The organism is Actinoplanes sp. L3-i22 (assembly GCF_019704555.1).
In the GTDB taxonomy this organism is placed as follows: domain Bacteria; phylum Actinomycetota; class Actinomycetes; order Mycobacteriales; family Micromonosporaceae; genus Actinoplanes.
Map to the genome: position 1 here is coordinate 4,464,503 of NZ_AP024745.1, position 457,411 is coordinate 4,921,913.

At 70.3% G+C, this 457,411-nt stretch carries 416 protein-coding genes and 2 pseudogenes (2 of these 418 cut by a window edge); 234 read left to right on the forward strand and 184 right to left on the reverse strand.

Annotated elements, in window-relative coordinates; translation table 11 throughout:
* A protein-coding gene (locus L3i22_RS19770; RefSeq protein ID WP_255658692.1) for an HEXXH motif domain-containing protein crosses the window boundary here: on the reverse strand, positions 1-887 show its start. Its footprint begins 901 nt before the window's first position; the window shows 887 of its 1,788 coding nt (coding positions 1-887); its start codon is at positions 885-887; its stop codon lies off the left edge, out of view.
* A gap of 212 nt (positions 888-1,099) precedes the next feature.
* Between L3i22_RS19770 and fxsT the strand changes: the two genes are divergently transcribed.
* Positions 1,100-5,434: an FxSxx-COOH system tetratricopeptide repeat protein gene (gene fxsT, locus L3i22_RS19775; protein ID WP_221328435.1), complete on the forward strand. Its 4,335-nt coding sequence runs from the start codon at positions 1,100-1,102 to the stop codon at positions 5,432-5,434.
* Between the two features lie 71 nt (positions 5,435-5,505).
* Here fxsT and L3i22_RS19780 read toward each other — a convergent pair whose 3' ends face one another.
* Together L3i22_RS19780 and L3i22_RS19785 are read right to left on the reverse strand one after the other, a co-directional pair.
* Positions 5,506-5,682 (reverse strand): hypothetical protein, encoded by a 177-nt coding sequence (locus L3i22_RS19780; protein WP_221328436.1) that lies wholly within the window; start codon positions 5,680-5,682, stop codon positions 5,506-5,508.
* A gap of 193 nt (positions 5,683-5,875) precedes the next feature.
* The gene (locus L3i22_RS19785; protein WP_221328437.1) at positions 5,876-6,190 is read right to left on the reverse strand and encodes a hypothetical protein; all 315 of its coding nucleotides are present in this window, start codon (positions 6,188-6,190) and stop codon (positions 5,876-5,878) included.
* Positions 6,191-6,272: 82 nt separating this feature from the next.
* Between L3i22_RS19785 and L3i22_RS19790 the strand changes: the two genes are divergently transcribed.
* The 5 genes from L3i22_RS19790 (at position 6,273) to L3i22_RS19810 (ending at position 11,874) form a co-directional block, all read left to right on the forward strand.
* A complete protein-coding gene (locus tag L3i22_RS19790; protein WP_221328438.1) occupies positions 6,273-8,093 on the forward strand; it encodes an Hsp70 family protein in 1,821 nt (606 codons plus the stop codon).
* On the forward strand, positions 8,090-9,733 hold the full coding sequence (locus tag L3i22_RS19795; protein ID WP_221328439.1) for a hypothetical protein: 1,644 nt from the start codon (positions 8,090-8,092) through the stop codon (positions 9,731-9,733). The genes L3i22_RS19790 and L3i22_RS19795 overlap by 4 nt, the downstream gene beginning before the upstream one ends.
* A gap of 80 nt (positions 9,734-9,813) precedes the next feature.
* On the forward strand, positions 9,814-10,680 hold the full coding sequence (locus tag L3i22_RS19800) for a hypothetical protein (protein WP_221328440.1): 867 nt from the start codon (positions 9,814-9,816) through the stop codon (positions 10,678-10,680).
* Positions 10,677-11,231, forward strand: coding sequence for a zinc ribbon domain-containing protein (locus L3i22_RS19805; RefSeq protein ID WP_221328441.1), 555 nt, complete (start codon positions 10,677-10,679; stop codon positions 11,229-11,231). Before L3i22_RS19800 ends, L3i22_RS19805 begins: the two co-directional genes overlap by 4 nt.
* Before the next feature lie 31 nt (positions 11,232-11,262).
* Positions 11,263-11,874 carry a YdeI family protein gene (locus tag L3i22_RS19810; protein ID WP_221328442.1) on the forward strand — a complete coding sequence of 204 codons (612 nt, stop codon included), beginning with the start codon at positions 11,263-11,265 and terminating at the stop codon, positions 11,872-11,874.
* A 26-nt stretch (positions 11,875-11,900) separates the two neighbouring features.
* Here the strand turns inward: L3i22_RS19810 and L3i22_RS19815 are convergent, their stop codons facing one another.
* Positions 11,901-12,608, reverse strand: a complete 708-nt coding sequence (locus L3i22_RS19815; RefSeq protein WP_221328443.1) for a TraB/GumN family protein — start codon at positions 12,606-12,608, stop codon at positions 11,901-11,903.
* Positions 12,609-12,652: 44 nt separating this feature from the next.
* Complete coding sequence (locus tag L3i22_RS19820; RefSeq protein WP_221328444.1) at positions 12,653-14,065, reverse strand: serine/threonine-protein kinase; 1,413 nt, start codon at positions 14,063-14,065, stop codon at positions 12,653-12,655.
* Positions 14,066-14,288: 223 nt separating this feature from the next.
* Here L3i22_RS19820 and L3i22_RS19825 point away from each other — a divergent pair, with 223 nt between their 5' ends.
* Genes L3i22_RS19825 through L3i22_RS19835 form a run of 3 tightly spaced genes read left to right on the forward strand, consistent with a single transcriptional unit; the run spans position 14,289 to position 18,959 of the window.
* Entirely contained in the window at positions 14,289-15,446 is a 1,158-nt protein-coding gene (locus tag L3i22_RS19825) for a lipopolysaccharide assembly protein LapB (protein ID WP_221328445.1), read from the forward strand.
* Between the two features lie 6 nt (positions 15,447-15,452).
* Positions 15,453-18,470 carry a CHAT domain-containing tetratricopeptide repeat protein gene (locus tag L3i22_RS19830; RefSeq protein WP_221328446.1) on the forward strand — a complete coding sequence of 1,006 codons (3,018 nt, stop codon included), beginning with the start codon at positions 15,453-15,455 and terminating at the stop codon, positions 18,468-18,470.
* 3 nt (positions 18,471-18,473) lie between these two features.
* Positions 18,474-18,959, forward strand: a complete 486-nt coding sequence (locus tag L3i22_RS19835) for a hypothetical protein (protein ID WP_221328447.1) — start codon at positions 18,474-18,476, stop codon at positions 18,957-18,959.
* A 28-nt stretch (positions 18,960-18,987) separates the two neighbouring features.
* Here the strand turns inward: L3i22_RS19835 and L3i22_RS19840 are convergent, their stop codons facing one another.
* From L3i22_RS19840 to L3i22_RS19860, 5 genes are all read right to left on the reverse strand, one after another.
* Positions 18,988-19,479, reverse strand: a complete 492-nt coding sequence (locus L3i22_RS19840; protein ID WP_221328448.1) for an NUDIX hydrolase — start codon at positions 19,477-19,479, stop codon at positions 18,988-18,990.
* A 353-nt stretch (positions 19,480-19,832) separates the two neighbouring features.
* Positions 19,833-20,345, reverse strand: a complete 513-nt coding sequence (locus L3i22_RS19845; protein WP_221330055.1) for a DinB family protein — start codon at positions 20,343-20,345, stop codon at positions 19,833-19,835.
* Positions 20,346-20,426: 81 nt separating this feature from the next.
* Complete coding sequence (locus tag L3i22_RS19850; protein WP_255658412.1) at positions 20,427-21,047, reverse strand: hypothetical protein; 621 nt, start codon at positions 21,045-21,047, stop codon at positions 20,427-20,429.
* 5 nt (positions 21,048-21,052) lie between these two features.
* Positions 21,053-21,391 carry a hypothetical protein gene (locus L3i22_RS19855; RefSeq protein ID WP_221328449.1) on the reverse strand — a complete coding sequence of 113 codons (339 nt, stop codon included), beginning with the start codon at positions 21,389-21,391 and terminating at the stop codon, positions 21,053-21,055.
* Positions 21,388-21,894 carry a hypothetical protein gene (locus L3i22_RS19860; RefSeq protein WP_221328450.1) on the reverse strand — a complete coding sequence of 169 codons (507 nt, stop codon included), beginning with the start codon at positions 21,892-21,894 and terminating at the stop codon, positions 21,388-21,390. Before L3i22_RS19860 ends, L3i22_RS19855 begins: the two co-directional genes overlap by 4 nt.
* A 127-nt stretch (positions 21,895-22,021) precedes the next feature.
* Between L3i22_RS19860 and L3i22_RS19865 the strand changes: the two genes are divergently transcribed.
* Positions 22,022-22,531: a hypothetical protein gene (locus tag L3i22_RS19865; protein ID WP_221328451.1), complete on the forward strand. Its 510-nt coding sequence runs from the start codon at positions 22,022-22,024 to the stop codon at positions 22,529-22,531.
* Between the two features lie 113 nt (positions 22,532-22,644).
* Here L3i22_RS19865 and L3i22_RS19870 read toward each other — a convergent pair whose 3' ends face one another.
* Positions 22,645-24,042 (reverse strand): serine hydrolase, encoded by a 1,398-nt coding sequence (locus tag L3i22_RS19870; protein ID WP_255658413.1) that lies wholly within the window; start codon positions 24,040-24,042, stop codon positions 22,645-22,647.
* Between the two features lie 158 nt (positions 24,043-24,200).
* On the opposite strand from L3i22_RS19870, the gene mraY reads away from it, so the two are divergent.
* From mraY to L3i22_RS19895, 5 genes are all read left to right on the forward strand, one after another.
* The gene (mraY, locus tag L3i22_RS19875; protein WP_221328452.1) at positions 24,201-25,304 is read left to right on the forward strand and encodes a phospho-N-acetylmuramoyl-pentapeptide-transferase; all 1,104 of its coding nucleotides are present in this window, start codon (positions 24,201-24,203) and stop codon (positions 25,302-25,304) included.
* A gap of 211 nt (positions 25,305-25,515) precedes the next feature.
* Positions 25,516-26,304: a class I SAM-dependent methyltransferase gene (locus L3i22_RS19880; protein ID WP_370644483.1), complete on the forward strand. Its 789-nt coding sequence runs from the start codon at positions 25,516-25,518 to the stop codon at positions 26,302-26,304.
* Between the two features lie 617 nt (positions 26,305-26,921).
* Positions 26,922-27,479, forward strand: a complete 558-nt coding sequence (locus L3i22_RS19885) for a hypothetical protein (protein ID WP_221328454.1) — start codon at positions 26,922-26,924, stop codon at positions 27,477-27,479.
* Entirely contained in the window at positions 27,431-28,273 is an 843-nt protein-coding gene (locus L3i22_RS19890; RefSeq protein ID WP_221328455.1) for a hypothetical protein, read from the forward strand. The genes L3i22_RS19885 and L3i22_RS19890 overlap by 49 nt, the downstream gene beginning before the upstream one ends.
* Positions 28,274-28,373: 100 nt before the next feature.
* Complete coding sequence (locus tag L3i22_RS19895) at positions 28,374-29,168, forward strand: hypothetical protein (RefSeq protein ID WP_221328456.1); 795 nt, start codon at positions 28,374-28,376, stop codon at positions 29,166-29,168.
* Between the two features lie 255 nt (positions 29,169-29,423).
* Here the strand turns inward: L3i22_RS19895 and L3i22_RS19900 are convergent, their stop codons facing one another.
* From L3i22_RS19900 to L3i22_RS19910, 3 genes are all read right to left on the reverse strand, one after another.
* Positions 29,424-30,206: a hypothetical protein gene (locus L3i22_RS19900; RefSeq protein WP_221328457.1), complete on the reverse strand. Its 783-nt coding sequence runs from the start codon at positions 30,204-30,206 to the stop codon at positions 29,424-29,426.
* Positions 30,207-30,330: 124 nt separating this feature from the next.
* A complete protein-coding gene (locus tag L3i22_RS19905; protein ID WP_221328458.1) occupies positions 30,331-30,546 on the reverse strand; it encodes a DUF397 domain-containing protein in 216 nt (71 codons plus the stop codon).
* The gene (locus L3i22_RS19910) at positions 30,536-31,426 is read right to left on the reverse strand and encodes a helix-turn-helix transcriptional regulator (protein ID WP_255658415.1); all 891 of its coding nucleotides are present in this window, start codon (positions 31,424-31,426) and stop codon (positions 30,536-30,538) included. The genes L3i22_RS19905 and L3i22_RS19910 overlap by 11 nt, the downstream gene beginning before the upstream one ends.
* A gap of 340 nt (positions 31,427-31,766) precedes the next feature.
* On the opposite strand from L3i22_RS19910, the gene L3i22_RS19915 reads away from it, so the two are divergent.
* Positions 31,767-32,087, forward strand: coding sequence for a hypothetical protein (locus L3i22_RS19915; RefSeq protein WP_221328459.1), 321 nt, complete (start codon positions 31,767-31,769; stop codon positions 32,085-32,087).
* A 32-nt stretch (positions 32,088-32,119) separates the two neighbouring features.
* Positions 32,120-32,524: an AlpA family transcriptional regulator gene (locus L3i22_RS53580; RefSeq protein WP_255658416.1), complete on the forward strand. Its 405-nt coding sequence runs from the start codon at positions 32,120-32,122 to the stop codon at positions 32,522-32,524.
* 136 nt (positions 32,525-32,660) lie between these two features.
* Here L3i22_RS53580 and L3i22_RS19925 read toward each other — a convergent pair whose 3' ends face one another.
* The gene (locus L3i22_RS19925) at positions 32,661-33,200 is read right to left on the reverse strand and encodes a carbonic anhydrase (protein WP_221328460.1); all 540 of its coding nucleotides are present in this window, start codon (positions 33,198-33,200) and stop codon (positions 32,661-32,663) included.
* A 2-nt stretch (positions 33,201-33,202) separates the two neighbouring features.
* A complete protein-coding gene (locus L3i22_RS19930) occupies positions 33,203-33,979 on the reverse strand; it encodes an alpha/beta fold hydrolase (protein ID WP_221328461.1) in 777 nt (258 codons plus the stop codon).
* 72 nt (positions 33,980-34,051) lie between these two features.
* On the opposite strand from L3i22_RS19930, the gene L3i22_RS19935 reads away from it, so the two are divergent.
* The 10 genes from L3i22_RS19935 to L3i22_RS19980 all read left to right on the forward strand — a co-directional run bounded on the left by L3i22_RS19935 (position 34,052) and on the right by L3i22_RS19980 (position 41,940).
* Entirely contained in the window at positions 34,052-34,864 is an 813-nt protein-coding gene (locus L3i22_RS19935; protein WP_221328462.1) for an AraC family transcriptional regulator, read from the forward strand.
* A 311-nt stretch (positions 34,865-35,175) separates the two neighbouring features.
* Entirely contained in the window at positions 35,176-35,850 is a 675-nt protein-coding gene (locus tag L3i22_RS19940) for a hypothetical protein (RefSeq protein ID WP_221328463.1), read from the forward strand.
* Positions 35,847-36,470: a GGDEF domain-containing protein gene (locus tag L3i22_RS19945; RefSeq protein WP_221328464.1), complete on the forward strand. Its 624-nt coding sequence runs from the start codon at positions 35,847-35,849 to the stop codon at positions 36,468-36,470. Before L3i22_RS19940 ends, L3i22_RS19945 begins: the two co-directional genes overlap by 4 nt.
* Before the next feature lie 111 nt (positions 36,471-36,581).
* Entirely contained in the window at positions 36,582-37,499 is a 918-nt protein-coding gene (locus L3i22_RS19950) for an amidoligase family protein (RefSeq protein ID WP_221328465.1), read from the forward strand.
* The gene (locus tag L3i22_RS19955; protein ID WP_221328466.1) at positions 37,487-38,149 is read left to right on the forward strand and encodes a hypothetical protein; all 663 of its coding nucleotides are present in this window, start codon (positions 37,487-37,489) and stop codon (positions 38,147-38,149) included. The genes L3i22_RS19950 and L3i22_RS19955 overlap by 13 nt, the downstream gene beginning before the upstream one ends.
* Before the next feature lie 113 nt (positions 38,150-38,262).
* A complete protein-coding gene (locus tag L3i22_RS19960; protein WP_221328467.1) occupies positions 38,263-39,210 on the forward strand; it encodes a DUF4192 domain-containing protein in 948 nt (315 codons plus the stop codon).
* 43 nt (positions 39,211-39,253) lie between these two features.
* Positions 39,254-39,775: a hypothetical protein gene (locus L3i22_RS19965; RefSeq protein WP_221328468.1), complete on the forward strand. Its 522-nt coding sequence runs from the start codon at positions 39,254-39,256 to the stop codon at positions 39,773-39,775.
* A 2-nt stretch (positions 39,776-39,777) separates the two neighbouring features.
* Positions 39,778-40,245, forward strand: a complete 468-nt coding sequence (locus L3i22_RS19970) for a hypothetical protein (RefSeq protein ID WP_221328469.1) — start codon at positions 39,778-39,780, stop codon at positions 40,243-40,245.
* Between the two features lie 66 nt (positions 40,246-40,311).
* Entirely contained in the window at positions 40,312-41,169 is an 858-nt protein-coding gene (locus tag L3i22_RS19975) for a DNA-processing protein DprA (RefSeq protein ID WP_221328470.1), read from the forward strand.
* A gap of 237 nt (positions 41,170-41,406) precedes the next feature.
* Positions 41,407-41,940: a hypothetical protein gene (locus tag L3i22_RS19980; RefSeq protein WP_221328471.1), complete on the forward strand. Its 534-nt coding sequence runs from the start codon at positions 41,407-41,409 to the stop codon at positions 41,938-41,940.
* A gap of 35 nt (positions 41,941-41,975) precedes the next feature.
* On the opposite strand, the gene L3i22_RS19985 is transcribed toward L3i22_RS19980, so the two are convergent.
* Positions 41,976-42,248 (reverse strand): hypothetical protein, encoded by a 273-nt coding sequence (locus L3i22_RS19985; protein WP_221328472.1) that lies wholly within the window; start codon positions 42,246-42,248, stop codon positions 41,976-41,978.
* Positions 42,249-42,392: 144 nt separating this feature from the next.
* Between L3i22_RS19985 and L3i22_RS19990 the strand changes: the two genes are divergently transcribed.
* Positions 42,393-43,244 carry a hypothetical protein gene (locus tag L3i22_RS19990; protein ID WP_221328473.1) on the forward strand — a complete coding sequence of 284 codons (852 nt, stop codon included), beginning with the start codon at positions 42,393-42,395 and terminating at the stop codon, positions 43,242-43,244.
* 134 nt (positions 43,245-43,378) lie between these two features.
* Positions 43,379-43,867, forward strand: a complete 489-nt coding sequence (locus L3i22_RS19995; RefSeq protein WP_221328474.1) for a methylated-DNA--[protein]-cysteine S-methyltransferase — start codon at positions 43,379-43,381, stop codon at positions 43,865-43,867.
* Positions 43,868-43,874: 7 nt separating this feature from the next.
* On the opposite strand, the gene L3i22_RS20000 is transcribed toward L3i22_RS19995, so the two are convergent.
* Positions 43,875-45,713: a hypothetical protein gene (locus tag L3i22_RS20000; protein ID WP_221328475.1), complete on the reverse strand. Its 1,839-nt coding sequence runs from the start codon at positions 45,711-45,713 to the stop codon at positions 43,875-43,877.
* Positions 45,714-45,779: 66 nt separating this feature from the next.
* Positions 45,780-46,391, reverse strand: coding sequence for a TetR/AcrR family transcriptional regulator (locus L3i22_RS20005; protein WP_221328476.1), 612 nt, complete (start codon positions 46,389-46,391; stop codon positions 45,780-45,782).
* 154 nt (positions 46,392-46,545) lie between these two features.
* On the opposite strand from L3i22_RS20005, the gene L3i22_RS20010 reads away from it, so the two are divergent.
* The 6 genes from L3i22_RS20010 to L3i22_RS20035 all read left to right on the forward strand — a co-directional run bounded on the left by L3i22_RS20010 (position 46,546) and on the right by L3i22_RS20035 (position 52,062).
* Positions 46,546-47,109, forward strand: a complete 564-nt coding sequence (locus L3i22_RS20010) for a hypothetical protein (RefSeq protein WP_221328477.1) — start codon at positions 46,546-46,548, stop codon at positions 47,107-47,109.
* Positions 47,106-48,533 carry an NAD(P)/FAD-dependent oxidoreductase gene (locus L3i22_RS20015; RefSeq protein WP_255658417.1) on the forward strand — a complete coding sequence of 476 codons (1,428 nt, stop codon included), beginning with the start codon at positions 47,106-47,108 and terminating at the stop codon, positions 48,531-48,533. The genes L3i22_RS20010 and L3i22_RS20015 overlap by 4 nt, the downstream gene beginning before the upstream one ends.
* Before the next feature lie 52 nt (positions 48,534-48,585).
* Positions 48,586-48,888 carry an EthD family reductase gene (locus L3i22_RS20020; RefSeq protein WP_221328478.1) on the forward strand — a complete coding sequence of 101 codons (303 nt, stop codon included), beginning with the start codon at positions 48,586-48,588 and terminating at the stop codon, positions 48,886-48,888.
* Between the two features lie 97 nt (positions 48,889-48,985).
* Positions 48,986-50,674, forward strand: a complete 1,689-nt coding sequence (locus L3i22_RS20025; protein ID WP_221328479.1) for a cytochrome c biogenesis protein CcdA — start codon at positions 48,986-48,988, stop codon at positions 50,672-50,674.
* 141 nt (positions 50,675-50,815) lie between these two features.
* Positions 50,816-51,337, forward strand: a complete 522-nt coding sequence (locus tag L3i22_RS20030) for a SigE family RNA polymerase sigma factor (RefSeq protein WP_221328480.1) — start codon at positions 50,816-50,818, stop codon at positions 51,335-51,337.
* The gene (locus tag L3i22_RS20035; RefSeq protein ID WP_221328481.1) at positions 51,334-52,062 is read left to right on the forward strand and encodes a hypothetical protein; all 729 of its coding nucleotides are present in this window, start codon (positions 51,334-51,336) and stop codon (positions 52,060-52,062) included. The genes L3i22_RS20030 and L3i22_RS20035 overlap by 4 nt, the downstream gene beginning before the upstream one ends.
* Positions 52,063-52,277: 215 nt before the next feature.
* Here the strand turns inward: L3i22_RS20035 and L3i22_RS20040 are convergent, their stop codons facing one another.
* Positions 52,278-52,829, reverse strand: a complete 552-nt coding sequence (locus L3i22_RS20040; RefSeq protein WP_221328482.1) for a CGNR zinc finger domain-containing protein — start codon at positions 52,827-52,829, stop codon at positions 52,278-52,280.
* Between the two features lie 82 nt (positions 52,830-52,911).
* On the opposite strand from L3i22_RS20040, the gene L3i22_RS20045 reads away from it, so the two are divergent.
* Positions 52,912-53,814 carry a DMT family transporter gene (locus L3i22_RS20045; RefSeq protein ID WP_221330060.1) on the forward strand — a complete coding sequence of 301 codons (903 nt, stop codon included), beginning with the start codon at positions 52,912-52,914 and terminating at the stop codon, positions 53,812-53,814.
* On the forward strand, positions 53,786-54,628 hold the full coding sequence (locus tag L3i22_RS20050) for a GNAT family N-acetyltransferase (protein WP_221328483.1): 843 nt from the start codon (positions 53,786-53,788) through the stop codon (positions 54,626-54,628). The genes L3i22_RS20045 and L3i22_RS20050 overlap by 29 nt, the downstream gene beginning before the upstream one ends.
* On the opposite strand, the gene L3i22_RS20055 is transcribed toward L3i22_RS20050, so the two are convergent.
* On the reverse strand, positions 54,612-55,454 hold the full coding sequence (locus L3i22_RS20055) for a helix-turn-helix transcriptional regulator (RefSeq protein WP_221328484.1): 843 nt from the start codon (positions 55,452-55,454) through the stop codon (positions 54,612-54,614). The genes L3i22_RS20050 and L3i22_RS20055 overlap by 17 nt on opposite strands.
* Positions 55,455-55,609: 155 nt before the next feature.
* Between L3i22_RS20055 and L3i22_RS20060 the strand changes: the two genes are divergently transcribed.
* Positions 55,610-56,329: an SDR family oxidoreductase gene (locus L3i22_RS20060; RefSeq protein WP_255658418.1), complete on the forward strand. Its 720-nt coding sequence runs from the start codon at positions 55,610-55,612 to the stop codon at positions 56,327-56,329.
* Positions 56,330-56,429: 100 nt separating this feature from the next.
* Here the strand turns inward: L3i22_RS20060 and L3i22_RS20065 are convergent, their stop codons facing one another.
* Positions 56,430-57,308, reverse strand: coding sequence for an oxidoreductase (locus tag L3i22_RS20065; protein WP_221328486.1), 879 nt, complete (start codon positions 57,306-57,308; stop codon positions 56,430-56,432).
* A 58-nt stretch (positions 57,309-57,366) separates the two neighbouring features.
* Between L3i22_RS20065 and L3i22_RS20070 the strand changes: the two genes are divergently transcribed.
* Positions 57,367-57,963: a TetR family transcriptional regulator gene (locus tag L3i22_RS20070; RefSeq protein WP_255658419.1), complete on the forward strand. Its 597-nt coding sequence runs from the start codon at positions 57,367-57,369 to the stop codon at positions 57,961-57,963.
* A gap of 498 nt (positions 57,964-58,461) precedes the next feature.
* On the opposite strand, the gene L3i22_RS20075 is transcribed toward L3i22_RS20070, so the two are convergent.
* Positions 58,462-58,827, reverse strand: coding sequence for a hypothetical protein (locus L3i22_RS20075; RefSeq protein ID WP_221328487.1), 366 nt, complete (start codon positions 58,825-58,827; stop codon positions 58,462-58,464).
* A 354-nt stretch (positions 58,828-59,181) separates the two neighbouring features.
* On the opposite strand from L3i22_RS20075, the gene L3i22_RS20080 reads away from it, so the two are divergent.
* Entirely contained in the window at positions 59,182-60,168 is a 987-nt protein-coding gene (locus L3i22_RS20080) for a peptidoglycan DD-metalloendopeptidase family protein (RefSeq protein ID WP_221328488.1), read from the forward strand.
* Positions 60,169-60,239: 71 nt separating this feature from the next.
* On the opposite strand, the gene L3i22_RS20085 is transcribed toward L3i22_RS20080, so the two are convergent.
* Positions 60,240-60,839: a hypothetical protein gene (locus L3i22_RS20085; protein WP_221328489.1), complete on the reverse strand. Its 600-nt coding sequence runs from the start codon at positions 60,837-60,839 to the stop codon at positions 60,240-60,242.
* A gap of 222 nt (positions 60,840-61,061) precedes the next feature.
* Between L3i22_RS20085 and L3i22_RS20090 the strand changes: the two genes are divergently transcribed.
* A complete protein-coding gene (locus L3i22_RS20090) occupies positions 61,062-61,304 on the forward strand; it encodes a helix-turn-helix domain-containing protein (protein WP_221328490.1) in 243 nt (80 codons plus the stop codon).
* Positions 61,305-61,690: 386 nt separating this feature from the next.
* On the opposite strand, the gene L3i22_RS20095 is transcribed toward L3i22_RS20090, so the two are convergent.
* Both L3i22_RS20095 and L3i22_RS20100 read right to left on the reverse strand, forming a co-directional pair.
* Complete coding sequence (locus tag L3i22_RS20095; RefSeq protein ID WP_221328491.1) at positions 61,691-63,151, reverse strand: RICIN domain-containing protein; 1,461 nt, start codon at positions 63,149-63,151, stop codon at positions 61,691-61,693.
* The gene (locus L3i22_RS20100) at positions 63,148-64,584 is read right to left on the reverse strand and encodes a pectinesterase family protein (RefSeq protein ID WP_255658420.1); all 1,437 of its coding nucleotides are present in this window, start codon (positions 64,582-64,584) and stop codon (positions 63,148-63,150) included. The genes L3i22_RS20095 and L3i22_RS20100 overlap by 4 nt, the downstream gene beginning before the upstream one ends.
* 324 nt (positions 64,585-64,908) lie before the next feature.
* On the opposite strand from L3i22_RS20100, the gene L3i22_RS20105 reads away from it, so the two are divergent.
* From L3i22_RS20105 to L3i22_RS20140, 8 genes are all read left to right on the forward strand, one after another.
* Positions 64,909-66,471, forward strand: a complete 1,563-nt coding sequence (locus L3i22_RS20105) for an arabinofuranosidase catalytic domain-containing protein (RefSeq protein ID WP_221328492.1) — start codon at positions 64,909-64,911, stop codon at positions 66,469-66,471.
* A 99-nt stretch (positions 66,472-66,570) separates the two neighbouring features.
* Entirely contained in the window at positions 66,571-66,816 is a 246-nt protein-coding gene (locus tag L3i22_RS20110) for a cold shock domain-containing protein (RefSeq protein WP_221328493.1), read from the forward strand.
* A gap of 199 nt (positions 66,817-67,015) precedes the next feature.
* The gene (locus L3i22_RS20115) at positions 67,016-67,801 is read left to right on the forward strand and encodes a DUF4184 family protein (protein WP_221328494.1); all 786 of its coding nucleotides are present in this window, start codon (positions 67,016-67,018) and stop codon (positions 67,799-67,801) included.
* Positions 67,802-67,941: 140 nt separating this feature from the next.
* Positions 67,942-68,340: a hypothetical protein gene (locus L3i22_RS20120; protein WP_221328495.1), complete on the forward strand. Its 399-nt coding sequence runs from the start codon at positions 67,942-67,944 to the stop codon at positions 68,338-68,340.
* Positions 68,341-68,558: 218 nt separating this feature from the next.
* Positions 68,559-69,020, forward strand: a complete 462-nt coding sequence (locus L3i22_RS20125; protein ID WP_221328496.1) for a hypothetical protein — start codon at positions 68,559-68,561, stop codon at positions 69,018-69,020.
* Between the two features lie 514 nt (positions 69,021-69,534).
* The gene (locus L3i22_RS20130) at positions 69,535-70,002 is read left to right on the forward strand and encodes a hypothetical protein (RefSeq protein ID WP_221328497.1); all 468 of its coding nucleotides are present in this window, start codon (positions 69,535-69,537) and stop codon (positions 70,000-70,002) included.
* A gap of 20 nt (positions 70,003-70,022) precedes the next feature.
* Positions 70,023-70,520: a hypothetical protein gene (locus L3i22_RS20135; RefSeq protein WP_221328498.1), complete on the forward strand. Its 498-nt coding sequence runs from the start codon at positions 70,023-70,025 to the stop codon at positions 70,518-70,520.
* Between the two features lie 88 nt (positions 70,521-70,608).
* Complete coding sequence (locus tag L3i22_RS20140; RefSeq protein ID WP_221328499.1) at positions 70,609-72,342, forward strand: SMI1/KNR4 family protein; 1,734 nt, start codon at positions 70,609-70,611, stop codon at positions 72,340-72,342.
* Between the two features lie 314 nt (positions 72,343-72,656).
* Here the strand turns inward: L3i22_RS20140 and L3i22_RS20145 are convergent, their stop codons facing one another.
* From L3i22_RS20145 to L3i22_RS20165, 5 genes are read right to left on the reverse strand one after another with little or no spacing between them, the layout of a single operon-like run.
* The gene (locus tag L3i22_RS20145; protein ID WP_221328500.1) at positions 72,657-73,907 is read right to left on the reverse strand and encodes an ROK family transcriptional regulator; all 1,251 of its coding nucleotides are present in this window, start codon (positions 73,905-73,907) and stop codon (positions 72,657-72,659) included.
* Between the two features lie 55 nt (positions 73,908-73,962).
* Positions 73,963-74,805 (reverse strand): PmoA family protein, encoded by an 843-nt coding sequence (locus L3i22_RS20150; protein WP_221328501.1) that lies wholly within the window; start codon positions 74,803-74,805, stop codon positions 73,963-73,965.
* A gap of 52 nt (positions 74,806-74,857) precedes the next feature.
* Complete coding sequence (locus L3i22_RS20155) at positions 74,858-76,642, reverse strand: pectinesterase family protein (protein WP_221328502.1); 1,785 nt, start codon at positions 76,640-76,642, stop codon at positions 74,858-74,860.
* A complete protein-coding gene (locus tag L3i22_RS20160; RefSeq protein WP_221328503.1) occupies positions 76,639-78,144 on the reverse strand; it encodes a glycoside hydrolase 43 family protein in 1,506 nt (501 codons plus the stop codon). Before L3i22_RS20160 ends, L3i22_RS20155 begins: the two co-directional genes overlap by 4 nt.
* Entirely contained in the window at positions 78,141-78,998 is an 858-nt protein-coding gene (locus L3i22_RS20165) for a PmoA family protein (RefSeq protein ID WP_221328504.1), read from the reverse strand. The genes L3i22_RS20160 and L3i22_RS20165 overlap by 4 nt, the downstream gene beginning before the upstream one ends.
* Before the next feature lie 154 nt (positions 78,999-79,152).
* Between L3i22_RS20165 and L3i22_RS20170 the strand changes: the two genes are divergently transcribed.
* From L3i22_RS20170 to L3i22_RS20185, 4 genes are read left to right on the forward strand one after another with little or no spacing between them, the layout of a single operon-like run.
* Entirely contained in the window at positions 79,153-80,475 is a 1,323-nt protein-coding gene (locus L3i22_RS20170) for an ABC transporter substrate-binding protein (protein WP_221328505.1), read from the forward strand.
* Positions 80,472-81,368 carry a carbohydrate ABC transporter permease gene (locus L3i22_RS20175; RefSeq protein WP_255658425.1) on the forward strand — a complete coding sequence of 299 codons (897 nt, stop codon included), beginning with the start codon at positions 80,472-80,474 and terminating at the stop codon, positions 81,366-81,368. The genes L3i22_RS20170 and L3i22_RS20175 overlap by 4 nt, the downstream gene beginning before the upstream one ends.
* Before the next feature lie 9 nt (positions 81,369-81,377).
* Entirely contained in the window at positions 81,378-82,265 is an 888-nt protein-coding gene (locus tag L3i22_RS20180; protein ID WP_221328506.1) for a carbohydrate ABC transporter permease, read from the forward strand.
* A 4-nt stretch (positions 82,266-82,269) separates the two neighbouring features.
* The gene (locus tag L3i22_RS20185) at positions 82,270-84,939 is read left to right on the forward strand and encodes a glycoside hydrolase family 3 C-terminal domain-containing protein (protein WP_255658427.1); all 2,670 of its coding nucleotides are present in this window, start codon (positions 82,270-82,272) and stop codon (positions 84,937-84,939) included.
* Positions 84,940-85,636: 697 nt separating this feature from the next.
* On the opposite strand, the gene L3i22_RS20190 is transcribed toward L3i22_RS20185, so the two are convergent.
* On the reverse strand, positions 85,637-86,671 hold the full coding sequence (locus L3i22_RS20190) for an acyl-CoA dehydrogenase family protein (RefSeq protein ID WP_221328507.1): 1,035 nt from the start codon (positions 86,669-86,671) through the stop codon (positions 85,637-85,639).
* 79 nt (positions 86,672-86,750) lie between these two features.
* Between L3i22_RS20190 and L3i22_RS20195 the strand changes: the two genes are divergently transcribed.
* The 6 genes from L3i22_RS20195 (at position 86,751) to L3i22_RS20220 (ending at position 96,868) form a co-directional block, all read left to right on the forward strand.
* A complete protein-coding gene (locus L3i22_RS20195) occupies positions 86,751-87,650 on the forward strand; it encodes an AraC family transcriptional regulator (RefSeq protein WP_221328508.1) in 900 nt (299 codons plus the stop codon).
* 212 nt (positions 87,651-87,862) lie between these two features.
* The gene (locus L3i22_RS20200) at positions 87,863-88,678 is read left to right on the forward strand and encodes an SAM-dependent methyltransferase (protein WP_255658430.1); all 816 of its coding nucleotides are present in this window, start codon (positions 87,863-87,865) and stop codon (positions 88,676-88,678) included.
* A gap of 184 nt (positions 88,679-88,862) precedes the next feature.
* The gene (locus L3i22_RS20205) at positions 88,863-89,939 is read left to right on the forward strand and encodes a M35 family metallo-endopeptidase (RefSeq protein WP_221328510.1); all 1,077 of its coding nucleotides are present in this window, start codon (positions 88,863-88,865) and stop codon (positions 89,937-89,939) included.
* A 586-nt stretch (positions 89,940-90,525) separates the two neighbouring features.
* Positions 90,526-91,272 (forward strand): sensor histidine kinase KdpD, encoded by a 747-nt coding sequence (locus tag L3i22_RS20210; protein ID WP_221328511.1) that lies wholly within the window; start codon positions 90,526-90,528, stop codon positions 91,270-91,272.
* A 23-nt stretch (positions 91,273-91,295) separates the two neighbouring features.
* Positions 91,296-93,338 carry a response regulator gene (locus L3i22_RS20215; RefSeq protein ID WP_221328512.1) on the forward strand — a complete coding sequence of 681 codons (2,043 nt, stop codon included), beginning with the start codon at positions 91,296-91,298 and terminating at the stop codon, positions 93,336-93,338.
* On the forward strand, positions 93,335-96,868 hold the full coding sequence (locus L3i22_RS20220; RefSeq protein ID WP_221328513.1) for a PAS domain S-box protein: 3,534 nt from the start codon (positions 93,335-93,337) through the stop codon (positions 96,866-96,868). The genes L3i22_RS20215 and L3i22_RS20220 overlap by 4 nt, the downstream gene beginning before the upstream one ends.
* 71 nt (positions 96,869-96,939) lie before the next feature.
* Here L3i22_RS20220 and L3i22_RS20225 read toward each other — a convergent pair whose 3' ends face one another.
* On the reverse strand, positions 96,940-98,364 hold the full coding sequence (locus L3i22_RS20225; protein ID WP_221328514.1) for a DUF2252 domain-containing protein: 1,425 nt from the start codon (positions 98,362-98,364) through the stop codon (positions 96,940-96,942).
* A 34-nt stretch (positions 98,365-98,398) separates the two neighbouring features.
* Positions 98,399-99,484: a CinY protein gene (locus tag L3i22_RS20230; protein ID WP_255658431.1), complete on the reverse strand. Its 1,086-nt coding sequence runs from the start codon at positions 99,482-99,484 to the stop codon at positions 98,399-98,401.
* A gap of 569 nt (positions 99,485-100,053) precedes the next feature.
* On the opposite strand from L3i22_RS20230, the gene ppk2 reads away from it, so the two are divergent.
* The gene (ppk2, locus tag L3i22_RS20235; RefSeq protein ID WP_221328515.1) at positions 100,054-100,992 is read left to right on the forward strand and encodes a polyphosphate kinase 2; all 939 of its coding nucleotides are present in this window, start codon (positions 100,054-100,056) and stop codon (positions 100,990-100,992) included.
* Positions 100,993-101,022: 30 nt separating this feature from the next.
* Here the strand turns inward: ppk2 and L3i22_RS20240 are convergent, their stop codons facing one another.
* Positions 101,023-102,312, reverse strand: a complete 1,290-nt coding sequence (locus tag L3i22_RS20240; protein ID WP_221328516.1) for a sodium:proton antiporter — start codon at positions 102,310-102,312, stop codon at positions 101,023-101,025.
* Between the two features lie 424 nt (positions 102,313-102,736).
* Here L3i22_RS20240 and L3i22_RS20245 point away from each other — a divergent pair, with 424 nt between their 5' ends.
* Complete coding sequence (locus L3i22_RS20245) at positions 102,737-104,044, forward strand: cellulose-binding domain-containing protein (RefSeq protein WP_255658432.1); 1,308 nt, start codon at positions 102,737-102,739, stop codon at positions 104,042-104,044.
* 192 nt (positions 104,045-104,236) lie between these two features.
* Positions 104,237-104,455 (forward strand): hypothetical protein, encoded by a 219-nt coding sequence (locus tag L3i22_RS20250; protein ID WP_221328517.1) that lies wholly within the window; start codon positions 104,237-104,239, stop codon positions 104,453-104,455.
* A 56-nt stretch (positions 104,456-104,511) separates the two neighbouring features.
* Here L3i22_RS20250 and L3i22_RS20255 read toward each other — a convergent pair whose 3' ends face one another.
* On the reverse strand, positions 104,512-105,009 hold the full coding sequence (locus L3i22_RS20255; protein WP_221328518.1) for an RICIN domain-containing protein: 498 nt from the start codon (positions 105,007-105,009) through the stop codon (positions 104,512-104,514).
* Between the two features lie 225 nt (positions 105,010-105,234).
* Between L3i22_RS20255 and L3i22_RS20260 the strand changes: the two genes are divergently transcribed.
* The 4 genes from L3i22_RS20260 to L3i22_RS20275 are packed head-to-tail and all read left to right on the forward strand — an operon-like array spanning position 105,235 to position 111,860.
* A complete protein-coding gene (locus L3i22_RS20260) occupies positions 105,235-106,734 on the forward strand; it encodes a DUF3375 domain-containing protein (protein WP_255658433.1) in 1,500 nt (499 codons plus the stop codon).
* A complete protein-coding gene (locus L3i22_RS20265; RefSeq protein ID WP_221328520.1) occupies positions 106,727-107,374 on the forward strand; it encodes a DUF4194 domain-containing protein in 648 nt (215 codons plus the stop codon). The genes L3i22_RS20260 and L3i22_RS20265 overlap by 8 nt, the downstream gene beginning before the upstream one ends.
* Before the next feature lie 2 nt (positions 107,375-107,376).
* On the forward strand, positions 107,377-110,691 hold the full coding sequence (locus L3i22_RS20270) for an ATP-binding protein (RefSeq protein WP_255658693.1): 3,315 nt from the start codon (positions 107,377-107,379) through the stop codon (positions 110,689-110,691).
* A complete protein-coding gene (locus L3i22_RS20275) occupies positions 110,688-111,860 on the forward strand; it encodes a Wadjet anti-phage system protein JetD domain-containing protein (protein ID WP_221328522.1) in 1,173 nt (390 codons plus the stop codon). The genes L3i22_RS20270 and L3i22_RS20275 overlap by 4 nt, the downstream gene beginning before the upstream one ends.
* Before the next feature lie 8 nt (positions 111,861-111,868).
* Here L3i22_RS20275 and L3i22_RS20280 read toward each other — a convergent pair whose 3' ends face one another.
* A complete protein-coding gene (locus L3i22_RS20280) occupies positions 111,869-112,645 on the reverse strand; it encodes a trans-aconitate 2-methyltransferase (RefSeq protein WP_255658434.1) in 777 nt (258 codons plus the stop codon).
* A 39-nt stretch (positions 112,646-112,684) separates the two neighbouring features.
* Complete coding sequence (locus L3i22_RS20285) at positions 112,685-113,866, reverse strand: ROK family transcriptional regulator (protein WP_221328524.1); 1,182 nt, start codon at positions 113,864-113,866, stop codon at positions 112,685-112,687.
* A gap of 91 nt (positions 113,867-113,957) precedes the next feature.
* Between L3i22_RS20285 and L3i22_RS20290 the strand changes: the two genes are divergently transcribed.
* Genes L3i22_RS20290 through L3i22_RS20305 form a run of 4 tightly spaced genes read left to right on the forward strand, consistent with a single transcriptional unit; the run spans position 113,958 to position 119,111 of the window.
* Complete coding sequence (locus L3i22_RS20290; RefSeq protein WP_221328525.1) at positions 113,958-115,217, forward strand: ABC transporter substrate-binding protein; 1,260 nt, start codon at positions 113,958-113,960, stop codon at positions 115,215-115,217.
* Positions 115,214-116,143 carry a carbohydrate ABC transporter permease gene (locus L3i22_RS20295; protein WP_221328526.1) on the forward strand — a complete coding sequence of 310 codons (930 nt, stop codon included), beginning with the start codon at positions 115,214-115,216 and terminating at the stop codon, positions 116,141-116,143. Before L3i22_RS20290 ends, L3i22_RS20295 begins: the two co-directional genes overlap by 4 nt.
* On the forward strand, positions 116,143-117,030 hold the full coding sequence (locus L3i22_RS20300) for a carbohydrate ABC transporter permease (RefSeq protein ID WP_221328527.1): 888 nt from the start codon (positions 116,143-116,145) through the stop codon (positions 117,028-117,030). Before L3i22_RS20295 ends, L3i22_RS20300 begins: the two co-directional genes overlap by 1 nt.
* The gene (locus L3i22_RS20305; protein WP_221328528.1) at positions 117,027-119,111 is read left to right on the forward strand and encodes an alpha-galactosidase; all 2,085 of its coding nucleotides are present in this window, start codon (positions 117,027-117,029) and stop codon (positions 119,109-119,111) included. The genes L3i22_RS20300 and L3i22_RS20305 overlap by 4 nt, the downstream gene beginning before the upstream one ends.
* Before the next feature lie 159 nt (positions 119,112-119,270).
* Here the strand turns inward: L3i22_RS20305 and L3i22_RS20310 are convergent, their stop codons facing one another.
* The 4 genes from L3i22_RS20310 to L3i22_RS20325 are packed head-to-tail and all read right to left on the reverse strand — an operon-like array spanning position 119,271 to position 121,690.
* Positions 119,271-119,849, reverse strand: a complete 579-nt coding sequence (locus L3i22_RS20310; RefSeq protein WP_221328529.1) for a hypothetical protein — start codon at positions 119,847-119,849, stop codon at positions 119,271-119,273.
* A 14-nt stretch (positions 119,850-119,863) separates the two neighbouring features.
* Positions 119,864-120,865: a hypothetical protein gene (locus L3i22_RS20315; RefSeq protein ID WP_221328530.1), complete on the reverse strand. Its 1,002-nt coding sequence runs from the start codon at positions 120,863-120,865 to the stop codon at positions 119,864-119,866.
* Positions 120,866-120,890: 25 nt separating this feature from the next.
* Positions 120,891-121,145 carry a hypothetical protein gene (locus tag L3i22_RS20320; protein WP_221328531.1) on the reverse strand — a complete coding sequence of 85 codons (255 nt, stop codon included), beginning with the start codon at positions 121,143-121,145 and terminating at the stop codon, positions 120,891-120,893.
* Between the two features lie 56 nt (positions 121,146-121,201).
* Positions 121,202-121,690 carry a MarR family winged helix-turn-helix transcriptional regulator gene (locus L3i22_RS20325; RefSeq protein WP_221328532.1) on the reverse strand — a complete coding sequence of 163 codons (489 nt, stop codon included), beginning with the start codon at positions 121,688-121,690 and terminating at the stop codon, positions 121,202-121,204.
* 105 nt (positions 121,691-121,795) lie between these two features.
* Here L3i22_RS20325 and L3i22_RS20330 point away from each other — a divergent pair, with 105 nt between their 5' ends.
* From L3i22_RS20330 to L3i22_RS20345, 4 genes are all read left to right on the forward strand, one after another.
* On the forward strand, positions 121,796-121,957 hold the full coding sequence (locus tag L3i22_RS20330) for a hypothetical protein (RefSeq protein ID WP_221328533.1): 162 nt from the start codon (positions 121,796-121,798) through the stop codon (positions 121,955-121,957).
* Positions 121,958-121,971: 14 nt separating this feature from the next.
* Positions 121,972-122,460 (forward strand): FAD-dependent monooxygenase, encoded by a 489-nt coding sequence (locus L3i22_RS20335; RefSeq protein WP_221328534.1) that lies wholly within the window; start codon positions 121,972-121,974, stop codon positions 122,458-122,460.
* On the forward strand, positions 122,372-123,166 hold the full coding sequence (locus L3i22_RS20340) for an FAD-dependent monooxygenase (protein WP_221328535.1): 795 nt from the start codon (positions 122,372-122,374) through the stop codon (positions 123,164-123,166). The genes L3i22_RS20335 and L3i22_RS20340 overlap by 89 nt, the downstream gene beginning before the upstream one ends.
* A 136-nt stretch (positions 123,167-123,302) precedes the next feature.
* The gene (locus L3i22_RS20345; protein ID WP_221328536.1) at positions 123,303-125,315 is read left to right on the forward strand and encodes a M3 family metallopeptidase; all 2,013 of its coding nucleotides are present in this window, start codon (positions 123,303-123,305) and stop codon (positions 125,313-125,315) included.
* Positions 125,316-125,585: 270 nt separating this feature from the next.
* Here the strand turns inward: L3i22_RS20345 and L3i22_RS20350 are convergent, their stop codons facing one another.
* Both L3i22_RS20350 and L3i22_RS20355 read right to left on the reverse strand, forming a co-directional pair.
* A complete protein-coding gene (locus tag L3i22_RS20350) occupies positions 125,586-126,170 on the reverse strand; it encodes an RICIN domain-containing protein (protein ID WP_221328537.1) in 585 nt (194 codons plus the stop codon).
* 45 nt (positions 126,171-126,215) lie between these two features.
* A complete protein-coding gene (locus tag L3i22_RS20355) occupies positions 126,216-129,203 on the reverse strand; it encodes a BTAD domain-containing putative transcriptional regulator (RefSeq protein ID WP_221328538.1) in 2,988 nt (995 codons plus the stop codon).
* Between the two features lie 468 nt (positions 129,204-129,671).
* On the opposite strand from L3i22_RS20355, the gene L3i22_RS20360 reads away from it, so the two are divergent.
* The 7 genes from L3i22_RS20360 (at position 129,672) to L3i22_RS20390 (ending at position 152,561) form a co-directional block, all read left to right on the forward strand.
* Positions 129,672-130,283 carry a TetR/AcrR family transcriptional regulator gene (locus L3i22_RS20360; protein ID WP_221328539.1) on the forward strand — a complete coding sequence of 204 codons (612 nt, stop codon included), beginning with the start codon at positions 129,672-129,674 and terminating at the stop codon, positions 130,281-130,283.
* A gap of 523 nt (positions 130,284-130,806) precedes the next feature.
* Positions 130,807-143,823 carry a hemopexin repeat-containing protein gene (locus tag L3i22_RS20365; RefSeq protein WP_221328540.1) on the forward strand — a complete coding sequence of 4,339 codons (13,017 nt, stop codon included), beginning with the start codon at positions 130,807-130,809 and terminating at the stop codon, positions 143,821-143,823.
* A 107-nt stretch (positions 143,824-143,930) separates the two neighbouring features.
* Positions 143,931-145,421 (forward strand): hypothetical protein, encoded by a 1,491-nt coding sequence (locus L3i22_RS20370; protein WP_221328541.1) that lies wholly within the window; start codon positions 143,931-143,933, stop codon positions 145,419-145,421.
* Between the two features lie 10 nt (positions 145,422-145,431).
* The gene (locus L3i22_RS20375) at positions 145,432-145,773 is read left to right on the forward strand and encodes a hypothetical protein (RefSeq protein WP_221328542.1); all 342 of its coding nucleotides are present in this window, start codon (positions 145,432-145,434) and stop codon (positions 145,771-145,773) included.
* 211 nt (positions 145,774-145,984) lie between these two features.
* On the forward strand, positions 145,985-146,479 hold the full coding sequence (locus L3i22_RS20380) for a chromosome partitioning protein (protein ID WP_221328543.1): 495 nt from the start codon (positions 145,985-145,987) through the stop codon (positions 146,477-146,479).
* 116 nt (positions 146,480-146,595) lie between these two features.
* Positions 146,596-151,038, forward strand: a complete 4,443-nt coding sequence (locus L3i22_RS20385; RefSeq protein WP_221328544.1) for a hypothetical protein — start codon at positions 146,596-146,598, stop codon at positions 151,036-151,038.
* A gap of 386 nt (positions 151,039-151,424) precedes the next feature.
* Complete coding sequence (locus tag L3i22_RS20390) at positions 151,425-152,561, forward strand: cutinase family protein (protein ID WP_221328545.1); 1,137 nt, start codon at positions 151,425-151,427, stop codon at positions 152,559-152,561.
* A 302-nt stretch (positions 152,562-152,863) separates the two neighbouring features.
* On the opposite strand, the gene L3i22_RS20395 is transcribed toward L3i22_RS20390, so the two are convergent.
* Positions 152,864-153,784 carry an alpha/beta fold hydrolase gene (locus L3i22_RS20395; RefSeq protein ID WP_221328546.1) on the reverse strand — a complete coding sequence of 307 codons (921 nt, stop codon included), beginning with the start codon at positions 153,782-153,784 and terminating at the stop codon, positions 152,864-152,866.
* Positions 153,785-153,863: 79 nt separating this feature from the next.
* Between L3i22_RS20395 and L3i22_RS20400 the strand changes: the two genes are divergently transcribed.
* Positions 153,864-154,469 (forward strand): TetR/AcrR family transcriptional regulator, encoded by a 606-nt coding sequence (locus L3i22_RS20400; protein WP_221328547.1) that lies wholly within the window; start codon positions 153,864-153,866, stop codon positions 154,467-154,469.
* A 119-nt stretch (positions 154,470-154,588) separates the two neighbouring features.
* Positions 154,589-155,062: a hypothetical protein gene (locus L3i22_RS20405; RefSeq protein WP_221328548.1), complete on the forward strand. Its 474-nt coding sequence runs from the start codon at positions 154,589-154,591 to the stop codon at positions 155,060-155,062.
* Positions 155,063-155,084: 22 nt separating this feature from the next.
* Here the strand turns inward: L3i22_RS20405 and L3i22_RS20410 are convergent, their stop codons facing one another.
* A complete protein-coding gene (locus tag L3i22_RS20410) occupies positions 155,085-155,303 on the reverse strand; it encodes a hypothetical protein (protein WP_255658435.1) in 219 nt (72 codons plus the stop codon).
* Positions 155,304-155,492: 189 nt separating this feature from the next.
* Between L3i22_RS20410 and L3i22_RS20415 the strand changes: the two genes are divergently transcribed.
* On the forward strand, positions 155,493-155,966 hold the full coding sequence (locus L3i22_RS20415; protein WP_221328550.1) for a hypothetical protein: 474 nt from the start codon (positions 155,493-155,495) through the stop codon (positions 155,964-155,966).
* Positions 155,967-156,296: 330 nt separating this feature from the next.
* Here the strand turns inward: L3i22_RS20415 and L3i22_RS20420 are convergent, their stop codons facing one another.
* The 4 genes from L3i22_RS20420 to L3i22_RS20435 form a co-directional block, all read right to left on the reverse strand.
* Positions 156,297-156,500, reverse strand: a complete 204-nt coding sequence (locus L3i22_RS20420) for a hypothetical protein (protein WP_221328551.1) — start codon at positions 156,498-156,500, stop codon at positions 156,297-156,299.
* Positions 156,457-156,771: a hypothetical protein gene (locus tag L3i22_RS20425; RefSeq protein WP_370644485.1), complete on the reverse strand. Its 315-nt coding sequence runs from the start codon at positions 156,769-156,771 to the stop codon at positions 156,457-156,459. The genes L3i22_RS20420 and L3i22_RS20425 overlap by 44 nt, the downstream gene beginning before the upstream one ends.
* Positions 156,772-157,019: 248 nt before the next feature.
* The gene (locus tag L3i22_RS20430) at positions 157,020-158,546 is read right to left on the reverse strand and encodes a helix-turn-helix domain-containing protein (protein WP_221328552.1); all 1,527 of its coding nucleotides are present in this window, start codon (positions 158,544-158,546) and stop codon (positions 157,020-157,022) included.
* Positions 158,547-158,596: 50 nt separating this feature from the next.
* Positions 158,597-158,785 (reverse strand): hypothetical protein, encoded by a 189-nt coding sequence (locus tag L3i22_RS20435; RefSeq protein ID WP_221328553.1) that lies wholly within the window; start codon positions 158,783-158,785, stop codon positions 158,597-158,599.
* Positions 158,786-159,303: 518 nt separating this feature from the next.
* On the opposite strand from L3i22_RS20435, the gene L3i22_RS20440 reads away from it, so the two are divergent.
* The gene (locus L3i22_RS20440; protein WP_221328554.1) at positions 159,304-159,984 is read left to right on the forward strand and encodes a hypothetical protein; all 681 of its coding nucleotides are present in this window, start codon (positions 159,304-159,306) and stop codon (positions 159,982-159,984) included.
* A gap of 297 nt (positions 159,985-160,281) precedes the next feature.
* Here L3i22_RS20440 and L3i22_RS20445 read toward each other — a convergent pair whose 3' ends face one another.
* Both L3i22_RS20445 and L3i22_RS20450 read right to left on the reverse strand, forming a co-directional pair.
* Entirely contained in the window at positions 160,282-161,181 is a 900-nt protein-coding gene (locus tag L3i22_RS20445; RefSeq protein ID WP_221328555.1) for an NADP-dependent oxidoreductase, read from the reverse strand.
* A 43-nt stretch (positions 161,182-161,224) separates the two neighbouring features.
* Complete coding sequence (locus L3i22_RS20450; RefSeq protein WP_255658696.1) at positions 161,225-161,827, reverse strand: TetR/AcrR family transcriptional regulator; 603 nt, start codon at positions 161,825-161,827, stop codon at positions 161,225-161,227.
* Positions 161,828-161,926: 99 nt separating this feature from the next.
* On the opposite strand from L3i22_RS20450, the gene L3i22_RS20455 reads away from it, so the two are divergent.
* The gene (locus L3i22_RS20455) at positions 161,927-162,142 is read left to right on the forward strand and encodes a hypothetical protein (protein ID WP_221328557.1); all 216 of its coding nucleotides are present in this window, start codon (positions 161,927-161,929) and stop codon (positions 162,140-162,142) included.
* Between the two features lie 19 nt (positions 162,143-162,161).
* On the opposite strand, the gene L3i22_RS20460 is transcribed toward L3i22_RS20455, so the two are convergent.
* From L3i22_RS20460 to L3i22_RS20470, 3 genes are all read right to left on the reverse strand, one after another.
* On the reverse strand, positions 162,162-162,968 hold the full coding sequence (locus L3i22_RS20460; protein ID WP_221328558.1) for a sulfite exporter TauE/SafE family protein: 807 nt from the start codon (positions 162,966-162,968) through the stop codon (positions 162,162-162,164).
* A gap of 100 nt (positions 162,969-163,068) precedes the next feature.
* Entirely contained in the window at positions 163,069-163,407 is a 339-nt protein-coding gene (locus L3i22_RS20465; protein ID WP_221328559.1) for a superoxide dismutase, read from the reverse strand.
* Positions 163,404-163,613, reverse strand: coding sequence for a Fe-Mn family superoxide dismutase (locus tag L3i22_RS20470; protein WP_370644543.1), 210 nt, complete (start codon positions 163,611-163,613; stop codon positions 163,404-163,406). The genes L3i22_RS20465 and L3i22_RS20470 overlap by 4 nt, the downstream gene beginning before the upstream one ends.
* An 841-nt stretch (positions 163,614-164,454) precedes the next feature.
* Here L3i22_RS20470 and L3i22_RS20475 point away from each other — a divergent pair.
* From L3i22_RS20475 to L3i22_RS20490, 4 genes are read left to right on the forward strand one after another with little or no spacing between them, the layout of a single operon-like run.
* The gene (locus L3i22_RS20475) at positions 164,455-164,700 is read left to right on the forward strand and encodes a hypothetical protein (RefSeq protein ID WP_221328560.1); all 246 of its coding nucleotides are present in this window, start codon (positions 164,455-164,457) and stop codon (positions 164,698-164,700) included.
* The gene (locus L3i22_RS20480) at positions 164,700-165,035 is read left to right on the forward strand and encodes a hypothetical protein (protein ID WP_221328561.1); all 336 of its coding nucleotides are present in this window, start codon (positions 164,700-164,702) and stop codon (positions 165,033-165,035) included. The genes L3i22_RS20475 and L3i22_RS20480 overlap by 1 nt, the downstream gene beginning before the upstream one ends.
* A 13-nt stretch (positions 165,036-165,048) precedes the next feature.
* Positions 165,049-165,792: a hypothetical protein gene (locus L3i22_RS20485; protein ID WP_221328562.1), complete on the forward strand. Its 744-nt coding sequence runs from the start codon at positions 165,049-165,051 to the stop codon at positions 165,790-165,792.
* Between the two features lies 1 nt (position 165,793).
* Positions 165,794-166,105, forward strand: coding sequence for a hypothetical protein (locus tag L3i22_RS20490; RefSeq protein WP_221328563.1), 312 nt, complete (start codon positions 165,794-165,796; stop codon positions 166,103-166,105).
* 48 nt (positions 166,106-166,153) lie between these two features.
* On the opposite strand, the gene L3i22_RS20495 is transcribed toward L3i22_RS20490, so the two are convergent.
* Together L3i22_RS20495 and L3i22_RS20500 are read right to left on the reverse strand one after the other, a co-directional pair.
* Positions 166,154-167,047, reverse strand: a complete 894-nt coding sequence (locus L3i22_RS20495) for a tyrosine-type recombinase/integrase (RefSeq protein ID WP_221328564.1) — start codon at positions 167,045-167,047, stop codon at positions 166,154-166,156.
* 97 nt (positions 167,048-167,144) lie between these two features.
* Positions 167,145-167,765, reverse strand: a complete 621-nt coding sequence (locus L3i22_RS20500; RefSeq protein WP_221328565.1) for a superoxide dismutase — start codon at positions 167,763-167,765, stop codon at positions 167,145-167,147.
* Positions 167,766-168,129: 364 nt separating this feature from the next.
* Between L3i22_RS20500 and gntF the strand changes: the two genes are divergently transcribed.
* Positions 168,130-169,374, forward strand: coding sequence for a guanitoxin biosynthesis pre-guanitoxin forming N-methyltransferase GntF (gntF, locus tag L3i22_RS20505; protein WP_221328566.1), 1,245 nt, complete (start codon positions 168,130-168,132; stop codon positions 169,372-169,374).
* 10 nt (positions 169,375-169,384) lie between these two features.
* On the opposite strand, the gene L3i22_RS20510 is transcribed toward gntF, so the two are convergent.
* The 5 genes from L3i22_RS20510 to L3i22_RS20530 form a co-directional block, all read right to left on the reverse strand.
* Complete coding sequence (locus tag L3i22_RS20510; RefSeq protein WP_221328567.1) at positions 169,385-170,371, reverse strand: phosphotransferase; 987 nt, start codon at positions 170,369-170,371, stop codon at positions 169,385-169,387.
* Between the two features lie 82 nt (positions 170,372-170,453).
* Positions 170,454-171,899, reverse strand: coding sequence for an RICIN domain-containing protein (locus tag L3i22_RS20515; RefSeq protein ID WP_221328568.1), 1,446 nt, complete (start codon positions 171,897-171,899; stop codon positions 170,454-170,456).
* Between the two features lie 2 nt (positions 171,900-171,901).
* Positions 171,902-173,359 (reverse strand): pectinesterase family protein, encoded by a 1,458-nt coding sequence (locus L3i22_RS20520; RefSeq protein ID WP_221328569.1) that lies wholly within the window; start codon positions 173,357-173,359, stop codon positions 171,902-171,904.
* A gap of 266 nt (positions 173,360-173,625) precedes the next feature.
* Positions 173,626-174,294, reverse strand: coding sequence for a hypothetical protein (locus tag L3i22_RS20525; RefSeq protein ID WP_221328570.1), 669 nt, complete (start codon positions 174,292-174,294; stop codon positions 173,626-173,628).
* Between the two features lie 137 nt (positions 174,295-174,431).
* On the reverse strand, positions 174,432-175,139 hold the full coding sequence (locus L3i22_RS20530) for a hypothetical protein (RefSeq protein WP_221330619.1): 708 nt from the start codon (positions 175,137-175,139) through the stop codon (positions 174,432-174,434).
* Between L3i22_RS20530 and L3i22_RS20535 the strand changes: the two genes are divergently transcribed.
* From L3i22_RS20535 to L3i22_RS20550, 4 genes are all read left to right on the forward strand, one after another.
* Positions 175,129-176,109 (forward strand): helix-turn-helix domain-containing protein, encoded by a 981-nt coding sequence (locus L3i22_RS20535; RefSeq protein ID WP_255658436.1) that lies wholly within the window; start codon positions 175,129-175,131, stop codon positions 176,107-176,109. The two genes, L3i22_RS20530 and L3i22_RS20535, sit on opposite strands and share 11 nt — an antisense overlap.
* An 18-nt stretch (positions 176,110-176,127) precedes the next feature.
* A complete protein-coding gene (locus tag L3i22_RS20540; protein ID WP_221328571.1) occupies positions 176,128-176,589 on the forward strand; it encodes a cupin domain-containing protein in 462 nt (153 codons plus the stop codon).
* On the forward strand, positions 176,586-177,086 hold the full coding sequence (locus L3i22_RS20545) for an alcohol dehydrogenase catalytic domain-containing protein (protein WP_221328572.1): 501 nt from the start codon (positions 176,586-176,588) through the stop codon (positions 177,084-177,086). Before L3i22_RS20540 ends, L3i22_RS20545 begins: the two co-directional genes overlap by 4 nt.
* Positions 177,087-177,160: 74 nt before the next feature.
* A complete protein-coding gene (locus L3i22_RS20550; protein ID WP_221328573.1) occupies positions 177,161-177,952 on the forward strand; it encodes a hypothetical protein in 792 nt (263 codons plus the stop codon).
* Between the two features lie 110 nt (positions 177,953-178,062).
* On the opposite strand, the gene L3i22_RS20555 is transcribed toward L3i22_RS20550, so the two are convergent.
* Positions 178,063-178,866 (reverse strand): class I SAM-dependent methyltransferase, encoded by an 804-nt coding sequence (locus L3i22_RS20555; RefSeq protein ID WP_221328574.1) that lies wholly within the window; start codon positions 178,864-178,866, stop codon positions 178,063-178,065.
* 101 nt (positions 178,867-178,967) lie between these two features.
* Here L3i22_RS20555 and L3i22_RS20560 point away from each other — a divergent pair, with 101 nt between their 5' ends.
* Positions 178,968-180,137, forward strand: a complete 1,170-nt coding sequence (locus L3i22_RS20560; RefSeq protein WP_221328575.1) for a cytochrome P450 — start codon at positions 178,968-178,970, stop codon at positions 180,135-180,137.
* A gap of 9 nt (positions 180,138-180,146) precedes the next feature.
* Here L3i22_RS20560 and L3i22_RS20565 read toward each other — a convergent pair whose 3' ends face one another.
* Positions 180,147-180,341: an MbtH family protein gene (locus L3i22_RS20565; RefSeq protein ID WP_221328576.1), complete on the reverse strand. Its 195-nt coding sequence runs from the start codon at positions 180,339-180,341 to the stop codon at positions 180,147-180,149.
* A 45-nt stretch (positions 180,342-180,386) separates the two neighbouring features.
* Here L3i22_RS20565 and L3i22_RS20570 point away from each other — a divergent pair, with 45 nt between their 5' ends.
* Positions 180,387-181,157 (forward strand): thioesterase II family protein, encoded by a 771-nt coding sequence (locus L3i22_RS20570; RefSeq protein ID WP_221328577.1) that lies wholly within the window; start codon positions 180,387-180,389, stop codon positions 181,155-181,157.
* On the opposite strand, the gene L3i22_RS20575 is transcribed toward L3i22_RS20570, so the two are convergent.
* The 10 genes from L3i22_RS20575 to L3i22_RS20620 form a co-directional block, all read right to left on the reverse strand.
* Positions 181,150-182,313 carry a cytochrome P450 gene (locus L3i22_RS20575; RefSeq protein WP_221328578.1) on the reverse strand — a complete coding sequence of 388 codons (1,164 nt, stop codon included), beginning with the start codon at positions 182,311-182,313 and terminating at the stop codon, positions 181,150-181,152. The two genes, L3i22_RS20570 and L3i22_RS20575, sit on opposite strands and share 8 nt — an antisense overlap.
* Positions 182,310-185,237 (reverse strand): AMP-binding protein, encoded by a 2,928-nt coding sequence (locus L3i22_RS20580; RefSeq protein WP_221328579.1) that lies wholly within the window; start codon positions 185,235-185,237, stop codon positions 182,310-182,312. Before L3i22_RS20580 ends, L3i22_RS20575 begins: the two co-directional genes overlap by 4 nt.
* Entirely contained in the window at positions 185,234-186,892 is a 1,659-nt protein-coding gene (locus tag L3i22_RS20585) for a carbamoyltransferase N-terminal domain-containing protein (RefSeq protein ID WP_221328580.1), read from the reverse strand. The genes L3i22_RS20580 and L3i22_RS20585 overlap by 4 nt, the downstream gene beginning before the upstream one ends.
* On the reverse strand, positions 186,889-189,969 hold the full coding sequence (locus tag L3i22_RS20590) for a non-ribosomal peptide synthetase (protein ID WP_221328581.1): 3,081 nt from the start codon (positions 189,967-189,969) through the stop codon (positions 186,889-186,891). Before L3i22_RS20590 ends, L3i22_RS20585 begins: the two co-directional genes overlap by 4 nt.
* Positions 189,966-190,994 carry a methyltransferase domain-containing protein gene (locus L3i22_RS20595; RefSeq protein WP_221328582.1) on the reverse strand — a complete coding sequence of 343 codons (1,029 nt, stop codon included), beginning with the start codon at positions 190,992-190,994 and terminating at the stop codon, positions 189,966-189,968. Before L3i22_RS20595 ends, L3i22_RS20590 begins: the two co-directional genes overlap by 4 nt.
* The gene (locus L3i22_RS20600) at positions 190,991-192,685 is read right to left on the reverse strand and encodes a non-ribosomal peptide synthetase (RefSeq protein ID WP_221328583.1); all 1,695 of its coding nucleotides are present in this window, start codon (positions 192,683-192,685) and stop codon (positions 190,991-190,993) included. The genes L3i22_RS20595 and L3i22_RS20600 overlap by 4 nt, the downstream gene beginning before the upstream one ends.
* Positions 192,682-193,884 carry an aminotransferase class V-fold PLP-dependent enzyme gene (locus tag L3i22_RS20605; RefSeq protein WP_221328584.1) on the reverse strand — a complete coding sequence of 401 codons (1,203 nt, stop codon included), beginning with the start codon at positions 193,882-193,884 and terminating at the stop codon, positions 192,682-192,684. The genes L3i22_RS20600 and L3i22_RS20605 overlap by 4 nt, the downstream gene beginning before the upstream one ends.
* Positions 193,881-195,215, reverse strand: a complete 1,335-nt coding sequence (locus L3i22_RS20610; protein ID WP_221328585.1) for a hypothetical protein — start codon at positions 195,213-195,215, stop codon at positions 193,881-193,883. The genes L3i22_RS20605 and L3i22_RS20610 overlap by 4 nt, the downstream gene beginning before the upstream one ends.
* 146 nt (positions 195,216-195,361) lie before the next feature.
* Positions 195,362-196,201 (reverse strand): hypothetical protein, encoded by an 840-nt coding sequence (locus L3i22_RS20615; protein ID WP_221328586.1) that lies wholly within the window; start codon positions 196,199-196,201, stop codon positions 195,362-195,364.
* Positions 196,202-196,246: 45 nt separating this feature from the next.
* Complete coding sequence (locus L3i22_RS20620) at positions 196,247-197,296, reverse strand: GNAT family N-acetyltransferase (RefSeq protein WP_221328587.1); 1,050 nt, start codon at positions 197,294-197,296, stop codon at positions 196,247-196,249.
* 132 nt (positions 197,297-197,428) lie between these two features.
* Between L3i22_RS20620 and valS the strand changes: the two genes are divergently transcribed.
* The 4 genes from valS to L3i22_RS20640 all read left to right on the forward strand — a co-directional run bounded on the left by valS (position 197,429) and on the right by L3i22_RS20640 (position 202,664).
* Positions 197,429-199,978 (forward strand): valine--tRNA ligase, encoded by a 2,550-nt coding sequence (gene valS, locus L3i22_RS20625; RefSeq protein ID WP_255658437.1) that lies wholly within the window; start codon positions 197,429-197,431, stop codon positions 199,976-199,978.
* A gap of 138 nt (positions 199,979-200,116) precedes the next feature.
* Positions 200,117-200,293, forward strand: coding sequence for a hypothetical protein (locus L3i22_RS20630; RefSeq protein ID WP_221328589.1), 177 nt, complete (start codon positions 200,117-200,119; stop codon positions 200,291-200,293).
* Complete coding sequence (locus tag L3i22_RS20635; protein ID WP_221328590.1) at positions 200,290-201,513, forward strand: MFS transporter; 1,224 nt, start codon at positions 200,290-200,292, stop codon at positions 201,511-201,513. Before L3i22_RS20630 ends, L3i22_RS20635 begins: the two co-directional genes overlap by 4 nt.
* Positions 201,510-202,664 (forward strand): GNAT family N-acetyltransferase, encoded by a 1,155-nt coding sequence (locus L3i22_RS20640; RefSeq protein WP_221328591.1) that lies wholly within the window; start codon positions 201,510-201,512, stop codon positions 202,662-202,664. Before L3i22_RS20635 ends, L3i22_RS20640 begins: the two co-directional genes overlap by 4 nt.
* Positions 202,665-202,688: 24 nt before the next feature.
* Here the strand turns inward: L3i22_RS20640 and L3i22_RS20645 are convergent, their stop codons facing one another.
* The 3 genes from L3i22_RS20645 to L3i22_RS20655 are packed head-to-tail and all read right to left on the reverse strand — an operon-like array spanning position 202,689 to position 205,056.
* Entirely contained in the window at positions 202,689-203,588 is a 900-nt protein-coding gene (locus tag L3i22_RS20645) for a class I SAM-dependent methyltransferase (RefSeq protein WP_221328592.1), read from the reverse strand.
* Positions 203,585-204,268 carry a hypothetical protein gene (locus tag L3i22_RS20650; protein WP_221328593.1) on the reverse strand — a complete coding sequence of 228 codons (684 nt, stop codon included), beginning with the start codon at positions 204,266-204,268 and terminating at the stop codon, positions 203,585-203,587. The genes L3i22_RS20645 and L3i22_RS20650 overlap by 4 nt, the downstream gene beginning before the upstream one ends.
* Entirely contained in the window at positions 204,259-205,056 is a 798-nt protein-coding gene (locus tag L3i22_RS20655) for a phytanoyl-CoA dioxygenase family protein (RefSeq protein ID WP_221328594.1), read from the reverse strand. Before L3i22_RS20655 ends, L3i22_RS20650 begins: the two co-directional genes overlap by 10 nt.
* Positions 205,057-205,243: 187 nt before the next feature.
* Here L3i22_RS20655 and L3i22_RS20660 point away from each other — a divergent pair, with 187 nt between their 5' ends.
* From L3i22_RS20660 to L3i22_RS20680, 5 genes are read left to right on the forward strand one after another with little or no spacing between them, the layout of a single operon-like run.
* The gene (locus L3i22_RS20660; RefSeq protein WP_221328595.1) at positions 205,244-205,417 is read left to right on the forward strand and encodes a hypothetical protein; all 174 of its coding nucleotides are present in this window, start codon (positions 205,244-205,246) and stop codon (positions 205,415-205,417) included.
* 43 nt (positions 205,418-205,460) lie between these two features.
* Positions 205,461-206,123 (forward strand): hypothetical protein, encoded by a 663-nt coding sequence (locus L3i22_RS20665; protein ID WP_221328596.1) that lies wholly within the window; start codon positions 205,461-205,463, stop codon positions 206,121-206,123.
* 39 nt (positions 206,124-206,162) lie between these two features.
* On the forward strand, positions 206,163-208,358 hold the full coding sequence (locus tag L3i22_RS20670; protein WP_221328597.1) for a radical SAM protein: 2,196 nt from the start codon (positions 206,163-206,165) through the stop codon (positions 208,356-208,358).
* A gap of 16 nt (positions 208,359-208,374) precedes the next feature.
* A complete protein-coding gene (locus L3i22_RS20675) occupies positions 208,375-210,009 on the forward strand; it encodes a B12-binding domain-containing radical SAM protein (RefSeq protein ID WP_221328598.1) in 1,635 nt (544 codons plus the stop codon).
* Positions 209,996-210,931: an aldo/keto reductase gene (locus L3i22_RS20680; RefSeq protein WP_221328599.1), complete on the forward strand. Its 936-nt coding sequence runs from the start codon at positions 209,996-209,998 to the stop codon at positions 210,929-210,931. Before L3i22_RS20675 ends, L3i22_RS20680 begins: the two co-directional genes overlap by 14 nt.
* 213 nt (positions 210,932-211,144) lie before the next feature.
* Here the strand turns inward: L3i22_RS20680 and L3i22_RS20685 are convergent, their stop codons facing one another.
* Positions 211,145-212,026: a helix-turn-helix transcriptional regulator gene (locus tag L3i22_RS20685; RefSeq protein ID WP_221328600.1), complete on the reverse strand. Its 882-nt coding sequence runs from the start codon at positions 212,024-212,026 to the stop codon at positions 211,145-211,147.
* A 142-nt stretch (positions 212,027-212,168) separates the two neighbouring features.
* On the opposite strand from L3i22_RS20685, the pseudogene L3i22_RS54375 reads away from it, so the two are divergent.
* The 4 genes and pseudogenes from L3i22_RS54375 to L3i22_RS20705 all read left to right on the forward strand — a co-directional run.
* A pseudogene (locus tag L3i22_RS54375) lies at positions 212,169-212,300 on the forward strand (carboxymuconolactone decarboxylase family protein); the annotation flags it as partial.
* 10 nt (positions 212,301-212,310) lie between these two features.
* Positions 212,311-212,733, forward strand: coding sequence for a cupin domain-containing protein (locus L3i22_RS20695; protein WP_221328601.1), 423 nt, complete (start codon positions 212,311-212,313; stop codon positions 212,731-212,733).
* Positions 212,734-212,824: 91 nt separating this feature from the next.
* Positions 212,825-214,657: a WD40 repeat domain-containing protein gene (locus L3i22_RS20700; RefSeq protein WP_221328602.1), complete on the forward strand. Its 1,833-nt coding sequence runs from the start codon at positions 212,825-212,827 to the stop codon at positions 214,655-214,657.
* 95 nt (positions 214,658-214,752) lie between these two features.
* Positions 214,753-216,768, forward strand: coding sequence for a WD40 repeat domain-containing protein (locus tag L3i22_RS20705; protein ID WP_221328603.1), 2,016 nt, complete (start codon positions 214,753-214,755; stop codon positions 216,766-216,768).
* Here the strand turns inward: L3i22_RS20705 and L3i22_RS20710 are convergent.
* Both L3i22_RS20710 and L3i22_RS20715 read right to left on the reverse strand, forming a co-directional pair.
* Positions 216,762-217,670 (reverse strand): hypothetical protein, encoded by a 909-nt coding sequence (locus L3i22_RS20710; RefSeq protein WP_221328604.1) that lies wholly within the window; start codon positions 217,668-217,670, stop codon positions 216,762-216,764. The two genes, L3i22_RS20705 and L3i22_RS20710, sit on opposite strands and share 7 nt — an antisense overlap.
* A gap of 306 nt (positions 217,671-217,976) precedes the next feature.
* Positions 217,977-219,227: a S8 family serine peptidase gene (locus L3i22_RS20715; RefSeq protein ID WP_255658440.1), complete on the reverse strand. Its 1,251-nt coding sequence runs from the start codon at positions 219,225-219,227 to the stop codon at positions 217,977-217,979.
* 350 nt (positions 219,228-219,577) lie between these two features.
* Here L3i22_RS20715 and L3i22_RS20720 point away from each other — a divergent pair, with 350 nt between their 5' ends.
* The 7 genes from L3i22_RS20720 to L3i22_RS20750 all read left to right on the forward strand — a co-directional run bounded on the left by L3i22_RS20720 (position 219,578) and on the right by L3i22_RS20750 (position 226,868).
* The gene (locus L3i22_RS20720; RefSeq protein ID WP_221328605.1) at positions 219,578-220,102 is read left to right on the forward strand and encodes a PadR family transcriptional regulator; all 525 of its coding nucleotides are present in this window, start codon (positions 219,578-219,580) and stop codon (positions 220,100-220,102) included.
* A complete protein-coding gene (locus L3i22_RS20725; protein WP_221328606.1) occupies positions 220,099-220,827 on the forward strand; it encodes an ABC transporter ATP-binding protein in 729 nt (242 codons plus the stop codon). Before L3i22_RS20720 ends, L3i22_RS20725 begins: the two co-directional genes overlap by 4 nt.
* Positions 220,824-223,019, forward strand: a complete 2,196-nt coding sequence (locus tag L3i22_RS20730; protein ID WP_221328607.1) for an FtsX-like permease family protein — start codon at positions 220,824-220,826, stop codon at positions 223,017-223,019. The genes L3i22_RS20725 and L3i22_RS20730 overlap by 4 nt, the downstream gene beginning before the upstream one ends.
* Positions 223,020-223,435: 416 nt before the next feature.
* The gene (locus L3i22_RS20735) at positions 223,436-223,819 is read left to right on the forward strand and encodes a lactococcin 972 family bacteriocin (RefSeq protein WP_221328608.1); all 384 of its coding nucleotides are present in this window, start codon (positions 223,436-223,438) and stop codon (positions 223,817-223,819) included.
* Between the two features lie 69 nt (positions 223,820-223,888).
* Positions 223,889-224,902: a hypothetical protein gene (locus tag L3i22_RS20740; RefSeq protein WP_221328609.1), complete on the forward strand. Its 1,014-nt coding sequence runs from the start codon at positions 223,889-223,891 to the stop codon at positions 224,900-224,902.
* Positions 224,899-226,221 carry a hypothetical protein gene (locus tag L3i22_RS20745; protein WP_221328610.1) on the forward strand — a complete coding sequence of 441 codons (1,323 nt, stop codon included), beginning with the start codon at positions 224,899-224,901 and terminating at the stop codon, positions 226,219-226,221. Before L3i22_RS20740 ends, L3i22_RS20745 begins: the two co-directional genes overlap by 4 nt.
* Positions 226,222-226,223: 2 nt before the next feature.
* The gene (locus L3i22_RS20750) at positions 226,224-226,868 is read left to right on the forward strand and encodes an ATP-binding cassette domain-containing protein (RefSeq protein ID WP_221328611.1); all 645 of its coding nucleotides are present in this window, start codon (positions 226,224-226,226) and stop codon (positions 226,866-226,868) included.
* A gap of 101 nt (positions 226,869-226,969) precedes the next feature.
* Here the strand turns inward: L3i22_RS20750 and L3i22_RS20755 are convergent, their stop codons facing one another.
* A complete protein-coding gene (locus L3i22_RS20755) occupies positions 226,970-230,161 on the reverse strand; it encodes an AAA family ATPase (RefSeq protein ID WP_255658441.1) in 3,192 nt (1,063 codons plus the stop codon).
* Between the two features lie 254 nt (positions 230,162-230,415).
* Positions 230,416-231,579 carry an MFS transporter gene (locus L3i22_RS20760; protein WP_221328613.1) on the reverse strand — a complete coding sequence of 388 codons (1,164 nt, stop codon included), beginning with the start codon at positions 231,577-231,579 and terminating at the stop codon, positions 230,416-230,418.
* A 142-nt stretch (positions 231,580-231,721) separates the two neighbouring features.
* Here L3i22_RS20760 and L3i22_RS20765 point away from each other — a divergent pair, with 142 nt between their 5' ends.
* The gene (locus L3i22_RS20765; RefSeq protein WP_221328614.1) at positions 231,722-232,690 is read left to right on the forward strand and encodes a phosphatidylinositol mannoside acyltransferase; all 969 of its coding nucleotides are present in this window, start codon (positions 231,722-231,724) and stop codon (positions 232,688-232,690) included.
* Between the two features lie 66 nt (positions 232,691-232,756).
* On the opposite strand, the gene L3i22_RS20770 is transcribed toward L3i22_RS20765, so the two are convergent.
* Together L3i22_RS20770 and L3i22_RS20775 are read right to left on the reverse strand one after the other, a co-directional pair.
* Positions 232,757-233,398 (reverse strand): hypothetical protein, encoded by a 642-nt coding sequence (locus tag L3i22_RS20770; RefSeq protein ID WP_221328615.1) that lies wholly within the window; start codon positions 233,396-233,398, stop codon positions 232,757-232,759.
* Positions 233,399-233,457: 59 nt separating this feature from the next.
* Positions 233,458-234,027 (reverse strand): RICIN domain-containing protein, encoded by a 570-nt coding sequence (locus tag L3i22_RS20775; protein WP_221328616.1) that lies wholly within the window; start codon positions 234,025-234,027, stop codon positions 233,458-233,460.
* Between the two features lie 154 nt (positions 234,028-234,181).
* Here L3i22_RS20775 and L3i22_RS54380 point away from each other — a divergent pair, with 154 nt between their 5' ends.
* From L3i22_RS54380 to L3i22_RS20790, 3 genes are all read left to right on the forward strand, one after another.
* On the forward strand, positions 234,182-235,852 hold the full coding sequence (locus L3i22_RS54380; RefSeq protein WP_221328617.1) for a tetratricopeptide repeat protein: 1,671 nt from the start codon (positions 234,182-234,184) through the stop codon (positions 235,850-235,852).
* 314 nt (positions 235,853-236,166) lie between these two features.
* A complete protein-coding gene (locus L3i22_RS20785) occupies positions 236,167-236,928 on the forward strand; it encodes a hypothetical protein (protein ID WP_221328618.1) in 762 nt (253 codons plus the stop codon).
* Positions 236,929-237,232: 304 nt separating this feature from the next.
* Positions 237,233-240,067: a LuxR family transcriptional regulator gene (locus L3i22_RS20790; RefSeq protein ID WP_221328619.1), complete on the forward strand. Its 2,835-nt coding sequence runs from the start codon at positions 237,233-237,235 to the stop codon at positions 240,065-240,067.
* Here L3i22_RS20790 and L3i22_RS20795 read toward each other — a convergent pair.
* Positions 240,027-240,353: a hypothetical protein gene (locus tag L3i22_RS20795; protein ID WP_221328620.1), complete on the reverse strand. Its 327-nt coding sequence runs from the start codon at positions 240,351-240,353 to the stop codon at positions 240,027-240,029. The two genes, L3i22_RS20790 and L3i22_RS20795, sit on opposite strands and share 41 nt — an antisense overlap.
* A 207-nt stretch (positions 240,354-240,560) precedes the next feature.
* Between L3i22_RS20795 and L3i22_RS20800 the strand changes: the two genes are divergently transcribed.
* The 5 genes from L3i22_RS20800 to L3i22_RS20820 all read left to right on the forward strand — a co-directional run bounded on the left by L3i22_RS20800 (position 240,561) and on the right by L3i22_RS20820 (position 247,609).
* Complete coding sequence (locus L3i22_RS20800; RefSeq protein WP_221328621.1) at positions 240,561-240,983, forward strand: hypothetical protein; 423 nt, start codon at positions 240,561-240,563, stop codon at positions 240,981-240,983.
* Positions 240,984-240,988: 5 nt separating this feature from the next.
* The gene (locus tag L3i22_RS20805) at positions 240,989-241,630 is read left to right on the forward strand and encodes a hypothetical protein (RefSeq protein ID WP_221328622.1); all 642 of its coding nucleotides are present in this window, start codon (positions 240,989-240,991) and stop codon (positions 241,628-241,630) included.
* A gap of 1 nt (position 241,631) precedes the next feature.
* A complete protein-coding gene (locus L3i22_RS20810) occupies positions 241,632-243,146 on the forward strand; it encodes a hypothetical protein (RefSeq protein ID WP_221328623.1) in 1,515 nt (504 codons plus the stop codon).
* A 235-nt stretch (positions 243,147-243,381) separates the two neighbouring features.
* Positions 243,382-245,355: a hypothetical protein gene (locus L3i22_RS20815; protein WP_221328624.1), complete on the forward strand. Its 1,974-nt coding sequence runs from the start codon at positions 243,382-243,384 to the stop codon at positions 245,353-245,355.
* 13 nt (positions 245,356-245,368) lie between these two features.
* Positions 245,369-247,609 carry a nucleic acid/nucleotide deaminase domain-containing protein gene (locus tag L3i22_RS20820; protein ID WP_221328625.1) on the forward strand — a complete coding sequence of 747 codons (2,241 nt, stop codon included), beginning with the start codon at positions 245,369-245,371 and terminating at the stop codon, positions 247,607-247,609.
* 33 nt (positions 247,610-247,642) lie between these two features.
* Here L3i22_RS20820 and L3i22_RS20825 read toward each other — a convergent pair whose 3' ends face one another.
* Entirely contained in the window at positions 247,643-248,509 is an 867-nt protein-coding gene (locus tag L3i22_RS20825; protein ID WP_221328626.1) for a helix-turn-helix transcriptional regulator, read from the reverse strand.
* A gap of 292 nt (positions 248,510-248,801) precedes the next feature.
* Between L3i22_RS20825 and L3i22_RS20830 the strand changes: the two genes are divergently transcribed.
* On the forward strand, positions 248,802-249,194 hold the full coding sequence (locus L3i22_RS20830; RefSeq protein WP_221328627.1) for a DUF2255 family protein: 393 nt from the start codon (positions 248,802-248,804) through the stop codon (positions 249,192-249,194).
* 74 nt (positions 249,195-249,268) lie between these two features.
* Here L3i22_RS20830 and L3i22_RS20835 read toward each other — a convergent pair whose 3' ends face one another.
* Positions 249,269-250,534: a YncE family protein gene (locus L3i22_RS20835; protein WP_221328628.1), complete on the reverse strand. Its 1,266-nt coding sequence runs from the start codon at positions 250,532-250,534 to the stop codon at positions 249,269-249,271.
* 181 nt (positions 250,535-250,715) lie between these two features.
* Positions 250,716-251,201, reverse strand: a complete 486-nt coding sequence (locus L3i22_RS20840; protein WP_221328629.1) for a MarR family winged helix-turn-helix transcriptional regulator — start codon at positions 251,199-251,201, stop codon at positions 250,716-250,718.
* 116 nt (positions 251,202-251,317) lie between these two features.
* On the opposite strand from L3i22_RS20840, the gene L3i22_RS20845 reads away from it, so the two are divergent.
* Complete coding sequence (locus tag L3i22_RS20845) at positions 251,318-252,070, forward strand: SDR family NAD(P)-dependent oxidoreductase (protein ID WP_221328630.1); 753 nt, start codon at positions 251,318-251,320, stop codon at positions 252,068-252,070.
* Positions 252,071-252,142: 72 nt separating this feature from the next.
* Here the strand turns inward: L3i22_RS20845 and L3i22_RS20850 are convergent, their stop codons facing one another.
* Positions 252,143-252,799, reverse strand: a complete 657-nt coding sequence (locus tag L3i22_RS20850; protein ID WP_221328631.1) for a response regulator transcription factor — start codon at positions 252,797-252,799, stop codon at positions 252,143-252,145.
* Positions 252,787-254,070, reverse strand: coding sequence for a sensor histidine kinase (locus tag L3i22_RS20855; RefSeq protein ID WP_255658442.1), 1,284 nt, complete (start codon positions 254,068-254,070; stop codon positions 252,787-252,789). Before L3i22_RS20855 ends, L3i22_RS20850 begins: the two co-directional genes overlap by 13 nt.
* Positions 254,071-254,250: 180 nt before the next feature.
* Here L3i22_RS20855 and L3i22_RS20860 point away from each other — a divergent pair, with 180 nt between their 5' ends.
* From L3i22_RS20860 to L3i22_RS20885, 6 genes are all read left to right on the forward strand, one after another.
* Positions 254,251-254,676 (forward strand): hypothetical protein, encoded by a 426-nt coding sequence (locus L3i22_RS20860; protein ID WP_221328632.1) that lies wholly within the window; start codon positions 254,251-254,253, stop codon positions 254,674-254,676.
* 174 nt (positions 254,677-254,850) lie between these two features.
* Positions 254,851-255,693 (forward strand): MBL fold metallo-hydrolase, encoded by an 843-nt coding sequence (locus L3i22_RS20865; protein WP_221328633.1) that lies wholly within the window; start codon positions 254,851-254,853, stop codon positions 255,691-255,693.
* A 209-nt stretch (positions 255,694-255,902) separates the two neighbouring features.
* Positions 255,903-256,232: a helix-turn-helix transcriptional regulator gene (locus L3i22_RS20870; protein WP_221328634.1), complete on the forward strand. Its 330-nt coding sequence runs from the start codon at positions 255,903-255,905 to the stop codon at positions 256,230-256,232.
* Positions 256,232-256,948: a cation transporter gene (locus L3i22_RS20875; protein ID WP_221328635.1), complete on the forward strand. Its 717-nt coding sequence runs from the start codon at positions 256,232-256,234 to the stop codon at positions 256,946-256,948. The genes L3i22_RS20870 and L3i22_RS20875 overlap by 1 nt, the downstream gene beginning before the upstream one ends.
* 151 nt (positions 256,949-257,099) lie before the next feature.
* Positions 257,100-258,179, forward strand: a complete 1,080-nt coding sequence (locus L3i22_RS20880) for a cation diffusion facilitator family transporter (RefSeq protein WP_221328636.1) — start codon at positions 257,100-257,102, stop codon at positions 258,177-258,179.
* A gap of 75 nt (positions 258,180-258,254) precedes the next feature.
* Complete coding sequence (locus L3i22_RS20885) at positions 258,255-259,463, forward strand: hypothetical protein (protein ID WP_221328637.1); 1,209 nt, start codon at positions 258,255-258,257, stop codon at positions 259,461-259,463.
* Positions 259,464-259,555: 92 nt separating this feature from the next.
* On the opposite strand, the gene L3i22_RS20890 is transcribed toward L3i22_RS20885, so the two are convergent.
* Positions 259,556-260,323, reverse strand: coding sequence for an SDR family NAD(P)-dependent oxidoreductase (locus L3i22_RS20890; RefSeq protein WP_221328638.1), 768 nt, complete (start codon positions 260,321-260,323; stop codon positions 259,556-259,558).
* Between the two features lie 187 nt (positions 260,324-260,510).
* Between L3i22_RS20890 and L3i22_RS20895 the strand changes: the two genes are divergently transcribed.
* Positions 260,511-261,482, forward strand: a complete 972-nt coding sequence (locus L3i22_RS20895) for a GNAT family N-acetyltransferase (RefSeq protein ID WP_221328639.1) — start codon at positions 260,511-260,513, stop codon at positions 261,480-261,482.
* A gap of 15 nt (positions 261,483-261,497) precedes the next feature.
* On the opposite strand, the gene L3i22_RS20900 is transcribed toward L3i22_RS20895, so the two are convergent.
* The 3 genes from L3i22_RS20900 to soxR form a co-directional block, all read right to left on the reverse strand.
* Positions 261,498-263,240 carry a glycosyltransferase family 39 protein gene (locus tag L3i22_RS20900; RefSeq protein ID WP_221328640.1) on the reverse strand — a complete coding sequence of 581 codons (1,743 nt, stop codon included), beginning with the start codon at positions 263,238-263,240 and terminating at the stop codon, positions 261,498-261,500.
* 169 nt (positions 263,241-263,409) lie between these two features.
* Positions 263,410-263,838, reverse strand: coding sequence for an NUDIX domain-containing protein (locus L3i22_RS20905; RefSeq protein WP_221328641.1), 429 nt, complete (start codon positions 263,836-263,838; stop codon positions 263,410-263,412).
* A 25-nt stretch (positions 263,839-263,863) separates the two neighbouring features.
* Positions 263,864-264,319 (reverse strand): redox-sensitive transcriptional activator SoxR, encoded by a 456-nt coding sequence (gene soxR / locus L3i22_RS20910; protein ID WP_221328642.1) that lies wholly within the window; start codon positions 264,317-264,319, stop codon positions 263,864-263,866.
* Between the two features lie 81 nt (positions 264,320-264,400).
* Here soxR and L3i22_RS20915 point away from each other — a divergent pair, with 81 nt between their 5' ends.
* Positions 264,401-265,288: an NmrA family NAD(P)-binding protein gene (locus L3i22_RS20915; RefSeq protein ID WP_221328643.1), complete on the forward strand. Its 888-nt coding sequence runs from the start codon at positions 264,401-264,403 to the stop codon at positions 265,286-265,288.
* 14 nt (positions 265,289-265,302) lie between these two features.
* Here L3i22_RS20915 and L3i22_RS20920 read toward each other — a convergent pair whose 3' ends face one another.
* Positions 265,303-265,875, reverse strand: a complete 573-nt coding sequence (locus L3i22_RS20920; protein ID WP_221328644.1) for a TetR/AcrR family transcriptional regulator — start codon at positions 265,873-265,875, stop codon at positions 265,303-265,305.
* A gap of 81 nt (positions 265,876-265,956) precedes the next feature.
* On the opposite strand from L3i22_RS20920, the gene L3i22_RS20925 reads away from it, so the two are divergent.
* Positions 265,957-266,811, forward strand: a complete 855-nt coding sequence (locus L3i22_RS20925) for an aldo/keto reductase (RefSeq protein WP_221328645.1) — start codon at positions 265,957-265,959, stop codon at positions 266,809-266,811.
* A gap of 29 nt (positions 266,812-266,840) precedes the next feature.
* Entirely contained in the window at positions 266,841-267,860 is a 1,020-nt protein-coding gene (locus L3i22_RS20930) for a hypothetical protein (RefSeq protein WP_221328646.1), read from the forward strand.
* A gap of 117 nt (positions 267,861-267,977) precedes the next feature.
* On the opposite strand, the gene L3i22_RS54625 is transcribed toward L3i22_RS20930, so the two are convergent.
* Entirely contained in the window at positions 267,978-268,262 is a 285-nt protein-coding gene (locus tag L3i22_RS54625) for a TetR family transcriptional regulator (RefSeq protein WP_370644486.1), read from the reverse strand.
* Between the two features lie 92 nt (positions 268,263-268,354).
* The gene (locus L3i22_RS20940) at positions 268,355-268,522 is read right to left on the reverse strand and encodes a hypothetical protein (RefSeq protein WP_221328648.1); all 168 of its coding nucleotides are present in this window, start codon (positions 268,520-268,522) and stop codon (positions 268,355-268,357) included.
* A 342-nt stretch (positions 268,523-268,864) separates the two neighbouring features.
* Between L3i22_RS20940 and L3i22_RS20945 the strand changes: the two genes are divergently transcribed.
* The 3 genes from L3i22_RS20945 (at position 268,865) to L3i22_RS20955 (ending at position 270,726) form a co-directional block, all read left to right on the forward strand.
* Positions 268,865-269,329, forward strand: coding sequence for a nitroreductase family deazaflavin-dependent oxidoreductase (locus L3i22_RS20945; RefSeq protein ID WP_221328649.1), 465 nt, complete (start codon positions 268,865-268,867; stop codon positions 269,327-269,329).
* A gap of 72 nt (positions 269,330-269,401) precedes the next feature.
* A complete protein-coding gene (locus tag L3i22_RS20950; RefSeq protein WP_255658444.1) occupies positions 269,402-270,127 on the forward strand; it encodes an SDR family NAD(P)-dependent oxidoreductase in 726 nt (241 codons plus the stop codon).
* Positions 270,128-270,150: 23 nt separating this feature from the next.
* Entirely contained in the window at positions 270,151-270,726 is a 576-nt protein-coding gene (locus L3i22_RS20955; protein WP_221328651.1) for a TetR/AcrR family transcriptional regulator, read from the forward strand.
* Positions 270,727-270,781: 55 nt separating this feature from the next.
* Here L3i22_RS20955 and L3i22_RS20960 read toward each other — a convergent pair whose 3' ends face one another.
* Positions 270,782-273,466, reverse strand: a complete 2,685-nt coding sequence (locus L3i22_RS20960; RefSeq protein WP_221328652.1) for a LuxR family transcriptional regulator — start codon at positions 273,464-273,466, stop codon at positions 270,782-270,784.
* A gap of 174 nt (positions 273,467-273,640) precedes the next feature.
* Between L3i22_RS20960 and L3i22_RS20965 the strand changes: the two genes are divergently transcribed.
* From L3i22_RS20965 to L3i22_RS20975, 3 genes are read left to right on the forward strand one after another with little or no spacing between them, the layout of a single operon-like run.
* Complete coding sequence (locus L3i22_RS20965; RefSeq protein WP_221328653.1) at positions 273,641-274,483, forward strand: alpha/beta fold hydrolase; 843 nt, start codon at positions 273,641-273,643, stop codon at positions 274,481-274,483.
* Between the two features lie 4 nt (positions 274,484-274,487).
* A complete protein-coding gene (locus tag L3i22_RS20970; RefSeq protein WP_221328654.1) occupies positions 274,488-275,666 on the forward strand; it encodes an MFS transporter in 1,179 nt (392 codons plus the stop codon).
* Between the two features lie 18 nt (positions 275,667-275,684).
* Positions 275,685-276,020 (forward strand): VOC family protein, encoded by a 336-nt coding sequence (locus tag L3i22_RS20975; protein ID WP_221328655.1) that lies wholly within the window; start codon positions 275,685-275,687, stop codon positions 276,018-276,020.
* 227 nt (positions 276,021-276,247) lie between these two features.
* Here the strand turns inward: L3i22_RS20975 and L3i22_RS20980 are convergent, their stop codons facing one another.
* The 3 genes from L3i22_RS20980 to L3i22_RS20990 form a co-directional block, all read right to left on the reverse strand.
* Positions 276,248-276,877, reverse strand: a complete 630-nt coding sequence (locus tag L3i22_RS20980) for a CDP-alcohol phosphatidyltransferase family protein (RefSeq protein WP_221328656.1) — start codon at positions 276,875-276,877, stop codon at positions 276,248-276,250.
* On the reverse strand, positions 276,874-278,580 hold the full coding sequence (locus L3i22_RS20985) for a histidinol-phosphate aminotransferase family protein (protein ID WP_221328657.1): 1,707 nt from the start codon (positions 278,578-278,580) through the stop codon (positions 276,874-276,876). Before L3i22_RS20985 ends, L3i22_RS20980 begins: the two co-directional genes overlap by 4 nt.
* A gap of 164 nt (positions 278,581-278,744) precedes the next feature.
* Positions 278,745-279,362: a TetR/AcrR family transcriptional regulator gene (locus L3i22_RS20990; RefSeq protein WP_221328658.1), complete on the reverse strand. Its 618-nt coding sequence runs from the start codon at positions 279,360-279,362 to the stop codon at positions 278,745-278,747.
* Between the two features lie 128 nt (positions 279,363-279,490).
* Between L3i22_RS20990 and L3i22_RS20995 the strand changes: the two genes are divergently transcribed.
* Positions 279,491-280,243, forward strand: a complete 753-nt coding sequence (locus L3i22_RS20995; protein WP_221328659.1) for an SDR family NAD(P)-dependent oxidoreductase — start codon at positions 279,491-279,493, stop codon at positions 280,241-280,243.
* A 167-nt stretch (positions 280,244-280,410) separates the two neighbouring features.
* Here the strand turns inward: L3i22_RS20995 and L3i22_RS21000 are convergent, their stop codons facing one another.
* Complete coding sequence (locus L3i22_RS21000; RefSeq protein WP_221328660.1) at positions 280,411-280,767, reverse strand: hypothetical protein; 357 nt, start codon at positions 280,765-280,767, stop codon at positions 280,411-280,413.
* On the opposite strand from L3i22_RS21000, the gene L3i22_RS21005 reads away from it, so the two are divergent.
* Complete coding sequence (locus tag L3i22_RS21005; protein WP_221328661.1) at positions 280,756-283,146, forward strand: NACHT domain-containing NTPase; 2,391 nt, start codon at positions 280,756-280,758, stop codon at positions 283,144-283,146. The two genes, L3i22_RS21000 and L3i22_RS21005, sit on opposite strands and share 12 nt — an antisense overlap.
* A gap of 113 nt (positions 283,147-283,259) precedes the next feature.
* On the opposite strand, the gene L3i22_RS21010 is transcribed toward L3i22_RS21005, so the two are convergent.
* From L3i22_RS21010 to L3i22_RS21020, 3 genes are all read right to left on the reverse strand, one after another.
* Positions 283,260-284,843: a cellulase family glycosylhydrolase gene (locus L3i22_RS21010; protein WP_221328662.1), complete on the reverse strand. Its 1,584-nt coding sequence runs from the start codon at positions 284,841-284,843 to the stop codon at positions 283,260-283,262.
* Between the two features lie 177 nt (positions 284,844-285,020).
* Positions 285,021-286,283, reverse strand: coding sequence for an EAL domain-containing protein (locus tag L3i22_RS21015; protein WP_221328663.1), 1,263 nt, complete (start codon positions 286,281-286,283; stop codon positions 285,021-285,023).
* 54 nt (positions 286,284-286,337) lie between these two features.
* The gene (locus L3i22_RS21020) at positions 286,338-287,147 is read right to left on the reverse strand and encodes an alpha/beta fold hydrolase (RefSeq protein ID WP_221328664.1); all 810 of its coding nucleotides are present in this window, start codon (positions 287,145-287,147) and stop codon (positions 286,338-286,340) included.
* Positions 287,148-287,239: 92 nt separating this feature from the next.
* Between L3i22_RS21020 and L3i22_RS21025 the strand changes: the two genes are divergently transcribed.
* Entirely contained in the window at positions 287,240-287,653 is a 414-nt protein-coding gene (locus L3i22_RS21025; protein WP_221328665.1) for a MarR family winged helix-turn-helix transcriptional regulator, read from the forward strand.
* Between the two features lie 327 nt (positions 287,654-287,980).
* Positions 287,981-288,649: a TetR/AcrR family transcriptional regulator gene (locus L3i22_RS21030; RefSeq protein ID WP_221328666.1), complete on the forward strand. Its 669-nt coding sequence runs from the start codon at positions 287,981-287,983 to the stop codon at positions 288,647-288,649.
* 31 nt (positions 288,650-288,680) lie between these two features.
* Here the strand turns inward: L3i22_RS21030 and L3i22_RS21035 are convergent, their stop codons facing one another.
* Positions 288,681-290,357 (reverse strand): CocE/NonD family hydrolase, encoded by a 1,677-nt coding sequence (locus L3i22_RS21035; RefSeq protein ID WP_221328667.1) that lies wholly within the window; start codon positions 290,355-290,357, stop codon positions 288,681-288,683.
* 214 nt (positions 290,358-290,571) lie between these two features.
* Between L3i22_RS21035 and L3i22_RS21040 the strand changes: the two genes are divergently transcribed.
* The 3 genes from L3i22_RS21040 to L3i22_RS21050 all read left to right on the forward strand — a co-directional run bounded on the left by L3i22_RS21040 (position 290,572) and on the right by L3i22_RS21050 (position 295,130).
* The gene (locus L3i22_RS21040) at positions 290,572-293,277 is read left to right on the forward strand and encodes an alpha-L-rhamnosidase (RefSeq protein ID WP_221328668.1); all 2,706 of its coding nucleotides are present in this window, start codon (positions 290,572-290,574) and stop codon (positions 293,275-293,277) included.
* Entirely contained in the window at positions 293,274-294,581 is a 1,308-nt protein-coding gene (locus L3i22_RS21045; protein WP_221328669.1) for an MFS transporter, read from the forward strand. The genes L3i22_RS21040 and L3i22_RS21045 overlap by 4 nt, the downstream gene beginning before the upstream one ends.
* 87 nt (positions 294,582-294,668) lie before the next feature.
* Positions 294,669-295,130, forward strand: a complete 462-nt coding sequence (locus tag L3i22_RS21050) for a DUF3237 domain-containing protein (protein WP_221328670.1) — start codon at positions 294,669-294,671, stop codon at positions 295,128-295,130.
* 85 nt (positions 295,131-295,215) lie between these two features.
* Here the strand turns inward: L3i22_RS21050 and L3i22_RS21055 are convergent, their stop codons facing one another.
* Together L3i22_RS21055 and L3i22_RS21060 are read right to left on the reverse strand one after the other, a co-directional pair.
* Positions 295,216-295,416 carry a DUF397 domain-containing protein gene (locus L3i22_RS21055; RefSeq protein ID WP_255658447.1) on the reverse strand — a complete coding sequence of 67 codons (201 nt, stop codon included), beginning with the start codon at positions 295,414-295,416 and terminating at the stop codon, positions 295,216-295,218.
* A 17-nt stretch (positions 295,417-295,433) separates the two neighbouring features.
* Positions 295,434-296,309: a helix-turn-helix transcriptional regulator gene (locus tag L3i22_RS21060; RefSeq protein WP_221328672.1), complete on the reverse strand. Its 876-nt coding sequence runs from the start codon at positions 296,307-296,309 to the stop codon at positions 295,434-295,436.
* A 193-nt stretch (positions 296,310-296,502) separates the two neighbouring features.
* Here L3i22_RS21060 and L3i22_RS21065 point away from each other — a divergent pair, with 193 nt between their 5' ends.
* From L3i22_RS21065 to L3i22_RS53590, 3 genes are read left to right on the forward strand one after another with little or no spacing between them, the layout of a single operon-like run.
* Positions 296,503-296,841: a hypothetical protein gene (locus L3i22_RS21065; RefSeq protein ID WP_221328673.1), complete on the forward strand. Its 339-nt coding sequence runs from the start codon at positions 296,503-296,505 to the stop codon at positions 296,839-296,841.
* Positions 296,842-296,851: 10 nt separating this feature from the next.
* Positions 296,852-297,232 (forward strand): hypothetical protein, encoded by a 381-nt coding sequence (locus L3i22_RS21070; RefSeq protein ID WP_221328674.1) that lies wholly within the window; start codon positions 296,852-296,854, stop codon positions 297,230-297,232.
* On the forward strand, positions 297,229-297,621 hold the full coding sequence (locus tag L3i22_RS53590; RefSeq protein ID WP_255658449.1) for an AlpA family transcriptional regulator: 393 nt from the start codon (positions 297,229-297,231) through the stop codon (positions 297,619-297,621). The genes L3i22_RS21070 and L3i22_RS53590 overlap by 4 nt, the downstream gene beginning before the upstream one ends.
* Before the next feature lie 7 nt (positions 297,622-297,628).
* On the opposite strand, the gene L3i22_RS21080 is transcribed toward L3i22_RS53590, so the two are convergent.
* The gene (locus tag L3i22_RS21080) at positions 297,629-298,204 is read right to left on the reverse strand and encodes a TetR/AcrR family transcriptional regulator (protein ID WP_221328675.1); all 576 of its coding nucleotides are present in this window, start codon (positions 298,202-298,204) and stop codon (positions 297,629-297,631) included.
* A gap of 66 nt (positions 298,205-298,270) precedes the next feature.
* Between L3i22_RS21080 and L3i22_RS53595 the strand changes: the two genes are divergently transcribed.
* Positions 298,271-299,452: a methyltransferase domain-containing protein gene (locus tag L3i22_RS53595; protein WP_255658452.1), complete on the forward strand. Its 1,182-nt coding sequence runs from the start codon at positions 298,271-298,273 to the stop codon at positions 299,450-299,452.
* A 102-nt stretch (positions 299,453-299,554) separates the two neighbouring features.
* Here L3i22_RS53595 and L3i22_RS21095 read toward each other — a convergent pair whose 3' ends face one another.
* Positions 299,555-300,049, reverse strand: a complete 495-nt coding sequence (locus L3i22_RS21095) for a MarR family winged helix-turn-helix transcriptional regulator (protein ID WP_255658453.1) — start codon at positions 300,047-300,049, stop codon at positions 299,555-299,557.
* Between the two features lie 99 nt (positions 300,050-300,148).
* Between L3i22_RS21095 and L3i22_RS21100 the strand changes: the two genes are divergently transcribed.
* Both L3i22_RS21100 and L3i22_RS21105 read left to right on the forward strand, forming a co-directional pair.
* Positions 300,149-301,009 carry an alpha/beta fold hydrolase gene (locus L3i22_RS21100; RefSeq protein WP_221328676.1) on the forward strand — a complete coding sequence of 287 codons (861 nt, stop codon included), beginning with the start codon at positions 300,149-300,151 and terminating at the stop codon, positions 301,007-301,009.
* Between the two features lie 82 nt (positions 301,010-301,091).
* On the forward strand, positions 301,092-301,517 hold the full coding sequence (locus L3i22_RS21105) for a VOC family protein (RefSeq protein ID WP_221328677.1): 426 nt from the start codon (positions 301,092-301,094) through the stop codon (positions 301,515-301,517).
* Positions 301,518-301,543: 26 nt separating this feature from the next.
* On the opposite strand, the gene L3i22_RS21110 is transcribed toward L3i22_RS21105, so the two are convergent.
* Positions 301,544-302,638: an NAD(P)/FAD-dependent oxidoreductase gene (locus L3i22_RS21110; protein ID WP_221328678.1), complete on the reverse strand. Its 1,095-nt coding sequence runs from the start codon at positions 302,636-302,638 to the stop codon at positions 301,544-301,546.
* A gap of 113 nt (positions 302,639-302,751) precedes the next feature.
* On the opposite strand from L3i22_RS21110, the gene L3i22_RS21115 reads away from it, so the two are divergent.
* From L3i22_RS21115 to L3i22_RS21140, 6 genes are all read left to right on the forward strand, one after another.
* The gene (locus L3i22_RS21115) at positions 302,752-303,240 is read left to right on the forward strand and encodes a MarR family winged helix-turn-helix transcriptional regulator (RefSeq protein ID WP_221328679.1); all 489 of its coding nucleotides are present in this window, start codon (positions 302,752-302,754) and stop codon (positions 303,238-303,240) included.
* A gap of 213 nt (positions 303,241-303,453) precedes the next feature.
* Positions 303,454-304,827: an ABC transporter substrate-binding protein gene (locus L3i22_RS21120; protein ID WP_255658455.1), complete on the forward strand. Its 1,374-nt coding sequence runs from the start codon at positions 303,454-303,456 to the stop codon at positions 304,825-304,827.
* Positions 304,824-305,753, forward strand: coding sequence for a carbohydrate ABC transporter permease (locus tag L3i22_RS21125; protein ID WP_255658456.1), 930 nt, complete (start codon positions 304,824-304,826; stop codon positions 305,751-305,753). Before L3i22_RS21120 ends, L3i22_RS21125 begins: the two co-directional genes overlap by 4 nt.
* A 3-nt stretch (positions 305,754-305,756) precedes the next feature.
* Positions 305,757-306,653, forward strand: a complete 897-nt coding sequence (locus tag L3i22_RS21130) for a carbohydrate ABC transporter permease (protein WP_221328680.1) — start codon at positions 305,757-305,759, stop codon at positions 306,651-306,653.
* Between the two features lie 28 nt (positions 306,654-306,681).
* A complete protein-coding gene (locus L3i22_RS21135) occupies positions 306,682-307,833 on the forward strand; it encodes a mandelate racemase/muconate lactonizing enzyme family protein (protein ID WP_221328681.1) in 1,152 nt (383 codons plus the stop codon).
* A 26-nt stretch (positions 307,834-307,859) separates the two neighbouring features.
* A complete protein-coding gene (locus L3i22_RS21140) occupies positions 307,860-308,654 on the forward strand; it encodes an amidohydrolase (RefSeq protein ID WP_255658457.1) in 795 nt (264 codons plus the stop codon).
* A 16-nt stretch (positions 308,655-308,670) separates the two neighbouring features.
* On the opposite strand, the gene L3i22_RS21145 is transcribed toward L3i22_RS21140, so the two are convergent.
* Positions 308,671-309,423: a FadR/GntR family transcriptional regulator gene (locus L3i22_RS21145; RefSeq protein ID WP_221328683.1), complete on the reverse strand. Its 753-nt coding sequence runs from the start codon at positions 309,421-309,423 to the stop codon at positions 308,671-308,673.
* Positions 309,424-309,626: 203 nt separating this feature from the next.
* On the opposite strand from L3i22_RS21145, the gene L3i22_RS21150 reads away from it, so the two are divergent.
* The 9 genes from L3i22_RS21150 (at position 309,627) to L3i22_RS21190 (ending at position 321,058) form a co-directional block, all read left to right on the forward strand.
* Complete coding sequence (locus L3i22_RS21150; protein ID WP_255658458.1) at positions 309,627-312,020, forward strand: ricin-type beta-trefoil lectin domain protein; 2,394 nt, start codon at positions 309,627-309,629, stop codon at positions 312,018-312,020.
* Positions 312,021-312,449: 429 nt separating this feature from the next.
* Positions 312,450-313,577 carry a sugar ABC transporter substrate-binding protein gene (locus tag L3i22_RS21155; protein WP_221328684.1) on the forward strand — a complete coding sequence of 376 codons (1,128 nt, stop codon included), beginning with the start codon at positions 312,450-312,452 and terminating at the stop codon, positions 313,575-313,577.
* Between the two features lie 11 nt (positions 313,578-313,588).
* On the forward strand, positions 313,589-314,596 hold the full coding sequence (locus L3i22_RS21160) for an ABC transporter permease (RefSeq protein ID WP_221328685.1): 1,008 nt from the start codon (positions 313,589-313,591) through the stop codon (positions 314,594-314,596).
* Positions 314,596-315,360 carry an ATP-binding cassette domain-containing protein gene (locus L3i22_RS21165; protein ID WP_221328686.1) on the forward strand — a complete coding sequence of 255 codons (765 nt, stop codon included), beginning with the start codon at positions 314,596-314,598 and terminating at the stop codon, positions 315,358-315,360. Before L3i22_RS21160 ends, L3i22_RS21165 begins: the two co-directional genes overlap by 1 nt.
* A complete protein-coding gene (locus L3i22_RS21170; RefSeq protein ID WP_221328687.1) occupies positions 315,360-316,409 on the forward strand; it encodes a sugar ABC transporter substrate-binding protein in 1,050 nt (349 codons plus the stop codon). The genes L3i22_RS21165 and L3i22_RS21170 overlap by 1 nt, the downstream gene beginning before the upstream one ends.
* Positions 316,409-317,935 carry a sugar ABC transporter ATP-binding protein gene (locus tag L3i22_RS21175; protein ID WP_221328688.1) on the forward strand — a complete coding sequence of 509 codons (1,527 nt, stop codon included), beginning with the start codon at positions 316,409-316,411 and terminating at the stop codon, positions 317,933-317,935. The genes L3i22_RS21170 and L3i22_RS21175 overlap by 1 nt, the downstream gene beginning before the upstream one ends.
* Entirely contained in the window at positions 317,928-318,959 is a 1,032-nt protein-coding gene (locus L3i22_RS21180; RefSeq protein ID WP_221328689.1) for an ABC transporter permease, read from the forward strand. The genes L3i22_RS21175 and L3i22_RS21180 overlap by 8 nt, the downstream gene beginning before the upstream one ends.
* Before the next feature lie 22 nt (positions 318,960-318,981).
* Positions 318,982-320,295 carry an enolase C-terminal domain-like protein gene (locus L3i22_RS21185; RefSeq protein WP_221328690.1) on the forward strand — a complete coding sequence of 438 codons (1,314 nt, stop codon included), beginning with the start codon at positions 318,982-318,984 and terminating at the stop codon, positions 320,293-320,295.
* A 76-nt stretch (positions 320,296-320,371) separates the two neighbouring features.
* Positions 320,372-321,058 carry a FadR/GntR family transcriptional regulator gene (locus L3i22_RS21190; protein ID WP_221328691.1) on the forward strand — a complete coding sequence of 229 codons (687 nt, stop codon included), beginning with the start codon at positions 320,372-320,374 and terminating at the stop codon, positions 321,056-321,058.
* Positions 321,059-321,104: 46 nt separating this feature from the next.
* Here L3i22_RS21190 and L3i22_RS21195 read toward each other — a convergent pair whose 3' ends face one another.
* Both L3i22_RS21195 and L3i22_RS21200 read right to left on the reverse strand, forming a co-directional pair.
* Complete coding sequence (locus tag L3i22_RS21195) at positions 321,105-321,506, reverse strand: hypothetical protein (RefSeq protein WP_221328692.1); 402 nt, start codon at positions 321,504-321,506, stop codon at positions 321,105-321,107.
* Between the two features lie 80 nt (positions 321,507-321,586).
* Entirely contained in the window at positions 321,587-322,186 is a 600-nt protein-coding gene (locus tag L3i22_RS21200; protein ID WP_221328693.1) for a TetR/AcrR family transcriptional regulator, read from the reverse strand.
* A gap of 80 nt (positions 322,187-322,266) precedes the next feature.
* Here L3i22_RS21200 and L3i22_RS21205 point away from each other — a divergent pair, with 80 nt between their 5' ends.
* From L3i22_RS21205 to L3i22_RS21215, 3 genes are all read left to right on the forward strand, one after another.
* Positions 322,267-323,148, forward strand: coding sequence for an oxidoreductase (locus L3i22_RS21205; protein ID WP_255658460.1), 882 nt, complete (start codon positions 322,267-322,269; stop codon positions 323,146-323,148).
* Complete coding sequence (locus L3i22_RS21210) at positions 323,148-323,792, forward strand: NAD(P)-dependent oxidoreductase (protein ID WP_221328694.1); 645 nt, start codon at positions 323,148-323,150, stop codon at positions 323,790-323,792. The genes L3i22_RS21205 and L3i22_RS21210 overlap by 1 nt, the downstream gene beginning before the upstream one ends.
* Before the next feature lie 92 nt (positions 323,793-323,884).
* Positions 323,885-325,492, forward strand: a complete 1,608-nt coding sequence (locus L3i22_RS21215; protein WP_221328695.1) for a PAS domain-containing protein — start codon at positions 323,885-323,887, stop codon at positions 325,490-325,492.
* A gap of 184 nt (positions 325,493-325,676) precedes the next feature.
* Here the strand turns inward: L3i22_RS21215 and L3i22_RS21220 are convergent, their stop codons facing one another.
* The 3 genes from L3i22_RS21220 to L3i22_RS21230 form a co-directional block, all read right to left on the reverse strand.
* Positions 325,677-326,444, reverse strand: coding sequence for an SDR family NAD(P)-dependent oxidoreductase (locus L3i22_RS21220; protein ID WP_221328696.1), 768 nt, complete (start codon positions 326,442-326,444; stop codon positions 325,677-325,679).
* Between the two features lie 81 nt (positions 326,445-326,525).
* Positions 326,526-327,338: an SDR family NAD(P)-dependent oxidoreductase gene (locus L3i22_RS21225; protein ID WP_255658461.1), complete on the reverse strand. Its 813-nt coding sequence runs from the start codon at positions 327,336-327,338 to the stop codon at positions 326,526-326,528.
* Entirely contained in the window at positions 327,335-328,345 is a 1,011-nt protein-coding gene (locus L3i22_RS21230) for a ketopantoate reductase family protein (RefSeq protein ID WP_370644488.1), read from the reverse strand. The genes L3i22_RS21225 and L3i22_RS21230 overlap by 4 nt, the downstream gene beginning before the upstream one ends.
* 12 nt (positions 328,346-328,357) lie before the next feature.
* Between L3i22_RS21230 and L3i22_RS21235 the strand changes: the two genes are divergently transcribed.
* Positions 328,358-329,374 carry a zinc-binding dehydrogenase gene (locus L3i22_RS21235; RefSeq protein ID WP_221328698.1) on the forward strand — a complete coding sequence of 339 codons (1,017 nt, stop codon included), beginning with the start codon at positions 328,358-328,360 and terminating at the stop codon, positions 329,372-329,374.
* Between the two features lie 70 nt (positions 329,375-329,444).
* Here L3i22_RS21235 and L3i22_RS21240 read toward each other — a convergent pair whose 3' ends face one another.
* Together L3i22_RS21240 and L3i22_RS21245 are read right to left on the reverse strand one after the other, a co-directional pair.
* Positions 329,445-330,536, reverse strand: a complete 1,092-nt coding sequence (locus L3i22_RS21240; RefSeq protein ID WP_221328699.1) for a phosphotriesterase — start codon at positions 330,534-330,536, stop codon at positions 329,445-329,447.
* Entirely contained in the window at positions 330,533-331,507 is a 975-nt protein-coding gene (locus tag L3i22_RS21245; RefSeq protein ID WP_221328700.1) for an alpha/beta hydrolase, read from the reverse strand. The genes L3i22_RS21240 and L3i22_RS21245 overlap by 4 nt, the downstream gene beginning before the upstream one ends.
* Before the next feature lie 234 nt (positions 331,508-331,741).
* Here L3i22_RS21245 and L3i22_RS21250 point away from each other — a divergent pair, with 234 nt between their 5' ends.
* Positions 331,742-332,311, forward strand: a complete 570-nt coding sequence (locus L3i22_RS21250) for a TetR/AcrR family transcriptional regulator (protein ID WP_221328701.1) — start codon at positions 331,742-331,744, stop codon at positions 332,309-332,311.
* Between the two features lie 43 nt (positions 332,312-332,354).
* On the forward strand, positions 332,355-332,735 hold the full coding sequence (locus L3i22_RS21255; RefSeq protein ID WP_221328702.1) for a hypothetical protein: 381 nt from the start codon (positions 332,355-332,357) through the stop codon (positions 332,733-332,735).
* Between the two features lie 153 nt (positions 332,736-332,888).
* Here L3i22_RS21255 and L3i22_RS21260 read toward each other — a convergent pair whose 3' ends face one another.
* The 5 genes from L3i22_RS21260 to L3i22_RS21280 all read right to left on the reverse strand — a co-directional run bounded on the left by L3i22_RS21260 (position 332,889) and on the right by L3i22_RS21280 (position 336,659).
* Positions 332,889-334,451, reverse strand: a complete 1,563-nt coding sequence (locus L3i22_RS21260; protein WP_255658462.1) for an alkaline phosphatase — start codon at positions 334,449-334,451, stop codon at positions 332,889-332,891.
* A gap of 416 nt (positions 334,452-334,867) precedes the next feature.
* Positions 334,868-335,182 carry a hypothetical protein gene (locus L3i22_RS21265; protein WP_221328703.1) on the reverse strand — a complete coding sequence of 105 codons (315 nt, stop codon included), beginning with the start codon at positions 335,180-335,182 and terminating at the stop codon, positions 334,868-334,870.
* 4 nt (positions 335,183-335,186) lie between these two features.
* Positions 335,187-335,954 carry a hypothetical protein gene (locus L3i22_RS21270; protein ID WP_221328704.1) on the reverse strand — a complete coding sequence of 256 codons (768 nt, stop codon included), beginning with the start codon at positions 335,952-335,954 and terminating at the stop codon, positions 335,187-335,189.
* Between the two features lie 22 nt (positions 335,955-335,976).
* Positions 335,977-336,336: a type VII secretion target gene (locus L3i22_RS21275; RefSeq protein WP_221328705.1), complete on the reverse strand. Its 360-nt coding sequence runs from the start codon at positions 336,334-336,336 to the stop codon at positions 335,977-335,979.
* Positions 336,333-336,659 (reverse strand): hypothetical protein, encoded by a 327-nt coding sequence (locus L3i22_RS21280; RefSeq protein ID WP_221328706.1) that lies wholly within the window; start codon positions 336,657-336,659, stop codon positions 336,333-336,335. Before L3i22_RS21280 ends, L3i22_RS21275 begins: the two co-directional genes overlap by 4 nt.
* 174 nt (positions 336,660-336,833) lie before the next feature.
* On the opposite strand from L3i22_RS21280, the gene L3i22_RS21285 reads away from it, so the two are divergent.
* Positions 336,834-337,097 carry a hypothetical protein gene (locus L3i22_RS21285; protein ID WP_221328707.1) on the forward strand — a complete coding sequence of 88 codons (264 nt, stop codon included), beginning with the start codon at positions 336,834-336,836 and terminating at the stop codon, positions 337,095-337,097.
* Positions 337,098-337,251: 154 nt separating this feature from the next.
* On the opposite strand, the gene L3i22_RS21290 is transcribed toward L3i22_RS21285, so the two are convergent.
* Complete coding sequence (locus L3i22_RS21290; RefSeq protein WP_255658464.1) at positions 337,252-337,449, reverse strand: hypothetical protein; 198 nt, start codon at positions 337,447-337,449, stop codon at positions 337,252-337,254.
* Between the two features lie 185 nt (positions 337,450-337,634).
* Complete coding sequence (locus L3i22_RS21295) at positions 337,635-338,345, reverse strand: SDR family oxidoreductase (RefSeq protein WP_221328708.1); 711 nt, start codon at positions 338,343-338,345, stop codon at positions 337,635-337,637.
* Positions 338,346-338,500: 155 nt separating this feature from the next.
* Here L3i22_RS21295 and L3i22_RS21300 point away from each other — a divergent pair, with 155 nt between their 5' ends.
* Complete coding sequence (locus L3i22_RS21300) at positions 338,501-338,968, forward strand: helix-turn-helix domain-containing protein (RefSeq protein WP_221328709.1); 468 nt, start codon at positions 338,501-338,503, stop codon at positions 338,966-338,968.
* 10 nt (positions 338,969-338,978) lie between these two features.
* On the opposite strand, the gene L3i22_RS21305 is transcribed toward L3i22_RS21300, so the two are convergent.
* Positions 338,979-340,619, reverse strand: coding sequence for a cyclic nucleotide-binding domain-containing thioredoxin-disulfide reductase (locus L3i22_RS21305; protein ID WP_221328710.1), 1,641 nt, complete (start codon positions 340,617-340,619; stop codon positions 338,979-338,981).
* Positions 340,620-340,745: 126 nt separating this feature from the next.
* On the opposite strand from L3i22_RS21305, the gene L3i22_RS21310 reads away from it, so the two are divergent.
* Genes L3i22_RS21310 through L3i22_RS21320 form a run of 3 tightly spaced genes read left to right on the forward strand, consistent with a single transcriptional unit; the run spans position 340,746 to position 343,150 of the window.
* On the forward strand, positions 340,746-341,570 hold the full coding sequence (locus tag L3i22_RS21310) for a carboxylesterase (protein WP_221328711.1): 825 nt from the start codon (positions 340,746-340,748) through the stop codon (positions 341,568-341,570).
* Positions 341,567-342,415: an enoyl-CoA hydratase/isomerase family protein gene (locus tag L3i22_RS21315; protein WP_221328712.1), complete on the forward strand. Its 849-nt coding sequence runs from the start codon at positions 341,567-341,569 to the stop codon at positions 342,413-342,415. The genes L3i22_RS21310 and L3i22_RS21315 overlap by 4 nt, the downstream gene beginning before the upstream one ends.
* A gap of 24 nt (positions 342,416-342,439) precedes the next feature.
* The gene (locus tag L3i22_RS21320; RefSeq protein ID WP_221328713.1) at positions 342,440-343,150 is read left to right on the forward strand and encodes an alpha/beta fold hydrolase; all 711 of its coding nucleotides are present in this window, start codon (positions 342,440-342,442) and stop codon (positions 343,148-343,150) included.
* Between the two features lie 202 nt (positions 343,151-343,352).
* Here L3i22_RS21320 and L3i22_RS21325 read toward each other — a convergent pair whose 3' ends face one another.
* The 5 genes from L3i22_RS21325 to L3i22_RS21345 all read right to left on the reverse strand — a co-directional run bounded on the left by L3i22_RS21325 (position 343,353) and on the right by L3i22_RS21345 (position 346,987).
* Positions 343,353-343,703: a siderophore-interacting protein gene (locus tag L3i22_RS21325; protein ID WP_221328714.1), complete on the reverse strand. Its 351-nt coding sequence runs from the start codon at positions 343,701-343,703 to the stop codon at positions 343,353-343,355.
* A 78-nt stretch (positions 343,704-343,781) separates the two neighbouring features.
* The gene (locus tag L3i22_RS21330; RefSeq protein WP_221328715.1) at positions 343,782-344,657 is read right to left on the reverse strand and encodes an RNA polymerase sigma-70 factor; all 876 of its coding nucleotides are present in this window, start codon (positions 344,655-344,657) and stop codon (positions 343,782-343,784) included.
* Positions 344,658-344,820: 163 nt separating this feature from the next.
* A complete protein-coding gene (locus L3i22_RS21335; protein WP_221328716.1) occupies positions 344,821-345,378 on the reverse strand; it encodes a TetR/AcrR family transcriptional regulator in 558 nt (185 codons plus the stop codon).
* Between the two features lie 8 nt (positions 345,379-345,386).
* Complete coding sequence (locus tag L3i22_RS21340; RefSeq protein ID WP_221328717.1) at positions 345,387-346,277, reverse strand: SDR family NAD(P)-dependent oxidoreductase; 891 nt, start codon at positions 346,275-346,277, stop codon at positions 345,387-345,389.
* A gap of 104 nt (positions 346,278-346,381) precedes the next feature.
* On the reverse strand, positions 346,382-346,987 hold the full coding sequence (locus L3i22_RS21345) for a TetR/AcrR family transcriptional regulator (protein ID WP_255658465.1): 606 nt from the start codon (positions 346,985-346,987) through the stop codon (positions 346,382-346,384).
* 97 nt (positions 346,988-347,084) lie between these two features.
* Between L3i22_RS21345 and L3i22_RS21350 the strand changes: the two genes are divergently transcribed.
* Positions 347,085-347,852, forward strand: coding sequence for an oxidoreductase (locus L3i22_RS21350; protein ID WP_221328719.1), 768 nt, complete (start codon positions 347,085-347,087; stop codon positions 347,850-347,852).
* 45 nt (positions 347,853-347,897) lie between these two features.
* Here L3i22_RS21350 and L3i22_RS21355 read toward each other — a convergent pair whose 3' ends face one another.
* From L3i22_RS21355 to L3i22_RS21365, 3 genes are all read right to left on the reverse strand, one after another.
* Positions 347,898-348,731: an SDR family NAD(P)-dependent oxidoreductase gene (locus tag L3i22_RS21355; RefSeq protein ID WP_221328720.1), complete on the reverse strand. Its 834-nt coding sequence runs from the start codon at positions 348,729-348,731 to the stop codon at positions 347,898-347,900.
* A gap of 41 nt (positions 348,732-348,772) precedes the next feature.
* A complete protein-coding gene (locus tag L3i22_RS21360; RefSeq protein ID WP_221328721.1) occupies positions 348,773-349,651 on the reverse strand; it encodes a helix-turn-helix domain-containing protein in 879 nt (292 codons plus the stop codon).
* Between the two features lie 111 nt (positions 349,652-349,762).
* On the reverse strand, positions 349,763-350,734 hold the full coding sequence (locus L3i22_RS21365) for a threonine/serine dehydratase (RefSeq protein WP_221328722.1): 972 nt from the start codon (positions 350,732-350,734) through the stop codon (positions 349,763-349,765).
* A gap of 69 nt (positions 350,735-350,803) precedes the next feature.
* Between L3i22_RS21365 and L3i22_RS21370 the strand changes: the two genes are divergently transcribed.
* Positions 350,804-351,727 (forward strand): LysR substrate-binding domain-containing protein, encoded by a 924-nt coding sequence (locus L3i22_RS21370; protein WP_221328723.1) that lies wholly within the window; start codon positions 350,804-350,806, stop codon positions 351,725-351,727.
* 43 nt (positions 351,728-351,770) lie between these two features.
* The gene (lspA, locus tag L3i22_RS21375) at positions 351,771-352,427 is read left to right on the forward strand and encodes a signal peptidase II (protein ID WP_221330079.1); all 657 of its coding nucleotides are present in this window, start codon (positions 351,771-351,773) and stop codon (positions 352,425-352,427) included.
* Between the two features lie 131 nt (positions 352,428-352,558).
* On the opposite strand, the gene L3i22_RS21380 is transcribed toward lspA, so the two are convergent.
* From L3i22_RS21380 to L3i22_RS21390, 3 genes are all read right to left on the reverse strand, one after another.
* Positions 352,559-352,960 (reverse strand): hypothetical protein, encoded by a 402-nt coding sequence (locus L3i22_RS21380; protein ID WP_221328724.1) that lies wholly within the window; start codon positions 352,958-352,960, stop codon positions 352,559-352,561.
* Positions 352,957-353,142 carry a hypothetical protein gene (locus L3i22_RS21385; RefSeq protein WP_221328725.1) on the reverse strand — a complete coding sequence of 62 codons (186 nt, stop codon included), beginning with the start codon at positions 353,140-353,142 and terminating at the stop codon, positions 352,957-352,959. The genes L3i22_RS21380 and L3i22_RS21385 overlap by 4 nt, the downstream gene beginning before the upstream one ends.
* Before the next feature lie 135 nt (positions 353,143-353,277).
* Positions 353,278-353,445, reverse strand: a complete 168-nt coding sequence (locus L3i22_RS21390) for a hypothetical protein (RefSeq protein WP_221328726.1) — start codon at positions 353,443-353,445, stop codon at positions 353,278-353,280.
* Positions 353,446-353,644: 199 nt separating this feature from the next.
* Between L3i22_RS21390 and L3i22_RS21395 the strand changes: the two genes are divergently transcribed.
* From L3i22_RS21395 to L3i22_RS21410, 4 genes are all read left to right on the forward strand, one after another.
* The gene (locus L3i22_RS21395; RefSeq protein ID WP_221328727.1) at positions 353,645-354,610 is read left to right on the forward strand and encodes a DNA-processing protein DprA; all 966 of its coding nucleotides are present in this window, start codon (positions 353,645-353,647) and stop codon (positions 354,608-354,610) included.
* Positions 354,611-354,729: 119 nt separating this feature from the next.
* The gene (locus tag L3i22_RS21400; RefSeq protein WP_221328728.1) at positions 354,730-355,290 is read left to right on the forward strand and encodes a DUF4240 domain-containing protein; all 561 of its coding nucleotides are present in this window, start codon (positions 354,730-354,732) and stop codon (positions 355,288-355,290) included.
* A 237-nt stretch (positions 355,291-355,527) separates the two neighbouring features.
* Positions 355,528-357,090 carry a diguanylate cyclase gene (locus L3i22_RS21405; protein WP_221328729.1) on the forward strand — a complete coding sequence of 521 codons (1,563 nt, stop codon included), beginning with the start codon at positions 355,528-355,530 and terminating at the stop codon, positions 357,088-357,090.
* 128 nt (positions 357,091-357,218) lie between these two features.
* Positions 357,219-358,166 carry an NmrA/HSCARG family protein gene (locus L3i22_RS21410; protein WP_221328730.1) on the forward strand — a complete coding sequence of 316 codons (948 nt, stop codon included), beginning with the start codon at positions 357,219-357,221 and terminating at the stop codon, positions 358,164-358,166.
* Positions 358,167-358,242: 76 nt separating this feature from the next.
* On the opposite strand, the gene L3i22_RS21415 is transcribed toward L3i22_RS21410, so the two are convergent.
* The 8 genes from L3i22_RS21415 to L3i22_RS21450 all read right to left on the reverse strand — a co-directional run bounded on the left by L3i22_RS21415 (position 358,243) and on the right by L3i22_RS21450 (position 367,106).
* Entirely contained in the window at positions 358,243-360,015 is a 1,773-nt protein-coding gene (locus tag L3i22_RS21415; RefSeq protein WP_221328731.1) for a VWA domain-containing protein, read from the reverse strand.
* 468 nt (positions 360,016-360,483) lie between these two features.
* Positions 360,484-361,338 (reverse strand): SDR family NAD(P)-dependent oxidoreductase, encoded by an 855-nt coding sequence (locus L3i22_RS21420; RefSeq protein ID WP_221328732.1) that lies wholly within the window; start codon positions 361,336-361,338, stop codon positions 360,484-360,486.
* A gap of 186 nt (positions 361,339-361,524) precedes the next feature.
* Positions 361,525-362,028 (reverse strand): DUF6301 family protein, encoded by a 504-nt coding sequence (locus L3i22_RS21425; RefSeq protein WP_221328733.1) that lies wholly within the window; start codon positions 362,026-362,028, stop codon positions 361,525-361,527.
* 12 nt (positions 362,029-362,040) lie between these two features.
* Positions 362,041-362,220 (reverse strand): hypothetical protein, encoded by a 180-nt coding sequence (locus tag L3i22_RS21430; RefSeq protein ID WP_221328734.1) that lies wholly within the window; start codon positions 362,218-362,220, stop codon positions 362,041-362,043.
* Positions 362,221-362,587: 367 nt separating this feature from the next.
* Positions 362,588-363,391: an alpha/beta hydrolase gene (locus L3i22_RS21435; protein WP_221328735.1), complete on the reverse strand. Its 804-nt coding sequence runs from the start codon at positions 363,389-363,391 to the stop codon at positions 362,588-362,590.
* A gap of 210 nt (positions 363,392-363,601) precedes the next feature.
* Complete coding sequence (locus L3i22_RS21440; protein WP_221328736.1) at positions 363,602-364,678, reverse strand: GGDEF domain-containing protein; 1,077 nt, start codon at positions 364,676-364,678, stop codon at positions 363,602-363,604.
* Between the two features lie 97 nt (positions 364,679-364,775).
* Entirely contained in the window at positions 364,776-365,675 is a 900-nt protein-coding gene (locus L3i22_RS21445; RefSeq protein ID WP_221328737.1) for an SDR family oxidoreductase, read from the reverse strand.
* Positions 365,676-365,957: 282 nt separating this feature from the next.
* Positions 365,958-367,106, reverse strand: coding sequence for a thioester domain-containing protein (locus tag L3i22_RS21450; protein WP_221328738.1), 1,149 nt, complete (start codon positions 367,104-367,106; stop codon positions 365,958-365,960).
* Between the two features lie 149 nt (positions 367,107-367,255).
* On the opposite strand from L3i22_RS21450, the gene L3i22_RS21455 reads away from it, so the two are divergent.
* A complete protein-coding gene (locus tag L3i22_RS21455; protein ID WP_221328739.1) occupies positions 367,256-367,450 on the forward strand; it encodes a hypothetical protein in 195 nt (64 codons plus the stop codon).
* A complete protein-coding gene (locus L3i22_RS21460; protein ID WP_255658468.1) occupies positions 367,443-367,877 on the forward strand; it encodes a DUF1707 domain-containing protein in 435 nt (144 codons plus the stop codon). The genes L3i22_RS21455 and L3i22_RS21460 overlap by 8 nt, the downstream gene beginning before the upstream one ends.
* Before the next feature lie 63 nt (positions 367,878-367,940).
* Here L3i22_RS21460 and L3i22_RS21465 read toward each other — a convergent pair whose 3' ends face one another.
* Entirely contained in the window at positions 367,941-369,299 is a 1,359-nt protein-coding gene (locus L3i22_RS21465) for a glycoside hydrolase family 5 protein (RefSeq protein ID WP_255658470.1), read from the reverse strand.
* Between the two features lie 356 nt (positions 369,300-369,655).
* Between L3i22_RS21465 and L3i22_RS21470 the strand changes: the two genes are divergently transcribed.
* The 3 genes from L3i22_RS21470 to L3i22_RS21480 are packed head-to-tail and all read left to right on the forward strand — an operon-like array spanning position 369,656 to position 373,759.
* Positions 369,656-372,082 carry a phosphoketolase gene (locus tag L3i22_RS21470; RefSeq protein WP_221328740.1) on the forward strand — a complete coding sequence of 809 codons (2,427 nt, stop codon included), beginning with the start codon at positions 369,656-369,658 and terminating at the stop codon, positions 372,080-372,082.
* A gap of 2 nt (positions 372,083-372,084) precedes the next feature.
* Positions 372,085-372,927 (forward strand): Cof-type HAD-IIB family hydrolase, encoded by an 843-nt coding sequence (locus L3i22_RS21475; protein WP_221328741.1) that lies wholly within the window; start codon positions 372,085-372,087, stop codon positions 372,925-372,927.
* Between the two features lie 25 nt (positions 372,928-372,952).
* A complete protein-coding gene (locus L3i22_RS21480) occupies positions 372,953-373,759 on the forward strand; it encodes a transglutaminase-like domain-containing protein (RefSeq protein ID WP_221328742.1) in 807 nt (268 codons plus the stop codon).
* 12 nt (positions 373,760-373,771) lie between these two features.
* On the opposite strand, the gene L3i22_RS21485 is transcribed toward L3i22_RS21480, so the two are convergent.
* Positions 373,772-374,533 (reverse strand): SDR family oxidoreductase, encoded by a 762-nt coding sequence (locus tag L3i22_RS21485; protein WP_221328743.1) that lies wholly within the window; start codon positions 374,531-374,533, stop codon positions 373,772-373,774.
* Between the two features lie 102 nt (positions 374,534-374,635).
* Here L3i22_RS21485 and L3i22_RS21490 point away from each other — a divergent pair, with 102 nt between their 5' ends.
* A complete protein-coding gene (locus tag L3i22_RS21490) occupies positions 374,636-375,535 on the forward strand; it encodes a helix-turn-helix transcriptional regulator (protein WP_221328744.1) in 900 nt (299 codons plus the stop codon).
* A 79-nt stretch (positions 375,536-375,614) separates the two neighbouring features.
* On the opposite strand, the gene L3i22_RS21495 is transcribed toward L3i22_RS21490, so the two are convergent.
* A complete protein-coding gene (locus L3i22_RS21495; protein ID WP_221328745.1) occupies positions 375,615-375,986 on the reverse strand; it encodes a hypothetical protein in 372 nt (123 codons plus the stop codon).
* A gap of 22 nt (positions 375,987-376,008) precedes the next feature.
* Complete coding sequence (locus L3i22_RS21500; RefSeq protein ID WP_221328746.1) at positions 376,009-376,278, reverse strand: DUF4235 domain-containing protein; 270 nt, start codon at positions 376,276-376,278, stop codon at positions 376,009-376,011.
* A gap of 352 nt (positions 376,279-376,630) precedes the next feature.
* Between L3i22_RS21500 and L3i22_RS21505 the strand changes: the two genes are divergently transcribed.
* Together L3i22_RS21505 and L3i22_RS21510 are read left to right on the forward strand one after the other, a co-directional pair.
* Entirely contained in the window at positions 376,631-378,220 is a 1,590-nt protein-coding gene (locus L3i22_RS21505) for a methyl-accepting chemotaxis protein (protein ID WP_221328747.1), read from the forward strand.
* A 217-nt stretch (positions 378,221-378,437) separates the two neighbouring features.
* Complete coding sequence (locus L3i22_RS21510; protein ID WP_221328748.1) at positions 378,438-378,686, forward strand: hypothetical protein; 249 nt, start codon at positions 378,438-378,440, stop codon at positions 378,684-378,686.
* Between the two features lie 168 nt (positions 378,687-378,854).
* On the opposite strand, the gene L3i22_RS21515 is transcribed toward L3i22_RS21510, so the two are convergent.
* The gene (locus tag L3i22_RS21515; RefSeq protein WP_221328749.1) at positions 378,855-379,730 is read right to left on the reverse strand and encodes a helix-turn-helix domain-containing protein; all 876 of its coding nucleotides are present in this window, start codon (positions 379,728-379,730) and stop codon (positions 378,855-378,857) included.
* A 175-nt stretch (positions 379,731-379,905) separates the two neighbouring features.
* Between L3i22_RS21515 and L3i22_RS21520 the strand changes: the two genes are divergently transcribed.
* Positions 379,906-380,748, forward strand: a complete 843-nt coding sequence (locus L3i22_RS21520) for an SDR family oxidoreductase (protein ID WP_221328750.1) — start codon at positions 379,906-379,908, stop codon at positions 380,746-380,748.
* Positions 380,749-380,822: 74 nt separating this feature from the next.
* Here L3i22_RS21520 and L3i22_RS21525 read toward each other — a convergent pair whose 3' ends face one another.
* Positions 380,823-382,445: a PAS domain-containing sensor histidine kinase gene (locus L3i22_RS21525; RefSeq protein WP_221328751.1), complete on the reverse strand. Its 1,623-nt coding sequence runs from the start codon at positions 382,443-382,445 to the stop codon at positions 380,823-380,825.
* 227 nt (positions 382,446-382,672) lie between these two features.
* On the opposite strand from L3i22_RS21525, the gene L3i22_RS21530 reads away from it, so the two are divergent.
* Entirely contained in the window at positions 382,673-385,783 is a 3,111-nt protein-coding gene (locus tag L3i22_RS21530) for a PAS domain-containing hybrid sensor histidine kinase/response regulator (protein ID WP_255658471.1), read from the forward strand.
* Between the two features lie 24 nt (positions 385,784-385,807).
* Here L3i22_RS21530 and L3i22_RS21535 read toward each other — a convergent pair whose 3' ends face one another.
* Positions 385,808-386,488: a zinc-binding dehydrogenase gene (locus tag L3i22_RS21535; protein WP_255658472.1), complete on the reverse strand. Its 681-nt coding sequence runs from the start codon at positions 386,486-386,488 to the stop codon at positions 385,808-385,810.
* On the opposite strand from L3i22_RS21535, the gene L3i22_RS53600 reads away from it, so the two are divergent.
* Both L3i22_RS53600 and L3i22_RS21545 read left to right on the forward strand, forming a co-directional pair.
* Complete coding sequence (locus L3i22_RS53600) at positions 386,487-386,870, forward strand: hypothetical protein (RefSeq protein WP_255658473.1); 384 nt, start codon at positions 386,487-386,489, stop codon at positions 386,868-386,870. The genes L3i22_RS21535 and L3i22_RS53600 overlap by 2 nt on opposite strands.
* A 108-nt stretch (positions 386,871-386,978) precedes the next feature.
* A complete protein-coding gene (locus L3i22_RS21545) occupies positions 386,979-387,404 on the forward strand; it encodes a response regulator (RefSeq protein ID WP_221328752.1) in 426 nt (141 codons plus the stop codon).
* A gap of 140 nt (positions 387,405-387,544) precedes the next feature.
* Here the strand turns inward: L3i22_RS21545 and L3i22_RS21550 are convergent, their stop codons facing one another.
* Positions 387,545-387,772 (reverse strand): CDGSH iron-sulfur domain-containing protein, encoded by a 228-nt coding sequence (locus tag L3i22_RS21550; RefSeq protein WP_221328753.1) that lies wholly within the window; start codon positions 387,770-387,772, stop codon positions 387,545-387,547.
* A 51-nt stretch (positions 387,773-387,823) separates the two neighbouring features.
* Here L3i22_RS21550 and L3i22_RS21555 point away from each other — a divergent pair, with 51 nt between their 5' ends.
* The gene (locus tag L3i22_RS21555; protein ID WP_221328754.1) at positions 387,824-388,771 is read left to right on the forward strand and encodes an iron-containing redox enzyme family protein; all 948 of its coding nucleotides are present in this window, start codon (positions 387,824-387,826) and stop codon (positions 388,769-388,771) included.
* Between the two features lie 4 nt (positions 388,772-388,775).
* On the opposite strand, the gene L3i22_RS54385 is transcribed toward L3i22_RS21555, so the two are convergent.
* Positions 388,776-390,248 (reverse strand): serine/threonine-protein kinase, encoded by a 1,473-nt coding sequence (locus L3i22_RS54385; RefSeq protein ID WP_221328755.1) that lies wholly within the window; start codon positions 390,246-390,248, stop codon positions 388,776-388,778.
* A 233-nt stretch (positions 390,249-390,481) separates the two neighbouring features.
* On the reverse strand, positions 390,482-390,988 hold the full coding sequence (locus L3i22_RS21565) for a hypothetical protein (RefSeq protein ID WP_221328756.1): 507 nt from the start codon (positions 390,986-390,988) through the stop codon (positions 390,482-390,484).
* Between the two features lie 312 nt (positions 390,989-391,300).
* Between L3i22_RS21565 and L3i22_RS21570 the strand changes: the two genes are divergently transcribed.
* The 5 genes from L3i22_RS21570 to L3i22_RS21590 all read left to right on the forward strand — a co-directional run bounded on the left by L3i22_RS21570 (position 391,301) and on the right by L3i22_RS21590 (position 396,465).
* Positions 391,301-393,193 carry a M3 family metallopeptidase gene (locus tag L3i22_RS21570; RefSeq protein ID WP_221328757.1) on the forward strand — a complete coding sequence of 631 codons (1,893 nt, stop codon included), beginning with the start codon at positions 391,301-391,303 and terminating at the stop codon, positions 393,191-393,193.
* Between the two features lie 363 nt (positions 393,194-393,556).
* Positions 393,557-394,480 (forward strand): helix-turn-helix transcriptional regulator, encoded by a 924-nt coding sequence (locus tag L3i22_RS21575; protein WP_255658698.1) that lies wholly within the window; start codon positions 393,557-393,559, stop codon positions 394,478-394,480.
* Positions 394,477-394,689: a DUF397 domain-containing protein gene (locus L3i22_RS21580; protein WP_221328759.1), complete on the forward strand. Its 213-nt coding sequence runs from the start codon at positions 394,477-394,479 to the stop codon at positions 394,687-394,689. The genes L3i22_RS21575 and L3i22_RS21580 overlap by 4 nt, the downstream gene beginning before the upstream one ends.
* A 671-nt stretch (positions 394,690-395,360) precedes the next feature.
* Complete coding sequence (locus L3i22_RS21585; RefSeq protein WP_221328760.1) at positions 395,361-396,224, forward strand: helix-turn-helix transcriptional regulator; 864 nt, start codon at positions 395,361-395,363, stop codon at positions 396,222-396,224.
* Positions 396,225-396,258: 34 nt separating this feature from the next.
* Positions 396,259-396,465: a DUF397 domain-containing protein gene (locus L3i22_RS21590; protein ID WP_221328761.1), complete on the forward strand. Its 207-nt coding sequence runs from the start codon at positions 396,259-396,261 to the stop codon at positions 396,463-396,465.
* Between the two features lie 87 nt (positions 396,466-396,552).
* Here the strand turns inward: L3i22_RS21590 and L3i22_RS21595 are convergent, their stop codons facing one another.
* Positions 396,553-396,915, reverse strand: coding sequence for a MerR family transcriptional regulator (locus L3i22_RS21595; protein WP_221328762.1), 363 nt, complete (start codon positions 396,913-396,915; stop codon positions 396,553-396,555).
* 58 nt (positions 396,916-396,973) lie between these two features.
* Between L3i22_RS21595 and L3i22_RS21600 the strand changes: the two genes are divergently transcribed.
* Together L3i22_RS21600 and L3i22_RS21605 are read left to right on the forward strand one after the other, a co-directional pair.
* Positions 396,974-397,684: an SDR family oxidoreductase gene (locus tag L3i22_RS21600; RefSeq protein ID WP_221328763.1), complete on the forward strand. Its 711-nt coding sequence runs from the start codon at positions 396,974-396,976 to the stop codon at positions 397,682-397,684.
* 66 nt (positions 397,685-397,750) lie between these two features.
* Positions 397,751-398,485 (forward strand): ABC transporter ATP-binding protein, encoded by a 735-nt coding sequence (locus L3i22_RS21605; RefSeq protein ID WP_221328764.1) that lies wholly within the window; start codon positions 397,751-397,753, stop codon positions 398,483-398,485.
* 218 nt (positions 398,486-398,703) lie between these two features.
* On the opposite strand, the gene L3i22_RS21610 is transcribed toward L3i22_RS21605, so the two are convergent.
* The gene (locus L3i22_RS21610) at positions 398,704-400,101 is read right to left on the reverse strand and encodes a glutamate decarboxylase (protein ID WP_221328765.1); all 1,398 of its coding nucleotides are present in this window, start codon (positions 400,099-400,101) and stop codon (positions 398,704-398,706) included.
* A 260-nt stretch (positions 400,102-400,361) separates the two neighbouring features.
* The gene (locus L3i22_RS21615) at positions 400,362-402,512 is read right to left on the reverse strand and encodes a transglycosylase domain-containing protein (RefSeq protein ID WP_255658474.1); all 2,151 of its coding nucleotides are present in this window, start codon (positions 402,510-402,512) and stop codon (positions 400,362-400,364) included.
* Positions 402,513-402,665: 153 nt separating this feature from the next.
* Between L3i22_RS21615 and L3i22_RS21620 the strand changes: the two genes are divergently transcribed.
* Positions 402,666-403,517, forward strand: a complete 852-nt coding sequence (locus tag L3i22_RS21620) for an oxidoreductase (RefSeq protein ID WP_221328766.1) — start codon at positions 402,666-402,668, stop codon at positions 403,515-403,517.
* 119 nt (positions 403,518-403,636) lie between these two features.
* Here the strand turns inward: L3i22_RS21620 and L3i22_RS21625 are convergent, their stop codons facing one another.
* From L3i22_RS21625 to L3i22_RS21645, 5 genes are all read right to left on the reverse strand, one after another.
* Entirely contained in the window at positions 403,637-403,840 is a 204-nt protein-coding gene (locus L3i22_RS21625) for a cold-shock protein (protein ID WP_221328767.1), read from the reverse strand.
* Between the two features lie 256 nt (positions 403,841-404,096).
* Positions 404,097-405,428, reverse strand: a complete 1,332-nt coding sequence (locus L3i22_RS21630; RefSeq protein WP_221328768.1) for a hypothetical protein — start codon at positions 405,426-405,428, stop codon at positions 404,097-404,099.
* 11 nt (positions 405,429-405,439) lie between these two features.
* Positions 405,440-406,765, reverse strand: coding sequence for a hypothetical protein (locus tag L3i22_RS21635; RefSeq protein ID WP_221328769.1), 1,326 nt, complete (start codon positions 406,763-406,765; stop codon positions 405,440-405,442).
* Between the two features lie 341 nt (positions 406,766-407,106).
* On the reverse strand, positions 407,107-408,507 hold the full coding sequence (locus L3i22_RS21640) for a HAMP domain-containing sensor histidine kinase (protein ID WP_221328770.1): 1,401 nt from the start codon (positions 408,505-408,507) through the stop codon (positions 407,107-407,109).
* Positions 408,504-409,181, reverse strand: a complete 678-nt coding sequence (locus L3i22_RS21645) for a response regulator transcription factor (RefSeq protein WP_221328771.1) — start codon at positions 409,179-409,181, stop codon at positions 408,504-408,506. The genes L3i22_RS21640 and L3i22_RS21645 overlap by 4 nt, the downstream gene beginning before the upstream one ends.
* A 172-nt stretch (positions 409,182-409,353) precedes the next feature.
* On the opposite strand from L3i22_RS21645, the gene L3i22_RS21650 reads away from it, so the two are divergent.
* The 6 genes from L3i22_RS21650 to L3i22_RS21675 all read left to right on the forward strand — a co-directional run bounded on the left by L3i22_RS21650 (position 409,354) and on the right by L3i22_RS21675 (position 417,511).
* A complete protein-coding gene (locus L3i22_RS21650; protein ID WP_221328772.1) occupies positions 409,354-410,415 on the forward strand; it encodes a LacI family DNA-binding transcriptional regulator in 1,062 nt (353 codons plus the stop codon).
* A 144-nt stretch (positions 410,416-410,559) separates the two neighbouring features.
* Positions 410,560-411,933 carry an extracellular solute-binding protein gene (locus L3i22_RS21655; RefSeq protein WP_221328773.1) on the forward strand — a complete coding sequence of 458 codons (1,374 nt, stop codon included), beginning with the start codon at positions 410,560-410,562 and terminating at the stop codon, positions 411,931-411,933.
* A 14-nt stretch (positions 411,934-411,947) separates the two neighbouring features.
* Positions 411,948-412,823 carry a carbohydrate ABC transporter permease gene (locus tag L3i22_RS21660; protein WP_255658475.1) on the forward strand — a complete coding sequence of 292 codons (876 nt, stop codon included), beginning with the start codon at positions 411,948-411,950 and terminating at the stop codon, positions 412,821-412,823.
* The gene (locus L3i22_RS21665) at positions 412,820-413,674 is read left to right on the forward strand and encodes a carbohydrate ABC transporter permease (protein WP_255658476.1); all 855 of its coding nucleotides are present in this window, start codon (positions 412,820-412,822) and stop codon (positions 413,672-413,674) included. Before L3i22_RS21660 ends, L3i22_RS21665 begins: the two co-directional genes overlap by 4 nt.
* Before the next feature lie 16 nt (positions 413,675-413,690).
* Complete coding sequence (locus tag L3i22_RS21670; RefSeq protein ID WP_221328774.1) at positions 413,691-415,787, forward strand: beta-galactosidase; 2,097 nt, start codon at positions 413,691-413,693, stop codon at positions 415,785-415,787.
* A complete protein-coding gene (locus tag L3i22_RS21675) occupies positions 415,775-417,511 on the forward strand; it encodes an RICIN domain-containing protein (protein ID WP_221328775.1) in 1,737 nt (578 codons plus the stop codon). The genes L3i22_RS21670 and L3i22_RS21675 overlap by 13 nt, the downstream gene beginning before the upstream one ends.
* A 94-nt stretch (positions 417,512-417,605) precedes the next feature.
* Here L3i22_RS21675 and L3i22_RS21680 read toward each other — a convergent pair whose 3' ends face one another.
* Complete coding sequence (locus L3i22_RS21680) at positions 417,606-418,235, reverse strand: lamin tail domain-containing protein (protein ID WP_221328776.1); 630 nt, start codon at positions 418,233-418,235, stop codon at positions 417,606-417,608.
* A 108-nt stretch (positions 418,236-418,343) separates the two neighbouring features.
* On the opposite strand from L3i22_RS21680, the gene L3i22_RS21685 reads away from it, so the two are divergent.
* Positions 418,344-418,988 (forward strand): hypothetical protein, encoded by a 645-nt coding sequence (locus tag L3i22_RS21685; protein ID WP_221328777.1) that lies wholly within the window; start codon positions 418,344-418,346, stop codon positions 418,986-418,988.
* Positions 418,989-419,129: 141 nt separating this feature from the next.
* Here L3i22_RS21685 and L3i22_RS21690 read toward each other — a convergent pair whose 3' ends face one another.
* Positions 419,130-420,698 (reverse strand): diguanylate cyclase, encoded by a 1,569-nt coding sequence (locus L3i22_RS21690; protein ID WP_221328778.1) that lies wholly within the window; start codon positions 420,696-420,698, stop codon positions 419,130-419,132.
* A gap of 54 nt (positions 420,699-420,752) precedes the next feature.
* The gene (locus tag L3i22_RS21695; RefSeq protein ID WP_221328779.1) at positions 420,753-422,732 is read right to left on the reverse strand and encodes a bifunctional diguanylate cyclase/phosphodiesterase; all 1,980 of its coding nucleotides are present in this window, start codon (positions 422,730-422,732) and stop codon (positions 420,753-420,755) included.
* Positions 422,733-422,935: 203 nt separating this feature from the next.
* Between L3i22_RS21695 and L3i22_RS53610 the strand changes: the two genes are divergently transcribed.
* Positions 422,936-423,652 (forward strand): dienelactone hydrolase family protein, encoded by a 717-nt coding sequence (locus L3i22_RS53610; protein ID WP_255658477.1) that lies wholly within the window; start codon positions 422,936-422,938, stop codon positions 423,650-423,652.
* Between the two features lie 122 nt (positions 423,653-423,774).
* Here the strand turns inward: L3i22_RS53610 and L3i22_RS21700 are convergent.
* The 4 genes and pseudogenes from L3i22_RS21700 to L3i22_RS21715 all read right to left on the reverse strand — a co-directional run.
* A pseudogene (locus tag L3i22_RS21700) lies at positions 423,775-424,518 on the reverse strand (sulfite exporter TauE/SafE family protein); the annotation flags it as partial.
* The gene (locus L3i22_RS21705) at positions 424,515-425,876 is read right to left on the reverse strand and encodes a rhodanese-like domain-containing protein (protein ID WP_370644544.1); all 1,362 of its coding nucleotides are present in this window, start codon (positions 425,874-425,876) and stop codon (positions 424,515-424,517) included. The gene L3i22_RS21705 and the pseudogene L3i22_RS21700, both read right to left, overlap by 4 nt.
* Before the next feature lie 297 nt (positions 425,877-426,173).
* On the reverse strand, positions 426,174-426,836 hold the full coding sequence (locus L3i22_RS21710; RefSeq protein WP_221328782.1) for a DUF2202 domain-containing protein: 663 nt from the start codon (positions 426,834-426,836) through the stop codon (positions 426,174-426,176).
* 97 nt (positions 426,837-426,933) lie between these two features.
* Positions 426,934-427,815 carry a universal stress protein gene (locus L3i22_RS21715; protein ID WP_221328783.1) on the reverse strand — a complete coding sequence of 294 codons (882 nt, stop codon included), beginning with the start codon at positions 427,813-427,815 and terminating at the stop codon, positions 426,934-426,936.
* Between the two features lie 227 nt (positions 427,816-428,042).
* Here L3i22_RS21715 and L3i22_RS21720 point away from each other — a divergent pair, with 227 nt between their 5' ends.
* The 3 genes from L3i22_RS21720 to L3i22_RS21730 are packed head-to-tail and all read left to right on the forward strand — an operon-like array spanning position 428,043 to position 431,036.
* Positions 428,043-428,564, forward strand: a complete 522-nt coding sequence (locus L3i22_RS21720) for a cation:proton antiporter regulatory subunit (RefSeq protein ID WP_221328784.1) — start codon at positions 428,043-428,045, stop codon at positions 428,562-428,564.
* A 6-nt stretch (positions 428,565-428,570) separates the two neighbouring features.
* Entirely contained in the window at positions 428,571-429,764 is a 1,194-nt protein-coding gene (locus L3i22_RS21725) for a cation:proton antiporter (protein WP_221328785.1), read from the forward strand.
* A gap of 60 nt (positions 429,765-429,824) precedes the next feature.
* Positions 429,825-431,036: a serine hydrolase gene (locus L3i22_RS21730; RefSeq protein WP_221328786.1), complete on the forward strand. Its 1,212-nt coding sequence runs from the start codon at positions 429,825-429,827 to the stop codon at positions 431,034-431,036.
* Between the two features lie 523 nt (positions 431,037-431,559).
* Here the strand turns inward: L3i22_RS21730 and L3i22_RS21735 are convergent.
* Positions 431,560-431,808, reverse strand: a complete 249-nt coding sequence (locus tag L3i22_RS21735; RefSeq protein WP_221328787.1) for a hypothetical protein — start codon at positions 431,806-431,808, stop codon at positions 431,560-431,562.
* Positions 431,809-432,276: 468 nt separating this feature from the next.
* Here L3i22_RS21735 and L3i22_RS21740 point away from each other — a divergent pair, with 468 nt between their 5' ends.
* Positions 432,277-434,889 (forward strand): cation-translocating P-type ATPase, encoded by a 2,613-nt coding sequence (locus tag L3i22_RS21740; protein ID WP_221328788.1) that lies wholly within the window; start codon positions 432,277-432,279, stop codon positions 434,887-434,889.
* Here the strand turns inward: L3i22_RS21740 and L3i22_RS21745 are convergent.
* Both L3i22_RS21745 and L3i22_RS21750 read right to left on the reverse strand, forming a co-directional pair.
* Positions 434,873-436,498 carry an ABC transporter permease gene (locus L3i22_RS21745; RefSeq protein ID WP_221328789.1) on the reverse strand — a complete coding sequence of 542 codons (1,626 nt, stop codon included), beginning with the start codon at positions 436,496-436,498 and terminating at the stop codon, positions 434,873-434,875. The two genes, L3i22_RS21740 and L3i22_RS21745, sit on opposite strands and share 17 nt — an antisense overlap.
* On the reverse strand, positions 436,495-437,406 hold the full coding sequence (locus L3i22_RS21750; protein WP_304523469.1) for an ABC transporter ATP-binding protein: 912 nt from the start codon (positions 437,404-437,406) through the stop codon (positions 436,495-436,497). Before L3i22_RS21750 ends, L3i22_RS21745 begins: the two co-directional genes overlap by 4 nt.
* Positions 437,407-437,633: 227 nt before the next feature.
* On the opposite strand from L3i22_RS21750, the gene L3i22_RS21755 reads away from it, so the two are divergent.
* A complete protein-coding gene (locus tag L3i22_RS21755) occupies positions 437,634-438,347 on the forward strand; it encodes a dienelactone hydrolase family protein (RefSeq protein ID WP_221328791.1) in 714 nt (237 codons plus the stop codon).
* A 27-nt stretch (positions 438,348-438,374) separates the two neighbouring features.
* Positions 438,375-439,436, forward strand: a complete 1,062-nt coding sequence (locus L3i22_RS21760; RefSeq protein ID WP_221328792.1) for a phosphotransferase — start codon at positions 438,375-438,377, stop codon at positions 439,434-439,436.
* A 160-nt stretch (positions 439,437-439,596) separates the two neighbouring features.
* Here the strand turns inward: L3i22_RS21760 and L3i22_RS21765 are convergent, their stop codons facing one another.
* On the reverse strand, positions 439,597-440,829 hold the full coding sequence (locus L3i22_RS21765; protein ID WP_221328793.1) for an ISL3 family transposase: 1,233 nt from the start codon (positions 440,827-440,829) through the stop codon (positions 439,597-439,599).
* 139 nt (positions 440,830-440,968) lie between these two features.
* Here L3i22_RS21765 and L3i22_RS21770 point away from each other — a divergent pair, with 139 nt between their 5' ends.
* Both L3i22_RS21770 and L3i22_RS21775 read left to right on the forward strand, forming a co-directional pair.
* Positions 440,969-442,639 carry a hypothetical protein gene (locus tag L3i22_RS21770; RefSeq protein ID WP_221328794.1) on the forward strand — a complete coding sequence of 557 codons (1,671 nt, stop codon included), beginning with the start codon at positions 440,969-440,971 and terminating at the stop codon, positions 442,637-442,639.
* 54 nt (positions 442,640-442,693) lie between these two features.
* The gene (locus L3i22_RS21775; RefSeq protein WP_221328795.1) at positions 442,694-443,059 is read left to right on the forward strand and encodes a hypothetical protein; all 366 of its coding nucleotides are present in this window, start codon (positions 442,694-442,696) and stop codon (positions 443,057-443,059) included.
* 254 nt (positions 443,060-443,313) lie between these two features.
* On the opposite strand, the gene L3i22_RS21780 is transcribed toward L3i22_RS21775, so the two are convergent.
* The 4 genes from L3i22_RS21780 to L3i22_RS21795 form a co-directional block, all read right to left on the reverse strand.
* On the reverse strand, positions 443,314-444,219 hold the full coding sequence (locus L3i22_RS21780) for a hypothetical protein (RefSeq protein ID WP_221328796.1): 906 nt from the start codon (positions 444,217-444,219) through the stop codon (positions 443,314-443,316).
* 246 nt (positions 444,220-444,465) lie between these two features.
* Positions 444,466-445,344, reverse strand: coding sequence for an NUDIX domain-containing protein (locus tag L3i22_RS21785; protein ID WP_221328797.1), 879 nt, complete (start codon positions 445,342-445,344; stop codon positions 444,466-444,468).
* A gap of 34 nt (positions 445,345-445,378) precedes the next feature.
* Positions 445,379-446,614 carry an MFS transporter gene (locus L3i22_RS21790; protein WP_255658479.1) on the reverse strand — a complete coding sequence of 412 codons (1,236 nt, stop codon included), beginning with the start codon at positions 446,612-446,614 and terminating at the stop codon, positions 445,379-445,381.
* The gene (locus L3i22_RS21795; protein ID WP_221328798.1) at positions 446,611-448,116 is read right to left on the reverse strand and encodes an FAD-dependent oxidoreductase; all 1,506 of its coding nucleotides are present in this window, start codon (positions 448,114-448,116) and stop codon (positions 446,611-446,613) included. Before L3i22_RS21795 ends, L3i22_RS21790 begins: the two co-directional genes overlap by 4 nt.
* Positions 448,117-448,260: 144 nt before the next feature.
* On the opposite strand from L3i22_RS21795, the gene L3i22_RS21800 reads away from it, so the two are divergent.
* From L3i22_RS21800 to L3i22_RS21815, 4 genes are all read left to right on the forward strand, one after another.
* Entirely contained in the window at positions 448,261-448,629 is a 369-nt protein-coding gene (locus L3i22_RS21800; RefSeq protein ID WP_221328799.1) for a metalloregulator ArsR/SmtB family transcription factor, read from the forward strand.
* A 66-nt stretch (positions 448,630-448,695) separates the two neighbouring features.
* Entirely contained in the window at positions 448,696-449,385 is a 690-nt protein-coding gene (locus L3i22_RS21805; protein WP_221328800.1) for a MarR family transcriptional regulator, read from the forward strand.
* Entirely contained in the window at positions 449,378-450,145 is a 768-nt protein-coding gene (locus L3i22_RS21810; RefSeq protein ID WP_255658480.1) for an MIP/aquaporin family protein, read from the forward strand. The genes L3i22_RS21805 and L3i22_RS21810 overlap by 8 nt, the downstream gene beginning before the upstream one ends.
* Before the next feature lie 14 nt (positions 450,146-450,159).
* On the forward strand, positions 450,160-450,579 hold the full coding sequence (locus tag L3i22_RS21815) for an arsenate reductase ArsC (protein WP_221328801.1): 420 nt from the start codon (positions 450,160-450,162) through the stop codon (positions 450,577-450,579).
* 14 nt (positions 450,580-450,593) lie between these two features.
* On the opposite strand, the gene L3i22_RS21820 is transcribed toward L3i22_RS21815, so the two are convergent.
* Positions 450,594-450,860: a hypothetical protein gene (locus L3i22_RS21820; protein WP_221328802.1), complete on the reverse strand. Its 267-nt coding sequence runs from the start codon at positions 450,858-450,860 to the stop codon at positions 450,594-450,596.
* Between the two features lie 10 nt (positions 450,861-450,870).
* Entirely contained in the window at positions 450,871-451,815 is a 945-nt protein-coding gene (locus L3i22_RS21825) for a CdaR family transcriptional regulator (protein ID WP_221328803.1), read from the reverse strand.
* Between the two features lie 428 nt (positions 451,816-452,243).
* Here L3i22_RS21825 and L3i22_RS21830 point away from each other — a divergent pair, with 428 nt between their 5' ends.
* Positions 452,244-454,169: a BTAD domain-containing putative transcriptional regulator gene (locus L3i22_RS21830; protein WP_221328804.1), complete on the forward strand. Its 1,926-nt coding sequence runs from the start codon at positions 452,244-452,246 to the stop codon at positions 454,167-454,169.
* Here L3i22_RS21830 and L3i22_RS21835 read toward each other — a convergent pair.
* From L3i22_RS21835 to L3i22_RS21845, 3 genes are all read right to left on the reverse strand, one after another.
* Positions 454,100-455,071: a D-alanine--D-alanine ligase family protein gene (locus L3i22_RS21835; protein ID WP_221328805.1), complete on the reverse strand. Its 972-nt coding sequence runs from the start codon at positions 455,069-455,071 to the stop codon at positions 454,100-454,102. The genes L3i22_RS21830 and L3i22_RS21835 overlap by 70 nt on opposite strands.
* Complete coding sequence (alr, locus tag L3i22_RS21840) at positions 455,068-456,216, reverse strand: alanine racemase (protein ID WP_221328806.1); 1,149 nt, start codon at positions 456,214-456,216, stop codon at positions 455,068-455,070. The genes L3i22_RS21835 and alr overlap by 4 nt, the downstream gene beginning before the upstream one ends.
* Positions 456,217-456,306: 90 nt before the next feature.
* Positions 456,307-456,603, reverse strand: a complete 297-nt coding sequence (locus tag L3i22_RS21845; protein WP_221328807.1) for a putative quinol monooxygenase — start codon at positions 456,601-456,603, stop codon at positions 456,307-456,309.
* A gap of 229 nt (positions 456,604-456,832) precedes the next feature.
* Here L3i22_RS21845 and L3i22_RS21850 point away from each other — a divergent pair, with 229 nt between their 5' ends.
* Both L3i22_RS21850 and L3i22_RS21855 read left to right on the forward strand, forming a co-directional pair.
* On the forward strand, positions 456,833-457,345 hold the full coding sequence (locus tag L3i22_RS21850) for a sigma-70 family RNA polymerase sigma factor (protein ID WP_221328808.1): 513 nt from the start codon (positions 456,833-456,835) through the stop codon (positions 457,343-457,345).
* A gap of 21 nt (positions 457,346-457,366) precedes the next feature.
* On the forward strand, positions 457,367-457,411 hold the start of the coding sequence (locus L3i22_RS21855; RefSeq protein ID WP_221328809.1) for an FAD-binding oxidoreductase. The gene runs 1,332 nt beyond the window's last position; 45 of the gene's 1,377 nt are visible here — the first part of the coding sequence; the start codon lies at positions 457,367-457,369; the stop codon falls past the right edge of the window.

The window sequence follows — 457,411 nt, forward strand, 5'->3', positions numbered from 1 at the left end:
AGCACCACCGCGCCGAAGGCCTCCGCCGTGGAGGCACTACGGATCTCCTCGTCGTCGTCCTGATCGGCTCGGGCCAGCGGCGCGAAGGAGCGGACCCCGCACACGATGGCCTGGGCGGTCGGTGGATCGGTTTCGGACAGCAGGGTCCAGGCCTGGTCGAGCATCGTCTGCCAATGCGCGACCTCGTTCGCGGTCAGCCGTTCGGGTTCGACCGGATCGGCGAGATTGCGGAACGGGTCAAGATCATCCAGGACCAGCTCCAGGGTGGGCTTCGCGCCGGTGGTCAATCTGCGCAGCCCGTGCCAGCCGTCGTCGTCGCGTCGCGGATCGTCCGGTACCGCGACGGTCCTGGCGTCGTGGGTCAGCCGGATGCGTCCGCCGGAGGTCATCGCGGTGACCGAGTCCCAGGGTCGGTGCGTTTCGAAAGCGGCTTGCCCCAGACCGGGCAACGTCGCCCGGCCGCGGCGCAGTGGTATCCGGGTCCGCCAGCTCTGCCCGCAGCGGGCCGCCACGACCAGGGCGACGGCGTGGATCTGCCCGAAGTCCACCCAGGCCGGTGCCGGATCGGTTCCGGATCGTGCGTGCTGCTGGCGGATCGCATAGGCGGCCCAGTTGCCGATCTGGGGATGCATGAGAGCGGACCGGAAATTTTCCGGGTCGTCGGCCTTGGCCCGGTCCATGACCGCCCAGGCCTCGTCGATCGGGGGAAGCGGCCCGAGCAGCGCGGTCCCCATGTCGCGTACGGCCAGCAGCAGGAGCAGCCGGCGACTGTACTGGGTGTCGGCCAGGAACTGAACGGTCTGTGGGCTGCCGCCGCCAGTTGCAAGATCAGCCAGCAGTGCACGAGAGAGTCGATGGTTGGCCGGGGCAGCCCAATCATTGATCATCGTCACAGGTCCAATCTGCTGTTCAGCCGTTATTCGGTCATGTTTTCCGGCGCCTGATCACCGATCGTGATCGTACGGCTGGGCGAACTTTCTTCGACGATCATCCACGTCCGCCGGTACCGAATTGCGGAGGCGAAACGGGCGGCTGTCTTCGCTAGTCTGGGGCGATGGAGAAGTGAGCGGCATGTGATCTTGTTTTCGATGGAGTCGTGATGGTGCAGGTGACAAGATCCACCGATGGTGGCTTTGCCACGCCGCCATATTCCGAGGTCACGATCGGCATCGTCGCCGCGTTGTGGATCGAGGGGCTGGCGATGCGAGCGCTCATTCCGGACGTCATCCCGCTGCCTCCGATTGCCAGTGACCCGAATCATTATCACGTCGGCCGGCTGCCGAGCAGTCAGGGAAATCGTCAGCACACCGTTGTCCTGACCACGATGCCGCGCGACAGCACGCGCAATGCCGCGGCGATCTGTACGAACCTGATTCGCAGCTTTCCGCAGGTCCAGTGCGTGATAATGGTGGGTATCGCGGGTGGCATACCGGTGCCCGGCCGGCCGCACCGGCATGTGCGGCTGGGCGACATCGTGGTGGCCACCGACGGGGTGGTCGACTGCAGTCACGTCCGGCAGGTCGACGGCGTCGCCACGCCGCGTCGGCACCTGGAAGGCATGTCGGAGGCGATGGCGCGGGCCGTGATGGAGTTGCGCGGCGACGAGTTCCGCGGCGAACCGCGCTGGCGCACGTGGCTGGAGGTCGGGCACCGCCGCGACCTGATGAACTTCGCGCGGCCCAAACCCGGTACCGACGTGCTCAATGTGCGCGGGGAACGCGCGCGTCATCCCAGCCGGGCGGCTTCCGGCCATGAGCCCGGCTGGCCGAAGGTGCACTACGGCTCGATCGCCAGCGGCGACATCCTGCTGCGCGACGAGGTCAAACGTGACCAGCTGGCCGCCGAGCACGGTGTGCTGGCCGTCGAGATGGAAGCCTCGGGAATCGCGGCCGGCGCGGCCACCCTCGGCAAGCACTGGTTCATGATCAGAGGCGTCGTCGACTACTGCGACAACGCCGGCAAGAGCGATCTGTGGCATCCGTACGCGTCGCTGGCCGCCGCCGCCTATCTACGCGCGATGCTTGCTGCTTGCCACCCGTTCGAGTCGGGCGCGCCAACCGGGGCCGGCAACGGCGCCGAGATCGATGTGCTCGGTGAGCGACGCGTGGTGCGTACCGGCCTGCGTTGCCAGGACGCCGCCCAAGACCTGGTGAAGAGTGACTTCTGGGAGAGTCTGTCCAACCGGCGTAGCTTCATCAACGTCTTGCGCACCAAGGTCCCGCTCGACCTGCCCACGCTCGCGGAGTCCGACCCGGCCACCCACCTGAATACGGCGTTCACCCAGGCGCTGGACCGGCCCGAAGGGGTGGTGGCGGTCCTCGACTCGCTGGAGGCCATGCCGGCGCAGGCGCAGGTCGAGACGGCCGTGCACATCCTGGAGCAGTTGACTGTTCGGGATCTGCTACCCGGGCAGGCCGGGCCCGAGCTGATGCGTATCCTGTCCGAGGCTCCGCCGGTGGATATGACCGATGTTGCGGCGTCCCACAACGACGTCCAGGTGCATGCCGGTGCTGTGCCGGCGTCGCCACAAGCGGCGTTTGACCAGGTGCTGGACTCTTTCGCGCATCGAAGGAACGCCAGGACCCTGCTAGCGATGGCCGATCAGCTCGGCCAGGCGGTCAGCGATGAGGCGTTGCGCGCCAGGCTCGTTCGGTGGCGCAAACAGATCGCGACACACCTGGGTGTCGAGGGCGCCGTTGTCTGGAATCCGATCCACAGGGGCCGCCTGGTTTCCGCGTTGAGCGATCCCGGTACCCCTGCCGTAGATACGAGGGCCGTGGGAGTTGTCCAAGAGGTGACGGATATTATGGCAAAATCGGACGTTGTGCGCGAAACACAAGTCTCGACCCTCACGGCGGCGCCCGTCGACCTCCTCGGCCCCAACCCGGCCGAGGCAGCGATTCCGGCCGGAAGCCAGCCGCCTGGAATCGCACCGCGGGCGTTGCCGCCGGTTTGGGGAAATGTGCCCCCGAGAAATCCTCATTTCACCGGGCGGAGAGCCCTGCTCGATGATCTAGCCGACCGCTTGCGTAGAACCGAGATGACAGCGGTTCTCCCGCAAGCAATTCATGGCATGGGTGGCGTCGGTAAGTCGCAACTCGCCATTGAATACGTTTATCGCTACCAAAGCCAGTACGACGTCATCTGGTGGATTTCGGCCGAACAGCCGCAACAGATTCTTGCCGCGCTGACGGACCTGGCGCGATATCTCGACCTTCCGGTCGGGCCTGAGGCGAATGCGGCAGTTCCCGCTGTCCGGGAAGCGCTTCGTCTCGGCCGGCCGTACAGCAATTGGCTACTTGTCTTCGACAACGCCGAGGACCTGGACGCCGTCCAGAATGTTGTTCCCACCGGCGGCCGCGGGAAGGTGCTGGTCACCTCACGCAACGCCGACTGGTCACTGCAGGCCAACACCCTTGAGGTTGACGTCTTCGACCGCGACGAAAGCGTCAACCTGCTGCGCCGCCGCGATCCCGACATCACCGACAACGACGCCGTGCAGCTGGCTGAGGCGCTCGGCGACCTGCCGCTGGCCATCGAGCAGGCGGCCGCGTGGCGGGTCGCGACCGGAATGACCGCCGCCGAGTATCTGAGCCTGCTCAAGAGCCGGGTCGAGCTGCTCGGCGCCACCGCGTCACCCGGATACGAGCCGTCGGTCGCGGCAGCGTGGAAGATGTCGCTGGACCGGCTGCGCAACACCAGCCCGGCGGCCATGCGACTGCTGGAGATCTGCGCCTTCCTGGCTCCGGAGCCGATCATCCGGGCCCTGTTCTCCAACGCTGGAGCATCCGGGCGCGCCGATGACGCCGACGAGTTCGAGCTGGCGCTGCGGGACCCGATCAAACTCAACAAAGCCATCCGTGACATCCAGCGATATGCGCTGGCCCGGATCAATCACCGCGCGGGAACCATCGAGATCCACCGATTGGTGCAGGCCGTGGTTCGCGATGGCGTCGAGGCCGATCGCCTCGATGAGGTGCGCCACCGGGGACACCAGCTGCTCGCCGCCGCAGATCCGCGCGAGCCCGACACGGTCGCCCACTGGGACCGGTACCAGGCGCTGATCTCGCACGTGCTGGCCTCGAACGCGGTTCAGTGCGACGACCCGTGGGTTCGCGACCTCGTCTTCGACATCGTGAAATTCCTCTACCGGTGGGGAGATCACGAGGGCTGCGAACGACTGGCCCGAGACGTCTACGAGGCCTGGCGGATCAGTCTCGGCGCCGATTCGCCGGAAACGCTGAAGGTCGCGAAATACTACGGCTACATCCTGTGGGCGAACGGAAAATTCCGTGCGGCGCGAAAGATCGGAGAAGAGACGCTACGCCTGTATGAGGAGGGCGGTTTCGATCCCGGTGACGAGGACCTGATCGACGCAAAACTGCAGTTCGCCCGCGACCTGCACACTGCCGGCCGATTCGCCGAGGCGACCGCGGCGGTCCGCGAGGCGTTCGCCGCGGCCCGGCGCGCGTTGACCCCGGAGGACCCGAAGACCCTCTACGCCGCACACCAGCTGGGCCTCAGTCTCCGGCTCGAGGGCAGGTTCGAGGACGCGCGCGTGATCGATGAGGAGACCCTGCGCCTGCGTATCGAGGTGCTCGGCGCCGACGATTTCGAAACGCTGAATACGCACAATGGGCTGACCATCGACCAGCGCGAGTGCGGCGACTACACCGGTGCCCGGCAGAACCAGGAGAACGTGTTCGCCCAGCATCGCCTCAAATGGGGAGAATACAACCCCGCAACGACAAGAGCCGGCCGAAATCTGGCCGTTGCCCGGCGTAAGGCCGGCGAACACGCCAGTGCTCTTGAACTCAGCCGGGAAATCGAGAAACGCTTCCGCGACCGATATGGCGAGCGTTACCCCGACACCGTCGCCTCCGCCATGAATCTTGCCGTGGATCTACGGCAGAACGGCGACCTGATCGGAGCGAAAGCCCTCGGTGAAAAGACCCTGGGGATCTACGAGTCGCTGTTCAGCCGGGATCACCCGTTCGCGTTGTCGGCGCGTACCAACCTTGCCATCACCTTGCGGCTGCTCGGTGAGACCGCCAAAGCGAAGAGCTTTGACCACGAGGCGCTCGAAGGTCTGCAGGCCGCGATCGGCGCCGACCATCCGCTGGCCATCACCGCCGCCACCAACCTGGCCAGTGACCACTACGCGTTGGGTGAGTATCAGATCGCCTTCGAACTCGACACCGACACTCTTGATCATTCTCGCCGGGTTTCCGGCGACGAACATCCCTCGACCTTGGCGGTCATGGCCAACCTGGCCCTCGATCTGCGGGCGCTGGGTCGAGTCGGGGAAGCCGACGCGCAGCACCAGGATGTCGTCGACAAATACCGGCGCAAACTCGGTGTGGGGCACCCTGCCACGGTGGCGGTGAGCCGGCACCTGCGGGCGGACTGCGACATCGACCCGATGCCGATCTGACGGTATCGGTGGCGTGGTGCTGTCCCGGGCCGGTTCACACCAGTGTGAGCAGGCCCGGGCCCCACGCCGGATCAGTCCACCCGGCCCGGCGGGCCCGTGCTGAGGTTGTACCGCGGGCGGGTGACTTGCCGTAGAAGTTCTTCGAGGTACGGCTCGAACTGCGTGCGATCACGCTTGCTCAGCTCCCCGAGCGGGACATCTCGGATGTCAACCACCTGGGTCTCGATATCGGCTTGCGGCTCATCCACGCAGCTGCACCCTTCTACGTGACTGTCGTACTGCCCGCCTTCCCTAGCATCATGCCCACAACCACCGCGGTTGCGGTAGGTGCGGCTGCGCCGGCGACCGGCGGATCGATCCGGGCACCGGGCCTGACCTGGCATTCACGCTGGTGAACCTGGCTGCGTGGGGGCGCCCGACGATCGCGCCCGATCGCGATCGTCAGCTGTCGGGGTCCTTGCGGCGGCGAAGCCACCACGAACGGGAGCCGGCGACGACAGCAGCGGCCGGCGGCACCGGAACACCCGGTGCAACGTCGGCCGAGCGGACGATCTCGTAGGCCAGACCGAGAACGAACATCAACTCGGCGACCGAAATGCGCATCCTGCGCCCACGAATGCAGAACCCGGTGTCTACTCGATCGGTATTGCCGCGCGCAATGAACCGCCGGGTGGGCGCTCGGCCGGCGCGGGCCGCGATCCGCTGCTGTTGGTGCCTTGACCTGCGCAGAACTGGCTCTGCGACATTGCCGTGCACGGTTTGAGGAGATCACCAAGAGGAAGGCGGCGGTCGATCTCGGGACTGACGCCGGTGGCGTTCATCTGTTTGACTGTGATCTATGCAGTTCGGAGCGCCGCGTTTGGCGATCGACTACGGCACCGCCTGCACCCGTGCGGTTGTCGCCGGCCCGGACCGGTCCTGGCAGGCCCTCACGATCGACGGTGCGCCGGAACCGGCCAACGTCGCACACATCGATGCCGGCGGGCAGATCACCGTCGGCAACCCGGCCTGGCGGCTGGCGCTCAGCGACCCGGACGGTTTCGTCGGCGCCCCGCTGAGCGAGGGCAGCGCCACCATCACCCGCAACGGCCGCGAGGTCGAGGTGTGCGAGCTGGTCGCGGCGATGCTGCGGCTGGTCGCCGACGAGGCGACCCGGGTGCTGGGTGAGCTGCCCGCCGACATCCGGCTGACCGTGCCCGCCGGGTGGGGGCCGCGCCGGCGCACCTGGCTGCGCAAGGCCGCGTATCAGGCCGGACTCGGGCAGCCGAGCATGATCGAGGCGCCGGTCGCGGCCGCCAACCATCAGCTGCTGGCCGGCAACCAGCTGCCGGTCGGCGCGTTCGTGCTGGTCTGTGACCTGGGCGCGACGGCCGAGGCGAGCGTGTTGCGGCGCGGGCCGCTGGGCTTCGAGGTGCTCTCCACCCTGGCCGACGCGCACGCCGGCGGGCAGGCCATCGACGAACTGCTGGCCGGCGCGCTGCTCGTGCCGGCGGGCACGGCCAACGGCCGACCGTCGTGGCCGGTGCTGGCCAGTGTCCGTACGGGAAAGGAAGCTGTTTCTTTTGAAGCGGCCGTCAGCGTGCCGTTGCCGCCGCCGGATCCCGCCGTCGTGATCAACGCCGCGCAGGTCGAGCAGGTCGCCGAGCCGGTGCTGCGCCGCGCCGCCGACCTGGCCGCGGCCGCCGTGCAGGCCGCCGAGCTCACCACCGCCGACCTGGCCGCGGTCTACGCCGTCGGCGGCACCGCCACCATGCCGGCCACACAGCGGATCCTGCAAGAACGGCTCGCCGTCGCGGTGCAGACGGTGGCAATGCCGGGCGCGGCGGCCGTGCTCGGCGCCGCCGACGCGGCCGGCACCACCGCCGCGGCCGGCGACGTGGCGCCACCGCCGGCCCCGACGCTGCGCGGCCTGCTCGCCCTGCTGGTGCCCGGGGTGCTGTCGCTGACCCTGTTCACCCACTTCGTGTTCTCCGCCGAGTTCAGCGGCTCCCGGGTGCTGCACCTGCGGCCCTGGTGGGTGTGGGCCAACTACGGCGAACTGGCCATCGCCGGGCTGCTGGCGCTGATCGTGTGCCTGGGCTTCGGTCCGCTGGCCGGCACGATCCTGGCTCGCGACCAGCGGCTGCGGGGCCGCTTCGACGGCGCCGGGCAACTGTCGGCCGGCATGTTCACCGCGGTCGCCGTCACCGCGGCGATCTGCGCGGTGTACGCGGTGCTGGCCAGCCTGTACTTCGTCCTGCCGTTCGGCCTGCAACTGCGCTGGGCGCTGCTGCCGATCCTGCCGGCCGCGCTGCTCGCGCTCGCCGTCACCGTGCTGGTGCGCCGGCGCCCCGCCGTGCTCGCCGAGAGCTTCCCGATGCTGCCGGTCCTGCTGATCGGCGGCGGCGACCTGCTGTTCGCCTACACCATCAGCTCCCGGCATCTGCCCTGGCTGCACGTGCTGTACCTGGTCGGCGAACGCGCCGGCGTCGCCCTGGTCGGGGTCGGCATCGCGATCCTGCTGTTGCGGATCGTGCTGCTGCGCGCGATCGCGGCGGTGATCCTCGGCGGTCTGGGCTTCTTCATCGCCGACTACCGGATGAGCAACGTCCTGGGTGTCGCGGTCGCGCTCGCCGTCGCCGGCTGGTGGGCGCAGCGCCTGTGGAGCATGCTGCGGTGATCCGCGCCGTCCGCGGCATCGGCATCCTGCTGACCGCCCTCGCCGTCGTCGCCGGACCACCCGCGCTCGCCGCGCTCTGGTTGCTGCATCACCGGCCGCACTGGCCAGGCGCCGACGACCTGGCCACCGGCGGGCCGCTGAGCGCGAACACCATGCTGGCGCTGGGCGCCCTGCTGGCCACCCTGATCTGGGTGCTGATCAGCGCGGCCGTGCTGCGCCGCGGCATCCGGCAGGCCCGCGCCCACCTGCGCATGCCGACGCCTTCGCAGGTGACCGCCGGGTCGATGGCCGGCGCGATCGTGCTCGGCGGCCCGGCCGTCGTCGCGATCACCGCCCCGGCCACTCCGGCGGTCGCCGCGACCGAAGCCCAGGACACGCTCAGCGCACCCGGGGTGAACCTGCCCGACGGCGCCGGCTGGGTGCCGGTCGCGGTCGGGCAGGCGGTGGCCACCACCGCCGCCGCGCTCTGGCTGCGCCGGCGCCGCGACTACCGGCCCTCGACGCCCGAGAGCGGCGACCTGCAACCCCTGCCGGTCACCGTCAACGCGCTGACCACGCTCGTCGACCCCGCCGCGCCGGCCGGCGCGCTGGTCGAGCACCTGCCGGCCGGCGGTCTGGCCCTGACCGGTCCCGGCGCCCGCGACGCGCTGCGCGGACTGCTGATCAGCCAGCTGCTCGGCGGCCGCCCACTGGTCATGACCTGGGCCGATCTGGGCGAGCTGCTCGGTGACGCGTACCTGAGCGGGCCGCTGCCGGCCGGGCTGCGCGCCGTCGACGAACTCACCGGGATCGCCGCGGACGAGGTGGCGCTGGCGCTGCAGCCGCCGGCCGCGGCCGGGACCTGGGTGTGCGCGGGACCCGCGAGCGCCGCGACCAGCTGGCAGGTCGGCGCGGACGGTGTCGTCTGCGGCGCCCGGCGGCTGTGCATGCTCAACGTGCGGGCCGCGGCCGACCTGTTCGCCCTGCTCACCCTCGCCCGGCCGGAACCGGAACCGCCGATGGTCGCGGCAAGCCCGGCGGTGGCCCGGCTGCGGCTGCTCGGCGGCTGCGAACTGAGCATCGACGAGGTGCCGGTGACCGTGCGGCGCAGCGCCGGCCTGCAGGTGCTGGCCTATCTCGGCCTGCATCCGGGCGGGGCCGGCGGGCACGAGCTCACCGCCGCGATCTGGCCGGGTCTGCCGCCGGCCCGCATCGCCAACCGCCTGCACGTGACGGTCAGTGAACTTCGCAAAGACCTTATTTCCCGTACGGCGATCGAGCTGTTGCGTCACGAGCCGGGCCGATACGTGCTCACCGGCGCGGTCGAGGTCGACCTGAGCCGGGTGCGAGACGCCCTCGCCGCGCTGGAGCAGGCGGTCACGGCGGGACAGCGGCGGCAGGCGCAGCAGGCGATCGTGGACTCCTACACCGGGGAACTGGCCGCCGGCGGCGACTGGCCGTGGATCGTGCCGGCGCGCGAGAAGCTGCGCCGGCAGGTGCTGGCGGCCTGCGTGGAACTGGCCGACGGCGCCGCGCCGGCCGAGCAGGCGGTGCTGCTGCGCTCGGCGATGGCCGTCGACCCGTACAACGAGCAGGTCAGGTCCCGGGTCGCTGCCGTGCAGCAGCGGCGCCGGCCGCGCCCGCACGCCGCTCCCGAGTGAAACCAGGGCCCGGCTAGTGCGGTGTCCACCAACGTTCGCCGGGTTCGTTCTTGTCATACCCGCGTGCTGGAATACCGGGTATGCCCCGACGCCGGGATCCCGCGAGCCCACCCGTGGTGGTGCGCACCGCCCGGGTCGGGTTGCGCCTGACGCGTGGCCGGCGGGAACGCTGTTTCGGGTTGCTGCGCTCGGCCGGTGACGTGTGGGCCTGCGTCCTGGAACTCAACGGATGGCGGCGCCGTCGGCAGGACGCCCCGGTCGTGGGCTATCAGCAGTTGTGCCGGCTGTTGGCCGCGTCCGGGCCGGGCACCTTCGGTGAACTCGACTCCGCCGGTGCCCGGTCGGTGTTACGCCGGTATTCCGATGCGTGGTTCTCGGCGGCGGCCCGGCGTAAGGCCGGGCAGTCGGAGGTGCGGTTTCCGCGGCGGCGGCGCGGGCTGATGCCGGTCCGCTGGTATCACGGCACGTTCGGTCTCGATGGGCGCCGGTTGCGGCTGCCGACCGCTGCCGGGAGTCCGCCGTTGCTGCTGCGCCTGGACGGGATCGTCCCGTATCCGGGCGAGACGATCCGGTCGGTGACGCTGTTGTGGGATGCGGGCCGGTTGTGGATCGACGTCAGCGCCGAACTGCCCGTCGCCGCCTATCCGGTCGGGCAGGAACCGGATCCGGCCCGGGTCGCCGGTGTCGATCCCGGCATCATCCACCCGTATGCCGTCGCCACGCTGGACGGTCCGGCGCTGCTGGTGTCGGGGCGGGCGATCCGGGCCGAGCATCGCATGCACCTGGCCGACACGAAAGCCCGTCGCAAGGCCACCGCCGGCCGTGCCCCGAAACCCGGCCAGCGTGGGTCCCGGCGCTGGCGCAAGACCCGGCGCCGGGCCCGGCAGGTCGAGGCCGGCACCAGCGCCGGATCCGGCAGGCCCAGCACGAAGCCGCCAAGACGGTGATCGACTGGGCTGTCGACCAGCGGGTCGGGACGTTGACCGTCGGTGATCCGCGCGGGGTCCTCGATCTGCAGGCGGGGCGGCGGCACAACCTGCGGTTGCGGCAGTGGCAGATCGGCCGGTCCCTGCAGATCTTGCAGGACAAGGCCGCGTTGGCGGGGATCCGGGTGCATCTGGTCGACGAGCGGGGTTCGTCGTCGACCTGCCCGGCCTGCCGGCAGCGTATTGCGAAGCCGTCAGGCCGCAAGCTGGTCTGTAAGCATTGCCGGTTCGCCGGGCATCGTGATCTTGCCGCGGCGTTCACCATCGCCACCCGCACCCCGGGCGGCGCCTCCACCACCCCGCCAACAATGGTGGCCGGGGTGGTCACGCACCGTCGAGCCGGACGGCACCTACCCGGTGCCGGCCAGTCCCGGCGTGATCCACGCCGCCCCCGGACGGCACCAGGATCAGTTGGCCGGCTGAGGCCCGCCCCACCATTTGGTGGGGAGTCGCTCGCCCACATCCACCGGATGTGGGCGAGGATCCACAACGCGACCCGGGACAACCGGTGAACGTCGGTGGACACAGCACTAACCTGCTGGAGTGGCAGCCGAACTTCAAGAGTTGATCGTCGCGGACGCCGCGGAACTGCGGGCGTGGCTGCTGGGCAACCACGGCGCCTCGACCGGAGTGTGGCTGGCGCTGGGCCGCAAGGGCGGCACGGTCACGACGCTGACCTGGCAGCAGGCGGTCGACGAGGCGTTGTGCGTCGGCTGGATCGACGGGCAGGCCCGCAAGGGCGACCAGGACATCTCGTGGATCCGGTTCACCCCGCGTACGGCCCGCAGCTCCTGGTCGCAGCGCAACGTCGGGCACGTCGCCCGGCTGCAGGAGCAGGGCCGGATGCTGCCGGCCGGCCACGCCGCGGTGGAGGCCGCGAAAGCCGACGGGCGGTGGGCGGCCGCCTATGCGCCGCCGTCGGAAGCCGAAGTACCGGACGACCTGGCCGGCGCGATCGCCGCCGAACCGGCCGCCCAGGCCATGTTCGACGTGCTCACCAAGACCAACCGCTTCGCGTTCATCTACCGGATCAACGCGGTCAAACGGGCCGAGACCCGCGAGCGCAAGATCGGCGAGTTCGTCGCGATGCTGGCCCGGCACGAGACGTTCCACCCGCAGAAGGCCAGGCCGGCCGGCCCGCCTCAGCCAAGCTGACGATTCTGCCGGTTGGCGATGCCACGTCAAAGGTCGGCGACGGTCAGCCAGTCGGCCGACGCCGGGCGGTAGCCGTGGCGCGCGGCCAGGCCGTGCACCACGGCCGGCACGTGCCCCGCGCCGTACACAATCGCGATCTCGATCTTGTCGTTCTGTCGCTCGTCGTGCAGCCGGGTCAGCGCGTCGAGCAGGCGCTGGTCGCGGTCACCGAGCATCGCGTCGCCGAAGCCCGGATAGCGGTCGGCCAGCGCCTCGTCCTGCGCGCTGGGCAGGTCGCTGACCTCGACGGCCCGGGTCCAGATCACCCGGGTGCCGCCGAACAGCCGGACCACCAGCACGCCCGGCAGCACCAGCCAGAACAGCATCCGGTGCACGACCGGCATCCGCCGCCATCCATGGGTGAACTCGTCCTCGGTGACGTCCGGCTCGATCACCGGCACGCCCAGCGCGCCGTAGTCGATGTTCTGCTCGACCAGTCCGGCTCGCCGGTTGAACCGCAGGATCGAGTAGCTCATGGTGAGCGCGCCGGACAGCACCGAGGGACGGCTGCCGGCCCCGACGCCTTCGACCACGATCACGTCAGCCCGCTTGAGCCGCCGGGCGACCGCGGTGTAGAACGCCGGCTGCGCCATGTGGATCATCGGATAGAGCACGAACTGCATCGGCGAGTCGCGGCGGCGCAGCCGGATGACCGCCGAACGTACGCCAAGGTCAGTGAACTCGATGATCTGCATGCCTGCCTCCCCGCGCTCAGGGTGACAACCATCGACAACCGAGATCAGCAGGTCTTCATCGCCGCAGGGTTGTCGCGCACCTGCGGCAGGTAGACCTCCGGCACCCAGCCCCAGGTGCGAGGTTTGGTGTCACTTCTGGTGTAGGCCCACCAGGTGCTGGTCGTGCCGTCGCGTTGATACGGCGGGCCTTGTCGGTGGCATCGGAACCACTGGTCACCGGTGGATATCTGGAGCGATGCGAACGGCGCCGGCGAGGAGTCGGGGGAGCGAAAAACGGGAACCGTGTCGTTCACCCAGGTGACCTCGCACTGGAACGGCAACGACTGGTGCTGCTTGCCGCCCGGGTGAGCACAGGTCGAGGTGGGTGCAGGCGTGGCCGGCACAGTCAGCGATCGGCTTGGCGCTGCTTGAGGCGGGGCCGACTCGGGATCCGCATGGTCGCGGGTGGTCGACCAGACCCAGCCCAGTGCGACTGCGGTCACCAGGCACAGCACGGCTGCGAGCAGGAACCGGCGACGTCGTCGCGGTCCGGCGGCCGCACGGGCGGGCTGGTGGTAGCGCGTGGGCGGTACCGGCCGTGCCCGGTTCTGGTGTGCGCGGAAGATCTGGTCGCACCTCCGGCGCTCCTGCTGGATCCGCTCGATAACCTGCGGTGGGAGCCAGCCGGCGTAGAAGAGCTCTTCGACTTTGCGGTCGCCCGGGAACAGCTGCTGGCGTAACTGCAGTGCGGTGGGCCGGCGACCGGGCCGGCGGGCGAGGCAGTCGGCGAGCACGCGCAACTGCGCAGGAAAGCGGGCTTTGGCGGGCGGGTGACGTGGGTCGACGGTCTGGCCGGTCATCGCATACCAGACGACCGCGGCGATACCCCAGATGTCGCTCTTGTCAGTTTCACTGCTATTGCGGCGATATCTTTCCGGCGGGATGAAGCCGGGCGTGCCCCATCCGTCGCCCTCCGCGGTGACGGGCTTGGCCTTGAGCGGTCGTGAGATGCCGAAGTCGATGACGCGCGGGCCGGTCAGATCGAGCAGAACGTTGCCGGGTTTCAGGTCGCGGTGCACCAGGCCTTGGGCGTGGATGTCGATGAAGGCCTCGGCGAGACCGGCCGCCAGAGCTCGAAGGCCCTTGTCGTCGAAGCGGACCCTCCTGTGGACTACCTCCGCCAGCGACGGTCCCGCGACGTACTGCATGACGAAGTAGGGCGGCTCGCCGGTCGGGTCCGACTTGATGATCCTGGCCGTGAAGTGACTCGTGACGCGCTCAGCTGCCGCGATCTCAGCAGCGAACCGCTGGCGGGCGTCTGGCTGGTCCAGCAAGCCCGGGCTGATGACCTTCACGGCCACGACTTGCCCGTCCGGCGTCTGGGCCAGGAATACTTCGCCCATCCCGCCGCCGCCGAGCGGGGGACCGAGGCGAAGGTCGTCTCGGTTGAATCCGCCGGCGCGTCGATCCGACACCATGTCGCCCCTCCGGTTCTGACGAACGCGGTTGCAGCGTGGCAGGAAGCTATCGACACGAGTATTGGTCAGGACAGCGATCGTCCGCCAGCACGCAAGCTGAGTCCCGCCCCGAACGGTGAGCACAGTGTCATATGGCTGACCTGCTGCCTCCCGGGGCCGGTCGCTGGCGCACATTGGAGGAACTGATCTCGTTCTCGGTGTGCTTCCCGGGAGGCGGTTCGCCATGGAAGGACAAGCTCACCTTCGACTCACCATTCCGCTGGCGCCGTATGCGAGCAGCGGCGAGGCCTTCTTCAGCGGCGCCCGCGCCGGGTCGCCGGCAGGCGACGACGAGATCCTGACGGAGCTGCAGCGCCGGGCCGAGGCTGCGGGGGACTCGGCGGCGGCCGCGCACTACGCGGCTTTGGCCCTGCTGCGTTCCGGGCGTACGCCGCAGGCGGTGTCGATTCTTCAACAGCTGATCGCGGCATTTCCGGACGTCGACGGGTACCGGGTGAGCCTGTCGGTCGCGTACGTGCTGCTCGGCGAGCTGGATCTGGGTGAGTCGCAACTGAACGAGGTCGCCCGCACCAGCGCGGACCCCGGCGTGCTGGCCGACGTCCGGGCCAGGTTGGCCGACCTGTCGGCGGACCGCCGCCGCATGCAGGTCGAGGCGAAGCAGGCCTACCTGCAGGTGGCCGTACTGCGAAAGCGGGTGCGCGAGGGCACCGCGAGCCAGGAGCAGTTCCTGCTGCTGGCCCGCCACCTGGTCGCCGTCGCGGCGGGCGGCAGCGGGGAGAGCGGCTGGGACGAGGCCACTGGCTTGCTGACGAGTGCGGCCGAGCGCTTCCCGGACGACGTGCGGTTCCTCGAACTGCTGGCGACGTGCTATTTGTCCCAGTCGGATGACGAGCGGCTGGATCCGCTCATCTCGCAGATCGAGAGACTCTCGCCGGAGTCGCCCATGCTGCCCCGGCTGAAAGCCCTTTTCCAAGGGCGCAAGATGGAGGACGGGCCGATTCTGGGACCCAGCGAGCCGGAGGCCGAGGCGTGGCTGCAGCAGGCTGTCGAGGGCCGGCCGTCGGCGGAGTCGGCCGTGCAGGAACTGGGCCGGCTCGCGAACCGCTTTCCCGGCAATCTGCAGTATCGGGTGTTCTACGCCCTGGCCCTGTTCGTCAGGGGGCACGGTGACGAGGCCGTGCGCCAGGCGGATGCGCTGGCGCCGCTGGTGGGCAGGGACTACATCGGCAACTACAACGTGGGGCAGATCTACACCTTCTGCGGTCAGCCGGTGAAGGGTCGGCGCCACCTGGAGATCGCGTTGGCCGTGGCGCAGACGGACGGGGACCGTGCTGACGCCAGCGAGATGCTCGCCACGTCCCAGAAACTGTTCCCGGAGTGAACGGCGATGTCGTTTCCGGATGAGAAGCTCCTCGATCGGCTGATCTTCGCCGTCTCGGCGGCCGACCTGCAGGCCATCGTCGGGCAACTGGACCCGGATGCTCGTGCGAAGCTGCTGGCCGCAATACGTGACCGCGTCGCCGCCTACGAGCGCGACGATGCGGCTGAGGAACGCGACCTGGCCCGGTTCGTGCTCGAAGTCGCGCAGGGCGCGGACGGCGCGATCACGCCCGCGCCGGCGCCGATTGCCACCCGCGACGAGCTCGAGTCCGCCGGGGCGAGGTGCCCGACCCCTGACGCGGCGATCGAGCTCTTCCGGCAGAACGACGGCCTGCTCACACAGGACGAGCGGGCGAAGCTGGACGAGATCGCCGAGTCCCGGGCCGAGGCGCAACGACACCAGGATTCGGGAAGCCGGGCCGCGGCCGCCGTGGCCTTGCGCCGGGCCGCGGTGTTGTGTCTGGAACTGGGGTTGGGGCTCCCGGCTGCCGCCTTCGGGCTGACCGTGGCGCAGATCCGTAGTCGCTTGGGGTTGCTCCGCTCCGCCCTGGCCGACGCCCGCACGTGTGCCGCGATCGCGCAGGACGCCGGGCTCGATGAGCTGGCGTTGCGGGCGCGGCTGTTCGCCGCGGACATGCTGGAGGCGCTCGACCAAGGGGACGCGGCCGTGGCCGAGTACGACGAGGTCGCGGCCACGGCGTCGGCGAGGTTGTCGCGAGCCATCGAGCTGCGGGCGCGGTTCGGCTCGGCCAAGTCGTTCCACAATCGTGGTCTGCACCTGCAGGCGGCGTCGGTGCTGCGAAAGGCCCTGGAATCGGCCGGCTCGTGGGCGGTGCCGGACCAGCTTGCCGCGATTCGCAACAACCTGGGCCAGGAACTGCTGGCTCTGGGCCGTGCCGAGCAGGCCGCCGAACAGTTCCAGGCCGCCCTTGCCCTGCGGTCGAACGCGGATCTGCGCGACTACGGCCCGGTGCACAGCCTGTTCGGACTCGGTGACGTGCAGATGCTGCTCGGGGACCAGGACGCCGCGTACGAATATTGGCGCCAGGCCTATCAGCGGGGGTTCTTCTCGGGTGAGCTCGGGCGCCTGCTCACCGCAATCGCCGGCCGCATCGTCGCGCACCGCGTCGACCCGTCGGGCCGGGGCTTCGCCGTGATGGGCGAGATCCCGGACACCACCATCGGAATTCTCGGGATCGGTGTCTACCGGGCGGTCACCGACGACGATTCGGCCAATGCCTTGCTGTTCGCCTCGTGGTTGTCCCAGGAGCTCGCGGCGGCCGGCGACCTGCAGAAGGCTCTCGCACTGTGCCGCGACATCCTCACCCGGTACCAGGACGTCGATGCGCGTTCGACGATGTTGAAGTCGCTTCGGCTGAACTACGCCACCCTGCTGCTGCGCCAGGACGCCCCCGGCGACCGGCAGGAGGCTTTCGACCTGCTGTGGCACAGCTATACGAGCATCGACGCTCAGATGGAGCAGGCGCTGCTCGGCGAGCGGCGGGGCGAGTTCGTAGCCAAGTGGATCCAGATCGTCGAGATGCAGCTGTCCCTGCTTCTCGAGCACGGTGACACGCTCACGACTGCTCGCGCGGTCGACCCGCGATTGCTTGCGTTCGACCTTCATGAGGCGGCCAAGGCCAGGGGATTCCTTGCCGCCTTGGCCGACGTGGCAGTTGCGACACCGTCCGAGGTCGACCCGGACCTGGGCCGTCGTGAGGCCGAGCTCATCGGTCGCCGACGGGAGTTGCGGACCACGGTGGCCCTGGATGGATCGGGCGAGCCGCTCGCAAGGCTGCAGGACGTGCGGCGCCGCCTCGAGGACTGCTGGCAGGAGATGCAGAAAACCGCGCCGGCTTTCGTACGGCTGCGGCGCGGCATTCCGGCCGGCCTCGATGAGGCGCGACGGGCGCTGGCGCAGCAGGCCACCCGGCCGACGGCCATCGTGTCGTTCTTCTGCGCCGCGCAGCACACGTGGATCTTCGTGCTCCGCTCGGACGACGCGGCGATCGAGGTGGTCCGCGCCGAGGTGGGCCGGGCCGTGCTCGAGCCGGCGGTGCGGCGGCTGCGGCGCACGTTCAACACCGGGGAGTTCCCCGACCTCGGCCCGATCCGCCGCACGCACCCGTGGCGGCGCAGCCTGCGCTTCTTCGAGGACCTCGCGCCGGAGCTGCTCAAATTCCTGCCCCTGGTGTCCGGCGCCGAGCTGATCTGCATCGTCCCGCACGGCCCACTGCACGGACTGCCCGTGCATGCCCTGCCCGACGGCGACGGCCGCTACCTGATCGAGCGGGCCGGCACGGTGTACGCCCCGAGCATCAGTTCACTCTCCTACGTGCTGGGCACGACGTCGCCGTCGAACCAGCGGGCACCGACCGTGTACGCGGCGGGCGTGGCGGCCCGCGAGGATGCCCACCGCGACTTCCTGGAGCACGACGACGAACTGTTCGCCGACGGCCGATGGGAGGTGCTGGCCGAGCGCGGGCCGGCGGTCACCAAACAGCGGGTGCTGAGCTCGAGTCGCGGGCGTCGCATCCTGCATCTGACCTGCCACGGCTACTTCAACGAACGCTCGCCGCTGGACTCCGGGCTGCTGCTGGCCGACGGCTGGGAGCGGCCCTCCCGGATGATGGATCGGGTCTCGGCGCTCCAGCAGGCCCGAACCGTGCTGACGGCGCGCGAGGTGATGGCCACGCCGATGGACGCCGAGGTCGTGGTCCTGCGGGCCTGCTCGGGCTCCGTACATGCCGAGCGCAACGCCGGGGACGAGCTCGACGGGCTGAGCCGGGCCTTTCTGTACGCCGGTAACTCGGCGGTGATGGCCAGTCTGTGGAACGTCGATCAGCAGTCCTCCCAGGAGCTGCTGCGCGCCTTCTACCGGCACTGGTCCGATCCGGTCGAGCGGCCGCAGAAGTGGCAGGCGCTGCAGCGGGCCCAGCTGGAGTTTTTGCGCTCGGCCGAGGAACAGTACCTGCGTCATCCGTACCATTGGGCGCCTTTTGTTCTGCATGGAGATTGGAGATAGCACGTGGGAGAGCTTGATGAGCGGTCCATCCTGCTGGTGCTGCAGGAGATGGGCGCCCAGATGCGCGAGGATCTGCCGGTGGGGGAGGAGACGGTCCGGACCGAGGACGAGGCGCGGCTGCTGCTGGCGCAACTGGTCCGGGAGCATGGCGGCCGCGACATCGATCCCGCGGCGATCGCGGGCAATGAGCCGGATGCCGAGGTCCTGGCCCAGCGGTCGCTCGGCCTTTTTGCCGCTGACCCCGCCACCGCGCCGCTGGCTCAGGCTTTGGTCCAGGACCCGCCGCAGGACGAGCAGCTGGTCGTCGAGACGGCGATTCTTGCGGCCGTGGTGCTGGGGAGCCTGGTCACCTGGCTGCAGACCAAGGTGCACATCAAGGTCAAGCGGGCGGGCGGGAAGACCTCGTTCGAGTTCTCGCTTGACAAGGACGCCGCCGACGCCGAGACCGTCAAGGCCGTGGCGCAGCAGGTGGCGAAGCTTCTGCCCTGAGCGCGAAACTCGTTGAGCAGTTTCGTCATCAGGGACGTCTCCCGCGACGACCGCCTTCACCGGAGGATGACGTGTCGCTGTGCGAGTAGGTGTCCAGTAGTCGCCGGGTCTGCTCGTTGGCGAGCGAGACGGTGTACTGGTTGGCGTCGTACTCCTCGCGGGTGACCCAGCGGTGCCCGGCGTGCTCGGCCGAGAGCTGCACGGAGCTCGACGCCGCCGAAGCCACGTAGAACGCCACCAGGATGGGCTGGCCGCTGTCGTGCACATCGTATTTCAGATGGCACAGCGGGGAGACGTTGCTGATCTCGATGCCGGTCTCCTCTCGCACCTCGCGCCGCAGTCCCGCGATCGGGTCCTCGAACGGCTGAAGCGTTCCGCCCGGCAGGTCGAACATGTACTTGCGCCGGTCCGTCTGCTCCTGCAGCAGTAGGAAGCGGTCGGAGCCGTCGAACAGGAACGCGAAGGCTCCAGCGAGGTACTGGCCGCGTTCGTCGGGCGCGACGGACTCGGGTTCCGGCAAGGCGAACTCCTCTGTGAGAGGGCCTGGGAATCGGGATCTACTCGGCCCAGCGGACGGTCGTCAACGCCCCGAACGGTGGCCGGATTGCCATGAGCTTGCGGTGCTCGACGCGGGGCCCAGCGCCGTCCGGTACACGGGAAACTTGCCTGTGTCGTACTGAATCAGACGCCTTACCTCGCTGCGATCGCTCGACCAGAGGGTCGCATATCCGGGACAACGCGTCAGCAACGACAAGGTGTGTGGGCTTGACCTGAGCCGTCTGGCCGCCGATAAGGCGTTGACTGTAGCCGGGCCGGAATAGGGGACCTCGATGGCGAGTCTGGACCGCTGTCGCGAGGCTGTGAGAACGGCAGTCAGGCATCGAATCCGGTAGTCCCGTCGGTTTGTTCGCGCAGGATGTCCGCGTGGCCGGCGTGCCGGGCGGTCTCCTCGATCATGTGCACGTAGATCCATCGCAGGGAAACCTGTCCGAGCCGGGGCATCGCGACGGTGTCGTCGAGCGTGAACCGACTGGCCACCTGGCGGGAATCGGCGCAGGCATGTTGATATTCGGCAACGAGGTTGTCGATGGTGTCCGACGGGGCGACGTGCCAGCCGTCGGTTGTGACGTCTACGCCTGCCTCGGAAGCCGGCCGCCCGGTCAGAACACTGCCGAACCACTCCCTTTCGACAGAGGTCAGGTGTTTGACGATTCCGGCGAGCGTCGTCGACGAGCTGACCCGCCGGCGGCGGGCGTCAGCGTCCGATATGCCGTTGACCTTGCCGACGATGATGTCGCGGTACAGATCGAGAAATGCCTCCAGCACCTGGCGTTCGTTGCCCGCGCTGACCAGCTCGTCTCGGGTGCGCTTCGGGTCTGGAGACATCGACACGAAGCGGACCGTAGCAGGGCCCGCCGACACGCCAGCCGGACACCGACGCGAACAGCGTCGGCATCGCTGGTCGGATCACGGATGTCCTGACGGCTGGCGTTTGTCGCGTTGTTGGGCCTGGCCCCGGCGTCGTCGATAGTAGGCATAGGTGACCGCGGCGAGCAGGGGTCCCCACAGCAGCAGCGGGAGATAGCAGGCGTAGAAGACTCCGGCTTCCCAGGCGCTGCCCTGCGTGGGGAAGTCCGGAGCAACCGGCCTGCCCTGCAAGGTGACTCCCGCAAATACGGCGACGAACGCGATGATCCACATGACCGTCAGGACCACCGCGCCGAGCGCCGCGGGTAGGACGGCGGCCGAGGTCGGCACCCGGCGGCCGCGCAGCCGCGGTATCCATCTCGGGAACCGTTCTCCCCACGTGGCGACCAGCCCGACAGCGGTGAAGGCCAACAACTCCGCCACGATCGACAGGCAGACTATGTAGATCCGCTCGCCGGTCCCGGCTTCATCGCGGAAGGCTGCCGGCAGTCGCCAGAGGCCCGACGGCAACACGGTGAAAGGGACGGCGTAGGCGGCGATCCGTGCCCAGCGGGGGACTCCGGCCACCGGGGTATGGGCGGCCCTCCACGCGACACGAAACCGCGATTTGCCAGGTGGAACCGATGGGGTGGCGTCCTGGATCGCATCGATGGATCTCATGTGGCTCACGGTACGAACGAACGCGCCGGGCCACCTCCCTCCAGAGAGGGAAAGCCGCCCGCGGACATTCGGCCGGCGCAGTTGTCTTGAACGCCTTGTCGTCCCGGTTGCTTGATTGGTGGCATTTGTCCGGGGGGTTCATCGCGCTCCCGAGCATGTTCCTGTGGGCAGCAGCGGTGATGCCCTTCAGCGAGAAGCGTGCTCGGATTCGGCGGTTCGTCAGAGCTTGTGTTGAGCCACTTTGTGCATTCGGCGCCGTACTTCGGTTCGCGGTCTGCGTCGTTGTCGATCAGTTGGTCGGCGAGCCAGTGGTGCTCGCCGTCTCCGGACTCGACGTTCTTCATCTCGTACGATTCAAGATTCGATCGGTCTTTGCGTATCGTGAAGTTCTTTCCTCGGTGTGGTGCCAGTAGCTCAGATCGGTGCAGAATGTGACCGTCGTCTGGCTGTAGCCGGTTTGCTCGACTCCCATGACCTTGACCCAGATCGGGCCGATCAGCGGGTCTTCGACCGCCGACGACATCGCGAACGGGGCCAGGAATTTGTCGTAGTACGCCTCGGTGAAGACGAACCGCCCGATCGGGATGACCGGAGTCCGGTCGGTCGACTGCAGCTCCCAGTACGTGAACGCGATACTGCGCCGGGCTGCGATGATCTCGTCGGTGTCCGGGGCTCCAACCAGATCCCAGGTGATCGGCACATCCTTGATCCCGTCCATCGGGATCTTCCGGTACGCCTCCTCGAACGTCATAGAGGGTGCGGCAGCGCTGCTCGGCGTCGTCGGCGAAGCCCCTCCTGCGCCCGGATCGTCGTCGGTACAGGCCGCCGTGGCGAGACCCACGGTCACGGCGCCGCAGCGACCGCCTTCTCGTGCCACCAGTAGACGAGTAGCCGAGAACAGTGCGTCTGGTCAAAGCCGTGGAATGGCGCTTAGGCGGTGCTTGGCCGGGTCGTCGAGCCCTAAGCTGCTCTTCGTGTTTGATCAAAAACTGCCTGCTTCGCTGGCCTCGGCGCTCGCTGCCGTTGACTGTCAATGGCATGACTTCGAGCCGTTCGGCGAGTTCGACTCGGCGGATGAGACCACCGAATGGTGGCGTCGATGGACCGACAACGAGGACGCCGATGTGCCACCGCTTCGGTTCTTCGGCAAGAACGGCTGCGGTGATCACGCCGCGATCTGGTTGCAGGACCCGGATGCGGCGATTGAAGCTCAGCCGGTAGTGCTGCTTGGCTCCGAGGGCCAGCAGGCGGTGATCGCCCGGAACCTTGGCGATTATCTTTGTTTGCTGGTCACCGGGCTTGGACCGCTGGGCCATGCGGAGCCGATGGGCGCGCCGATCCCTGAGATCACTGCTCTCCTTCCCGGCAAGCCGCGTTCCGTTGAGGCCGTCGTCGCCGACGCCGAAATGCTTCGGCCCGACCTGGAGAAGTTTGTCGACGAGGTCTGCTGGGGTCCCTTCGACGATGACGAACCTTCGCGGTGAGTCGCCTGCTGACGAATTGAACTCGATGGTGTCGATGCGGCAGGCCAGGTAGAAGTGGCAGCTCAGCATGCTCGTGCCGAGAGGATTCTTCTCATCGCGTCGGCCGGCCAGGCTCAGCCGCCGGCGCCGTCGCCGGGGGAGGAGCCGGTGATGGCCTGCATTTCCTGCCCGATCATCTCGACCAGCGGCACATTGTCGCCGTTGGCGAGGATCACGCCGATCCAACCGGTGTCCGGATAACTGCTCCAGTTGGCGCAGACCCCGGGGTTGCCGCCGGCGCGCTGGATCGCCCACTGGCCGCCGATGATTTCGGCCGAAGGTCCGTAGGTGCCGAACGACGCCGGGCCCAACGGAACCTTGGCGGCGGTGAGTACCTCGGCCCAGGGCCGGTCCAGCAGGGTGCCGTCGCCCAGTGCACGAACGAAGCGGACCAGGTCCGGTGCGGTGGCGAAGCCGCCGTCGCCGATGGCGTCGATGAAGGCGCGTCCCGGGTTCCGGCCCAGGATGTAGTCGTACGGGCTGCCCTTGTCGAGGTTGCGCACGGCGTCGACCTGGCTTGCGTCGGCCAGTGTCATGTACGGGTGGGCGAGGCGCGGGTCGGTGAGCCACTGAGGCCTGGTGTAGAACGCCGAGCCGGTCATGCCGCAGCGCCGGAAGATGTTCTCCTCGACGTACTCCCAGTAGGTCTTGCCGCTCACGGCCTCCACGATCAGGGCGGGAATGGCGGTTTCGGCGCCGGCGTGGAATGCGTTGGGAAGCCCGGGAGTACCCACCAGTTTTGATCGCCGCGCCCACCGCTGCTGGTATTCGTGGACCTCCTGCCTGGTCTGAAAAACCCGGCGGATGTCCTCCTCCGGCGTGTTCATCCCGGAGGTGCCGGAGAGCATGTGATTGAGGGTCACCCGCTTGGCGATGTCGTCGGCGAATCCCGTCAGGTGCTGGCCTACCGTGTCGGTCAGCTTCAGCCGGCCCTGCTGGGCCAGTTGCAGGATGGCGATCGCGTTGAACGGCTTGCCCGCCGAGCTGAGCGTGAAGGCGATGCCCTCGTGGTTGCGGATCCCGCGGTCCCGGTCGGCCATGCCGTAGCTGCGCGAGAGCACCTTGTTGCCTCGGTGTGACAGCAGCACCACGCCGGAGAACTTGCCCGCGGCGGCCAGTTGGGCCACGTATCGGTCGTAGGCTCCGCCGGGCCGGGCCTCCGGCGGGATCAGGTCGGGTGCGACCGAGTCGGCATTGCCGATCCCGGCGCCCACCAGCGGCACCCCGGCCGCCACCGCACCGGCGGTGGCCAGCCCGCCCCATCTGAACAGTCGCCGCCGGCCGATACCCCGTGCCGCATCCACCATGATCATGATCTCTCTTCCGTCGACACCGCCTGTGTGTCCACAAAAGATGAATGACCGTTGCGGCGACGTATGCGTCTTCTTTACGCCCGCGATACACCTTTCGAACTCAGCATCGTAGTTGCCCACCTGGAGGTTGTGCCCCGCGCAGACCAGAGTCGGTTTCATGTCGGCGAGCCGCGAACCACCCAGATGTGGGGGTCGGGCTGCTCCGGCCGCTGCCGGATGGCAAGATCCTGCCCCATGATCGTTGATGCTGACCTATCCGGCACGCATGTGCGTGGTGGGGGCGCCGTGCGCAATCCGGATCTCGTGGAGGCCGGCCGGTGAGGGCGGTCATCGTCGCGGCGGCAGTCGCGTTCATCGTCTCGCTGTTCGTCACGCCGGTGGCGATCCGGGTCTTCGGCGCGCTCAAGGCCGGGCAGCCGATCCGTTCCCTCGGGCTCGCCTCGAACGAGGGCAAGAAGGGCACCCCGCCGATGGGTGGCGTGGTGTTCATCCTGGCCACCCTGGTCGCCTACGTCGCCGGGCACCTGGCGCTGACCACACTGCCCGAGCGGCAGATCGCGCAGGAGAAGCCGACCATGACGGCTCTCGTCCTGCTCGGCCTGTTCGTCTTCTGCGGCGCGATCGGCTTCGTCGACGACCTGCTCAAGGTCCGCAAGCGCAACTCCGACGGCCTGTCCGCCAAGGGCAAACTGATCGGCCAGGCGATCGTCAGCATCGGGTTCGGCATCGCCGCCCTCTACGCGACGAGCACCAACGGCCAGACCGTGATCAGCGAGCACATCTCGTTCATCCGGGACGTCAGCTGGCTGGATGTCGGCAAGGTCGGCGCGGTGATGGTGTTCGTCTTCGTGATCACGGCGATGTCCAACGGCGTGAACCTCACCGACGGCCTCGACGGCCTGGCCACCGGGGCGTCGATGCTGGTGCTCGGCGCGTACGCGCTGATCGGGTACTGGCAGTACCGGCACTGGTGCGCCGACGCGACGTACGCCAGCGGGAGCCAGTACTGCTACCAGGTCCGCGATCCCCTGGAGATCGCCATGATCGCGGCCGCGGCGGCCTGCGCCTGCCTGGGCTTCCTGTGGTGGAACACGTCCCCGGCGCGGATCTTCATGGGTGACGTGGGCGCGCTCGGACTCGGCGCCCTGATCGGCGGGCTCGCGGTGGCCACCCACACCACGCTGCTGTCGATCCTGATCGGCGGGCTCTTCGTCATCATCACGGTCACCTGGGTGATCCAGATCGTCTCGTACCGGACCACCGGTAAGCGGGTCTTCCGGATGGTGCCGCTGCACCACCACTTCGAGCTGGCCGGGTGGAGCGAGGTCAACATCGTGGTCCGGTTCTGGACCATTGCCGGCGTCTGCGTGGCGGCCGGGCTGGGCGTGTTCTACTCGGATTTCCTGGCGGCCGTCGGATAGCCCGGTGTCCCGCTGGGCCGATTGCCCAGCGGGACACCGGCCTCGCCGTCAGTGCCGGTCGGGGGATCGGCCCGCCCCGACCATAGATCCGCCGCTGACGGCGCGCTGATGTTCAAACGCGGGCTGTGCGCATCGCCTGCACCCTGGGCGGTGGGACCGTCAATAGCTCCCACGGCCGACGCCAAGCGCTGGGGCTTGGAATAATCGCGGCATGACGAAAGCGTCTGCTGCGGAGCCGCGTAGATCATTTGACAATGCCGCGGAGATCTACCACGAAATACGGCCCAATTACCCAGCGCCCATGTTCGCGGACCTGTTTCGACTCCTGCCTGACCAGCCGGCAATCCTGGAGGTCGGGCCGGGTACCGGCCAGGCGACCCGTGACCTTCTCGGCCGCGGGGCAACCGTGCACGCCGTCGAGCTCGGCCCCGCGATGGCCGCCAAGCTTCGCGAGGCACTCCCGTCACCCGCCCTGACCGTCACTGTTGGTGACTTCGAGGAGGTTGACGTGGGGGAGGACCGCTTCGATGCGGTGTTCGCGGCCACCGCTTACCACTGGATCTCCGAGAAAGCCCAGCTTGACAGGCCGGCCAGGATCTTGAAGCCCGGCGGCGTGATCGCGATCGTCGACCTCAACCAGGTCAGCTCGTCCGACGACAACGGGTTCTTCGCTGCGGCACAGCCCATCTTCGAGCGACACGGCGTGGGGCATGTCGGGCCGCAGGCTCCCGAGCGAAACGCGGTGGACCCGCCGATCCGCGGCGCGCTGAGCGACGACCCGCGGTTCGTGAACGTCGAGGTCGGCGCCTATGACTGGAACCAGACCTACACCGCGGCCGGCTACCGCAGGCTGATGCTCTCCAACTCCGGCACGCAGATGATGTCCCCGGTGGCCAGGCAGGGGCTGCTCGACGACATGGAGGACTTCGTCCGCAAACAGTTCGATGATCAGGTCACCAGGCCGCTTGTCGTCACGCTGACCACCGCGACAGCGATGTGACGCACCTGTACACAGCCATTTGACCGATCAATGGCAGGTCACTCGGGCCGGGCTGACCGGGCTGAGTCCCGGCACGCCCATCACGACCGAGATCTACGTCTTGGACCAATCGATGCCGGTCGGCAGCCGTTCGTCGAACGCCAGCTTCTCCTTGAACGTCTCCACGCCGTAATCAAGGCGCCGGGAGCAGGATGCCGGCCTCCGCCAGGTCACCCTTCAAATCGGTCCCGAACGGGCTCGAGTGCCACACCGTGTTCTTCCTCGGCCTCGACCACCAGCAGTGGCGGGCACGCGCCCGAGACTCGATCGAGTCGACCTCGACGTTCCTCGTAGGGTTGCAGAAGGTGACGTTGCTCGTTGCCGACCCGCGCCCCTCTCCTGCCTTTCCAGGACCAGCCCATACGCCCGCAGGGCCGCATCGCGGAGTTCTTCACGATGCTTGACCAGGAGGTGTGATCGAGACCTGCCGAGGCTGACCCCACTCAGGATGCAATGACGCTCGGTCGACGCAGCGTCCAGACCTCGAAGTTGATCACGCATTGAACCGACATGGTGACCGTCGGTGTACTATCCGGCGAGCCTGCCGACCGGCGGTTATCGATCTACGGGGGTCCCGTGTGGGACAACTAGCTGCACAGCTTGGGCGGATCAGTGTCGACGTCGCTTCGCCTGATGGTCGTCTACGCGCCGGCGTACACGGACGCCTGCAGCTGAGGCTCGAGTTCAGGGATCGTTCCTACGGCACCTACGACGACGCCGAGCTGGGCCAGCAACTCGGCCGGCTCGCGACGCTTGCCTGGGCGCGGTATCACCGGGAGTACACGGAGATCGAAGCGGCCTACCTGGACGGCTACGAGCCCGACCGTGATGCGTCGGACCAGGGTTTCGAGCAGGAGGCGCGAGAGTTGACCGTCACCGGCGTCTCGCCCGGCGGCTGGGTAGGTATCACCAGCCGCGCCCTCGCGACGTGGACGGTCACTATCAGGGGCGGCGCTCAGCGGCAGTTGGCTCAGGAGCGGTTCATCAGTGAGGCGATGGCCGCGGCCACCGCGACGATCGGCGCCTACCGGTCGTCGCGGGCCCAGCTCCTCGACCGGTACTACGACCTGTCGGCGAGCCTGCCCCCGTGGCGGCGTGGCGTGACCGCTGGCAATCGACGTTGGGAGCGCCGATGACTTCCCCTTCCTCTACGCCCGGTCGCCGCTGGTGGTGGATCGCTGTTGCCGTCCTCGTGCTGGCCGTTGCCGGTGTGCTGTTCGCCGTGAACAACGGTGACGGGAAGCCATCCGCTGGCGACACGACTCCGCTGTCCACCGCGAGTCCCGGGCCGCGTCCGTCCCGCAGCGGGCCGGCGTGTCTGCCGACGGTCATCGAGACCGGCTTCGCCGTCGTCGGGCAGGCCGTGCGGTACGGCGTCGAAGCCCGCAACGACTGCCCGGAAGCTGTATTCAACGCCGTCGTCAAGGTTCGGGTCGTCGATCCCTCAGGAGATCCGGTGGCCGGCACCGACGAACAGCTGCCGAAGTTGGTGGTCTTGCTGCCCGGGCAGCAAGTCGCGGGCGCGGGCCGCTTCTACCTGGACAAGCCGGGCAAGGTCGGCAAGGTCGAGGCCGCCTTCGTGGCCGCGACACCGGCCCCGACCGAGGCGTTCGACGGGTGGCCGCGTCAGGTCAGCGTCACCGACGTCACGGTCGGCAAACCGGACAGCCACGGCCGGTCGACCGTGACCGGCCGGATCACCACCGATCCGGCCGGAACGACGCTGTGTTCCCCTTCGGCCAGCCTGATCCTGCGCGACCACAGCGGAACGATCATCTACGGGATGACCGGTCCGATCCGTGACGACCAGGTCAGCTTCGAACTTGCCGTGCCCAAGGCCACCGATCGCAATGCGATCACCGTGGCGATCGCCCTGGGCCAGCCGGCGCTCACCCTCGACCCGGTACCCACCGCAGCCTGTACCGCCTGACTCGATACCGCCGACGACACGGGGAGAACCACCATGGCTGACAACCTCACCGCGGATATCACACCTAGCCGACGTCCCCGGCTACTTCACCGCGTTCTCCGTGCCCGACCCGGACAGCGTCAACGCGTCGCTCACCGGCCCGCTCTACCGCACCGCTGGAACCCTGATCCCGAGTCTGATGCTCACCCGCAAAGCGGGCGGGCAACTGTCGACGGACTCGCTGGCTGGTGCCGACTCAGCCGGTGAGACGATCGGTCAGCTCGTCGGACACATCACGAACATCCACATGAAGTACTGGACCGGCGACGCGGCGAACGCGTTCTCCGGCTACTGCGGCGCGCTGACGGACGCCGCCGGGATGCAGCACCAGTTGGCGACCGACCTCGCCGAGGTGATGGACGCCCACCTGGAGATCCGGCGCCGGCAACTCACCGACATCTGGATTATCGGCGAGACCACCATCAAGGTCCTCGACTCACTCGACCACTGGTGCACGAACCGCAAGAAGAGCACTCAGACCGTTCTCACGGTCGTCGGCGCGATCGCCGCGGTCGTGGTCGTCGCCCCGGAAACCCTTCCCGTCGGCTCCGCGGTCGACGCTGAAGCGATCCAGTCACTCGGGGCAATCCTCGGCACGGCCCCGGATAAGAAAGACGAAACTCTGTCGATCAGCGGCGCCACCGTTCAAGCGGTGATCCAGTCGATGACCGACACCCTACACAAGCTGTATGAATACGTCGATCAGCAGGAACAGCTGCTGGCACAGGCCCTCGGCGCCCTACGCAACGCGATCGACACCTATCGCCAGATGTTGCTGGTCCCACCACCCTCGGAGTTCACCGCACTGGCCGAGGCCGACATCGGCACCACGCGACGGGTGTTCTACGACCGCTGACCTTCGCCGACAGCGGCACAGCCACACCCGACATCAGCGAGCTTCATGTTGCGGATTTCGTCCGACCATCGCCGGCCGTTACCCCGTTCTCTGACTGACGGTTCTGGCTGGACCGGTCGGGTCCCTGCCATGCGCTCCAATTGGCCCAGCTTCAACGAAAGATCGAGGTTAGGGCAACTTTGAGCGGTTGCAGAGATCGGCGGCGTGGCTGGCCCAATCGCCTGCGGAGATCTGTTGCCAGCGGGTGGGGGCCAATCACTGGCAGGTCACTCGGGCCGGGCTGACCGGGCTGAGTCCCGGCACGCCCATCACGACCGAGATCTCCGTCTTGGACCAATCGATGCCGGTCGGCAGCCGTTCATCGAAGAACGGCTTCTCCTTGTACGTCTCCACGCCGTAGATCAAGGCGCCCGCGGTGTTGCGCAGCAACAGAAAGTACCGCGGATTGCACAGCTTTGCCGTGTTCGGCTCGGTGACCAGAACGCCGGTGACCTGGGTATGACCGGATGAATCCGGGCCCCGGTGCTTGATGTCGGTGACGTGCACGGCCGGCCACGACGAGAACGCGGACACCGGCATGTTCTGGGTGTCCGAGAAGCTGGCCCGGATGCTCTTGACCGACGCGTCGAAGCCGACGAGCAGCATGCCGCCGAGTCCGACACGCTGACCGGGCAGCACGGCCGGGAGCAGGATGCCGGCCTCCGCCTGGTCACCTTTGAGTACGGTCCCGTCGGCGCCGATCGCGACCACGTTCAGGAGGCCGGCGACCGTGGCCTGCGGGCAGTCGCTGGTGAGCACAATGCCGAAGCTGACCAGACCTTCCCGTTGGCTCTGGCCGGTCTCGGCCACCTCAGGTACGCAGACCGGACTCGCGGGGCTGCTCGCCGTGGGGGCGATGGTGACGCCGGCAGCCCGCACATCGGGGTCCTGGTCGCGGCGCAACACCGTGACCGCGGCGACGCCGACGACCAGCAGCGTGATGAGGCCGATCAGCAACCAGTGCCCTGGTTGCATCCGCTCCGGCTCGGGGTCGGTCACACGCGCTCCTCGGTGTTCCCGGCTGGTGTCCGGCTCGCGAGTTGGTCAGCAGGGTCGTCTGGCTTGGCGTTCGCGGAAGGGTGCTGATAAGAGAACGGTCGATGAGGCCGGTCAGGTTGGTGGCCTACGGCTTGTCGAATTCGCCGTTGCGGGCGCCGGCCAGGAATGCGCTCCACTCGGCGTCGGTGTAGACGATCACTTCGGCGCCCGGGCGCCGGCTGTGGCGGACCGCGACGTGGCCGGGTGCACTGGGCAGCTCCAGCGCAACCTCGACGCATTGCCCGCTGCCACCGGACTTGGACGACTTCCGCCAGATCGCGCCGGAAAGGTCAGGACTCACGATTGTTTAGCTCCTTCAATCTCTGGGACATCAACTCTACTGACGCGGGTTGGTCGAGCGCGGCGGCGTCGAGTGCTGCCCACACTTGCTCGTAGGACTCAATTTCCTGCTTCTTGTCCAGGTAGATCGCTCCGGTGTGACTCTCGCTGTAGACCAGGCTCGGCGGTGTGTTCCCGTTCTCTGTTGGAAACGTCAGCAGCGTGAAAGGGCCTGCGACTGAAGCTCGGTGCAGTCCGCCCGAGAGCGGCAGGATCCTCACCGATACATACGTGAGTTCGGTGGCCTTGAGAAGGTGCCAGAGCTGGGCTCGCATGACGCCGTTGGGCAGTTCAACGAGCAAGACAGGCTCGGCAAGGATCACCTCCAACCATGGAGGTTGCGGAAACGAACGGGTCAGCTGCCTTTGGCGCGAACGTCGCACCTCCGCGCGGGCCGCCACGTCCTCACTGGTGAGATCAGGCTCCACTGCCATGATCGCAGCCTCCATATATCCGGGTTCCTGCAGTAGTCCGGACACGAGCAACGGATCGAACGAGCGGATGCGGTCGGCGGTCTGCTCCAGTGCCACATACAGCTCGAACCAGGCCGGAACCGCATCGCCGTAGGAGTGCCACCAGCCCTTGGCTCTGGTCTCAGTGGCTAATTGCTCCAGGACGGCCCGGGTTGCCGGCGGCAGTCCATAGGTCAAGCAGAGGACGGTCACCTTGCCTTTGGGCGTGGAGACGGTGCCTTGCTCGATGCGTCGGAGACTCTGGACGGACTGACCGATCGCGTCTGCCGCCTCGATCATCGTGATTCCGGCGTCACCACGGGCCTTTTGCAGTGCCAGTCCGAGCGTCCGCCGAGGGATGGTGGAACCCGCGCCGTCGGTGGCTGTCACTTTCCTCCCCCTTCGATGTGGATTTGGCGAGGTCACAGATTGGTAGGTTCCGCCCGGCGTTCTGATACGTCAAGAGGTGATTTCTCTGATTTCTCTAGATCAATTCCAAAAACCCAGTTCGAGGCATTGCTGAGTGATACCTGACAGCGTGAGCATCGGTAGCCACAAGTGACAGCCGACTACGGGAGGGTCTGATGCTTGCCGTCACCGCCGTTGCGGGAGCCGTGATCGGATTGATCGGTGGGCTCCTGGTCGGACGGAATCGGGGCCGTTGGTGTACGCATTGCGGCCGCTCGCTCGACTGCTACGCCTGCCAGAGCCTGAGCATTGGGCCCCGGTCTTGAGTCTGCGGTTGGGGGCGGCCGCCGCCAACGAACTGTTGGCCGCGTTGGCCACCCTTCATCGGGGCGGTCCCGGAGGGTTGCGGGCCTGTCGGCCGCTGTTCGCTGATCTGTTGGGCTGGCCCGCCGGCGCGGTCGGCACCTGTGTCGCGCTTGAGCGGCAGTTTCCCGGCTGGCTGGTCTGGCATTGCCCGGCTTCGATGGCCTGGCCGGACAGTTGGGCTGCGGTTCGCGAGACCGGCGGCCAGGTGCCGGTCAGCGCGATCACGCCGGCCGAACTGCGGGACGCGATCCTGACCGAAGCGGCGGAAAGCCGTTGAACTCCCGCAGGCACCCGCGAGGGGGCGCATGGATGGCCGGCGACGAAGCTCGGCCGGTGGGGAACGCGTCGCTGCAGCCGCGGCTGATGGGTAGCCGTGAGATCGCCGAGCGGCTCGGCCTGTGCCGTCAGCGTGTTCAACAGTTGGCCGAGCGGGCCGACTTCCCGGCGCCCTATCAGGAGCTGCGGATGGGCCGGATCTGGTGGCAGAGCGAGGTCGAGACGTGGATCAGGGGCTGGCGCTCGGGTGTGGTGCTGAGCGTGCCCGGTGATGACGGCGCCGTTCGTGATCTGGCCGAGCGGCTGGCCGACCATCTCGCCGATCGTGGTTGTGCCTTCATCGAGAGCGACCAGATCGATTCGCTGGCGAAGGGTCTGCGGCTGGTGCTCGACGCGGTCGGCGTCACGTGGGTTCCGGGCGTGCCCTGGGACCGTTGAACCACTGGGGAGTGGGGCCGGCGCTATCTCGCGCCGGCCCGTCAGGACGAGCTGACGCACAGCTCAGCCGGCGACGCATGAGGTCGCCGCGCCGGCCCGGCGACGCGCGCGGAAGTCGCCGAGCCGGCCGGGCTCGCTAGGCCGTGGGCGTGGAAAGCACCGCGACCGGGTCGACCAGGCCCGTCTCCAGCCGGAGCACGTGGCCCGACACCGACGCGACGAGGTCGCTGGACAGCACCGGGTTGGCGAGCAGCTTGGCCACGTCCTCGCGCACGGTCTGCGCCGGGTCGGTCACCGCCTTCGCCGCCAAGACGGCGTCGTCGAGGCCGGCTCGATCGGCGAAGGACCGGCGGAACGCGGGGTCGGCCAGCAGCCCGGTTCCGCACTGTGTGTGGTGAATGACGACGACGTCGAGTCGTACGCCCAGCCTCATCCCGAGGAACGCGATGTCGTCCATCACCCGCTCGTCGACCCGGCCACCCGCATTGCGCAGCACCCCGGCGTCCCCGGTGCGCAGGCCGAGGAATCCCGCCGGTTCCACCCGAGGGTCTACACAGGTCAGGATCAGGGGCATCCGCTCGGGCATCGTCGCGGGCTCCGGCATGGCCAGGTACCTCAGATCGACGGTTGCCGCGAAGTCCCGGTTGCGCTCCAGCAGCTGACTGAACTCGGTCATCTCTACTCCTTGTGGGTGTCGGCGAATGCGGTGATCGCCCGGGCGAGCTCGTCGGGCGCTTCCAGCGGCAGCAGATGGCCGGTGTCCGCGATGACGGTGAACTCGGCGCGAGCCAGGTAGGGCAGCAGGTTCGTGCGGAGCACCCCGGCCGGCTCGACCGCGTCGTGCTCGCCGGCGATGACCAGCACGGGCACGTCGATGGCGCGGGCGGCGGCGGTGATGTCCTCGGCGATGCCGCGACGTGGCCACTCGGCGCGCGCCTCGGCCCCGGCGCTCAGGGAGTCGGCGACGATCTGCGCCTTGACTTCGTCGGTCAGGACGGTCGCGGTCAGCACGTGGTCACGGACGCCGGCGATGGACTCCGCCGAGTCGTACGCGTGCGACAGCTGCCGTTGATAGTCGGGTGTGACGACGGCCGCGGGCTTGGCGGGGCCGGATCCCACCAGGACCAGGCCGGTCAGGCCGTCCGGATGCGCGGCGGCGGCCAGCTGGGCCACCTTGCCGCCCATCGAGTGACCGACCAGCACGAATCGGGTCAGGCCGGCCTCGGCCACGACCCGGCCGACGTCGCGGGCCATCTGATCGAGCGAGTACGGGCCGGGCAGGTCGCGCGAGCGGCCCCAGCCACGCGCGTCGATGGTCAGGGTGGCCCGGCCGTCGAGGCGATCGATCACCGGCGTCCAGGTACCCGACGAACCGCCCCAGTAGTGCAGGAACACGAGCGTCGGCCCGGCGCCGGGCCGGTGGTGATAATGAGGCGTGCGGTTGTCTTCGGGCATGCCTCAACTTCACCACCGACCTGGCCCGACGGCATTGCTCGGCCGCGACAGGTCATGGTGAAAAATGGACACGTGACGACCATCCGGCAAGTGACCTATCGGCCCCGGAGCGCTGCGGACGTGGCCGTCGAAGTGCTGTCGTTCAGCACCCTGCGCGCCCGCTACGACGGGCGGCCCCAGCGGGCGGATTTTCACGTGCTGGCCTTCGTCCGGCGCGGGCAGGGCGAGGTGTCGATGGACTTCGCGTCGTACGCCCTCGGCCCGCGCTCGGTGGCGTGGATCCGGCCCGGCGTGGTGCACCGGTGGACCGACATCGAGCGTCTCGCCGGTGAACTGGTGCTGTTCGTGCCCACCGCGCCGGTCACCCCCACCAGCCAGGCGCTGGTCGCCGATCTGGGCGCCGCCGGGTGCTGGCCGGTCGAGGCGCCGGCCTGGCGGCACCTGATGGCGGCGCTGGGGCACCTGCGGCTCGAGTCGGGGCAGGCGGCCGTGCGCGAGTTGCCGGCGCTGCTGCTGTCGGCGTTGGTGCTGCGTCTCGATCCGCCGGCGGCCGGGCCACAGGCCGTCGACGAGACGTTTCGCCGCTTCCGCGCCGCTGTCGAGCAGGACTTCCGGAGCCGTCACGACGTCGGGCACTACGCCCGGACGCTGGGCTGGTCGGCCCGTACGCTCTCGCGCAGTTGCCGTGCGGCAACCGGCCGCACCGCCAAGGAGTTCGTCGCCGAACGACTCGTGCTCGAGGCGAAGCGGCTTCTGGTCCACGATGGGCTCAGCCCGGCCCGCTGCGGCGAACGGCTCGGATTCCCCGACCCCTCCAACTTCTCGGCGTTCTTCCTGCACGGCACCGGCCACCGCCCGGGCGCCTGGCAGACCGCCAACCGCTGACTCGGCAAACGCTCTGCGGATCCGGATCCGGCAGCTCGTGTTGGCCGACATTCGGGGACCTGAACAGGACGAACACCAGGTGTTGGGTGAGCGGGCTACGGTCGGGCCCATCACTTCTGTGATCGCGTAACGCACCACCCTCGCGGGCTTCGCCGCCCACGACCACGGCAGTCCTGCCCACCACCTGTCGAACCAGGTCGGTCGGCTCACGCCGTACGTCGGCAAGGGCGAACCGCAACCACCCCCGGCCTTGCCGGATGGCGCCTGCCGTGCGCACCGAATTCCCCTGTTCCTGATCCTGGAGGATCGCCATGCCCTGGACCACCCTTGTCTGCCTGCCGGCAGACGTCGCTCCGCGCGAGTTCGCCGCCGCGGCCGCCGCTCGCCTGGCCGCCGTCCAGCTCACCCCGACCAGCCTGATCCGGCACTTCCCGGCCGGCACCCGCTGGCGTCGCGGCACACTGCTGCTGCCGTATCAGGGCACCGCCGCCGGTGGCCCGATCGCCCGCCTCGACCTGAACACGATGCGCACCGCCGCGCACCGGCTGCACTGGTACCGCTGGCAGGTGTGGCATCAGGTCGTCACCGGTACGCCCAGTGCCCGCCCGTTCTGGATGTTCGTGGACCGGCACCGGGCCGCGCCCCGCCGCTACGAGCTGGCCAGGGCGCAGGCCGACTATCTGGCTCAGCCGCGGATCAACGCGATGCGGGTGTTCAACGCGTTGCCGCACCGTCCGGTCGATCTGCCGACCGGTCACCTGGAGGGTCTGCAGCTGGGCCGCGACGCCTACACCCACCTCGGCTGGCTGTCGGCGGTGCCGGGGCAGCTGCTGCTCTGCCCGGACGGCAGCACCCTGCTGGCCCAGCACAGCGACCGGCTCGACGTCCGGTTGTCGTATCTGGAGCAGGCCAACCGGTGCCTGAGCACGCTGGGGCGCCGGGACGTGCTGGTGGCCGCGGCGACCGAACCGGGAATCCGGTCGTGACCCGGTCCGCCCGGCGCGCGGTGGTCGCGGTCGTGGCCGCGGATCTGGTGTTGGCCGCCGGTGTCGGGTTCGCCGACCGGGTGTTGGGCGCGGGTGGGCCGGTGTTGGCCGCCTTGCTGCCGGCGCACGCCGCCTTGGTGGGTGCGCTGCTGGCGCAGGCCCGCGGCCGGCTGGCCGACGCCCGCCGCGACCCGGTCACCGGGGTGTGCGTGCGGCGCGTCGCCGAGGAGCACCTCGACCGGGCGACCGGCGAGGTGACGCTCGCGCTGATCGACGGCGACGACCTGCACGGGGTCAACGCGCGCTTCGGGCACGCCGGCGGTGACGCGCTGCTGGCCGCCCTGGCCGAGCGGCTGATGCGGGCGGCCGTGCCCGGCGATGTGGTGGCCCGGCTCGGCGGCGACGAGTTCGTGCTGATCAGCCGGCGTCCGGTCGACACCGTGCGCGAGGCGCTGGCCGTCGCGCTGAGCACGCCGATGGCGCTGTTCGGCACGGTGCTCGACGTCCGGTTCAGCGCCGGGATCGCCCGGGTGCCCGGCGGCCACCATCTGCGGGCTTTCGCCCTGGCAGACCAGCTGATGTACGCCGCGAAGGCTCGAGGCGGCGGCATCAGCTCCTGATCCACCCGTTCGAGGTCTCCTCCTGAGCTACCGCGCCGACGCGGACACCGGGAGTGGAGACCCCGGTGCGTCCTGCGCGCAGGAGAGGACCCCCATCCCTGGAGGACCACCATGCAGGCCTGTGACCACTGCGATCGACCCACGGCACAGACCACCCGGATCAGCAGCCGATCGCTGATCTGCGACGACTGCCGCAACACCTTCTTCGTCACCTGCGAGCACTGCCAGGACTGGCGACACCACGAGGACCGCTGCCCCAACGGCTGCGACGAGCGCGCCGAATCCGACTTCGACGACCTGGTCCACGACTACTTCTATCAGCCGATGCCGATCTTCCACGGCAACGGGCCGCTGTATCTGGGCCCGGAGATCGAGGTCGAGGTCGGCGACGGCGACCCGTACCGGTGCGCCGAGATCGCCCTGGACAGCCTCGGCGAGCTCGGCTATCTGAAACGCGACGGCTCGCTCAACGACGGGTTCGAGATCGTCACCCACCCGATGTCGTACGCGTGGGCGATCGAGCACTTCCCGTGGGACATGTTCGCCCGGCTGCGCGAGCACGGCTGCTTCGCCGGGGCTTCCACCGGCATCCACGTGCACCTGTCCAGGGCCGGGTTCTCCTCGACCGGGCATTCGTACCGCTGGATGAAGTTCATCTACCGCAACGAGCCGCAGGTGCTGCAGGTCGCACGGCGCCGATCGTTTCAGTGGGCGGCGTTTCGCGACGAGGATCGCCGCGCGGTCAAGGCGTACGTCAAAGGCGACTGCTACGGCGATCGCTACCGGGCGATCAACACCAACAACCCGATGACGTACGAGATAAGGGTCTTCGCCGGATCCCTGGACCCGGACACCGTGCGGGCCGCGTTCGCGTTCTCGGTCGCCACGGTCGAGTACACCCGTGAGCTGACCGTCGCGCAGATCGCCGCCGGCGGCTGGGAATGGCGCGCGTTCACCGGCTGGCTGCACGACCGGCCGCAGTACGCCCCGCTGGTACGACAGCTGCAGGCGCTGGCATGTGCCTGCTGAGCTTCCTGCCCGCCGGCGTCCAGCCGAACCTGCCGGCGCTGCGCAACGGCAGCCTGATCAACGACGACGGGCACGGCTTCGCGATCGTCGTGGCCGGCCGGCTGCTGGTACGGCACAGCATGAACGCCGACCAGCTGATCGACGAGTTCGCCGCGGCCCGGCACGCGTTCCCCGACGGCGACGCGCTGTTCCACTCCCGGCTGGCCACCGGCGGAACCAGCGATCTGGCCAACTGCCATCCGTACGCGGTGGGCGGCGACCAGCGCACGGTGCTGGCCCACAACGGGATCCTGCCGGTGCGGTTGCCGCGGCACGAAGCGCGCTCCGACACCCGGGTCGCCGCCGAGGACCTGATCCCGCGGATGGGCTCGCTGCGCTCGCGGCTGGTCCGGCTGCGGCTCGAACGGTGGATGGGCGCCGACAACAAGATCGTCATCCTGACCGTGGACCGCCGGTTCCGCCACACCTCCTACCTGCTCAACGAGCGGGCGGGGGAGTGGGCCGACGGGGTCTGGTACTCCAACAGCGGCTACCTGCCCTGGCCCGATCCCGAGCCCGGGTGGTGCGGCTACGACCTGGCCGGCACGTGTGGTGATTGCGGTCAACTCGATGGCTACTGCCTCTGCCGCCATCCGATGAGCCGCTTCTGAATCGCTTCTGAATCGCTTCTGCTCCACCCCTCGCCGGGGGAACTCGCGCACCCTCCCGGCGGATCAGCTGGGCGGCTGCCGCGTTCCCCCGCTTTCCTCAGGGAGAACCCGACATGGAACTTCGCATCACCAAACCGCAGGACGCGGCCGCGATCATCCCGTACCTGCTGGGCTACCAGCCGGCCGACAGCCTCGCCTTCGTCGCCGTCGAGAACCACCTGGTCGCCTGCACCGGATGCCAGCCGCTGCCCGAGGGCCCCGACTACCGGCCGCTCGCCCACCACCTGGCACAGGTGCTGCAGCTCAACAACCTGACCAGCGTGCTGCTGGTCGGCTACGGCCCGCGCGCCACCATGGTGGACGCCCTCGAACAGAGCATCGAAGTCTTCACCGAGGCGGGCGTGACCGTCCTGGACGCGATGCGCGTCGGCGAAGGCCAGGTCTGGCACATCGGCTGCGGCGAGCCGGACTGCGAGCGTCACGGCGAGCCGTTCGACCCGCTGAGCTCGGTCGCCGCCGCCACGGCCACGTTCGCCGGCCTGCAGGTCGCCCCGGACCGTGAAGCCCTCGCCGCCCGCCTGGCGCCGGTCACCGGCGCCGAACGGCACGCGATGCGCACCGCACTGGCCGCCGCCCGCAAGGCGTTCAAGCGGCCGATGCCGGCCCGGACCGCCGCCAAGATGATCAAAAGGCTGACCGCGCACGCCGTCGTGCTCGCCGACCACGACACCCGGTTGCCGCACGACCAGGCCGCGCACCTGTTGCTCCTGCTGAGCGTCCCGGACGTGATCGAGAGCGTGCTGGGCCTGGTGCACGGCACCGACCAGCAGGTGCGGGTGTGGACCGACCTGACCCGCCGGGCCGGGGCCGGTCGGCTCGCCTGCACCCCGGCGATGCTGCTCGCGGTGGCCGCGCTGCTGACCGGCGACGGGGTCACCGCCACGCTCGCGGCCGAGCGCGCCTGCCAGGCCGACCCGGACGACGAGCTCGCCGAGCTGCTGCACCGGGCCATCCAGAACGGGCTCAGCCCGCAGGCGCTGCACCGGACCCTGCACGGCTGAACGCCGCAGTCTCCCGGCCCTCTTTCTCTCGAAGGAAATCCTGATGGGATACACGCACTACTGGAGCCTGCTGGTCAACGACCCGGGCTACCGGACCCTCTGGCCGCAGATCGTCACCGACACCGCCCGCATCCTCGACGCGGTCCGCCGCGCCGGCATCGGCATCGCCGGACCGTACGGCTGGGGCCTGCCGATCCTCGACCCGGGCTGCGACATCAGCTTCAACGGCGCCGCCGGGCCCGGACTCGCCGCCGACACGTTCGCCCTGGCCCGGCCCGGCCTCGACGACGAGCGACCGGTGTGGGCGGTCAACTTCTGCAAGACCAAACGCCTTCCGTACGACGTGGCCGTCACCGCCACCCTGCTGCGCTGCCACCTGCTGGCCCCGCACGCACTGACCCTGAGCAGCGACGGCACCTGGAACCGGCAGTGGAAGTACGGCCGGAAACTTCCCGGCACCCGCCGCCGCGGCCCCAGCCCACGAGCCCTGATCACCGACCTGTTCGGCCCGATCCCGGCAACGGACCCGCTCACCGCGCTGCCCTCGCACACCTGGCGGCGGTGACCATGGACATCCCGGTTCACCTGCGGCACCGGCCGACCAGCAACGGCCTGGTCGTCCCGATCGCCACGCCACGCACTCCCGAGGGCCGCTTCCGGTTCGGACTGCTCGCCGACGAGCACCAGCGCGCCCTGCTGGTCGAGCACCGCTGCCAGATCTGCGGAAGCCCGCTCGGCAACCGGCTGATCCTGTTCGCCCGCCCGGCCGACCTACGGCTCGCCTGCACCAGCGAGCCCGCGCTGTGCCCGCCGTGCGCGGCCTACAGCACCCGGGCCTGCCCGATGCTCGCCGGCAGGATGGCCCGCTACCGCGACCGCCCCAGCGACGACCTGCGGCAACGACCCGCCGACGACTGGTTCGCGGTCTGGCTCGCCGACTACCGGGTGGTGGTGCACCCGGCCCGGCCGCAGGTGCTCGCCGCCTCCTGGCTCGACCACGAACCACTGACCATCCGCCCGATTCCGCCTCGATAGCCGACCGGGCTGGGTCGACGCCGGACGCCGGCCCAGCCCGTCCATTCCGAAAGGACTCTTCGCCCGATGTCTGTTCACGAGGACTACATCGTGCTCGGCTGGCTCTTCGAGCCGGGCACTGCCGCGATCACCCAACTGGTCGCCGAGCACGACGCCGACCAGGCCGTCAGCATCCTGGCCGAGCACCCGCTCGACCCGGCGCTGCTGCGCCGCGAACTGCGTCTGCTGCCCACCGGCCGGCTCTGGGATCAGGCGCGCCGGATCGCCGCCGACCCCGGCCGGGCCGTCACCCCGGTCAGCGCCGACTGGCCCGACGACCTCGGACCTGACCAGCCGCTGTGCCTGTGGGCCCGGGGACCGGGCCGGATACCACAGCCCGGCGGCTCGATCACCGTCAGCGGATCGCGCGCCTGCACCGCGTACGGCAGCCAGGTCGCCGCTGAGCTGGGACACGACCTGGCCGATCGCGGCCGCGAGGTCGTCGCCGACGGCGGCTTCGGGATCGCCTCCGCCGCCCTGCGGGGCGCGCTCACCACCAGCCGGCCGCCGATCGCGGTCATCCCCGCCGGCCTCGACCGCCTTTATCCGGCCGGCCAGAGTGACCTGCTCACGACCGTCGCCGCCGAGGGGCTGCTGCTCAGCGCGTATCCGGCGGGAGCTACCTGCACCCGCAGCCGATCCACCTACAACCGCAGGCTGCTGGCCGCCCTGACCGGAGCCACGGTCCTGGTCGAGGCCGTCAGGTTCAGCAGCGTGCTCGAAACGGCCCGAAACGCCCTGCACCTGGGCCGGCCCACATTCATCGTCCCCGGCCCGATCACGTCCGACCACTCGCGCGGCTGCCTCGCCCTACTGCGCGACGACCTGCGCACCCGCCCGATCGGCAGCGCCGCCGACATCCTCACCGACCTACAAGCGGATTGAAAACCCGCGGGCGGCCATCTCTGATGGCCGCCCGCTCTTTTTGCATGGAGGAAAACACAATTTGGGTACGGCGATGAGCGCGCGAGCCCTCACCATCGTCGCCATCCGCATCGGCCACGGTCATGGGCCTGTGCCGTCTCCCTCCCGCGAGGGAGTCGGCTCCCGCCCGGGAGGGAGGTGCCACGCCGTCAGGACCGGAATGGTCGGGGTCAATCGACGATTCTTCGGAGGTCCGTCATGACCTGGAAAACCTGGCCCGCGTACGCCTCGGTGGCCTGGCTGGTGGCGTTCGTCGGCTGGCACGCCCCGCTGCTGTTCGGCTGGGAACCGTTCCCGGCGACCGACGAGGTGAACCGGGCCGTCTTCGTCGCCTACGACTCCGCGCTGATCGCCATCGCGGCGATCGGGGCGGTGGTGGTCCTGGCCACGGTGCGCCCGTGGGGACGCCGCTTCCCGTTCCTGCTCCTGTTCGCTCCGCTGGCCTTCGGCAGTTTCCTGCTGTTGCTGCGCGGCGTGCCCGGCTTCGTGGAGTTCCTCGCCCAGGTCACCGGCCTGGCCCCGGCGGGCCTGGCGGGTCTGCTCGACAAGTCGGTCGCGGCGCCGACCGGCGCGCGGCTGTGGGCCTCCTATGCCATCAACGTCTACTTCTTCCTCGGCGCGGTGCTGCTGACCCCGGCCACGGTCCACTTCTGGCGAGGTGCCCGGCCGGGCGCGCCCAGCGGTGGGCCGGGCGACCCGCATCGCGTCGAGGCCCGGCCGGCGATCCGGTAGCCGGATCGCCCTGGTCGTCACTCGGGGGATCTCGGTCAGCTTCTCCGCCACGTCCTGAAGACGATGTCCTTGACGTGGTCCGGCTCGGCGCGGCGAATCTCATCGATGCCGAACGTGCATGCGCGTCGATGGCCGCCCGCGATGAATACGCCGCGGCCGCGGCAGCCGTCCTGCGAGGCGAACTCGCCACCGTCACCGGCGACTTGCGTCGACTTATCGGTGGTCCGAGCACCCCACTCACGACGGTCATCCGTGAAGCGCTCGAGGCGATCGGCGCCGAGGAGCACGCCGCTGCGTGCCGTCGCCATGGCTCGTGAGCGTGCGGACCTGGGTTCGTCAGGGGGACTGGAACAGTGCCGAACCTGCCTGGCGCTCCCGACAGCGGGGACCGCGGCTATCGTGTCGGCGGTGCTCCGGTGCCATCGGGTTCGCGAGTCCAGGGGAGGCGATCGATGACGAGTCCCGGCCCATTACCCGGCGCGGGCCGGGGCCCGGCGGGCGGTCTGTACGCCTGGCTGCTGGACGGCTCCCTGGACACCACCGGCGCGCGGGAGCTGCTCCCGGAGGACTTCACCGTGCTCGACGTCGCCACCGCGGTCATCCGGGTCGCGGTGCGCACCGGTGACGGCGGCAGTGCCGGACCGGACGGCGTACTCACCGTGCTGCGTGGCGTGCGCGACGCCGACCGGGCGGAGCGGGCTGCCCGGGCCCTGGCGAACGACTGGCACCTGGAGGATTACCGGTTCGCCGGGTGGGACCACCTTCCGTGGTCGCGTTCCCGGACCGCCCGCTACCGGCTCACCCAGGTCCGGCACGTCGTCCCGCGGCCGCAGGGACGCCGCTGGGCGCTGATCGCCGGGCCGGTGGTCCCGGACCTGCCGGGGGCGAGCGTGCGGACCCGGGTCCTGCGCGCACGGTGGACCGGGGAGAACGAGGAGATCCAGAAGGCCGGCGCCGTGTTCGACCGGCTCGTCGACCGGTTCGCCGGGCGGGCCCTGGACCCGGTTCTCGACGACCATCGGGCCGTGGTCGCAGGCGCTCGGCACCAGGCTCAAGATTTGGCGCAACTGGGCCGGGACCTGTCCCTGCCCGCTGTCGGGGCCCGCCAGGACGATCTCGTGGAGATCTTCGAGCGGCTCGGCGAGTGCCGCCGGATCGTGGTCACCGCGATCAGGCAGGTTTCTCAGCTATATCTGCAGATGGTCGGAGATCCCGGGCCGGCCGCGCTGGAGGCCGCCGAGCGGTTGCATCAGGTCGGTTCCGCGCTCGCCGAACTCACCGTCCCGCCGCCGGCCGGGACCTGATTTCCGCGCCTGCGCCAGGGGCAACGGCAAGGCCCGTGGTCCGGCCGGGTGCATGGCGATGTCCGATTCCCGCCAGCATCCGTGGCCGCCGGGCGGCACCGTTGAATCCGAACACATGCTGTGGAGGAGACGACATGACCGTCGGCACGACGATCCCCAGCCCGCTCGGAGAGCTGCTCCTGGTGGGTGCGCAGACCGACACCGGGTTCACCCTGACCTCGCTGTCCATGGGCGACCGGAGGGCCGGGCCGGCCGTCCGGGCCGCGGCGCCGTTCACGGACGTCGTCCGGCAGCTGGAGGCGTACTTCGCCGGTGAGCTCGAGCGTTTCGACATCGCGTTCACCGTCGGCGGGACCGAATTCCAGCAGCGCGTCTGGGCGGCGCTGGAGGACATCCCGTACGGCACGACGACCACGTACGGCGCTCTCGCGGCTCGACTCGGACTGCCCCGCGAGCGGGTTCAGGCCCTGGGCGCGGCGATCGGCGCCAACCCGCTGCTGCTGGTGCGCCCGTGTCACCGGGTGATCGGCGCGGACGGCACGATGCGCGGCTACGCCGGGGGTGTCGAGCGCAAGGTGCAGCTGCTCACCCACGAGGGAGCTCTGCAGCCCGCCCTGCTGTGACCGTTCCTCAGCGTATTGGCCATAGTTGGTCAATACGCTGGTCCCGACCGGGGGTCGGGGGCCTCGCGAGCGGTCTTCGAGGCCGGGGAACGCCGGAGTTTCTGGTCGAGGCCGGGCGTGTCTTGTCCACGGGTGTGGTGCGTGCCGTCTCGACCGGGCCTGGCTGTTCCCTGACGCCCGTGGTGTGGGGTGCGGCCTGGCCGGTAGTTTCCCGGGCGCGATCCGCTGGTCGTGTCCGGGTGACACCTGACCGTCGCCGCGCCGTGAAGCCGTGGGCGCGTCGTGCGATCACCACCGCCGCGGCGTGATGCCGGGTCGCGGCGGAAGTCTTCGTTGCTAGGGCGGGTTTCCAGTGCTGCCCGCCCCATTTGGAGGTGTATGCGGGGTCGACGGCGATCACTGCGATCCCGGCGGTGTAGGCCATGCCGGCGAGACGGTCGCGGAACTGTGCGGTGGGGATCCCGGCGACCGTGCGCCGGAACCGCTTGCCGCGCGCGCCGCGGCCGAGGGTCTCCCGGCCGGTAGTACGGGCGTCGGCGAAGCCCAGGTTCTCGACCGCGATCGCCGGGCAGCCGTGCAGGTGCGCGAAGTGCAGGGCGTGGCTGATCGCGGCGCGTAGCCGTCCGTCGCGCTGTGAAGCCGGGCCGGTCAGGTCGAGCCCGATCGTGATCGGGGCGCCGACCGGGTTGCCGTGCGCGTCGATGACATGCGCGGCGAGATGATCGGCGTTCAGGTCGATACCCAGCAGCCTGCCGCCGGCGAGCGCGTCCAGGCCGGGCGTGTAGGCCGGAACTGTCCAGGAGGCGTCCAGGTACCAGCGGCCCCGCACCGCATCGAAGCGGATGTCGTAGCGCACCGACTGGTCGGCGGTGACCCGGTCGGCCCACTGCCCGGCCCGGTGGGTGAACGCGACCGGTTCGGTGAGCCGGTATCGGCCGCGTCCGGCGTTCGCCAGATGCTTGAGCTGGGACGGGAGCGCGATTGACACGACGCCGCCGGGCGTGACGGTGATGGTGTAGTTGCCGTGCGGGGCGCCGGTCTCGCCGTCGGCGGTCAGGAACATGCGGGCCGCGTCCCACCGGGCCCGCCACTGCGCCGCGGTGAGCCCGGCGCTGCCGAGCCGGTGGCGGGTCTTGGCCAGCCGCCGTCCGCCCGCAACGATCGCCGGACGACCATCGGTCAGCCGATCTCGGGCGGCGGTGTGGCGGGCGGCCAAGGCTTGGCGGCGCTGTTGCTTGGCGGCCCGCTCGCGCCGGCTGGCGTAGCCGGATGTCCGGCCGGCCCGGCCGCCGACCGGGGCGCCGATCCGCCCGTCCAAGGTAATCAGGGCCTGACCCAGGCTCGACACGTCGGCTTTGAGAGCCCGCATCCCGAGTTGGTATTGGTCTTCGGCGGTCCGGGTGATCGAGCCGGCCCACCGGGAGGTCGTGACCGCGGTCAACTCCCGCTTACGCCGCGCGCGCTGGGCGTCCTTGCCGGACACATTGCCGAGCCGGACACGCCTGGCCAGATCAGCCCGATACAGCCCACCCAAAAAGGCTCCGACCTGTGCCAGGACAGCAGCCTCGCCGGTACTGGGCCGCAGCCTCGTCCGAATGCGGGTGCCCGCAGGCGCGGCGACAACGAACGACGCCGCGATCGGCCGCAACGCCTTCCTCCGACGCTTCGCCTTCACCCGGCGAATAGTACATCCGTTCGACGACGGCCAACAATGACCAACAACCTGGTCAGCTGTCGTGGACCCGCCGCCGTCGGCCGTCGTGGTGACCTTGTCGCCGGTGATCAGGGTGACTGTGGTGGCGGGACCGCCTTGACCGGTTCCGCCGCGGCCGCGGGTGGGCCGCAAGGACGGCGAGTGGGGCGGCACACCGGGCTATCAGCCCACATCCGCGTAATCGCGAACGGGCCGGAGTCAGCCGACCGGCTGTGCGGACTCGGCCGCGTTGCGCTCGGAGTTGATCCGCAGGAGTCCCTCGATGCCGCGCAGGAAGGTGTCGGCCACCAGTGCGGGGTCGTTGAGGCAGCCGGCCGCCATGGCGCCGTCGCGCAGCATCACGAAATGGCGGGCGGCGGGCTCCGCGGTCGCCGCGTGGACCTGTGCCATCAGCGTGGTGAGCGTGTCCAGGAACCACTGCCGGTGCGCGACGATCTCCCGGTGCACGGGGTGGTCCTTGTCCGGGTACTCCGCCGCGGCGTTGAGGAAGGCGCAGCCGCGGAAACCGGGGGACTGGATGCGGGCGGAGATGGCGGCGGCGATGGCCGTCAGCAGGTCGACCGGCGACCGGCCGCCGGCGGCGATGGCCGCGTCGACCTGGGTGCGATCCATCTGATGGACCTCACGCAGGTAGGCCAGGATCAGATCCTCCTTGCCGGGGAAGTGCCGGTAGAAGGTGGCCCGGGTCACCTTGGCCTCGGCGACGATCCGGTCGACGCCGACAGCGTGGATGCCCTCCGAGTAGAAGATCTTGGAGGCGGTGGTGAGGAGCCGGGTCCGGGCCTCGGAAGGACGGGAGTCGAGCGTCATCGCGCCATCGTAGCGACAGAACGTTCGCTCTCCTAGGCGTGCGGCCACGCCAGATCAGATAGAACGTTCGGTCTTGACATGTCGGCCGGCGGCTCCCATGCTGGGTCGTGACAGAACGTTCGGTCTCCCTAGCGCTTCCATCGAAGGGGTCATCGTGACCACCACCACCGCTGCTTCGCCCGGCATCTCCCAGACGGCGTCCGCGCTGCGCCGGCTGTACTTCATCCGCTTCGCGTTCGCCATCGTGTGGGCCATCGTGGCGACCACGACCGCGAAGGAGATCAACCCGCTCACGGTGACGCTGTTCGTGCTCTACCCGCTGTTCGACGTCGGCGCCGCGATCTACGACCTGCGCTCGTCGCGGACCACCAACTCGCCGGCCCTGCTCTACATCAACATCGCGGTCAGCCTGCTCACCGCGATCGGCCTCGGCGCCGCCGCCGCGTCCGGCATCCCGGCGATGCTGCGGGTCTGGGGCGCCTGGGCGATCGTGGCCGGTCTGGTCCAGCTGGTCGTGGCGATCCCGCGCCGCACGATGGGCGGCCAGTGGCCGATGATCATCAGCGGCGGCATCTCGGTGCTGGCCGGTGGCTCGTTCATCGCCGGCGCCGCCGCCGACAACCCGGCACTGACCAACGCGGCCGGCTACGCCGTCCCCGGCGCCATCTTCTTCCTCATCGCCGCCATCCGTCTCGGCCGCGCCGCGAAGGGCAAATGACCATGACCACCCTTGCGTACGACGTCATCGTGATCGGCGCCGGTCCGGTCGGGGAGAACGTGGCCGACCGGGCGGTGCAGGGCGGGCTGAGCGTCGCGATCGTGGAGCGGGAGCTGGTCGGCGGTGAGTGCTCGTACTGGGCGTGCATGCCGACGAAGGCGCTGCTGCGCAGCTCGGCGGCGTTGCGGGCGGTCCGAAAGTTGCCCGGAGCGCGCGAGGCGGTGACCGGGGACCTCGATGTGGCGGCGGTGCTGGCTCGCCGGGACTCGTTCTCCTCCTACTGGAAGGACGACGGTCAGGTCTCCTGGCTGGAGTCGGCCGGGATCGTCCTGCACCGGGGTCAGGGCCGGATCACCGCGGCCCGGACCGTCGAGGTGACCGGCGCGGACGGCGCCGCTGTCACGCTGAGCGCCCGGCACGCGGTGGTGGTGGCCACCGGCAGCAGCGCGCTGGTGCCGGACATCGCGGGTCTGCGGGAGTCGAACCCGTGGACGAGCCGGGAAGCGGCGTCGGCGAAGCAGGTGCCGGGCCGGCTGGTGGTCATCGGCGCCGGTGTGGTCGGTACGGAGATGGCGACCGCGTTCGCCGCTCTCGGCTCGTCGGTCACCCTGCTCGCCCGCGACGGGGTGCTGCCGCAGGCCGAACCGTTCGCCGGGGACCTGGTCGTCGAGTCGCTGCGCGAGGCCGGGGTGTCGGTCCGCATCGGCGCCGAAGCGCTCGCCGTCAAGCGCGACGAGTCCGGCACCGTGCACGTCGAGACCGCCGACGGCGAGCAGATCGAGGCCGACGAGGTCCTGGTCGCGATCGGCCGCACGCCGAACACCCGGGACCTCGGCCTGGACACCATCGGCCTGCAGCCGGGTGGCTGGCTGGCGGTCGACGAGGCACTGCGGGTGGCCGGTGCCGAGGACTGGCTGTACGCCGCGGGTGACGTCAACCGCCGGGTGCTGCTGACCCACCAGGGCAAATACCAGGCGCGTCAGTTGGGTGACGCGATCGTGGCCCGGGCCAAGGGCGAGCCGGCCGACACCGGCGCGTGGGGCCGGCACGCGGTCACGGCGGACGAACGGGCGGTGCCGCAGGTGGTGTTCACCGAGCCGGAGATCGCGTCGGTGGGCCTGACGGCGGCCGCGGCGCAGGCGGCCGGTCTGCGGACCCGGGTCGTCGACTACGACCTCGGCGCCGTCGCCGGATCGTCCCTGCACGCCGAGGGCTTCAAGGGCCAGGCCCGGATGGTCGTCGACGAGGACCGCAGCGTGATCGTCGGGTTCACCCTCGCCGGTCCGGACGTCGCCGAACTCCTGCACGCCGCCACGATCGCGATCGTCGGTGAGGTGCCGATCGACCGGTTGTGGCACGCGGTTCCGTCGTTCCCGACGGTCAGCGAGGTCTGGCTGCGACTGCTGGAGAGCTACGGGCGCTGACCGCCCGTACCCGCAAATCTTTTGATCCTGTCTTTATCAAGAGGAGAAAATCATGCCTACCAAGATCACTCTGGTCATCGACAACCCGGCCGACGCGGAGCAGTTCGAGAAGGTCTACGCCGAGATCAAGGCCGCCGCGGCGAAGTTCCCGAACCTGCGCCGGCTTGAGTCGGCCAAGGTGTGGCCGAAGGAGGACGGCACCGCGACCCCGGCCTACCGGACCCTCGACCTGTACTTCGACAGCTACGAGGACGCCTCGGCCGCGGTCGCCACCCCGGTCGCCGGCGAGGTGTTCGGCCCGCTGCTGGGCAGCCAGGTGCCGTTCAAGGGCCTGTTCTCCGACATCGAGGCGTGACAACCACGGGGCCCGCGGAAAGTTCCGCGGGCCCCGCAGCCTGTTCGTAAGCAATTCGTAAGCGACCGCACCAGTCAGCATTGGACACAATGCAGTCATGATCACTCTCGCCCTGATCGGATTCGTCGGAGGGCTGATCACCGGGATCTCGCCCTGCGTGCTCCCGGTCCTTCCGGTGATCTTCCTGTCCGCCGGAGCCGGTGGCGGTGCGCGCGACGCCCGCCGGCCGCTGCTGGTGGTGCTCGGGCTGACGCTGAGCTTCAGCGTCTTCACGGTGCTCGGGTCGCTGGTGCTGCGGGCGCTGCCGGTGCCGCAGGACATCATCCGCTGGGCCGGCATCGCGATCCTGGCCCTGCTGGGCGTCGGGATGATCGTGCCGCGGTTCGAGGCGCTGCTGGAGCGCCCGTTCGCCCGCCTCGCCCCGCAGGCCCCGGGCCGCGACCGCGGCGGGTTTCTGCTCGGGCTGGCCCTGGGCGCCGTCTACGTGCCCTGCGCCGGACCGGTGCTGGCCGCGATCACCGTGGCCGGGGCGACCGGCCGGTTCGGCCCGGCCACCCTGGCGTTGACCCTGGCGTTCGCGCTCGGCACGGCCATCCCGTTGCTGATCTTCGCGCTGGCCGGCTGGCGGATCACCGACCGGCTGCGGGCTTTCCGTACGCGCCAGCGCGGCATCCGCGTCGTCGCCGGCAGTGTCGTGGTCGCCCTCGCCGTGGCGCTGACGTTCAACGTGACCGACGCGGTGCAGCGCACGATCCCGGACTACACGAGCGCGCTCAACAGCCGGATCAGCCAGGCCGGCGACGTGGCCAGAGCGCTGGCCGGCGGGGAGCGGACGCCGGCCGCGCTGGCCGCCTGCCAGCAGCTCGCGGGCCAAGAAGCGCCGGAGCTGACCGACTGCGGGCCCGCTCCCCGGCTGACCGGTCTGAACGGCTGGCTCAACACGCCCGGGGGAGCGCCGGCCGACCTGACCGGCAAGGTGGTGCTGGTCGACTTCTGGGCGTACTCCTGCATCAACTGCCAGCGGGCCATTCCGCACGTCAATGCGTGGGCTCAGGCGTACGCGAAAAATGGTTTGGAAGTTGTCGGCGTGCACACGCCGGAGTATGCGTTCGAGCACGATGCCGGCAATGTCGCCGCCGGCGCGAAACGGCTCGACATCCGGTATCCGATCGCGTTGGACAACGATTTCCGGACCTGGGACGCGTTCCACAACCAGTCGTGGCCGGCCGACTATCTCATCGACAGCACCGGAAGGCTGCGGTACGTCGGGATCGGTGAAGGGCAGTATCCGGAGACCGAGCAGTTGATTCGTGAGCTGCTGACCAGCGCGTACCCGGACGTGACACTGCCGGCCGCGACCGATGTGCCCGACCGGACGCCGACGTCGTCATTCCAATCGGGGGAGACCTATCTGGGTGCGGCGCGCGCTCAGTACTACCGGGGCGACACTCCGCTGCGCCCGGGAACGGCCGACTACACGCTGCCGAAGGGGCTGGCCGACGAGCAGTACGAGTACGGACTGGCCGGCACGTGGACGGTCACCGGCGAGTCGATCACCGCGGCGAAGAACGCGGTGATCAGCCTGAACTACGCGGCCGCCGACATCTATCTGGATCTCAGCGGCACCGGGACGCTGACGGTCACGGCCGAGGGCAGGACGCGGACGTACGCGGTGGGCGGCGTCCCAAACCTCTACACCGTCCTGCACCGGCCGGGCCTGGGCGTCGGCACCCTGACCGCGTCGTTGTCGCCGGGCCTGAGCGCATACTCGTTCACCTTCGGGTGAGCGCGGCCCGCCGTTCAGCGGGCGAGCCACGATCACCCATCGACGTGCCGTACCCCATCGGTCTTTGATTGGTGAATCAGCCGTGCAACCAAACACCAGGTTCGCTCGTCTTGGTGCACATGAAACGTGGAGAGGCCTCCGATGGCGCGCGGTGACGACGACTTCATCGCGTTCGCCCAGGCGAGTTCCGCGCGGCTGCAGCGTGCGGCGTACCTGCTCACCGGCGACCAGCACCAGGCCGAGGAGGCGGCTCAGGCCACTTTGGTCCGGGTGTACGCCGCGTGGGGCAGGGTCAGACGCCGGGATCCCTACGCGTACGCCCGCACGGTGCTCACCAATCTGGTCACCGACCAGTGGCGCCGCCCGATGCGGGAGTACGCGACCGAGACCATGCCGGAGCAGCCGGTCCCGGACGACGTCGCCGACGTGGTGTCGAAACGGCGCTGGCTGATCGGTGTCCTGCAGGCGTTGTCACCGCGCGAACGGGCGGTGGTCGTGCTGCGGCACTTCTTCGACGCCAGTGAGGCGGAGGTGGCCCGCGAGCTCGACCTGTCCGCGGGCACGGTCAAGAGTCTGAACTCGCGAGCCCTGGCGAAACTGCGCATCACGGCCGGCCTGGTGCCGCCGCTACGAACCGAGACCGAAGCAGGAGTGGGGCTATGACACAGCTGGAAGATCTGAAGGACGCCATGCACTCGCCGCCCGACTTCCAGCCCGCCCCCGTGGACCTGCAGCAGGTGATGACCGCCGGAGGCCGGCTACGGCGCCGCCGCAGACTCGCCGTCGGCGGCGCGTCCGCGCTGACGGTGGCGGCCCTGCTGATCGGCGGCAGCCAGCTGGCCGGCGCCGGTGGCCCGGTCGGCTCGATCCCGGTGGCCGGCGTCTCGGCGCCGCTGCCGTCGGCCGGCAACTCGTCGGCGCCCGGGGTGCTCGGCACGATCGTCGAGACCGGCCGGCAGGTCGAGGGGCGACGGTGGATCCTCTACGTCGAGACGGTCGATCCGGACCGGCTCGACGAGACGTTCACGCTGGTTCTCGGGCGTACCAGGACCGGCACCGTCGACGACTTCCACCTCGAGATCGCGAGCAGCGACCCGGGCGCCGGGCGGATGACACCCGGCTTCCACGCGGTTCAGGCCGGTCGGGTGCTCGACGGCCGCACCACGCCGACCTTCGGCTACTACATCGGCGACGCCACCAGGATCACCGCCCGCGACGTCACCACCGGCAGGACGGTCGAGGCGACGCGGGCTGCCTGGACCGCCTTCGACGGGCCGGCCCAGGCGCAGATCTTCTGGTTCGATTTCACCGAAGGGCGGCCTGCGGCCACCTTGACCGACATCACCGCGTACGACGTGAACGGCGCCCAGCTGCAGGTCGGCGGCTGAAACCTGATTTCCCGTACGGGTGCGGCCCCGCGGCAGCCGCTGCCAGCTATGCGGTGGCGAGGCTGAGCGCGCCGAAGTCCGGCGAGTTCGACATCTGGGGTCTGGGCCACGACCGGGAGGGCAACACCACGCTCGTCGTCGAGGTCAAGGGCGGCGGCGCCGGGACCGAGGGCCGTGAGCACCTCAGCAGGGCAGTGGCCCGTACCTGGAGCGGGTCATGCAGCACTGCGATGGCGGTCGCGGTAAGCAGCGATCTTGGCGCGATTGCCGCAGTCGGTCATGTCGCACCAGCGTCGCGAGCAGTTGCGCGACCGGTCGAGGAAGACCCACCGGCAGTCGTCTCCGCGGCATGCCTTGAATCGTGACCAGCCGGCTCGGGCGGTGGCTCGCAGCAGAGCTGCGGCACCGGCGGCACAGATGTCGTGCGCGAGGTCGCCGGCCGGATCGGCGAGCAACGTCGGGGTGCCGCGCAGATCGAGGCGCAGTGGCAGCGCCTCGAGGCCGGCGAACTCGGCCGGGGCGGGCTCGACGCCGTTGTTGCGCAGGGCGAGGCCACGGATGAGTCCGCGCATCGTCCGCAGCATCGCGATGCTCCCGTCCGATGCCGGGCTGCCGCGATGGGTGGCCACCGGTGCGTCGAGCCCGGTCCACCAGGCGTTCAGGGTGTCGGTGTCGGCGAATTCGTCCTGGTCGGCGTGGGCCGTGTTGGCCACGGCGATGAGCAGCGCCTCGTCGCCGAGGCCCGGCCAGCCGGGCGCCTGTGTCATGTAACCACCGTAGCGTCTTTATCGGTTGACGGCTCTCGGTAACCGATGTGACCGTTTAGATGGTTACAGAGAGGAGGCGGTGATGGCCGATTCACGGCTACGTCCCGGCGAGCCGGCCCTGCTGCTGTCGGCCGCGGTCTACGGGGTGAGCACAATCGTCTCGGTGGTTGCGCTGCGCACCGTCCGCCCGGTCGATCTGCTGGTGGTGGAGATCTCCGGCGCGGCCGGTCTGCTGTTGATCACCGCGGCGGCGCAGGGACAACTTCGCCGTCGCGGCGCGCTTCGGCAGATGCTGGTCGGTTGCCTGGTGCCGGGTCTGGCGTTTCTGCTCGGCGACCTGGGGCTGGCTCGTACCAGTGCGTCCAGCGGCAGCCTGCTGCTGGCCGCCGATCCGCTGCTGTCGGTACTGCTGGCGATCGTCGTGCTGCGGGAGCGTCTGGCCGTCGGACTGATCGGCGCGGCGCTGGTCACCGTGCGGCCCGACGGTTCGGCCGGATCGGACACGGTGCTCGGCAATGTGCTGGTCCTGCTCGCGGTCGCGGCCTCGGCGGCGTACCTGGTCGCCACTCGCCGCCTCAACGGCGAGGATGACGGGCTCAACGCGAGTGCCTGGCAGGCCGTCGGCGGGGCGCTGGGCGTGGCGCCCTTCGTGGTCGCGTCCTGGTCGGCCGGTGGCAGCAGGCTCGGCGCGGCGGGTTTCGCGGGCTGGCTGGCCTGTCTCGCGGTGCTCGTGTGCGGGGCGCTCGGTAGCGTTCTGTTCAATCGGGGCATCGGCTCGGTGCCTGCGGCGCGGGCCGCGCAATTGGGCAACCTGACTCCGGTGATCGGCACGCTGACCGCGATCGTCTTTCTCGGTGACCGTCCCTCGCCACTTCAGGTCGTCGGGGGTTTCGCCATTCTCGGGGGCATCGCGCTGCTGTTACGCGGCCCGGAACCGCACTCGCGGAGGAGTATCGATGAACAATCGCACGTCACTGTTCTGTGACACCGTCCTGGCCGCCCGCGTCGAACGGGCCGAGGCGCAGCTGATCACCGCGTGGAACGAGTCCGCTCGAGGGCGGCGCGGTCACGCGCTGGGCTTCGCGATTCCCGTTGCCGGCGGGGTGGCCAGTTACGCCGAGCCCGACTCGCCGATCAACAAGATCGCCGGCCTCGGCTTCGCGGACCTGCCCGCGGCGGCCGATCTGGAGAAGATCGAGCAGGCGTACGCCGATCGCGGCGCGCCGATCCAGGCGGAAGTGGCCGGCCTCGCCGACCCCGCCCTGCTGGAGTTGCTGGCCGGGCGCGGCTACCGGCTGGCGTCGTTCGAGAACGTCCTCGGCCGGGCCCTCGGCGGCGCCGTCGAACCGGTCGTGCCGCCGGGCGTCGAGGTTCGCCCGTGCGGCGACGACGAGTTCGATGCCTGGCTGGAGGTCGTGGTCGAGGCGACGCTGCACCCGGACACGCAGGGTGTGCCGTGGGCGGAGCAGTTCCCGCGGGCGATCCTGGAGAACGCCGAGCGGGACACGCTCGGCCTGGTCTCGCGGTATCTGGCCACACTGGACGGGGTCCCGGCCGGCGGCGGCAGCATGCGCATCACCGATGGCGTCGCCCAGCTCACCGGGGCTGCCACGGCGCCCGCGTTCCGCCGCCGCGGGATCCAGAGCGCCCTGCTGGCCGCCCGGCTCGCCGATGCCACGGCAGCCGGCGGCGACGTCGCGGTCATCACCGTCCAGCCCGGATCCCGGTCCCAGCAGAACGCGCAGCGTCGCGGCTTCGACCTGCTCTACAGCCGGGCCGTGCTCACCCGGACGTCATGACCGGCCGGGACGCGAGTCGGCGAAGGCTCGCCTGGGACGGTGATCCCGGTTCGGCGGTGTAGGTGACCAGCGTCTGATCCGGGTCGTCGGGCGCGCGCAGGGCGTTCTGCGTCAGAACCATCGGGCCGGCGACGGGATGCCGGACCTCGTAGGCGGCCTGACTCTTGTCGCCGACCGGGTGTTGCGGCCACAGCTGCCGGAAGAGCGGGCTGTGCAGGGACAGCTCGCCGACCAGTTCGGCGAGCAGCGGGTCACCGGGGTGCCGGCCCGCGTCGAAGCGCAGGAATGCCACGACGTCGCGGGCCTTGCGGCGCCGGTCGGCGAACAGCGCTCCGACGTGCTCGTCGAGGAGGATCAGGCGGGCGAAGTTGCGCTGCGGTGGCGGCAACGCTCGGAAGTCGGCGACCAGGGCGGCGCCGAGCGGGTTCCAGGCCAGCACGTCGGTGCGGCGGCCGACGACGAACGCGGGGACCTCGGTCCAGGCGTCCAGCAGTTGACGCAGCTGGGGCCGCACTCGTTGCGGCCGGACCGGCCCGCGGTGGGACCGATCCGGGCGGGCGAGGTCACGAAGATGTGCGCGTTCGTCGCCGGCGAGCCGCAGCGCGTCGGCGACGGCGTCGAGCACGGAGTCGGAGACGTGGGTGCCGCGGCCCTGTTCGAGGCGGACGTAGTAGTCGACGCTGACGCCGGCCAACTGGGCGAGCTCTTCGCGGCGCAGACCGGGCACCCTGCGCCGCGGAAGCATCGGTTGCAGATCCACGTCCTCGGGACGCAGCCGTGCCCGCCGGGAGCGCAGGAACTCACCCAACGCGGTGTGCCGTTCCATGAGGCCCAGTATGACCCCGTCCGGGCGGGCCAGCCTGGTACCGCCAGACCTAGGTTGGCCCCGCCCAGGGTCGATCGGGGCTCTGGGTAACCCCGGCCGACCAGCGGAATCTGAGGAGAGAAGGACCTTATCGAGTACGGGATGGAGAAACCGTGGTGCGAACGACAGATGTGACAGCGCTGGTCACCGGGGCGAACCGGGGCATCGGGCGGGCGATCGTCGAGGCGCTGCTCGCCCGGGGCGCGCACAAGGTGTACGCGACCGCCCGCCGCCTCGAGACGTTGACCGGCCTTGCCGCCGACCCGCGCGTCGTGCCCTTGCGGCTGGACCTGCTCGACGCCGGCGAGGTTGCCGCGGCGGCCGCGACCGCCGGCGACGTCACGATGCTGGTGAACAACGGGGGCTCCCTGGCGTTCGCCGACCTGCTCGGCGGCGATCTCGCCGCGATCCGCTCGGATCTGGACACCAACTATTTCGGTACGCTCGCGATCACGCGCGCGTTCGTACCGGTGCTGCGGCGCAACGACGGTGGGGCGATCGTCAACCTACTCTCCCTGGTGGCGCTGGGTGCCGTGCGGGGGATGGGCGGTTACAGCGTCTCCAAGGCCGCCGCGGCGTCCATGACCCAGGCCGTCCGGGCGCAGGTGGCCGACCTGGGCATCACCGTGCACGGTGTGTTCCCCGGCGCGGTCGACACCGACATGATCCGGGCGTTCGACATGCCCAAGACCAGCCCGGAGGAGGTCGCCGCGGCGATCCTCGACGGCGTCGAGGCCGGCGAGGAGGACATCTTCCCGGACGCGCTGTCGCGCGCCGGCCGTCAGACGTGGCGCGACGACCCGAAGGCCCTGGAACGGCAGATGGCATCGATCTGACAATGACGCCACCGATCAAGGGTCACCTCGGCTCGTCCGGCGCTCGGCCGGGCCAGACCGAGCAGCAAGACGCGATGCTGCGCCGCGCCTGCATGGTCATCTAACCGCGTTCCGGGCGCTGACCGGGGCCCTCCAGGGTGTAGCGCACACCGGTGAGCTCTTCGGAGACCGTCCAGAGGCGGGTGCCCAGCGCCGTATCGCGGGCGTGGGCCGACGGCTCGACGAGCACCGGGTCGCCGCGCATCTCACCCGCCCCGGACGGACCGTAGAACTCTCCGCCGCGGACCGGCTCGGCGGTCGCGGCGTGCAGGATCGGTAGCGCGCCGCGCTCCGGACTCTGCGCCAGCAGCGGAGTGGTGAGGCGCAGCATCAGCCGGTTGACCCCGACGGTGCCGGCCTGCTGCAGGCCGGTTTTGACGAAGCCCGGGTGGGCGAGCACGCTGCGGATCAGCGACCCGGCCGCGGCCAGCCGGTGGTGCAGCTCCAGGCCGAACACCGCGTTGGCGAGTTTGGACTGGTTGTAGGCGGTCATCGGCTGGTATCCGGCCGCGCCGGTGAGGTCGTCGAACCGCAGCCTGCCCTTGCGGTGCAGATTCGACGAGACGGTCACGACACGGGGTTCGTGACCGGCGGCGAGCAGGTCGAGCAGCAGCCCGGTGAGCGCGAAGTGGCCCAGGTGGTTCACCCCGAATTGCAGCTCGTGGCCCTGGGCGGTCAGGGTGCGTGGCATCCCCATCACCCCGGCGTTGTTGATCAAGAGGTCCAGTCGGTGGTGGTCGGCGTGCAGGTCGGCCGCGAAGGCGCGGACCGAGTCGAGGTCGGCCAGGTCGAGGTGGCGGGCCTCGGCGCCGGGCAGCAGGCGGGTGGCCCGGTCCGGGTCGCGGACCGCCGCGATGACCCGGTGTCCGCGGTCGGCAAGAGCCCGGGCGGTGGCCAGGCCCAGTCCGCTGGTGGTGCCGGTGATCAACGTTACCGTCATGCGCCATAGAATGCCGTTGGTGGCACTAAGTGTCAACGTAGGCGCGTAGTATCGTGGCGTGGTGGATACCATGGCGGAGCGCAAGCGGCAGCTGGTGGCCGCCGAAATCACCGAGGCTGCGTTGCAGCTGTGCGCGGTGAAGGGTTTCGACACCACGACGGTCGACGAGATCGTGGTCGCGGCGGGCGTCTCCCGGCGTACCTTCTTCCGGTACTTCTCCTCGAAGGAGGACGTGGCCATCCAGCTGATGGCCTCGCTCGGCGCCGACATGCGCGACGAACTGCGTGCCCGGCCGGCCGACGAGCCGCCGGCCACGGCGCTACGCCACGCTGTGCGCAGGGCGATCGACCATTGCGTCGACGAGCCGCTCAAATCCTTGCGGGTGGTGCAGCTGATTCTGCGTACGCCGGTATTGCACGCCCGCATGCTGGAGCGCCAGGCCCAATGGCGCGAATTGCTGACCGCCGAGCTGGCCGCACGGCTCGGCCGGGATCCGGCCACCGACCTGTTCCCGGAGATGGCCGCGGGGATGGCGCTCGCCGCGTTCGAGGCGGCGATGCGGCGCTGGAGCGTCAGCGACGGCGTGACCGACCCGCATGACCTGACCGACCGTGCGTTCGCCGTGATCAGCCCAGCGCTCGATCAGGCTGGATAAGGCGCTCGATCAGGCCGGATGAGTGCCGCCCGGGTTCCTGGCCCGACGTCGCCGGACCGCTGCCTCCACCACGATCCAGCCGGCGGTCTGACCGACCGGGATCATGGCGGGAGAGTCCTCGGCGACGCTTCCCGCTCCCTCGCCGGTTGAACGGGATGCGCGCCAGCAGGAGCAGCGACACGAGAACCCGGGGCGGAACAGGCCCGGAAAGACTCGCCGGCGTCGGCTATTCCAGCTTGAGGCCCCAGTCGGCATCGCTGTCGTTGCTGGACAGCCTTCTCGATCACATGCTCGGGACCTGACTGCTGGCCGTCACGGGATCGACATGTGACCGCCGTGCCCGGGTCGGGCCGGCCCTAGCGTCGGGGCATGCGGCGAATTCCAGGTTCGATGGCCGTGATCGGGTGGTCGACCGTCGCGATGACGCTGATCGGTGGCCGCGGCTCCGCCCTGGCCGGAGTCGATGAAGCCGGCGCGTCGTCTCGGATTCCATCGCGGTCAGCGCCCGGCGGCTGATGTCCGCAACACGGCACGCCCGATGAGCAGGATCCACACGAATGCCGGCAGCAGACCGGCCGCGAAACCGGCGGCCAGGTTTGCTGACGTGAGCAACGAGATGGTGAGCGTCAGGACCACGGCGGCAGCGGCGAACAGCAGAACCGCGGTCACTGCGCGGGGTGCTCCACCAACCTGTCTCCAGGTGACGACGGCGCCGGCGCCGGCGATCACCGCGGCCGCGAGCGTCACGGCGATAGTTCCGGCGCGGCCGAACAGCGAAGCCTCTCCGATCTCGTCGACGGCCGTTGTCGCAGCGGCGACGCCGACCAGCTCCACCACGGTTGTCAGCAGCAGAAACAGCAACAAGAACCCGCTCGTGCGGGCAGCACCTACCGATGCCCTTGCCACATCATCACCCCGTTTCGTGAAGAACCAGAGTGTCCTTTCCCATCGACCCATGCGACCCCGATGGCACAGAAGGACTTGATCCGTACGGTCGCGCCGTCCGGCACCGCGGCCGGCGAACGCCATCATCGCCGGCAGATCGGCCTCTACTTCAGCTCTGGCGCCAGGCCAGGCAGGCCGCCGCCGACTCCGGCCAGATCAGCACGCCGGTCAGCCCCGACTGGCCCGACGACCTGTGAATCCCGCGGGCGGCCATCGCTGATGGCCGCCCGTTCTTCTCCCCCTTGGAGGCAAAACCATGATTTGGGTACGGCGATGAGCGCGCGAGCCTTGACCATCGTCGCCATCGGCATCGCCACGGTCATGGCGCTGTGCGTCGCCGGTGTCGGCGCCCTCGGCGGCGCGGCCCTCGGCGTGTGCCCCGGCCCGTCCACGGCCGGCGACCTCGACGCCGAGCAGCGGGCGAACGCGGCCCTGATCGCCCAGGTCGGCGCGGCCCGCGGCATCGCACCACGCGGCCGGGTCATCGCGGTCGCCACCGCGATCCAGGAGTCCGGCCTGCGCAACCTGGGAAATCTGGGCGCCCGCAACGACCACGACTCACTCGGACTGTTCCAGCAGCGCCCGAGCCAGGGCTGGGGTACGCCCGCCCAGCTGCTGAACCCGTCGTATGCGGCCACCGCGTTCTACCAGCGCCTGGTGACCGTCCCGCACTGGCAGACCCGCCCGTTGACCGAGGTCGCCCAGGCCGTCCAACGCAGCGCGTACCCCGACGCGTACGCGAAGTGGGAGCCGGTCGCGACAGCTCTGGTCGCAGCGGAGTGCGCCGAAGGCGCCTGGGTGAAGCCGGTCGACGGCCAGGTCGGCTCCGGATTCCGTACCGCAGAGCGTCCCGCTCACGACGGCGTCGACCTGATCGCTGCCCGGGGCACCCCGATCCACGCGGCTTCGGCAGGCACCGTGATCACCGTGCGCTGCAACGCCCATCGCCGCAACGGCGACGCGTACTCGTGCGACGTGGACGGCGACCCGGTCACGGTCCTGGGCTGCGGCTGGTACGCCGAGATCCTGCACGTCGACGGCACGGTCACCCGCTACTGCCACATGGCCCGGCAGCCGTCCGTGACAGTGGGGGAGCGGGTCACCGCCGGCCAGATCATCGGCACGGTCGGCAGCAGCGGCCATTCCTCCGGCCCGCACCTACACCTGGAAACCCACACCGCCCGCCCCGCCACCCGAGCAAACGCCGTCGAGCCGACGGCCTTTTTCCATGCCCGCGGCCTGGACCTGACCGTGGGGTAGGAGTTCGGTAGGGCATTGGTGCGTGACGGTAGATCGACTTCCGACCACGGACGCCGAGGATCCTGCGGAGGTCAGGCGGAATCGGACAGTGCTCGTACGAATCGGTTGGCCGCACTGACGTCGAGAGCGGCGAGCATCATCGCGAACGTCGAGCCGTCGGTGAAGGTCAGCTCGCACCGGCCCCATTGGAAGAACAGCTTGCTGTGCCGCCGGACGCTGCCGATGACCGATCGCGGCACCGCGTAGTGGACGGCGAACTTGGGCGGCTGCCCGGAGAGCCGGTTCAGGAACACCAGTCTGCGGTCGGTGACCACCCACTCCAGGGCGGCGGTCTCGACATCTCGAGTGCCTCGCCACAGGCGGCCCGCGACCGATTCCGGCGAACCGGAGCCGAGCGACCCCGAGATCAAACGCCGCGTCCGGTTCGGATTGAGCTGCAGGCCGGTCCAGCCGAAACCCTTGATCCAGCGACCCGACTGACCGGGGCGCCCACCGGTCTGGTGCAGCTGTTCGAGCTCGTGAGGGTCGAGCTCGTCGCTGGTGCGTTCCAGTCGGCTGCTGTCCCCGTACACGTCGGGGTTGAAGTAACCCATGGCGATGAGTCGCTCGCCCGGCTCCAGCACCTCAGCGACGAACTCTCCCCAGACCTTGACCAGGTTGAACAGCGGCACGACAGAAACCTATCGATACCTATAGGTCAAATCCAATCGCTTCTGTAGGCACCGCGTGTGCCCTCACGCAAGCAGACCACGAAGGCGGACGGCCTCGGCATGGATGCCCTCCGGGCACTCCTGCGCTGGCGGCGGCTGTCGAAATCTGTGACGTAGTGTCGATGTCGGCGGTCGATGGACGGTCCTGGCCGCCGCACCCTGTCCGCTATCAGGGAGCGCGATATGGCCGGCACGGTTGGCGAGCAGTTGTTCATCGGCGCGCAGGTGGCGTACTGGCGGCAGCGTCGGGGCAAGAGCCAGCGGGTGCTCGCCGGTCTGGCCGGCCTCAGCCAGCCGTATCTGAGCCAGATCGAGAACGGTGTCCGGCCGGTCGAGCGCCGGACGACGCTCGCGGCCCTGGCGAACGCCTTGAACGTGTCGATCGCCGATCTGACGGGCCAGCCCGGTGACCAAGCAGATGCGTAGTGCCGCGGCGGCCGTGAGTCTTCCGGTGAAGGACTGATAGCGGCCAGCAATGCCCCGGTTCGGCCTGCGCGGATAGCGTCCTCCGCCGAGGGTGCCAGGCGTGCATCCGCCAAGCCGCAAGAGCCGGACGCCGGTTCGTAGCACCGGCGTCCGGTATGTCGTTGCCGATGGGCCGGATTGCCGGGTCCTTGGTGAGGAGCCGTCCCGAGCCGGCCGTTCGCGCTGGGCTTGAAGTTGATCTGAATCGCATGTTCCAGCGATCGCGGACGCGGCCCGGCGCATTTGGTGGTGGCCTCCGCGAGATCGGTGCTCGCGGAGGCCTGTGGGCGGGTGAAGGGGTGAGGCCAGCGCGCGGCGCACTGGTGTGGCCGGCGGCCGCGCGACGGTCACATGACGATGTTGGCTTGGGGTCCGGCCTTGGTCTTGACCAGGTTGGGTACGTCGGCGGCCGCGTCGAGCGTGTAGGAGTAGAAGCTGCTCGGGGTGAACGCCGAACCCGAGGTCACCTGGTTGCCCGTGCAGTTGACGACGATGCTTCCGCTCTGCCTGAGCTGGGCGCCGTTGGCGGTGTCGGGGTAGTACGGGTCGTTGACATGATCGAAGTAGCTGTTCTCGAGCACCATCTTGGTCGCGCCGCGTGCGTAGTTGCCGTACGACGCCACGTTGTACAGATAGTTGTTGTACAGGTGGGCGTACGCCAGGTTGTCGGCGCTCGGGTTGCGCTGGTTGGTGTCGTGGATCCAGTTGTGGTGGATGGTCATCCGCGCGGTGACGTTGTCGGTCCAGCCGATGCCGAAGGTCTTGTTGTGGTTGCCCATGACATTCCAGGACACGGTGACGTACGAGGTGTCCTTGCGGGAGTCGATGTAGCCGTCGTTGATGTTGGTGAACGTGTTGTGGTCGATCCAGACGTGATCGGCGGTGTCCATCTGGATGCCGTCGTAGTCGAAGTCCTTGTCGTCCGGGTCGTCGGAGGCCACCGCGGTGTCGCCGATGGTCAGGTTGCGGATGATGATGTTGTGGATGCCGGTGCCGAGGAAGAAGCCGCCGTTCTTGATCCGGCCGGTGGTGCTCAGCCCGACGATCGTCTTGTTCGAGGTCACCGGGATCTCGTAACCGTAGGTCGGCACGGTGATCGTGCCACTTACCCTGATCACGTAGGCGGCGCTCGCCGTGGCGTACTTGAGCAGATCCGCGTACGTGCTGACGGTGACCACCGTCCCGCCGGCGCCACCGCTCGTGCCGCCGCCGGTGGAGGCGAAGCCGTCCGCGGTGTTCGACCACGGGCTGCTGCCGCCGGTTGGTCCGGTCGTCGGGCCGCTGACGTAGTTGAACGACCATTGCATCCGGGCGATGTCGGCGCAGGTCTCCTCGACGATCGGGTTGTTCCCGGCGGTGGAGCCGTCCTTGTCGCTGATGCACAACCCGGACGCGACGCTCTTGACCAGGTATTTCCCGGACGCTGTGGTGGAGGCGGTGAACGTCCACAACTGGTTGGACTTGGTGCCGTCGCCACATCCGTACTGCTGGAGCTGGGTTCCGGAAACGGTCGACGAACTCGGCACATCGATGCACCGGGTGCTGTTCACGCTGACCAGGTTGGCCTGGCCGGCGCCTTGTACCTTCCACTGCTGAGCGGTGGTGCCACTGGCGCAGGCGGTCTGGATCAGTAGAGCGCTGTTGGCGGTGGACGCCGCGGTGACGTCGACGCACTTGCCGCTGGCGCCGGACGCCAGCTGGTAGACGCCGTCGGTCACCGGGACGGTGGCCGCCTGCGACGGCATGATCGTCAGCCCCACCACGACGACGGGTACCGCAAGCGTGAGGGCTGCTGCGAGACGTCTCATGCGATCGGGCTCCATCCATCCGCGCCGGCCAGGTACTTCTGCGGGGTGTAGCTCGCTGCCTGCGCGTCGGTGAGCTGCGGCCGGTTGCTGTTGACGGTCGCGCCGGACCCGGTGTTCTTGTATTCGGAGAACCGGGCGTTCTGCCACGTGTTCGACGACATGTCCGTCCACGGCTGGGAGTACTTGATGCCGGCGGTCATGCTCGATTCGCGGTAGAGCACCTGCGCGTCGGCGCCCCACGGCCGGCCCAGGTTGGTGACGTTGGTGCCGCCGCCGTTGTTGATCGTGCACTTGTAGAACAGGTAGCCGTAGGTCTGCGAGGCAGCGGTGTTCGCCGCGGTGATGACGCCGCCGGTCGAGCTGATCTCGTGAATGGTGCTGTTGTGGAAGACCGCGACGGAGCCGCCGAAGATGAAGTCGGTGGTGCCTTCGACGTACGAGTTCACGACGTAGGCCCGGCCGGTGTTGGTCAGCAGGGTGTCCTGATTGCCGAGGACCCGTACGTTGTTGAGGATCTGCTTGTCGGCGTTGAGGTTCAGGGCGACTGCCTGGCTGCCCACCCCGTAGTCGTTGGCGATCGTCAGGTTCGTCGCGATGAAGTCGTGTCCGTTGGCGAAGAAGGTGGCGCTGCCGGAGGTGCCGTATCCGCCCGCCGAGCTGTGGTTGTTCACGATGACCACGCCGCTGGCCGAGGACCCGGCGCCTTGCAGGGTGATGTACGGCTTGTTCGAGGGGATGGTCACGATCTCCCGGTAGGTGCCGGCCTTGATGGTGATCGTCTGCCGGGTGGTGTTGTTGGCCGGCACCGCGTCGACGGCCGCCTGGACCGTCTTGTAGGTTCCGCTGCCGTCCGCGGCGACCGTGCAGGGGCAGGTGGCGCCGCCGCCGCTGACCGGGACGAACGACCATTGCTTGTTCGTGTTCGCGGTGCACGTCTCCTGGATGATCGCCGCCCCGGAGGCGGTGGAGGCGTCCTTGTCGCTCATGCACAGGCCACTGTTGACGCTGATCACCTGGAAGGTGTTGGTGCCGCTGGCGGTGAGCGTCCACAGCTGGTTGTTCTGGCTGGCGACGCAGGTGTACTGCTGCAGTTGCACACCGGAGGCGGTGGCGAAGTCCGGCACGTCGATGCACTTGCCGCTGTTGACGTTCACCAGCTGGTAGTTGGCGCCGACGGCCTTGAGCGTGAACTGCTGCCACTTGGCGCCGGCGGTGCAGCCCCACTGCTGCAGCAGCGTGCTGTTGCTGGTGGAGGCCGCGGGGACGTCGATGCACATGCCGCTCTTGGTGACGGCGAGCTGGTAGACGGCGCCGGCTGAGGGGAGCGTGGCCGCCACGGACGGCGTCGCCGGCAGCCCGACCACGGCGGCGGGGACCACCAGGGCGAGGGCGGCGAGAAGCAGCCGTGTTCTGCCTTTCAAGAATCTGGACACATGTGGTCCTTTCTCCGTGCTGACGTCGCCGTCACCGTGCTGGGGGAGGGCGGCCGACGCCGGGGGATGGGGTGGAGCGCGGCGGTGCGCGCAGAGTGACCGATACCGATGTTTCGGCGAGATTACGACCGGCCTCGATATTAAGTCAACCCATGAAATAAATATTGCTGAGCTGCGCCGCAAGCATTGACGAGCATCGTCGGACGTCTCTAGCGTGTGGCCCTGAGCCGAGCCTGGGCGCTGACTCACTGTCGCTGCGGCACGAGAGGACGCGCGTCTCGTGGCGGGCAGCGGATCGCCACATCACCGCAGAAGGGATCATCCGTGTCCGAGCTCGTCAGAGGCAGGAAACGGCTGCTGCTCGCAGCCCTCACGCTGGCGGTACCCGTCGTCGTGGTGGGGCTGACGATCATGCCGTCGCAGGCGGCCACCGTCCCGGTGACCGACGGCGTCTACCAGCTGGCGTCCGGCGCCAGCGGCAAGTGCGTCGACGTCACCGCGGCGTCCACCGCCAACAGCGCTCTACTGATCCAGACCGCCTGCGCCAGTGGCACCACCGCTCAGCAGTGGAAGGTACAAGGCGCCGGCCAGGCCAACCTGGTCAGCGTGAACAGCACCCGGTGCATCGATGTGCCGAGTTCGTCGACCGTTTCCGGAACCCAGCTCCAGCAGTACGGATGTGGCGACGGCACCAAGTCCAACCAGTTGTGGACGTTCACCGCCTCCACCACAGCGTCCGGGAAATACCTGGTCAAGAGCGTCGCGTCCGGGTTGTGCATCAGCGACAAGGACGGCTCCACCGCCGGGAACAACCCGATCGTCGAGGAGACCTGCGCCGACATCGCCCGGATGCAATGGTCGTTCAACTACGTCAGCGGCCCGACCAGCTCGCCGAGTTCCGGCACGGCCGCACGGCTGCCCTGCGACGCGTACGCCGCAGGCGGGACGCCCTGCGTGGCCGCGCACAGCACCACCCGAGCCCTGTACGCCGCCTATAGCGGAAGTCTTTACCAGGTCAAACGTGCCTCGGACGGCACGACGAAGAACATCACTCCGCTGGCCGCGGGCGGCGTGGCCAACGCTGCCCTGCAGGACTCGTTCTGCTCCGGCACCACCTGCCTGATCAGCATCATCTACGACCAGTCGGGTAAGGGGAACCACCTCTACCAGGCACCCCCGGGGCACTTCTCCGGCCCGGCCGCGGGCGGCTACGACAATCTCGCCGACGCCACCAAGGCGCCGACCACGCTCGGCGGGCACAAGGCGTACGGCGTCTACGTCGAACCCGGCGTCGGCTACCGCAACAACAACACCATCGGGATCGCCACCGGCGACAACCCGGAGGGCATGTACGACATCATCGACGGCACCCACTACAACGGCGGCTGCTGCTTCGACTACGGCAACGCGGAGACCAACGGCGAGGACAACGGCAACGGCACCATGGAGGCCATCTACTTCGGCAACACCACCAAGTGGGGGTCCGGCGCCGGTGACGGCCCGTGGGTCCTGGTCGACATGGAGAACGGCGTCTACGGCGGGTCGAAAGCCCAGGACAACACCAACGACCCGACCCTGACTCATCGCTACCTGACGGCCCTGGTCAAGGGCAAACCGCACAACTTCGCGATCCGCGCCGCCAACGCCCAGAGCGGCGCGGTGTCCACCTACTACAACGGTGTGCGCCCCACCGAGTCCGTCCTGGACCCCAGCGTCAGCGGCTACGACCCGATGCGCAAGGAAGGCGCGATCATCCTCGGCACCGGCGGTGACAACAGCATCAAGGGCGCCGGCACCTTCTACGAGGGCGCGATGACCAGCGGCTATCCCACCGACGCGGCCGAGAACGAGGTGCAGGCCAACATCGTCGCCGCGGGCTACAAGTAGGCGGACGAACACTCCGGAGCCGCCGCGGGCCGGCTCCGTCGGCACCGCCCTGACCTGGGTGTGCATCAGCGAGACGACTCGATCGTGCACAGTGCCGACGTGGCCGGCAGCGGTGTTGTGCGTGAGTTCCACGTGGACGAGGGCTGGGGTGTTGTCGACGGACCAGCCATCCCGGGCGGTTGCTGGGTGCATTTCTCGGCGATCGCGGTGGGCGGTTTTCGGCAACTTACAGAAGGCCAGCACGTGTGGTTCCGCGCCGAGGCCGCCGAGCAGGACGGGTTCAACTTCCGAGCGGTGAAAGTCTGGACGGAGAACGTCAAGCCGGCCGATCCGTCGAGGCCGTAACGCTCGTCCGAAGGCGCCTACCACAGCCACTTGGCTCTCACGTTCGACGAGCCGCAAGGGGCCAATGAGCCCGGCAATGAGTAACGCGTCGGGGACGTACATGAGCAGTCGGCGGCAGATCAGTGCATACGAGCTTGGGCGGGAGTGGTGGCTGACACCACCTGAACCGCCGCTATCCTGCTGCGAATGGAGCGCCGCCATGCCGTTCACGGGTAGCCACCCGGCGGCGATCTTGCCCTTTGTGCGCCGAGAAGGCACGGTGCCGTCCGCGCTGGTCATCGGCAGCGTTGTGCCGGACCTGCCGTACTACCTGCCCATCCCGGTCAGCGCTGGTGCGACGCACTCGCTCATCGGTACGCTGACCGTTGACGTCATGCTCGGTGGCGTGCTGTTCCTGCTATGGCACCTGCTGCTGGCGCCGTTCTCGGTTGCGGTGGCACCGGCGCCGGTGCGCGCACGGATCGACCTGGCTCACACGTCGCGGACCGGTCCGGTGACCGCTCGCGGCGTCACGCAGGTAGGTCTGTCGCTCGCCGTCGGTGCAGCGACGCACGCAATTTGGGACGCATTCACCCATGCCGACGGCTGGGGAACCAAGCACATCGATTGGCTCGGCGTACAGCCGACTGGCGGCTTACCCGGATACCGGTGGGCGCAATACGTAAGCGGCGTGATCGGTGCGGTCGTTATCGGTGTCTGGTTGTTGCGGTGGTGGCGTGTGACGCCTCGGGTCGCTCGACCGGGCGCCGGCCGGGTGGTGGCCGGTACGACATGGGCGCTCATGGCGGCTACCTCCGTGTGCGGTGCCCTGGCCCGGGCGTTGCCGGGCGCGGAGCCGCAGGTATCGACACGGACCGTCTTCCTGGCCGGAACCGGTGCGGCGGGTGCCGGGCTTGCTGCTGCCGTGTTGTGTGCCGGCTGGTTCGTCGTGCGCCGGCGCCGAGCTCAGTGTCTGCGTCCGCTCGACGGGAGTGCACGCCCATAGGCGCCCCTCATGCTCGGAATTGTTCGGAGAGCATTCCAGCTGTGACATCCCCTCTTCGGTAGATCCGCGCATGCACCCTCGGAGTGGCTTCATGATGCGGGCTGACCAGCGAGCGAGCAGGTCGGCACTACGCTTTCTCGATGCGCTATCTCACCCGGCAGTTCGCGATCGGTGCCCTGCGTCGGGGCCACGGCATTGAACAGTTTCTCGGCGGCGTCGAGATCGGCGGCGGAGGAGCCATCCGCTGGGTGGAGATCAGCCCCATGAACAGGCAATACCGGATCTCACTTCACACCGTGCAAGACCCCGATGACGACCGGGTAGGCGACCTACCCAACCTCATCTCGCTCGACCCAGTCGACGAGGCGTACGTCGGCGAAGGCCGCGAGTTGGCCCGCAGCGAAGACGCGGAAGAGGCGATGGCGCTCGCCGAGCGCCTCGCCGACGCGGACGCCCAGCGCTGGGTCAACCACGCGGTGGCCGGCGAGGAATACATGGACTACGTCAGAAGCCGACGAAGCCCTGATCAACGGCCATAGCCAGCAAGATCAATCACAGAGCTCGTGCCAGAGTCTGGAACTCGCGAACATCGAAACCACCCGATCGAGGACATGGTCGCGGGTGGCGCTCGAAAAGATGAACAAAAATCGGGCCGGAGCCCGTCGGATCGGCTATTGGCAAACCACTCAGCAGACATCAGGCCGATACACATCCGTGCTGATGCGGCACCGGAACGCACGTCCCGAGGGAGATGCCGATGATCACTGATCGAACGCTCATCCGGATCGGGGAGGCAGCACAACTGCACCACCATCAAGGTCAACGTGACACCGCTCGCCACCTGCTCAGCCAGATCTGGGACGAGATCGGAGGCGAGCAAGGAAATCCGCTGCACGTCTGCGTGCTCGCGCACACGATGGCCGACGTCCAAGACGACGCGCACCAGGAACTGCTGTGGGACCAGCTGGCCCTCGCCGCGGCCTACCTTCTCAATGACGAACGGACAGCCCAGGCCGGCGTAGCCCTCCCTGTCGCCGGCCTGTACCCGTCCCTGCACCTCAACCTCGCTGACTGCTACCGCAAACTTGGCGACCTCGACCGCGCCCGCGAACATCTGCACCACGCCCAAGCCGGCATCGACGCACTCGGCGACGACGAGTACGGACAGCTCATCAGGAACGGCCTGAATACCCTGACGCAGCAGTTGACCACCCAGTAAGCGCGTGCCGCCGCGACCGCAACCAGGTGGCCGAAAACTCGCGAACACAGAAACACCGATCAGCCGTGGATCCACGGTCACGAATACTCGGCGCCCGAACCGGGCTCTGCGCAAGTTCCGTGATGGTGGCCAAGCGGTCGCGCGCCGGCTCCTAGCTGTCGCCGGGATGACCTGCGCGAGCTTCGCAGTCCTGCCCGCAGAGATCATTCACGCAATACGCGCCAGACCTTTACCTGGCCACGGTCGCCATTGCATCGATCATGGTCTGACTCCGCGCGAAACGTGACCGAGACCGGCCATGATCCCTCAGATGCGCTTTAGCTGAAGTCTTGCCCCGTGCGGGTTGCCCGGGGATCGGGTCACGCGGTGGCGTGGTCTGGTGGAGCTTGGCGTCGCCGGAGCTGGCGGAGTGCGAGACAGCATGGGCGCTCGAGTGGTTCGCTGGGCTAGGGGGTCTTGGATTTGGTGATGCGGGATTCAACTCGGTTCAGCGAGGTCTTGATGGACGTTCGCCGTGCCCACGCCTGAGCAACTCGCAGCTCAGCAGCGGATGAATGACGAGCGCCGTGCCGTTCGAGAGCTGGGGTTTGCGCGGCTCGCCCGGCCGCGTCGGCCGGCCGGAACGCTCGCCGGCCCGGTGATGCCGCTGTCGGCTGTTCCGATCCTGCAGTGCTGTGACCTGGACCGGACCATCGCGTTCTACGAGTTCCTGGGATTCGCGTCCGATCAGCTGCCCGGCTATGTGATCGCCGTCGCCGGCGATGCCGAGATCCATGTTTCGGAAACCGGGACCGTGCTCGACCCAGGGGCGTGCTTTCTCCACGTCAGCGACGTCTCGACCCCTCACACCGCGCTGGCGGACCGCAACACAAAGCAGTTGAGCGCCATCGAGCAGTCCGGCCGGCCAGGTCGCGGGATTCAAAGCTTCACCGTCAAAGACCCGGACGGCAACGAGATCCGGTTGGCCGGCCCGTGGCGTTAGCGGATTGCCGCGCTCCCGGTATGCGCGCCCGCCGCCTCCATCGCGCGACCCTCGCCGGGCTGCTTGTATTGCCGCTTCTCGGTGTCGCCGGATGCGGGACCGATCACCCGGCACTGACCCGTGACGAGGCGACACAGCAATCGCAAAGGCTGGTGCAAGACATCGCACAGGTCTTCGGGCAGGCTGAAGTGATCAACCCGAAGACGCTGTCGGTTTCCTGCGACAGTCTCTTCGGGAATTCAGGAGAGGTTCGCTATATATCCGGAGCGTTCAACATCCAGCTCTCCCTCGAAGCTGACGCCGCAACCTTCCGAACCGTCCGGGACCACTGGACCGGACTCGGCTGGAAGGTCGTCGAGGACCAGTACAAACAAGAAACACGGTCAGGCGCCGTATCGCTGAAAGATCCCGACGACGGAACCAACTTCACACTGGTCAGTACGAATTCGCCGCACCTTCTCGCCGTCCTTTCCTCATCCGCCTGCTACCGGGAGACGGACCGCGGGGACAGGAATTAGCGCCCCCAGTGCGGCCGTCGCCATTGCCCCTTCCAGGCAACTTGGCGTTCTCCGCTCGCTCTCGGTGCTCCGGCGGCATGATCGGGTGATGGCTGATCAGGTACCCGCGCTCTGGGGAGAGATCATTACCTGGCTGCGGCGACATGCGCCGGCCGACGCCGGGCGGCTTCGTCCGCCGGCCTCGGGCTCATTGATCGACGAGGTGCAGGCTGCTGTCGGTTGCCCGCTCCCGGAGGACGTGCGGCAGTGGTGGCAGCAGGCCGACGGCGCCGTCCGCGTTGCCGGCGTCTACCTGATGCCTTCGGGATTTGCCCCGATGTCCTGCCGAGACGCGCTGGAGGACCGCGCGACGCGGTTGCAGATGACCGCGGAGCTGGCGCTTGACGATGAGAACGATCCCGACGACGAAGAGTGGGATGACGAGGACCCTGACGACGAGGACGCCGATGAGCTCGAGTTCGTCGGGTTCCATCCGCATTTCCTGCCGATCGGTGATGACCACTGCGGCAACTGTCTGTACGTAGACCTGCGCGACGGCCCGGAGCGCGGCTATGTCAAGTACTTCGATCACGAGGACCTCTACAACCCGTCCGGCTTCCTCTGGAGCAGCGTCACCGAGATGCTTATCGAGATACGGGACGCCTTGATCGACCACGAGACGGGCGTGATCGACGAGGCGCCGCGGCGACCGATGGGCACACGAGATCGTCAGGCCTACCGGGCAACGGTCACCGCGGAGGGAGGACTGTGCTGGGTACCCGCGGAATCACGTCCGCCGCACCTGCCCCTGCCAGCTGCGAGGCGTCACCCTGGTCGCGGGTACGACGATGTGCTCCGCCACTACCGCGACCTGCTTGCGGCACCGTATCCGCAGATCACCGCAGCGATGTCGTGGAGCGTGATTACCGGGCAGACCGACCTGGCGGCAGTCATCCGGCGCCTCGGCGGCGACCCGGACAAGGTCCGGGAGCAACGGCCGATCGACGACGACCCCAAGCAGCCGTGCTGGTACCTCGACGACGTCTCGGGCACCGTCACGCTGCTCGAGGTCAACGGGATGCAGGCTCGCCGGCCGGAAGTACTGCAACGGCTCAGCGGCAGGTCCAACCAGATGGTCAGCGCGTGGTGGGGCCCCAAGAGCACAGCGTTCTGGAACGTCAGGGGTAGAAGCACATTCAGCTACGCGGCTGCCGGCGAGGTCATCACACAATTCGAGGGGCGGAATCCGGTACGGCGGTCAGGATCCGAACCGGACGCGCTGCGAGCCGAGCAGGAGCCGCTCTGGGTGCCAGCCGGCGGATCGTGGCAGGCTGCCATGCTTGCACTGGCGGAGCTCCGGACCGGTATCCGGCTCGACGCCACCTGGTTCGAGCACCCGCACCCGGTCGTGATCACTGCAGAGATCCCCGACGGCGCGTCGGTAACCAGGCTGAACGGTGAAATCGTCGTGCTGCTGCGCCAGAAGGAGAACACCCGGCGTCACACCGCGCTGGCCTGGCTGACGCAGGCACTCGCCGAACGCTTCGACCTCAACGATCCGGCGCTTCAGCGAGCGATCGAGGCACGCCGCGCAAACGTGCCTGTCGACGCCGAGACCGAGAACCAGGTTCGTGCCATGACGCGCGACCTTGCCCGGCAAGCGCTCGCCCGCGACGAGACGGTGCCGCAGCATGCGGACCCGGTCTGGCGTCGAGGCCAGGCAGCCATGGCCGCCGTCGAGGTTCTCGACCTCTTCGACACCTCGATCCTCATCCTGCACGCGGAAAACGCTTTCGCTGACGACTGGCACCTGATCGCGACACAACTGCGTGCGCGCCTCTGAACCGGGTGCCTCTGCTCAGCGTGCCATCGCCGGCTCCCTACGCCTCTGACCGGCGCCAACTTGCTGATGCGTGGCCCCGGTGGGAAGTGGAGGCGGAACCTCTCGGCATCGGCCCCGTTGTGCATGTCGACACCCGTGGTGTGGTTGATCTGGCCGAGGTCGCAGGACAGATTGCGAAGGCCAGGACCCAGGAATGGGGTCGGGTGATCGGGAGACACACTTCAGTGGCACACGGACACACCTCGATGGCAAAGGACAGTGCCGAAAGTCGCGAACATCTGGCGCCCAAACCCGCGAACGAAGCCACTCCGTCGTCAGCCGGCGGCCGCTCGTTGGCGGCGGCGGGCCAGCCAGGGATTGGGGTCGCGGCGCACCCGGTCGACGGCGCTCAGCGCCGCGCCGATCACGGCGGCGTCGGGCCCGAGCGGCGCCGGTCGCACCTCGATCGCCGTCCAGCTCGCGGTCCGGACCCGGTGGTCCAGCTCCCGCTGGATGCCGTCGGCCAGCCAGGACGTCAGCAGCGAGTAGTTGCCGCCGAGCAGGACGGTGCGCACGTTGACCAGGTTGAGCACTGCCGAGATGGCGACGCCGAGCGCGGTCGCGGCCCGGTCCAGCGCGGTCATGATCTGCGGTGAGCCGGCCGAGACAAGGGCGTCGATCGCCACGGCGTACGGCTGGCCGCTCACCTCGTTGCCCGGGACCGCGGCCAGGATCTGCTGCAGGCCGGCGTAGCACTGCAGGCAGCCGGTGGCGCCGCAGACGCAGGCCGGCCCGGCGCTGTCCACCATGACGTGGCCCAGTTCGCCGGCCCAGCCGCGGGCCGCGCCCAGCGGTGTGCCGCCGAGCACCAGGCCCGCGCCGATGTCGAATTCGCCGGTGACGCACACGAAGTCGCGCAGCTCCGGACCGGCGGCGTACAGCTCGCCGAGCGCGGCCAGGCTCGCGTCCTTGTCGACCAGCACCGGCAGATCGTCAGCCGCGATCAGGCGGCTCAGCGCCGCCCCGGCGTCCACGTCGTGCCAACCCAACGCGGGCGCGGAGCGGATCACCCCGGCCTCGACCGCCCCGGGGACGGCCAGGGTGGCGCCGACGACGGTGAGCTGCTCGGCCGCCGCCGCGGTGATGGCGTCCCCGGCCATGGCGGCGAGGTCGCGCAGCGTCTGCTCCGGCTGTGGCCGGTGGTGCGGGCGGGCGGCGAAGTCGAGGTGGCGCACGGTGCCGGTGAGATCGACGACGCAGACCGACAGGGCATCGGCGCGGATGTCGAGACCGAGCCCGGCCGGGCCGGTGCGGGCCAGGCCGAGCCCTACCCGGGGCCGGCCGCTGTTGCCGGAGCGGGCCGGTTCGGTCTCGACGATCAGGCCGGCGGTGAGCAGCTCGTCGACGATGCGGGAGATCGTCGGGCGGGTCAGCCCGGTGGTGGCGGCCAGTTCGCTGCGCGAGACGGGGGTCTGTTGCGCGCCGACGATCTGCTGGAACGTCAGGATCAGGTTGTGGGCTCGCAGGCTGTCCTGGCGGATGGGGGCGTCGGTGGCGGGTGCGACCCGGTGCACCGGCCGGGTCATGCGGCGCCGGCCCGGAGCGCGGGCGGTGTGGCGGGGCGCCGCCGGTTGCGCCGGATCATGCGGTGAGGTCGTCGGCGTAGGCGGCGGCGCGCTCGGGGGTGATCTCGCCGTCGGCGATCACGGTGACGATCCGCCGGCTCACGGTGGCTCCGGAGGCCATCAGTAGCGGCTGGTCCCAGGACAGGGCCGAACCGATGCCCAGGTAGTCGCGGGTTCGCACGAACCAGCGGTCGTCGCGGGTCTCGGCGGTGGCTCCGAGGAACACCAGGGTCCAGCCGTCGCCGTGTACCGAGAGCCAGCGGGCGCGCCGGCCGTGCACGGCCTGGAATCCGGCACCGGCTTCGGAGTCGATGCGGCAGTCGCCGACGGCGGGGGCCCGCCAGAAGAATCCGCCGTACCCGGCGCCGGGCCGGCCATGCACGGCCGGGCTGCGGATCGGCAGCTCCCGGTCGGTCTCGTTGGTCAGGGTGAAGGTGAAGCTCAGGGCCCAGGCGTCGGCGCCGACGCTGCGGCAGGACAGCTCACGGCGTTCGCCGAGCAGCGGGTCGCCGTTGAAGCCGGTCCAGCGCAGGGTGTGGCTGAGCAGCTCGGGGGTTCGCCGCACCCACCGGAGGTGTTCCTGGGTGCCCTGGTTGTCCAGCCAGGCGGGGCCGTGTCCGGGGATGAAGGTGCGGCCACCCCAGAAGTTGGCGTCGCCGACCTCGGCGACCGCGACGCTGACGCCGAGATGGTGCCGGTGCGAGGCGGGCATCAGCTCGGTGACGGTGGTGCCGGCCAACGTCCGCACCGGGTGCAGGTATGGCCGTGGTGCCAGGGCGACCGGCAGGTCGGGGCGCCACGTGTACTCGGCGACGGCCCGGTCACCGAGACGCAGGACGGCGGGGGCGTCACCGGTCACGGGGCCTCCGGGCGGGTCGGGCGACATCTGAGCAGGATAGCCACCACGGTGCTCAGACGTGCGGACGCCACCGGCCCAGATAGGCGGCGGCGGTGTACCGGCGGGCCTGCGCGCGGGACAGCTGCGGACGGCCGGCACCGAACTGGGCGCCGGGGCCGGTGTTGGCGTATTCGGCGAAGCGGGCGAGCGGAGCGGCCCAGCCCTGGGCGGCAAGCCGCGGGCCGAGGGTGGACCCACGGACGACGACCTGGGCGCCGGGTCCGATGGCCCGGCCGAGATGGGCGCCGTCGAGGACGCACCCGGTGAGTAGGAATCCGTAGGGCTGGCGCTGCGGGGTGCTGGCCGCGGTGATCGCCCCGGTGTCGCCCGCGGAGATCGTGCATCCGTCGAGGACCGCGACGCCCGGCCCGCTGATCAGGTCGCCGTCGCCCGCGACGGTGCACCCGCGCAGGTAGCTGCGTCCGGCCGCGGCCAGCAACGACGTGAGGTGAGTGCCGTCGAGGGTGGCCCGGTCACCGGCGGCGCGTACCGCTGCGGCGCTGGTCGCGGTGACGGTCAGGCCGTGGATGCTCGTTCCGGTTCCGCGCAGGGTGAGCGTGGCCGCGTCGTCGCCGAGGACGCCGCCGTAGAACTTCTGCCCCGCTGCCGAGAGGTCGTAGGCGACGATCGCGTCGCTGGGGCCGGTGATGGTCACGTCGGACTGGCTGGGCCAGACGCGGACCTGTTCGCGGTAGAAGCCGGGTCGTACCTGGATGGTGACCGGGCCGCGCGCGTCGCGGGTGGCGCCGAGGGCCGCCAGCAGGCTGGCGTAGTCGCCGGTGCCGTCCAGGGCGACGGTGATCGTCGACGGGGTCCGGTGCGCGACCGGCTGCGGTCCGGCATACCGGGTGACCAGGTCGCGGACCCGGGCGGCCGGGTCGGGGGAGTAGGCGTACGGAACGTCGAACGGCTCGCCGGTGCTGTCGAGCCGGCCCGGGCTGGCGGTGAACAGGTTGCGCCGCTGGGCGAGCTGCGAGCCGGCGTCCTTGGCCACCAGCGGGTCGTTGACGTGGTCGAACGCCGAGTCCTCGACGAGCACCCGGGCGTTGTTGCGGCTCATCGTGCCGTACTGGGTGATGTTCTGCAGGTAGTTGTCGTACAGGTGCGCGGCGGCGGTGTTGTCCAGACTCCAGTTGCGTTGCACGGTGTTGCGGATCCAGTTGTGGTGCGCGGTCAGCCTGGTCACCACGTTGGCGGTCCAGCCGACGCCGAGCGCCTTGTTGATGTCGCTGATCACGTTCCAGGACAGGGTGATGTAGTCGCTGTCCTTGCGGATGTCGATGCCGCCGTCGCCGACGCGTTCGATGCGGGTGTGGTCGATCCAGACGTGGTCGGCGGTGTCGAGCCGGATGCCGTCGTTGTCGTTGTCGGCGCGTTTGCCGTCGAAGTCGCCCGGGATGTACGAGTCACGGATGGTCAGGTTCCGGATGATCACGTTGTGGGTGCCGCTGAGGAACAGTCCACCGCCGACCAGTTCGGCCCCCGGCCCGTACCCGATGATGGTCTTGTCGGAAGCGACCCGGATCATGTCGCCGAACGGGTCCACCCGGATGCTGCCGGCGACCTGGACGACCAGTGGTTCGGTCGCGGCGGCGTAGGTCCGTAGCTGGTCGAGAGTGCCGGCGCGCACGGTCCGCCCGCTCGCGCCGCCGGTGGTGATCCGGCCGTCCGGGCCGGGCACGGCGGCGAAGCCGGTCGGCTGCCCGGCCCGGTCCGCGCGGTCGGGTTCGGCGGCGTGCGCCGGATTGGCCGCTGTGGTGGCCAGCAGTGCGGCCGCCACGATGACTACCTTGATCATTGGTCCTCCGCCGTGATGGACAAGGGGTCGAAGTCGGCGTGGCCGTCGGTTCCGATGGCGAACAGGCCGAGGGCGGCGCCGATCCAGCCGCCGCCGGTGGCGGTGAACGGCGGGCCGCTCTCCCACCGTTCACCGCCGATGTCCGCGGCGAACCGGATCACTGCCGTGCCGGTGACGGTCACGACGAGCCGCACCCCTGCGCCCGCCGGGACCTCGACCGGGTCCGCCACGTCCTGTTCCGCTTCGCCTTCCTCGGCGAACCGGCAGGTCAGAAAGGTGCCGTCGGTCCGTTTTTCCAGACCGATCCAGGCGTACGTACGTCCGCGCACCACCAGCCCGGCCCGCGCACCGGGGCCGGCGTCCAGCCGCACCCCGGTCGCGGCGCGCAACCGTGGCCCGGGCAGCCGCTGGCCGAGCACATGAGGTGCTTGGCGCAGGTCGCCGCCGGGGTGCGCCACGCAGGCCAGCCGCAGGCCGTCGCCCGGGTGCTGGAGCACCCGGCCCGGTTCGGGGTTGGCCGGCCAGCTCCATTGGGGCCCGGGCCGCCCGCCGGGGAACCGGTCGGCCACCGGGGGCGTGCTGGTCCACGCCGGCCCGGTCGCCGGCTTGCGGAAGCCGGGCACGGGGGCGCCGCGGTCGCCGATGACCGGCCAGCCCTGGTCGTCCCAGCGCATCGGTTGCAGGTGCACGACGCGCCCGAACGCGCCGAGGTCCTGGAAGTGCAGGAACCAGTCCTCGCCGGCGCCGGTGTCCACCCAGGCGCCCTGATGCGGTCCGTTGACGCCGGTGCTGCCCTGGGCGAGCACGATTCGCGGCTCGTACGGGCCGAACACGTGCCGCGAGCGCATCGCGTACTGCCAGCCGCCGGCGACACCACCGGCCGGCGCGAAGATCCAGTACCAGTCGTCGTGCCGGTACCACTTCGGTCCCTCCAGGGTGCGGCATCCGTCGATGTCGCCGCCGTCGACGATCACGGTGGCGGGGCCGATCGGGGCTTCCAGGTCGGGTTTCATCGCGTACGCGGTCAGGCGGTTGTTGAATCCGGCGCGGCTCTTGGCCCAGCCGTGCACCAGGTAGGCGCTGCCGTCGGCGTCCCACAGCGGGCACGGGTCGATCAGGCCGCGGCCCGGCAGGACCAGGCGTGGTTCGCTCCACGGGCCGGCCGGGTCGTCCGCGGTGGTGACGTAGATGCCGTGGTCCGGGTCGGGGTAGACGATCCAGAACCGTCCGTCGTGGAGACGAAGTGCGGGCGCCCAGACGCCGCAGCCGGGCCGGACAACGGCGTACTCGTCGGGCAGCCGCCGCAGCGCGTGCCCGATCAGCGCCCAGTTGACCAGGTCGGTGGAGTGCAGCAGGGGCAGGCCGGGCACCCGGTTGAAGCTGGAGGCGGTCAGGTAGAAGTCGTCGCCGGCGCGCACGACGTCCGGATCGGACCAGTCGGCGAACAGCACCGGGTTGCGGTAGTGCCCGTCGCCGGTGTCGGCGGTCCACGGATTGTTCACGAGTTGCCCTCCTGGCCGGCGGCGACGGCGGCCTCCACGGTGGCGCCGGTAGGCGGCCCATCGGCGATCACGACCGACAGCCGGCGGGTGAACACCTGGCCGGGCGCGATCACGAGGCGCCGCTTCCACGCGATGGCCGAGCAGACGCCGGCGTAGTCGCTGGACCGGACGAACCACGGGTCGGTGATCGGTGTCGCGGCCAGAAAGATCAGTGTCCAGGCGGCGGTGTCGTGGTGGCTGCCGGTGAGCACCACGTACGGGTCGCGGCTGCCGTGCACGTCGATGCCGGGCTGCCGGCCGAAGGCGTGCACCCGGTCGAGGCCGGCCGGCGCCCGCCAGAAGAATCCGCCGTAACCGGCGCCGTCGCGTCCGCGGACCGCGGGGCTGTCGATGCGCAGCGGGTCGGTGGTGGCGCTGCTCAGCGCGAAGTCGATACGCAGTATCCAGGCGTCGTCGGTGAGCGTCTCGACGCTCAGCGCGCGTTGTTCATGGGCGAGTGTCCGGCCGTCGCGGCCGGTCCACCGTAGTTGCTGGGTGAGCCGGTCGTCGGATCGATGCAGCCAGCGGTCGTGGCGCTGATGTCCGTGGTTGTCCAGCGAGACCGGCCCGCGCCCGGCGACGTAGGTGCGCCCGCCCCAGAAGTTCGCCTCGTTGACGACCGGGACCGCGATGCTGGCGCCCAGGTGGTGCAGGTGGTCGTCGGGCATGAACCCGGTGACGGCGGTGCCGCCGAGGGTGGTCACCGGATGCAGGTACGGGCGGGGCGAGACGGTCTCGGGTAGTTGCGAGTCCCAGACATAGCGGGCGACGACGCGGCCTGCGCAGCACAGATCATGTGCCTGAACGTTCGGCATGAGCGGCAAGCTACCGACGTCGCAGCAGTTACGTCAACATCTGCAACAAATTAGCGTTTCTTGCGGAAGTCCAGGCGGAGCAGCTGTTGACATGCACCGCACTCGATAGATAAAACACTGAAACAAACCGCCTCGCCGGGTCGGAGGATCCATCGTGAACACAGAGACCACCACCGCCGGACTCGGTCGCCGCCAGGCACTGCGACTGGCCGGGCTCGCCGGGCTCGCCGCCGCCCTGCCCGGCTGCGGCCGCGGCTTCGGCGGCAAGAACGACGACGACGGCAAGATCGAACTCAACATGGTCTGGTGGGGAGACGCGCAACGCGCCCAGTTCACCCAGAAGACCCTGGAGCTGTTCCACGCCGCCAACCCGGACATCCGGGTCCGCACCGAATACCAGGACAGTTCGCCCTACAAGGACAAGCTCGCCGCCCGCTTCGCGGCAAGCGACCCGCCCGACCTGATGGCGATGCGCTTCGACAGCCTGCGCGAATACGCCGACCGCGGCACCCTGCTGGACCTGGCCACCCACACCGACCGGCTGGACCTGAGCGGGCTGACCCCGCAGGCCACCGCCCTCGGCCAGGTCGGCAACCAGAACTTCGGCGTGCCCTCGGGGCTCAACACCATCGGCTTCGTCATCGACAAGAGCCTCACTGACAAGTACGGCGTGCGCATCCCGGACGGCGACACCTGGAGCTGGACCGACCTGGCCACCTTCGCCCAGCAGGTCAGCAAGGCCAGCAAAGGCAAGGTCTACGGCACCAACTTCGAAGCGTTCACCGTCGCCAACCTGCTGGTCTTCGCCCGCCAGCGCGGCGAGGACTTCTTCACCGCCGACGGCCGGCTCGGCGCCACCGCCGCCACCGTCACCGCCTGGTACCAGATGATCGAGAGCCTGCGCGCGGCCGGAGGGTTCCCGCCGGCCGGCTTCATCGACCAGAACAACGGCACCTCACCCGCCCAGTCCTACCTGGCCAAGAAACAGATCGCGTCGCAGATCATCCCCACCAACAACCTGCTCGGCTACAACCAGGCCTGCGGTGGCGCCCTGCAGTTGCTGCGCATCCCCGGCGAGACCCAGGCGACCCGTCGTGGCCAATCCGTCGACACCCCGGCGCTCTGGTCGATCGCCGCGAAGTCGAAGCATCCGCAGGAGACGCTGAAACTGCTCAACTTCCTGGTCAACGACGTGCAGGCCGGCAAGGCCGCGGGCGCGACCCGGGGCGTGCCGCCCAGCACCAAGGTCGCCGAGCAGATCACCGCCACCCTGGAGCCCGACAACCGGCGTTCCAACGAGTTCCTGGCCGCGCTGCAGAAGGAGAAGCTGCCGGCCTCGTACCCCTATCCGGTGGGCGCCAGCAAACTCACCAACATCCTCAAGACGATCAGCACCGAGGTCGAGTTCAAGCGGATGACCCCGGCCGCGGCCGGCGAGAAGTTCATGACCGACGCCCGCAAGGCGATAGCCGGGTGACCACACTCGCCCCGGCCCGCACCCGGCGGCGGCAGGACCGGGCCGGATACCTGTTCCTGCTGCCGTGGTTCGGCGGCCTGCTCTTCATGGTCGTGCCGTTCTTCGCCTCGCTCTACCTGGCCTTCACCCACTACGACCTGCTCACCGCGCCACGCTGGGCCGGGCTGGCCAACTTCCGCCAGATGCTCGGCGACGCCACCCTGCACCAGTCGTTGCGGGTCACCCTCGTCTACACGGTGGTCTCGGTGCCGCTGTCGCTGATCGTCGCGCTGGCCGTGGCCATGATCCTCGACCGCGGCGTACGCGGCCTGGCGATCTACCGCAGCATCTACTACCTGCCCTCGCTGCTGGCCGGCAGCGTCGCCATCGTCATGCTCTGGCGCTACATCTTCTCCTACCACGGCATCGTCAACGACGCCCTGGCCTGGTTCGGCATCCAGGGCCCCGGCTGGGCCACCGATCCCCGCTACGCGCTGGGCACCCTGATCCTGCTGCACGTGTGGACCTTCGGCTCACCCATGGTCATCTTCCTGGCCGGCCTGCGGCAGATCCCCGCGATGTACTACGAGGCCGCGTCCATGGACGGCGCGTCGCCCTGGCGGCAGTTCCGCTCGGTCACCCTGCCGCTGCTGAGCCCGATCATCTTCTTCAACCTGGTGCAGGCGCTGATCGCCTCATTCCAGACCTTCACCCAGGGGTACGTGATCAGCAACGGCACCGGCGGCCCGGGCCAGTCCACCCTGTTCTACAACCTGTACCTGTACCAGAAAGGCTTCGCCGAATTCGACATGGGTTACGCCTCGTCGATGGCCTGGCTGCTGCTGGTGATCATCGCCGGGTTCACCGGCATCAACTTCCTCGCCGCCCGCTTCTGGGTCTTCTACGACAACTGAGGAGGCCCGATGACACTCACCGCACCCCGGACCACGCCTGCCGAGCCGGAGATCCGGCCCGTACCACCGAGGAAGCCACGCCCCCGCTTCCTGCGGCACGTGCTGCTCTGCGCCGTCGGCGCGATCATGCTCTACCCGCTGCTCTGGATGATCTCCAGCTCGCTCAAACCCAGCAACTCGGTCTTCACCGACGAATCGCTGTGGCCGGCCGCCTTCGACTTCGGCAACTACGCCCGGGGCTGGACCTCGCTGAGCGAACCGTTCCAGACCTACCTGGTCAACTCGCTGATCATCGTCATCCTCAGCATCATCGGCAACCTGCTGTCCTGCTCGCTTGCGGCCTACGCGTTCGCCCGGCTGCGCTTCCGCGGCCGCAAACTGTTCTTCGCGCTGATGCTCGGCACCATGATGCTGCCCGGCCACGTCCTGGTCGTCCCGCAGTACGTGCTCTTCGACAAACTCGGCTGGCTCAACACCTACTACCCGCTGCTGGTCCCGCACTTCCTGGCCACCAACGGCTTCTACATCTTCCTGATGGTCCAGTTCATGCGCTCGCTGCCCACCGAGCTCGACGACGCCGCCCGCATCGACGGGTGCGGGCCGTTCCGTACCTTCTGGAAAGTGATCCTGCCGCTGTGCCTGCCGGCCTTCGCCACCACGGCGATCTTCACCTTCATCTCGGTCTGGAACGAGTTCTTCGGCCCCCTGCTGTACCTCACCGACCCGCAGCTCTACACCGTCCCGCTCGCCCTGCGCCAGTTCATGGACTCCGAGGGACAGAGCCAATGGGGCGAGATGTTCGCGATGTCGTTCCTGTCGCTGGCCCCGGTCATCGGCTTCTTCATCGCCGGCCAGAAATACCTCGTCAAAGGCATCGCCACCACCGGATTGAGGTGAGCTCGTGTTCCGCATCGCCGCCTCCCTGGCCGCCACCGTCACCGGCCTGGCCCTGGCCACCGTGCCGGCCGCCGCCGACGAGACCCCGATCTACCTGGACCGCGCCTACTCGCCGGCCGAACGCGCCGCCGACCTGGTCGCCCGGATGACCCTGGCCGAAAAAGCCACCCAGCTCACCAGCAGCCAGGCCGCGGCCATCCCGCGACTGGGCATCGCCGCCTACGGCTGGTGGAACGAGGCCGGGCACGGCGTCGCCCGGGAGGGCACCCGCAACGGCGGCGGCCCACCCACACTGATCAACACCACGTCGTATCCGGTCTCGCTGTCGCTGGGCTCGACCTGGAACCCGGACCTGGTCTACCGGGAGGCCACGATGATCTCCGACGAGACCCGCGACGTCTTCCGGCAGAACAAGCTCGACCTCGGCCTGTACTCACCGACCGTCAACCTGGCCCGGGACCCGCGCTGGGGCCGCAACGACGAGACCTTCAGCGAGGACCCGGTGCTGACCACCGCCCTGGCCGCGCAGTTCGTCAACGGCCTGCAGGGCCAGACCACGACCGGCGAACCGCTGCCGGAGTCCGGCGGATACCTCAAGACCGTCGCCACCCTCAAGCACTTCGCCGCCAACAACAGCGAGTTCAACCGGACCACCGGCAGCTCCGACGTCGACGAACGCACCCTGCGCGAGTACTACACCGCCCAGTTCCGCGACATCGTCGCGCGCAGCCGGCCCGGCTCGATCATGAGCGCCTACAACGAGCTCAACGGAGTGCCCGCACCCGCGAACCTGCATCTGCACGACACGCTCGCCCGGCAGACGTTCGGCTTCGGCGGCTTCTTCACCTCCGACTGCGACGCGGTCTACATCATGCAGTCCGGCCACCACTGGCAACCGTCCAACGCGAGCGCGCCGGTCGACGAGTTCAGCCGCACCGCCTACGCGCAGTCAGCCGGTGAAGACCTCAACTGCAACGCCGGTTACAAGGACGGCAAGAACTACGCCAACACCATCCCGGCCGCCATCGACAAGAAGATCACCACGTTCACCGGTGTCTACAACGAGAACGACGTCGACGTCTCGGCCGTACGGCTGTTCACCGCCCGCATCGCCACCGGCGAGTTCGACGCCGAGGCACAGGTGCCGTGGATCGCCGCCGCGCGCGCCCGGCTGGCCCCCGGCACCTGGACCAACACCGAGGCCAACAACGCCGTGACCGAAACCCCGCAACGGCTGGCGATGGCCCGCCAGGTCGCCGCCGAGAGCCTCGTGCTGCTCAAGAACGACCACGACACACTGCCGCTGCGGGTACCGGCCGGCGGCGGCTACCGGGTCGCGGTGATCGGCGCTTACGCCCAGCCGGTCACCATGTTCCTCGGCGGGTACAGCAGCGTCCAGGGCGCCGCCGGCCAGGCCAACTCGGTCAGCGGATACGCCGGCCTCACAGCAGCGATCCAGGCGATCAACCCGGCCGCCGCCGTCGACCTGCTACCCGCCACCGCCGACGGCATCGCGGCGGCAGCCGGCTACGACACCGCGATCGTGTACGCCGGCACCGACGACACCACCGCCCGGGAGTCGCACGACCGTATCGACCTTGCCCTGCCCGGGGGCCAGGCGCAGCTCATCGACCAGGTCGCCGCGGTCAACCCGCACACCGTCGTCTACCTGGAGACGGTCGGGCAGGTCGACCTCGCACCGTTCGCGGCGAAAGTGCCGGCGATCCTGTGGAGTTCCTACAACGGCCAGCAGAAGGGCGCCGCCCTCGCCGACGTCGTTACCGGCGCCGTCGACCCCAGCGGGCACCTGCCCTTCACCTGGTACGCCGACGCCGCCCAACTGCCGCCGATCGGTGACTACGCGATCCGGCCCACCGCCACCACCCTCGGCCGCACCTACCAGTACTTCACCGGCGACGTCGCCTACCCGTTCGGCCACGGCCTCAGTTACACCCACTTCCGCTATACACACCTGCGCGCCGACGACCGCCATGTGGACGCCGACGGCACGATCCGGGTCACCGCCGAGGTCACCAACACCGGTCGGGTCACCGGCGCCGAGGTCGCCCAGCTCTACGCGGCCACCCCGCAGGCCGCCGACCGGCCGCGCCAGCGCCTCGCCGGCTTCCGGAAGATCACTCTCGAACCCGGTCAAACCCAGAAGATCACCTTTCCCGTACGGGTGAGCGACCTCGCCTACTTCGACGAGTCCAGCGGCCGCGTCCGCGTCGACACCGGCCGTTGCGAGCTGAGGCTCGGCTCGTCCAGCGGCGACATCCGCGCTCGCACCGCGGTCACCGTGACCGGGCGGCTGCACGCGACACCCACCTTCGTCACCGCCCGGCCGGTCGTGGTCGGCGACGCGGCCACCGGCGTCTCGCAGCGGGTGTTCTTCCCGGCGGGCAGCCGTATCGACCCGCAACTGACCGTCGCGTTCAGCGACGACACCCTGGTCGGCTACCGCGGCCTCGGCGCCGGCACGCCGCTGCCCGCGGGCATGCGGATCCGGTACGCGACCAACCGTCCCGCCGTGGTCACCGCCGGCCGAGACGGCCTCACGGCCACCGGACCCGGGGTGGCCACCGTAACCGTCACCATCCGCTACCACGGCGCTACCACCTCCGGAACGTTCGTCGTCCTCGTCCGCGACACCCCCGCCGAGCCGGTTCGGTGATGCCGGCCCCCCGTTCCGTGCTCGCGCGCCGGTCGAGGTATTCCAGCAATTGCCGGGCAGCTGAAGACGTCCGCCTACACTGCCAGGCGTGACGCCGCGACCCGTTCGCCGGCGCCCGGCCGCAGCCTGGCACCTACGCGCCGTGGATGCGCCGGCGGCGCTGTTTGTCGCCGCGACTCAGGTCTTGTGGTGGCCGCTCGGGCCGTCCTGGCTGGGAGCGCCCCTCCCGCAACTTCATCTGTGGCGCGCCCTTCCGCTGCTCTGTCTTGCCGCCGTTGCCGCGGGTCTGCGTCGCTGCGCTCCCGGGCCGGCACTTGCGATGGCACTGGCGTGCGCGATATCGGGGGGCGGGCCTGAACGCCGCCGGGTTGGAGGCAGCCGACCTGGTGTGTGGCCCGGCTGCGGTGTTGCTTTCGGTGTATGCGCTCGCGGCGCACCGAACCGCCCCGGTTTCGGTGTTCGGAGCGGCGGTGGTTCCCGTCGCCGGGGCGGCCGGCGTCCTGGCGACCGGAGCCGGTATCCGAACCGCGGGCCGACTGCATCGCCGGTCGCGGGCCCGCCGCCGCGCTGTCCGCGAGTACCGCGCCGCAGCCCACACACTGCTGCCGGCGCCGCCGTACACCGGTGACCTGGCCCCCACAGGCTGACCGGGTACTTGTCGCGGCCGGCTTGGGCTTTGGCCGGTGGGAAGCGTTGCTCAGCCGTCGAGCAGCGCCGTGGCCAGGTTCTCCATGGCGAGGTAGCGGTTGAACATGGGATGCCGGCTGCCGACGGCCACGTCGCGCCAGAACCGTTGCAGGGGATGGGCCGCCGCGAACCCGGCTGTGCCGTGCAGATCCAGCAGGTAGTCGATGGCGGCCTGGCAGTCGCGGGCGGCGCCGGCCATCGCGAGCAACCCGCCGGCCGGGTCGGAGCCGTCGGCGCGGGCGATGTCGAGCATGGCGCGTTCGGCTCGGTCGACGAGGCGTCCGGCTTCGGCGAGCCAGTGCCGGGCACCCGGGGAGTCGCCCATCCGTGCGTACGCGGTCATGAAGGGTTTGCGGTCGGTGGCGAACATCGCGATGACCACGTCGAGGGCGCCGCGCGCCGCGCCGGCCATCGGGGCCAGCAACGTGAGACCGAAGAAGAGACGAGCGGCGGGGCCCGGCGGCGCGGCCGGCCGCACCATCTCCTCCGGCACGCTCAGGTCGTCGGCGACCAGGGTGTGGCTGCCGGTGCCACGCATGCCGGCCGCGTCCCAGGTGTGCTCGACGCTCAGATCCCGCAGCGGAACGGCCATGATCGCGTACGTGCCGTCGAGCATGACGCCGAGACTGGCCCACGCGGCGTCCGCGCAGCCGGAGACGTACTGCCAGCGGCCGGTCACCCGCAGTCCCGCGCCGGTTCGCACGGCGCGCCCGCCCGGCTGGCCGGAACCACAGGTCAGAGCGTCCGGGTCGGCGAAGACCCGGGCCGCGGCCCGCTCGCCGAGCTGGGCGGCGAGCATGGTTTTCGAGGTGGCGCAGGTGCCGGCCACCCAGGCGGTCGACGGGCAGGCGCGCCCCAGCCGGGCCAGGTGCAGCGCGGTCCGCTCGGCGTCGGCCCACGTTCCGCCGTACGCGATGGGGGTTCGTAGCGCGAAAGCGCCGTCCTTGCGGGCGGCCTCGATGCTCGCGGGCGCCGGGCGCAGCAGTGCCTCGGTCTCGGCGGCGTGAGCGAGCAGGATGTCGTGTGTCGCGGTAGTCACAGTCATCGAGCCAACCAGGGCGAACCGGGGCAAGCCATACGCCAGTGACGCGTTCCGATAATCGCGTGTGCTCTAGCCTTCGCCCGTGGATGTGATCACCGAGGCGCTCCGCTCGGTCAAGTCGGGCTTCTCCGGCGCCCGGCTGATCCGCTGCTCGGGCACCTGGGGCATGCGGTTCCAGGCGTTCGAGGGCATCGGTTTCCACATCGTGCTCGAGGGCGAGGGCTGGCTGATCGAGCCGGATGGCCGGCACACGCCGGTCGGGCCCGGCGACGCGGTGCTGATTCCCGGCGGCGCCGAACACGGGCTGAGCCACACGCGGGCCCCGCTCGCCGGTCTGACGGACCTGCGGATGGGCCCGATTCCCGCCGAACCGGGGCCGGCCGACTTCGCCTTCCTGTGCGGCGCGCACCGTCTCGACCGTGGCCGCGCCCACCCGTACCTGCGGGCCATGCCCGACGTCGTGGTGGTCCGTCCCGACTACGACGCCGATCTGCGGCTGCGGTCGCTGGCCGACCTGCTCGGCGCCGATGTCGCCGAGCGCGGCCCCGGCGCCGAGACCACCCAGAAGGCCCTGATCGACCTGATGATCGTGCACGCGTTGCGGCGGTGGCAGGCGGAGAACGCGCCGAGCTGGCCGGCGGTCAGCGACGACGCGGTGTCGGCGGCGCTGAGCGAGATCCACCGCAATCCGCAGCGGCCGTGGACGGTGCAGGATCTCAGCGCGAAGGCCGGGCTGTCGCGGGCCGCGTTCACCCGCCGGTTCACCGCGCTGGTCGGCCAGCCCCCGATGGCCTACCTCACCCAGTGGCGGCTGGGTCGCGGCGCCCGGCTGCTGCGGGAGACCGGCGAGCCGCTGGCGGCCATCGCCCGGCAGGTGGGGTACGGGTCCGAGTTCGCTTTCGCGGGCGCGTTCCGCCGGGCGTACGGGATCGCGCCCGGCCGGTTCCGGTCGGAGCCGCTGGGGGACCGGCCGGGCGGTTGACCCGGGACGGCCGCCTCTGCTGGCCGCTTACGGAGCCACGGGCGTCCGGCAAACCCTGCCCGCACTGGCTTCGCGCTCGGGTCGGCCATCAAACCGATCACCGCTTTTCTCCCCCAGGATCGTGGGCCACGCCGGCTTTCCCCGTCGAACCCGGCCGTCGATCTTCGATACGATGCGATCGATATCTGCCCGTTGTCCGTGAAGGAGCCGTGGTGAGCAGCGAAGACGCACCGTTCAAAGTGGATGCTACGACGCCCCACCCGGCGCGGCGCTACGACTACTGGCTCGGCGGGAAGGACAATTTCCAGGTCGACCGGGATGCCGCGGACGCGATCGAGAAGCACTTTCCGACGGTACGGCTGCTCGCCCAAGAGAACCGCTGGTTTCTGCACCGCGCCGTGCGTTTCGCCGGCCGGGAGCTCGGCATCCGGCAGTTCCTGGACATCGGCACCGGCATCCCGACCAGTCCCAACACGCACCAGGTCGCGCAGGAGATCGATCCGGCGGCCCGGATCGTGTACGTCGACAACGACCCGCTCGTGCTCACCCACGCCCGCGCCCTGCTGACCGGCACCCCGCAGGGCCGGACCGCCTACATCGATGCCGACCTGCGCGAACCACGCAAGATCCTGGACCACGCGGACACCGTGGCCGCGCTGGACTTCACCCAGCCGGTGGCCCTGATCATGCTCGCGGTGCTGCACTTCATCAAGGACGAGGAGAATCCGCGGGCCATCGTCGACACCCTGGTCGACGCTCTCCCGGACGGCAGCCTGGTCGTCGTCTCGCACGGCACGCCCGAGCACGTGACCGCGGAGCAGGCCGCCAAGATCGGCCGGGCCGACGCCAGTCAGGCGCGGGTGCGTTCCGGGACCGAGCTGGCCGCGCTGTTCACCCGCCCCGACCTGCGGTTTGTCGCGCCGGTCACCTCGATCTCGCAGTGGTGGCCGCAGGACGCACCCCAGCCGCGCCCGTCGGTCGCCGACGTGGCGATGAACGGCCTCGTGGCTCGGGTCGTCCGGCACTGACCGGCACCGCCGGCGCGGTTCGTGACACCGCCCGGCGATATGACCCATCAGGGATGACAGGTTGTATAGACAGGCAGAAGGAATCTTATAGATTTAGATTAATTGATGTACTTGCATCGACTCCCGCCCTATTGATCCCGATGGGGCGTCCCCCTGAGAGTCGATGGCCGAGAAAGGACCTCACGTGCGCATCTCTCGACCCCCGCTCTGGGCGGCATCCCTCGCTGTCGCGCTCGCCATTCCGGTGGCCGCCACCGTCGGCGCGAGCGCGGCCGCGGCCGCCGGCACCGCCGGTCTCACCGCGACCGTCCAGGTCGGCCAGGTGACCGGCAGCGCGTTCACCGTGCGTGTCACGGTGCGGAACACGTCGTCGTCGGCGGTCAACGTGCTCTCCCGGGACCTGCCGCAGGCCCGCGAGTCCAAAGCCGTCCTGGCCGTGACCAGGGACGGTGTGCCGGTTCCCTACCGCGGCAAGGTGGCCAAGCTCGCGGCGCCGACCGCGGCCGACTACACCCGCATCCCCGCCGGTGGCGCCTACAGCGCGACCGTGAACCTGGCGGACGACTACGACCTGTCGAAGCCGGGAACGCTCGCCGTCACGCTGGCGTCGACCCAGGTGCGGGCCTCGACCGGGGCGACGACGCTCCGGGTCACCGATCGGGCCACCGTCCGCACCACGGCGGCTATCCGGGGCGCCGGCACCCGGTCCAGCGTCGCGTCGACCACCACCGAGAAGGTGCAGATCTCCGCCGTCGCGGCGGTCAGCATCACCTACCGCAGTTGCACCACGAGTGAGAAGACCTCGCTGGCGACGGCCGTCACCAACGCCGCGACGATGTCGCAGAAGTCCACCACCTGGCTCACGGCGAACCCGTCCGGCGGCGGCGCCTACGCCACCTGGTTCGGCACCTACAGCTCGTCGCGGTTCTCCCGGGTGAGCTCGGCCTACACCAAGATCACCAGCGAGCTGACCAGCAAGGCCATCACGCTCGACTGCACCAGCAACGAGGACTACTACGCCTACGTCTACCCGGACGAGCCCTACATCATCTACCTCTGCAACGCGTTCTGGACGGCGCCGGCCACCGGTACCGACTCCAAGGCCGGAACCCTGATCCACGAGTCGAGCCACTTCACCGTCAACGGTGGTACCGACGACCACGTGTACGGCCAGACCGCGGCGAAGTCGCTCGCCATCTCGAGCCCGGCCAACGCCGTCGACAACGCCGACAACTACGAGTACTTCGCCGAGAGCCGCTGACCAAGGGTTCAGCTCGCTCCGACTCGCAGCCCGTTCCAGCGTCCTCGGGACGTCGTGGCGCATCGTCCACGGCACCCTGGCTGGGGCGGGCTGCCCCGTGCCCACCCGGAAGACGACCAGCCGTGGGTGAAGGCCTACCGGAGCGGGTTCTACTGCCCACTCGGCGATGGCCTCGACATCGAGGTGAACTACCGAACCGCCTCCGCGCTGCTCGACACCACACAGGCGGGCGTCGCATCTTGGTGAGTACTTTCCGCCGCCGTACGGAAAGGGCAATTGTGATCGGCAAAAGCGATCTCAACGCGGCACTGGGAGCGCCCGGAATGGACCTCGAGGTGCGGATGCTCGGGGTCAGCCGGCAGTGAATCCAGCAGTGGCCGAGCGGGAGGATGCGCGCGATGTGCCGCTGGGGCGGTGACGATCGTGCTGGCCAGGCCCCACCTGAGCCGGGTGTCGGCAGGCCCGGCGGCACCACGGCGCGGTATTCGTCGGAGGTTTGGGAAACCGCGAACAATAGTCACTGCGCGTAGTAATGCGACTACTATTCGGTTCGGTGTCGTGTTGTGATCGGTCCGGGAGGATGTCGGTGAGCGTGACCGAGGCTGCGTCTGATCGGGTTGCCGTTCCGGTACCCGAGCCGGTCGGGGTCCTCGAGGGGATCGGCCTGTCCCGGCTCGGCCACGATGTGCGCAGTCCCTTGGGCAGCATCATCAGTCTCACCGCCCTGATGAGCCGCAAGATTGCCAACGGCACCACGGACCCGGCTCAGCAGCTCCACCAGTTACGTCTGCTGAACCGTAGCGCGACCGGGCTGCTGGGCTTCTTCGAGCGGTTCGTGATGCTGGTGAGGTTGGAAAGCGGCGAGTTCGATTTCCCGAACGTGACCGTCGACTGCGCCCTCATCGCCCATCAGGTGGTGGCCGATCTTTCCCCCGCGGCATCCGGGCCCGGTCGTCACCTCAAGCTCGAAGTGCACGACGGCCCGGCGCTTGCGGCGGGCCCGGCGGGCACTGCCGAGCTGATCATCATGGAACTGGCGGACAACGCCATGAAACACGGCGTGGCTGACGCGGTGGTTCGAGTCGACGCTCCGGCCGGATCCGGTCAGACCGTGATCAGTGTCGCCGATCACGGGCCCGGCCTGTCCGCCGAAGATCTCCCTCGGATCTTCCGGCCGTTCGAACGCGGGGCGGCCGCCAGCGGGCACGACGACAACGGAGCCGGGCTCGGCCTGCCACTGGTACTGCGGGCCGCCTTGCGGCACGGCGGAACGTTGCAGGTGGCCACCGGTCCGTCCGGCAGCGTCTTCACCGTGTCGGTGCCGGCGGCGTGAAAGCCCCGAGGGGAGAAGCCCGGATGGTCACTGTTCTCGTGGTGGACGACCGTGCCACCAACCGGGAAATCGCCCGCATGACCTTGGACGATGCCGGCTACGACGTGATCGAGGCCGCGGAGGGTCAGCCGGCGCTGGAACTGGCTCGCCGATGGCACCCGGACCTCGTGCTCACCGACATGATCATGCCGGGCATGGACGGCTACGAGTTCGTCAGCGAGCTACGCGCCGATACTCGGACCGCGGACATCCCGGTGCTGCTGTACACCGCCAACTACGCCCCGTCAGAGGCGGAGCCGCTGGCTGTCGCGTACGGGGTGACCACGATCGTGCCCAAGTCCGCCGAACCCGATGTGCTGCTGGCCGCCGTGCGTGAGGCGGTGCAGGCGCGGCCGCAACCGGTCGAGAGCCCCCCGGTCACCGCGGAACATTTGCGCACGCTCAACGCCAAGCTGGTCGAGAAGGTGCTGGCGCTGGACGAGAGCCAGGCCCGGTTCCAGGCGCTGGCCGACGTGTCGCCGGTCGGTATCGCGGCCGGCTCGATCGACCTCACCGCCGGCTACACCAATCCACGTCTGTCGGAGATCACCGGCTTGGCCGCGAACCAGTTGCACGGGCACGGGTGGCTGCGGTGCGTGCCGCCCGGCGAACGGGTGTCCCTGCTGCGCCAGGGCTTGCCCGGCAGTCACGCCGGCGACTACTACGGCCGGATCGATCTCGACGGTGACGGCCGGACCCGGTGGCTGCACACCCGGGTCCGCACGACGTTCGAGGACGGTGACGCCACGGGTTTCGTCGCCACCATCGACGACGTCACCGCCGTCGTCGATGCCGAGGAGCAACGGCACGAGCAGCAGCGCCAGTACGAGATCGCCGAGCGGCGCCGGATCGCCGAACGCTTCGAAAGCCTCGCGCGACTCAGCGGCGCGATCGCGCACGACTTCAACAACATGCTCAACGTCATCCTGTCGTTCAGCGAGTTCGCCCAGGAGTCACTGCGCGATGCCGTGGGTAGCGAACTGGGCACCGCCGAGGCCGAACCGATGCTCGCCGACCTGGCCACTATTCACCGGGCCGGGCAGCGCGCCGCGCAGCTGGCCCATCAGCTGCTCACCTTCGGCGGCCGGGAAGTCGTGCAGCCGACCGTGGTCGACCCGAACGCCCTGGTGGCGGAGGTGGGCGAGCTCGCCGAGGCGACCATCGGCACCCAGATCACCATCGTCACCGACCTGGACCCCGGGGTCAGCAACACGCTGATCGACGGCAACCAGCTCAGCCAGGTGTTGCTGAACCTCGCCATCAACGCCCGCGACGCGATGCCAGACGGCGGCACGCTGCGGCTGCGGGCGCACAACGCCGGCCCCGATGTTCCCGTCGCGCTGGCGGCCGGCGACTACATCCGCATCGCGGTCCAGGACAACGGGGTCGGGATGTCGCCCGAGGTCATCGACCGCGCGGTGGAGCCGTTCTTCACCACCAAGCCCAACGGTCAGGGCACCGGACTCGGTCTGGCGACCGCCTTCGGCATCACCCGGCAAGCCGGTGGTGACCTGGTCATCGAATCGTCACCCGGGTGCGGGACGACCGTCAGCCTCTACCTGCCGGCGACCGATCAGCCGCTACCGGTTCCCGCGGCCGAGGTCACCGTCGAGACCCGCGCGACGCATACGATCCTGCTGGCCGAGGACGAGGACGGCGTGCGCGAAGTAGCCGCCCGGATCCTGGCCAAGAACGGATACCGAGTCCTGGCCGCCGCGCACGGCCAGGAGGCGCTCGAGATCGCTCGACACCACGCCGGTCCGATCCATGCTGTCCTGTCCGACGTCGTCATGCCCCACATGAATGGCCCCGAGCTCGCCGAACAGTTGCGCACCGTGCTGCCCGGCGTACCGGTGTTGTTCATGTCCGGCTTCGCGGGACCGTTGATGAGCGAGCAGGGTCTGCTCGATCCGGGGGTCACCGTCGTCGGCAAGCCGTTCACCCAGCCGGAACTGCTCGCGGCCGTCCAGGAGACGATCACCGTGTCCGCCGCTCGCGATCTGTCCACTGCCGGCGGGAGCCGTTGACCGGGCGCGGCCGGCTGCTCGCCCCGGTGTGCGGAGCACGGCTGACCGTGGCGCTGTGTTGTGCCGTCACACTGCTGATCGGCATCACCTGTCTGGCCGGATACGTGCTGGGCATACGAGCGCTGACCGGGCTGGCGCCGGCGCTGCCGGTCACGTCGGTGATCACCTCCGTGCTGCTGTGCCTGTTCGCCGTCGGGCTTGCCAGCCGGATGCTGCCGGGCTCGCCCATTGCCCGGCGGGTCGGCTCGATCTGCATCGGCGCCGCGCTGGCGATCGAAGGCACGGTCATCACCGAGTACCTGACCGGCCGGAGTTTCGGCATCGACCAGATGCTGTTCGCCGACCGGGTCCAGCAGTGGATGCCGGGCCCGCAGCCCGGCCGGCAGTCCCCGCATACCGCGGCCTTCTTCCTCATCCTCGGTGCCGGCCTTCTGCTGATCGACGCCACCATCGCGGGCTTCGAACCGTTCCGGCTGTTCGCGCCGCTGATCGTCGTGCTCGCGCTGGCATCGGCGCTCGGACAGATATATGGCGTCTCCTATCTGTACGGCACCGGCACGGTCAACGGCACCAGCGTGCCCAGCGTTGCCGGGTTCCTGCTGCTGGCGACCGCCTACGTGATGCTGCGTACCGGCCGTTACCCGGTGAGCCTGCTGTTCTCCCTCGGGGTCGGGGGACGCATGACCCGCCGCCTGATCCCGTCAGCGGTGACGGTGATCGCCGTCGTCGGAGCGCTGGTCGCACTCACCGGCCGATGGGGCGGCGCGCTGCGCGGCCTGGACGTCATGGCGGCCATCGCGGTTCTGCTGATCGTCATGTACGTCGCGCTGGTCCGCGCCGCCCGGCTGCTGGAGTCCATCGGAGTGCAGCAAGACGAACTCAACAGCACCCTCACCTGGGAACGGGACCTGAACAACACCATCCTCGGCGCGTTGCACGACGGGGTGGTCACCAGCGACGCCGACGGCGTGATCGTCGCGGCCAACGACCGGTTCTCCGACATGATCGGCCTACCGGCCGACGAAATCCTCGGGCAACGGCCGCCCTACAGCTGGTGGACACCCGAACAGCGAAACCAGGCGATCACCCCACCCCAGAGATCCGCCCTCCGAGCCCGGGTAACGACCGAAACGGAGATCCTGCGGGGCGACGGCAGCCGGCTCGCGGTCGCCCGCGCGACGTCAGCCGCCTACACCGCCGATCACGATGTCGCGGTCTACGTGGTTACCTACACCGACCTCACCGAACGCAACGAAGTCCGGGCCGAGCGCCGCACCCTGCTCGAACGTCTCGACCACTTCTTCGACATCTCCGGCGACCTGATGTGCGTGGCCGGCATGGACGGCTACTTCAAACACCTCAACCCGGCCTGGGAACGCACCCTCGGCTACCCTCTTCAGCAGGTATTCGACATCCCCTATATGCAGTGCGTCCATCCCGACGACCGCCAGGACGCGCAACACAACCTCCAGGCGTTGGTCAACGCCGAAGGGGGATCGTTCTCCTTCGAAACCCGCTTCCGGCACGCCAACGGTCAGTACCGGTGGCTGAGCTGGACCGCCACCCCATCACCGGCCGAGCGGCTGATCTACGCGGTGGCCCGCGACATCACCGACGAGCGCGCCGACCGTGACGCCCGCGCCCAACTGGCCGCCATCGTCGAATCTACCGACGACGCGGTCCTCACCAAGAGCCCGGACGGCATCATCACCGGCTGGAACGCCGGCGCCGAACACATCTACGGCTACACCGCCGACGAAGCGATCGGCCGGCCACTCTCGCTCATCTACCCACCCGAGCAACTCGCCACCGCCCACGCGAGCCTCGCCCAGGCCCTGCGCGGCGAAGCAGTCAAAGACCACGAACACATCGGTCAGACCAAGGACCGCGCACCGGTGCACCTGTCCGTCACCATCTCGGCGCTGCGCGACCTCGAGGGCACCATCACCGGCGTCTCCTGCATCGCCCGTGACATCACCGACCGCATCCGCGAACAAGCGGACCTGGCCACCGCACGCGACCAGGCCCAAGCGGCCGACCGCGCCAAAAGCGAATTCGTCGCCACGGTCAGCCACGAAATCCGCACCCCGCTCAACGGCATCATCGGACTCAACACCCTGATGCTCGGCACCGACCTGCAGCCCAGCCAGCGACGATTCGCCACCGGCATCAACACCTCCGCCGAAACTCTGCTGGCGATCATCAACGACGTCCTCGACTTCTCCAAGATCGAAGCCGGCAAGGTCCTGGCCGACGACGTCGACTTCGACCTCACCAACGTCATCGCCGACGCGCTGCGCATCGCCGCCGAGAGCGCCCGCGGCAAGGACATCGACGTGATCGCCGGCTACCCACCAGACCTGCAACCGGTCCGGTACGGCGACCCCGGCCGCCTCCGGCAGGTATTGATCAACCTGCTCGGCAACGCCGTCAAATTCACCCACCGTGGCCAGGTCCGGCTGAATGTGACGGAGCAGCATCAGGACGGCCGGTGTCAGTTCACGATCAGCGACACCGGCATCGGCATCGCGCCGGACGTCCTGGCGAAGCTGTTCGAGCCGTTCGTCCAGGCCGAGCAGAGCGACAACCGAACCTATGGCGGCACCGGGCTGGGACTGGCCATCAGCTACAAACTGGTCACCGTGCTGGGCGGCCACCTGGACGCTCGCAGCACCCCCGGCGTCGGCAGCACCTTCTCCTTCACCCTGCCACTGCCGACCGGCACCGCACCCAACGCGCCGGCCCGATCTGCCAGCACCCTGCTCGTCGGCCGGCGCCTACTGATTGCCAGCAACAACAGCGCCCAAGCCGAACTGCTCACCGAACACGCCCGCTTCTGGGGCATGGCAGTCACCACCACCAACGCTGACGCATTGCTCACCGACACACCCGCCAGCGGCGCCATCAGCTACGACATCGTCGCCGTCGACGCTGACGCGGCGACGCCCCTGGAACCTATTGCGAGCATCGCGCGGCGGGTTCGGCTGGTCCTGCTGGCCGGTGATCCGGCCGATACCGAACGCCTCGCCGAGCGCGCCGGTGCGGTAGACGTACTGCACAGGCCGGTCGACCCGTCCAGCTTCCTCGACTGCCTCCTTCGGCTCTTCTCCTCCGGAACCGAAACCCTCACCGTGCCCGCCCTTCAGCCGCAACATCACGGGCGTGTGCTGGTCGCCGAGGACAATGAGATCAACCAGCTGGTCGCCGAGGAGTTTCTGACCGAGCTCGGCTACCAGGTCGACATCGCACACAACGGGCAGCAGGCAATCGACATGGCAGATCAGAACGAGTACGTCGCTGTGCTCATGGACTGCCAGATGCCGAAGGTCGACGGCTACCAAGCCACCGTCCAGCTCCGCGCAAGCGAACCGCCGGACCGGCACGTTCCCATCATCGCGATGACCGCCAGCGCGATGGCCGCCGACCGTCAGCGCTGCCTCGACGCCGGCATGGACGACTGCATCACCAAACCCGTCGACCTGCACGGACTCGGCGAAACTCTTGCCGAATGGATTCAGCGCAGCCGATAGGATCGCGATCCGTACGAGACCGCAAAAGGGATTGTCAAGATATTCGTACCGGCCCGAGGGACTGAGCCGGGTCACATTCCTTTCTGTACCTTGATCAGGCCGTCGCGGACGGCTTGTTCGAGCCGGCGGAAGTCCTGGTCGTTGAGGTCGGCGTAGGCTTCGGCGAAGTCGGCGACGGCGTTCTCGAAGCGGTCGCTGGAGCCGAGGTAGGACGCGATGGCGACGCGGTCGCCGGAGCGCGCGTGCGCCCGCGCCAGCGTCCAGCCGCACACCGAGGCGTAGGCCACGAGGCCGCTCGACCGGATGCCCTCGATCTCCACCGAGCCTTTCCAGTCCCGTAGCTGACGTACGTAGAAGTCGCGTTCCTTGCCGTCGATGCCGTTGACCCGCTGGGTGCCCAGGAAGATGTCGCTGCTGGCCTGCATGGTGCGCTGTCCGGCCACGACCCGCTCACCGTGGTGCTCGAACTCGCTGGCGCCGACGTACTCCTCCAGCACCGACGCTCCCGCCTCCTTGGCCTGCAGGAACAGCGGGTCGGAGTCGTCGCGGCCGATCATCAGCAGTACCCAGGACCGGGTTCCGACGCTGCCGACACCGACGACCTTGCGAGCCATGTGCACGAGCCGGTACTGCCCCAGCAGCAGGCGCCGGTCGGGCGACAACGACCGGCCGTACCCCTCGAGCAGGTCCTGCATGGCGTCGAAGAGCTGATCGGCCGACGCGTCCGGCAGTAGATCCTCGACGGGCACCACGACCGGTGGTGTGGCGACGATGCGGCGCTCGCCGGCGACGACGGCGGAGAGCTTGGCCATGGCCTGCGCGCTGTTGCGGGTCCGCGCCTTGTCCATCATCGCTTTCGTGCTCGCCATCTGCTCGGCGGTCAGCGTCGAACTCAAGCGGTCGAGCAGGTGGTCCACGTCGAGCTGGGCGTACCAGACCTGAAAGTTGGTCTGTTTCGCGAAGTCGCGCAGCGCCGTGCGATAGGTGGTGGCGGCCGAGAGCACCGCGCGGCGGCTCTGCTTCGCGTTGTGCCCGTTCGCCCGGCTGGCCACCGCGACACTGGCGGCCAGCCGTTTGACATCCCATTCCCAGGGGCCCGGCAGGGTCTCGTCGAAGTCGTTGATGTCGAACACCAAGGCGCGCTCGGCCGAGGCGAAGAAGCCGAAGTTCGACAGGTGGGCGTCTCCGCAGGTCTGTGCCCGGAAGCCGGACACCGGTGTCGGCGCCAGGTCGGCGGCCATCACCCTCGCCGCGCCGCGATAGAACGTGAACGGCGAGACCAGCATCCGCCCGTAGCGGATCGGGACCAGCTCCGGCACCCGGGCGGCGTCGTCGGCCGTCATGGTGGTGACCGGATCCCGTTTCGCGGCCGGCGAGAGCTCGGCGTGCGAGTCCAGGGGCGCGATCCGGCGAGCCTCCTTACCGAGCCGGGCCCGTTCGGCCGGGCTCAGGTGCGCGGTACGACGGCGCTTGGTGCTCTGTTCCGGGCTGGTCATCCCCTCAGACTGCGCCGGTCGGCGCGGGCCGGCATCACCTGCTACGCATGAGCCGGTCGTGCCGCCGGCCGATCCGGAACACCAGCAGCCCGAGGCCGGCCAGACCGATCAGGCCGGATGAGATCACCAGGACGACGGTCGCCGTACGGTGGCGCCGGCAGTCGTCGAGCGGATCGTCGTGGGTGAGCGCGCAAATCATCAGAGCCGCCCTCGTCCTGCCGTAGCCGGCCTGCAGCGCTGCCCGGAACTCCTGCCACTGATGCCGGGTCTCCACGATGGCCCCGGTGACGGCCCTGGCGAAGTTGTCGGCCAGTCTGCCTCGCGGTGTCGTCGGCGCCGTGACGCCGCCGGTGCCGGGATCGACGGTGCCGTTGTCCTTGTTGAGGCCGGCGTGGGTGACACGACCGGTGCAGGCCTCGACCCCGGGAATCCGGTCGCGCAGGACGAAGCAGCCGGTGGACAGGGCGGCGGGAACGGTCGGTGTGCCGGTGCCGCGCAGCTCCAGGACCGGACTCGGCGCGGGCAGACCCAGGCCCGGCGGGTTGTCGGCGCCGAGCGGCCGGGACGGGTCCGCGACATCGGCCCAGTTGCTGTGCGAATAGAAGTCCTGCGCGCCGTGCAGAGCCCGGCCGAAGGCCTCGATGGTCTGGCACTTGGCACGCTGCTCGGAGCCGGCGTCCAGCACACAGTCGACACCCAGATCCACCTCGGCGCCCACCAGAGCGTCTGCCTCGTCGAGCAGGCCCGCGGCCCGTTCGACCGCCTCGCGGAAGCGTCCGCGCAGATGGTCGACACAGTCGAGGAGCCGTTTGGTGGCCTGCGTGCGCGTGCGTGGGTAGCCGCCGTCGAGATAGTCGGCGTCGTCGCAGTGCGCGCTCGGGTCGGACACCTCGGTCAGGTCGGGCGCCCCTACCGCGCCGAACGACTTGTGATGGCCCGCGAGCTGGTCCGACGACTTCGGTTCGAAGCAGCCGTCGGACGACACGGCACCGGACCGGCAGGCCAGAGCGGCACGGGTAATCCGCTCGTGCTCCCGGTGCTGCCCGCCGCCCTCGATCGTGCCGAACGCCGTGGCCGGAGCCGGCGCCGACAGCAGGCAGCTCACGAGAAGCACCGCCACCAGTTCGGCCCTACGCCACACGCTGTCCCGCCTCGGATGGGGGCGTCTCACCCGGATGCCGCCGGCGGGTGAGCAGCGGCTCGCCGCCGGGGATCGCGAAGGCACGCTTGTCGCGTGTCTCTGCCGGCGTAGGTCCGCATGGTCCTACGTTGCCGGAGGGCCCGTGGTCGAGAATCCTCCACCACGGATGACGGCCTCGCTCGCCGGCCGTGAGTCGTCATGGCCCCTGGTGACCGAGCAGGCCATGGCGGTCCTCGCTCGTGGTCGACCGTCGCCGTGGCGGACTTCGACCTGTCGGCGCTTCGTGCCCGAGCACGGACCACGGCTGCTGCGGGTCGCGCGCGACCATCCCGCGCGGATGACGACGACGGTGGCGCCGGCCCGGCAGGGTTGGCCGCAACGTCACGCGAGACCCCTGATGGGTCCGGCGTGCACGAGAGGGGGTCTGGTTATGACGTGGTCGGATCCCCGGCCCGCGGAACCGCCGGAGCATGCGCCGGCAAACGTCGCGGCGAGGACGCCGGCTGACCGGTGACCACCGTCGCGAGGAACTGATGAAGGAGACGCCGATGCCGCTGACAGGCCTCCCGTCGCCGGCCACCGGCAACGGGCGGACGCCCGAGCCGCGACCGGTGACCGCGTTTACGCCGATCCCGGATCTCGCCGAGGCGTACCAGCAGGCCCAGCGGGAGCTCGAGGCGCTCAAGCGGGATCACCGGCGAGTCGCCCGCAAACTGCGGGCGGAGAAGCAGCTCCGCCCCTGGCAGGTGGAACTGCTCAAGCTGCAAAGGCATCTCGAGGCCCATCGGATGCGGATGATCGTGCTGTTCGAGGGGCGCGACGCGGCCGGCAAGGGCGGCACCATCCGGCGAGCCACCCGCTACATGAACGAAAAGCACTACCGGGTGGTCGCGCTCGGCAAGCCCACCGAGGAGCAGCGATCCGAATGGTACTTCCAGCGCTATGTGGCGCAGCTGCCCGCTGGTGGGGAGATCGTGCTGTTCGACCGCAGCTGGTACAACCGCGCCATGGTCGAGCCGGTGTTCGGCTTCTGCACCGAACAGGAGTACGAGCACTTCATGCTCGGGGTCACCGGGTTCGAGAAGGATCTCGTCCGCCAGGGCACCATCCTGGTCAAGCTCTACTTCAGCGTGACCAGGGAGGAACAGCGCCGGCGGTTCGCGCGCCGTCTCGACGACCCGCTGCGGCAGTGGAAGTTCAGTGAGATCGACATGCAGGCACAGGACCGCTGGGACGACTTCACCACCCGCAAGTACGAGATGCTCAAGCACACCGGCACACCCAGCGCACCATGGGTGATCATCCGGTCCGGTGACAAGCAGCGCGCCCGGATCAACGCGATCAAAGTCGTGCTCAACGCGGTCGACTACGACGACCGTGACCCCGGTCTGGACTTCGAGCCGGACCGCGACGTGGTGCTCTCCGACACCGAGGAGATCATGCTGATGGAGGCCGAACGCACCCGCCGCGGCAGCTTCACCAGTTGACGGTGCCGCCGCCATCGACCGCACCGGCGCTCATCGGCCGGGCTCCGGGCCCGGAGGTCTCGTCCCGGCGCCCGGATGGCGGTGCAGAAGACCACGTACCGGCAGCTCGGTCTCCGGCCCGGAGCCCGGGGCCGGGACGAGCGGATCGGCGTACCGGTTCGCGAGGGGTTTCGCGCTCAGGCCGTGGCCGAACACGCTCAGCAGCACAGTCATGCCGATCACCGCCACCGCGCGCTCGGCGCCGGCGTGCAGGTCCTCCAGAGCGATCAACGCGAAGATGATCGAAGCCAGACCGCGGGGCCCGAACCAGCCGATGAACGCCACCGTCCGCGCCGGCAGCCCGGTTCCGATCAGCACCAGCGCGACCGGCACCATCCGGACCACGGTCAGGCTCAGCACCGCGTAGACGACCACCTGCCAGTCGGCGTGCGCCAGCACCACCGGGACGGCGACCGCACCGAACAGCAGCCACGTCAGCAGCGACACCAGCCCGGCGGTCTGCTCCACGTAGAAGACCTCCCGGGCTCCGCCGCGACCGGCCGTGTTACCGAACGCGAGCCCGGCCACGAAGGCGGCCACGAACCCGTTGCCGTCGAGCCACAGCGTGGCCGTGTACGCCAGCACCGCGAGCGCCAGCACGCCCGGCCCGGCGAAGTCCTCCGACATCCATCCGCGGCGCCGGGCCTGACGCATCGCTACCCCGCCGGCCAGCCCGATCACCATCCCGGCCGCCGCACCGATCGCCAGATCGAGCAGGGCGGCACCCGGGCCGACGCCGCTGTGGCTGCTCTCCGCGGCCGCGGCACCGGCGATCGCCACCGTCACGACCGGGGTGGCGATGCCGTCGTTGAGCCCGCTCTCCACGTTCAGAACGCGCCGGACCCGCTCCGGAACCTTCGGGTCGGACATCACCGCCGCGCCCAGCGCCGCATCGGTCGGCGCCAGCGCGGCACCGATCAGCAGCACCAGCCACACGCCCAGGCCGTCGAACAACCACGACGCCAGCAGCGCCCCCGCCGCGATCGTCAACGGAAGCCCGACCGCGAGCAGCCGCGTGTACAGGCCCAGATCCGCGCGAAACTCCCGCACGCCCACCCGGGAGGCATCGGCGAACAGCACCCACACCAGGGTGAGCTCGGCGAGCACCCGGACCGCCTCCTGCGACGGGGTCAGCTCCAGCACGTGCAGCGCCTCGGCGAACAGCAGCCCGACCGTGACGAACACGATCGGCGCGCTCAGATCGGCCCGGCCGAGCCGGACCGAGAACAGCCCCCAGCCGAAGACGACCAGCGCGACCAGGGCCAGGGCTGCCGCGTCCATGGTCACTCCCGCCCAGCGATAAGGATCAACGCGGCCACCGTCGGAGTTGCCGGCAGCGGGCACCGGCCCGTACGACTTCCACGCTCGACCATCGAGGCCGGTCACGCCTCATCCGTGCGGAGTGAAGCGCACCGCCCGGTCCGTAAAACGTCGAGATCAAGGTGCCGGCCGCAGGGTTCCTGGACGCCCGGCCGACCGTGACGTGACAGGGCACCGAAAACGTTTCGGTGCCGCCTGGGCATTGACAACTGTGGATGAAATGTTACGTTCCTAAAAGGTTTTCGGCCTCGCGCCGACTCCCAACTCCATCCCCCAGCGCCAACCGCCACGGACGTTCCCCGCGTCTGTGGCATCCGGCCCGAAGCCTCGGACCGCACGGTGGCAAATCCCCATCCCCGTGGCGTCCGCTCGATGTCCGCGGCCGGTGGCGCGCCATCCCCGAAAGGACATCTCCGTGACCGCAGAGATGACCGAGCCACCCACGACGGCTCGCCCGCCCCGGCGTATTCGCATTCTGCGCAGCCTTGCCGGGCTGTTCGTACTGCTCGTCGCCGCCGGTTTTGTCACCGTCGCGGCGAACCCCGCCGTCGCGGCGGCCGGTTGCCGGGTCGACTATTCGGTCAACCAGTGGAGTACCGGCTTCACCGGCAACGTCACCATCACCAACCTGGGCGACGCCATCAACGGCTGGACCCTGCAGTTCGACTACCCCGGAAACCAGCAGATCAGCCAGAGCTGGAACAGCACCTTCGTCCAATCCGGGCAGCACGTCACGCTGCGCGATGCCGGCTACAACGCCGCGATCGCGACCAACGCCGGCGTCACGGCGGGCTTCAATGCCACCTTCTCCGGCAGCAACCCCGCTCCCACGGCGTTCACCCTCAACGGCGTGGCCTGCACCGGCGCCACGGCGCCGACAACGCCGGCGACGACCACCCCCACGACGACCACCCCCACCACCGCGCCGCCGGCCGGCGACCCGTGGAACCCGCCGTCGCAGTACGTCGCGCCGCTCGCGTCCACCTGGAAGCATCAGGAGGACACCTACGCCGACCTGTACGGTTTCAAGAATTACCTGTTCGACCAGGTGATGGCGGCCAAGGGCAGCATCAATTACTGCGTCCGCTGGGAATCGACCGCGACGGTCACGGCTGCGCTGCGCGATCAGATCCAGACCGCGCTGCAGGGGCAGTTCCAGAAATGGGTCGATCAGCTCACCGAGAACGGCGCCGGCTGGAACGGATGGCCGTACAAGCAGATTCCGGTCAAGGTCGTCGGCTGGGCCGTGCGCGACCGCAACCAGCTGCAGTGGTCGGACAGCTCGGTGGACATCTACGTCAATGACATCAACGAGGGTGCGCCGCAGTGCAGCCCGCCCTGTGGACGGTTCTTCCACCAGGACGGCAACTATTCCGGTTGCCCCGGCGGAGCGTCACACCACTACGACCTGTCGCTCTGGCTCACCCAGGGAATGGGCCTGGGCGGCGCCGGCGGTGACTGGGGTCAGCGCATCGACAAGGACTACTTCGTCAACGCGCTGGGCTCGGCCGACATCCACATCCTGCTACACGAAATGGGGCACAGCTGGGGCCTCAACGACTTCTACGACTTCGACCCGCTGCCCAGCGAGGGCTTCGTCATGAAGGCCGGAAGCGCCACCCAGATCACCGCATTCGACAAATGGATGCTGCGCGACTTCTGGCGCCATCTCAAGAACCGCTATGGCTTGTAAAAAGGGCCACGCGGCCGCGTTGGCGAGCAGATAGCGACGGTTGCCGGTCGGCCTTGCCGGCCGGCAACCCCAAAACCAAGAAACAATCGATTTGCGTACGCGATGAGCCACCCACTTCAGTGACCGGACGCCGCACCGGGGGCGGTCGACTGTACGCAGGCCGGGTCCGAACACCAGCACCCGCAAGAGGGGATGGCACCCCCGGCCGCGTCAGACCGCGCCGAGCACGTGCCCGAGGGCCCGAGCGGCACCGCCACCGGCTGGAACGTGTTGCGTCAGTCCGACGGCAGCCTGCCCGAGCTGACCGCTCTGCACCTGTCGCCGGGCAGCACCCTGATCGACAAGGGCACGGACGTCGGCCTGGCCTTCAACGGCTCGGCCCCCGACCTGGGCGCTTTCGAGACCGACTGATTGTCTGAGGTGAGGGGCGACGCCGGCCGCTCAGCCGGCGTCGCCCCGGGCCGGACTCACGGCACCTGGAACATCCACAGCTGGGGGTCGTTGCCCTGGCAGGTGTACTGCATCAGCGAGCTCGTCGCCCCGCCGACCGTGTCCAGGCACTGGTTGACCGCGTAGTGCTGCGGATCCCGCCAGAGCCGGCCGTCGTTGCCCAGTACCACCCCGACACTCCACTGCTGCGCGAAAGTGCTGTTGCAGGTGTACTGCTGGACGACAGCGAACGGTGACTGGGAGTTTCCGCGGACGTCGATGCACTTGTTGCTGTGCACGTTCCGGAACCGGGTGGCGCCCAGCCCGATGTCCTCCAGCCACCATTTCTGGGCGTCGGTGCCGTTGCAGGGCCAGATCCGCAGCTGTACGGAGTCGGCGGTGGAGCCGCCTGGCACGTCGACACACTGCCCGTACGCCTTGTTGTAGATCTGGAACGGCCCGGCGGTGGCAGCCTGCGCCGGGGTGGCGATGGTGGCGATTCCGGCCACCAGGGCCAGCACCGCCACGATCCTCATCAGGTTTCGTATCAACGTTCTTCCCCTCGTCAGCGGGGTTGTCCCCGTTAGTTCTGACGGTAGGGAGAGCGCGAGACCCGGGCATCGGCATCGATACCCATCTTTAGTACGCGGTGGCCGGGCGCGCCGATTCGTACGTACCAAATCGTGGTCTTGATTTTCGTCGGTTGCCGGGGCCGGTCCGGTAACGAGTGATGGTCCTACCAGCCCGTACGCTAGGTGCTGATGGCTACGCGAGGTGTTGAAGGTGCTTACCAGGGGGCGCTCCGGGCGTTTCAGAATCCGATGCTCGCCTTGCTGCACCAGACGCACGCGCCGTTCGTGGTGACCGTGTTGGCGATGGTTTTCACCGCCGAGCGTCCGACGGTTGTCGTGGCGGACGCGCACGCGGAGATCAACGACGCTCTCAAGCAGTTGCGGGCGGCCGGGTACGGCGACGAGGACAGTCAGCCGCTGCCCGTGGGGAACGCGCGTGATCTCTGCCGGCAGTGGGTGCAGGCCGGGTGGCTGGTGCGGCAGGTGTCCGACGACGCCGAGGTGTATCGGCTTTCGGCGTACGGCGTCGGCGCGCTGGAGGTCGCCGGCCGGGTCGGCGGCGCGCGCACGCGGGTGTCGGAGTCACGGGTCAGGACGTTGCTGGAGGCGATCGAGCGACTGGCGCAGGACGCCGATCCGGACCTGATGTCGCGCATGGTGCGCCTGCACGAGGAGATCCAGCTGCGGCAGAGGGAGCTGACCCGGCTCGAGAAGGGTGGCGCCGTTGAGACCGCCGACGACGAGCAGCTTCTCGAGGCGGCCGAGAACGTGCTGCACCTGGCCCGGGAGCTGCCGGCGGACTTCGCCCGGGTGGCCGAGTCGATCAAAGCGATTCAGCGTGACGTCGTCGCGGAGTTGCGGCACGACGTCCGGCCGACCGGTGAGGTGCTGCGGGAGTACCTCGCGCGGGGCCAGCGGATCCTGGACGCGACCCCCGAAGGCCGCGCGTTCGCGGGGGCGTTGCGCCTGATCGGGGACCCGGGGCAGATCGACAACCTGTGGGGTCAGCTGCGGATCGTGCTGCGGCACCGGTTCACCGGCCTGCTGCCGGAGCAGCAACGCCGCGAGCTGACCGACATCTCCCGGCGGATCGAGCAGGGCGTCCGGGAGGTGCTGGCCGCCCAGCGGCAGGCGTCGCATGTCATCACCACCCAGGTCCGCAATCACGATCCGATGCGGGACCGCCAGGTCGACGAACTGCTGCGGGACGTGATGTCCGGCCTGCACAAATGGGTGTCCGGTTCGCGCCGCGGCGAGGCCGTCGAGCCGTTGCGCCGCCTGCCGGTCGCCGACGTCGGGCATCTGCGTCAGCGGATGAGTGACCTGCGGCCTCAGCAGCCGCCCGCGCCGCTGCGGGACTGGGACGAGTCCGAGGACATGCCGGCCGCGGACACCCGGGCCTGGGGCGGTCCCCGGTACGCCGAGCTGCGCGCGCACCTGGAAGCGTTCGCGGACGGCGCGGCCAGCGTCGACGTGGTGGCCGCGTTCCGCGCCGGGGGCGCGGAGATCCAGCGGCCGGTTGACCTGCTCGGCCTGCTGGAGGTCGCCGACGGCGCCGGGATGACCGAGACCGACGAGGTCGCGCTGGTCGACACGGTGCGACCGGATCGGACCCGGCGCCGATTCGCCCTCGGCAATGTGGTGGCATCGAACCCCTTGCTCGCGGACGGGAGTGGTAGTGATGAGTGAGCCGGAAGGCTTGGCGGCCGGGTTCATCGATCCCGTTTCCATGGAGGAGGATCCGGCCGAGCTGTTCGCCGGTGACGCCGGCACGCTGGACGTGGAGATACGCCGGGTGCTGGTCCAGTTGCTGCGGCGTAAGTTCCTGCTCGCCGAGAAGAGCCCGGCGCAGTGGCGCACGTTGCTGGAGAACCAGCAGATCATCGAGTCGCGTCTGCACGACCTGTTCGTGCGTCTCGTGGTCGACCACGACCGGGGTGTCGCCTACAAGCAGCAGGTGCGGTCGGTCGAGCTGGACGTGCCGATCCTGCTCAAGGACGACCCCTACAACCGGGCCGAGACGCTGGTCCTGGTGCATCTGCGGACCGTCTTCCAGCGGGAACGCGGCACGGGTGAGACGTCCGCGCGGGTGGACATCGAGGAGTTGGAGCAGACCGTGCTGACCTACTTCGACCCGCACGACCTCAACCTGGCCCGGCGCCAGCAGGAGGTCCGCAACGCGGTGCAGCGACTGGTGACCGAGGGTCTGCTCGCGGAGGAGTCCGCCGGCCGGTACCGGATCACCCCGATGGTGGAGGTCGTCCTGAGCACGGAAAAGCTGGCCGAAATGAACCAGTGGCTGCGGGAACAGAACGAGGCCGCCGCGTGAGCATGATCGACACGCTGTTCGGGCTGATCCCGGTGGCGTCCCGGGGTCAGCAGTGGGTGGCGCGGGACCTGCAACTGGTCAACTGGGGCGGCTACGACGGATACCACCACCTGCGGCTCGCGTCGGGCGCGACGCTGCTCAGCGGAGGTTCCGGATCGGGCAAGTCGACGCTGATGGACTCGTACATCGCGCTGCTCATGCCGCACACCACGCCGTTCAACGGGGCGTCCAACGGCGGCGTCGTCGGCCGGCCGAGAGGCAAAGATCAAAGAAACATTCTTTCGTACGCACGGGGCAAGCTCGACGAGTCGCGAACCGACGGTGAGACGAAGGTGCGGGTGTTGCGCGGCGACGGCCGTGACACCTGGTCGGCGATCGCGTTGACCTGGGTGGACCACACCGGCGCCGAGTTCACCGCGTTGCGGGCCTGGTACGTCCCGTCGTCCGCGCGCACCCTGGACGACGTCGTCGCGGTCCGCGCCACCTGCGACCGCGGCTATCAGCTGCGGGCGCTGGAAGGCCCGGCCGGTGCGAAGTTCGCCCGGGCCGAGGTCGTGGCCACCGGCTTGAACTGGTGTGAGACCGACCGCGATTTCACCGCCCGCCTGCACACGACGCTCGGTATCGGCGCCGCCGGTGACGGGAACAAGGCGGTCGCACTGCTGGGACGGATCCAGGCCGGCCAGCAGATCACCACGGTCGACGCCCTCTACAAGACGATGGTCCTCGAGGAGCCGTCCACGCTGGCCACCTCGGACGCGGTGGTGCAGCAGTTCGACGAGCTGTCCGGCACCCGCGCCCGGATGATCACCGCCCGCCAGCAGGTGAAGGCCCTGACCCCGATCCGCGGGCACCGGCAGACCATCGACGACGCGGTGGACCGGTTGCGCTCGATCGACGAGATCGGATCCTTCAGCGACGCGGCGTCGCCGGCCGCCCTGTGGCGTCATCAACGCCGGCTCGACCTGTTGCGCTCGGCCGAAGAGGACCTGGGTCAGCGGCACCGCCGGGCCCAGGAAGAACTGTCGGAGACGAACACCCTGGTCACAGCGGCCGAGACGCGGCGCGACGGGGTGTCCGACACCATCCGTGCCTCCGGCGGCGACCGCATGGACACCGCGCAGCGGGAGATCCGCGTCGTCGAGCAGCGGCTGGGTCACGTCGAACGCGCCCGGGAACGCCTGGACCGGGGACTGGTCACGCTCGGCGCCCCGGTCACGACCGCCGACGACTTCGCCGCCCTGATCGACGACGCGCACCGGACTCTGGCCGACGTCGACGCGCGGAAGACCGCGCAAACCACGTACGCCGAAGCGGTTTTGATCAGAAAAGAAGCGGAGCGCGAGCTGGAAGCGTTGCGCGCCGAACACAAGGCGGTCAAGGCGCGGCGCGGCAACATCTCCACCGACCTGCACGCGGCCCGCGCGGCGCTGGCCGAGGCGGCCGGGCTCACCCCCGATGACCTGCCGTTCGTCGGCGAGCTGATCGAGGTGCGGACGGAGTTCGAGCCGTGGCGCGACGCGTTCAACCTGGCGCTCGGCGGATTCGCGACCCGGATGCTGATCGACATCGGACGGTTGAACGCGTTCCGCGAGGCGATCAACGCGGTGCCGACCGCCCGGCGGATCCAGTTCGAGGGCGTACGCACCGGACAGCGGGACGAGGTCGGACTGGACGGCAACACGCTCCCGGGCCGCCTCGACTACCGGCCGTCGCCGTTCACCGCCTGGCTCAGGAGCGAACTCGCCCGCCGGTTCGCCTTCGTCTGCGTCGACACGCCCCGGCTGCTGCCGCAGTACTCCAAAGCGTTGACGATCACCGGCCAGACCTCGGAAGGCGGCCGGGGCGCACACGGCGGCCAGGGCCGGGCCAACGTGCTCGGCTTCACCAACAGCCGGACGCTCGCCGACCTGGAGACCCGGATCGGTCTCGCCCGCCAGCGCCATGACGACGCGGTCGCTGAGGTAACGCGAGCGGAGGAGGACCTCAACTCGCTCGAAGCCCGGCGCGCGGTCTACCAGTCCCTGACCGAGCTGACCTGGGACCAGGTGGATGTCGACGCCGTCCGCGCGGAACAGCAGCGCTGGAACGATGTCGTCGACGAGATCCGCGCCGGCAACCCGGAGATCGACCAGCTGCAGGGTCAGCTCGACACCCTGAAACAGCAGGTGCGAGACCTGACCGAGCGGGTCGGCCGGCAGAAGGACGCCGTGGAAGCGCTCGGGAAGTCGTGGGCGTCGATCGTCGACGAGGTGGATCGCGCCCAGACGGCGCTGGACACGGCCGCCGAGTCCGGCGTCGAGGTCAGCGAGGAGCACCGGCACTACCTGGAGACGCTGTTCGACGGTGACACCGACGGGCTCGAACAGTTCGACGCGGCGGCGAAAAACGCCGGCGCGCGGCTCGACACCGACCGGCGAGCCGCGACGGAGTCGATCGGCCGATCACGGAAAGCGCTGGTCGACACGTTCTCCACGTTCCTCGAACGCTGGCCGAACCCGAACCTCGGCGACGACCCGGACGCCTCCTACCGCGACTTCGACCGCCTGCTCACCGACCTGGAGACCAGCGGCCTGCACGAACTCGAAACGGAGTGGCGCGACAGCCTGCTCAACCTGTCCGGCAACGACCTGACCGGACTGGACAGCGAACTCGCGGCCGCCGTCCGGGAGATCCGCGACCGGATCGACCCGGTCAACCGCATCCTGGCCGAACTGCCGTTCGCCGACGACAACCACCGGCTGCGCATCGACCCGCAGGAGAGCCACTCCACGGCCCGCGCCCGCTTCCGCAAGGAACTACGCGACGTACGGGCCGTCATCGACAAGGCGGCGACCGACGACGAGCGGGAACGCGCCTACCACCGGATGGTCAAGGTGATCGACCGGATCCGCCGTACCGCGCCGGACTTCGCCGACCTCGTCGACGTACGCAACCACGTCCGGATCAGCGCCGAGAAGATCGACCTCGACGGCCGGCACGTCGCCGTCTACGACCACATCGGCGAGAAGTCCGGCGGCGAATCGCAGGAACTCGTCGCGTTCATCGTCGGCGCCGCCCTGCGCTACCAGTTGGGTGACGCCGGCGCCGCCCGGCCCCGCTACGCCCCGGTCTTCCTGGACGAGGCGCTGATCAAGGCGGACGCGCACTTCACCGGCCGGGCCATCGGCGCGTGGCGCGGCCTGGGCTTCCAACTGATCATCGGCGCCCCGAACGACAAGCACAGCGCGATCGAACCGCACGTCGACGCCGAGTACGTGATCCTCAAGAACCCGCACGGTCGGTCCCGGGCGAAGCTCCTGGTCGGGGTTGCGTGAGCGGGCTCGTCGACCCGGACGACGCCGTCGCGGCCGTTCGCCGCCAGATCGAGCAGAAGTGGGCGGCGGCGGTCTGTGGGGAGCCGGTCGAATTCTCCGTCCGGCTCCGGCCCGGAGTGCGGACGGGCAAGGCCGTCGAACAGATCGGGCACGCCACCTGGCACGGGTGGAACATGCGGTGGCGCGCCTTCGGTGACCGGCTTCCGGCCGGTGTGGAGGTCGTCCGCGCTTGCGTGACCGTACGGGGAGTCGCCGGTGACTTCCCGGTCGCGCTCACCGCGGATCTGGACGGCGCCGTCGCCCTCGCCGCTGCGGCCGTGGACATCGGCCGGGCCCGTGCGCTGGCCGCGGCCCTGCAGTCCGCCGGGGCGGTCCTCACCCCGGCCACGCTGCGGGCCGTCTACGGTCTGCCCGCCAACGACGTGGACGTGCTGATCAGCGCGGTGACCTGGCTCCGCGAGCATCCCGACGCCGGGGGCTGGACGCTGCGGCAACTTCCCGTGCCCGGGATGCACACCAAATGGCTCGACACCCACGGCGCGCTGCTGCGCGACGTCACCGCACGCGACGTCCGCGACGAGGTCCGGCCCCGGCTGACCGTCATGCACCTGACCTATGTCGATCCGCGCCACGCCGCGTCGGGCCGCCGTCGGCACGATGCCTGGACCAGCGGGGACGTGCACGACATCGCCTACCAGCCGCGCGTCGTCCTGGTCGTCGAGAACCGCGACTCGCGCCTGTGGTTCCCGCCGATCAGCGACACCATCGTGGTCGAAGGAGGAGGGAAGGCCGCGGCGGCGCTCCTCGCGAACGTGCCGTGGATCCGGGCAGCGGAACACGTCGTCTATTGGGGTGACATCGACGCGGACGGGTACGCGATCCTCGACCACTTCCGTGCCGCGCTCGCCAAACCGGTCGCCTCCATCCTCATGGACGCCGCCGACCTGCACCGTTACGCCCGGCACGGCGTCAACCACGACAAGGCCGGTCGAGCCATCAAACCGTCGTCGGCGGTCCTGGCGCACCTGACCGAGGCCGAGAGCATCGCGTACAACACCATCGCCACCGCGGGTCCCACCCCGTTCCGCCGCATCGAGCAGGAAGCCGTCCCGCTGACACACGCCGCGACTCGGCTGCTAGAGATCGTGGACGGTTCGGTACGGCAATGAACACCGCGTCACGGTGTCTTGTGCGCGACGGCCAGCCGAGTCCGGTACTGCTTGGTGATCTGCCCACCGTAGACGTCATCGATCAGGTGGGTGAGGCACGCGAACAGTCCGTTACGGGCCTGCGGTTCCAGGGCTCGATTGCCGGAGTAGGTCATGAGCAGGTTCAGGTATTTGTCGGCCGTGTAGCTCTGCTGCCATTCGTAGCGACGGAACTCCACCGGGCCGAACCGTCCCGAACGCTCGAACTCCGCCGCCTCGTCCGGGGTCTCGTCATCGTCAGTCAGGCGCAGGTCCGGCGGTGTCGTGGGGTCGAAGCGTTCGTAGCATCGTTGCGCGTCGGCGAAGAAGGCGTTCGTCCCGCCGGCGATGTGGTGGGTCGAGACGATGCCGAGGGCTCCGCCGGGCCGCAACAGGTCAGCCACCTTGATCATCCGGACGTCGGGGTCGAGCCAGTGGAACGCCGTCGCGGACAACACCGCGTCGAAAGTTCCGTTTGACGCTTGCCAGTCCTCGAACGCGGATGCGACGACGGTGACGTCCGGGAACTGTGTGAGATTGCGCCGGGCGATGCCGGCCATTTCCGGGCTTAGGTCCATCGCGACGACGGCGCATCCGAGTCGCGCCAGGGGCAGTGTCGCCTGGCCGGTGCCGCACCCGATCTCCAGCACCCGGGCGTGTGGCCCGAGACCGGCGAGTCCGGCGAGGTCGGCGAACATCCGCGGTGGATAACCGGGACGGCATCGGTCGTAGAGTTCGGCGTCCTCGCCGAACGTGGTGCGCAGCATTTCCCGATCGGTGTCGGTCATGATGGCCGGTTATCCCTTTCAGACCGCGCCGAGCACGTGCTGGATGCCGGTCACGGCTGCGCCCTGCGCCCAGTCGTTGAAGGTGTAAGGGGTGACGGTGATGTCGAGGCGGCAGCGCTGTGTCTCGTGCGGCCCGGGCCGAAGCCGGTCGGCGACGGTCTCGGCCATTGCCGGGGACGCGGCGAACGTCGCGACGTCCTCGCCGGCGAGGACGATCCGGGTGGTCTGCAGGGCGCCGGCGAAGGTGGCGGCGAGGTGCCCGAGGGCCCGGGCGGCGCCGTCGATGAGAGTGATCGCGGTGTCGTCGCCGGCTGTCCGGCGCTCGACGAGCTGGGCCAGCGTGACCTGCCGTCCGGCTCGGGCGGACGCATGTCGTTCCAGGTCGTCGCGGTTGAGGTGGGCCGCCACGCAGCCGGAGTGCCCGAGGCCGCAGAGCGGGCCGTGTCCGTCCACGGGCGCGTGGGCGAGCAGGTGGCCGTTGTCGATGAGTTGTTCGACGACCTGACCCTCGCGGACGACGCCGAAGCCCAGACCGGCGCCCACGGTGATGACACCGAAGGTCGCATGGGTACGTCCGGCGCCGAACCACAGCTGTTCGCGCGCCAGGGCCGTCACATCGTTGGTGATGACCACCGGCAGACCGGTTCGTTGCCGTACCGCGGTGGCCAGGTCGACGTCCCGCCAGCCCAGGAAGGTTCCCTCGCGCACGACGGACCGGTTGTCGACCACGCCGCCGAGCGAGACGCCGATGCCGTCCAGGGAGGGGACCCGGCGGCGCAGCCGGGCGACCAGCTGGGCGAGCACCTGCACGGTTGCCGTGACCGGGACCGTGCCGTCGGCCAGCCGCGCGGGCAGGGCGGCCCGCGCGGTGGCCTTGACATCGCCGAGCATGTCGCACACCACGCCGTACGCCGTGGTGTCGGTGATCTTGCAGCCGGCGACGTGCCGGGCGCCCGGCACCACGGACAGGATCTGGCGGGGCCGGCCGACCCCGGGAACCGGCTCGACCTCCTCGGCGACCAGACCTTCCTCGACCAGGACGCGAGCCAGCCGCGACATCGAGGCGGGGGAGACCCGCAGGTAGTCGCCGAGGTCGCCGCGAGTGGCCGGCCCGTGGGTGAGGAGATGGCGGGTCACCGCCAGCGCGCCGGTGGACAGGCGTGCGTCCGCCGCGGACGGCGCGGTGCTGCTCGTGGTCACGACCTCCAGGTTACGGATCGACTCTTGCCAGTGGATGGAGATGTGATTAGTTTCAATCTGATTGAAAATAATTGATGTTGGGGGTGTCGTCATGCCACGTCCACCAAATCGACCCCTGCTGATGGTCCTCGCCCTGCTCGCCGGCACCGTCCTCGCCGGCTGTTCGGGCGACAGCCGCACCACCCTCACGTTCTTCCAGTTCAAGCCCGAGGCCCAGCAGTACTTCCAGGACCTCGCCGCGCAGTTCGAGCGGGCCAATCCGGACATCCGGATCGTGGTCGACAACCCGGCCGACCCCGAGACCGCGCTGCGAACTCGGCTGGTCAAGAACGACGTGCCGGACGTCATGACGTTGAACGCCAACGGCACGTTCGGCGAGTTCGCCAGCGCTCGGATCTTCCGCGACTTCCGCGACGACCCGGTGCTGACGAACGTCACCCCGGCCTACCTGTCGGTGATCGGCAATCTCGGCGCCGGCTCCAAAGGTGAGGTCAACGGCGTTCCGTTCGCCGCCAACGCCAGCGGCCTGCTCTACAACGAGGAGCTGTTCGCCCAGCACGGCGTGGCCGTGCCGACCACCTTCGACGAGCTGATCGCGGCCGCCGAGAAGTTCAAGGCGGCCGGCGTCACACCGTTCTACGGCATGCTGGCCGACGCCTGGACCGCTCAGTCCCCGCTCGCCCCGCTGTCGGCCCAGCTACAACCGGCCGACTTCTTCCAGCAGCGCTTCCAGGATCGGACGACGTTCGCGGCCGGCTGGCGCGAGACCGCCGAGAAGCTCGCCCGGCTCTACCAGTTCACCCAGCCGGACCCGCTGTCCAAGGGCTACGAGGACGGCACCGCCGCGTTCGCCCGCGGTGAGTCGGCGATGCTGCTGCTGGGCAGCTACGCGGTGCCGCAGATCCGCGACTCCAAGCCCGGCTTCACGGTGGGCAGCATGGCCCTGCCGGCCAGCGACGACCCGGCCAGAACCACACTGGTCTCCGGCGTCGACGTCGTGATCACCGCCTCCCGTGCGGGGGCACACCCGGCCGAGTCGAGCAAGTTCATCGACTTCCTCATGGGCCAGAAGGTGATGCAGGACTACTGCAAGGCGCAGGTGGCCATCCCCACCCTGAAAGGGCTCAGCAACAGCGACCCGGCCCTGTCCGGGGTGCAGAACTACATCGACTCCGGCCGCATCGTCGGTTTCACCGACCACCAGTTCATCCAGGCCATCCCGCTCAGCGCGCTACTGCAGGAGTTCCTGATCGGCGGCGGCGAGGACAACTTCCTGCGCAAGCTCGACGACGACTGGAACAAGGTGGCCAAGCGGCGCACCTGGGGCCTGGGAGCGGTGATCGCGTCATGACCATGCAGACACCCACCCGGCCGGACACCCGTGCCGGCCAGGACGAGCCACCCCGCAGGACCGGGGTGCGGCTGGCGAACGCGTACTACCTGATGGTTTTGCCGGCGTTCCTGCTGTTCTTCGTCTTTCACACGATCCCGGTGATCCAGGGCGTCTACTACAGCTTCACCGACTCGCCCGGGTACGGCCCGGCGAACTTCGTCGGCTTTCGCAACTACCTCGCCCTGTTCACCGATCCGCGGGTGCTGCACGCGTACTGGTTCACGTTCCTGATCGCGGCGGTGGCGACCGTCCTGGTCAACATCGTGTCGCTGGGCATCGCGATCGGTCTCAACGGGCGGATCAAGTTCAAGAACGGGCTGCGCGGCATCTACTTCATCCCGAACGTGCTGGCCATCCTGGTCGTCGGGTACATCTTCAACTACCTGTTCTCCAACTCGCTGCCCGCACTGGCCGAGAAGATCGGCATCGACGCGCTGTCGACGTCGCTGCTGACCAAGGCCAGCACCGCCTGGATCGCCATCGTGATCCTCGCGGTCTGGCAGTCGGCCGCCTTCAACATCATCATCTACATCGCCGGGCTGCAGACCGTGCCGACCGAGATGTACGAGGCGGCCAACCTCGACGGGGCGTCCGCATGGCGGCAGTTCCGCAGCATCACGTTCCCGATGATCGCCGGCTTCTTCACCATCAACATGGTGCTCTCGCTCAAGGGCTTCCTGCAGATCTTCGACCACATCGTCGCGCTCACCGGCGGCGGCCCGGGCACCGATACCGAATCGGTCGCCCTGCTCATCTACAAGGGCGGGTTCCAGGGCGGCGAGTACGGCTACCAGAGCGCCAACTCGGTCATCTTCTTCATCGTGATCGTCGGGTTCTCCATCGTTCAGCTCCGCGTGCTGCGACGCCGGGAGGTAGAGGTCTGATGTCCACCACGGCCACGGAAACCAGAGACCTCATCGGGCGCGACCGCCGCCGGCGCCGCCGGGAGGGCGGTGGCACGAGCGTCAACTGGTGGCTCACGGCACTGCTCAGCGTGCTGGCGCTGACCATCGCGATCCCGCTCTACTTCGCTGTCGTCACCGCGCTCAAGACCACCGACCAGCTCGGCGGAACCGGCTTCGGCCTGCCCACCGACATCCGCTGGAGCAACTTCGCCGACGCGTGGCACCTGACCGATTTCCCGACCACCGCTCTCAACAGCGCGATCATCACGGTCGGCGCGGTCGTGCTGACCCTGCTGACCAACTCGATGGTCGCGTACGCCATCGCCCGCAACATGAACCGGCGCCTGTTCAAGGGCCTCTACTTCTATTTCGTCTCGGCGCTGTTCGTGCCGTTCCCGATCATCATGCTGCCGGTCGCCAAGGAGACGGCGATCCTGCACCTGGACAACCGGGTCGGGCTCATCCTGCTGTACGTGGTGTACGGGCTGGCGTTCAACATCTTCATCTTCACCGCCTACATCAACAGCATCCCGGTGGCGCTGGAGGAGGCGGCGTCGATCGACGGCGCGTCCACCTGGGCGGTGTTCTGGAAAGTCATCTTCCCGCTGCTGGCCCCGATGAACGCCACCGTCGGCATCCTGACCTGCCTGTGGGCCTGGAACGACTTCCTGCTGCCGCTGGTCATCCTCTCCGATCCCGGGTCGGCGACGTTGCCGCTGGTGCAGTACGTGTTCCAGTCGCAGTTCCAGACCAACTATCCGGCCGCCTTCGCCAGCTACCTGATGGCGATGGCGCCGCTGCTCATCGTCTACGTGTTCGCCCAGCGCTGGGTCATCTCCGGGGTCACCCGCGGGGCGGTCAAGTGACCTCGCACCTGATCGGGACGCCCGGCGCCACCGGCATGGTCCTGACCGAGCACCACGACCGGCTGCCGACCGTCGCCTGGTGCGGCGTGGCCGACCCGGCGCTCACCGCCGGCGACCTCGCCGCACTGGGCCCGGCCGGGCTGTCGATGCTGCCCGAAGGCTCGCACGTCTGGTACGGGCGGGCCGGACTGTCCGGCCACCGCGGCGCCGGCGAGCCGGGAGCCTGGTCGACCCGGTTCACGCCGGCGTCGCTGCGGGTCACCGCGGACGGCGCGACGTGCGAAGCGAGCGACAAGCAGGCCGGTCTGGCCCTGCTCACCCAGGTGCAGGTGGTGCCCGGCGGTCTGCTGCGGATCCGGCACACGCTGACCAACACCGGCGCCACCGACTACCTGCTCGAGGCACTGGACGTCGTGATCCCGGTCCCGGAACACGCCGCCGAGTCGCTCGACTTCACCGGCCGGTGGGCCCGCGAACGGATCCCGCAACGGCGGCCCATCACCGACGGGCTGTGGCTGCGGGAGAACCGCCGGGGCAAGACCGGCCACGACGCGGCCACGGTGCTCGTCGCCGGCACGCCGGGGTTCGCCTTCGGCGCAGGCCAGGTGTGGGGTGTGCACGTGGCCTGGAGCGGCAATCACCGGCATCGGCTCGAACGTGTCCCGCTCGCCGACGGCAGCGCGAGCGTCACCGCCATCGGCGGGGGCGAGTTGCTCCTGCCGGGCGAGGTGACACTGTCGCCGGGGGCCAGCTACGCGACGCCGTGGGTGTACCTCGGCGCCGCCGACGACGGGCTCGACGGGCTCGCCGCCCGCTTCCACGACTATCTGCGCTCGCTGCCGGCCCACCCGCAGGGCGAACGGCCGGTGACCCTGAACGTGTGGGAGGCCGTCTACTTCGACCATCGGCTGCCCGTGCTGCGCGAGCTGGCCGACCGGGCGGCCGGCATCGGAGTGGAACGCTTCGTGCTCGACGACGGCTGGTTCGGCGGGCGCCGCCACGACCGCGCCGGCCTCGGCGACTGGACCGTCGCGCCGGACGTCTGGCCCGACGGCCTGGCCCCGATCTGCGACCACGTCCACGCTCTCGGCATGCAGTTCGGGCTCTGGTTCGAGCCCGAGATGGTCAACCCCGACTCCGAGCTGTTCCGGGCCCACCCCGACTGGATCCTCGCCACCGCCGGCCGCCGGCCGCCGCAGGAACGGCACCAGCAGATCCTCGACCTGGCCCAGCCGCAGGCGTACGCCCACGTGCTCGAGCAGATGACCGCGGTGCTCAGCGCTCACCGGATCGACTACGTCAAGTGGGACCACAACCGCGACGCCGTCGACGCCGGCTCGGCCGTCGTCGACGGGCGGCCGGGCGTGCACGCGCAGACCGCCGCCTTCTACCGGCTGCTCGACAACCTTCAAGACCGATTCCCGTACGTCGAATGGGAGAGCTGCGCCTCCGGCGGCGGCCGGATCGACCTGGAGGTGCTGCAGCGCGCCCAGCGGGTGTGGACCTCCGACCAGAACGACGCGCTGGCCCGCCAGGCCATCCAGCGGTGGACGACCCAGCTCGTCGCGCCCGAATACCTCGGTGCGCACGTCAGCGCCCCGCGGTCACACCAGAGCGGCCGGACCCTGCCGCTCGACTTCCGGGCCGCCACCGCCCTGTTCGGCCACTTCGGCATCGAGTGGGACCTGACCGCCGCCACCGCCGCCGAGCTGGCCACGCTGGGCCGCTGGATCGAGCTCTACAAGACCCACCGCCGGCTGCTGCACACCGGCAGGACCGTCCGCCTCGACAGCGCCGTCACCGATGCCTGGGTGTACGGCGTGGTCGCGCCGGACCGATCCTCGGCCGTCATGGCCTACGTCCAGCTCGACGAACTGCCCCGGGAACCGCCGAGGTTCCGGATTCCGGGTCTGTCCCGGACGGCCCGCTACCGCGCCGAGCGCATCGACCCGGCCACCCGGCCCGCGTACGAGCTGCCCTCGGTTCTGGTCAGCGGCGCGGCCTTGGGCGACATCGGTCTTGCGGGCCCGCCGCCGGCCCCGCTGTCCTCGGTAGTCGTCCTCCTGACGGCGCAGCACTGACGCGGCGGACGAGGTGCTCGGCGCGGCGAGAACGATCTCGCCCAGATCGTCCACGCCGCGATCCACGACATCCGGCCGGCCCGCACCTGCACGCCGAGGTCACCGGGCCCGGCAGGTACCGGCAGTGGCTACTGCTGCGATGGACGCTGTACGCGCTGGTCAGCGGCGGTAGAAGCGGAACCAACCGCGCAGGGCCCAGGCGGCGCGGGCGGCGGGGAAGGCCAGCAGGACGAGCAGGGTGGGGAGATTGTCGATCGGGTGGGAGCCGGACAGGGCCTGCAGTTCGGCCGGGTCGACGACGCCGGTGGTCAGGGCGGCAATGATGCCCAGGCAGGCGAGCACGTTGAGGAGATACCCTAGCGGGCTCCTGCTGAACGGTGACCCGAGGCGGTCCGGGCCGGCGGTCGTGCCCGATGGGTTGATGGTGGGAAGCCGCAGCCGGGGCCGCGGGATGCTCGTCGGGTCGCGCGGCGCCATCTCTTCCCGCCGGCCGGCCGGGATGCGCTGGTCGAGAGCCGGGATCGCGGTGGCCAGGCGGTGGAACAGGGTCGGTTCGAGGTGGAGCTGGACGCCGTCGGCGCCGATCAGGTGGCGGGCGCCGTCGGGCCAGGCGCGGACGGTGGCGCAGTCATCGAAACGTACGGTGGCGATCGTGTCGCCTTCGATGATGCTGGCGCTGTCGTCTCCGACGACGGCCCGGCTGCCGGCCGGGTTGGCGAGCGAGGGATACATGGTCATACGGCCTCTCCCGTCTAGTACGTGACGTAGCGGCGGACGATGCTGACGGCCGGGCCGGCCGCGCCCAGCAGGGCGTCCGCGATGCCGGGCAGCCCGGCGGACAGGCCGTTGGCCCGCAGCCGCGACCGCCGGAACGAGCCTGAGGCGTCGTCGGACGAGTAGGCCCACGGAAGCTCGGACGCGTACGGGCCGAGCATGGCGAACATCTGTTTCGCGGCGACGCGGTCGCCGGCCAGGCTGAACGCCATCGCGAAGGAGTTGACCACCTGGACCCAGCCGATCGTGCGCTGGAACGCGGGGTGACGTACCGAGCGGTCGGCGGCCTCCTCGATCTCGGTGCGGATCGGCGCGCCGCGCAGACCGTGGCCGTCCAGCACCAGCTCCAGGTAGTAGTCGACGATGAGCACCGCGCTGTGGGCGCCGTCCGGGGCGGCGCCACCGGCGGTCCGGGCGAACTGCTGCGCCGCGGCCCAGCTGCCGCCCCACTTCGGGCACAGCTGCTGCAGCAGCTGGGACTGGCCCGGCAGGTGGTGCGGGTCGAACGCGGCCAGGCAGTCGTACCGGTACCGGGCGTGGTGGATGCCCATCTCCAGGCCGCGGACGGTGAGCAGGCCGGCCGTCCACAGCGCGGGATCGTGAGCGGTCCGGGTGAGCCCGGCGTGCAGAACGCGCTCGGCCTCACCCAGATAGCGGTGGAACACCTTGAACTGCCGCGCGGACACGTGCCGGGCCCGGGCGCCGCTGCGGACCTGCCAGCCCTGGCGGATCAGCTGGAACGCCCGGGTCGCGGCCGCGGTGGCATCGTCCGGGTCGGCGTCCAGGGCCCGCACGGCGAGGTCACCGAGCCGGTCGTCGCCGGCGAGCAGCCGGATCAGGTGGGTGCGCGCCTGCGGTTCGGCGCCGTCGACGGCCCGGCGCACACCGGCCCAGTCGTCGGCAGCCGCGGCCTTCACCAGGGCTTTCGCCTCCGGGTAGGGCGCGGTGGGGGAGAGTCGCACGGCGAACTTGTCGAGCACGAGCGCAGAGCATAGGCGACCAAGATCAAGTCCGGTACCCCCATCCGGCGGCCGCCCGCAGCGCGGCTTGCCGGGCGGGCCGGACAGGCTGCGGGTGCGCGGGCAGGTAGACGCCCGCATTGAAGCCGGCGATGGTGGTGCTGCTCGACCACGGCTGGTTGCCGGGGATCTGGTGCGTCCAGTCGCCGCTCGCGTTGCCCACCACCAGCAGGCGCCCGCCGACCCCGAGAAGATCCATGCTTTGGGTACGGGCGTCGCCGCCGGCCGGGTCGACGATCACGTCGAATTTCTCCCCGTCCTCAGACCTGCCGCCGGTCTGCCCGCGACGACTGGACCTCAGGTCCTGGAACGTTCATTTTCCTGCGCGTATGCAGTCATCGTCGTGCACACGTCGTCGAGGAAGCGGCTGAACTCGGCCAGCAACTCGGGCGGATATCTGCTCATCATCGTGCCCATGCGCTCGGTGAGCGGGTCGAAGAAGCGATCGACCATCGCGTCGACGCCCGCGGTGGGGCGCAGCGTGACCACCCGCCGGTCCGCGCTGTCTCGTGTGCGCGTCACGTGGCCGGCGGCTTCGAGCCGGTTGAGCAGTGCCGAGGTCGCTCCCGGGGTCAGGCCGATGTGCTGACTGAGCTCGACCTGGGTCAGCGGTGCGCCGCGGTCCTGCGCCGCGAGGATCTCCACCAGCGCCGCGGCGTCGGTGGTGTGCAGCCCCGTCCGCGCGCCGAACTGGCGACCGAGCTCCCCGAAGACCGTCCCGTGCTCCCGTAGCCCCAGCAGCAGCCGATCGCGCTGCTCGTCAGTGGGGTTCGAAGCCTCGGGCACTGGCGTCTCCTCTGTTCCCGGCCGGGCAAGTCACGAAATGGTATCACCGCAATATAGTTCTACCGTGTGATAGTTTCACCGTAGAACTAGTGGGGGAGATGGCTCATGGCAGCACAAGCAGCGGCCCGCAAGTGGTGGGGCCTGATCGGGATCGCACCCGGGTCGTACCTCGCCGCCGGGTTGCTTGTTCTCGGCGTCGTGGCGACCCTGCTCATCCCGGCGGCTCACCCCGTCCCGGAGCTGCAGCTGAGTGGGGAGCGGGCATGACACGCCGGCCAACCGTGCTCATCGCCGGCGCGAGTATCGCCGGACCTGCCCTGGCCTACTGGCTCGATCGCTACGGCTGGGCGACCACTGTTGTCGAACGTGCTCCTGAGTTCCGGACCGGCGGCCAGAACATCGATGTCCGCGGTGCCGCCCGTGAGGTGCTGCGCCGGGCCGGGATCGAGGACGCCGTCCGGGCAGCCACCACCGGTGAGCTCGGCACCCGGTTTCTCAGTGAGCACGGCAAACTGATCGCCGAATTCCCCGTCCAGCGTTCGGATACCGCGGGTGCCACCGCGGAGGTCGAGATCCTGCGTGGGGACCTGGCCCGGATTCTGGTCGACGCGACCGCCGGGCGGACCGAATACCGCTACGGGGACGAGGTCACCGCGCGCCGACACCGGATCGGAGGTCGACGTGACGTTCGCGAGTGGGCGGCAGGACCGCTTCGACCTGGTCGTCGCGGCGGACGGCCTGCGGTCATCTACCCGGCGACTCGTCCTTGATCCTGCCGACGTCTCCATCCGGCCGCTCGGGATGGAGGTGGCATACCTGAGCATCGCGCGCCGGCCCGACGACACCGACTGGTGGAACTGGTACAGCGCGCCCGGCGGCCTCGCCATCACCCTGCGCCCCGACCGGCACGGCACGACCCGGGCCGTACTTTCCGCCGTCATTTACGACCGTCCCGACGCCGGCGGCCGTTCCCTCGCGGAACAGAAGGACCGGCTGCGCCGGCAGTTCCGGGGCGTTGCGGGACCGGCACAGCGAGTCCTCGACGCCCTCGATGACTCCGCCGACCTGTACTTCGAGTCCCTCGCCCAGATCAAGGCGACCCGCTGGTCGCGTGGCCGTGTCGCGCTCACCGGCGACGCAGCATGGTGCGCAGCCCCGGTGAGCGGGATGGGTACCACGCTGTCCATCGTCGGCGCCTATGTCCTCGCCGGGGAGATCGCCGGCCACGCCGAGCACCGCGAGGCGTTCACCGCCTACGAACGGGTCATGCGGCCCTTCGTCGACCGGGCTCAGCGGCTTCCGCCCGGTGTGCCGCGGATCGCGAATCCGCGTACCTCGGCCGGGCTCGCGGTCCTCCGCGCGGGACTCCGGCTCGCCGCTACCCCGCTGGCCGCCAAGATCGGCGGTCGCGTTTTCACCCCGCCGGCCGACCGGATTGACCTGCCTGACTACTCACATCTCGATCAGGGCCGATGATGGGGGCCGCGTCGGTGGTCGTTGCCTGGGATCGCGAAGAGTCAGGCTGATCCGACGGTGTCCGCACGACCCGGATCCCGAGGCAGGCATCCCTCCGGGCGATCTCGAACCGCCCGCTGAGGATAGGCTGACCGGGGTGTGGACTGAAGAACATGGCGGTTACCCGGCCTTCGATCACGTTGACCCGACCTCGATCGAGGTAGCCCTCAAGAAGGGCATGGAGCTCAGTAGAGCCGAGATCGCGCAAATCGCGGGCGCGGCCGAGGCGCCGACCTTCGCCAACACGATCGCCGCGCTGGAGGACAGCGGCCGGGACCTCGGCCGCGCTCAGACGTTCTTCTACATCTTCACCTCGGCGATGAACGACCGGGCGATGCAGGTGCTGCAGACCGAGATGTCGCCCGTGCTCTCGGCCTTCGACGACGAGATCATTCAGGACTCCCGGCTCTTCGCCCGGATCAAGGCGGTCCATGACGGCCGGGAGACGGCCGGCCTGTCGCCGGAGCAGACACGCCTGGTCGAGAGCTACTACCGCAAGTTCACCCGGGAGGGCGCGGCGCTCGACGACGTCGACCAGGCCACCCTGAAGGACCTCAATCAGAGGCTCGCCTCGCTCTACACCAGGTTCAGTCAGAACGAGTTGGCCGACGAGGAGAACTACCGGCTCACCATCGAGACCGAGGCGGACCTCGAGGGGCTGCCCGCATCGGTGCGTGCGGCCGCCGCGGTGGCCGCCGAGGCGCACGGGGTCAAGGGCAAGTGGGTCTTCACCAACACGCGTTCCTCGATGGAGCCGTTCCTGTCCTACTCCGCCCGGCGCGACCTGCGGGAGCAGGGCTGGCGCATGTGGATCATGCGCGGGGGCAACGGCACGGCCACCGACAACAAGGCCGTGATCAGCGAGATCCTCCAGCTGCGAAGCCAGCGGGCCCGGCTGCTCGGTTTCCAGACGCACGCCCACTGGGCTGTCGAGAACAGCATGGCCAGGACCCCGCAGGCCGCCATGGATCTGATGCTGAAGCTCTGGGGCCCGGCTCTGCGGCGCGCCCAGGAGGAGATCGCCGACATGCAGGCGATCGCCGACCAGGCCGGCGACGGCATCACGATCGAGGCCTGGGATCACCGGTTCTATTCGGAGAAGGTGCGCAAGGCGAGGTACGACCTCGACCACAACGAGGTGAAGCTCTACCTGCAGCTCGACAACGTCCGTGACGGCATGTTCTGGGCCGCCGAAAAGCTCTACGGCCTGCAGTTCGCCGAGCTCGACGGTCTGCCGGTCTACCACGACGACATGTCGGTGTACGAGGTGACGCGCGACGGCAAGCGGGTGGGCCTGTGGTACTTCGACCCCTATGCCCGCGCCGGCAAGAGCTCCGGTGCGTGGATGAACGAGTACCGCACCCAGGAACGGTTCACGACCGAGATCACCCCGATCGTCTCCAACAACGCGAACTTCGTGAAGTCCGGCCCCGGCCCCGTCCTCATCTCCTGGGACGACGCCGTCACCATGTTCCACGAGTTCGGCCACGCCCTGCACGGCCTCAGCTCGGACGTCACCTATCCGCGCCTGGCCGGCACGTCGGTCAAACGTGACTTCGTCGAGTTCCCCAGTCAGATCAACGAGCACTGGTTCCCGACGCCGCAGGTGCTCAACCGGTTCGCCCTGCACGTCGAGACCGGCCAGCCGATTACCGCCGACCTGCTCGCCAAGATCCAGAACTCGCTGACGTTCAACCAGGGCTTCAGCACGGTCGAATACCTGGCCTCGGCGATCTACGACATGAAGATCCACTTGGCCGCGACGCCGGACGACACGATCGATCCGGACGCCTTCGAGAACAGCTGCATGGCCGAGATCGGGCTGCCGAGGGAAATCGTCATGCGCCACCGCCCGACCCATTTCGGGCACATCTTCGCGGGCGACGGATACGCGGCCGGGTACTACGTCTATCTCTGGGCCGATGCGCTCAGCGCCGACGCGTGGGAGCTGTTCGAACAGCAGGGTGTCTGGGACCCGGCCACCGCCAAGGCGTTTCTCGACGACATCCTGTCCGTCGGCGATGCCGTTGCGCCGGACGAGGCGTTCCGCAGATTCCGCGGCCGCGACGTCGACACCGAGGCCCTGATGCGGTTGCGCGGCTTCGCCTGACCGCTCTGCGGGCTTACCGCTGCCGCGACCGTCGCTCTGGCCTGCACGCCGTTGGATCCGGTCGGCGGTTGGCACATGCATCCAAGACGTGGTTGATGGCCGAGATGCGCAAAATTCGCGCAGCGATGAATCATCGTGGCCGTTCTCGCGACCTCGAAGCCGTCGTGACGGCAATCCGTGGGTGCGGGACCTGGCCGATCGGCGCCGCGGCTTTGCGTCGCGCGCGTGTGCACGCCGCTGCGGGAGCAACGGCGTGCACCGCGTCGGCGGTCAGTAGAACAGCTGGTTGCCCGCGTCCAGGCAGTTCCAGATCTGCAGGGCGCTGCCGTCGGCGGTCCCGTAGTCCTTCACGTCGAGGCAGTAGTAGTCGCTGTAGGTGCGGAAGTTGTAGACCGTCTGGGCACCGTTCGGCGTACTGGCGCTGCCGTACTTCCTGATTCCCCACAACTGGCTTCCGACCGTGGAGTCGGACAGCGACTTGCACGTCCACATCCACACCGGGTCACCGGCGTACTGGTTGTCGTCCTGCACGTCCAGGCACAGGCCGGTTTGGAGATTGCGCACCTGATACGAGTACGAGAGATCGTTGTTCTGATGGGTTCCGAGGCACCACCGCTGGTTGTTCGTCGGGCCGTTGGAGTGCCACATGTGCACGTAGCCGGGTGCGACGGTCTGGTACGGCGAAGCCTGGTCGATCACCACCGCCCGCCCCTGGGCGTTGCTGGCGGACAGGCCCGCGTAGAAGAAGGGACCGCGATTCCAGTACGAGCCGTAGGTGCTGCAAGCGGTGGCCGCCTGCGCCGCCGTCGCCGGGACGATGGCGAGCCCGGCGAGCGCGATGATGATGGCCAGCAACCTGACCGTGCGACTTCGGATGACACCTGACATTTCTTCCCCCGATCAGAGATGGATGGACTGGCGGGAATGCCGGAGTTTGGCGCGTACGACATCCCCTTCGGGATGGCGTAGGTCGGTGAGGATGTCCAGGGCACGCTGCCAGGCGACCCGGGCGTCGGTCAGGCGGCCGCTGTCGCGGTAGGTGTCGCCCAGCGCGGCGAGACACCGGCCCTCGTAGTAGCGCTCGCCGGCGTGATGCAGCAGGTCGGCGGAGCGTTCGTAGTAGGACACGGCGTTCTCGACCTCGTCGAGGTACTGGTGGATGTTGGCGACCATGGCCAGCGTGATGGCCTCCCCGCGCTGGTTGCCCAGCCGCCGGTGCAGCGCCAACCCCCGCAGGGACTTGTCGAGCGCCGCCCGGGGCCGGCCCACCTTGGCCTCGTGATAACCCAGCCGGGCCAGCGCGTCGGCCACGCCGGGCCGGACGCCGGCCTGCTCGTAGCAGTGCAGCGCCTGGCGGATGCGGTCGTACGCCTCCTGGTGCCGGTCCCATCTGTCCAGCAGCCAGGCCAGGTGGCTGTGGACGGTGGCCTGCCCGACCCGGTCGCCGATCTCGGTGAAGCCCGCCAGGGCGCGCTCGAACTCGGCGATGGCGTCGTCGTGGCGGCCGAGCCATCCGTGAGCGCGGCCCAGCCCGGCCGACGCGTGTGCCCGCCCGAGCCGGTCGCCGTGCGCGTCGGCGGCGTCGAGGGCCAGGCGCGCGACAACGGTCCAGTCCTGCCAGTGCCCGCGCCGGTCGAGATAGGTGGCGATGGCCCAGGCGAGCTGCCAGCAGGCGGCGGGCCGGTCGTGGTCGGCCGCGTACCGGATCGCGGCGAGCAGACCGGCGTGCTCCCGCCCGAACCAGACCAGCGCGGCCGCCGGATCGGCGTGCTGCTCGGTCACCACCGCCGGCGGCGGCGCCGGCAGGACGACCGGATCCCGGTACGGGTTGAGCTGCCGGTCCGCGGCGTGCGCGGTGTGCAGGTAATGCGCCAGCAGGCGGCGGACGCTCTGGTCCCGGTCGCCGTCGGCGAGCCGGGCCCGGGCCTGCTCGTGGGCGTACGCCCGCAGCAGGTCGTGGATGACGAACCGGCCGGGAAAGGGCTCGCTGAGCAGGCTGGCGCGGGTCAGCTCGGCCAGCAGCGCGAGGGCCTCGGGCGCTGTCCCGGCGGCCAGGCTGGCCGCGGCGGCGGCCGAGATCTCCGGGCCCGGATGCAGGCCGAGCAGCAGGAACATCCGCGCCGCCGCCGGGCTGAGGGCCGCGTACGAGCAGGAGAACACCGCGCGGATCTGACCCATCCGGTCGCCCGCGTCCAGCACGTCGAGCAGGCGGCTCGAGTCCGCGAGCTCGGCGGCGACCGCGGCCAGGGGAAAGCCGGTGACCTGTACGCGGGCAGCCGCGAGGGTCAGCGCGAGGGGCAGCCGGGCGCAGGCGCCGACGATCCGGGCGACCGCGGCCCGGTCGGTGTCGGCGGCCGCGGCTCCCAGCCGGGCCGCCAGCAGCTCGCGGGCCTCCCCGGCGGACAACACGTCGAGGGTGAGCGGGCGGGCGCCGTCCACGGCGACCAGGCCGGTCAGCTGGCTGCGGCTGGTCACCACCACGATGCCGGCGTCACCCGGCAGCAGCGGGCGTACCTGCTCGGCATCGCGGGCGTTGTCCAGCACGACCAGCATCCGCCGGCCGGCCAGCACGCTGCGGTAGAGGCCGGCCTGGGCCTGCACGCCCTCCGGGATCCGCTCGGCGGCCACGCCCAGCGCGTACAGGAAACCGCGCAGCGCCTCGCCCGGGTCCATCGTCTGTCCGCCGTCGTCGTAGCCGCGCAGGTTCACGTACAGCTGGCCGTCCGGGAAGCGGTGCCGCACGCGATGCGCCCAGTGCACCGCCAGAGCGGTCTTTCCCACCCCGGCCGTACCGGACACCGCGGTGATCACGATGGCCGGAGGGTGCCGGTCGGTGGCGAGCATGTCGTCGAGCCGGGCGATGTCGGCGGGAAGCAGGGCGGGCCGATCATCGGCAGCCCGCGCCGGGGGCGGGGACTCCTGGCGCAGGACCCGGCGATGCGCCTGCACCAGCTCCGGCCCTGGTTCGATCCCCAGCTCCTCGACGAGCCGGCGGCGGATCTCGGCGTACGCCTGGAGCGCGGAGGCCTGAAGACTGCCGGCCGCGAGGGCGGCGATGAGCCGGGCGTGCACCGGCTCGTGCAGCGGGCTCGTGGAGGCGAGCTCGCGCAGGCGGGGCAGGCACCGGCCGGCCTGCCCGGACGCGAGGGCCAGGTCGGCGAAGCGCAGGGTCGCCGCGATCCGCTCCTCGACCACGGCGGTGACGAGCGGATGATCGCGCAACTGCGCGACGTCGGAGAGCGGGCTGCCGCGCCAGAGCGCCAGCGCGTCGTCCAACAGATCGAGGGCCCGGACCGGCTCGGCGGCACGCGCCTGGCCGATCCGCCGGCGGAAGTCGGCCAGGTCGAGCCGGCCGTCGGCGAGGTTGAGCTGGTACCCGCCGGAGGTCCGGCTGATGATGTCGTCCGGCCCGGACCGCAACGCCGTGCGCAGCCGCGACAGGTACGTGTGCAACGCGTGTCTCGGGTCGGGTGGGATCCGGCCACCCCACAGCACGTCGGTCAGGTCCGAGGGGGAGACCGGGGTGTTGGCCGACAGCGCGAGCCGGCCCAGCACGGCCCGGCGCATGCTGCGCCCCACCGCCACGTCGGCCGTGCCGCGGCTCACCCGCAACGGTCCCAGCACGCGTACCCGTACCGGGTGGACAGTGCCGGTCTCCTCGGCGGCCCGGCGCAGTGTCATCTCGGTGTCGCCGGTCAGGCACAGGACGGCGACGATCGCGTCCACCGAATCTCGCTGCGGTCTCCTGGTTCGCCCCTGCTCCAGGTCGCGAATCGCCGCCACGCTGAGGCCGACCCGATCGGCCAGGCATTGCTGGCTCAGCCCGGCCGCCCGGCGCGAGGTACGCAGCAGCGCGCCGAACCCGCCCTGACCCAAGGTCTCGTCCACGCTGTACGTGCCCCCGCTTCGCCAGCCGCCGGGCACCCACCCTAATGGGTCTGGGTCGCAGGCTGTCGCGATGCGAGACTGACTACGCACGAGCTATGCACTCCCATACCTCGGGCTGCCATTCGATCGACGTCGATGCTACGAGGGTCTGCTCGCACTCGTCTGACAGTTCGCTACCCGTACCGTTCCTTGCGGCACCGAGGCTCTGATGTGGTTGCGTGGTGGCGTCGCCCGGCTTTTCTCCAGCGTCATGGCGTAGGCGCAGGAGGTGCGCCCGGCTCTCCTCACGCCCGGATCGGCCCCTGGCCGCGGCCGCCCTCGGGGGACGGCATCGCGGTCAGGGCCGGTGTGGGCGTGCGAACCGCGGACCCATGTTTTGTACCGATCGGTTGGAGGCAGCCTAGCCGGGTTTTGTACCGATCGGTAGAGACCTGGATCGCGTTTTGTACCGAGCGGTAGGATCGACGGGTGAGCGCCGAACAGCAGACCACCGGACGACCGCGGGCCTTCGACGAGCAGGCTGTCCTGCACCGCGCCGCCGAGGTCTTCTGGCGGCACGGCTACGACGGCACGTCGCTGCGCGCGCTGACCGACGCGATGGGCATCAACCGCCCCAGCCTGTATGCCACTTTCGGCAGCAAGGAGCAGCTGTTCAAGCGGGCCTTCGACCGCTATCACGACACCCAGGTGGCCACCGCCCGCGCCGCACTCGACCAGCCCAGCGCGTTCGCGTCCATCGAGGCGTTCCTGCGCTCCAGCGCCGACGGTCTCACCGCCGACGGCAAACCCGCCGGCTGCTTCTCCATCCAGGGCGGCCTGGCCTGCTCCCCGGAGAACGCGCGCATCTCCGAGGCGTTGGCCGCCGGCCGCGCCGCCACCGAGGCCGCGCTGCGGGAGCGCCTGTCCCGCGCGGCCGCTGAGGGCGACCTCCCGGCCGGCGTCGACCCCGCTGCGCTGGCCCGCTTCGTCATGGCGCTCAGCGAAGGCCATGCCGTCCACGCGGGCGCCGGTGCCAGCCGCGCCGACCTGCACGCCTCGGTCGACATCGCCATGCGCGTGCTGGCCCGAAGCGAACAGTGACGTCGATCCACCTCCCGGCGTTGCGCGGGTACTGACGTACGGGATTCGTCAGGATGCGTCGTCGATGGTGTGCCATCCGTTGGTGGCGCACTGCGTCTGCAGCGCCGTCGTAGAGCTGCTGCTGTCCCCGGCGGCTGAACAGGGGGCCGGGGAGCTGACCAGGGGAAAGGTGCGGGGACGCCGGGATCGGGCGCCCCTGCACCGGATCGGTAGAACGCTGGGTGCGCATCGGCCGCGGGCGATCGGCGGTGTCCGATGGGGCGGCTGCTGCGCGTTGCCGTGGCCACCTGCGTACCCGGAAATCGTCGTTTGATTTTGATCGGGTCTTGGTGTGCCTCGCCACGTGCCGCGGTTCCGCTTATGACCTGTTCGACCGATGGCGGCGCAATGCGTGTTCGTCCGCATTGGAGTGAAGGTTCTTGCAGCCGGGCGGTGACATCGGCCGATGGGCTGATGTGGCGCGCCGCCGGGGCGCTCGTAGCGTTGCATGCGGTCATGCTTCCGTCACCCCGGGGGAGGATCCGTGTTGAAGAACGATTCATCACCCAGCTACGAGCAGCTGTTCGGCGAGTTGAACTTCAGGACGGACGACGACGCGCGATCCGTCTGTTCCCCGGCGGCCTACCTGGTCGAGCTGCTCGGGCTGATCGAGGAGTCCTTCGACCGGCCGTCGCTGCTGGAGCGCCGGCCGGACCTGCGCAGTGTGGTGCTCGACGCGGACAACACGTTCGTCGAGACGCCCTATCTGGACATCGTCAACGAGGTCCTGGAGCGGCTGGTCGGCACCGACCCCTACCAGACGCTGCGCACCGGCATTCACCCGTTCGGGCTGCCGTTCTCGTTGCGCAACGAGCGGCTGCGCAGCTGCCTGAGCTATCTGCGGGTGACGCCCGAGGAGCTGTACCGGCTGTTCGCGGCCGAGGCGGACCACGACCTGGTGGCCCGGGAGTACCTGCGCCTGTCCGCCGAGGACGTCGCGGTGGTGACCACGCAGCTGCCGGACGAGGCCGCCGTCCGGACCGCCTACGGGCTGCCCGCCGACGGCGTCCTCGCCGACCTGCAGGACGTCGTGCGGTTCAGCGCGGCTACCGGCCTGCCCGGCGCCCAGGTGCGGGAGCTGGTCGCGATCAGCCCGCAGGCGGTGACGATGGCCGCCGACGGCACGCGGATCGAGCCGGCCGCCGGGGCGGGCGCCGTCGGGGTGGACTGGTTCGAGCCGGCCCACCGGCTGATCCGGCTGGCGCGGATGAGCGGGCTGAGCCTGACCGACCTCGGCCTGGTCGTGACGAACTGCTGCGCCGGGCGCATCGACGCGGCGGCGCTGCGCACCGTCGCCGTCGCGGTGCGGCTGCGGCGCGAGCACGACCTGACCGCTGAGCAGGTCTGCGAGCTGGCCGGTGCGGTGGACCCGGCGGTGATCGAGGGGTGCGCGGGGGACCTGATGGCGCCCCGCAACCGCGACTACCGGGCCCGGCTGGCCGCAGCCGTCGAGGTCGCCGAGCGCGACATCGCCACGATCGTGCGGCGCTACCGCGAGCGGTACAGCGCGCAGCAGCCGAGCCCGTTCGACCGGGGGGAGATCGGGCAGGCGGAGATCACGCTGCTGCGCCGGGTGGCCCGGCTCGCCACGGCACTCGGCATCGCCGTCGACGAGCTGTTCGACGTGCTGGTGGCGCTGGAGAGCGACCCGTCGCTGCCGCGTTACAGCACGTTCGTGGTGCTGGGCGCGGCGCCGGCCGGCACGCGCGACTACTACCGGGTGCTCTCGGGCGGCGATCCGGCGGCCGGGCTGTGGCTTTCCCAGGTGCTGTTCGCCGTGGTGAGCTGGATGCAGGCCACCGGGTTCGCCGCGAGCGAGCTGGCCGAGATCCTCGGCGGGCGCCCGGAGCCGGCCGACGGCGAGCAGGTCGCGGTGCTGGAGACGATCCGGCGCGCCTTCGACCCGGTGGCGTTGAGCGCCGAGGTGTTCGTCTCGGATCGGTTCTCCGAACGCGCCGCGACGGTGATCCACGACGTGCTGACCGCCTACGACACGGCCGTGGTCTCCGGCCGCGACGACCGGCTGCTGCGCCTGGACCCGGCGGGGGTGCCGGCCGCGGCCTACGACGCGGTACGCGACCTGGGCGTGCTGGCCGCGGAGGACTTCACCGGGCTGGGCCTGGACCAGCGGCTCACCGCGAAGATCTACGCCAACCTGGTGCACCTCGGGGTGTTGCGGGCCGACGGCACTCTCGCCGTCGAGTCCACCGCCGGCCTGCGTCTGGCCAGCGACTTCAGCGTGTGCGCCGAGATGCTGTTCAAGACGATCAGCTCGGTGGTCAACGGAACCGCGTCGCTGTTCCCGTCGGACCTGGTGGCGCTGGACAACCTGACGCCGCCACAACAGGCCGAGCTCTACCACAACCTGATCTTCAACGGCTACCTGGACGAGGCCGGCGACCTGCGGCAACCCGACTTCTTCCTGGACGCCGCGAACCTCGCGCAATTCGCCGTCAACGTCGACCTCGACGACGTCGCCGCATCGGTGTGGCAGCTGCTCGACGCCCGGATGGCCGGCTTCCGCGCGCAGCCGCTGCTGATCGACCCGCAGATCTTCGCCGACCTGCGGCTGAGCGGGGCGCAGCTGGCGGCGCTGACCGAGAGCCTGCGGTTCAACGGCTACCTCGACGAGGCCGGCGCCTACCGGGACAAGCCGGCCCTGCAGCGGCTGGCCGTCGCCGACTTCCGGCTCGCCCTGGCGTTCTATCCGCACCGTAGGGCCGTCCTGGACGCGATGCGGGCGCAGATCGCCGCGTTGCGGGCCGAGCTGTACACGTTCACCCCGGACGACTTCGTGCCGCTCGCCGACGCCGCGATGGGCCAGCGGGTGCTCACGGCGCTGCAAGCCACCTGTCTGAGCGACGATCGGGTGCGCGACGAGGCGCTGTTCGCCGACCCGGACGCGGTGCTCGACCTCGGCGCCGGCTTCACCGACGGGGAACAGCGGACCGTCTTCGATCAGATCGCCACGGTGCTCGACGACCAGCGGCCGTACCGGATCAGCGGCGAGGCGCTCGCCGAGCTCGGCCTCACCGGCGACGAGCAGGATCAGCTCGTCGCGCAGCTGACCGGCATGGGCCTGCTCGACGAGGCCCGTGCGGTGGCGCCGGACTGGCTGGCGTACTTCGGCAACGCCGGCAACGCGCTGGACTTCGCGCTGCCCGGGCTGGAGGACTACCGCACCGACATCTTCTTCGTGCTGCACGCCGTGGCGGGCGAACAGCAGGCGGCGATCACCGAGATCGGCGCGCGCCTGACCGACTGCGCGCAGGCGCAGCGCGACGCCTTCGCCGGTGCGCTGGCCGACGCGTTCGGCGTGCCGGCCGGCCCGGCCGCCGCGATCGCCGAGGCGGTGACCGGCGGCCCGGCGCAGGCGCTCGACGTCCTGCTGGCACCGGTGCTGGCGGCCGCCGACGCCGCCGGCGGCCAGGTGCGGGCGGTCCCGGCCGATCCGCACTTCCGGTTCGCTTTCCGGCGGGTGCGCCGGTTCGCGTTGCTGGCCGGCAAGCTCGGCCTGGATCCGGCCGAGATCGCCGCCGTGTTCACCGACCAGGACCTGGTGGGCAAGTTCGGCGAGCATCTGGTGCTGCCGCCCGGGGTGACCCGCTTCGACACGGTGCTGGACAGCTTCGACGGCACGATCTACGCGTTCAGCGCCGGGGCCTACTGGACCTACTCGGCGAGCACCTACGCCCTGGCCGACCCGGCGCCCAAGCCGCTGCCGCAGCTGTCGGCCCGGTTCGAACCGCTGGTGCGGATGGACGCCGCGTTCCGCTACGACGCCGGCACCGAATGGCTGGTCGGCCGGGACGCGCAGGGCGCCTCGCACGCGTTCACCCGCGCGAAGGGCAGCACCCGCTGGGTGCCGCGCGAGCAGCTCTGGGGCCGGATCCGCAACAACTTCGACGACCCGGCGCGCCTCGACGCCGGCTTCGTCGACGCCGACGGCCACACCTACCTGTTCTGCGGCGACCAGTACGTGCGCTACTCGGGCACCGACTTCGACGTGGTCGACGAGGGCTACCCGCGCGACACCGCGCAGTGGTGGGAGCGGGAGGAGCTGGGCGCGCCGTTGCCGGCGGCCTTCCGCGCCGCGATCGACGCCTGTTTCCAGGACCGCGACAACCGGATCCACCTGTTCGCCGGCGACCAGTGGCTGGCCGGCGGGTCCGGCCGGCCGCCGCAGCCGATCGCCGAGTTCTGGGGAAAGGTCCGCAACAACTTCGAGCACGCGAGCCGGATCGACGCCGCCGCGGCCGACGGGCCGGTGGTCCGGTTGTTCGCCGGTGACCAGCAGCTCGCGTACTCCGACTGCGTCGAGAACGACGGCGTCCGGGCCGACGAGGGCTACCCGCGCCGGATCGCCGACGTCCCGCCGGCGTTCGAAAGCCGGGTCGACGCGGCGTTCGTCGACGCCGAGGGCGTGACCCACCTGTTCAAGGACGACCGGACGGTCGCGCTGGGCGGCTCGGACGCCGCGGTGGTGCCCACCGCGCAACGGTGGGGTGTGCTGCGCCCGGCACTGCCCGGCGGCAAGGTGGACGCCGGCTTCGTGGGGCTCGACGGCAAGACGTACGTGTTCAGCGGCGAGACCTATCTGCGCTACTCCAGCGCCGACTACGCCGTGGTCGACTCCGGCTATCCGCGCCTGATCCGCCGGGACTGGGGCGGGCTGGACCGGGTGGACGCGTCGGTGGTGCTCGACGGCCGGGCCTACCTGTTCGGCGTGGGCGGGCTGCTGTTCGACCTGCCGCCGGGGCTGGACCCGAGCACAGTGACCCCGGCGCTGCGCAACCGGCTCGCCGAGTACGGGCTCACCCCCGCCGACGCGCAGGGCGCGGCGCCCGAGTGGCGCATCCGCACCGAGCAGGGCATCACCTTGACCGTGCGGCAGGAAGGCAAACGCACCAAGGTCTTCGGCGACGGCTCCCGGTTCTACGTGCGCTACTCCTCCGCCGACTACACCACCGCCGACGCCGGCTACCCCAAGCCGCAGACCGACAACTGGTGGAACCTGCCCGACGGCATCGAGTTCGGACCGGTCGACGCGGTCTTCACCGGCCGCGACGAGCGCACCTACCTGTTCTCCGAGGGCCGGTTCATCGTCTTCGACGCCCGGCACCGCTGGTGGTCCGAGCCGCAGCGCCTGCTCGCGCATTGGGACAGCCTGCCGTTCACCGCGGTCGACGCCGCGTTCGTGGCTCCGGACGGGCGCACCTACCTGTTCCACGACGACCAGTACGTGCGCTACTCGGGCAGCGACTACACCCAGGTCGACGACGGCTATCCACGTACGACCGGCACGTTCTTCGGCCACGTCGTCAACCACATCGGGCGCACCGGCCGGGTGGACGCCGCGCTGGTCACCGACGTGACCGAGAGCGTCGACGGGGTCGACGTGCCCCGCAGCTACACCTACCTGTTCTCCGGCGACCAGTACGTGCGCTACGGCGGCGGCGACTATGCGGTGGTGCAGGACGGGTACCCGCGCGCGCTCGGGCAGCTCAGCTCCGAACCGGGGCTGGCCGCGCTCGACGTGACGCTGGACGCGGTGGACGCCGCCTTCGCCGACCGGCGCAACACCTACCTGGTACGCGGTGGCACCTGCCACGTGGTGTCGGCCAGCGCCTACCGCCGCTACGACGACATCGCGTGCCTGCCGGGCATGAGCTGCGCCTTCCTCGAGAACGGCTCGGTGCTGGTGCAGAAGCCGGAGGGCTGGATGCGCCGCTCCGCCCTGGAAGGGCGCTCGGTCAGCGCGACACCGTTCAGGCCGCGCACGCTGCGCACCGTGCCGGCGAAGTTCCGCACCGGCCTGGACGCGGTGCTGACCGGCGCGGACGGCAACACCTACCTGTTCCAGGGGCCGTCGTGCTTCAACGTCCGGCTCAACCGGGAGTACCCGATCACCGAGGAGTGGGGCCGGCCCCGCAACACGATCTTCCAGAACAACGTGGTGGACGCGGCGTTCGTGGGGCGTGACGGGAAGACCTACCTGTTCAGCGACGACCAGTTCGTGGTGTATCCGGACGCGGCCGCCACCACGATCGAGGGCGACCCGCGGCCGATCGGTGAATGGGCCGGGCTGACCAGCGTGGGCCTGGCCTACGTACGGGCCGGCGTGACGTACCTGTTCGAGAAGCCCGACGACGCGGGGCGGATGCGGTGCGTGGCCTACTCCGGCTGCGACTATCGCAGGCCCGACGACGGCTACCCGATCAGCGTCGACGCCGGTCACTGGCAGGCGCCCGGGGACTTCGGCATTCCCGACGCGGTGCTGTTCGAGGGCGAGACCATGCTGCTGCTGCGGGACCGGCAGTGCCTGTCCTACAACGAGAAGACCGACGCGTGGTCCTATCCGCGCCCGATCGAGCGGGTGTGGCCCGGCTTCGGCCAGCTGTTGGCCGGCCGGCCCGAGGACCGGTTGCGTACCGCCTTCACGGCGGCCGACGGCGCGACCTACTTCTTCGCCGGCGAGCGCTACGCCCGCTACGCCGACGGGGTTTTCGCGCCGCCGGCGCAGGTGCGCGAGCGCTGGGGGCTCTCGCGTAACCCGTTCATCCCGGCCGGCGGCGGCGCGACGGTGGATGCCGCGTTCGTGTGGCGCGGCGAGCACACCTACCTGTTCTCGCGGGAGAACTATGTCCGCTACACCGGGCCCGACTACCAATACGTCGACCCCGGCTATCCCAAGCGCATCGCCGGCAACCTGCGCACCGAGGAGCCGTTCGCCAACCTGCCCGAGTCGTTCGAGGACGCCCTCGATGGCATCGACGCGGTGGTGGCCAACGACCGCACCGTGTACCTGTTCATCGGCGGGGTCTGCCACGTCGTCTCGCACCGGATGAGCGGCACCGTCGGCATCGCCGCGCTGGGCCGGGTGCGCAACACCATCGCCGAGCGGCAGCGGGTCGACGCCGCGCTGGTCGCCGACGGGCGCACCTACCTGTTCTCGGGCGACCAGTACGTGCGCTACTCCGGCCCCGACCAGACGAGCGTCGACGACGGCTACCCGAAGTCGATCGGCGACGCCCTGCCGCACGAGCTGGGCCTGCCGCCGCTGCCGGACGAGTTCGCCGACGGCCTGGACGCCGCGATCCACCTGCCGGACAACCGGAGCTACCTGTTCAAGGGCCGGGACTTCCTCGACCGGGGCAAGCTGCTGCCGGTCAAGGGCGCCTGGGGCACCGTCGGCAACGCGTTCACCACCGGCGCGCCCGGCATCGACGCCGCCTTCGTGGCACCGGCCGGCGAGCTGTACGCGTTCCGCGCAGGCCAGTACGTGCGGTATCCGGCCGGCGCGCTCACCGCAGCCGAGCAGGACCGGCCGGCCCTGGCCGAGGAGGGCTTCCCGCGCACCGTCGTCGACGACTGGGGTGAGCTGCCGGACGACTTCGAGCAGGGCCCGGACGGCGCCTTCACCTTCGAGGGCCGCACCTACCTGGTCAAGGGCGAGCGTTACGTGCGCTACGCCGAGGGCCGCTACGACCGCATCGAGCGCACCTTCCCGCAACAGTTCGCGCACCGCTGGTCGTCCACGGCCGACTACCGGCTCAGCGACGTGCACACCATCGCCCGGTTCGTGCAACTGGCCCGGGCCCACCCGGACGGGCTCGCCACGGTGCTGAGCGACGGGGCCGAGGACCCGTACGCGTACCTGTCACAGCTGTTCGGCTGGGACGCCGAGCAGCTGCGCTGGGCCCGCCGCAACAGCGCCCTGTTCACCCGGGCCACCGGCGAGGAACCCCGGTTCGAGATCGAGTTCCTGCTCGCGCTGGCCGACGCGTTCGCGCTCACCGACCGGCTGGGCGCGCCGCTGAGCCAGGTGCACGCCGAGGTCTGGTCGAAGCTCTACGGCAGCACCGTGGACGTGGACGCCGCCGCGGACGCACTGCAGCGGATGCTGCAGCGCCGCACCGGCGCCGCCGACTGGGTCACCCTGTCCGCGCAGATGCACAATGAGCTCAACGTGCTCAAGCGTGACGCCCTGGTCCCCGCGGTGATCCAGCAGCACCCGGAATTCAGCTCCTCGCGGGAGCTGTTCGAGCGGCTGCTCATCGACGTCGACATGGGCAGCGCCGGCACCACCTCCCGGGTGCGGGAGGCGATCGCGGCGACCCAGCTGTTCCTGCACCGCTGTCTGCTCGACCTGGAGGCGGTCACGCTGCCCGCCGGCACCGACCCGGACGCGGTGCGGCAGCGGTTGAAGCGCTGGTGGAGCTGGATGCGCAACTACCGGGTCTGGGAGGCCAACCGCAAGGTCTTCCTCTACCCGGAGAACTACCTGCGCCCCGAGCTGCGCGATCACCAGACGCCGGCCTTCCACGCGCTGGCCAACGACCTGCTGCAGGGCGAGATCACCGACGCGGCGGTCCGCACGGCGTACAAACGCTACCTGGACGAATACACCGAGGTCTCCCGGCTGGCGATCGCCGGTGGCTACGTGTACGTCCCCGACGACGTGCCGGCCGGTACCCGGCGGCTGGTGCTGTTCGGCCGCACCCGCACCGAGCCGCGGCGCTACTACTACCGCAGCGCCGAGTTCCGCGACGGGGACAAGATCTCCGCCTCCTGGGATCCGTGGCTCAAGGTCGACGTGCAGATCGACGCGGAGCGGGTCGACCCGGTCCACGCGTTCGGCCGGGTGTTCGTCTTCTGGCCGGTGATCGAGACGGTGCTGCCCGACGACCCGGCCAAGACCGTCATCGTCGCCACCCACGACGGCGACGCGCAGAAGGTGACGGCGCCGCCGCCGAAGTACCGGGTCCGGATCCTCTACTCGTTCGGCAACCTCAACCAGCAGTGGGTGCCGGCCCAGGTGCTCGCGATCGACACGGCCCAGGACGGTCCGATCTCCGAGGTCAACCTCAACGTGCAGGCGTCGCGGTCGGTGCCGGGCGGTCCGCCCGGTGACCACGACGCGATCGTGGTCTCCTGCTCCTACACCGTGGCGGGCGCGAGCGTCGGCTCGTGCTTCACGCTGACCCCCGAGCTGTACGGGCTGCGCTCGGGCGACCCGGTGTTCCCGCCCAAGACCGCCGACCTGAGCCGGATCTTCGCCGAGCCGGACACCAGCCCGATCGATCTTCGGGTGGTGCGGTTCAACGCCCCGGCCGACTCCGAGGACGGGCCGTGGGTCAGCGTCGACCACAAGGGTGGCAGTTTCCTGTGCCGGCCGATCATCTCGCCGGCCGAGCCGGCGACCCTGCAGCAGCTGCGCGGCAACGAGCTGCGGCTGCCGACCACCTGGGAGCGCATCGACGCGGCGTTCGAGCTGGCCGGCACGTATCTGGTGTGCTTCGACAACACCGGCCGGCGCTTCGTCACCGCGCCGCCGGGCAAGGCGAGCACCGGCCGGGCCACCCAGGCGATCGGCGAACGGTGGGGTCTGATCGACACCAACCTGATTCGCACCGGAAAGGTGGACGCCGTACTGGCCCGCCGCGATCACCTGTTCGTGTTCTCCGGCTCGGAGTACTACCGCTACCCGGCCGACGCCCTGGGCCAGCTCGACCCCGGCTATCCCCGACGCATCGCCGCCAACACGGAGAACCTGCCACCCTGGTCGCGGATCGACATCGCCTGCACCGATGCCGACGGCACCGAATACTTCTACTCGCGGACCGCGAACGTGGTGTCCACCTCGGCCGACCTGACGGTCGGGCGCGAACTGAGCCTGGTGTGGCCGATCGCCCCCGAGCTTCGGCCGGACACCGCCGCGTACGCCGGCAATCGGGCCTTTTTGATCTTCGGCGACCAGTACCTGGCGGTGGCACCCGGCGGTGAGGCCACCCTGCTGCCGCTGGCCGGCAACGAGATCGGCCTGCCCCAGACGCCGTCCGGGCCGTCCATGCCCTACGCCAATGGCCTGGTGCAGTTCAGCAGCACCGAGAACCTGCACGTCGTGCTGGCCCCGGGCCAGGACGACCACCAGCGACCGAACTTCAGCCTGGGCATCGTCGCGACCACCATCAACCGCGCCAACCGGGTGGACGCGGCCTACCGCGACGGTGAACACCTCTACCTGACCGCGGGCGACGAGTTCGTCCGGTACACGGTGACCGCGGACGCGGTCCCCGACTTCATCGACGACGGCTACCCGAAGAAGATGGCCCAGCCGATCACCGGGGCGTTTCGCCGCAACGGGCAGCGCTACGTGCTCAGCGGATCCCGGTACGCGCCGCTGCCGGAGGGCGCCGAGCTGGACACGCCGCTGTCGTTCGCGCCGATCCGGGGCAGCTGGCGAGGGCTGCCGGCGGAGATCCCCGCGCTGCTGGCCGGCACCATGGACACCGACGACGTGCTGTACTTCTTCGTCGCCGGCGGCCGGTACGCCGCCTATCCGGCATCGAGCACATCGCCCTACGAGATCGCGGCGCTGCCGCACGAGATCATCCGGCTGACCTCCAGCACCGCGTACGAGTTGAACCGCCGGCTGCTGGTCGGCGGGGTGGACGCGCTGCTCACCCCGCAGACCCAGCAGATCGACGAGCTGCCCGGGTTCAGCGCGACCCACTCCGACGCCACCACGATCCGGGTCACCTCGTCGGCGCTGACCACCGGGGTGCCGGCCAGCTCCCACCTGGACTTCACCAGCGCCAACGGCGGCTACTACTGGGAGATCTTCTTCCACGCGCCGCTGCTGATCGCCCAGGCGCTCAACGGCGCCCAGCGCTTCGCCGAGGCGCGCCGCTGGTACGAGTACGTCTTCGACCCGACCGAGCGCACCGACTACTGGCGGTTCCTGCCGTTCCTGGCCGTCGACGTGGACGCCCTGGTGGCCGGCTGCCGCGGCGACCTGGACGAGCTGGGCGACGACGCGGTGCGCGGCGCGCTGGAACCGGTGCTGCGCACGGTGGCCTCGATGGCCCCGGCCTTCAACCAGGCCCGGGAGCTGACCGCCGCCGAACTGGCCGCCCTCGACGAGCTGGCCGGTGCCGGGCTGGACGCGGTGAGCGCGGCGCTGGCCGTGCCGGCACCCACCGAGGTGGTGCGCAGCCTGGGCGAGCGGGTCGCGCTGATCGCCCGGCTCGGCCGCCAGTACGACCTGATGGGCGACCGGGGGAGCCTGGTCAAGGCCTACCTGGACGACCCGTTCGACCCGCACGCGATCGCCGAGCTGCGCCCGGGCGCCTACCGGCGTTCGGTGGTGATGGCCTACATCGACAACGTGCTCGACTGGGCCGACCTGCTGTTCCGCCAATACACCGCGGAAAGCCTCGACGAGGCGCGGATGCTCTACATCCTCGCCTACGACCTGCTCGGCCCTCGACCCTACGACCTGGGCGCGCGGGCGTTGCCGCCGGCGGCCAGCGTGGCAGTACTCGACCCCGCGCCGGCCGATCAGCCGGCCGCGCTCGACCACCTGACCGGCGGCGGCACGTTGCTGCAGGGCGCCGGATCGGTGCACGCGGGCGTGGCCAACCCCTACTTCTACGTGCCGGACAACAGCACGTTCTTCGAGTACTGGACCCGGGTCGAGGACCGGCTGCGCAAGATCCGGCAGTCGCTGGACATCATGGGCGTCAGCCGTCCCGTACCCCTGTTCGAGCCGCCGGCGGACGTGCTGGCGCTGGTGCGCGGCGCGGCCGCCGGCCTGGCGCCGGACGAGGTGGCGACCGGCCCGGCCGTGCCACTGCCGCACTACCGGTTCGACGTGCTGCTGCGTAAGGCCCAGGACCTGGTCGAGCGGCTGCGCCAGTTCGGTGGCGACCTGCTGGCCACGACGGAGAAGCGCGACGCCGAGGAGCTGGCGTTGCTGCAGCAGCGCCACGAGGCGGCGATCCTGGCCCTCAACCGCGGCACCAAACAGGCCGAGGTGAGCATCGCCGCGCAGCACCTGCTGGAGATGCGGGCCGCGCGCGACGGTGCCGCCGGCCGCGTCCAGCACTACGAACAGTTGCTGGCGGCCGGGCTGTCCGCGGTGCAGCAGGCGCAGATCGAGATGATGTCCGCCGGCGCCAACGCCCACCTCGCCGCCAGCGGGCTCAAGATCGGTGCCGCGATCGCCAAGGGCGTGCCGGAGACGCTGATCGGGCCGTTCATCATGGGCCTCAAGGAGGGCGGCGAGGAGTTCGGCGGCGCGCTGGAGGTCGGGGCGGACGTCGCCTCGACGCTGGGCGAGGGCCTGAGCATGCTCGGCGAGATCCTCGGCATCCAGGCCGACCAGGCCCGCACGGTCGAGGACTGGACCGTGCAGCTGGCCACCGCGCGCACCGACGTGGTCCAGACCGGCTACCAGGTGGCGGTGGCCGAGCAGCAGGTGGCGATCGCGCAGCGCGAGCTCGACATCCTCGACCTGCAGGCGGCCAACAACGAGGCGGTCGCCACGTTCCTGACCGGCAAGTTCGCCGGTGCCCAGCTCTACCAGTGGATGGCCGGCCGGCTCTCCGGCATGTATTTCCAGACCTACCACCTTGCGTACGAGACGGCCCGCGCCGCCGAGCGCGCGTACCAGTTCGAGCAGGGCGCCGACGACGGCGACGGCGGCTTCATCCGGCCCACCTCCTGGGAGAGCCGGCGCCAGGGCCTGCTCGCCGGCGAGAACCTGGCACTGGATCTGGAGCGGCTGGCGAAGGCGTACGCCGACGGCAACCGCCGGGGCCTGGAGATCACCAAGCGGGTCTCGCTGCTCGACCTGGACCCGCTGGCCCTGCTGGCGCTGAAGAACACCGGGCGCTGCGAGTTCGCCCTCACTGAGGCGCTGTTCGACCGGGACTTCCCCGGCCACTACCGGCGTCAGATCCGTACGCTCAGCGTCTCGTTCGACACCGACCAGGGGCCCGTGGGGATCAACGCCACCCTCACCCAACTGGACAACCGGACGGTGACCGGGCCCGACCCGAGGGCGGTCAAATTCCTGCTGGAGCCGCAGGGCTCGCCGCCGGCGACGCTGCGCAGCGACTGGCGGGCCAGCCAGCAGATCGCCCTGTCCGACCTCGAGCCGGGCCGGGACAACAACGGCCTGTTCGAGCTGCGTTTCGACGACGAGCGCTATCTGCCGTTCGAGGGCACCGGGGTGGTCTCCCGGTGGCGGCTGGACACCGGCGGGCACCGGCCACCGGCCGAACTGCTGGACGTGAGCGTCACCGTCAAATACAGCGCCGAAACCGGCGGGGAGAGCTTCGCCACCGCGGTCAAGGGCATGCTCAAGCCGCATCCGGCGGCCCGCTACTTCGACGTGGCCACCGACTTCCCGGACGCCTGGCAGCAGTTCCAGGGCGACGGCACCGACGAGCTGGTGCTGCCGATCACCGCGGACCTGCTGCCGGAGATCAGCGGCCGGCAGATCACCGGCATCTACGCCCGTTACCAGCTGACCCCGGGCGGAGCCGCCCGGTTCCTGCTCGACGGGGACCGGCAGACCGCGCTGCCCGACGGCAAGCTGCTGACGACATCCGGGCTGTCCCTAGGCGTGAACGGGCTGACGCTGCGGCTGGACGGCGACAAGAGCGCGCTCACCGGCGTCGGCCTGGTACTGGCCTACCGGGCCGGCGTCTGAGCAACGGAGGAATCGGCATGTCATACGACTCGCTACGCAAGGCGCTGTCCCGGAAGAAGAAGCGCACCACGCCGGCCAAGAAGCTCGCCGCCGACCCGGTGCCGCCCGTGGCCACGGCCGCATCCACGGTCAGGCAATCGCCGAGCCGGCCGCCGGTGGTGCCGCCGGTGCCGCAGTCGCCGTTGACCCGGACCAGACGTACGCAGGACCCGCCGGTCACCCAGGTCTCCACCGCGGCCCGCACGATCGTCACCAAGACGCAGAACGACATCCGGGCGATCAACGCGACCCGGTCGAATCATGCCGAGGAGATCGCGCGGGTGCTGACCGCCGAGCTCACCGACCTGGCGGGTCGAAGAACCCAGATGAGCCCCGCCGCATGGGAGGAGGCGATCCGGGTGTCCTCGATCAGGGCCAAGGAGATCAACGGACTGCTCCCGGAGGTCCTCGGCTACCTCAAGGACCGTCCGCTGGACCACGACCGGATTCTCGCGGCGCTGATGAAGGTCAAGAACCCGGAGGGGGCCGCTCGCCTGCGCCAGGGTCTCGACCGGCTCCGAGCCGCCGCGGTTCAGGACTGCGCCGCCGCCGTGACCGACATCGAGAGCGACCCTACGGGCGTAAAGCTCGCCAGGATGTCCTTCGAGGAGAAGGCCCAGATGCTCATCGCCCTGCGTTCCGGGGTGCTCTACCGGCCGGCGCAGCGGCGCAAGGCGGCCTTGGACATGCTGTACAAACAGCTCCCACTCGACCCGGTCTTCGCCGCCCGCGACCAGCAGATGCGCAACCAGGTCCTGAACCGGTTGCGAAACACACTGTCGCAGGAAAACCGGGATTGGGAGACAAAGTCGACCGCCGAGCGCGTCGACGCCCTGGAATGGGCCATCGAGCTGCAGTGCAATGTGATGGGTCTGCCGAGGGATGCGCGACCGACCCTTCGCCTCTTCCATGCCGAACCGGTGCGGGGCAGCGACGGCAAGGTGGCGTACCGCACTGGCGGGTTCCTGCCCAGCCAAGGCGTCATCGAGGTCAGCGACCGCCATCTGGACAAGTTCGATCAGGTTCTGAAGACCGTGATTCACGAGAACACGCACAACTACCAGTTCTGGCTGATCAAGCAACTCGAACAGGGGAAGATCGGACCGAACCACCCGGACTACAATCAGGCCTGCATGTTCCTGCTGAACCGGGACGCCTATCAGAAGGACGGCACGGGGGTCAACCGCCCCGTCTACCTCGGACAGCCGGTCGAAAAGCACGCCTGGCTGGCCGGTCTGGAGGCCGCGCGTCTGTTCCGTGCGGACGCCCGCGTGCAGGCCATCGAACTGGTGAAGCGGATGCAGGACTTCTCGAAGCAGGCCACCCCCGCTCAGCGGGCCAGGTTGGACGTCTGCCGACAGCAGCTCATCGACCTGCTCCTGCGGGCCGCTGCGAAGCCCGATGACAAGTCGGAGGTCACCTCGACCGAGATCTTCGCCTTGGTGGACACGTACGGCGAGGAGTTCCGTGCGATGAGCCCGCCGCCGGCCACCACGACACCTGTCCGGCCCAATACTTCCCCGGACATTCTCGACTCGCTCCAGCTTCGTCTCAACTGAGGACACGCACATGGCAGACGAAACCGCAACAGCCAGCGTCTACGGCGTTCAGCGCATCGATCAGTGGGGTGGTCAGAATATTGACATCGGTGCGCTCCGCTACGACGGTGGGCGCCTCGAAGTGGTGTCCGCAGACCCGGATTACCAGAGCTACCTGGCCGATGTCGTCGAGACCGTGAACGCGACCGAGGAGTTCTCGATCGCGGTTGCGCCGCCCGCGGACGCCGAAGAGTTCAGCCTGTGGTCTCGCGACGTCGACCGCACGGATCCGGACTATCTCGACGCGCTACGCACGTACCTCGAGCAGGATTTCGCCCTGCTCCTGGCAACCGAACCATCGCCCGGCGGGTGAGGCGACGCCCTCGAAACCCTGTCGTCCCCTTCTCCTTGGCCGGGACGTGGTGGTCACCACACTCGCGCCGGTGCACGGATGTTCGAAGATCGTCTGCATTGAAGGGTGGGCTCAGGGTCGCCTGTTCGGGTGACGGCGCGTTGTAGGCGGGTCGGTACGGTGGTCCGGGACTGGCCCGCAGTGGGGTGCGCTGTTTCCGGGAGGTACTGGGGTGCCGGTGGTGGAGGCTTCGGTGGTTGCCGGGATGGCGATCGCGTGGGCGGTGCGGAAGGCACGGCGTGCGGCGGGCCGGGTGGATGAGACGGTCGATGCGGCGATCGACGCGAGCGCAGACCGCTTGCACGAGATCGTCCTGGCCAAGTTGGGTGAGCCGGTGCTCGAGGATCTCGCGCAGGAGGCGGCTGACGGGTCGGGGCAGGTCAGTGAGCTGACGCGGCAGCAGGTCGAGTTGGCGGTGGCGGCGGCCGCGCGTCGGGACGAGGCGTTCGCGCAGACGGTGACCGCGTTGGTGGAGCAGATCCGCCGGGCGGAGCCGGCGACGGGTACGCAGGTGCTGGCCGCGCCGGGTTCGGCGGTGTTCACCGGTGGGGTGACCGCGACCGCGCATGATGCCGCTACCGCGATCGGGCAGGCCGGCACCGTGAACATCGGCCGCCGGCCGTGGGAGGAGCCGGACCCTCACCGGCCGGGTCGGCCCGGCCACTGACCGGACCCGGTGATCCCGGCGCTCTCTCTGGGGTGCCGTGGTGGCAGGACACGCCCGGGTCGGGAGTAGTCGGGCATGGTGAGCAGGGCGGGGTTGGGATCGGTACGGCCGGGACGGTGAATGTTTTCCTGTCCAGATCGAGGCCGTCGGCGGCGCCGCGGTCGGCGTATCTGGAGCAGGTCCGCCGGATCGTCCCACCCTGGCTGCAGGACCGGGACCCGGAGTTGGCGGAGTTGGCCGGGTTCTGCCTGCAGGAACAGCGGGGCCCGTATGTGTGGTGGCAGGCGGGGCCGTGGGCGGGTAAGTCGGCGTTGTTGTCGACGTTCGTGCTGAACCCGCCGGATCAAGTCCGGTCGCGGGTGGAGATGGTGGCGTTTTTCATCACTGCCCGATTGGCCGGCTCAGATACCAGGACGGCGTTCACGGAAGCGGTGAGCGAGCAGCTGACCGCACTGACCGGCGAGCAGCGGCCGACGGTGGTCGACGAGGGGTTGCGGGAGGCCTGGCTGCTGGACCTGCTCGCCCAGGCCGCGCGGGCTTGTCGGCAGCGGGGGGTACGGCTGGTGTTGCTGGTCGACGGCCTGGACGAGGACCGCAGCACGATCAGCGGTCCGGGCTCGCACAGCATTGCCGGGCTCCTGCCGGCGGACCCGCCGGCCGGGATGCGGGTGGTCGTGGCCGGTCGGCCGAACCCGCCGATCCCCGACGATGTGCCGGACTGGCATCCGCTACGAAATCCGGGGATCGTGCGGGAACTCGGCATGTCCCCGCACGCGCGGGATCTGCAACGGCTGGGCCAAGCCGAACTCAAGCGTCTACTCCTCAAGGGCACAGATGTTGAGCAAGACCTTGTCGGGCTGCTGGCGACGGCCCGGGGTGGGCTGTCGGGGGATGATCTAGGCGAACTGACCGGCGCCGGTCTGGTCGAGATCGAGGAGGTGCTGAATACCGTGACGGGGCGTACGTTCACCCGCCGGGGGGCGCAGTGGGCGACGGACCAGGGTTCTGTGGTGTATCTGCTCGGTCACGAAGAACTGCAGCAGGCCGCCGTCCGCTATCTCGGCCAGTCGCGGCTGACCAGCTATGGAGACCGGATCCACGCCTGGGCTCGGACATACCGTGACGGCCACGACGGGCAGGCGGCGTGGCCGCAAAGGACTCCGGAATATCTGCTGCGTGGCTATCCACGGATGCTCGCCGACACTGGTGACCTTCCCCGACTGGTTGCCTTGGCCATCGACAGCGCCCGCCACGACCGGATGCTGGACCTGACTGGCGGCGACGTCATCGCATTGGAAGAGATCACCACCGCTCAAACTCTGGTGCTGGCGCAAAATCAGCCTGACCTGGCAGCCATGGCCCTGCTCTCAGCCCGCCGCCACAGCCTGACCGACCGCAACACCAACATCCCCACCGACCTGCCAGCTGTCTGGGTGCGGCTGGGACAACCTGTGCGCGCTGAAGCCCTTGCCCGCTCCATCACCGGCCGTTACCAGCGTGCGCGGGCGTTGATCGCGCTGGCCGAGGCGGCGGCCATGGCCGGTGACTTCGACCGTGCGAGGCGGCTGACGGCAGACGCCGAGCAGATCGCCCACTTGCTCGTCAGACCGGACGAGCAGGCGCGGGCGTTGACCGCACTGGCCGAGGCGGCGGCCGCGACAGGTGACTGCGACCGCGCCGAGCAGATCGCCCGATCCATCACCTACCCGGACGAGCAGGCGCGGGCGTTGATCGCGCTGACTCAGGCGGCGACCGAGGCAGGTGACTTCGACCGTGGCCGGCGGCTGACGGTAGATGCCGAGCAGATCGCCTGCTCCATCACCGTCCCGAAGGAGCGAGCGCAGGCGTTGACCGCGCTCGCCGAGGCGGCGGCTGTGGCTGGTGACCTCGACCGCGCCGAGCAGATCGCCCGCTGCCTCAGCGGCCCGAACCACCAGGAGCAGGTGCTCGCCAAGGTGGTGGCTGCGGCCGGTGACAGCGACCGCGCCGAGCAGATCGCTCGGTCTCTCACCGATCGGGTACTGCGGGCGAAGGCGTTGACCGCGCTCGCCGTGGCCGTGGCAGTGGCCGGAGACCGGGATCGCGCCGAGCAGATCACCTGCTCCATCACCAGGCCGTACCAGCGGGCGCGGGCATCCGCCGCGCTCGCCAAGGCGGTGGCGGCCGGTGACCCTGAGCACGGCCGGCGGCTGGCGATGGACGCCGAGCAGATCGCCCGCTCCCTCACCGACCCGGTTCAGCGGGCGCAGGCGTTGATCGCGCTGGCCGAGGCGGCGGCGGTGGCCGGTGATTTCGACCGTGGCCGGCAGATGGCGGTGGACGCGGAGCAGATCGTCCGCTCCTATTCCCAGCCGGAGGTGCGGGCGCGGGCATTGACCGCGCTGGCCGAGGCGGCGGCGGTGGCCGGTGATTTCGACCGTGCCGAGCAGATCGCCCGCTGCCTCAGCGGGCCGAAGGATCAGGTGCGGGCGTTGACCGCGCTGGCCGAGGCGGCGGTGGTAGCCGGTGATTTCGACCGTGGCCGGCAGATGGCGGTGAATGCGGAGCAGATCGCTCGCTCCATCACCTACCCGGACGAGCAGGCGTGGGCATTGATCGCGGTGACCGAGGTGCTGGCCGCTGCCGGTGATTTCGACCGTGCCGGGCGGATCGCCTGCTCCATCACCGAGCCGAAGGATCAGGTGCGGGCGTTGACCGCGCTGGCCGAGGCGGCGGTGGTGGCCGGTGACTTGGACCGTGGCCGGCGGCTGGCGGTGGACGCCGAGCAGATCGCCCGCTCCCTCATCGGCCCGGTTCAGCGGACGCGGGCGTTGGTCGCGCTTGCTGAGGCGGTGGCCGCTGCCGGTGATTTCGACCGTGCCGGGCGGATCGCCTGCTCCATCACCGAGCCGAAGGATCAGGTGCGGGCGTTGACCGCGCTGGCCGAGGCGGCGGCGGTGGCCGGTGACTTGGACCGTGGCCGGCGGCTGGCGGCGGACGCCGAGCAGATCGCCCGCTCGCTCGTCCGGCCGGACGAGCAGGCACAGGTGTTGATCGCGGTGACCGAGGCGGTGGTCGCGGCAGGTGACTTCGACCGCGCCGAGCAGATTGCCCGCTCCCACGTCCGGCCGGACGAGCAGGCGCGGGCGTTGACCGCGCTCGCCGAGGCGGCGACCGCGGCCGGTGACGTCGACCGTGGCCAGCAACTGACGGTCGACGCCGACCTGATCGCCCGCTCCCACACCAGGCTGGTGCACCAGGTGTGGGTGTCAAATACGCTGGCCGACGCGCCGGCCACCGCCGACGTCACCCGCCGCGGCCGGCAGCTGGCGGTAGACGCCGAGCAGATCGCCCGCTCCATCACCGAACCGGTACAGCAGGCACGGGCGTTAACTGCGCTTGTTGAGGCGGTGGCCGCGGTCGGTGACTTCGACCGCGCCGAGCAGATCGCCTGCTCCATCACCGACCCGGTACAGCAGGCGCGGGTGTTGGCCAAGGTGTTGGCCGCGGCAGGTGACTTCGACCGCGCCGAGCAGATCGCCCGCTCCATCACCTACCCGGAGGAGCGTGGGCGGATGTTGGCCGCGCTGGCCGAGGCGGCGGCCGCGGCCGGTGACTTCGCCCGTGGCCGGCAGTTGGCGGTGGACGCCGAACAGATCGCCCGCTCCCACTTCTGGCCGGGAGAACAGACGCAGGTGTTGACCGCGGTGGCCAAGGTATTCGCCGCGGGCGGTGACTTCGACCGCGCCGAGCAGATCGCCCGCAGCCTCTACCCGGACGGGCAGGCGCAGGTGTTGGCCGCGCTGGCCGAGGCGGCGGCCGCGGCCGGTGACTTCGCCCGTGGCCGGCAGTTGGCGGTGGACGCCGAACAGATCGCCCGCTCCCACTTCTGGCCGGGAGAGCAGACGCAGGTGTTGACCGCGGTGGCCAAGGTGTTGGCCGTGACAGGTGACTTCGACCGTGCTGAGCAGATCGCCCGCTCCATCACCAGGCCGGACGGGCGGGCGCGGGCGTTGACCGCGCTGACTCAGGCGGCGGCGGTGGCCGGTGACTTCGACCGTGGCCGGCGGCTGGCGGTAGACGCCGAGCAGATCGCCCGCTCCCTCTTCTTGCCGGGTGGGCGAGCGAACGTGTTGATCACGCTGGCCGAGGCGGTGGTCGCGGCCGGTGACTTCGACCGCGCCGAGCAGATCGCCCGCTCCATCACCGACCCGGGCGAGGAGGAACAGATGTTGACCACGCTGGCCCGGGCCGTGGCCGTAGCCGGTGACTTCGACCGCGCCGAGCAGATCGCCCGCTCCATCACCAGGCCGGACGGGCAGGCGCGGGCGTTGACCGCTCTGACCGCGGTAGTTACCTCCACGAGGGTTGGCCGGTTGTTGGGGGAGGCTTTCGCGGTGGGCGAATGGTGGACACCGCTGTCGGTGATGGCGCGTGAGGCACCAGCAGTGGTGCTCCGGATGGCGGATGTGGCGTTGGACAGCGAACGTTCGCGAGACACTCCGACCGGCCCACGCCCGAGCGACCTCCCGGTGCACCGGCGACAAGCGCAGGTACCGCGACCGCAGCGTCTCCCGTAGAAACCATCTCGACTGCCTCCGGCAACCGGCCGCCGCCAGGGCGGCCTACCAGCAGATCCGACACCGGCCCGAACCGTCACGCCACTGCCGCACCCGCGAAGACGCCCGATGCCGGGAAATCCCGAGCTCGTCCGCGGCCTCCACGGTCACCCGATCGGTCTGGACCAGCCGACCGAGCACCGTAGCCCGCTCGACCACCACCGCCCACGCGGCGTCCGGCGGCTGACAACACGCCACGCTCAACCAGACGCTCGGCACAACTCAAGTGGGTACCTCGACCGCCCGCTTGAGAAGCGTTCGGCCGCCCTCGACGGAGAAGGGGGCGGTGATGACACCATTTACGGCAAATTTGTCCGGCCTACGTTGGTGTCTGCGACGATCCAGGCGTGAAGCTGCGCCAGAGATTCGCGAGCATCGCCATGCTTGCGACGGTCACGGTGCTCGTGGCGGCACCCGCTGCGGCGGTCCTGCCCGCCCCGGCCGGAGCCGGGACCGCGAGGGCCGCCGCCGACTGCGCCGACGTCCAGTTCTTCGGGCTGAAAGGCTCCGGCGAGGGCGGAGCCGGGGGGAGCACCGCCGTCAAGATGGGGCCCGAGGTCGGGTCCACCTTCACGTTCTTCACCGAGGAAATGGCCGATAAGGGTCTCCGCGTCACCGGCACACCAATCGAGTACCAGGCGCCACCAGTCAGCATCGACAGCCTGCTACATGCCGAAGAGAATGCGACGGCTGGCGCACTTGCACTGCGCGCCGCGCTCAACAAGGCGGCAGCAACGGACTGCGAAAACCTGGAGTTCGTCCTGTCCGGATACTCACTTGGCGCGTTCGCCGTCCATCTCGCACTCGATTCCGGTTTGACCGGCAAGCCGGCCCTCACCGAACAGGCCCGGCGCAGGATCAAGGCCGTCGTGCTCTATGCCAGCCCGATGTTCGATCCCTCGGACCCCCACGCTGAGGGCGACTTCAATCCGCTTTTTGGCGGTCTGGCCGGTAGGAATAGGCTGCCAACCCTGCCCAACGCCGTCACTGTCTGCCTGCACGACGACCCGATCTGCAACGTCATGGGGGGCACCAGCTTGGGATTGGGGTGTCTGGTCATGCCGGACTCCCGCGCCTGCGCGCATGTCCGGTACAACAGGTACCTGGCCACCTACGCGACCTGGCTGACCGGCCTCTTCCACGCGCCCGAACCACCGGTGTCTGAACCGCAGGCCCCTGTGATCGTGAGTACCAGCACCTATCAGGAGGGTGTACTCGTCTATGCGCGAGCCAACTACACCGACGTGAACGGCGATGCGGAAGGTTTCGGGTTTCGCTGGCAGCCGGGCATGGAAAGCCATCCGTTCTCAAGTCCTTCCTACGGCCGCGTGTCAGCCGGCCGCGTGGATTACCCCTTCAACCTTGGGTGCGGGCAGCCGAAGCAGTCTGAGGTCGAGGTCCAAATGTGGATCTATGACAAGGGCGGGCTCAAGAGCCGGCATGCCAGCGTGCACCTGAAATGCCAGCCCGGTCCTGGCTGGTGATCAGAACGCCGGCGCTGGCCAAGGTGCCGGCGATGCCTACGACGATCAGATCGGGCATCGACCAGATGCGCGCCGGGCGTGAACGGCTGGCCGGCAGCCAGATACAACGCCACGATTCGCTTACGCGCCGACTCCGGTGACTCGCACGGAGGCCCATGACGAGGCCAGCGCCTTCCCGTGGTGCCAAATCCAACCGCAGTCTTGAACAGCCGCCGGAGCGGAGCGTCGCCGAGTCCGGTGCGGGCAGAGCGAGCTCCTTCACGGCTGCGGTCAGCTTGGCCCCGGAAGCCCGCGCGGCCTCGTCAGCTGTCCGGCACGCCTGCTGTCGCCTCACCACGCAGGAAAGCTGCAAGGACCTCGACGAACCGCGCCGGCTGTTCCTCGGCCGGGTAGTGCCCGCAGTCGTCGAGGACCACCTCGGTGACGGCATCAGCCGCCAGCCGCATCGTCTGGGCGGCATTCGCGCCGCTCCACAGTGCGCCGCCGACGGCGAGCACCGGCAGCGTCAGCCGGGTTCGGGCGCGTCGCTCGTTCTGCGCGATCGTCTCGTCCAGCGCCCGGTAGTAGGCAAAACTCGCCCCCAGTGCGCGCGGGTCCGCGGTGATCGCGTTCACGTATACGTCGACGGCGTACGCAGGAATGGTGGTTGGGGTGGCGGCCTTGGTGGCGAACTGCCACCCGAAGAAGATCCGCTCGCGCCCGCGGACCAGTTCCTCGTTGAGATCGGTGAGCCGGTTGAAGCCGAACTGCCAGAGTTTCTGATTGAGCCCGGCCGGGCCGAACGCCGGCGGGGACGGCGTGAGCCCGGGGATCACCGCTTCGACGACGGCGAGCCGGCCCACCCGCTCGGGGTGGTCGGCGGCCAGCGCGTACGCGGTCCACGTGCCGATGTCGTGGCCGACCACGTCGAAGCGGTCGTGCCCGAGGGCGGACATCAGCGCGACCAGATCGGCGGCCAGCGTGCCGGCGTCGTACCCGTCGTCGGGTTTGTCGGAGAGCCCGGCCCCGCGCGAGTCGACGGCGACGACGGTGTGCTCGCGAGCGAGCGCGGGCATCACTTCCCGCCAGGCATACCAGGTCTGCGGCCATCCGCCGACCAGCAGCAACGCCGGGCCGTGGCCGCCGGTGACCGCGTGCAGTCGCAGCCCGTCCACCTCCACGAGGCGGCTGGTGAAGACGTCGGTGAACCGGTCGGGCAACCGCAGCGAACGCAAAGTTGTCATGCCGGGGACCATACCCATGTTGGAACGACCATTACAAGATACTTGGAACGATCAGTCCAAGACGAGTAGGCTGACCCGTATGGCGGGACGCAAGCAGTTCGACGTGGACGAGGCGCTCCGGCGTGCGATGGACGTCTTCTGGCGCTGGGGCTACTCGGAGGCCTCGATCGAGCGCCTGACCGAGGGCACCGGCCTGGGCCGGGGCTCGCTCTACGGCACGTTCGGCGACAAGAGCACCCTCTTCCGGAAAAGCCTTCTTCGGTACGCGGAGACCTACCACCCGCTGTACGACCAGGCACTGTCCGGCCCCCACCCGAACCCGAGCGCCGTGGTGGCCGCCTACCTGCGGGTCACCCTGAACCGGATCGCCGACCCCGCGGTCCCGGACGGCTGCCTGCTCACGATGTCGGCCGCGCAACTGCAGGCCCTCGACGCGGAGAGCCAGGCGCTGGTCCGCGCCATGATCGCCGGCCTGCGGGCGATGCTGGAGCAGGCCATGCGGGCGGCAGGCGCCGATGACCAGGCCGCGGCCGAGCTGGCGCTGTGCACATTGGCGACCAACAAGTCCCTGGCGGTGCTGAGCCGCGCCGGCTTCACCGGCGACGACCTGGCAACCGTCGCCGCGTCCGCCGCCCGTATCCCGGACGGACCGCATTCCTCAAGTCAGGCGGTGCAACCCGGCTGAATGCCCGCTGCGGCCCACGACGGCATCGACGCAACGCCACGCGACGATGACTCCAGGTTTCGTGCCTGCCGAGCGAGCGTCACAACCCGGTCGGCAGCATCTCGACTTCACTGTGGACCATGAGCTTTGCGTCTCGCCCTGGCAAACCGCTGGGCCGCGGTCCGGTGGCGTACCTGATCGTTTCCGCTTCCGCCGTCCTGCTGGGCGTCGTCACCGGCCCGCTCGGGATCGGCCCGGCCCACGCGGCGGTCGGGGCGCTGTTCTTCTGGGTTCTGATGGCTGCGGCCGCGGAGATCGTCGTCGGTGCTCCGCGGCGGCTGGGTGTGCTGCCCTGGGCGATCGGCGCCACGGTAGCTGCCGCGTTCTGCGGCCCGGGCGCGATCATGGCCGTGCTCGGTGCCGCGGCCGCCGGCTACGGGCTGCGGACCATCGCGATGGTGATGCCGGTCAGGCGCTTCTCGCTGGTGCTGCCCGGCGTCGAGACCGCGGCGCCGTCGGGCGCCCGGAGGTTCGGCATCGCCACCGATCTCAACGGAAGACCGGCCTCGAATCCGGCCACCACCGGCGCCATCCTGGCACTGACTCTGTCCTGAAGCGTCTGCCGGAGCCCGGACCCTAATCGGCAGTGCCGTGTCGCAGGGCGAGAGTGGCGTGGACCTGGGCGAGCTGCGTGGTGGCGGTGAGCATGGCGAGGTCGGCGCCGGGCACGTACGGCTCGTTGGAGTGGTCGTCCTCGTTGATGTTGGTCTGGTAGTCGACCAGGCAGATCTGGTACAGGCGTTCGGCCTCGGCGGCGAGTTCGGTGGCGCGCGCGGCGTGTTCATCAGCGGTCATGCCGATCATGGTGTCATCCCGGCCGGATCGATCCCGCTGACGGCTGCGCTTCCATACTCGGGCGGCTGCTGCGACCGCGGCGAAATAGATCTTGGTCGGTATCCGTGTCGAGCAACGAGTAAAGGGTTGATCTCGATCAATGTGTTGACCACTGTTGTCGAGGTTGGCCCCGAGCGTACGGAGGAGCAGATGAGGCACCTCAAGCGTCTCGCGGCGGCCGCACTCCCGGCCGCTCTCGCCCTGTCGGCCCCGGTGCCCGCCGACGCGGCACCCGCTATCTACACGCTCGCTCAGATCCAGGCCAAGTTCGGCTTGGCCGCGGCGGCATTCCCGACTCTGCCCAGCTACGTGACCAATACGATCTACAACCAGCCGTCCAGCCAGGCGGCCGGTATGGGAGTGTTCGTCCCGAACAGCAGCCAGACCTACGACCAGGTCCTGCCGGTCGGCTACTACAGCTACCAGCGGTTCGGCTGGAACACCACCGGCGGCTGGTACACCGGCTCCGGCTGGTGCACGTGGCAGCTGCGCTCCGACGATCGCGGCAAGAACTGGTCGTACCAGAAACCCGATCTCGGCCCGGGTCGGCACGCCATCGGCAGAACCACCAGCTACATCATCGCCAGCTACCGCCAGTTCGACGGCAAGTGCTCGGACACCTGACCGGCAAGGCCGGCGCGACGACAAGGCGCAGCGGGCCGGGCGCCCAGGGGCGGCGCTATCGCCGAGCTGCCACCGCGCTCGTGATTCGCCCGCAGGCCGGTCTCGGGTGAATGCTGGCCGTACATCCTTGCCGGTTGCAAGGTCTACGACTGCAACGCCGGCCCCGCCCAGCGGTTCCGGCTGGGCTGACCCCGGCGCCGTTGGGGCGGGTACCCCTCCAGCTGCTCTGACGCGTGACGCCCCGGCGACGATGCCGCCGGGGCGTTCCGACCCCGCAGAGCCGAGGTGAGTTGGGGGCTGAAGGACGCCGATGCGGTTGGGGCCCGTGCCTTATCGGCGTCCCGATGTTGCTGTGAACTCCAGTTCGTCGTCGTGTTGCTCGGGCGGGTTGATGGGCAGGCCGGCGGTACTCAGGAATGCCCGTAGCGTGGCGGCCAGCGCTTCGACACGGTCGTTCTCGACGAAGGCGAAGCCGCGGTCGGCCATCAGATCAGCGACGGCGCCGGCCATTTCTTTGAGCTTTGTCTTCTTCACCGGATTCTCCTTGTCGAATGGCTCGTTGGAGCCCATTGAGCTGCACAAAGATGGAGCGGCGGCGCAGGGCGTCGCCCGCTGGGTCGATCTCGTAGCCGTCGAGCCAGATCCAACCCACGTAGGTCTGCCAGTCGTGCGCCCGGATGACCCGGAACAGAATCGGCTGCGCGAATTGGATGCTGGCGGCCCTGCCGACCAGCACCACATCACCGGATCGGGGCAGCGTCATCTGATCTCGAGCGGACACCCCGTAGTAGGTGCTGCCGGACACTCTTACTCCCCGCGTGAGCGAGCGGTTTTGCCCGGGCCGCTTACGTCCAGGTAGTGCTTACCAGCGACGGCCGCTCGTGTGCACAGGAGTGCAACCCGTCGCATCGACGGCGGTAGGCAGCCTCAAGAGATGCCGTCCGTTGCCGCTGGTTCGATCGTTGCCTGCGGCGACCCTGTCTTGAAGGGACGTCATGGCGTCGTTGGCGTGCGGCTGTGCCCCACGAAGGAGGGCGTGTTGTCCTCGTTCGATCAGCGTTGGGCGAGTGCGCGGACGAGTTCGCGCATCGACGGGGTCAGCCTCGCGCGCCGTTCGCAGATCTCGAAGACCAGGTTGCGGGCCGCGACCTGGTGCCGGAACCACACCGGAGCGATGCTCTTCGCCCTGCTGAGCGTGTCGACCGCCTCGGCGTCCCGACGAAGGTCGGCCTGCGCCAGCGCGACGTCCAGCAGGTGCCGACCGTAAGAGATCGGCCGGAGGTCGTCCGGGCGCACCCGCTTGGCCGCGGTGAGTGCACGTTCCGGTCGCTCGAGACAAATCTGCGCGTACGTGTCCTGCATGGCCACCTGGGTGGGTCCGAAGTTGATGGCGCGATCGAGCCGATCTGCGTTCATCCGTACTGCACCAGCCCTGGCCAGGCCGAGGTAGTGATCGGTTTCGTCGGCACGACCGGCAGCGCACGCCGCTGCCATCGCCCACAGCGCCATCCCACCCCAGACGGTCAGATGTTCGGGCGTTGCGCTACTCAGACGCGGCTCGATCCGAGCGGCCACCTGAGCCGCGAGCCGTTCCGCTTCCGCGTTGCGCGCCTGGTTCATCAGGATCCAGACGTAGGTGCCGTGCGCAGTAGCCCACTGCAGCTCGTCGGAGGCAGCGGAAGCCGCCGAGATGGCTCGCTCGGCGCCGATCAGCGCAAGGTCATCGCGACCGAACTGGCCGAGTAGACAGGCCGCGAGCTGATAGGCCTGCGCCAGAACCAGCGCGCTGCCGGCAACGTCGGCACGTCGCGCGTGGCGGGCTTCTTCTATCAGTCCCGGCGCACGGCGTGCCACCTCCGCGAACCGGCCGGACCAATAGTCCTCCCAGGTCGCGTTGAGCGTCGTAGCCAGCCGCTGCGAGGGAACGGGTTCTTCACCGTCCTCGGGATCTATCCCCGGCAACAGCTTCGGTGACAGCAGCACGTCACGCAGGTTGAGGACCAGCCGGTCGCCGGTCGCATCAAGACGTGGCCGCTTGTCGGTCAATTCCGACAGTGGGACATCCAGCGCGTCAGCAAGGGCGGCCAGCGACGTCAGTCGCGCCGACTCCCGCTTGCCCTGCTCCAGTTTCTTCACCAGGTCCACGCTCACCGACGCAAGGCCGGCGAGGTCCTCCTGGGTCAGACCGCGCTCGCCGCGGAGTCGGCGAAGCCGTTCGCCGATGGTGTCTCCAGCAGTGCCGGAAGGCGTCATCGTCCACCATCCCTGCGATAGGGGGTCGGGCATGGCTGGCCGGAAGGCGCAGCAGCCAATAATCGACATTACGCCGTCCTGCCCCTGTTCCCTGCCGCCATGAGTTGGCGGGCGGGCACGCCGGATTGCACAGGCGGCCGCAGAGGAGCCGCTGCCGAGAAACGGGTCAGCGACCAGGTCACCCAAGCGGGTCGTCGACCGGATCATCCGGGACGCCAGAGCCGGGTGCAGCGCGTTGTCGTAGCGCAGCAGCCCAGGCCGGCGTTCCTCCGGGATGTCGCTCCATACGTCCACGGCGTAGATCTCGCCGCCGCGGCCGCGCGGCATCTCCTCAGGCCGCTGGAAGAATCGGTGCCGTGAGTCAAGCGGCCCGCGGGTCAGCAGGTCACCGTGTTGTGCTGGTGTGCGTACCGGCGGGTCGTGAACATGCCAAACCGGCGGGCCACCGCGATCGAGTTCACGTAGGTCAGACCAGCCGCGTCCTTGGCTGCGGTCCGCACCCTCGCGGCCTGCTGCGGGCCCGTAACCACCGCGAGGTAGCCGCCGTGCCGCAGAGACTGCCCCACAGCGGTGATCCATTCGGCGGTGAAGTCCGCGTAGGCCTAAATCGACGTGCAGTGTGCAAGGGCGGACAAGGTCCCGTACTAGCGCCGGACCCCGTGCCCGCGACAGCATCCCCCTTCCCGTGATTGCAGATGGCGGCAGCGCAGAGACGCTGCTCGGCGCGCATCAGGAAACGGTGGGTGAGTACATCGCTTCTCCGACTGCTGGGTAGCGGTTCATGCTCATGGCCGACGTTAGTATGCCCGCCCTGCGGCCGAATTCTGGCTAAATTGATTGTTGATGATTAAATGCTATGAATGTAAGTGGTGCGAATCGTGCTATTTGGACCAGTCATGCCGGGCCAGCGGGGTTCCCCTGTTGCGATCAACTTCGCGATTTCCCACGGCCTCGACCATTCACATGCAGCAGAGGTTGTCATCCCGAGTCAAATTCCCGACAAATGATTGCGAACCCGCCGCGTCGGCCAGTGTGGTTTCGGTGCGCCAATCATGCTCCGGAATCACGAGGGAAGGGCCAACGCGTGAATCTTTCAAAGAAACTTGCCGCCCGATTTTTCCGCGGAAACCTGATACGGTCGAGGGTTATCGCTGCATCAAAGTCTGGCTCATTCACAGATGAGATGGTAAAAGGTTACCTCGAGATGTTAGCGCGTCGCATGGAAGACATCGGTTCTGTCCTACGCAAGCTAACGCTATCAATCAACTCCGTTGCAGGTTTAACGGCAGCGATCTTTATTAATCACGTGACCGAGGTGAGCTTTCTGGGAGCAAAATTCGATAATGCGACAGACTTGCTCCCATGGATTGGAGTTTTGTCTGCTTTCCTCTGTTACCGCTACACGGTTACCTTTAATCGCTTAGCACTCCTGTGGCAGATCCAACACGAAATGATTCGACTTCGCCTCCGACCGTTCTGCGACCAAGGGCTGGATGAGGCCGTAGCACCAACGGCCTTTCAGGGACCTTATGCAGCTCGCTGGTCTGACTTCCTGGCCGAAAATAGATACTCCGCCCGGGTGAGGGTGTGGCTCGGAAAGGTTTTTAGCACGTTCCCGGCCTCGATAGCAGGAGCAATCGCAGCTTCTGTGCTTGTATTCGGAGTAGATCAGCCGATATCGAAGTTCTGGCCATTTTGGTTGGCGACAACATTCTTCGCATTTCTGGTTACACTGGAATACATTCCGTTAAACCCGCGAATATAGACTGACGGATAGCTTGGCGCCGCGATTTGGCATCGTCTCGTCTGCTTGGCGCCCGCGTTGTTCGATGCTAACGACAATGAGCACCGCGATCGACAGGACGGCAGCTGCCAGAGTGGACCAAGTTTCGAGCCAGTCGGCGGGCGCCGGAAGGGTCGGCCGCGTATAAGAGCATCGCAACCAGTGTAAGGAGCATTCGCGAGGGACGAGAAGTCTCGGTGCGGGGTGAGCGGCTCGGCATCTTTCGATGAAGACCGCAGGCATCGCTCAGTCTTCGCTGGCGCGGCATGACCGGATGGGTCAGGCAAGGTCCTGGGGGTGCAGCACGATGCGCCCGTGCGTCTTGCGGCCGGACAGGGCCCGGTAGGCGTCTTGTACATCGGTGAGCGGGTAGGTTGCGGCGATCGGGATGTGCAGGTCGCCGCCGGCGGCGAGGGCGGCCAGTTCGGCCAGTGCCGGGGTGCCGCCGGCATCGGTCGTACCGAAGGCTTTGACGCCCTTTTCCTTGGCTCCGCGATAGTCGACGACGGTGTCGATGCGGTCGGCCGGGACGCCGAGGTCGAGGGCGAGATCGATGTACCCGCCACCGACGGTGTCGATGAACGCGTTGACGCGGTCGGCCGTGGCACGGATCCTCTCCTGCTCGCCGTCGCCGTACCGGACGGGCTCGATGCCGTAGTTCCGGAGCAGGTCGAAGTGCGCGGCGCTGGTCAGGCCGATCACGGTTGCGCCGGCCCGGACCGCGAGCTGGGCGGCGGTGAAGCCGACGCCACCCGACGCGCCCGAGATGACGACGGTTTCGCCGGGCCGGGGGTCCACCGCCCGGATGGCGCCGAGGCCCGCCATCGGTGTGGTGTAGAGCGAGCCGGCCACGTCCCAGGGCAGAGCCTGCGGCTTGCTCACGAGTTGGGCGGCGGGGATGGCGACGAGCTGGGCGTGGGCGTCCCAGCTCTGGAGCCAGCCGAGGACCGCGTCATCGACGGTGAGGCTGTGCACGTCGGCGCCGACCGCGACGACTTCACCGGCCAGATCGCGGCCCGGCGTGTACGAGCTGCCGTGCAGTGCCGGTAACGCCCCGGGGTTCAGTGCGCCGGCCACGACCCGCACGACCACCTCGCCGGGGCCGGGCGCGGGTGCGGGTAGGTCGGCGAGATAGATCCCGTCGATGCCCGCAAAACGGTCATAACGCACTGCCTTCATGGTCTCTCCTGTGTTGTGAGTGGTTCCAGGCGCGTGCGAGCGATCAGGCCGGGCGCAGGAGCGGCATGAGGATGTCGTCGACGAGATGGGCCGCGAAGGCAGCGTCGCACGGCTCGCCCGCGACCACGATGCGATGCACGATTACCGCCGGAGCGACCTCGGCGAACAGCGTTGCCGACCCGGGCACCAGCTGCTCGGCTGCGTGGCGAACCAGCCCGTCTGTCATCGCGGTCTGGTCACGCCGCAGGATCCGGCGCATCTCCTCGGCGAGCCGCGCGTCAGTTCGCATGCCGGAGAACAGGGCTCCGAGCAGACCCACCTCCTGCTCGGCGATGCTGCGCGCGAGCCACGTCACCAGGGCGAGCAGATCCTCGCGGAGGTTCTCGCCGCCGGGCTGCGGAGGCGTGGCGGGCGCGCGGTACTCAACCGCGGCGGCGACCAGCGCGGCCTTGTCGCGGTACCGGCGGTAGATCGTTGTCTTGGCCGCGCCGGAACGGCCGGCCACAGCTTCCATGGAGAGCTGCTCGTAGCCCAACTCGGTCAGCAGTGCCAGCGTGGCGTCCAGGATGGCTGAGTCACGCCCGGAATCCCGGGGCCGGCCCATGGCCGGGGACTGACGGACGCCACGAGGTCCCGAAACCTCCATCGCGCTCACCGTCTCTCGACCGACTTCCGCTACGCTACGGTAGCGTATCGAAAATAGCTCGGTCTGTCCCGGTCCGCAAGCTCACCGTGACCCGGGGCGGTGCTGTTCGCGGTTGCCGGCGTCGTCGAGGAGCTCGATGAGGCGGGCGGCGAAGGCTCGCGGGTGGGTGAGGTTGCCGTTACCGCTCGGCGGCCACCGTCAGATGCCCGGCCAGCGCCACTGGCCGACGTCCTCGCCGCGCTGGAGGTGCTGGCCCGGCAGCTCACCCCCGGCTCGATCGCCCGCCTCGCGAGCGGTCAGCCACCGGCGAACTAACGCGCCGTTCGACGGGAGGCTATCGGCTGTTGTGCCCGGAGCTGACGCCTTGGACCAGGTAAAGCATGGCGAGGGCGGTGGCCAGAGTCCCGAGGAGCAGCCGCAGAGCCCGCTCCGGCAGGTAGGGCTGCAAGCGGGCGCCGAGGTGACCGCCGATGAGCCCGCCGGCTCCGCACAGCACACCCAGCGCCCAGTGCGGTGCTATGTCGCCACTGGTGGTCAGCGCGAGTACGCCGTAGGTCGCGGCGCCGGCGATTGACGTGACGAACGTGGCGGCCAGGGCCGCGGGTGCGATCTGGGCCATCGGGGTGCCACGGCCGGCGAGGACGGGGCCCAGGATCGAGCCGCCGCCGATGCCGTAGATGCCGCCGACAGTGCCGGTGACCAGACTGAGCCCGACAACCACCCGGCGGGACAGCGGCGGGCGGTCGGGTAGTCCCGGCCGTGCCGCGCGGGCACACAGCCACAGCCCGAGGGGGAACAGCACCGCGGCGGCCACGAGCCGGAAGACCCGGGGCCCGGGAATCGCGAAGACCCGGATGACCGCGCCGAGCACGACACCGGGGACCGTGCCGGCGATCAGCAACCGCGCCAGCGATCCGGTCAGTTGACCGTTGCGGCGATAGCGGGCCAGGGCGCCCGGGCCGGAGACCACGTTGAACAGCAGGTTGGTGGGGGTGACCGCCGGACTGGGCACATGCAGAACACTGAGCTGGACCGGGAGCAGGAACACCGCGCCGGAGACGCCGACCGGTGCGGTGACGACCGCGATCAGCAGCCCGGCGGTGAAGCCGGCCAGCCCGGTCTCCCAGCTCACGACATTCATGATCGAAACCCTATGGCCGCCGCCGCGGTCTCCTCGATCGGTACCACGTGCTGGTACGACACGAGGACCCGGTCGTCACCACCAGATCATCTGATCTGGCTCAGGCCGCCTGGTCGAGGCCGGGCGGGGGACCGCTGTGCGCGGCGTCGGCCATCAGCAGGCTCAGTCCCTGGATCAGCTCGTCCATGGGCTGGCCGGTCTGGGCCCGGACCAGAGCGAGGGACAGCTCGGCGAACAGGCAGAAGCCGCGGGCCTGGGCGCGCTCGTCGCCCATCGCGATCAGCAGCTGCTCGGCGCCGGCGAAGTCGCCGCGGTGCTTGGCGGCGATGACGCCGGCGGCCTGCTGGGCGCCGAGGAAGGCCGGCCCGGGGCCGGTGTGCGCGGGGGTGCCGGACCCGGACCCCGCGGTGTCGTCGTGCTCCGGGCCGGTGCCGGTCACGGGGCGAGAATGATCGGGTTGCCGGCGGCGCGGGCCGCGTCGAAACGCCGCGTCACGTCGGTCCAGTTGACCAGGTTCCACAGCCGGTCGACGTAGTCCGGGCGCACGTTCTTGTACTGCAGGTAGTAGGCGTGCTCCCAGGCGTCGAAGACCAGGATCGGCGTGGAGCCCTGCCCGATGACCAGCGAAGATGGGGGAAGGTCTATGGAATTGTCTCGCCCGCAATAATGTGCGCTCTCACGGGCGAGGTTCCATCTTAGCTGGTCAGAATCTCAGCTACTCAGCGTGACATCGACGCCTACGGCGTCGCCCTGGTCGGCACGGTCAAGAACGGCACCTCAGCGAACGGTGCCAATCCCGAGGTGCCGGTCAAGAAGGCGCAGCCAGATCGACGACTCAACGATTCCCGCCACACTTCCGACGGCATAGGTGTACTGCCCGATCGTCTCCGACTTGACCGGTCGCCGCCGTTGGGCAGTGTGGCGTTTGTCGATCAGCAGGAGATAGCCCAGCTCGTAGACGGCGCTGGTGTAGAGCAGCCGCCCTCGCGTGCAGCCAGAGCTTTACGAAGTAGCCGACCGGAGGGTCTGCACAACGTTATTTCAACGCGCGGATGGAAAATGGACAGCGGGCATCGGAGTCGGCACTAACCCGGACCACGCGGACTATCTACTCCACTGGACTAGAGAGACCGAAGAAGAAGTCAGGGTAGAACTTGAGGGCTACTTGGCGGGGCTTCTCCCGCCCTCCAATAGGAAGAACTGGGACCAGATCGCGAGGGTTGGTTTGAGCGGCGGCGTCAGCCGCTAGGAAAGAGCACGGGTGGGCGGAGCCGGGGCGGATCGATCCGCCCCGGCTCCGCTGCTCCAGTGCGGACCTAAGCAGTCGCCAAGGTGACAGGTCGAGCCTTGAACCAGCCTCAATCCACCGGCGTTGATACGGTGAGACCGGCTTCAGCGAGCGGGGGAGAGGCTAGTGATCAAAGAAGATGCTCTACGGGTCAGGCGAGCTACAGCAAGACTCGCCCTATTCCCTGGCGTCGCATGGGTGTTCGTCCTGGTGGTGGTCTTGGCGGGCGTCGCACAAGGCGTGTCGGCACCCCTGGTCAACATCCTGGTCATGCTGATCCCCGCCTTGGGCTTCGTTCCGGCGTTCTACTTCGCGGTCAAGCTCCATCGAGCGACGGACACCGACACCGCTGCACGAGAGTGGCGAAAGACGGTGGGGCTTGCGGTCGTCGGGCTGGTCCTGTTCGCTGTGGCGTCGCTCATCGTCTTCCAGGCGGGTGCGTGATGACCTTCCACGTTGAACCGGTGGCGCTGCGCGATTTCAGCGCGGAGTTGTCCACGGCTCGCTACGACGAAATCACGCGCGCGGAGCTGTACGTCAAGCTGTGGGGCGATCTCAGTCTTCACCAGCAGGGCGTCATCGGCGCGGTTATCGGGCAGCATCGTCGGCTCATGGATCAGCTTGTGGACATGTTCGATGCGCTGGAAACATTGGCGATCCGCAATTCCGAGTCGCTCCAGACCATCGCGGGTGTCTATGAGGTGATGGATGCCCAAGCGGCGGCGGAGATCGATGCGAGTCTCCCGCCGACACCTCGCCCATTGAACACGCCGATCTGACCGGGGGAATCAGATGAGCGTTGATGCACACGGCTACAGCATCGCCTCCAGCTATTTGGTTCCGCCGGGGGAGCCAGAAGAGTCCATGGACAATGGGATGTTCAATCCCGGCGACTTTTTCAACTACCTCAGCCCATCAGCGTGGATCAACGACATCATCGAGCGCGCGAGCGGCATCGACATCTTCGGCTACGCCACCGACACACTGACCGGCGAGTGGGACGCGCTCTACAAATTCGGGACAGCGCTGGAGAACCTCGCGCCGTGTTTGCAGCAGATCGGTGTCAACATCCAGCAGAGCGCAGAAAAGATGGATAACCACTGGTCTGGCAACGGGGCTGATTCGGCGTTCGCCTACTACACCAACCTCGCCCAAGCGATCAGCCGGAAACAGGACGTGCTGATGGAGGCTGCGCACAGCTATAAAGAAGCTGCCAAAGGCGCGTGGGAGCTGTCCACGCAGATCGGCAACCTGTTACAGGCTGCCATCGATGACGCGATTATCGCCGGATTGGCTGCCGCGTTCGGAACCGCCACGGTCGAAACAGGAATTGGTCCGCTGGCGGGGTACGGCTACGCGGCGTACCAGGCGACGCAGATCGCCATCAAAATCAACATGGCGTCAAAGATCATCAACACTGCCTTGACGTTCATCATGGGAATCTTCGGTGCCGGGGTGACCTTCTTCAATCGCGGCGCTGATCTCTCCGAATTCCCTTTGCCTGCGACCAGCTTCGTACTTCCAGGGGGAGCGTGACATGGAAAACAATTCCCTTGACGACGAACTGGAACGGCTGACCCGAAATCCCCGGGCGGCGCGCGGTCTCAAGGACGGACTGGAACGGCTCGCGCGCGGCGAAAATGGACCCGTGTTCTCCGAAATGGCGAAGGATTTACTGAGCGGGCGAATCGATTTGCGCAGCGTTGCCCAGAGTTCGGCGTACGGGCGGGAATTCGGCGCTGCCTACGCGGACTTCGAGCGATGGCAGGAAAACCTGAGCGATGAGGAGCGGCAAAAGACGCTGCGTGACGTGAAATCGATCCTGGACGGCGATCCGCCCCAGAAATAGAACAGCCGCTCGATCGAGACGCGATCAAGCGGCTGTTTTTGGTGCTATCTAGATTTTGTCGCCCATGCCCGTAGCTCTGGCAGCGTCCAAAGCCCGCTGAGTTGCCCGTGCGCGCCCGTAAACCTCGCCCGCCATCGTCGATGAGGCTGCCCAGCCGAACGTGCGGTTCATGTCGGCAACGTTCATTCCTGCCGATAGCGCCCGGTCGGCTGCGGTGTGCCGGATCTCCTTCGGTTCGACGTGACCGATCCCCGCTTTGTGTGCCCGCCGATCGACCATCTCGCCCAGGGCGCGGCGACTCATTCCCTTGGAGTCGCGCCGACCGGTGAGCCAGAACCACGGGCTCTGGGCGTACCGGTGCCGATCTCGGATAGCGACGTACCGCTCCATGGCGTCCATGGTTCGGTCCGACAGGCTGATCAGTCTCGATCCGGTTTTGCCGGATACCTCAACGAGTTGATTCACCCAATCGATGTCCACGTTCTTGATGAGACGGACTTCGGTGGCACGCATTCCGCCGGGCTCGGACATGCACCTGATGATCGCTTCGTCTCGCCGGTCCGCCAGAGTCCGCCCTTTGCACGCGGCTACGAGCAGGCGCAGTTGTTCCAGGGTGAGAACGCGCGGCGGAACATCCTGGACGGAGGATTTCGGAATCTCCGTGAGCGGATTCGACGCGATGAAGCCCCGGCGCATGCACCAGAGGTAGAAGACTCGGAGATTGATCCAGGTCTGCTGTCGGGTGGTGGCTGCGTACCGGTCAATCCAACTGGCGAACAGTTCCTCCAATTGGAGCGTGGTCGCGGTGTGCGCCGGGGCGTCGATAAAACGACTGACCTTGTCGATGCTGATCCGGTAGTTGAGGATCGTGAATGCCGACAGCTCAGCCAGTCGGAGGTGCCGTTCGTAACTGGCTGTAACCGGGTCGGTCGGGCGTTCCATGTGCTCTCCGTGGGGGTAGTGAGACCTTCCCCCACGTCGCTGCTCAGCAGAGCCGGATCACCATCGACGGACGTCCTTGTCGACGCGGCACGCCTGATCAGCTCAACAACGGCTTGACCAGGCGTGCCGCGTCGAACCGCTTGGTCACGTCGGACCAGTTCACCAGGTTCCACAGGCGGTCGACGTAGTCCGGGCGCACGTTCTTGTACTGCAGGTAGTAGGCGTGTTCCCAGGCGTCGAAGACCAGGATCGGCGTGGAGCCCTGCCCGACGTTGCCGTGGTGGTCGTAGATCTGCTCGACGATCAGCCGCTGCGAGAGCGGTTCCCAGGCCAGCACGCCCCAGCCGGAGCCCTGCACGCCCTTGGTCGCCGTGGACAGTTGCGCCGCGAACGCCTCGAACGATCCGAAGTGCTCGGCGATCGCCGCGGACAGTTCCCCGTCGGGGCGGTCGGCGCTGCTGCCGGGGCGCAGGTTGTTCCAGAAGATCGAGTGCAGGACGTGCCCGGAGAGGTTGAACGCCAGAGTCTTCTCCAGGCCGACCAGCGCGGAGTAGTCGCCCTTGTCGCGGGCCTCGGCGAGCTGATCGAGGGTGTCGTTGCTGCCCTTGACGTACGCGGCGTGGTGCTTGCTGTGGTGCAGCTCGAGGATCTGGCCGCTCATCGCGGGCTCGAGTGCGCCGTAGTCGTAGGGCATGTCGGGAAGCGTGTAGATCGCCATGCCGCTCAGTATGTCTTATTGCAAACTCTTGGCAACTGCGGAATAGTGACATCAAGGGGCGGGGGAGTTGCGTGGCCGTGACCCACCGAACCTGGGCGGTGCTTGCACCGTGTCGACACCGAGAGGCGCTCCGGCCCGCGACGATCCACGCCACCGGAGCGCCTCTCGCATGCACCTGCCGGCGAGCGGAACGTCCGTGCGCCGGACGGCGCTGTCGGCAAGGCGACGTACGAATCAGGCACCCACCGCCGTCTCCATGGCGACCCTTCCGTTAGGGGGAGCGATGGGTACAGCGCAACGTCCGGTGCGGCAGGTAGATGCCCGATCACCCGGTCCGCCGGTGAGGACCGCCAAGGCTTCGACAATGTCGCCGACCGCCGCCTGGGCGGTAAGCCTGGCGGCCACCGCGGCGTCCACCTACGCGTTGGACGCCTGGGCGGCAGCCGTCGGCGCCGCTCTGGTCGCCTCCGGATGGCTCGCCGACCTCGATCATCGAGCGGTCGTGGCGTTCCTGCTGGCGAGCTACGCGGTCTGGGCGTTCGGGCTGCGCGCCAACCTGAGAGCGAACGCAAGTCTGCTGGCAGCGACCGGGACCAGCACCAACGTGCTGTCCAAACTGGCCCACGACCTCACCCGGCGCCGCTTCGGTGACAGGCCCGCCCGGCTGGCCGCCGCCGTGGCATACACCGGCACCGAGCTCGCCAAGGAACTGCCCTACTACCTGGCCGCGTTCGGTGCCGCCGTCGCGACCGACTCGATCACCACCGACCAGGCACTGATCTTCCTCGGCGGCGCCAACCTCGGCGCCGCGTTCTACGAAGGCGCGCTCGCCCGCCTCACCCGCACCGTCCTGCGCCGGCGCCGGCGGCACGCCTCGTTCGACACCGACTGGGTGCCGGCCGAGTACCTCACCGACTACTACCGCAGCGTCGAACCGGACGAGATCGCCACCATCGCGTTCCTCGTCGACGCGATGCGCCAGGCCGAACGTGACCAGCCGATCCTGTACTTCGGGACCGGCCCGACCCTGCACCACGTGTTCGCGTGCGCGGAGAGGGCCTCCGAGATCCACCTGGGCGACTATCTCCCCGAGAACCTGGCCGAGATCCGGCGGTGGATCGAGCGGGCCCCGGGCGCCCACGACTGGCGGCCGTTCGTCCGCTACACCCTGCAGTGCGAGGGCAACACCTGTCCGACCGACGACGAGGTGACCGCGCGCGAAGACCTCACCCGGGCAAAGATCACCACCCTCGTGCGGGTGGACGCCCGCCATCCCCGCCCGGTGAACCGGAGCTACCCGACGGTGGTCAGTGCCTACTGCGCGGACTCGGCGACCGGCGACCGCGCCACCTGGCACCTGTTCATGCGCCACATCACCGGCCTGGTCCAGCCCGGCGGCCTGTTCCTGACCGCGGCGCTGCGCCGCTGCCGCGGCTACACCGTCGGCGGCAAGACCTTCCCCGGCGCCGACATCGACGAACGCGACCTACGAGGCGCCCTGCGACCCGACTTCGAGCCGCTGCACGAGGGCATCGAGGTCATCCCGACCGCCCAGCACGGCTCGCACGGCTACGCCGCGATCCTGCTCTGCCAGGCCCGCCGCGCCTGATCCGATCTGCTCAACCTTTGTCCAGCTGGCTCAGCGCCGAGGCTGCCCAGCCGGTCGGGTCGGCGCCGGGCGGCACGAAGGTCAGGGTCTGCCAGAGCACCACGATGTCCCACCAGGCCGCCTCCACCGGGCTGAACCGGCGCACGGACTCGTAGCCGGCGCGGAACCGCGCGTGCACCGCGACCGGCACCGGGCCCCAGTCGTGGTAGCGGGTGCCGAGCAGGACCGCCGACCGAGCCGCCTCGACGACCCGGTGGTCCTGCCGGGCCTCCTCGAAGTCCAGAACCGCGACGATCTCGGTTCCGGCGCACAGGATGTTGGCCGCCCGGAAGTCGGAGTGCAGGAGCTGCCGGGGCAGCGGGTCGGCGGGCGCGGCGGCGACCAGGGCACGCAGGGCGTCGCGGGCGCTCGCCGGCACCTGCCCGGCGTCTGTGTCGAGCCAGCCGGTGACCCGAGCCGTCAGCGGTTTGCCGGGAACGGAGTAGGTGGAGGCGGGATCCGGGTCGGGCTGCGGGCAGGCTGCCAGTTCCTGCTGCAGCCGGGCCAGCAGCGCGCCGGCCGCCCACACCTGGGCCGGGTCGGCGGTGTCGAGGAGCTCGCCCGCGATCACCCGCTGCAGGCCCATCGAGACTCGACCGGCCTCGACCTGAAGGCGGCCGTCCCGCGCCGGGACGGGTGCCGAGACCGGCAGGCCCTGGCCGTCCAGCCAACTCGTGAGCCGCGCGATCGCCGCCAGCCGCGGGAAGCGGTCGGGCACCACCGACCATTTCGCGAGCATCCGGCCGCCCGGCGTGCCGACCCAGGCGAGCGCGTTGCCGCTGCTCATCACGATCCGCTCGCAGGAATCGACCCGGACACCCCAGTGCTCGCCGAGCATGTCGGCGACCCATCGGCCGGCCGACTCGCCGTCGCCGAAGCCGAACCTTCGATCCAGGGTGTCGCCGGGGTCGTGCGCCTCCCACAACATCTCCAGCGCCGGGGCGTGCGATTCGGCCATGCGCGACATCCCATCACACCGTGTCCACGGTGCGGCCACGGTGCACGGCGCCCGGAACGAAGGGGCGCCGTGCACGTGGTCGTCACATGACGATGTCGGCCTGCGGGCCCGAATACGTCTTGACCAGCGCGGGAACGTCCGCGGCGGCGTCGAGCGTGTACGGGTAGAACGCGCTCGGCGTGAACGCCGAACCCCCGGTCACCTGCTTGCCGGTCGAGTTGACCACGATGCTGCCGCTCTGCTTGAGCTGCCCCTTCGTAGTGTCGTCGATGTTGTACGGATTGTTGACGCCATCGAAGTAGCTGTTCTCCAGCACCATTTTCGTGCTGCCGCGCGACAGATTTCCGTACGAAGAAATGTTTTGCAGGTAATTGTTGTAGAGATGCGCGTATTGCAGGTTGTCCGCGCTCGGATTGCGCTGGTTGGTGTTGAAGAACCAGTTGTGGTGGATCGTCTCGCGGGCGGTCACGTTGTCGGTCCAGCCGATGCCGAACGTCTTGTTGTGATTGCCCAGCCGATTCCAGGAAACGGTCACATACGTCGTGTCCTTGCGCGAGTCGATGTAGCCGTCGTTGATGTTCTGGAACGTGTTGTGGTCGATCCACACGTGGTCGGCGGTGTCCATCTGAATGCCGTCGTAGTCGTAGGTCTTGTCGTCCGGGTCGTCGTCGGTCATCGCGGTGTCCCCGATGGTCAGGTTCCGGATGATCACGTTGTGCACGCCCGTGGCCAGGAAGAACCCGCCCGCCTTGATCCGGCCGGTGGTGCCGAGCCCGACGATCGTCTTGTTCGAGGTCACCCGCAGCTCATAGCCGTAGGTGGGATAGGTGATCGTGCCGCTGACCCGGATCACGTAGGGCTCGGCCGCGGTCGCATATTTCAACAGATCCGCGTACGTCGTGACGGTCACCGCCGCCCCGGCCGCGCCCCCGGTGGTCCCGCCGTCGGTCGAGGCGAACCCGTCCGCCGTGTTCGTCCAGCGCGAGCCGCTGAGCTGGGTGAACGACCACTGCATGCGGGCGATGTCGGAGCAGGTCTCCTCGACGATCGGGTTGTTGCCGGCGGTGGAGCCGTCCTTGTCGCTGACGCACATGCCGGTGGCGACGCTCTTGACCAGGTACTTTCCGCTGGCCGCGGTGGAGGCGGTGAACGTCCAGAGCTGGTTGTTCTTGGTGGCGTCGCCGCAGCTGTACTGCTGCAGCTGGGTGCCGGAGACACTCGACGAGCTGGGTACGTCGACGCACTTGCCGCTGTTGGCGTTGACCAGCTGGAACTGGCCGGTGTTCTGCTGTTTCGCGGTCCACTGCTGGTCTTTCGCGGTGGCGTTGCAGGCGACCTGGATCAGCAGGGCGCTGCTGGCGGTGGACGCGCCGGTCACGTCGACGCACTTGCCGCTCGCGCCCGAGGCCAGGGTGTACACGCCGGAGGCGACCGGGGTGGCGGCCTCGGACGGCAGGACCGCCCAGCCGATGATCGCCGCCGGGACGGCCGCTATGACCGTACCGAAGAAAATGGTCTTGTTTTTCATGGTCAGCCCACCGGATTCCAGTTGTCCGAGCCCGCCAGGTACTTCTGCGGGGTGTAATTGGCGGCCTGCGAATCGCTGAGCTGCGGCCGGTTGCTGTTGGTGGTCGCGCCCGCGCCGGTGTTCTTGTATTCGTAGAAGCGGGCGTTCTGCCAGGTCGCGTCGCCCATGTTGATCCACGGCTGGGCGGTCGCGATGGTCGCGCTCAGCGACGATTCGCGGTAAAGGACCTGCGCGTCCTGCCGCCACGGCCGGCCGAGCTGGGTGGTGTTGCTGGTCGCGCCGGTGATCGTCGACTTGTAGAACAGGAATCCGTAGGTCTGCTCGGCCGGGGTCGCCGCCGCGGTGATCGGGCCGCCGGTGCTGCGCTTCTCGTAGATGCTGCACGCGGTGAACACCGCGGTTCCGGTGCCGTAGATGAAGTCGACGGTCCCCTCGACATAGGAATTCGCGACGTACGCCCGGATCCCGCCGCCCTGAATAAGAAGCGTGTCCTGATCGGCAAGAACACGAACATTCTTGAGTACGGCCTTGTCCCCGTAAAGCGCGAGCGCCAGCGCCTGCGACGAACCGCTCGCGGCCTCGTCATAGTCGTTGGTAAATGTCAGGTTGGTCGCCTGAAATTCTTTCGCCTGTACGTAGACGGTGGCCGAACCGGTCGTGCCGTAGGTCGCCGCGTCCTTGTTCGCCACGATCACCGTGCCCGAGGAGGCCGAGCCGAGACCCTGGAACGTGATGTACGGCTTGGTCGACGGGATCACCACGTTCTCCCGGTACGTGCCGGCCTTGATCGCGATGGTCACCCGGCTGGTGTTGCCGGCCGGCACCGCGTTCACCGCCGCCTGCACTGTCGTGTACTGCCCACTGCCGTCCTTGGCGACGACCAGACTCCCGGCCGGAGCGCCGGCGACGTCGTTGAACGACCACTGCATGCGGGCGATATCGGAGCAGCTCTCCTCGACGATCGGGTTGTTGCCGGCGGTGGAGCCGTCCTTGTCGCTGACGCACATGCCGGTGGCGACGCTCTTGACCAGGTACTTTCCGCTGGCCGCGGTGGAGGCGGTGAACGTCCAGAGCTGGTTGTTCTTGGTCGCGTCGCCGCAGCTGTACTGCTGCAGCTGGGTGCCGGAGACGCTCGACGAGCTGGGCACGTCGACGCACTTGCCGCTGTTGCCGTTGACCAGCTGGAACTGGCCGGTGTTCTGCTGTTTCGCGGTCCACTGCTGGTCTTTCGCGGTGGCGTTGCAGGCGACCTGGATCAGCAGGGCTGAGCTTGCGGTGGACGCGCCGGTCACGTCGACGCACTTGCCGCTCGCGCCCGAGGCGAGGGTGTACACGCCGGAGGCGACGGGAACGGTCGCCGCCTCGGAGGGCAGGGTGACCGCGACGACCGCGGCGGACAGAGCGATCGCGACGCCGGCGCCGAACAGCCGGCGGCGTTGTCGCTGGGAGGTCTCGGACATCGAGATCCCCTTCCTGAGGACACGCCAGGTGAGGACGCACCTGGCTCTTCAGCAAGTGGATGCGCGACGAGCCCGGCGACAACAGAAACTCACTGATCTACATATCTGCGATTGCTCGGCCGCGCAGGCAGGGCGGCACCACCACCGCCAGCACCTTGACGACGTGACCGTCGCTATGCAGGTCTGGTATCCAGCTGCATGATTCAGGTGCTGGCGGCAGCAGGCCTACTCCGGCGCCGTGACCCGGTTGAACGGGCAACGTCAGATCAAGAAGGCCAGATGTGCATGGTCACGGCGCTGGACCCGATGTCCGGGGGCAGCCAGGTGGGCAGCGTGTGCCGGCTCGCGCCGCGGGGATATCGGTCGGTTTCGCCCTTGGGCAGCTTCGACGTGAAGTGGAGGAAGTTTGCCCTGTCGACGAACCATCCGCCGATCAGCTTCCCCTCGGGGGAGCGGTACACCAGGCTGTAGTTCGGCTCGGCGAAGGTGCCGCCGGGGTTGTCGACGTCGAACGCGACGTAGTCCCATTCGTCGGTCGGAGCCGACCGGGGTTTCAGCTCGGCGATCGTAGCTGGGAGCAGCACGGATTGATTCGTCGGTTGTCCGTTCACATACAGCTTGATACCGGCGACCCGGGCCGCCTCGTCCGCGTCGACCTGCAGGATGCCGCCGAGCTCGACGCTCTGCCCGGCCGGCAGATGCGCCCAGCCGGCGTTCAGGATCGCCGCCCAGTCGTTCAGCTGTGCTGACTGCCAGCCGTGCCCCGCCTGGTCCACGAACCGGAAGCGGACGTGCAGTTGCATCGGCTGGCTGGTGGTGTTGCGCAGAACCGTGGCCGCGCCGACGATGCGCCGGGTGGCCGGGCCGCCGGGCACCGGGAAGGTCGCGAACCCGCGCTCCTCAGCCGTGATGCCCTCGGCGATGTCGTCCTGCAACAGCGATGCGTCCGTGCTCGGCGACGGTACAGGCGGATCGTTGTCCTCAGGGGCCCCGTCGCAGCCCGCGGTCGTCCCGGAGGCCACTGCGAGTGCGGCCAGCATCAGGTTTCGCCGTGACAGGTGCCGGTTGCGCATCAACGTTCCCTGTCCTTGTATTTGAGATACAGCTCGTGCCGCAGGGCGCTGTGTACCCGTTGATAGTCCGCGCGCATGTCGTTCATCGCCTGGTCGGCCAGCTGCATGAAGGCCTTCTCGCCGTGGTGGTCGAGTACCTCTGGCTTGATGCTGACGTGGAACTCGACGAGCCCGACAGTGCTGGCCTGGATCTCCCGTCCCGACGATTCGCCCCGCGCGGTGATCTGCGCGCCGCGTTCCAGGTACTCGCGGTGCCGGGACGTGAACGGCGGTTCCATGACGCTGGAACGCTCGAACTCGTGCGCGAGCATGACCTCACGTCGCGCCTTCTGGTACGCCGTGGACATCAAGGTCGCTGTGCGTCCCAGCTGATGTGCCAGAAGCTCGGGGTCACGGTTGCGATAGTAGTGCTCGTAGCTGTCGTGCAAAAACCGCAGCGAGAGGTACTGCAGCGACTCGGCCCGCCCGTCGAGGTGCCCGTCGGGGGATGTCACCGTCACCGCTATCGCGCTGAGATCAGGTCCGATGCTGTCAAGCCCCGGGTTTGATGGAGAGCTTTGATGGTCCCCGGGTTTTGTGGGCGCCCGGAGGTGAAACTCCTCCGGGCGACCCGACCCTGCTGCCACGAGGCGTGCTCCGATCTGCCCGGCGGGCAGGTTGCCCGAGCCGTCGACGGTCGCCGCTATCGTTGAGCCGGTGATCGGCAACCTTGAGACGTTCCAGGACGAGCTGGCCGCCACCGGGTTTCCGCCGCTGGCCAACAAGCTGGCCGGGGCCGACTTCCGGGGCCGGATCGCCACCCGTGACCTCGGGCCGTTGCGGCTGGTCTCCCTGGATACGCCGGAGAGCGCCTGTGTCGGGCGCGAGCGCGACGCCGCCGACGGCGAGCACCTGGCGATCAAGGTGATGACCCGCGGCCGGACGCGGATCGAGCAGGGCCGTGGCGACGCCGAACTCGGGCCGGCCGACCTGATGCTGCTCGATCCCACGCGCACGATCCGGTTCGAGAGCACCGCCGCGACGCACGTCACCATCCTGGTTCCGCGCCGGGAGATTCGGATCCGGCCCGCGCAGATCGACCGGCTCGTCGGCAAACGCATCGACGGCAACCACGGTCCGGGCGCGCTGGTCTCCGTGCTGGCCCGCGACGTGCTGGCCCGCGACGTGCTGGCTCGCGAATCAGCGCGCTCGGCGACCGAGTTCCGCGAGGTGGAGGCGCTGCGGTCGGCGGCGGCCGTCATCGAGCTGATCGCGGTCGCCCTGGAGGCCCGGCTCGGCGACGAGCAACCGGCCCCGGACGAGTGGCTGCGCAACCGGATCGCCGGCTACATCGAGGCCCGGCTGGCCGATCCCGATCTGTCTCCGCTGGGCATTGCAACTGCCCATCACATTTCCGTACGCCGTTTGCACAAGCTGTTCGAGGACCAGCCGCTGACCGTCGCGGCTCTGATCCGGCGTCGCCGCCTCGAGCGCTGCCGGGCCGAGCTGACCGGCGGCGGACGTACGGTCACCGCCGTGGCCGCCCGGTGGGGGTTCTCCGATCCCACCCATTTCAGCAAGCTTTTCAAGACGACGTTCGGCTACACCGCCCGCGCACTGGTGACCAGCAACCGTGCGCTGACGACCAAGACGCGTACGGCCGGCCCGGAACAGGATGGTGATCACCAAGGCACGTAAGAGCAAATAGGAGAAGTCGTGGCGAAGGTCAACATCGTCCGCCCCGGTGAGGGCGAGATCCTCGGCAGCGGGGCGCAGCAGATCCGCATCCTGGAGAACGGCGAGCACACCGACCACCGGCTGGGGTTCGCCGAGGTCACCATTCCGCCGGGCACCCCGAGCCCGTTGCAGCACCGCCACGCCCAGCACGACGAGGGCTTCTACGTGCTGGCCGGAACGTTCCGGTTCACCGTCGGCGAGGACCACTACGACGCCGGGCCGGGCACCTGGGTCATCGTGCCGACCGGGGCGCCGCACACCTTCGCCAACATCGGCGACGTGAACGCGGTCATGCTCAACACGTTCACCCCGGACCTGTACGTGCAGTACTTCCGCGACTTCAAAGCCATGATCGATTCCGGGCAGCCGGTCAACGCCGAGACCATGAAACCGCTGTGGAAGAACTACGCCACCGAGATCTCGAACGAATACGCCTCGTGAAGCGCCTGCAGTACGACCGCTACGGCGCCCCGGAGGTGATGCGGCTCGCCGAGTTCGAGCCAGCGCCGCCGGGTCCGGGTGAGGTTCTCGTCCGGGTCCGGGCGGCGGCTTGCAGCGCGCTGGACTGGAGGATGCGCAACGGCGAGATGAAGCTGATGACCGGCCGCTCTTTTCCCCGGGCGATGGGACACGACTTCGCCGGGGTCGTCGAGGCGGTCGGCGCCGGTGTCACCCGGGTGAAGGCCGGCGACGCGGTGCTCGGCGGGGCTCGGTTCCGGCAGGCGGGGGCGTTCGCCAAAATGATCAGGAGCGCACTGCCCGGCCCGTTCCGGGCGATGATGGGCCGGCCGGTGACCGCCGACCTGACGGAGGTGGCCCGGACCTTGCGCGTGCCGATCGCCGGTACGGTCGCGTTGGCCGAGGCGATTCCCGCCCTGACCGAGCTGGAGCGCGAGCAGCGCCCGAAGGGCGGCAAACTGGTCATCATCATGGGATGACCTAGTCATGCCCCGTCCGTCCGGCCGCTTGATCACGACGCGATGCGAAGATCATTTTCGGTACGGTGCACGCCATGCGTTTACGATGGCGGCAGCTCACGGCGTCCGAACACCTCGGACTCTGGCTCAGCACGGTGCTGGCGCTGGTGTCGCTGGCCGGCTTCGCCACCGATCCCCGGTCGGCGACGCTCTGCCTGCTCTTCTTCGGCGGCGGCGCCGTCTTTATGCTCCACCTCTGGCGCCGCGAGGCCGTCACCGAGGCGACCGCCGAGATCGCTGCCCTGGTGCTCAGCACCGGCCGGCACGACCTGCCCGGATACCAGCGCCTGATCCCCGCGCTGACCCCGTTGCGCGGGGCGCGCGCCGCCGCCGCTCTCGCCGGGCTGCAGGACTGCGCCAAGTCGCTGGACGGCCTGTTCCTGCACGCCCGCCGCCGCGAGCTCGCCGGGCTGCCCGAGCCCGGCGACACCCCGCTGAGCTGGGCACTGGCCAGTCTGCATCCGGACGGCCACGTCCGTGAGGCAGCGGTGAACGCGATGGGCCGCCAGCCGCAGAGCGTGTTCGCGCCGTTTCTGGTCGAACGCGCGGTGGACCATGTCGGCGCGGTGCGGTCGGCGGCGCTGGCCGGGCTGCGCGCGCTGCTGGCCGACGAGTCCGCCTGGATGCCGGTCGCCCGCTCCTATCGCCGGGTGGCCGGCCGGCGGCATGCCGACGCGCTGGCCGAGCTGCTCGGCCCGCAGGTGCGGGTGCACGATCTGGCGCCGGTCTGTTGCCGGTTCCAGGGCGTGTACTGCGGCATTTCCTTCGGCCAGTCCTGCGATTTCGTGGACCGCCAGCCGGCGGCGGGTTCAGCCGGGCGCGGGTAGACCTCGTCGAGGCGATCCTGCGGGTCCCACTGCTCGCCGATCTTCTCGAAGCCGAAGCCCACTACGTCAACTGGCCGACGACGGCGCCGAACAGCCGGCGGCGTTGTCGCTCAGGGCCCGGTCCGGGCGGTGGCGATCCGTAGCACCTGGTGCAGTTCCAGGTCGGCGAAGCCGGCCGCGGTGGCCAGGGCGGCCCGTTCCACCGCCTCGGCCGCGGCGGCCGGAAGCTGCCGGATCGCCGCGCCCGCCGACTGCCCGCGGATCCAGCGCCACCACTGATGTTCGTCGGTGAAGCGGAACACCAGCGTCTCCTCGGCTGTCTCGACGTCGACGAAGCCGGCGTCGGCGAGCAGTTCGGTCAGCGGGACCGGCCGGGGGAGCGACCCGCGCGGCGGGCCGGCCGGTGCCCGCCGCGCGGCGCGACGCACCAGATCGGCGAGGAAGAGCCATTTGCGGTCGACGCCGCCGAGTTCGGACAGCACGACCGTGCCGCCCGGGCGCAGCACCCGGCCCAGTTCGGCCGCGGCCCGCCGGGGCTGGTCGAAGAATCGCACGCTGGTCGCGGAGCCGGCCACCTCGGCGCAGCGGTCCGGCAGTGGCAGGTCTGCGGCGTCGCCGAGGACCGGGAGCACCCGGTCGTCGTGGCGGCCGGCGGCGCGCAGCATGCCCAGGGAGATGTCCACGGCGATCACCCGTTCCGGCCGCAGCGCCTCGCGCAGGGCCGCGGCGAGCGCTCCGGTCCCCGCTCCGACGTCCACGGCGGTGCGGATCCGGCCGGATCCGTGGCGGGCCGCCGCGCCGGCCGCGGTCCGCGCCGCGATCGTGGTGAAGAAGGCGATCTCCGCGTCGTATGTGGTCGCGGTGTCGCCGAAGGCCGCCTCCATCAGGCGCCGATGCTCGCCGTCCCGACCCATCCGGCGCGTCCTTTCCGTGAGCATTGATCGATGGTGATCAGCATGCCAGAGTGGGGACACGGGTGCGGGCGTCGTGACGTCCGCCGACCGAGAGGCCATGGATGGACCTGGGAGATCCCGACCTCTACCGGGACGAGACGCGATTCGCGTCCTGGCGCGCGTTCGTCGCCGAGGACGCCGTGGTGTTCAGCGAGCCGGGCGCGTCCCCATCCGGGTTCTGGTCGGTGTTCTCGCACCGCGCCTGCCGGCAGGTGCTGGCCGCGGGCGGCCCGTTCACCTCCGAGTACGGCATGCTCATCGGTTTCGACGCCGACCACCCGGACCGCGGCGGCGGCAAGATGATCGTGGCTACGGACGGTCCGGCGCACACCCGGCTGCGCCGGATCCTGGGCCGCTTCCTGAGCCCGGGTGAGCTGGCCGGCCTGGGCCGGTTCATCGACGACGAGATCGGCCGCCAGTTGGCCGTGCTGCGGTCGTCGGGCGACGCGCCGGTCGATGTGGCGACCGGCATCGGGCCCCGGCTGCCCGCGGCGGTGGTGTGTCAGCTGCTGGGCGTGCCGCAGTCGGACCGCGACGAGCTGATCCGGCTGACCGACTCGGCCTTCGCCAGCCCGGACAGCGACTCGTCGGCGTCGCAGACCGCCGACGCGCACACCGAGATCTTCTTCTACTTCCACGACCGGATCGAGCAGTGCCGGCGGAGTCCGGGCTCCGATCTGATCAGCGCGCTGCTCACCGCGGACGGGCTGAGCACCGACGAGGTGCTGGCCAACTGCTACAACCTGCTGATCGGCGGGAACCAGACCTCCCGCCACCTGATCACCGGTGCCTTCCTGGCGCTGGCCCGGCACCCGGTCCTGCCGGCGGACGGTTCCCGGGCCGTCGACGAGCTGGCCCGCTGGCTGTCGCCGGGCATGCACGTGCTGCGGGTGGCCACCGACGACGTGAACGTCAGCGGGCGGCGGATCCGGCGGGGCGAGGCGGTGGTGGCCTGGCTGGCCGCGGCGAACCGGGATCCTGCGGTGTTCGACGCGCCCGGCGAGCTTCGCTGGGATCGGGCGCCCAACCCCCATCTGAGCTTCGGGCACGGCGTGCACCACTGCATGGGGGCCCAGCTGGCTCGGATGGAGGCCGGCCGGCTGCTGACCGCGCTGGCCCGGCAGACGGCCGGGATCAGCTGCGGCGAGCCGGTCACCACCCGGTCGAATCTGATCCAGGGGTTCCGCAGCCTGCCGGTATCGATCGACTGGCGTGCCTCGGTGCCGGTCTGAGCCCGGTGGTCACTGTGGCGGTGCGGCGTGGAACTCGCGTACCGAGCGGGGTCGCAGGTCGGTCCAGATTTCGGCGATGTGGTCGAGGCAGTGCTCGCGGTCGCCCCGGAATCCGGTGGCCTGCCACCCGGCCGGCACCGGGGTCGCCGCCGGCCACACCGAGTACTGCTGCTCGTCGTTGCGTACCACCAGGTGTTCCGGCATCTTCGCCCTCCGTCTCGCCGGGGATCCGGTCCGACCATATATATCATGATCGATGAGGAGGTGCGCGTGCCGCCGAACCCGTGGCTGGTGACGTGGGCGCCGCGCCCGGCGGCGACGCTGCGCCTGCTGTGCCTGGCCCCGGCCGGCGGTGCGGCCACCGCGTTCCGGGACTGGCCGGCCGAGCTGCCCCCGCACGTCGAGGTCGTGGCGGTCGAGCTGCCCGGCCGGGGTCTGCGGCACCGGGAAGCGCCGCCGGCGGCGATGGAGCCGGTGGTCGCCGAGTTGTGTGCGGCGGTCCGGCCGCTGTCGGACCGGCCGCTCGCGGTGTTCGGGCACAGCCTCGGCGCGCTGATCGGCCTGGAACTCGCGCACGGCCTGCGGGCGGCCGGTCTGCCCGAGCCCCGGTTGCTGACGGTGGCCGCCTGCCCGGCTCCGCAGCGCGCCTACGCCCGGCCCCGCCGGCCTGAGCCGTCCGAACAGGAGCTGGTCGCCGCGCTGCGGGAACAGGGCGGCGTGCCGGCGCGGATCCTGGCCGACGACCGGTACCGGGCCCGGCTGCTGGGCCCGCTACGGGCCGACGTCGCGCTGGTGGAGACGTTCACGCCACCGCGCCGGCCACCGCTGACCGCTCGCCTGCACGCCTACTGGGCGGCCGACGACGCCGGGGCCGGTGCGGCGGAGGTCGCCGGGTGGCAGGCCGAGACCAGCGGGGACTTCGGCACGCGCCGGTTTCCGGGTGGTCATCTGTTCCCGGTGAGCGCCCGGGCGCAGCTGCTGGGCGAACTCGCCGGCGACCTGCGGGCGATCCTCAGCTGACCCGCACCGGCAGGCTCGCCAGGATGCGCAGTTCGGCCGAGGGCCGGTGGACGGCCGGTCCCGCCGCAACCAGCGCACGCGTGCGGCCGGCCAGATGTTCGGCCACGGCGCCGGCCTGCAACCGGGCCAGGTGCACGCCCAGACATCGGTGGCGGCCGGCGCCGAACGCCAGATGCGCCTCGGAGCGCCCCGGCCGGAACCGGTCGGGCTGGTCGTGGACGCGCGGGTCCCGGTTGGCCGAGGCCAGCGAGAGCACCGCCATCCGGTTCGCCGGCACCACTCCGGACGGCGTCTCGATCTCCGCGGTGATCCACCGGTTCGCCGACTTGATCGGGCTCTCCCGGCGCAGCACCTCGTCGACCAGGGCGATCGCGGCATCACCGTCGGCGCGTACCGCGTCCAGCCGGTGCGGCTCGCGCAGTACCGACCGGACCAGCGCGGCGATCAGCGCCGTGGTCTCCTCGGCTCCGGCCGGGAACAGCCCGACCGCGTTGTCGCGCAGATCGTCGCGGGTCAGCCCGTGCGGCACCGCCGCGCCGCAGGCCGCGAGCGCGCCGCCAGGGACCGGGGACAACCGGTCCACGTAGCCCCGGAACGCCTCGATCGCCGCGTCGCTGCCGGCGCGGGCCGACCGGGGCGACGAGGGCCGCGCGGCCTGTTCGATCGCCGCCATCCACGGACGGAGAGTCTCGTAGGCCGCGGTCGGCACCCCCAGAATCCGGCAATTGACCAGGTACGGCAGATCGTGCGCGACGTCGGCGACCACGTCGAAGCTCCCGCCGCCGGCCCGCTCGGCGCGGGCGAATTGCCGGTCGACGAGTTCGCGGACGTCGTCGGACAGGCCGGCCACCGCGGCCCGCGAGTAGTACGGCGCCACCAGCCGGCGCAGCGCGGTGTGTGCCGGCGGGTCCCGGCTGACCAGGGCCCGGGCGAACGCCTGCGCTGAGGCCCCGGCCCGGCCGGCCAGCGCGTACCGGTGTGCCGGGAACTCGTTGGCGCTGCGGGTGTCGCGCAGCAGCAGGCGCACGTCCGCGTGCCGGGTCACCAGCACCGGCCCGCGACCTCGTACCCGGATGGGCTCGCTCTCGCGGAGCGCGGCGAGCAGCGGATACGGCTCGGCCAAAAAGTCCGGGTCGTCGAGTTGCTCGCCGGTCATCGGGGCACCCGCGGACCGGCCGGGACGGCCCGGCTCAGGGCCCGGCCGATCGCTTCGGCGGCGTCCGGGCTGATCCGGCCGGGCCGGAACGTGACCCGGGCCAGATAGCCGCCCTCCGGTGTGGGCCAGAGTGCGGCGCCGAGATCGGTCATCGACTCCGGCGGGTCGACGCGGTACCCGCGAGCCCGGACGCCGGGCAGTTCGAGCAGCGGCACGTCGTGCGGCTGGACGGTGAACATCACCCGGTAGGGCGGCCCGCCGGTGAGACCGGCCAGCCGGACCACCTCGCCGAGCGCCACGTCCCGCGCCGCCATCGCCGCGTTCAGGGCGGTGGCCGTGGCGGTCACCGCGGCGAGCGGCGCGGCGCCGGGATCCGGGCGCAGGCGTACGCAGAGCACGTCGATCAGGCATCCGAGTGCCCGCTCGAGCAGGGGGTCGGCGCGCTTGTCGATCGGTACGCCCACCACGAAGTCGGCCGCTCCGGTGGCCCGGGCGACCGCCTGCGCGAACACCGTGAGCAGCACCGCGAACCGGGTGCCGCCGACCCGGGCGGCCAGGTCGTCGGCGGCCCGGACGGCCGCCGACGGCACGGACTCCTCGACGATGACCGCCACGTCCGGCGGGGCCTGCTCGTCGGTGTCCGGCGGGCCGGGAAACGGCGGCAGACCGGCCAACGCGGTCCGCCAGAAAGCGCGTTGCCCGGCCGGCCGGGCCGAGGCCAGCCGGTCCACGCAGCGCAGCGCCACCTCGGCCACGCCCGGGGCGTCCGGCAGTTCCGGGGCCGGCCCGCGGTCACCGCGGCGCCGGTAGTGCGCGCTCAACTCGGCCACGGCCTGCCGCTCGGAGCTCGCGTCCCAGGTGACGTGGTGCACGACCAGCCCGGCGAACACGCCGCGGGGCGCGGCCACCGGGCAGACGACGAACCGGGACACCTGGCCGGTACCCGGGTCCAGGGGCTCCATCAGGGCCGAGGTGACCGCCGCGACGGCGGCGGCCTCGGCACCGACCGGATTGAGCCGGCGCACGTCCGGCGCGGGCGGCCGGGGCAGCGGTTCGGCGCGCGGCGGGTCGGTGAACACGTACGCGCAGCGCAGTGCCTCGTGCCGGGCCAGCAGGTCACCGTAGGCCCCGGTCAGCGCGTCGATGTCGACCTCGCCGGTCAGCATCCAGCCGAGCGCGCAGTGTGCGGCGCTGCCACCGCTGAGTTCGCCGGCCAGCAGCATCCCGACCTGCATCGGCAGCAGCGGCGCCGGGCCCGTCCGGGGTCCGCCGGGCCGGGCCGCACCGGCGACGGACAGGTGCCGGGCCAGGTCGGCCCGGGTGACCGAGGCGGTCAGCAGGGCGAGCGGGACCGGCCGGCCGAGCCGCTGCCCGAGCCGGGTGCCGATCCGGATCAGTTCGAGCGAGGTCACCCCGGCGTGCCCGAACGGTGTCGTCCACGAGGGTGTCCGGTCGCCGAGAATCTCCCGGACCGTGTGGTCGGCCGGGCTCGCGGACGCCACGACCGGATCCGGCCGGTCGCCGCGGTCGCCGGCCAGGGCCGGGTGGTCCAGCTTCCCGTTGCTCAGCAGCGGCAGCGCGGCCAGGTGCCGTACCTCGTCCGGCAGCAGGTGGGCGGGGAGCCGGTCGGCCAGGTCGGCCCGCAGGTCCAGTGGCACGCCGTCGCGGGTGGTGTACCAGGCGACGAGCCGGTCCCGGACCGCGCCCACCGCGCACCGGGCCACCCCCGGCAGGCCCGCGACCGCCGTCTCGATCTCTTCCGGAGCGATCCGGAAGCCCCGGATCTTGAGTTGGCGGTCGGCCCGGCCGGCGAAGCGCAGCAGGCCGTCCGGCGTACGGCGCCCGAGGTCCCCGGTGCGGTACAGCGGTCGCCCCCGGTACCGGACGAAGCGTTGCGCGGTCGCGTCCGGGTCGCCGAGGTAGCCGAGCCCGACCCGGGGCCCGCCGACGCAGATCTCGCGTAGGTCACCCGGCGGGCCCGCCGGGCGGTCCGGCTCGAGCAGGACCAGGTCGGTGCCGGCGACCGCCCGGCCGAGCGGGATGCCGTCGGGGTGTTCGCAGTCGTCCGGCGTGACCGGATGCACGGCGACGAAGACCGTGCACTCGACCGGGCCGTACCCGTTGATCAGGCGGATCGCCGGGTGCTCGCGCAGAAAGCGGCGCACGTGCCCGGTCGAGAGCCGTTCCCCGCCGGTGAAGAGCCGGTGCAGGCCGGCGAAGGCGCCCGGGTCCTCGTCGACGATCACGTTGAACAGCGCCGCGCCCAGCCACGCGGTGTTCACCCCGTGCTCGCGGATGCCGGCCCGCAGGGCGCCCGGATCCAGCGTGGGAGCGTCGAGGACCACCGCGGTGCCACCGGCCAGCAACGGCCCCCACAGCTCCAGGGCGAACGCGTCCCAGGCGGCGGGCGCGCCCAGCGGCATCACCGTGTGCGGGCCGAAGCTCGCGAACTCGGGGTCGTCGAGCAGCCGGGTCATCGCGGCGTGCGGGGTGATCGCGGCCTTCGGCCGGCCGGTGCTGCCCGAGGTGAAGAAGATCTGGGCCGGGTCGGTCCCGGTCACCGTGTCGGGCGGGACCGGCCGGTCCTGGGCGGTCCGGGCCGGGTCGACGGTGACCAGCGGGCCGCCGAGGAGCTCGCGGGCCTGCTCCCGGCGGGCCAGGGGCCAGGCCGGATCGAGCACCGCGTACGCGGCTCCGGCCTTGAGCACGCCGAGCAGCAGCGCGGGCAGCTGCGGTCCGCGGCCGGCCAGCACGCCGACCCGGTCCCCGGCGCGTACCCCGTCGGCGTGCAACCCGGCGGCGATCCGGTCGGAGTCGGTGTCGAGGCGCCGGTAGCTGATCGTCGCGCCGCTTCCGGTGATCGCGGGCGCGTCCGGGTACGCGCGGGCCCGGGCCCGGAACCGGCCGTGAATGGTCGACGTCATCGCGCGCCCGGCGCGCGGTAGAGCCGGCCGTCGTGCCAGATGTGCTCGGCGCCGCCCCAGGCGGCCGCGGCGGCGACGTCCGGGAAGAAGCCGCGTCCGGGCCGGTTGGCGCTGGTGTTCGCGAGCACCGGCACGCCGGTCGACGCCGCGTACCGGCGCAGCACCTCGGTCAGCACCGGCTCGGCGGTGGCCGAGATGGTCTGCAGGCGGGCGGTGCCGTCCAGGTGCACCACCGCCGGCACCCGAGCCGCCCAGCCGGGGCGCAGCCGGTGCTCGAAGAGCATGTAGGGGTCGGTGCCGCCGGGCGTGAAGACCTCCGCCGCGCGCTCCTCCAGGCAGATCGGCGCCACCGGCCGGTACGACTCGCGGCCCTTCATCCGGTTCAGCCGGTCCTTCATCGCCGCGTCGGTGGCCGGTGCCAGGATGCTGCGATGCCCCAGTGCCCGCGGGCCCAGCTCGGCCCGCCCGTGCATCACGATCACCGGTTCACCGGTCTCGGCCAGCAGGTCACCGAGCCCGGCCGGGGAACAGGGCGCGCACGTCCAGCCCGGCGGCAGGGCGCCGACGGTGGCCTCGGCGCCGGAGTAGACGTTCCAGCGCACCTCGGGGGTGGCGGCGTGCCGGGCGTGGTGGCTCATCGCCGCGCCCAGCGCGGAGCCGGCGTCGTTCGGGAACGGTGGCACCCACACCTGCTCGAACAGGCCGCTGCGGCGCAGCGCGGAGTTCCACTTGATGTTGAGCGCGCAGCCGCCGGCCAGGCACAGGTTGCGCGCCGCGTCGGCCGGCAGGCCCGGCACCAGCTCCTTGAACGCCTCGACCAGACAGGCGCCGAGATAGTCCTGGAACGTGGCGATCAGGTCCGCGTCGGAGAGCCCGGGCGCCAGCCGGTCCCGCTCGGACAGCAGCCGCCGGGCCACCCGGGCGCCGCCGTCGATCGCCATCGGCGCGACGGTGTCGAGCAGCGCGCCGATCGGGCCGTGCAGCTCCGGGACGTCGGTGCCCAGGCCGGCGTACGCCATCGCCTTGCCGGCGACCGCCGACGGCCGGGTCCGTCCCCAGCGCCGCTGCTCGGTCGCGAACTCGTCGGCGAACTCGGCGAACTGGCCGCAGAACTCGGCGAACGCGTTGCCGTAGACGGGCAGCAGCGGACCGTGGCTGATCACCCGGACCGGGCCGGGGCGCACCTCGTACAGAAGTGGCAGCATGCCGCCGTCCCAGACCAGCACCAGCGCCGGCTGGCCGGCCGCGGCGAACGGGCTGGCGCAGTAGGCGGAGAACAGGTGGTCGGTGGCGTGGTGATAGCTGACGTAGCGGCGCGGACGTCCGCCGACCGGCAGCCCGTCGAACTCGTACGCCTGATCGGCGCGCTGCGCCGCTGTCCGTTCGTGATAGGGCGCGACCGCGATCGGAACGTCGGTGCCGCCGAGCGAGAGCGTGAGCTCGCCGGCATGCCAGCCGTCCACCGCGAAGACGTCCACGTCGTCGGCGCCGTACCCGAGCTCGGCCAGGATCTCGGTGATCGTCTCGGCCCGGTCGAGCGGGGCGTGCCGCGGGTTGTTGTCGCGCTTCTCGAGTTCGGCGACCGCGACCAGCCGGCCGTCCTCGAGCACGGCCAGCCCACCGTCGTGGGTCAGCTTGAGACCGCAAATGATCATGACTGCTCCAGGGCCGGATCGATGACGCGGGCCAGGGCGGCGACGGTGTCGCCGACGAGTTCGTCCGGGCGTGCGGCGACGGCGGCGAGCGCGTGCGGGAGCACGGCCAGCAGCCGTGCGGCGAACGCCGGGTCCACCTCGCGCGGATCGGTGAGCGCCTGCACCCGGTAACCGTCGCCGTCGGCGTTGACGATGACCGCGAGCGGGACCCGGGACTCGGGAATCGGCACCCGGATCGGGGTCGCCGCGAGCCCGAGATCCGGCAGCTCCGGCGGCTTGTCGACAAAATTCAACACCAATTGGGTGTACGGCGCCCGAGCGCGCCCGCCGCGCGGTGGCTTCAGTTCCCGCACGATGCGGTCGAACGGCACCGCCTGGTGGGCGACCGCGCCGGTGACCGCCTGCCCGACGGCCGCGGTCAGGCCGGCGAGCCGGTCGGTGTCGCCGAGCCGGACCCGGATCGGCAGCAGGTGCGCGAACAGCCCGATCACCGACTCCGCCGCGGCGCCGCGGCGACCGGCGTTCGGGCAGGCCACCACCACGTCGTCCACCCCGCAGAGCACCCGGAGCGACAGCGCGAACCCGGTCAGCAGCAGGGTGAACGGGCTGTGCCCGCGGTCGAGGGCAGCGTGCCGGATCGCCGTGCCGGCGGCTGGCGCGATGGTGGCGTCCGTCTGCACGGCCGCGCCCTCGGCCGCCTCCGGGTCGCCGGATGGCAGCGCGACGGCCGGGGGAGCGCCGTCGAGGGCGCGTCGCCAGTGCTCCAGCTGAACCTCCAGCTCGCCGGCGCCCAGCGCGGTGGCCTCCGCGGCGAGCACCTCGGCGTAGCGGTGTCGCGGCGCGGGCAGCGCGCCGGGCTCGCCGCGGGCGAACGCGCGGTACAACTCGCCCAGCTCACGGACGAAGATGTCGTGGGATCCGCCGTCGAAGACGATGTGGTGCACCACGATGAGCAGCACGTCGTCGCCGTCCGGCAGCCGCAGCAGGTGCGCGCGCAGCAGCGGCCCGACGGCCAGGTCGAACGGCTGCTCGCGCAGGCCGGACAACCGCGCGACGACCGGCCCCGGCGCGGCCGTGCCGAACTGCTCGACCTCGACGGCCGGCACGTACGCGGGCGCCACGTCGACCCGCGGGCGGCCCCGCTCGGCCGGGAACCGCCAGCGCAGCACTTCGTGCCGGGTCACCAGCTCGGCGAGCGCCCGGCGCAGCAGAGCGGGGTCGAGCCGTCCGTGGATCCGTACGGCGATCGGGCTGTGATAGTCGGCCCGGGCCGGGTGGAGCCGGTCGAGGAACCACAGTTCCCGCTGGGCCGCCGCCGGCTCGGCCGGCGCGTCGGCCACGGCGGCGCCGGCCGGCGGGGTGATCCGCGTGGCGACGGCCCGGGCCAGGTCCCGCAGGGTGCGCGCGCCGAACAGGGTGCGCAGCGGCAGCCGGGTCCCGAACGTCTCCTCGATCCGGGCCACCAGCCGGGCGGCGAGCAGGGAGTATCCGCCGAGGGCGAAGAACGAGTCGGTCGGCGCGACCGAGCGCAGGTCCAGCAGCTCGCACCAGAGCGCGGCCAGCCGGGTCTCCACGTCGGCGTCCGCGCCGGGCGTCGCGCCGGTGTGCCGGTCCCGGGGCAGGGCGGGCAGCGCCCGTACGTCGATCTTGCGGTTGGGCAGCAGCGGCAGGGCCGGCAGCGAGACGTACGCGGCCGGCGCCATGTAGTCCGGCAGCACGGCGGCGACCCGGGTGGCGATCGCCGCCCGGTCCATCGCGCCGACGACGTACGCGACGAGCTGGCGTACCCCGGGAGTGAGATCGTCGCGGGCGACCACGGCGACGCCGGTGACTCCGGGCACCTGCCGGATCACGGCGGCGACCTCGGCCGGTTCCACCCGGTAGCCACGGATCTTGACCTGCTCGTCGGCGCGTCCCACGAACGCCAGTTCGCCGTCGGGCCGGGTGCGGACCAGGTCGCCGGTGCGGTACATCCGGGAGCCGTCGGCCGCGAACGGGTCGGGCAGGAAACGTTCGGCGGTGGCGCGCGGGTCGCCGAGGAAGCCGCGGGTCACCTGCGGGCCACCCAGGTACAGCTCGCCCACCTCACCGGCCGCGGCCGGGGTCAGGCCGGCATCGAGCACGTGCAGTCGTACGCCGGGCACCGCGCGCCCGATCGGCAACACCGGCCGCTGCGTGTCGGCCGCCGTGACCAGGTGCACCGTGGCGATCGAGGTGCACTCGGCCGGGCCGTAGTGGTGGACCACCTCGTGCCCGGGCGCGAGCAGCCGGACGGCCGCGGCCGACTCGGCGGCCTCGCCGCCGAACCACACCCGGCGCGGGCGGGCCGCCTGCCCGGGCCGCAGCTCGACGATCTGATGCATCAGGGAGCTGGTGATCGGCAGGGTGGTCGGGCGGGCCCGGGCCACCTCGTCGAGCAGGTGCCCGGGCGAACGCAGCACCTGGTCGGAGCCGAGCCAGACGGTCGCGCCGTTGATCAGGGCGCCGAACACGTCGAGCACGACCGCGTCGAACGAGCTGCTCAGCACGTGCGCGACCAGGTCGCCGGGCCGGTGCCGGAGCAGGTCCTCGGTGGTGGCCATGGTGATCAGGTTCCGATGGGTGGACAGCACGCCCTTCGGCTGCCCGGTGGAGCCGGAGGTGTGCAGGATCAGCGCCAGCGCGTCGGCCGCAACCGCGGCCGGAGCGACCCCGCCGGTCACCGGGGCCGCCGGCGTGCTCACGTCGATCGTCTCGACACCGGCCGGCAGCCGTTCGCGACTGTCCGCGTCGGTCAGCGCCAGCCGGCAGCCGCTGCCGGCCAGCATCCGGGTGATGCGCTCGCCCGGATAGCCGGGGTCGACCGGGACGCAGGCCGCGCCGGCCCGCAGCACCGCCAGCATGGCGACCACCAGGTTCGGCGTGCGGCGGGTGCAGACGGCGATCGGGGACTCCGGCGGCACGGCGAGGCGGGCGGCCAGCGCGGCGGAGGCGGCCTCGAGGCCGGCATAGCTCAGCCGGCTGTTGCCGGCGATCACCGCTGTCGTGTCCGGGCGCTGCGCGGCCTGGCGCCCGATCAGCGTCGCGACGTCGCTCATCGGTCCCCCTCGCTGCCGTCCGGGACCAGGTGGAAGATCACCGACTGGGGCGGCAGCCGCAGCGGGTGCTCGTGCGCGATGCGCCAGCCCGAGTCCGGCAGCACCGCGCGCCACTCGGCCAGCGTCGGGATCTGCTGGCCCATCAGGGCGTGGACGTACTCGAAGCCGAGAGTCAGGATCGGCAGGTCCGCACCGGCCGGCTGCTCGGCGCGGTAGGTGTCGCAGAGCGCGAAGTCGGTCGCCGCGGGGAAGGCCCGGCGCAGGCCGCGCAGCACCTGACGGCACCGGTCCCGGGGCCAGAAGTCGTGGCCCATCAGGAAGCTGGTGACGAAGTCGACGCGCTGGAACTGCGGGTGGCGGGGCAGGTCGTGCACGTCGGCCTCGATCACGACCGCCCGGTCGGCCAGCCCGGCCTCGGCCAGCCGCTCCCGAGCCTCGGCGACCGCGGCCGGCGCCAGGTCGACGCCGATGCCGGTGGCCCGCGGATCGGCCCGCAGCGCGCGGATCAGCCGGGCGCCGGCTCCGCAGCCGAGGTCGGCGACGCAGCGGAATCGGCGGCCGCCGAACGCCTGGTCGAAGACCGGGTCGATGAACCGGGCGCCGAAGTCGCCGCAGCCCTCGGCGATCGCCCGGGCGTCGCGGGTGATGAACCGGCCGGTGCGCCCCGCGTTGCGGCTGACCGCGCCGGTGGTGCGCAGCAGTTCACCGCAGCCGCCGAGCAGCCAGGTGAAGAAGCCCTTGGTCGCGTGCACCTCGGCGAAGGCCGGGCCGGGCTCGGCCAGGTCGCAGTCGATGACCAGGACGCCGGCGCCGGCCAGCGCGGTCGCCACCGCCCGCACCGAGGGTTCGTGCAGGTCCTCCTGCTTGGCGAAGGTGCTCAGGTCGACCGGGTCGCCCCGGCCGGCCGCCGCCAGCAGGCCGATCTCGTCCGCGGCGACCACCGCGAAGGCCGCGATCGAGGCGTTGAACAGCTGCGCGGCGGACCCGCCGGCCGCACCCGTGGTCAGTCCCGGCTCGCCGATCATCGGCCGGCCGCCGATCCGGGCAACTGGTCGAGGTACTCGGCCAGCTCACGCAGGGAATCCCGGTCGAACACCTCGCGCAGTGGCAGCTCGATGCCGAACTCGTCCTCGATCTCGGCGGCCAGCTCGGTGGCCATCAGCGAATGCCCGCCGAGCTCGAAGAAGCTGTCGCCCGGGGTCACGGCCGTGACCTGCAACAGCTCGACCCAGATCTTGATCAGCCGGGACTCGGTCGCGGTGAGGTCGGCCGGCTCGGCGTGCGGTGCGGGCGCCCGCTCGGCGAGGTAGCGCTCGGTGAGCGCGCGCAGATCCGGTTTGCCCGAGGCGAGTCGGGGGATGGCCGGCACCGTCACCACCACCGGGATCATCGCGGCGGGCAGGTGCTCCTCGAGGCGGCGCGCCGCGCCGGTGGTGTCGGCTCCGGCCACGAACGCGACCAGCCGGGGACCGTCCGGTCCGGCGACCGGGGCGACCGCCGCGGTGGCCTGCGGCCACGCCGCCCGGACGGCGGCGAGCACCGCGGCCGGCTCCACCCGGACCCCGTTGACCTTCACCTGCTCATCGGTACGCCCGGCGAACTCCCATCCGTCGCGGGCGGCACTGCGGACGAGGTCGCCGGTGCGGTACAGACGGGCGCCCGGTGGCCCGTCGGGGTCCGGTACGAACCGGTCGGCGGTCGCCCGTGGGTCACCGAGATAGCCGCGGGCGAGCCCGGCTCCGCCCACCCCCAGGGCGACGGTGCCGGTGCCGGGATCGACCGGGCCCAGCGGGCGCAGCACGGTGCCGTCGATCGGCCATCCGATCGGCACCACCGCGGCCGGGCCGGCGTCGGTGGCGTCGAACCAGGTGGAGTCGATGCATGTCTCGGCCGGGCCGTACTGGTTGAGCACGCGCGGCCCGGGCGCCTCCCGCAGCCGCTCCAGCAGGTCCGTGTCGAACTGCTCGCCACCGACCAGCAGCAGCCGCAGGCCGGCCAGCGAGGCGGCGCCCTCCTGTCGCAGATGCGCCCGCAGGGCCGAGGGCACGAAATGGGCCACGGTCACCCGGTCATGCCGCAGCCGTCGCGCGGTCTCGCGCGGGTCCCGCTGGCCGAGATCACCGGCGACCACGACGCACGCCCCGTCGCGCAGCGGCGCCAGCATCTCCCAGAACGCGAAGTCGAAGCCCGGCTCGGCCTGCCACAGCACCCGGTCGTCCGGAGTCAGCGGGTAGGCCCGCCGGCTCCAGTCCAGCCGGGCCCGCAGCGCCCCGTGCGGCACGCCGACCCAGCGGGGCTCGCCGGTGGAGCCGGAGGTGTGGCACACGTAGGCCAGCGCGCCCGGCGGCAGCCGCCGGGGCGGCGATCCGGTGACCTCCGGGCCGGTGGCCGCGGCGCGTACCGGCTGCGGACCCAGCCGCAGCACCGGGGCGCCGATCCGGTGCAGGTGCCGGCGCAGCGCCGGGTCGCACAGCACCGGCACGGCGCCGGCGTGCAGCACCCCGAGGACCGCGGCCAGCAGGTCCCGCCCGCGCGGCAGCTCGATGCCGACCAGCGACTCGGCCGCGGCGGGCAGGAGCGGGGCGAGCCGGCGGGCCCACCCGGCCAGCGCGCCGTAGGTGAGCGGGCCGGCGTCGTCGGCGAGCGCGGTGCGCTGTGGCTCGGCGGCGGCCCGGGCGAAGAACTCCGCGACGACGGTGGCGATCGGCTCGGTCACAGCGTCTCCAGGATCTCGTCGATGGCCCGGAACGCGGCCGTCACGTCCTCCGGTTCGGTGTAGAGATACGTCGACAGGCGCAGCACCTGGTCGCCGGCGAGCGCGGACACCAGCGGCTGGGCGCAGAGATGCCCGCTGCGGCACATCACCCCGTAGGAGTCGCTGAGCGCACGGGCGACGTGATCCAGCCGTGCGACGCCGTGCAGCGCGATCGAGACCAGGCCGGCCCGGTCGAGCGCGGGATCGTCGCCGAGCAGGCTCACCCGGGGCCGGCTGCGGCACTCGGCCACCAGGTGCGCGGCCATCCGGGCGTCGTGGCCGGCCAGCGCCGGTGCGCCGATCTCGTCCAGATAGTCGACCGCCGCCCCGAGTCCCAGCACGGCGGCGATGTCCGGGGTGCCGTACTCCAGCCGGTGCGGGAGCTTGCGCAGGCGGACCGACTCGGCGTCGACCCAGTCGACCGTGCCGCCGCCGTACATCATCGGGGTTAATCTCTCCAGGGAATCGGCCTTGCCGCAAAGCACCCCGACCCCGGTCGGCCCGCACATCTTGTGGGCCGAGAAGGCCACGAAGTCGGCGCCCCAGGCATCGATCCGGCCGCGGTGCGGCACGTGCTGCGCGGCGTCCACCAGGACCAGCGCGCCGGCCTGCCGGGCGAGTTCGGCCAGGCGGGCCACCGGCTGGTACACGCCGGTGACGTTGGAGCAGGCGGTCAGGGCGACCACGGCCGGGCCGGCGCGCAGCGCGTCGGCGTACGCGTCCAGGTCCAGCTCGCCGCCGGGCAGCACCGGTACGACGCGGACCCGGCTGCGGGCCCGCCAGGGCAGCAGGTTGGAGTGGTGGGCGTCGAGCGTGGTCACCACCAGGTCGTCCGGGCCGAGCCCGAGGCCGCCGGCGACCAGGTTGATCGCCTCGGTGGTGTTGCGGACGAACACCACCTCGCCCGCGCGTACCCCGATGAACTCGGCGACCTTGAGCCGGGCGTCCTCGAAGGCGGTGGACGCCTCCTCGGACAGGGCGTGCTTGCCCCGGTGGATGTTCGCGCCGTTGTCGCTGTGGTAGCGGGTCATCGCCTCGATGACCGGCCGGGGCCGCAGCGAGGTGGCCGCGCTGTCCAGGTAGTTCACCGGTCGCCCGGCGATCCGGCGGCCCAGCACCGGGAAGTCGTCGCGGATCGTGGCCGCGAGGCTGATCGTCATCGCTGCGCCGGCACGTCGTCGGCGCGCACACAGGACAGGAACTTGCCGGTCTGCTGCGAGGCCAGGTGCTCGACGGCCTCGGCGCGCAGCTCGGCGCCCGGCCCGAGCAGCTGCTCGACCCGACGGCACAGCGCCGCCGCGGCCTCGGGCGCCGCTCCGGGCGCGGGGATCCAGCCGAACCGGAACCGGCGTCCGGTGCGCTGCCGCATCCGGTACGCGATCACCGCCGGATCCGGGCCGATCACCTCGTCGAACGCTTTGGGCGAGATCCGGCGGCCGTCCGGCGTCAGCAGGTAGTGCGCGGCGCGGCCCTCGTGGCGGACCGCCGGGAAGGCCGATCCGCACGGGCAGCCGGGCTGCCGGCGGTACAGGTCGCCGGTGCGGTAGCGCACGTGCGGCAGCAGCCGGTCGCCGATCGAGGTCACCACCAGTTCACCCACCTCACCCGGGCCGGCCGGGGCCAGCGTCCGCGGGTCGAGCAGCTCGGGGTGTAAGGCGGCCGCGTTCAGGTGCAGGGTTTGCCGCGGGCACTCCATCGCGACCCAGCCGAGCTCGGACATCGACACGACCTCGGCCATCGGCGGGTCGTCGCCCAGCAGCTCCCGGATCTGGCGCCGGGCCACCCCGGTGGCCAGCGTGTACGTGAGGACCACCGCGCCCGGCGCCGGCGGCGGCAGGCCGCGCGCCCGGTACTGCCGCAGCAGGAACGCGAAGTGGGTGGCGTCGGTGTAGAACCAGTCCGGCCGCCAGGCGGCGATCTCCTCGATCGCCTGGTCGACCAGGGCCGCGCTGGTGGCCAGCAGGTCGTGCCCGACCGGCAGCACCAGTGTGCCGTCGCGCAGGGTCCGGCTGGCCATCGTGGTCTGCGGGGCGGCGCACTCGACGTCCGAGCAGTTGGGTGCGGCGTACCGGGCGACGCGCTGGGACCGGGCGCTGAGCAGCCGGCCGCGCAGTTCCGGGTGCACCGAGGTGGTCCGCGACATCCGGCGGGCCAGGTCGTAGGTGTAGGCGGCGGTGGTGAGCCGGTCTCCGCCGGTGCCGGAGCTGTGACTGATCAGCACGTGCCGCTCGGCCGAGAGCGGGTGCCCGGCCGCGACCACCCCGGCCGGGTAGTGCGAGCGGTAGAACTCCTTGTCGGTCAGCGGCAGGCGGCGCAGAGCCGCCTCGGCCTCGTCGTGACCCGGCTCGCCCGGCCCGGTGGCCACCTCCCGCGCGGGCGGCCCGGCCCGCTCGACGAGCGTGCGATAGGCGGACGTGTGGCGATATGCGAATCGCGCCTCGTGAATCGCTTTGAGTGCGGTGGAGATATGCGGTCGAGCCTGCGCAGTCACCAAAGAATTTCCCCGTTTCGCGCACGGGCAATCGACACGTGATGTCGCTGTTTCGCGAGCGGTATCGCATTGCTCCGACGTCGCCGAGCATTCCACGATCCATCGATGTCGGCAAGTGTGACGCATCCGTCCATATCTATGCGCTGTCAGGTCCAGCGAATCACCGTGCCGGGGTCGGCGAATCCGGTCAGCGCGGCGGCGGTCGCGCGGTAGCCGCCGTGGCGCTCGACGGCGTGCACGTGCCCGCTGTTGAAGACGTACAGATCGCCGGGCCCGGGCGTCAGCCGCAGGGACCGGTGCGAGGCCAGGGATCGCTCCGGATAGGGGCCGCCGTCCAGGGTGGTCCCGAGCCGTGCGCGGGAGGCCTCGTCGGGCCGGATGTTCCACACCCGGAGCCCGCCGCCGTCCCCGTTGGCCAGGCAGAGATTGACCGCGCACACCCGGCCGGCCACCTCGGTGATCTCGAAACCGGCCTGCCCGGGCTCCCGGCACTGGGCCGAGTCCTCGTGCGGGACCAGCGCGAACCGGCCCGATGAGACCCAGGAGCGGACCAGTCCCCGGCACGCCTCGCGCCCGTCGTGGACGGCGGGCCGCACGGTGACCCCGCGGGGCGCGAACCGGTCACCGAGCTCGTCCCAGAACCGGGCCCACGCGTTGCCGGGCAACCCCAGGACCGACTCGACGGCGCCGGCCTCGTCGGCCGCGGATGCCACGTACTCGGCCGGTGGGCGGTGGTAGTGGTAGGTGCCCAGGTACTCGCTGGGGGCCTCCGCGCTGCGCCGGCGGCGGGCCGGGGAGGACCTGAACCGCTCAAGGATCCCGGCCGCCTCGGCGGCGTCGGCGAATCCGCGCAGCGCCGCGCCGAGACGCCTTTGTTCGAGCACGTCGATCACCAGATCGAGGTCGGCAGGGCCGCCTTCCGCGATGGTGAAGAAATGGTCGTCGGCTACCTCGCCGGTCAATGCGGTGACGGCTTCGACTGTCATCGGTATCTCCGTCCGGTGCGGCCGGATGCCTCCGGCGACAGCTGCTCAGAAACGGTGGAAAGCGGCGCTCAGCGGCACCTGTCGAGCGCCGCGCCGCCGTTTGGTGGCGTCGTCGCCCAGCCCGTGGACCAAGGCGGTCACCCCCAGCCCGGGCGCCGCCGCGGCCGGCGCGTAGAACATGGTCTGGAAATGGGCGACCGAGGCGTGCGGGTGGCCGTACCGGGTGCCGGTGAGCACCAGGACGAGTTCGCCGCCGCAGCGCACGAACAGCGCGAACGCCAGCGGCCCGTCCTCCGACTCGGCCACGAACAGCACCGGGCCGTCCGGACCGAAGGTCTCGCGTACCCGCTCGAGCAGCGCCGCCGCCCCGGCCTCGCTCTGCGGGGTGCCGTGCCTGCGGGCGTGCAGCATCAGCAGCTCGACCAGGTGGGGCTCGGTGTCCTGCAGCGGGCGGATCCGCAGTCTGGCCCCGGACTCGGTGAACCGGCGCATCTCGTACCGGGCGATGTTGCGGTGTTTGTAGGGCAGGCCCGCGACGTAGCCTTCCGGGTCGGTCCAGGTCACCTCGATCACGTTGGCGCTGCCCAGTGGCACCGAGCCGAAGCCCGCGGCGGCCAGCCGGTCGGCCAGCAGCGCCGCGCCCGGCCCGAGGTACAGCGCGCTGAGACTGCGCAGCGACTCGGCACGGGCCCAGGCGCACAGGCCGGCGACGAAGTGCTCCACCTCGCTCGGATCGGCCGCGCCCGGGCCGGTCAGCGCGGTCTCGTACTCCGGGGCCAGCAGCACCGCGGCGGGCAGCACGTCGTCCGGGGTCAGCCCCTGCCACGGCGCCGGTGGCCCGGACTCGCCCGGCACCCCGTCGCGCAGCACGAGCAGGGGATCGGCGAACCGGCGCGGGGACGCCTCGGTGAGCCGGGCGCCCACCGACGCCACCACCGGTCGCCCGTCGCGGATCAGCGCGAACGTGTGCAGCGGTCCCGGCAGGCGATCCGGCTCGTAGGACAGCCAGGCCGGGCGCAGGCAGCGGGGCCCGTCCCCGGCCACCGCCGCCCACCAGTCGGGCAGGCCCGGGGTCACCTCGAAGGACGTACTCAATCGCTTCCCCCTCTCGGCCGGACCCGCAGCAGCGTAGCGAGATCCGCCCCCGAGGTGAAGATCCCCATCGATGCATGGATGCGGGATCGGCGGCCGCCCGCGGGTCGCCGCCGGTCCGGTACGCTGGCCCGCATGTCGACGCAACGTCCTATTGTTCCCGATTCGCCAGTTCTCGACGGACTTGAGGCGCGTTGGGGTGCGGTATGGAAGGAACAGGGCACCTACACCTTCGACGGTGACCGCCCGCGCGAGCAGATCTTCGCGATCGACACGCCGCCGCCCACGGTCAGCGGATCGCTGCACATGGGACACGTCTTCTCGTTCACGCACACCGACACGGTCGCCCGCTTCCAGCGCATGCGCGGCAAGTCGGTGTTCTACCCGATCGGGTGGGACGACAACGGCCTGCCCACCGAGCGCCGGGTGCAGAACTACTACGGCGTGCGCTGCGAGCCCGCGCTGCCGTACGTCGCGGACTTCACGCCGCCGGCGACACCGGACCCGAAACGGCCGGTCCCGATCTCCCGGCCCAACTTCATCGAGCTCTGCGAACGCCTCACCGCCATCGACGAGAAGGAGTTCGAGGCCGCGTGGCGCCACCTCGGGCTCTCGGTGGACTGGGACCTGACCTACACCACCATCGACGACGACTCGCGGGCCACCTCGCAGCGGGCCTTCCTGGACAACCTGGCCCGCGGCGAGGCGTTCATGTCCGAGGCGCCGACCCTGTGGGACGTGACGTTCCGGACCGCGGTCGCCCAGGCCGAGTTGGAGGACCGGGACTGGCCCGGGGCGTTCCACCGCATCGCCTTCCAGCGCGCCGACGGCCGGCCGGTGCACATCGAGACCACCCGGCCCGAACTGCTGCCCGCCTGTGTCGCCCTGGTCGCGCACCCCGACGACGAGCGCTACCAGGAGCTGTTCGGCACCACCGTGCGTACCCCGGTCTTCGGGGTGCGGGTGCCGGTCGTCGCGCATCGGCTGGCCGAGCCGGGCAAGGGTTCCGGGATCGCGATGATCTGCACGTTCGGCGACCTCACCGACGTGATCTGGTGGCGCGAGCTCAACCTGCCGACCCGCCCGGTGGTCGGCCGGGACGGCCGGATGGTGGCCGAGGCGCCGACCGGCCTCGATTCGGACGGCCGGGTCGCGTACGCGGAGCTGGCCGGCAAGACCCTGCACAGCGCCCGCGAGCGGGTCGTCGCCCTGCTGCGCGAGGCGGGCGCCCTGGACGGCGAGCCGCGGCCGCTGACCCGGCCGGTCAAGTTCTACGAGCGCGGCGACCGCCCGCTGGAGATCGTCACCACCCGGCAGTGGTACATCCGCAACGGCGGCCGGGACGCCGAGTTGCGCGACCGGTTGCTGGCTCGCGGCCGGGAGCTGCGCTGGCACCCGGAGCACATGCGGGTCCGCTACGAGCACTGGGTCGAGGGGCTCAACGGGGACTGGCTGGTCAGCCGGCAGCGATACTTCGGCGTGCCGATCCCGGTGTGGTACCCGCTGGGCGCCGACGGCGAGCCGCGCTACGACGAGCCGATCGCGCCGGCGCACGCCACGCTGCCGATCGACCCCAGCACGATGACCCCGCCCGGGTACCGCGAGGACCAGCGGGGTGAGCCCGGCGGTTTCATCGGTGACCCGGACGTGATGGACACCTGGGCCACCTCGTCGCTGACCCCGCAGATCGCCGCCGGCCGGCTGCGCGACCCGCAGCTGTTCGCCCGGGTCTTCCCGATGGATCTGCGCCCGCAGGCCCACGAGATCATCCGGACCTGGCTGTTCGCCACCGTGCTGCGCGCCCACCTGGCCCACGGCAGCCTGCCCTGGAGCGACGTGGCGATCTCCGGCTGGATCCTCGATCCCGACCACAAGAAGATGTCCAAGTCCAAGGGCAACGTGGTCACCCCGATGGCCCTGCTGACCGAGTACGGCACCGACGCGGTGCGGTACTGGGCGGCCAAGGGCCGTCCCGGCGCGGACACCGCCTTCGACACCGGCCAGATCAAGGTCGGCCGCCGGCTCAGCGTCAAGATCCTCAACGCCAGCAAGTTCGTCCTGAGCCTGGGCGACGTCGCCGACGACGCGGCGATCACCGAGCCGGTCGACCGGGCCGTGCTGGCCGAGCTGGCCGCCGTGGTGGCGGACGCGACCGCCGGGTTCGAGCAGTTCGAGTACACCACCGCCCTGGAGCGCACCGAGCGGTTCTTCTGGCAGCTCTGCGACGACTACCTGGAACTGGTGAAGTCGCGGGCGTACGCCTCGGGCCCGGCCACCGACTCGGCGCGGGCGGCCCTGCGGCGTGCGCTGTCGGTGCTGCTGCGGCTGTTCGCCCCGTTCCTGCCGTACGTGACCGAGGAGGTCTGGTCGTGGTGGCAGCAGGGGTCGGTGCATCGTGCCCCGTGGCCGGTGGTGGCCGAGCTGGGCCATACCGCCGCCGATGACCCCGCGCTACTGGCCACGGTGGCCGAGGTGCTGCGGGCCGTCCGCAAGGCCAAGTCCACGGCGAAGGTGTCGATGCGCGCCGAGGTCGGCCGGGTGGTGGTGAGCGGACCCGTCGATCGGGCCCGGGTCGCCGCCGCCGACCTGCGCGCGGCCGGTGTCATCGCCGATCTGGTCCTCACGCCGGGCCCGGGTGAGCTGAGCGTCGACGTCTCGCTGGAGCCGGTCGGGTCCGCGAACTGACCGCGTCCGGAGCGAGGTACATCGATCCGCGGCGTGCGCCGGACTGTCCACTAGGGTGGTTCCGGCGCCGCCGCGGCGATGGAAATACACCGGTATTTCCGCTACGGTGAGCCCGGCCCCTGATCGAGCGGAGTAAAAATGCCGCAATCCTCCAGCGAGCCGACCGTCGCGGAACTTCTCGCGGGTCTGCGCTCCGCGGAAGCGCTCCAGAGTCTGCTCACCGAGTACGACCTCACCGAGGACGACGTGCTGGCCCAGGCGCGCCGGCTGTCGCGCGAACTCGCCGAGGCGCTCGACGCTCGAGGCGGCCGGTGAGCGCACCCACGACCGACCGTTCCGCGCTCACCCCGGTCTTCTGGGTCTTCTGGACCGGCACGCTGATCAACCGGGCGGCGACCTTCGCCGGAACGTTCCTGGTGCTGTACCTGACCACCGACCGGGGGATGTCGGCGACCGCCGCCGGTGCGGTGCTCGCCCTGCAGGGCGCCGGGATGGCCTTCTCCAATCTGCTCGGTGGCTGGCTGGCCGACCGCTGGGGCCGCCGATCCACCATGCTCGTCGGTTTGAGCCTGACCGCCGTGATGGTGCTGGCGCTCGCCGAGGTCCGGTCCCCGGTGCTGATCGCGCCCCTGGTCGCGCTCATGGGCCTGGCCGCGGACCTGCACCGCCCCGCCCTGAGCGCGTTCATCGCCGACGCGGTCCCGGAAGGCGACCGGGCGCGCGCCTACAGCCTGCTGCACTGGGCCACCAACCTGGGCATCTCGATCGCCATGGTGGCCGGCGGCCTGCTGGCCGAGGTCGGATACGCCTGGCTGTTCCGGCTGGACGCGCTGGCCACGGTCATCTTCGTCGCGCTGATCTGGCGGCTGGTCCCGGCCGACGCCGCCCAGCCGGCCCCGGTGGCCGCCGAGCACGAACCACCGCCCGGGACGCCCTGGTGGCGGGACCGGTCCATGGTGGTCTTCGCCGCGGTGACCACGCTGATCTTCGTGATCTACTTCCAGGCGTACGCTACCCTGCCGCTCGCGGTGACCGACGCCGGGCACAGCCCGGCCGACTACGGCCTGGTGCTCGCGGTCAACGGCGGCACGGTCGCGGTGCTGCAACCACTTCTGGTGCGCTATCTGGGCCGGCTGCCCCAGCGGCCCGGGCTGGCCGGCGGCTATCTGCTGATCGGGATCGGGTACGGCCTGGTCGCGTTCACCGACAATCTCGCCACCCTGGCCGGCACGGTGTTGCTGTGGAGTCTCGGCGAGATCGTGGTGATCGCCATCGGCTCCGCCTTCGTCGCCGGCCTGGCCCCGGCCGACGCCCGGGGCCGATACATGGGCGCCTACGGGATGTCGATCGCCGCGGCCGGCGCGGTCGCGCCGCTGCTGGGCACCGCGGTGTACGCCTGGAATCAGAATCTGCTCTGGCTCGGGTCCTTCCTGGCCAGCGTCCTGGCGGCGGGGTTGCAGCTGACCGTGCGGCCCCGGCCGGCGGCGGTGGTGCCGGTGGCGATCCGGGAAGAGGGAGAGAAGGGCCGAGGATGAGCATCCGTACCGCCGGACGTATCGCGGAGATCGCCGACGACTGGTCGGCGACCGTCGCGCGGCCCTCACTGCTCACCCTGCCGCCCTGGCTGGCCACCGACGACGAGGGCCGGACCACACCGATCCGGTACGCGGTGACCGGTCCGCCCGGCGCCGGAGCGGGCCTGATCGCGACGTTGACCGAGGCCGGTTCCTTCCCCACCAACGATCCGCTGGCGCTGCTGCTGACCGGGGAGCTGGAAGCCGGACCGGAGCCGGCCGCGCTGACCGCGATCGAGGCGGCCCGGGCCGGGCTGGCCGAGGAGTTGACGGCGGCCGGCTATCCCGCGGTGACCTCGACGCTGCCCGGCGGGTACCTGCCCGGACTGGTCGGCGACCTCACGCCGGCTCGCACCGGCGAGCTGCTGGACACGCTGACCGCAACCGCCCGGGAGTGGGGCTGCCCGGTGGTCTCGGTACTGCACGTGCCGGACGGCAGCCCGCTGACCGCGGAGCTGGAGCGGCGAGGCTTCGTGGGTGCCGCGTTCCTGGCCCAGGCCACGCTGCAGCTGTCCGCCACCGACTTCGACGGTTACCTCGCCGGGCTGCCGAAGCGCCGCCGCAACAAGATCCGCCGGGAGCGGCGGGCGTTCGCCGAGGCCGGGCTGAAAGTGAGCGTCGACGGGATCGGTTCACGCGGTGCGCAGATGGCCGCCCTGCACGCCGATCAGCTCAACCGGTACGGCTACCAGATCACCACCGAGCGGCTGCTCGGCCTGATGGACCGCATCGAGCGCCACCTCGCGCCGTGGTGCCGGATCCTGGTCGCCGAACGCGACGGCGAGCTGGAGGCGTTCGCCCTGGCCTATGAGTACGGTGGCGAGCTGCACCTGAAGATGACCGGCTTCTCCGGGTACGCCCAGGACAACTTCGGCTACTTCGCGATGTCCTACTACGCGCTGATCGACTACGCGTTGCAGGCCGGCTACACCTCCATCGTGTACGGACCGCTGGCGTACCCGGCGAAGGTGTTCCGTGGCTGCACGCTCGCGCCGCGCAGCAGCTACCTGCTGGTGCCCGAGCCGCTGCGCGAGCGGGTCCGGCACCTGGCCGCGCTGATCGACGAGCATCAGCGCGCGGCGTTCGCGGCGATGGGCGCCGGCGACCGCTGAGCCCTCGTCCGGCCGGACCGTGTCTCAGGCCGGCCGGACGATTTCGAAGAGCCAGACCGGGGTACGCCCGCGGCCCTGCTCGTCGAAGTGCACATGGGCCAGTCGCAGCAGGTGGTGCAGCAGCGGGTCGGCGTCCGCGGGTGGGGCGGTCCACTCGATCGCCCCGCGCACCGCGATCTCGGTGACGCCGGTCGAGCGCAGGTGCTGTGCGGTGCTCGGGTTGGCCACCGCGATGCGGGCGGTGCCGCCGGGCCGCAGCACCCGCCGCACCTCGGCCAGCCCGGACGTGCCGCCGCGCTCCTCGGAGACCTGGTAGGCGCCGTGCGAGACGACCAGGTCGACCGAGCAGTCCGGTAACGGCAGCCGGTCGAAGCCACCCTCGTGCAGGACCGCGCCGGGCACCTTCGTGGCGGCGATCGCGAGCAGCGGGCGGCACGGGTCGACCCCGTACAGCCGCGCGGCGTGCCCGTCGAGGTGCGCCAGGACCCGGCCACCGCCGGTGCCCACGTCCAGCACGGTCCGGTCGTGGACGCCGGTGACCGGGAACAGCTCGGCCAGCGGCGGCTGCTGCCGGGCCGAGAACTGCTCGTAGACCTCCGGGCGGCCGTGGTAGGCCATCTCCCAGAAGTAGACGGTGGCCACGGTCAGTTGCGCCTGCCGGATCTGGGCCCGGTCGACGTCCTCGGCGCCGTGCTCGCGCACGGCCGTGGTCAGCTCCGGTGCGGCGTGGCCGAGCACGTGCTCGGCGACCTCCGGTGCGGCCCCGCGCAGTGCCCGGGCCAGCACCCGCGGCGAGATGCCCTGCGCCTGCGGGCGGAAGTACCGGGCGAGGTATTCCGGGCTCAGATGCCGCAGGTCGTCGATCCAGAGCAGGCTGCGGCCGGGGAGCGCCGGAAGGTCGACGGCCTGCCAGAGCGGCGTCACGCGTAGAACCAGAAATGTACGAGGTCGACCGGGACCGCGCTGGTGCGCCGCGCCACCGCCTCGCGCCACCGGCCCCGCAGGTCGAACCAGGAGAACGAGTTGCGGGTCAACGGTATGCGGCGCGGGGTGTTGTCGTGGCCGTACAGCGTCAGCAGCAGGTCCTCGCCGGGATCGGCGGTCAGCGGCAGGTGTGCGGTGAGCACCCGGTCCAGCCGGTTCTGGTGGTGGTCGCCGATGAAGTCGCCGGGGCCGAACCGGCGCAGCACGCACCGGATCTTGCCCAGGTCGTAGCCGGTTCCGGCGCGGGCGAACTCCAGCAGCGCGGCCATCTCGGCGAGGTCGAACGGGCAGCTCGCGTCGAGCCGGGTCTGCCCCGGCCGGTAGGACCAGAACCGGCTGCTGGCGAAGCGGTAGTAGTGCTGCGCCTCCGGGGCCGCCTCGTACTCGGCGCGGGTCACGTGCCGGCCGCGGGTCTCGGCCCAGCCCTCGTCGTCGTCCGGGGTCAGCCCGTACTCCACGGCGTAGTCGTCGTGGCGGGCGGCGTGCGCGGCGAGCCGGTCGATCCGCTCCGCGGTCAGGAAGTCGTCGAGCACCACCAGCAGCCGGTCGTCGTCCAGGAACCTGCGACGGGTCTCGGGCAGGGCCGCGAAGTGCCGCTCGGCGACCAGGGTCACGGCCACAGACCGGAGTAGCTGCTGCCCCGGGCCACCCGGCGGCGGCGGCCCTCGTCGAGCCGACCGGCCCGGTGGATGGTGTCGGTGGTGAAGACGATCATCGAGCCGGCCGGCGCGTGCACCTTGACGCTGTGTGTCGCCAGGAACGGCTTGAAGTGCCCGAAGAGCGTGTAGAACAGGTCGTCGGAAAAATCTTCGAAGACCCTGATGTGTACGGCGTTGAAGTCGCCCGTGCGCAGCCACTCGCTCACCCGGATCTGCGCGCCCTGGTGCTGGGTGCCCGGAATGATCTCGAAGGCGCCGTTGCCGGCGTCGACGTCGTCGAGGTAGATCAGGAACTTCAGCGAGCGGATCTCGTCGAAGTGGTACGAGATGACCTCTTTGCCGGCCAGGTGATCGTCGGTCAGGATGACGTGCCGGTTCAGCGTCGACGGCCGCCCCAGGTACGCGTCGGTCACCGACCGCATGAACGGGTCGTTGAAGACGTCGTGCGCCACCGGCAGACCGGCACGCAGTTCGGCGTTGCCGTACTTGAGGTGCGTGCCGGTGGTGGTCCGGCCGTAGTGGCGGGACAGGTCCTTGCCGGTGTCGGTCAGCTCGTCGGGCTCCGACTGCGCCGCGGCGAACGAGGCCTCGAACTCCGCGGCGAGCGCCGCGGTCCGGGTCGGATCGAGCCAGCCGGGCAGCACGGCGACACCGTGCTCGGTCAGCCTCCGCACCACCGGATCCACCTCGGACCCGGAGACCCGCAGGTCGTCGATGGTCACCCGCGAGCTTGCCGTCGTGGCGCTCATACCACCCCTATGAACAGCAGTTTCCCCGCATTCCAGCGAGCCTTTCCCAAAATTAACACACATTGATCAGCATGCAAGATCCCGTTCCATCCTGTGAATGCGGACAAGTCGTTGATGGATGGTGGGCGCGCTGCTACCTTGGCTCAAGGCTGTGATCACGGCCTATGTCCGAACAGAGGAGAGCGGTATGAAGACCGAACTGGACGTCGACGCCGAGCTGCTGCTCGAGGCGCTCAACGACGCCGACAAGGCCCAGGCCCTGATGGCCGAGCGGGGCTGGACCGAGGAGGACCTGGTGGCGCGCGCCGAGGCCCTCAACAAGTCCCTGGTCGAGTCGATGGCGTCGGTAAACGTCGTCTGACCTGCACAAATCTAGGTTAGTTGACACGGGGAGGGGTGGGCACATGCTGCGGATGACTTCCCTGACGGAAGTGATCACGGTGTTGCGCGATGCCGGCGACAACGACTTCCGGGCCAGGTGTGTGGAAGCGCTGTCTGCCCCGATCGACTGGGCGGCCGCAGTGCGTGACCACCTCGCCGCCGTCACCGACGATTCATTCGCGGACGGCACCAAAAAGATTTTCGTCGAGGGCGTCGAGCCCAAGACCCTGCTTCTGCACGACGAGCCGGACAAATTCCGGATCGTTCTCAACCATTTCGACAAAGCGAGTTTCCTCGCCCATCAGCGCGAGGGACGGATCACGCCGCACTATCACCATTTCGATTTCGCGACCCGGGTCATCGGTGGCAGCTATCACCATTTGCTCTTCGACAACGACGGCGATCTGGCCGCCCCCCGGCTCTCGCTGCGGCACCGCACCAAGGACGACGCCGGGCACGTGTACGTGCTGCCCTGGGACGAGTTCCACTGCGTGCTCGCGCCCGAACCGCAGACGATGTCACTGCAGATCCGTAGCCCGGCCCGATGCCGTCCGAATCGGCGCCCGCTGCGGACAACCACCCGGGACCTGTTGGTCGCACGGGACACCGCACTGGACGCACTGGACGATCTGCCGAGCACCGCCGAGAACGGCCGGGTGCCCGATTTCGCCCGATGCTGGCTGTGATTCGGCCCGCTTTCCGACTTTGTGTACGGGGGACAATTCGTGACGTCCAGCGTGGAAATTGCTCAACCTGTCGTACCGGGTAGCGATCCGGAGATCCGCTCACGGCACGCTTTCCGTCGTTATGCGGGCGAGGTGCTCGGCCTGATCGCCGGGGACGCCACGCTGACCGTGGACGGCCGGGACGTGCATCCGACCGGATTCCGGCTGCGCTCGCACACCGGCGACCGGGAGGTGGACCCGATCCTCGCGCGGCACCCCGCCGGCGGGCTGCTGCAGGCGCAGGTCGCCGCACTGACTGCCGCGACCTTCCCACAGGTCGACGGCGAGATGCGGCCCTCCGCGCGGTGGACCGCGACGGACGGCGCCCACGGCGACTGGGCGGTGCCGGCCGCGCCCCGCCCGGCCGACTTCGCGTTCGGCTATCCGATCCCGCCGGCGCCACCGGTGAGCGCCGACCGGCCCGGCCTGCACGCCGCCGTGCTCGGCGTCCTGCTCGACGTCGTCGAACTGCTGGACGGCGCGAGCGTGCTGCCGGTCGACGGGGTCCGGGCCGGCGACCGGCACGAGCCGCTGCCGGCGGTCGAACCGGAGACCCACCCCGATCTGGGCGGGCGCCTGGAGCTGCCGGGTGGAAAGCTTCAACCGCTGCACACGGTGGCCGCCACCGAGCCGAGCATCGTGGCGCTGGCCCGGCACTGGAGCATCGTGGCCGCGCTGCTGGTGGTGGCGCCGGACCCGATGCGCCTGCCGCTGGCCGACGCGCCGGCGCCGGGCCGGCTGACCGGTTTCGTGCTGCGCGACCTGTCCGAGTGGCAGGTCGAGGCGGAATGCCACCCGTCGGAGATCTACGAGTACCTGGCCCGGGTCTGCAACGTCGCCTGCCAGTTCTGCTACCTGTTCGGCAACCCCGACGACCTCGCGGTCGCCCGGGGCAAGAAGGTCATCGCCGCCGACGAGATGGACACCCGGCTGCGGTACTTCGACCCGGAGGGCAGCCGGACCCTGTTCAAGTCGCAGTGGGAGATCAACGAGTTCCTGGTCGATCCCAAGCTGCCGCAGGTGCTGCGCGCCCTGCGGGCGGTCAGCGATCGCGAGTTCTACTTCATCACCAACGGCAGCCCGCTGCTGCCGCGGGTCATCGACCTGCTCGACGAGGTCCGCCCGGTCACGCTGGTGATCTCCACGAACACGGTCGACGCACCGCTGCGGCAGCAGGTGATGAACGAACGCCGTACCCAGACCGAGACCGCCCTGACCTGTCTGCAACAGCTCTCCGAGCGGCGGATCCCGTTCGGCCTGAGTTTCGTGGCGACCCCCGAGCTGCCGATCGAGCGGCTGGCCGAGGCGCTCGACAAGATCGAGCCGCTGCGGCCGGCGATGGTCCGGGTCAACCTGCCGGGCTTCACCCGCAGCCATCCGTACGCGTTGCCGTTCGACATCACGCAGGCCTGGGAACGTTCCGCGCGCGACATCGCCGACCTGCGCAAGCGGTACCGCACGCCGATCGTGATCATCCCGAGCGCCTTCGAGGCGAACACCCTCTTCGACGATCCGCACGAGCCGCGGATCGCCGGCACCGTGCCCGGCTCGCCCGCCGCGGCCGCCGGGTTCGAGCCCGGCGACGTGGTGGAGAAGATCGGCATGTTCACCATCTCGTCGCGCGCCCAGATCCAGTCGCTGATCATGACGTTGCGCCGGCCGTCCCGGATCGTGGTCCGCCGCGGCGACCAGCGGCTGGAGCTGACCCTCGACCCGGACGCGCCGACCGAGTACCCGTACACCGGCCACCTGATCGGCAAGTACGTGGTGCCCTACGGGGTGGTCGTCGCGCCGTCGCTGAGCATGGGCGACGCCCGGGGGATCGAGGCCGCCGTCGCCGCCACCGGGGCACGCCGGCCCTGGCTGCTCACCTCACCGCTGATGGAGGTGCAGGCCCGCAGCTTCATCGCGCGGTGGTTGCCCGCCCTCGCCGGCGACCTGCACTACACCGTCGTGGCCAACGAGTACCTGGGCGGCAACATCCAGGTCCTCGACATGGCGACGGTCGGCGACATGCACCGGGCGATCCGTGCCGACATCGACCGCAGCGGCACCCGGCCGGACCTGATCCTGCTGCCGGGCACCGGCTTCAACCAGGAGGGCCGCGACATCGCCGGCCGGCACTGGGGCGACCTCGAGCGGGCGCTGCGGGTGCCGGTCCGCCTGCTGGACGTGACCACCCAGTTCCTTTTCTAGAGGGGAGGCTGAATCCATGTCCCTGACGGTTGCCCTGATTCGTCCGCCGGTGAATGTCCTGCACAAGTTCTCCAAGCCGGTGGAATGCCTGGCCCTCGGCTATCTCGGCGCGGCGGTGCGCCACGCGGGACACGAGGCGGTGCTGCTCGACGGGATGATGCACGACTGGTCGGTCCAGGAGTCCGCCGACCGGATCCTCGCCACCGACCCGGACATCGTCGGCTTCACCGTGGTGCTCAACCATCTGCCGCCGCAGGTCGAGCAGATCGCCCTGCTGCTGCGCGAGGCCGGGTTCACCGGCCCGGTACTGGTCGGCGGCCACGCGGTGTCGTTCTTCCCGGAGCGGGTGCTCGCCGCGACCCGGGCGGTCGACGGGGTCGTCTGCGGCGAGGGCGAGGTGCCGATGCAGGACGTGGTCGTGGCCGTCGCCGCCGGCCGCCGCTGGCAGGAGGCCCCGGGCGTGGTCTCCCGCGACGGCGACGGGTTCCGCCGCAACGGCGTACGGCGCCTGGCCGATCTTGAATTGCTGGCCCATCCGGCGCGGGACCTGACCGCGGACATCATCGACAACGACGGCCTGGCGGCGATGGCGACCAGCCGTGGCTGCTACGCCCGGTGCACGTTCTGCAGCATCCCGCGCTTCTACGGCCTGGAGCGCGGCGGCAAGGGCCTGGCCTCCGGGGACTGGCTCGGCCGCGACCCGGCCGGGATGGTCGCCGAGGTGCTCGACCTGCACGAGCGTTTCGGGCTGCTCGAACTGCTCATCGTCGACGACGAGTTCTTCGGCGGCCACGCGGCGGGGCTGGAGCGCGCGCTGCGGTTCGCCGACCTGCTGGCCGACGCCGGCTCCCCGGTCGGGCTGGCGATGTCGTTCCGGGCCGAGAACGCCGACCCCGAGGTGCTGTCCCGGCTGTACGCGGGCGGCCTGCGGCACTGCTTCATCGGCCTGGAGTCCGGCCTGGACAGCGACCTCAAGCTCTACGGCAAGGCGCACTCCGCCCAGCAGAACAGCCGTGCCGTGCAGGTGGTCAAGGAACTGGGCATGTCCTTCCAGCCCGGTTTCATGATGTTCAACTACGACTCCACGGTCGACCAGCTACGCCGCAACATGGACTTCCTGCGCGAGATCGGCGAGTGCAAGCCGGTCACCGTGAACAGCGCGGTCGATCCGCACTTCGGCACGCCACTGCTGCGGGTGATGAAGCGGGAGAACGTGGTGACCGATCACGGCACCTCGATGACCATGCGCTTCAAGGACCCGCGGGTCGCGGTGGCCAAGGACATCGCGCAGGAGGCGGCGACCGGATTCCAGGAGTTCATGAACGTCATCGCCGGTGTCCAGTCGGCCATCACCTACGAGTGGCGCCGCCCGATGCCGCACCGCACCCCCGAGGTGCGCCGGGTCGTCGACACCTTCGAGAACCGGGTGAACGACAGCTTCGTGGCGATCGTCGAACAGGCCCTGCAGCAGCTGGCCGGCCCGGCCGATCCGGCCGAGGTGGTCCTGTCCGCCCGCGAGCACCTGGCCAAGGTGCACGGGCAGCTCTCGGTGGCCCGCTCGCTGCTGATGCTCTTCCTGCAGCAGAAGGAGGGCGGCGTCGCCTATCAGACCCAGCGGGACCTGATGGCGGCCCGGCTTGCCTCCGCCTGACGGCCCGCGCCCCTGGGCGGACCGGGTGGTGCTGGGCACGTGGGGCCTCAGCGGTCCGGTACCGACGGCGGCCGGGCCGGGCGGCTATCCCGGCCTGCGAGCTGCCGAGACGGACGCGGTGCTCGACGCGGCCTGGGCGGCCGGGGTCCGCTGGATCGACACCGCCGGGGCGTACGGCGCGGGCGAGGGCCTGCGCCGGGTCGCGGACTGGGAGCGCCGGCGCGCCCGGCGATGGCGCGTGGTGGTCAAGCCCGGCCGGCCGGGCGGTGCCGACGGCCCGCGCAGCGAACTCGACCCGGACGGCATCCGTGCCGAGCTCGCCGGGCAGCCGGTGCACGCGCCGGCGGCCGTGCTGATCAAGGACCCGCCGGAGGCCGCCATCCGCGACGGCACGGTACGGCGGCTGCTCGGCACGCTGCGGGCCGACGGGCACCGGCTGGTCGGCGTGGCCACCCACCGGCTGGACCTGGTCGCCGAACTCGGCGAACCCCCGCCCGGCGGGGGTGTGCTGCAACTGGAGTTCAATCTGCTCAACCGGGTGACCGCGGTCCCCGCCGCCCGGCTGGCCGCCGCCGCGGGCTGGGCGGTCTGGGGCATGCAGCCGCTGGCGTACGGCTTCCTCGGCGGACGGCACGGCGCGGGCACCACCTTCGCCGCCGACGACTGGCGGGTGCGGATTCCGCCGGCCGCCCGGGCGGCGTTCGAGGCCGGCGCCCGCAGCCTGGGCTCATGGCTGCCGCCCGGCGCCCGGCGACACCCACTGGCCGAGGCCGCCCTGGCCTGGTGCCTCGCCCATCCGGCGCTGTCGCGCACCGTGGTCGGTCCCCGGTCGGCCGAGCAGCTCGGTTCCCTGGACGGGGCCTGGGAACTGGCCACCGACCCGGACTTCGCACGACTCACCGCGCTGCAGCCGGCCGTCTAGTGGTCTCTCCCTGCCGCTACGCCGGCCAAGTAGATCCCGGCGGGGACGGTAGATCTGTCGCCGGATATCGACTGTCAACGTGTGATGCCAGGACGTCCCAGGTGGTGCGTGGAAACGCTGCGCAGTCAGCACCGCGGGCGCATAACTGCCCAGGCGAAGCTCGTCCGCAGCGCTTCGACCAGGGTGTTCTTCGCGTGTGCGCGAAGACTCCGATCACTCGGAGGGCAGCTGACCGGCGGATTCGTGACGCTCGGCGGTGGCCGCCCAACTGGCCAGCAGGCGTAGCTTGTCGGCGGCGGGGGTGCCGGGCTCGGCGCTGTAGGCGGTCAGCGTGAGCCCCGGATCGGCCGGCATCGGCATCGCCTCGAAGCCCAGGTCGAGGCGTCCGACCGCCGGGTGCCGGAACTGTTTGACGCCGGTGTGGTGCAGGCGCACATCGTGGGCGCCCCACCGGATGCGGAAGTCGTCACTGCGAGTGGCAAGCTCACCCACAAGATCGGTCAAACCCTTGTCGTACGGATCCCGGCCCGCCTCGGTGCGCAGCAACGCCACGGTGGTGTCCGCCGCCTCCTCCCAGCCCGGATAGAACTGCTCGGCGCGCGCATCCAGGAAGCAGAACCGGGCCAGGTTGACCGGCCGGGCGGTGCTCTCGAACGCGGGGGAGTAGAGCGCCCGGCCGAGCCGGTTGACCGCCAGGATGTCCAGGCGGCCGTTGCGGACGAACGCGGGGGCGTCGGTCATCGCCTCGAGCAGGTGCCGGGTGCCGGGCCGGACCTGCTGCTTGACGGTGCGGCGGCGCGCGTTCGATCCGGTGCTCGCGGCGCGGGCCAGGTCGTACAGGTGGGAGCGCTCGGCCTCGTCGAGCCTGAGGGCCCGGCACAGCGCGTCCAGGACGCTGTCGGAGACGCCGGACAGGTTGCCGCGTTCCAGCCGGGTGTAGTAGTCGGGGCTGACGCCGGCCAGCATCGCCACCTCGGCCCGGCGCAGCCCGGCGACGCGGCGGCTGCCGCCGAAGTTCGGCAGGCCGGCGTCGGCGGGCGTGATCCTGGCCCGCCGGCTGGCCAGGAACTCGCGGATGTCGTCCCGGTTGTCCACGACAACCACGGTAGGACCTCGGCGGACCCGCAAGGGGGTCCTGTCATTACCTGCTTCGCCAGGCCCTCCCGCCGGCCTGACCGGCCCGCTTTCATGGGTGAGGTGAACCCCTCCAACGAACACCGAGCAGCTCACCTTCCACCTCGCCTTCGCCGAGCGCAACGGCCTGACCGAGACCGAGCTCAAGGCCGCGATCACCCACCTGGCCTTCTACGCCGGCTGGCCCAAGGCGATGTCCGCGATGGGCGTCGCCAAGCAGGTATTCGAGTCCTAGGAGAAAACTCATGCAGCTCAAGCACGTCAACGCCACGGTCAGGACGCCGGCGTCCGCGTTCACCGGCGCCGTCTACATGACGCCGATCGTCAGCGGCACCGGGCCGTCGCGGATGACCGTCGCCCTGGTCCGGTTCACCCCCGGCGCCCGGACGAACTGGCACTCGCACGCCGTCGGTCAGACCCTGCACGTCACCGAGGGTGTCGCCCTGGTCGGCACCCGCGACGGCCAGGTCGTCCGGGCCCGCGCCGGCGACACCGTGCTCTGCCTGCCCGGCGAGGAGCACTGGCACGGCGGCACCGAGGACACCTTCATGAGCCACCTGGCGATGCTCGAGGCCGAGCCGGACGGCGGCGACCCGACCACCTGGCTCGAGCCGGTCACCGACGAGCACTACCAGACCGCGAACCAGACGACAACGGATCCTTCCTGACACTTCTGCCGGGCTGCCGTCGGCGGTGCACGGCCACCGGCGGCGTTCCTGCTCGTCCGACGCGATGGCCGAGCCGATCTAGTGTTGATCCATGGCCACCGCGCATGACCGGGTCACCGCCTCCGGCTCGATCGAGCGGCTGGCGTTCTCGCCGGACGGGACGCTGCTGGCGGCGGCCCGCGAATACGCCGTCGAGCTGCGCGACGGGACGACCGGCCGACCGTTGCGCGTCCTGGCCGGTCACACCGCCGAGGTGCAGGGCGTGGCCTTCGCACCCGACGGCAAGCGACTGGCCTCCGCCTGCTGGGACGACACCGTACGGATCTGGGACGTGTCGACCGGAACGGCCGGCCGGGTGCTCGCCGTCGACACCCCGGCCGCGGTGCGGTTCAGCCCCGACGGCGCCCGGCTGGGCGTGGCCGGCCGGCCGGGCCTGTTCGTGTTCGACGCGGTCCCGGGCGTCACCGCCGGCGAGAGCAGGGTGCTGTCGCCGGACACCAAGTTCGACTCGGTGGCGTTCTCACCCGACGGCAGCCTGATCGCTGCGCTCGAACACGACGGCCGATGCCACGTCTTCGACGCGGCCACCGGCGCGCTCCGGCTCCACCTGCCCGGGCCGGGCGAGAGCGCGTGGCGCCGGCTGCGCAACCGGGCCTGGAGCCGCCGGCTCGCGGAGGCGGACTTCACCGGCGAAGGCTCCGAACTGGCGACCGTGGGCCGCGACGGCGCGATCCGGGTGTGGGACGCGGCCACCGGCGAGCTGCGCACCTCCGCCCCACCGCTGCCGAGGCCGGACCGGCCGGTCGAGGTCGCGATCGTGCTACCGGATCCGGTTCGGGTGGTGGCCGCGCCCAGCGAGGTGGTCGACTCGCTGGCCGTCCGGGCGGCCGCGACCGGCGCCGTCGTGGCGGAGCTGCACGTCAACGGCCTGCCGACGTCGTTTGCCGTCGCGCTCGGCGGGCGGCGGATCGCGGTCGGCACGAGCGAGGGCGACCTGCATCTGTGGGCCGAGCCGGGCGGCGCGGCCGTCACCGTTGCCGACAAGGCGTACAACCCGCTGTGGGACGTGTCCTTCTCGCCGGACGGACGGCTGCTGGCCACCGTCGACAACAACGGCGACGCGCTGCTGTGGGAGGTGGCCACCGGCCAGGTCCGCAAACGCTTCAAGGGCAAGCCGCACCGGCAGGTCGCCGTCGCGTTCACCCCCGAGGGTCTCGGCGTCGCGCTGGCCGGACCGCGCCACGCGCCGCAGATCCGCGACCTCGACGGCCGTCAGGTCCGGCTGACCCTGGATCGCCCGGCCGGCAAGACGAAGGCGCTGGCGCTCTCACCCGACGGACGGCGGCTGGTCACCGTCGACAAGGACCGTCGCGTACGCCTGTGGGAGGTCAGCGACGGCACGCTGCGGCACGAGGTCGAGGCCGTCGCCGATCGCGCGGTGTTCGCCCCGGACGGCGAGACGATCGCGCTGGTCGGCTCGCACGACGTGACGATGTGGCACCCGGCCTCCGGCGGTCTGAGCCCGGCGTTCCCGGACGGCGAGGGTGGTAGCCGGTTGCGGGAGGCGATCGCTTTCTCCCCCGACGGGCGCCTCGCCGCCGCGCCGGCCGACCTGGACAAGGTCCTGATCTGGGACCTCGGCACGGCCGAAGTGGTGCGCACCCTGTCCGGCGTGGACTCGGGGTGCGCGGTCGCCTTCTCCTGGTTCGGTGGCCTGCTCGCCGTCGCCCCGTTCGACGGCGCGCCCCTGGTCTACGACGTGGCGACCGGCACCCGGCGGCACGAGCTGATCGGCCACCTCGCCGGAGTCGCCGCGCTCGCCTTCGGCCCGGACGGCACCACCCTGGTCACCGCCTCCACCGACGGTGCCGCCCGGATCTGGGACACCGACACCGGTGCACTGCTCTCGACATTCGTCCGGTGAGTCACCGTCAGCCGCCGGCCTCGCCGTGGTGCGGCCGAGCAGCTTGAAGATCGTGGGTAGCCTGGCGGGCGGCTCTGATCGGAAAGGCGGCCGGCATGGCTGATGCGGAGATCGAACGCTCTGATGTCATTCGCGTACGCCTGGCGTGGGAGCGGCCCGGGCGCAGGCTGCCGCTGAGCGGCACGCTCGCCGCCGCCGCCGAGGTGGCGGTCGCCGTCCCGGTCGGTGCCGGTCGTACGCTGCTGGCGGTCGCCGATGATCGGGACGGTCCGCCCGCGGTCGTGTCGCTGTGGGACCCGGCGACCGCCGAGCAGGTCGGCGGGCCGCTGACCTATCCGGCGGAGGCCGTCGAGGCGATGATCGCGCTGCCGGCGCCGGACGGCACGGCCCTGCTGGCGGTCGCCTACCAGGACGTCGACGGTTCGCTGGTGCAGGTGTGGGATCCGGTGGCGGGGGAGCGGGTCGGCGAGCCGCTGCCCGGCCCGTACGACGGGTCCGGCCTGGCCGCCGTGCCGGTGCCGGGCGGCCGTCACCTGCTGGCCGTCATCGACGAGTCCAACGGCGCGCTGCGACTGTGGGATCCGGTCACCGGCGAGCCGAGGCTCGGTCCACTCGGCGCCGGCTCGGTGCCGAAGAAGCTGGACGCCTGGGCCGTCACGGCCATGATCACGCCGGACGGCCGCTCGCTGCTGTTGACCCTGCACGGCGACGACAAGGAGGCCGTGGTCCGGTCGTGGGATCCGGTGAGTGGGCAGGAGCTGCGCCCGTTGCTGCGGACCCGGCACGACGAGGCCAACCCGTACCGGATGGCGGTGTTGCCGCTACCGGACGGCCGCCTCGTCCTGGCCCTGTCACGTGGCCACGAGGACGACGGTTTCGTGGTGCGGTTGTGGGACACCGCGACCGGCGACATGATCGGCGATCCCCTGCGGGGCGACGGCCTGATGCCGGTGCCGGCGGCCGACGGCACGGTCCCGCTGCTGGCGGTCGGCGACGGGCTGTGGGATCCGGGCTCGGGCCGGCGGGTCGGTGACGCCGGCACGAACGGCGTGCCGGCGCCCATCGCGGCGGTGCCGTCCCCGGACGGCCCGACCCTGCTGGCCGGTCCCGGACCGGACGGCAGGCTCTGGCTGTGGGATCCCGCCGCGGTACGGCCGCTGCCGGCCGGTGAACGCGTCGGCCCGGTCGCCTTGCTGACGCCGGTGACGCTGCCCGGCGGCCGCACGCTGCTGGCCACGTGCGGCACCTCCGAGTTCGGCGGTCCGGTGGACGAGGCCGTCCGGTTCTGGGACGCGCTCACCGGTGAGCCGGTCGCGCCGACGCTGACCGGCCATGCCAGGGGCGTCAGCGCGATGGCGTCGGCGCCGTTGCCCGACGGGCGGGTGGTCGTGGTGACGTGTGACGCGGCCGGCACCATCCGTTCCTGGGACCCGGTGACCGGGCAGCTTCTCGTCGCGACGCCGACCGCCCGCGCGAACGCGATCCGCTCGATGACGGCGATCGGCCTGCCGGACGGGCGGACACTGCTGGCCACCGGCAACGACATGAACGTCCTGCGGCTGCGCGACCCGGCGACCGGAGGCAGCGCCGGCGACATGTTCACCCGGCTCGACCGGCCTCGGCTGCGGGCTCTCGCCGCGGTGCCCATGCCCGACGGCCGGGTATTGCTGGCCGCCGGCAACGCCACCCCGGCGCGCGGCGGAAGCTGGGCGCCACGGCTGTGGGATCCGGCGACCGGCCTGCCGGTCGGTGAGCCGTTCGGGGCGGACATCCGGGTGTGGTCGCTGGCGGCGACGCCGGCCGGCCACGACCGGGTGCTGCTGGCCGTCGCAACCGAGACCGGCACGGTCCAGGTCCACGACGTCATCGGCCGCGAGGTGCTCGGCGAGCTCGCCGGAAAGCACCCGTGCCTGCTCACCGGGTCCGACGGTCGGCCGGTGCTGGCCGTCGGACGCCGCGACGAGGTCCAGTTCTGGGATCCGATCGGCTGGCGCCACCTGACCTCCGTCCGGATGGCAACCGAGGTCAAGGCGCTGGCCGCGGCGGGCTCCCGGCTGGCCGTCGGTTGTGCGCACGGCCTGGCCGTCCTCGACCTGGGCGAGCCCTACTGAAAAGCCGAATAGTAGGGATCCGTGGGCGGCCGGTCGCCGGTGACCGGCGCCGATGGGGGCAGTGACACCGCGACCTCCTGCCCCCACGGCATCCGCAGCACCGCGACGTCGGCCGCCGTGAACCCGACGGCATCCTCGGTGTCCCAATCCATGTACTCGTGGGGGTAGGCGGACACCGGCATCTCGACGCCGACGTCGACCCAGTGCAGTTCCTGGTCGGGTAACCGCAGCGCGCGCAGCCTCGCCCAGTCGAGCGTGACCCGGGCGCCGGACCGCTTGTCGAACAGGTCGGTGAAGTGCCGGCCGGTGCCGCGCACCCGGTAGCCGTCCGCGACGAACCCGACGAGCCAGCGGCTGTCCGGCGAGAACACCGGCGGATGCCCGTCGCCCGGCAGCGCGGGCAACCCACCGATGTGCCGGAACTCGGGCCGCACCTCGAACAGCTCGAAGCCGTGCGTGTCGTGCGGGTAGTGCCGGTCGTGGCCCGAATCGATGAACAGTGCCACGTAGCGTTCGTCGGGGGAGACCACGAACGCGTACTCATCGACCGGGATGCTCGGCGCGAACGGCGCCACCTGGTCGGGCGCGCCCGGCGTGACCAGCGTGAGCGCGGACTCGCCGGCACGCCACTCGACGACGCCGGCACCGGCGTGAGCGGTGGGCGGCGGTGGCGGGGCGTTGCACTCGGCCACGATCTCGTCGAGCAGCCGCCCCCGGCCGTCGACGTCCTCGTCGGTCCAGCTGTGCCTCGCGGGGCAGAACCAGTCCGGCTGCCCCGGCTCGATCATGCAGCCGCCGAGGCTGACGCGGCCGGCCTTGGCGGCGTCGGCCAACGCGGGACCGGGCAAACCGTAGACGAGCATCGTGCCGGGCTCACCGCACTCCGGGCAGTTTTCGATCATATGTTCAGCTCCTCGCGCCGTGTCCGAGGTTAGGCCACGTCGGCCAACACCCGCCGTGGCGAGGTAATTCGTGCCCGACGTCCCTCTCGCGAGCCGGCCGGCCACTTAGTTGTCGCGCCCCAGATCCGACACCACCCCACACAGGCACTGGCGCGCCGGGCGCCGCGGCTCCGCCTGACGAAACCGCGGCCCGATCGAGCTGTGCAACCGGTTCAACTCACCAGGCAACCGGTCAACGCCAACATCCATCGCGGACAGCCCCACGAACATGGACGGAAGCCAATTCGCCCCACTGCTGCTTCAGTGTCAGCCCGCCGTCAGTGGCCGGTGTATCGGTCTCGGCCGCTTGAAGGCCAACGCTCCGTGCGGGGTGCCGAGGCCGGTCGGCCCGTCCCAGCCGGTGCCTGCGTCGCAGATCGGCGTGCCGCAGCTGCCGTTGCTGCCCGAGGTCACGTCGTTCAACCCGTGCTGGTGCGCGTACGGGTACGAGGCCGGGTAATCCAACCTGCCCGGCGTGCCGGCAAGAGCGTAAACACCCGCGATGATCGGTGCCGCGGCGCTGGTGCCGCCGCCGATCCACCAGCCGGACTCGCCGTACGTCTGGTAGACCGCGACCCCGTTCATGGGGTCGGCAACTGCGGAAACGTCCGCTGCGGCCCGCCCTGCGCAGCCGGTTGTGACGGCCTGCCAAGGCGGCTTTGCTTCGTAGGCGGAGCAGCCCGATTCAGCAATCATCCAGGCGCTCTCGGTCCATCCGCGCCTCGTTGACGGGGACGGGTTCAGCGACGTGCCGCCGACGGCTGTCACGTACGGCGAGGTGGCCGGGTACTGGGCTGCCCCGAAACCGTCCCCGGTACTCACGGTGATGGCCACGCCTGGGTGGTCGAGGTAACTGTCGTAACTCGTCTCGCCGCTGAACTCGGGGCTTCCCCAGGAGTTCGAGACGAACTTGGCGCCCAGTGACACCGCGGTGTTGATGGCACCGAACATGTCGGCGTATTCCGGTGAGTCGGCCTCGACGAGCAGGATATGGCATTTCGGGCAGACCGCCGACACCATGTCGAGGTCGAGCGAGATCTCGGCGGCCCAGAAGCTGTCAGCGATCGGCAACGGGCTGGTTTGGCCTCTCCCGTTCACCTTTTTGAAGCAGCGGTTGGCGGTTGTGCAGGGCGGTAGGCCGTACTGCGAGCGGTAGGTGGCCAGATCGGACTCGGCGTTCGGGTTGTCATATGCGTCTACGACCGCGACGGTGGCGCCGCGACCGCCCGAGGGCAGGGAGTAGGCGCTTTTCAGGTCCGAAGGGCCAAGGCCGGGTGGGGTCGCCCCGGCCTTGAGCGTCCGAACCGACTTCAGGTCGGTGCGGCGCAGCGCGAAGCACTGCACCAGACCGGGCGTGTTGACTGCGGCGCACGCGGGCGCGACTGTCGGGGTCGCTGCTTGTGCGGGCAGCGCTGTGGCGGTCACTGTGCCGGCGGCGACGGTGAGCGCCGCCAGTGCAGCAACGAGTTGCTTCATCAAACGTGACTCCCGGCTGTTGCGTTGCTTCGGCAATGCCACAGCCCTGAGGCAACCCGAAGCGGCGGCTGAAGGATGCGGGAACAGTCAACACGACGATGAAAGTCGATGGAAGGGTGATTCCCTGCCGTCTCCATCGATCGAACATCATCTAGATGTTTCGTACGGCTCACGTCGCCGCGAGCGGCCGTTCTCGCATGTGGACCGTCGGCTCCGCGTTCGGGGAAAGCGCGGCCACCGCGATCCGCAGCACCACCTCTTCCGCCCGTCGAGCGGGTGCCCACTTGCAAAACCCGGTTTCCCCCCAGCACTGCGAGGTGGCTGGACAGGCGGTCCGGCACACCCGTCGCACGGAAGGTTCCGCATATAGATACGGCGTGTATAGTGGCGCCGTGGACAACACGACTGCGCTTCTTGGCTTGCTGGGGACCGGTGCTAGCTACGGCTATGACCTGAAGAACAGCTACGACCGCTGGTTCGGCGTCAAAAAGCCACTCGCGTTCGGGCAGGTGTACTCAACGCTGATGCGGCTGAGCCGAAACGGCTGGATCGAGATGATCGGCGCGGAGGCGGGGTCCGGACCGGACCGCAAGCGGTACGAGATCACGCTGGCCGGCCGTAGCCGTGTCCAGGAGTGGATGTTCACGGCCGAGATGCCGTCCGAAACCCTGCAGAGCAACCTTTTCGCCAAGACGATCATCGCGCTGCTGCTCGGCGACCCCGCCAACCGCGTGCTCGACCTGCAGCGCAGCCGACACATGGCCGAGATGCGCGAGCTGACCAAAGAAAAGCAGGGCGCACCTCTGGAGACCGTGTTCGCGTGCGACTACGCGCTGTTCCACATCGAGGCCGACCTGCGCTGGATCGATCTGGCCGTGTCGCGACTCTCCGAGCTGCAGGCGGCGGTGGCGAGATGAGTGAGACCGAGGTGATGGGCGTGCCGTCGCTGGGCGCCGGAGGACGGCGGGCGCCGTTGCTGCGGGCGCGCGGGCTGCGGCTGGCATTCGGGTTGACCGAGGCCTTGCGCGGGATCGACATGGATGTGCATGCCGGCGAGATCGTGGCGATCACCGGACCGTCGGGCTCCGGCAAGTCCACCCTGCTGCACGTGCTTGCCGGTGTGCTGGTGCCTGACCACGGCACCGTCGACTACAAGCAGGTCAGGCTGACCGCGCTCAACGAGGCGGACCGCTCGCGGCTACGGCTGGGCGAATTCGGGTTCGTATTTCAGTACGGCCAGCTCCTGCCAGATCTGTCCGCCGTCGACAACGTGACGATTCCACTGCTGCTGGGCGGCATGAAACGTCGGGAAGCGGTGCGCTCGGCGCGCGCGTGGCTCGATCGGCTCGGACTGGCCGAACACTCGGGCAAGCTGCCGACGCAATTGTCCGGCGGCCAGGCACAGCGCGTCGCGGTGGCCCGCGCGCTGATCACTGAGCCGGCCGTGCTGTTCGCCGACGAGCCGACCGGATCACTGGACTCCCTCGCTGCGGAGAAGGTGATGCTCGCGCTCACGCAGGCGGCGCGGTCGACCGGCACCACGGTCGTGCTCATCACTCACGACCCGCGCACGGCCGCGTACGCCGACCGGGCAGTGGTCGTCCGCGATGGGGAGATCACTTTCAAAGGGCCGACGGAATGAGTCTGTTTTCGCTGGCGAGGCTGGTGACGGCCGGTGGCCGAGGTGCGCGGGGCCGGCTGGCCGGCATGGCCGGGGGTGTCGCGGTCGGCGTCGCCTTGCTGCTGTTGTTGTTGAGCGCCTATCACGGCCTCGCGTCGCGCACGGAACGCTCGACCTGGACCGCGTTGGACCTCGGGGTGGCGGCCAGACAAGTCGGCGACCCCGCAGCGACTGCACCAGACGACGACACGGTGCTGGCGTCGACCACCTCGGACTACTTCATGGGACGCACGATCACCCGGGTCGACGTCGCCGCCCCGCCGACCTCGACCGTGACCGTGCCCGGGGTTGGTCGCGCTCCGCGGCCCGGTACGTACTACGCGTCGCCGGCGTTGACCGCCCTCATCGACGGCCATCCGGCCAACGAGCTCGGCGCCCGCTACGGCACGCGGGCAGGAGTCATCGACGACGCGGGACTGGCGAGCCCCGACTCACTGGTCGTTGTCACGGGAACCGCGGCCGGCGTCCTGGACCCGGCGCGAGGCGGCAGCGCGTCGGGCGATTCCCAATTCGGCGTCTGGTCCGTCGCCGGGTTCCGTGGCTCCGCATATCCGAGCATCGCCTATCGAACGGTCGCGATCATCGGAGCGATCGCCATCCTGCTGCCGATCCTGATCTTGGTCGGAATCGTTACCCGCCTCGGAGCGGCCGAACGTGCCGAGCGTTTCGCCGCGCTGCGCCTGATCGGCGCCACCCCCCGCCGGGTCGCCGACATCGCCGCCGCCGAGACCGGGGTGACCAGTCTCGTCGGAGCCCTTGCGGGCGCCGCCCTGGCTTGGTCGCTCCTTCCGGTGGCCACCAGGATCGAGGTGGGTGACGGCCGATTCTTCCGTACGGACCTGAGCATGGCAGCCATCCCCGTGATAGCCGTCGTCACGGGCGTTGTCGCCGTCTCCACCGCTGTCGCGTGGGTGCGCACCAATCGCGCCGGGATCGGGCCGCTGGGCGCGAGCCGGGAACAGTCCGAACGCCGTCCCACCGCCCGCGCTGTCGTACCGCTGGTCGCCGGCGCGGCGCTGATGCTGGGCGTCACGCTCAAGGCAGTGCTCGGCTCACCGTTCGACCGCACGGATGTTCTCCTCGTCATGGGCTTCTTGTTGGTCTCGCTCGGACTGGTGACCTCCGGACCAGTGCTGACATTCTGGGTGGCGCACCTGGCGGCCCGCACGGCCCGGAGTACGGCCGGAGTCATCGCGATGAACCGGATCTGCCGGCATCCACGGGCTACGTTCCGTGCGGTCAGCGGCCTGGTCGCAGCGGTCTTCATGGTTTCGGTGTTCTCCGCGGCCGTCACCGCCGTCGCCAGCGAATCCGCCCGCGCTGATAGCCCCGACCTGTTGCCCAAGTCCACACTGCTCGCCCACCTCGCCACCCGGCCGGCCGAGAAGGAAGCGGCGATCGCGCAAGCCTCCCAAGTCGCCGGCACCGCCGGAGTCACGGTCGCAGCGATCGGCTACTACCACCCGGAGGAAGGAGTCGTCTTCACCGCGTCCGACGCCGCACGGCTCGGGCTGCCAGTGCCCACCGGAGCCGGCTATGTGCGAGTCGTCAGTGATTACTTCGAAGGCGGACCCCCGGTCGTCTCGGCGACGGCGGCTCCCCGCACCACCCCGGCAGTTCTCCTGGTCGCCACCGATGGCACGGCGGGCTCGATCGAACGCGCCCGTACCGCGATTCTCGGCAGCGGACTGCGCCTGGCATTGCCACCGACGACCCGTACCGACCTGGCGGCCTCCGCGCTGGAGACGACGGCGAACCGCTACGCCGGCCTGGCGGGACTGGGCGTGCTGGTCGCCACCATCATCTCCGCAGTCTCGCTGGCGGTATCGACCATCGCCGCCATCCTCGACCGCAGGCGGGTGCTCGGGCTGCTCCGACTGATGGGCATGCCCGCGTCAACCCTGCGGCGTGTCATCTTCGCCGAGGCCGCGCTTCCGCTCGCCACGGTCTTCGCGCTCTGCGTGGGGCTCGGGTTCTTGGTTGCCTGGTGCGTGGTCGCGGGACTCACCGAGGGACGCCGTACCGTTTCCTGGCCTGACCAGTCGTATTTCCTCGCCTTGGTCGCGAGTCTCCTACTCGCCGCCGCCGCGGTCGCGGGTACCTACCGTGCGGCGCGCAAGAACACTGAACTGTCAACGACCCGCTTCGATTGATCGGGCCAAATACTGATCGACCTCGCCTTGCTGATCACCGGCGGCGGGCAGCGATCCGCGACATTGATGTATCGCGCCGCCAGAGCGTGGTGTTCGGGCCGATCTCCTCGAAACATCGGATCATTGCGATCCCGGCACCCGGCCGACCCCGTATCAGCCTCGACCCTACGACCAAGAAACGCCAGGAGACCACGACTGTCGCCTCGACAGACGGCCTGCGACCATACTCGGATCAAACCCGTCCGCATTGATCAATCAGATTAATCGATCAATAGAGCAGTCGGGCCGGCCCGTCGGCTCGTCACCAATAAGTCATTGTCGATCATCAATCCCCTCTTGACGGCGTTGGTGAGATTCGAGATAGTCCCCTATGGACGTCCGGACACCACAGTCTCAGCTAGAGAACGGGGAAAATCTTGCTGATCAACCGCACGTCGCTCAAAGCCGGAGCCAAGAAGACCGCGGCCATTGCTTCACTGGCCGGTTTTATCCTGGTGGGATCCGCCTCCAGTGCGCAAGCCGCCTCTGGCGGCGGCGCGTTGCCGACTTCGTCCGGCGGTGTCTCGCCCGCCGCCTGTTCGCAGGTTTCGGGCGGCACATGGTGTCGTGGCTCGGAGGCCAGCGGTGTTCTGAAGCACTGCTACTCCAACTACTCGCACCCCACCAACTACCACAGCTCGACCACGGTCATGGGCTCGGCCACGGATAAGGGCTACGCCAATGCGGGGTACTTCTCGTACTCCGGCGCAACCGGTGGATGGGCCTACACCTGCTACGCCTACTACAACTCCAACGCCTGATCTTGGCATGACGGCGGACTAAAGCCACATCGGATCCGGTGACGACCGGGTCCGATGTGGTTTCGTTACATGGCAGCTCTGACATCGGGGACGCTACATTTGAGAGCCATATTCACCTGTCTTTTAGCGGGGATCTTTCTGGCCACCGGATCGGTCGTCTTCGCGGACAAAGTCTCGGATGAGCAGGTGCACAGCGAGATCGCGGCGAGCCGGATCGGCGTCCCGTTCATCTGGCCGGACGGCAATCGCGCGGCCGATCCGGAGGTTGCGCTACGCATTCTTGCCGAAGCCAGCGAGGCAACCGCCTCCAACGTGTTACGGACAACGGTCGGCACCGCCGCGTCCGGGCGCACCCAGATTACCCACTACATCTTCATGAGCCGCAACCGAACCCGCCTATTCGACGACTTCACGCTCGGCGATGGCCGCTGGCTGACTCCCGCCGAGTCGCGCTCGTCGGAGGCGACCGTTTCCTCGGCTCGCGTCGGCAGCCTCGGTAACGTCGGGGTGCCCGCAGTCGTCGCGCACCGGTACGACCTCACGTTTGCGCCACTGCGGCAGGCCTTCGACTCACTACCGACTGTCGGACAGTACGTTATCGAGCCTCCTGACCGAGCCATTGTGAGTCGTTTTCTCGCCATTGTCCGCAAGCTACTGATCGAAGCGGGAGTGCAAGGCCTGACCATGGATGATTTGACTGCGGTCCACGTCCAGGCGGTACCCGGTGGTACGAGCCCGGAAATCCTGGCGTACGTCCTCGCCGGCCTGGCCACGCTGGTCGCCACGACCCTGGGCCTGCGGGAAGGAAAACGCATCGGTGTGCTGCGATTGATGGGTCACTCGGGACCGCGTATCTGGTACCTGGTCGTGGGGAGACTGCAATTGAGCTCCACCACCGTCGCCCTATGTGCATGCCTCGTCGCCTCGTCCGCAGTTGCCGACGTCGATGTCTCATTTCTGCGCACCCTCGGGGCCGCGCTCGTCGAGGTGGCGGCGCTCGGCTTCGCAGCCACGGCCGGCGTCGGACTCCTCCTCATCCGGCGCATCCATATCGTTGACCTCGTCAAAGGAAGCCTGCAGTGAGCACTCCGACGCGTACCAGGAACCCCGCTTCGGCGCGAACCCGTGGCTTCGGTGCGGCGGTCGCGGTGTCCGCGGCGGCGAAGGCCCTCTTCGGAGCACTGCTGGCTGTCCTGCTGGTGGTAGCGTGGCAGCAATTCGACAATCTGCGAGAACAGCAGAGTCTGAATGCGGGCTGGAAAGACCTTTCGGACTATGCCGTCTTCTATCCGCTGGCGGTGGGCAACGACCGCGACAATCTGGCGTCCGGAAGCGACGAGTTGAGCATCGCCATAGCGCGCGACCTCTACCCTGCTCTCGACAAAGCCGGGGCTTTGTACGTCGATGCCATCAACTACGTGCCTGACGCGCCGAAGCAGCCCGTGCCGCCGTGGCCGACCAGGCCGATTCGAGTGAACACCAACTATCTTAAAAAATACCCGATTCTGGACGAGTCCGGGAAGCCGATCTCCATTGATGACTCTGAACAGTCATGGGTCGTCGCCGTGCCCATTCAGTTCAAGTCACGGGAGGCGGAGTTCAAAGCATATTTGCAGGAGCAGCGAACGGGTGGCGAGAGGGTACAAGGTGCCGTTCAGGCGTACGGCAAAATGCTTGGCGAACCTGCACCGGCACAGTTTGCCCACCAATCGGTTCGCATCGTGTGGATGGCACCCGGCCAAGAGGTTTTCAGCTTCAACTCGCTCGTGAACCCCGACGGCGGAAACATGATTGAGGATCCTGTAATCGAAATCATGACGCCAGCGAACAGCCTTTTTGTTGATCGGCTCAACGCGATTCCCGGCGCACTGAACCCACCCTTGAAGGTTTTAGTCAATGGCGATCCCCAGGCTGTGTTCCGCGATGTCACTCCCCAGTTGAAAGAGCTCAAACTCGACGACAATCTGCAGCACCTCGTGAGCGGCTACGAAGCTGTGAACACGGAGAACGCCAAGGTTCGCAGCGCCATAAACTGGCTCGCGGTGTTCGCCGGCGCGGCCTTGGTCGTCATGCTCCTGCTGAATGCCACGATGGTGCTCATCGCGTCCGACCGGCAGCGGAAAAGGATCACCGTGCGCCGGCTGCACGGCATGGGAGTTGTACGGTCCTACCGGGAGTTGTTCACTTTTCTTGGGGTGGCGGCATTGTGGCAAGCCATCTTGGCCGGCGCGCTTCTCGGCATACTGATGGCCTTGGGGGTGACGGCTGGTGCCGCCCTGAATCCCATGCTCATGCTTGTGGTGGTCATCGTCGCATCGCTACTGCTCGAATCCCCGTTCTTGCTCGTGCTCGTCAACGTGACGGAACGCCGGAATGCGGTCCGACGACTGAAGGAACTCTAGCAATGGACTACAGTGTCGAACTCCTGGGAATCCATAAGGACTACGGCCACCGACGCATCCTGAACGACTTTACCCTTCAGGTGAAGACCGGGGAAATGCTGGCATTGATGGGCCCGAGTGGGGCAGGAAAATCGACGATCCTGAACATGGTCGGGCTGCTGGACTCCCCGGACGTCGGCGAGGTCCGCGTGATGGGAGGCAAGGCGCCTCGGCCGCGCAGCCGTGCCGCGAACCGAATGCGGCGCCTGCACCTGGGATATCTATTCCAAAACTTCGCCCTCATCGATAACGAGTCGGTCCAGTACAACCTTGAAATCGCATTCGTTGATTCAACCCACCGTAAATCGAAGGGGCGAAGCATCGCGGCGGCGCTCGACCACGTCGGGTTGCCGGGATCGGAGAATCGGAAGGTCTCCTCCCTTTCTGGCGGCGAACAGCAGCGAGTCGCTGTAGCGCGGCTCCTGCTGAAGCCATGCGATATAGTCCTGGCTGACGAACCGACGGGCTCGCTTGACAGCGAAAATAGTGACATCGTCATCGGCCTGCTACGTGGGCTCAACGAAGCGGGCAAGACCGTCATCCTCGCGACGCACGACGACGATGTCGCCAGAAGATGCACCAACACGGTGATTCTCGCAAGAGAATAGCGATCGCTGTCCCGGAGAAACAGATTCTGGGCCAACCTGGCCAAGGCCGTCGAGAAGACAGTGATCGCCCACAGCGGCTGCCGGCGTGAGCTGCAGTTGAACTAGGGCTGCTGTTCAGGGAGCGTCTCGAGGTCGGCCAGGAATCTCTCGGCGCGGCGGGCGAAGAGGTGGGCACCCCGCTCGCCAGACCGGAGGCGGGCTTCGTCGGCGGCGGCTCGTACGACGCCGAGGGGTTCGCCGCGGGCGTGCAGCAGACGCGCGCGCAGCAACAGCAGCAATCCTTCGGCATAGCGCTGGCCGTGGGCCTGTATGGCCTGGTCGGCCTGGTCGAGGGCGGTCGCGGCGCGGTCGGGTACGTCGGCCGCCAGCCACATCTCGGCGACCAGTCCGTACCAGTAGGCCAGGCCCCATCGTGGCGGGTCGCGCAGGGTCGCGGCCAGCAGATGTTCGGCCTTGGCGGCGTTGCCGGCCGGGTCGTCGCCGGTGAGGGCGCGGGCCCAGTGCCAGTCCAGCCGGATGTAGGCCTCCTGCGCGACGCCGGGAAGGTCGGCGTCGGCCGCGGCCCACCGCTCGGTCGCATGCATCGCCCAGGCCGCGTCACCGGCCATCGAGGCCGCCATCGTCTGGTAGCGGGTCCAGCCCGACATCTCGAAAGTGTCCCCCTCGGCCTGGTACACCGTGCCGAGCAGGGACCGCCCCGTCTCGGCGTCGCCGTGCAGCGCGGTGATCACGGCCAGGTAGCCGAACCACTCGTCCGGGATCCGCCAACGCCCGAGGTCGTGGCGGCGTCGAATCGGGGCACCCCCGAGCTGGCCGGCGAGGTGGTACAGGCTCTGCTGAGCCGGCCCCGGGTCCGGGTCGGCCGAGTTCGCCAGCAGCGAGGCGACGCCGTCCACGGTGGTATTGCTCAGCCAGCTGAAACACTCATACGCCGCGCTGATGTCGCCGATGTCCCAGCTACGCAGCCCCCAGGCCTGCTGGCCGTACGCCTGGATGATCGGGTCCTCGGACGCCTGGCCTTGTTCGTAGAGCCGGCGAGCCCACCTCCCACGGTCTTTGTCGGTGTTGACATAGGCCCCGGTCATGCGAAAGAAGAGGAACTCGGCGGCGGCCGTCTCGCGGCCGAGCTGGCCGGCGAGATAGGCGCCCCGTTCCAACAGGTCGAATGTCGAGCCGCCCATTCCCGGGGGCTCGACGGCGAGCAGGTTGAGCAGCGACAGGACGGACAGCTCCAACTCCAGCAGCCCCGCCGTGCGGGCGATCCGGATTGCCGACTCCAGGTTGCGGTAGGCGGCTGCGAACGCGAGCTTGGTCGCCGCGCGGCGCCCGGCGCGCGCCAGTGCCTTCGCGGTGCGACCCGGGTCGGCCAGCGGGCCGGCGCACCGCAGGTGGTAGGCGAGACGTTCGGCGACGGACTCGTCGTCCGGATGAATGTGTTCGAGGGCGTCGGCCACGCGCAGATGTAGCTGGACGGCATGCTGCTGCGTGGTGGTCTCGGTGACCGACTCGCGAACCAGGTCATGCGCGAAGCGCCACGAGAACGGATCTCCCGGCCTGGTCTCCAGGAGACCGAGTGCCTGCAGGGGTTCGAGGCGTTCGAGGCAATCCTCGATGTCGACGCCGCTCGCGCGGGCGAGCAGGTCGAGGTCCACATCGCGGCCGATGAGCGCGGCGACGCGCAGCAGGCTGTGAGCGCGGTCGTCGAGACCGGCCATCCGATCGCGGACGACGTCTCGCACGGTGGCCGGCACTCCGGTCCGGGTTGCCGCGCCGCCGTCGCTGAGCAGCCGGGACAGCTCCTGGACGAAGAACGGATTGCCGGCCGTGCGGACATGGATGTCGCGGGCGACCTCGGCACCGGGATCGTGGCCGGTTTCGCGGCGGATGAGCTCGCTCACCTCGGTCAGGCCGAGTGGACCGAGCCGGATCCTGCGGTGGTCGGCCTGCCGGCTGACCTCGGCGAGCACCCGCGACAGGCTGGAGCCGGGGGTGGGTGCGCGATCGCGCAGCACACCGATGATCACCGTGCCGGCGGGTAAGCGGCCCGCCAGGTGGCCGAACAGCTGGAGCGAGGCAGCGTCGGCCCACTGCAGGTCATCGACGATCAGCACCATGGGCCGTAGCGCCGAGGCCTGCCCGACGACGGCGACGACCTGCTCGAACAGTCGGAACTGCGCACCGCTGTCAAGAAACGACGGCTCGGCCGCATAATCGCCGTCTCGCGTTTCGAGGAGGCCGGCGACCTCACTGCCGAGCCACTTCTCCCGCTGCGGCGCGGGCAGACTGTCGAGAATCGGGCGGAGCGTCTGTTCCCAGGGCCACATCGACGGTGTTCCGTCGCCCTCCAGACACGAACCCCACACGACCAGCGCGCCACGCCGGCCGGCTTCGGCGGCGATCTCTCGTACCAGGCGGGTCTTGCCCACGCCCGGCTCGCCTTGGACGATGCGGCGCGTGGGGCTGCCGGCAAATGCCAACTCGACGGATTGCCGCAACAGGGCGAGTTCCTCGGCCCGGCCGACCAGCCCGTCTGCTGTACGACTCGCCGCGCCGTCACCCCCCTCGTCCGTGCGCACCACGGGTGGCGACGCCGGGAGCTGCGACAGCACTCGCACGTGTGCGTCTTGCAGGTCCGGGCCGGGATCGATGCCGAGCTCGTCGGCAAGGCGGGCACGGACCTCGCGGAACAACGACAGTGCCTCCGCCTGACGTCCCGCTGCCCCGAGGACGCGGATGAGGCCGGCCTGGACGGGTTCGTGCAACGGCGCCATCGACGCGGCCATCCGCAACGCCGCCAGCACCCGTGCCGGGCTGTGCAGCGACACGGCCAGTTCGGCCGCTTCAGCGCACGCGGCGTAGAACTCGTCGTCGATGCCGGCGAAGATCGGCAGTGCGGTCGACCGGTGCGTGAACCCGTCGCCCGCATGGCCCCGCCAGACGCCGAGCGATTCGACATAGCGATCGAGCGCGAGTTCCCGGCGCTGTTGGGCGAGGGCGTCCTTGGCCGCCTCGACGAGTTCTCGGAAGATGACCAGATCCAGGGTGCCGGGGGCCGCGGTGAACAGGTAGGCGTTTCCGCGGCGGTGCAGGTAGGAACCCGGTGAACGGGCGGGAACCGCGGGTTCGAGCAGCCTGCGCAGCGCGCCGACGTACTTCTGGATGACGTTGAGTGCACTGCTGGGGGCCTCGTCGTCCCAGATCAGGTCGGTCAGCTCGCTGGTGCTGACCTGCCTGCCCACCCGAGCCAGTAGCAAGGCCAGCAGATAAGCCTGTTGCCGGGGACCGGCATCCACTTCGACACCGTCGTACCACACCCGCAACGGGCCAAGGACCTGAAGGCGTACGAGAGCTCCACCGGTCGGCCGGTCTTCGTTTCCCGGCCGGACCGGATGAACGGGTAGGGCCACGCCGACTCCCAGGAGAAACGACAGACTACCGGCTGATCGAACGCCAAAATCGCGATGGTAGCAGCGCGAACCTGCCAGATCGTGGGGAGCCGCAGCTCGGCGGCCGCAGCCGAGTGCCCGAGCCGCCGCGGGCATTGCCGTCACCCGGCTCGCGAGCGAGGCAACCCGGCCATCCCGAGCGTGACCAGCGCGAACACGGTGACGGCCGCGCAGACCAGAAACACCGCGCCGTAGCCGAACCGGGTCGCCGAGCCGACCGCGATGATCGGCCCGGCCACGATCGCGCCGACGCGGCGGGTGTTCACGTACAGCCCGGAAGCCAGCCCCGGACGCGGAATGATCTCCTGGAACAGGGTCAGCCCGACGCCCGCGACCGCCGCGAAGAACCACGCATTGAGCACTTGCAAACCGATCAACACCACCGGACCTTTCGCGTACGGCATGGCCAGGTAATAGGCGATGCCGGCCAGGCAACCGGCCGCGATCAGAGCGGTCGCCGAGAAGCGGCGGCTCAACCGCCCGATGGCCAGCAGCGCCGGGATCTCCAGCGCCGCGGCCGCCCCCAGCGCAAGGCCGGCCCACGCGACGTCGAGGCGCATCCGCTCGGCGACGAACAACGCCATGACCGACACGACGGCGCTGTTGGTGGCCTGCAGCGCGACGAAGACGACCAGGATCGTGGCGACCCGGCCCCGGGGCATCGGCGCGCGGCCACCGCCCGCACCGTCGCGGATCGGGGTCGATACCGGACCCGCACGCAGCAGCCCGGCCGTCGCGGTGATGGTGAGCACGGCGACCGCGGCCAGCAGCACCAGCACCGCCTTGGGCCCGGATCCGGTGAGGACGAACGCGGCCAGCGGCGGCCCGGCGACCCAGGCGAACGAGACGACCGCCCGGGTACGGACCACCTCGGCCGCATCGGCGCCACTGTGCTTGAGGTGGGCGAACAGCAGCGAGTTGCCGACCCCGGCCGGGCCGCCGAGCACGACCAGGGCGCACACCGCGGCCGGCAGCGACGTGATCAGCGCCAGCAGCGCGGCCAGGGCGAGCGTGAGCACCGCACAGGCCAGCATCGGCCGTACGTAATCGTGGTTTTTGTCCGCGTAAGCGGGCAGGATCAGGGACGCGACGAAACCACTGGCGTTGTAGACCGCGAGCGCGCCCCCGACCTGGGCCGCGGACGCGCCGAAAACACCGGCGAGCAGCACCGCCAGGACCGGGTTGAACAGGGCGAACTGCAGACCCCAGAGCAGCGCGGCGGACGGGACGAGCAGCCGCCGGCGAGCCGCCACGAGATGATCCATGCGGCCGACGGTACGGCCGGGGGCCCGCCGCAGGGAGGTTCTGCCAGTACCGGTGTCCCGCTCAGGCCGCGGCCGGGACCTGAGGAAAGGTCGAGCCGGGGCGTGGATGATTTTGCCGGTGCGGGCGTGTCACAGTGACCGCGTGAACGTCAAAGACCGGTTCATCGCGGGCGGTTACGCGGCCGCCTGGTCATTGATCAGGGCCATGCCGGAGAAAACGGCCTACCGCCTGTTCGACCGCATCGCCGATCGGGTCTGGAAGCGGCGCGGCCCGCAGGTCCTGCAGTTGGAGGCCAACCTGCTCAGGGTCCTGGGCAAGGACACCACGCCGGAGTCGCTGGCCGCTACGTCGCGCAAGGGGATGCGATCGGCGATGCGGTACTACTGCGAGGCCTTCCGGCTCAACGGCTGGGACCGGCGCCGCCTCGTGGACAGCGTCGACATCGCGGACGAAGACCGGGCACGCCTGGCCGAAGCGGTCCGCCCGGAGCGCGGCGCGGTGCTGGCGCTGGGCCACACCGGAAACTACGACCACGCCGGGGCCTGGCTCGTCGCGACCTTCTCGATCGGGTTCACCACGGTCGCCGAGAACCTCAAGCCCGAGGCGGTCGCCGAGCGGTTCTGGGCCTATCGGCGCAAGCTCGGCATGGAGGTGCTGCCGCACGACGGCGGACCCGCTGTCTTCGGAACCCTGGCGCGGCGGCTGCGCGAGGGTGGCACCGTCTGCCTGGTCGCGGATCGCGACCTGGGCGCCTCCGGAGTCCCGGTGGACTTCTTCGGCGAGACCACCCGGATCGCCGCCGGACCGGCGGCGCTCGCGGTGCAGACCGGGTGCCGGGTGTATCCGGCGAGCCTCTGGTATCCGGGCCCGGGCCGGCTGGGGATCAGAATCCACCCGGAGATCCCGGTGCCGCCCGACGGCACCCGGCGGGAGAAGATCGCCCGGATGACGCAGACGCTCGCGGACGCCTACGCCGAGGGGATCGCCGCGCATCCCGAGGACTGGCACATGCTGCAGAAGTACTTCCTGGCCGACCTGGATCCCGGCAAGCCGCCGGCACCGGACGGGCGGCCGTCGCCGAGGGGCCACGATCAGGACAGCCCGGTCTGATCCGCCTCGGCGGCCCGGTCCGCCGGGTGCGGCTCGCACCCGGCGGATCCCCCCGTCATCCGGCGGTCACCACCGGATGGTCCATTCCTCCCAGATGCCCGGGGATGTCGATCGGGCCCTGAGCATCGCGTACTGGCTGCCGGTGTAGTCCAGCTCGGCGGCGACGTAGAGCCGGGCTGCGCCGTACTGCATCCGGTGCGCGTCACCGCCGCCGGTCCACACGAACGACTCCCATTGACCGATCGAGGTGGACCGGGCCCGCAGCATGCCCTTGCGGCTGCCCGCGTAGTCGAACTCGGCCGCCACATACCGGTTGTTGGTCGTGGCGAGCAGAGCGACGGTGGTGAACCCGTCCTGCGAGCAGAGGCGGAAGTCCTCCCACGGTCCGACGGAATCCGCCCGGGCACGGAGCATGGCGTAGTTGGTGCCGGTGTAGTCCTTCTCCACCGAGACGTACTTCAGATTTCGGGACGACTGGAGCGTGACCTGCTGCGGCAGGCAGCTGACGGCGGCCACGCTCGGCGACCGGCCGGCACTGCCCGCCCGCGCGTCCGCGGGCGTCGCCACCACGGCCATGACGGCCGCGCTCAGCACCGCGACGAGAATTCTGCCGCTACGCACGATGCTGTCCCGGGTGGTGTTCGCCCGATGCTGCGATGACGTTCCGTTCGAGGTCGCGCCGGCGGCGCGGGGCATGGTTTTTCGCATGTGATCCTCCGATGGATGCTCGATTCGTTGCCTGGGTGACGGGGGAGTGAAGGGGTTGGTCAGCCCCAGCGCTGGCGGCTGCTCGCGGCGGCGCAGGTCGCGGTTCCGCGCCGGGGTGCCCGGATGTCGTCACCCACGTCGCGCAGGCAGCGCCCGGTCTGCTTGTTCTCGAAGCCGATCAGGCCGTAGGCACGGCTGATCCACCACTGCTGGTTGTTGCCGCCGTTGCACGAATGCCCGTACACCGCCTGGGTGTCGTTGTTGTCGAGGCAGAGTCCGGTCGCGACGTTGCGGAATGTCCGGCTTCCGTCGCTGTTGGCGATCACGTCCCAGCTCTGGAACGATCCGCCGTTGCAGGCGAGCGGGTAGATCTCGCCGCCCCCGTCGCCGTCGAGGCAGTTGCCCGTGTAGGCGTTCTTGTACGTTTCCGAGGCAGCCTGAGCGGGCGCGGCCACGGTGAGCGCCGTGGCGACAGCGGCGAGAACAACCGCCGTTCTGCCCATTGTCGTGAGGCCCTTGCGCATCTTCGGTTCCTTCCCGTTGCGGTGATCGAGCCGGATGTGGTGCCGGGATAGACGCTGACCGGCGGCAGCCAGGCGGTGGAAGAGCTGCGGGATGAGGTCGAACAATGGGCGTGTTCGCGCAGGTCAACGAATTGTTCGACGGCTGCGGCGAACAATGCTGCGGAGGTCGGCGCGCGACATTTGACGGGCAGGCGACATCGGTACATCGCGCCGAGGGCTAAGATTTACGTCGATCAACCCGACGGTGGGGGGCTGTCGCGTGGCCGAGATCCCTGACGTTTCGCGGCGGGGACGTCGCGAGGACCTGCTGGACGCCGCGTTGCCCGCGCATCGGCTCGCCTTCGCCACCCGGCTCCGCGAGCTGCGGCGCGAGTGCGGCCAGCCGCCCTACCGCACGCTCAGTCGGCTCGCGCACTGCGGCTCGGGCTCGCTGTCCGAGGCCGCGAGCGGCCGCAGATTGCCGACCTGGGAGACGACCCGCGGGTACGTGACCGGGTGCCTGCGCCACGCCGGCCGGGAGAGCGAAATAGACCGCTCGCTGCCCCGGTGGCGCCGGCTGTGGGAGGACACCGAGGTCCGCGACAAGGCGCACCGCCTCGACCTCCCGGCGACACCGGTGCCCGCGGCGGCTGCCCCAGCGGCCCCGGGGCGCGGCCGATCACGACGGCCGATCGCCGCCGTCGTCGCCGTACTGGTGCTGATAGCGACCATGGCTGCCAGCGGCGCGAGGCCGTCCGCACCGACGGCCATGACCGGCCTGTTCAACATCCTGATGGTGCCGTTCGAAGGATTCCCGGCCACGGCCGGCGGGCTGGAGCGCACGCTGGCCCGCGAGCTGGAGCAGTGGGCGCGCGGCGAGACCGCCGTGCAGACGCGTGGCCCGGCCCAGGTCGCCCGGGTGGCTGCCCGGGACGCACACGCCCGAGAACTGGCCCTGACCAGGCTCGGCACGGACCACAACGCCGACGTCGTGCTGACCGCTCTGCTGCGACCGGACGGCGACACCTGGACCGTGGTGATCGACATCGTGCTCACCGAGCGGGTCTTCGCCGAGACGCCCGAGTTCGTCGGCCGCCACGAGCTCACCCTGACCGAGCCGCCCGATGTGATCCGGGGCAACCTCGAGGTCAACCAGCAGTTGGCGGACGATGCGGTCCGCTACGTGCAGGCCGTGGTGGCGTTCGTCCGCGGGCTGGGCCGGTACGCGCTCGACGACTATCCCGGCGCCGAGCGTGAGTTCCGGACGGCCGACGGCGGGCTGGCCGAGCCGGTCCGGCCGATCACCGGGCACGCCGCGGTGATCCTGCTGATGCTGGGCAACGCCGTCGGCCGCACCGGGCGGTACACGGAGGCAGCGGAGACCTTCCGGCGGGCGTTGGCGCGCAGCCCGGGATACCCGCGCGCCACGATCGGCCTGGCCGAGGCGCTGCGGGCCGGAACGACCTGCGGCACGGGCGACGACGCGCCGCTGCGGCGCGCGCTGGAGCTCTACGAGCGGGCGCTACCGGCCTCCGGTGGCGCCCTGATCGAGATGAAGACGCGGCTCGGGCTGGGGCTGGCGTACCAGTGCCTGAGCCTGGGCGCGACACCGCACTGGGCGCAAGCCGACGAGCAGTTCGCGGGGGTGCTGCGAGCCCACCGGGGCTGGGCAGCGGGCGGGGAGGCGCGCCGGCAGTCGCAGCGGCTGGCGGCGGAGGCCAGAGCCGGGCAGGCCCTGACGGCCTGGCGCACCGGGCACCTGACCGCCGCCGCGGCAGCCTACGAGGAGGCGGTGAGCATGCTGCACGCCATCGGCGTGGTCCGGCCCACCATCCAGGACCGTGAACGGATCTTCCTGCGGAACCTGCGCGACACGTACCTGGCGATGAACGCGACCCGTCAGGCCGAAGCGGTCAACGCCCGGCTGATCCGTGCCGGCGGGGTGCCATGATCCCCGCCCGTGTGGTGCGCCGCGCCGCCGTCCCGGTGCTCGTCATCCTCACCGCCGCAACCGCCTTCGTGATCCAGCGGACCGGCGAGCATCCGGATCAGCGGTCGCCCGCCATCGAGGCCCGTACGCCCCGGCCCACCCCGCCCGGCACGCCCACCGCGTCGCCGGCGGCTACCCCCGTGGCCTTCCCGTCCTCCTCCACCGGCAGTCCGGCGACCTCTACCGGGAGTCCCGCGACTACCGGGAGTCCCGCGACGCGAACGTCGTCGCCGTCGTCGACGGGGCCGGCACCGCCTGCGAGATCGACCGGACCGGTGGCACCTCCCTCGCTGGCCCAGTCCGCTTCCCTCGACGGCCTCCTGCAGCAGGAGGGGCCCGTACCGGAGGGCGTACCTGCCCAGCTCGACCTCTTCATGGGTGGTGGACCGACCTGCTCGGAAGTGCCGTCTTCCGATGCCCGCGTCACGGTGCCGTCCGAACCTGTCGTGATCCCGAGCGTGCCGGTCTTCTGCCTCAAAGGCTTCGACCCGCAGCACAAGGTGACAGTCGTCGTCACCGCACCCGACGGCACCAAGGACACCGTCACCGTCCCCGCCCGGGCGCGGCACTACGACGGGCTGTACTACCCGGTCCGGCCCGGCAGTCAGGCGGGACGCTATCGCGTACGAGCCACCCAGGGCTCGACGACAGCGACCGCCCAGTTCCAGGCCGTCCGGGCAAGTAAGCCGCATCTGTGGATATACCCGAGAAACGCCGACGTGGGCGCCACCATCGACGTGTACCTCGGCGGCTTTCCCTCCGGCCGCCCGGCCGATCTGCACCTGTACGTGTGCCCACAGCAGATCTACCGGGCCACCTTCACGGTCGCGGTCGACGCACGAGGCGAAGCCCACCTCGCCCTGCGGACCACCGCCACCACGGAGCCAACCTGCTACGCCCTGAACAGCCCCCTGGTATACCTCCCACCGGACCCGCCCGACATGCCGCACAGCCCCGACAACCAGCTCTTCTGGCTGCACGCTCCCAGCCCGCCCGAACAGCCACCCGACTGCGAGTCCGCGGCGCTGCGCTGCTGAAGGGACGCCACCTACACGGCCACGACCGGCTCACTGTTGTGGTGCGCCGCGGGGTCCTCGACGCGACCACAGCCGGACCCGCCAGACGGGCGAATCGCGGTAGATCCCGACGACATCTACATCCTGCCCGGCGACGGCGACAGCTACGCCGCCGCGCCTCTACCCTCCGGGCCGGGCGCATCGGTATGCCGGGCGAGTCAGCAACTGGACAGCCCGGGAGGCGTCAACCGAGCCGAACACGTGGTGCAAACGATCACCCAACGTGACAACAATATCGAGGGCGGCACGGCGGGAGGTTCCGGGCATGCCGATCGGGAGTCTTCAACAGGGCCGCTTCCAGCGACTCGTCGGGCGTGCGGCGCAGCGTGCCTGCCTCGACCGGCTGGTCGGCGGCCTGCGGTCCGGGCAGGGCCAGGCGCTGATGATCACCGGCGAGGCCGGGACGGGCAAGTCCGCGCTGCTCGGCTATCTGATGAGGCGCGCCGGTGACCTGACCGTGCTGGCCACCCGCGGCATCGAGTCGGAGGCGGCGCTGGCGTACGCCGGACTCGGCGACCTGCTGCGACCGCTCCAAAATCTGTTCGCCACGCTACCAACGCCGCAGGCAGCGGCGTTGCGTACCGCGCTGGCCCTCGAGCAGGCCGCCGCCGAGTTCAGTCGGTACGCCGTTTGTCTCGGCACCTTGACCGCGCTGACCACCGAGGCCGAGCGGCGCGCGGTTCTGGTCGTGGTGGACGACGCGCACTGGCTCGACCAACCGTCGCTGACCGCCCTGCTGTTCGCGGCGCGCCGAATTCAGGCCGACGCGGTCAGTGTCGTGCTCGCCGTGCGGGACGCCTCGGCGGCCGATGTCGAGGATGCGGCCATCGAGATCATGCCGGTGCCGGGGCTGAGCCCGGCGGAAACCGCCGAACTGCTGGGCCGGTTGCGCACCGACCCGATTGCACCGATGGTTGCCGACGAGTTGTGGCGGGCCACCCGGGGCAATCCGCTGGCCGTGACCGATGTCTGCGCCCGGCTCAGCGCCGCTCAGCTGGCCGGCCGCGAGCTGCTCGGAGACCGGTTGCCGCTCAGCGCCGACCTGCAGAGCTCGTTCGCCGCGCGACTGACGCCGCTGGCGCCGCAGACCCGGACGGCGTTGCTGGTCGCCGCGCTGTGTGCGGCCGATACCGACGCGCTCGCGCCGGCGTTGGATGCGCTCGGCGTCGATGCCACGGCGCTCGACCAGGCGGAGACCGCGGGCTTGATCGCGTACGAAAATTGTCGTCTGGTCTTTGTGCACCCATTGATGCGCTCGGCGATCCATCGGGAGGCACCCGGCTGGGCCCGTCGCCAGGCCTACGACGCTCTGGCCGCGACCGGCTCCGGCGAAGCCCGGGCCTGGTATCGCGCGGCCGGCGCGGCGGGCCCGGACGAGGAGGTGGCCGCCGAACTGGAGGCCGCGGGCGGATGGGCGCGCGGACGCACCGGATATGCCGCCGCCTCGCGGGCCCTGCACCGCGCCGCCGAGCTGACCGAACCGGGCGCCGAGCGGGCCCGCCGGTTGGCCGCCGCGGCCGCCGACGCGCAGCTGGCCGGGCACGCGGCCGCCGCGGCGCAGTGGCTCGACCAGGCGTGGACGATGACCAGCGATCCGCTGCTACTGGCCGATATCGATCTGGCCCGCGGGCGGTTGCTCACCCAGCGGGGCACGCCGTCGATCGCGCAGCAGGTCCTGCTCGGCGCGGCAAGCGCGGTCGAGCAGGCTGATCCGTTGCGCGCGGCCCGGCTGATGTGCGAGGCGATCTATCCGAGTCTCACTGAGGGGCGGGTGGCGGATTCCGTGCGGTATGCCCGGCGCGCCGTCCAACTCGCAGGGGTCGCCGGTGACGACGACGCACGCCGCGACGCGCGGACGCATCTCGCGCAGGCGCTCACCATCGGCGGCCGGACCGCGCAGGCCCGGCGGCTGCTCATCGCCGCCCGCCGGTACGTCGACGCGCTCGACCCGACCGGCAGTGAGCACAAGGTCGCGCTGCTGGCGCTCTGCTGGGCCTGGCTGGAGGACTACGGGATGGCCACGGCGCTGATCGAGCGGGTGGTCGGCGCGGCCCGCCGTTCGGGCGCGCTCGGTGCGCTGGTGCGGGCGCTCAGCTTCCAGTGCGAGATCGGCCGCTGCACCGGTGACTGGGCCGCCGCGTACGCGGTCGCGGAGGAGTCCTTGCATTTGGCCCGCGAGATCCGCGACGTCTCGAACGTGGGTTTCGCCCTGACCTGCCTGGCCCGTTTCGACGCTGTCCAGGGCCGCGGCGACCTGCTGCACGAGCGGCTGGCCGAGGCCCGCAAGTTGTCCGGGCCGCTCGGCACCGGCGGGCTGCTGCTGTTCGAAGCCAGCGCGCGCGGCCTGTTCCACCTGACCGACGGGGCTCCCGATGAGGCGATCACCTGCCTGGAGACGGTGCGTGACTTCAGCGACCGGATGGGAATCGACAATCCGAACATCGTGGGCTGGGAGGCCGACCTGGTGGAGGCGTACTGGCGGGCCGGTCGTCCGGACGATGTCCGGGCCCAGCTGCGCACCCTGGAGGAGAAGGCACGCGTCACCGGGCTCAGCCGACCGCGGGCCGCGGCCGCCCGCAGCCGAGGTTTGCTGGCGTCGACGCCGACCGAGGCGGAGACCCATTTCCGGTCTGCCCTGAGTCTGCACGCCGAGTGCCCACAACCGTTCGAGCAGGCCCGCACCGCGCTCGCCTTCGGTGAGGTGCTGCGCCGCCGGCAGCGCCGCGCCGAGGCCCGGCCGTTCCTGCGCGACGCGCTCGAGGTCTTCCGCCGGCTGGGCGCCGAGCCGTACGCGCGCCGCGCCGCCGCCGAACTGGAGGCCACTGGGGCCCATCCCAGCCCGTCCGGACTGGTCAACGGCGTGCAGCGGTTGACCCCACAGGAGTTGCAGGTCGCCCGGGCGGTCGCCGACGGCATGAGCAACCCGGAGGTCGCGGCGGCGCTGTTCATCTCACGCAAGACCGTCGAAGCGCACCTGTCCAGCGCTTATCGCAAGCTGGGCGTGCATTCGAGGACTCAGCTCGTGCGGCACGTGGTCGAGGCGGCCCGGCCCTGGGTGGTCACAGCGGAGGGCTCGGGTCCGGCAGACCGGCCGCGGTGATCGGATCGGTGTAGGCGTCGACCACGAGGCGGCGCAGATCGTCGCGGAAGGCCGGATCCTGCTCGGCGTACCGGTGAACCGCGCGGGCCAGAGCCTCCACCCGGCCCGGCCCGGCACCGGCCGCGCCCATCCCGGCCAGCGCGAGCAGCGCGGCCTGATCGCCGGAGAACCGGGCCCGCACCAGTTGGCGCAGCGTGGTCCGGCCCGGCCAGCCCGGCGGCTCCGGAACGGAGTCGAGCAGCAGTGCCGCCACGAACGACACGAACATCAGGTCGATCTCGATCACCTCCCGTCCGTTCTAGCCGGTGCGGGCTGCCTCGCGCCTCGGGGAACTCCCGCGCCCTGCGACAGGGGAATCACCCCGGCCGGCCCGGGTGACGGGTTCACGCGGATCAGGGAGATCCCGGTAGCCGCGCCGCACCGGCAGGCACGACGCTGGTCGGTGTTGCGGCGGGTGAACCGCGCCGCTGGAGGGCGACGAAGGGCTTGCACGGTGGACGTCGGTGGACTGATCGGCAGCATCCTGGCGAACCCGGTCGGGATCACAGAACGCGTACTCGACGAGACGTACGGCCGGTTGGCCGAGAGCAACGCCTTCGGCGACGTCACGGACCTCGCGCCGGAGGAGATCGTCGCCACGGCGCTCGGCTCCTGGCTGGCCCGCAAGTTCGTCGGCGATCAGCCGGAGGCCGGCCCGAGCGCCGCGGAGCAAGTGACCGCCGACCGGGATCGGATGCTGGCCGCCGCACTCGGCGCCTGCCTCTGCTGGGGACGCGATCCCGGCTGTCCGGTGTGCGCGGGCGCCGGCACGCCCGGCTGGGCAGTGCCGCACCGCGAGCTGTTCGATCTGTTCGTCGACCCCGCCGTGAACGCCAGGGCGCGTGCCGCCGGCGCCGGCGCAGAACCCGAGGAGTGATCAGCATGACCAGCCCCACCCCGTCGACGGCGCCCGCGCCGGCCATGGAGGACTACCTTTCCCCGGCCGGGCGGATGCCCATCACCGACCCCGCCACCGCGGCACGCATGATGGCCGCCAAACAAGCCCACCTGGCCGACAGCCAAGGACGTCGTTCCAGCGGTGTCGAATGGGCTCTGGTCGGCACGGTGGTCGAACGTCAGGTACGCGAGTCGCTGAAGCCGTGGCTGGGCAACGTCGATCCGTTCATCGACGCCGGGCTGCGCTGGCTGCCGTTGCTGCTGTTGCAGCCCGCGAAGCGCGGCAACGGCATCTCCGGCCTGGTGACCGACCCGCGGGTGATCTCCTTCGTCGCGATGGCGGGCCTGGTCGGTGGCGGCCAACTGCTGAAAAAGGCCGAGGAGGAGCGCCGACGGGTCCGGGATCTGAGTATCGTGCGGTACCCGACGGAGTTGACCATCGGCGAGTCGTTCAAGCTGCGCACCGATGCGCCGGCCGACGAGCCCCTGGAGTGGCGATCCAGCCACGACGAGGTGGCCGCGGTCGACCCGGCCGGTGTGCTCACCGCCAAATCCTCCGGCGCGACCACCATCACTGTGTCGCGAGACGGCAAGTCCGATCTCGTGTCGCTGCGCGTCCGGGACTGACATGCCGGCCTGGGACGACGGCGGCTGGGCGCCGTCCGACGAGGAACTGCTGACCGCCCTCTGGCAGAGCACCGAGGCCGGCGCGGAGCCAGGTGCGCAGCTGGTGCCCGAGGACCTTTCCGATGAGGAACCGGTGGAATCCGCCGCGACCCGGGCCCGGCGCGCGTTCGCCGGGTTCCTGCCCAGCCGCTACCCCGCCGCCGAGCGGGCCAGACCCAACTATCTGGGGCCGGACGACGACCTGATCGGTACCACGACCGCGCTGCTCGGCAAGGGGGTCGACGACCTGCGCGCGTCGGAGCCGAAGCGGTCGGTGCGGCTCAGCCTCAACGATGGCCTACGGACGATGCTGACCCCCGACCAGGCCGGCGTGATCGATCTCGGACAACTGATCGAACGACTGGCCGCCGGTCTCGGCGGTGGGCTGACCGGCTCGACCGATCCGGCCGTCACCGCATGTGAGGCCACGCTGGAGGCCGAGCGGCGGATCGAGGAGATCCTGCGGACCGCCGACGGGCTGGACGACGGGGCTTCCCCGGGTGGGCACCGCGCTCCGCCGGGCACGCACGGCGGGTGGGCCTCCCCTGCGGCGCTGGTTGCCGACCAGGTGGACCGGCAGATGGGCAGTGCCATGTCACCGGAGGGCCCGCTGGCCTTCAACGTGCCGGACCGATCGGACGGTGCCCGGGTCACCCGGCACATCGATACGTTCGAGCTGCGCGACGGCCCCTCCGACGTGACGTCGTACCACGATTTCAGCAGCCTCCAGATCGCGTTCGAGCACGTCTGGACCGAGGTGTTCGACGGACGGCTACGGACGCTGGGCGAGGATCTCTACCACCAGTACGTCCTGCTCAAGCAGATCACCGGCACCGACGACGGCGACCGTCGGATCAGCACGCTCGACGACCTCAGCCAGCTGCTGGCCGAGATCCGCGAACTCAGCCGGATGGTGCCCGAAGAAGAGGCGGACGCGTCCGCGGGTACCGGCGGTGATGCGACGAACGGCAACGATGTGGTCAGTGGTATCGCCCGTACCGCTCTCGAGGCCGATCCGCTCAAGGACATCCCCAAGCCGATCCGGGCGGTCGCCGATCCCGGCGGCTTCCTGATCAGGTCCCTTCTCGACATCGCCGCAGGCAAGGACCAGATCACCTGGGCGTCCTTCGCCGGCCCGCTGCGCCAGGGTGACGTCATCCGGGTGGATATCCAGCCGAACGCCGTACCGGCCGGCAGCGTCGAGATCGTGGTTCGCAACACCGATGACACCTGGTGGTGGAAGGGCATCGAGTTCACGGAAGCCGGCGCGGCCGGGCAGGTCCTCGACGACCGGCAGATCTCCACCGACGGTCCGTCGTCCTTGCGGGTCAGGCCGGCCCAGCTGCGCAACGGCGTCCTGGAGTTCCAGAAACGGAACACGATCCTCAACGATCACACCGGCTTCTACCTGCTCGGGAAGCTCGACGAGCGGCTCAAGGACCGGGCTCGGGTCACGTTCACCTGGATCAGGGACTGACATGGCACGCAACGAGGGCACACGATCCGGGCAACTCGGCACCAGGACGACCACCGGCCCCAGGAAGACGTCGCCGACCGCGGCGCCGACGGGACCAGACCAGCTCGACGCGCCGGCGAAGAAGGCTCCAGCGACAGTCCCGCTTCCGGTGAACCTGGATGCCGTACCCAAAAGCACCCCAGCCAGGACCACACCGGCCAAGACCGGTGCGCCGGCGGGATCCGACAGCTCCAGTGTGCCGCACCGCCTGCGCCAGTTGCTGAGCACGATGGAGAGGCTGCTCGCCGAGAAGTACGCCTTCCACGTCTTCGCCGCCAACTCGATCAACTTCGGGTTCCAGGTGACCTATCGGCAGACCTGGGTGCCGCACAGCTACCAGGTCGGTGACCTGGTCTCGACGATCCCGCTGGCACCGAAGGAGGTCCGCCGGTACACCACCAAACGGGTCACCAAGAAGACCCGCACGGTCAAGGAGCTCGAGGACAACCTGCAAACCCGCAAGACCGACCGCAGCGACACCGCCCGCGCCGACGCCGAGATCGTCGACAAGGCACATCAGAAGACCAACTTCACGCTGACCGCGAACGAGTCGTTCGGCGGCCAGGGCTGGACTGCGAACACCACCCAGACCGTCGGCGGCGATCAGGGCAAGGAGTCGGAGCGGGTGAAGAAGGAGTTCCGGGAGAGCGTGGTCAAGAGTGCGCAGGAGTACCGGCAGCAGCACCGCACGGAGATCGACACGAGTGCCGTCGACGAGAACGAAGAGACCGGGTTCCACGAGATCCAGAACCCGAACGACGAGCTGACCGTCACCTACCTGTTCTACGAGCTCCAGCGCACGTACCGGATCAGTGAGCGCATCCACCAGCTCACCCCCGTCATCCTGGTCGCCAACGAGGTGCCGGCACCGCACGAGATCGACGACGCCTGGCTGCTGCAACACGACTGGATCCTGCGCCGGGTCGTCCTGGACGATTCGTTCCGCCCGGCGCTGCGCTACCTCACCGAGAGCTTCGTCGGCGCCGAGACCAACATCCGCATCCTGGAGAACAACGCCCTCGGCCAGAAGCAGATCACCGACTCACTGCGCCAGCAGGTGCGCAGGCAGGCCGGCATTCTCTCCGCCGACGAGGCCGACGTGCTCAGCGCGGTCCGCGCGGTGGCCGACGGCAAACGAGAGGAAGGCCTGCTCACCACGGTCAAGCGCGTCTTCGACCCGCTCGGCATCACTGGCGGGGCGGACACCGGCAAGGTCAGCGCCGCGGAGGCAATGGTCGATTACGCCAAGGAGGCCCGCGATCGTGCCGACCGCGAACGCGACCGCCTTGCCTCGCAGCTCGAGGTCGCCACCACCGCCCTGCAAGCCGCGGTCGACCGGTTGTCGGCGGCGGTGCGCGAGCACTACGACAAGGTCGCCGAGATCGATCGGCTCCGGCTGCACGTCAAGGAGAACATCCTCTACTACATGCAGGCGATCTGGGACCACGAACCGCCTGACCAGCGCTTCCTGCGGCTCTACAACGTGGACGTGCCGTTCCTTGAGGTCGCCGAGGCAGCCGCCGTGCCGGTCAGCCTGCGGACCGTGCGCAGCATCCTCGATGTGCTGCGCGGCGACCGGTCCGCGCAAGCGACCATCCCCATGCCGCCGGCCACCGTGACGGTCAAGAAGCTGGTCGAGGTCGCCGAGCTGGATACCCTGCTCGGTTACAAGGGCAACTACTCGATCTTCCCACTCAAGGAGAACAACCAGATCACCCTGCACATGATGCAGGACTACCTGAAGGTCGGTGAGGAGCTGCTGTTGCACGACCCCGACGAGCTGGCCGACTACACCGTGGAGGACCTGCAACGCCTTGCCAGCTGCTTGTACCGGCGCAGCCCCGCCTTGTTCGAGAAGCACCGGGAGGAGTTCAAACAGCTGCTCATCGACCGGCTCAGCTCAGCGCGCAAGGACGACGACCTGGTCGTGGTGCCGACCTCGGCGCTCTACATCGAGGCGCTGACCGGCACGCACCCGCTGCTGGAGGACTTCAAGCTGATCCATCGCGCGCTCGACGTCAAGAAGGTACAGGCCGAGGTGCGGCACGCCGAACTGGAGAACGTCCGTCTTGCGGCCCGGGCGCTCAAGGGCAAGGACGAGGATCCCGACATCGACCGGAAGATCGTCATCACCGACGCGGACGCGGACGTGACGATCGCCGACACCTAGGCGCGCTGCCGCCATGGCGACGAGTCTGCGGCAGGCCGCCACCGATCTCGGCCGGCTGTGGTACGCGCTGGACTTCTACGGCGAACGGCCGATCGGCAGCTGGATCTACCCGGAGAAGCTCAGTGGCCGCCTGATCCGGCCCCAGCTGTTTGCCTACGTCGACACCGCGAGCGGTCCCGACCTGCCGGACCGGCGCGCCCTCGGTCAGGTGCGGGCGCTGTACCGGCGCGACTGGGACCTCATCGTGCCGCGCCTCCAGAATGCCTCGGTGAGCTGGTTGAACGCCACGCTCGGCCGCGAGCGGGACGTGGTGGAGATGATCGGTCAGCGGCTGCTGGCACCGGGTGCCGCCGCGCGGCTGCACGACATGGCGAAGCCGGTCATGAGAGAGGTACGCGGCAAGGGCTTCCAGGAGGCCGCGCCCTGGCAGCGCCCGGACGAGACCGCGAGTCAGGTGATCGACCGGCTGCAACGCCGCCGCCTGGTCTGGGCCACCTCGCGAAGCGTGCCGTACTCCAGCGAGCACGCCGAGATCTTCCGGCTGCTCGTCCAGCATCCGCACGGGGTCGGCCTGATCGAGGCGTTCGAGGAGTCACCGAAGGCCGGCCTCGACGCGGCCCTGCGGCGGATCGCCGACGCGATCGACTCGATCCTGGAGTTCCGTGGCGACATCACCGGCGATCCGGCACACGTATGGCGCTACCCGCCGATCATCCTGGGCGGCATGGCGACGCTCGGGCTGGCCGACGTGCCACTGTTCGCCGACTTCGCCACCGCCCTGGGAGCCTTCCTGGGCAAAGGCTGGTTCAGCAGCGCGGTGGAGGCGACGCAAATGGTCCTGCTCTGCGTCGGCCTGGTGACCGGGCCGGTCGGCCTCGCCGTGATCGGCGTGCTCGACCTGGCCCTGACCGGAGCCACCGCGGTCGCCACCTACGTTCGCGAGCGGGAGCAGGAGATGGCCGCCGGCGCGCTGGCGTTCGCGCCGCAGAAAACCCGCCTCGCCGATGAGCCGACCTACCGGGAGACGGCGTTCGCGGGGGCGGCGACGCTGGTGAGCTCATGGCTGGCGTGGAAGGGTGTGACCCACGCGCTGACCGACGTGGGCGCACGGGCCGCGGATCGGGCCGCCGAGGCGACCCGGTTGCGGGCCTTCGAGCAGAACGCCGCCCGGGCCGAAGGCCTGACCGCCGAAAGGGCGGCCGGGCGCACGGCCGGCAGTCCGGTGGCTGACCCGATCGGCTCGCGCGGACTCGACGCCCGGACAGCCTCGCCAGGGCTCGACGCGCCCCCCGGCGAGGTCGCGCGCCTCCGCGAACGTGGGACCGGCAGTCCCGGGATCGACTCGGGCGCAGGAGCCGGTCCGGCCGCCCGCACCGAACCGGCGGCGGTACGCCGGCCGCAGCGGGGAACGCCGGCGTCGCCCACCCGGCGGCGGCGAACCGAGCCGACCATGCCCAGCCGGCACAGGGCCGCCGCCTCGGCCGGGGCACCGGCCCCGCCGGCCGACGCTGTCGGCCAGGTCGTCGAGATCAGGCCGACGACGCGGCCGTCGACGGAGCCGATCGTGGCCGGTCCCGGCAGACGGAGTTCCGGCGGGCGGGCAACCGATGGCCGACAGGCCTCGGGCACGTCGACGCTGCGCGAGCCCGTGGCGGGATCGCGAGAGATCAAGAACCCGGGCGTGGCCAACCGATCGGTGGCCGAGTCACCGGCCGCCCGCGGCCTGCTGGCCACCGCCGGCAAAGGATTTCACCTGGCGATACGCGGCTACGGCGCGACGCCGGCCAGCCTGATGGCTCAGGCCATGCGGCTGAAGCTCAAGCTGCGCCTCGGCGGCAACGTCGCCGTTTTCGAGTTCACCGAACTCACCGAGGACCTTCTGCTGGTGCTGCGCAGTGGCCGGGGACACGTACTGACGCCGGCCGACCTCGCCTCCGGCCTCCCGGACTCCTTCCGGACTCTGCTGCGTGGTCAGGGTGTGGAGCGGAGCAACTTCGTGGCCTTCCAGAACTTCAGCGGCTTCGACCACTCCGAGCAACTGGGGGACCGGCTCATCAGCGAGGCGCGCAAGGTCAGCTCGGTACGGGCGATCTATACCGAGTTCAGTCCCTGCAAGGAGATCTGCCTTCCGATCCTCCGGCGGAGATACCCGGTGGACGTGACCTACTCGTTCCGGTACGAGAACGCGATGCGCGAGACCTGGAAGCGTGACCTGGCCGTCGATGAACTCTTCGCCACCTACGGCATCAAGTAGGCGGCGGCTCAAGGCGAGGGCCGGCGCCTCGTCCTAGACCGTCACCTTGTCCTGGGTGGCGGCCCAGGCGGCGAGTAGTTCGAGGCCGTCGCCGGAGGGGGTGCCGGGTTCGGCGGAGTAGGTGAGCATCGTCAGGTTGTCCTCGCCGGTCAGTTCGAAGCCCTCGAAGGCCAGCTCCAGGTCGCCGACGGCGGGGTGGCGGAAGCGTTTGACGCCGTGCCGGTGCACGTACACGTCCTGGGTGGCCCACCAGCCGCGGAACGGTTCGCTGCGCATGGACAGTTCGCCGATGAGGTTCATCAGTTGCTGGTCGTCGGGGTGCCGGGCGGCGGCGATGCGCAGCGCGGCGACGGCAGACTGAGCGACCTGCGGCCAGTCCGGGTAGAACGCCTGGGCCTGCGGGTTCAGGAAGTTGAATCGCATCGAGTTCACCGCCGTCGTCGCGCCGGCGGTGTACATCGGTGCGTAGAGGGCCAGCCCGAGCGGGTTGGTGGCCAGCAGGTCGAAGCGGTGGTTGCGCAGGAACGCGGGAACCCCGGTCATCGAGTCCAGGACGCGGCGCACGGCTGGGCGGATCTCGGGTACCCGGTCGCGGCGGGTCCGCAGCCGGGCGGGGGTGGGGCCGGCGGCGCGGGCCAGGTGGTGCAGGTGGGTGGTTTCGGTGTCGTCGAGGCGCAGCGCGCGGGCCACGGCGTCCAGGACGCTGTCGGAGACGCCGGCCAGGTTGCCGCGTTCCAGGCGGGTGTAGTACTCGACGCTGACGCCGGCGAGGGCGGCGACCTCGCCGCGGCGTAGTCCGGCGACGCGGCGGCTGCCGTAGGCGGGGATGCCGGCCTGTTCGGGGCTGACCTTGGCCCGGCGGGAGGTGAGGAACGCCCGTACCTCGTCGCGGTTGTCCATGAACCCACGTTAGGCATCCGGCCTCGGGTGAGGGGGTCCCTGCTGGTACCCCTTTGCGCGGTGGCTCCCGGCCCGCCGCGGCCGGGGGTTTTCCTCGACAGTGTGCCGGCGCATCGAGCGGGTACTGCCAGCGGTGTGTTCGACACCTTCCGGCGGACGGGCGGCTCGCCGCTCGTCGTCCGCACCGCCGCCGCCGGCCTGGCGCTGCGTGGCAGCACCGATGTGCCCGGATCGCGGTGACCGGCTCCGTCCGTACCGAATCCGGGTTAAGGATTGTGAAAGGAATTTTGTGATGGCTGAACCGATGATGACCACCTGGACCGGCGAGGAGCTGACCGCCATCGGCGGCGCCGAGGAACTGGGGCTGGCCACGCCGCGTCGTGACGGGACGCTGCGGCCCTACGTGACGATGTGGGTGGTGCGCACCGGTGACGAGCTGTACGTGCGCTCGGCTCGCGGCCCGGCCAACGGCTGGTACGTGCGCGCGCTGCGCGCCGGGGCGGGCCGGATCCGCGCCGGCGGCCTGGAACGCGAGGTCAGCTTCGCGTCGGCCGCGCCGGACGTCCACCCGGGCATCGACGCCGCCTACCACGCCAAATACGACCGTTACGGGCCCGCGATCGTGGGTTCCGTCGTGGGGGAGCAGGCCCGTGAGGTCACCGTCCGCCTGCTGCCCCGTGTCTGAGAGGAACCGCGTCGTCGCGGACCGCGGACCCGCCGATCGCGTCGAATCCGGCGCGATCGGCGGTGTGGTGCCGGTCAGCCGGCCGGGCTGGTCCAGCCGGCCGGGACGTGGGCGAGGCGGACCCGCTGCGGGTGGTCACCGACCGGAACCGAGACGACCTTCTGTCCGGTGGCGAAGTCGATGGCGGTGACCTGGTCGGCGCCGCTCTCGGAGATGACGCAGTCGCGCCCGTCGCCGCTGACCGTCGCCCAGTACGGCTTGACGGCCGGAACCAGCGTTCCCTCCTGCAGGCTCGCGCGGTCCACGACGGTGGCGTAGTCGTCCATCGTCCCGGCGACGCACAGTTTGCTGCCGTCCGGGCTCATGGACAGCCCGTGGTGGCGCGAGTCGTTGACGAACGTGGTGCGGTCGTCGCTGGTGGCCGGATTCTTCGGCAGCGTCTTCACTCGGGTGATCTTGTCGGTGGCGACGTCGTACTCGATGAAGCCGTTGAAGAACGACACCTGGAAGTACAGCTTGCCGAAGTCCGGGCTGAAGACCGCCGGACGTACGGCATTGGACAGATCGGAGCGGCCGAACGCGTCGAGCCGCGCCCGCATGTCGATCGTCTTGACCACCCGGTACGTGCTGGTGTCGACCACGGTGATGTGCCGATCGCCCTTGGTCCAGTCCTGCTGCGGGCTGTCCAGGTCGGTCTCGACGTTGCCGATCGACATGTTCCACAGGTACCGGCCGCCGTCGGTGTAGACGTTCTCGTGCGGCTTGTCGCCGGTCGCGAACGAGCCGAGCTGGGCGCCGGTGTTGATGTCGAGCACCTGCACGGTGTTGGCGGTCGAGGCGGAGACCGCGACCTTGGTGCCGTCGGGGGAGACCGCCATGTGGTCGGCGCGGTAACCGGCGACCGCGAACCGCCACTTGAGCTTCCCGGTGGCCAGGTCGATGGAGACGACGTCGGCGAAACTGGGCCGCGACGCCACCAGCGCGGTGCCGTCCGGCGTGGAGTAGAGATCGTCGACGAGCTGGTCGTGGCCCTCGCCGGGGCCGTTGCGGATGCCGAGGAAGTAGATCAGCTTGATCGGGTTGAGGTAGATCTCGGCGAGCCGGCGATCCTTGTCCGGCACGACGTTGACCCGCCCGATCTTGGCGAAGTCGCCGTGCGAGTCGATGACGTCGGCGGTGCCCTCCCAGTTGTTGCCGACGAACATGACCTCGCGCAGCGCGGCGGCGGTGGATGCCGGGCCGGCGGCGGCGACCGAGGTGGTGGCGCCGGCGGTGAGCGCGGTGGCTGCGGCCGCCGCGCCCAGCAGTCGCCAGAGGCGACCGGTGATGCTGGAGCGCATGTCTTCTCCCGATGGGTGAGCAGGACGAATGCTCGGAATGCGAAACCCCGCGGTGTTCCCATTGACGCACCTGGATGGTAGGTCCCGAGTGGCTCAGATCACAATGCGCCCGAGTGAAAACTATTCGCGTCCCTGTTGCGGTGCGTGACAGCGGGAGCGGCGCACATCCGCTGCGGAGCGGTCAGCAGTCCGCCTCGTCGGGGGCGAGTGACTCCCGCTGGGCGGTCTGCGCGACCCGCGAGAGCAGCGTGCGCAACTGCTCCGAGTCCTGCTCGTCGAGATCGGCGAGCAGGCGTGCCTCGGCGGCGGCGAGGCTGAGCCGGACCTGCTGGAGGCGAGTGCGTCCGGTGTCGGTGAGGAGAACCTGGCGTGCACGCCGGTCCCGCGGGTCGGGGCGCCGGGTCACCAGCTGGTGCGCTTCCAGGTCGTCGAGCAGGTAGGTCATCACGGTGCGGTCGAGGCTGACCTCCTTGGCCAGCGACAGCTGTGAGGGCGGCTCCCCGCCGGCCAGGGCCATCAGGACCAGGTAGCCCCGCGGTCCGCCGGGCAGCCCGGCGACGGACTCGGTGGCGACGCGACTGAATGCCGCCGAGACCAGGCGGATCGCCCAGCCCAGATCGGTCCCCAGGGTCAGGTCGTCGGCCGCGCCGCGAGGTTTGTCACTCACCCGGGCATCGTAACACCATGCGCTTGTCGGCAGATGTTCTTGCGGGCAGAACATCTGCCATGCATAGTTGTTGAGTCAGGCCGTACGGCATGACGACGACAGCAGGGGAGACGGCGATGACCATCAGCACCGGTTTGCACGGAAAGACCGCACTGGTGACCGGGGCGACCTCAGGGATCGGCAAGGCCATCGCGCAACACCTGGCCCGGCTGGGGGCCGACGTCGTGCTGCACGGGCGAGACCACGCCCGCGGCGAGGCACTGGTGAAGGAGATCGCGGCCGACGGCGGCACGGCCCGGTTCGTTGCGGCCGACCTCGCCGACGCCCAGGACACGCTGCGCCTGGCCGCCGCGGCCGGCGAGGTGGACATCCTGGTCAGCAGCGCCGGGCTGTACGAGTTCGCCCCCACCGCGGCCACCGATGCCGCCAGCTTCGATCGGCACGTCGCGGTCAACACCCGCGCCCCGTTCCTGCTCGTCGGAGCTTTGGCGCCCGCCATGGCCCGGCGCGGGCACGGCTCGATCGTGCTGGTCGGTTCGAGCGCGGCGCGTCAGCCCGCCGCGATCGGCGCCGCCTACGCGGCGTCCAAGGCCGGCGCGGAGATCCTGACCCGCTACTGGGCGACCGAGTTCGGCCCGTCCGGCGTGCGGGTCAACGCGGTCTCGCCCGGCCCGGTGCACACCGAGGGCACGGTGGCGATGCTCGGCGAGCACATCGGAGCCCTGGACAAGACCAACGCGCGCGGCCGGGCCGGGCGCCCCGAGGAGATCGCCGACGTCGTCTCGTTCCTGGTCAGCGACGTCAGCAGCTACGTCAACGGCGCGATCCTGTTCGCCGACGGCGGCGAGCTCAGCACCCTGCCCGGCTGAGGGGCGGCGCCGTGAAGGCCTTCGTCATCGGCCTTCTTGAGGTCAGCTCGCGGCCGCCCGCGACCTTACGCTTCACACGGTCGGCGACGCGCTCTGCAGGAATCGCAGCACGGCCAGGACCCGCCGGTGATCGCCCTCCGCGGCGGGCAGGTCGAACTTGGTGAAGATGCTGTTGATGTGCTTGGCCACGGCGCTCTCGCTGACCACGAGCTTGTCCGCGATCCCGGCGTTGGACCGCCCCTCGGCCATCAGCCCGAGCACCTCCCGCTCCCGCCCGGTGAGCCGGTCCAGCGGGGTGTCCTGCCGCCGCACCAGCAGCTGCGCCACCACCTCGGGGTCCAGTGCGGTGCCGCCGGCGGCCACCCGGCGCAGCGACTCCAGGAAGACGTCCACGTCCGCGACCCGGTCCTTGAGCAGGTAGCCGACGCCGGTGGTGCTCGTGGAGAGCAGGTCGGCGGCGTAGCGCTCCTCGACGTACTGGGACAGCACCATGATCGCCACCTCGGGCCACTGCCGCCGGACCACCAGGGCGGCGCGGATCCCCTCGTCGGTGAAGGTCGGCGGCATCCGTACGTCCACGATCACCAGTTCCGGGCGGTGCCGCTGCACCGCGGCCAGCAGCCCGGCGGCGTCGTCGACCGCGGCGGCCACCTCGAAGCCGGTCGTCTCCAGCAGTTTGGTCAGCCCGGCGCGCAGCAGCACCGAGTCCTCGGCGATCACAGTTCGCACGGAAGCTCCACCCTGATCGTGGTCGGCCCACCGACCGGGCTGACCATCTCGAACCTGCCGTCCACCGAGGCCGCGCGCTGCGCCAGGCCGGTCAGCCCGGAGCCGCGGGCGGCGTCGGCGCCGCCGATCCCGTCGTCCGCGACGGACAGCCGCAGCCGGGCGCCGTCGAGCCACACGTCCACCCGGGCCGCGGACGCCCGGGCGTGCTTGGCCACGTTGGCCAGGGCCTCCGCGACCATGAAGTACGCCACCGCCTCGACCGTCGGCGCGACCCGCCGGGGCACGTCCACCGCCAACCGCACCGGCACCGGGGAGCGGGCCGCGATGCCGGAGAGCGCCGCGTCCAGGCCGCGGTCCTCCAGGACCACCGGGTGCAGGCCGCGCACCAGGTTGCGCAGCTCGCCCAGGGCCTCCTTGGCCTGCTCGTGCGCCTCGGCCAGCGCGGTCCGGGCGTCCTCGGGCAGGTCCTTCAGGGTCGCCCGGGCCAGGCCCAGGTTCATCGCCAGGGACACCAGCCGCTGCTGGGCGCCGTCGTGCAGGTCGCGTTCGATCCGGCGACGCTCGGCGTCGGCGGCCTCCACCACCGCGGCCCGGCTCTCGGTCAGGTCGGTCACCCGCCGGGCCAGCCGCTCCGCCCGGCTGGGGCCGAGCAGGTCGGTGGCGACCTTCAGATCCCAGCGCACCGAGGCCATGACCAGCCAGGGCATGAGGTAGACCACCACCAGGCACCCGAGCGCCAGCCACAGGGCCAGGGACGTCGCCATGGACAGCCACTTCCAGTCCGGGCCGAAGGCGATCGCCGCGCTCAGCCAGCCGAAGCAGATCAGCCCGCAGACCCACATGGTGCCCGCGATCACGCCGACCAGGTTGGCCGCCGGCCCCGCGATCAGGTGGTAGCAGGCCTGCCGCCAGGTGCGCGGGTTGCGCAGCCGCGCGCTCATCCGCGGGAGGAACGGCGCCTCCGCGGACGCGGCGTCGCGGGCGGTGTGCGGAGCCCGGGGGATCTGGGCGCCCCGGATCTCGTAGTACACGGACCGGCGCAGCGTCGTGAGCTGCGGGCCCAGCAGCACCGCCGCCAGCGGCGGGAGGACGGCGCAGGCCAGGATCGACGGCAGGTGGACGGGGGCGAAGAACGCCCACGGCAGCCCGATCAAACCCAGCGGCAGCAGGCTCAGCGCCGAGCCGAGGATCACGAACCACAGGTCGCGCCACGGCCGCCCGCGCCAGGGTGCCAGCAGGAAGTGGCCGATCGGCGCCAGGACGGCGTTCATGGCCCCTACGGTATTCGGCCACGTGACCGGCGCTCCATGGCGCTGGTGCCCGCATCGGCCTGTACCTGGCACCACCCCCGGAACGGAAAGCCGCACTACTGATTCGCCGGGCCGCGGCGGCCAGAGTGGTGATCGTGCCCGGCGCACCACCAGACGCCGGGCCGAGAGGGGACGACCGCCATGCTTGCCGTCACGTACCACCTCGACCGCGGCCCCGCCGGACGCCGGTCGAGCGGGCTCGGCGCCGCCTTCGTGCTGGCCGGGCTCGCGATGATCCCGTGGCTGTGCTACCTCTCGGTCACCCTGCCGGCCAGCGCGTGGGACGCGCACTGGTCGCTCGCCTGGGTCGGCCTGGACGGCTGCGAGGCGCTGGCGCTGTTCGCCACCGGCCGGTTCCTGCTGCGGCGGGACAACCGGTGCGTGCTGAGCGCGGTCGGCGCCGCGGTGCTGCTGCTCGTGGACGCCTGGTTCGACGTCACGGCGGCCGCGCCCGGCCCGGATCTGGCCGCTGCGATCGTCATGGCGGTCTTCGCCGAGATCCCGATCGCACTGGTCTGCGCCGTGCTCGCCGCGCGCGTCCTGCGCACCCCGTTCCCGCACGGCTGAGCGGCCGCCGCGTGCCCGTTTCGTCCGCGCCCTGTCGCGCGTCACCGACCTGGCGCAAGACCGTCCTCGCCACCACCGGAGCCGCTGCCGACGGCCGGCGCGACGAGACGCTTGCTCAATCAGGCGAGACGAACAAGCATTTCGCGTCTCACCACCGCTTCTTACCGTGAACCGGTGCAGAAAATTGTTCTCGGTAAGGTCGAAGTCATCCGGGTCGTCGAGTGGCACGGTGGCTTCAGCGCGACCAACGTCCTGTTCCCGACCGTGCCCGGTGAGCTGTGGCGGCGGCACGAATCCTGGCTGGCGCCGGATTTCCTGAACGCCGCGACCGGCGAGTGGCAGACCACCATCCAGACCTGGGTGCTGCGTAGCGCCGGCCGCACGGTGCTCATCGACAGCGGGCTGGGCCGGGGCAAGCACGGTGTGCCCGAGCAGTTCGAGCGCGGCGACCTGCTCGACCTGCTGGCCGCGGCGGGGGTCCGGCCGCAGGACGTGGACCTCGTGGTCAACACGCACCTGCACAGCGACCACGTGGGCGGCAACACGCGGTTGGCCGGCGGCGAGTGGATTCCGGCATTTCCCAACGCCCGGTACCTGATCAGCCGTGCCGATTTCGACTACTGGAATCCGGCCAACGGCCATGTTCCTCGGTCGCCGTTGCACTCCGTGCCCGAGGTCGCGGCCGTGTTCGAGCAGAGTGTGCTGCCCGTGCACCGGGCCGGGCAGGCGGTGCTGTGGGACGGCGACAGCCACCGCATCGACGGGGACCTGGTGCTGGAACTGGCGTCCGGTCACACGCCCGGCTCGGCCGTGCTCCGGCTCGAGTCCGGCACGGATCGGGCGCTGTTCGTCGGCGACCTGATCCACAGCCCGCTGCAGGTGATCGAGCCCGATCACGAGATCTGCGTGAGTGAGGATCCGGCCGAGGCGATCCGGACCCGGCGCCGCGTCCTGGCCCGGGCGGCGGCGACCAACAGCCTGGTGGTGCCCGCCCACTTCGGCATTCACCGGGCTTGACGCGCGGCAACCGGGACGAGCCGCTCAGCGTTGCCCTGAGCCGGTCGACCCGACCCACAGGCGAACCAAAGATCAAATGCGAATTCCTGGGTACGGCCGGCAGCCCCGGCTCATCGTCGGATGCTCGCGCCGGTCCACGACGTGAGCGCTCCCCGACCCCGCTTTGATACAGGTTTCGCTGAATACAGCCGACGCTGTATTGTCGGGCCATGGAGACGGTGACACACGGCCAGGTCCTCGCCCGCTTCGGGCATGCCCTGTCGGACGCGACCCGTGCCCGGCTGCTGCTGGCGCTGCGTGACGCGCCCGGCTACCCGGCCGAGCTGGCCGACCTGCTCGGGGTGACCCGGCAGAACCTGTCGAACCATCTGGCCTGCCTGCGCGGTTGCGGTCTGGTCGTCGCCGTCCCGGAGGGCCGCCGCACCCGTTACGAGCTGTCCGACCTCCGGATCCGGCACGCCCTCGACGACCTGCTCGGCCTGGTCCTCGCGGTCGACCCGACCGCCTGCCCCGACGCGGCCGACAAGGACTGCTGCTGATGAACCTGCCGCTTGCTCCGCTCACGCCGGCCGGGCCGGGCGCTCAGCGCCGGGCGGTGCTCACCCGGCGGATCCGGCTGCTGGTCGCCGCGACCATCACCTACAACGTGATCGAGGCGGTCGTCGCGATCAGCGCCGGCACCCTCGCGAACTCCACCGCGCTGATCGGCTTCGGTCTCGACTCGGTCATCGAGGTGTCCTCCGCCGCTGCGGTCGCCTGGCAGTTCGCCGGCGCCGACCCCGAGAAGCGGGAGAAGACCGCGCTGCGGGTCATCGCGATCTCGTTCTTCGCGCTCGCCGCGTACGTCACCGTCGAATCGGTGCGAGCCCTGCTCGGCGGTGCCGAAGCCGGACACTCCACGGTCGGCATCGTCCTGGCTGCCGTCTCGCTCGCCGTGATGCCCGGCCTGTCCTACGCCCAGCGCCGCGCCGGCCGCGAACTCGGCTCCCGCACCGCGGTCGCCGACTCGAAACAAACCTTGCTGTGCACCTACCTCTCCGGGGTGCTGCTCGTCGGCCTCCTGGTCAACAGCCTGTTCGGCTGGAGCTGGGCCGACCCGATCGCCGCGCTGGTCATCGCCGCGGTGGCCGTCAAGGAAGGCCGCGAAGCCTGGCGCGGCGACGCCTGCTGCGCCCCCACCCCGCCCGCCGGCACCAGGGCGGGCGACGCCGGGACCTGTGCCGACGGCTGCTGCGCCGGGCAGCCTTCCCCGTGATCCGGTGCCGCCGCGATGGCCGCAATCCGCTCACCGCGCAACCCGGCGACCGCTACGAGCAGCTACGTCGCCGCCCACCGGTGAGCTGAGCAGGTACTACGACCACCATCATCAGCATGACCCGGTTGCGCCCAGCGGAGAGGCTGAAGGCATGGAGCACCCACACGACCACGACGAACACCGGCAGGACGGGCACGGTCACGACAATCATGACCACAGCGGCCACGGACCCGACGAACACGGCCACTCCGGGCACAGCCACGGGGTCTCCGCCGACGCCGACCGCCGCTGGCTGACCCTGGCACTCGCGCTGATCGCCACCTTCATGGCCGGCGAAGTCGTCGTCGGTCTGATCGCCCGATCGCTCGCGCTGCTCTCCGACGCGGCGCACATGCTCACCGACGCCGGCGCGATCGTGCTCGCCCTGGTCGCCATGCGACTGGCCGCCCGCCCGCCGAAGGGCGGATTCACCTTCGGCCTCAAACGCGCCGAGATCCTGTCCGCCCAGGCCAACGGCCTGTCCATGCTCCTGCTCGGCGGCTGGCTGGCTTTCGAGGCTGTCAAACGGCTGATCGACCCGCCTGACGTGACCGGCGGACTGGTGCTGGTCACCGCCCTGGCCGGGATCGTCGTCAACCTGGCGGCGGCCTGGGCGATGAGTCGCGCCAACCGATCGAGCCTCAACGTCGAGGGCGCCTTCCAGCACGTCCTCAACGACCTGTTCGCGTTCATCGCCACCGCGATCGCCGGCGCCGTCATGGTGCTGACCGGATTCACCCGCGCCGACCCGATCGCCACCCTGATCGTCGTCGTCCTGATGGTCAAAGCCGGCCTCGGTCTGATCCGCGACTCCGGCCGGATCTTCCTGGAAGCGGCACCGACCGGCATCGACCCACCCGCGCTCGGCGCCCGCCTGACCGGTGTGAACGGCGTCGTGGAAATCCACGACCTGCACGTCTGGCAGATCACCTCCGGGCAACCGGCGCTCTCGGCCCACATCCTGGTCGCCGAAGGCCTCGACTGCCACGCCGTGCGCGCGAACATCGAGGACCTGCTGCGCCGCGACTACCAGATCACCCACAGCACGCTGCAGGTCGACCACGCCGACACCGACCCGACCCGGTCCACCGGTTACGAGATCAACCTCGACGATCCGAACAGCCACTGCGACGACGCGCACGGCGCCTCCTACCGGGCGGCCGCACCCGACCGCGCAGAGCAGCCGGGTTGAACGACGGACCGATGGTGATGCGGACCGCCGCTATCGTGAATGACCGAACCGATCAAGCGATGGAGGATCCCGCGCATGGCCGACCCGTTGAAGCCCACGCTCGTCACGAAGCTGCGGGCATCGCTCAGCGGGGAACGCGACGCCGCTCTGCTCGAAGCGCTACGCGCCGCCGGCCGGGTCGCCTACGACGAGCTGATGGCCGCGGAGAAGGTCCGCACCGAGCTCGCCGCCGCCGGCTTGACGCTGTGGGACGCCCCGGTCGCCGTCAGCAGCCAACTCCTCGCCGCGTGGAACGCGTTCGTCCTGCAGACGCTCGGCGAAACGTTCCTCGACGCCGACTACACCGCCAACCCCGGCACCGTCGGCTATGTCCCGCAGGTCACCTACGACCAGACCGCACGCTGGCTCGCCGCCGTCGAAGGCTGGGTGTCGCGGGCCCGCCAGGCCAGGGTCAACCCCGACTACGACATCAGCGGCGAACTCGCCCTCCCGGCAAGCCTGCCGCCCTGGGCCGAGGTGGAACCGTGCCCGCCCGAACATTTGAGCGCTCTGCTGGCCGCGATCCCGCCGGTGCGTGAGCACGTCGACGTCGCGCTGTACGCGCTGGAGCGAGCCGGTGTCCCGGAACAACGCCGTAAGGCGGTCAACCGGATCAAGCAGCTGGCCGCCGAGGCGGCCGCAGCCACCGACTACGCGATGGGCCTGCGCACCCAGCGACACAACGCCACCCTGCACGAACTGATCGAGAACAACCTCAAGCAGGCCCTGGAACTGTGGTTCCACGCCGGCCAGCTCGCCGCCATGCCCAAACTGCTCGACAACTACCGGGCCCTGCGCCCGGCCGCCCGCCCCGACATCGCCACCCTGCCCGGCGGCGCCCGCTTCGACCCCTGGTGCCTGACCGACCCGGCAACCCTGCGCCGCTGGCAACACGACCGCCGCGCCGTGCAGGCAATCCAGGAACTGTGGGAATGGGACCCGGACCCCGCCGCCACCATGGCCCTGAAAGCCGAGGTGGATGCTGCCGTCGCAGCCGGCGACGTCGCCTTCCTCAACGCGCCCAGGGGCGGCACCTGCTACTACGAGTGTCCCTGGGCGCCGCTCTACGAGGTCCGTCGACCGGTGACCATCGCCGGCCGCTCGATGCAGACCCTGCAACAGTTCACCCTCGAAATCGCCGCCGACGACATGCCCCGCGGACTGCCGTTCCGCCGCGGCGTCCTGCTCGGCCCGTTCCGGCTGACCAACGAGGTCGAATACTGCGACCCCGACGGACAACACTGACGGGATCCGGCAGCGGCCCCCACTCCGCAGCGGTCAACCGGACCGTACGCCCGCAGGAGGCCTGGAATGCGAAGCCCGAGCCGAGCCGGGACTCAGGCGCGGCGCTCGTCGAGCTGGTTTCCGCCGTCGACGACGAGCACCTGGCCGGTGATGTAGGCGGCCTTGGCCGAGGCGAGGAAGCCGACCGCGGCCGCCACCTCGTCGGGCCGGCCCGGCCGGCCCACCGGGGTCGCGGCCCCGGCCCGCAGTTCGTCCGGGGTGCTGGACGCGGTGGCGATCCAGCCCGGCGCGACGCTGTTGACGGTCACGCCGGCCGGCCCGGCCTCCAGCGCCCACGTGCGGGTCAGCCCGTCCATGCCGGCTTTGGCCGCGGCGTACGCCGATTGGCCCGGAACGCTGACCAGCGGCCCGGTCACCGAGGAGATGTTGACGACCCGCCCGTATCCGCGCGCGATCATCCGCGGCAGCACCAGGCGGGTGACGTTGAAGCAGGTGGTCAGGCTGACGGCCAGCTGCCGGTCGAATTCGGCGGGGTCGAGGTCGCCGAGCTCGGCGGACCGGTCGCCGTGCCCGGTCTGGGCCATCCCGGCGTTGTTGACCAGCACGTCCAGGTCGCCGACCGTGGCGTGGACGTCGTCGATCAGGCGTTGTGCCTGCTCCCGGTCGCGCAGGTCGGCGACCAGCCCGACGGTGTCGTTGCCGAGCTCGGCGGCCCGTTCGTGCACGCGCGCGGTGGTGGCCGTGATCGCGACCCGCAAGCCGGCCGCGATCAGTTCCGTCGCGATCGCCAAGCCGATGCCCTCCGGGCTGCCGACCCCGGTCACCAAAGCCGCCCCGGTCCGGTCGTTCGATTTCGTCACGATCGTCCATCATCCGCGAGCCGTACCCGACAGGTCGTCGATTCCCGAATGATCGCCGCTCCCGAGCCGCCGCTGGATGGACCGGGCCTTGGCAGGCGTGGGCCGCGAACAGGCAGGGGGAGCCGGACTCCGTCACCGGGCCGAAATCGGAATGACAGCCCTCGCCGGGCTCCATAGTGTTGCGATCATGACTGTTGAATCGCGGAACCTCAGTTGGCGCCCGATGGCCGTGTCCGACGGCGCGGCGATGGCCGACCTGCTGAACGCGATCGACGCGGAGGACCACGTCTGGGGGCAGTACACCGTGCAGGACGCGACCGAGGAGCTGGACTCACCGGTCGACGACCTCCCGGCGTCCACGCTGGCGGTCTTCGACGGCGCGACGATGCTCGGCTTCTCGGCGGTCCACTACAAGCCGGCAGCCGAGATCGTCCACCGGGTGCATGCGGCCGGCGCCGTCCGCCCCACCCATCGTCGCCAGGGCCTCGGGACGAAGCTAATGCAACACGGGCTGACGACCGCCGAGGCGCTGCACGCACTGCATCACCCCACGCTCGAACTGGTCGTCGAATCGATCTACGGCGAGCATGTGCACGGGGCCGTCGCCCTGTACCGTGCGGCCGGCATGACGGCGACGAAGTGGAGCCGGCACATGCGGCATCCGCTCGGCGCCGCCATTGCGGGCGCCCCTGTCCCCGACGGCCTGCGGATCGAGGGCTACACGGCCGAGACCGACGAGCAGTTCCGCGCGGTCCGCAACGAGGCCGCCCAGGACGTGGGCGGGTCGCCGCTCACCGCCGAGCAGTGGAAGATCTGGGCCGTGAACGCGAACTTCCGGCCCGAGTCGAGCTTTCTGCTCCGTGACGTCGAGACCGGGACGGCGGCCGGCGTCCTGCTGGTCGTCTCGTGGGAGGCGGAGACGGCGGCGACCGGCATCCGCGACGCCTACTTCCGGGTCATCGCCACGCGGCCCGCGTACCAGCAGCGCGGCGTGGCCGAAGCCCTGATCTCACACACGCTCCGGGCCGCGCAGGACCAGGGCTACGGACGGGCCAGCCTCCGGGTCGACGCCGATGGTTCGAGCAAAGAGTTCGGCGTCTACGAGAGCGCCGGGTTCGTCACCCACGACACCCAGGTCCACTACTCCATCGCACGCTGACTGAGGGTCGCGGCGCTACCGCTGGTAGAGCAGGATCGAGTAGCCGACGTTGCCGATCTGCAAGCTGGTGGCCAGCAGCTCGTTGAACTGCCGGCGCGCGGCCTTGCGGTCACCGTCGACCGGCAGGCAGGAGTTCGGGGTGGCGATACAACGCCCGGAGATCGCGATGGTGCCGTGCACCTGATCGAGCGGCACCCCGAACGGATCCCGCGCGTTGATGTTGTGGCCGGCGGGTTCCCCGCGACCCTTGTAGATCAGCCAGATCGGCCGGCCCGGGTACTTCTTACCGAGCCGGGCCAAATCCTGGCCCCAGTCAACGTTGGAGTCGGTGAGCTGGGTATAGGTCCGGCTCGGCCCGCCGAACGCCTCGTTGGAGTAGGGCAGATAGTACGGAAACGCCCGCACCGAACTGACCGCGACGAACACGGCGAGCAGCCCAGCGGTCACATGCAGCCAGCGGCTGCGGTACGCGGCCACCGAAGCCGCCGCAACAGCCAGGATCACCGGGATGAAGATCGTGTACCGGACACCCCAGTTGCGGGCCCCGGTCATCGCGATGAGTGTCAGCAACAGGGTCGGGAGCAGCAGATACGCGGCGGCGGCACGCAGCCGCGGGCTGATCAGCAGGCCGGCCGCCCCGATCAGCCACAGCCCGAGCATCCCGAGCGGCTCCTTGATCAGCAGAGCGCCGGGCACGTAGTACCACCGCGTACCGATATAGGCCTTACCGAAAATGTAGCCGGAGTAGTCGCCGTCCTCGAGCTTGAACTGGAACCGCATGCCGTCGCGGAACGGCCGCGGAAACGGCAGCAGATCGACCACGTGCGCCTTGACACCGCTGATCGCCGCCAGCCCCGGCGGGGTGCTCCAGCGCAGCCGCGGGTCCACGATCAGGTAGCTGACCCAGACCACGACGATCGCGACAGCCACCACCCCGGCCGCCGCCGCGACCCCGGTCACCAGCAGCCGGACGACCGAAGGCCGGCCCTCGACCCGGAGCCGGCCGGCGTGCCACACCGACAGCACCACGAGCAGGGCGGCGATCGGCAGCGCGGGCAGGGCGCTCATCTTGGTGGCGGCCGCGGCGCCGAGCGCGATCCCGGACAAAGGCAGATTGAGGTACGGCCGTGAGCGCGCCCGCCACAACAGCCACAACCCGGTCAGCAGAAACCCGGCGGTCGGCAGGTCCACGCCGGCCAGGGACCCGTAGGCCAGGACATCCGGCGAGAACGCGTACAGCGCGAGCGCGAGCAGCCCACCGGACGACCCGGTCAGATCCCGCGCGAACGCGAAGACGACCAGCCCGAACAGCAACGTCAGCACGATCATCGGCAGCCGCGCGGCGAACAGCACGTGCTGGGGATCGTTGCCGTTCTCGTAGAGCATCGCGTGCCCGAGCGCCCACTGCTCCTGCGGGTACGGCTTGCTGACATGCACATCGGCGAAGACCATCCCGGTCGCGATGATCAGCTTCGCCAGCGGCGGATGCTCATAGTTGTAGGCAAGACGGTGATCCCGCACGTACGTGACCGCGGTGCCCAGATACACCGGCTCATCAATGGTCGTGGACTGCTCACGGGCCGCGGTGATCATCCCCACCGCCATCTGACCGAGGAAGAGCAGAACGACCAGCACGGTCATCCACGGCCGCCACCGAGCCTTCGGCGCCGGTACGGATGCTGTCTGCCCTTCCGGGGTCTGCCGCTGAGCCGGCACGCCCGACGCACGTGTCCCGTCGGCCACCAGGTCGTGGTTCATCACCAGACCTCTCGGATCGGTACCAACCACCATGTGCGGTGCCCATGATGGCACGACAATTCCGGCCGGTAATGACAGAAAAAGTGAATCTGAAACGAATGTTCAGGCGGCCGGCCGGCTACGACTGCCCCCATTTGGATCACGAAAGAGTGCCGTGGCCTGATTCGGCTCAGCTTTGTCGTTCGCCGAGTACGGCGGTGAACATGTCGAGGTAGCTGTCGTGGGCCAGTCGTAGTTGACCGAGTTCGGCTCTGCTGAACCACCCGATGGCGTCGTGCTCGTCCGGAGCCGCGTTCACCGGAGTTCCGGCCCAGGCCTCCACCAGCCAGATCTGCATGTCGAACGTGTCAGCGCCGACCTCGCGCATCGCCGGCCCCGAAGGCTGAGCCACGGTGACTCCCAACTCCTCCCGCAGTTCGCGCACGAGCGCGGTGGGCGGATCCTCAGCCTCCTCCACATGACCGCCGGGCAGATCCCACACGTCGGGGTACCAGCGGCGGCCGGCGGTTCGGTGGCACAGCAGTATCCGATCGCCGTCGCGCAGCACGGCCGCCACGATGCGCGCTCTCTCCCGAGAACCGTCCGTCGAGATCGTCATCCCTGCATGATGCTCGACGGGCCGCTCAGGTCTTCGGCAGGCGGCGTGCACCCGGGCCCTCGCGGCCCAGCAGGTCGCGCGGGTTGACCAGATGGCATACCCGCAGGGTGAGGCAACCGCACCCGATGCAATCGGTGAGGTCATCCCGGAGCGCCTGCAACTGCGCGATGCGGGCGTCGAGCTCGGCCTGCCAGAGCCCGGACAGGTGAGCCCAGTCCTCCCGGTTCGGAGTGCGTTCGCTCGGCAGCTGGTCCAAGGCCTGCCGGATCGCGGCGAGCGAGATGCCGACGTGCTGGGATGCCCGGATGAACGCGACCCGGCGCAGCACGTCGCGGGTGTAGCGGCGCTGGTTGCTCGCGGTCCGGGTGCTGCTGATCAGGCCTTCGCGCTCGTAGAAGTGCAGTGCGGAGATCGCGACGCCGCTGCGGTCGGCGACCTGTCCGACGGTGAGCTCGTGGAACGTGGTGCGCGGTCGGGGCATGCGCCGATCCTAGGTTGACCTCAACCAATGTTGAGGCCAGAGGATGGGCTGCGTTCACGACTGCGACCGAGGAGCTCACCCATGACCACCGTTCTCGTCATCGGCGCCACCGGCAAACAGGGCGGTGCGGTCGCCGAGCTGTTGCTGCGGCACGGCCACGAGGTCACCGCCTACGTGCGCTCGTCCGGGTCGCCGCCCGCCCGGGCGCTGTCCGCCGCCGGTGCCCGGCTGTTCGTCGGCGACCTGTCGGACCCCGCGGCGCTTGCCGGGGCGGCCCGGGGCGCCGACGCGGTGTTCGCTCTGTCCGTGCCGTTCGGAGCAGGCGGCGCCGAAGAGGAAGCCGCCCAGGGCCGCCTGCTGGTCGATGCCGCCGCGCGGGCCGGGGCGCACCTGGTCTACTCCTCGGTGCGCGGCGCCGACCGGATGGTGGCGACCGGCATCGACCATGCCGACAGCAAGCAGCTCACCGAGGCGTACCTGCGTGCTCAGGAGGTCCGGGCGACCGTCCTCGGCCCGGTGTACTTCATGGAGAACGTCCTCAACCTCGGCTTCAGCCGACTCGGCGACGGGATCCTGGCCAATCCGCTCTCCGCCGGCAAACCGCTGGACCAGGTGACCGTCCGGGACATCGCCGGCCTCGCCGTGGCCGCCATCGAACACCCGGACCGGTTCGTGGGCCGGCGCATCGACGTCGTCTCCAACCGGGTCACCGGGCAGGAGGCGGCCCGGATCCTCGGCGAGGTGCTGGGCCGCGAGATCCCGTACCGGCGGCTGCCCCTGGACCAGGTCCGCCAGTGGGCCGGTGCCGAGATCGCCGACATGTTCCAGCGGTTCGAGGACAACACCGACTTCCTCGACGTGGATGGCTTGCACGCCGCCTACCCGGGGGTGGCCTGGCACAGCTACGCCGACTGGGCTCGGACCGTCGACTGGGACCTCGTGCTGCGGGCCCAGCCGACGGCACGGTAGCCGGGAACGGGTGGTCAGCGGGCGCGCAGAGCGTCGGCGAGCAGGCCGAGCATGCGGCTGGTGCGCTGTGGGTCGTGGCCGGCGGTCAGGAAGATGCCGTGCAGCATGCCGGCGGCGTCGTCCGGGTCGACGTCGTCGCGCAGCGTACCGGCCCGCGCCCCGCTGTCGAGAAGGGCGCGGAACGCGCCGGTGACCTGCTCGCGGGTGTGCGGACCCATCCGCCCGGCGGCGAAGCTGCTGCGCAGGGCGTCCATCATGCTGCGCTTGGTGGCCAGGAACGCCGCGTACCGCTCGAGCCAGGCGCGCAGCGCGGCCTCCGGCGGCAGCTGTTCCAGCAGGGTTGTCGCGCTGGTGGTGACGTCGTCGAGCTCGGCGGCGTAGACCGCCTCGACCAGCGCCTCCCGGGTCGGGAAGTGCCGGTAGAGCGTGCCGACCCCGACCCCGGCGTCGCGGGCGACCGACACCATCGCCAGGGACTCGTCGCCGCCGGCGAGCGACGCGCGGGCGGCGGCGAGCACCTTGTCCCGGTTGCGCCGGGCGTCGGCACGCCCCTTGGCCGGCTCGGCGGCCGGGGTGGGATCAGTCAAAGCGGAAGGCCTTCCGTTTCGTGCTACCGTCGCAAGCGGAAACCCTTCCGCTTCGGTATTCTCGCACGAGAGCAGGTCCGCATGCCCTTCGCCTTCGCCGGCCGTCCGGTCGCCCGCATCGGTTACGGCGCGATGCAGCTGTCCCGCCTGCGCGATGACCGCGCCGCCGGGATCGCGCTGCTGCGCCGCGCCGTGGAGCTCGGCGTCAACCACGTCGACACCGCGCAGTTCTACGGCTTCGGCCTCGTCAACGAGCTGTTGCGGGAGGCGCTGCGCCCCGAGGACGGCGTGCTGATCGTCAGCAAGGTCGGGGCCGCGCCGAACCCCGGCGGCCAGTTCCCGCTCCGGTTCGCGCAGCGGCCCGAGGAGCTACGGGCCGCCGTCGAGGAGAACCTGACCACCCTGGGCCTGGAACAGATCCCGGTGGTGAACCTGCGCCGCGCCGACAGCGGCCCGGTCGGGCTGCAGCTCCCGGACGACCAGGTCGTGGACGCCGACGACCAGCTCGCCGAGATGATCGCCCTGCGCGACGAGGGCAAGATCGGCGCGATCGGCCTGAGCAGCGTCTCCCTGGAGGTGCTGCGCCGCGCGCTGCCGGTGGGCATCGACTGCGTGCAGAACGCGTACAGCCTGGTCGATCGCCGCGACGAGCAGATGCTGGAACTCTGCCTGGCCGAGAACATCGCCTGGGTTCCGTACTTCCCGCTCGGCAGCGCCGCCCCGCACCTGCCGAAGGTGACCGACGCGCCGGCGGTGATCGCCGCCGCCGAGTCCTCCGGGTTCACCCCGGCGCAGGTCGGTCTCGCCTGGCTGCTGCACCGCGCCCCGAACGTGCTGCTCATCCCGGGCACCGCCACCCTGGCCCACCTGGAGGCGAACATGGCGGCGGGCGACGTCCCGGCCGACGTCATGGATGCCCTTTCCGCGATGATCTAGATTCATCCGGGTCGACGCGCGGGGGCGGCATGACGATTTTCGGGTGCCGGGCCTGCGGGGCCACGCTGACGGTTCCACTGTCCAGGGTGGCGTTTCCGGTGCACGCGTATCAGAAGTACGGCAACGGGCCCGGCTCGCTCGACCCGGCGCTGGAGCCCGGCACCTTCGCGGTGGATCCGCTACCGGCCGGTGCACCGTGGCGCTGGTCGGTCGAGTCCGAAGACAGCGAGGCGCTCGGGGGATCGGACGCTGCGGTGCTGCTCGCCCCGGGGGATGTCCGTGGCGCTGTCGTCGACCCGGCGCTGGTCGGTGACTCCGGATGCTGCGGCCTCGGCGGCGGCCCACCCAACATGGTCTGTGTCGCCTGCGGTACGCCGGTCGCCACCCGGATCGACGACTGCGGTCTGCGGCAGGCGGTCTGGCTGGCCTCGCTGGCGACCAAGGTGATCGAGGACGGTCCCGGCCGGGCCCCGGAGTTCGGTTGGACGGACCTGAGCGACCAGTGGCCCGGCATCGCACCGATCGAACCGGACGGCCGGTGGAATCCGATGTGGGAGGCCGCCGCCGCTTCGGCGCTCGCGCATCTGCTGGCCGTCTCGGGCGGCGACCCGATCCTGATCCCCGATCACCGGGTCGCCGCGATTTTCCGGCCCCTGCTCGACCGTCTCGTCGACCCGGTCGGCGCGGGACCGGAGCGCACCCTTGTCCTGGCCGGACCGGGCCTCGCGGCGGCGGGCGGCGACCTGGCCCTGGTTCCGGTGCACCCTCAGACGGGCGAGGTGTGGCCGGTGGCCGCGCCGATGCGGCCGGTCCCGCTGGCCTGGGACGCCTGGGCGCACCTGGCGGCGCACCGCGATGCGAAGCCGATCGGACGCTCGGTCCCGATCCTGCCGGAGGCCCTGCCGGAACGGCTCCCGGGTTACCGGCTCCTGCCGGACGGCCGGATCTTCCTCTGTGTGCTGGCTCTCCAGCCCGAGGTCAGGCAGCCCTGGCTGCGCGCCATCTACGAACGAGGCCGCCCGTTCAGCTACGGCTACTTCCCGTTCTGACCGGCCGCCCGATGCTTCACCAGCGTGCACCCGCCCTGATCCGCGAGCACAACATGTAGCCGGGCGCAGCTGCCCCGCTCCTGCCGCCGATCCGCCAGAGCCAGACCACATTCAAGATCAAGATCGGTTTCCGGTACGGCGAAGAGCCCGCTCCCGCCACCTGTGGCGCAACGCCGCGTCGACACCCGCGTCCGCCGCGATCTCCCGAATGGTCGCCGCGGCGTAGCCGTCCGCGGCGAAGCGGGCCCGCGCCGCGTTCAGCATCCGCTGCCGGGAATCGCTCCCGCCGGGACGGCGCCCCCGGCGAGGCCGTGCCACAGCGTTGCTCGCATCCGGGGACATGCGGCGTTCTACTGACAGCGGCGGCCGAGTTGCGTTGCTCCCGACCCCCTCCATGATCATGAAGGGGGACTCACTTCATCGCCGCGGCCACCCTGGTCAGGCCGGCACCGGAGCGGCCGCGGGGCCGCGGCCTGCTCGTCAGGCCGGTCCGGTCACTCCGTGCCGGCCATGACGCCGGTGTCGGACTGCAGGGCATCCGGATCGATACCGAGGGTCCGCAAGATCGACGCATGCGTGCTCGTGTCGATCACCGCGGGCAGATCCCTCTCGACCCAATCGGCCCTGGATCCGAGCCCGCGTGAGCGGAGCTCCGCCACCACGGTGGTCTTCTCGACGTAAGCCTTCGTAGCGATGGTGTCTCCCTCTCGCCCTGGCGGTCTGGATTCTCCGGATGGGGAGAGGCGCCGGCAGGACTGATTCTCTAACGTACCCGTACAGCTTTGGCGCAACCCGGCGACCTGCTGCGGATCAGCGGCGTCACCGGGACTCGCCGGCCCCCGGCGGGCGGCGCGGATCGATTTCAGGGCTGCCGACGACGCCTTTCCTGGGCGGTTGAAGTCCCATGGGCGGGTGAGCGCGGTGGCAGTGCCGCGCGGCCGGCACGCGAGACCCTCACCTGATCAGGTGAGGAGACCAGCACCCAAGCCCGGTTGACTGACGCCGTGACCGTATCCCCGTCGCCCGACTACCTCCCGAGCCGCAGCCCACGGGCGCGCGACCAGGTCGCCCGCTTCGAGGCGACGGATGGCGCCGAAGCCAACACGCTGGACGGGCGGCCGGTCGTCGTCCTGACGATGACCGGTGCGCGCACCGGCAGGGTCCGCAAGACGCCGGTGATGCGCGTGGTCCGGGACGGCACGTACGTCGCGGTGGCCTCCGCCGGTGGCCAGCCGGACAATCCCGCCTGGTATCACAACCTGGTCGCCCACCCCGTGATCGAGCTGCAGGACGGCGCTGAACGGCGCACCGTGCGAGCCCGCGAGATCCATGGCGCCGAGAAGCGGCGTTGGTGGTCCATCGCCGATTCCTTCTGGCCGCCGTACGCCGACTACCGCGCCCGTTCGCCCCGCGACATCCCACTGTTCCTCCTCGAGCCGGTGGGCTCGGGGAGCCAGGGGAGTGACTGAGGGCACGTTGTTTTTTAGACAGACCTGTCTAATCTCGTTTTAGACAGACCGGTCTAAACAAGGGAGAGAATGATGAACGAGCTCGCGAACAAGATCGCGCTGGTCACCGGTGCCACCTCGGGCATCGGCAAAGCCACGGCCCTGGCGCTCGCGGCCGAGGGTGCGGAGGTCGTCGTGCACGGGCGAGACGCCGAACGTGGCGCCGAGACCGTCGCCGAGATCGAGGCCGGCGGCGGCAAGGCCCGCTTCGTCGCGGCCGACCTGCGTGATCCGGCCGGCGCCGCGGACCTGGCGCGGGCGGCCGGGGACGTGGACATTCTGGTCAACAACGCCGGGTCGTCCTGGTTCGGACCCAGCGACCAGCTCGACGTGGAGGGCTACGACGCGATGTTCGACGGCAATGTCCGCGCGGCCTACCTGCTGACCGCGGCGCTGGCGCCCGCGATGGCGGCCCGCGGCGAGGGCAGCATCGTCAATCTGAGCAGCATGGCCGCGGCGGTCGGCCTGCCCGGCGGTGCGGCGTACAGCGCCACCAAGGCTTCGCTCAACGCCCTGACCCGGGCCTGGGCGGCCGAGTTCAGCCCGTCCGGGGTCCGGGTGAACAGCGTGGCTCCCGGTCCGGTGGCCACCGCCGGGGCCCGGGCCGAGGTGATCGACGGCCTGGCCAAGACCACCCTGCTCGGCCGGGCGGCGCGGCCCGAGGAGATCGGTGCCGTCATCGCCTTTCTCTCGGGGCCGCGGGCGGCGTACGTGACCGGGGCGACCATCCCGGTCGACGGTGGGCGTACCGCCGTGTGATCGAAGGTACGTACAGTTAGTGCATGACATCGTCGGCCGGTTCGAGCAGGCGCTCCGCCCGTGAGCGCCTGCTCGAGGCCGCTGACCGGCTGTTCTACACCGAGGGCGTGCACACCGTCGGCATCGACCGGGTTCTTGACGAAGCGGGAGTCGCCAAGGGCTCGCTCTACTACAACTTCGGCGGCAAGGACGACCTGGTCCGGGCCTACCTGCAGAACAGGCACGCCCGCTGGGCCGCCCGGCTGGACGAGCGCACGGCCGGCGTGCCCGCGCCGCGGGCGAAGATTCTGGCGATCTTCGACGCTCTGGGTGACCTGTTCGCCGAGCCGGACTTCCGGGGTTGCGCCTTCCACAACGCGGCGGCTGAGGCGGCGCCCGGCAGCGCCGAAGAACTCGCGGTGAAGGATTTCCGCACCTGGCTGCACGCCCTGTTCGCGGACCTGCTGACCGAGGCGGGCTACCCGGACACTCAACGGCTGACCAGGCAACTTGTCATGCTCTACGACGGCGCGAACATCGCCGCGGCGATGGATGCCGACGGGCACGCCGCCGAGGCGGCCCGCGCGGCCGCCGACGCCCTGCTGCCGCCTGAGGCCTGACGCTCTGGCTTCGGCGCCGATCGAGCTGGCGCCGGCATCGCCACCCAGGTTCGGCTCAGCCGATCCGGTCGCGCAGCACGTTCGTCAACTGCACCCGTGAACGCACCCCGAGCTTGGCGTACGCCGAACGGATGTGGGTGCCCACGGTGTTGGGGGACAGCCCCAGTTCAGCGGCGGCCGCCCGGTTGGTCAGGCCGGAACCGATCAGCCGGGCCACGGTCCGCTCGCTGTGGGTCAGCGATTCCCAGCCGCCGACTGCCCGGTCCGGCTTGAGCGGCCAGTAGTCGCGTCGCAGGCCCAGGCCGCTGAGCACGGTACGGATGCGATCGGCCGCGGCCTGGAATTCGCCCTCGTGAAACACCTGCCACGCCCGGTCCAACTGGGCGATTGCCTCGACCCGGGCGCCGTCTCGTAGCAGTGCCGTGCCCAGATCGTCGGCGGCGCCCGCGCGCAGCTCTGCCCGCGGAGCGGACGCCAGCACGTCGCAGGCCTCGCGCAGCAGGCGCACGTCGGTGCCGGCCAGCCCTCTGACCTGCAGTGCGATCCCGGCATAGGTGGCGATGCCCGGGTTGCGGTCCGCGGCCTGCCCGGCGAACCGAACGGCGAGCCCGACGACCTCGGCATCCCCGGCGCTCATCGCCGCGCGGGCGAAGGCCGGCATCCAGCCGGGCCACCACGGCCAATAGGAACGGTCGTCCAGCGCGGCGTGCAGTTTCGCCCGGATCACCGCCAGCGCCGGGGCGAGCCGGCCCCGGGCGATCAGCAGCTGGGCTCCCATCAGCTCGTTGCTGTCCGCCTGAATCGCGTCGCCTGCGGGCGCGGTGGTCACGCATCCGTCGAGCCAGGACTGGGCCAGATCCAGGTCGCCGCGGGCGAGGGTGATGCCGAACAAGGTGCGCCGGGCGTCCTGCGCCGCCGCTTCGTTGCCGAACTCCTCGGCGGCTCCCAGCACGGTGTGGGCCTGGGCCTCGGCGTCGGCGAGCCGGCCGAAATACAGGTGCTGTGCCATGCGCGCGTGCGGGACCCAGGCGGCCCCGCCGGCAGCCGCCAGCATGGTGTCGGCCTCGCCGACCCGGTCGAGCAGCTGCAGTGCCTGCACTTCCTGGCCCAGGTACGCCTCGCCGGCCGCCGCCCGCAGGTCGCGCAGGCGCCGCAGGGTTTCGCCGTGGCGGCCCTGGTTCATCGCCAGCACGGCCAGCGAGTAGTCCGCCATGGACCGTGATGCCGGATCGTGCGCGCGTTCGGCGAGCAGATGTGCCTTCGCGGCGAATGCCCGGACCTGCTCGGCCGGTCGGGTGCCGATCGAGGCCAGCGCGAGGTTGGCGGTCAGCCGGGCGCGTGACAGGTCGCTGACGGCAACGTCGGCGAGACGGTCCGAGGCGCGCCGCGTGATGTCGTTGAGCCGGCCGGTGTGCCACAGTGCCCGCGCGACGGTGATCTCGATCTGTGCCATCCGCTCGGGATCCGTCGAGTGGGCCAGCATGGCGTCGGCCAGGTGCACTGCGCCGGCTATCCGTTGGGCGGCGACAAGTGCCTGGATCGCACGTACGCCGGTGTCGTGCCATCGCTCGTGCCGGGGTGCGAGCAGATCGAAGGCCTCGCCGGCGAGGTCGGCCGCATCGCCGGCGACGGCCTCGTCGGCCGCCGCGAGCAGGACCGTGGCCGCGGACTCATCGCCGGGGGTGGCCGAGGCGCGGATGTGCCCGGCCACGGCCAGCGGCCCGGCGCCGTCGGTGAGCAGCATCTGGGCACAGCGCCGATGCAGGCGCCGCCGCGTGCCCGGGCTCAGGTCGGCGTACACCGCTTCGCGGACGAGGTCGTGCCGGAACGCCAGTTCGGGGTGCTCCGGTGCGAGAAGTCCCGCCACGGCAAGCGCGTCCACGGCTGCGGAGAGGTCCTCGCGTCCGTCGTCGGGCAACAACGCGCAGCACTCGGCGAAGGTCGCTGCCCGCCCCAGCACCGCCAGAACCTGGATCATGCGTACGGCGGTGTCGGGAAGCACGGCGAGCCGGCGGCGCAGCCCGGCGGCGAACCCGGTCGGCAACGGCGCGAGGCTCGCGCCCTGCTCTCGGGCCCGCAGCGCGTCCTCGATCACCTGGACGGCGAGGAACGGATTGCCGCCGACGCGGGCCAGCAGACCGGTGGTGGCTTCGTCGAGATCGTCGCCCAACAGGTCGGCCGCGATGTTCAGCAGGTCATCGGTCGGCAGCGGATCGAGGGCGACGGCATGCGACGCGAGCTCGGCCGGCGTCTCCCGGACCGTGTAGAGCCAGGCCACCGGCGCCTCGGCCAGGCGCTGCGGCAGAACCCGGGCGGCGGTGCGGCTGAGCGGATCGGCCCACTGCAGGTCGTCCACGGCGATCACGACCGGCCCGCGCTGGACGGACTCGGCGATGAGGGCGGCGAGCCGGTCCAGGAAGACGGCCGGCTGCCCGGCGAGGCCGCTGAGAGTCGCCGTCTGGTCCGCGGTGAGGACCGGGTCGGCGCCGGCGCGCAGGGCCAGCAGGATCGTCAGGCCGGGAGCGAGCTGATCGGCCACGGTCGCCCGGGTCGAGCCCGAGCGCCAGCCCGTCGCCGACGCTTCGTGCAGCAGCCGGGTCAGCACGGCCGTCTTGCCGATTCCGGGGTCTCCGGAGATGACCGTGACCGTGCCCCGGCCGGTACGGCGCACGCCGCGCAGCTTGGCGAGAGCGTCGGCGACGAACCTCGACCGGCCACGCAGAACAGGAGGTGCCGCCACGTTCGAGGAGTTTAGTGAGCGATCACCAGGCGGCCGGCAGCCGCGCGCATGATCGACGTCACGTTGCCGTTTAGACAGGTCTGTCTAATACTCGCTTTAGACAGACCTGTCTAAAGGCTGGACCACCTGTTCGGGTGACGAATCCAGCATGATCCGTCCGTAGAAAGAGCAACCATGTCCGACACCCACAACACCGCACCCACCCGGCACGCCGAGGCGAACGGCATCAGCTTCGCCTACCGCCGCTTCGGCGCCGGCCCGGGCGTGCCGGTGGTCTTCCTCCAGCACTTCATGGGAAACCTCGACGACCACGATCCGGCCATCACCGACGCCCTGGCCGCCGGCCGCGAGGTCATCCTGTTCAACAACGCCGGCGTCGCCTCGTCGACCGGCACCACGGCGGACACCGTCGAGCAGACCGCCCGCGACGCCGAGTCCTTCATCGACGCTCTCGGCCTCGAGCAGGTGGATCTGCTCGCCCACTCGATGGGTGGCCTGGTCGCCCAGCAGATCGCCACCGACCGGCCGGAACTGATTCGCAAACTGATCCTGGTCGGCACCGGGCCACGCGGCGGCGAGGGCATCGGCGAGATGGCGCCGCAGACCGCCGCGTTGTTCACCGTCGTCCTGGAACACCAGGAGCAGATGTGGCTGCCGATCCTGTTCTCGCCCAGCAAGGCGAGCCAGATCGCCGGCCGTGACTTCCTCGAACGCATCATGGCCCGCCCGGACCGGGACGCACCCGTCACGGCGGCCACCGTGCAGGCCCAAGGGGCTGCCATCCATTCGTACGGCACCCGCAAGGATCCGTCCTACGCCCACCTCGCCGACCTGCGCCAGCCGACCCTGGTGGTCAACGGCAACAACGACATCATCATCGCGACGATCAACTCGTACATCCTGCAGCAGCACCTGCCCGACGCCACGCTCGTGCTCTACCCGGACGCCAACCACGGCGCCCACTTCCAGTACCCCGGGCGGTTCGTCGAGCAGGTCCGGATGTTCCTGGACGACTGATCCGATGTCGAGGCTCCGACCCTCCTGGCTCGCCGTGTACGCGGTGGCGCTGGGTACGTTCACCCTGGTCACCAACGAGTTTCTCCCGGTCGGCCTGCTCACCGCGATCGGCGCCGACCTGCACGTCTCCGAGGGCGTCGCGGGCACCACGATGACCGTGCCCGGCGTCGTGGCCGCGGTCGCCGCGCCCACCCTGACCGTGGCGGCCGGTCGGCTCGACCGCCGGATCGCCCTGCTCGCCATGACCGCCCTGTTCACCGTCTCGGACCTGCTCGCCGCGGCGGCGTCCGGGTTCGCCATGATGCTGCTCGCCAGGTTCCTGCTCGGCCTGGGCATCGGCGGATTCTGGGCGATCGGCGCCGGCGTCGGCGGACGGCTCGCCGGACAACGCGCCGCGGTGACCGCCACCTCGGTGATCTTCGCCGGGGTGTCGGTGGCCAGCGTGATCGGCGTGCCGGCGGGCGCGTTCATCGGCGGGCACTTCGGCTGGCGTACGGCGTTCGTCGCCGCCGCCGTGCTCGGCGTCCTCGCCCTGGTGCTGCAGCTGGCGCTGCTGCCCCGGATGGGCGTCGATCAGCCGGTGACCTGGCGCTCGCTGGCGACCGTGCTGCGCGGCCCGAACGCCCGGGTCGGCCTGGCCACCACGCTGCTGCTGGTGATCGGCCAGTTCACCGCGTACACCTATGTGCAGCCGTTCCTCGAGCGGCACACCGGCGCCTCGCCCACCACGGTCAGCACGCTGCTGCTGGTCTACGGGATCGCCGGAATCGCCGGAAGTCTGGCGGCCGGTGCCGCCCTCGAGCGACGGCTCTACGCCGCGATCGTCACGATCATCGCCACGCTCGGGCTCGCCGCGCTGGCGATGACCGTCCTCGGCACGACGACCGCCGGGGCGATCATCGTGCTGGCGATCTGGGGTCTGGTCTACGGCACCGTCCCGGTCGCGATGCAGACCTGGATCTTCACCGCCGACCGGAGCACACCCGAGGGCGGTTCGGCCCTCTACATCTCCGCGTTCCAGATCTCGGTCGCCGGCGGATCACTGCTCGGCGGACGCATCGTCGACGGCACCGGCGGCAGCGTCGCGGCCATGCTCACCGGCGGCCTGCTCGCGCTCACCGCGCTGGCCCTTTTCGTCAGTCTCGCCCGGCGGCCCGCCGCCGATCTCCAGCCTGTCATCTGACCCACGAAAGGTTCCACCATGACCATCTCCTGGTACGCCGTCGCGATCGACTGCGTCGATGCCCGTACGGTCGCCGCGTTCTGGCACGACGCGACCGGGTGGCCGATCGCCGCCGAGTCCAGCGACACCCGGGTCGTCCTGCATCCCGGCGGTGGCCTCCCGCAGGTCACCTTCAACACGGTGCCCGAGCCGAAGGCGACCAAGAATCGCCTGCACCTCGATGTCACCACCGACGACTTCACGGCCGAGGCCGACCGGCTCGTCAAGCTCGGGGCGACCCGCCTGCGTGACTTCGACGGCTGGTCCACCTTCGCCGACGTCGAGAACAACGAGTTCGACCTGATCGGCTCGTAAGCACCCGCCTCACCTGTCGATGGGGGGACCCCTGGGACAACGGCCCCGAGGCCGAGCTGCCCGGGGTCCCCCCCGTAGCGACGGCGGGCGGATTTCCGAGGATGCCCGGGATCCGTCAGCGGCTGTACACCCGACTCGCCAACGGGCCGGATGCCGGTGCCGCCGCCGGCACGATGGACTACCCGTTCACGCGGTCGACATCGCCTGATCGATCGGGGACGCCCCGGTCATGGTTCCTGGGCGCGCAGGAGGCGGGCCTCGCGCGTACCGATGAGAATGGTCTGCACGGCGAGGAAGACGGCGCCGGTCGCCAGCAGCGCGTCGTAGACGAACGGCACCGGCCCGGTGAAAAAGCCGGCGAGTCCGAAGACGACCAGGCCGACGTGTGCCTCGGTGGGGCCGAGGCGGCCGAACGACAGCCGGAACTCGCCGAAGATTACCGTGCGCAGCAGGACCAGGATGTTCAGCGACTGCAGCGCCACCAGCGTGAGGCAGGCGACGCTCAGCGAGGCCAGCGGCGAGAGCCCCAGCCCGATGAAGAGCAGCACCTGGGACACGGTGTCCAGGAAGTGGTCGACGAAGAAGCCGTACCGGGGCCGGTCCTCGCCGCGCAGCCGGGCCACCGTGCCGTCGAGCGCGTCGCCGAACCAGTGCAGCGCCACGCCGGCCACCGCCAGCAGGATGAACCCGCGGTGATAGTTGCTCAGCGCGTAGCCGGCGCAGCAGAGGATCGCACCGGCCAGCCCGGCCAGCGAGCAGGCGTCCGCGGTGACGCGCGGGGCGAGCACGGCGGCGAGGCGATCGAGCAGCCGCCGTTCCGCGACCGCGAGCAGGCTGTCGTTGACCCGCTCGATCACCGGGTCAGGGCCTTCTCCAGCGCCACCACGATGCGTGCGCACTCCTCGGCGCCGCGGACCGCGACCCGGACGATCCGGCCCTCGAACAGCGCGGACATCGGGGACAGATCGCGCAGGAAGACGTCGTAGCGCCGGCACCTGTCGACCACCAGCGCGGCGCTCGGCCCGCCGGTCGGCAGCGTGACCAGCAGGTAGTTGGCCGCGGCCTCGTCCACCGCCTCGACGCCGGGCAGTTCGCGCAGCGAGTCCGCCAGCCGCGAGCGCAGCAGGTGCGTCTGCTCCCACCGTGCCGCGTAGTAGTCCGGGCTGTCGAGCGCGCGGATCGCGGCGACCTGCGCGGGCATGCCGAGCACCCACGGCGGCGTCCATCGGCGCAGCGTGGCCGCGGTCGCCGGGTCGGTGATCAGGTAGGCGGCCCGCGCGCCGGACAGCGCGTACATCTTCGACATCGACGTGCAGACCGCGACGCGGGGATGGTCGCCGATCAGCGGCACCGCCGACTCCCGCAGGCCGGCATATCCGATGTAGGCCTCGTCGATCCAGAGCCGGGTGTGCGCCGGCAGCGCCGCCGCGATCCGCCGCACGTCGGCCAGCGGCAGGTGCCGTCCGGTCGGATTGTTCGGGTTGACCAGCACCACCAGGTCGTAGCGCTCGGCCGTGACCTGCGCGATCAGCCGGTCCACGTCGATCCGCCAGCCGTCCTCGCGCCGCACCGCGAACCGGTCCACCCGCGCGCCCACCACCTCCTCGGTGACGTGCGCGTACTCGCCGTAGCTCGGCTCGATCAGCAGGACCCGGCTCTGCGGGCGCAGCCACTCCCGGAACGCGCGGAAGATCAGATCGGAGGAGCCGGCGCCCAGGCTGACGGACGCCTCCGGCACATCACGGTGCGCGGCGATCGCGCGCACCACGCCGTCGGCCGTGGTCGGCGGCGAGGAACGCGCGATCCAGCCGGCGTGCGTGCTCAGCGCGTCGAGCACCTCCGGCGCCGGGTCGAACCAGGCGTCGAGCACGTCCGCGGTGACCACCGAGTGGCGCCGGTCCATCTCGCGCAGGTCGGTGCCGATCGCGGCGAACGAGGCCCCGCCGTGCTCGCAGCCGTCGCGGTCCGCGGCGAGCGGCATGTCCAGCCGCCAGTCCAGGTTCAGCTGCGCGATCTGGCGCAGGCATCTGCGCCGTACGGTGGCGGGCATCTGGGTGCTGCTCATGATCTCGAAATCGACCTGGCCGGAGCGCACGGTGCGACCGGCCGGGGTCAGGCCCATCGCCCGGTACATGGCGGTCAGGTCGGCGCGGCCCATCGCCACCGCGGTGCGCCCGCCACGCGACTCCACCCAGCGCATCGCCGCGTACATCAGCAGCGCGGCGAGCGGCGTGCGGCGCTCCTCCGGGGTCACGGTCAGCAGCCGCACCTCGAACGTGTCGTGCGCGTCCAGGACCGGCAGGTCCGCGCGGGTCACATACTTGTCCAGCGACCAGCGGCCGGCCCACGGCGGCGTCACGCTGACGAACCCGGCGGGCCGCCCGTCGCGGACTGCCACCAGGTAGACCACACCCAGCTCGTCCATCGCGTCGCGCAGCTCACCGGCGGCGTTGGTGCGGTGCTGGCCCAGTTCCTCGCCGTAGACGCGGTGGCGCAGCCGATAGATCCACTCCCGATCACCGGGTACGCCCTCGCGCAGTTCCACATGCAGGTCGCTCATGTGGATGATCCTTCCGCCGGACCGCCCCGCACACCTGAGCATCGATACTCAGACGGGATCCGGCCGCACCCAGTCCTGGCCGAGCAGCTGTTCGGCCAGACACGCTAACACGCTCTCGGGCCGGACCTTCGCCGGCTGACCGTTGGTCGCGGTCCTGATCTCGGTCAGCGGCGGGCAGCCTGCCGGTAGGCGTCGGTGAGCGGCAGGCCGCGGAAGGCCTGCTCGGCGGCGGCGTCCAGGACGTCCTGGCCGATGCCGCCCTTGGCCATCACGTCCATGCCGCGGTTGAGCGCCAGGACCAGGCAGGCGATGGCGCAGCCGTCGGCGTCCGGGGCGAGGTCGCCGTGGCGCTGAGCGGCGGCGACGCAGTCGGCCAGCGCCCGCTGCTGCTGGGAGAAGACGTCCAGGATGACGTCGTGGGCCTCGGTGTCGCGGTCGCCGACCTCGAGGGCGAACTTGCCGGCCATGCAGCCGAAGTGTTCGTCGTCGCGCAGCACGAAACCGGCGCCGGCCAGGATCCAGGTGTGCAGGCGGTCGATGGCGCTCTCGTCCGGGCCGTCGAGTTCGTCGTGCGTCTGGATCAGGGCCTGCCGTACGTACTCGTGCAGGGCTTTGATGAAAACGGTGTGTTTGTCGCCGAACGAGGCGTAGAGGCTGCCGCGGCCCACGCCGGTGGCCGCGGAGATGTCGTCGAGGCTGGTGCCGGCGTAGCCGCCGGTGCGGAACTGGCGGACGGCGGCGTCCAGGACGCTCTGCTCGTCGAATGCGCGTGGTCGGGCCATGACGCCCAGGATAGCGCGTTCTTGACGGTGTAGTACAGAACACATCTCCCGTTCTTGACGTCTCAGTAGAGAACCGAGGTATGTTTTTGACGCACCAGTACAGAACGTCGTTCACCAGGGAGTTCGTCATGAGCGACACGCTCACCGGCAAGATCGCACTCGTCACCGGCGGCAGCACCGGCATCGGCCTGGCCACCGCCAAACGCTTCGTCGACGAGGGCGCGTACGTCTGGATCACCGGCCGCCGTCAGGCCGAGCTGGACAAGGCGGTCGCCGAGATCGGCCGCAACGTCCGCGCGGTGACCGGCGACATCGCGAACCTCGACGACCTCGACCGGCTCTACGCGCTCATCGCACAGGAACAGGGCCGCCTGGACATCCTGGTCGCCAACGCCGGCACCGTCGAACTGCGCCCGACCGCGCTCGCCGACGCCGAGCACTTCGACAAGACCTTCGGCACCAACGCCCGCGGAACCTACTTCACCGTCCAGAAGGCGCTGCCGCTGTTCGTCGACGGCGGCAGCATCGTGCTGGTCTCCTCCGGGATGAACGTCAAGGGCTTCCCCGCATACGGCACCTACGCCGGCACCAAGGCGGCGATCCGCTCGTTCGCCCGCACCTGGGCCGCCGAGTTCAAGGACCAGGGCATCCGCGTCAACGTGCTCAGCCCCGGCGTCATCGAGACCCCGATCATCGACGTCCAGTTCACCACGCCCGAGGCGGTCGAGGCCGGCCTGGCGATGTTCAAGTCGATGATCCCGCTCGGCCGGCTCGGGCGCCCCGAGGAGATGGCCAACGCCGTCTACTACCTGGCCTCCGACCAGAGCAGCTACACCACCGGTTTCGAGCTCGTCGCCGACGGCGGCGTCACCGAGATCTGACCGCCGGGCCGGCTGACCCGCCCGCCGGCACGGCTGGCGCCTGCTCGGGCTGGCCGGCGAACTACCCGAGATCGGCCGGGAGCCCGAAGCGCGGGAATAGCCGCCGGTGTCGAGGAAGTTGGTGATCCGGCGATCCGTCCCGCTGAGATCTCCAGCACGATCAGCGCCTACGGCTCGTGCCCGGTGCCGGTGAGGCCGGGCCGGTACTGCCCGAACGCGGGCAGGCCGTTGGCCACCACCGGCATCAGGCGGGAACCGCGGCAGCCACGGCCCGTGTCGGCCATCCAAGCGGCGACGTCGTCGCGGCCGTGCAGCCACATTGGCAGCGGCGGCATCGACAGCTTCGCGTCGTCGTGCAGCAGCCGTGAATCGATCGAGCCAGCCCGAAGATCAAAAGACGATTTCGACGTACGGCCGAAGCACCGACCACCGCATCCGCGATGTGGCAGGCGATGCTGACCGCGCTCCGGCAGCCGCCGGTTCCACTGTGAGCGGTGCCGTACCATGCCGTCATGCGGGGCCACCGGCGGAAACTCCTGGTCAGTGCGCTTCTCGCCGGCACCGTGGCCGCGCTGACCTTGCTTGCCCGGGAAATGACCAGCGGCGACCTCGACCGAGCCGACAAGGTCGCCAGCGTCACCGGGCTCCTGGTCGCCCTCCTCGGCCTGGCCCTGACCCTCCGCGAGCCACTGACCGCCTGGCTTGCCCCGTCGCACGCCGCGACCCTGGCAAGGCTGTCCACGGATGAGGCCGCGACCGCCGCCGACGAACTGGCCCGCAGTGTTCGGATCGGCTGGGAGCAGGAGGCCGCGCGGCGAGGTCTGTTCGATCCGGTGCCGATCACCCTGCACTGGCGGAGCACCGCGCGGCCGGTGTCGGCACCCGTCACGGCGATCACGGCCGGCGAGGTCGGCGGACACCCGACCGGGCTGAGGCTGAGCGGTGACCTCAACAGGATCGTGGAGACCCTGGACGGCCTGCCCCGGCACCGGTTGGTCATCCTCGGCGACGCCGGCACCGGTAAGACCGCGCTCGCCATCGTTGCCCTGCTCCGGGTCCTGCGGGAGCGGTCACCAGGCGAACCGGTGCCGGTGCTCGTTCCGATGGCGTCGTGGGATCCCGGCGAGTCGTCGGTCCGCGAATGGATTGGGGCGCAGCTGGCCGACGGCTACTACCGCGGCCAGCCGGAGGTCCCAGAGGACCTGCTCGCCGAGGGGCTCATCATGCCGATCCTGGACGGTCTGGACGAGATGCCGGAGTCGGTGCGGCCGGCGGCGATCCGGAATCTGACCAGATTCCTCGACGGGCAGCCGCTGGTCCTCACCTCGCGTGGACCCGAATTCGAGCAGGCCGTCACCGCGGCGCGGGCTGTGGTGGCCGAGGCCGCGGTCGTCGAGCTCGAACGGATCAGCACCGGCGACGCGCTCGACTACCTGGCCCGCGCCGGCGACGTGGAGGGCGACTCCTGGTCGAAGATCACCGCCGAGCTTGCCCGGGACCCAGCCGGGCGGGTCGCGGTCGCGCTGGACACCCCGCTGATGCTCAACCTTGCGCGGGCCGTGCACGCCGCCAAACCGGCCCGGGTCGACGAGATCCTCGACGCGACCCGGTTCCCGGATGCTTCGGCGATCCGGGAATGGCTCACCGATCAATTGATTCCGGCAGCGTACGGGCCGACGGACGCGGGGCGGGCCCGGCGCTGGCTCACTTTCCTGGCCCGGGAGATGACTCGGCGAGGCACCACCGTGCTGACCTGGTGGCAGCTGCCGCAGGCACTTCCGGCGGCCGTGCTCGCGGCCGGATACGGCATCGTTGCCACCTTCTGCGCCTATTTCTCCTTGGTCGACACCTACGGCTGGGGTGGAGCCGTACGAGTCAGCCTTCTACTGGGACTGATCGCCGCCGTGGCGATCACCTTCGCCCCCGCGCCGGCCCCGGCTCGGGTCGACGGCTACCTGCGAGCTCGGCTCCCCGGTGCCCTCATCGCGATGCTCCGAGGCCTGGGAATCGGTACGGCCTGCGGTTTCGTGGCCGGTCTGGTCCTCGGAGTGGCCTACTCGGGTCCGCTCTTCGCCACATATCCCACCATGGTGCATTCCTGGCTCGAGAACACCCACTGGCTTCTGGCGTCGGCCGCGATCGGCCTCTATTTCGGCACGACGACGGGCGGCCTCACCGGGATCATCGTCGGACTGATCATCGGGGTCTCCCGCGGTGCCGCCGCCGGCCTTCGCGGTGGTGGCAAGGTGGCGCTCGTCATGGCCGGAGTCATCGCTCTGGCCATCGGGAAAGCGGCCTCGGAGTCGGCAGCGGAGCGGCACACGTTGATATTCCGGGTCTTCACGCAGTTCGACTACCGCCCGGCGCCGACTTTCATTCGCGACCTGGCCCTCCAGATAGCCGGCGACCATGGGGAGTTCCCTCCCTGGGAGGTCCTGCTCATGTACATTCCCCAGCTCACCGCCTTCCTGGGTCTGTTCGGAGCGGTCTTCGGAGTCGTGCTGGCACTCCGGCGGGTTACCGGCTCACCGCTCGACGTCACGCTGGTCACCAGCCCGCAGGTCGCCTGGAAGGCCGACCGCAAAGCGGCCCTCACTCGCTTCCTGGTCGTCATCACAGCACTCGGACTGATGTATGCCGGGTTGCAGGTCGTCGCGACGGGGCACGCCTTCTGGAATGCGACCGCGTATCCGACCGTGTTCATGATCGCCGTTTTCACGGCGTCGGTCTCCGCCTACGGCCGATTCGTGATCGCTACCGTCATCCTCTGGATGGCCGGGCGCATGCCGTTGTCCGGCATCGCCTTCCTGGAGAGCGCCCGGCGGCGGGGCGTCCTGCGACTGTCCGGTGCGTCGTACCAGTTCCGGCACGAAGTGCTGCAGGCGCAGCTCAGTCGTCGCTGATGTCGGTGTCGAAGCGAGGAATCCACACACGGTCGTTTCCCGGTGCTGGACCGGAGTGTCCGAGCCGACGGTGAGGCGGCGGGCCGGGGTCGCCGGCCCGCCGCGTCGGGGGATCAGCTGCAGGCGGCGCCGTTGAGCCGGAACCCGGTGGGGGCGGCCGCGTTGCCGGTGTGGGTGGCCTGATAGCCGATGGTGGTCGAGGCACCCGCCGCGATGGTGCCGTTGTAGCTGACATTGGTCGCGGTGACCGCGCCGCTGGCCGGGCTGTAGGTGGCGCTCCAGCCGGAGGTGATGCTCTGGCCGGCGGCCAGGGTGAATGCCAGCGTCCAGCCGCTGACCGCGGTGGTGCCGGTGTTGGTGATGGTGATGCTGTTGGTCAGCCCGGTGTTCCAGGCGTTCACCGCGTTGGTGACCCGGCAGGCGCCGGCCGGGGTGGACGTCGACGGGCTGGCCGACGGGCTCGCCGAGGCGCTGGTGGGCGGCGTGCTGGTGGGGGTGCCGCCCGCGGCGCTGACGATGGCGTCGATGATGGTTTGCTGGGTGACGGTGGCGGAGCTGCGGTCGAACAGGCCGAACCCGTACGCCCCGTTGTAGCCGTTGTCCCAGTAGGCGGTCGCCGCGCCGTACTTCTTGGCGGCGGAGACCAGGGTGCGCGCGTAGTCGGCCCGGAACTTGTTGTTCGTGGAGTCGGCGGCCGTCTTGTCGATCGACCCGTACTCACCGACGAGCACCGGATAGCCGCGGGCGACGAAGGTGTCGTACACCTTCTTCAGTTGCCCGTCGAGATAGTCCGCCTGCCCCCAGGTCGAGGTCTTCGCCGCGTTGGTGGCGTTCGGGCCCCACTGGGTGATGTTGCCGTCCTCCTGGCCGGTGAAGTCCCAGGGGTCGTAGTAGTGGACGGAGATCATGATGCGCTGCTCGGCGCTGGGGACGGACGCCGAGCGGTACTGATCGGTCGGCAGCGTGAAGCCGTAGCTTCCGACGGTGTAGTCGATGTTGGTGTTCCAGCCGGGCACGAGCAGCCAGCGCGAGGCGTTGGTGCCGCCGGTCTGGCGTACGGTGTCGACGAACGTCTGGTTGTAGGCGTTGATGTTGGAGTAGCACGGCTGGGTCGGGTTGCCGTACTGGCCGTCGAACTCCTCGTTCATCGACTCGAGGATCAGGTGCTCGTTGTAGGCCGCGAACTTCGTCGCGACCTGCTGCCACACCTTCTGGTACTTGGCCTTGATCGTGGTCTGGTCGGTCGCGTCGCAGATCAACCAGGAGCCGGCGACGGACTTGTAGCCGTCGCCGTGCATGTTGATCACGACGTACAGGCCCTGGTTGTAGGCGTAGTTGACGACTTCCTGGATCCGGGTCAGCCAGGCGGCGTCGACCGTGTAGCTCGGGCCGGCGCCGATCTTGCCCAGGTAGGAGACCGGGATGCGGATCGTCTTGAAGCCCGCGGCCTTGACCTTGTTGATCAGGGCTTGGGTGATGACCGGGTTGCCCCACGCCGTCTCGCTGGGGATGCCGTTGTTGCTGGCCTCCAGCTGGTTGCCCAGGTTCCATCCGGCTCCCATGTCGGCTACCAGCTGAGGGGCGGTCAGCTGGGCGGTGACGTCGGCCGAGGCTGACGTCACGCCGTACACGGCTCCGGCCAGGGCCAGGCCGGCGGCGGCGAACGCGAGCCCGGCCTTCCTTGCCATCGAACTCATCGGGGGTTCCTCTCGTGCGGTCTACGCGGGAACCGGCGGTGAATCCGGTCCGCGCCCGCCGAGAAGTCTTGTATGGGAACGCTCCCACGTCAATCGAACCGCTTCGATAGACAGCGAGAAACCTGCGAATGGCACCTGGCCCGGGTATCTGCCGCGGACGGACCTCGGGCGGCGCGGTCAAGCTTGGGCGAGGCGCCCGATCATGGCGTGTGCGGCGGCGGTGACCAGCGCCTGGTCGTAGCTGACGACGAACTCGAACTGCCGGTCGGGGTCCGGGCCGATGTCGCCGAGGTCGCGGGCCATCAGGGCTGCCGCGGTGTGGGCACCCAGCACGACGACGGTCCATTCGCTGGCCAGCGGATCCTGGATCGACAGAGCGCCACCGCGCACGCCGGGGGCGGGAGCGGGCGGCATGCCGACCCCGAGCGCGGCGACGAACGGCAGACGCTCGGCGAGTTCGGTGAAGCGCCGGGTGGTCGACGGGCGGAAGAACCGGACGTGCTCGAAGGCGGCGAGCAGCACCGGCGGGATCGCCGCCTGCAGCGCCATGAGTTCGAGGGTCTTCGACACCGGGACCAGCAGATGCTTGGGCGCGTGCCGGATGCGTCTGCCGCCGCCGATCAGTTCGTAGGGCGTCGTGTTCAGGGCGGCGCCGATCGGACGGGCGGCGAATCGTTCCGGCCGGAACGTCGAGGGCGGGAACCGGCGTTCACCGCGGCTCCACAACCAGCCCTGGCCGAGGGTGGCACCCAGGACAAGTGCCCGGGTCAGGTCCTGCGGGGTCTCGATGCCCTCGGCGACGACTTCGGCGCCGGCTTGTTCGGCATAGGCGCGTACCGCCCCGGCGACCGCCACCGTGGCGGGATCCGTGACGGTCCGCAACAGCTTCAGATCGAGCTTGACCACCTCAGGGCGCAGCAGGGGGATGAACGCCAGGGACTCGGGGTGCACGCCGACATCGTCCAGGGCGATGGCGCAGCCGGCGGCGCGCAACTGCTCGGCGCCGGCCAGCACCCCGGCGAGGTCCTCGGCCAGCGCCCGCTCGGTGATCTCGACGACCACCTGCACATGTGCGGCCCGCGCGCTCAGCGCGTCGAGCACGACGTCGCGCCGCCGGGTCAGGGTGGTGGGCTCGAGATTGACGAACAACGTCACCGGGCGTCCGTGCGAGAGCTCCGCCGCATCCCGCAGCGACGCGCGTAGCGCGGCCTGTTCCAACTCGGCGAGCCGGTCGGCGGCCCGGGCGGCGTCGAGCAGCGCCATCGGCGACTGCAGGCCGGAACCGGCCGGCCCGCGCATCAGCGCCTCGAAGGCCAGCACCGCGGCGGTGTCCACGTCGACGAACGGCTGGTACACGCAGTGCAGGCCGTCGTTGAGCACGTCGTCGAGGGTCGGCTCGCTGTCTCGCGCTGTCGCGTGCCGCGCATTGATGGCACCCACGACCAACCGTTCGGCAGTCCGTTCTCGTTGCTGAGCCGCCGGTTGACGGCGAGATTACGCCGCCGGACGGGCGGGCGTGCCGGTGGCGTGCGCGTCGGCGAAGGCCCAGACGGTCTTGATGAGCGCGTCGGGGGTTTCGATCTGCGGCAGGTGACCGGCTCCGGGAAGCACGGTGAACTCGGCGCCGGGGATGGCGCCGGCGAAGGCCCGGCCGAAGTCGAGGTCGCCGATCCGGTCGGCCTCGCCCCAGACCACCAGGGTCGGCGTGCTCACCCCGCTGAGCCGGCCGGCCAGCGTCGGGTCGGTCATCGCACGGCCGGCATAGGCCCCGAGGGTCACCCGGTTGCCGGCCATCGCCGCACGAACCTGCGGGGGCAGCTTGGCCGGGTCGACACCGTAGGTCTGCGGGTCGTGGTAGCTGCGCGCGGCGAGCTCGGCGGGCGTGAGCGCGAAGAAGTCGGGGACCGGGTGGCCGGGCACCTCGATGCCGACCGCGTCGACGAGCACGTAGCCGCTGACCCGGGGTGAGTGCAGCAGCGCCATCTCGGCGGTGATCCAGCCACCGATCGAGTTGCCGACCACCGTGACATTTTCCAGATCAAGGGCATCGAGCAGAGCGACGTACGTCGCGGCCAGCCCGCCGATCGTGTCGAGCGCGGCGGGCCGCGCCGTGCCGTTGAAGCCGGGGTGCACCGGGGTGAGCACCCGCGCGGGCTCGGCCTCGGCGAGCCGGTCGGCCCAGGGGTTGACGGTGAGCGGTCCACCGCCGCCGTGCAGCAGCAGGACGGGGTGGCCCTGGCCGCGCTCGGTGACGGTGAGCTCGACGGCGCCGATGCCCGCGACGGTGAGTGCGTGGATGGTCATGTGAGTACTCCTGGAGCCGATGGCGTGACTGCGTATATAAGGAACCTTAGACAAGGTTCCTTATATACGCAACCTTGCGATAGCCTGCGTGGATGAGCACCTCTCTGCAGCAGGTCGGCCTGGCCGTCAAGCGGCTCCAATGGCGGCATCACCGCGAGGCCAATCGCCGCCTGGCCCCGCTGGGCCTGTCGCTGGTGCAGTGGGACACCCTGCGCCACCTGCACGCCAACCCCGGCGCCTCGCTGCATCGGCTGGCCGAGCTGACCTTCCAGACCGATCAGTCCATGGGCGAGCTGGCCCGGCGGATGGTCGACCGCGGGCTCATCGAGCGGGTTGAGGGGCCGGGCCGCAAGGTCCAGCACCAGCTCACCACGACCGGCGACGACCTGCGCCGGGCCGGCGGCGAAGCGGTCGACGGCGTGCTGACCGAGTCCCTCGGCCAGCTCAGCGCCGACGAACGGGAAACCCTGCACCAGCTGCTGCGCAAAGCGACCGGCTCGCCCTGAGCACGATCTCGGCACCGGGTACGTCGCGCGGACCGGCCGGTCCGTTACCGGGTCCGGCTCGTGCGCTCGAGTCCACGCCGCCCACCCCGAGCGGGTCGCCCGCGGCGCCCGCGCCGACCACCGATCCGGCCGCCGGCCTGGTCCGGCAGCGCGCCACCTCGCCGGCGCTGGGCGGCGCCGCGGCCACCGCGTACTGCGAAGATCTTGATCTGGGTGGTCGTTCCTGGCGGCTGCCCAGCCTGGGCTTCCTGTTCAGCCGGCCGCCGCCGGAGGGGATGGGATGTCGCGGGTTGCCGGGCGACGACTGGCCTCGGCTAGAGTGTGGCGATGGCGGCACGCAAGCCTCGGGGTAGCTACTCGGTCGGGCGAGCGCGCCGGGAGCAGATCCTGGACGCGGCCACCGCCAATTTCGCGAGCCTGGGCTACACGCAGACGTCCATGGCCCGGATCGCGCAGGACGTGGGGCTGACCGGCCCCGGTCTGATGCACTACTTCCCGACCAAGAAGCACCTGCTGGTGGCGGTCGCGGAACGACGCTTCGACATTCTCGGCGAATGGGCCGAGGACGCCGCCGAGGACACCGACGGCACCGGGCCGCTGCGGCAGATGATGCGGCTGGCCGGCCTGTTCGCGGCCCAGCCCGGGCTGATCGAGCTGTTCGTCCTGGTCACCGCGGAGGCTGCCGATCCGACCAGCGCGGCGCATGAGTTGTATGTGGCCCGTTACGAGCGGGTCGTGGTGGCGTTGACCGACGGTTTCGAGCGTGGCGTGCAGGCCGGGTTCCTGCACGCCGATCTCGACTACGAGTCGATCGCGCGCGAGTGCGTCGCGGTGGCCGACGGTCTGCAACTGCAGTGGGTGCTCACCGGTGGCCGGATCGATCTGACGGCGTTGATCAGGAATCACCTGGAGCGGCTCGCGCCGACGATCCTGCGGTCGGGGCGACGCGTGGACCTGTCCGATGAGATCGATCGTTCGCTGCTGCCCGCCGGGTAGTCGTCGTCGCGGAGCCCGGCCGTCGCAGCGGTCACGCGGTCCATCGTGGTAGGTCGATACGGGACAGGCCGTGCGAGATCTCCTGAGTCGCGGGGTGGGTGGTCACCGCCGTGGCGGCCGGCTCGCCCGAACCCGGGTTGCGGGCGTAGCGCGGGTGGGCGCCCGAGCTGATCTGCAGGCCGATCCGGTGGCCGGGCGCGAACCGGTGGAAGGCCGGCCACAGCCGTACCTCGATCTCGCGGAACCCGTCGGCGTCCGGCTGGGGATCGGTGCCGGTGGTGGCGATGCCGCCGATGCGGCGGATGCCGTCGCAGACCGTCATCGACCGGCCGTCCGGGTGCACGTCGCAGATCCGGACGAACAGGTCGGCGCTGGGCTGCGACGACCGGAACCGGATCCGGGCCACCGGCACGCCGGCGATGGTGGTGTCCGCGGCGAGCGGTTCGCTGCGGAACACGATCACGTCGGCGCGTTTCTCGTGCTCGGCGTTGTCCACCGGGCCGGAGTTCGGCTGCAGGCTCGGGCCGCCGACCGCCGGCGTGGGATCGGCGGGGTCGTAGACGTAGCTGGTCACCCCGTCGCCGGCGGGCTCCGGTGCCAGCCGGCTCGACGCGTGCACGGACCAGGACTCCACGGTGACCCCGGCCGGCGGCCAGGACGCCAGGTCCTGCCACCGATCCGCGCCGGTCAGGTAGGCCCGCACGGGCGCGACCCGGTTGCTCGTCTCGCCCAGGAAGTGCTCCTTGAGGAAGGCGATGCTCTCGCCGACGGCCGGGCCGCCCATGCCCCGCGACGTGTGGCCCCACGGGCCGAGGGTCAGCCGCGGCGGCCGGCCGGCCGCGACGAGCTGCGCGTAGTTGTCGAGCTGCCAGGGCAGGAAGATGTCGTACCAGCCGGTGACCATGTAGACCGGAGCGGTCACCTCGGGCACCGAGGCGGTGTGCGACTGCTGGGTCCAGAACTCGTCGGTGAGCCGCTCATGGGCGACCCAGTCCTGATACCAGGGCACCGGGTGGCCGGCCGCGACGGTGTCGCCGCCGCTGAGCGGGAGCACGTCGAAACCCTTCTTGAGCTTGGGGTCGGGCCGCAGCATGCCGAGCAGCAGCGGGAGCAGGTCGCGCCGGCCCATCCGGTCCATCATCTGTGACCAGCCCAGCGCGTTGCGCAGCGAGAACGCCGCGTTGTCCCAGGTGATCGCGCCGAAGTCGGGCATCGTGGTGATCAGGCACAGGGCTTGCGGCGCGTTCTGCGGATCCTCGCGCTGCAGCTTCCCGGCCACCGCCCACTGGGTGTAACCCAGGTAGCTCTGTCCGAAGGTGGCCACGCTGCCGGTGCACCACGGCTGCTTACGCACCCAGCGGTGGGTGGCGATGCCGTCGCGCTGATCGTCGAGCTGCGGCCGGAACTCGCCGGGGGAGCCCCAGGTGCCTCGGCAGCTCTGGATCAGGACGGTGAATCCTTCGCGGACCAGGGCCTTGGCCTGACCGGTACCCGGACCACGCCGGCCGTAGGGGCTGCGCATCACGATCGTGGGCAGCCGCGGGTCGCTCCCGCCGATCGGGGTGAGCAGGTCCGCGAGCAGCTCGACACCGTCGTCCATGGGAACCCGCAGGTCCTGCTGGATGGCCACGTCGTACGGGCCGGGCGTGAGTCCCGCGATGGTCCGCGACTGCAGCCATCGCGAGAAGCGCTGGCGGAGCGTGCTCATGAGACCTCCTGGAGGCTCGGGGTTCGGGTACCGGTCAGGTTATCTCCGAAAACCTTGAGCGCAAGGTTTTGCGGCCGCAGGTGGTCCGGCAAGTAGAAAACCGGCAACACAAGGTTTTCGCGCCAGAAACCTTGTGTCTTAGGTTTTCAGCTCCTACCGTGAGCCGCACCACAGTCCAATCCGCTACTCGCGGTGAGCAAGGCGGGGTGCCGGCATGTCTGAGCAGCGGTGTTACGACCTGCGGGTGGAGTATCTGGCCCAGCCCATCGGTGTCGGCGAGCATCAGCCACGTTTCAGCTGGATGACCAACGGCGTCATGCATGCCTGCGAGATCAGAGTCGATCGAGCCGGCGGCGGCGCCGCGGTCTGGGACAGCGGGCGGGTCACCGATCGCGACCTGCCCGCGATCGAGTACGCCGGGGCGCCCCTGGCATCGAATCAGGCCTACCACTGGCAGGTCCGGGTCTGGCTCGACGGCGCGACCGAACCCGGCGAGTGGGCCACCTCGACCTTCGAGACCGGACTGCTGAGCCCGGGTGACTGGCACGCCGCCTGGATCCGCCCCGAGCAGGAACCCACCACGACCGAGCGGTGGACCCTGCTCGACTGGATCGTCGGCAACCGCCCCGACAGCCCGCCCGAGCAGCGGCTGCGCCCGGCGCAACTGCTGCGCCAGCGGTTCCACCTGCGCGACCGGGTGAGCCGCGCCCGCCTGTACGCGACCGCGCACGGCGTCTACACCGCGCAGCTCAACGGCCACGACGCCGGCGACCAGGTCCTCGCCCCCGGCTTCGACAGCTACCCGCACCGGATCTCGGTGCAGTGCTACGACGTCACCGGCCTGCTCGCGCCCGGCGAGAACGTGCTCGGCGTCGCGCTCGCCGACGGCTGGTGGGCCGGCCGGATCGGGATCAGCGGCTCCAGCGCCCAGTTCGGCACCGAGACCGGAGCCACCTGGCAGCTGCACCTCGACTACGCCGACGGCCGCACCGAACTGGTCTGCTCGGGACCGGACGTGTCCAGCTCGCCGGGGCCGTGGGCGTACGCCGACCTGTTCGTCGGCGAGCGATACGACCGTCGTGCCGAGCCGGCCGGCTGGAATGCGCCCGGCTTCGACGACACCGCCTGGACGCCGGCAACGCTGACCGGCCGGAGCACGAGCACCCTGCGGCCGTTCACCGGCGAACCGGTGCGACGGGTGCTGGAACTGCCCGCCCGCCACCTCACCGGCGACGCCGAGGCGGGCTGGATCGTCGACTTCGGGCAGGTGATCGCCGGCCGGGTCCGGCTGACCGTCCGAAACCCGGCCCCCGGCCAGACGGTCACCCTGGAACACACCGAGACCCTGGGACCCGGCGGTGCCTGGTTCGACAACATCGCCGGGATCAACAAGGAACAGACCGATACGTACGTCGCCGCCGGACTGCCCGGCGCCGAGACCTACGAGCCGACCTTCACCTTCCACGGCTTCCGCTACACCCGCATCCGTGGCCTGGCCGAGGCGCCCGCGCTGGACGACGTGATCGCCGTCGTGCTCGGCAGCGACCTCGAATGGACCGGATCGTTCGAGACCTCCGACGCCCGCCTCGACCGGCTGCACCGCAACGTGGTGTGGAGCCAGCGCGCCAACTTCCTGTCCGTGCCGACCGACTGCCCGCAACGCGAACGGGCCGGCTGGACCGGCGACATCCAGGTCTTCGCCCCGGCCGCGGCGAGCAACGCGCAGGTCGTCCCGTTCCTGCGTCGCTGGCTGAGCAACCTGCGCGCCGACCAGCTGCCCGACGGCCGGGTGCCGATCATGTCGCCGTACTCGCCCTACGACGCCGAGTCCGCCGCCGCGGCGACCGGGATCGGCGGACTCGTCGTCGCCGCCGGGTGGAGCGACGCGATCGCCCTGGTCCCGTGGACGCTCTACGAGCGCACCGGCGACCGGCGCGTGCTCGAGGAGAACCTCGACGCGATGCTCGCCTGGATCGGATACCAGCGGGCGCAAGCGGGGGAGTCGCTGCTCTACCGCCCGGCCGGGCAATTCGGCGACTGGCTCACCCCGAGCACGATGGAAGGCCGGCCGTTGCACGAGGCGATCGGCATCGCGCCCGCCCTGACCAGCGAGATCGTGGGGCCGATGTGCCAGGCCCGGACGCTGAGCGTCACCGCGTCGGCCGCCCGGGTCCTGGGGCGGCACCCCCTCGCCGACGACCTGGAACGCCGGGCCGCCGCGGTGCGTGCCGCCTTCGCCGCCGAGTACGTCGGCGCCGACGGGCGACTGCCGGTGGATCTGCAGGGCCCGTATGCTCTGGCGCTCGCCTTCGACATGATTCCCGGCCCGCTGCGTCGCGCCGCCGCGGCCCGCCTGGCCGGGCTGGTCGAGGCCCGCGGCCAACGGCTCGACACGGGGTTCCTCTCGACACCCCACCTGCTCGACGCCCTCTGGGACAACGGCTACCCCGACCTCGCCCGCCGCGTGCTCCGCCAGTCGGAGATGCCGTCCTGGCTCTACCAGGTGGACCACGGCGCCACCACGATCTGGGAGTCCTGGGACGCGATCGCGCCGGACGGCACCGTCCGCGCGGTGTCGCTCAACCACTACGCGTCCGGCTGCGTCGACGACTGGCTCTACCGGCGGGTGGCCGGGATCCGGCCCACCGCACCCGGATACCGCACCGCCACGTTCGAGCCCGATCTCGCCGCCGGCGTCGACGACGTGCGGGCGCACGTCGGCACCCCGTACGGCCGGCTCGCCATCGCCTGGCACCGCGCCGGCGACACCGCCGAGATCCAGGTGACCGTGCCCTACGGCGTCACCGCGACGCTGGCCACCACGGCCGGGGAGGTGCCGCTTGCTCCTGGGCAGAGCTTTCACCGCGTACGCCAAGCCGGTCTTTCTTCTCCGCAAAGCGCAGACAGGAGCTTCTCGTGACCGTGTCCCCGCAGGAAAGCCCCGAACTCGGCTCGCCTACCGGGCCCGGATCGGGCGCACCGCCGGGCGGCTGGCGCAACCCGCGTGGCAGCTTCACCTTCTTCTTCCTCTTCGCGATCGCGGCCACCGCGGGCGCCCTGCTCTCCGACGCCATCCTCACGCTCGCCCTCAAAGCCGACCGCATCGACGCGCAGCGGGCCACCACCATCCTGTCCATCGTGGTCGCGGTCGGCGGCCTCTGCTCGCTCGTCGCGTTCCCGCTGATCGGAAGGCTCAGCGACCGCAGCACCTCGCGACTGGGCCGGCGCCGGCCGTTCCTGCTGGCCGCGGCCGTGCTGATCGCCGCCGGCTCGCTGCTGATCGTCGCCGCCACCGACGTGCTCATGCTGACCGTCGCCTACACCGTCGTGGGCACCGGAGCCGTCGCGGCCATGGTCGCCACCTCGGCGATCGTGCCGGACCAGTTCGAACCGGACCGCCGGGGAACGCCGTCGAGCATGGTCGGGCTGGGCAGCCCGATCGGCGCCGTCCTCGGCCTGTTCCTGGCCCAGTTGGTCCAGCCGCACCTGACCGCGATGATCCTGCTGCCGGCCGGGGTCGCCGTGCTCGCCCTGCTGCTGCTCACCGCCGTACTGAAGGACCGTCCGCAGAGCCCGCAGGAGCGACCCCCGTTCGTACTGCGGGAGTTCCTCGGCACCTTCTGGGTCAGCCCGCGGCGATACCCGAGCTTCGCCCTCGCCTGGGCCAGTCGTCTGTTCATCTTCTTCGGCGTCGCCGCGGTGAACGCCTACCAGGCCTTCTACCTGATCGACGTGCAGCACGTCGACACCGCGACGGTCGGCACCACGATTTTCCTGGCCACCCTCATCCTCACCGTCGTCTCGCTGATCTTCGCGCCGGTCGCCGGCCAGATCTCCGACCGGATCGGGCGCCGCAAGCCGTTCGTCGTCGTCGCCGCGCTGATCTTCGCGATCGGGCTCGGCCTGGTCGCCGCGGCCCCCAGCATCCCGGCGTTCTTCCTGGCCATCGCGGTCATGGGGCTCGGCCAGGGGGTCTACTTCGCCGTCGACTTCGCGCTGATCACCGAGGTGCTGCCGGACCCGGCCAACCCCGGGAAGGACATCGGCATCATGAGCCTGGCCAACAACCTGCCCGTCATGATCGTCCCCGCGGTGGCCCCGGCCCTGCTGGCCATCGGCGCCTCCACCGCGACACCGCAGAACTTCGTGGTGCTGTTCGCGGCCGGCGCGATCGCCGCGGTCATCAGCGCGGTGTTCATCCTGCCGATCCGCGGGGTGCGCTGACATGATCCGTCGACGGACCAGCTCCCTGCCGCGCAGAGCCTTTCCGGACCATCGGTCCCGGGTCGTGCCACCCACCATGCCGGCCAGGTGACCGTGCGCCCGGAGCTCGAGTTCCTGGCCGACGCCGAGATCACCCTCGGCCCGGTCCAGGAACTGGGCCGGACACCGGCGGGCCGACGCCGGATCATCCCGATCACCGGCGGCGTCTTCCGCGGGCCGGGCCTCGACGGCGAAGTCCTGGCCGGCGGCGCGGACTGGCAAGTGATCCGGCCCGACGGGGTCGCCGTGATCGACACCCGGTACACCCTCGCCGCGACCGGCGGCGACCTCATCTACGTCCGCACCCGCGGCTACCGGCACGGACCGGCCGACGTGATCGACCGGCTCGCCGCCGGCCGGCCGGTCGACCCCGCCGAGTACTACTTCCGCCTGACCGTGTGCCTCGAAGCCCCGGCTGGGCGGCACGAGCACCTCAACCGGTCCGTCATCGTGGCCACCGCGGCCCGCCTGCCGAACGCGGTGCGCTACGCCGCCTACCTGATCCGATGAGCAACGGAGTGCACGCTGCGAGGGTGGCGATCGCGGCGAGCGGCGTTGTTCGTTCTTGGCGGGGTAGAGCCTGATCGGCGGTCGGTCAGGCCGGCAGGTCGAATTCGCCGTCTTTGACGCCGCCGATGAAGGCCTGCCATTCGGCGAGCGTGTAGACGTGCGGAGCCTTGGCGCGGTCCTTGGTGTCGCGCACCGCGACACCCTCGTCGGTGATCGCCACCTCGACGCAGTTGCCGTTTGCTCCGCTGCGGGTGCTTTTATGCCAGCGTGCGTTGGTGAGGTCCACGCCTGGTCCTTCCTCTATCAGCCAGCTGACGCTGCCCGTTCGATCCATGTCGTCGTGTCCTGCGGACTCAGTGCCTCGGCCGCGAGTCGCAGGAAGCTGTTGCGGTACCAGGCTATTTCACTGTCTGTCTCGACGAAGAGCCCGCCGCCCGCATTCTCCATGTAGACCAGTGGCGGGTCAGGTTCCGGGAACTCGAGCGTCGCGAACGCGCCGGGCATCCCGAGGTGCGCGCCGGTGCTGAACGGGATGACCTGGATCGTGATGTTGGGACGCTGGCCTGCGGCCAGCAGATGTTCCAGCTGATCAAGGTAGATCTGGTTGCCGCCGACACGCCGCCTCATCGCGGCCTCGTCAAGGATTGCCCAGAGCGAGGCGGGATGTGGCTTGGTGAGGGTCTCCTGCCGGCGCATCCGGATGTCGAGCCGCTGTTCGATCTCCTCGTGCGGTGCCTCCGGCAGCAACGTGCGAATAATCGTCTCGGTGTAGGCGCGGGTCTGCAGAAGCCCGGGGATGAACAGGCTCTCGTAGTCGGAGATCCGGATCGCATCAGCCTCGAACGAGGCCAGTGTTCGGTAGCTGTCCGGCAGGTCGCCGCCCTCGAACAGTTCCAGCCACTTCAACTGCTTTGAACGCTTGCGCAGCTCTTGCATGGCGGCGCGCTGCTCGGGGTCGGTCACTCCGTAGTAGTCCATCAGGTGGTTGAGAGTGCCGGCCTGCGGCGTCGTCTTTGCCGTCTCGATCCGATGCAGGGCGCCCTGCGACAAGCCGGTGTCCGAACTGACGGCTTCGCGGCTGCGGCCGGAGGTGGTGCGTAGTTCGAGCATCTCCGCGGCGAGGCGTCGGCGGGCGACGGTTGGTGCTTGCCTGCGAACCGGCATGGGCTGCGACTCCATCCGTAGGACTCCCGTCATGAGTCTCCCGCGCTCGCGAGCCGTGACCGAGGGAGGGATCATCTTTTGCCGGTTGCAAAAGTACATCATGTACTTGTACCTTCGGTTGAAGTATTCCGGCCGTTACAGAAGGTGATCTTCTCTTCCGGTTGGCCGCCTGGTCCGACTCTCGGAGGCTGCGGTGATGCACAGCCACATGCAAACTTCTGGGCCCGACGCGATGAGCGGGGGCGTCACGCGCCTGGGCCCGGCCGCCAGTGACGCGGTGCTCGGGGCGTTCGCGAGGCTGAACCGGCACGGGCCGAGCGGCCTGCGCCAGGCTCGGCTGCTGCTGGTCGACGTGCTCGGCTGGCCGCCCGGGGCGCTGGAGAAGTGCGTCGCGATCGAGCGTGACTTCCCCGGCTGGGTGGCCTGGTATTACCCCGCCGACGACGCCCGCCCGGAGTTTTGGGCGGCAACTCGCGAGGCCGGCGAAACCCGGCTGTTGAGCTGCGCCGATGCCGACGGTCTGCGGGCCGCGATCGGGTCGGCCTGATGCGCCGTTCGTGCGGACGTTCAGCCCGCAGGATCCACATTCAAACCCGGATTGCGAGGTACGGGTCGGCGAGCCCGACCGTCCGTACCGGAAAGGGGTGGTGGTGTTTTTGCAGAGTGAGCTGGTCGCGGCATTGGTCGCGCTCGGGGTCGATGCCGAAGTGCAGATCAGCCTGGACGGCATTCCGTTGGACATCAACGGTTTGAGTCTCGATGAGCGCCGTGGCGTGATCTTTCTGCGGCCGCATCCGGAAAAGGTCCCTGATGCGCTGCGCCGATTCGTCGCCGCGGTGATTGCTGTGCACGACGCCGGGCGCCAGCAGGCCGCGGTCCGCCACAACGCTCGCGGTCACTACGCCCGCTGCCGGTCGATCGGCAGGCGGCGCCGATGAACAGTCGGCGGCTGAGCGAATTCCTGCCGCTGGTCGGCGCCCGGGAGATCGCGGTCCGGCTCGGCGTTTCCCGGCAGCGGGTCCAGCAACTGGCCGACCGCGACGATTTTCCCGAGCCGTTTCATGAGCTGAGCATGGGGCGGATCTGGTGGCGGCACGAGGTCGAGGAATGGATCGTTCGCTGGCATGCCGGCGAACGAAGGTGCGGGGCGCCCGCCGACGATTCCGGCCGCGACGGGTTCCGGCCGGTGGCGGAACGGATCGCCGACCATCTGGCCGAACGTGGTGACGCTTTCATCGAGGGCGAGGCCATCGACGTACTGGGAGATCTGATCCTGGTTTTTCTGAAGAATGCCGGCGTGACGCATCGGCGAAGCCGATCATTCTGAGGCCGGTCTATCGGTCCGCCCGGCACAGGTGCAGCGCGCTGGTCCGAAACGCCTGGCGGGCCTGCGTCGTGGAGATCCGGCCGGCCGCCATCTCGGCCGCCGCCACGTGGATGAGCCCGATCACCGCTGCGGCGAGCCACGCCGGCGGGACCCGGTCGTCGAATTCGCCGGCGGCCTGTCCGCGTTCGATCAGCCGGGTCAGCCGGTCGATGATCGGTTCGTGTCGCCGCGGATCGAGTTCGGGTGCGCCTTTGAGCGCGTCGGTGTGCAGGATCGGATATTTCGTCAGGACGTCCCAGAGCACGTCCAGCCAGTGTCCGAGCGTCTCGCCCGGCGGTCCCTGCTCCGGGTCGAGCCGGTCCACCTGGGAGGTCAGGTCGGCGGCGATGTGGCCGATCACCGCGGCGATCAACTGCTCGCGGGTCGAATAGTGGGCATAAACGGTCTGGCGGGCCACCCGCGCCGCGGTCGCGATGTCACCCATGCTGGCCTGCGGCCGTTCGGCCAGCAGATCGATCGCGGCCTGTCGCACGGCCGCGCGGCTGCGTTCGGCATCCGATCGCCGGGCTCTTATCTCTGACACAGTTGTCAAGGATAGCGGTCGTGGTTATCTTGGACAACAGTGTCAGAGATAACGGGGGTTTCGCTGATGGAGCCATTGATCGTTCTCGTCGTGGTGACCGCGATCCAGTCCGCCGTCCGAGGGTGGCGATCGTGGCCCCTGCCGTTGCGGGACGGCCTCGCCGCGATGTTCCTGATGACCGGGGTCGCGCACTTCGTCGGCCTGCGCGCCACGATGATCGCCATGGTGCCGCCCGGCCTGCCGGCCCCGGCCGCGCTGGTCTCGATCACCGGGGTGCTCGAGGTGCTGGGTGCGCTCGGCCTGCTCTGGTCGCGGACCAGACCCTGGGCCGGCCTCGGTCTGTTCCTGCTGCTGCTCGCGGTCTTCCCGGCCAACGTCCACGCCGCCCGCGCCGGCATCGCGACCAGTCCCGGCGACTCCCTGCTGCCTCGTACCCTGATCCAATTGGTCTTCCTGGCGGCGACGCTCACGATCCCCGTCGCGCATTGGCGCTCGCGTCGCCGCACGGCGCAGCGCGGCGCCTACGGGGTCGACGGCGATTTCAGCCGGGTGTCCGCGGGCACGCAGCTCGCGATCTTCGTCCTGGTCTGGCTCGCTCTGCTCGCTCTCACCGTGACCGCCCTGGCCCGGGGCTGGATCGTGGTCGCCGTGCTCGCCGGGGCGGTCGCGCTCTGGCTGCTGTTCGCGATCGGCACCTACGTCTACACGACCCGGGCCGGCAAGTTCCGGGTCTGGGCCGACCTGCTCACCGGCCTGCGGCTGCACGGCGACGAGGAACTGCTCGACCTGGGCTGCGGTCGAGGCGCCGTCCTGCTGGCCGCGGCCAGGCTCCTGCCGCACGGGCACGCGACCGGTATTGATCGGTGGCAGGCCGACCAGACCGGCAACTGCGCCGACGCGACCGACCGCAACGCCCGGCGCGAAGGCGTCGCCGAGCGGGTCCGGCTGTTCACCGGCGACATCCGCCGCCTGCCCTTCGACGACGACAGCTTCGACGTCGTCGTCAGCAGCCTGGTCATCCACAACATCCACGACGCCGAGGGCCGGCGGGCGGCCATCGACGAGTCGGTGCGCGTCCTGCGTCCCGGCGGCCGCCTGCTGATCGCCGACCTGGCCCACACCGGTGACTACCTGGCCCGCCTGCGACACCACGGGCTGACCGCCGAGCGCCGCAACCTGGGCCCCCGCATGTGGTGGACCGGCCCCTGGGGCCCGACCCACCTGGTGACGGCCACCGCCACGTCCTGACGAGCAAAGATCAAGACCATGTGCGGGTACGGGTTGGGGGGCCCAAGCTGGGTGACCTCGTAGTGCCGGCACTGCTTGCGGGTGGAGCGGTGAACGTCGTGCTCAGCGAGCCGGCGACCGGTCCGGCGGGTCCAGGTCGCTGATGTAGGTGTGCATGGTCGAGCGGATGCGGCTGACGATGGACTCGGTGCGCGCCAGCTCGGCGGGGGAGTAGTCGCCGAGCGTGGCGCCGAGCAGCCGGCTGAGCGGTTCGTAGAACTCGGTGGCCGCGGCGTGGATGCCGGGCGTGGAGCGAAGCGTGACAATCCGCCGGTCGCTGTGCTCCCGGGTCCGCACGACGTGGCCCGCTTGCTCGAGCCGGTTCAGCAGGATCGAGGTCGCCCCGGTGGTGAGACCGATCCGTTCGGCCAGGCGTGCGGGCGTCAACGGCTGACCGCGCCCCTCCGCGTTGATGATCTCCACGATCGCGACCGCGTCAGTGCCGTGCATGCGCATGCTGCGCGCGAACACGCGCCCCAGTTCGCTCTGCGCGGCGGCCAGGCCACGAAGGCCCTCGATGACCTCGTGCGCCCGCTGGTCCGTCACGTCGTCGCCCACCGCACCACCTTTGCTGTCCGGGTTGCAAAATATCAGATCAGCAAAGTAACTTTGCTGCAAAGCTACTTTGAGGGAAAGTCAGATGACGGGGAGGGCGGAATGGGCAGCACCGGCGTCATCGCGGCGCACGTGACCTCGCGTGACGGCACCCGGATCGGCTACCTGCGCCGGGGCGCCGGCCCCGGGCTGGTTCTGATCCAAGGCGCGATGGGCACCGCGTACCACTACCACGACCTTGCCAACGCACTCGCGCCGGATTTCACCGTCTACACCCCCGACCGCCGTGGTCGCGGCCTGAGCCCGAAGCCCTACGACGACGGCCACGACATCGCCCGCGACGTCGAGGACGTGGCGGCGCTGCTGACCGAGGCGGACACCGGAGATCTGTTCGGCCTCAGCTCAGGTGCCATGATCACCCTGGAGGCGGCCAGGACCCTGCGCCGGGTCACCCGGGCCGCGGTGTACGAACCGCCGTTCTACCGCGACGGCATCTCCCACGACGGCATCCGGCAGCTCGGCGCCGACCTCGAACACGGGCACCTGGCGGCCGCCCTGGCGGGTTCGCTGCGTACCGCCCGGACCGCCCCGGCGCCCCTGCGGATGCTGCCCCGGCCCGCCGCCCGGCTGCTGGCCGCTGCCGTGCTCAGCGTCGACGCCCGCAGGGCCGGTCCGGCCCCGAAACTTCGCGACCTGCTCCCCGGCATCCGCTACGACTTCAACGTCGTCGCCGGCATGGACGCAAAGATGGCGAGCTTCGGCTCCATCGACCAGCCCATGCTGCTGCTCAGCGGCACGAAGAGCCCCGGCTTCCTCCGGCAGGCCATCCACGACCTGTCCGGCGTGCTGCCCCGGGCGACGACCGTCGAGTTCGACGGCCTCGACCACGCCGGCTCCTGGAACACCGGGCGCGGCAGCGGCCCGCGGCTCGTCGCGGCAGCCCTGCGTGCCTTCTTCACCTGAGCGCCGCAACCCTCGGAAAACCTGAGCGCCGCAACCCTCGGAAAACCTGAGCGCCGCAACCCTCGGACAAACGGAGAACCCCATGCGTCTCAACCACCTCAACCTCTGCGCCAGCGACGTCACCGCGCTCACCGGCACACTCGTCACGCACTTCGGCTACCGGATCATCGACTCGGGTCAGGTTCCCGCGGCGGCCGGCGGCGGCTCCTTCGCCGCGGTCGCCGGCACCGACGGCTCCGAGTTGGTCATCACCCAGATCGATCCGGTGCCGCACGGCAGGTCCGCGTACCCGAAGGGCTTTCACTTCGGCCTCATTCAAGACTCCCGCGAGGCCGTGTACGCCAAACACGACGAGCTGACCGCGGCCGGGCTGCACCCCGGCAAGATCAGCGACGGATTCCAGGTGTGGGGAGCAACCTGGACCGCGTTCTACTGTCCCCTCGGCGACGGCCTCGACATCGAGGTGAACTACCGAACCCCCGGCACGCTGGACGGCTTGCTCGACTGAATTCCTCGCTCCCTGGACAGGTGGGGTCAGTTGCCGAATCGCGTGGCGAACCTCGCGGTGAACAGGTCGGCGCCCTTGCGCTCCTGGACCGTCTGCGCGGTGGCCGCGACGGCACCCTCGGGCGTGGGGAGCTGGCCGACTCCGCCGTGCGTGCCCAGCGGGAGCAGGATCCTGCGCTCGGCCGCCGGCGACCAGACGGCGTCCGGCTGATCGCCGCCCAGTTGGGACCTGATGTTGCGCACCACGATCTCGGCATGGGTCATCGAGTAGGACGCCATTTTCGGGTCGGGCAGCGCGGTGATGTCGCCGATGGCGTAGACGCGCTCGTAGCCCGCGACGTTCAGGCGCTCGGTGACCGGAACGGCTGCCTGCTCGGTCAGCGGCGTGAGCTTGCCGTCCGCCAGATAGCCGGTGTTGATCCGGACCCCGAAAGCGCGGAACCAGATGTCCGCCACGATCTGGTCGCCGTGCTCGGTGGTGACCGCGACGCGACCGGCCCGGCCGGCCTCGATCGCCGGCAGCGCGCTCAGACCGGTGCCCAGGTGCAGCTCGATGCCGAGCCGGTCCAGCTGGCGGCGCAGGTCGGCCTGCACCTGCGGCAGGAAGCCGGGTAGCAGCCGGTCGGTCCGGTCGACGATGGCCACCTGCTTGTCCGGCCAGACCTGCTTGATCTCCCCGGCGAGCTCCAGGCCGACCGGGCCGGCGCCGAGGATGAGCACGCGGTGGGCGCCGGCCAGCTCCTTGTGGGTCTCGCGAAGATCGCCCAGTTGCTCGGCGATGCCCGTTGCGCCATCGTTCGGCTTGGCCGGATAGGGGTAGCCGGAACCGGTGGCCAGGACCAGATAGTCGGCCTCGACCCGCGCACCGGAAGCCAGCGTGACGCCGTTCGGGTCCACCGAAGCGGCCCGGTCGCGGATCACCCGTCCGCGGTGGAGCAGGGTGTCGAACGAGAAGAAGGCGCTGGGCGCCCAGTCCGGCTGCGTCAGTGCTCGCAGCGAGGCTGCCGCGTTGACGAACGCTTCCCGGGGGTCGATGAGGATGACGTTCGCGTCGGCGTCCAGCTCCTTGGCGACCAGCGATCCGCCGTAGCCACCGCCGACGACCGCGACCGTGCGATTCATAACTGCTCCCGTGCCGAAGGGTGCTCCAGGAGCCGCACCCGGCCCCGGAGTTGACACGACAACTGTAGCGCGGGAAGTTGTCGCGTCAACTCCCTTGCCGGTACGGTTTCGCCATGACGATGCCTCGCGCCCTGGAGCCGGCCGAGTGGGAGCTCTGGCACATCTGGATGCAGGCCCAGCGCCTGCTGGCCCGCGAACTGGACCGCCAACTCCAGCAGGACTACGGCATCTCCAAGGCCGAGTTCAGCGTGCTCGTGTCACTGCACCAGGCGGCCGGCGGCCAGTTGCGGGTCGGCGAGCTCGCCGACTCGCTGGCCTGGGACAAGGGCCGGGTGGCCCACCAGCTCACCCGGATGGAAGGCCGCGACCTGGTGACGCGCATCGAGAGCGGGTCCGCCGGTCGCCGGACCGGGGTCGCGCTGACCGCCAAGGGCCGCAGTGCCGTGCGCCAGGCCATCCAGGGTCACGAAGGCAACATCCGCCGATACTTTTTCGACCAGCTCGCGCCCGAGCAGGCCGCCGCCATCAAGGCGTGGAGTCGGCAAACGCTCGACCGGATCGACGCGGCCGGCGACCAGGCCGGCGCTCCTGCCGTCGACTGAGCTCAGTTGCCGGCGCTCGATCGGAGCGGGCAAACAACCCAGGTTCCTAGGATGGCTTACGCCTGGTGTGCGGGGTCATCGGCACCTGCGGTCGCTTCGGTGACTCCGATCTGTTCGACGCTCGTCCATGTCTTGCAAAGGTAATACGTATGCTCTTATATTTCGTGGCGATGAACTCCCCGGCAACAGGTTGGCCCGACAAAGGATGTCGATATGGGTGGAATGTTCAGCCAGCGACGAGGCCGCCACGTCCTGACCACCGCGAAGGGTGCCGGCCTGCTGGTTCTCGCCCTGACCCTGAGCGCCTGCGGAAACGCCGGCGGCGCGGAGACCTCGACCGGCTCCTACGGCTTCCCGCAGGTCGCGCAGGACGACAAGGCCGAGCTCACGGTCTGGGTGGACGCGGACCGGGCGGGCGCGGTCAAAGCCTTCCAGAAGGCCAATCCCGCGGTTGCGGTCAAGGTGGTCACCTATGACGGCTCGGCGAACGGTTCGAACTCCTTCCGTACCAAGATGCAGTTGTTCGATCGGGCCGGCAGCGGCTGGCCGGACGTGGTGTTCTCGACGCAGAACAACGACGCGGCCTGGGCGAGCCAGAGCAGCGGCGGCAAGCAGGCGTTCGCGGCCGTGCTCGGCGCGGGCCTGGTCGACAAGGCGACGCTGGACGGTTTCACGCCCGGCTCGTTGAATCCGTGCACGGTCGAGGGCAAGGTCTACTGCCTGCGCAACGACCTGGCGCAGGTGGTGCTCTGGTACAACAAGAGCCTGCTGGCCAAGCTCGGGCTGTCGCTGCCGACGACCTGGCCGGAGTATCAGGCGCTGGGGGAGAAGGTCGCCGCACAGCACCCCGGGTACATCGTCGGCACGGTCGGCGACGCCTGGACCCCGGAGACGTTCTTCTGGGCCAGCAAGTGTCAGGCCAACGGCATCACCGGCGCGAAGACGGTCACCGTCGACACCGGCAGCACCCAATGCCGGCGCGCCGCGTCGATGCTGGACACGCTGATCAAGAACGGAACCACACCCAACGTCAGCGTCTTCACGCCCGAGTTCGTGCGCAAGTACGCCGACAAGGTGCTGCTCATGCCGGGCCCGGCCTGGTACGCCGGCGCCATCTTCAACAACCCGCAGTCGCTGAACGTCGCGAAAGGACAGCTCGGTGTCGCCGCGCCACTGGCCTGGCCGGGGGAGCCCGCGGTGACCGGCAACGTCGGCGGCGGCACCTGGTTCATCAGCAGCCATTCCAAGAACCTCGCGGCGGCCGGTAAGTTCGCCACGTTCGTCACGACCGCCGACGACTACCAGGTCAACGTCGCCCCCGGCTATCCCGCGTTCGCCGCGGCCGGCGACAAGTGGATCAAGAAGCAGGAGTTGAGCGGCTACTACGCGAGCGACCTGCAAGCGGTCGTCACGGCCGGCACCGAGATCTGGGACGGCTGGGGATCGGGGATCTTCAGCCAGGAGGCGATCTGGGCCAAGACCATGACGCCGGGCATCGCCAGTGGCAAGAGCCTGGTCGATCTGCTGCCGGCCTGGCAGGCCGCGATCAAGAACCAGGCCCAGGTCGACGGTTACACGGTCAAGTGACCACAACGGAGGCGGCCCGGCCGGCGGTGGGCACCCGCCGCTGGGCCGGCCGCGCGCACCCCGGTGGTTCCGGCAGCGCGATGAGCTACGGCTTCGTGGCCCTGTACGCGGCGCTGACCGTCGCCTTCGGCGTGCTGCCCGCCGGCTACGCGTTCTACCTGGCCTTCACCGACGCGGACGGCGCCTTTGCCGGGCTCGCCAACTTCGCCAAGGTCACCGGCGACTTCCGGTTCCTGCCGGCGGCCGGGCACGTCGCGCTCTACCTGGTGATCTGGCTGGTCGCGCTGCTCGTGCTGGTCACCGCGCTGGCGATCGTGGTGCACACGATCCGGCTGCGCCGGGTCAGCAGCGGCCTGCGGCTGATCTTCTATCTGCCCGGGGCGCTGGCCGGGGCGTCGAGTGTGCTGCTCTGGCTGTTCCTGCTGGACCCGACGGCCAGCCCGATCGGCGCCCTGCTGCGGTTGTTCGGACTCGCCAGCTTCGTGCAGGTCATCGTGCCGGGAAACCTGCCGCCGGTCTTCGCCGTCATCGCGTTCTGGACCGGCGCCGGCGGCTGGATCGTGATCATGTACGGCGCGCTCAACAACATCAGCGCCGAGGTGATCGAAGCCGCCCGCATCGACGGGGCCGGTCGATGGCAGATCGCCTGGCGGATCCAGCTGCCGCTGCTGCGCAAGTGGATCTCGTACATGGCCATCATGTCGCTGGCCGCGGGCACCCAGCTGTTCGTCGAACCGCAACTGCTGTCGCAGGCGAGCAACGCGATCGTGCCCAACGACTACTCGCTCAACCAGCTGGCCTACCAGTACGCGTTCCAGCAGAACGACTTCAACGGTGCGGCGGCCATCTCCCTGATCCTGCTGGTGATCGCCCTCGCGCTGTCGGCGGTGTTCGTGCTGCGCGGCGGCCTGTTCGAGACGGACTGATCGATGCGCACACCCGGCACGAGCCGGCCCGGGTTCGGCGGCTGGAGCACTCGTACGATCGCCTCGGTCTTTGTGGTGTTCTTTGTGTTGTTTTTCGGCATCCCGATCGTCTGGTTGCTGCTGGCGACGACGAAGTCGGCACGGGAACTGACCACCGGCAGTCCCTTCGCCGCCGGCAGCCTCGGCGGCCTGCGGGCCAACGGGGAGCAGCTGTTCGGCTTCCAGGACGGGGCGGTCATCGCCTGGATCGGCAACTCGGCGCTGTACGCGGCCGGCGCGCTGGTGATCGCCCTGATCGCCGGCATCCCGGCCGGTTACGCCCTGGCGCTGACCCGGTTCCGGTTCCGGCGGCTGCTGCTGGTGCTCACGCTGATCGTCATGCTGATCCCGAACACCGCGCTGGTGCTGCCGATCTTTCTGGAACTGAGCGAGGTGGGCCTGATCGGCAGCCCGTTGTCGGTGATCCTGCCGATGTCGTTCTTCCCGTTCGGGGTCTACCTGACCTACATCTACTTCTCCACCAGCATTTCCCGGGACCTGCTGGCCGCCGCCCGCATCGACGGCTGCCACGAGTTCCAGGTGTTCAGCAAGGTCGCGTTGCCGCTGGCCGCGCCGATCGTCGCGCTGGTGGCGTTCTTCAGCTTCGTGCAGAGCTGGAACAACTTCTTCCTGCCGTTCGTGATGCTGCCCGCCAGCGAGGGCTATCCGATCCAGGTGGGCCTGACCTCGCTGCTCGCCTCGACCCCGGCGTTCAACCCGAGCTCGGCCGGCACGCAGTCGGTGCAACTGCCGACGCTCGCGCTGGCCACCGTGGTCTCGGTGCTGCCGGTGCTGATCGTCTTCCTGTTCGCCCAGCGGTTCCTGGTCGCCGGCCTGACGGCGGGCGGGACCAAGGAGTGAGCCGCGTGCCACCGACAAGGAGCCGACGTTGAAGGTCACCGGCTACCGCAGCCTGACCACCGAGCACGACTGGGGCCGCTCGACCGGCGACGCCAACGGGGTGCTGCCCGGACCGCGCACCGACGTGCACGTGCTGATCCTGGAGACCGATGCCGGGCTCGAGGGCGTGGGCCTGGGCGCGCACGGCGAGCTCGAGCGGGTCTTCGGCGCGGTCGAGGGCCAGGACCCGCGGGGCGTGACGGCGCTCTACGACCGGATGCTCGACCGGGTCTTCAAGACCGGGCACACCGGGGCGACCTTCGGCGCGATCGGCGCGATCGACATGGCGCTGTGGGATCTGAAGGCCAAGGCCGCCGGTGAGCCGCTGTGGCGGACCCTCGGCGCGCTCGACCGCTTCGTTCCCGGGTACGCCTCCGGGCTGGACATCGCGCTCGACGACGACGCGCTCGTGCGGCTGTACCAGCAGTTCGCCGACCGGGGTTTCACCGCGGGCAAGCTCAAGGGCGGCCGGGATCTGCCGCACGACCTGCGCCGGCTGCAGGCGCTGCGCGACGTGCTGGGCCGCAACTCGTCGCAACCGGCGCTGATGTTCGACGCCAACGAGTGCTGGAACCGGACCCAGGCGGTGCGGTATGTGAGCGCGCTGGAACGCGTCATCGATCTGACCTGGGTCGAGGAGCCGGTGCGCCGCTGGGACGCCGCCGGGCTCGCCGCCGTCCGGCAGGGGGTGCGCGCCGCGGTGGCCACCGGGGAGAACCTGACCGGTCTCGAGCAGTACCGTCCGCTGCTGGACGCCGATGCGATCGACATCGTGCAGGTCGGCAACGTCTGGGGGATCACCCACTTCCTGCGGGTGGCGACCCTGGCCCACAGCCGGGACCTGCCGGTGAGCCCGGTGGCCTACCACGGCAACCCGGTGGCGCACGCCGCCGCCGCGGTGCCCAACCATCTGGCCTTCGAGGTGCAGGCGCTGACCTCGCCGATCGGCCTGACGGTGGATCAGCAGTACCGCGACGGTGGCATCGTGCTGGGCGACGAGCCGGGTCTGGGCATCCGGGTCGACGAGAGTCTGATCCGCGCAGCCCGGGCCGCCGATGCGCCGGCGGCGGCCGCCGGCCCGCACGTCCGGCCGCGGCGGGCCGGGCTGCGACTGGTTCCCGACGCCGCGGCGAGCTCGTGAGCGGGGTGACGCGCCTGGATGCCCACGTGCATCTCTGGGATCGGGCCACCGACCCGCAGCCGTGGATCGAGCCGGCGACGATGGCCGCGATCGACCGCGACTTCGGCCTCACCGACCTCGACCGGATGCTGGCCGCCACCGGGATGGACGCGGCCGTGCTCGTGCAGTCCAGCAACAGTCTGCCCGAGACCCGACGGCTGCTGGCGCACCGCAGCGCGCGCGTGGCCGGAGTGGTCGGCTGGATCGACCTGACCATCGAGCCGGACCGCCAACTCGACACCCTGGACACCGGCGGGTTCGCCCGCCTGGTCGGCCTGCGGCATCTGGTGCACCTGGATCCGGATCCGGGCTGGCTGGACCGGCCCGAGGTCACCGCCGCGCTGATCCGGGCCGGTGCGCGCGGCCTGGGCTTCGACCTGGTCGTGCGGGCCGGGCAGCTGGCGGCGGCCGCGGCGCTGGCGGCGCGCTGCGCCGACGTGCGCTTGGTCGTGGACCACCTCGGCGGCATCGCCGAGGCCGGCGACCCGCGGGCCTGGGCGCTGGACCTGCGGGAGCTGGCCCGCCGCCCCAACACCTGGGCGAAGCTGTCCGGCCTGGCCGGCGCCGACCCGCTGCGGGTGCGGCAGGCCTTCGACGTCGCGCTCGAGGTGTTCGGCCCGGACCGGCTGATGTACGGCTCGGACTGGCCGGTCGCCGAGCTGGGCCGGGGCGCGTTCGGCTGGCGGGTCACGGTGGACGCGCTGCTCGCGCGGCTGAGCCGGGCCGAACGTGAGGCGATCCTGTCCGGGACCGGGTCGGCCTTCTACCGCATCGGGCGCTGAGCGGGGCCGGGCCGGCTCAGTCCGGCGGATCGGCGGGCAGCGGCTCGAAACGGCGCCGCCGCCAGGAGCCGATGATGTGCTCGCGCATCGCGTGTTCGGCGACGGCGGCGTCCTGGCGTTTGATCGCGTCCAGCACGACGGCGTGCTCGTCGAGGGTGGAGCGGAACGCGTCCTGGTAGCGCAGGCCCTGGAACCGGCTGCTCTCCAGCGCGCGCAGGTACAGCCGCTTGGCGATGTTCTCGGCCAGCCGGTTGCCGGAGAGCTCCATCACGGTCAGGTGGAAGACCACGTCGGCCTGCCGGAACGAATCGCTCTCGTGCCGCATCTCCTGCATCACCGCCAGCGCGTGCTCGAGGCGCACCAGCTGCTCCGGGGTGCGACTGGCGGCCACCGCGCCGGCCATGGCCGACTCCAGGTTGCCGCGCACGACGGTGAGCTCGTCCAGGATCCCCAGCGACTCGTCGTTGTCGATGAGCGCGGACAGCACGACCGGGTCCAGCATGTTCCACAGCCCGGAGCGGGCCACCTGCGTACCCCGGCCCTGCGCGATGATCACCAGGCCCTTCTCCTCGAGCCGTTTGGCCGACTCGCGGATCACCGTGCGGCTGACCCCGAAGTGCTCGCTCAACGGTCCCTCGGGCGGCAGCAGCTGACCCTCGGCGAGCTGGCCGGTGACGATCAGCTCGACCAGCTCGGTGACGACGGCGACGCTCAACCGCTCGGCGCGGCGGCGGGGCGGGAGACTGAACGCGTCGGGCTGAGCCGTCATGCCCGAAATCCTACCGAGCAGCCATTGACCGCATCGAAATGGTTCGTCCGGCACCCATGATAATTATTTGTAGAAATTGTTATGTGGGCATCGTCGGGAAAGTCGAAACATTAAAAACTAATTGATGTACGTCATTTGACCGGTCGCCCGGGAAACGTTAATTTAACGTTTGTGTAATCGCCTCGGCCGAAGGGACCGTGTTCATGACGATGCGATCGAGCTGGAGATCCCGCTACCGGGCCGGGGCCGCGGCACTGCTGCTGACGCTGGCCGGCGTGCTGGTCGTGCCGCCTGCACCGGCCCGGGCCGCGACGGCGATCACCATCAACGGCGCGTCCGGCGGGCGGGTCTTCGACGGCGTCGGTGCGATCAGCGGCGGCGGTGGCAACAGCCGCCTGCTGGCCGACTATCCGGAACCGCAGCGCAGCGACATTCTCGATTATCTGTTCAAGCCGGGCTACGGCGCGGCCATGCAGATCATGAAGGTGGAGATCGGCGGGGACACGAACTCGACCTCCGGCGCCGAGCCGAGCCACGAGCACACCCGGGGTGCCGTGAATTGCGACCGGGGCTACGAGTGGTGGTTGATGGGTCAGGCCAAGGCCCGTAACCCGAGCATCAAACTCGTCGGATTGTCGTGGGGCGCACCCGGCTGGATCGGCAACGGCAATTTCTGGTCCAGCGACTCCATCGACTACCTGATCGCCTGGCTCGGGTGCGCCACCTCCCACGGGCTGAGCATCGACTACCTCGGCGGCTGGAACGAACGCGGCCGTGATCTGTCCTGGTACAAGAACCTGCGCTCGGCGCTGAACTCGCGCGGGTACGCCGGCGTGAAGATCGTGGCCTCGGACGAGTTCGGCTGGGGCTCGGCCGACGACGTGCTGCGCGACTCCGCGTTCGCGGCCGCCGTCTCGGTGGTCGGCAGTCACTACGTCTGCGGCTACCGCAGCGCGCAGACCAGCTGCCCGAGCTCGAGCAACGCGGTGAACTCCGGCAAGACGCTGTGGGCCAGCGAGAACGGCTCCGACGACGACAACGCCGGGGCGCCGGCGCTGGCCCGGGGCATCAACCGTGACTACCTCGACGGGAAGATGACCGCGTACCTGAACTGGCCGGTGATCGCCGCGGTCACGCCGAACATCCCCTGGTCGACCACCGGGGTGGCGGTGGCGCCGCAGCCCTGGTCGGGCTACTACGCGATCGGCCGCAACACCTGGGTGATGGCCCAGACGACCCAGTTCACCGCGCCCGGCTGGCGCTATCTGGACAGTTCCAGCGGATATCTGGGCGGCAACCGCACCAACGGCAGTTACGTGTCGCTGCGGTCGCCGGCCACCGGCGACTACAGCACCGTCATCGAGACGATGGACGCCGGATCGGCCCAGGACCTGCAGTTCAGCGTCACCGGCGGGCTCTCGGCCGGGACCGTGCACGTGTGGTCGACCAACGTGCGGTCGAGCAACCCGGCCGAGCACTTCGTCCGCGGCGCCGACATCACCGCCGCCAACGGCTCGTTCGCGCTGAGCGTCCAGCCCGGCTACGTGTACAGCCTGACCACCACGACCGGGCAGGGCAAGGGCACCGCGAGCAGTCCCGCCCAGGGTGCGCTGGCGCTGCCCTACCGCGACGACTTCGACGGCTACCCGAGCGGGCGGGAAGCCAGGTACCTGGCCGACCATCAGGGCTCGTTCGAGGTGACCGGGTGCGGGGCCGGCCGCTCGGGTCAATGCGTACGGCAGATGTCGGAACAGGCCCCGATCTTCTGGACCACCGGTCACGCCGAGCCGTTCACCCTGCTCGGCGACCTCAACTGGCGCAACTACAGCGTCGCCACCGACGTGCTGCTGGAGAAGAGCGGCTACGTCCAGCTGATCGGGCGGGCCGGCAACTACAACCACGACGGCCCGCAGAACCTGAGCGCCTACTACCTGCGGGTGGCCGACAACGGGGCCTGGTCGATCCGCAGCAACGACACCGGCGGCAACCAGCGCACGCTGGCGGCCGGGACCAGCACGGCGCTGGGCACCGGCCGCTGGCACCGGCTGTCGCTCACCCTCGACGGCAGCACCCTGACCGCGGCGATCGACGGCGCCGCGGTGGGCAGTGCCACGGACGCCACGTGGATCGCCGGCCAGATCGGGTACGCCACCGGGCAGGGCGTGCCGGCCCAGTTCGACAACCTGTCGGTCACCGCGCTCGGCGGCGGGTCCAGCCCTACCGGCGAGATCCGCGGCGCGGGGGCCAACCGCTGCCTGGACGTCACCGGCCAGAGCCAGGCCGACGGGACGCTCGTGCAGATCTGGGACTGCAACGGCGGCGCCAACCAGCGCTGGACGGCCACCTCCGGCAACCAGCTGACCGTGTACGCCACCAAGTGTCTCGACGCCCCGAACACCTCGGCCGGCACCCAGGTCCGGATCGGCTCGTGCACCGGGGGAGCGGGCCAGCAGTGGCGGCTCAACGCCGACGGGACGATCACCGACGTCCGGTCGGGCCTGTGCCTGGACGTGACCGGCGCCGGGACGGCCAACGGCACCGCCGTGGTGCTGTGGACCTGCAACGGCGGCAGCAACCAGCGCTGGATCCGATCGTGACGACCCGTACGGCAAATGTGGTCTTGATCTGATGCGACCTGGCGAACGGAACGTCGTGATGACGAGCCCAGCGATACATCCCATGAATGTGATCAGGGGTTGCCGCAGGGATCCCGTCTAACCAGGTGATAAGGACGCTTGATGTTTCCGATTCGTTGCCTAACCGGGTGTTGTCGACTATGGACATGGGATCAATCGGGAGTTAGATTGCCACTGTCCAGTGAGACCAGCATCGCCCGGCCACGGTGGGAATCCCGATGGCACCCGACGCCACCGAGCGCGACGTCTGCCCCGTGACGCGCATCCGCCCGCACCGGCTCAGCTCCGCATATGCCACACCCCGGCCGCCGACACCCCGGTGGTCCGCACGGGTGCGCCCACCCACCGCTTCGGCGTGGCTCGCGGAAAGACCGACAGGAGGATCGCGACATGGCTGACATCTCCCGGGTCGTCGAGCAGGCGGCCGACCGGCTCGATCCGCGTGGGACGACCCGGCGCCGGCTGCTGGCCGGCACCGGGCTGGCCAGCGCCTCGCTGGCCGCGACCGGGCTGCTCGCGGCGTGCGCCAAGGACAGCAAGAGCAGCGCGGGCGCGATCGGGAACTTCCCGAAGACCCCGAACTGGAAGTTCGTCTTCGTCAACCACGTCACCACCAACCCGTTCTTCACCGCCACCCAGTACGGCGCCGAGGACGCGTGCAAGCTGCTCGGCTGCTCCTATCAGTGGACCGGCTCGCAGAACTCGGTGGTGGCCGAGATGGTCAACGCCACCAACACCGCGATCAGCGGCAAGGCCGACGGGCTGGCGATCGCGGTGGTCGACAAGGCGGCCTTCAAAGCGCCCGTCGACCAGGCCCTGGACGCGGGCATCCCGGTGGTCTCGTACAACGCCGACGGTGCCCGCGACGATCCGGGCACCAACCGCCTCGCGTACGTCGGGCAGGGTCTTTATGAATCCGGTTATGCCCTCGGGCAGCGGGCGCTGACGCAGGTGCAGTCCGGCGAGGTGGTGGCCTTCATCGCCACGCCCGGGCAGCTCAACATCCAGCCGCGCATCGACGGCGCGCAGCAGGCGTTCAAGGATGCCGGCGGCGCGGTGCGCTTCACCGCGGTGGCCACCAACGCCGACGTCACCAAGGGCCTGTCCATCGTCGACGCCTACGTGCAGGGCCACGCCGGCCTGGCCGGCATGCTGGCCGTGGACGCCGGGTCGACCCAGGCGATCGGCCAGACGGTCAAGAAGTACGCCCTGCGCGGCAAGGGCCTCAAGGCGGCCGGCGGCTTCGACCTGATCCCGGAGACCCTCGCCTCGATCAACTCCGGCGACCTCGACTACACCATCGACCAGCAGCCCTACCTGCAAGGCTTCCTGCCGGTCCTCTACCTGTACCTGTACAAGATCTCCGGCGGCCTGCTGTCGCCGGCGCAGACCAACACCGGCCTGCTGTTCGTGACCAAGGACAACGTCGGGACCTATCAAGCCAACCAGACCCGGTACGAGGGCTCGTCGCCGGACGTGAAACTCGTCGACCGCTCCGGCGCCATCGCCCACCAGTGACGGGACCAGCGATGCCGGCAACAGTCGACAAGCACCGGCCGCTGCCGATGCTGCGCCGCGGCGGCACGGTGCTGGTGCGCTGGCGCGAGGCCAGCGTGCTGATCGTCGCGATCGTGATGGCGATCTACTTCCGGGCCTCCGACGAGGTGTTCCTGACCCCCGGCAACCTGCGCAACATCGCGCAGGCCACCGCGCCGGTCGCGATCGTCGCGGTGGGCGTGGTGCTGCTGCTGGTCAGCGGCGAGATCGACCTGTCCGTCGGGGTGGTCGCGGCGTTCGCGCCGTTCCTGGTGCACTACGCCGTCGACCTGTACGGCTTCCCGGTGTTCCCGGCGTTCCTGCTGGCGTTCGCGATCTCGGCGTTCATCGGATTCTGCAACGGCTTCATCGTGACCAAGCTGAAGGTGCCCTCGCTGGTGGCCACGCTGGGCTCCTACTACCTGCTGCTCGGCGTGCTGCTGACCACCTCGCACGCCTACCCGGCACAGATCCCGCAGGCGGCGCAGGGCCGCATCCAGCAGGTCTTCGGCGCGGCCGACTGGTCGTCGCTGATCTGGTGCCTGGCCGTGGTGCTGGTCTTCCACGTGGTGCTCACCCGGACCCGCTGGGGCCTGCACACCATCTCGGTGGGCGGCAACCTGATCGGCGCCACCGAGGCCGGCATCCGGGTGCACCGCATCAAGATCGGCAACTTCGTGATCGCCGCCATGCTCGGCGCGCTCGCCGGCCTGCTGGAGGCGTTCCGGATCAACAGCATCGACCCGAACATCGGCGGCGGCACCGCCCTGACCTTCACCGCCATCTCGGCGGCGGTCATCGGCGGCACCGCCCTCGCGGGCGGGTCGGGCACCGTGATCGGCGCGCTGCTGGGCGCGCTGATCCTGGCCGAGCTGCAGAACGGCTTCAACCTGATCGGTGTCAGCGCCAACCCGTTCAGCATCATCCTGGGCAGCGCGATCCTGCTGTCGATGATCGCCAACCAGTATCTGTCGCGGTTGCGCCGCACCGGAGGTTCCTGATGCCCGCCGAGCCCGCGCTGCTGGTCGAACACGTCGTCAAACGCTTCGGCGCGCTGACCGCCCTGCGCGACGTCAGCCTGCGCCTGAACCAGGGCGAGGTGCTCGGCCTCATCGGCGACAACGGCGCCGGCAAGTCCACGCTGATCAAGACCATCTGCGGCTATCACCGCCCGGACGCCGGGCGCCTGGTGGTCAACGGCCGCGAGGTCGTGCTGCGTAGCGTCGACCATGCCCGCTCGCTGGGCATCGACGCGGTCTACCAGGGGCTCGCGCTGGTCAACGAGCTGTCGGTCTATCACAACATGTTCCTCAACCGGGAGCTGCGCGTCGGGCCGCTGCTCAACAACCGGGCCATGCGCCGGCTGGCCCGCGAACACCTGGCCGACATGGGCGTCAACATCCCCGACGTCGGCGCCGAGGTGGCCAAACTCTCCGGCGGGCAGCGCCAGGCGGTCGCGGTCGCCCGGGCCGTGTACTCCGACGCGCGGATCCTGCTGCTCGACGAGCCGCTCGCCGCGATGGGCGCCAAGGAAGGCGCGCTGATCCTCGACCTGATCCGCGACCTCAAGGCCCGCGGCGACGTCTCGGTGATCATCATCGCGCACAACTACGCCCAGGTCCTCGACGTCTGCGACCGGGTCAACCTGCTCCAGCACGGCACCATCACCTTCGACGAACCGACCTCGCAGGTGTCGCTCGAGCGGCTGACCGACCTGGTGGTCGCCGAGTACCGCAACCGTCGCCTGCCCGGAAGGGACCTGTGATGAAGCACCTGGTCGTCCGCTGCGCCGCCGCCGCGCTCCTGCTCGCCGCGATCAGCGCCTGCAACCGCGACAACACCGCCACCGACACCGGCAAACCCGTGATCGGCGTCGACTATCCACGCTCGGACACCGACTTCTGGAACTCCTTCATCAAGTACACGCCGCAGTTCGGCGACCAGCTCGGGCTCACGCTCAAGACCACCAACTCGCAGAACGACGTGGCCAAGCTGACCGCCAACGTGCAGACCTTCATGAGCCAGGGCGTCCAGGGCGTGGTGATGGCCCCGCAGGACACCGCCGCGATCGCACCGGCGCTCGACCAGCTGGCCGCCAAGAAGATCCCGGTGGTCACCGTGGACACCCGGCCCGACTCGGGCAGCGTCGCCATGGTGGTCCGGGCCGACAACCGGGCGTACGGCACGAAGGCCTGCCAGTTCCTGGGCACCGAGCTCGCCGGCGCGGGCAAGGTCGTGATGCTGCAGGGCGGCCTCGACTCGATCAACGGCCGGGACCGCACCGAGGCGTTCAACGAGTGCATGACGGCCACGTTCCCGCGGATCAAGGTGTTCGGGGAGGCCACCAACTGGGACGGTGCGATCGCCGCGCAGAAACTGCAGACCGACCTGACCGCCAACCCCGACATCCGCGGGGTCTACATGCAGTCCAGCTTCGCGCTCTCCGGCACCCTGCAGGTGCTCAAGCAGAAGGGCCTGCTGGTCGGCCCGGACGACCCGAAACACGTCTTCGTGGTCTCCAACGACGGCATCCCGGAAGAGCTCAAGGACATCGCGGCCGGGCAGATCGACGCCACCGTCTCGCAGCCGGCCGACCTCTACGCCAAGTACGCGCTCTCGTACGTCAAGGACGCGATCGCCGGCAAGAGCTTCCAACCCGGGCCGACCGACCACCACAGCACGATCATCCAGGTCCGCGACGGGCTGCTGGAGGACCAGCTCTCCGCGCCGCTGGTGACCCGCGACGGCGCGACCTACGGCGACGTGCCCAGCCTCAAGAGCAGCGACACCTCACTGTGGGGCAACGCCGGCTGATGACCACCGCAACCAACGACCGGGACCGGCTCGTCGTCGAGGCGACGGGCATCACCAAACGGTTCGGCCCGACCGTCGCGCTCGACCGGGCCGGCCTGCGGGTCGCCGCCGGGCAGACGCACGCGCTGGTCGGCCGCAACGGCGCCGGCAAGTCGACGCTGGTCTCGATCCTGACCGGTCTGCTGGCACCCGACCAGGGCACGGTGAGCTTCAGCGGGCGGCGCGCGCCGCGACTCGCCGACCGCGACGCGTGGCGCCGGCAGGTCGCGTGCGTCTACCAGCAGTCGACGATCATCCCGGCGCTGACGGTCGCCGAGAATCTGTTCCTCAACCGGCACGACCGTGGCCGGGCCGGCCTGATCGACTGGTCCGCGCTGCGCCGGCGCGCCGCCGACCTGCTGGCGACCTGGTCGGTGGAGGTCGATCCGCGGACCCTGGCCGGCGAGCTCACCGTGGAGCAGCGGCAGTTCGTGGAGATCGCCCGCGCGCTGTCGTTCGGCGCGCGGTTCATCATCCTCGACGAGCCCACCGCCCGGCTCGACGCGGCGGCGATCCACCGGCTGTTCGACCGGATCCGGGACCTGCAACGCCAGGATGTGACGTTCCTGTTCATCAGCCACCACCTGCAGGAGATCTACCAGATCTGCGACACCGTGACGGTCTTCCGCGACGCCCGGCACGTGGTGACCGCCCCGGTGGCCGCGCTGCCCCGGGCCGAGCTGGTCGCCGCGATGACCGGGGACACGGCCGCCGCCCGGCGCCGCGAATCCGGGCGGGTGGTGCACGCCGGCGCGGTGAGCGCGCTGAGCGTGCGCGACCTGAGCGACGGCGACGGCGCCTACCGGCAGGTGAGCTTCACGATCGCCCCGGGGGAGATCGTCGGGCTCGCCGGGGCCGCCGGCAGCGGCCGTACCGAGGTGGCCGAGACCATCGCCGGGCTGCGCGCGCCCGCCGGCGGCCGGATCGAGATCGCCGGCCGCCGGCCGCGGCCCGGCAGCGTGCCCGCCGCCCTGGCGGCCGGCGCCGGCTTCGTTCCCCAGGACCGGCACCGGCAGGGCCTGGTCCCGGACATGTCGATCGCCGACAACGGCACCCTGACGGTGCCGGCGCGGCTCGGCCCGCACGGCCTGATCAGCGCCCGTCGCCGGGACGCGATCGCGGACGACCTGATCGAGCAACTGGCGATCAAGACGCCCAGCCCGTACCTGGCCGTCTCCGGGCTCTCCGGCGGCAACCAGCAGAAGGTGGTGCTGGCCCGGGCGCTGGCCGACACCCCGCGGCTGCTGGTGCTGATCAACCCCACGTCCGGTGTCGACGTGCGGTCCAAGGAGTTCCTGCTGGACAAGGTCGAGCAGACCGCCCGATCCGGCGCCGGCGTGCTGATCGCCTCCGACGAGCTCGACGACCTGCGCGGATGTGACCGGGTGCTGGTGATGTTCCGGGCCCGCACCACCACCGAACTCGCCCGCGGCTGGCACGACCACGAACTGGTGGCCGCGATGGAAGGGGTGGACCTCGATGCCTGAGACCGCGCTCACCGACAGCCGGCCGGCTCCGGCGCGGCCGCGGCCGGGGCTGCTCGGCGGGCGGATACCGCTGGCCCGGCTGCGCGACCTGGCCCTGGTCCCGGCGATCGTGATCATCGCGATCGTCGGGCAGATCGTCAGCCCGGTCTTCCTGCAGCCGGACAACCTGCTCAACGTGCTGCAGACGATGTCCGAGATCGCGCTGCTGGTGCTGGCCGAGGCGATGATCCTGATCGTGCGGAAGATGGACCTGTCGCTGGAATCGACCATGGGCCTGGCCCCGGGCGTGGCGGCGTGGCTGGTCGTCCCGGTCGGCACCGGTCACGGGCTGGGCCTGCTGCCCGGCGGGTGGGCGATCCCGATCACCCTGGCCGTGGGCGCGCTCATCGGGGTGGTCAACGCGGTGCTGATCATCCGGTTCGGGCTCAACGGCTTCATCGTCACCCTCGGGATGCTCATCGTGTTGCGCGGCACGCTGACCGGCATCTCCGGCGGCCAGACGTTCTTCCGCCTGCCGCCCTCGATGCTCTACCTGGGCACTGCCCAGTGGCTGGGCGTGCCCGCGTCCATCTGGCTGTGCCTGACCCTGTTCGCGGTGGCCGTGCTCGTGCTGGGCTGGACCAGTTTCGGACGCTCGCTCTACGCGATCGGGGGCAACCTCGACGCGGCCCGGGCCGCGGGCATCCGCACCGGGCGCGTGCTGTGGACCGTGATCGTCACCGGTAGCGTGCTGGCCGCGCTGGCCGGGCTGCTGCTGTCCGGGCGGCTCGCCTCGGTCGCCTCGGCACAGGGCAACGGCTACATCTTCACCGTCTTCGCGGCGGCCGTCATCGGCGGCATCAGCCTCGACGGCGGCAAGGGCACCATGGTCGGCGCGTTCACCGGGATCCTGCTGCTGTTCATGATCCAGAACGTGCTCACCCTGGCCGGCATCCCCGCGCAGTGGATCGGGGCGCTCAACGGGCTGATCATTCTCGGCGCGCTGATCGTCTCGCGGATCACCGGTGGCAAGGCCCAGGACTGAGCTCGCGACAGGAGTAGTCACCATGGCCGGTTCGGCGCGCATCACCGCCCTGGACGTCCTCGACGTGCGCTTCCCGACCTCCGATCAGCTGGACGGATCGGACGCGATGAATCCGGAACCGGACTATTCGGCCGCCTACGTCCGGCTGCGCACCGACGCCGGCGACGACGCGGACGGGCACGCGCTGACCTTCACCACCGGGCGGGGCAACGACGTGCAGGCCAACGCGATCGCCGCGCTGGCCCCGTACGTGGTCGGGCGCCCGGTCGCCCAGGTGTGCGACGACCTCGGCGGCTTCGCCCGCGCACTGATCCACGATCCGCAACTGCGCTGGCTCGGCCCGGAGAAGGGCGTCATCCACATGGCCACCGGCGCGGTCGTCAACGCCGCCTGGGACCTGGCCGCCAAGCGGGCCGGCAAGCCGGTCTGGCGCCACCTCGCCGACATGTCACCGGCCGAGCTCGTCGCCCAGATCGACTTCCGCTGGCTCTCCGACGCGCTGACCCCCGGCGAGGCGCTCGACCTGCTGCGCCGGGCCCGAGCGGGCCGCGACGAGCGGATCGCGACGCTGCTCGAACACGGCTACCCCGCGTACACCAGCACGCCCGGCTGGCTGGGCTACTCCGACGAGAAACTCGCCCGGCTCGCGCGGCAGGCCGTCGCCGACGGCTTCGCCCAGATCAAGCTGAAGGTCGGCGCCTCGGTCGAGGACGACGTGCGGCGCATGCGCGCGGCCCGGGCGGCGGTCGGCGACGACGTGCGCATCGCCGTCGACGCCAACCAGCGCTGGGACGTGCAGCCGGCCATCGACTGGATGCGGCGGCTCGCGCCGTACGACCCGTACTGGATCGAGGAGCCCACCTCGCCCGACGACGTGCTCGGGCACGCCGCCGTGCGCCGGGCGCTGCACCCGATCAAGGTCGCCACCGGCGAGCACGGGGCCAACCGGGTGGTCTTCAAGCAGCTGTTGCAGGCCGGCGCGGTCGACATCGTCCAGATCGACGCGTCCCGGGTCGGCGGGATCAACGAGAACCTCGCGATCCTGCTGCTCGCCGCGAAGTTCGGGGTGCCGGTCTGCCCGCACGCCGGCGGCGTCGGACTGTGCGAGATGGTCCAGCACCTGGCGATGTTCGACTTCGTCGCGGTCTCCGCGACCATGCGCGACCGGGTCATCGAGTACGTCGACCACCTGCACGAGCACTTCCTGCACCCGGCGCGCGTGCTGGCCGGGCGCTATGTCGCGCCGGCCGCACCCGGACTGCACGCGCAGATGCACCCGGCCTCCCTGGCGCGCTACGCCTATCCCGCCGGACCCGTGTGGGCCGGTCGTGCCTGAGCGCGCCGGGACCCGGCGCAGAATGATCCGGCCGATGACCACCGGCCCGAGCCGGGAGATCCATGAAGGAGTCACCGTGTCGCTTACCGACAAGGCCATCGCCCGCATCCGCGAGCGGATCCAGTCCGGTGAGCTGGCCCCCGGATCGAAACTGCCGGCCGAGCCGGAACTGGCCGTCCAGTTGGGGTTGTCGCGCAACCTCATGCGCGAGGCGGTCAAGGCCCTGCAGGTGGCCCACGTACTGGAGGTACGCCGCGGCGACGGCACCTACGTCACCAGCCTGCAGCCGGACATGCTGCTGGGCGGCCTCGGCGGAGCGGTCGAGCTGCTGCAGGGCGACGCCGGCACGCTGCTGGACCTGATGGAGGTGCGGCGGCTGTTCGAGCCGGCGGCCTCCGCGCTGGCCGCCACCCGGATCGCCGAGCCGGGACTGGCCGAGGTGAAACGGCACCTCGACGCGATGCGCCGCGCCGGCGACGACGTCGAACTGCTCAACCTGCACGACGCCGCATTCCACCGCGCGGTCATCGCGGCCACCGGCAACGACACCCTGGTCAGCCTGCTGGAGGGCATCTCCGGCAAGACCCTGCGCGCGCGCATCTGGCGCGGACTGGTCGACGGCGACGCCGCCGGCCGCACGGTGGCCGAACACGAGGCGATCTACCAGGCGCTGGTCACGCGGGACGGTCCGCTCGCGCAGGCGGCGGCCCTGCTGCACGTCAGCAACACCGAGAGCTGGCTGCGCGAACACCTGCGCCAGTGAGTTCCCGACCAGATCAAGATCAAAATCAAGCGCTGACGGTACGGCGTCAGGGACGCAAACTGTCGATGATGGCCAGGACGTCGCCCGCGCCCGCGCCGGCGGGCACCTCGGCCGTCGTCCCGTCCCCGGAGGTCGTGAGGATGCCGGCCGGCTGCCCGGGGCCGAGCCAGGCGCGGAACCAGGCGAACATGGCGGCGGCCTCGATCCCGGTTCCGGACTGGATGCTGAACGAGCCGTCGCCGTCCGGTTCGACCGACAGGGTGCAGCTGAGCGGCCGCCCGTCGCCGACCGGGGTGCTCAGCATGACGCCGGTGTTGCCGCTGCCCATCACGATCTCGGCGCTGAGCTCGGCGCCGGGCCAGTCCCGCGCGGCGGCGCTGCGGAAAGCGGCGGCATCCAGCTGCCAGCGGCTGCCGGGACGGGGGACGAGCATGACGTCGAAGCTCACGGCACGGCCCTTTCCAGAGAGCGGCAGGAGCGTCTGGGGGATGACAACGATACGGCCGCGGGTGTGGTGACCGGCTCCGCTCAGCGGCGAGGCAGCACCTGCGCGCCGAGCTGCGAGGTCAGCAGCGCATCGGTCGCGTCGTCGACCAGCGTCTCGCCGTGCGCCGGCGTGATCCGCCGCGACGTGATCAGGGCGGCCGTGCCCTGCATCGACGCGGCGAACAGCAGCTTGAACCGCTCCCGGGCGCCATCGTCGGCCCGGCCGCCGGCGGAATCGGCCAGCGTGCCGTCGAGCAGCGTGAACAGCCGGACCGCGGCGTCGTTGACCGGCCCGGCCGGGTCGTTCGACTTGGCCGCGAACATCAGCTCCATCAGCGCCGCGTTGTCGACGGCGAAGCCGACGTAGGCCCGCCCCACCAGGCGGATCCGCTCCCGGATCGGGCCCGGGGTGCGCAGCGCGGCCCCCACCTGCTCGGCCATCCGGTCGAAGCCCTGCTCGGCGAGGGCGTCGAGCAGCGCCTGCCGATCGATGAAGTGGCTGCGCGGCGCGCCGTGGCTGACCCCGGCCTGCCGGGCGAGCTCGCGCAGCGACAGCCCGTCGACGCCGCTCTCGCGCAGCATCGCCTCGGCCTGTTCGAGCAGGACCGCCCGCAGGTTGCCGTGGTGGAAGGGCCGCCTCATCCGCTGATCATACCGCAGCGGTAGACGCCGACTAGATTCTAGACGTTGACTATTTTCTAGACACTGCCTAGCTTGGTGGCATGACCTCGAAGCCTTTCCCACTTCCGGACCTGACCGGGCGAACCGTCGTCGTGACCGGGGCGACCAGCGGCATCGGCCTGTCCACCGCACGAGCCTTCGGCGCCGCGCACGCCCGGGTCGTGCTGGCCGTGCGTGACCCGGCCAAGGGGGCCGCCGCCGCGGCCTCGATCCCCGGCGGGGCGATCGTGCGAGCGCTCGACCTGGCCGACCTGAGTTCCGTGCGCCGGTTCGCCGACGACTGGCAGGGCCCGATCGACGTGCTGGTCAACAACGCCGGCGTCTCCTCGCCGACCCGGCAGCGCACCACCGACGGCTTCGAGCTGCAGTTGGGCACCAACCACCTCGGCCCGTTCGCGTTGACCAACCTGCTGCTGCCGCACGTCACCGGGCGCGTCGTCGCGCTGTCCTCGCAGGCCGAGCGGGCCGCCCGGATCAACCTCGACGACCTGTTCCAGGAGCGCACGCCGTACCGGGAATCCCGGGTCTACGCCGCGTCCAAGCTGGCCAACCTGCTGTTCATCACCGAGCTGCAGCGCCGGCTGGCCGCCGCCGGCTCCGCGGTGCTGGCCGCCGCCGCGCATCCGGGCCTGGTCGCCACCGACATGACCCGCGGCAGTGGCGGCACGCTGAGCCGGCTCGCCGTGCGCTACCTGGCCCAGAGTCCGGAGCAGGGCGCGCTGCCGGTGCTGTTCGCCGCCACCGCCGACATTCCGCCGGGCGCCTTCACCGGCCCCGAGCACGCGTTGCACATGCGCGGCGGGGCCGAACTGATCGGCCGCTCCAAACGTTCCCGCGACCCCGAACTGGCGCGCCGGCTGTGGATCGCGTCCGAGAAATTGACCGGAGTCACCTTCGGCCTGCACGCCGACATGGAGAAATGATGCGGCAGAAGACGTTCCTGGTATTCGGCGCCACCGGCCAGACGGGTCAGCACTTCGTCGCCCTCGCCCTGAAAGCGGGACACAAAGTCAGAGCCCTGGCCCGCAATCCCGAGAAGCTCACCTCGACCGGCGCCGATCTGCGGGTGCACCCGGGATCCATCCACACCGCCGCCGACTGGGCGGGCCTGGTACCCGGCGCCGACTACGTGGTCGCCATGCTCGGCGACCGGAAAACCCAGGAAAAGCACAACATCAACACCGCTTTTGTACGGTCGTTGATCCCGGCCATGCGTGCACACGGCGTCAAACGATTGCTCTACCAGGCGGGCGGCTTGACCCGAGTCCCGGGCCGGCGCCTCTCGCCGGTTGTCTGGACGATCCGCAAGAGCGTGGCCCGCGGCTACGAGGGCCAGCACCGCGACAACGAAGCGGTCCTGCGGTACCTGATGCAGGACGCCGGCGACATCGAATGGATGGTGCACCGGGCCGGCATCGGCTCGAACGGCCCGTCCCGCGGAGTCCTGCAGCGCTCCGCGAGCAAGATCAGCATCGCGACCTTCCAGGATTGCGCCGCGTACAACTACCGCACGGTCCTGGACCCCGCCGCCGTCCACACCTACGACATGAGCAAATACCAGAAGTGACCGAACGCGTCGATCGATCGGCGTAACAGGGACTTGGACGCGAGACGGGCCACTGGTACTAGTTGGGTGTGTTGAGGGCCATCGCGTGGGCCGTGCTGGGAATCGGTAGCACGACCGCCATCGTTTACGGGGTCCGTCGCCACCGGCCGGCCCGGAGCGGACCCTGGCTGCTGCTGGCCGGCGCCATCGCGGCGAGCACCGCCGGCGACGTGCTGACCGCGCTCAACCGGCCCGGCCTGGCCGATGTCTGCTTCTACGTCATGATCGTGCTGGTCGCCGGCTGTCTGCTGCAGCTGACCCGGGTCGGCGCGATCCTGGTCGACCGGGCCCGGCTGATCGACCTGCTCGCGCTGGCGTGCTCGACGCTGCTGGCGGTCTGGGTGTTCGTCATCGGCGACGCGGGCCAGATCGGCGAAGTCTCCGGGGCGTACGTCATCGGCGCCCTGCTGCTGCTCGCGGTCGTCGTCCGGCTGCTGGTCGCCGTGGGCCGCAACCTCTCGGCCGTGCTGCTGGTCATCGGCGCGGTGGGGGTGCTGGTCAGCGACATCGCGCAGCCGCTGTGGCCGGGCCGGCTCAGCGAGTCCGGGTTCGTGGTGCTCTACCTGGCCTGGGGCGCCGCCGCGCTGCACCCGTCGATGCTGCGGCTCACCGACCCGGTGACGCCGCGGCCGAGCCCGTGGCGGGTGCGCTGGGCGGCGCTGCTGGGCATCTCGGTCGCCACCCCGCCGGTCGTGCTGATGATCGAGGCGGTCAACGGGACGGTCGGCGACGGCGTGGTGATCGCCGTGGCCGGTGCGATCACGCTGCTGCTGACCATCACGCGGCTGGCCGACTCGGTGACCCTCAACGGCCAGGCCCTGACCCGTGAGCGCGGCCTGCGCCAGGCCAGCGCCGCGCTGGTCGCCGCCGCCGACACCGCGGCCGTGGACCGGGCCGTGCGCGCCGCGATCGCCGAGCTGATGCCACCGGCCGCGATCCGCAGCACCGACTTCGCCGTCGAGGACCGCCAGCTCACGCCGGAAGCGGTGCCCGGCGCCGGCCCACCACGCCGCAGCTGGTGGGCCGGGAGCGTGCAGGGCGACTACGCCACGCTGGTCTGTCCGCTCTGGCTGGAGCCGCTCGACGTCGCCCGGCCCAGCGGCGGCGCCCTGACCCTGGTCGGCCGCCGCGACACCCTGAGCGCCACCCGCGACACCCTGGAGGTGTTGGCCGGTCAGGCGGCGCTCGCGCTCGATCGCATCTGCCTCGTGGAGGCGGTCGGGCGCCGCGACAGCGACCTCTATCTGCGCGCGGTGATCCGCAACAGCGCGGACATCATGGTGGTGATCGACCCGGACCGGCGCGTCCGCTACGCCAGTCCGTCGCTGCGCGAGCTGCTCGGCGTCGATGACCTGCCACCACTGGCCACCCTCGACGACCTGGTCGATCCCGACGATCGCGGTCAGCTGCGCCAGGCCTTCGACAGCGCGGGCGACGGCGTGGTGTTCTGCTCGCTGCGGCGCGCCGACGACAGCCAGGTGATGGTCGAAGCCACCTACCGCGACCTGCGCGAGGACCGTCTGGTCCAAGGCTTCGTCGTAACCATGCGGCGTTTCCCCCAGGGCCATGAGCCGAACGAGCAGCTGCGCCATGGCGACAACCTGGACGACCTACCGGCTCGGTTGAACCGGCGCAGCTCCCGAGACAAGTTCCGCTACTGACTCCGGAACCCGGCGACTCGAGCTACCGGGTCGCCGACACCACCGTCCGCACCCACGAGGCGGCGAACCAGACCGAGGCGGCCGCGGTCGAGCTGGCCACCCTCTCGCACCAGCTCCGGCTGGTCTCCGACCGCTTCCGTCTCTGACCCGGCCCCGCCGCTCGCCCACGTCGATCCAGGGTTGTTCAGGCGCGCATGGTGGTGCCGCCGTCGACGTTGAAGACCTGGCCGGTGGTCCAGGCGGACAAATCGGAGAGCAGGAACGCCGCGGTGGCGCCCAGGTCGGCCGGTTCGCCGTTTCGCCAGGACGGGGTCTGCTGCAAGATCAGTTCCCGGTACGCCTCGGGCAGGTTGAGCTTGGTCTGCTCGGTGAGCACCAGGCCGGGGGAGAGGCTGTTGGCTCGGATCCGGTCCTTGCCGTAGCGGCGCGCGACGTGCCGGGTGAGCGCGCTCACGCCCGCCTTGGTGACCTGGTAGGCCACCTTGTCGGGCATCCCGGCGTAGACGGCGTTGGAGATGGTGTTGACCACCGAGCCGCCCCCGCCGGCGATCATGTGCGGCAGCGCGTGCTTGAGGGTGAACAGGTAGCCGGTGAGGTTGACGTCGATGGTGCGCTGCCACGCCTGCAGGTCGATCGTGGTCACGTCGGTGTCCCGGGCGACCTGCTCGGGGCTGATGTTGGCGGCCACGTTGAACAGGCCGTCGATCCGGCCGTACTCCTTGATCGCCAGCTCGATCTGCGCGACGACCTGATCCTCGTCCGAGATGTCGGCAACCGTGGCGATCGCCTGGCCGCCGGCGTCGCGGGCCGCCTGCGCGGTGAAGGCGGCCGACGCCTCGACGATGTCGCTCACCACGATCTTCGCGCCGCCCGCGCCGAGCAGGGCGGCGGTCGCGGTAGCGATGCCCCCGGCGCCGGCGAAGACGACGACCTTGTCTTTCAGACCTTCCATGACACCCATCTCCGTTTCGTACGCGTTACCGAATACGAAACGTACATCTGTGTACGGATAGTTGCCAGGGCGGAAACGGCCTCAGTGCTGAGCGGCGGCGCCGACCTGCTCCCAGTCGGCCCAGGTCGCCAGCCGGTCGGCGTAGACGTGCTGGACCATCGGGGCCAGGCCGGTGCCGAACAGGACCCGCAACGGCGGCTGATCGGCGTCGACGACGCGCAGCAGAGCGGCTGCGGCAGCGGCCGGATCGCCCGCCTGTTGGTTGGCGTTGCCGGCGAAGAAGACGGCCCGGACCTGGTCGTAGGCGGGCAGCGGGTCGGCGCGCACGTTGGCGGCCATGCCGCCGGTGTCGAACAGGCCGGGCTCGATCAGGGTGACGTCGATGCCGAAGGGGGCGACCTCGCGGGCCAGGGCTTCGCTGAGGCCCTCCAGGGCCCACTTGGAGGCGTAATAGCCGCCGAGGTACGGAAACGCGGTGACGCCCCCGACCGACGAGATCTGCACCAGGTGGCCGTGGCCCTGGGCGCGCAGGATCGGCAGCACGGCCTGGGTGACCCGGAACGCGCCGAAGAAATTGGTCTCCAGTTGGTCGCGCAACTGCGTCTCGGAGACCTCCTCGATCATGCCGAGCAGCCCGTAGCCGGCGTTGTTGACCACGACGTCCAGCCGCCCGAAGTGGGCGTGGGCCGCCGTGACCGCGGCGTCGATCGAGGTGCGGTCGGTGACGTCCAGGGGCAGCGCCAGGACCGCGTCGCCGAACGCGTCGACCAGGCCGGCCAGCGCCGCGGTGTTGCGCGCGGTGGCCGCGACCCGGTCGCCGCGTTCGAGGGCGGCCTGGGTGAAGGCGCGGCCGAGCCCGCGCGAGGTGCCGGTGATGAACCAGGTCTTGCTCACAGTTGCTCCGTTTTCGATCGGTTGACCAGTTCGCGGAAGGCGGGGGCCGGGGTGCCCGCGGTGTCGGCCAGGTGCAGCAGCTCCTGGCTGATCAGCTCGACCTCGTCGCGCATGCTGTTGATCTGGCTGGTGCCCAGTTCCCAGGCGGCGCTGTCGAGGAAGCGGCCGAACGAGAACTCGATGGCGCGCCGGGGCAGTCGCTGCCAGAGCCGGAACCAGCCGGGCAGCACCGGCACGCGCAGGGCGTCGAGGGTCGCGTACAGCTCCTGGATGGACCGCACGCACAGCCGTAGCAGCTCCGGGTCGTGTGCGAGCCGGTGCGCGTCGCCGCCGGCCGCGTAGGTCGCGTTCGCGGTCGCGGCGACGAAGCTCTCGTGCGACTTGAGCCAGGCGTCGAGGTCGGGGCAGACCGCGGCGGAGAAGCCCGCCGCGTCGAACATCGAGGCCAGTTGCCGGACCCGGTCCGAACGCGACCCGTCGGGCTCGCCCAGCATCGTCTGCTGCATGAACCTGGGCGGAATGCGGTATCGCACGACGTGCCCGGCGCGCTCGCCACCGGCCCCCGGGAAGCCGGCCAGGGCGCGCTCGCCCACGGCGTCGACCAGCACGCGCGGGCCCTGTGCGTTGCTCACCATGAACAGCAGCGTGGGGATCGGGGTGGGGGCGAGCTCGGCCAGCACGGCGTCGAGGTGGGGCTTGCGGACGATCGCGATGGCCACGTCGAACTCGGCGCCGGCGTCGATGCGGTCGAGCGCCGGGACACGTACGCAATCCTGTCTGTCTTCGCCGATCTTCTCGATCACCAGGCCGTGCTCGCGGATCTGGGCCAGCCGTTGCGGTGACCGCTCGACGACCGTCACGTCCTGCCCGGCCTGCGCGAGCTTGGCCGCGTAGGCCGTGCCGAGCACGCCGGCGCCGATCACGAGCACTCTCATCTGTCGGTCCTCCCTCGATGCGGAACAGTAAACGTACAATAGTGTACGTTTATTGGGCAAGAACTTGACCATGGAGGTACGTCGATGAAGAGCGTGACTGTCACCGGGCCCGGCCGGCTCGCGACGATCGAGGTCGAGCGGCCGGTTGCCGGGCCGCGGGACGTGCTGGTGCGGATGAAGGCGTGCGGCATCTGCGGCGCCGACCCACACGCGCTGGCGCAGGGCGGCATCATGCCCGGCGCGGCCTCCTCGCCGATGGGACACGAGCCCGCGGGCGAGATCGTCGAGGTCGGCGCCGAGGTCACCGGCCTGGCCGTCGGCGACCACGTGGTGATCGACCCGACCGGGGTGGCCGACGCGATCATCGGCGGGGGCGGGCCGCAGGGTGCGCTCAGCGAGTTCCTGGCCGTGCGGGCGGCGGTCGCCGGCAAGAACGTGATCGTGCTGCCCGACCACGTTCCGTGGCACGTCGCCGCGCTGACCGAGCCGCTGGCGGTCGCCCGTCGCGCGGTCGACCGGACGAACCCCAAGCCTGAGCACACGGCGATCGTGTTCGGGGCCGGGCCGGTCGGGCTGGGCGCGCTGCTGGCGTTCAAGGCCCACGGCGTACGGCACGTGGTCGTCGCCGACGTGCAGCCGAGCCGGCTGGAGAAGGCGTTGCAGCTCGGCGCGGACGCGGTCATCGACTCCAGCACCGAGGACGTCCGGGCGCGGCTGGTCGAGCTGCACGGCGAGGGCACCGACGCCTTCGGGCGCCCGGGGCTGCCGGGCACCGACATCTACCTGGACGCGGCCGGGGTGCCGGCGGTGGCCCGCACGGTCTTCGCCGGGCCCAAGCTGGGCGCGGTGTTCGGCATCGTCGGGATCTACCACCAGAGCGTCGAGGTCGACTTCCAGCAGCTGATCCCGTCCGAGCTGACCATCGTGCACTCGATGGGCCACCCGAGCGAGATGGCCGAGGTGGCCGCGGACATCGCCGCCAACACCGACAAGTACGCGCTGATCGTCAGCGATCTGGTGCCCTTCGCCGAGACGGCCCGCGCCATCGACCTGGCCGGGCGCCCCGGCGCCACCGACAAGGTGGTCGTCACCTTCGACTGACCGGCGCCGGGGCCGCCGTCGCGAACGACGGCGGCCCCGGCCTCGGATCGTCGATGCGGCAGTCGCTGTGTCAGTGCGCGAGAATGCGGGCCGGGTTGTCGACGACCAGCGTGCGGTAGACGTCGTCGCCGAACCCGGCCCGCGTCAGAACCGGCGGCAGGAACTGCGGGAAGCGGGTGTAGCCGTAATAGCCGTAGGCCTTGCCGTTGACCTTGCTGGCGGTGTCGTGACCCAGGACGATCTGGTCGCCGTAGCCGGCGCGCAGCAACTGCACGAGTCCTTTGGCGCGGTCGTAGTCGTCGGGCAGGATCGCGGTGGTCGCCGACCAGGAGTCGAAGCCGATGTTGACGCCGTGGTCGAGGACCTTGCGCTGCAGCTCGGTCGAGACGGTGCGCACCGCGTCGGGATCGGCGACGTAGGAGTCGAGCGCGTCCCAGGGCCGCAGGAACGAGTCCATGTGGATCATGACGAGCCGGTCCGGGGACATGCCGGTGGCCAGGGCGATCTCGAGGCCGCGCAGAACCTGCTCGGACGACATCGGGAACGCGGTGTGCACGTGCAGACTCAGGCCCGTCTCGGCGGACAGCCGGCCCAGCGCGCGCAGGGTCGTCACCTCACTGGCGTGCAGGGGCGCGGCCGGGTCGACGGCCGACAGCGCGCACTTGAGCATGCCGGGTCGCAGGCCGGTGTCCTCGACTCCGGTGCTCACTTCGCGGGAGAAGAAGGCGTACAGGTCGTGCTCGTCGCGGTTCTCGAAGCCGGCGGGGCGGGCGTCGGCGACGTAGAGGCCGGTGGCGAACACGACGTGCACGTCGGCGCGCTCGGACGCGGCGAGCAGCTCGCGCACGTCGCCGCGCAGCCCGATCGGTGAGGCGTCGCAGATGGCCGAGCCGCCGACCTGCTTGAAGTAGGTGAGCTCGGCGGCGGTGAACTCGACGTCGCCGGCGGTGGCGCAGGCCGGCGACATGATCGCGCCGAAGTCGCGCAGGAAGGCCAGGTTGTCGGTGCGCAGCTCGAGCAGGGCCGCGGGCACCTCGGGCGCGCCGTAGCGTTTGATCAGGTTCGCCATCAGCGAGAACTCGGCGTTGAGGTGCTCGTGCATGCTGGTGTAACCGAGCTGCTCCGGGGCGATGTCGCCCCGGACCGTCGTCACTGCGCTCATGCGCGTGGTCCTTTCCGGTGCCATTGCCGATCGGTGAATCGGCGCAGTTCGCGGGTGCGGTCGTCGCTCTCGGGAGCGCCGATGAAGCCGATGTGGGTGGCGGCGTCGAAGACGTGCAGCTGCGCGTCGACGTCCGCTCGGCGCAGGGCGCGGTGCATGTTGACGGTGTTGGACAGGAACAGGTCCCGGGTGCCGCTGACCAGCAAGGTCGGCGGGAAGCCCGTGGTGAAGTCGCCGAACAGCGGGGACACGTACGGGTCGGTGAGCTCGTGCCCGCCGGCGTAGAGCAGGTTCGCCGGCATGAGGCGGCTGGTCAGCCCGGTGTCGAGGCCCATCAGGGTGCTGAACGAGTCGCCGGACTCGGTGAGGTCGATCTCGGGGGTCATCAGCACGGCGCCGGCCGGGAGCGGGAATCCTTCGTCGCGGGCCTTGAGGATGGCGGCCGCGGCCAGGTTCCCGCCGGCTGAGCTGCCGCCGATGATGATGTTCTCCGGCCCGGTTTCGCGCAGCAGGGCGCGGTAGACGGTGATGCAGTCGTCGACCCCGGCGGGGTAGGGGTGGTCGGGCGGCATCCGGTAGTCGACGGCCCACACCGTGGCGCCGACCATGCCGGCGGTGATGATGCCCAGCGCCCGGCAGCTCTCGCCGCCGCCCCAGAGCAGTGCGCCGCCGTGGACATCGAGGTAGACGGCCGGGTCGTCGGGCGCGAGGCCGTCGGGGGTCACGACATACACCCGTACGCCGTCGATGTTGATTTCTTTGGTCTTGGCCGGAATGTGCTGGGCCATCATCGACAGTCCGGCCACACCGATCCGATCCATCTGCGTGATCAGGGCCCGCCAGGCCTCGATGTCGTCCTGGGCGGGCCAGGGCGGATTCGAGATGCCGGCATTCTGGGTGAGCTGGGCTTGCGCCTCGGGGCTGAGCAGCGACGGAACCGGGATGTCGCGCGCGGGCAGGTGCATGGTCATCGAATGCCTTCCGTGGAAACCCCCGGCTTCGGCCGTGGGAGGAAACGGATCCGCTGCGGAGTGGGTCAGGGTGGTGGGTGCTCGCCGGAAGGCCTTGGCGGCTTCGTTTCCCCGGCGTTACAGAAACGTACACCCGTGTACGGATCGTGGCTAGGTTTCTGCCAGGGGCTGCGGCACGGTGATCGTGAGAATGCGTACATTAATGTACGGATAGTGACTAGTAAGGTGCTGAGCATGTCGGACCAGGTGCAGCGCACGATGCGGCGAGACGCCGTGCAGAATCGCGAGCGGCTGCTGGACGCGGCTCGCCAGGTCTTCGCCGAGCGCGGCGCCGATGTCGCCCTCGAAGAGGTCGCGCGACTGGCCGAGGTCAGCCGCACGACGCTCTACCGGCACTTCACGACGCGCGAACAGCTGGCAGTGACGATCTTCGAGGAGAACGTCGCCCTGATCGAACAGCGCTCGGCCGAGCTGCGCGAGACCGCGGGCGGCATCGTGATCCTGTTCGACTTCGTGCTCGATCAGCAGATGGCGAACCGGAGTCTGTCGCGGCTGCTGTCCGCGGCCGACCTGACCTGGCTCACCGGCCTGTCGGCCCGCACGATCGCGGCATTCGAGCCGCTGCTGCGCCGCGGTCTCGACGCCGGGCTGGTGCACCCGCAGGTCGCGATGGAGGACGTGATGCTGGCGTTCCCGATGGCGGCGGGCGCCATGGCCGACGGCGACATGGTGGGCCGGGCGGGCGCGGGGGACCGGGTGCGCGCGATGCTGCACCGGGCGTTGTTCACCGCCCGGGCGGCATAGTCATCACGCCGGTCGGCGCAGTAGTCGATTCCAGGGGTTGAAAATGATCAGTCCTTACGGGCAGATCTGGAACGAGGCCCTTCTGGTGGCCTCTGCCGGCAATGCCGGCGAGAGTGTGCCGCGTGGCCTGCTCATGCTTTCCCGCATCCAGCGAGTTTTTGGTGCGGTCGAGAGCGACGGCATCATCCACGCAATGGAGACCAACAGCGACGATCAGGTCCGGCATGCGATCGAGGCGTATCGCTACTTCGAACTTCCTGAGGAGGCAGAACTCCTCGAGGACTTGAGGGCACATCGGGGCGACGACGAATACATGAATGACAAAGAACCCGAGGTCGACCGCGTTCTGGATAGCGAGAGCCTAGACCGGGCGGTAAAAGGAAGAATCGCTGCGTGGCCGCACGATTTCAACGTGGCGTCTTGACAATTGGTCGAGACGAGGTTGATGGATCGCGTCCGACGGTCGCGCCGGGCCGATGGCCGGACGCATGTCCGGCCATCGGCCCGGTTCAGGCTCGTCCGACCAGTGTCTTGGCCGCCGAGCCGACCTGCGAAAACCCGCGGGTCAACGGCGTGACTAGCTTGTGACCAGGGTGGACGTGCCGGATTCGACGGTGTACGAGGCGGTGGTGGTGACCGGAGCCTCCCGTACGGCGATCGTCTCGACCGTGCGTGCGTCGGTGCGCCACTCGTGGCGGTTGACCGCGCACCGCAGGTATCCACGGCGGGAACCGTCGAAATACCGTACGTGCGGGTTGAGAATGGGGTTTAGAGCTTTGATCGGCGCATCGTAGGCGGCGGGGAAGTCGGAGCTGATCGAGGTGGCCGTGAACTCGACCGCCACGGAGGCCTGCTCGGGCCGGTCGAAGTCGAGCTTGAGCTCGCTGAACCAGCTCGAGTGGATGTCGCCGGCGAGCACCACCGGGTTGGCGACCTTGGCGTCGTGCAGGTGCTGCAGCAGCCGGGTGCGCTGCGGCGCGTAACCGTCCCACTGGTCGAGGTTGGCCAGCGTGGTGGGCCCGGCGCCGGTCGGGTTGGGGAACTTGGTGCGGCTCATCATCACCTGCTGGGCGATGACGTTCCACCGGGCGGGGCTGCGGTCGAGGCCGTGCAGCAGCCAGCGCTCCTGGTCCTCACCGGTCAGCGTGCCGGTGGTGTTGGCGAGCCCGGCCTCGGCCAGGCCGAAGTCGCCGGAGAAGCCGCCGGGCTGGTCGGTCCGGTACTGCCGGGTGTCGAGCACGTTGAAGCGCACCAGCCGCCCGTAGTCGAAGCGGCGGAAGATGCGCAGATCGGCGCTGCCAGGGTGCAGGTTGGCGCGGATCGGCATGTGCTCGTAGTACGCCTGGTACGCGGCCGCCCGCTGCTTGGCGAACTCCGCCGGGGTCTGCCGCTTGGCGCCGGTGTCGTCGACCTCGTCGGTCAGGGTGGCGTAGTTGTTCTCGGTCTCGTGGTCGTCCCAGGTGACGATCCACGGGAACGCCGCGTGGGCCGCCTGCAGCGCCGGGTCGCCCTTGTACTGGGTGTGCCGGGCCCGGTAGTCGTCGAGCGTGACGAGCTGGTCGAGGCCGAGGGTCGCCGGGGTGGTGTGCCGGCGATCGGCGTACACGCTGGACGGGTCGTACTCGTAGATGTAGTCGCCCAGGTGGAAGACGACGTCGAGGTCCTCGTCCGCCAGTCCCCGGTACGCTGGCCAGTAGCCGTTCTGCAGGTCCTGGCAGTTGACGATGCCGAAGCGCAGCGAGCTGGCCGCGGACGCGGTCTTGGTTCGGCCGGTGGGGCTGATCCGCCCCAGCGCCCGGAAGCGGTAGAAGTACTCGTGGCCGGCGTCCAGGCCGCGGGCGTCGACGTGCACCGAGTGTGCGAGCTCGGGACGAGCGTAGGTGCGTCCCGAGCGGACGACCCGCCGGAAGTGCTCGTCGCGGGCGACCTGCCAGTCGACCTCGATGGCCTTGTGCGGCAGGCCACCCTCCTTGATCAGGCGGGTCCAGAGGATCACGGCGTCGGGCAGCGGGTCGCCGCTGGCCACACCGATGGGGAACAGGTCGGCCGGCGCGGACGCGTACGCGGCGCCGCCGCCGGGCAGTGCGATGGCACCGGCGGCGATGGCGGCGCCGGAGAGAAGTTGACGACGAGTGGGCATGTCGATCAGCCAATCCGCCGTCCGTGACCACAGGGTGACGCCGAAGTGGATGCCGCACTACCCATTGACGGCGCTGGCTGGCCGAGAAGTGGACGGGCGTTTGTCAGGTCGGCACGTCGAACGGTGTCGTCAGAAATGCTCGGCAGAACGAGGCGCAGCCAACGGAACCTGGGTGCCCGGTGAGGACCCACATCTGGGGCCCCGTCACGCAGCGTGGCCGCCGGTGTTCGGCGGGCCACGTCCTGGTGGCGGGTATGCCGCGCGGTCGAGCTAGTGCCTCGTCTTTGACCGTTGGCGGTGTAGTCCGTCGGTTCTGAGGCTGCTTAGGGCCGGCTGTTGCTCTCGCTGTTGTGTGGGAGGTTATGGCTTGAGCAGCGAAAACGTTGCGGTACGCGCATGCAACCGCACTGACGGTCTCAGCGGTCGCGGAAGGGCGCGTCCGGACCGTACGCCTCTCTGGTTTCCCGCTCGAACTCCGCACGCTGCTCCTCGGAAAGGCCGGCCTCCCAGTCCTTGTACCGCTGAAACTGATCCATGAACACGCCCGAGTAGATCGAGGTTCGCGTCAGGTCCCGCAGCGTGATGCTGCCGTCAAGAAGGCCACGGGCGATCTCTTGAAGTTCTGGGCCGCCGTTGCCGTTCTTCAACCGTTCTAGGCTGTCCTTGACGGTGCGCGCCACCCGCGGTGAGCTGACCGTCGTCTCGATCTGACGTTCTAATTCATCATTCATTGATTCACATCTCAGGTGAGACGTAGGGGGCATTAGGAAGTGGAACGCTCGACAGGTCGCCACCCTGGTAAGCGAGCGACATGCCTTCCCCGAGGAGTCCGAGAATAACCGTTCCGGCAGTGTTGATGATCGTAGAAGCCCTGTTGATGAGCGTGAGCATATCCAGAACGATCAGGGCGGCGGCTCCCATGCCCGCACCACCAACGACAGCACCGACACCGGTCCCCATGAGAGCGCCGCTTGCGCCCACAGTTAGGCCGAACAAAATGGCGTTATCCGCAAGAGCCTGGAAAACGTTGCCAAGCTGATTGGAAACCTGCCACGCCCCTGTCGCTGCTTTATGGTACGTCTCCCCACCGGGATAGATCGCTACCTGCTGACCGCTCGTCTTGGTGGCTAGATTCGAGAAGTAGGCGTAGGCGGCATCGCTTGCATTCCCGTCCCAGACACCATCGACCTGACTAAAACCGGCCTGAATATCGACGCCGATCTGCTGCATGCACCCAGCAAGATTGGTCATAGCGTCGCCGAACTTCCAGACTCCCTCCCAGTCCCCGGCAAGCCATTCGGTGAACCATCCGAAGACGTCAACTCCAGTGATTCCTTCGATAGCCTCATTGAGCCAGGCTGAAGGGCTGATAGCGTTGAAAAGGTCGAGCGGGTTGACGAATCCGTTGCTGATTGATTCGTCAGGTTCGCCAGGTTCGACGAGGTAGTCAGTAGGGTCTCTCCACCCCGGTACAGTTAGCGCCTGAGAGTTGTCATCCTGCACTGAATTCCCCGTTCAGTGACGGCTAGTCCCGTGAAGGATTAGCTCTCGCCCCAGGTGGATTAGCTTTCGCCCTAGGTATCTGTGGAAGTGAATCATCGATCTGAGACGCCGACCATCTATCAGTGTTCTCATAGCTGGCGGCTGACTTCGTCAGCGCACCACCGGAGGATTCGAGAAGTTTGGCGAGCTGGTCGAGCATCTTGTTCAGATCGTCGACATAGTTGTCATGAAAGCCAACCAGTTTTCCAATTAGACCTTGCTGATGAACGTTCAGTGCGCCGTACTTGTTGACATAATCTTTCGCCCTTTGGGCCGCTTGATTAAGCCCAGCAAGGTGGGTCGCGTAGATTCTCAATGCTTCCGGATCGACATTGAGCGTCATGACCCGTTCACCGCAATGATGGAGTAGGCGGTAGCGATGAGGAGAACCAGCCCGATCACGGTGTAAAGGGCGCAATGCCGCCAGAGCGGCTTCAGGCTATCGGGATCAGACGTTCTGTGAAGCTTGACCGCATCGATCATCGCCGGAACAAACGCTGCCGCCGGCAGCAAGAACAAACCCCAAACCACAGGGTTGGTCTCCACCCCACTTACCAGCCTTGCCGCACCACTTATCAGGATCATGATGTAAATGAAAGTGAGCAGGAACGCGACTTTGCCCACAAGTCGCTGCATCCTGATCGTTGCTTCCTGTGGAGTCTCCACATTTCCTCCGCCTGGTAACGAACCGCGTGAGGGTATCAATAATCGTCCATCGATGTTGCCCTGCCCGCCTCGCACCGAGTGATACAGCCGTCATTCGCCCCGGGTTCACCCGCAGGCGTCAACAGTCGGCAAGCCGACAGAGTCGACCTTGGCCGGTGGCATCAGCATGTAAGCGTGACGCTCGCCGCGGATACGACCTCAGGCGGGTCCAACGTGACGTTGATCATTGCGGTGATCGGCGTCCTTGGGACTCGCGCCGGCGATCTTGTCACGCAGTGGCTTACGGACCGCAGAGAAGAACGCCGATGGGCTCGTGAGCGCGAGCAAGAGGCAAAACGCTGGGAGCGCGAACGCCAGGAGCGCAAAGAGCAGCGGCAGCGCGAGGATTCCGCGCGCCCTATCACGACAGCCAATCGAAGCCGAGAAGGAAGCGGTTGACGCCATCGGGGATCTGCCAAGGTGAACGGCCTTTTTGTGGGACTTACTGATCGCGGTCTCGCTCGCTAGCCCACCTGGTTCAAGCGGCACAGATCCGCAAACTTCCAGACAGCGCAAGAACTACGACTAAATCTTTTGGCCTCTTTAACGATCTCTACATATTCGATGTGAAGTCGGGGTCGTTGCTGGCCTTGCAGGTCTTCGGCTGCTGCCAGGTGACGCCGCGTTCGTGCAGGATCCGCCGGACGGTCTCGGTGCTGATCGCGTCAAGGTAGCCGGAGTCGATCAGGTAGTCACGCAGCTTGGACAGTGACCAGGTGGAGAACTGCTGGCCGAGGGGTCGGGGGCACACCGGGCGATCACGCAGATCCGGTCGCGGGTCTGCTCATTGACCTTGTTCGGTGTGCCCCTCTCCATTTTGGGTCCAGAGCGTCGGCCCACCCGGCATCACCTCTCGCACCACAGCGAGAGGAACAGCCTGCCCCGAAGCGGCCTCAGAACCGACGGATTACACGGCCAACATTCAACGGCGAGTAATTAGCCGGCCGCTGGGGTCAAGCCGTACAGGTCGCCGATGCTGCCGGAGAGGGCGGCCTTGACCGCGACCGCCCGGTCGTCGGCCAGCACCTCGTGCTCGCCGTTCTCCAGGCCGTCGAAGCCGGCGCGCACGATGTCGGCCGGGTCGTTCTTCTCGTCGGTGACCATGGAGATCATCGGGGTGTCGGTGTAGCCCAGGTGCAGCCCGACGACCTGGGTGTGCTGGGCGGCGAGCTCGACCCGGAAACTGTTGGTGGCCGACCAGAAGGCGGCTTTGGCGGCGCTGTAGCCGCCGGCGACGCCCAGCCAGCTCAGCACCGAGTGCACGTCGAGGAAGGCGCCGCCGCCGTTGGCGCCCAGGATCGGGGCGAAGGCCCGGTTGACCAGGACGGCGCCGAAGAAGTTGGTCTCGAAGATCTCCCGGATCCGCTGCATCGAGGTGCCGGTGATGGTGTCGCCGTGGGTGTAGATGCCGGCGTTGTTGATGACCACGGTGGTGTCCCCGGCCGCGGCGACCGCGGCGGCGACCGACTCCTCGCTGGTGACGTCGAGCCGCAGTGGCACGACGCGCTCGTCGTGCCACTGCCGCGGCGTACGGGCGGTGGCGTAGACCTTGGCCGCGCCACGCTCGAGTGCCTGCTTGACGAACTGCTGGCCGAGGCCGCCGTTGGCGCCGGTCACGAAGACGACAGCGTCCTTGATGCTGGTCATGAAGCCCTCCCAGGCTGAATTGGTAAACACAACCTAGCAGTGGATCGGTCGCCGGAGAGCGCTTTGTGGCCGCCGCCTCATCTGGGTTGCAAAAACCAACTCAGGGGCTATTTTGAGCGATGACCAACGCCGCGATCGGATCAGGAAGGCCCCTCATGACCATTGCCAAGCTCGCGGACTCCAGCTGTGCGGTCTCGCGCAGCCTGGCCGTCCTCGGCGAACGCTGGACGCTGCTGATCGTCCGGGACGCGCTGGCCGGCACCACGAAGTTCGACGCGTTCCGCGAGTCGTTGCGCATCGGCGCCGACGTGCTCACCGAGCGGCTGGCCACCCTGGTGGACTCCGGCGTGCTGGAGAAGGTCGCCTACCGGGAACCGGGGCACCGCGGACACTTCGAGTACCACCTGACCGAGGCCGGGCGGCAACTGCACGTGGTGATCGGCGGCCTGCAGCTGTGGGGCGACGCGAACCTGCCCCGGCCGTCCGGGCCGGCCACACAGCGCCTCGACCGGCGCACCGGCAAGCCCGTCCGCGTCGCGTTCGTCGACGAGGACGGGCGTCAGCTGCCCGACGAGAAGATCGACGTCGTGTACCGCAACGGCTTTCCGAACCGTTCTGCCTGACGGGGCCGGGTCAGGCGCTGACCGTGCGCAGCGCGGCGTGTACCGAGCTGACCGCGCTGGCACCTTCACCGACCGCGGCGGCCACCCGCTTCATCGACCCGGCGCGGACATCGCCGGCGGCGAAGACGCGGGGCAGGCTGGTCTCGAACGGCAGCGGCCGGCGGTCCAGCTCGGTCCACCGCTGACCCAGCTCGGCGTCGTGCAGCTGGGAATCCGTACGCAAGAAGCCGTTTTTATCGGTTGCCAGCCCGGCGAGCCAGGCGGTGGCCGGGGTCGCGCCGATGAAGCAGAACAGGCCCGCGCATTCCTGCGCCGGCGTGCCGGTGAGGGTGATCTGCCGCAGGTGGCTGTCGCCATGCAGGGCGGTGACCTCGGTGCCGGTGCGCACGGTGATGGCGGGGTCGGCCAGGATCCGATCGGCCAGGTAGGACGACATGCCGGCGCGCAGGTCGGCTCCGCGGACGACCAGGGTGACCCGGCTGCCGCGGGCGGCCAGGTAGAGCGCGGCCTGACCGGCCGAGTTGGCCCCGCCGACCACCGCTACCGGCTGTCGGCCGCAGGCGCGGGCCTCGATCTCGGTCGCGGCGTAGTAGATGCCGGCGCCCTCGAAGTCGGCCCAGCGCTGCAGCGGCAGTGCCCGGTATCTCGCGCCGGTGGCGATCACCGCGGCGCGGGCGCGGATGGTGGTGGCGTCGGCGAGCACGACGCGGACCCGGTCCGGTTCGGAGTGCAGCTCGGCGACCTGGCAGGGGCTGGCGATCCGGGCGCCGAACTTCTGCGCCTGTACGGCGGCGGCCGCGGTGAGGTCGTTGCCGCTGATGCCCGAGGTGAAGCCGAGGTAGTTCTCGATCCGGGAGCTGGCCGCGGCCTGCCCGCCGGCGGCGACCGAGTCGAGCACCAGGGTGCGCAGGCCCTCGGAGGCGCCGTAGACGCCGGCGGCCAGCCCGGCCGGTCCGGCGCCGATGACCACCAGATCCACCTCTTCGTCGCTGCGGGGCCGGTAGGACAGGCCCAGATGTTCGGCGAGCAGGCTGGTCGTCGCGTGCCGCAGCACCGCGCCGGGCGTGATGACCACGGGCAGGTCGCCGGTCGAGGCGTCGACGGCCCGGGCGAGCGCGGCCCCGGCCGGGCTGGCGATGTCGTTCCAGGTGTGCGGGAGCTGGAGCCGGGCGGCGTAGGTCCGCAGGGCGAGCGCGGCCGCGGAGGCGTCACTGCCGACGATCTCCAGGGTGCGCGCGGCCTGCCCGTCGCGCAGATCGCGGCGCCGGGCGATCAGGGCGCGCAGGACGATGTCGGACAGCTCCGGGTCGCGGTCCATCAGCGCCCGGAAGGCGCCGGCGTCGAGCCGGCGCACCAGCGACGCCTCGGTGGCGCGCGCGCCCAGATAGGCCGACTGCTGGGTGAGCAGGTTGAGCTCGCCGGTGAACTGGCGCGGGCCGTAGGTCGCGACGATCGCCTCGTCGTCGTCGGCCGTCGCGGGCCGCACGATGGCCACCGCGCCCGACTCGATCAGGATCATGTCGCTGTCGTCGCCGGCGCGGAAGATCCACGTGCCGGCCGGCGCGTCGGCCGCGATGCCGTAGGCGCTCAATCGCTGCCACTGCTCGCCGGTGAGCCGGGGGCGCGCCTCGCTCGTGATCGGTGCGGTCATCGTTGCTCCTTCACGTACCTGGATTGTGAAAAACAACGTAGCAGGTGCATCTGAATTGTTTTTTCCAACCTAGAGTGTCAGAGTGGGCACCCGACGGCGCCCGCCGTCATCCCGCGAGGAGAGCTGATGTCCGCACCACACGTTCCGGTCAAACCGGTGGTATTCATCCACGGGCTGTGGATCCACAGCGCCGCCTGGCAGCCCTGGCATCAGGTGTTCGCCGACGCCGGCTACCAACCGCACGCGCCCGGCTGGACCGGCGACGCCGCCACCGCCGCGGCCACCCGCAACCGGCCCGAGGCGCTGGCCGGGCTCGGCGTCGCCGAACTCACCGCCGGCTACGCCCGATACATCGAGACACTCCCGGTGAAGCCGATCGTCGTCGGCCACTCGTTCGGCGGACTGATCGCGCAGAAACTGCTGGCCGACGGGCTGGTCGAGGCCGCCGCCGCGCTGAGCCCGGCGCCGATCAAGGGGGCCACCAAGCTGCCGCTGGCGCAGATCCGCTCCGCCCTGCCGGTGCTGCGCAACCCGAAGAACAAGACCCGTGCCGTCGCGCTGACCGCGCGGCAGTTCCGGTACGGCTTCGGCAACGCGATCGGCAAGGACGAGGCCCGCAAGCTGTACGACACGTACGCGATCCCCGGCCCCGGACGGCCGATCTTCGAACTCACCGCCGCCAAGAAGGACCCGCAGTCGCCGACCGCGGTCGACCTGACCGCCGTCCGCGGACCGCTGCTGATCACCGGGGCCAGCCACGACCACACGGTCCCGGAAGTCGTCAGCCGGCAGGCGTTCGACCTCTACGCCGGATCGCCCTCGGTCACCGACTACCACGCCTTCGACGGCCGCGGTCACTCCCTGGTCTTCGACAGCGGCTGGGCGGACGTCGCCCAGTACGTGGTGCGCTGGTTCACCCGCCTGCACCGATCGGAAAGGGACGGCTCATGAGCTTCCTCGAGGACTTCACGCCCACCCACCTGAAGCTGACCGTCGAATCGCCGACGTTCTGGCGGGTGAGCTTCGACAACCCGCCGGTCAACGTGATCGGCCCGCCGCTGATCAGCGACCTCAAGACGCTGCTCACCGAGTTGGAGGGCAACGACACCGTCAACGTCGTGCTCTTCGACAGCGCCGACCCCGACTTCTTCCTGGCCCACTGGGACCTGGCCGCCGACCCGGCGCAGGCCGAGGCGCTGCCCAGCCCGACCGGATACGCCGCCTGGGCCGACGTCACCGTGCGCCTGAGCAAGCTCGCCGCGGTCACGATCAGCGCGATCCGGGGCATCGCCCGCGGCGCCGGCAGCGAGTTCGCCCTGGCCACCGACATGCGTTTTGCCAGCCTGGAGAAAGCCGTCCTCGGCCAGATGGAGGTCGGCTTCGCCGCGGTCGCCGGCGGCGGCGCCGGCGGGCGTCTTCCCGCCCTGGTCGGCCGGGGCCGCGCCTTCGAGATCCTGCTCGGCGGCACCGACTACGACGGGGCCACCGCCGAGAAGTACGGCTACGTCAACCGCGCGATCCCGGACGAGGCGTTCGAGGCGTTCGTCACCGCGTACGCCACCCGCGTCGCGGGCTGGAACCACCAGGCGCTCGCCGAGATCAAGTCCTTCGTCAACAAGTACACCCGGCTGCCCGACGCCGAGTTTCCGCTGCACTCCGACGCGTTCTGGAGCGCCGCGGCCAACCGCCCCGAGTTCCGCACCACCGCCACCCGGCTGTTCGACAAGGGACTGCAGCAGCGCGCAGCACTGGAATACCACCTCGGCGAGGACATCGCCGGCATCGCCCAGAGCTGACCCACCCGACGCCAAGGAGCATCCATGTCTGCCACCGTCCTACTCGTGCACGGCGCGTTCGCCGATGGATCGTCCTGGAACCAGGTCATCGCCCGGCTCCAGCGCCAGGGCATCACGGCGCGCGCCGTCGCCAATCCGCTGCGCGGACTCACCGCCGACGGCTCCTACGTCGCCGGCCTGATCGCGCAGACCGACGGCGACGTCGTGCTGGTCGGCCACAGCTACGGCGGCGCGGTCGCCACGTACGCGGCAAGCAACGCGACAAACGTCAAGGCGCTGGTGTTCGTCGGCGCCTTCGGCCTCGACCAGGGCGAGTCGGCGCAGACCGCGACCGGCGGCTACCCGGAACCGGACCTGATCGCGGCGCTGCGGCCGCAGGCCGTCCCGGGCAGCGACCTGCCGGAGCTCACCATCGACTCCGGGCGCTATCACGACGTGTTCGCCGCCGACCTGCCCGCCGATCAGGCCGCCCTGGGCGCCGCCACCCAGCGGCCGATCTCGGCGGCCGGGCTGGGCGAGCCGCTCGCGGTCGAACCGGCCTGGCGGCGGGTGCCCAGCTGGTGGGTGTTCGGCAGCGCGGACCGGTCGATCGATCCCGGCTACCAGCGCGACACCGCCACGAAGATCGGTGCCACCACCACCGAACTCGACGGTGGTTCGCACAGCATCGCCGTCTCACGCCCCGACGAGGTCGCCGCCGTGATCGCCGACGCCGTGCGTTCCCTCAGGTCCTGAGAGCCTGATCAGGTCGGCCAGGGTGAACGCGGCGGGCCGGGCCGGCTGCCATCGCGGTTGCCGGCCCAGGTAGCTCGCCGGATCGGCGCGCAGCAGACCGATCAGGACCTCGGCGACGATGCGAGCGCCGACCCGGCCGAGCCGATCACCGCCGCCTCGTTCTGTGACACCGCGGGCTGGGCGACCGGACCGAGCCCCCGGCTCAGCGGTGCCAGGCCCGCAGTTTGGCCGGATTCAGCACCACCCACACGGCCGTGACCTGGCTCTGAACGCAGGTCACGGCGATCACGGCGAGCGCCCGCCCGGCCCGGCGCAACACCAGCCCCGCCCGCCCGTTGACGCTCTGCACCGCCAGATCATTCCCGGGCAGCAGCGACCGCAGCAGCCAGGCCACCTCACCGGCTCCACGCAACGGCAGCAGCGGAGCAGGTACCCGCCCACCGCTGTCACACACCGCGACCACGTCCGGGCTCAGGACAGCCGCGATCGTCTCGGCGTCGCCGGTCCGGCAGGCCGCGGCGAGCCGGTGCACGACCTCGTCAGGACCGGGCATCGCCGGCCGGAACGGCCTCGATCGTCCGCACCCGGGCCCCCTGCCTCTCGCTGTCTCGAGTACAGACCGCGAGGGCGGCTATTTTGTGACAGCGACCGCAGCGCCGAGCTTGGCCGGGTTCATCATCCACAGCACCTGCTCGATGCCGTCCGCGGAGGCGTCGACGGTGACCACCCCGAGCAGCGTGTCACCGCGGCGCAGGACGGCCGCCGGCCACCCGTTGGCGGTCACCCATTGCACGTCGACGCCGTCCCAGTACCAGGACGAGAACGCCGCGATGAACGTCGCCACCCGCCCGGCACCCACGACGATCTTGCGGGCGATGTGCTTGGCGCCGTTGCCGTCGGAGACACTTGCCACGTCGGCGGCGAACAGCTGCTCCAACGCCTCGAGATCGCCGGAGCGGGCCGCCTCGAGGAAGGTCGCCAGCAGTTGGCGCTGCGCCGTCTCCGGCACCGGGATCTTCCGGTCGCCGGCCACGTGCTTGCGGGCCCGGCTGACCTGCTGGCGTACGGCCGCCTCGGTGGACTGCAGAATGTCGGCGATCTGAGCGTACGGATAGTCGAAGGCCTCCCGCAGCACGTACGCGGCCCGCTCCTGCGGGGTGAGCCGTTCCATCAGCATCAGCACCGCCAGATCCAGCGCCTCCCCGCGCTCGGCCCCCAGGAACGGATCGGCGCTGGTGTCGACCGGCTCGGGCAGCCACGGCCCGATGTAGACCTCGCGGCGCGCCCGCGCCGACTGCAGCTCGTTGATGGCCAGCCGGGTCGTGGTCGTGGCCAGGAACGCGCCCGGATTGTGCACCACGCTGCGGTCGGTGGCCTGCCAGCGCAACCAGACATCCTGCACCAGGTCCTCGGCCTCGGCGGCGCTGCCGAGCATGCGGTAGGCGATCCCGAACAGGCGCGGCCGCACCCCCGTGAAGATCGACGCTGCCTCGTCGAGATCCGCCATCGCCAGCCCCTTCAAGGTCGATTGCGACATCAGGTTAGCCCGCTGTCACAGATCCGGACCTTGCCCGGTCTCAGCTGCCGAAGGCAACCGAGAGTTGTGGAGGGCACATGAAAACAGATCAACTTCCGATTTGGTACGGCGTTGTGCCGACGCCCGCCCGGCGTCAGACCCGGTGCAGGCCGTCGAGGACCAGCGCCAGGTACGGCTGCACGCTCGTACCCCGGGCCTGGTCCTTGGGCAGTGCGCCGATCAGCGTGAGCAACTGGGTCGCGGTGACGTCCAGGCGCACGGCGCCCTCGCGGCGGGCCCGTTCGAACAGCTCGGCGAAGCCGGCTTTCATCGGCGCGCACGCGGTGGCCACCGGCGAGGTGTCGTCGGCCAGGGCCTCGCCGACGCGCGAGCTCATCCCGCGGTACTGCGCAGCGCTGCGGTCGTAGAGATCCAGCCAGGTGGTCAGCGCCGCCCACACGTCCGGCGCGTCGAGCAGCTCGCGGGCTTTCGCCTCCAACAGGTCGACGCGCTCCTGCATGATCGCCACGAACAGGTGCTCGCGCGCCGGGAAGTGCCGGTAGAGGGTGCCCTGGCCGACCCCGGCCTGCCGGGCGACCTCCTCGAACGGGACGTCGACCCCGGACCGGGCGTAGACGATCTTGCCGGCGGCCAGGATCGCCTCGTAGTTGCGCCGGGCGTCGGCACGCATCGGTTTGGTGTCGAAGGCCATGGCTGAACCTATCGCGATGCCGGTGACGACCAGCCGCGGGCGTGCGAACCACCGGGATAGCTGTTCGGCGATCCGAGCTGGGCGCGCCGGCTGGGTGGCTGCTTGCCGTTGACGTCCGCGAATCCGTAGGCGAGCGCGGCCTCCGCGCCGATCACCACCTGGCCGCTGTGGGCCATCAGGTCGGGGTCGCGGTACAGCGAGGCGATGACCATGCCGGTGAACGCCGGCGTCTCCGAGGTGTTGGCCCGGTCCTGGCCGTCGCCGAGGTCCGGGCGCAGCGCGAGCGCGCGTTCGGTGCTGGTGGGCCCGGGCCAGAGCGAGACCACGGCGACCCCGTAGGCACCGAAGTCCTGCGCCATGTCCCAGCTCATCTTGTCCAGGCCGGCCTTGGTCGCGCCGTAGGCCGGGTCGAGGTGATACGACACCGAGCCGTAGTAGGAGATGTTGACCACGAGGCCGCGCGCGGACTTCAGCAGCAGGCCGGCGGCCAGGTGCGTGCTCACGTACGCCGAACGCAGGCCGACCGTGATCTGGTCGGCCGCCTGCAGGCCCTTGGTCCAGAACGGGGGCGGCTCGGTGGCGTCCGCGGCCAGGATCGAGGCGTTGTTGACCAGCAGGTCGAGGTGGCCCTGCTCGTCGGCGACCCGGTCGAACAGGGCCCGGACCTGCTGGTCGTCGGCGTGATCGACGGCGACGGCGATGCCGCGGCCACCGGCCGCGGTGATCTCGTCGGCGGTCTGGCCGACCGTTCCCGGCAGCGGGTGGGACCCCGGCGTCACGGTCCTGCCGGTGACGTAGACGGTGGCGCCGCGCCGGCCCAGCTCGACGGCGATGCCCTTGCCGACTCCCCGGCTGCTGCCGGTGACGACGGCGACGACGCCGGACATGGTGTTGCTCATGGCTGCTGCCTCTCAGCATGCGATCCGGACACGCTGTCCGTTTACCTTCGCCAAAGATATGGACAGCGTGTCCGTTTGTCAATCGGGAGAGCCACGGCGGGGGACTACCGGGGATCGGCCGGGTGCACCCGGGGCAGCACGTCGAGCGAGGTCATGGCGATGCCGGTCAGCTGCTCGCGACCGATGCCGGCCTGCCCGAGCATCTCCATCCCCCGGGTCAGCGCGACGAAGAAGTCCGCCAGCGCCTCCGGATCCGCCGCGCTGTCGACCTCCCCGGAGCGCTGAGCCTCGACGATGCAGCCGCGATAGATCCCGGCGAGGTCGGTGAACGCCCGCAGCGCGGATCCGGCCACCTCGGCGTCGCCGTCGGCCAGCTCGATGGTGGCCTTGGCGACCAGCGAGCGCCGCCGCTCGGGGCCGCTCAACGTGATTGCGAGCTTCAGCAGGTGGGCCTTGATCCGTTCCAGCGGGGTGCTGTCACCTTCGGCGAAGGCCTCCTCGACCGCGGCCACCGCATCGGCGGTCTCGGAGGTCAGCGCGCGCAGGAACAGGTCCCGCTTGGCGCCGAAGGCGTTGTACAGGCTCTGCTTGCCCAGGCCGGTCGCGGACACCAGGTCCTCCAGCGTGGTGGCGGCATAGCCCTTCTGGGCGAACACCTCGCCGGCCGTGGCAACCACATCGGTCTCGGTGAACGTCCGGCGGCGACCCATGGCGGCACCGTACCAGTAATTGACCGGACGTTCCAGAAAAGGAGGGTGACGTTGGTGATAGTTGACCGGATGGTCAAGTACTGCTGTAGTTGAACGCATGGTCAAAAACGTGGAGTACAGCTCGAACATGGTCGGCAAACGCGTCCTGGTCACCGGCGGCACCCGGGGGATCGGGGCGGCCGTCGTGCGGCAGTTCCTGCAGGCCGGGGCGAGTGTCGCGGTCACCTCCCGCACGCCGGTCGACGATCTGCCCAACGGCGTCGTGCACGTCGCCGCCGACCTCGGCACCGTCGCCGGCGCCCAGCACGTCGCCGAGCAGGCCGTCGCGGCGCTGGGCGGACTGGACGTCCTGATCAACAACGCCGGTGCGGCGCAGGCCTACCCGCAGGGCGTCGCGGCGATCCCGGACCAGGCGTGGCTCGACTCGACCGGCATCAACTTCCTGAGCTCCATCCGGCTGACCAACGCGCTGCTGCCGGCGCTGACCGGCGGCACCGAGCCGGCGATCGTCAACATCTCGTCGAGCGCCACGCTCAGCGTCATTCCGTCGCTGGCGCACTACGCGGCGGCCAAGGCCGCCCTGGAGTCCTACACCCGAGCGCTGGCCGCCGAACTGGCGCCGCGGGGCGTCCGGGTCAACGTCGTCGTGCCCGGCACGGTCGCCACCGACGGCGGCGACCAGGTGCGCCGCGACATCGGCGACGCGTTCGGGATCCCGTTCGAGAGGATGAACGCCGGAGCCCTGCTGGGGCGGATGGGCCGGCCCGAGGACATCGCCGAAGCCGTGTTCTTCCTGGCCTCCGGCCGCGCGCAGTGGATCACCGGCAGCACGCTGGTGGTGGACGGCGGCGACCAGGTCCGCTGAGCACCCGATACGGCACGGCCCACCCGGGCCGTGCCGTGGCGCGGCTCAGACCGTGGCCATGCCCACCATCGCCGCACTGCGCTCCCACAGTCGGGCGGCCAGCTGCAGGTCCTTGACCTGCGGGTTGGGCCGTTTCGCCGGCTTGCCGCGCTCGTAGTACTCGCCGGATCGCCAGTCCTGGCCGGCCGTCGTCGTGGCCAGCCACACCAGCTGCTCGGCGCCCTTTTCCGGCGAGCCCATGAACAGCCGGCGCAGCCCGCTGCCGTAGACGAACCGCATCGCGCTCGTGGTGTCCGAGGCGAAGCTGGTGGCGATCAACCCGGGGTGAAAGGCCGCCGCGGACAGCCCCCGGTCGTGGAAGCGCTCGTGCAGCTCCCGGGTGAACAGGATGTTCATCAGCTTCGCGTCCCCGTAAGCCTTGTTCGGCGAGAAATTCCGGTCGTTGTTCAGGTCGTCGAGGTCGAGGTGGCCGAACAGCTTGGACCCGACGCTGGAGGTCTGGATGACCGACGCCCGCCCGGCCAGCAGCCGCTCCAGCAGCAGGTTGGTGAGCAGGAACGGCGACAGATGGTTGACCTGCAGCGTCTTCTCGAAGCCGTCGACCGTGCGCGCCGGGTCACCGAAGACCCCACCGGCGTTGTTGACCAGCACGTCGATGCGGGGACAGGCGTCCAGCAGCTCGCCGGCCAGCCGCCGGACATCGTCGAAGCGGGTGTAGTCGACCAGGAAGTGAGCGGCGCCGAGCTCGTCCGCGACCGCCCGGGTCTTCTGCGGCGAGCGGCCCACGACAACCACGGTGTGACCGTCGGCGTGCAGCCGTCTCGCGGCGGCGGCGCCGATGCCGTCGCTGGCACCGGTGATGATGATGGTTTTGGGCATGGCGCTACTCCAGATGTCGTGCTCAGTAATAAGACGTGCGGTCAGCCAGGCAGGGCGCTGGCGGCGGCCTCCAGCGTCGCCAGCAGTCGGAGCGCGTCCTCCGAGGGGGATCCGCGTTCGGCGGTGATCAGGCCGAGCAACTGTTCGGGGTCGTCGGCGAGCATGACCGCCTCGTACCCCAGAACGAGGTCGCCGACGAGTGGATGGTGATACCGCTTCGTGCCATGGGTCCGCTGGTAGACGTCATGATCGGCCCACCAGCGGCGGAAGTCGTCGTCGCGCACCGAAAGCTCGCCGATCAGCTCGGCCAGCAGCGGATCGTAGGGGTAGGCCCCGGCATGCAGGTGCAGGGTCGCCACCATGCCCCGCGCCGCGTCGTCCCAGTCGACGTAGAGGCCGCGGGCCGCCTCGTCGAGAAAGACGAAGCGCGCCATGTTGCGATCCCGCCGGGGCAGCGCGTCGAAGTCGGTGAACAGCGCGCGACCCAGGTCGTTGACGGCCAGCACGTCGGTGCGGTGCCCCAGCACGATGGCCGGGGTGTCGGTGAGAGCGTCGAGCAGCCGGCGCAGACCCGGACGGACCTGCTGGCGCGGCAGCGGGCGGGGCCGCGACCGGGAACGCCCCGGCGCGGCGAGCGTGAACAGGTGCTTGCGCTCCAGGTCGTTGAGCGACAACGCGCGGGCGACCGCGCTCAGCACCGCCTCGGAGGCGTTGGCGGCCCGGCCACGTTCGAGCCGGATGTAATAGTCGACGCTGACCCCGGCCAGCCGAGCCACCTCCTCGCGGCGCAGCCCCGGCACCCGCCGCGACCCGGCCCGCTGCGGCAACCCGGCCTGCTCCGGCGTGATCCGGGCTCGCCGCGAGCGCAGGAACTCGCCGATCTCGGCCTGCGCCGCGCGGCCACCGGAAGTGTCGGTCATGCACACAACGCTAGGTCGGTCAGCCGGTGCCGTACAGAGATCAGGGGGGCACTGACAAACCCTCCAAAACCCGATTTGCGTACGTCGTGCGAACGGAACCGCCGCAGCGGCTCAACCGTCGAGCAGCACCGTGGCGAGGCTCTGCGCGGTGAGATTGCGGCCGGAGACCACCGCGACCACGGGACGGTCGGTGGGGACGAGACCGGCGAGAACCGCGGCCGCCGCTGCCGCGCCGGATCCCTCGGCGACGATGCCGCGTTCCAGCGCGAGGTGTCGCATGGCGGCGCGGATCTGCGGCTCGGTCACGGTGACCAGCTGGTGCACGTGCTCGGCGACCAGGCCGATGGTGATCGAGCCGGGTTCGATGTTGCCGCCCATGCCGTCGGCGAGCGTGGGCCCGACCTCGACGTCGACCTGCCGGCCGGCGGCGACCGCGGCCGACACGGCCCGGGAGGCGGCGGCTTCCACCCCGACGACCCGTACGCCGGACTGGTTTTTTGCCCAAAGGCCGAGGCCGGAGGCGAGGCCGCCACCGCCGACCCCGCACACGACGGTCATCGGGCCCGGCAGTTGATCGGCCAGCTCGAAGCCGATGCTCGCCTGCCCGGCGATGACGGCGGCATCGTTGTACGGCGAGACGAACCGCGCCCCCTCGGCGGCCAGTCGCAGAGCATGCCGCTCGGCGTCGTCGTAGCTGGTGCCGACCTGGACCAGATCGGCGCCCAGCGCCTTGAGCGCGGCGACCTTGGCCGGCGACGCGGTGGTGGCGGTGACGATCGTGGCGGTGCGCCCGAGTCGCTGTGCCGCCCAGGCCAGGCCGAGTCCGTGGTTGCCGGCCGAGGCGGTGACGACGGGGACGTCGGCCGGGATCGCGGCGAGGGCGGTCAGCGCGCCGCGGACCTTGAACGAGCCGGTGGGCTGCAGGCTCTCCACCTTGTACGCCGGGTCGCGCCCGACCAGCGGGGTGGCGGGCAGCGTCGCACGCACCAGCGTCCACGCCTTCCGCAGGTCCGCCCAGGTCGGGGCGGTGATCTCGCGCAGGGTCATCGTGCTGTCTCTTTCGTGCGCAGGGCTCGCCGGCATGGCTCCAGTCTGATTTCGTACGCTCGTCGGGGAAACCTGTTGAGGTGATGCTGAGAGAAGGCTTTTCCGATGCTCAAGACGCATCGTCTGCACCTGCTGGTGGCGCTCGCGCAGACCGGCTCGATCGCGTCGGCGGCCCGCTCCCTCGGGTGCAGCGCCGCGGCGGCCTCGGAACAGCTCACCGCGCTGGAGCAGGACACCGGCGCGCAACTGCTGGAACGCCGCCCGCGCAGCGTGCGCCTGACCGCGGCCGGCGAGCTGCTCGTCGAGCACGCCCGGCGGATCCTGGCGGACCTGGAGACGGCGGCGCAGGCGGTCGCGGCGGCCGGAGCCGCCGGCCAGGCCCGGCTGCGGGTCGGCGCGTTCGCCACCGCGGCACGCCGCCTGGCGGTGCCCGCCCTGGCGACGCTGCGCCGCCGCCACCCGCGGCTGCAACTGAGCTTCGTCGAGATCGAACCGGAGGCGGCGCTGCCGGCGGTGCGGGCCGGGGAGATCGACCTGGCGGTGACCCATCGGTACGCCGGATTCGCCGAACCGGACCTGCGGGCGCTGACCCAGGTGCCCCTGTTCACCGAGCCGCTGGTGCTCGCCGTGCCGGCCGGGCTCGGCCCGGTCGAGGGATCCGCGGTGAAACTCGGCGCCTACGCGGCGGCGGACTGGGTCGCCAACCGCGCGGACCAGGGCTTTCAGGCCGTGACGGAGACGGCGGCCCGGCTGGCCGGATTCGAGCCCCGCATCACCTGCCGGGTGGACAGCTACCACGTCGTGCTCGACCTGGTGGCGGCCGGGATGGGGGTGGCGCTGGTGCCCCGGACCGCTGCCGCACCACGATCAGGCCTGAGGCTGCTGACCGTCTCCGCGCCGCGCAACCTGGCCCGCAACGTACAGATGACCACCCGTACCGCGGACCACTCGCCGGCGGTCGCCGAACTGTCCCGCGAGCTGACCCGCCGCGCGGCCACGATAGCGGCCGCCAAGACCGCAGCCAGGTAGGTACGCCGTTGGTGGCCCGTTCGGCTACTCTCGCCCTGGTGCCCTGGGAGCAGACGGAGGAGCGACACTGAATTCCACGACCCCAGCACCGGCGACCCCAGCACCGGCGACCCCAGCACCGGCGACCCGGCCCCGCGGCCCCGTTCTGGCGCTGTTCGCCGGCATCGCCCTGGTCGCCGTAGTCACCGACCAGGTGATCAAGCAACTGTCCGTGGCGAATCTGGACCCCAACCAGCCCGTCCGCATCCTCGGTGGCCTGATCTACCTGTCGTTGGCCCACAACAGCGGGGCGGCGTTCAGCCTGGGTAGCAACTACACGTTCATCTTTCCGCTGATCACCGTCGTCGTGATCGGCTGGATCGGCTGGATGGCGCTCAGCCTCCGGTCCGTGCCGTGGGCCGTGTCGCTCGGCCTGGTGCTCGGCGGGGCGATCGGCAACCTCGGCGACCGGCTGTTCCGGGCCCCCGGATTCCTGCACGGACAGGTGGTCGACATGATCAGCGCCTTCGCGCCGGGCGGCGAGAAGTTCGCGATCTTCAATGTCGCTGACAGCTGCCTGACCATCGGCGTCCTCCTGGCCGTCCTACTCGAACTCACCGGCCGCAAACGCGACGGCAGCCGCAGCAGCCGCGGCGCCGACACCTCTGCCGGCAGCCTCGGTCGGCGACCCGACGGTGATCCCGGATCGCCAGCTCGCTGAGCTCTTCCGTCCTCGCCCTGGCAGACGACGCGTGCACCTCGTCACCGATCTCGGTCCAGATGACCCTGGAGACCCTGGCCGCACAACTGACCGCCGCGGATGCCGAGTAACCCCGGTCCGGTGGCAGCCGGTCAGTCCTCGAACTCCAGGCCGATCTGCCCGTCGCTGACACCTTGGTACCAGGACGCATCACGGGTGAGGATGTCCACGCCCGCCGTCAGGGCGAGCAGGGCAGCAGACGCGCGGTCGGCACCGTCAACGATGGCGTTCATCGCGGCCAGGGCCAACCAATCGGCCGGATCATCAGAGATGACGAAGACGGCGGGATGTTCGACCAGGATCTGCAACAGGCCGGTCTCGAGGAGCCCGTTCTCGTGCGCGGCCCGGACCAGGCAGGGGAGCGGCAGCAGAACCGCGCCATGCTCCTCGTCGATCTCCGCGATCAGCTCACCGACCGCGACCGAGCCGCGGATCCAGGCAGCGACGGCGGACGCGTCGAGGACAAGGCGTTCGGTGCGCGGACCGTCAGTCACGCGGCCGCGGCACGCGGCGTCCGCAACCGAGCAAGGAACTCGGCGCGGCCGGCAAGATCGCGGCGCTCGTCCGCCTCACGCAGACGCTGACCGGCACGGGCCTTACCTTCCTCGGTGATCGGCACCCCGCGCTCGACCAGGATCTCCGTAATGCTGCGCGAGGCGCTGGTGTCCTGTTCCATGAGTCCGAGAATAGCCCGGGCGGCATATCAGGTACAGGCGCCGCACAGCGGGCCCAGCCGGTGCCCCTTTCCTGGACCTATTTCTGTACGGTCGGCTTCATGGCGACAGAACCAGCGCAGCGACGCCCAGAGGTGTCAGCGGGCATGGCTGCCGCCCGCAGCAGAGGCGTACGACTGGGCCGGCCCGCGGCCGCGCTCCCGGCCGCAGCCGTACGGGTCGCCGAGCTTCGCGATCAGGGCTTGTCGCTGGCCGCCATCGCCGGCACGCTGCAGGCCGAACAGGTGCGCACCCTCTCCGGCCACGGCTCGTGGGCCAAGAGCAGCGTGCAAACGCCGTTGGGGGTCATCCGAGCGCGACGACGATCAGCCGCAGCGACCCGACGCCGACGCCTTTGCCGGGCTCCCGACGCCCTCCAGGATCGACATCCGTGCCACCGACCGGGAGCGGCTGCTGATCCTGTGCGCCCTGCGTCACCCGGAGCTCGGCCGCATCGACGGGTCATTGCTCGCCCGCACCGCGCAAACACCCCAGGCGCTCGACCACTGGTACAACGCCGAGATCGGCGAGCAGTCGCCCAAGGCCGACAAGGCACGCCGCATCCTCGAATGGGCCCTCGGTGACGCCGGTGCCCAACATCAGGCCGAGGACTTCCTCGGACAGCAACTTGCGGCAGCCGCCACCGCGGACGCCCAGCTGACCACCGTCCTGGACCCGGACTATCCCGCCAACCTGCGGATGGTCCCCGACGCGCCGCCGTTCCTGTTCCACCGCGGACACCTCGACATCTCCGATGCGCGCTCAATCGCCGTGGTCGGCACCCGCGAGGCAACCGCGGACGGCCGGGCCCGGGCCGCGCGCATGGCCCGCGGCCTCAGCGACGCCGGCATCGTGATCGTCTCCGGACTCGCCCGTGGCATCGACACCGTCGCCCACACCACTGTGCTCGACTGCGACCATCGCACCGTCGCGGTCATCGGCGCCGGAATCGCCGCCAAGGTCTATCCACCCGAGAACACGCCCCTGGCCGACCGCATCATCAACGGCGGCGGCGTCGTGGTCTCGCAGTTCTGGCCGACCGACCCACCCGAGCAGTGGCGCTTTCCCGCCCGCAACATCACCATGTCGGGATACACCCAGGGAACAGTCGTGATCGAGGCGTCTTCCACCTCAGGCGCCAAGCTGCAGGCTCAATCCGCACGCCGCCATGCCAGAACCGTCTTCCTGCTGCGCTCGCTCGCCACAGCGCAGCCATGGGCCCGCCAGATGATCGCGGACGCTCGCACTGAGCTGCTGCGACCGCAGCAGCTCGACCTCATCGAGCAGCAGCCGGCGGACAGCGAACTGCCGCTGGCCGTCGTCGAGGTCGCCGACATCGACGACGTCATCACACGCGTTGCCGACGCCGACGCTGTGCGCGCCGCCGCCGATCTGCGCCACGAACTTGTCTACGCCTGGCCGGCCGCATAATGACCTACCCGGTCGCCGCTGGACGGCCCCCCGGGTATCCCCGCCACCGAAGACATCCACGGCTGCTGGCCCATCTACCCGAACGCACTATCATCGGGCGCTCGAAGGGCGGGGCCGACATGGACATCGACGGGTTCTGGGCGATCATCGAGGGTTCGAGGCGGGGCACCGATCCGGCTGCGCGGGGTGAGCGGATCACGCAGACGCTGGCCGGGCTGAGTGTGGCGGATCTGCTCGACTTCCACGATCACCTCGACGAGCAGATGGGCCGGGTGGACGGTGACCTGATGGGCGAGGCCGCCGCTTTGATCCTGTGCGGCTGCGGCGACGACAGTTTCTGCCGGTTCCAGGCATGGCTGGTCGGTCTGGGCCGAAGCACCCTGGACCGGGTGGCCGGCGACCCCGACCTGCTGGCCGACGAGCCCGAGGTGCGGCGGCTGGCCGAACGGCATCCGCGGGACTGGCCGGACGAGGAGTACCCGTGGTTCGAGGAGCTCGAGTTCGCCGCTGTCCACGAGTACGAGCGGCGTGAACTGGATCCGAAGGACATCTACGCCGCGGTGAGGGCACGCGATTCCGAAAGTTCCGTGTCGCGCCGGGGCGACGAGGAGGTCTATCTCGATCCGGATGTGGCGTTGCCCCGGCTGACTGCCATGTTCGGGGGCCGGATGTGGGATTGATCGGGCCGGCAACGACCGCAGCGCTCGGCCGCCGGACGCCTCGGCATGACCCTGGGAAGGGGGCCGGCGGGGGGTGTGGCCGTTGCAGGGGGTCCGCTACGACGAGCGGGTTTTGGGTGATCCGTGCCCCGGAGCGGGCCGGAATGCGCTGAGATGGGCTCAACTGAGGAGCGCGGCGGCCGATGCGGGACGGTGTAGGTTCGGCTGTTCGAGATCCTGACGCTGCGAGGGGACAAGGTGCCCGGGCCCGAGCGATCACGAGTTCCGCACGAGGTGGCCGTCGAGCTGGCCTACCAGTTGGTCGAGGCCGCGCAGGGCCACCACGACGCGGACCGGGTCGAGAGCGCCGAGCATGAGGCCACCGAGCAGGGCTGGGACGACGTCCTTCTGCTGTTGCAGTTCGCCCGGTCCCTGGCCGGCCTGGAGGACGGTGCGGACGACACCGCGCACGTGGACGCCATGCTCACCATCGCGGGCCGGCTGCCGGAGCGCTCGCTGCTCGCCCTGGCCACGGCGGTGAAGGCGGCCCGCGCCGCCGACCGCCGCGGCAGCACCACCACCCGGGCCGAGTCCGCGGCCCGTCTGCTCGTGGAGGCCGTGGTCACCCTCGACGACCCCGGCCCGCAGGAACCGGTCGTGCACCGGGTCGCCGCGTTGATCGAGGTCGGCAACGTCGCCCACGAGCTCGGCTTCTGGGAACTGGCGCTGGACTACTTCACCCTCGCCGAACAGGCCCTGGCCGGCGAGACGTCCGGGCGCTGGAGCGACACCGCCCGCAGGCAGCAGCTGGTCGTCACGATCAACCGTTGCGAACTGGTCCTCGACTGGGCCTGCGCCCTGGCCGCCATCGGCGAGTGGGAGCAGGCCGGCGTGCTGGCCGCGACCGCGCTGACCGACCGCGACCCCACCGACGCGGACTGGCCGCCGAGCTGGGTCGATCAGTACCACGGCCAGCAGCACCTGAACGCCGCGCTCGCCGCGACCGGTGCACCGCCGCCGCCGGTTCCCGCCAATATCACGGCGCTCGGCGCCGCGATCCGGGCCGCCCGGGCCGGCGACCACGGCCGGGCGGCCGCCCTCGCCGACGGTCCCGCCACCCACGTCGAGGTGCACCTGCCGGGCAGTGCTCACCTGCTCGCCCTGAGCCTGGCCGCGAAACAGCCCGGGACCACGCCGGCCGCGATCCGCTACGGCGACCAGCTGGCCGCGCTGCGCTGGAACGACCGGCTCGACCGCATGGACGTCATGCGCGACGCGATCGCCGTCGGGCGGCGCCGCCGTGACCACGAACAGCTGCGCCGCGACTTCGTCATCGACGAACTGACCGGGCTGGCCAACCGGCGCGGCTACCAGGCCTACCTGGCCGCCGTCGGCGAACCGGCCGGCCGGGAACCGGAGCGCGACACCCGGTGCGCGGTGCTGATGGTCGACGTCGACCACTTCAAGGCGGTCAACGACGGTTTCGGCCACGACGTCGGCGACCTCGTGCTGGCCGACCTGGGCCGGATCCTCGGCGCGCAGGTCCGCCAGAGCGACCTGGCCGCGCGCCTGGGCGGCGACGAATTCGTGATCATCCTGGCCGACACGAACGCCGGCAGCGCGGAGAGTTGCGCCACGCGCATCCTGCAGGCGGTGCTGGCCCATCCGTGGCACGAGCTGGCGGACGGCCTGACCGTGTCGATCAGTATCGGCGTCCACCACGGCCGGCATCACGAGCTGCCCGAGGTCCTGCATCACGCCGACAAGAACCTGTACCGGGCGAAGAATCACGGTCGCGGCCGCTTCGCCGCCACCGTCTGACCTGCGTTGATAGATCACCGTAGTGACCGGCCGCACAAGTCCTTCAGTTTTGAAATAACTCGGGTGGGGGTGTGGTTGTGGAGGTCAGCGGCCCACAAAGGACCGCGAAGATCAAGGAGCGGGTTCTCATGGCTAGCAAGACGATCGCGGTTGTCGGCGCTACTGGTGCTCAGGGCAACGGTGTGGTGCGGGCCATCCTGGCGGCCGGCGGCGACGACTTCAACGTGCGGGCGCTGACCCGGGACGTGACCTCGGCCAAGGCACGCGAGCTGGCTGAACTAGGCGCTGAAGTGGTGGTGGGTGACTATTCCAGTCCGGAGGGTCTGGCCGAGGCGTTCGCCGGTGCGGACGGGGCGTTCCTGGTGACTGACTTCTGGACGCACATGGATCCGGAGAAGGAGCAGGCGTACGTCCGGAACCTGATCGACGCGGTGCAGAAGGCCGGCGTCAAGCATGTGGTCTGGTCGACGCTGGAGGACACCCGGGAGTTGATTCCGGTCGACGACCCGCGGATGCCGACGCTGCTGGGCACGTACAAGGTGCCGCACTTCGACGCGAAGGCCGAGGCGGACGAGTTCTTCCGGGTGGCCGGGGTGCCGACGACGTTCCTGCGGACCACGTTCTACTACGAGAACCTGGCCGACGCGCTGGCGCCGGCGCGGGACGGTGAGGGCCGGCTGGTTCTGAACATTCCGATGGGGGATGCGCCGCTGGCGGGTATCGCGTCGGGTGACATCGGCCGGGTCGCGCTGTCGATCTTCCGCGGTGGCAGCGAGTACGTGGGTCGTACGGTGAGTATCGCCGGTGATGTGCTGACCGGTAAGGAGATCGCCGAGGCGCTGGCCGACGCGCTGGGGGAGCCGGTGGAGTACCGTCCGGTCACTCACGATCAGTTCCGGGCGTTCGGGTTCCCGGGTGCTGACGAGTACGGCAACATGCTGCAGTACTACACGGAGTTCGCCGCCGAGTTCACCGGCCCGCGTGACCCGGCCAAGGTCCGCGAGTTGACCCCGGAGGTCCGGTCGCTGCGCGAGTGGCTGGCCGAGGTGGGCTACCGCCTCCCGAACGCCGCCTGACAGTCGACAACGAGCGAGCCAAGCGGACCGCCCGCCCCGGCAGGGGACGGGCGGTCCGTTGTATGCCCGGCCGGGGTCAGCCGCCGAAGAAGATCGCCCCGTTGCCGCCGTGGCGGTAGTTGTTCAGGATCGGGAACGTCGCGTCGTCCTTGCCGTAGCTGGTCATCTCCCAGAAAATGATCGGCGTGTGCCCGGTCAGTTCGGAAGCGGCGTTCTTCTTCTTGCCGATCAGACTGCGCCAACCCTTGACGTACGGGTCCTCCTCGCCGTCCTGCTGACGGACGACGCCGAAGTCGGCGCTCTGGGTGGACCCGTCCGGGATCTCCGGTTTTCCGTCGCTCCACCGCTGGCGCTTGTGGGCATCGATGAGGAACGACGTCCACGCCCAGTGCATGTGCACACATTCGCCGCAGCCGGGCGACAGGACCCCGGGTCCGGAGGTCTTCGGGCCGGGTGCCTGGTGGATGCTGTCCCAGTCACCGCGACTGCCGTTGCGGATCGCCTCGTCGGCGTCCTCGTACCTCATCGCACCGCGCGAACCCTTGGTCTTGAGCGTGCCCGGGTCCTTGTCGATGGTCGGGCTGTCCCGGTACGCGTCGATGCCGCCGCCGAGTTTGTCGTCCGGGCGGAACGCCATCCGCTGCACGGTGCGCAGCGCGGTGAACTGGGTGCAGGTGCGCGTGTTGCGGCGCGGGCAGTCCGTGCTGCCGGCGTAGTGGTACGACAGCGACGGCCAGAACCGGGCGCAGGACAGCTTCTCGGTCGGCTCGCACGGGTGCGCCGCGTCGATGCCGCGGAACCGGTACTCCTGGGTCACGGTCAGCGGCCCGGTCGTGTTGGTCTCGGCGACGAAGTCGTCGACGGCGTAGACGGCCTTGGCGTAGATGTCGCCCCCGTCCTGTCCGCACTGGAACGATTGCAGGGTGCTGCCACGCAGCGGTTCGCCGTCCGGGGCGGGGTGCGCCTTGTCCCTGGTCGGGGTCAGTTCGATCAGGGAGACGAGCCCGGGTACGCCGTTGTGCCGGTAGATGCCCTCGAGGTACGGCACGCTGATCTGCTTGGCGAAGACCCGGCCGCCGAACGCGGACTCGTCGAGAACGAGGCCGTCGTTGTCGGAGATGTGCGCGCTCATCCGCCAGCCGCCGGCGCCGGAGCTCGCGCAGCTGCGGCTTCCGGTGGTGGCTTGGGCGAGCGCGTCGGCCAGATCGGACGGCTGCTGGGCGGGGATGTAGCTGCCACCGGTGCTCTGCGCGGCGCAGGTCAGGTCGGTCGCCGCGGTGTCGGACACCTGCAGACCCACGGTGTACAGCTGTAGCTGCACGCCGGCGGGCAGGTTCTGCTTCACGTAGTCGCAGATGGTGATGCCGCACTGGGTGTCGCCGTCGGTGAGCAGCACGAGACGTTTCGGCCCGGTGGTCGGGTACGCCTGCAGCTCCTTGAAGCCCTCGCCGAGGGCGGCGGTGGTCGGTGTCCCGCCGCCGGCGACGAGGTGATCGGCGGCCGTGTCGATCGCGGCGTCGTTGTTCGTGCCGATGGGCACGGCCGCAGCGGTGGTGGACTGGTCACAACCGCCGGCGTAGCTGCGCAGGCCGAGGGCGGTGGTGTTCGGGACGGACGCGGCGCTCTGCTTGATCGCGGCGACGGCGTTGGTGAGACGTTCCCCGGCCATCGACCCGGACACGTCGATCACATAGTGGATCGCCGGGTTGTTCTGCTCGGCCTGGGCGCGGAACGGCCGGGCGCCGACGATGCCGAGCGGGACCAGGGCGGCGACGGCACCGAACGCGATGACGGCTCGCCATCGGCCGAATCGGGTTCGCCCGGCGGTTGTCCTGCTGGTGCTGGTCAACGGCTTCCTCCGAAAGGGTGATCACGGCGTTGGTGTCCGTGCCGATCGGATCCGTGGGTCCGGGGGATCCATCGTGGTCCGAGGCGCGGTGCCGTCACGCTAGCGGCGAATCCGGGCGTTCTGGGATAGACCAGACGACTGGCAGGCACTTGCTTTCGGGTGGGCCGACCGCGCCGGGCACGTCAGGTAACGGCCCGTCCGGTGGACCTCGTTAGAGACCCGCGTCGACGACGGGGCGGTCCACGGGGGAGTGGCTCAGCGAGACGGGTGGTGTGCCCGGGCGGTACTTGGGGTCGTACGCCGAAGCCTGGTTTTTTGCGGCCTTGCCCACGACGCGACCGTGAGCTGCGGGAAGGTGTGGTCGTTGATCTGCGGTGCCGGCCTGAGCATCGATGCGATGCCCGTGCCGGCCACCGTGGTCCCGGCGCTGCGGATGAGGGCGCCGTCGAGCAGACAGTTGAGCGAGCGCTACGGCGTCGGGCGTTTGCCGGCGGTCAGTTGCTGCGAGCGTTCCCACAGGCCGCGCGCGAGCGACTCGTCGAAGGCCTGGGCGTTGCTCGGCCGGGTGATGGCGCGCCGGAAGTAATAGGCGCCCGACTCCCAGTCGACGCCGGGCGTGCCCTGCGCGAGCCACACCAGCTGATCGGCGCCCTGCTCCGGAGTGGAGAACAGCCGGCGGCCGAGCGGGTTGGCCGCGACCCGGCGGACCAGGCGGATGACCGGTTTGGTGGCCTCGGCCCCGAAATTGGTCAGCACGTTGCCGGGGTAGAACGAGGCCGCCGAGATGCCGTCGGCGTGGTAGCGCCGGTGCAGCTCCTGGGTGAACAGGATGTTCTCGAGTTTGGCCGCGCCATAGGCGTGCACCGCGTCGAAATGACGGTCGTGGTCGAGGTCGGTCAGATCGATCTTCTTCGTGAAGCGCACCGTGCTCGAGGTCTGGATCACCGAGGCGCGCGAGGCGATCAGGGTGTCCAGCAGCAGCTGCGTGAGCAGGAAGGGCGCGAGGTGGTTGACCTGGAACGTCTTCTCGAAGCCGTCGACGGTGCGGGTCTGCGGGCCGAACATGCCGCCGGCGTTGTTGGCCAGCACGTCGATGCGGGGGTAGGCGCTGGTGAGCTCGGCCGCGAGCCGGGCGACGTCGTCGAGCCGGGTGAAGTCGGCGACGTGGCCGTCGACGCCGAGCTCGGTGCAGACGGCGCGGGTCCGCTCGGGCGAGCGCCCGGCGATCACCACGGTGTGCCCGTCGGCGTGCAATTGGCGTGCGGCGGCGGCGCCGATGCCGCCGCTGGCACCGGTGATGACGATGACCTTCTTGATGTCCACCAAGATCTTCCCTCCGTCGATTTAGTGAGACACTATCTCATCGGTGGAACCCAGTGTCACCTTCGGTTCGTAGTGTCATCGATGGTGGTGGGCATCTGCGGTACTTGCAGGCCGACACCGGCGAGCGGCCCGGACGAGGCGCCATCCGGGGTCAACACCAGGGCGAGCCGTGCGGCGCGTCGACAGCTATTCCCCGGCCTCGAACCCGGCCGAGCCGGCCGCGTCCACCTCGTCCTGGAACCGCTGGTAGGCGTTCGACGACCAGTTCAGCACGACTTTGTCGAGAAAGATCATCATCGTGAAGGTCGATGCGGCGGTGCGCCACACCACGGTCGGGTTCTCGCCGGGCGTGGCCTCGACCGGCGAGCCGAGGATCCCGGTGGCCATCGCGGTGAAGTCGGCGAAGGCATCGTCGGCCGCCGCCGCGGTCTGCGGCGTGTTCGCGGTACGAGCGGTCAGATCGAAAAACACCTGGCTGACACCATCGGACCAGTACACCAGCGGCACCATCCGCTCCGGCAACGCCCAGGGCAACTCGGCCTCGGCGCCGTTGTCCCAGCGCTCCGTCAGACGCCAGCCCAGCCGGGCGACGAGCGCGTCGACATCCTCGACGCGCCACGACCAGTCCGCGTCACGCAACGCGGCCAGCATCTGGTGAACGGTCGCATCGTCGGTCCGGGTGAACGTCATGACGGGGTCTCTCTAACTATCGGGGCGGGCCTTCGGCACGTTCAGGCCGCTTTCGTAGGCCAGCACGACCGCCTGCGCGTGGCTGTTCAGGCTCAGCTTGCCCGTCATCCGTTTGGCGCGCGCCACGGCTTCCGCGCCGTTGCCGGCCTCCGCGACGATCTCGATGCCGGGTGCCGACCGGAAACAGGCCACCGGCTCTACCCGGACTCCGGGCAGGTGAGGGGCTGGAATATCGGCGGCACGGGGTTCCGGCTCGTGCTCGCGGCTACGGTCCCTGAGCTCGTGGATACCTACCTGCGGCAGGCGCCGCCGAGCGTGCCAGCGTCTTCCCGCTGCAGTTCTGGGCGGTGGTCGCCGGCCTGAGCATCCTCACCCGCCCGGCCCGTCCCGCGGGATCCGAGCCCGAGCAGATGGCAGACAACGCGGCAGCACGCCCGTGACGATCGTCGGCTCGGGGCGCCGCCGACCTGCCGCCCCGAGCAACTGCTCGGGGCGGCACCATCAACTTCATGACGAGTTCCTGAAAAAGAAAGATCAAGACCGCTTGCGGGTACGGGTTTCAGAGGCCCTGGCGGCGCAGCCAGGCGAGCGCGGTGTCGGCGACGTCGGTCCAGCCGTTGTCGATGGTCAGTGAGTGGCCGCGGTCGGGGAATTCGGTGATGTCGGTGACGGCGTCGGAGTGCCGGTACTGCTTGAGCGTCGCCCGGACCACCGCTTCGGGGACGGTGTGGTCCTTGCCGCCGGTCATCAGCAGCAGTGGTCCGCGGTTCTGGTTGGCGGTGTCGACCTTGGCGGGCGAATGCGGGCTGAAGTTCGCGGCGGCGGCCTCGAACAGCGGCTTGCCGGGTGCGGGGATGGTCCACTGCTCGAACAGGGCGTCGGACTCCTCGGCGGGGATCGCGTTGCCGAAGGCGTAGCGGAACTGCTCGGCGGTCAGGGACACGGCCCGGTGCTTGTTGGCCGGGTTCTTGAACACCGGCAGGGTGGCCCGCAGCGCGGACAGCGGCAGCGGCAGCACCCCCTTGATCTGCGCGGCGTCGATCGCGACGGCGGCGCGGCCCAGGTCCTGTCCGAGCAGCTTCTGCGCGATCATGCCGCCGAACGAGTGACCGATCAGGATCGGCGCGGTGTCCATGCCCCGGATGATTCCGGCGTAGTGCTCGACGACGTTGTCGATGCCGTGGTCGGCGATGCTCTCGGGGTTCTCGCGGGCCTCGGTGACGGTGTCCGGGTCGCCGGGCCAGCCCGGGGCGATCGGGGCGTAGCCCTCGGCGGTGAACTTCTCGATCCAGGTGTTCCAGGAGGTCGCGTGGAGCCAGAGGCCGTGGATGAAGATGATCGGGGTCGGTGTCGTCGTCGTCATGCGATAAGCACACCAGTCAGACCCCCACCCCCGAATCATGGAAACCCCCCAGTCCCACCGGGAGCGGACCCCAGGGGCGTCAGCGCATGGTTGTTCACCCCGCCGCGCGGCCGGCAAGATGGTCGCCAGAATCGGCTGATCCTGCCGCTCGTGCCGGTGGGGAGGTGCCGACTCACCTCCGGAAGGACCGGGTGAGGGCGGGACGTGACGTCACGCCGTACCGCTGAAGGGGTTTGTGCCGTTGATCGGGACTGGGTCGCCGACGCGGCCGCGGCCGGCGCGTTTGGCGGCATACAGGGCGGTGTCGGCGCTGATGTAGAGGTCCCGGGTGGAACCGGTGTCCTGCCGGGCGTGTGCGGCGCCCGCGCTGATCGACAACGCGAGCTTGCGCCCGTCGGCCAACGGCAGGGGCTGCTCGTGGACGGTGCGGACGAAATCCTCGGCGCGCCGGTGCGCGGTGTCGTAGTCGCAGCCCGGCATCAGGACCGCGAGTTCGTCGCCGCCCATCCGGGCGAGCACGTCCTGCGGCCGGCTCCGGGCCGACAGCACCGCCGCGATGTGGATCAGCGCGTCGTCACCGACGGCATGCCCGTACGTGTCGTTGATGGTCTTGAACTTGTCCACGTCGATCAGGATGAGCGCGGTGCCCGCGTCGGAGGTCGCGCTGGAGATGGCGCTGACCGCGTCGTCGAGGACCCGCCGGGTGACCAGGCCGGTCAGCGGATCGACGGAGGCCTGCCGGCGCAGCTTCTCGACCAGGCGGTGCTGGTTCACCATCGCCCGGGTCAGCACCGAGCCCATCAGGATCAGCATGCCGCCGGTGAACGCCACGTCGGTGAGTGCCTGATCGAGGGGGAGCAGCCGCAGGACGACGATCGCCTCGCCGGTGATCGCGGCCACGGTGACCAGGATTGATCCCGGTACGCGCAGGTGTACGGCGGCGTACAGCACGGGCATCGTGAAGAAGATCTGCCCGGTCAACCCGGCATCGTCGGTGCCGAGGTCCAGCACGACCACACTGGCGATGCCGAGCAGCGGCCCGATCACACAGAGGCTCGCGGCCCGGGCCGGCGTCAGCGCGATCACGGCCAGGCAGAACAGCGCGAGGACGGCGCCGCAGCCCAGCTGCAGCGGGTCGAGGCCGGCCTCGTCGAGCAGGGCGGCGGTGAAGAACACCGCGGTGCACGACCCGAGCATGATCGCGATCCACGCTCTGGCCGGCTTCGCCTGGCGTGGCCCGAGGCCGCGAAGCGCGACCGCGAGCCATGCCGATGGTCGCGTCACCATGCCCATACCCCAACATCGGCGTCGAAAGCCGTCGTCTGATGCCGTTCCGGCCGCGAATCCCCCGGTGCGGGTCGCCCGCGCCGCCGATCGGTGCGGATCAGGCCAACGGCTTGCCGCCGGTGACGCCGAGGACCTCGCCGGTGACGTAGCTGGATTCCTGGGAGGCGAAGAAGACGTAGGCCGGTGCCAGTTCGGCGGGCTGGCCGGCGCGTCCCATCGGGGTGTCCGCGCCGAACGAGTCGACCTTCTCGGCGGGCATGGTGGCGGGGATCAGCGGGGTCCAGATCGGGCCCGGCGCCACGGCGTTGACCCGGATGCCCTTCTCGGCCAGGCCGGCGCCGAGGGCCTTGGTGAAGGCGATGATGCCGGCCTTCGTGGTGGCGTAGTCGAGCAGTTGCGGCGACGACTGGTAGGCCTGGATCGACGCGGTGTTGATGATGGTCGAGCCCGGTTTCAGGTGCGGCACGGCGGCTTTGCTGAGCCAGAACATGGCGTACAGGTTGGTCTTCATGACCCGGTCGAACTGCTCGGTGCTGATGTCGGTGATCCCGCCGGACTGGGCCATCTGGTAGGCCGCGTTGTTGACCAGGATGTCCAGGCCGCCCAGTTCCGCCACGGCGGTCTCCACGATCCGCGCGCAGTGCGCCTCGGCGCGGATGTCGCCGGGCAGGGTGACCGCTTTGCGCCCGGCCTTCTCGACCAGTTGCGCGGTCTGGCGCGCGTCCTCCTCCTCGTCGGGCAGGTACGAGAGCAGCACGTCCGCACCCTCACGGGCGAAGGCGACGGCGACCGCCCGCCCGATGCCGGAGTCGCCGCCGGTGATGATCGCCCGCTTGCCGGTCAGCCGGCCGCTGCCGCGGTAGCTGTCCTCGCCATGGTCGGGCTCGACGTCCATCTCGGCGGTCCGGCCGGGGTGCGGGATGCCGCCGCTGCCCTGCTCGTCGGGGCCGCGGAACTGCTTCTGCGGATCTTGCTGGCGGTGCTGGTCCTGGGCCACGATCGTGCTCCTCAGCAGCGGTTCAAGAGGTGTCGGGGCTCGGCTACCCACCAGCCACCCGGCTACACGCATTCGACCGCATTTGATCACATTCGGTTGCCGGCTGGCGGGCGGGCCCGACGCGGTGGCTCGGGGACCGGGCTGATGCCGTACGGCGAAATCTTGGCTCTTGATCTTCTTGTGGTGAGTCGGCGAAAGAGTCGGCGTGGATCGTGAAAGAACGGCGGGGCCGTGCCGGGTCTCCCCGGTACGGCCCCGCCGTCGATCGTCGGTGCGGGTTGGTCAGCTGGTGAAGCGCACCCGGCGGCGACGGACCATCAGGATGGCGCCGGCACCGATGATGAGCAGCAGGGCACCGCCGCCGATGACCGGACCGGTCGAGGCGCCGGTCAGCGCCAGCACGCCGCCGGGCGACGTGGAGGTGCTGGGGGTGGGCGTCGCGGCCGACGCCGACGGGCTCGTCGACGCGGAGGCGCTGGGGGCCGAGGTGGTCGGGGCGGGAGCGGCGCTGAAGGCGGCCGCGGCCTGCGCGGTGACCGTCTTGCCGACGCTGCTGCCCAGGATCAGCTTCTGGTGCTCGTCCTTGCCGCCGCTGTACAGGAAGACCCGGCCGAAGGAGACCGAGTCCTCGGCGGTCACCTTGACGCCGACCTGGCCGGCCTGCTCCGCGGTCAGCCAGAACTGCCCGCCGTTGGTGGTCTTGGTGACCGGGTTGCCGTCGACGTCGACGGCGGCGCCGCCGGTGGCCGCGATGGTGATGTCGCCGGCCGGGCCCTTGACCGTGAACGGGCCGGCCTTCTCGCCGACCTTCGCGGTGGCGTCGGCCGGGCTGACGGCCAGGTCGCCGGTCGGCTCCGGCTGGTCGACCGCGTTGCCGGTCAGGTAGTCGTAGATCTTCTTGATGACGGTGTAGCTGGTCTCGTCGCTCAGCGACCGGCCGTCCTGCCAGGCGCCCAGGGTGATGTTGTCGCTGAAGTGCCAGACCGCGGTCTGGGTGGCGAAGTACAGCAGCTTGGTGCGGTTGGCGTCGTTCACGTCGCCCGGCTGGACACCCGCGGCGGCGAGCAGCTTGGCGGCGTCGCCGTTCGGGTAGCCGTGCGCCAGCACCCACTGCACCTTGGTGAGGTTCTTGACCTCGGACTCGTTCCAGGTGCCCTCGACATAGTCCTTGCCGGTGGCGACCGGGGTGTGGAAGTCGATGCAGTAGACCGGCAGATTCTTCTGCTCTCCGATGGAGAGGGTGAGACCGCCGATCGACATGCGCTGGTTGTCGAGCATGAGCGTGACGCCGCCACCGGCCATCCCGCCGGGAACGCCGATGACCGGCTCATCGGCAGCGGCGGCGGGCGAGGCGGAACCGAGCAGCAGTGCTCCGGTCGCCAGGGCGGCCAGCGCCGTACGCACCCAGCCGGGTCCTCGTTTTTCGAACATGTGTTACCTACACCTTCCCCAGAATCGCCGGTCCCGGGGATCCCTCTTGCATCCGCGCGCGGGACGGCGACGCGGCATTATGCACATAATTCGAATCGATTGTCACGAGTGGCTCGACTGCGAAAATTCGGGAGGAAGCGACGTGTTCGTTGCGCGATTTCGCCGTCACTTTGAGCGATGTGAATGGGAGCGTGCCCAGCGTTTTCAAATGCGCTGAAGGCGATGCGGTTACCTCGCCGGGGCCGGTGTCGGCAAGCCCTGGCCTTCAGCGCGGTCTCAAGCCGGTCGGGGCACTCTCGATGCCGATCGAAGGCGCTGTCGACACCGAGGTGGATCATGACTGATTCTGCGACCATGCCCCGCACCGTCCGGGTGAAGCCGGGCGTGATCCGTTGCTCCGACGCCGACCGGGAGCGGGTCGGTGTCCGGTTGCGGGATGCCGCGAGCGAGGGCCGGCTGAGCATGGACGAGTTCGAGGAGCGCCTGGCCGCCGCCTATGCGACGACCTATCAGCACGAGCTCGGGGCGCTCACCGCCGACCTGCCGCGGCCGGTGGCCACCCGGATCGGCTGGCCGGCGATCGTCGGCCTGCTCTGGGCGCAGCTTCGCGCCGACCTGGCAACCCGCCGCCGGCTGGTGCTGGCGGTGACGGCGCTGGTCATGGTGCTGATCGTCGGTAGTGCGATCGTGGGCGCGTTCCACGGCTACGGCGGGGACGGCCACGGGATCGGGCCCGGCGGTGCCGAGCTGCACGAGCCGGTCGGGGAGTGAACCGGGTCGCGAAACGCAACGGACCGCCCCTGGAGTCAGGGGCGGTCCGTCGTGGAGCCGGGGTCAGTTGGGGGAGCCGACGCCGGTCAGGATGCGGCTGCGGATGTAGCGACCGGACTCGGTCAGCACCCCGGTGCCCTTGAATGTCGTCCCGGCGCACGTGCCCTGCTTGAAGACCGAGTTGGTCTCCCGCCCGTCCGACAGGCTCCACATGCCGTAGCTGATCTTCAGGCTCTTCAGCAGGTCGAGCCAGGCGGTGGTGCTGGCGAAGTCGTTGCCGCCGTCGCCGGTGAACGTCTGGCTGCCGAACTCGCTGACGAACAGCGGCAGGCTCTTGGCCGCCCGGGCCACCGCCGTGCGCCGGTCCGCGCCGTGCGACGCGGCGTAGAAGTGGAACGTGTACATCACGTTCTTGAACGTCACCGGGTCGTCGATGATCTCCTGCTCGGTCGCGCCGTCGGTCAGGCCCAGCGAGGAGAAGCCCCGGGTGCCGACCAGCACCACACTGTTCGGCGAGTTCTTGCGGATGACCGGGATGACCTGATCCGCGTACGACTTGATCGCCGTCCAGCTGACCCCGTTCGGCTCGTTGGCGACCTCGTACAGAACGTTGTTGTTACCGGCGTGCTTGGCGGTCACGTCCGCGAAGAACGTCTTGGCCAGCCCCAGGTTGAAGTTCGGGTCGCCCGGCGTGAGGATGTGGAAGTCCACGATCACGTAGAGGCCCAGCTTCGTCGCGGTGTCCACCAGGCCGTTGACCTTGGCGGTGAAGCCGGTCGGGTCGCTGGCCAGGCCGCCCTCCTGCACGTACATCGACAGCCGGATGAAGTCGGCGTTCCAGTCGTTGCGGATCGCGTCCAGCGAGCCGGCGTTCACGCAGTTCGGAAAGAACTGCAGGCCGTGGCTGCTCATGCCGCGCAGCTGGATCGCCGTGCCGCTCTGGTTGCACAGCTTGGTCCCGCACACGCTGAGCTGCCCGTTCACTGCGACCGGGGTGCCGCCGGGGGCGGTCGTGGCGGCCGGCGCGGTGGTGGCCGGCGCGGTGGTCGGCGCCTTGGTCGCCGGAGCCGTCGTCGCGGCCTTGGTCGGGGCGCTCGTGGCCGTCTTCGTGGCGGTCGGCATCGCGGTCGGCTGCTGGGTGGAGGCGCCGCCGCTGGTGTTCAGCGTGCAGGGCGCGACCTTGGCCGCGTTGAGGTTGGGCCGGGCCGCGTTGCGCCCGATCGCGATCTCGATCCGGTCGATGGTGGAGATCCGCTTGTCGCGCAGCGGGCCCAGGATGGCGTTCTGGATGAAGTTCGGCCCACCCTGATCGGCGCTGGTCCGCAGCCGGTTGTTGGCCTCGGCGATCTGGGTGTTCAGCAGCTGCAGGTTGCGCTGCACGTCAGCGCGCTGCTGCGCGGGCACCGCCACGGTGATCCGCACCTGTGGACAGTTGACGGTCGGTGCCGCCTGCCCGGCTGAGGCCACGCCGATCCCGACTCCGGTCGCGACGACGGCGACCCCGGCCACCGCGATGACCTGCCACCGTCGGATCCCACTCCACCGCGATTTGTACACTTGAATCCCGCGCCTTCCGCCGGAAGCTCTGCTCGTTGCAGCCAGCAGTACGGGAGCGCTCCCACGAGCGGATCAACATCGCCGCCCCTTTTTCTCGACCCGGTCCCGGCGGCCGCCCCGGAATCGTCCGCGGCGGGTGAGGCCACGGTGTTCTCGCCCGTGACATCGTCCGGACCGTTGCGAGCGGACGATTGATGCGGACTTCTCGAGGAGAACCGATCATGTACAGGTTCGACACCAGCGTCTCCAGCGTCGTGAGCATCGCGGACGGCGCCCGGACGGTCCCGGCCGGACCCTTGTCGCCGGAGCTGCTCGACCGGATGCAGCGACTCTGGCACGCCGCCAACTACCTGACCGTCGCGCAGATCTACCTGCGCGACAACCCGCTGCTGCGCGAGCCACTACGACCCGAGCACGTCAAGCCGCGGCTGCTCGGGCACTGGGGCACCTCGCCCGGGCTGAGCCTGATCTACCTGCACCTGAACCGGCTGATCACCGAGCACGACGCGAACGTGATCTACCTGGCCGGTCCGGGCCACGGCGGACCCGCCCTGGTCGGGCACGCCTATCTGGAGGGCACGTACACCGAGGTCTACCCCGAGATCACCCAGGACCTGGACGGCCTGCGCCGGCTCTGCCGGCGCTTCTCCACCCCGGGCGGCATTCCCAGCCATGTCAGCGTGCCCACCCCGGGCTCGATCCACGAGGGCGGCGAGCTCGGGTACGTGCTGTCGCACGCGTTCGGCGCGGCCTTCGACAACCCCGACCTGATCGTGGCCGCGGTGGTCGGTGACGGCGAGGCCGAGTCCGGTCCGCTGGCCGGCGCCTGGCGCGGCACCGCGTTCCTCAACCCGGCCCGCGACGGGGCGGTGCTGCCGATCCTGCACCTGAACGGCTACAAGATCAGCGGGCCGGCGATCCTGGGCCGGGAGACCGACGAGAACCTGCGCGCCTTCCTGCAGGGCAACGGCTACGAGGCGTACTTCGTCGAGGGTGACGACCCGGCGCGGGTGCACCAGGCGTTCGCCGCCACGCTGGACGCCTGCTACGACCGGATCCGGGTGATCCAGGACCGGGCCCGCCGCTACGGGTTGTCCGAACGCCCGCGCTGGCCGGCCATCGTGCTGCGCACGCCCAAGGGCTGGACCGGGCCGAAGGAGGTCGACGGGCATCCGGCCGAGGGCACGTTCCGCTCGCACCAGGTGCCGATGACCGACACCAGGACGAACCCGGAGCACCTCGCGCAGCTGGAGCAGTGGCTGCGCTCGTACCATCCGGAATTGCTCTTCGACGACACCGGCCGGTTGATCGCCGAGCTGGCCGAGCTCGCCCCCGGCGCCGACCGGCGGATGAGCGCCAACCCGCACACCAACGGCGGCCGGGTCATGGTCGATCTGGACCTGCCGGACTTCCGCGACTACGCGATCGACGTCGACCCGAAGCGGCCGGCGCTGATCCGCCAGGAGTCCACCCGCCAGCTCGGCAAGATGCTGCGCGACATCTACGTGCGCAACGCCGAGCAGGCCAACTTCCGGCTGTTCTGCCCGGACGAGACCAACTCCAACCGGCTCGGCAACGTCTTCGAGGTGGAGAACCGCTGCTTCGTCGGCCCGATCCTGGACATCGACGACCACCTGACGCCGGACGGGCGGGTCATGGAGGTGCTCAGCGAACACCTCTGCGAGGGCTGGCTGGAGGCGTACACGCTGACCGGCCGGCACGGCATCTTCGCCACCTACGAGGCGTTCGCGATGGTCGCCGCGTCGATGGTCGTGCAGCACGCCAAGTGGCTGCAGGAGGCCGCGAACCTGCCCTGGCGGGCGCCGCTGCCGTCGCTGAACATCCTGCTCACCTCGACCTGCTGGCGCAACGACCACAACGGCTTCAGCCACCAGGGCCCCGGCCTGATCGACGTGATGCTCTCCAAGCGCGGCACGGTGACCCGCATCTACCTGCCGCCGGACGCCAACTGCCTGCTCTCGGTCGCCGACCACTGCCTGCGCAGCCGCAACTACGTCAACCTGATCGTGCAGGACAAGCAGCCGCAACTGCAGTTCCTCGACATGGAGCAGGCCATCGAGCACTGCGCCCGGGGCGCCTCGATCTGGCACCGGGTCGGCAACGAGGACGGCGAACCCGACGTCGTGCTCGGCTGCGCCGGCGACATCCCGACCATGGAGACGGTCGCGGCTGCGGCCTACCTTCGAGATCAAGTTCCCGACCTTCGCGTACGGGTGGTGAACGTCGTCGACCTCATGCGCCTGTTCCCGGCCCGCATCCACCCGCACGGCACCACCGAGCAGGAGTTCGCCGACCTGTTCACCGCGGACAAGCCGGTCGTCTTCGCGTTCCACGGCTACCAGCGGGCCATCCACGAGCTGGTGCACGGCCAGCCCGACGTCGACCGGATCCATGTACGCGGCTTCAACGAGCAGGGCACCACCACCACGCCGTTCCAGATGGTCGCGATGAACGAGATGAGCCGCTTCCACCTGGCCGCCGAGGCGATCCGGCGCTGCCCGCGGCTGGCCGAGCGCGCGCCGGCGCTGATCGCCGAGTGCGACGCCCGCATCGCCGAGGCCGCCGCCTACGCCCGTGAGCACTTCGAGGACCAGCCCGAGATCCGCGACTGGGCCTGGCGGGACTGATCATGGCGACGACACCGCAACACCCCGGCCCGATCGCGGCGGTCCTGGCCGACGTCGACGGCACCCTGGTCACCAAACAGAAGGTGCTCACCCCGCGCACCATCGACGCGGTCGGCCGGCTCGCCGAACGCGGCGTGCTGTTCGCCGTCACCAGCGGGCGCCCGCCGCGCGGCATGCGGATGCTGGTCGAGCCGCTGGGCATGCACATGCCGATGGCCGCCTTCAACGGTGGCGTGATCATGCTGCCGGACATGACGGTCTTCGACGAGCGCGACATCCCGGCCGACGTCGCGCCCGGCGTGATCGAGACCTGCCGCGCGTACGGCCTCTACGTGTGGATCTACACCGCCACCGAGTGGTACGTCACCGACCCCAATGCCCCGCACGCCGAACGCGAGACCAGGACCTGCCGGTTCCCGCCGGTGGTCGTGCCGGACTACGACCCGTACCTGGAAAAGGTTGTCAAAATTGTCGGCGTCAGCGACGACTACGACCTGGTCGCGCAGGCCGAACTCGCCGTGCAGAAGCAGTTCGACACGCGTGTCTCGGCCGCCCGCTCCCAGCCGCACTATCTGGACGTGACCCATCCGACCGCCAACAAGGGCGTCGTGGTCGACCGGCTCTCGCACCGGTTCGGGGTGCCGCGCGAACAGATCGCCACCTTCGGCGACCAGGCCAACGACGTGCTGATGTTCCGGCGCAGCGGGATCAGCGTCGCGATGGGCAACGCCGCCGAGCCGGTGCGCCGGCAGGCGACCTACGTGACCGGCTCCAACGAGCAGGACGGCTTCGCCGACGCGGTCGAGCGATACATCCTGCCCTATGCGACCGCCGCACCCGCCTGAGATCACTTTTGTACGCTCTTCGTCCATGGAGGACATCGCACGGTTCTACCGGCAGGCCGGCCCGACCTCGGCTCTCGGGCGGCACCGCGACCGGGTGCCCGGCCTGCCGGCCGACCCGCAGGCGCTCGCCGCGATCGTGCGCGGGCTGCTCATCCACAACTACACGGCGACGGTCCAGGGGCTGCGGTTCTCTACCGAGCGCAGGTCGCACATGGAGACGGCCGGCGCTGAAGCGATCCTGGACAACGTGATCGGCATCGATGCGGCGCCGTGGGATCGCGAGCGGCCGGTCGAGCGGCGAATGTTCGGCTTCTGCTACCACTTCGCGCTGCTGCACTGCGCCCTGCTCCGGGCAACCGGCACCCCGGCCCGCATCCGCTGCGGCTTCGCCGGCTACTTCGTGGCGCACCGCTGGATCGACCACTGGGTGGTCGAATACCGGGATGGCTCCGGCTGGCGGCTGACCGACCCGCAGACCGGGCGCGGCGACCTGACCGGTGACGACTTTCAGGACGGTGTCACCGCGTGGAATCTCTGTCGCGGTGGTGCTGCCGAGCCGGCCGCCTACGGCAACGGCGAGTTGTGGGGCTGGGACGAGCTCAGGGGGAGTCTGATCAACGACGTCGCCGCGCTGAACAAGGTCGAGGTCGCCGGCTGGTACTGGTGCGACCGCCTCCAGGTGGAGCCCCTCGACCAGCCGCACGACGACCTCGACAAGTCACTCGACGTTCTCGCCCGTCTCGCGGCCGCCGCGGAGTCGGTCGAAGACCTGGCGAACTGCTTCGACCGGTACCCGGAGTTTCAGCCGCCGGCGGACGCCGTCGCGCGATAGCACGGGCGGCGGTCAGGCCTGCGGTGTCGGCAGGGCGATCACCTGGCGCAGGTTGACGTGGCGCGGGCGCGAGACGACGTACCCGATGAGGTCGGCGATGTCGCCCGCACTCAGTGCGGGCATGGCCTGGAACATCGCCCCGAGCTGCGCGGACAGTTCCGGGTTGTCGACGTGTCCGCCCAGCTCGGTGTCGGTCAGACCGGGCTCGATGTTGGTGACCCGGACCGCTTCGGCGCCCAGCTCGGTGCGCAACGACGCGGACAGGTGGGTGAGCGCCGCCTTGGTGGCGGAGTAGACGGCGTACTGCGGGAACAGCGCGTGCGCGCCGATCGAGGAGATGTTGACCAGGTCGGCGGTGCCGCCGGCGGCCGCGACGGCGCGCAGCCCGGGCAGGAACGCGCGGATGACGCGCAGCGCGCCGGTCAGGTTGGTGTCGATCATGCGGGTCCACTCGTCCTCGCGGCCGTCGCCGATCGGGTTCGGCAGCATCACCCCGGCGGCGTTGACCACCAGGTCCGCCCGACCGTAGGCGGTCTCGACGGCGGTGGCCGCGGCCGCCACCGAGACCGGGTCGGTGACATCGACCGGTACGGCCAGCGCGCTCCCGCCCGCAGCGGTGATCTTGGCGGCCAGCTCGTCCAGCCGGTCGCGGCGCCGCGAGAGCAGGGCGACCCGGGCCCCGCCGGCGGCGAGCAGCAGCGCGGTCGCCTCGCCCATGCCGCTGGCGGCTCCGGTGATCACGGCGGTCCGGTTCTGCAGTTCGTAGCTGTTCATGGCGACAGCCTCTGCCGGTCCGGGAGCCGGTGGCAGGGCTGCGTCGTTACCTGGGTCTGACAGACCCAGGATCCGGTTCCCGGCACCGGGCAGACTGGGGCCATGACAGCGTCCCCCGGACCGGCCCGCGAGACCGACATCGGCGCTTTCCTGCGTGCCCGGCGGGCCGCTGTCCGGCCGGAGGAGTACGGGCTGCCCGTGCTGGGCCGCCGCCGGGTGCCCGGCCTGCGCCGCGAGGAACTGGCCCAGCTGGCCGGGGTGAGCCCCGACTACTACATCCGGCTGGAGCAGGGTCGCGGCCACCACGTGTCGGATTCGGTGCTGGACGCGGTGGCCCGGGTGTTGCGCCTCGACGGCACCGAACGTGAACACCTGATCAACCTGGCCCGCTCGGCCGGCGCCCGGTCGCGGCCGGCCCGGGCGCCGCGCCAGCGGATCCGCCCCGGCGTGCGGGTGCTGCTCGACATGATGCAGACCGTGCCGGCCTTCGTGCTCGGCCGGCGCCTGGACGTGCTGGCCTGGAATGCGCTCGGCGACGCGGTCAACGGCTTCAGCACCTGGCCGGTCGGGCAGCGCAACGTGGTCTGGCGGACCTTCCTGGACCCGCGGGCCCGTACGTTCTATCGGCAGTGGCACACCGTGGCCGCCGAGACGGTCGCCTTCCTGCGGCTCGACAGTGGACGCCACCCCGGCGACCCCCGGCTGTCCGCGCTGGTCGGCGAACTCTGCGTCAGCAGTCCGGAGTTCGCCCGGCTGTGGGCGGGTCAGCAGGTCAAGGACAAGACGTCCGGCGCGAAGCTGCTGCATCACTCGCTCGTCGGTGATCTGGAGCTGGGCTTCGAGACGCTTACACTGCCCGGCGAGCCGGACCAGATGCTCGTCACCTACACGGCGCTGCCCGGCAGTCCGACGGGGGAGCGGCTGCAACTGCTGGCGAACTGGACCGCGCCGGACACCGATCCGAAACGGATACCCGTCGCGCCGCCGCAGCAAATGGGGTGAGCCCGGCTGACAGCTGCCTGCGGAAACGCGGTTGGGCAGGTGCCGATCGGCACCTGACCGACCAGACCAGGACGGGGGATTACGCCAGCGGGTCGCCGCCGATGGGCGACGGCGTGGTGCGGGTGGGCCGGGGCTGACGTGCCGGGCGCGGCGTGCTCACGGCCATGGTCGGATCGGCCGTCGTCGCGGAGACACCTACCGGAACGGTCGTGGCGAACGGGTCACGGCCGGACAGGTCGGCGGTGGCGCTGTCGTGGTGGGGGAGTTTCGCGACGACCGCCTGGCTCCCGGTGGCCAGCAGCGTCTTCGCCTTCTCCTGGGCCTGCCCGACGCCCGGGTGGTTGCCCGCCTTACGCGCGTACGCGGCGATCTGCTCGAACTTCTCCCGGCCCGCGCGCGTGCCGAGGACATACCCGGCGGCGAATCCGACGGCCAGCTTGAATACCTTCACGTGTCTGCTCCCGTGCTCGTGGTCAGTCGGGCCATTCGCCCGTGGCTTTGTGGACACCGACGGCACCGGTGCGGTCGACGGCCGCCTTGACGATCGCGAAGATCGCTCCCTGCAGCGCGGCGGCGAGCAGGATCTCGCCCCAGCCGCGGTCCGGGTCGGTGGCGTGCGGCGCGTCGTCGTCGTGCCCGGCGACCTTCCAGATCTGCTTGAAGATCAGGCCGGCGGCCAGCCCGGCGCCCGCGCCGAGCAGCAGGCCGACCGGCTTGTACGCGATCTTGACGGCTCTGCTCACGCCCGCCTCCGGGCGGCTACCGGCAGGAGCACGCCCGCCGTATTCGTGGTCACAACACTTGCCTGCTTGCTCACGAGTTGCTGGGTGCCCGTCGTTCGAGCAGCTAAAACGCGGAACAACGGGGCGAGAACCACGCATGAAATCGGCGGGCGCCGGGCACGCGCGGGTGCATGCGTGCGGAAAGATCGGCCCGTACGCCGAATAAGGTTTTCGAATGTGATCGCTGCCCGGACTTCACGACAACGAGGCGGCGCGCAAATGAACAATCAGTGAACGTGGAATGGCTTGTGGTTTACCGGTATCAGTCGACCCTTCCGGACGCCGATCGATCGGTCGAGGGAAAGGGACGATCGTGGCAGGGGACCGTGGGCTGGGGCAGTGGTGCCGGGACCGGAAGGTCTCGACCAAGGTGCTGATCGTCGCCGGCGTGGCGATAGCCGGGACGATGGTGACCGGCGCGCTGAGCATCGCCGGTATCGCCGGGCTGCAGAGCAGCCGCAACACCGAGATCGCCGGGGTCCTGCCGTACGCCACCAACCTCAACACCGCGGCGCTGACCGCCAAGGCGGCCGCCAACGACGAGCGCGGCTACCTGCTCGCCGGCAACGCCGACTTCAGCAAGGAGGCGCTCGGCCGCCAGGCGAAGGTCGATGCCGCCCTCGACGCCGCCCGCAAGGTCGCCGACTCCGGCGCGTCGGCCGCCCGGGTCGACGCGATCCAGGCCGCGACCGGCGACTGGTTCACCGCGCTGCAGTCGGAGTTCACCCTCTACGACACCCAGCCCAAGGCCGCGGTCACCCTGGCCATGGGCGGCAACCGCGACCTGCGCAAGAAGTACGAGACGCTGCTCACGGCGGAGATCGACTACGCCAACACGGCCCTGCTCAAGGGCAAGGGGTTCGACGCGACGGTCACCCGGACCCGTACCCAGCTGATCGCCGTGGCCCTGGCGGTGCTGCTGCTCGCGGTCGCCGCCGCGATCGGCGTCGCCCGGCTCATCGTGGGGCCGCTGCGCCGCGTCGAACGCGTCCTGGACCGGCTGGCCGAGGGCGATCTGTCCGGCGACCCGCAGGTTCGTCAGCGTGACGAGGTCGGGCGGATGGCCGACTCGCTGCGCCGGGCCGCCACCAACCTGCGGCAGACCATGACCGATCTGACCGCGCACGCCCGGACGCTGGGCGCCGAGGCCGAGACGCTCGCGGCGACCAGCCGGCGCAGCGCCGGCAGCGCCGGTCAGGGCGCCGCGCAGGCCGCCCTGGTCGCCGAGTCGGCCGCGATCATGTCGTCGAACATCCAGGCGGTCGCGGCCGGGGCCGAACAGATGGGCGCCTCGATCCGCGAGATCAGCCAGAGCGCCACCCAGGCCGCCCAGGTGGCCGCCCGGGCGGTCGACGTCACCGCGAACACCACGGCCGTGATGGCCAAACTCGGCGAGTCGTCCACCGAGATCGGCAACGTGATCAAGGCGATCACCGCCATCGCCGAACAGACCAACCTGCTCGCGCTCAACGCCACCATCGAAGCCGCCCGCGCCGGCGAGACCGGCAAGGGCTTCGCCGTCGTCGCCAGCGAGGTCAAGGACCTCGCCCAGGAGACCGCCCGGGCGACCGAGGACATCGGCGCGCGGGTCGCCGCGATCCAGGCCGACACCTCCGGCGCGGTCGCCGCGATCGGCGAGATCTCCGGGATCATCGCCCGGATCAACGAGTTCCAGACCACGATCGCCTCCGCGGTGGAGGAGCAGAGCGCCACCACCGACGAGATGAGCCGCAGCGTCAGCGAGGCCGCCGGCGCCGGCTCCCGGGTCGCCGGGACGATCACGGACGTCGCCGCTTCCGTGCAGGAGACCACCGCCGGCGTCGCGGAGACCGACCGGGCCACGACGCAGCTCGCCGACATGGCCCGGGATCTGCGCCGGCTCGTCGGCCGATTCACCCTCTGACGGCTTTTACCCGAACGGGCGACCGGCGCATCGACGCGAGTGCAAATGCACGTGCATCCGGCCTTGCGGAAGCAAGGTATCTCGGACAGGATATTGCACGTCGACACCCGAGATCCGGCGCCGCGGCGAGGTTCGGGTGGAAAGGTCGCGAAGAAGTGCTGTCGTGGCCTCGGCGCACGGCTCCTTGGCGGGGGCGTCCGAGCGAGAGGTGACGATGATGGCGATGCCGAATGGTGGTCCGTCCAGTTCCGAACCGGGTGCCGAGGCGGGCGAGGGCTCGCGCCGGCGCAATCCGTCCTCGGTCCATCGGGACACCGAGATCACCGACGATCTGACGGCCGCATCCGTGCGAGCCAACGCCGTGACCGGCCGATTCGGCGGCGCCCGGTATGCGCTGACCCGGCCCGACCAGCCCGACGACACCGTTGCTCCGCCGGAGGGCGACGATTCCGAGATCCCCGACTGATCCGGATGAGGACGAGCACGGTTGACCGGGTGCCGTCGGGCTCCGCGCTGTCGAGCCGTGCGACCGACACGGGCCCGCGAGTGATGTCCCGCGTGCTCAGGAGCGCGACTCCAGGACGGTAGGTGGCCTCGCTGGCGGCTGCGCCGTGGTGCAAGGGCCGAACGTTCGTTACGCGATCCCGGGTGTCGTGCCGGCCTGATCGCGGGTCGCGGCCCAGCTGGCCAGCAGGCGTAGGGCGTCGTCGGCGGCCGAGCCGGCGGCGGCGCTGAGCAGCGTCATGGACAGGCCCGGGTCGGCGTTGAGCTGCATGGTCTCGAAGTTCAGGTCGAGCCGGCCCACGACCGGGTGGCGGAACTGCTTGATGCCGTTGCGGTGCAGGCGAACGTCGTGGGATGCCCAGCGCATCCGGAAGTCCGCACTGCGGGTGGACAGCTCGCCGACCAGATCGGTCAGGCCCTTGTCGTAGGGATCCCGGCCGGCTTCGGTGCGCAACATCGCGACGGTGTCGCCGGCGATCCGGTCCCAGTCGACCCAGAAGTCGCGGGAACGTGGGTTGAGGAACGCGAACCGGGCGTGGTTGGCCGGGCGGGCCGGGTCGTCGAACATGGGCGAATAGAGAGCCCGCATGAGCGGGTTGGCGGCGAGTACGTCGACGCGGCCGTTGCTGACGAATGCCGGCACGTCGCTCATCAGGTCGAGGACGCGGGTCACGCTCGGACGGATCTGCGTTGCGGCCGGTTTCCGGCGTGTCCGGGCGCCGGGGGCGGCGGCGCGGGCCAGGTCGGCCAGGTGCTGCTGCTCGGCCTCGTTGAGGTGCAGCGCGCGGGCGAGCGCGTCCAGGACGCTGTCGGAGACGCCGGCGAGGTTGCCTCGTTCGAGTTGGGCGTAGTACTCGACGCTGACTCCGGCCAGGTCGGCGACCTCGCTGCGGCGCAGACCGGGCACCCGCCGGTTGCGGCTGTAGTGCTGCAGTCCGGCCTGTTCCGGGGTGATCTGGGCGCGCCGGGAGCTGAGGAAGGCTCGAACCTCGTCACGGTTGTCCACGACTTCCAGGCTAGGTCGCCGGCGCGGACGTAAGGGTGGGCTGTCAGTACACCCTCCAGCAGCATCTTCTCCCGGTTCCCGGGAGAAGGTTCCCTGGAGGCCGTCACCGCTTCCCAGGTTCACCGGCACCGAGAAACCTGGCCGCGTTGCGGGGCTTTTGGCGACGGAGGACGACATGACGGACAAGAAGGTTCTGCTCATCACCGGAGCGGGGCGCGGCATGGGGGTGGACATCGCCAAGGAGGCACTCGCCGGCGGATACGCGGTCGTTGCGACCGGCCGCGATCCGGGCCGGGTCGAGAAGGCGATCGGGGCCGCGGACGACCTGTTCACCGTACGACTCGACGTGACCGACCCGGTCAGCGTCGAGGCCGCCGTGCAAGCCGCCGCCGACCGGTTCGGCCGGATCGACGTGCTCGTCAACAACGCCGGCAACTTCATCGCCGGATTCTTCGAGGAGATCAGCGCCGAGAACTTCCGGGCTCAGGTCGAGACGAATCTGTTCGGCCCGCTGAACGTCACCCGCGCGGTTCTGCCGGTGATGCGTGCCCGCCGTTCCGGGCTCGTCGTTTCGATCTCCTCGGTCGCCGGGTTCCTCGGGATGGAGTTCACCTCGGCGTACGCGGCGGCGAAGTTCGGTCTCGAGGGCTGGATGGAATCGCTGGCGGCGGAGGTCGAGCCGTTCGGGATCCGCACCATGATCGTCGAGCCGGGCTTCTTCCGGACCGAACTGCTCACCCCGGAGTCGACCAGCTACGCCGAGCCGAGCATCGACGACTACGCCGAGCGCACCGGGCAGACCGTGGAGGCGTGGAGCGGCATGAACGGACTTCAGGGCGGTGACCCCGCCAAGCTGGCGGCCGCGTTGATCAAGCTTGTCGGCTCCGGCGAGCCGCCGGCCCGCTGGGCCGCCGGAGCCGACGCGGTCGGCGCGCTGCAGCAGAAGGCGAAGGTCCTGCTCGACCAGGCCGACGCACATCGCGAGCTGTCGTCGTCGCTCGCTCACGACGACGCCTGAATCAGCGGGACGCTCGACAGTGCCCTGACCCGCACCGTTCGGCGGCCATACGGGCCGATCATCGCGGCGGGGCGCTACTTCTCGTCCGGCGGCTTGGTCGGTAGTTCGATGGTGAAGGTGGTGCCGGGGCCGTCGTGGTCGGTCAGGGTGATGGTGCCGCGGTGGCGCTCGATGATGGTGCGGGCGATGACCAGGCCGAGCCCGGTGCCGGGGATGCGCCGGTCCAGGGCGGTCGAGGCGCGGTAGAAGCGGCGGAACAGCCGGGGGCGTTCGGCGGGCGGGACGCCGATGCCGGTGTCCGCGACGGTCCAGATGATCGTCTGGTCGGTGTCGCCGGTCGTGGCGGCGACGGTGATCGTGCCGTTCGCCGGGGTGTACTTGATGGCGTTCGAGAGCAGGTTGTCGGCGACCTGTCGCAGCCGGTTCGGATCGGCGTGCAGCAACAGGCGCTCCGGCAGCCGTACCGTAATCGTCTGGTTTTTGTCGTTGTCCGGGGTGACGGCCTCGACGGCCTGGCGGATGACGGCGCACAGATCGGTCGGGACGGGATCGATGGCCAGGTGCCCGGATTCCAGGCGGGCCAGGTCGAGCAGATCCTCGGCCATGATCGACAGTCGTTCGGCGTTGCGGGTGATCAGCCGCAGGTAGTGCCGCTGCTCGTCGCGGGTCAGGTCGTCCAGGTCGTCGGCGAGCAGACCGGCGGTGCCGGTGATCGCCGCGAGCGGGTTGCGCAGCTCGTGGGTGACCATGGCCAGGAACTCGTCCTTGGTGCGGGCGAGCTCGATGGTCAGTTCCTCGGCGCGGCGTCGTTCGACATACTGCCCGATCTGGGCGGCGAGGCCGCTGAGCAGGCCGAGCAGAACGTCCTCGGGGTCCTCGACCCGGTCGCCGTAGACGCACAGGGCGCCGAGCACGTGCTGCCCGGTGGACAGCGGCACGCCGACGGCCACGCGCAGGCCGATGCGCGCGGCGGCGCGGCTGCGCACCGAGCCGGTGTCGGTGCCCAGGTCGGGGATCCAGTGTGCGGCGCCGTCGGCGCAGACCCGGCCGGGCAGCGCGACGCCGATCTCCAGCACGTCGACGTCGAAACTGTGCAGCCGGCGGCCGGGCTCGACGTGCCGGGCGGCGCAGGTCAGCAGCTGCCGGGCCTCGTCGACGACCCACATCTCGGTGACCGGCCACCCCATCTTCACACCGAGCGCCTCGACCACCCGGGCCGCGGCGGCGGTGCTCGAGTCGGCTTCGGCCAGTCCGCGGGCGACGGCGGCCTCGACGGCGGTGAACCGGCCGGCCCGCTGGGCGGTGGTGATGTCGTGGGCGAAGACGTGGAACACCCGGCCGCCGGGTTCGTCGGTCGCGGTCAGCGTCATCTCGGTGGGAATCTCGTGGCCGTCGGCGTGCCAGGCGGACCATTGCAGCCGCTGGTCGAGGGCGCGCCCCGGCCGGCCGGCGGCCAGCGCGGCCAGTTCGGCCCGGGCGGCGGTACGGGCCACCGGGCGCACGATGAGCTCCTCGACCGACCGGCCGTACGCCTGGGCGCGGGTGTAGCCGAAGGTGGTTTCGGCGGCGGGGTTCCAGTCCAGCACCCGTCCGCTGGTGTCGAAGGCGACGTAGGCCTCCAGCGCGCAGGCGAGTACCGCGGACTGGTTCGGCGGCCCGGTTTCCGGGGCGCTGGGTTGTTCGAGGCTTGCTGCCATGGCCCTTCCCCGGTGGAGACGGCGCGATCGGCAACGTCTTACCTGGGGTACTGGGTGGCGCTGTCTCTTCCACGCTAACGCCGACAGCGGCCGGCCGTCCGTGCAACGCGCATTCCGCACAGGGTCGGCGGGCTGGGCATTCCGCGTTTTTCACCCTCATCGGGAAATACCCTGAGCCTTATTGCCCCGATCTGGGGTGCCCGCGAACGGTCGGGACAGAGGCTCTCATGGCGCTGATCATGGTCACTTCGCTGTTCGCGTTGATCCTGTCGTGGGTTTCCTGGCGATATCTGCGGCACCGTGACCCACTGCTGCGCGACGTGATCTGGATGTTCGCGTCGGTCGCGATGCTGTTCGTGGTCGGACTGGTCCGAGTGTTCGTGGGCGCGCCGTCCCGGTCGGTGATGATCCTGGCCATCGGGTTGCTGCTGGCGAAACCGGTGTTCACGTTGCGGCTGGTCAGCCGGTTACGTCCGTTGGCCGCCTGGGGTCTGCCGACCGCGGTGGCGGTCTGGGTGCTGAGCGCCCTGCCGGTGCTGGCCTCGTCGACGCGGCCGGTGCCGCGCCCGGCGGTCTGGCCGGCGGTGATCGTGTTCTTCGCCGTGGAGGGCGCCGCGGCGTGGCTGCTGATCGCCGAGGCCCGGCGGCGCGGTGGCGCGGCGCGCGGCCGGCTGTGGTGTGCGGCCGCCGGGACCGGGGTGTTCGGCGCGGCGCTGCCGCTGTCCGCCACCGGTGCCGTGGCGGGATCACAGGTGCTCGCCGCGATCTCCGGGGTGCTGTATCTGATGGCCTTCGTGCCGCCGCACGGGCTGCGCCGGCTACGGGCCAAGAGCGCCACCCACGCGCCGATGCACCGGTTGCTGGCGGTGCCGGCCAACGCGCCGGCCCGAACCTGGGAAAGCTACTTCCGGGACGCCGGCGCGGTGCTCGGCGCGGACGCGGTGGTGGTCCTGATGCCGGCCGCGGATCACCGCGTGCAGGTGCTGGGTTGCCCCGGCGCACCCGGCAGCGCGATCGAGTGCACGGCGGCAGACCTGCACGAGCTGCTGGCCGCCGGCGGCGTGATCGACGCGCTGGCCGGATGGACCCGTCCACCGGCCTCGGCGGTGACGCTGGCCCAGGCCAGCGGCACCCGCTTCGTCACCGCGGCACCGGTCGAGGCGCCCGGCGGCCGAGGCGTGCTGCTGCTGCTCAACCGCTATCGCAGTCTGTTCGCCGAGGACGACGTGGAGGCCTTCGCCGAACTCGCCGGACACGCCGCGGCGCTGGCTGCCCGGGCGCAGACCCTGGCCGAACGCGAGCACCTCGCGGTGATCGTCGAATCGTCACACGACGCGATCATCGGCAAGACCCTCGACGGCGAGATCACCAGCTGGAACGCCGGGGCCGAGCAGCTCTACGGCTACCGGCGCGAGGAGGTGATCGGCCGGCACGCGTCGGTGCTGTTCCCGCCCGGAGAGGAGCAGGTCGAGACCCAGCTGATGCGGCGCATCATCGGCGGCGAGATCATCGACCAGCACCGGATGGCCCGCTGCCGCAAGGACGGGGCCGTCATCACCGTGTCGCTGACCCTGTCGCCGATCACCGGCGCTGACGGCGGGATCGTCGGGGTGGCGTCGATCTCGCGGGACATCAGCGAACGTCAGCGCGCCGACGCGATGTTCGAAGGACTGCTGGAGGCCGCCCCGGACGCGATCATCGGGGTCACCCGCGACGGCACCATCACGCTGATCAACGCGCAGGCCGAGCGCTTGTTCGGCTATTCGCGCGAGGAGCTGCTGGGCCGATCCGTCGACATCCTGGTGCCCGAACGACTGCGTGGCGATCATGTTCGGCACCGGGACAGCTACTTCGCGCACCCGCGGCACCGGCCGATGGGCGACGGTGCCGCGCTGACCGCGGTCCGCAAGGACGGCACCGAATTCCCGGCCGAGATCAGCCTCGCCGCGGTCGACACCGACCGGGGCATGATCGTGACCACCGCGATCCGGGACGTCAGCGACCGCCTGATCGCCCAGTCGGAACGGGAACGGCTGATCGCCCAGGCCGAACGCGACGCCGGCGAACGCCGCCTGCAGCACGCCCGCCGGCTGGAGAGCCTCGGCGAACTCGCCGGCGGCGTGGCGCACGACTTCAACAACATCCTCGCCGTGATCAGCAACTACACCGAGATGGTCCTGGAGACCCTGCACGATCTCACCGCGGACCCGGCCGAGCTGGCCGAGATCCGCAACGACCTCGGCCAGGTGAGCCGGGCCGCCGACCGGGCCGCCCGGCTGACCAAGCAGCTGCTGGCCTTCGGCCGGCGCGACATCACCCAGGCCACGGTGCTGAGTCTCAACCACGTCATCGGGGACGTGGAACAGATGCTGCGCCGTTCCCTCGGCGAGCACATCCACCTGATCACCAGCCTGGACCGGCAGCTGTGGCCGGTGCACGCCGACGCCAGCCAACTCGAACAGATCCTGCTCAACCTGGCCGTCAACGCGCGCGACGCGATGCCCGGCGGCGGCACCCTGTCGATCGACACCAGCAACGCCGACATCGCCGAGGACGACAGCACCGGCGGGGCGTTCTCCCCGGGCCGGTACGTGCGCCTGCGGGTCAGCGACACCGGCAGCGGCATGCCGCCCGAGGTCATCGAACGGGCCTTCGAGCCGTTCTACACCACCAAACCGAAAGGCTCGGGCACCGGACTGGGACTTGCCACCGTGTACGGCATCGCCACCGCCGCGGGCGGCGACGTGCGGCTGTACTCCGAGGCGGGCATCGGCACCACCGTCACCGTCATCCTGCCCGCCGTCGAGTCCGCCATCGACGCGAGCTCGGCACCGGCAGTCGTGCCGGCCACCGCGACGGGTCCGGTCGCGTCGCCCTACGAGACCATCCTCATGGTCGAGGACGAGGACGACCTGCGGCAGATCACCGCGCGCATCCTGACCCGGGCCGGCTTTCGCATCCTCGCCGCGGCCGGTGGCGCCGAGGCGATCCACCTCGCGCACACCCATGCCGGGCCGATCCACCTGCTCCTCACCGACGTGATCATGCCCAGGATGATGGGGAACGAGGTCGCCGAGCGGGTCGAACAACGCCGGCCGGGGATCCCGGTGCTCTACATGTCCGGCTATGCCGAGCCCGTCCTCACCGAGAACGGCACCCTGCCCGACGGCGTCACCATCGTGGAGAAGCCATTCACCAGCCGCGAGCTGCTCGACCGGATCCGCTCGGTCCTGCACCCGGTAGCCGGCGTGCCGGCCGAGTTGCCGCTCGCGCCGCACCCCGCGTCCAACCAGCCCAGCGCTGATTTCGGCCCGGCAACGCCGAGACCGTCCAGATGACGTCTCCGAGGAGAGTTCGCGGCGTCAGGCGGTGGCGCCGGGCCGCAGCAGCACCTTGGTCCAGCCGGCCTCGCGCTGGTCGAACTTGGCATAGCCGTCGGCGGCCGCGGTGAGCGGGAGCTCGTGGGAGACCAGGAACGACGGTTGGGCGCGGCCGGTGATGATCAGGTCGCGCAGGTGCCGGTTGTAGCGCATCACCGGGCACTGACCGGTGCCCATCCGCTGGCCCTTGGTGAAGAACGTGCCGTAGTCGAACGCGACCCGGCCGTTCTTGGCCTGCTCGCTCTGGGCGCCCGGGTCCTGCGGCACGTAGACGCCGACGACCCCGATGCCGCCGGTCGAGCGGACCACCTTGACCAGATTGTCCAGCACCAGCTCCGGGTGCTCCGCACCGGACGGATCGTGCGCCTGATACCCGACGGCTTCGACGCCGCAGTCGGTGCCGCGGCCGCCGGTGGCGTCCAGGATCTGCTCGACCGGGTCGCCTCTGGAGAAGTCCACCGGGGTCGCGCCGATCTTGCCGGCCAGGTCGAGGCGGTCGCGTTCCTTGTCCACGACGTACACCTCGGACGCGCCGCGGATCATCGCGCTGTGCGCGGCGAGCAGGCCGACCGGGCCGGCGCCGAAGACCGCGACCCGGTCACCGGGCTGCATGCCGGCCAGCTCGGTGCCGTGCCAGCCGGTCGGGAAGATGTCCGACAGCATGGTGAAATCGTTCTCGTGCTCGGTGCCGGCGGGCAGTTCGAGCAGATTTCATCGTTTTGCTCTTGGCCATGATTCCGCCGATACCCACGGCCGGCCTGGTCATGCCGTTTTGGGGTGTGCGTGCGGGGAAATGGCACCGGTATCCCGGCCGTATCGCCTGAAGGGGGCCAAGAACGTCATGACCGAACCGGAGCACGTGGGCAGCGCCGACGGTGGCAGCACCGAGCAGCACATCCAGGGGCTGGAGGAGACCGGCACGTTTCTCACCGACGAATCGCCCGGCTCTACGCCCGCGAACGGCAGCAGCAACGCCGGCATCAACCAGACCAGCGCCAACCGCGCCGTCTCTGACCGCGACCCGGAGGAGATGCCGAAGAGTTGACGCTCGGCGGCAGTGGATCCGGTCGGCTGCCGGCTCCTTGAGGAGGCATAGGGTGCCCTGGCGAGGTGGCCGGGTCATCGGCTCAGGCGATGTGGAGGTGTGGAGACGATGCGGACGTTGACCGTGCTGGTGGTCGATGACGACGACGCGGACACGCTGATGATCGTGGAAGCCCTGCAGACCGCGACGGTGCCACCGATTGTGCACCGGGCCGTCGACGGCCAGGAAGCGCTCGACTTCCTGCGCCGGCGCGGCCCGTTCGCCGAGGCTGTGCGCCCCGATCTGGTACTGCTGGACCTGAACATGCCCCGGGTAAGCGGGCACGAGGTCCTCGCCGAGGTGAAAAGCGATCCCGAACTCCGGGCGATTCCGGTGGTGGTGCTCACCACCTCCGACGCCGCGGCGGACATTATCGGCAGCTACGGCGAGCACGCCAATGCCTACGTCAACAAGCCGATGGACCTCGATTCGTTCGAGGCCGTCGTGCAGACGATCAACGACTTCTACAGCGAGGTCGCCGTGCTGCCCGACTGACGGGGCGGCAGGTGCCCGGACGGCACCTGCCCACAAGCTGTGCGCGACGACTTCAGCCCAGCGGATCGCTGCTGACCGGCGTCGCCCGCGCGGGCCACGCCGGGCGCGGCGTGCTCACCGGTCCCCGGCTGAGGGACAGCTCAGTCGGTGAGAGTCCGCGCGGGTGGGTTGTCGCGGGCCGTACCGGCCTTGAACCGGAACGTCTTGTGGGTGCCGTCGCGGAACGGCTTATCGGCGGATTTGCCGCATCGGCACAGTGCGATGGTGCCGCGTGCCGGGTCGATCGGCTCGCCGTCGGGGGTGCGCAGCTCGAAGTCGCCGCGGACGATCAGCGGACCGTCCTCGTACGGGACGATGGTCGAGGTCATGGCCGCCTGAATTACCGTTTCGCGCCGCCGCAAACGGGAATTCGCCCGGCCATGAAACTGCCGTCACCACGAGGATCGCTGTCCGAACGCCTGATCGACATTCTGGGCGGCGGTGCCGGGGACCTGCGCGCGGAGCCCGACGGCGAGGACGATCTGCAGCTGTCGCTGTTCATCTGTTACGAGCTTGCGTATCGAGGCTGGGACGGCGTGGCTGACGAATGGGAGTGGCATCCGGCGTTGCTGGGCCTGCGCGCCGCCCTGGAGGACCGCTTCGCGCAGCGCCTGGGTCGCCCGGAGCCGGCCGATCCGCAGACCGTGCCGGCCGCGCTCGCGGCGATCGTGGCCGCCGACGACGGGCCCTCGCTCTCCGGGTACCTGCGCGGACGGTCCACCCATGAGCAGTTCCGTGAGTTCGTCATGCACCGGTCGGTGTATCACCTGCGCGAGGCCGACCCGCACACCTGGGCCATCCCGCGGCTGGCCGGCCGGGCCAAGGCGGCACTGATCGAGATCCAGATCGACGAGTACGGCGGTGGGGTCACCGGGCGCATGCACCAGGAGCTGTTCAAGCAGACGATGACCTGGTTCGGCCTCGACCTGACGTACGGCGCGTACGTGGACCGGGTGCCCGCGGCGACGCTGGCGGTCAACAATCTGATGTCGTACTTCGGGATGCATCGGGCCCGCCGGGGCGCGATTCTCGGGCACCTGACCGCCTACGAGATGACCTCGTCGTTGCCGAACCGGGCGTACGGCAACGGTCTGCGCCGGCTCGGCGGGGACGCGAAGGCGACGGCGTTCTACGACGAACACGTCGAGGCTGACGCGGTGCACGAGCAGATCGCCGCCCACGACCTGTGCGGTACGTTCGCCCAAGCCGAACCGGAGCTGGCCGGCCAGGTGCTGTGGGGTGCCCGGTGCGCGCTCGCCATCGACAACCTGTGGGCGACGGGCGTGCTCGACGCCTGGGCCGAGGGCCGGTCCTCGCTGCGCGAGTGAGCTCTCAGGTCTGCTGCGTGGTTGCCACAGGCGTACCGTTCGTGCAGCTCACTGACATGGTGAGCAGCGATTTTCCGTGTTTGAAGGTCACTGTGGGCGCTGGGGCCGGGCCGGGTTCGACGGCCTGCACCTTGTAGGGCGGGGCTGCTTTCCAGGACAGGATCTGCGCGGTTGCCGGGCTGGGGCAGATGGCACGCAGGGTGCCGGCAACCGTCGACAGCGTTCGCTCGGTGGCCCCGGTGGCCGGGGGCTTCGGGGTGGTGGCAGGTTCGGCAGGTATCGCGGGCTGGGAGCGGGTCCGTGTCGCGTTCGGCGGTGCGGGCGCGGCGCCTTTGGTCCGATCCGGGCCCCGTCCGGCCGTGGACGAGGCGGCCAGGGCTGGGGGAGCTTCCGCAGCCGAGGGCTTGTCCCGGGCCGTGTCGGTTGGCTGGTTCAGCAGGAGCAATCCGGCGGCGCCGGCGAGGATCACCAGCGCCGCGATGGTCAGCGTCCGGCGTGCGGCCTTTGGGGAGTCCGGGTTCACCGGTGGAGGATCTTGCGACCGGCGGATCAGGACGGTGGGGTCCGCGTCGTGATGCGCCGGTGCCGGTGCGTGGGGCTCGTCGGTCACCACGCGCATCCCGGCGCCCTGCGCCAGCACCTCGGCGGTCTCCTGCGCCCTCGGGCGTATCGCCGGGTCCTTGGCCAGGCAGCGATTGCACAGCCCGATGACGTAGTCGGGCACGCCCGGCATGGGCGGCAGCGGGGCCGGCTCGACGTAGAGGTGCGCCTCCAGCATCTGCCTGGTGTCGTCGCTGGACCAGGGGGAGTGGCCGCACAGCAGCAGGTAGAGCACGACGCCGAGGGCGTACAGGTCGGACTCTGGTTGCACGGCGTCGCCGGTCAGCCGCTCGGGCGCCACGTAGGCTGCGGTGCCCAGGACCTCGGCGTCCAGCTCGCCGGAACCACCTGGCGAGACGACCGCGGCGATGCCGAAGTCGACCACCTTGGCGCCGGTCGGGGCCAGCATCACATTGGCCGGCTTGATGTCGCGGTGGACCAGCCCCTCGGCGTGCGCGGCGGCCAGGGCCGCGGCTATCTCCGCGCACACCCGCATGGCGAACCGCGGGGGCACCGGGCCGGCCGAGAGCCTTCGCAGCAGCGTTCCACCGGGGACGAGCTCCATCACGACGTACGGGAAAATCTGGTTTGCCGTTCTTATTTCGCCGTAGTCGTAGACCTGGGCGATGTTGGGGTGTGCGAGGGCCGCGGCGGCTCGGGCCTCGTGTCCGATCCGGTCGCGCGCCCGCCGATCGCCCGCGCCTGCGGGAGCCACCAGTTTGACCGCGACGGCACGGGCCAGCACGTGATCGTGGGCCTGCCAGACGACCGCCATGCCGCCGGCGCCGATCGGGGTCAGCAGCCGGTAGCGGCCACCGAGCAGCAGGCCGGGGTGGGCCGGCCCGAGGTCACCGTCGACAGTGGGTGATCCGCTCATCCCGGAAGTGTGCCCTGCCTCAAGCGCATCCGCAGTCCGACGGCTGCGGCCTGACGCGCTCGCGACGGTGGCCGAATAGCGGAGACGGAGCGAGGCAGAGCGCTTGCGGTCCTTCGCGTCAGGTGACTTCGGCTTCCACACCCGATGGGCCGCCAGAGGTAGCTATGTGCCGGGAATTCCGGCGTCAACGGTGTTCTCGGTGCGCCGCTGCGCGCAGGTGTCGCGGGAGACGCTCACCGGCCGCCGCGGTCGAGGAACCAGGTCGACCGGTCCTGCGGCACGACCCCGGCCCAGCGCAGCGCGGCCAGGTCGAGATCGTTGAGGTAGCTGACGTCCCCGTCGGCCCGGACGAGCTCCTTCATCGCCCGAAACGCGAGATCAGCGGCGATGAACTCGCGATCGTCGCCCCGGATGGTGCGGCCGGCCAGCAGCTTCTGCGCCACCTGGTCGGCGAGCAGGACCATCCGATGCTCGTCCTCGACGTCCCTGCGGTGAGCGGCCGCGACACGCCCGGCCGCCCGCGCGGCCGCGTCGGCCATCAGCCCCACCATCCAGGGCGGCGGTTCCTGCGTCAGCGACTTCCACGCCCTGGCCTGGGCGACGGTGACCGGCGTCGTGACACCGGCGGCCCGCATGGCACCCGCCACCAGATTGACCTTGAGACCCAGCGTCGCCGCGACCGCGACCGGGCACAACGCACGGTCGGCCCGCTTCTCCGGCGAGAGCGGCTTCCTGGCCATCCCGGCCTCCGTTCTTGAGCTGCCCCTCATACCGACGCAGGCCAGGCGTCGTCAGGAGAACGTGTCCACGATAGTCAGCAGCTCCTCGAACAGCACCTGTGGTGGTGGCTCAGGCGATGCAGGCCGCGGTGGCTACCGGGGTGAGGCTGAGCGCCGGCCGACCCTGACCGATCTCCACAGCGATCCGGCTCCGATCGGTCTTTGCCGGCAGCACGAGTTCGAAGGTGACCCGGCCGTCGTGGACGGGTGCGGTCAGGCATGGTCACGACAGAATGGGGGACGGACTCGTCATCGTGACCGGAGGAGGCGCACATGGGAACCGTCGGCACGCCGGAGGAACTGCTCGCGCGGATGCGGCGACGCGTCAGCGAGGCGCGCGAGCACATCACCGCGATCACCGAGGGCAAGACCGAAGGGCAAGAGCTACTGCATCGGTACGACGATGCCCGCGCCCTGCTCTCCGACGGCGGCGAGCTGGCCAAACACGTACAGCAGCTGCACCCGTCCGCCGCCATGCGCGACGCCGCCCGGGCCGCCGCCCACGAGCTTCGTGCCGCCGAGCTGGCCGTGCGCCTCGACGCCGACGTGTTCCGCGCGCTGCGGACCGTCGAGACCGACGACCCGGTCACCCGCCACTATCTCGACCGCACGCTGCGCGACCTGCGCCGATACGGCCTGGCCGCCGACCAGGCGACCCGCGCGCGGGTCCACGACCTGCAGCTGCGCATGCTCGGCCTGGAACAGGACTTCGAGACCGCCATCCGCGACGACCACCGCGAGGCCGCGTTCCCGCCGCCGGCGCTGGCCGGGCTACCGGCCGACTACCTGGACGCACGGCCGCCGGCCGAGGACGGCCTCGTCCACCTCACCATGGCCTACCCGGACTACTTGCCGGTGCAGCGCTACTGCCACGACGCCGGCGTGCGCGAGACGATGTGGCGGCAGTTCCAGCAGCGCGGCGGCCCGGCGAACGCCACCATCCTGCGCGATCTGCTCACCTGCCGGGCCGAGCTGGCCGGCCTGCTCGGTTACGCCGACTACGCCGACCTGGCCGCCTCGGACAAGATGATCGGCACCGGGGCCGCGATCGGCACGTTCCTCGCCGAGATCGAGGAGGCCACCGCCGCGGGCGCGGCCGCGGACCGGGAGCGGCTGCTGGCCCGCAAACGGGCCGACGACCCGGGTGCCACCGATCTGGACCCGTGGGACCTCACCTACCTGGCCGAACAGGTCCGGGCCGAGGACTTCGGCTCGGACAGCCGCGAGCTGCGGGCATATTTCGCCTTCGACCGGGTCAAGGCCGGCATCATCGATCTTCTTCAAACCCTTTTCGACGTACGTTTTGTCGCCGTGCCCGACGTCTCGGTGTGGCACCCCGACGTGGAAACCTACGACGTGTCGGACGCCGGTGGCCCGATCGGACGAGTGCACCTGGATCTGCATCCGCGCCCGGACAAGTACACGCACGCGGCCATCTTCGCGATGGACTCCGGCAAAGCCGGCGAGCGTCTGCCCGAGTGCACCCTGGTCGGCAACTTCCCGCAGCCCGGCGCGGCGCCGGCGTTGATGCTGCCGTCCGAGGTGCGCACGTTCCTGCACGAGTTCGGCCACGTCCTGCACTACCTGCTGGCCGGGCGCGGCGAGTTCGCCGGGCTGAACGGGCTGAGCGTGGAGTGGGACTTCGTGGAGACCCCGTCGCAGATGCTCGAGGAGTGGCTGGCCGACGCGCCCACCCTGGCCGCCTTCGCCGTGCACCACGAGACCGGCGAGCCACTGCCGGCCGACGAGGTGGACCGGATGCGCGCGGCGGCGGAGTTCGGCCGGGCGCTGGACACCAGGCGGCAACTGTTCCTCGCCACGCTGAGCCTCGGCCTGCACACCTCGAAACTCTCCCCGGAGCAGATCGAGCAGGCCGCGGCCGAGCGCATGCTGCCCTACCCGATGCCCGCCGACGTGTTCTCGTACGTGAGCTTCCTGCACCTCTCCTGGTACTCGGCCCTGTACTACACGTACCAGTGGTCGCTGGTGATCGCGAAGGACCTGTTCACCGCGTTCACCACCGAAGGCATCCGAAACCCGCAGGTGGCCCGCCGCTATCGCGACCGTGTGCTGGCCCGCGGCTCGTCAGCCCCCGCAGCCGACCTGGTCGCGGACTTCCTCGGCCGCCCGTACAACTCGGCGGCGTACCGGGAATGGCTTTCTTGAATCGATTCTCAGTCGGAGCGATATGCCTCGAGCCAGGCGTCGATGTCCTGCACCATCGGCTGCTGACCCGGCCCAGGGAAACGCCCGCGAGGTATCCGGCGAGCAACGAACCGACGGCTGTGATGACGACAAGCATGATCGATCACCTCCGTACCGAATTGATGGTGGTCGGCGGGGTGGTTCCACCGGATTCAGGCTGACTACCCCGCCGCCGAGCACGATGGTTGCCCCTCGTTCGGGGCACCCGCAATGGCGATACGCGAGAAAATCACTCCAGAACTTGGCATTTGCCAAGATCCTGCGGTATTCCTTTCAAATTGGCCGGCCCGGCAGTCCACAGACGCCAGGTTCTGGCTGGCCAGCATGGGAGGAAGGGCTGGACACGTGCCCAGTAGAGCAACCGGCTCCACCGTGCCCCGCCGTCAGCTCGGCCGGCTTCTCCGCGAGTACCGCGAGCGCGCCGGAATATCGATGTTGGACGCCTACACGTTCCTGGATTGGTCCTATCAGCGGCTGTGGCGGATCGAGACCGGCACCCCCGGCGTGACGATCCGCCCGGTCGAGATCGAGGCGTTGGCCCGCTTCTACAACGTCCCGCCGGACGAGGCCGAGGTCCTGCGCAACCTGGCCTCAGCGGCGAAGGCCGAGGGCTGGTGGCAGAACTACAGCGGCACAGTCATGAAATGGTCCGAGCTCTTCTTCAGCATGGAGGCCGGCGCCTCGATGCTGCGACAGTTCGAGTCGATGATCATCCCTGGTCTGCTTCAGGCTCCCGCCTACGTGGAGGCGGTGGTCCGTGCCGACCGACCGAGGGTCTCGGCGGACAAGATGCAGGCACGGATCAAGGTCAAGCAGCAGCGACAGCGGATTCTGTCCCGATCATTCCCCGCGCCGCCCGAGTGCGAATTCATCATCTCCGAGGCGATGCTGCTGGGGGAGTTGGAGACCCCGGGAGCGATGCAGCAGCAGCTCTGGCATCTCCTGAAGGCAAACGAGTTGGCGCACGTATCGGTGCGAGTGCTACCAATTTCGGTGGGCGTTCATCCTGGATCCGTCGCAGGCGCCTTCACCATCTTGACGTTCCCGCCACTGGCCGGTGGGAAGCAGGGCGAACCCGCCACGGTCTACTCCGAGAACCTGACTGGGGCCATCTATCTCGATCAGGAAGATGAGTTGCAGGTCTATGAGGAGACGTGGGCGTCGCTGACCGAACTCGCGGTCAGCAAGGAAGATTCAACTAAGCTCATCACTACGCTACTGCAGAGCCTAGGGGAGCAACGATCGTGACCAACCACGACTTGAGCGGCGCTGTCTGGCACAAGAGCACGCGATCCGGCGGTGGCCAGAACTGCGTCGAGGTCGCCGACAATCTCCCGCAGGTCGTCGCGGTCCGTGACACCAAGAACCGGGACGCCGGCCCACTCCTCTTCACTCGCGGCGAGTGGACAGCGTTCCTGACCGGAGTCAAGAGCGGCGAGTTCGACCTACCCGCCTGATCGCCGGAGCATCGAGAAGCCCAGCCCCGGCGACCGGGCTTCTCGTGCTGGAGCAGCCGCGGATGAGCGCTACGACGAACCACACGCCTGGCCGCGTGCCCAATCCCAGTGACCCAGGTTCCTAGGAAGATCGGGAAGCTGTGCCGGCGAGCGCAGGTTGTTGAGGGGCCGCCGCAAGAGGCGGTGGACGGTGCGAATGCCGTCCGTCCCGACTCGGGCTGTTCAGGGCGGCGGGATCCGGGGTGGCGGAGCAGGCGACGAACAGGCCCAGGACGAAGCCGATCAGTACGCACAGCGCGGCCAGCCTGGCCAATGCGGAGAGGTCGGCCCAGACCTTCATCGGGCACCTCGCGGGGGGCGGTGACAGCGTCTAACCTGGCACATAGCGACGCCTTTCTTGGCCGACGAGCCGTAGGTGTCTCGGCTGGGCCGATGTAACGGCATCGGCCCAGCGCGGCGATTGCCGGGCGGTGACGCGCCCCCGCTCCTCGAGACGAGCGGCGACTTCACTCTTTCGAACGATCGGAGATGTGCCCGACAACTCGATGGTGGCGTGTAAGTTGGCAATTGCCAACCCGGCAATGCCAGGTTGGCGTTGCCAGTGTTCGTGCCATCTGAAACGACCAACTGGCTGCTGCCGCAACGCAGCAGCGCCCCACGGAGGTGAGCGCATGCCTGGTGATCCCGGGCCGATGGTTCGCCGACGGCAACTCAGCGCACTCCTGCGCCACTACCGACTCGCCGCGGGCATGTCGGTCAAGGAAGTCGCTGATCAGCTATTCGAGGCGTCCTCGAAGATCACCCGTATCGAAAAAGGGCAACGCCTGGCGACGGTGCGCGACATCGTGGACCTTTGCCGGATCTACGACCTGTCGGACGAGATCCGGGACCGGCTGACAGAGCTCGCCAAGGGCAGCCGGGAACGACAGTGGTGGCAACGGTCGGACCTCAGCCCCCCGTTGCAGATCTTGATCGGAATGGAGGGGTCGGCCAAGTCGATTCTTGAATACGAACTTACGTATTTCCCTGGGCTCCTGCAGACGCCGGACTACGCTGACGCGGTTCTGCGTTCGTGGACGACCGACCCTGACAAGCGCAGCGAATTCGTCGCGGTCCGGATGAGACGGCAGGCGATCTTCGAGTCACCTGATCCGCCGGACGTGCAGACGATTGTGGACGAGGCTGTGGTCCGCCGGATGGTCGGTGGCCCACAGATCATGCGGGAGCAGCTGGCGCACATCATCGAACGGGTTTCCAGCGGGTGCTGTGACCTACGGGTCATGCCCTTCAGTGCGGGGTCTTACCAGGGGCTGCACAATGGATTCACGGTCCTCAGCTTCGGCAACTTCGCCGATCTTCCCGGCGAAACTCTCATCCCTGGCGTCGTCTATCTGGAACTGAGCGACGAGGCGAGGTATTTGGATGCGAGTGACGACGTCGCCTACCACGTGTCCCGGTTCGAGAAGATGCGGGCGCAGGCACTCACCACGGAAGAATCCATCGACCTACTCCGGACTGCGGCCGCAGACATCTGAGGCCGAGCTCGAAACAACTTTTTTGGAGAATGACATGCAGCAGGTGCAATCGGTCAGTGTTGACTGGCACACCTCGACGTTCTGCGCCGCCGAAAACTGCGTCGAGGTGGCCGTTATCGGCGACTCGATCGCGGTCCGGGACTCGAAGAACCCGGCCGGTGCTGTTCAGATGTACTCCCGCGACGAGTGGAGCGCCTTTGTCGAGGGCATCACGATCGGCGACTTCGACTTCTCGGCCTGACGGCAGCACGAACGCTCCCAAGCCGATCAGCGGGGCCGGCCCGTGATGGGCCGGCCCCGCTGAAACCATGATGACGGCTCAGCGCGGCTACTCGTAGTCGCACTGTGGGTTGGGCCGGGACGTCATCTCGATGATGTCGTTGAGTCGGTCGCGGGCGATGATCAGCTCGGCGATCTGGTTGTTGATCCGGTCCCGTTCCGCGGCCAGCCGTTCCCGGGACTCGGGCGTGCTCACCTTGGCGTCCACGCACGGCAGCAGCTCCGCGATCGTCTTGCTGGACAGCCCCGCCCCGTACAACTGCTGGATCAGCTGCACGCGGCTGACCGCCGTGTCCCGGTAGCGCCGCTGCCCGCTCTCGCTCCGGGTCGAGGCCAGCAGGCCCTGCTCCTCGTAGTACCGCAGGGCCCGCACACTCACCTGCGTCCTGGTCGCCAGGTCCCCGATGCGCACAGTGATCCACCTCGCAATACTTGCCTCTGACGTCAGCGTGAGGTTTTACCGTAGCGGTATGCAGATCAACGGTACAAAAGCACTCGTGACCGGCGCCAACCGTGGCCTCGGCAAGGCCTTCGCCGAGGCGCTCCTCGCCCGCGGCGCCACCACGGTCTACGCCACCGCCCGCCGGCCCGAGCTGATCGACATCCCCGGCGTCGTCCCGCTGCGGCTGGATCTGACCGATCCGGCGTCGATCGAGGCCGCGGCGGCCGAGGTCGGCGAGCTCGACATCCTGATCAACAACGCCGGCATCTCCACCGACGCCCCGCTGCTCGGCGCGTCCACCGACAACATCCGCCGCGAGTTCGACACCAACTTCTGGGGCACCCTGGCCGTCACCCGGGCCTTCGCGCCGCGCCTGGCCGGCGGCGCCATCCTCAACGTGATCTCGGCGCTGAGCTGGTACGCCTTCGCCCCGTCCAGCAACGGCTACGCCGCCTCGAAGGCCGCGGAGTGGTCGCTGACCAACGGCATCCGGCTCGAGCTGGCCGACCAGAAGACCCAGGTCGTGGCCCTGGCCCTGGCGATCGCCGACACCGACATGATGGCCGGCTACGACATCCCGAAGCTGCCGCCGCACGCTGTGGTCGCGCAGGCCCTGGACGGCCTGGAAGCCGGCAAGATCGAGGTGATCGCCGACACCCCCACCGCCAACGTGAAGGCGTCCCTGTCCCGCGACCCGGCCCTGTTCTACGCCGACATCCCCGGCGCCCTCTTCGGCTGACCGCGGGCCGCGGTGAACGGGCCGGCCCTGACAACTACCTGACATCCGTTGATCAGGCTGGTCGGCATGCGGAAAACGAAGGTGGAGCCGCCGGCCCGCGGTGGCCGGTCGGAAGCGACCGCGGTCCTGGAGATCCAGAACGCCACCCGTCGCTACGGCCCGGACGTGACCGCGCTGCGCGACGTCTCGCTGCGGATCGACGCGGGCGAGTTCGTCGCCATTCTCGGGCCGTCCGGGTCGGGCAAGTCCACCCTGCTCAACATCATGGGCACGCTGGACCGGCCGACCGAGGGGCAGGTGCGCCTCGGCGGGCACGAGGTCACCGCGATGTCCGACCGGCAGGTGTCCGCGCTGCGGGCCCGATGGCTGGGCTTCGTGTTCCAGCAGTTCCACCTGACCGACGGGCTGACCGCGACCGAGAACGTCGCGACCGGCCTGCTCTACGCCGGCGTGCCCCGCCGGCACCGCCGGGGCCTGGCGCTGGCCGCGCTGGAGCGGGTCGGCCTGGCGCATCGGGCCGGGCACCGTCCGCAGCAGCTCTCCGGCGGTGAGCGGCAGCGGGTGGCGATCGCCCGCGCCCTGGTCAACCGGCCGGCCCTGGTGCTGGCCGACGAGCCGACCGGCGCACTCGACGTGGCCACCGGCGCGGCGGTGCTCGACATGCTCACCGAGCTGAACCGCGCCGGGACCACGATCGCGCTGATCACCCACGACCGCGACATCGCGGCCCGGCTGCCCCGGCAGATCCGCATCCTGGACGGCCGCCTGGTAGCCGACTCGGCCGCGGCCGCCCGGCCATGACGACACCCTGTTCCCCGCCGAGCCGCCCGCACTCCGATGACCGGCAATCAAGATCAAAATCAAGACCGGCTTGCGGTACGGACGTGAGCGCGCGCCCGTCACCGGGTGAAGCGGGGCGCCCGGCTCACCGCCGTACCATCGCAAGCGCGGACCGCAACCACCCTCGGCCTGGACGCAAGCGCGGGTTTTGATGTTGGGCCAGACCGCCCCGGGGCAGGTCAGTGATGGAAGCCTTTGCCGTCGTGCCCGGCCGGTCCGGGTTGGGCGTGCAGCTCGGGCAGCAGCCGGCGCAGGTCGTCGAGGAGCAGGTCGGCGAGGTCGTGGGTGAATCCGTTCCGGATCACGATGCGCAGGACGCTGAGATCGGTACGGTCGGCGGGGAAGGTGTAGGCCGGCACCAGCCACCCGCGTTCGCGCAGGCGGCGCGACACGTCGAAGACGTCGAAGGCGGTGACGTCGTCGGCGGTGGTGAACGCGAACGCGGGGACCTGGTCGCCGCGGCTGACGAGCCGGAAAGCGCCGGTCGCCTCGATCTCCGCGGCCAGGTTCATGGCGATGTCGCGGGAAGCCTGCTGGACGGCACGGAAACCGGAGCGGCCGAGCCGGAAGAACGTGTAGTACTGGGCGATGACCTCGGCTCCGGGGCGGGAGAAGTTCAGGGCGAAGGTGGGCATCTCGCCGCCGAGATAGCTGACCCGGAAGACCAGTTCCTCGGGCAGACAGGCCCGGGAGCGCCAGAGAACCCAGCCGACGCCGGGGTAGACCAGGCCGTACTTGTGGCCGGAGGTGTTGATCGAGGCGACCCGGTCCAGGCGGAAGTCCCAGTCGAGCTCGGGGTCGAGAAACGGGGCGATCATCGCTCCGGAGGCGCCGTCGACGTGGACCGGAACATCCCAGCCGGTGCGCTCCTGCAACCGGTCCAGCGCGGCGCAGATCTCGGCGACCGGCTCGTAGCTGCCGTCGAAGGTGGAGCCGAGCACGGCGACCACGCCGATGGTGTTCTCGTCGCACAAGGCCGCGGCCTGCTCGGCGCCCAGCTGCAACCGGTCGCCCTCGACCGGCACCATGCGCGGCTCGACCTCCCAGTAGTTGCCGAATTTCTCCCAGCAGACCTGCACGTTGGCACCCATGACCAGGTTCGGCCGGGCTGTCGAGCCGCTCGGCTGCCGGGCGGTCCAGCGTCGTTTCAACGCGATCCCGGCGAGCATGGCCGCCTCACTGGATCCGGTGGTGGAGCAGCCGATCACGTCGTCGGGATCCGGCGCGTGCCAGAGGTCGGCCAGGATGTTCACGCAGCGCCGTTCGAACTCGGCGGTCTGCGGGTACTCATCTTTGTCGATCATGTTCTTGTCGGCGCACTCGGCCATCAGCAGGTCGGCCTGTGGTTCCATCCAGGTCGTGACGAACGTCGCCAGGTTCAGCCGGGACCGGCCGTCGAGCATCAGCTCGTCGTGCACCAGTTGCCACGCCGTGTCGGCCGGGACGGGCTCGTCGGCGAGCGCGTGCAGTGGTGCGGCGACCTGCCGGGCGACTCCGGGATTGGCGATCGTGGCCAGCGGATTGCCGTCGCGTGCGGCGGGACGCTTGGCCAGCTTTTTGCCGGAGTGCAATGCCATTGTCTCCACCTTTCCGGGCCACCGGGGATCTCGCCGGTCGCCGCGGTCCCGAGTTCGCCGCGCGGCAGTGCGCCGGAGCGGATGCCATCCTGGCGGCAGGCGGATGGCCAGGGCGTTCGTTCCGGCCGGACATCGGCAGAGCGGTGCTGATCCCGATCACGGTGAACGCCTCCTCCGATGCCGAACTTACGGTGTGCCGATGTGAGAACGATGAAAACCGCGGACGTACGCCGTCCCGGGGCCGACCCGGTGCGCTCGGTTCAGCCGCTGCCGGGGGTCGCGAACTGGACGCTCGGTCTGCCGCTCATGTAGTCGGCGACGGTGTTCCACACCGCCGGGTTCACGACGGTGTGGCTCATCTGCCGGGTGGTGTTCGGCCAATCGGGGTCGGCCAGGTATCCGGCGACGACGATCGAGGTGGTGCCGAGGATCAGCGCGGCGGTCCGCTGGTTGTCGGTGGTGCCGGTCTTGCCGAACACCGGATGCCCGACGGCGTCGTGGGCCTGGGGCGCGGTGCCGCTGCCGTCGCAGCTGCCCAGTTGGGCGGTGTCGCCGACCGGGCAGCGGGCGGCGTCCAGCGCGGCGCGTGCCACGTCGGGCGTGGTGGCCTGCCGGCAGGCCGGCTCGCCGACGGGCAGGATGCCGCCGTCGGCCGTTTCGATTCTGGAGACGGGCGTCGGAGCGCAGTATCGGCCGTCGGCGGCCAGGGTCGCGTAGGCACCGGCCAGATCCAGCGGCGTGGACGCGGAGACCCCGAGGGTGAACGCCCCCCACTGGGCGGCGGCCCGCGGGTTGTCCGCGATCGCGGCGTCGCCGGGCGCCCGGAACCGGATGCCGAATCGCCGGGCGGCGGCCACGACGTTCGCCGCGCCCACCCGCTCCTCGAGCGGGACGAAGTAGGTGTTGACCGAGTGGCCGAAACCGGACCACATGTCGTAGACCCCGGCCTCGCTCTCGCCGGCGTTGCCGGGGCAGTAGAAGTGGGTGCCCGCACACGCGGCCGGATCGCCCGGATCGATCGGGTAGTGCGTGCGGGCCCGGGTGCCGGCGACGATCGTGGTCGTCAGCGGCAACCCGGCCTCGAGCGCGGCGACCATGGTGAACAGTTTGAACGTCGAGCCGGCCTGGTAGCCGGCGACGCCGCCACCACCGGTGATGATCGGGTTGACGGTGTCGGGATAGGTGCCGCGCTGCCCGTGGGCACGCTTGGCCGGGTCGGACGACAGCCGGTTGACCGGGTGGGCCGGGTCGTCGACCGCGAATCGCCGGTTTGCCGCGAGTGCCAGCACCCGTCCGGTGCCGGGCTGGACCGCGGCCAGCATCAACGCCTCCCGGTCGTGGTCGGAGACCTGCTCGCGGATTCTGCGGTACGCCGACGCGGTGGCGTCCACGTCCATGGTGGTGGTGATCCGGTAGCCGCCGTTGAGCAGTTGCTGCTCGCGTTGGAAGGCGGTCGCGCCGAAGGCCGGCTGGCTGTCCCACCACCGGCGGAAGTAGTCGCAGAAGAAGCCCCACTGGTTCGACGGCACGCTCAGACAGCCGTTCCCGACGCCGGCGACGTGGCGCGGGATCGGCTCGGCGAGCGCCGCGCTGGCCTGCGCCGGGGTGATCATGCCGGTCCGCGCCATCGCGTCGACGACGTACCGGCGTCGTTGCACGGCCTGCGGGTAGCCGGCCGCGGTGGTCGGGTCGAGGCCGCTGGGGGCCTTCACCATCGCGGCGAGCAGGGCGGCCGCACCGATGGTGAGGCGCTTCGGGCTCGTCCGGAAGTAGATGCGGCTGGCCGCGTCGATGCCGTAGGCGTTGTTGCCGAACGGGGCGAGGTTCAGGTACCGGTCCAGGATCTCGCTCTTGGTGAGCTGTTTCTCCAGCTGCTCCGCGTACGCCATCTCGCTGACCTTGCGACCGAGGGTGTCCTGGCCGGCGTCGAGAACCTGCTGCGGTGTCGGCGCCGCGGCAACTCGGACCATGCGGACGTACTGCATCGTCAACGTGGACGCGCCCTGCCGTTGCCCGCCCTTGCCGTTGTCCACGAAAGCGCGGATCACACCCCGGAGGTCGACGCCGTGATGGTGATAGAAGTTCCGGTCCTCAGCGGCGACGATGGCGTTCCGCATATTCTGCGAAATGTCGGCGAGTGGGACATCGGTGCGGAACTGGTTGTAGAAGACCGCCACTGGAGTCGTGCCGTCGGCGGCATAGATCCGGCTCGCCTGCGGCGCTCTGAAGGTCAGGACATAGCCGGGCAGGCCCTTGCCGGCCTCGTCCACCGGGGAGGCGAGCCGAGGTGACATCGCTGCCAGCGGAAACAACACCGCGGCGAGCAACAGGCCGACCAGGCCACCGCAAAGGATCAGGGCGCCCGCCCGGCCGGCGAAGCCGCGGCCACTGCTGCGCATCCCGGCATGCACCGATCCAGCGTACGGCGCATCCTTGTCCCGGCAATCGTTCGATCACTGCTCCCGGGACCGGGGAGTACCCGATGTGGACGTGGGGCCGGCGGCCCGGGTCCGGTAGCTGACGGGCGGTAGGAAAGGCCCGTCCGGTGCACGCAGGATGGGCACATGGGTGGAGTCGCGATCGTGACCGGTGCATCCTCGGGCATCGGTGCTGCGACCAGTCGGCTACTGCACGAGCGGGGTTTCCGGGTCTACGCGGCCGGCCGCCGGCTGGACCGGATGGCCCCGCTCGCGGCGCTCGGCGTCACCACGGTCCGGGCCGACGTCACCGAGGAGGCCGGCCTGGTGGCGCTGGTCGATCGGGTGGTCACCGAGTCGCAGCGCATCGACGTGCTGGTCAACAACGCCGGGTACGGCTCGTTCGGGGCGCTGGAGGACGTGCCGCAGGCCGAGGCCAGGCGGCAGTTCGAGGTCAACGTCTTCGGCGCGGCGCGGTTGTGTCAGCTGGTCCTGCCGCACCTGCGGGCGCAGGGGGCCGGGCGGATCATCAATGTCTCCTCGGTCGGCGCGCGGATGTATCAGCCGCTGGGCGGGTGGTACCACGCGACGAAGTGCGCGCTGGAGGGTCTCAGCGACTGTCTGCGGGTCGAGGTCGCACCGCTGGGCATCGACGTGGTGATGATCGAGCCCGGGGCCATCGACACCGAGTTCGCCAAGGTCGCCGGGGAACGGCTGCTGCGGGTCTCCGGCACCGGCGCCTATGCCGGCTACGCCCGTCGTTATGCGGCGGCGTTGGCCTCGGAGCCCAGGGGGATCTCGTCGCCGGCGGTCGTCGCCCGCGCGATCGTCCGGGCGGCCACGGTCCGGCGGCCGCGCACCCGCTACGCGGTCGGGCGTGGCGCGAGAGCCGCCCTGGTCGCGCGCTGGCTGCTGCCCGATCGTGCCTACGACCGGCTGCTGGTCGGATTCTTCTCGACGATGGTCAACGCTTCGGCGCGCGCGGCGAAACGGTCATGACCTGGTATCGCGCGCCGGATCGGGCGCGAGAGACCGGGGCGCCGGGGGACCGGCAATCGGGTGGAACGCCGAACGGCGGCCCGACTGAAACAGTCGAGCCGCCGTTCAGAACACGTCGATCAGAGCGGGCGGATGTTCTCCGCCTGCAGGCCCTTCTGGCCCTGGGTGACGTCGAACTCCACCTTCTGGTTCTCGTCGAGGCTACGGAAGCCGCTCGACGCGATCGCGGAGAAGTGGGCGAAGACGTCGGCGCTGCCGTCGTCCGGCGTGATGAAGCCGAAACCCTTGTCGGCGTTGAACCACTTCACGGTACCTGTAACCATGTCTGCTCCTTCGCAGGCCGCAGAGGCCGCACAGCGCGACCCCCGGCGCCGCCGCGTTGATCACCCGCGTCGAAACGACACGCCAAACGAAAAAAGCGCCTCGACGGGTTTTGGATACCCCATCAGGCGCTGTAAAACGTCTACGGAAATCAAAACTGCAACACGGTTACCGTAGCACACCGAGTGCCGGACCGGGTGCGGCGTCGACCACAACGCCGCGGGCGAGCCGGCCGGGACCGGCCGGCTCGCGTCGCGGTCAGCGGCTCTGCCGCAGGATCCAGTCGCGGATGCCGGGGATGTCGTAGGCGACCCGCCAGGTGCCGGTGTGCTCGCTGCCGCCGTTGCCGATGGTCGCGCCCGGCACCGTGCCCGGGGTGAACGAGGCGAAGTTGAACCCGGCGTGCTCGGCCCGCAGCGCGGCCACGGCGGCGCGGAACTCGGCGTCGGTGCCCGCGCCGTTCCAGGTCGCGGTGGCGACCTCGGCGCCCAGCGGTGCGATCCGCGCCACGATGGCGCTGATGCCCGGGTACGCCTTGGTGTCGCCCTGCGAGACGCACACCCACATCTTCGCGGCGGCGAGCGGATCGGCCTGCTCGGCGGGCCACTGCCCGGCCACGATGTACGACGACGCGAACAGGTCGGGGTGCCGGATGTTCATGCCCAGCGACAGCATCGCGCCCATCGACTGGCCGGTCGCGTGCAGCCGCCGCCGGTCGATGCGGTACTGCTCGGTGAGCCGGTTGACCAGGTTGACGGTCGTCTCGAAGTACGCCGACGGCAGGTAGGTGTCGTCGACCACGATCGCCGGGTACGCCGGCGCCAGCACGAAACACTCGTGCCGGGCCTGATCCGCCGGGCTCGCCCAGACGGTCGCGCCGGTGCCCTGCGCCAGCGGGGACAGGTGCCCGCCGGCGACCACACTCGCGTCGTGCATGAACAGCACCAGCGGGTACGAGCGCCGCGGGTCGTAGCCGCGCGGCACGAACAGGTTGTACGGCAGGCTCAGCCCGGTCACCTCGTCGGTGAAGGTGAGCTGCCGGAAGTCGTCGACGATCAGGTTCTCGGTGGCGGTGTTCGGCACCGCTGTGGCGCTCGCCGGGTACGCGGCGCCGTGCGTGGTGTGCACCGTCGCGGCCTGCACGACCGTGGCCGAGGCGGGCAGCACCTGGTGGCTGGGGGTGGTGTCGCCCACGGTCGGCGGGCCGCCGGTGCCGCCGGTGCCGGGCAGCGACACCCAGAGCTTGGCGGCGGTGTCGTCGAGCGACAGCTCCAGTACGACGTACCGGCCGCTGCCGCGGCGCTGCCCCGGGTCGATGCCGGGCCGGTCGGCGGTCCAGACGCCGGTGACGGTCCGGCCGGGGACCTGGAACGTGGCGGTGGTCAGCGGCCGCCCGGCGATCTCCGCGTCGTAGGTGAGCACCAGGTGGGTCAGCTTCTGCCCGTCGCCGTAGACCTGGGTGTACGCGGTCACGCGGCGCAGATGCGTGGCCTCGGCCGCCGCGGCCGGGGCGGCGGCGGCGGCGGGGCCGAGCACCGCCAGGGCGCCGCCGGTGCCCGCGGCCAGGAACGCTCGTCTGCTGATGGTCATGCCGGTTCCTCTCAGCGCAGCTGCTTGGTGACGGTTTCGGCCCGCGCGGCCAGGCGTTCGGCCGAGCCGGGGGCATAGCCGGAGTCGACCGCCTCATAGGTGACGTGGGCGTAATTCCAGCGGTCGGCCATGTTCTTCGCGCCGCCCTCGAACATCGAGGCGACGAACGTGTGCCGGAATCCGGAGTGTTCGCGGATGTCCAGGGCGGTGCCGGTGGACAGTTCCGGCGAGGCGCCGACGAAGACGGCGGCACCGAGCCGGAAGACCCACAGGGGTGCCGAGGCCGTACCGGTGGGCGTGAAGTCGTAGGACGTGACCGGCCCGGTCGGGTGGCCCTGCGCGATGGTCGCCACGGTGACCGCCGACCTGGTGTAGCCCAGTGCGGCCCGGCCGCCGGTGGTGATGGTCTGCGCGACCCGGACGATCTCGGTGCCGAGCCGCTCGCCCTGCACGGTGAGCAGGGTCCAGCCGGCGTCCCCGGCGTCGACCTGGGACCAGTTGCGGTCCTTGTCGATGGTGTAGCGCTTGGCGCGGTACGCCGGGAACTGGTCGCCGCACGCGCCGACCAGGAAGAATCCGACGGTGTCCGGCCCGTACTGCGCCTCGACGTGGGCCACCGCGGCGCCGGCCAGATCGGCGGTGATCGGCAGGTCGCCGCCGGCCGTCACCGACTCCATCATCACGCAGGACTGCACGTCGTAGTTGGCCAGCACGGCGATCGGCCGGCCGGCCAGGTCGTCGAAGCGGGCGACGGTCACGGTCTTGCTCGACGGCAGCGACTCGCCGGTGCCCAGCCAGTAGCCGGCGGCCGTCGCCACGTTGCGGTTGACGTTGACGTCGCAGGTGCCGGAGCCGTAGCCGACCTTGGCCGGCGCCCGGGTGGCCGCCGCCGCGCCGGCCGCGCTCCGGGTGGCCGCGACGATGCTTGCCACCCAGGCCGCGGCCTGGGCCGACTGGGTAGTGGCTTGCACGTGCGGGGCGGAGAACGTGTGGGTGACGGTGACCATGATGTTCGCCGCCGGGACGCCGGTCGCCTCGCCGATCACGGTACGCATGGCGGTGATCGCCTCGGCGCTGATCGAGGTGAGGTCGAGGATGGCCAGGGCCACGGTGGTGCCGCTGCCGGCCAGCAGCAGCACGCGGACGTAGAGGTCGTCGTGGACGGTGGTGAAGCCGTCGAGCGGCAGCAGCGAGCCGGGAACGGCGATGGCCGCCTTTCCCGCGCCCACCTCGAGGGTGCCCGCCTCCGGTGCGGCGAGCGCGGGTGAGCCGATGGCGGCGACGGTGGCGCCGAGCACGGTCCGGCGACTGATGGACGGCTGATTCTCGGTTACCAACGCAACCTCCAGGAATCGTTTCCGATCGATCGCCATCAAAATTTCAGCCGCATTACGGGTGGTCAACGACGCGATGCGCAAGCTAAGCGTGCGTCGTTCAGGCCGTTACCCGGCGTGCGTTCGATGCCCGGATCAGGGGCTTATGCCGTCGCTGACCGACACGGTGTGTGCTGTCGCGGGGGAGCGCTGCCGAATTCTTACCCGCCTCTTACCTGGATCCGGGCGGGCCGGAATTCCGGTGATCGGCCTGTTCCCGGCCTTTAGATGCGAATGGCTTCCAGGATTTCTGGTCGACGATTTCGGTTCGCGACAATCGGTCTCGCGAAATGGCAACCCGGTGGTCAGCAGTGGTCCGGCTCGGGCAGCAGGCGGGCCGGGGCGACGGTGAAGCCGGCCTCGGTCCCGCCGCCGGGGCGGGGCCGGGCGAAAACGATGCCGCCGTGCGCCGCGGCGACGTCGCGGACGATGGCCAGGCCCAGCCCGGATCCGCGCAGGCCGCGGGCGGTGTCGGCGCGGTAGAAGCGGTCGAAGACCCGGTCGAGGTCCGCGGCGGCGATGCCGGGGCCGCGGTCGGCGACGGTGACCTCGCCGCCGCGCACCGACACCTCGATCGGGGCCGACCCGTCCGGGTCGAACTTGGCCGCGTTCTCCAGCAGGTTGCCCACCGCGCGCAGCAGGCCCGGCTCGCGGCCCAGCACCCGGGAGTCGTCGGCATCGACCCGCACCTGCCGGCCGGTGCGCCGCCGGGCCCGCTCGGCGGCCCGCTCCGCCAGCGCGGCCAGGTCCAGCGGCTGCTCGGGCTCGTCGCGATGGGTGTCCAGGGCGAACTCGATCAGCTCGTCGATCAGCCGGCTGAGCTCGCGGGTCTCGCCCTGCACGTCGTCGATCAGCCGGTCCCGGCTGGCCGGGGACAGCTCGCCGATCCGGCGCAGCACGGCGGCGTTGGTCCGCAGGCTGGTCAGCGGGGTGCGCAGCTCGTGCGCGGCGTCCTGGACCAGCCGTTCCTGGGCCTCCCGGGCGGTGGCGAGCCGGCCGAGCATGGTGTTGAACGACACCGCCAGCCGGGCGACCTCGTCGCGGCCGTCCACCGGAACCGACCGGTCGACCTGCCCGCCGGCGCTGACCTGCTCGGCGATCGCGGTCAGCCGGACCAGACGCCGGGTCAGGCGCCGGGCCACCAGCCAGCCGGCGCCCGCCGCGACCAGCAGCACCGCCGCGCAGATCAGCGTGAACTGCAGCGCCATGCCGTCGAGCACCTGCCGGGTGTAGTCGACCGGCACGGCCACCTGCAGCACCCCGCGCCCGCCGGGCAGCACGGTGATCCGCTGCCGGTAGGTCGAGCCGTCCACCACGACCGCGCTGGTGAGCACCTGCCCGGGCGTGCCGGAGGCGGCCAGCGACCGCGCCGCCCCGGACGCCGGCAGCGCCAAGGGCAGGCCGACCAGCGCGGTGACCGTCCCGTCCGGGGCGAGTCGCTGGGCCACCACGTGCACGTCGCGCGCGCAGTCCGGCTGCGGCCGGCACAACCCGGGATCGGGACCGGCCAACTGGGTCGGCCGGTCGATGACCGTGGCCGGGTCGCCCTCGAAACCGGCCAGAGCGACGGTGACCGTGCTCAGCGACCGGTCGATCTCCTGGCTGAGCCGCTGCGAGGCGGCGCGGTAGCTGAGCGCGCCGATGATCGCCGCCGCCACGATGATGATGACGCCGAAGATGAGCGCGAACCGCGAGCGCAGACTCATGGCCGCCGCAACGCGTAGCCGGCCCCGCGGACCGTGTGGATCAGCGCGGGCGCGCCCGCCGCGGTGAGCTTGCGCCGCAGGTAGCCGATGTACACCTGCAGGTTCTTCGAGTCGGCGCCGAAGTCGTAGCCCCAGATCCGCTGGTAGACGGTCGACTGGTCGAGCACCACGTCCTCGTGCCGGGCCAGCAGCTCCAGCAGGTCGAACTCGGTCTTCGACAACGACAGCTCGGCGTCGTCCCAGTAGGCCCGCCGGGCGACCGGGTCGATCCGCAGCCCGGCCACGCACAGCACGGTGGCGCCGGCCGGCTGCGCCCGGCGCAGCAGCGCGCGCAGCCGGGCGAACAGCTCGTCCGGCTCGAACGGCTTGGGCAGGTAGTCGTCGGCGCCGGCGTCCAGCCCGGCCACCCGGTCGGCGGTCTCCACCCGGGCGGTGAGCATCAGCACCGGCGTCCGGTCACCGGCGGCGCGCAACTGCCGGCAGACCGCCAGACCGTCGACGCCGGGCATCATCACGTCGACGACCAGCGCGTCCGGGGCCTGCTTGCGGGCGCGGGCCAGGGTCTCGGCGCCGTCGGCCGCGGTCAGCACGGTGTAGCCCTCCAGCTCCAGGGCGCGGGCCAGCGACTCCCGGATGGCACGGTCGTCATCGGCGACCAGAACACGCGTCGGCATCCGGTAATAGTGCCCCGCCGCCGGCCCGCCCCCACGCCGTACCGTCGCCGGGGTTTGATCTTGGTGGGTGGCGGCCGTCATGCGGTGGTAACGAGCTGGCAAGAAAGTCTTGACTTCGGGGTGGTGACTACGTAGACATTGTGCATGACTACGTAGTCGGGGGAGGGGTCGGATGGACACGGCAGTGGGCAGGAGTGGGCGGGATCGGCGGCCCGGTGGGACCGACGTGGCGCGGCTGGCCGGGGTGTCGCAGAAGACCGTCTCGCGGGTCTTCAACGACGAGCCGAACGTGTCCGCGGAGACCCGGGACCGGGTGCTGGCCGCCGCGCAGCGCCTCGGTTACCGGCCCAACGGCGCGGCCCGGGCGCTGCTGACCGGGCGTCACCACCGGCTCGGGGTGGTCTCCCTCGGGACCTCGCACTTCGGGCCGTCGTCGCTGCTGGTGGCGCTGGAGCGGGAGGCGCGGGGCAGCAACTACGCGCTGAGCATCGCCAACTCGTTCGAGGAGGATCCGTCCGGCCTGGCCGAGGCCGTCGACAACCTGCTCGCCCAGGGCGTCGACGCGGTGATCCTGTCCGAGCCGGTCGACGACGGCGGTGATCCGCTCAGCGTCGACGTGCCGGTGCTGGCGCTGGGTGCGGCGCCGGTGGTGCACGCGCCGATCGTGCTGTCGGTGCACGCGGCCGAGGGCGGCGCCGCCGCGGCCGCCGCGACCGGGCACCTGCTCGGGCTCGGGCACCGCACCGTGCACCACATCGCCGGGCCGCACCGCTGGTGGGCCGCCCGCGAGCGCCGCCAGCACTGGCAGGACACGCTGACCGCGGCCGGGCGCGACGTGCCCGAGGCGATCGAGGGGGACTGGACCGCGAGCCGCGGCTACGAGATCGGCGCCCGGCTGGCCCGCGACCCGGGCGTGACCGCGATCTTCGCGGCCAACGACGAGATGGCGATCGGGGCGATCCACGCGCTGCACGAGGCGGGCCGGTCGGTGCCCGGTGACGTCAGCGTCGTGGGCTTCGACGACATCCCGCTCGCCGCGCACGTCTGGCCGCCGCTGACCACGGTCAGCTCCGACAACGCCGAGCTCGCCCGGGTCGGGCTGACCTACCTGATCGACTTCCTGAACAGCCCGGACAGCCCGCCGGCGCCGCCGCCGGAGCACGAGCACCGGCTGGTGATCCGCAACTCGACCGCCCGTCCCTCAACCGCGGAGGAGGAGAACACCCGGGCCTGACGTAAACGTCGGCCACATCCCTGTGACGGATGCGGCCGACCCAGAAGCCATCCTTCTCCCGGCACACAGCCTGCCAGCTCGGCCGGGAGTCGTCGCGACGTGCGCGTGCAGCGCGCGTCGACAAGCACGGAGGAGCTATCTCCCATGCCGACTTCCAATCCGCATCCTAACCGCCGGACGTTGCTGAACCTCACCGCGGCGGCCGTCGCCGCGCTCACCCTGGCCGCCTGCGGCGGCTCGTCGCCGGACGCGGCGGCCACCCCGGCCACCGCCGTCAGCCAGGCCGACGTCGACAAGGCGATGACCACGCCGACCACCCTGACGTTCTGGACCTGGGTGCCGAACATCGACCAGGAGGTGGCGCTGTTCCAGAAGAAGTACCCGGCCATCAAGGTCGAGGTGGTCAACGCCGGGCAGGGCCTGGACGCGTACACGAAACTGCGGACCGCGTTGAAGGCCGGGACCGGCGCGCCCGACGTCGCCCAGATCGAGTACCAGTACATCCCGACGTTCTCGATCACCAAGAGCCTGGTCGACCTGCGCCCGTACGGCGCGGACGCCAACCGGTCCAAATTCGTCGACTGGACCTGGGGCCAGGTCACCGGCCCGAACGGCGAGATCCTGGCGTATCCGCAGGACACCGGGCCGATGGGGATGCTCTATCGGGCCGACCTGTTCGAGAAGTACGGCATCGCGGTCCCCAAGACCTGGGACGAGTTCGCGGCCGCCGCCCGCAAGCTGCACGCCGCCGACCCGAAGGCGTACCTGACCAACATGTCGGCCAACGAGGCCGCCGGCTGGCACGGCCTGATGTGGCAGGCCGGGTCCAAGGCGTACACCGTGGCCGGCACCACCGTCGGGCTGGGCGTCAACGACGCCGCCTCGAAAAAGGTCGCCGGCTACTGGGGCGGGCTGGCCAGCGAGGGCGTGGTCTCCACCGACCCGGACTTCACCGACAACTGGTACCAGGGCTTCAACAGCGGCAAGTACGCCACCTGGCTGACCGCCGCCTGGGGGCCGGTCTTCCTCAGCGGCGCGGCCAAGTCGACGGCCGGCAAGTGGCGGGCCGCCCCGCTGCCGCAGTGGGACGCGGCCAAGCCGGTCGCCGGCAACTGGGGTGGCTCCACCTCGGCGGTGATCACCGGCACGAAGAACCCGATCGCGGCGGCGAAGTTCGCCGAGTTCCTCAACACCGACCCGGACAGTACGGCGATGTTCAGCACCGTGCAGAACTTCTTCCCGGCGGCCAAGGCACTGCTGGCCGACCCCGCGTTCACCGGGCAGAAGTCCGCGTTCTTCGGCGGCCAGCAGGTCAACGAGCTGTTCGCCGGGATCAGCGACACCGTCGACGTGGGCTGGCAGTGGCCGCCGTTCCTGGACCAGTCGGTGAAGGACTGGACCGAGACGACCGGCAAGGCGCTCGCGGACCGCGGGGACGCGGCCGCCGCCACCGATCAGTGGCAGGCGCGGCTGACCGCGTACGCAAAGGATCAGGGTTTTTCCGTCAGCGCCGGCTGAGCCACCTTCCTTGAGTGAGAGCCACTGCCATGGCCAATCGTGCCTATCTGTTCATCGCACCCTTTCTCGCCTGCTTCGTGCTGCTGTTCCTGCTGCCGCTGGGGTACGCCGGCTATCTGAGCCTGTTCAAGGACCAGCTGGTCGGCGGGACCGTGTTCGTCGGGCTGGACAACTACGTGCACGCGCTGGGCGACGCGCAACTGCTGCGCGGCGTGCTGCGCGTCGGCCTGTTCTTCCTGGTCCAGGTCCCGGTCATGCTGCTGGTCGCGCTCGCCGTGGCGCTGGCCGTCGACAGTGGCCTGCTGCGCCTGGCCGGGGTGTTCCGGCTGGGGGTGTTCGTGCCGTACGCGGTGCCCAGCGTGGTCGCCGCCCTGATGTGGGGCTACCTGTACGGACCGGATTTCGGGCCGCTCACCCAGCTCGGTGAGCGGCTCGGCTTCACCGCCCCGCACCTGCTCGGCGACGGCTGGCTGCTCACCTCCCTGGGAAACGTCGTGACCTGGGAGTTCGCCGGCTACAACATGATCATTCTGTATTCGGCGCTGCGGACCGTGCCGGCCGAACGCTACGAGGCCGCCGCGGTCGACGGCGCCGGGCCGTGGCGCACCGCCTGGCACCTCAAGATCCCAGCGTTGCGGCCCGCACTGCTGCTCTGCCTGGTCTTCTCGGTGATCGGCAGCTTCCAGCTGTTCGCCGAGCCGAACCTGATCCAGCGCCTGGCCCCCACGGTGATCAACTCGTCGTACACGCCGAACCTGTACGCCTACAGCCTGGCCTTCACCTCGCAGCAGGTGAACTACGCGGCCGCGGTCTCGTTCCTGCTCGGCTTCGTGATCCTGCTCGTGTCGTACGCGGCGCTGCTGCTGGCCAACCGGAGGCCGCGCCGATGATCGCCGCCCGTCGCAGCAACCTGCTGACCCTGGGGATGACCGCCCTGCTGGTCTACTTCCTGTTCCCGCTGTTCTGGCTGGTGATCGCATCCACCAAGACCACCGGTGACCTGTTCGCCACGTTCGGGCTGTGGTTCGGCCACGACTTCTCGCTGGTCGCCAACGTGCGGGCCACCTTCACCCACAACCACGGCGAGTACGGCCGCTGGATGCTCAACACCCTGGTGTACGCCGCGGTCAGCGCGCTCGGAGCGGCGTCGCTGGCCACCTTCGCCGGCTACGGCTTCGCCCGCTACACGTTCCGCGGCCGCGGCCCGCTGCTCGGCCTGATCCTGGGCACCATCATGGTCCCGACCACCGCCCTGGCCATCCCGACCTACCTGCTGTTCAGCAAGGTCTCCCTGGTCAATACGCCGTGGGCGGTCATCCTGCCGTCGCTGGTCAGCCCGTTCGGGTTGTTCCTGATGTGGGTCTACGCCCGCGACGCGATCTCCGACAGCGTGCTGGAGGCGGCCCGCATCGACGGGGCGGGGGAGCTGGCCATCTTCTTCAAGGTGACGCTGCGCAGCCTGATCCCGGGCTTCGTCACGGTGCTGCTGTTCACCCTGGTCGCCACGTGGAACAACTACTTCCTGCCACTGATCATGCTCAACGACCCGCGGTACTACCCGATCACCGTCGGGCTCAGTTCCTGGTCGGCGCAGGCGGTCGGCGGCAACGGCGGCAACGCCGACCTGCTCGCCTCGGTGGTGACCGGCTCGCTGCTGTCGGTCCTGCCGCTGATCGCCGCCTTCCTGATGTTGCAGCGGTACTGGCAGTCCGGCCTGTCCGCCGGCGCCGTCAAAGAGTGACTGGGAGTCATCACACATGCCTGAACTGCCGAACCATGTCCTGTTCGGGGCGGCGTACTACCACGAGTACCAGCCGGTCGACCGCCTGGAGCGCGACCTGGACCTGATGGCCGAGGCCGGGTTCACCGTCATCCGGGTCGGCGAGTCGGTCTGGTCCACCTGGGAACCGGAGGACGGCCGCTTCGACCTGGACTGGCTGCAACCGGTCCTGGACGGCGCGCACCGGCGGGGGATCGCGGTCATCCTCGGCACCCCCACCTATGCGGCGCCGCCCTGGCTGGCCCGGCTCTACCCGGAGATCGCCGGCGAGCGCGGCACCGGCGAGCGGATCCCGTGGGGCGCCCGCCAGGAGATCGACTTCACCCACCCGGCGTTCCGATTCCACGCCGAACGCGTCATCCGCGCCGTCGTGGCCCGCTACGCCAGCCACCCGGCGGTGATCGGTTTCCAGGTCGACAACGAGCCCGGCCTGGAGTTGCTGCACAATCACGGGGTCTTCCAGCGGTTCACCGATCATCTGCGCCACGAGTACGGCACGGTGGCGAACCTCAACCGGCAGTGGGGCCTGGTCTACTGGTCACACCGGCTGTCCACCTGGGCCGACCTGTGGAAACCCGACGGCAACGCCCAGCCGCAGTACGAGCTGGCCTGGCGGGTGTTCCAGGGCCGGCAGACCGAGCAGTTCATCGCCTGGCAGGCCGCGATCGTGCGCGAGTACGCGCGCCCGGAGCAGTTCGTCACCACCTGCCTGGCCTACGACCGGCCGGCCGTCGACGACGAGCGGACCAGCCGGGCGCTGGACATCACCGCGGGCAACGCCTACTACGTGATGCAGGACGGCCTGGCCCGCCCGGACCGGCGCACCCCGGCGCAGAGCTGGACCACCGACGGCGTGTGGGCGCTGTACCTGAGCGCCGACCGGATGTACTCCTCCCGGCAGGGACCGTTCCTGATCACCGAGACGAACGCGTCGCACATCGGGTTCTCCTGGGACAGCCGGCCCGCCTACGACGGGCAGTGGCGCCAGGCCGCGTGGGCGCTGGTGGCCCGGGGCGCCCGGATGATCGGCTACTGGCACTGGCACACGCTGCACTTCGGCACCGAGACGTACTGGGGCGGGATCCTGCCGCACAGCGGCGAGCCGGGCCGCACCTACGCCGAGATCGCCCGGCTCGGACAGGAGTTCCAGCAGGCCGGGGCGCTGGTTGCCGGGCTCACCCCGGACGCCGACGTGGCGCTGCTGTACTCGGTGCCGGCCCGGTGGATCATGCAGAAGTATCCGGCGCTGTCGCATCCGGACGGGACCCCGGACGAGCGGGCCTATCCGGGGCTGATCGAGCCGTTCTACCGGGGCGCGTTCGACGCCGGGCTGCAGGTGCGGGTGGTGCACGCCGCGCGGCGCCCGGCGGTGGCTGACGCCGTACGTCAATTTCCGATTTTGATCGCTTCTGGTCTCTATCTGACCGACGACGGGACCCTGGATTGGCTGCGCGACTACGCCGAGGCCGGCGGGCATCTGATCCTGGGACCGCGCACCGGATACGCCGACGAGGAGGCGCGCGCCCGCACCGATCGGATGCCGGCGCGGCTCGCCGAGGCCGCCGGCGTCTGGTACGACGAGTTCAGCACGATCCACGCCCCGATCAAGATCAATTCAGATCAACTGCCGATTTCCGGTACGGCGTCGGCCACCCGATGGATCGACGGACTCGTCGCCGACGGGGCGAGCGTGGTCGCGTCCTATGAACACCCGCACTTCGGGCGGTGGCCGGCGGTCACCACGCGCGAGGCCGGGTCGGGACGCATCACCCAGGTCGGCACCGTGCCCGACCCGGAGCTCGCCGAGGCGCTGCTGCGGTGGGCGGCCGATCGCCGTACCTCCGCATGGGTTTTCTCGGCCGAAAGCCTCACCCGCACCGCAGCCACGGCGGCCGACGGAAGCCGGCTGCACTTCGTGCACAACTGGTCGTTCGACCCGGCCACCGTCACCGTGCCGGTCGACTGCCACGACGTGCTGACCGGCAAACCGATCCCGGCCGGTCAGAGTCTCGACCTCACCGCCTGGGATGTCCGGGTCCTCTCCGCTGGAAAGGAAGCTGAATGTCGATCGTGAGAAGAGCCGCCGCGGGACTCGCCGTCGCGCTGCTCGCCCTGGCCGGGCCGGTCGCCGCCGAGGCCGCCACGCCCGTCCCGCAGACGCTTTACCAGCTGCCGGCCAATGCCCAGTGCACCAAGGGCTACGGCAACTGCGTCGTTTACCCGAAGGCGGCCGCGCTGCCCAGCGGCCGTCTGGTCGCCGCGTTCGAGAAGGCCACCGTCGGCCCGACCGGCGGCGCGGCCGGGCAGGTCATCCCGGTCTACCGCAGCGACGACGACGGCGCGAGCTGGCAGTGGCTCTCCGACGTGGCGCCGCCGCCGTCGGCGACCTACACGAGCAACTGGACGAATCCGTACTTCTACGTGCTGCCGCAGGCCGTTGGCAACCTGGCCGCCGAAACGTTGCTGCTGGCCACGGTGGTCAGCGGCGAGGACTACTACTACACCGAGCACAAGGCGGCCGATCCGAACTGGACGCCGACCAACGACGGCGACCGGCGTGACCTGGCGATCGCGCTCTACGCCAGCACCAGCCAGGGGGCATCCTGGACGTTCCTCAACATCGTCACGACCGGGGGCTGGCAGGGCGGCAGCGCGGGCGCGATCGGTCAGCGGATCGCCGCCGCCAACACGTATCAGCAGGTCGACCCGGTGTGGGAGCCGTACCTGATGGTCTACGGCGGTCAGCTGGTCGCCTACTACTCCGACGAGAACGACTACGCCGGCTACAGCACCTCGACCGGGGCGCTGACCCTGCGCGCCGACAACGCGACCGGGGCCGACTCGCACGGGCAGATCCTGGCCCACCGCACCTGGAACGGGGTCACCGGCAGCGCGTGGAGCGCGCCCGTGCTCGACGTCGCCGGGCTGAGCGGGACCGTCGGCGGCGGGCGGCCCGGGATGGCCAACGTGGTGGCGACCAGCGACGGCAAGTGGCTGCTGACCTACGAGTACTTCGGCGGCGGCGACACCGTGCAGTACAAGATCTCGTCGAGCCCGCTGACGTTCTTCGCGGCCGGCGGCGCGAACATCGGCGGCCTGCCGGTCACCGCCGGCTCGCCGGTGCTCACCCCCGGCGGCAGCCCGGTCGTCATCCGGCTCCCGGACGGCCGGCTGATCTACAACGCCGCGGGCAGCGGCGACGTCTGGGTCAACCCGAGCGGCAGCAGCACCGGCGCCTGGACCCGGCAGCGGACCACGATGGAGGCCGGGTACAGCCGCAACCTGACCTACGTGCCGCGCACCGGCCGGGTCCTGATCGTCACCGGCTTCGACACCATCCGGCACGCCGACCTGGACTTCGGACGGTCTACTGGCAGCTACTACAAACTGACAAACCGAAAAACCGGAAAGACGCTTGATGCGTACGGGGCGAGCCTGGCCGACGGCACGAACCTGGTCCAGTGGGCCGACAACGGGGGCCTCAACCAGCAGTGGCACGTCACCGACATCGGCGGCGGGTACCGCAGCCTGCTCAACCGGGGCAGCGGCGAGGCCGTGTCGATCTGGCAGACCAGCACGGCCGACGGTGCGCAGGCGGTGCAGTGGGTGCAGAACGGGGGGCTTGATCAGTCGTACACGCTGGAGCCGGTCGGTGCTTACTACGAGATCCGCGCCCGCCACAGCGGCAAACTGCTGACCGTTTCCGGCGGCTCGACCGCCGACGGCGCCCAGGTCGTCCAGTGGCCCGACCAGAACCTGCCGGAACAGCAGTGGTCCTTGGTCCCGGTGGCGGGATAGAGCCGTCAGCTGAATTTCGGGTGCGGCGGAGCCTGTTGAAGGTTCCGCCGCACCCGGCAGGCACACACAGCTCGCCACTCCGAAAGGCGACAGCTCAGCCGACGGCTTCCTCGGCCCGTGGTGTCTCGGTGGTCTCGGCAGGCGCCGTGGTGGTCGGCTGGGTGGTGGCGCTGGTGGTCGGCGGCCTGGCTGTGGTTGGTAGGGCCGGAGGCGGTGTCGGCGACGGGCACAGGGTTACCGAGCCCGTGGATCCCCACTTGCAGGTGTGGACGACCGTCCCGGTCTTGGTGCGCAGGGTGGCGGTGTCGCCGGTGTTGTTCCAGATGTAGTTCCCGGATCCCCAGTAGACGTGCTTGGCGGGCTTCCCGTTGGTGCCTTTGCCGGTGTGGATGACGACGGTCTTGCCGGCGGCGAGGGTTCCGGACAGTTTGTAGGTGTGCCCGGCGGCGTCCTTGACGGTCCAGCCGGTGACCGAGACGGCGGTCCTGCCGCGGTTGGTGACCTGCACGTATTCGGCGTTGAGGCTGGCGTTCGAGCGGGTGTCGCTGCCGGGCGAGTTGTAGTAGACCTTGGAGAACCGGACGTTCGGGACTGCGGCTGCGGCTGCGGTGGTGGTGGTTGCGGCCGAGGCGACGGTGATCCCGGCTGCGGTCACGGTGAGAGCGCCTGCGGCGACGGCGATCCAGCGCCACCGTCGGCGGGGCGCGGGTGCGGCTGAGGACATCCGGCCATCGTTGCAGCCCGGGGCCGGCTGGCACTGCGACGAACGTGTGCTCTTGGACTGGCCGTCCGGTCAGCGTGCGCCCGGTTCTTCGCCACCTCGAGGAGTCGCGTGATTCCTGTTCACGTTGCGGTCCTGCGCCACGATGCCTACATGGACACGAGCTCGCTGATCGCGCTGGGCAGCGTCGCTGTGGCTGCTGCCGCGGCAGCCGTTGCCGCCTACCAAGCCGTGATGGCGAAGCGGCAGGCGAGGTCCGCGGCGATGCAAGCAGACGTGGAGTCCCGTTCGTTGGTTCAGCTGACCAAGGCTGACAAAGAGAACGAGCAGCGCAGGGGCCGCGAGGCGATCATCTGCTTCTCGGAGGCTCTCGCGGACCTCAACACCATGGCTTCGGGGCTCCTCAATCAGTATCGAAGCCGTGACATGTCGACTTTTTCTGCTCACGATGCGATGAAAAGCATGTATGGCAAACTCCGCTATGTCGGCTCCTATGCGGGACTGGCCGCCGATTCGGCCACCGAGCTTCAGGCGTCGCTCGTGGACGAGTCGAACGAGCTTGCACATCGGCTGGTCGATGGGATCCGCGACCTGCGGCCGAGACCGGTGATCGCGGCCCGGCATCGAGTGGTCGCACCCCTGCTCAAGATCGTCGAACAACTTCGAGAAAACAATGTCGCCCTGCTGGTCACCATTCACGATGAAGATCGCGGCGTCGAGCTCTTTGAAGATGACAAATGGACAGACGGGCGGTAGGCGACCAACTCGCCTATCGGGCCGCGGCGTTCAGACGGGAACGACGGCGTTCACCGTGGTGTCGATGAGCGCGCCGAGCGAGAGGCGGCCGTCGTGGGTGATCCACTCGGCCTGCACCGCCCGCCGGTCCGGTCGCGCAGCTCAGTCGGCGCAGACGCGGTTGCGGCCGGTGCGTTTGGCTTCGTACAGGTGGTGGTCGGCGGCTGCCAGGATCGCCGACGGGGAGACGGTGCCGTCGCAGGCGACCGTGGTGACGCCGAGGCTGGCGGTGATCGCGCGGCCGCCGGTGACCGGGATCCAGTCGTACTCGGCCACGGCCCGGCGCACCGCCTCCGCCGCGCGCCGCCCGGCGCCCGCGTCGCAACCCGGCAGCAGCAGGACGAACTCCTCGCCGCCCAGGCGGGCCACGGTCGCCGTGGCCGGCGCCGACCGGAGCAGGATCGTGGCCAGTTCCTTCAGCACCAGGTCGCCGACCTGGTGCGACAGGGTGTCGTTGACCGACTTGAAGTGGTCGATGTCGATCAGCGCGGCGGACAGCGTCGGGTGCCCGGTGCCGGAGAGCAGGGTGGGCAGCAACTCGTCGACGTAGCGGCGGTTGTGCAGGGCGGTGAGCGCGTCGCGGTAGGCCAGCTCACGGAACGTCTCGCTGGCCCGGCGCGCCTCGTCGGCCTCGTAGACGGCGTGCAGGCTCTGGGCGCGCGCCTCGCGCTGGGCCGACTGCAGCGCCTGGCTCTCGGTGTGGAAGCGCCGGAACTCCTCGAACGCCTCCTGCCAGCGGCCGGCCGCGGCGTACAGCAGCGCCTGTGCCTCTCGGGTCCTGGCCCGGAAGCCGGGCAGGTCCCGCTCGGCGCACAGCCGCACCGCCCGGTCGAGGGTTTGCTGGGCGCGGTCGTAGGCGTGCTGCTCCCGCTGCGCCTCGGCGGCCGTGACCAGCGCCTCGACGATGGCGTGCCCGACGTTGAGCAGGTGCGCCGACGCCTCGTCCCACAGCGGCGCCAGCTCGTTCTCCGCCTCGGCGAACCGGCCGGACATCATCCAGACCCGGGCCATGGTGTCGCGGTTGCTGGCCGGGATCGGGATGCCCTGGTCGCGGGCGATCTCGCGCATCTGGTCGGCCAGCTGCTCGGCGAGTTGCCGGTCGCCCTGCTCGAACGCGGTGTAGGTCATGTTGTTGAGCACGCTCAGGGTCAACTGGCCGTCGCCCAGCGCGGTGGTGATGGCCAGTGCCTCCCGGAATCGGCGGGTGGCCTCCTCGGTCGCGCCGGTCTCGTCGAGCACCACGGCCAGCGACATGATGTGCCGGGCGCGGATGGCCGGCAGCACGTCGTCGGATGTGAACGACATGCACTGCACGACGTGCGCCATGGCGTTGGCCAGGTCGCTCACCGAGTAGAAGAAGATCGACAACTGCCGGTGACTGCGGGCCAGCAGGTAGGCGTCGCCGACCTCGACCGCTTCGGCGTACACGCTGTGGGCGATGCGGCCCAGCTCGACGGTGTCGCCCTCCCGGCCCAGGACGTCACCGAGGGCGAGCCGGGCCCGCAGGTACAGGTCACGCCGGCCCAGTCGCAGGGCGAGATGCTGCGCCGCGGTCGCCCGGGCGCGCTCGTCGGGCAGGTCGGAGGAGGTGGTGAGCTCCAGCGCCAGCAGCTGCGCCTCGAGGTCGGCCGTGGCCGCCTGCGGCTCCGTCACCTGCCCGAGCGTCGTCATGTCAGTCCCGTCGTCGTTTCCCCGAGCCTGGCAGCCCCGGGTTGCAGCCGGCCGTCAATCGCGGACGGCCGGGTCGGCCACGCGCGAGCCGGGCCGGATCCGCGAGTCCGCGTCGGTGCGCTCGTCGAGCCAGGCGATCAGCTGCTCGGGCGGCAACGGCGGGGTCAGCACGTAGCCCTGGATCTCGTCGCAGCCGAGCTCGTCGAGCCGGGCCCAGGTGCCGGGCGTCTCGACGCCTTCGGCGACGGTGCGCAGGCCGAGCTCGCGGCACAGCTGGATGATGTTGCGGACGACGGCCTCGTGGGCCGGGTTGGTGAGCAGGTCGGCGACGAACAGCTGGTCGATCTTGAGGGTGTCGACGGGCATCGTGCCGAGCTGGGCCAGCGAGGTGTAGCCGGCGCCGAAGTCGTCGATGGAGACGCCGATGCCCAGCGCGCGCAGCCGCTCCAGGGTGCCGGCCGCGTGCTCGGGGTCGGTGGTGATCGCGGTTTCGGTGATCTCGAGTTCGAGCATGGCGGCCGGGATCGCGGCGGCGGCGACCGCGGCCCGGACGACGCCGGGCAGGTCCGGGTCGACCAGGTTGCGCGGGGAGATGTTGACCGCGACGCCGAGCATCCGGCCGGCGGCGCGCCAGGCGGCGCACTGCCGGGTGGCCTCGCCGAGCACCCAGGCGGTCAGCGGCTTGATCAGCGAGGTGTGTTCGGCCAGCGGGACGAACGCGAACGGCCCGAGCAGCCCGCGGCCGGGATGCTGCCAGCGCACCAGCGCCTCCACCTGGTCGACCGTGCCGTCGCGCCGGCACTTCGGCTGGTAGTGCAGCCGCAGCTGACCGGCGGTGATGGCGTGCCGCAGCTCGGTCAGGACGGTGAGTCGCTGTTCGTCGCGGGTGTCGGTCGCCGGGTCGTACAGGGTGACGCCGAGACCGTTGTTCTTGGCGTGGTACATCGCCACGTCCGCGCAGCGCAGCAGGGTGTCGATCTCGGCGCCGTGCCCGGGGGAGACGGCGATGCCGACGCTGGCCTCGGTCTCCACGCTGATCAGGCCGATGGTGACCGGTTCGCGCAGCACCTGGCGTAGCCGGTGCGCGGTGTCGGACGCGCTCTCCGGGGTGTCCTCGGGGCTGTCGCCGGTGCCCAGGTCGGCGAGCAGCACGGCGAACTCGTCACCGCCGAGCCGGACCACGAGGTCCCCGTCGCGGGTGGCGCCGGCCAGCCGCTCGGCGACCGTGACCAGCAGTTCGTCGCCGGCGCGGTGCCCGAGCGTGTCGTTGATCTCCTTGAACTCGTCGAGGTCGAACAGCAGCAGGGCGCTCGGCCGCCCCGGGGCGAGGACCTGGTCCGCGCGGTGCGCCAGCAGCGTCCGGTTGCCCAGCCCGGTCAGCGCGTCGTGCCGTTCGGCGTGTTCGCGCCGGCGCATCCGGATGCGGGCCCGCCAGAGCAGGACCACACCGGCGAGCGCGGCCAGCGCGGCGCCGGCGTCGAGCAGCCGGACCGACCGGGTGATCGCGCTGCTGATCGTGTCGCCGGGCAGCATCACCTCCACCACGGCGTCGATGGCGTGGTCGTCGGCGGCGTCGGGATCGGCGTCGACGGGCAGGAACACGTTCAGCGTGGCATCGCCGTCATCCTCGTCGTCGCTCGTGCTGAAGGCCACGCCCTGACGGGAGCGGGCGAGCTCGGCGGCGGGCATCGTGGCCGGCGCGCCGGGGTGGCCACGGTCGGCGTAGATCAGGTGGCCGGTCTGCAGCGCCCAGACGACCAGCCCGGCGATATGGTGGTTCTCGCGTAGTTTCGCCACGTCGGCGTCCATGTCGGCGCGCCGGCCGGCGTCCAGGACCCCGGTGCTCAGGATGTCGGTGGTGATGTTGCGGCCGACCACCAGCTCGTTGATCAGCTCGGCGCTGAACCGGGCGCTGTTCAACGCCCGGGTGTGCACCTCACGCTGCAGGCTCACCAGGCCCAGCAGGCCGGCGCCGGCGACGAGCACCCCGACCGCGATCAGGATCCGCCACTGCGTCAGCCACGACCCTCGCACGTCGGCTGATCGTCATTCTCGACGGCGGTCTGAGGGATTCGGGCGCGTAACCCTCCGTTACCGGACACCGGCCGGCTGTCGCCGTACGTCAGCCAGGGTTTGATCTTGGTTTGGGGTTTCAAGATCAAAACCAGGAAGACCACGATTTGGTACGGACGGAGCGCCGCGGATTGACGCGGGGACGCCCGGGGAATCCCAGCGACATGCGCATCCATGCGGCCGGAGCGGTGCTCGACGGCGACCTGATCGTGCCCGCGGCCGCCGCCGCGGTCGTGCTGTTCACCCAGGACGGTCCGCGTGACCGGGCGCTTGCGAAGGTGCTGCGGCAGCGGGGCCTGGCGACCCTGCTGATCGAGCCGCTGACCGTCGACGAGCGCCCGGACGAGACGCACCGCTTCGACATGGACCTGCTGGCGGATCGCCTGATCGGCACGCTGCGCTGGATCCGCGCCCAGCCGGTGACCGCGCACCTGCCGGTCGGCCTGTTCGGCGCGGGCGTCAACGCCGGCGCCGCGCTGGTGGCGGCCGCGGCCCGGCCCGGCGACGTGCAGGCCGTCGTCACCCGCGGCGGCCGCGTCGACCTGGCCGGTGGCGCGCTGGCGCACCTGCTCGCGCCGACCCTGCTGATCGTCGGCGAACGCGACACGCCGCTGCGCGACATCAACGACGACGCCCGCCGGACGACGCGCGCGCCTGCCCAGATGTGCGTCATCCCGGAGGCGGATCGCTACTTCGCCGACCCGGGAGCGCTGGAGCAGGTCGCCGTCGAGGCGGTCGACTGGTTCACCCGGCACCTGGCCGACCCGTTGCCCGAGCACGCGCCGACGATCGACTCGGCCCTGCCCGTCGCGCAGCCGCGGCTCTTCGATGCTTTCATACCGCCCACGCCGGCCCCCGAGCCCCGCCCCGACGAGTCCTGACCGACCGCCAGCACGCGGAAAGACGCTTGGTGTGTACGGGCGAGCCCGGCCGACGGCACGAACCCGGTCCAATGGACCGACAGTGGCGGCCTCGACCGGTTCATCCGGTGGGGTTCTTCGGCGGGCAGTTGCTGGGCCAACACCAGGATGCCCATGGCAACCACGAACCAGCCGAACGCTTTACGCAGGACATCCGCGGGAAGGTGGCCGGCGAGCCGGGCACCCGGAAGGCTGCCGGCGATCGCGGCGGTGGTCACGGACAGCGCGAGACTCCAGGGGATCGATACGGCCTGCAGGTGCCCGGCGAGCCCGGCGGCTGACTGCATGGCGATGACCAGCAATGAAGTGCCCACTGCGGCCGGCATGCTCAGGCCGCCGAGCAGGGCGAGGGCCGGCACGATGAGGAATCCACCGCCGGCGCCGATCAGGCCGGCGATCGACCCGATCAGGGCGCCGGTGACGATCGTGCGCGGTAGCGACGGTTCCCGAGCGCCGCGCCCGGCCGGCCGGCCGTGCAGCATCCCGATGGCGGTGGCGAGCATCATCACCGCGAAGCCGGTGAGCAGGATTCCATCCGGGATGTACGCGGCGAGGCTGCCGGCGGCGTAGGCGCCGGCCATGCCCGCCAGCCCGAAGATCAACCCGATGCGCCAGCGGACGTGTCCGGCTCGGGCGTGGGGGATCAGCCCCGCGGTGGCGGTGGCGCCCACGACCAGCAGTGAGGTGGCGATCGCCTGCTTGGCCGGCAGGTGGGCGACGTAGACCAGCAGGGGCACGGCGAGGATGGATCCGCCGCCGCCGAGCAGTCCCAAGCTGATCCCGACCCCGGCCGCCAGGATCGCGGTCAGGACGGCGGCGAGGCTCATTGCCGTAGCACGGGTAGCCCCGCCGCGGCGGCGTTGGCGAAGTCGTCGTCGACGGCGACGACCTGCCGTCCGGCGGCGGCGAGCAGGGACGCGGCGATGGCGGCGCGGTAGCCGGCGGCGCAGTGCACCCAGATTTCACCTTCCGGCAGGTCGTGCAGCCGGCGCGGGAGGTCGTGCAGCGGGATGTGCACGGCATCGTCGATCCGGGACTGCGCCACTTCGAGGTTACGGCGGGTGTCGAGCACGAGCACGGGCCGGTGGTGGCGGACCTGGGCCAGATCGGCGAAGGTCGCGCGTGGGAAGGACGTGAGTTTCTGGCCACCGGCCCAGTCGAGGGGATCGCCGGTCGCGTGCGCGGCGGGCCGGTCGATACCGATGCGCACCAGCTCGCGCTGGGCCTCGGCGACCTGGTGCGGGGTTTCGGCGAGCAGGGTCAGCGGCGTTCCCCACGGGATGAGCCAGCCGAGGTAGGTGGCGAAGCTGCCGTCGAGGCCGAAGTTGAGGGTGCCGGCGACGTGACCGGCGGCGAACGCGATGCGGCTGCGCAGGTCGACGACCCATTCGCCGTCGGCGAGGCGTTTGCGGATCTGCTCGGCGTCGGCAGCCTCGGGCGGGCTCAGATCTGGGGCGGCCGGTCCGGCGCTGTTGGCCGGGCCCATGTGGGCGTAGTAGGCGGGCCACGTATCGAGCCCGGCCAGCAACTGGTCCACGAACTGCTGCTCCGCCTGGGTCAGCGCGGGATTGGCGCGACTTTCGGCGCCGATGGTGGAGGCGGTGGCCCCCGACTGGGTTGCCGAGCAGAAGCTGCCGAAGCCGTGCGTCGGGTAGACATCGGCGGTCTCGGGCAGCTCGCGAGCCAGCCGGTGTGCCGAGTGGTACTGGTGGTGGACCAGGTCGTGGGTGTGTGCGGGACCGAGCAGGTCGGGGCGGCCGACCGAGCCGTACAGCAGCGATCCGCCGGAGAAGACGGCGATCTGCTCGCCGTCGGCCTGCAACGCGTACGACAGGTGGGTGAAGGTGTGCCCGGGGGTGGCGATGACGCGGACCCGCAGGGTATGGCCGACGGCGACGATGTCGCCGTCGCGCACCGGTACGCGGTCGAAGCCGACCGGATCGTCGGCGTTGACGTGGTACGCCGCCCCGGTCACCCGTGCGAGGGCGTGGCCGCCGGTCACGTAGTCGTTGTGGACGTGGGTCTCGAAGATGTGGGTGATGCTCACTTCTTCGGCGAGTGCCAGGGCCAGGACGCGGTCGATGTCGCGCTGCGGATCGACGACGAATGCGCTGGTGCCGTCGTGGACGAGGTAGCTGCGGTCGCCGAGCGTGGGCGTCTCGATCGGCAGGACACGGACCATGATGCGGATTCCTTTACGTCGGTGGGATGAAGCGCAGTGCGGTCAGGCGGCGCCTGTCCGCTGGCGAACTCAAGATTGCATACCCCCGGGGGTATCCTGGTCCGACAATAGCGCGCGGGCGGCGGCGCTCGGCGGATGCCCTCACCGACGTGGTGACCCGGCTGGCGGCGCTGTCGCAGGCCCTGGACCGGGCGGTGTCAGATCATCGCGACGGGCCTGCGGCATTGCGTGATCGCCGAGCAGGGCAGCAAGGAGCCGACCGTGGGCGGGGCGGTCGTCCCGTCCCGCCCGCCACGGCCGCTACCGGTTCGCCCAGTGGGTGAATGCGGTCAGGTGCCCCTCGGAGGCCGCGAGCAGGCTGGTGTAGACCTGCGTGACGTCCGGAGCGGTCAGCGCGTCGAGGGCGGCCCGCAGGTCGGCGATATCGGTGCGCTCCACCTGCTGCCCGGCGGCCAGGGCGGCCGACAGGCTCTGCCCGCCCTGCGCCAGCAAGGTGTCGTAGGTGGCCTGGACCGCCGGGTCGGTGAAACTGCCGGCCGGCCGGTTCACGGTCGGGTCGGTCACGCCGTAGCGCTGCAGCAGCGTGCGCACCATGGTCAGGTGTCGGCTCTCCGCGACGGCGATGTGGTCGAAGACGACCGCGTCGTAGCGGCCGGCGAACGCCAGGTACAGGTCGTGGGCGAGCTTCTCCTCCTGCGCCATGGACGCCAGCGTGCTCTTCTGGGCATCGGTGAGGGTGCCCTGCCCGGCGGTGACGCCCAGTCCCATGCAGCGGCCGGCGCCGAAGCCGGATCCCATGCCGTAGCCGCGGCCCGGGGCGGACGGACCGACGGTGGCGGTGCTGAACGGTCCGGGACCGAACGGGCCGGCGCCGGCCAGTGCCGGTGCCGCGACCGCGAGTCCACCCAGCCCGAGCGTGCCGGCCGCCACCAGGGTGGCGGTACGGCGGGTGATGGTCTTCACGACTGCTCCCTTCCTTGTTCCTACCCCCTCACGGTGGCTCCCCGGCGTGATGACGGCGTGCAACCGATGTGCAGAACACGTGGAGAACGGGAGGCGGTCAGCCGCGGATCACCACGATCGGGCAGGCGGCGTGATAGATCAGATGCTGGCTGACCGAGCCGATCAACAGACCGACGAAGCCGCCATGGCCCCGATCGCCGACGACCAGCAACTGCGCCCGACGCGACCGGGCGGCCAGCGCCGGCCCCACCGGCCCCCGGAGCAGCTCCTGCCGGATGCTCAGGCCGGGATGACGCTCGGCGACACCGGCCACGGCAGTTGCCAGCACCCGGCCCTCTTCGGCCTCGAGCCGGTCGAGGTCGTAGACCAACGGCATCATGTCGCCCGCCCCGGCCACCGGCGGTGTGCGCCAGACATGGACGGCGACCAGTTCGGCGCCGCGCAACGCGGCCTCGTCGGCGGCGAACTCGACGGCTCGCAAGGACCGGGCCGATCCGTCGACGCCGACCACGACGGGCTGGTCCTGCTTCGGCCGGCTCTTGACCACGACGACCGGGCTTGATCCGTAGGTGGCCAGCTGCGTGGCGACCGTGCCGGCCAGCATGCCCTCGAATCGGCCGAGGCCCCGATCGCCAATGAGGACCAGTGCCGCACGTCGGCTGCGCTGCAGCAGGACGTACGCCGCGGGCCCGTCCACCACCTCGGCGGTGACCGGGACATCGGGCGCCTCCTTCGCGGCGCGGGTTTTCGCCTCGGCGACGACTGCCTCGATGTGCGCCCTGATCAGTGCGGCCGGTTCGGGCGCACCCTCGGAAGCCGGCCGGACCGAGGCAAGCGAGGCCGGCCAGACGAGGGCGTGGACCAGGTGCAGCGGAGCCTGACGTAGCAGGGCCTCACCAGCTGCCATTTCGACGGCGTCAAGGCTCGACGGCGACCCGTCGATGCCGACGACCACGGGTGCTCCGGCGATGTGCGTCATGTCAGCCTCCGCTCCAGAGCCGGGCCGCTCGGGGATGTAAGGCATGTGTCGGCGACCCGTGGCTTCATCGTCACGCCGGACCGGCACCGTCGACAGAGCCGATGGTCCCGGCCCCGACCGCCGCCCGGGCGGACCAGGGACCTACGGCGTGCTCCCGCGGGGACAGCGACCGTGGCACGGCGAGCAGTGCCGGATGACGATGGAGACGCCGTGAGCAGAGGTGGTGGATGACCGTGAGTCCGTCCGAGAACGCCGAAGGCAGGAACGCTCTGCAGATCAACGAGGTGCTGCTGCCCGGAGTCGGGCTGCGCTACGAGCTGACCAGCAGCGACGGCGATCATCTCGGCTTTGTCGCCCGCCGGGACGGCTATGTCGAGGTGGTCCGCTACGGCGGGGGCGATCCCGACGCGGGTGAGCCGTTGTTTCGCCTGACCACGGACGAGGCCGAGGCGGTGGCGGAGATCTTCGGCGCGCCCCGCATCGTCGAGCGGTTCGCTGACCTCAGCCGCGCAGTGCCCGGACTGGACGCCGGGCAGATCGGTATCGGACCTGGCTCCTCGTACGCCGGACGGCCTCTCGGTGAGACCCGCGCCCGCACCCGGACCGGTGCCTCCATCGTGGCGATCGTGCGGGGCGAGACCGTGCTGGTCTCCCCGGGGCCGGCCGAGATCATGCAGGCGGATGATGTACTCGTCGTCGTCGGCACCGAGGACGGTATCGCCGGGGTCCGCCGCATCGTCGGAACCTGAATTGCCGTGCATGCCTCCCTGGCTTTGCTGCTCGAGCTGGGGCTCGTCCTGGTCGCGCTGAGCCTGCTCGGCTCCATGGCTCACCGGCTGGCCATTCCGGCGATCCCGTTCTACCTGCTCGCCGGTCTCGCCCTGGGCGACAGGGGTGTCGAGGTCGCTTCGGAGGCGAGCGGCTTCATCCGAACCGGCGCTTCGATCGGCGTGGTGCTCCTGCTGCTCACGCTGGGACTGGAATTCACGACCGACGAGTTCATGGTCAGTGCCCGGCGGCACGTGCCCAGTGGCATCGTCGACCTGCTGGTCAACGCTGGTTCCGGCGTCCTGGCCGGGATTCTCCTCGGGCTGAATCCGGTTGGCATGCTCGCCCTTGCCGGTGCGACCTGGGTGTCTTCCTCGGGCATCGCCTCGCGCCTGTTGTCCGACCTGCGGCAGCTCGGCAACCGGGAGACGCCATCGGTGCTCTCGATCCTGGTCATCGAAGACTTCGCGATGGCCGTCTACCTCCCGCTGCTGGCGGTGCTCGGATCCGGCGGCAGGTGGTGGCAGGCACTGATCGGCATCGCCGTGGCGGTGTCCGCGGTCACCGCGGCCTTCGCCGGCTTGCGCCGATGGGGGCTGCACATCAACCGGTGGCTGGTTCATCCCGACCCGGAGCAGCTCATGCTCCGCCTGCTCGGGGCCACCCTGGTGGTTGCCGCGCTGGCCGAGATGGTCAACGTGTCGGCCGCAGTCGGGGCGCTGCTGGTCGGCCTGACGCTCACCGGCAGGAACGCGGCGCGGGCCCGCACCGTCCTGGCCCCGCTCCGGGATCTGTTCGCGGCGGCGTTCTTCCTCTCCATCGGGTTGACCGTCCGTCCAGCCGACTTGCTCGCCGCGCTGCCCGCGGCCGCGGCGCTCGCGGCGGCCGGGATCGCGACGAAGATCTTCACCGGCTGGTATGCCGCCGGGCGCGACGGCTCCGGCACGCCCGGTCGCCTGCGAGCCGGTACGGCGCTTGTCGCCCGGGGCGAGTTCTCGATCGTCGTCGTGGGGGTTGCCGGGACGTCCGAACCGGCCCTGGCTGCCATCGTCGTCGCCTACGTGCTGCTGCTTGCCGTCACCGGACCGCTGCTCGCACGATTCCTGCCCTCGACCGTCAACCGGCGTCGGGTCACGGCGCGCCCACCGCCGGCCCGATCCGCGGAGGACTTTATTGATTGACCATCTTCACTGTAGCTGGCAACGTCGGCAGCCGGACCGCCATCTGAGGGGAGACCCGCCATGCCTAATCGTCGATCCGTGCTGGCCGGCTCGGCCGCGGCAATGTTCGCGGCCGGAATCGGAACGGCATCACCGGCCGAAGCCGAGCCCCGCGGGCTCGACCGGGCCGCGCTGCAGGCGGCGCTGGATCAGATCGTCGCCACCGGGGCCACCGCCGCGCTGGCCCGGGTGGACAGTCCCACCGGCAGCTGGCGATCATCGAGCGGGGTGGTGGAGCTGGGGCGTGCGGCCCGTCCGTCGCCGGCCGGGCAGTTCCGCGTCGGCAGCATCACCAAGACGTTCGTGGCCACCGTGATCCTGCAGCTCGTCGCCGAGCGGCGCCTGCGCCTCGAGGACACCCTGGAGCGCTGGCTGCCCGGCGCGATCCCGAACGGCGCCCAGATCACCATCCGCAACCTGCTGCAGCACACCAGTGGCGTATTCGACTACACCAACGCCCTGTTCGCGACCGTCGAGGACGTGCTGCGCGCGCGATACCGGACCTTCCGCCCGGAGGAACTGGTCGCCCTGGCCGCCGCCCATCCGCCGGTCTTCGAGCCCGGCACCTCCTGGGAGTACTCCAACACCAACTACGTCCTGCTGGGTCTGATCATCAAAAAGATCACCCGTCGCGCGTACGGCGTGGAGGTCGGCAGACGCATTCTGCGCCCGCTCCGCCTGCGCGGCACCGAGGTGCCCGGCACCGACATCACGATCGACGGCCCGCACGCGCACGGGTACGAGCCGATCGAGCAGGACGGCGAGATCGTGCCGCTCGACTTCACCGATCTCAACCCGTCGATGGCGTACTCCGCGGGGGAGATCGTCTCCACCACGGCGGATCTGAACCTGTTCTACCGTTCCCTGCTGGGCGGCCGTCTGCTGCGCCCGGCGCAACTGGCCGAGATGCTGGGCAACCCGGTGGGGGAGCTGGGCTACGGCCTGGGCATCTACCAGCAGCGGCTGCCCGACGGCCGCACGCTGTGGGGACACACCGGTGGGATCTTCGGTTACCTGACCCTCTCGTTCTCCACGCCGGACGCCGCGACCCAGCTGACCGTCTCGATCAACCCGTGGCTCGGCGACTTCGGCCCGGCGGTGAACGAGCTGGTGCTGATCGCGTTCGGGGTGACCGCCACGGCGGCGCCGGCCATGCAGCTGCCCGTGCCGGGCATGCAGCTGCCCGTGCCGGGCATCCACCTGCCGCGAGCGAACCTGATGAGCAACGGCTGATCAGAGGTAGGTCAGCCGCACCGGAGGCGCGTGGAGCCCGAAACGGTCCTGCCGCGAGGAGTCACGCACCTGCCGGCGGCGCGGCAGAACGGGACCGTCGGCCCCGTCATCGCGGATCAGGGTGCCTCCGGCGCAGCGGCCGGTCAGCGTCCGAACAGACGCGCGAAGAAGCCGGCGGTCGGCTCGCCCTCATGACCGGCGCAGCGCTCCCTGCTGGGAACGCCCCGCAGGACCTGATCGACGTGCTGACCGCAGCCGGCCCAGGTGGCCTTGCCGCACTCGCGACACGTGACCTGACGACACATGATCCACGTCCCTTACCTCGATGAGGCGTCCAGCATACCCCTGGGGGTATAAGGCTGCGCTGCCTGGACCCCCGGGGGACGCGGGCAAGGACTTTGCCCGAACGGTGCCGAGCAGTCGCCTGCTGTCGGTCCGGTTCGATCAGGCGCCTGCCGCGCGGGCCGGTCACCGACTCCACCGGACGCTGGTCGCCGTATGGAGCGTGACGTCAGGCCGGTGGTCAACCGCCGAAGCGGTCGAGGAAGCCGGTCAGCTTGCTGGTGATCTGCTCGCCCGTTTCAGCGGCGGCCTCGCTGGCTGTGCCGGCGGCGTCCGCTGCGTCGCCCGCGGCGCCGGTCGCCGTCGTGATCGCGTCGGCGGCCTGGTCGCCCGCCCCGGTGACGGCGTCGGTGACCGTGTCCGCGCCGGGCACCTCGATGCCGAGAGCTTCTTTGGCGCTGGTGATGATGTCGCGCAGTGGCTGCCACATGAGATCCTCCCGTGGGTCTCACCCCGTGCGGGCCGGCACGGGGACGGCGGTTGGTGGCCTCGTCACCAGAGTGCACACGTACCGGGCGGCTGGCCAGGGCCGATGGTCCTCGCCGGGCTGGGACGGGCCGGCCGGCGGCGCCCGCCGTAGGGCTCGTCAGGCCGTCCAGGCCACGGCCGCGAAGGCAGCACGGCCGCCTGTGCGACGCGTCCCATCGCCTGGGAGACCAAGGCCCGAAGGCCCGCTCCGTCGCGCGGTGGCGGGGCGGATGGTCGGCAGCGGCGGGGCCGGTCGGCCCTGCCCGTCACCCGCCGGCAGGCGCAGACTCGACAGTGCGGCCACGGCGCCCGGGGTAGCAAGGGCGCGCCCCGGCGGCCCCTCTTACCCACGGCGACCACCGCCGGTCGGCCGTCCACGACCGCCCGGGACACCGGCCGTCCTGGGCGGTGAGCTCCGAAGGGGGCACCGATGGCCAGTGATCTTCAACCGGCCGCCACCGATGTCGGCGGCCTGTCCGCTACGGAAGCGGCGGTCCGGCTCGAACGCGGCGGCCCGAACACCCTGCCCGCCCCACGCCGGACACCGGTGTGGCGTCGGGTTCTGGCCCAATTGCGGGATCCGCTGATCCTGGTGCTGCTGGTCGCGATCGCGCTGACCGTCGGCACCGGCGACTGGCCCGACGCGGCCGTGATCGCCCTGGTCATCGTGGTCAACACCAGTGTCGGCGTCGTGCAGGAGATCAAAGCCGACCGGGCCATCACCGCGCTGGCCGCGATGACCGCGCCCGAGGCCCGGGTGCTGCGCGACGGCCGGCAGCAGCTCGTTCCCGCCGGCGAGGTCGTCGTCGGCGACCTGCTGATTCTCGCCGAGGGCGACATCGTGCCCGCCGATGCCGTCGTGGTGCGAGCCGCCGCCCTGCTCGTCGACGAGGCCGCGCTCACCGGCGAATCGGTACCGGTCGACAAGACCGGCACCCTCGACAGCGGCTCGGGCGACGAGGCGGAGCATCCCGGCGCGCTGGTCTCCGCGGGCACGGTCGTGGTCCGCGGCCGAGGCCGCGCCGTGGTCACGGCGACCGGCGTCGACAGCGCCATGGGCCGCATCGCCGGGTTGATGGCCACCGGTTCCGTGCTGACCCCGCTGCAGCGGCGGCTGGTCGGCGTGGGCCGGGTCCTGGCCGGCGTCGCCGTGGTCCTGTGCACCGTGGTGCTGGTGCTCGGCCTGGCGCGGGGCGAGCCGCTGGAGCTGATGGTGGTCACCGCGATCAGCCTCGTCGTCGCCGCCGTGCCCGAATCCCTGCCCGCCGTGGTCACCCTCGCCCTGGCCCTGGGCGCTCGCCGGATGGCCGCCCGGCATGCGCTGATCCGCAGGCTGCCCGCGGTGGAGACCCTCGGCTCGGTCACCGTCCTCGCCACCGACAAGACCGGCACCCTCACCGAGGGGCGGATGGTCGCCCGCCGGCTGTGGACCCCGGCCGGTGACGCCGAGGTGGACGGGCCCGGCTACGCCCCGCACGGCACCATCCGCCGGGCCGATCGGCCGGTCACCGCAGCTACCGCGTCCGATCTCGCCGAGCTGCTCACCGCCGCGGCCCTGTGCACCGATGCCCGGCTGCGCGCTCCCGACGATCCGAGCGGGGAATGGACCGCGCTTGGTGACCCCACCGAGGCGGCGCTGCTGGCCGCCGCCGGCAGATTCGATCTCGACCCGGCCGCCCTGAGAACCGCCCTGCCCCGCACCGGCGAACAGCCGTTCGACAGCGACCGCAAACGCATGACCACCGTCCACCAGCGGCCCGGCGGCGGAATCCGGATCATCTGCAAGGGTGCGCCCGAGGTCCTGCTGCACTCGGCGTTCCTCGACGAACCCGCCGAACTGATCACCCGCGCCATTGCCCAGGCCGAAGTCCTGGCCACCGGCGGCTACAGGGTCCTGGCCGTCGCCCGGGCCGACCGGGACGCCGCTCCACCGGCGGGCGAGTGGGAACACGGGCTGCGGCTGCTCGGCCTCATCGGCATCCGCGATGCGGCCCGGCCTTCCGCCGCCGCGACCATCGCCGCCTGTCAGAGCGCCGGCATCACGCCGGTGCTGATCACCGGCGACCACCCCGCCACCGCCCGCGCCGTCGCTGCCGAGGTCGGCGTCATCGGCGCCGACGGCGACGTCGTGGACTGCCGCCGGGTCGACCCGGCGGAGCTGGGTGAGAGTTGCCGGGCGCAGGTGTTCGCCCGCGCCACCCCCGAGCAGAAACTCGACATCATCGCCGCACGGCAGCGAGCCGGCGACGTCGTGGCCATGACCGGCGACGGCGTCAACGACGGCCCCGCCCTGCGCCGCGCCGACATCGGCGTCGCGATGGGCCTGCGCGGCACCGAGGTGGCCCGCCAGGCCGCCGACCTCGTCCTGGCCGACGACGAGCTCGCCACCGTGGTCGCCGCCACCGAGGAGGGCCGCCGCGTCTACGCCAACATCCGCCGCTTCCTGCTCTACGCCCTGTCCGGCGGTGCCGCCGAGATCGCCGTCATGCTCGCCGGCCCCTTCCTCGGTCTGCCGCTGGTGCTGCTGCCCGCCCAGATCCTCTGGGTCAACCTGCTGACCCACGGCCTGCCGGGCGTCGCGCTGGGCAGCGAACCGGCCCCGCCCGACGTCATGCGCCGCCCGCCGCGCCCGCCCTCCGAATCCGTGCTCGGCGCCGGGCTGTGGCAACGCATCCTGCGCGTGGGCGTCGTCATCGCCGGGGTCACCCTCGGCATCGCCGTCTGGGCCCACACCACCGACCGGCCCTGGCAGAGCATGGCCTTCTTCGCCCTCGGCGCCACCCAGCTCGCCGCCGCTCTCGGCTCCCGCGCCCGCCCCGGCTCCCGCGCCAACCCCATGCTCCCGGCCGCCGTGGCCGCCGCCCTGGCCCTGCAACTCGCCGGCCTGTACCTGCCGATCCTCAACGACCTGCTCGGCACCCGGCCGGTTCCGCTGCCGGACCTGTTGATCATCTGCGCGCTGTCCAGCCTCGGCTATGCCGCCATCCGCCTCGACCGCATCCTGCACCCGGGCCGGAGCGCCGCCCTCAGGCCGGCAGCATGAGGTCGCGCCGGCGCAGCCGGCTGACCCCGGCCACGGCCAGCAAGGCGGACACCAGGCCGAGACCCAGGATCGGCCCGGCGGTGACGGCTTCGGCCGGTGCGTCGGGCAGATGGGTGAAGGGCGACAGATCCAGCAGCCAGGCCGGCAGGTCCAGCGAGGGGCCGAACATCGGCCCGGCAAAGATGGCGAACACCGCCAGCGCCCAGGACAGGCCGACCGACCAGCGCGGCAGCGACGTGATCAGGACGACGACCGCGGCGCCGAGCACGCCGACGGCGGGCAGCTGGACGAGCGCGGCACCGAGGAGATCGCGCAGCAGCGATGCGGTCCCGCCGAGCGCCTGACCGCCGGTGAGCCCCATCGCCGTCGCGAAGACCAGCAGCAGCAGCGTGGCGCCGGCCAGCGCGTTGCCGGCGTACGCGCCCAGCCAGCGCAACCGCGAGACGGCGGTGCCGAGCACCGGCTCCAGGGTGCCCCCGGCCTCGTCGTGGTGCAGCCGGAGCAGCAGGGCGATCGCGTAGACCGCCACGGCCATCCCGGCGATCTGCATCATCGAGGCCCAGTAGGCGTTCAGCAGCCCGGCGTCGCCCCCGAACGCGTCGTACCAGGTGGTCGCCCCGCCCTCGAGCCCCTTGATCTGGGCGCTCAACGTGCCGAACACCAGGCCGAAGCCGAGCATGCCGAGCACCCAGCCCAGCAGAGTCGTCCGCTGCTGCCGCCGGACCAGGCCCGCCGGGCTCAGCAGCGCCGGGCTCGCGTGGGCCCGTCCGCCGCGCTCGGGCAACAGGCCCCGGCCGACGTCGCGCCGACGGGCGAGAACGATCGACACGCCGAACGAGACGGCCGTCGCCGGCATCGCGAACCCCAGCGGCCACCACAGATCGTCCGCGAACGGCCGCATCTGCTGACCCCAGCCGATCGGGGACAGCCAGGCCGGCCAGGCGCTGGTGACCCGCAGGGCGGCCGAATCCACTGCCCCGAGCATGTTGCCCAGCGCCGCGAGCAGGAAGGCGACGCCGAGCGCCGCACCCGAGAGACCGGTCGCGCCGCGCGTGGTCGAGGACAACTGGGCGCTCACCGCGGCGACACCGGTGAAGGCGACGCCCACCAGGGCGATCGACGCGCCGGCGGCCAGCGACCCGGTGACCGGCTGACCTGCGATCATCATGGCGAGCCCGAGCAGGACGGCCAGCGCCAGGTTCGCCGCGAGCGTGACGGTGACCGCCGCCGCCAGCGAGGAGTAGCGGCCCACCACCCCGGCGCGCAGCATCTCCTCCCGGCCGAGCTCCTCGGCCTGGCGGGTGTGCCGGACGACCGCGAGCACGCTCATCATGGCGGCGAGCACGGCCAGGGTCAGCGCGTCGCGGTGCAACGTGTAGCCCCCGACGTGCGCACCGGTGACGAGCCCGAGCACCCGCATGCCGGGGTTCTCGACGACGATCCGGGTGTCCGCCGCCAGCAGCGCGAAGTGGCTACCGTACTGCTTCTGGAACATCGCCGTGGTCGCCGCGAGAAACGCGCTCATGCCCAGCACCCAGGCGGGCAGGGTGAACCGGTCACGCCGCAGCGCGAGTCGCACCAGCCGTCCCGTACCGTCGAAGTTCTTCATGGTTTTGTTCCGATCGCCGCGATGTCCTCGCCGTAATGCCGCTTGAACAGTTCCTCGAGGGTGGGCGGGGTGGTGACCATCGATCGCACCCGCAGGCCGACCAGCCGTTCGAGCACGGAATTCAGCTCTCCCGGGTCGACGCTGAACTCGGCGTGGCCCTCGTGCACCCGGGCATCGTGCACACCGTGCCACCCGCCCACCGCGACCGGATGCTCGACCGTGTCGACCACCACCGACGTACGGGTGAGATGGCGCAGGTCGTCGAACGTGCCGCTCTCGGTCGCCCGGCCGGCCCGGATGATCGTGACCCGGTCGCACAGCGCCTCGACCTCGGACAGGATGTGGCTGGAGAGCAGGATGCTCCGGCCGGCGGCGCGCAGTTCCCGCACCACCTCCTGAAAGACCGACTCCATCAGCGGGTCCAACCCGGAGGTGGGCTCATCGAGCAGATACAGCTCGACGTCCGAGGAGAACGCCGCGACCAGGGCGACCTTCTGCCGGTTGCCCTTCGAGTAGGCGCGGATCTTCTTGGTCGGGTCGAGCCGGAACCGCTCCAGCAGCGCCTCACGACGACCGCGGTCGAGCCCGCCGCGCAGGTCACCGAGCAGGTCGATCGACTCACCACCGGTAAGATTGGGCCAGAGGTTCACCTCGCCCGGCACGTAGGCCAGGCGCCGGTGCAGTGCCACCGCGTCTCGCCACGGATCACCACCCAGCAGGCGGACGTGACCGGCGTCGGCGCGAAGCATCCCCAGCAGCACCCGGATCGTGGTGGTCTTCCCGGCGCCGTTGGGCCCCAGGAAGCCGTGCACCTCACCGCGCTGGACCCGCAGGTCGAGACCGTCCAGCGCTCGGGTCGCGGAGCCGAAGTTCTTCACCAGCCCGGAGATCGAGATGGCAGTCGTCACGGATCCCACCTCCTCGACGAGGAGCCTGCCTGCCTCACTCCGAGTCCAGCATCCGCATGCGCCGGCCGGCCAGGGCCTTACGCCACCCGAGACCTGGCCCATCGTCCGGCGGCGACGGCGAACCGCTGCGTCACCGAAGTGATCCTTCGATCGACACCAAAACCACGATTTGGGTACGGGCGGAGCGCCGCGGATTGGCGCGGGGACGCCCGGGGAATCCCAGCGACATGCGCATCCATGCGGCCGGAGCGATGCTCGACGGCGACCTGATCGTGCCCGCGGCCGCCGCCGCGGTCGTGCTGTTCACCCAGGACGGTCCGCGTGACCGGGCGCTTGCGAAGGTGCTGCGGCAGCGGGGCCTGGCGACGCTGCTGATCGAGCCGCTGACCGTCGACGAGCGCCCGGACGAGACGCACCGCTTCGACATGGACCTGCTGGCGGATCGCCTGATCGGCACGCTGCGCTGGATCCGTGCCCAGCCGGTGACCGCGCACCTGCCGGTCGGCCTGTTCGGCGCGGGCGTCAACGCCGGCGCCGCGCTGGTGGCGGCCGCCGCCCGGCCCGGCGACGTGCAGGCCGTCGTCACTCGCGGCGGCCGCGTCGACCTGGCCGGTGGCGCGCTGGCGCACCTGCTCGCGCCGACCCTGCTGATCGTCGGTGAACGCGACACGCCGCTGCGCGACATCAACGACGACGCCCGCCGGACGACGCGCGCGCCCGCCCAGATGTGCGTCATCCCGGACGCGGATCGTTACTTCGCCGACCCGGGAGCGCTGGAGCAGGTCGCCGTCGAGGCCGTCGACTGGTTCACCCGGCACCTGGCCGACCCGTTGCCCGAGCACGCGCCGACGATCGACTCGGCCCTGCCCGTCGCGCAGCCGAGACTCTTCGATGCTTTCATACCGCCCACGCCGGCCCCCGAGCCCCGCCCCGAGGAGTAGTGCGCCGCGCTCTCGTACCGTGGCCCGATGGACGATTGGCTGGCCGGCGTGCAGGAGTTGCTTCCCGGTACGCACGTGGAGTTGCTCGAACAACTGGGCGGCAGCTCGCGGTCGCTGGTGCGGCGGGTCCGGGCCGGCGAGCGCACGCTGATCGTCAAGGAGTTCACCGGCCCGGGAGACGGCTGGGCGCGGGAATGCGCGGCGTTGTCGGTGCTCCCGCCGCAGGTGCCGGCGCCGCGGCTGGTGACCGGTGGGGACGCGCCGCCGATCGTGGTGATGTCCGACCTCGGGCCCGGGACCAGCGTGGCCGACCTGCTGCTGGGCACGGACCGCGCCGCGGCCGCCGACGCCGTCATGGCCTGGGCGAGCGCCGTCGGAGCGCTGCACCGTGGCACCGCCGGGCTCCGCGACGAGTTCCGGGAAGCGCTGGCCGCCCGGTCCGGGGGCCGGCCGATGTCCGAGTCGAGAGTCGCGGCGGATCTGGACGAGGCGTGCCGGGCGATCGCAGGCCAGGGCGGGGAGCTCGGGGTCGCGGTACCGGCGGCAGCGGTCGAGGAGCTGCGGTCGATCGGCGCGCGGCTCGGCGGGGACGGGCCGGCCGCGCTGACTCCGGCCGACGCCTGCCCGGACAACAACGTGCGGACCGGGGCGGGGCTGGCGCTGATCGACTTCGAGGGTGCGCAGTGGCGGCACATCGCCTGGGACGTCGCGTATTTGACCGTGCCGTGGCCGTCCTGCTGGTGTTCCTGGCGCATCCCGCCGGACGTCGCGGAGCGGGCGATCGAGGTGTACCGGTCGGCGTGCGCGCTGCCGTACGTCGACACCGATGACTTCCGGGGTGACGTGCGGGCCGCCGTGGTCGGCTGGGCCTTCGAGTCGCTGTCGTGGCTGCTGCCCCGGGCGCTGGCCGACGCCCCGTCGTCGAGCCGGCCGACGCCGGCCCGGCGGGCGCTGATCCTGCACCGGCTGCGGCGCGCGGTGGCATCGCCGGAGCTGCCGGCGCTGGCACGGCTGGCGGGTGACTTCCACGACGCGCTCACCGATCGGTGGGGCGAGGTCCGGCTCGACTACGCCCCGGCCTTCCGCTGAGCCGCCCCGGCGGCCCACGGTGCGCGTTCTCGCTCTCTTCGTACTCCTCAGCAGGCAGGCCAGAACGCGGGCCTCGGTGGCGAGCCGGCCTGGCCGGGTTCCCAACTGCTGACCAGGTTGTTGGTCATTGTTGGCCGCCGTCGAACGCATGTGCCAATCATCAGGTTTCTGTGGGTAGCGGGGTGGCTACTCCGCCATGGCAGAAGTGAATCATTTCGATGAGGTTGTCGAGGTCGGCGTAGCCGTGGGCGCGGGCCTGGATCCGGCGGATGCCGGCGTTGATGGCTTCCAGGAGTGAGTTCGAGAGTTGGAGATGGATCGCGTTGAGGATGCTGTCGTGGTGGCGGCGCAGTCGTTTGGCGAGGGTGACGAACGCGTTGATGCCACTGCGTTTGGCCCGGTTGATCCAGCGGCGCAGGTGGTCGGCGGCGTCTGCGGCGGGGATCCGGTAGATCTGGCGGAGGTTTTCTTTCAGTTGCCAGGCCCGGTGCAGTCGCGGGTGTTTGCGGCGCAGTTGTTCGATGATCGCCGCGCGGATCGCATCGTGTTTCTCACCCGGCTGGCGCAGGGTGCCGCGGACCTTCTGCCAGGTCTGGGCGGGTGTCATCGTGTCCACGCTGATTTTTACGCCCTGTTCGCGGACGGTGCTGTAGGCAAGATCTAGGGCTTCGCCGGCCCATTTCACGACGTGGAACGGGTCCAGGCAGATCGGGGCGTGCGGGAGGTGCGTGGTCGCGGCTTTGCGGTAGATCGCGGTCATGTCCATACTGACCGCCTCGATCCGGGCCATGCCTTCCGTGCCCAGCGAGGTCAAGAAGTCGCCGAATACCTGCTGGTTACGGCCTTCGCCGATGAACAGGACCCGGCCGGTGTCGTGGTCGGCGACCACGGTCAGGAACTGGCGGCCGCGCCGGTAGGCGATCTCGTCGACGCCGATGCGGTAGACGTTGTCGAGCCGGTCGATGTCCAGGTGTTCATCGACCAGATTGCGTACCAGGGCGTCGACTTTCTCCCAGGTGGTGCCCAGCACCTTCGCGACCCCGGTCTTCGACATCCGTTTGACCAGCCAGCAGGCCATGTCCTCGAAGTCACGGGTGAACCGGGAACCGGGCCGGGCCCAGGGTGTCCACTCGGTACGGACCCGGCCGCATCCACGGCAGTCGACCCGGCGGATGTCGGCCTCGATCCACACGACCGAACGACCAAATGCCAGGTGACGCCCCCTGCGCCGGGACCGGTCGTAGCGGGCCCGGCTCGTGCGCCCGCACGGGCAGACCAGCATCGCGGAGGTCAGCCGTACCGAAACGACCATTTCGGCCCCCTCGAAACGTACCCCCTCGACGGCCGTTGCCTTGAAACCCAGAAGACGGTTGATGACCGTAGCGGCGCGCACGTGGATCCCTTGTTCAGCATGGCTTTAGACACCTCCTGAACGAGTTGGACCTCCACGGCGCGCCGCCCTTTTTGTGCGTTAAACCCCTAAAACGGACCCACAGAAACCTGAGGATTGGCACGCATGTACTATTCGCCGGGTGAAGGCGAGGCGGCGGAGCAAGGCGTTGCGGCCGATCGCGGCGCCGTTCGTCGTCGCCCCGCCTACCGGCACCCGCATCCGGACCAGACTGCGGCCCAGCACCGGCGAGGCTGCTGTCCTGACACAGGTCGCAACCTTTTTGGGTGGGCTGTACCGGGCTGATCTGGCCAGGCGTGTCCGGCTCGGCAATGTGTCCGGCAAGGACACCCAGCGCACGCGGCGTAAGCGGGAGTTGACCGCGGTCACGACCTCCCGGTGGGCCGGCTCGATCACCCGGACCGCCGAAGACCAATACCAACTCGGGATACGGGCTCTCAAAGCCGACGTGTCGAGCCTGGGTCAGGCCCTGACCATCCTGGACGCGCGGATCGCCGCCCCGGTCGGCGGCCGGGTCGGCCGGATATCCGGTTATGCCAGCCGGCGCGAGCGGGCCGCCAAGCAACAGCGCCGCCAAGCCTTGGCCGCCCGCGCCGCCGCCGCCCGAGATCGGCTGGCCGATGGTCGTCCGGCGATCGTTGCGGGCGGACGGCGGCTGGCCAAGACCCGCCACCGGCTCGGCAGCGCCGGGCTCACCCAGGCGCAGTGGCGGGCCCGGTGGGACGCGGCCCGCATGTTCCTGACCGCCGACGGCGAGACCGGCGCCCCGCACGGCAACTACACCATCACCGTCACGCCCGGCGGCGTCGTGTCAATCGCGCTCCCGTCCCAGCTCAAGCATCTAGCGAACGCCGGACGCGGCAGATACCGCCTCGCCGAGCCGGTCGCGTTCACCCATCGGGCCGGGCAGTGGACCGACCGGGTCACCGCCGACCGGTCGGTGCGCTACGACATCAGCTTCGATGCGGTGCGGGGCCGCTGGTACCTGGACGCCTCCTGGACAGCCCCGGCCTACACGCCCGGCCTGGACGCACTCGCCGGCGGCAGGCTACTGGGTATCGACCTGAACGCCGACCATCTCGCCGCGCACGTCATCGACGCGCACGGCAACCCGGTCGGCACCCCGATCACCATCCCGCTCAACCTTTCCGGCCCGGCCTCGCAACGCGACGGACGGCTACGCGCTGCGATCAGCCACGCCCTGCACCTCGCGCACCTGCACGGCTGCCCGGCGATCGCGGTCGAGAACCTGGGCTTCGCCGACGCCCGTGCTACCGGCCGGGAGACCCTCGGCCGCGGCGCGCGCGGCAAGCGGTTCCGGCGTACGGTCGCCGGGATCCCCACCGCACAGTTCCGCGACCGTCTCGCCGGCATGGCCTACACCGCCGGGATCGCAGTGATCGCCGTCGACCCCGCCTACACCTCTAAATGGGGCGGGCAGCACTGGAAACCCGCCCTCACCAGTAAGACTCCCGCCGCGACCCGGCATCATGCCGCGGCGGTGGTGATCGCACGACGCGCCCACGGCTTCACGGCACGGCGACGGCCAGGTGTCACCCGGACACGACCAGCGGATCGCGCCCGGGAAACTACCGGCCAGGCCGCACCCCACACCACGGGCGTCAGGGAACAACAGTTCGGCCCGGTCGAGACGGCACGCACCACACCCGTGGACAAGACGCGCCCGGCCCCGACCAGAAACCCCGACGTTCCCCGGCCTCGAAGACCGCTCGCGAGGCCCCCGACCCCCGGTCGGGACCAGCGTATTGACCAACTATGGCCAATACGCTGAGGAACGGTGAGACTTGTTCCCGCCGTGTGGTCCCGGGTTCCTACGGTGGTCGGCATGACTGAAGATTCATCGGCGTCGACAGGTAGAGAGCGCTTCGGCCGGATGGCAGGCATGGCCGCGCTCGTTTCGGTGCCGCTGGTCTCGCTGTTGTGCTGCGTGCCGGGCTTCGCAGTGATCGGCGCGATGGATGCCAGCTGTGGTGCTGGCTTCGATCATGAATGCATGGATCTCGCCGAGCCGGTCTTCACTGTCTGGCCCTGGGTGACGGGAGGCGTGGCCGCCGCGGCGTTACTGACGCTGCTGGCGATCCCGCGCCGTGCCGAGGGCCTGCGCCTGCTCGCGGGCGCGGTGGTCGTGGTGCCGCCCATCGTGAATGCGCTGGTGGCGTTCGCGCAGCTGAGCCGCACCGGCCCGGCTTGAGCGTGGTTGTAGTGGTTCAGGAACTCGGTGAGTGCCGCCGCACGGTCTTGCTCGAAGTCGTCCGGCGTCGGCGTAGCCGTGTGGGCCTGGTTCTCACCAATAGGGCGGCCATCCAGCCCCGCCAGGCACGTTAGGCCCGGGTCGTCGCCGATGGCTGACCTCGTCAGCCCGAACCTCCGCGCGCGACCGGCATTGGGTGAATGCGCCGGTGGGCCACGACCGTTCGTCGTAGCCCACCGGTGGTTGGCGTGCTGTTATCGCACGCAGAACATCGTGGTGTCCATCTGCCAGGCCTCGGTCGGCACGGTCGGTGCCTGAGCGCCGAAGGTCGCCAGGTTGGCGGGCCGGCCGGCCGAGTTCGGCCGGATCTGCTGCAGGTGCGTGCCCGGCAGGATGGTCGCCCCGGCGAGCCCGGAGAGCGCCGACCCGGACGGGCAGGCCGCCGGGACCTGCTTCTGGCTGGACGTTCCCGCCGGCGAGAAGAACGACACCCGCTGCTGCTGGAAGTCGTCGAGCAGGTTGTTCGGCTTGGCGCACACCGAATAGCCGGTGACCGTGTAGGCGCCGCTGTAGCCGTTTGCGTCGGGCTTGGCGAAGGCCGCGCTCCCGGTCGCCAGCGTGCCGCTGGAGTTCGGGAACATGCCCAGGTCCATCTGCCCGCCCGCGTTGTCGATCTTCCCGCCGGTGCCGATCAGCAGCTTGCCCGCCGGGCACGGGGCGAACGCCTGATCGGTGCCGCCGATCCGCGACGGGTTCTGGTGCTTGACGATCTCGATGGCGGCGCTGGCCGGCGGCGTCGCGCAGAACGCGAACACCTGGAAGCTCCAGTTGCCGGCGACGCCGGTCTGATCGGCCTCGGCCGTCACCTGGAAGCTGTCTTTCGCGGCGAGGTTCTGGATCGGTTGCATCTCGGTGATCACCGCGTGGATGCCTCCGACGGTGAAGGCGCCGCCGCCGGTGACCCGCTCGCCCGCGTTGCAGAACGCGCTGAACGACTTCTTCGCCAGGGCGTCGGGTGTGGACTGCACGACCACTGCCCGGACGGTCCCGAACGGCAGCGTGGCAGCCGCCGCCGGTGTCGCCCCGACCGTCGCCAGCCCGGCCAGGGTCAGGCCGGCGACCAGCAGGGCCGCTCCGAATCTTGGATAACTCAAACGCACGTTTCCCCCTCATGTGGTTCGGTCGACCGACCCTGACGCACGCCGCTGGGCAGACGATGGGCAACTGATGGGCGAGCCGTGACGGGCCGCCCATCAGCGCGGTGCCTTCGCCGGCGGTGCCGAACCACGGATTCCACGATCGTCCCGCGCTGTGTGCGGTGCTACCTGATCAGCCGGCGCCGGGTCGACTGCGTGGGGGAGGGGCTGCCGCCGTACCGGGAAATGGTGTTGATCTTGATTGGGGGTTTACTGCGCTTCGGCGCTGTCGAGCAGCGCCACCGCACCCGCGGCCGGCGCGGTGAGCGTGTCCGGCGGGTGGGTTGCCCAGAAGTCGCTGATCCCCTCAGCGGTGATGTCGAACTCCTGAAACTCGACGAACTCCCCGTCCCCGGCGTTGAAACCGAGCGCCTCCTCCGCCGTCAGGTCGAGCCGCACCACCACGTCAGGCTTCAGCCGCAGAAGATCGTGCACCACCCCGAGGACCTGCGCCCGTCGCCCCACCTCGCCCGGGCTGATGCTCACCCCGAGCTCTTCGACGAGTTCCCGGGCGACGCTGGTCTCCAGATGCAGGCCGTGCGGGTCGCGTTCGAGCATGCCGGACGGGGCCACATGCCACAGCCCGGGATCGGTCCCGAGAGCCGGGCTGCGCCGGCCCATCACGAACCTTCGCTGTCCAGGGTCGCCGGCGGCCGGAACCGTGAGCAGCACGGACACCCCGATCCCGGCGGCCCGGCCCCGCCCGGACCGCAACGGGTCACCGGCGACGGTGTGCGCCCGGTCCCTCAGCGGACCGGCGTCCCCGCCGGGGTGATGCTCGGCGCGGATCGCGTCGCAGCTGGCCAGCAGGTCGAAGTAGCTGCCCGGGTGCGCGACGATCCGGCCCCGCTCGGTACGCGACCAGCACACGATCCGCCCGTCGTGAAGTCCGGGACGGTTGTCGAGCAGCCACTTGAGGTGCGGTCCACCCAGGGCGAGAAGCTCGGCGTCGGCGGCCTCCGCGTCGTCGACCAGGTCGATCAGGCCCGACAGCCCGGCGCGCAGCGGATCGACGACGACCGGATAGACCTGGCCGGCGCGAACGAGGGCATCGCCGTAGCGTTTCGCCAGGCTGGCATAACCGGTCACGCAGCGAACCATACAAGGGCCGGCCGCGCGGCCCCTATGGCTGCCAGGTCGAGGCGGCGACCGCGGTGGCGCCGATGGCGCAGCAGATGGCGACGGCGGCGAGAACGGGTGTGTACGAGCCGGTGGTGGCGTGCAGAGCGGCGGCGGCCAGCGGGGCGCCGGCTTTGGCGAGGGTCATCGGTACGACGAGGACGCCGGCGAGAGTGGCGTAGCGACGCGTGTCGTAGCGCTCGGCGAGGATGACAGGTTTGGCGATGGTGGCGACGCCGAATCCGATCCCGAATCCGACGACCGCGATGATCGCGCCGCCTGTGGTCAGACCGAGAGCCGGGAGGAGCAGCGCGGCGAGGGCCTGAACGGCGAAGATTCCGGCGGTGATCGTGGTGGTGCGGTAGCGCCGTTGCAGCCCGGTGGTGATCAGCCGTCCGGCGACGGAGAGCACCCCGAGCAGCCCGGCGATGGCGGCCGCGAACGCCGGTGGGTGGCCCCAGCTGATCAGGGCGGCCACCAGAAGGACGGTGTAGGCGCTGATCGCGGCGGTGTGGGCGGTGAAGCCGGCGGCAAGCAGCCAGAATCCCCGGTCGCGCAGTGCCGCGCGCACCGCGTGGGCGCCGGAGCCGTCGCGGCGCTCGAGGTGCCGGTCCGCGGCCGGCGAATGGCGGAGGGCGATGGCGTGCAGGGGGACGGTTACGGCGTGGAGGCCGGCGAGGATCAGCAGGGCGGTACGCCAGCCGTGCTGGTCGACGAGCCAGCCGGTCAGGGGCAGGAAGATGGTGCTGGCGAATCCGGCGACCACGGTCAGCGCCAGTAGCGCCGAGGAGCGTCGTCGCGGCTGGTGCCAGGCGATGATCACGGCGAACGCGGCCTCGTACAGGCTGGCGGCCGAGGCGACCCCGATTCCGATCTGGACCGCGTACAGCTGCCACAGCTGGTCAATCTGTGACCAGGCGACGAGCAGCCCCGTGCCGAGCAGGGAGCCGCCGGTCATCAGCGCCCGGCCGCCGTGCCGGTCCAGCCGGCGGCCGATCGGCACGGCCAGCGTCGCCGAGGTCAGGACGGAGGCGGTGAACGCGCCGGTCACGGCGGTGGTCGAGGTGTGCAGGTCGGCGGCGATGGGCACGAGCAGCACGGCGAAGGCGTAGTAGAGAGCGCCGTAGCCGATCGTCTGGGTGATCGCCAGAGCGGCGACGATCCTGCGGTTGCCCGGTGGGGCCGGGCGGTGCCCGCCGAGGTTGACGCCGGCGGGCACCGATGAGCGGGCGGGGGTCACGAGCAGCAGCTGCCACCGGTGGCGGTGAGGCTGAGCAGCCCGGTGACGCCCGGCTCGGCCCGCACGGCGTTGCCGGTGGGTCCGAGGCGGCCGGCTTGTCCGGCGACCAGGTTGACGCTGCACACGCCGGTCTCGGGCAGGTCGAGCTGGACGTCGTCGGCGGCGTCGTAGTCCCCGGCCAGGGCGGCGGCGATGGAGCGGACCTGCTCGTAGCCGGTGGCCATCAGGAAGGTGGGGGCGCGGCCGTAGGACTTCATCCCGACGGCGTAGTAGTTCGGCTCGGGCTGGCCGAGTTCGCGGTAGCCGTGCGGGCTGACGGTGCCGCAGGAGTGCTGGTTCGGGTCGATCAGCTCGGCCAGGGTGCGGGTGCAGCCGAGGATCGGGTCCAGGTCGAGGCGCAGCTCGCCGGCGATGCTGTGGTCGGGCCGGAAACCGGTCGCGGATACGACACGGTCGGCGGTCAGTTCGCGTCCGTCGGTGGCGATCAGGGTGATCGTGTCGCCGCTGGTGCGCGCGGTGTGCACGCCGAATCCGGTGACGAGGTCGAGCCTGCCGGTGTCGACCAGGGTGTGCAGGCCGCTGCCGAGCGCGCCGCGAGCGGGCAGTTCGTCGGCGTCCTCGCCGCCGAAGGCCCGCTGTGCGGAGCCGCCGCGCACGGCCCAGGTGATCCGGGTGCCGGGCTCGGTCTCGGCCAGGCGGGCCAGGTCGAGCAGGGTGTTCGCGGCCGAGTGCCCGGAACCGATCACGATGGTGTGCTTGCCGGCGTGTGCGTCGCGATCGGTGCCGAGGACGTCGGGCAGCGCGTGGTCGATCAGGTCGGCTGCCTCGGGCTCACCATGCGCGGGCAGGCCGTTGACGCCGAGCGGGTTGGGGGTGCGCCAGGTGCCGGACGCGTCGATGATCGCGCTGCCGGTGATCTCGGTGCCGTCGGCGAGCCGCACGACGAACGGCAGATCGGCGCGGCCGACGGTGCGGACCCGGTCGGCGCCGACGCGGCTGATCGCGGTCACCCGCGCGCCGAGGCGCAGGTGTGCGGCGATCGCCGGAAGCTTGGCGAGCGGTTCCAGGTAGGTGTCGACCAGGTCGGCGCCGGTGGGCAGCTCCTGCTCGTCGGGGGCGGCCCACCCGGCGGCGGTGAGCAGCCGGCGCCCGGCGGGGTCGATGTCGTAGCGCCACGGGCTGAACAGGCCGACGTGTGACCACTGCCGCACCGACGCGCCGACCTGGTCGCCGGCCTCCAGCACGAGGAACGGGACGCCCTGTTCGTGCAGGTGCGCGGCGGCGGCCAGCCCGACCGGGCCGGCGCCGATCACGATCACCGGCAGCCGTTCCCCGGCACCGACCGTGGCAGCCGGGCCGCAGCAGCCGGCTCCCTCGGCGATGGCGTCGGCCTTCGCGGCCGGTGCGCAGCAGGCGTCTGCGGCGGCGGCCTGCTCGGCGGTGCCGCAGCACGGATTCTGCCCAGCTGTGGCCGGGACAGCGGACGAAGCGTCGCTGGTCATCGCGGGTACTCCTCGTTGAGATCGGGTTGGGGCAGCGTGCGGCGGGTTCCTCGAACCCACCGTACACGGATTCGATAGATCTCGAATCCGATGACTGTCGAAGCCACGCTTGCATGCGGATTCGATATCTGTCAACCTCGACGCATGTCGAAACCGCCGACCGTGTCGCCTGCCGCCGAGGACGTGCCGTGCTGCGCGCCGATGGCGTACGAACGGATTCCGTCAGAGGTGTCAGGCGCGCTCGCGCAGGCGTTCAAGGCGCTCGGTGACCCGATCCGGTTGCAGCTGATGTCGATGATCGCGTCCGCCGAGGGCGGTGAGATCTGCGTCTGTGACCTCACTCCGGCGTTCACCGTCTCCGGGACGACCATCTCGCACCACCTGAAGGTGCTGCGTGAAGCCGGCCTGGTGGACGCCGAGCGGCGCGCCAGCTGGGTCTACTACCGGCCCCGGCCGGGGTTGATGCGGCAACTGTCGACGCTCCTGGCCGTCGACGAGCCGGCCAAGGTCTGACGTGGGCGGCGGCGTTCACTCGCTGTTCGCTTGCCTTGGGAAACAGGCTCAGTAATTATTGAGTCAATGGATGCTGAAACTTTGTCGCTGGCGGCGCGGGCCCGGGTGCACGCCGCCCTCGGCGACCCCGCCCGCCTCGCCATCGTCGACGCGCTCACCCTCGGCGACGCCTCACCCGGCGAGATCTCGGTGAACCTGGGCATGCCGACCAACCTGGTCGCCCACCATGTGAAGGTGCTGCAGGACGCCGGCCTGCTCGTGCGGACCCGCTCGGAGGGCGACCGCCGCCGCACCTACCTGCGCCTGGTCCCCGGCGTTCTGTCGCAACTCGCGGCGCCCCGGTTGGACAGTGCGGCGCGGGTGGTGTTCGTCTGCACCCACAACTCCGCCCGCTCCCAGCTCGCCGCGGCCCTCTGGCGCGACCGCGTCGGCGGCGAAGTCACCTCCGCCGGCACGAGTCCCGCCCAACGAGTCCACCCCCGCGCGGTCCGGGTCGCCCACGAGCACGGCCTCGCCCTGGACCCGACCGGCACCCACCACGTCGACGACGTCGTCGGGGATGGCGACCTGATCATCGCGGTCTGCGACAACGCCCACGAAGATCTCACCGGCGAAGTCCGCCCCCGCCTGCACTGGTCGGTCCCGGACCCGGCGCGAGTCGACACCGACGAGGCGTTCGAGGCCGCCTACACCGACCTGGCCGACCGCATCGAGCGGATCACGCCCGCCCTCACCGCCGGCGCCGACCATGGCTGATCTGACCCACCCCGACCAGCTCGCCGACCCCGCCCGGAGTGACGTCCTGATGCACCAGATCACCCTGTGGCGGCGGCTGCTCGCCGAGTTCCTCGGCACCGCACTGCTGGTCACCGCCGTCGTCGGCTCCGGCATCATGGCCGCCACGCTCTCCCCGGACGACATCGGCCTGCAACTGCTGGAGAACTCGGTCGCCACCGCGTTCGCCCTGGGGGCGCTGATCCTGACCTTCGGGCCGGTCTCCGGCGCCCACTTCAACCCGGTCGTCTCGGCCGCGGACTGGTTTCTCGGCCGCCGGTCCGCCACCGGCCTGACCGGCAGAGACCTGGCCGGGTACACGATCGCGCAGACCGCCGGGGCGATTGCCGGCTCGGTCCTGGCGAACCTGATGTTCGACCTCGCGCCGGTCACGTTCTCGACGAAGGAACGCGCCGCCGGGCATCTGTGGCTCGCCGAGATCGTCGCCGTCGCCGGCCTGCTCCTGCTGATCTTCGCGCTCGGCCGGTCCGGGCGTGCCGCGGTCGCCCCGGCCGCGGTCGGCGCCTACATCGGCGCCGCCTACTGGTTCACCTCCAGCACCAGCTTCGCGAACCCGGCGGTCACGGTCGGCCGGGCCTTCACCGACACGTTCGCCGGCATCGCCCCCGGTTCGGTGCCCGGCTTCGTCATTGCCCAGCTCGCCGGCCTGGTGATCGGGGTCGGCCTGCTGCTGGCCCTCTACCCCACCGCCGGGCAGGCGGCCGACACCCACCCGCTGTGAAGGAAACCGAACCGATGAGCGACACCAAGCCCACCGTCCTGTTCGTCTGCGTCCACAACGCCGGCCGCTCCCAGATGGCCGCCGGCTGGCTGCGCCACCTGGCCGGCGACACCGTCGAGGTCCGCTCCGCCGGCTCCGAACCGGCCGAGACCATCAACCCGGCGGCGGTCGAGGCGATGAAGGAGGTCGGCATCGACATCACCGACCGGACGCCCACCAGGCTCACCTGGGATGCCGCCCAGGAATCCGACGTCATCATCACCATGGGCTGCGGCGACGCCTGCCCGATCTTTCCTGGCAAACGGTACGAGGACTGGAAGCTCGAAGACCCTGCCGGCCAGGGCGTCGACGCCGTCCGCCCGATCCGTGACGAGATCAAATCCCGCATCGAGGTCCTGCTCGCCGATCTGCTCCCGGCCGAGGCGAGAAATTAGCCGTTCCGAACGGTTCAGGAGCGCCAATCCCGCAGGTAGGGCGGCCCCGCGGCATTCCACCGGAACTGCAGGTCCGGTTCCTCCCGCTGCTCCAGCACCCCGGCCTCGGCCAGCGCGACGAGCGTGTTGTGCAGCGCGTCCCCGACCGGATTGACACTCCAGAAGATGCCCTTGTACTGGCTCATTCTCGTCGCGTCCGGGAACAGCCCGAGGGTCTGCCCGAGGACGAAGGCCGCGCCGTCACAGTCGTGCCATTCGGCCAGGTCACGCTCGAGTGTCACGCCGACGAGTCTAGGCACCGCGCATCTCGACGGCCAGCAACGACCGCTGCAGCCCGTCGAGGGTCCGCGGATCCCAGCCGGTCAGCGCCTGCCACCGGTCCAGCCGATACTTCAGCGAGTTCGGGTGGATGTGCAGCGCCCGCGCCGCCTCGCTGATCGAGAAGGAGCTTTTCGCGTACGCCCGGATCGCCGCCTCGAGATGCTCCTGGTCGGCCGCGGTCGCCGCGTCGAGCAGCGGCCGCAGCCGGTCGAGTTCGGGCAGGATCGACGCGGCCAGCCAGTCCTGTTCGAACCGGACCACGGTCTGGCGCCGGGCGGCCAGGCGTAGGGCCCGTTCGGCGTCGACGACGCTGTCCACCGCGCCGGCGAGTCCGGTGCGGATCAGTCCGACGCCGGCCGGCGCGGTGTCCGGGACGGCGAGCAGGTCGAGGATCCGGTCGGCGGTGATGGCCTGGAAGACCACCAGCGTGGTGGCGCCGAAGACGGCCAGGCCGGCCGCCTCGGCTCCGGCGCGGATCCACCGGTTGAGGTTCGGGGCGCCGCCCTGCGCCAGCCCGGCGGTGTAGTAGACGGCCTGGAACCCGCCGTCCGGGTCGAAGTTCAGCGATCGGGCCAGCAGCCGGAGGCCCGGGTCGGCGATCTGGCCGGTCTGCAGGCGTTCGGTGAACTGCTGGCCGTGGTCGAGCCCGGCCAGGTCGCGCTGCTGACCGGCGTCGGCGTAGCCGTCGGCGGCGGCCGCGCTGAGCGCCTCGGTCCAGGCCATCATGATGTTGACGACGCCGGGCAGCGCCGCCGAGCGGTCCAGGCCGCGGTCGCGGGCCAGCACCACCAGCCGTTCCCACGCGGTCCGCAGGCCGATGTGGTGCACCGCCATCGTCGTCTCCAGCGGCACCCCGGACTCGGCCCGCATCCGGCCGTATTGCCGGTATCCGCGCAGCTCCGCGCCGGTCGGCATCTGCTGCCGGGCCAGCCCGTCGAGGGCCAGCCGGGCGTTGCGCCGGCACAGCGCCCGCTGCGCGCCGGGGTCGACCGCGCGGTAGATCGGATACCGCTGCCGCAGCGTGGTGAAGACCTCGTCGCCGACCGCGTCGGCGTCCGCGGCCAGCTCGCTGATCAGCGCGGCGAAGGCCTCGTCGATGGCTGCCGTCCTCTCTCGACCCTGCGGTGCGCCGCCAATTCTGTCCGAGTCCGATCGGCGCCGGGTTCCCCACCCAGATCAAGATCAAAATCAAGATCCGATTGGGGTACGACGTCAGCCCCGCCCCGCGTACCGATGGGTTCGTGGTTTCCACCGATCGACGCCCCGGCGTTCTCGAAGTTCACGAAGCGCCGTCCGCCCCGGCGAAGAGACAATGGCTCAGTTTGCGACGACGAGGGGACGCCATGTCGATTCCGGTGCGGTTCACGGTGCTGGGCGCGGTCCGGGCCCTGCGCGGCGAGCACGAGGTGGACCTGGGCGCCCGCCAGCCCCGGCTGATGGCGGCGATGCTGCTGGCCCGCGCCGGCCGGCCGGTGGCCGTCGCCGAGCTGGTGGAGCTGTTGTGGGGCGACGACCCGCCGCCGACCGCGGTCAACGTGGTGCACCGGCACATCGGCGCGATCCGCCGGGTGATCGAACCCGGCCTGGCCCGGCGCGCCGAGGGGCAGTGGCTGGTCCGCGAGCCCGGCGGCTACCGGATCGCCGTGCCGGCCGAGGCCGTCGACCTGTCGCGTTTCCGTCAGCTGGCGGCGCACGCCGCGGACCGGCTGCGGGCCGGCGAGCGGGACGCGGCGATCCTCGCGTACCGGGACGCGCTGGCCCTCTGGCCGGGCCGCTTCGGCGCGGGGCTCGGCGCCGACACCCACCCGCTGTTCGTCGCGGTTAACCGGGAGCGCGCCGTGGTGGCCCGCGCCGCCGCCGACGCCGCGCTGGGCACCGCGCACGCCGCCGAGCTGCTGCCGGCCCTGCACGCGGAGGCCGCCGCCGAGCCGTTCGACGAGGCGACCCACGCGCGCCTTCTGCTGCTGCTGGCCGCGACCGGCCGCCCGGCCGAGGCGATCGAGCGTTACCACCGGCTGCGCGAGCGGCTGGTCGAGGAGTTCGGCATGGAACCGGGCCGGGAGCTGAGCGCCGCGTTCGAGACGGTGCTGCGCGAACCGCCGGCACCCGAGCCGGCGCTGCAGGCCGTCCCCTTCGCGCCGCCGGCCCAGCTGCCGGCCGGGCTGGCCCAGTTCACCGGCCGGGTGCGGGAGCGGCAGGACCTCGACCGGATGCTGGCGCACGGCCTCGCGCAGCGCCACGGCGCGACCGTGCTGGCCCTCGACGGCATGCCCGGCGTCGGCAAGACCACCCTGGCCGTGCGCTGGGCACACCAGGTCGCGCACCGGTTCCCCGACGGGCAGCTGTTCCTGAACCTGCGCGGCTTCGGCGACGGCGAGCCACTGCCGGCGGCCGAGGCGCTGGCCCAGCTGCTCGCCGGGCTCGGCGTGGCCCCGGCCGGCCTGCCGGACTCGGCCGAGGCCCGGGCGGCGCTGTGGCGCACCCGGACCGCCGGGCGCGCGCTGCTGATCCTGCTCGACGACGTGCGCGACGCCGAGCAGGTCCGGCCGCTGATCCCGGCCGCCCCCGCGAGCCTGGTGCTGGTCACCGGCCGCAGCCGGCTGGGCAACCTGGCCGCTTCCGACGGGGCCCGGCTGCTCACCCTCGACGTGCCGCCGGCCGCCGACGCCCGAGCCCTGCTGCTGGCCCGGCTCACCCTGCCGGACCCGGCCGGCCGCGAGGACGAGACCACCCTGGACGCCGTCCTCGACCACGCCGGGCGCCTGCCGCTGGCCCTGGCGATCATCGCGGCCCGGATGTCGGAGTACGCCCCACGCCCGCTGCGCGACCTGGCCGGCTGCATGGCCGAGAAGACCGGACTGGACGGGTTCGCCGCCGACGACGCCGACCGCGACCTGCGGGCCGCGCTGGAGCGCTCCTACCGCCGGCTGTCCCCGCAGGCGGCCCGGCTGTTCCGGCGCCTGGGCTGGTCGTCGGCCGACCTCGACCCGGACCGGGCGGCCGAGCTGACCGGCGTGTCCCGCTCGGCGGCCACCGTCCTGATCGCCGAGCTGGGCCGGGCCGGGCTGCTGACCCGCACCGGCCTGCACCACTACACGCTGCACCGGCTGGTCCGCGCGTACGCGATCGAACTGGCCGGGCAGAGCGTGCGCCAGCAGCGCCTGCGGCTGGTCCGGACGCTCGGCGGCGACAGCGCGCACTACGCCGGGACCGCGGCCGGCCGGCCGCCCAGCGCGTCGTCGATCAGCATGGCCAGCAGCTCCGGGTAGTCGATCCCACCGGCGGCGAACATCCGCGGCGCCTGCGACCGGGCGGTGAAACCCGGCACGGTGTTCACCTCGTTGAGCACCAGCCCGGCCGCGGTCACGAAGAAGTCGACCCGGGCCACCCCGCGGCAGCCCAGCACGTCGTAGACCTCGACCGCGGCGGCCTCGAGCGCCTTGCGGTGCACCTCGTCGAGCGCCGCCGGGATCCGGAACTCGGCGGTGCCGTCGTACTTGGCGGCGTGGTCGAAGATCCCGGCGGCCACCACCTCCAGCGGCGGGGCGACGACCCGGCTGCCGTCGGCGCGCCCCAGCACCGCCACGTCGATCTCCCGGCCACGGATCACCTGCTCGACCAGCACCCGGTCGTCGTGGCGCAGCGCTCGGGTCAGCGCCGGGCCGATCCCGTCCGCGGACTCGACCAGCGACACGCCCAGGCTCGACCCGGCGCCGACCGGTTTGACCACCACCGGCCCGGACCAGCGGTACTCGCCGGCGGTCCGCGCGGTGACCAGCGTCCCGGGCGCGGTGGCCAGCCCGATCGCCGCGGCCACCAGCTTGGTCACCCACTTGTCCATGCCGATCGCGCCGGCGCCGACCCCGGACCCGGCGTAGCGCACCCCCGCGACCTCCAGGAAGCCGGCGATCGTGCCGTCCTCCCCGTGCGGGCCGTGCAGCAGCGGCAACGCCACGTGGCAGCCGCGCAGCACGGTGACCGCCTCGGCCGGCGTCAGCCGCTGACCGTGCTCGTCGGACCAGCAGCCGTCGCGCCCGATCGTCAGCGCGACCACCGCCCACCGGCGCTCGCCCCGCAACGCGTGCACCGCCGAGGCGGCCGACCCCAGTGAGACGTCGTGCTCGCCGCTGCGCCCGCCGCCGATGACGGCGACCCGAACCGGTTCGCTCATGCCAATTCCTCTCGTGTCTGTTCGTGGTCGACGACGCGACGCGCGACGCGCCGGCCGATCCGGGTGACGATCTCCTGCTCGATGGTGCCGGCCCACCCGGCCCAGTCCGCGACGGTGGGTTCGCCCTGGTCACCGGGGCCCAGGACGATCACCTGGCGGCCGGCGGGCACCTCGGCGCCACCCAGGTCCAGCACGGTCTGGTCCATCGAGATCAGCCCGGCCACCGGGCAGCGCCGGCCCTCGACCAGCACCTGCGCCCGGTCCGAGGCGCTGCGGGGCAGGCCGTCGGCGTACCCGAGCGGCAACAGCCCGAGGGTGGTCGCGGCCGGCGCGTGCCAGGTGTGCCGGTAGCCGACCGGGGTGCCCGCCGCCACGTGTCGCACGTGGATCAGCGGCGCGGTCAGCGTCATCGCCGCGCGCAGCCGGGTGCGGCCCGATGGGTCGATGCCGACCAGCCCGGCACCGATCCGGACCAGGTCGAAGTGGGCCGCCGGGTTGGTCAGCGTGGCGGCGGTGGCGGCCAGGTGCCGCACCGCCGGGCGCAGCCCGGCGTGCCGGGCGACGGCGACGGCGTCCCGGAAGCGCGCCACGCTGGCGGCGTTGTCGGCGGCTTCCGGCTCGTCGGCCCGGCCCAGGTGGCTCATCACGCCGGCCACCCGGATCCGCCCGGAGCGTTCGGCGTCCCGCGCGGCCGCGCACAGCCCGGCCCACTGGTTGTGGTCCGCGCCGCCGCGGCTCATCCCGGTGTCGACGTGCAGGTGCACGCTGAGGCCCCGGTCGAGCCCGGCGACCGCGGCCAGCGTCGTCCGGTCGGGCACCGCGACGTGCACGCCGGCCGAGGCCGCCGCGGTGAAGTCGGCGCCCGGCGCGTTCAGCCAGCTCAGGATCGGTGCGGTGAAGCCCGCCCGGCGCAGCACGAACGCCTCGGCCAGACTGGTCACCCCGAGCCAGGTCGCCCCGGCCCGCAGCGCGGTGCGCGCCGTCTCGACGATGCCGTGGCCGAATCCGTCGGCCTTGACCACCGCCATCACCTCGGCGGTGGTCCGCGACCGCACGGTCGCGACATTGTCCGCGATCGCACCCGATTCGATGGTCAGCAGCGGCCGCGCGGCTCGCGCCGGTGCCGACAAGAACGTTTCCGCCATGCCCACAGAACGCGCCGCCCGCCCGATTGTTCATCCGAGGACACCCCAAAAAAAACCGGCTTTCCCGTACGGCGTGAGCCGGCCCGCAATTCATTGCGAATACGTCAGGTCGTAGTCGTCGACGCCGGGCGGGCCGTCGAGGTACGGCCCCATCAGCGCGAGGAACCGCTGGTAGTGCGGCGAGGCGACGAAGTCCTCGACCCGGGCCCGGCGCGAGGGCCAGACGCTGGTCTTGACGAACCGGTTCGGCGCCACCTGACTGCGATACACGGCGACCTGGGTCGCGCCGCCGGCGCGCAGCAGAGCGGCCACCTCGTCGCGGAACACCGCGAGGAACTGCTCCTCGGATCCGGGCCGGACGGAAAAGAATGCGACTTCTGTTGACATGGCCGCCAGCATCACGGGCCAGATCCGCACCGGACAAGTGAAAGTCCGAACCCTTACCGCGGGTGAACCCGGTGCCATTTCTGACGTCAGGGAAAGGGCCCATCGCGCATGTGACGGGCGACGTCACTTCCACGGCAGTTGCGCATCACAAGCCATTCCTAGTGTCGATCCCGGCAGCCGAACCCGTTCCGGGCCGGCCGGGACCTCGAACCGTTTCCGGGAGGACGTGATGACCACGACGATGACGCCCGGCGACCGGATCGGCGCGCTGCACGCCGCGCACGCGGCCGGCCTGCTGGGCTTTCTCATCGGCCTGACCCGCGGCGAACGGCAGACCGCCGAGGACCTGGTGCAGGAGACCATGCTGCGCGCGTGGCGGCACGCCGACCACCTGCCGGACGACCCGGAGGGGGCCCGGCGCTGGCTGTACACGGTGGCCCGGCGCCTGCTCATCGACCTGGTCCGGGCCCGGCGCAGCCGGCCGCCGGAGACCCCGGTCGTCGACCTGGACCGGGCCTGCCCGGCCGAGGACAGCACCGAGCTGGCCGTGGCCACCCAGGCGATGCTCGCCGCGTTCGGCAACCTGAGTGACGCCCACCGCGACGTGCTCGCGGATCTGCATCTGCGCGGCGAGGCGCCGGCCGAGGTGGCCCGGAAATTGCGGGTGCCGGTCGGCACGGTCAAGTCCCGGGCCCACTACGCGCTGCGTGCCCTCCGGAACGACATGGCAGCCACCGATTAACCCCGCAACCGGAAAGAAGTCATGAGTACAGAATTCGACGTGACCGCGCTGGCGAGCCAGCTGACC

Coding starts and splice junctions, on each gene's coding strand:
- fxsT (WP_221328435.1), top strand. CDS start 1,100: ATGGTGCAGGTGACAAGATCCACCGATGGTGGCTTTGCCACGCCGCCA.
- L3i22_RS19790 (WP_221328438.1), top strand. CDS start 6,273: ATGCAGTTCGGAGCGCCGCGTTTGGCGATCGACTACGGCACCGCCTGC.
- L3i22_RS19800 (WP_221328440.1), top strand. CDS start 9,814: ATGCCCCGACGCCGGGATCCCGCGAGCCCACCCGTGGTGGTGCGCACC.
- L3i22_RS19815 (WP_221328443.1), bottom strand. CDS start 12,608: ATGCAGATCATCGAGTTCACTGACCTTGGCGTACGTTCGGCGGTCATC.
- L3i22_RS19820 (WP_221328444.1), bottom strand. CDS start 14,065: ATGGTGTCGGATCGACGCGCCGGCGGATTCAACCGAGACGACCTTCGC.
- L3i22_RS19825 (WP_221328445.1), top strand. CDS start 14,289: ATGGAAGGACAAGCTCACCTTCGACTCACCATTCCGCTGGCGCCGTAT.
- L3i22_RS19830 (WP_221328446.1), top strand. CDS start 15,453: ATGTCGTTTCCGGATGAGAAGCTCCTCGATCGGCTGATCTTCGCCGTC.
- L3i22_RS19845 (WP_221330055.1), bottom strand. CDS start 20,345: ATGTCTCCAGACCCGAAGCGCACCCGAGACGAGCTGGTCAGCGCGGGC.
- L3i22_RS19850 (WP_255658412.1), bottom strand. CDS start 21,047: ATGAGATCCATCGATGCGATCCAGGACGCCACCCCATCGGTTCCACCT.
- L3i22_RS19855 (WP_221328449.1), bottom strand. CDS start 21,391: ATGAAGAACGTCGAGTCCGGAGACGGCGAGCACCACTGGCTCGCCGAC.
- L3i22_RS19870 (WP_255658413.1), bottom strand. CDS start 24,042: ATGAAACCGACTCTGGTCTGCGCGGGGCACAACCTCCAGGTGGGCAAC.
- L3i22_RS19880 (WP_370644483.1), top strand. CDS start 25,516: ATGACGAAAGCGTCTGCTGCGGAGCCGCGTAGATCATTTGACAATGCC.
- L3i22_RS53580 (WP_255658416.1), top strand. CDS start 32,120: ATGGCCGGCGACGAAGCTCGGCCGGTGGGGAACGCGTCGCTGCAGCCG.
- L3i22_RS19925 (WP_221328460.1), bottom strand. CDS start 33,200: ATGACCGAGTTCAGTCAGCTGCTGGAGCGCAACCGGGACTTCGCGGCA.
- L3i22_RS19930 (WP_221328461.1), bottom strand. CDS start 33,979: ATGCCCGAAGACAACCGCACGCCTCATTATCACCACCGGCCCGGCGCC.
- L3i22_RS19940 (WP_221328463.1), top strand. CDS start 35,176: ATGCCCTGGACCACCCTTGTCTGCCTGCCGGCAGACGTCGCTCCGCGC.
- L3i22_RS19950 (WP_221328465.1), top strand. CDS start 36,582: ATGCAGGCCTGTGACCACTGCGATCGACCCACGGCACAGACCACCCGG.
- L3i22_RS19955 (WP_221328466.1), top strand. CDS start 37,487: ATGTGCCTGCTGAGCTTCCTGCCCGCCGGCGTCCAGCCGAACCTGCCG.
- L3i22_RS19960 (WP_221328467.1), top strand. CDS start 38,263: ATGGAACTTCGCATCACCAAACCGCAGGACGCGGCCGCGATCATCCCG.
- L3i22_RS19965 (WP_221328468.1), top strand. CDS start 39,254: ATGGGATACACGCACTACTGGAGCCTGCTGGTCAACGACCCGGGCTAC.
- L3i22_RS19970 (WP_221328469.1), top strand. CDS start 39,778: ATGGACATCCCGGTTCACCTGCGGCACCGGCCGACCAGCAACGGCCTG.
- L3i22_RS19975 (WP_221328470.1), top strand. CDS start 40,312: ATGTCTGTTCACGAGGACTACATCGTGCTCGGCTGGCTCTTCGAGCCG.
- L3i22_RS19980 (WP_221328471.1), top strand. CDS start 41,407: ATGACCTGGAAAACCTGGCCCGCGTACGCCTCGGTGGCCTGGCTGGTG.
- L3i22_RS19985 (WP_221328472.1), bottom strand. CDS start 42,248: ATGGCGACGGCACGCAGCGGCGTGCTCCTCGGCGCCGATCGCCTCGAG.
- L3i22_RS19990 (WP_221328473.1), top strand. CDS start 42,393: ATGACGAGTCCCGGCCCATTACCCGGCGCGGGCCGGGGCCCGGCGGGC.
- L3i22_RS19995 (WP_221328474.1), top strand. CDS start 43,379: ATGACCGTCGGCACGACGATCCCCAGCCCGCTCGGAGAGCTGCTCCTG.
- L3i22_RS20005 (WP_221328476.1), bottom strand. CDS start 46,391: ATGACGCTCGACTCCCGTCCTTCCGAGGCCCGGACCCGGCTCCTCACC.
- L3i22_RS20015 (WP_255658417.1), top strand. CDS start 47,106: ATGACCATGACCACCCTTGCGTACGACGTCATCGTGATCGGCGCCGGT.
- L3i22_RS20020 (WP_221328478.1), top strand. CDS start 48,586: ATGCCTACCAAGATCACTCTGGTCATCGACAACCCGGCCGACGCGGAG.
- L3i22_RS20025 (WP_221328479.1), top strand. CDS start 48,986: ATGATCACTCTCGCCCTGATCGGATTCGTCGGAGGGCTGATCACCGGG.
- L3i22_RS20030 (WP_221328480.1), top strand. CDS start 50,816: ATGGCGCGCGGTGACGACGACTTCATCGCGTTCGCCCAGGCGAGTTCC.
- L3i22_RS20035 (WP_221328481.1), top strand. CDS start 51,334: ATGACACAGCTGGAAGATCTGAAGGACGCCATGCACTCGCCGCCCGAC.
- L3i22_RS20040 (WP_221328482.1), bottom strand. CDS start 52,829: ATGACACAGGCGCCCGGCTGGCCGGGCCTCGGCGACGAGGCGCTGCTC.
- L3i22_RS20045 (WP_221330060.1), top strand. CDS start 52,912: ATGGCCGATTCACGGCTACGTCCCGGCGAGCCGGCCCTGCTGCTGTCG.
- L3i22_RS20050 (WP_221328483.1), top strand. CDS start 53,786: ATGAACAATCGCACGTCACTGTTCTGTGACACCGTCCTGGCCGCCCGC.
- L3i22_RS20055 (WP_221328484.1), bottom strand. CDS start 55,454: ATGGAACGGCACACCGCGTTGGGTGAGTTCCTGCGCTCCCGGCGGGCA.
- L3i22_RS20065 (WP_221328486.1), bottom strand. CDS start 57,308: ATGACGGTAACGTTGATCACCGGCACCACCAGCGGACTGGGCCTGGCC.
- L3i22_RS20080 (WP_221328488.1), top strand. CDS start 59,182: ATGAGCGCGCGAGCCTTGACCATCGTCGCCATCGGCATCGCCACGGTC.
- L3i22_RS20090 (WP_221328490.1), top strand. CDS start 61,062: ATGGCCGGCACGGTTGGCGAGCAGTTGTTCATCGGCGCGCAGGTGGCG.
- L3i22_RS20095 (WP_221328491.1), bottom strand. CDS start 63,151: ATGAGACGTCTCGCAGCAGCCCTCACGCTTGCGGTACCCGTCGTCGTG.
- L3i22_RS20115 (WP_221328494.1), top strand. CDS start 67,016: ATGCCGTTCACGGGTAGCCACCCGGCGGCGATCTTGCCCTTTGTGCGC.
- L3i22_RS20120 (WP_221328495.1), top strand. CDS start 67,942: ATGCGCTATCTCACCCGGCAGTTCGCGATCGGTGCCCTGCGTCGGGGC.
- L3i22_RS20125 (WP_221328496.1), top strand. CDS start 68,559: ATGATCACTGATCGAACGCTCATCCGGATCGGGGAGGCAGCACAACTG.
- L3i22_RS20135 (WP_221328498.1), top strand. CDS start 70,023: ATGCGCGCCCGCCGCCTCCATCGCGCGACCCTCGCCGGGCTGCTTGTA.
- L3i22_RS20140 (WP_221328499.1), top strand. CDS start 70,609: ATGGCTGATCAGGTACCCGCGCTCTGGGGAGAGATCATTACCTGGCTG.
- L3i22_RS20145 (WP_221328500.1), bottom strand. CDS start 73,907: ATGACCCGGCCGGTGCACCGGGTCGCACCCGCCACCGACGCCCCCATC.
- L3i22_RS20155 (WP_221328502.1), bottom strand. CDS start 76,642: ATGATCAAGGTAGTCATCGTGGCGGCCGCACTGCTGGCCACCACAGCG.
- L3i22_RS20165 (WP_221328504.1), bottom strand. CDS start 78,998: ATGCCGAACGTTCAGGCACATGATCTGTGCTGCGCAGGCCGCGTCGTC.
- L3i22_RS20180 (WP_221328506.1), top strand. CDS start 81,378: ATGACACTCACCGCACCCCGGACCACGCCTGCCGAGCCGGAGATCCGG.
- L3i22_RS20190 (WP_221328507.1), bottom strand. CDS start 86,671: ATGACTGTGACTACCGCGACACACGACATCCTGCTCGCTCACGCCGCC.
- L3i22_RS20215 (WP_221328512.1), top strand. CDS start 91,296: ATGGTCACTGTTCTCGTGGTGGACGACCGTGCCACCAACCGGGAAATC.
- L3i22_RS20225 (WP_221328514.1), bottom strand. CDS start 98,364: ATGACCAGCCCGGAACAGAGCACCAAGCGCCGTCGTACCGCGCACCTG.
- ppk2 (WP_221328515.1), top strand. CDS start 100,054: ATGCCGCTGACAGGCCTCCCGTCGCCGGCCACCGGCAACGGGCGGACG.
- L3i22_RS20240 (WP_221328516.1), bottom strand. CDS start 102,312: ATGGACGCGGCAGCCCTGGCCCTGGTCGCGCTGGTCGTCTTCGGCTGG.
- L3i22_RS20250 (WP_221328517.1), top strand. CDS start 104,237: ATGGCACCCCCGGCCGCGTCAGACCGCGCCGAGCACGTGCCCGAGGGC.
- L3i22_RS20255 (WP_221328518.1), bottom strand. CDS start 105,009: ATGAGGATCGTGGCGGTGCTGGCCCTGGTGGCCGGAATCGCCACCATC.
- L3i22_RS20260 (WP_255658433.1), top strand. CDS start 105,235: ATGGCTACGCGAGGTGTTGAAGGTGCTTACCAGGGGGCGCTCCGGGCG.
- L3i22_RS20265 (WP_221328520.1), top strand. CDS start 106,727: ATGAGTGAGCCGGAAGGCTTGGCGGCCGGGTTCATCGATCCCGTTTCC.
- L3i22_RS20270 (WP_255658693.1), top strand. CDS start 107,377: ATGATCGACACGCTGTTCGGGCTGATCCCGGTGGCGTCCCGGGGTCAG.
- L3i22_RS20280 (WP_255658434.1), bottom strand. CDS start 112,645: ATGCTGCGCACCACGTTCGGCGAGGACGCCGAACTCTACGACCGATGC.
- L3i22_RS20290 (WP_221328525.1), top strand. CDS start 113,958: ATGCCACGTCCACCAAATCGACCCCTGCTGATGGTCCTCGCCCTGCTC.
- L3i22_RS20295 (WP_221328526.1), top strand. CDS start 115,214: ATGACCATGCAGACACCCACCCGGCCGGACACCCGTGCCGGCCAGGAC.
- L3i22_RS20300 (WP_221328527.1), top strand. CDS start 116,143: ATGTCCACCACGGCCACGGAAACCAGAGACCTCATCGGGCGCGACCGC.
- L3i22_RS20310 (WP_221328529.1), bottom strand. CDS start 119,849: ATGACCATGTATCCCTCGCTCGCCAACCCGGCCGGCAGCCGGGCCGTC.
- L3i22_RS20330 (WP_221328533.1), top strand. CDS start 121,796: ATGGCAGCACAAGCAGCGGCCCGCAAGTGGTGGGGCCTGATCGGGATC.
- L3i22_RS20375 (WP_221328542.1), top strand. CDS start 145,432: ATGGCAGACGAAACCGCAACAGCCAGCGTCTACGGCGTTCAGCGCATC.
- L3i22_RS20395 (WP_221328546.1), bottom strand. CDS start 153,784: ATGACAACTTTGCGTTCGCTGCGGTTGCCCGACCGGTTCACCGACGTC.
- L3i22_RS20400 (WP_221328547.1), top strand. CDS start 153,864: ATGGCGGGACGCAAGCAGTTCGACGTGGACGAGGCGCTCCGGCGTGCG.
- L3i22_RS20405 (WP_221328548.1), top strand. CDS start 154,589: ATGAGCTTTGCGTCTCGCCCTGGCAAACCGCTGGGCCGCGGTCCGGTG.
- L3i22_RS20410 (WP_255658435.1), bottom strand. CDS start 155,303: ATGACCGCTGATGAACACGCCGCGCGCGCCACCGAACTCGCCGCCGAG.
- L3i22_RS20415 (WP_221328550.1), top strand. CDS start 155,493: ATGAGGCACCTCAAGCGTCTCGCGGCGGCCGCACTCCCGGCCGCTCTC.
- L3i22_RS20430 (WP_221328552.1), bottom strand. CDS start 158,546: ATGCCGCGCGGCCGCGGCGGCGAGATCTACGCCGTGGACGTATGGAGC.
- L3i22_RS20445 (WP_221328555.1), bottom strand. CDS start 161,181: ATGAAGGCAGTGCGTTATGACCGTTTTGCGGGCATCGACGGGATCTAT.
- L3i22_RS20450 (WP_255658696.1), bottom strand. CDS start 161,827: ATGGAGGTTTCGGGACCTCGTGGCGTCCGTCAGTCCCCGGCCATGGGC.
- L3i22_RS20460 (WP_221328558.1), bottom strand. CDS start 162,968: ATGAATGTCGTGAGCTGGGAGACCGGGCTGGCCGGCTTCACCGCCGGG.
- L3i22_RS20480 (WP_221328561.1), top strand. CDS start 164,700: ATGACCTTCCACGTTGAACCGGTGGCGCTGCGCGATTTCAGCGCGGAG.
- L3i22_RS20485 (WP_221328562.1), top strand. CDS start 165,049: ATGAGCGTTGATGCACACGGCTACAGCATCGCCTCCAGCTATTTGGTT.
- L3i22_RS20490 (WP_221328563.1), top strand. CDS start 165,794: ATGGAAAACAATTCCCTTGACGACGAACTGGAACGGCTGACCCGAAAT.
- L3i22_RS20495 (WP_221328564.1), bottom strand. CDS start 167,047: ATGGAACGCCCGACCGACCCGGTTACAGCCAGTTACGAACGGCACCTC.
- L3i22_RS20500 (WP_221328565.1), bottom strand. CDS start 167,765: ATGGCGATCTACACGCTTCCCGACATGCCCTACGACTACGGCGCACTC.
- gntF (WP_221328566.1), top strand. CDS start 168,130: ATGTCGCCGACCGCCGCCTGGGCGGTAAGCCTGGCGGCCACCGCGGCG.
- L3i22_RS20510 (WP_221328567.1), bottom strand. CDS start 170,371: ATGGCCGAATCGCACGCCCCGGCGCTGGAGATGTTGTGGGAGGCGCAC.
- L3i22_RS20515 (WP_221328568.1), bottom strand. CDS start 171,899: ATGAAAAACAAGACCATTTTCTTCGGTACGGTCATAGCGGCCGTCCCG.
- L3i22_RS20520 (WP_221328569.1), bottom strand. CDS start 173,359: ATGTCCGAGACCTCCCAGCGACAACGCCGCCGGCTGTTCGGCGCCGGC.
- L3i22_RS20550 (WP_221328573.1), top strand. CDS start 177,161: ATGCGTTTACGATGGCGGCAGCTCACGGCGTCCGAACACCTCGGACTC.
- L3i22_RS20555 (WP_221328574.1), bottom strand. CDS start 178,866: ATGGGTCGGGACGGCGAGCATCGGCGCCTGATGGAGGCGGCCTTCGGC.
- L3i22_RS20560 (WP_221328575.1), top strand. CDS start 178,968: ATGGACCTGGGAGATCCCGACCTCTACCGGGACGAGACGCGATTCGCG.
- L3i22_RS20565 (WP_221328576.1), bottom strand. CDS start 180,341: ATGCCGGAACACCTGGTGGTACGCAACGACGAGCAGCAGTACTCGGTG.
- L3i22_RS20570 (WP_221328577.1), top strand. CDS start 180,387: ATGATCGATGAGGAGGTGCGCGTGCCGCCGAACCCGTGGCTGGTGACG.
- L3i22_RS20575 (WP_221328578.1), bottom strand. CDS start 182,313: ATGACCGGCGAGCAACTCGACGACCCGGACTTTTTGGCCGAGCCGTAT.
- L3i22_RS20580 (WP_221328579.1), bottom strand. CDS start 185,237: ATGACGTCGACCATTCACGGCCGGTTCCGGGCCCGGGCCCGCGCGTAC.
- L3i22_RS20585 (WP_221328580.1), bottom strand. CDS start 186,892: ATGATCATTTGCGGTCTCAAGCTGACCCACGACGGTGGGCTGGCCGTG.
- L3i22_RS20590 (WP_221328581.1), bottom strand. CDS start 189,969: ATGAGCGACGTCGCGACGCTGATCGGGCGCCAGGCCGCGCAGCGCCCG.
- L3i22_RS20595 (WP_221328582.1), bottom strand. CDS start 190,994: ATGATCGGCGAGCCGGGACTGACCACGGGTGCGGCCGGCGGGTCCGCC.
- L3i22_RS20605 (WP_221328584.1), bottom strand. CDS start 193,884: ATGACGATCAGCCTCGCGGCCACGATCCGCGACGACTTCCCGGTGCTG.
- L3i22_RS20615 (WP_221328586.1), bottom strand. CDS start 196,201: ATGACAGTCGAAGCCGTCACCGCATTGACCGGCGAGGTAGCCGACGAC.
- valS (WP_255658437.1), top strand. CDS start 197,429: ATGTCGACGCAACGTCCTATTGTTCCCGATTCGCCAGTTCTCGACGGA.
- L3i22_RS20630 (WP_221328589.1), top strand. CDS start 200,117: ATGCCGCAATCCTCCAGCGAGCCGACCGTCGCGGAACTTCTCGCGGGT.
- L3i22_RS20640 (WP_221328591.1), top strand. CDS start 201,510: ATGAGCATCCGTACCGCCGGACGTATCGCGGAGATCGCCGACGACTGG.
- L3i22_RS20655 (WP_221328594.1), bottom strand. CDS start 205,056: ATGAGCGCCACGACGGCAAGCTCGCGGGTGACCATCGACGACCTGCGG.
- L3i22_RS20660 (WP_221328595.1), top strand. CDS start 205,244: ATGAAGACCGAACTGGACGTCGACGCCGAGCTGCTGCTCGAGGCGCTC.
- L3i22_RS20665 (WP_221328596.1), top strand. CDS start 205,461: ATGCTGCGGATGACTTCCCTGACGGAAGTGATCACGGTGTTGCGCGAT.
- L3i22_RS20675 (WP_221328598.1), top strand. CDS start 208,375: ATGTCCCTGACGGTTGCCCTGATTCGTCCGCCGGTGAATGTCCTGCAC.
- L3i22_RS20695 (WP_221328601.1), top strand. CDS start 212,311: ATGCAGCTCAAGCACGTCAACGCCACGGTCAGGACGCCGGCGTCCGCG.
- L3i22_RS20700 (WP_221328602.1), top strand. CDS start 212,825: ATGGCCACCGCGCATGACCGGGTCACCGCCTCCGGCTCGATCGAGCGG.
- L3i22_RS20705 (WP_221328603.1), top strand. CDS start 214,753: ATGGCTGATGCGGAGATCGAACGCTCTGATGTCATTCGCGTACGCCTG.
- L3i22_RS20710 (WP_221328604.1), bottom strand. CDS start 217,670: ATGATCGAAAACTGCCCGGAGTGCGGTGAGCCCGGCACGATGCTCGTC.
- L3i22_RS20725 (WP_221328606.1), top strand. CDS start 220,099: ATGAGTGAGACCGAGGTGATGGGCGTGCCGTCGCTGGGCGCCGGAGGA.
- L3i22_RS20730 (WP_221328607.1), top strand. CDS start 220,824: ATGAGTCTGTTTTCGCTGGCGAGGCTGGTGACGGCCGGTGGCCGAGGT.
- L3i22_RS20740 (WP_221328609.1), top strand. CDS start 223,889: ATGGCAGCTCTGACATCGGGGACGCTACATTTGAGAGCCATATTCACC.
- L3i22_RS20750 (WP_221328611.1), top strand. CDS start 226,224: ATGGACTACAGTGTCGAACTCCTGGGAATCCATAAGGACTACGGCCAC.
- L3i22_RS20760 (WP_221328613.1), bottom strand. CDS start 231,579: ATGGATCATCTCGTGGCGGCTCGCCGGCGGCTGCTCGTCCCGTCCGCC.
- L3i22_RS20770 (WP_221328615.1), bottom strand. CDS start 233,398: ATGCGAAAAACCATGCCCCGCGCCGCCGGCGCGACCTCGAACGGAACG.
- L3i22_RS20790 (WP_221328619.1), top strand. CDS start 237,233: ATGCCGATCGGGAGTCTTCAACAGGGCCGCTTCCAGCGACTCGTCGGG.
- L3i22_RS20805 (WP_221328622.1), top strand. CDS start 240,989: ATGACCAGCCCCACCCCGTCGACGGCGCCCGCGCCGGCCATGGAGGAC.
- L3i22_RS20810 (WP_221328623.1), top strand. CDS start 241,632: ATGCCGGCCTGGGACGACGGCGGCTGGGCGCCGTCCGACGAGGAACTG.
- L3i22_RS20820 (WP_221328625.1), top strand. CDS start 245,369: ATGGCGACGAGTCTGCGGCAGGCCGCCACCGATCTCGGCCGGCTGTGG.
- L3i22_RS20825 (WP_221328626.1), bottom strand. CDS start 248,509: ATGGACAACCGCGACGAGGTACGGGCGTTCCTCACCTCCCGCCGGGCC.
- L3i22_RS20830 (WP_221328627.1), top strand. CDS start 248,802: ATGGCTGAACCGATGATGACCACCTGGACCGGCGAGGAGCTGACCGCC.
- L3i22_RS20835 (WP_221328628.1), bottom strand. CDS start 250,534: ATGCGCTCCAGCATCACCGGTCGCCTCTGGCGACTGCTGGGCGCGGCG.
- L3i22_RS20845 (WP_221328630.1), top strand. CDS start 251,318: ATGACCATCAGCACCGGTTTGCACGGAAAGACCGCACTGGTGACCGGG.
- L3i22_RS20855 (WP_255658442.1), bottom strand. CDS start 254,070: ATGAACGCCGTCCTGGCGCCGATCGGCCACTTCCTGCTGGCACCCTGG.
- L3i22_RS20860 (WP_221328632.1), top strand. CDS start 254,251: ATGCTTGCCGTCACGTACCACCTCGACCGCGGCCCCGCCGGACGCCGG.
- L3i22_RS20870 (WP_221328634.1), top strand. CDS start 255,903: ATGGAGACGGTGACACACGGCCAGGTCCTCGCCCGCTTCGGGCATGCC.
- L3i22_RS20875 (WP_221328635.1), top strand. CDS start 256,232: ATGAACCTGCCGCTTGCTCCGCTCACGCCGGCCGGGCCGGGCGCTCAG.
- L3i22_RS20880 (WP_221328636.1), top strand. CDS start 257,100: ATGGAGCACCCACACGACCACGACGAACACCGGCAGGACGGGCACGGT.
- L3i22_RS20885 (WP_221328637.1), top strand. CDS start 258,255: ATGGCCGACCCGTTGAAGCCCACGCTCGTCACGAAGCTGCGGGCATCG.
- L3i22_RS20895 (WP_221328639.1), top strand. CDS start 260,511: ATGACTGTTGAATCGCGGAACCTCAGTTGGCGCCCGATGGCCGTGTCC.
- L3i22_RS20900 (WP_221328640.1), bottom strand. CDS start 263,240: ATGAACCACGACCTGGTGGCCGACGGGACACGTGCGTCGGGCGTGCCG.
- L3i22_RS20905 (WP_221328641.1), bottom strand. CDS start 263,838: ATGACGATCTCGACGGACGGTTCTCGGGAGAGAGCGCGCATCGTGGCG.
- soxR (WP_221328642.1), bottom strand. CDS start 264,319: ATGCCCCGACCGCGCACCACGTTCCACGAGCTCACCGTCGGACAGGTC.
- L3i22_RS20915 (WP_221328643.1), top strand. CDS start 264,401: ATGACCACCGTTCTCGTCATCGGCGCCACCGGCAAACAGGGCGGTGCG.
- L3i22_RS20925 (WP_221328645.1), top strand. CDS start 265,957: ATGCCCTTCGCCTTCGCCGGCCGTCCGGTCGCCCGCATCGGTTACGGC.
- L3i22_RS20930 (WP_221328646.1), top strand. CDS start 266,841: ATGACGATTTTCGGGTGCCGGGCCTGCGGGGCCACGCTGACGGTTCCA.
- L3i22_RS54625 (WP_370644486.1), bottom strand. CDS start 268,262: ATGATCATGGAGGGGGTCGGGAGCAACGCAACTCGGCCGCCGCTGTCA.
- L3i22_RS20950 (WP_255658444.1), top strand. CDS start 269,402: ATGAACGAGCTCGCGAACAAGATCGCGCTGGTCACCGGTGCCACCTCG.
- L3i22_RS20955 (WP_221328651.1), top strand. CDS start 270,151: ATGACATCGTCGGCCGGTTCGAGCAGGCGCTCCGCCCGTGAGCGCCTG.
- L3i22_RS20965 (WP_221328653.1), top strand. CDS start 273,641: ATGTCCGACACCCACAACACCGCACCCACCCGGCACGCCGAGGCGAAC.
- L3i22_RS20970 (WP_221328654.1), top strand. CDS start 274,488: ATGTCGAGGCTCCGACCCTCCTGGCTCGCCGTGTACGCGGTGGCGCTG.
- L3i22_RS20975 (WP_221328655.1), top strand. CDS start 275,685: ATGACCATCTCCTGGTACGCCGTCGCGATCGACTGCGTCGATGCCCGT.
- L3i22_RS20985 (WP_221328657.1), bottom strand. CDS start 278,580: ATGAGCGACCTGCATGTGGAACTGCGCGAGGGCGTACCCGGTGATCGG.
- L3i22_RS20990 (WP_221328658.1), bottom strand. CDS start 279,362: ATGGCCCGACCACGCGCATTCGACGAGCAGAGCGTCCTGGACGCCGCC.
- L3i22_RS20995 (WP_221328659.1), top strand. CDS start 279,491: ATGAGCGACACGCTCACCGGCAAGATCGCACTCGTCACCGGCGGCAGC.
- L3i22_RS21005 (WP_221328661.1), top strand. CDS start 280,756: ATGCGGGGCCACCGGCGGAAACTCCTGGTCAGTGCGCTTCTCGCCGGC.
- L3i22_RS21010 (WP_221328662.1), bottom strand. CDS start 284,843: ATGAGTTCGATGGCAAGGAAGGCCGGGCTCGCGTTCGCCGCCGCCGGC.
- L3i22_RS21020 (WP_221328664.1), bottom strand. CDS start 287,147: ATGACCATCCACGCACTCACCGTCGCGGGCATCGGCGCCGTCGAGCTC.
- L3i22_RS21025 (WP_221328665.1), top strand. CDS start 287,240: ATGAGCACCTCTCTGCAGCAGGTCGGCCTGGCCGTCAAGCGGCTCCAA.
- L3i22_RS21030 (WP_221328666.1), top strand. CDS start 287,981: ATGGCGGCACGCAAGCCTCGGGGTAGCTACTCGGTCGGGCGAGCGCGC.
- L3i22_RS21035 (WP_221328667.1), bottom strand. CDS start 290,357: ATGAGCACGCTCCGCCAGCGCTTCTCGCGATGGCTGCAGTCGCGGACC.
- L3i22_RS21040 (WP_221328668.1), top strand. CDS start 290,572: ATGTCTGAGCAGCGGTGTTACGACCTGCGGGTGGAGTATCTGGCCCAG.
- L3i22_RS21060 (WP_221328672.1), bottom strand. CDS start 296,309: ATGGAGTCGCAGCCCATGCCGGTTCGCAGGCAAGCACCAACCGTCGCC.
- L3i22_RS21065 (WP_221328673.1), top strand. CDS start 296,503: ATGCAAACTTCTGGGCCCGACGCGATGAGCGGGGGCGTCACGCGCCTG.
- L3i22_RS53590 (WP_255658449.1), top strand. CDS start 297,229: ATGAACAGTCGGCGGCTGAGCGAATTCCTGCCGCTGGTCGGCGCCCGG.
- L3i22_RS53595 (WP_255658452.1), top strand. CDS start 298,271: ATGGAGCCATTGATCGTTCTCGTCGTGGTGACCGCGATCCAGTCCGCC.
- L3i22_RS21100 (WP_221328676.1), top strand. CDS start 300,149: ATGGGCAGCACCGGCGTCATCGCGGCGCACGTGACCTCGCGTGACGGC.
- L3i22_RS21105 (WP_221328677.1), top strand. CDS start 301,092: ATGCGTCTCAACCACCTCAACCTCTGCGCCAGCGACGTCACCGCGCTC.
- L3i22_RS21110 (WP_221328678.1), bottom strand. CDS start 302,638: ATGAATCGCACGGTCGCGGTCGTCGGCGGTGGCTACGGCGGATCGCTG.
- L3i22_RS21115 (WP_221328679.1), top strand. CDS start 302,752: ATGACGATGCCTCGCGCCCTGGAGCCGGCCGAGTGGGAGCTCTGGCAC.
- L3i22_RS21120 (WP_255658455.1), top strand. CDS start 303,454: ATGGGTGGAATGTTCAGCCAGCGACGAGGCCGCCACGTCCTGACCACC.
- L3i22_RS21130 (WP_221328680.1), top strand. CDS start 305,757: ATGCGCACACCCGGCACGAGCCGGCCCGGGTTCGGCGGCTGGAGCACT.
- L3i22_RS21145 (WP_221328683.1), bottom strand. CDS start 309,423: ATGACGGCTCAGCCCGACGCGTTCAGTCTCCCGCCCCGCCGCCGCGCC.
- L3i22_RS21150 (WP_255658458.1), top strand. CDS start 309,627: ATGACGATGCGATCGAGCTGGAGATCCCGCTACCGGGCCGGGGCCGCG.
- L3i22_RS21155 (WP_221328684.1), top strand. CDS start 312,450: ATGGCTGACATCTCCCGGGTCGTCGAGCAGGCGGCCGACCGGCTCGAT.
- L3i22_RS21160 (WP_221328685.1), top strand. CDS start 313,589: ATGCCGGCAACAGTCGACAAGCACCGGCCGCTGCCGATGCTGCGCCGC.
- L3i22_RS21165 (WP_221328686.1), top strand. CDS start 314,596: ATGCCCGCCGAGCCCGCGCTGCTGGTCGAACACGTCGTCAAACGCTTC.
- L3i22_RS21170 (WP_221328687.1), top strand. CDS start 315,360: ATGAAGCACCTGGTCGTCCGCTGCGCCGCCGCCGCGCTCCTGCTCGCC.
- L3i22_RS21175 (WP_221328688.1), top strand. CDS start 316,409: ATGACCACCGCAACCAACGACCGGGACCGGCTCGTCGTCGAGGCGACG.
- L3i22_RS21180 (WP_221328689.1), top strand. CDS start 317,928: ATGCCTGAGACCGCGCTCACCGACAGCCGGCCGGCTCCGGCGCGGCCG.
- L3i22_RS21185 (WP_221328690.1), top strand. CDS start 318,982: ATGGCCGGTTCGGCGCGCATCACCGCCCTGGACGTCCTCGACGTGCGC.
- L3i22_RS21200 (WP_221328693.1), bottom strand. CDS start 322,186: ATGAGGCGGCCCTTCCACCACGGCAACCTGCGGGCGGTCCTGCTCGAA.
- L3i22_RS21205 (WP_255658460.1), top strand. CDS start 322,267: ATGACCTCGAAGCCTTTCCCACTTCCGGACCTGACCGGGCGAACCGTC.
- L3i22_RS21210 (WP_221328694.1), top strand. CDS start 323,148: ATGCGGCAGAAGACGTTCCTGGTATTCGGCGCCACCGGCCAGACGGGT.
- L3i22_RS21220 (WP_221328696.1), bottom strand. CDS start 326,444: ATGGAAGGTCTGAAAGACAAGGTCGTCGTCTTCGCCGGCGCCGGGGGC.
- L3i22_RS21230 (WP_370644488.1), bottom strand. CDS start 328,345: ATGGTCAAGTTCTTGCCCAATAAACGTACACTATTGTACGTTTACTGT.
- L3i22_RS21235 (WP_221328698.1), top strand. CDS start 328,358: ATGAAGAGCGTGACTGTCACCGGGCCCGGCCGGCTCGCGACGATCGAG.
- L3i22_RS21240 (WP_221328699.1), bottom strand. CDS start 330,536: ATGAGCGCAGTGACGACGGTCCGGGGCGACATCGCCCCGGAGCAGCTC.
- L3i22_RS21245 (WP_221328700.1), bottom strand. CDS start 331,507: ATGACCATGCACCTGCCCGCGCGCGACATCCCGGTTCCGTCGCTGCTC.
- L3i22_RS21250 (WP_221328701.1), top strand. CDS start 331,742: ATGTCGGACCAGGTGCAGCGCACGATGCGGCGAGACGCCGTGCAGAAT.
- L3i22_RS21255 (WP_221328702.1), top strand. CDS start 332,355: ATGATCAGTCCTTACGGGCAGATCTGGAACGAGGCCCTTCTGGTGGCC.
- L3i22_RS21260 (WP_255658462.1), bottom strand. CDS start 334,451: ATGCCCACTCGTCGTCAACTTCTCTCCGGCGCCGCCATCGCCGCCGGT.
- L3i22_RS21265 (WP_221328703.1), bottom strand. CDS start 335,182: ATGAATGATGAATTAGAACGTCAGATCGAGACGACGGTCAGCTCACCG.
- L3i22_RS21275 (WP_221328705.1), bottom strand. CDS start 336,336: ATGACGCTCAATGTCGATCCGGAAGCATTGAGAATCTACGCGACCCAC.
- L3i22_RS21295 (WP_221328708.1), bottom strand. CDS start 338,345: ATGACCAGCATCAAGGACGCTGTCGTCTTCGTGACCGGCGCCAACGGC.
- L3i22_RS21300 (WP_221328709.1), top strand. CDS start 338,501: ATGACCATTGCCAAGCTCGCGGACTCCAGCTGTGCGGTCTCGCGCAGC.
- L3i22_RS21305 (WP_221328710.1), bottom strand. CDS start 340,619: ATGACCGCACCGATCACGAGCGAGGCGCGCCCCCGGCTCACCGGCGAG.
- L3i22_RS21310 (WP_221328711.1), top strand. CDS start 340,746: ATGTCCGCACCACACGTTCCGGTCAAACCGGTGGTATTCATCCACGGG.
- L3i22_RS21315 (WP_221328712.1), top strand. CDS start 341,567: ATGAGCTTCCTCGAGGACTTCACGCCCACCCACCTGAAGCTGACCGTC.
- L3i22_RS21320 (WP_221328713.1), top strand. CDS start 342,440: ATGTCTGCCACCGTCCTACTCGTGCACGGCGCGTTCGCCGATGGATCG.
- L3i22_RS21325 (WP_221328714.1), bottom strand. CDS start 343,703: ATGCCCGGTCCTGACGAGGTCGTGCACCGGCTCGCCGCGGCCTGCCGG.
- L3i22_RS21330 (WP_221328715.1), bottom strand. CDS start 344,657: ATGGCGGATCTCGACGAGGCAGCGTCGATCTTCACGGGGGTGCGGCCG.
- L3i22_RS21335 (WP_221328716.1), bottom strand. CDS start 345,378: ATGGCCTTCGACACCAAACCGATGCGTGCCGACGCCCGGCGCAACTAC.
- L3i22_RS21340 (WP_221328717.1), bottom strand. CDS start 346,277: ATGAGCAACACCATGTCCGGCGTCGTCGCCGTCGTCACCGGCAGCAGC.
- L3i22_RS21345 (WP_255658465.1), bottom strand. CDS start 346,987: ATGGGTCGCCGCCGGACGTTCACCGAGACCGATGTGGTTGCCACGGCC.
- L3i22_RS21350 (WP_221328719.1), top strand. CDS start 347,085: ATGGTCAAAAACGTGGAGTACAGCTCGAACATGGTCGGCAAACGCGTC.
- L3i22_RS21355 (WP_221328720.1), bottom strand. CDS start 348,731: ATGCCCAAAACCATCATCATCACCGGTGCCAGCGACGGCATCGGCGCC.
- L3i22_RS21360 (WP_221328721.1), bottom strand. CDS start 349,651: ATGACCGACACTTCCGGTGGCCGCGCGGCGCAGGCCGAGATCGGCGAG.
- L3i22_RS21365 (WP_221328722.1), bottom strand. CDS start 350,734: ATGCCGGCGAGCCCTGCGCACGAAAGAGACAGCACGATGACCCTGCGC.
- L3i22_RS21370 (WP_221328723.1), top strand. CDS start 350,804: ATGCTCAAGACGCATCGTCTGCACCTGCTGGTGGCGCTCGCGCAGACC.
- L3i22_RS21385 (WP_221328725.1), bottom strand. CDS start 353,142: ATGGAACAGGACACCAGCGCCTCGCGCAGCATTACGGAGATCCTGGTC.
- L3i22_RS21400 (WP_221328728.1), top strand. CDS start 354,730: ATGGACATCGACGGGTTCTGGGCGATCATCGAGGGTTCGAGGCGGGGC.
- L3i22_RS21410 (WP_221328730.1), top strand. CDS start 357,219: ATGGCTAGCAAGACGATCGCGGTTGTCGGCGCTACTGGTGCTCAGGGC.
- L3i22_RS21425 (WP_221328733.1), bottom strand. CDS start 362,028: ATGACGTTCACCCGGACCGACGATGCGACCGTTCACCAGATGCTGGCC.
- L3i22_RS21435 (WP_221328735.1), bottom strand. CDS start 363,391: ATGACGACGACGACACCGACCCCGATCATCTTCATCCACGGCCTCTGG.
- L3i22_RS21440 (WP_221328736.1), bottom strand. CDS start 364,678: ATGGTGACGCGACCATCGGCATGGCTCGCGGTCGCGCTTCGCGGCCTC.
- L3i22_RS21450 (WP_221328738.1), bottom strand. CDS start 367,106: ATGTTCGAAAAACGAGGACCCGGCTGGGTGCGTACGGCGCTGGCCGCC.
- L3i22_RS21460 (WP_255658468.1), top strand. CDS start 367,443: ATGACTGATTCTGCGACCATGCCCCGCACCGTCCGGGTGAAGCCGGGC.
- L3i22_RS21470 (WP_221328740.1), top strand. CDS start 369,656: ATGTACAGGTTCGACACCAGCGTCTCCAGCGTCGTGAGCATCGCGGAC.
- L3i22_RS21475 (WP_221328741.1), top strand. CDS start 372,085: ATGGCGACGACACCGCAACACCCCGGCCCGATCGCGGCGGTCCTGGCC.
- L3i22_RS21480 (WP_221328742.1), top strand. CDS start 372,953: ATGGAGGACATCGCACGGTTCTACCGGCAGGCCGGCCCGACCTCGGCT.
- L3i22_RS21485 (WP_221328743.1), bottom strand. CDS start 374,533: ATGAACAGCTACGAACTGCAGAACCGGACCGCCGTGATCACCGGAGCC.
- L3i22_RS21490 (WP_221328744.1), top strand. CDS start 374,636: ATGACAGCGTCCCCCGGACCGGCCCGCGAGACCGACATCGGCGCTTTC.
- L3i22_RS21510 (WP_221328748.1), top strand. CDS start 378,438: ATGGCGATGCCGAATGGTGGTCCGTCCAGTTCCGAACCGGGTGCCGAG.
- L3i22_RS21520 (WP_221328750.1), top strand. CDS start 379,906: ATGACGGACAAGAAGGTTCTGCTCATCACCGGAGCGGGGCGCGGCATG.
- L3i22_RS21525 (WP_221328751.1), bottom strand. CDS start 382,445: ATGGCAGCAAGCCTCGAACAACCCAGCGCCCCGGAAACCGGGCCGCCG.
- L3i22_RS21530 (WP_255658471.1), top strand. CDS start 382,673: ATGGCGCTGATCATGGTCACTTCGCTGTTCGCGTTGATCCTGTCGTGG.
- L3i22_RS53600 (WP_255658473.1), top strand. CDS start 386,487: ATGGTGAAATCGTTCTCGTGCTCGGTGCCGGCGGGCAGTTCGAGCAGA.
- L3i22_RS21535 (WP_255658472.1), bottom strand. CDS start 386,488: ATGCTGTCGGACATCTTCCCGACCGGCTGGCACGGCACCGAGCTGGCC.
- L3i22_RS21545 (WP_221328752.1), top strand. CDS start 386,979: ATGCGGACGTTGACCGTGCTGGTGGTCGATGACGACGACGCGGACACG.
- L3i22_RS21550 (WP_221328753.1), bottom strand. CDS start 387,772: ATGACCTCGACCATCGTCCCGTACGAGGACGGTCCGCTGATCGTCCGC.
- L3i22_RS21555 (WP_221328754.1), top strand. CDS start 387,824: ATGAAACTGCCGTCACCACGAGGATCGCTGTCCGAACGCCTGATCGAC.
- L3i22_RS54385 (WP_221328755.1), bottom strand. CDS start 390,248: ATGAGCGGATCACCCACTGTCGACGGTGACCTCGGGCCGGCCCACCCC.
- L3i22_RS21565 (WP_221328756.1), bottom strand. CDS start 390,988: ATGGCCAGGAAGCCGCTCTCGCCGGAGAAGCGGGCCGACCGTGCGTTG.
- L3i22_RS21570 (WP_221328757.1), top strand. CDS start 391,301: ATGGGAACCGTCGGCACGCCGGAGGAACTGCTCGCGCGGATGCGGCGA.
- L3i22_RS21575 (WP_255658698.1), top strand. CDS start 393,557: ATGGGAGGAAGGGCTGGACACGTGCCCAGTAGAGCAACCGGCTCCACC.
- L3i22_RS21585 (WP_221328760.1), top strand. CDS start 395,361: ATGCCTGGTGATCCCGGGCCGATGGTTCGCCGACGGCAACTCAGCGCA.
- L3i22_RS21590 (WP_221328761.1), top strand. CDS start 396,259: ATGCAGCAGGTGCAATCGGTCAGTGTTGACTGGCACACCTCGACGTTC.
- L3i22_RS21600 (WP_221328763.1), top strand. CDS start 396,974: ATGCAGATCAACGGTACAAAAGCACTCGTGACCGGCGCCAACCGTGGC.
- L3i22_RS21605 (WP_221328764.1), top strand. CDS start 397,751: ATGCGGAAAACGAAGGTGGAGCCGCCGGCCCGCGGTGGCCGGTCGGAA.
- L3i22_RS21610 (WP_221328765.1), bottom strand. CDS start 400,101: ATGGCATTGCACTCCGGCAAAAAGCTGGCCAAGCGTCCCGCCGCACGC.
- L3i22_RS21620 (WP_221328766.1), top strand. CDS start 402,666: ATGGGTGGAGTCGCGATCGTGACCGGTGCATCCTCGGGCATCGGTGCT.
- L3i22_RS21625 (WP_221328767.1), bottom strand. CDS start 403,840: ATGGTTACAGGTACCGTGAAGTGGTTCAACGCCGACAAGGGTTTCGGC.
- L3i22_RS21630 (WP_221328768.1), bottom strand. CDS start 405,428: ATGACCATCAGCAGACGAGCGTTCCTGGCCGCGGGCACCGGCGGCGCC.
- L3i22_RS21640 (WP_221328770.1), bottom strand. CDS start 408,507: ATGAGTCTGCGCTCGCGGTTCGCGCTCATCTTCGGCGTCATCATCATC.
- L3i22_RS21645 (WP_221328771.1), bottom strand. CDS start 409,181: ATGCCGACGCGTGTTCTGGTCGCCGATGACGACCGTGCCATCCGGGAG.
- L3i22_RS21650 (WP_221328772.1), top strand. CDS start 409,354: ATGGACACGGCAGTGGGCAGGAGTGGGCGGGATCGGCGGCCCGGTGGG.
- L3i22_RS21655 (WP_221328773.1), top strand. CDS start 410,560: ATGCCGACTTCCAATCCGCATCCTAACCGCCGGACGTTGCTGAACCTC.
- L3i22_RS21665 (WP_255658476.1), top strand. CDS start 412,820: ATGATCGCCGCCCGTCGCAGCAACCTGCTGACCCTGGGGATGACCGCC.
- L3i22_RS21670 (WP_221328774.1), top strand. CDS start 413,691: ATGCCTGAACTGCCGAACCATGTCCTGTTCGGGGCGGCGTACTACCAC.
- L3i22_RS21675 (WP_221328775.1), top strand. CDS start 415,775: ATGTCGATCGTGAGAAGAGCCGCCGCGGGACTCGCCGTCGCGCTGCTC.
- L3i22_RS21680 (WP_221328776.1), bottom strand. CDS start 418,235: ATGTCCTCAGCCGCACCCGCGCCCCGCCGACGGTGGCGCTGGATCGCC.
- L3i22_RS21690 (WP_221328778.1), bottom strand. CDS start 420,698: ATGACGACGCTCGGGCAGGTGACGGAGCCGCAGGCGGCCACGGCCGAC.
- L3i22_RS53610 (WP_255658477.1), top strand. CDS start 422,936: ATGCGCATCCATGCGGCCGGAGCGGTGCTCGACGGCGACCTGATCGTG.
- L3i22_RS21715 (WP_221328783.1), bottom strand. CDS start 427,815: ATGACGCACATCGCCGGAGCACCCGTGGTCGTCGGCATCGACGGGTCG.
- L3i22_RS21720 (WP_221328784.1), top strand. CDS start 428,043: ATGACCGTGAGTCCGTCCGAGAACGCCGAAGGCAGGAACGCTCTGCAG.
- L3i22_RS21730 (WP_221328786.1), top strand. CDS start 429,825: ATGCCTAATCGTCGATCCGTGCTGGCCGGCTCGGCCGCGGCAATGTTC.
- L3i22_RS21735 (WP_221328787.1), bottom strand. CDS start 431,808: ATGTGGCAGCCACTGCGCGACATCATCACCAGCGCCAAAGAAGCTCTC.
- L3i22_RS21740 (WP_221328788.1), top strand. CDS start 432,277: ATGGCCAGTGATCTTCAACCGGCCGCCACCGATGTCGGCGGCCTGTCC.
- L3i22_RS21745 (WP_221328789.1), bottom strand. CDS start 436,498: ATGAAGAACTTCGACGGTACGGGACGGCTGGTGCGACTCGCGCTGCGG.
- L3i22_RS21755 (WP_221328791.1), top strand. CDS start 437,634: ATGCGCATCCATGCGGCCGGAGCGATGCTCGACGGCGACCTGATCGTG.
- L3i22_RS21760 (WP_221328792.1), top strand. CDS start 438,375: ATGGACGATTGGCTGGCCGGCGTGCAGGAGTTGCTTCCCGGTACGCAC.
- L3i22_RS21775 (WP_221328795.1), top strand. CDS start 442,694: ATGACTGAAGATTCATCGGCGTCGACAGGTAGAGAGCGCTTCGGCCGG.
- L3i22_RS21795 (WP_221328798.1), bottom strand. CDS start 448,116: ATGACCAGCGACGCTTCGTCCGCTGTCCCGGCCACAGCTGGGCAGAAT.
- L3i22_RS21800 (WP_221328799.1), top strand. CDS start 448,261: ATGTCGAAACCGCCGACCGTGTCGCCTGCCGCCGAGGACGTGCCGTGC.
- L3i22_RS21805 (WP_221328800.1), top strand. CDS start 448,696: ATGGATGCTGAAACTTTGTCGCTGGCGGCGCGGGCCCGGGTGCACGCC.
- L3i22_RS21810 (WP_255658480.1), top strand. CDS start 449,378: ATGGCTGATCTGACCCACCCCGACCAGCTCGCCGACCCCGCCCGGAGT.
- L3i22_RS21815 (WP_221328801.1), top strand. CDS start 450,160: ATGAGCGACACCAAGCCCACCGTCCTGTTCGTCTGCGTCCACAACGCC.
- L3i22_RS21825 (WP_221328803.1), bottom strand. CDS start 451,815: ATGCCGACCGGCGCGGAGCTGCGCGGATACCGGCAATACGGCCGGATG.
- L3i22_RS21830 (WP_221328804.1), top strand. CDS start 452,244: ATGTCGATTCCGGTGCGGTTCACGGTGCTGGGCGCGGTCCGGGCCCTG.
- L3i22_RS21835 (WP_221328805.1), bottom strand. CDS start 455,071: ATGAGCGAACCGGTTCGGGTCGCCGTCATCGGCGGCGGGCGCAGCGGC.
- alr (WP_221328806.1), bottom strand. CDS start 456,216: ATGGCGGAAACGTTCTTGTCGGCACCGGCGCGAGCCGCGCGGCCGCTG.
- L3i22_RS21845 (WP_221328807.1), bottom strand. CDS start 456,603: ATGTCAACAGAAGTCGCATTCTTTTCCGTCCGGCCCGGATCCGAGGAG.
- L3i22_RS21850 (WP_221328808.1), top strand. CDS start 456,833: ATGACCACGACGATGACGCCCGGCGACCGGATCGGCGCGCTGCACGCC.